Annotated in this window: 391 protein-coding genes and 8 pseudogenes (2 of these 399 running past the window's edge); 232 read left to right on the top strand and 167 right to left on the bottom strand. The window is 70.7% G+C overall.

Going from position 1 to position 461,373, the window contains the following annotated elements:
* Both IW249_RS28570 and IW249_RS28565 read left to right on the top strand, forming a co-directional pair.
* Positions 1–897, top strand: the 3' portion of a protein-coding gene (locus IW249_RS28570; RefSeq protein ID WP_196923598.1) for an ABC transporter ATP-binding protein. Its footprint begins 207 nt before the window's first position; only the last 897 of its 1,104 coding nucleotides appear in the window; its start codon lies off the left edge, out of view; its stop codon occupies positions 895–897.
* A gap of 11 nt (positions 898–908) precedes the next feature.
* Complete coding sequence (locus IW249_RS28565; RefSeq protein WP_196923597.1) at positions 909–1,973, top strand: ABC transporter ATP-binding protein; 1,065 nt, start codon at positions 909–911, stop codon at positions 1,971–1,973.
* A 54-nt stretch (positions 1,974–2,027) separates the two neighbouring features.
* On the opposite strand, the gene IW249_RS28560 is transcribed toward IW249_RS28565, so the two are convergent.
* The 5 genes from IW249_RS28560 to IW249_RS28540 all read right to left on the bottom strand — a co-directional run bounded on the left by IW249_RS28560 (position 2,028) and on the right by IW249_RS28540 (position 7,377).
* Complete coding sequence (locus IW249_RS28560) at positions 2,028–3,269, bottom strand: hypothetical protein (protein ID WP_196923596.1); 1,242 nt, start codon at positions 3,267–3,269, stop codon at positions 2,028–2,030.
* 45 nt (positions 3,270–3,314) lie between these two features.
* Positions 3,315–4,151 carry an aldo/keto reductase gene (locus tag IW249_RS28555; protein ID WP_196923595.1) on the bottom strand — a complete coding sequence of 279 codons (837 nt, stop codon included), beginning with the start codon at positions 4,149–4,151 and terminating at the stop codon, positions 3,315–3,317.
* Positions 4,152–4,224: 73 nt separating this feature from the next.
* Positions 4,225–6,117: a DUF2075 domain-containing protein gene (locus IW249_RS28550; RefSeq protein WP_231392686.1), complete on the bottom strand. Its 1,893-nt coding sequence runs from the start codon at positions 6,115–6,117 to the stop codon at positions 4,225–4,227.
* A gap of 154 nt (positions 6,118–6,271) precedes the next feature.
* Complete coding sequence (locus IW249_RS28545; protein WP_196923593.1) at positions 6,272–6,607, bottom strand: nucleotide pyrophosphohydrolase; 336 nt, start codon at positions 6,605–6,607, stop codon at positions 6,272–6,274.
* Between the two features lie 266 nt (positions 6,608–6,873).
* Positions 6,874–7,377, bottom strand: a complete 504-nt coding sequence (locus tag IW249_RS28540; protein ID WP_196923592.1) for a hypothetical protein — start codon at positions 7,375–7,377, stop codon at positions 6,874–6,876.
* A gap of 829 nt (positions 7,378–8,206) precedes the next feature.
* Between IW249_RS28540 and IW249_RS28535 the strand changes: the two genes are divergently transcribed.
* The 4 genes from IW249_RS28535 (at position 8,207) to IW249_RS34535 (ending at position 10,111) form a co-directional block, all read left to right on the top strand.
* Entirely contained in the window at positions 8,207–8,536 is a 330-nt protein-coding gene (locus tag IW249_RS28535; protein ID WP_196923591.1) for a hypothetical protein, read from the top strand.
* Positions 8,537–8,772: 236 nt separating this feature from the next.
* Positions 8,773–8,922 carry a hypothetical protein gene (locus tag IW249_RS28530; protein WP_231392685.1) on the top strand — a complete coding sequence of 50 codons (150 nt, stop codon included), beginning with the start codon at positions 8,773–8,775 and terminating at the stop codon, positions 8,920–8,922.
* The gene (locus IW249_RS28525; RefSeq protein ID WP_196923590.1) at positions 8,919–9,170 is read left to right on the top strand and encodes a hypothetical protein; all 252 of its coding nucleotides are present in this window, start codon (positions 8,919–8,921) and stop codon (positions 9,168–9,170) included. Before IW249_RS28530 ends, IW249_RS28525 begins: the two co-directional genes overlap by 4 nt.
* Positions 9,171–9,265: 95 nt before the next feature.
* Positions 9,266–10,111, top strand: a complete 846-nt coding sequence (locus tag IW249_RS34535) for a hypothetical protein (RefSeq protein ID WP_231392684.1) — start codon at positions 9,266–9,268, stop codon at positions 10,109–10,111.
* A gap of 425 nt (positions 10,112–10,536) precedes the next feature.
* Here IW249_RS34535 and IW249_RS35370 read toward each other — a convergent pair.
* Together IW249_RS35370 and IW249_RS28515 are read right to left on the bottom strand one after the other, a co-directional pair.
* Positions 10,537–10,703 (bottom strand): annotated as a pseudogene (locus IW249_RS35370) (transposase); the annotation flags it as partial.
* Positions 10,704–10,759: 56 nt separating this feature from the next.
* Entirely contained in the window at positions 10,760–11,224 is a 465-nt protein-coding gene (locus tag IW249_RS28515; protein ID WP_196923589.1) for a hypothetical protein, read from the bottom strand.
* 296 nt (positions 11,225–11,520) lie between these two features.
* Between IW249_RS28515 and IW249_RS28510 the strand changes: the two are divergent.
* Both IW249_RS28510 and IW249_RS28505 read left to right on the top strand, forming a co-directional pair.
* Positions 11,521–11,793 (top strand): annotated as a pseudogene (locus IW249_RS28510) (transposase family protein); the annotation flags it as partial.
* A 638-nt stretch (positions 11,794–12,431) separates the two neighbouring features.
* The gene (locus IW249_RS28505; RefSeq protein ID WP_196923588.1) at positions 12,432–13,376 is read left to right on the top strand and encodes a TAXI family TRAP transporter solute-binding subunit; all 945 of its coding nucleotides are present in this window, start codon (positions 12,432–12,434) and stop codon (positions 13,374–13,376) included.
* Between the two features lie 11 nt (positions 13,377–13,387).
* Here IW249_RS28505 and IW249_RS28500 read toward each other — a convergent pair whose 3' ends face one another.
* Both IW249_RS28500 and IW249_RS28495 read right to left on the bottom strand, forming a co-directional pair.
* Complete coding sequence (locus tag IW249_RS28500; protein WP_196923587.1) at positions 13,388–14,803, bottom strand: sensor histidine kinase; 1,416 nt, start codon at positions 14,801–14,803, stop codon at positions 13,388–13,390.
* Between the two features lie 6 nt (positions 14,804–14,809).
* Positions 14,810–15,493: a response regulator transcription factor gene (locus IW249_RS28495; protein ID WP_196923586.1), complete on the bottom strand. Its 684-nt coding sequence runs from the start codon at positions 15,491–15,493 to the stop codon at positions 14,810–14,812.
* Between the two features lie 144 nt (positions 15,494–15,637).
* On the opposite strand from IW249_RS28495, the gene IW249_RS28490 reads away from it, so the two are divergent.
* Genes IW249_RS28490 through IW249_RS28475 form a run of 4 tightly spaced genes read left to right on the top strand, consistent with a single transcriptional unit; the run spans position 15,638 to position 20,627 of the window.
* Positions 15,638–16,660, top strand: a complete 1,023-nt coding sequence (locus IW249_RS28490; RefSeq protein ID WP_196923585.1) for a tripartite tricarboxylate transporter substrate-binding protein — start codon at positions 15,638–15,640, stop codon at positions 16,658–16,660.
* Between the two features lies 1 nt (position 16,661).
* Entirely contained in the window at positions 16,662–17,123 is a 462-nt protein-coding gene (locus IW249_RS28485) for a tripartite tricarboxylate transporter TctB family protein (protein ID WP_196923584.1), read from the top strand.
* A 20-nt stretch (positions 17,124–17,143) separates the two neighbouring features.
* Entirely contained in the window at positions 17,144–18,649 is a 1,506-nt protein-coding gene (locus IW249_RS28480; RefSeq protein WP_196923583.1) for a tripartite tricarboxylate transporter permease, read from the top strand.
* Between the two features lie 43 nt (positions 18,650–18,692).
* Positions 18,693–20,627 carry a Na+/H+ antiporter NhaA gene (locus IW249_RS28475; protein ID WP_196923582.1) on the top strand — a complete coding sequence of 645 codons (1,935 nt, stop codon included), beginning with the start codon at positions 18,693–18,695 and terminating at the stop codon, positions 20,625–20,627.
* 307 nt (positions 20,628–20,934) lie between these two features.
* Here the strand turns inward: IW249_RS28475 and IW249_RS28470 are convergent, their stop codons facing one another.
* Entirely contained in the window at positions 20,935–22,335 is a 1,401-nt protein-coding gene (locus tag IW249_RS28470; RefSeq protein WP_196923581.1) for an MFS transporter, read from the bottom strand.
* 112 nt (positions 22,336–22,447) lie between these two features.
* On the opposite strand from IW249_RS28470, the gene IW249_RS28465 reads away from it, so the two are divergent.
* Both IW249_RS28465 and IW249_RS28460 read left to right on the top strand, forming a co-directional pair.
* On the top strand, positions 22,448–23,014 hold the full coding sequence (locus IW249_RS28465; RefSeq protein WP_307788734.1) for a TetR/AcrR family transcriptional regulator: 567 nt from the start codon (positions 22,448–22,450) through the stop codon (positions 23,012–23,014).
* 169 nt (positions 23,015–23,183) lie between these two features.
* Entirely contained in the window at positions 23,184–27,218 is a 4,035-nt protein-coding gene (locus IW249_RS28460; RefSeq protein ID WP_196923580.1) for a discoidin domain-containing protein, read from the top strand.
* Positions 27,219–27,221: 3 nt separating this feature from the next.
* Here the strand turns inward: IW249_RS28460 and IW249_RS28455 are convergent, their stop codons facing one another.
* Together IW249_RS28455 and IW249_RS28450 are read right to left on the bottom strand one after the other, a co-directional pair.
* Entirely contained in the window at positions 27,222–27,932 is a 711-nt protein-coding gene (locus IW249_RS28455; RefSeq protein WP_196923579.1) for a hypothetical protein, read from the bottom strand.
* Between the two features lie 22 nt (positions 27,933–27,954).
* A complete protein-coding gene (locus IW249_RS28450) occupies positions 27,955–28,632 on the bottom strand; it encodes a hypothetical protein (RefSeq protein WP_196923578.1) in 678 nt (225 codons plus the stop codon).
* A 90-nt stretch (positions 28,633–28,722) separates the two neighbouring features.
* Between IW249_RS28450 and IW249_RS28445 the strand changes: the two genes are divergently transcribed.
* From IW249_RS28445 to IW249_RS28410, 8 genes are all read left to right on the top strand, one after another.
* Positions 28,723–29,247, top strand: a complete 525-nt coding sequence (locus tag IW249_RS28445) for a MarR family winged helix-turn-helix transcriptional regulator (RefSeq protein ID WP_196923577.1) — start codon at positions 28,723–28,725, stop codon at positions 29,245–29,247.
* A 120-nt stretch (positions 29,248–29,367) separates the two neighbouring features.
* Positions 29,368–30,597, top strand: a complete 1,230-nt coding sequence (locus tag IW249_RS28440; RefSeq protein ID WP_196923576.1) for an MFS transporter — start codon at positions 29,368–29,370, stop codon at positions 30,595–30,597.
* A gap of 272 nt (positions 30,598–30,869) precedes the next feature.
* Positions 30,870–32,546 (top strand): ABC transporter substrate-binding protein, encoded by a 1,677-nt coding sequence (locus IW249_RS28435; RefSeq protein WP_196923575.1) that lies wholly within the window; start codon positions 30,870–30,872, stop codon positions 32,544–32,546.
* A gap of 6 nt (positions 32,547–32,552) precedes the next feature.
* Positions 32,553–33,509, top strand: a complete 957-nt coding sequence (locus IW249_RS28430) for an ABC transporter permease (RefSeq protein ID WP_196923574.1) — start codon at positions 32,553–32,555, stop codon at positions 33,507–33,509.
* The gene (locus tag IW249_RS28425; RefSeq protein ID WP_231392683.1) at positions 33,506–34,393 is read left to right on the top strand and encodes an ABC transporter permease; all 888 of its coding nucleotides are present in this window, start codon (positions 33,506–33,508) and stop codon (positions 34,391–34,393) included. The genes IW249_RS28430 and IW249_RS28425 overlap by 4 nt, the downstream gene beginning before the upstream one ends.
* Positions 34,390–35,406, top strand: coding sequence for an ABC transporter ATP-binding protein (locus tag IW249_RS28420; protein ID WP_196923573.1), 1,017 nt, complete (start codon positions 34,390–34,392; stop codon positions 35,404–35,406). The genes IW249_RS28425 and IW249_RS28420 overlap by 4 nt, the downstream gene beginning before the upstream one ends.
* On the top strand, positions 35,403–36,404 hold the full coding sequence (locus tag IW249_RS28415; RefSeq protein ID WP_196923572.1) for an ABC transporter ATP-binding protein: 1,002 nt from the start codon (positions 35,403–35,405) through the stop codon (positions 36,402–36,404). The genes IW249_RS28420 and IW249_RS28415 overlap by 4 nt, the downstream gene beginning before the upstream one ends.
* On the top strand, positions 36,401–38,191 hold the full coding sequence (locus IW249_RS28410) for a gamma-glutamyltransferase family protein (protein ID WP_196923571.1): 1,791 nt from the start codon (positions 36,401–36,403) through the stop codon (positions 38,189–38,191). Before IW249_RS28415 ends, IW249_RS28410 begins: the two co-directional genes overlap by 4 nt.
* Here the strand turns inward: IW249_RS28410 and IW249_RS28405 are convergent.
* Positions 38,188–38,868: a GntR family transcriptional regulator gene (locus tag IW249_RS28405; protein WP_196923570.1), complete on the bottom strand. Its 681-nt coding sequence runs from the start codon at positions 38,866–38,868 to the stop codon at positions 38,188–38,190. The genes IW249_RS28410 and IW249_RS28405 overlap by 4 nt on opposite strands.
* Before the next feature lie 70 nt (positions 38,869–38,938).
* Here IW249_RS28405 and IW249_RS28400 point away from each other — a divergent pair, with 70 nt between their 5' ends.
* Both IW249_RS28400 and IW249_RS28395 read left to right on the top strand, forming a co-directional pair.
* The gene (locus tag IW249_RS28400; RefSeq protein WP_196923569.1) at positions 38,939–39,655 is read left to right on the top strand and encodes a YoaK family protein; all 717 of its coding nucleotides are present in this window, start codon (positions 38,939–38,941) and stop codon (positions 39,653–39,655) included.
* A gap of 170 nt (positions 39,656–39,825) precedes the next feature.
* Positions 39,826–43,692: a S8 family serine peptidase gene (locus IW249_RS28395; RefSeq protein WP_196923568.1), complete on the top strand. Its 3,867-nt coding sequence runs from the start codon at positions 39,826–39,828 to the stop codon at positions 43,690–43,692.
* A gap of 51 nt (positions 43,693–43,743) precedes the next feature.
* On the opposite strand, the gene IW249_RS28390 is transcribed toward IW249_RS28395, so the two are convergent.
* The 5 genes from IW249_RS28390 to IW249_RS28370 all read right to left on the bottom strand — a co-directional run bounded on the left by IW249_RS28390 (position 43,744) and on the right by IW249_RS28370 (position 48,076).
* Complete coding sequence (locus IW249_RS28390) at positions 43,744–44,709, bottom strand: helix-turn-helix domain-containing protein (RefSeq protein WP_196923567.1); 966 nt, start codon at positions 44,707–44,709, stop codon at positions 43,744–43,746.
* A gap of 112 nt (positions 44,710–44,821) precedes the next feature.
* Positions 44,822–45,448, bottom strand: coding sequence for a response regulator transcription factor (locus tag IW249_RS28385; RefSeq protein ID WP_196923566.1), 627 nt, complete (start codon positions 45,446–45,448; stop codon positions 44,822–44,824).
* Positions 45,445–46,695, bottom strand: a complete 1,251-nt coding sequence (locus IW249_RS28380; protein ID WP_196923565.1) for a sensor histidine kinase — start codon at positions 46,693–46,695, stop codon at positions 45,445–45,447. Before IW249_RS28380 ends, IW249_RS28385 begins: the two co-directional genes overlap by 4 nt.
* 5 nt (positions 46,696–46,700) lie before the next feature.
* Positions 46,701–47,153 (bottom strand): ABA4-like family protein, encoded by a 453-nt coding sequence (locus IW249_RS28375; protein WP_196923564.1) that lies wholly within the window; start codon positions 47,151–47,153, stop codon positions 46,701–46,703.
* A complete protein-coding gene (locus tag IW249_RS28370; protein WP_196923563.1) occupies positions 47,150–48,076 on the bottom strand; it encodes a hypothetical protein in 927 nt (308 codons plus the stop codon). The genes IW249_RS28375 and IW249_RS28370 overlap by 4 nt, the downstream gene beginning before the upstream one ends.
* A 166-nt stretch (positions 48,077–48,242) precedes the next feature.
* Here IW249_RS28370 and IW249_RS28365 point away from each other — a divergent pair, with 166 nt between their 5' ends.
* Positions 48,243–48,992, top strand: coding sequence for a DUF8817 family protein (locus tag IW249_RS28365; protein ID WP_196923562.1), 750 nt, complete (start codon positions 48,243–48,245; stop codon positions 48,990–48,992).
* A gap of 132 nt (positions 48,993–49,124) precedes the next feature.
* Here the strand turns inward: IW249_RS28365 and IW249_RS28360 are convergent, their stop codons facing one another.
* Positions 49,125–50,375, bottom strand: coding sequence for an MFS transporter (locus tag IW249_RS28360; RefSeq protein ID WP_196923561.1), 1,251 nt, complete (start codon positions 50,373–50,375; stop codon positions 49,125–49,127).
* 82 nt (positions 50,376–50,457) lie between these two features.
* On the opposite strand from IW249_RS28360, the gene IW249_RS28355 reads away from it, so the two are divergent.
* Positions 50,458–51,342 (top strand): LysR family transcriptional regulator, encoded by an 885-nt coding sequence (locus IW249_RS28355; RefSeq protein WP_196923560.1) that lies wholly within the window; start codon positions 50,458–50,460, stop codon positions 51,340–51,342.
* A 176-nt stretch (positions 51,343–51,518) separates the two neighbouring features.
* Complete coding sequence (locus tag IW249_RS28350) at positions 51,519–52,691, top strand: lactonase family protein (protein WP_196923559.1); 1,173 nt, start codon at positions 51,519–51,521, stop codon at positions 52,689–52,691.
* Between the two features lie 56 nt (positions 52,692–52,747).
* Here the strand turns inward: IW249_RS28350 and IW249_RS28345 are convergent, their stop codons facing one another.
* A complete protein-coding gene (locus IW249_RS28345; protein ID WP_196923558.1) occupies positions 52,748–52,939 on the bottom strand; it encodes a hypothetical protein in 192 nt (63 codons plus the stop codon).
* A 129-nt stretch (positions 52,940–53,068) separates the two neighbouring features.
* Positions 53,069–53,371 carry a helix-turn-helix domain-containing protein gene (locus IW249_RS28340; RefSeq protein ID WP_196923557.1) on the bottom strand — a complete coding sequence of 101 codons (303 nt, stop codon included), beginning with the start codon at positions 53,369–53,371 and terminating at the stop codon, positions 53,069–53,071.
* 65 nt (positions 53,372–53,436) lie between these two features.
* Here IW249_RS28340 and map point away from each other — a divergent pair, with 65 nt between their 5' ends.
* From map to IW249_RS28315, 5 genes are all read left to right on the top strand, one after another.
* Positions 53,437–54,210 (top strand): type I methionyl aminopeptidase, encoded by a 774-nt coding sequence (map, locus tag IW249_RS28335; protein WP_196923556.1) that lies wholly within the window; start codon positions 53,437–53,439, stop codon positions 54,208–54,210.
* A 186-nt stretch (positions 54,211–54,396) separates the two neighbouring features.
* Complete coding sequence (locus tag IW249_RS28330; protein WP_196923555.1) at positions 54,397–55,254, top strand: CDP-alcohol phosphatidyltransferase family protein; 858 nt, start codon at positions 54,397–54,399, stop codon at positions 55,252–55,254.
* A gap of 98 nt (positions 55,255–55,352) precedes the next feature.
* Positions 55,353–57,014, top strand: a complete 1,662-nt coding sequence (locus tag IW249_RS28325; RefSeq protein ID WP_196923554.1) for a sulfatase-like hydrolase/transferase — start codon at positions 55,353–55,355, stop codon at positions 57,012–57,014.
* A gap of 34 nt (positions 57,015–57,048) precedes the next feature.
* Positions 57,049–57,849, top strand: coding sequence for an FkbM family methyltransferase (locus IW249_RS28320; protein WP_196923553.1), 801 nt, complete (start codon positions 57,049–57,051; stop codon positions 57,847–57,849).
* Between the two features lie 90 nt (positions 57,850–57,939).
* Positions 57,940–58,959, top strand: coding sequence for a LysR family transcriptional regulator (locus IW249_RS28315; RefSeq protein WP_231392681.1), 1,020 nt, complete (start codon positions 57,940–57,942; stop codon positions 58,957–58,959).
* Here the strand turns inward: IW249_RS28315 and IW249_RS28310 are convergent.
* The 8 genes from IW249_RS28310 to IW249_RS28275 are packed head-to-tail and all read right to left on the bottom strand — an operon-like array spanning position 58,884 to position 67,144.
* The gene (locus IW249_RS28310) at positions 58,884–60,122 is read right to left on the bottom strand and encodes a vWA domain-containing protein (protein ID WP_196923552.1); all 1,239 of its coding nucleotides are present in this window, start codon (positions 60,120–60,122) and stop codon (positions 58,884–58,886) included. The genes IW249_RS28315 and IW249_RS28310 overlap by 76 nt on opposite strands.
* Entirely contained in the window at positions 60,119–61,015 is an 897-nt protein-coding gene (locus tag IW249_RS28305; RefSeq protein WP_196923551.1) for an SRPBCC family protein, read from the bottom strand. The genes IW249_RS28310 and IW249_RS28305 overlap by 4 nt, the downstream gene beginning before the upstream one ends.
* On the bottom strand, positions 61,012–61,881 hold the full coding sequence (locus tag IW249_RS28300) for an AAA family ATPase (RefSeq protein WP_196923550.1): 870 nt from the start codon (positions 61,879–61,881) through the stop codon (positions 61,012–61,014). Before IW249_RS28300 ends, IW249_RS28305 begins: the two co-directional genes overlap by 4 nt.
* Positions 61,878–62,453 (bottom strand): nucleotidyltransferase family protein, encoded by a 576-nt coding sequence (locus IW249_RS28295; RefSeq protein ID WP_196923549.1) that lies wholly within the window; start codon positions 62,451–62,453, stop codon positions 61,878–61,880. Before IW249_RS28295 ends, IW249_RS28300 begins: the two co-directional genes overlap by 4 nt.
* A 3-nt stretch (positions 62,454–62,456) precedes the next feature.
* Positions 62,457–63,323, bottom strand: a complete 867-nt coding sequence (locus IW249_RS28290; RefSeq protein WP_196923548.1) for an XdhC family protein — start codon at positions 63,321–63,323, stop codon at positions 62,457–62,459.
* 10 nt (positions 63,324–63,333) lie between these two features.
* Positions 63,334–65,724, bottom strand: a complete 2,391-nt coding sequence (locus IW249_RS28285) for an aerobic carbon-monoxide dehydrogenase large subunit (protein ID WP_196923547.1) — start codon at positions 65,722–65,724, stop codon at positions 63,334–63,336.
* A complete protein-coding gene (locus IW249_RS28280) occupies positions 65,721–66,269 on the bottom strand; it encodes a (2Fe-2S)-binding protein (protein ID WP_196923546.1) in 549 nt (182 codons plus the stop codon). The genes IW249_RS28285 and IW249_RS28280 overlap by 4 nt, the downstream gene beginning before the upstream one ends.
* Positions 66,270–66,271: 2 nt before the next feature.
* On the bottom strand, positions 66,272–67,144 hold the full coding sequence (locus tag IW249_RS28275) for an FAD binding domain-containing protein (protein ID WP_196923545.1): 873 nt from the start codon (positions 67,142–67,144) through the stop codon (positions 66,272–66,274).
* Positions 67,145–67,262: 118 nt separating this feature from the next.
* Here IW249_RS28275 and IW249_RS28270 point away from each other — a divergent pair, with 118 nt between their 5' ends.
* From IW249_RS28270 to IW249_RS28250, 5 genes are all read left to right on the top strand, one after another.
* A complete protein-coding gene (locus IW249_RS28270) occupies positions 67,263–68,336 on the top strand; it encodes an XdhC family protein (protein ID WP_196923544.1) in 1,074 nt (357 codons plus the stop codon).
* Positions 68,337–68,419: 83 nt separating this feature from the next.
* Positions 68,420–69,409 (top strand): hypothetical protein, encoded by a 990-nt coding sequence (locus tag IW249_RS28265; protein WP_196923543.1) that lies wholly within the window; start codon positions 68,420–68,422, stop codon positions 69,407–69,409.
* Between the two features lie 257 nt (positions 69,410–69,666).
* Positions 69,667–70,086: an ASCH domain-containing protein gene (locus IW249_RS28260; RefSeq protein ID WP_196923542.1), complete on the top strand. Its 420-nt coding sequence runs from the start codon at positions 69,667–69,669 to the stop codon at positions 70,084–70,086.
* A 69-nt stretch (positions 70,087–70,155) separates the two neighbouring features.
* Positions 70,156–70,920, top strand: a complete 765-nt coding sequence (locus tag IW249_RS28255) for an ABC transporter ATP-binding protein (RefSeq protein ID WP_196923541.1) — start codon at positions 70,156–70,158, stop codon at positions 70,918–70,920.
* Positions 70,917–72,758, top strand: coding sequence for a hypothetical protein (locus tag IW249_RS28250; RefSeq protein WP_196923540.1), 1,842 nt, complete (start codon positions 70,917–70,919; stop codon positions 72,756–72,758). The genes IW249_RS28255 and IW249_RS28250 overlap by 4 nt, the downstream gene beginning before the upstream one ends.
* Positions 72,759–72,767: 9 nt before the next feature.
* On the opposite strand, the gene IW249_RS28245 is transcribed toward IW249_RS28250, so the two are convergent.
* The gene (locus tag IW249_RS28245) at positions 72,768–73,760 is read right to left on the bottom strand and encodes a hypothetical protein (RefSeq protein ID WP_196923539.1); all 993 of its coding nucleotides are present in this window, start codon (positions 73,758–73,760) and stop codon (positions 72,768–72,770) included.
* A 91-nt stretch (positions 73,761–73,851) separates the two neighbouring features.
* Here IW249_RS28245 and IW249_RS28240 point away from each other — a divergent pair, with 91 nt between their 5' ends.
* Positions 73,852–74,304 (top strand): VOC family protein, encoded by a 453-nt coding sequence (locus IW249_RS28240; protein ID WP_196923538.1) that lies wholly within the window; start codon positions 73,852–73,854, stop codon positions 74,302–74,304.
* 57 nt (positions 74,305–74,361) lie between these two features.
* Here IW249_RS28240 and IW249_RS28235 read toward each other — a convergent pair whose 3' ends face one another.
* Complete coding sequence (locus tag IW249_RS28235; protein WP_196923537.1) at positions 74,362–75,066, bottom strand: permease-like cell division protein FtsX; 705 nt, start codon at positions 75,064–75,066, stop codon at positions 74,362–74,364.
* A 131-nt stretch (positions 75,067–75,197) separates the two neighbouring features.
* Between IW249_RS28235 and IW249_RS28230 the strand changes: the two genes are divergently transcribed.
* The 4 genes and pseudogenes from IW249_RS28230 to nrfD all read left to right on the top strand — a co-directional run bounded on the left by IW249_RS28230 (position 75,198) and on the right by nrfD (position 81,425).
* A complete protein-coding gene (locus IW249_RS28230) occupies positions 75,198–75,995 on the top strand; it encodes a PrsW family intramembrane metalloprotease (protein WP_196923536.1) in 798 nt (265 codons plus the stop codon).
* A 145-nt stretch (positions 75,996–76,140) separates the two neighbouring features.
* Positions 76,141–79,389, top strand: a pseudogene (fdh, locus tag IW249_RS28225) (formate dehydrogenase); the annotation flags it as partial.
* A 30-nt stretch (positions 79,390–79,419) separates the two neighbouring features.
* Complete coding sequence (locus tag IW249_RS28220) at positions 79,420–80,463, top strand: 4Fe-4S dicluster domain-containing protein (protein WP_196923534.1); 1,044 nt, start codon at positions 79,420–79,422, stop codon at positions 80,461–80,463.
* Positions 80,460–81,425, top strand: coding sequence for an NrfD/PsrC family molybdoenzyme membrane anchor subunit (nrfD, locus tag IW249_RS28215; RefSeq protein ID WP_196923533.1), 966 nt, complete (start codon positions 80,460–80,462; stop codon positions 81,423–81,425). Before IW249_RS28220 ends, nrfD begins: the two co-directional genes overlap by 4 nt.
* 86 nt (positions 81,426–81,511) lie before the next feature.
* Here nrfD and IW249_RS28210 read toward each other — a convergent pair whose 3' ends face one another.
* The 6 genes from IW249_RS28210 to IW249_RS28185 form a co-directional block, all read right to left on the bottom strand.
* Positions 81,512–83,071: an OFA family MFS transporter gene (locus IW249_RS28210; RefSeq protein ID WP_196924994.1), complete on the bottom strand. Its 1,560-nt coding sequence runs from the start codon at positions 83,069–83,071 to the stop codon at positions 81,512–81,514.
* 224 nt (positions 83,072–83,295) lie between these two features.
* The gene (locus tag IW249_RS28205) at positions 83,296–84,123 is read right to left on the bottom strand and encodes an alpha/beta fold hydrolase (protein ID WP_196923532.1); all 828 of its coding nucleotides are present in this window, start codon (positions 84,121–84,123) and stop codon (positions 83,296–83,298) included.
* Entirely contained in the window at positions 84,120–84,992 is an 873-nt protein-coding gene (locus IW249_RS28200; RefSeq protein ID WP_196923531.1) for an SDR family oxidoreductase, read from the bottom strand. Before IW249_RS28200 ends, IW249_RS28205 begins: the two co-directional genes overlap by 4 nt.
* A complete protein-coding gene (locus IW249_RS28195; protein WP_196923530.1) occupies positions 84,982–86,475 on the bottom strand; it encodes a flavin-containing monooxygenase in 1,494 nt (497 codons plus the stop codon). Before IW249_RS28195 ends, IW249_RS28200 begins: the two co-directional genes overlap by 11 nt.
* Positions 86,476–86,775: a DUF4873 domain-containing protein gene (locus IW249_RS28190; protein ID WP_196923529.1), complete on the bottom strand. Its 300-nt coding sequence runs from the start codon at positions 86,773–86,775 to the stop codon at positions 86,476–86,478. It abuts the gene before it with no gap.
* Positions 86,772–87,500 (bottom strand): TetR family transcriptional regulator, encoded by a 729-nt coding sequence (locus tag IW249_RS28185; RefSeq protein WP_196923528.1) that lies wholly within the window; start codon positions 87,498–87,500, stop codon positions 86,772–86,774. The genes IW249_RS28190 and IW249_RS28185 overlap by 4 nt, the downstream gene beginning before the upstream one ends.
* Before the next feature lie 48 nt (positions 87,501–87,548).
* Between IW249_RS28185 and IW249_RS28180 the strand changes: the two genes are divergently transcribed.
* Entirely contained in the window at positions 87,549–88,439 is an 891-nt protein-coding gene (locus IW249_RS28180; protein WP_196923527.1) for an AurF N-oxygenase family protein, read from the top strand.
* Between the two features lie 69 nt (positions 88,440–88,508).
* On the opposite strand, the gene IW249_RS28175 is transcribed toward IW249_RS28180, so the two are convergent.
* Together IW249_RS28175 and IW249_RS28170 are read right to left on the bottom strand one after the other, a co-directional pair.
* Positions 88,509–89,015, bottom strand: coding sequence for a VOC family protein (locus IW249_RS28175; protein ID WP_196923526.1), 507 nt, complete (start codon positions 89,013–89,015; stop codon positions 88,509–88,511).
* 92 nt (positions 89,016–89,107) lie between these two features.
* Positions 89,108–89,632 (bottom strand): winged helix-turn-helix domain-containing protein, encoded by a 525-nt coding sequence (locus IW249_RS28170; RefSeq protein WP_307788733.1) that lies wholly within the window; start codon positions 89,630–89,632, stop codon positions 89,108–89,110.
* A 320-nt stretch (positions 89,633–89,952) separates the two neighbouring features.
* Between IW249_RS28170 and IW249_RS28165 the strand changes: the two genes are divergently transcribed.
* Positions 89,953–94,296, top strand: coding sequence for a S8 family serine peptidase (locus tag IW249_RS28165; RefSeq protein ID WP_231392680.1), 4,344 nt, complete (start codon positions 89,953–89,955; stop codon positions 94,294–94,296).
* 71 nt (positions 94,297–94,367) lie between these two features.
* Here IW249_RS28165 and IW249_RS28160 read toward each other — a convergent pair whose 3' ends face one another.
* The gene (locus IW249_RS28160) at positions 94,368–94,874 is read right to left on the bottom strand and encodes a winged helix-turn-helix domain-containing protein (protein WP_196923524.1); all 507 of its coding nucleotides are present in this window, start codon (positions 94,872–94,874) and stop codon (positions 94,368–94,370) included.
* A gap of 271 nt (positions 94,875–95,145) precedes the next feature.
* Between IW249_RS28160 and IW249_RS28155 the strand changes: the two genes are divergently transcribed.
* The 4 genes from IW249_RS28155 to IW249_RS28140 are packed head-to-tail and all read left to right on the top strand — an operon-like array spanning position 95,146 to position 98,786.
* Entirely contained in the window at positions 95,146–96,120 is a 975-nt protein-coding gene (locus tag IW249_RS28155) for a phosphatase PAP2 family protein (RefSeq protein WP_196923523.1), read from the top strand.
* Positions 96,121–96,136: 16 nt separating this feature from the next.
* Positions 96,137–96,829 (top strand): response regulator, encoded by a 693-nt coding sequence (locus IW249_RS28150; protein WP_196923522.1) that lies wholly within the window; start codon positions 96,137–96,139, stop codon positions 96,827–96,829.
* The gene (locus IW249_RS28145) at positions 96,826–98,286 is read left to right on the top strand and encodes an ATP-binding protein (protein ID WP_307788732.1); all 1,461 of its coding nucleotides are present in this window, start codon (positions 96,826–96,828) and stop codon (positions 98,284–98,286) included. The genes IW249_RS28150 and IW249_RS28145 overlap by 4 nt, the downstream gene beginning before the upstream one ends.
* Complete coding sequence (locus IW249_RS28140) at positions 98,283–98,786, top strand: hypothetical protein (RefSeq protein WP_307788731.1); 504 nt, start codon at positions 98,283–98,285, stop codon at positions 98,784–98,786. The genes IW249_RS28145 and IW249_RS28140 overlap by 4 nt, the downstream gene beginning before the upstream one ends.
* A 19-nt stretch (positions 98,787–98,805) precedes the next feature.
* On the opposite strand, the gene IW249_RS28135 is transcribed toward IW249_RS28140, so the two are convergent.
* The 5 genes from IW249_RS28135 to IW249_RS28115 all read right to left on the bottom strand — a co-directional run bounded on the left by IW249_RS28135 (position 98,806) and on the right by IW249_RS28115 (position 103,989).
* Complete coding sequence (locus IW249_RS28135; RefSeq protein WP_196923521.1) at positions 98,806–99,828, bottom strand: D-alanine--D-alanine ligase family protein; 1,023 nt, start codon at positions 99,826–99,828, stop codon at positions 98,806–98,808.
* On the bottom strand, positions 99,825–100,967 hold the full coding sequence (alr, locus tag IW249_RS28130) for an alanine racemase (protein ID WP_196923520.1): 1,143 nt from the start codon (positions 100,965–100,967) through the stop codon (positions 99,825–99,827). Before alr ends, IW249_RS28135 begins: the two co-directional genes overlap by 4 nt.
* The gene (locus tag IW249_RS28125) at positions 100,964–102,007 is read right to left on the bottom strand and encodes an acyltransferase family protein (protein WP_307788730.1); all 1,044 of its coding nucleotides are present in this window, start codon (positions 102,005–102,007) and stop codon (positions 100,964–100,966) included. Before IW249_RS28125 ends, alr begins: the two co-directional genes overlap by 4 nt.
* A 174-nt stretch (positions 102,008–102,181) precedes the next feature.
* Complete coding sequence (locus IW249_RS28120) at positions 102,182–102,844, bottom strand: response regulator (protein ID WP_196923518.1); 663 nt, start codon at positions 102,842–102,844, stop codon at positions 102,182–102,184.
* Positions 102,841–103,989, bottom strand: coding sequence for a sensor histidine kinase (locus tag IW249_RS28115; protein WP_196923517.1), 1,149 nt, complete (start codon positions 103,987–103,989; stop codon positions 102,841–102,843). The genes IW249_RS28120 and IW249_RS28115 overlap by 4 nt, the downstream gene beginning before the upstream one ends.
* A 227-nt stretch (positions 103,990–104,216) precedes the next feature.
* Between IW249_RS28115 and IW249_RS28110 the strand changes: the two genes are divergently transcribed.
* Genes IW249_RS28110 through IW249_RS28100 form a run of 4 tightly spaced genes read left to right on the top strand, consistent with a single transcriptional unit; the run spans position 104,217 to position 109,370 of the window.
* Positions 104,217–106,379, top strand: a complete 2,163-nt coding sequence (locus tag IW249_RS28110; RefSeq protein WP_196923516.1) for an MMPL family transporter — start codon at positions 104,217–104,219, stop codon at positions 106,377–106,379.
* Positions 106,376–108,475: an MMPL family transporter gene (locus IW249_RS28105; protein WP_372433010.1), complete on the top strand. Its 2,100-nt coding sequence runs from the start codon at positions 106,376–106,378 to the stop codon at positions 108,473–108,475. The genes IW249_RS28110 and IW249_RS28105 overlap by 4 nt, the downstream gene beginning before the upstream one ends.
* Before the next feature lie 22 nt (positions 108,476–108,497).
* The gene (locus tag IW249_RS35270; protein ID WP_372433009.1) at positions 108,498–108,752 is read left to right on the top strand and encodes an LLM class flavin-dependent oxidoreductase; all 255 of its coding nucleotides are present in this window, start codon (positions 108,498–108,500) and stop codon (positions 108,750–108,752) included.
* Between the two features lie 12 nt (positions 108,753–108,764).
* The gene (locus IW249_RS28100; RefSeq protein WP_372433008.1) at positions 108,765–109,370 is read left to right on the top strand and encodes an LLM class flavin-dependent oxidoreductase; all 606 of its coding nucleotides are present in this window, start codon (positions 108,765–108,767) and stop codon (positions 109,368–109,370) included.
* A gap of 45 nt (positions 109,371–109,415) precedes the next feature.
* Here the strand turns inward: IW249_RS28100 and IW249_RS28095 are convergent, their stop codons facing one another.
* Positions 109,416–110,324 carry an alpha/beta fold hydrolase gene (locus IW249_RS28095; RefSeq protein WP_196923515.1) on the bottom strand — a complete coding sequence of 303 codons (909 nt, stop codon included), beginning with the start codon at positions 110,322–110,324 and terminating at the stop codon, positions 109,416–109,418.
* Positions 110,317–110,784, bottom strand: coding sequence for a hypothetical protein (locus tag IW249_RS28090; RefSeq protein ID WP_196923514.1), 468 nt, complete (start codon positions 110,782–110,784; stop codon positions 110,317–110,319). Before IW249_RS28090 ends, IW249_RS28095 begins: the two co-directional genes overlap by 8 nt.
* Positions 110,785–111,073: 289 nt before the next feature.
* Between IW249_RS28090 and IW249_RS28085 the strand changes: the two genes are divergently transcribed.
* On the top strand, positions 111,074–113,122 hold the full coding sequence (locus IW249_RS28085) for a serine/threonine protein kinase (RefSeq protein ID WP_196923513.1): 2,049 nt from the start codon (positions 111,074–111,076) through the stop codon (positions 113,120–113,122).
* A 65-nt stretch (positions 113,123–113,187) separates the two neighbouring features.
* Here the strand turns inward: IW249_RS28085 and IW249_RS28080 are convergent, their stop codons facing one another.
* On the bottom strand, positions 113,188–115,449 hold the full coding sequence (locus IW249_RS28080) for a catalase (protein WP_196923512.1): 2,262 nt from the start codon (positions 115,447–115,449) through the stop codon (positions 113,188–113,190).
* Between the two features lie 184 nt (positions 115,450–115,633).
* Between IW249_RS28080 and IW249_RS28075 the strand changes: the two genes are divergently transcribed.
* The 11 genes from IW249_RS28075 to IW249_RS28025 all read left to right on the top strand — a co-directional run bounded on the left by IW249_RS28075 (position 115,634) and on the right by IW249_RS28025 (position 127,150).
* A complete protein-coding gene (locus IW249_RS28075) occupies positions 115,634–116,533 on the top strand; it encodes an alpha/beta hydrolase family protein (protein WP_196923511.1) in 900 nt (299 codons plus the stop codon).
* A gap of 136 nt (positions 116,534–116,669) precedes the next feature.
* Positions 116,670–117,455, top strand: a complete 786-nt coding sequence (locus IW249_RS28070; protein WP_196923510.1) for an ABC transporter ATP-binding protein — start codon at positions 116,670–116,672, stop codon at positions 117,453–117,455.
* Entirely contained in the window at positions 117,452–118,174 is a 723-nt protein-coding gene (locus tag IW249_RS28065; protein WP_196923509.1) for an ABC transporter ATP-binding protein, read from the top strand. Before IW249_RS28070 ends, IW249_RS28065 begins: the two co-directional genes overlap by 4 nt.
* Before the next feature lie 30 nt (positions 118,175–118,204).
* Positions 118,205–119,083 carry a branched-chain amino acid ABC transporter permease gene (locus tag IW249_RS28060; RefSeq protein WP_196923508.1) on the top strand — a complete coding sequence of 293 codons (879 nt, stop codon included), beginning with the start codon at positions 118,205–118,207 and terminating at the stop codon, positions 119,081–119,083.
* Positions 119,080–120,192: a branched-chain amino acid ABC transporter permease gene (locus IW249_RS28055; RefSeq protein WP_196923507.1), complete on the top strand. Its 1,113-nt coding sequence runs from the start codon at positions 119,080–119,082 to the stop codon at positions 120,190–120,192. Before IW249_RS28060 ends, IW249_RS28055 begins: the two co-directional genes overlap by 4 nt.
* 100 nt (positions 120,193–120,292) lie before the next feature.
* Positions 120,293–121,579, top strand: coding sequence for an ABC transporter substrate-binding protein (locus IW249_RS28050; protein WP_196923506.1), 1,287 nt, complete (start codon positions 120,293–120,295; stop codon positions 121,577–121,579).
* Between the two features lie 145 nt (positions 121,580–121,724).
* Positions 121,725–121,877, top strand: a complete 153-nt coding sequence (locus tag IW249_RS34525) for a hypothetical protein (RefSeq protein ID WP_231392679.1) — start codon at positions 121,725–121,727, stop codon at positions 121,875–121,877.
* Between the two features lie 94 nt (positions 121,878–121,971).
* The gene (locus tag IW249_RS28040) at positions 121,972–122,583 is read left to right on the top strand and encodes a TetR/AcrR family transcriptional regulator (RefSeq protein WP_196923505.1); all 612 of its coding nucleotides are present in this window, start codon (positions 121,972–121,974) and stop codon (positions 122,581–122,583) included.
* A 64-nt stretch (positions 122,584–122,647) separates the two neighbouring features.
* Positions 122,648–125,470, top strand: a complete 2,823-nt coding sequence (locus IW249_RS28035) for an AAA family ATPase (RefSeq protein ID WP_196923504.1) — start codon at positions 122,648–122,650, stop codon at positions 125,468–125,470.
* Between the two features lie 46 nt (positions 125,471–125,516).
* Positions 125,517–126,665 (top strand): acyl-CoA dehydrogenase family protein, encoded by a 1,149-nt coding sequence (locus tag IW249_RS28030; RefSeq protein ID WP_196923503.1) that lies wholly within the window; start codon positions 125,517–125,519, stop codon positions 126,663–126,665.
* 20 nt (positions 126,666–126,685) lie between these two features.
* Complete coding sequence (locus IW249_RS28025; protein ID WP_196923502.1) at positions 126,686–127,150, top strand: MaoC family dehydratase; 465 nt, start codon at positions 126,686–126,688, stop codon at positions 127,148–127,150.
* Between the two features lie 67 nt (positions 127,151–127,217).
* Here the strand turns inward: IW249_RS28025 and IW249_RS28020 are convergent, their stop codons facing one another.
* Together IW249_RS28020 and IW249_RS28015 are read right to left on the bottom strand one after the other, a co-directional pair.
* Positions 127,218–128,519 (bottom strand): vanadium-dependent haloperoxidase, encoded by a 1,302-nt coding sequence (locus tag IW249_RS28020; protein ID WP_196923501.1) that lies wholly within the window; start codon positions 128,517–128,519, stop codon positions 127,218–127,220.
* Between the two features lie 442 nt (positions 128,520–128,961).
* Positions 128,962–129,450, bottom strand: a complete 489-nt coding sequence (locus tag IW249_RS28015; RefSeq protein ID WP_196923500.1) for a MarR family winged helix-turn-helix transcriptional regulator — start codon at positions 129,448–129,450, stop codon at positions 128,962–128,964.
* Positions 129,451–129,480: 30 nt separating this feature from the next.
* On the opposite strand from IW249_RS28015, the gene IW249_RS28010 reads away from it, so the two are divergent.
* Complete coding sequence (locus IW249_RS28010; protein WP_196923499.1) at positions 129,481–130,557, top strand: bifunctional NAD(P)H-dependent oxidoreductase/GNAT family N-acetyltransferase; 1,077 nt, start codon at positions 129,481–129,483, stop codon at positions 130,555–130,557.
* A gap of 73 nt (positions 130,558–130,630) precedes the next feature.
* Here the strand turns inward: IW249_RS28010 and IW249_RS28005 are convergent, their stop codons facing one another.
* Entirely contained in the window at positions 130,631–131,656 is a 1,026-nt protein-coding gene (locus IW249_RS28005; protein ID WP_231394331.1) for a cellulose binding domain-containing protein, read from the bottom strand.
* A 199-nt stretch (positions 131,657–131,855) separates the two neighbouring features.
* On the opposite strand from IW249_RS28005, the gene IW249_RS34865 reads away from it, so the two are divergent.
* On the top strand, positions 131,856–131,981 hold the full coding sequence (locus tag IW249_RS34865) for a hypothetical protein (protein WP_269215342.1): 126 nt from the start codon (positions 131,856–131,858) through the stop codon (positions 131,979–131,981).
* 69 nt (positions 131,982–132,050) lie between these two features.
* On the opposite strand, the gene IW249_RS28000 is transcribed toward IW249_RS34865, so the two are convergent.
* Both IW249_RS28000 and IW249_RS27995 read right to left on the bottom strand, forming a co-directional pair.
* The gene (locus tag IW249_RS28000; RefSeq protein WP_196923497.1) at positions 132,051–133,049 is read right to left on the bottom strand and encodes an acetylxylan esterase; all 999 of its coding nucleotides are present in this window, start codon (positions 133,047–133,049) and stop codon (positions 132,051–132,053) included.
* A 23-nt stretch (positions 133,050–133,072) separates the two neighbouring features.
* Positions 133,073–134,110, bottom strand: coding sequence for a LacI family DNA-binding transcriptional regulator (locus tag IW249_RS27995; protein WP_196923496.1), 1,038 nt, complete (start codon positions 134,108–134,110; stop codon positions 133,073–133,075).
* 319 nt (positions 134,111–134,429) lie between these two features.
* On the opposite strand from IW249_RS27995, the gene IW249_RS27990 reads away from it, so the two are divergent.
* The 9 genes from IW249_RS27990 to IW249_RS27950 all read left to right on the top strand — a co-directional run bounded on the left by IW249_RS27990 (position 134,430) and on the right by IW249_RS27950 (position 148,370).
* On the top strand, positions 134,430–136,793 hold the full coding sequence (locus tag IW249_RS27990) for a beta-xylosidase/alpha-l-arabinosidase (protein ID WP_196923495.1): 2,364 nt from the start codon (positions 134,430–134,432) through the stop codon (positions 136,791–136,793).
* Between the two features lie 10 nt (positions 136,794–136,803).
* Complete coding sequence (locus tag IW249_RS27985; RefSeq protein ID WP_196923494.1) at positions 136,804–137,793, top strand: ABC transporter permease; 990 nt, start codon at positions 136,804–136,806, stop codon at positions 137,791–137,793.
* Complete coding sequence (locus tag IW249_RS27980; RefSeq protein ID WP_307788729.1) at positions 137,790–138,698, top strand: carbohydrate ABC transporter permease; 909 nt, start codon at positions 137,790–137,792, stop codon at positions 138,696–138,698. The genes IW249_RS27985 and IW249_RS27980 overlap by 4 nt, the downstream gene beginning before the upstream one ends.
* A gap of 53 nt (positions 138,699–138,751) precedes the next feature.
* Entirely contained in the window at positions 138,752–140,389 is a 1,638-nt protein-coding gene (locus IW249_RS27975; RefSeq protein ID WP_196923492.1) for an ABC transporter substrate-binding protein, read from the top strand.
* Positions 140,390–140,457: 68 nt separating this feature from the next.
* Positions 140,458–141,147, top strand: coding sequence for a DUF624 domain-containing protein (locus IW249_RS27970; RefSeq protein ID WP_196923491.1), 690 nt, complete (start codon positions 140,458–140,460; stop codon positions 141,145–141,147).
* Positions 141,144–143,177, top strand: a complete 2,034-nt coding sequence (locus tag IW249_RS27965; RefSeq protein ID WP_196923490.1) for a beta-galactosidase — start codon at positions 141,144–141,146, stop codon at positions 143,175–143,177. The genes IW249_RS27970 and IW249_RS27965 overlap by 4 nt, the downstream gene beginning before the upstream one ends.
* Complete coding sequence (locus tag IW249_RS27960; RefSeq protein ID WP_307788728.1) at positions 143,174–145,312, top strand: alpha-glucuronidase; 2,139 nt, start codon at positions 143,174–143,176, stop codon at positions 145,310–145,312. Before IW249_RS27965 ends, IW249_RS27960 begins: the two co-directional genes overlap by 4 nt.
* A gap of 309 nt (positions 145,313–145,621) precedes the next feature.
* The gene (locus IW249_RS27955; RefSeq protein ID WP_196923489.1) at positions 145,622–146,947 is read left to right on the top strand and encodes an extracellular catalytic domain type 1 short-chain-length polyhydroxyalkanoate depolymerase; all 1,326 of its coding nucleotides are present in this window, start codon (positions 145,622–145,624) and stop codon (positions 146,945–146,947) included.
* Between the two features lie 40 nt (positions 146,948–146,987).
* Entirely contained in the window at positions 146,988–148,370 is a 1,383-nt protein-coding gene (locus tag IW249_RS27950; protein WP_196923488.1) for a glycoside hydrolase family 10 protein, read from the top strand.
* 136 nt (positions 148,371–148,506) lie between these two features.
* Here IW249_RS27950 and IW249_RS27945 read toward each other — a convergent pair whose 3' ends face one another.
* Both IW249_RS27945 and IW249_RS27940 read right to left on the bottom strand, forming a co-directional pair.
* The gene (locus IW249_RS27945) at positions 148,507–148,968 is read right to left on the bottom strand and encodes a hypothetical protein (protein WP_231392678.1); all 462 of its coding nucleotides are present in this window, start codon (positions 148,966–148,968) and stop codon (positions 148,507–148,509) included.
* Positions 148,969–149,049: 81 nt separating this feature from the next.
* Positions 149,050–149,745: a methyltransferase domain-containing protein gene (locus IW249_RS27940; protein WP_196923487.1), complete on the bottom strand. Its 696-nt coding sequence runs from the start codon at positions 149,743–149,745 to the stop codon at positions 149,050–149,052.
* A gap of 43 nt (positions 149,746–149,788) precedes the next feature.
* Here IW249_RS27940 and IW249_RS27935 point away from each other — a divergent pair, with 43 nt between their 5' ends.
* Positions 149,789–150,181 (top strand): MerR family transcriptional regulator, encoded by a 393-nt coding sequence (locus IW249_RS27935; protein ID WP_196923486.1) that lies wholly within the window; start codon positions 149,789–149,791, stop codon positions 150,179–150,181.
* Here IW249_RS27935 and sthA read toward each other — a convergent pair.
* The 4 genes from sthA to IW249_RS27915 form a co-directional block, all read right to left on the bottom strand.
* Positions 150,178–151,581: a Si-specific NAD(P)(+) transhydrogenase gene (gene sthA, locus IW249_RS27930; protein WP_196923485.1), complete on the bottom strand. Its 1,404-nt coding sequence runs from the start codon at positions 151,579–151,581 to the stop codon at positions 150,178–150,180. The two genes, IW249_RS27935 and sthA, sit on opposite strands and share 4 nt — an antisense overlap.
* A 53-nt stretch (positions 151,582–151,634) precedes the next feature.
* A complete protein-coding gene (locus IW249_RS27925; RefSeq protein ID WP_196923484.1) occupies positions 151,635–152,660 on the bottom strand; it encodes a fibronectin type III domain-containing protein in 1,026 nt (341 codons plus the stop codon).
* Positions 152,661–152,748: 88 nt separating this feature from the next.
* A complete protein-coding gene (locus IW249_RS27920; RefSeq protein WP_196923483.1) occupies positions 152,749–153,387 on the bottom strand; it encodes a response regulator in 639 nt (212 codons plus the stop codon).
* Positions 153,384–154,577: a sensor histidine kinase gene (locus tag IW249_RS27915; RefSeq protein WP_196923482.1), complete on the bottom strand. Its 1,194-nt coding sequence runs from the start codon at positions 154,575–154,577 to the stop codon at positions 153,384–153,386. Before IW249_RS27915 ends, IW249_RS27920 begins: the two co-directional genes overlap by 4 nt.
* 146 nt (positions 154,578–154,723) lie before the next feature.
* Here IW249_RS27915 and IW249_RS27910 point away from each other — a divergent pair, with 146 nt between their 5' ends.
* Positions 154,724–155,482 carry an ABC transporter ATP-binding protein gene (locus IW249_RS27910; protein WP_196923481.1) on the top strand — a complete coding sequence of 253 codons (759 nt, stop codon included), beginning with the start codon at positions 154,724–154,726 and terminating at the stop codon, positions 155,480–155,482.
* Between the two features lie 8 nt (positions 155,483–155,490).
* Positions 155,491–158,013 carry an FtsX-like permease family protein gene (locus tag IW249_RS27905; RefSeq protein ID WP_307788727.1) on the top strand — a complete coding sequence of 841 codons (2,523 nt, stop codon included), beginning with the start codon at positions 155,491–155,493 and terminating at the stop codon, positions 158,011–158,013.
* 52 nt (positions 158,014–158,065) lie between these two features.
* Here the strand turns inward: IW249_RS27905 and IW249_RS27900 are convergent, their stop codons facing one another.
* The 3 genes from IW249_RS27900 to IW249_RS27885 all read right to left on the bottom strand — a co-directional run bounded on the left by IW249_RS27900 (position 158,066) and on the right by IW249_RS27885 (position 162,635).
* Positions 158,066–159,679, bottom strand: coding sequence for a ricin-type beta-trefoil lectin domain protein (locus tag IW249_RS27900; protein WP_231392676.1), 1,614 nt, complete (start codon positions 159,677–159,679; stop codon positions 158,066–158,068).
* 152 nt (positions 159,680–159,831) lie between these two features.
* Positions 159,832–162,090: an esterase-like activity of phytase family protein gene (locus tag IW249_RS27890; RefSeq protein ID WP_196923479.1), complete on the bottom strand. Its 2,259-nt coding sequence runs from the start codon at positions 162,088–162,090 to the stop codon at positions 159,832–159,834.
* Between the two features lie 122 nt (positions 162,091–162,212).
* A complete protein-coding gene (locus tag IW249_RS27885; protein WP_196923478.1) occupies positions 162,213–162,635 on the bottom strand; it encodes a DUF2000 domain-containing protein in 423 nt (140 codons plus the stop codon).
* A gap of 50 nt (positions 162,636–162,685) precedes the next feature.
* Between IW249_RS27885 and IW249_RS27880 the strand changes: the two genes are divergently transcribed.
* Both IW249_RS27880 and IW249_RS27875 read left to right on the top strand, forming a co-directional pair.
* Positions 162,686–163,525 carry an AraC family transcriptional regulator gene (locus tag IW249_RS27880; protein WP_196923477.1) on the top strand — a complete coding sequence of 280 codons (840 nt, stop codon included), beginning with the start codon at positions 162,686–162,688 and terminating at the stop codon, positions 163,523–163,525.
* A gap of 152 nt (positions 163,526–163,677) precedes the next feature.
* Positions 163,678–164,154, top strand: coding sequence for a hypothetical protein (locus tag IW249_RS27875; RefSeq protein WP_196923476.1), 477 nt, complete (start codon positions 163,678–163,680; stop codon positions 164,152–164,154).
* Positions 164,155–164,174: 20 nt separating this feature from the next.
* Here IW249_RS27875 and IW249_RS27870 read toward each other — a convergent pair whose 3' ends face one another.
* The 7 genes from IW249_RS27870 to IW249_RS27840 all read right to left on the bottom strand — a co-directional run bounded on the left by IW249_RS27870 (position 164,175) and on the right by IW249_RS27840 (position 170,789).
* Positions 164,175–165,008 (bottom strand): helix-turn-helix transcriptional regulator, encoded by an 834-nt coding sequence (locus tag IW249_RS27870; protein ID WP_196923475.1) that lies wholly within the window; start codon positions 165,006–165,008, stop codon positions 164,175–164,177.
* 165 nt (positions 165,009–165,173) lie between these two features.
* Positions 165,174–166,598: an aldehyde dehydrogenase family protein gene (locus IW249_RS27865; protein ID WP_196923474.1), complete on the bottom strand. Its 1,425-nt coding sequence runs from the start codon at positions 166,596–166,598 to the stop codon at positions 165,174–165,176.
* A gap of 84 nt (positions 166,599–166,682) precedes the next feature.
* Positions 166,683–167,648, bottom strand: a complete 966-nt coding sequence (locus IW249_RS27860; protein WP_196923473.1) for a quinone oxidoreductase family protein — start codon at positions 167,646–167,648, stop codon at positions 166,683–166,685.
* Entirely contained in the window at positions 167,645–168,007 is a 363-nt protein-coding gene (locus IW249_RS27855) for a hypothetical protein (RefSeq protein ID WP_196923472.1), read from the bottom strand. Before IW249_RS27855 ends, IW249_RS27860 begins: the two co-directional genes overlap by 4 nt.
* A complete protein-coding gene (locus IW249_RS27850; protein ID WP_196923471.1) occupies positions 168,004–168,867 on the bottom strand; it encodes a DODA-type extradiol aromatic ring-opening family dioxygenase in 864 nt (287 codons plus the stop codon). Before IW249_RS27850 ends, IW249_RS27855 begins: the two co-directional genes overlap by 4 nt.
* Positions 168,868–168,897: 30 nt before the next feature.
* Entirely contained in the window at positions 168,898–169,668 is a 771-nt protein-coding gene (locus tag IW249_RS27845; RefSeq protein ID WP_196923470.1) for a citryl-CoA lyase, read from the bottom strand.
* Positions 169,653–170,789 (bottom strand): CaiB/BaiF CoA transferase family protein, encoded by a 1,137-nt coding sequence (locus tag IW249_RS27840; RefSeq protein ID WP_196923469.1) that lies wholly within the window; start codon positions 170,787–170,789, stop codon positions 169,653–169,655. Before IW249_RS27840 ends, IW249_RS27845 begins: the two co-directional genes overlap by 16 nt.
* 198 nt (positions 170,790–170,987) lie before the next feature.
* Between IW249_RS27840 and IW249_RS27835 the strand changes: the two genes are divergently transcribed.
* The 6 genes from IW249_RS27835 (at position 170,988) to IW249_RS27810 (ending at position 177,368) form a co-directional block, all read left to right on the top strand.
* Entirely contained in the window at positions 170,988–172,424 is a 1,437-nt protein-coding gene (locus tag IW249_RS27835; protein WP_196923468.1) for an amidohydrolase family protein, read from the top strand.
* 4 nt (positions 172,425–172,428) lie between these two features.
* Entirely contained in the window at positions 172,429–173,232 is an 804-nt protein-coding gene (locus IW249_RS27830; protein ID WP_196923467.1) for an IclR family transcriptional regulator domain-containing protein, read from the top strand.
* A 72-nt stretch (positions 173,233–173,304) separates the two neighbouring features.
* Positions 173,305–173,880: a DinB family protein gene (locus IW249_RS27825; RefSeq protein ID WP_196923466.1), complete on the top strand. Its 576-nt coding sequence runs from the start codon at positions 173,305–173,307 to the stop codon at positions 173,878–173,880.
* A 294-nt stretch (positions 173,881–174,174) separates the two neighbouring features.
* Positions 174,175–175,425: an HNH endonuclease signature motif containing protein gene (locus IW249_RS27820; RefSeq protein WP_196923465.1), complete on the top strand. Its 1,251-nt coding sequence runs from the start codon at positions 174,175–174,177 to the stop codon at positions 175,423–175,425.
* On the top strand, positions 175,422–175,607 hold the full coding sequence (locus tag IW249_RS27815) for a hypothetical protein (RefSeq protein WP_196923464.1): 186 nt from the start codon (positions 175,422–175,424) through the stop codon (positions 175,605–175,607). Before IW249_RS27820 ends, IW249_RS27815 begins: the two co-directional genes overlap by 4 nt.
* Before the next feature lie 180 nt (positions 175,608–175,787).
* Positions 175,788–177,368, top strand: a complete 1,581-nt coding sequence (locus tag IW249_RS27810) for a DHA2 family efflux MFS transporter permease subunit (RefSeq protein WP_196923463.1) — start codon at positions 175,788–175,790, stop codon at positions 177,366–177,368.
* Positions 177,369–177,422: 54 nt separating this feature from the next.
* Here the strand turns inward: IW249_RS27810 and IW249_RS27805 are convergent, their stop codons facing one another.
* The 4 genes from IW249_RS27805 to IW249_RS27790 form a co-directional block, all read right to left on the bottom strand.
* Positions 177,423–177,884 carry a DUF5709 domain-containing protein gene (locus IW249_RS27805; protein WP_196923462.1) on the bottom strand — a complete coding sequence of 154 codons (462 nt, stop codon included), beginning with the start codon at positions 177,882–177,884 and terminating at the stop codon, positions 177,423–177,425.
* Between the two features lie 121 nt (positions 177,885–178,005).
* Entirely contained in the window at positions 178,006–178,890 is an 885-nt protein-coding gene (locus IW249_RS27800; RefSeq protein ID WP_196923461.1) for an alpha/beta fold hydrolase, read from the bottom strand.
* Between the two features lie 113 nt (positions 178,891–179,003).
* Positions 179,004–179,927 (bottom strand): RNA polymerase sigma factor, encoded by a 924-nt coding sequence (locus IW249_RS27795; RefSeq protein WP_196923460.1) that lies wholly within the window; start codon positions 179,925–179,927, stop codon positions 179,004–179,006.
* A gap of 95 nt (positions 179,928–180,022) precedes the next feature.
* Positions 180,023–180,991, bottom strand: coding sequence for a helix-turn-helix transcriptional regulator (locus IW249_RS27790; protein ID WP_196923459.1), 969 nt, complete (start codon positions 180,989–180,991; stop codon positions 180,023–180,025).
* A 62-nt stretch (positions 180,992–181,053) separates the two neighbouring features.
* Between IW249_RS27790 and IW249_RS27785 the strand changes: the two genes are divergently transcribed.
* The 3 genes from IW249_RS27785 to IW249_RS27775 are packed head-to-tail and all read left to right on the top strand — an operon-like array spanning position 181,054 to position 184,143.
* Positions 181,054–182,187 (top strand): epoxide hydrolase family protein, encoded by a 1,134-nt coding sequence (locus IW249_RS27785; protein WP_196923458.1) that lies wholly within the window; start codon positions 181,054–181,056, stop codon positions 182,185–182,187.
* Positions 182,184–183,341 carry a winged helix DNA-binding domain-containing protein gene (locus IW249_RS27780; RefSeq protein ID WP_231392673.1) on the top strand — a complete coding sequence of 386 codons (1,158 nt, stop codon included), beginning with the start codon at positions 182,184–182,186 and terminating at the stop codon, positions 183,339–183,341. Before IW249_RS27785 ends, IW249_RS27780 begins: the two co-directional genes overlap by 4 nt.
* 37 nt (positions 183,342–183,378) lie before the next feature.
* On the top strand, positions 183,379–184,143 hold the full coding sequence (locus IW249_RS27775) for a YqjF family protein (protein WP_196923457.1): 765 nt from the start codon (positions 183,379–183,381) through the stop codon (positions 184,141–184,143).
* Here the strand turns inward: IW249_RS27775 and IW249_RS27770 are convergent.
* Both IW249_RS27770 and IW249_RS27765 read right to left on the bottom strand, forming a co-directional pair.
* Positions 184,137–185,114: an aldo/keto reductase gene (locus IW249_RS27770; protein ID WP_196923456.1), complete on the bottom strand. Its 978-nt coding sequence runs from the start codon at positions 185,112–185,114 to the stop codon at positions 184,137–184,139. The genes IW249_RS27775 and IW249_RS27770 overlap by 7 nt on opposite strands.
* A 102-nt stretch (positions 185,115–185,216) precedes the next feature.
* Positions 185,217–185,627 carry a VOC family protein gene (locus tag IW249_RS27765; protein ID WP_196923455.1) on the bottom strand — a complete coding sequence of 137 codons (411 nt, stop codon included), beginning with the start codon at positions 185,625–185,627 and terminating at the stop codon, positions 185,217–185,219.
* A gap of 152 nt (positions 185,628–185,779) precedes the next feature.
* Here IW249_RS27765 and IW249_RS27760 point away from each other — a divergent pair, with 152 nt between their 5' ends.
* Genes IW249_RS27760 through IW249_RS27745 form a run of 4 tightly spaced genes read left to right on the top strand, consistent with a single transcriptional unit; the run spans position 185,780 to position 187,965 of the window.
* Entirely contained in the window at positions 185,780–186,151 is a 372-nt protein-coding gene (locus IW249_RS27760; protein ID WP_196923454.1) for a hypothetical protein, read from the top strand.
* A gap of 34 nt (positions 186,152–186,185) precedes the next feature.
* Positions 186,186–186,746 carry a carboxymuconolactone decarboxylase family protein gene (locus IW249_RS27755; protein ID WP_196923453.1) on the top strand — a complete coding sequence of 187 codons (561 nt, stop codon included), beginning with the start codon at positions 186,186–186,188 and terminating at the stop codon, positions 186,744–186,746.
* Positions 186,747–186,751: 5 nt separating this feature from the next.
* Positions 186,752–187,330, top strand: coding sequence for a TetR/AcrR family transcriptional regulator (locus IW249_RS27750; RefSeq protein ID WP_196923452.1), 579 nt, complete (start codon positions 186,752–186,754; stop codon positions 187,328–187,330).
* A gap of 32 nt (positions 187,331–187,362) precedes the next feature.
* Entirely contained in the window at positions 187,363–187,965 is a 603-nt protein-coding gene (locus IW249_RS27745) for a dihydrofolate reductase family protein (protein WP_196923451.1), read from the top strand.
* Positions 187,966–188,006: 41 nt separating this feature from the next.
* Here the strand turns inward: IW249_RS27745 and IW249_RS27740 are convergent, their stop codons facing one another.
* Entirely contained in the window at positions 188,007–188,951 is a 945-nt protein-coding gene (locus IW249_RS27740; protein WP_196923450.1) for a GlxA family transcriptional regulator, read from the bottom strand.
* Positions 188,952–189,004: 53 nt separating this feature from the next.
* Between IW249_RS27740 and IW249_RS27735 the strand changes: the two genes are divergently transcribed.
* From IW249_RS27735 to IW249_RS27710, 6 genes are all read left to right on the top strand, one after another.
* Positions 189,005–189,571 (top strand): DJ-1/PfpI family protein, encoded by a 567-nt coding sequence (locus IW249_RS27735; RefSeq protein WP_196923449.1) that lies wholly within the window; start codon positions 189,005–189,007, stop codon positions 189,569–189,571.
* 113 nt (positions 189,572–189,684) lie between these two features.
* Positions 189,685–192,354, top strand: coding sequence for a carboxylate--amine ligase/circularly permuted type 2 ATP-grasp protein (locus IW249_RS27730; RefSeq protein WP_196923448.1), 2,670 nt, complete (start codon positions 189,685–189,687; stop codon positions 192,352–192,354).
* Positions 192,355–192,443: 89 nt separating this feature from the next.
* The gene (locus tag IW249_RS27725) at positions 192,444–194,222 is read left to right on the top strand and encodes an N-acetylglutaminylglutamine amidotransferase (protein WP_196923447.1); all 1,779 of its coding nucleotides are present in this window, start codon (positions 192,444–192,446) and stop codon (positions 194,220–194,222) included.
* Positions 194,223–196,070, top strand: a complete 1,848-nt coding sequence (locus IW249_RS27720) for a S9 family peptidase (protein WP_196923446.1) — start codon at positions 194,223–194,225, stop codon at positions 196,068–196,070. It abuts the gene before it with no gap.
* 17 nt (positions 196,071–196,087) lie between these two features.
* Positions 196,088–196,654: a hypothetical protein gene (locus IW249_RS27715; protein ID WP_307788726.1), complete on the top strand. Its 567-nt coding sequence runs from the start codon at positions 196,088–196,090 to the stop codon at positions 196,652–196,654.
* Positions 196,655–196,727: 73 nt separating this feature from the next.
* Positions 196,728–197,279, top strand: a complete 552-nt coding sequence (locus IW249_RS27710) for a dihydrofolate reductase family protein (protein WP_196923445.1) — start codon at positions 196,728–196,730, stop codon at positions 197,277–197,279.
* 7 nt (positions 197,280–197,286) lie between these two features.
* Here IW249_RS27710 and IW249_RS27705 read toward each other — a convergent pair whose 3' ends face one another.
* Entirely contained in the window at positions 197,287–200,331 is a 3,045-nt protein-coding gene (locus IW249_RS27705; protein ID WP_231392672.1) for an AfsR/SARP family transcriptional regulator, read from the bottom strand.
* Positions 200,332–200,643: 312 nt separating this feature from the next.
* Here IW249_RS27705 and IW249_RS27700 point away from each other — a divergent pair, with 312 nt between their 5' ends.
* Positions 200,644–202,497, top strand: coding sequence for a pectate lyase-like domain-containing protein (locus IW249_RS27700; protein WP_196923443.1), 1,854 nt, complete (start codon positions 200,644–200,646; stop codon positions 202,495–202,497).
* 55 nt (positions 202,498–202,552) lie between these two features.
* On the opposite strand, the gene IW249_RS27695 is transcribed toward IW249_RS27700, so the two are convergent.
* Positions 202,553–202,762, bottom strand: coding sequence for a hypothetical protein (locus IW249_RS27695; RefSeq protein WP_196923442.1), 210 nt, complete (start codon positions 202,760–202,762; stop codon positions 202,553–202,555).
* A 99-nt stretch (positions 202,763–202,861) separates the two neighbouring features.
* Positions 202,862–204,169, bottom strand: a complete 1,308-nt coding sequence (locus IW249_RS27690; RefSeq protein WP_196923441.1) for a glycosyltransferase family 2 protein — start codon at positions 204,167–204,169, stop codon at positions 202,862–202,864.
* A 299-nt stretch (positions 204,170–204,468) separates the two neighbouring features.
* Here IW249_RS27690 and IW249_RS27685 point away from each other — a divergent pair, with 299 nt between their 5' ends.
* Positions 204,469–205,521 (top strand): GDP-mannose 4,6-dehydratase, encoded by a 1,053-nt coding sequence (locus tag IW249_RS27685; protein ID WP_196923440.1) that lies wholly within the window; start codon positions 204,469–204,471, stop codon positions 205,519–205,521.
* A gap of 124 nt (positions 205,522–205,645) precedes the next feature.
* The gene (locus IW249_RS27680) at positions 205,646–208,033 is read left to right on the top strand and encodes a galactose-binding domain-containing protein (protein ID WP_196923439.1); all 2,388 of its coding nucleotides are present in this window, start codon (positions 205,646–205,648) and stop codon (positions 208,031–208,033) included.
* 511 nt (positions 208,034–208,544) lie between these two features.
* Here IW249_RS27680 and IW249_RS27675 read toward each other — a convergent pair.
* From IW249_RS27675 to IW249_RS27665, 3 genes are read right to left on the bottom strand one after another with little or no spacing between them, the layout of a single operon-like run.
* On the bottom strand, positions 208,545–210,494 hold the full coding sequence (locus tag IW249_RS27675) for a DUF3732 domain-containing protein (protein WP_196923438.1): 1,950 nt from the start codon (positions 210,492–210,494) through the stop codon (positions 208,545–208,547).
* Positions 210,495–210,499: 5 nt separating this feature from the next.
* Positions 210,500–210,970 (bottom strand): three component ABC system middle component, encoded by a 471-nt coding sequence (locus IW249_RS27670; protein ID WP_196923437.1) that lies wholly within the window; start codon positions 210,968–210,970, stop codon positions 210,500–210,502.
* Positions 210,967–212,154: an ABC-three component system protein gene (locus tag IW249_RS27665; protein ID WP_196923436.1), complete on the bottom strand. Its 1,188-nt coding sequence runs from the start codon at positions 212,152–212,154 to the stop codon at positions 210,967–210,969. The genes IW249_RS27670 and IW249_RS27665 overlap by 4 nt, the downstream gene beginning before the upstream one ends.
* Positions 212,155–212,552: 398 nt before the next feature.
* Between IW249_RS27665 and IW249_RS27660 the strand changes: the two genes are divergently transcribed.
* From IW249_RS27660 to IW249_RS27650, 3 genes are read left to right on the top strand one after another with little or no spacing between them, the layout of a single operon-like run.
* Positions 212,553–213,800 (top strand): dsDNA nuclease domain-containing protein, encoded by a 1,248-nt coding sequence (locus IW249_RS27660; RefSeq protein ID WP_196923435.1) that lies wholly within the window; start codon positions 212,553–212,555, stop codon positions 213,798–213,800.
* Entirely contained in the window at positions 213,785–214,405 is a 621-nt protein-coding gene (locus IW249_RS27655) for a hypothetical protein (RefSeq protein ID WP_196923434.1), read from the top strand. Before IW249_RS27660 ends, IW249_RS27655 begins: the two co-directional genes overlap by 16 nt.
* A complete protein-coding gene (locus IW249_RS27650; protein WP_196923433.1) occupies positions 214,402–216,369 on the top strand; it encodes a coiled-coil domain-containing protein in 1,968 nt (655 codons plus the stop codon). The genes IW249_RS27655 and IW249_RS27650 overlap by 4 nt, the downstream gene beginning before the upstream one ends.
* On the opposite strand, the pseudogene IW249_RS34515 reads toward IW249_RS27650, so the two are convergent.
* Positions 216,329–216,502 (bottom strand): annotated as a pseudogene (locus tag IW249_RS34515) (NUDIX domain-containing protein); the annotation flags it as partial. The gene IW249_RS27650 and the pseudogene IW249_RS34515 overlap by 41 nt on opposite strands.
* Before the next feature lie 495 nt (positions 216,503–216,997).
* Here IW249_RS34515 and IW249_RS27640 point away from each other — a divergent pair.
* The 3 genes from IW249_RS27640 to IW249_RS27630 all read left to right on the top strand — a co-directional run bounded on the left by IW249_RS27640 (position 216,998) and on the right by IW249_RS27630 (position 219,901).
* The gene (locus IW249_RS27640; RefSeq protein ID WP_196923432.1) at positions 216,998–218,317 is read left to right on the top strand and encodes a helix-turn-helix domain-containing protein; all 1,320 of its coding nucleotides are present in this window, start codon (positions 216,998–217,000) and stop codon (positions 218,315–218,317) included.
* Positions 218,318–218,460: 143 nt separating this feature from the next.
* The gene (locus IW249_RS27635) at positions 218,461–218,640 is read left to right on the top strand and encodes a hypothetical protein (RefSeq protein ID WP_196923431.1); all 180 of its coding nucleotides are present in this window, start codon (positions 218,461–218,463) and stop codon (positions 218,638–218,640) included.
* Positions 218,627–219,901 carry a helix-turn-helix domain-containing protein gene (locus IW249_RS27630; RefSeq protein WP_196923430.1) on the top strand — a complete coding sequence of 425 codons (1,275 nt, stop codon included), beginning with the start codon at positions 218,627–218,629 and terminating at the stop codon, positions 219,899–219,901. Before IW249_RS27635 ends, IW249_RS27630 begins: the two co-directional genes overlap by 14 nt.
* On the opposite strand, the gene IW249_RS27625 is transcribed toward IW249_RS27630, so the two are convergent.
* Positions 219,891–220,757: a metallophosphoesterase family protein gene (locus tag IW249_RS27625; RefSeq protein ID WP_196923429.1), complete on the bottom strand. Its 867-nt coding sequence runs from the start codon at positions 220,755–220,757 to the stop codon at positions 219,891–219,893. The genes IW249_RS27630 and IW249_RS27625 overlap by 11 nt on opposite strands.
* A gap of 142 nt (positions 220,758–220,899) precedes the next feature.
* Here IW249_RS27625 and IW249_RS27620 point away from each other — a divergent pair, with 142 nt between their 5' ends.
* Positions 220,900–221,751 (top strand): alpha/beta fold hydrolase, encoded by an 852-nt coding sequence (locus IW249_RS27620; protein ID WP_196923428.1) that lies wholly within the window; start codon positions 220,900–220,902, stop codon positions 221,749–221,751.
* A gap of 89 nt (positions 221,752–221,840) precedes the next feature.
* Here IW249_RS27620 and IW249_RS27615 read toward each other — a convergent pair whose 3' ends face one another.
* A complete protein-coding gene (locus tag IW249_RS27615) occupies positions 221,841–222,857 on the bottom strand; it encodes a methyltransferase (RefSeq protein ID WP_196923427.1) in 1,017 nt (338 codons plus the stop codon).
* A gap of 93 nt (positions 222,858–222,950) precedes the next feature.
* Positions 222,951–223,355 (bottom strand): hypothetical protein, encoded by a 405-nt coding sequence (locus IW249_RS27610; RefSeq protein WP_196923426.1) that lies wholly within the window; start codon positions 223,353–223,355, stop codon positions 222,951–222,953.
* Positions 223,356–223,657: 302 nt separating this feature from the next.
* On the opposite strand from IW249_RS27610, the gene IW249_RS27605 reads away from it, so the two are divergent.
* The 6 genes from IW249_RS27605 to IW249_RS27580 are packed head-to-tail and all read left to right on the top strand — an operon-like array spanning position 223,658 to position 228,211.
* Positions 223,658–223,960: an urease subunit gamma gene (locus IW249_RS27605; protein ID WP_030491505.1), complete on the top strand. Its 303-nt coding sequence runs from the start codon at positions 223,658–223,660 to the stop codon at positions 223,958–223,960.
* The gene (locus IW249_RS27600; protein ID WP_196923425.1) at positions 223,957–224,304 is read left to right on the top strand and encodes an urease subunit beta; all 348 of its coding nucleotides are present in this window, start codon (positions 223,957–223,959) and stop codon (positions 224,302–224,304) included. The genes IW249_RS27605 and IW249_RS27600 overlap by 4 nt, the downstream gene beginning before the upstream one ends.
* Positions 224,301–226,004, top strand: coding sequence for an urease subunit alpha (locus tag IW249_RS27595; protein WP_196923424.1), 1,704 nt, complete (start codon positions 224,301–224,303; stop codon positions 226,002–226,004). Before IW249_RS27600 ends, IW249_RS27595 begins: the two co-directional genes overlap by 4 nt.
* Complete coding sequence (locus tag IW249_RS27590; RefSeq protein ID WP_196923423.1) at positions 226,004–226,720, top strand: urease accessory protein UreF; 717 nt, start codon at positions 226,004–226,006, stop codon at positions 226,718–226,720. Before IW249_RS27595 ends, IW249_RS27590 begins: the two co-directional genes overlap by 1 nt.
* Positions 226,710–227,495, top strand: coding sequence for an urease accessory protein UreG (ureG, locus tag IW249_RS27585; RefSeq protein ID WP_372433006.1), 786 nt, complete (start codon positions 226,710–226,712; stop codon positions 227,493–227,495). The genes IW249_RS27590 and ureG overlap by 11 nt, the downstream gene beginning before the upstream one ends.
* Positions 227,495–228,211, top strand: a complete 717-nt coding sequence (locus IW249_RS27580) for an urease accessory protein UreD (protein ID WP_196923422.1) — start codon at positions 227,495–227,497, stop codon at positions 228,209–228,211. The genes ureG and IW249_RS27580 overlap by 1 nt, the downstream gene beginning before the upstream one ends.
* 242 nt (positions 228,212–228,453) lie before the next feature.
* Here IW249_RS27580 and IW249_RS27575 read toward each other — a convergent pair whose 3' ends face one another.
* Complete coding sequence (locus tag IW249_RS27575; RefSeq protein ID WP_196923421.1) at positions 228,454–228,957, bottom strand: MarR family winged helix-turn-helix transcriptional regulator; 504 nt, start codon at positions 228,955–228,957, stop codon at positions 228,454–228,456.
* 96 nt (positions 228,958–229,053) lie between these two features.
* Here IW249_RS27575 and IW249_RS27570 point away from each other — a divergent pair, with 96 nt between their 5' ends.
* The 6 genes from IW249_RS27570 to urtE all read left to right on the top strand — a co-directional run bounded on the left by IW249_RS27570 (position 229,054) and on the right by urtE (position 235,410).
* Positions 229,054–230,136, top strand: coding sequence for a substrate-binding domain-containing protein (locus IW249_RS27570; protein WP_196923420.1), 1,083 nt, complete (start codon positions 229,054–229,056; stop codon positions 230,134–230,136).
* A gap of 419 nt (positions 230,137–230,555) precedes the next feature.
* Entirely contained in the window at positions 230,556–231,800 is a 1,245-nt protein-coding gene (urtA, locus tag IW249_RS27565; protein ID WP_196923419.1) for an urea ABC transporter substrate-binding protein, read from the top strand.
* A 75-nt stretch (positions 231,801–231,875) separates the two neighbouring features.
* Positions 231,876–232,763: an urea ABC transporter permease subunit UrtB gene (urtB, locus tag IW249_RS27560; protein WP_196923418.1), complete on the top strand. Its 888-nt coding sequence runs from the start codon at positions 231,876–231,878 to the stop codon at positions 232,761–232,763.
* 198 nt (positions 232,764–232,961) lie between these two features.
* Entirely contained in the window at positions 232,962–233,945 is a 984-nt protein-coding gene (gene urtC, locus IW249_RS27555) for an urea ABC transporter permease subunit UrtC (RefSeq protein WP_231392671.1), read from the top strand.
* Positions 233,942–234,718: an urea ABC transporter ATP-binding protein UrtD gene (gene urtD / locus IW249_RS27550; protein ID WP_196923417.1), complete on the top strand. Its 777-nt coding sequence runs from the start codon at positions 233,942–233,944 to the stop codon at positions 234,716–234,718. The genes urtC and urtD overlap by 4 nt, the downstream gene beginning before the upstream one ends.
* Positions 234,718–235,410, top strand: a complete 693-nt coding sequence (gene urtE, locus IW249_RS27545; protein ID WP_196923416.1) for an urea ABC transporter ATP-binding subunit UrtE — start codon at positions 234,718–234,720, stop codon at positions 235,408–235,410. Before urtD ends, urtE begins: the two co-directional genes overlap by 1 nt.
* Positions 235,411–235,426: 16 nt before the next feature.
* On the opposite strand, the gene IW249_RS27540 is transcribed toward urtE, so the two are convergent.
* A complete protein-coding gene (locus IW249_RS27540; RefSeq protein ID WP_196923415.1) occupies positions 235,427–236,461 on the bottom strand; it encodes a LacI family DNA-binding transcriptional regulator in 1,035 nt (344 codons plus the stop codon).
* A 133-nt stretch (positions 236,462–236,594) separates the two neighbouring features.
* Here IW249_RS27540 and IW249_RS27535 point away from each other — a divergent pair, with 133 nt between their 5' ends.
* The 6 genes from IW249_RS27535 (at position 236,595) to IW249_RS27510 (ending at position 242,466) form a co-directional block, all read left to right on the top strand.
* Complete coding sequence (locus IW249_RS27535) at positions 236,595–237,542, top strand: LamG-like jellyroll fold domain-containing protein (protein ID WP_196923414.1); 948 nt, start codon at positions 236,595–236,597, stop codon at positions 237,540–237,542.
* 37 nt (positions 237,543–237,579) lie between these two features.
* Positions 237,580–239,682 carry a PQQ-dependent sugar dehydrogenase gene (locus tag IW249_RS27530; RefSeq protein WP_196923413.1) on the top strand — a complete coding sequence of 701 codons (2,103 nt, stop codon included), beginning with the start codon at positions 237,580–237,582 and terminating at the stop codon, positions 239,680–239,682.
* A 102-nt stretch (positions 239,683–239,784) separates the two neighbouring features.
* Positions 239,785–240,255 carry a molybdenum cofactor biosysynthesis protein gene (locus IW249_RS27525; RefSeq protein ID WP_124858151.1) on the top strand — a complete coding sequence of 157 codons (471 nt, stop codon included), beginning with the start codon at positions 239,785–239,787 and terminating at the stop codon, positions 240,253–240,255.
* A 96-nt stretch (positions 240,256–240,351) separates the two neighbouring features.
* On the top strand, positions 240,352–241,050 hold the full coding sequence (locus tag IW249_RS27520; RefSeq protein WP_196923412.1) for a nucleotidyltransferase domain-containing protein: 699 nt from the start codon (positions 240,352–240,354) through the stop codon (positions 241,048–241,050).
* A 20-nt stretch (positions 241,051–241,070) separates the two neighbouring features.
* On the top strand, positions 241,071–241,829 hold the full coding sequence (locus IW249_RS27515) for a nucleotidyltransferase domain-containing protein (RefSeq protein WP_231394291.1): 759 nt from the start codon (positions 241,071–241,073) through the stop codon (positions 241,827–241,829).
* Between the two features lie 109 nt (positions 241,830–241,938).
* A complete protein-coding gene (locus IW249_RS27510) occupies positions 241,939–242,466 on the top strand; it encodes an SUKH-4 family immunity protein (RefSeq protein ID WP_196923411.1) in 528 nt (175 codons plus the stop codon).
* A gap of 1 nt (position 242,467) precedes the next feature.
* On the opposite strand, the gene IW249_RS27505 is transcribed toward IW249_RS27510, so the two are convergent.
* The 4 genes from IW249_RS27505 to IW249_RS27490 form a co-directional block, all read right to left on the bottom strand.
* Positions 242,468–242,845: a nuclear transport factor 2 family protein gene (locus IW249_RS27505; RefSeq protein WP_196923410.1), complete on the bottom strand. Its 378-nt coding sequence runs from the start codon at positions 242,843–242,845 to the stop codon at positions 242,468–242,470.
* Between the two features lie 102 nt (positions 242,846–242,947).
* Positions 242,948–243,367: an ATP-binding protein gene (locus IW249_RS27500; protein WP_196923409.1), complete on the bottom strand. Its 420-nt coding sequence runs from the start codon at positions 243,365–243,367 to the stop codon at positions 242,948–242,950.
* Positions 243,368–243,620: 253 nt separating this feature from the next.
* Positions 243,621–244,457 (bottom strand): oxidoreductase, encoded by an 837-nt coding sequence (locus IW249_RS27495; protein WP_196923408.1) that lies wholly within the window; start codon positions 244,455–244,457, stop codon positions 243,621–243,623.
* Between the two features lie 34 nt (positions 244,458–244,491).
* Positions 244,492–244,824: a nuclear transport factor 2 family protein gene (locus IW249_RS27490; RefSeq protein ID WP_196923407.1), complete on the bottom strand. Its 333-nt coding sequence runs from the start codon at positions 244,822–244,824 to the stop codon at positions 244,492–244,494.
* 180 nt (positions 244,825–245,004) lie between these two features.
* Between IW249_RS27490 and IW249_RS27485 the strand changes: the two genes are divergently transcribed.
* Positions 245,005–245,391: a DUF2267 domain-containing protein gene (locus IW249_RS27485; protein WP_196923406.1), complete on the top strand. Its 387-nt coding sequence runs from the start codon at positions 245,005–245,007 to the stop codon at positions 245,389–245,391.
* A gap of 174 nt (positions 245,392–245,565) precedes the next feature.
* Entirely contained in the window at positions 245,566–246,525 is a 960-nt protein-coding gene (locus IW249_RS27480; protein WP_231394288.1) for a hypothetical protein, read from the top strand.
* 74 nt (positions 246,526–246,599) lie between these two features.
* On the opposite strand, the gene IW249_RS27475 is transcribed toward IW249_RS27480, so the two are convergent.
* Both IW249_RS27475 and IW249_RS34860 read right to left on the bottom strand, forming a co-directional pair.
* Positions 246,600–249,005: a ricin-type beta-trefoil lectin domain protein gene (locus IW249_RS27475; protein WP_196923404.1), complete on the bottom strand. Its 2,406-nt coding sequence runs from the start codon at positions 249,003–249,005 to the stop codon at positions 246,600–246,602.
* A 249-nt stretch (positions 249,006–249,254) separates the two neighbouring features.
* Positions 249,255–250,121: a copper resistance CopC family protein gene (locus IW249_RS34860; protein ID WP_196923403.1), complete on the bottom strand. Its 867-nt coding sequence runs from the start codon at positions 250,119–250,121 to the stop codon at positions 249,255–249,257.
* Between the two features lie 103 nt (positions 250,122–250,224).
* Here IW249_RS34860 and IW249_RS27465 point away from each other — a divergent pair, with 103 nt between their 5' ends.
* From IW249_RS27465 to IW249_RS27455, 3 genes are read left to right on the top strand one after another with little or no spacing between them, the layout of a single operon-like run.
* Positions 250,225–250,701, top strand: coding sequence for a cupredoxin domain-containing protein (locus tag IW249_RS27465; protein ID WP_196923402.1), 477 nt, complete (start codon positions 250,225–250,227; stop codon positions 250,699–250,701).
* A gap of 5 nt (positions 250,702–250,706) precedes the next feature.
* Complete coding sequence (locus IW249_RS27460; protein WP_196923401.1) at positions 250,707–252,047, top strand: hypothetical protein; 1,341 nt, start codon at positions 250,707–250,709, stop codon at positions 252,045–252,047.
* Positions 252,048–252,083: 36 nt separating this feature from the next.
* Complete coding sequence (locus IW249_RS27455; protein ID WP_196923400.1) at positions 252,084–252,851, top strand: nucleotidyltransferase domain-containing protein; 768 nt, start codon at positions 252,084–252,086, stop codon at positions 252,849–252,851.
* Positions 252,852–252,878: 27 nt separating this feature from the next.
* Here the strand turns inward: IW249_RS27455 and IW249_RS27450 are convergent, their stop codons facing one another.
* The 3 genes from IW249_RS27450 to IW249_RS27440 form a co-directional block, all read right to left on the bottom strand.
* Positions 252,879–254,273: a dihydrolipoyl dehydrogenase family protein gene (locus IW249_RS27450; protein WP_196923399.1), complete on the bottom strand. Its 1,395-nt coding sequence runs from the start codon at positions 254,271–254,273 to the stop codon at positions 252,879–252,881.
* A 255-nt stretch (positions 254,274–254,528) separates the two neighbouring features.
* Entirely contained in the window at positions 254,529–256,241 is a 1,713-nt protein-coding gene (locus IW249_RS27445) for a coiled-coil domain-containing protein (protein WP_196923398.1), read from the bottom strand.
* Between the two features lie 261 nt (positions 256,242–256,502).
* Complete coding sequence (locus IW249_RS27440; protein WP_196923397.1) at positions 256,503–258,077, bottom strand: bifunctional NAD(P)/FAD-dependent oxidoreductase/class I SAM-dependent methyltransferase; 1,575 nt, start codon at positions 258,075–258,077, stop codon at positions 256,503–256,505.
* Positions 258,078–258,153: 76 nt separating this feature from the next.
* Between IW249_RS27440 and IW249_RS27435 the strand changes: the two genes are divergently transcribed.
* The 3 genes and pseudogenes from IW249_RS27435 to IW249_RS27425 form a co-directional block, all read left to right on the top strand.
* A complete protein-coding gene (locus IW249_RS27435) occupies positions 258,154–258,750 on the top strand; it encodes a helix-turn-helix domain-containing protein (protein WP_196923396.1) in 597 nt (198 codons plus the stop codon).
* A 36-nt stretch (positions 258,751–258,786) separates the two neighbouring features.
* Positions 258,787–259,650: an alpha/beta hydrolase gene (locus IW249_RS27430; RefSeq protein WP_196923395.1), complete on the top strand. Its 864-nt coding sequence runs from the start codon at positions 258,787–258,789 to the stop codon at positions 259,648–259,650.
* A 9-nt stretch (positions 259,651–259,659) separates the two neighbouring features.
* Positions 259,660–260,325: pseudogene (locus IW249_RS27425) on the top strand (hypothetical protein); the annotation flags it as partial.
* Between the two features lie 972 nt (positions 260,326–261,297).
* Here the strand turns inward: IW249_RS27425 and IW249_RS27420 are convergent.
* The 4 genes and pseudogenes from IW249_RS27420 to IW249_RS27410 form a co-directional block, all read right to left on the bottom strand.
* Positions 261,298–264,669: a CLIPPER-2 domain-containing protein gene (locus tag IW249_RS27420; protein WP_443673253.1), complete on the bottom strand. Its 3,372-nt coding sequence runs from the start codon at positions 264,667–264,669 to the stop codon at positions 261,298–261,300.
* Between the two features lie 105 nt (positions 264,670–264,774).
* Positions 264,775–266,151: pseudogene (locus tag IW249_RS34505) on the bottom strand (choice-of-anchor A family protein); the annotation flags it as partial.
* 162 nt (positions 266,152–266,313) lie between these two features.
* Entirely contained in the window at positions 266,314–267,033 is a 720-nt protein-coding gene (locus IW249_RS27415) for a DUF4386 domain-containing protein (protein ID WP_196923393.1), read from the bottom strand.
* Complete coding sequence (locus IW249_RS27410) at positions 267,030–267,776, bottom strand: NAD(P)-dependent oxidoreductase (RefSeq protein WP_196923392.1); 747 nt, start codon at positions 267,774–267,776, stop codon at positions 267,030–267,032. The genes IW249_RS27415 and IW249_RS27410 overlap by 4 nt, the downstream gene beginning before the upstream one ends.
* 431 nt (positions 267,777–268,207) lie before the next feature.
* Between IW249_RS27410 and IW249_RS27405 the strand changes: the two genes are divergently transcribed.
* From IW249_RS27405 to IW249_RS27375, 7 genes are all read left to right on the top strand, one after another.
* On the top strand, positions 268,208–269,191 hold the full coding sequence (locus IW249_RS27405; RefSeq protein ID WP_196923391.1) for a zinc-dependent alcohol dehydrogenase: 984 nt from the start codon (positions 268,208–268,210) through the stop codon (positions 269,189–269,191).
* A gap of 2 nt (positions 269,192–269,193) precedes the next feature.
* Positions 269,194–269,592 carry a 6-pyruvoyl trahydropterin synthase family protein gene (locus IW249_RS27400; RefSeq protein ID WP_196923390.1) on the top strand — a complete coding sequence of 133 codons (399 nt, stop codon included), beginning with the start codon at positions 269,194–269,196 and terminating at the stop codon, positions 269,590–269,592.
* Complete coding sequence (locus tag IW249_RS27395; RefSeq protein ID WP_307788724.1) at positions 269,589–270,635, top strand: glycosyltransferase family 4 protein; 1,047 nt, start codon at positions 269,589–269,591, stop codon at positions 270,633–270,635. The genes IW249_RS27400 and IW249_RS27395 overlap by 4 nt, the downstream gene beginning before the upstream one ends.
* Positions 270,632–271,450 carry a methyltransferase domain-containing protein gene (locus IW249_RS27390; protein WP_196923389.1) on the top strand — a complete coding sequence of 273 codons (819 nt, stop codon included), beginning with the start codon at positions 270,632–270,634 and terminating at the stop codon, positions 271,448–271,450. Before IW249_RS27395 ends, IW249_RS27390 begins: the two co-directional genes overlap by 4 nt.
* A gap of 66 nt (positions 271,451–271,516) precedes the next feature.
* Positions 271,517–272,455, top strand: a complete 939-nt coding sequence (locus IW249_RS27385) for a lysylphosphatidylglycerol synthase transmembrane domain-containing protein (RefSeq protein ID WP_196923388.1) — start codon at positions 271,517–271,519, stop codon at positions 272,453–272,455.
* A gap of 58 nt (positions 272,456–272,513) precedes the next feature.
* On the top strand, positions 272,514–273,206 hold the full coding sequence (locus tag IW249_RS27380) for a GTP cyclohydrolase II (RefSeq protein ID WP_196923387.1): 693 nt from the start codon (positions 272,514–272,516) through the stop codon (positions 273,204–273,206).
* The gene (locus IW249_RS27375) at positions 273,203–273,910 is read left to right on the top strand and encodes a RibD family protein (protein WP_196923386.1); all 708 of its coding nucleotides are present in this window, start codon (positions 273,203–273,205) and stop codon (positions 273,908–273,910) included. The genes IW249_RS27380 and IW249_RS27375 overlap by 4 nt, the downstream gene beginning before the upstream one ends.
* 30 nt (positions 273,911–273,940) lie before the next feature.
* On the opposite strand, the gene IW249_RS27370 is transcribed toward IW249_RS27375, so the two are convergent.
* Positions 273,941–274,384 (bottom strand): cupin domain-containing protein, encoded by a 444-nt coding sequence (locus tag IW249_RS27370; RefSeq protein ID WP_196923385.1) that lies wholly within the window; start codon positions 274,382–274,384, stop codon positions 273,941–273,943.
* Positions 274,385–274,457: 73 nt separating this feature from the next.
* Here IW249_RS27370 and IW249_RS27365 point away from each other — a divergent pair, with 73 nt between their 5' ends.
* From IW249_RS27365 to IW249_RS27355, 3 genes are read left to right on the top strand one after another with little or no spacing between them, the layout of a single operon-like run.
* A complete protein-coding gene (locus IW249_RS27365; RefSeq protein ID WP_196923384.1) occupies positions 274,458–275,066 on the top strand; it encodes a hypothetical protein in 609 nt (202 codons plus the stop codon).
* Positions 275,066–276,133 (top strand): radical SAM protein, encoded by a 1,068-nt coding sequence (locus tag IW249_RS27360; protein ID WP_196923383.1) that lies wholly within the window; start codon positions 275,066–275,068, stop codon positions 276,131–276,133. The genes IW249_RS27365 and IW249_RS27360 overlap by 1 nt, the downstream gene beginning before the upstream one ends.
* A 44-nt stretch (positions 276,134–276,177) precedes the next feature.
* A complete protein-coding gene (locus IW249_RS27355; RefSeq protein WP_231392670.1) occupies positions 276,178–276,903 on the top strand; it encodes an SDR family NAD(P)-dependent oxidoreductase in 726 nt (241 codons plus the stop codon).
* 88 nt (positions 276,904–276,991) lie between these two features.
* Here IW249_RS27355 and IW249_RS27350 read toward each other — a convergent pair whose 3' ends face one another.
* Positions 276,992–279,700: a tetratricopeptide repeat protein gene (locus tag IW249_RS27350; RefSeq protein WP_196923381.1), complete on the bottom strand. Its 2,709-nt coding sequence runs from the start codon at positions 279,698–279,700 to the stop codon at positions 276,992–276,994.
* A gap of 237 nt (positions 279,701–279,937) precedes the next feature.
* On the opposite strand from IW249_RS27350, the gene IW249_RS27345 reads away from it, so the two are divergent.
* The 5 genes from IW249_RS27345 to IW249_RS27325 all read left to right on the top strand — a co-directional run bounded on the left by IW249_RS27345 (position 279,938) and on the right by IW249_RS27325 (position 285,257).
* Positions 279,938–280,483, top strand: coding sequence for a DinB family protein (locus IW249_RS27345; protein WP_196923380.1), 546 nt, complete (start codon positions 279,938–279,940; stop codon positions 280,481–280,483).
* Positions 280,484–280,572: 89 nt separating this feature from the next.
* Positions 280,573–281,385, top strand: coding sequence for a TetR/AcrR family transcriptional regulator (locus IW249_RS34855; protein WP_196923379.1), 813 nt, complete (start codon positions 280,573–280,575; stop codon positions 281,383–281,385).
* Between the two features lie 61 nt (positions 281,386–281,446).
* On the top strand, positions 281,447–281,854 hold the full coding sequence (locus IW249_RS27335; protein WP_307788723.1) for a GNAT family N-acetyltransferase: 408 nt from the start codon (positions 281,447–281,449) through the stop codon (positions 281,852–281,854).
* Between the two features lie 102 nt (positions 281,855–281,956).
* Positions 281,957–284,647 carry an Hsp70 family protein gene (locus IW249_RS27330; RefSeq protein ID WP_196923377.1) on the top strand — a complete coding sequence of 897 codons (2,691 nt, stop codon included), beginning with the start codon at positions 281,957–281,959 and terminating at the stop codon, positions 284,645–284,647.
* A gap of 37 nt (positions 284,648–284,684) precedes the next feature.
* Positions 284,685–285,257, top strand: a complete 573-nt coding sequence (locus IW249_RS27325) for a nucleosidase (protein ID WP_196923376.1) — start codon at positions 284,685–284,687, stop codon at positions 285,255–285,257.
* Positions 285,258–285,266: 9 nt separating this feature from the next.
* Here the strand turns inward: IW249_RS27325 and IW249_RS27320 are convergent, their stop codons facing one another.
* Together IW249_RS27320 and IW249_RS27315 are read right to left on the bottom strand one after the other, a co-directional pair.
* The gene (locus IW249_RS27320; protein ID WP_196923375.1) at positions 285,267–286,451 is read right to left on the bottom strand and encodes a low temperature requirement protein A; all 1,185 of its coding nucleotides are present in this window, start codon (positions 286,449–286,451) and stop codon (positions 285,267–285,269) included.
* A 144-nt stretch (positions 286,452–286,595) separates the two neighbouring features.
* Complete coding sequence (locus IW249_RS27315; protein ID WP_196923374.1) at positions 286,596–287,777, bottom strand: low temperature requirement protein A; 1,182 nt, start codon at positions 287,775–287,777, stop codon at positions 286,596–286,598.
* 172 nt (positions 287,778–287,949) lie between these two features.
* Between IW249_RS27315 and IW249_RS27310 the strand changes: the two genes are divergently transcribed.
* The 4 genes from IW249_RS27310 (at position 287,950) to IW249_RS27295 (ending at position 294,554) form a co-directional block, all read left to right on the top strand.
* Positions 287,950–288,813, top strand: a complete 864-nt coding sequence (locus IW249_RS27310; RefSeq protein ID WP_196923373.1) for a S1 family peptidase — start codon at positions 287,950–287,952, stop codon at positions 288,811–288,813.
* Between the two features lie 94 nt (positions 288,814–288,907).
* The gene (locus IW249_RS27305) at positions 288,908–289,933 is read left to right on the top strand and encodes a sugar kinase (RefSeq protein ID WP_196923372.1); all 1,026 of its coding nucleotides are present in this window, start codon (positions 288,908–288,910) and stop codon (positions 289,931–289,933) included.
* A 67-nt stretch (positions 289,934–290,000) separates the two neighbouring features.
* Positions 290,001–290,609, top strand: coding sequence for a bifunctional 4-hydroxy-2-oxoglutarate aldolase/2-dehydro-3-deoxy-phosphogluconate aldolase (locus IW249_RS27300; protein WP_196923371.1), 609 nt, complete (start codon positions 290,001–290,003; stop codon positions 290,607–290,609).
* Positions 290,610–290,840: 231 nt separating this feature from the next.
* Entirely contained in the window at positions 290,841–294,554 is a 3,714-nt protein-coding gene (locus IW249_RS27295; protein WP_196923370.1) for a S8 family serine peptidase, read from the top strand.
* 60 nt (positions 294,555–294,614) lie between these two features.
* Here the strand turns inward: IW249_RS27295 and IW249_RS27290 are convergent, their stop codons facing one another.
* The 4 genes from IW249_RS27290 to IW249_RS27275 form a co-directional block, all read right to left on the bottom strand.
* The gene (locus tag IW249_RS27290; RefSeq protein WP_196923369.1) at positions 294,615–296,684 is read right to left on the bottom strand and encodes a penicillin acylase family protein; all 2,070 of its coding nucleotides are present in this window, start codon (positions 296,682–296,684) and stop codon (positions 294,615–294,617) included.
* A complete protein-coding gene (locus IW249_RS27285; RefSeq protein WP_196923368.1) occupies positions 296,681–297,505 on the bottom strand; it encodes an ABC transporter ATP-binding protein in 825 nt (274 codons plus the stop codon). The genes IW249_RS27290 and IW249_RS27285 overlap by 4 nt, the downstream gene beginning before the upstream one ends.
* A 29-nt stretch (positions 297,506–297,534) precedes the next feature.
* Entirely contained in the window at positions 297,535–298,563 is a 1,029-nt protein-coding gene (locus tag IW249_RS27280) for a FecCD family ABC transporter permease (RefSeq protein WP_196923367.1), read from the bottom strand.
* Positions 298,564–298,639: 76 nt separating this feature from the next.
* The gene (locus IW249_RS27275) at positions 298,640–299,590 is read right to left on the bottom strand and encodes a FecCD family ABC transporter permease (protein WP_196924982.1); all 951 of its coding nucleotides are present in this window, start codon (positions 299,588–299,590) and stop codon (positions 298,640–298,642) included.
* Positions 299,591–299,825: 235 nt separating this feature from the next.
* Here IW249_RS27275 and IW249_RS27270 point away from each other — a divergent pair, with 235 nt between their 5' ends.
* From IW249_RS27270 to IW249_RS27240, 7 genes are all read left to right on the top strand, one after another.
* Positions 299,826–300,857, top strand: a complete 1,032-nt coding sequence (locus IW249_RS27270; protein ID WP_196923366.1) for an ABC transporter substrate-binding protein — start codon at positions 299,826–299,828, stop codon at positions 300,855–300,857.
* Between the two features lie 4 nt (positions 300,858–300,861).
* Positions 300,862–301,722 (top strand): siderophore-interacting protein, encoded by an 861-nt coding sequence (locus IW249_RS27265; RefSeq protein WP_196923365.1) that lies wholly within the window; start codon positions 300,862–300,864, stop codon positions 301,720–301,722.
* Between the two features lie 98 nt (positions 301,723–301,820).
* Positions 301,821–303,359: a pyridoxal phosphate-dependent decarboxylase family protein gene (locus IW249_RS27260; RefSeq protein WP_307788722.1), complete on the top strand. Its 1,539-nt coding sequence runs from the start codon at positions 301,821–301,823 to the stop codon at positions 303,357–303,359.
* A 62-nt stretch (positions 303,360–303,421) separates the two neighbouring features.
* A complete protein-coding gene (locus IW249_RS27255) occupies positions 303,422–304,699 on the top strand; it encodes a lysine N(6)-hydroxylase/L-ornithine N(5)-oxygenase family protein (protein ID WP_196924980.1) in 1,278 nt (425 codons plus the stop codon).
* Positions 304,696–305,304: a GNAT family N-acetyltransferase gene (locus IW249_RS27250; RefSeq protein WP_196923364.1), complete on the top strand. Its 609-nt coding sequence runs from the start codon at positions 304,696–304,698 to the stop codon at positions 305,302–305,304. The genes IW249_RS27255 and IW249_RS27250 overlap by 4 nt, the downstream gene beginning before the upstream one ends.
* Positions 305,301–307,148 (top strand): IucA/IucC family protein, encoded by a 1,848-nt coding sequence (locus IW249_RS27245; protein ID WP_196923363.1) that lies wholly within the window; start codon positions 305,301–305,303, stop codon positions 307,146–307,148. The genes IW249_RS27250 and IW249_RS27245 overlap by 4 nt, the downstream gene beginning before the upstream one ends.
* 48 nt (positions 307,149–307,196) lie before the next feature.
* Complete coding sequence (locus IW249_RS27240) at positions 307,197–307,697, top strand: anthrone oxygenase family protein (protein WP_196923362.1); 501 nt, start codon at positions 307,197–307,199, stop codon at positions 307,695–307,697.
* Positions 307,698–307,731: 34 nt separating this feature from the next.
* Here the strand turns inward: IW249_RS27240 and IW249_RS27235 are convergent, their stop codons facing one another.
* Positions 307,732–308,205: a MarR family winged helix-turn-helix transcriptional regulator gene (locus tag IW249_RS27235; protein ID WP_196923361.1), complete on the bottom strand. Its 474-nt coding sequence runs from the start codon at positions 308,203–308,205 to the stop codon at positions 307,732–307,734.
* Positions 308,206–308,342: 137 nt separating this feature from the next.
* Between IW249_RS27235 and IW249_RS27230 the strand changes: the two genes are divergently transcribed.
* Positions 308,343–308,903 carry an NADPH-dependent FMN reductase gene (locus IW249_RS27230; protein WP_196923360.1) on the top strand — a complete coding sequence of 187 codons (561 nt, stop codon included), beginning with the start codon at positions 308,343–308,345 and terminating at the stop codon, positions 308,901–308,903.
* 55 nt (positions 308,904–308,958) lie between these two features.
* On the opposite strand, the gene IW249_RS27225 is transcribed toward IW249_RS27230, so the two are convergent.
* Positions 308,959–309,900, bottom strand: coding sequence for an SDR family NAD(P)-dependent oxidoreductase (locus IW249_RS27225; RefSeq protein ID WP_372433049.1), 942 nt, complete (start codon positions 309,898–309,900; stop codon positions 308,959–308,961).
* Between the two features lie 149 nt (positions 309,901–310,049).
* Between IW249_RS27225 and IW249_RS27220 the strand changes: the two genes are divergently transcribed.
* The gene (locus IW249_RS27220; protein ID WP_307788721.1) at positions 310,050–310,955 is read left to right on the top strand and encodes a LysR family transcriptional regulator; all 906 of its coding nucleotides are present in this window, start codon (positions 310,050–310,052) and stop codon (positions 310,953–310,955) included.
* A 16-nt stretch (positions 310,956–310,971) separates the two neighbouring features.
* Here IW249_RS27220 and IW249_RS27215 read toward each other — a convergent pair whose 3' ends face one another.
* On the bottom strand, positions 310,972–311,880 hold the full coding sequence (locus tag IW249_RS27215) for an RNA polymerase sigma-70 factor (protein WP_196923358.1): 909 nt from the start codon (positions 311,878–311,880) through the stop codon (positions 310,972–310,974).
* On the bottom strand, positions 311,877–313,079 hold the full coding sequence (locus IW249_RS27210; protein ID WP_196923357.1) for an NAD(P)/FAD-dependent oxidoreductase: 1,203 nt from the start codon (positions 313,077–313,079) through the stop codon (positions 311,877–311,879). The genes IW249_RS27215 and IW249_RS27210 overlap by 4 nt, the downstream gene beginning before the upstream one ends.
* 124 nt (positions 313,080–313,203) lie before the next feature.
* Between IW249_RS27210 and IW249_RS27205 the strand changes: the two genes are divergently transcribed.
* Complete coding sequence (locus tag IW249_RS27205) at positions 313,204–314,475, top strand: MFS transporter (protein WP_196923356.1); 1,272 nt, start codon at positions 313,204–313,206, stop codon at positions 314,473–314,475.
* 40 nt (positions 314,476–314,515) lie between these two features.
* On the opposite strand, the gene IW249_RS27200 is transcribed toward IW249_RS27205, so the two are convergent.
* The 3 genes from IW249_RS27200 to IW249_RS27190 are packed head-to-tail and all read right to left on the bottom strand — an operon-like array spanning position 314,516 to position 317,139.
* A complete protein-coding gene (locus IW249_RS27200) occupies positions 314,516–315,001 on the bottom strand; it encodes a GNAT family N-acetyltransferase (RefSeq protein ID WP_196923355.1) in 486 nt (161 codons plus the stop codon).
* Positions 315,002–315,049: 48 nt separating this feature from the next.
* Positions 315,050–316,069, bottom strand: a complete 1,020-nt coding sequence (locus IW249_RS27195; RefSeq protein ID WP_196923354.1) for a phosphotransferase family protein — start codon at positions 316,067–316,069, stop codon at positions 315,050–315,052.
* Positions 316,066–317,139, bottom strand: a complete 1,074-nt coding sequence (locus tag IW249_RS27190; RefSeq protein ID WP_196923353.1) for a LacI family DNA-binding transcriptional regulator — start codon at positions 317,137–317,139, stop codon at positions 316,066–316,068. Before IW249_RS27190 ends, IW249_RS27195 begins: the two co-directional genes overlap by 4 nt.
* A gap of 93 nt (positions 317,140–317,232) precedes the next feature.
* Between IW249_RS27190 and IW249_RS27185 the strand changes: the two genes are divergently transcribed.
* The 9 genes from IW249_RS27185 to IW249_RS27145 all read left to right on the top strand — a co-directional run bounded on the left by IW249_RS27185 (position 317,233) and on the right by IW249_RS27145 (position 325,650).
* A complete protein-coding gene (locus IW249_RS27185) occupies positions 317,233–317,577 on the top strand; it encodes a cupin domain-containing protein (RefSeq protein ID WP_091398731.1) in 345 nt (114 codons plus the stop codon).
* A complete protein-coding gene (locus tag IW249_RS27180) occupies positions 317,570–318,286 on the top strand; it encodes a cupin domain-containing protein (RefSeq protein WP_196923352.1) in 717 nt (238 codons plus the stop codon). Before IW249_RS27185 ends, IW249_RS27180 begins: the two co-directional genes overlap by 8 nt.
* A 168-nt stretch (positions 318,287–318,454) precedes the next feature.
* Positions 318,455–319,423: an ABC transporter permease gene (locus tag IW249_RS27175; protein ID WP_196923351.1), complete on the top strand. Its 969-nt coding sequence runs from the start codon at positions 318,455–318,457 to the stop codon at positions 319,421–319,423.
* A gap of 23 nt (positions 319,424–319,446) precedes the next feature.
* Positions 319,447–320,451, top strand: coding sequence for an ABC transporter substrate-binding protein (locus IW249_RS27170; protein WP_196923350.1), 1,005 nt, complete (start codon positions 319,447–319,449; stop codon positions 320,449–320,451).
* Between the two features lie 43 nt (positions 320,452–320,494).
* Positions 320,495–321,250, top strand: coding sequence for an ABC transporter ATP-binding protein (locus tag IW249_RS27165; RefSeq protein WP_231394252.1), 756 nt, complete (start codon positions 320,495–320,497; stop codon positions 321,248–321,250).
* 39 nt (positions 321,251–321,289) lie between these two features.
* On the top strand, positions 321,290–322,441 hold the full coding sequence (locus tag IW249_RS27160; RefSeq protein WP_196923348.1) for a Gfo/Idh/MocA family protein: 1,152 nt from the start codon (positions 321,290–321,292) through the stop codon (positions 322,439–322,441).
* 68 nt (positions 322,442–322,509) lie between these two features.
* Positions 322,510–323,649 (top strand): dihydrodipicolinate synthase family protein, encoded by a 1,140-nt coding sequence (locus IW249_RS27155; protein WP_372433005.1) that lies wholly within the window; start codon positions 322,510–322,512, stop codon positions 323,647–323,649.
* Positions 323,646–324,449, top strand: a complete 804-nt coding sequence (locus IW249_RS27150) for a sugar phosphate isomerase/epimerase family protein (RefSeq protein WP_196923347.1) — start codon at positions 323,646–323,648, stop codon at positions 324,447–324,449. Before IW249_RS27155 ends, IW249_RS27150 begins: the two co-directional genes overlap by 4 nt.
* On the top strand, positions 324,442–325,650 hold the full coding sequence (locus IW249_RS27145) for a purine-cytosine permease family protein (protein WP_196923346.1): 1,209 nt from the start codon (positions 324,442–324,444) through the stop codon (positions 325,648–325,650). The genes IW249_RS27150 and IW249_RS27145 overlap by 8 nt, the downstream gene beginning before the upstream one ends.
* On the opposite strand, the gene IW249_RS27140 is transcribed toward IW249_RS27145, so the two are convergent.
* Together IW249_RS27140 and IW249_RS27135 are read right to left on the bottom strand one after the other, a co-directional pair.
* A complete protein-coding gene (locus tag IW249_RS27140) occupies positions 325,619–326,143 on the bottom strand; it encodes a hypothetical protein (RefSeq protein WP_196923345.1) in 525 nt (174 codons plus the stop codon). The two genes, IW249_RS27145 and IW249_RS27140, sit on opposite strands and share 32 nt — an antisense overlap.
* A complete protein-coding gene (locus IW249_RS27135; RefSeq protein ID WP_196923344.1) occupies positions 326,130–326,567 on the bottom strand; it encodes a MarR family winged helix-turn-helix transcriptional regulator in 438 nt (145 codons plus the stop codon). Before IW249_RS27135 ends, IW249_RS27140 begins: the two co-directional genes overlap by 14 nt.
* Positions 326,568–326,650: 83 nt before the next feature.
* On the opposite strand from IW249_RS27135, the pseudogene IW249_RS34500 reads away from it, so the two are divergent.
* Together IW249_RS34500 and IW249_RS34850 are read left to right on the top strand one after the other, a co-directional pair.
* Positions 326,651–326,980: pseudogene (locus tag IW249_RS34500) on the top strand (GNAT family N-acetyltransferase); the annotation flags it as partial.
* Between the two features lie 775 nt (positions 326,981–327,755).
* Positions 327,756–330,842 carry a S8 family serine peptidase gene (locus IW249_RS34850; protein WP_196923342.1) on the top strand — a complete coding sequence of 1,029 codons (3,087 nt, stop codon included), beginning with the start codon at positions 327,756–327,758 and terminating at the stop codon, positions 330,840–330,842.
* A gap of 126 nt (positions 330,843–330,968) precedes the next feature.
* On the opposite strand, the gene pyrE is transcribed toward IW249_RS34850, so the two are convergent.
* Together pyrE and IW249_RS27115 are read right to left on the bottom strand one after the other, a co-directional pair.
* Positions 330,969–331,493 (bottom strand): orotate phosphoribosyltransferase, encoded by a 525-nt coding sequence (pyrE, locus tag IW249_RS27120; protein WP_196923341.1) that lies wholly within the window; start codon positions 331,491–331,493, stop codon positions 330,969–330,971.
* Between the two features lie 44 nt (positions 331,494–331,537).
* Complete coding sequence (locus IW249_RS27115; RefSeq protein WP_196923340.1) at positions 331,538–332,182, bottom strand: alpha/beta fold hydrolase; 645 nt, start codon at positions 332,180–332,182, stop codon at positions 331,538–331,540.
* 190 nt (positions 332,183–332,372) lie between these two features.
* On the opposite strand from IW249_RS27115, the gene IW249_RS27110 reads away from it, so the two are divergent.
* Positions 332,373–332,840 (top strand): nuclear transport factor 2 family protein, encoded by a 468-nt coding sequence (locus tag IW249_RS27110; RefSeq protein WP_196923339.1) that lies wholly within the window; start codon positions 332,373–332,375, stop codon positions 332,838–332,840.
* Between the two features lie 195 nt (positions 332,841–333,035).
* Here the strand turns inward: IW249_RS27110 and IW249_RS27105 are convergent, their stop codons facing one another.
* A complete protein-coding gene (locus tag IW249_RS27105; protein WP_196923338.1) occupies positions 333,036–336,497 on the bottom strand; it encodes a ThuA domain-containing protein in 3,462 nt (1,153 codons plus the stop codon).
* Between the two features lie 235 nt (positions 336,498–336,732).
* Here IW249_RS27105 and IW249_RS27100 point away from each other — a divergent pair, with 235 nt between their 5' ends.
* Positions 336,733–337,149 (top strand): nuclear transport factor 2 family protein, encoded by a 417-nt coding sequence (locus IW249_RS27100; protein WP_196923337.1) that lies wholly within the window; start codon positions 336,733–336,735, stop codon positions 337,147–337,149.
* A gap of 102 nt (positions 337,150–337,251) precedes the next feature.
* Positions 337,252–338,097, top strand: coding sequence for an SAM-dependent methyltransferase (locus tag IW249_RS27095; protein WP_196923336.1), 846 nt, complete (start codon positions 337,252–337,254; stop codon positions 338,095–338,097).
* Between the two features lie 80 nt (positions 338,098–338,177).
* Here IW249_RS27095 and IW249_RS34845 read toward each other — a convergent pair whose 3' ends face one another.
* Complete coding sequence (locus IW249_RS34845) at positions 338,178–339,389, bottom strand: hypothetical protein (RefSeq protein WP_196923335.1); 1,212 nt, start codon at positions 339,387–339,389, stop codon at positions 338,178–338,180.
* A 611-nt stretch (positions 339,390–340,000) separates the two neighbouring features.
* Between IW249_RS34845 and IW249_RS27085 the strand changes: the two genes are divergently transcribed.
* The 5 genes from IW249_RS27085 to IW249_RS27065 all read left to right on the top strand — a co-directional run bounded on the left by IW249_RS27085 (position 340,001) and on the right by IW249_RS27065 (position 348,079).
* Positions 340,001–341,191 carry a helix-turn-helix domain-containing protein gene (locus IW249_RS27085; RefSeq protein ID WP_196923334.1) on the top strand — a complete coding sequence of 397 codons (1,191 nt, stop codon included), beginning with the start codon at positions 340,001–340,003 and terminating at the stop codon, positions 341,189–341,191.
* A 274-nt stretch (positions 341,192–341,465) separates the two neighbouring features.
* A complete protein-coding gene (locus IW249_RS27080; RefSeq protein WP_196923333.1) occupies positions 341,466–342,671 on the top strand; it encodes a helix-turn-helix domain-containing protein in 1,206 nt (401 codons plus the stop codon).
* A 396-nt stretch (positions 342,672–343,067) separates the two neighbouring features.
* Positions 343,068–343,886 (top strand): hypothetical protein, encoded by an 819-nt coding sequence (locus IW249_RS27075; protein ID WP_196923332.1) that lies wholly within the window; start codon positions 343,068–343,070, stop codon positions 343,884–343,886.
* A gap of 112 nt (positions 343,887–343,998) precedes the next feature.
* Positions 343,999–344,310: a CU044_2847 family protein gene (locus IW249_RS27070; protein ID WP_196923331.1), complete on the top strand. Its 312-nt coding sequence runs from the start codon at positions 343,999–344,001 to the stop codon at positions 344,308–344,310.
* A 1-nt stretch (position 344,311) separates the two neighbouring features.
* Positions 344,312–348,079 carry a S1 family peptidase gene (locus tag IW249_RS27065; protein ID WP_196923330.1) on the top strand — a complete coding sequence of 1,256 codons (3,768 nt, stop codon included), beginning with the start codon at positions 344,312–344,314 and terminating at the stop codon, positions 348,077–348,079.
* Here the strand turns inward: IW249_RS27065 and IW249_RS27060 are convergent.
* A complete protein-coding gene (locus IW249_RS27060; RefSeq protein WP_196923329.1) occupies positions 348,018–349,571 on the bottom strand; it encodes an NAD(P)/FAD-dependent oxidoreductase in 1,554 nt (517 codons plus the stop codon). The genes IW249_RS27065 and IW249_RS27060 overlap by 62 nt on opposite strands.
* A gap of 173 nt (positions 349,572–349,744) precedes the next feature.
* On the opposite strand from IW249_RS27060, the gene IW249_RS27055 reads away from it, so the two are divergent.
* From IW249_RS27055 to IW249_RS27040, 3 genes are all read left to right on the top strand, one after another.
* Entirely contained in the window at positions 349,745–350,971 is a 1,227-nt protein-coding gene (locus IW249_RS27055) for a hypothetical protein (protein ID WP_196923328.1), read from the top strand.
* 363 nt (positions 350,972–351,334) lie between these two features.
* Positions 351,335–351,907, top strand: coding sequence for a GNAT family N-acetyltransferase (locus tag IW249_RS27045; RefSeq protein ID WP_196923327.1), 573 nt, complete (start codon positions 351,335–351,337; stop codon positions 351,905–351,907).
* A gap of 29 nt (positions 351,908–351,936) precedes the next feature.
* Positions 351,937–352,350 carry a type II toxin-antitoxin system Phd/YefM family antitoxin gene (locus IW249_RS27040; RefSeq protein WP_196923326.1) on the top strand — a complete coding sequence of 138 codons (414 nt, stop codon included), beginning with the start codon at positions 351,937–351,939 and terminating at the stop codon, positions 352,348–352,350.
* Between the two features lie 260 nt (positions 352,351–352,610).
* On the opposite strand, the gene IW249_RS27035 is transcribed toward IW249_RS27040, so the two are convergent.
* The 7 genes from IW249_RS27035 to IW249_RS27005 form a co-directional block, all read right to left on the bottom strand.
* The gene (locus IW249_RS27035) at positions 352,611–353,678 is read right to left on the bottom strand and encodes an ABC transporter ATP-binding protein (protein ID WP_196923325.1); all 1,068 of its coding nucleotides are present in this window, start codon (positions 353,676–353,678) and stop codon (positions 352,611–352,613) included.
* The gene (locus IW249_RS27030; RefSeq protein WP_196923324.1) at positions 353,675–354,511 is read right to left on the bottom strand and encodes an ABC transporter permease; all 837 of its coding nucleotides are present in this window, start codon (positions 354,509–354,511) and stop codon (positions 353,675–353,677) included. The genes IW249_RS27035 and IW249_RS27030 overlap by 4 nt, the downstream gene beginning before the upstream one ends.
* Positions 354,508–355,299, bottom strand: coding sequence for a molybdate ABC transporter substrate-binding protein (gene modA / locus IW249_RS27025; RefSeq protein WP_196923323.1), 792 nt, complete (start codon positions 355,297–355,299; stop codon positions 354,508–354,510). The genes IW249_RS27030 and modA overlap by 4 nt, the downstream gene beginning before the upstream one ends.
* Positions 355,300–355,439: 140 nt before the next feature.
* Positions 355,440–355,862, bottom strand: coding sequence for a TOBE domain-containing protein (locus IW249_RS27020; protein ID WP_196923322.1), 423 nt, complete (start codon positions 355,860–355,862; stop codon positions 355,440–355,442).
* 523 nt (positions 355,863–356,385) lie between these two features.
* Positions 356,386–356,778, bottom strand: coding sequence for an SCO5389 family protein (locus tag IW249_RS27015; RefSeq protein ID WP_179783419.1), 393 nt, complete (start codon positions 356,776–356,778; stop codon positions 356,386–356,388).
* Positions 356,779–356,906: 128 nt separating this feature from the next.
* Positions 356,907–357,398 carry an SsrA-binding protein SmpB gene (smpB, locus tag IW249_RS27010; RefSeq protein ID WP_124822617.1) on the bottom strand — a complete coding sequence of 164 codons (492 nt, stop codon included), beginning with the start codon at positions 357,396–357,398 and terminating at the stop codon, positions 356,907–356,909.
* A gap of 43 nt (positions 357,399–357,441) precedes the next feature.
* Entirely contained in the window at positions 357,442–359,670 is a 2,229-nt protein-coding gene (locus IW249_RS27005) for a hypothetical protein (protein WP_196923321.1), read from the bottom strand.
* Positions 359,671–359,820: 150 nt separating this feature from the next.
* On the opposite strand from IW249_RS27005, the gene IW249_RS27000 reads away from it, so the two are divergent.
* From IW249_RS27000 to IW249_RS26990, 3 genes are all read left to right on the top strand, one after another.
* Entirely contained in the window at positions 359,821–361,479 is a 1,659-nt protein-coding gene (locus IW249_RS27000; RefSeq protein WP_196923320.1) for an NAD(P)/FAD-dependent oxidoreductase, read from the top strand.
* 43 nt (positions 361,480–361,522) lie between these two features.
* The gene (locus tag IW249_RS26995) at positions 361,523–362,980 is read left to right on the top strand and encodes an ATP-binding protein (protein WP_196923319.1); all 1,458 of its coding nucleotides are present in this window, start codon (positions 361,523–361,525) and stop codon (positions 362,978–362,980) included.
* A gap of 75 nt (positions 362,981–363,055) precedes the next feature.
* Positions 363,056–364,999 (top strand): ABC transporter ATP-binding protein, encoded by a 1,944-nt coding sequence (locus tag IW249_RS26990; protein ID WP_196924978.1) that lies wholly within the window; start codon positions 363,056–363,058, stop codon positions 364,997–364,999.
* A 144-nt stretch (positions 365,000–365,143) separates the two neighbouring features.
* Here the strand turns inward: IW249_RS26990 and IW249_RS26985 are convergent, their stop codons facing one another.
* From IW249_RS26985 to IW249_RS26960, 6 genes are all read right to left on the bottom strand, one after another.
* Positions 365,144–365,671: an NUDIX domain-containing protein gene (locus IW249_RS26985; RefSeq protein WP_196923318.1), complete on the bottom strand. Its 528-nt coding sequence runs from the start codon at positions 365,669–365,671 to the stop codon at positions 365,144–365,146.
* Between the two features lie 107 nt (positions 365,672–365,778).
* A complete protein-coding gene (locus tag IW249_RS26980; RefSeq protein ID WP_196923317.1) occupies positions 365,779–366,420 on the bottom strand; it encodes an SRPBCC family protein in 642 nt (213 codons plus the stop codon).
* A complete protein-coding gene (locus IW249_RS26975; protein ID WP_196923316.1) occupies positions 366,420–366,785 on the bottom strand; it encodes an ArsR/SmtB family transcription factor in 366 nt (121 codons plus the stop codon). Before IW249_RS26975 ends, IW249_RS26980 begins: the two co-directional genes overlap by 1 nt.
* A 28-nt stretch (positions 366,786–366,813) precedes the next feature.
* Positions 366,814–368,904, bottom strand: coding sequence for a xanthine dehydrogenase family protein molybdopterin-binding subunit (locus tag IW249_RS26970; RefSeq protein ID WP_196923315.1), 2,091 nt, complete (start codon positions 368,902–368,904; stop codon positions 366,814–366,816).
* Complete coding sequence (locus IW249_RS26965) at positions 368,901–369,884, bottom strand: FAD binding domain-containing protein (protein ID WP_196923314.1); 984 nt, start codon at positions 369,882–369,884, stop codon at positions 368,901–368,903. Before IW249_RS26965 ends, IW249_RS26970 begins: the two co-directional genes overlap by 4 nt.
* Positions 369,881–370,375 (bottom strand): 2Fe-2S iron-sulfur cluster-binding protein, encoded by a 495-nt coding sequence (locus IW249_RS26960; protein ID WP_196924977.1) that lies wholly within the window; start codon positions 370,373–370,375, stop codon positions 369,881–369,883. Before IW249_RS26960 ends, IW249_RS26965 begins: the two co-directional genes overlap by 4 nt.
* A gap of 126 nt (positions 370,376–370,501) precedes the next feature.
* Here IW249_RS26960 and IW249_RS26955 point away from each other — a divergent pair, with 126 nt between their 5' ends.
* Positions 370,502–371,110: a nucleotidyltransferase family protein gene (locus tag IW249_RS26955; protein ID WP_307788719.1), complete on the top strand. Its 609-nt coding sequence runs from the start codon at positions 370,502–370,504 to the stop codon at positions 371,108–371,110.
* Here the strand turns inward: IW249_RS26955 and IW249_RS26950 are convergent.
* The 5 genes from IW249_RS26950 to IW249_RS26930 form a co-directional block, all read right to left on the bottom strand.
* Positions 371,070–371,738: a TMEM175 family protein gene (locus tag IW249_RS26950; protein ID WP_196923313.1), complete on the bottom strand. Its 669-nt coding sequence runs from the start codon at positions 371,736–371,738 to the stop codon at positions 371,070–371,072. The genes IW249_RS26955 and IW249_RS26950 overlap by 41 nt on opposite strands.
* 109 nt (positions 371,739–371,847) lie before the next feature.
* Positions 371,848–373,224 (bottom strand): GH1 family beta-glucosidase, encoded by a 1,377-nt coding sequence (locus tag IW249_RS26945; RefSeq protein WP_196923312.1) that lies wholly within the window; start codon positions 373,222–373,224, stop codon positions 371,848–371,850.
* Positions 373,225–373,253: 29 nt separating this feature from the next.
* On the bottom strand, positions 373,254–374,093 hold the full coding sequence (locus tag IW249_RS26940; protein ID WP_091398610.1) for a carbohydrate ABC transporter permease: 840 nt from the start codon (positions 374,091–374,093) through the stop codon (positions 373,254–373,256).
* A complete protein-coding gene (locus IW249_RS26935) occupies positions 374,086–375,078 on the bottom strand; it encodes a carbohydrate ABC transporter permease (protein ID WP_196923311.1) in 993 nt (330 codons plus the stop codon). The genes IW249_RS26940 and IW249_RS26935 overlap by 8 nt, the downstream gene beginning before the upstream one ends.
* 70 nt (positions 375,079–375,148) lie before the next feature.
* The gene (locus tag IW249_RS26930; RefSeq protein ID WP_091398604.1) at positions 375,149–376,447 is read right to left on the bottom strand and encodes an ABC transporter substrate-binding protein; all 1,299 of its coding nucleotides are present in this window, start codon (positions 376,445–376,447) and stop codon (positions 375,149–375,151) included.
* A gap of 235 nt (positions 376,448–376,682) precedes the next feature.
* On the opposite strand from IW249_RS26930, the gene IW249_RS26925 reads away from it, so the two are divergent.
* Both IW249_RS26925 and IW249_RS26920 read left to right on the top strand, forming a co-directional pair.
* Complete coding sequence (locus IW249_RS26925; RefSeq protein ID WP_196923310.1) at positions 376,683–377,882, top strand: ROK family transcriptional regulator; 1,200 nt, start codon at positions 376,683–376,685, stop codon at positions 377,880–377,882.
* A 227-nt stretch (positions 377,883–378,109) separates the two neighbouring features.
* Positions 378,110–380,740, top strand: a complete 2,631-nt coding sequence (locus IW249_RS26920; RefSeq protein ID WP_196923309.1) for a discoidin domain-containing protein — start codon at positions 378,110–378,112, stop codon at positions 380,738–380,740.
* A gap of 109 nt (positions 380,741–380,849) precedes the next feature.
* Here IW249_RS26920 and IW249_RS26915 read toward each other — a convergent pair whose 3' ends face one another.
* The gene (locus IW249_RS26915; RefSeq protein WP_196923308.1) at positions 380,850–382,172 is read right to left on the bottom strand and encodes a flavin monoamine oxidase family protein; all 1,323 of its coding nucleotides are present in this window, start codon (positions 382,170–382,172) and stop codon (positions 380,850–380,852) included.
* Positions 382,173–382,453: 281 nt separating this feature from the next.
* Between IW249_RS26915 and IW249_RS26910 the strand changes: the two genes are divergently transcribed.
* Entirely contained in the window at positions 382,454–382,810 is a 357-nt protein-coding gene (locus IW249_RS26910) for a YciI family protein (protein ID WP_196923307.1), read from the top strand.
* 2 nt (positions 382,811–382,812) lie between these two features.
* On the top strand, positions 382,813–384,033 hold the full coding sequence (locus IW249_RS26905; RefSeq protein WP_196923306.1) for an RNA polymerase sigma factor: 1,221 nt from the start codon (positions 382,813–382,815) through the stop codon (positions 384,031–384,033).
* Here the strand turns inward: IW249_RS26905 and IW249_RS26900 are convergent.
* Positions 383,987–385,648: a DUF885 domain-containing protein gene (locus tag IW249_RS26900; RefSeq protein ID WP_196923305.1), complete on the bottom strand. Its 1,662-nt coding sequence runs from the start codon at positions 385,646–385,648 to the stop codon at positions 383,987–383,989. The two genes, IW249_RS26905 and IW249_RS26900, sit on opposite strands and share 47 nt — an antisense overlap.
* A gap of 96 nt (positions 385,649–385,744) precedes the next feature.
* Between IW249_RS26900 and IW249_RS26895 the strand changes: the two genes are divergently transcribed.
* Positions 385,745–386,878 (top strand): carboxylate-amine ligase, encoded by a 1,134-nt coding sequence (locus IW249_RS26895; RefSeq protein ID WP_196923304.1) that lies wholly within the window; start codon positions 385,745–385,747, stop codon positions 386,876–386,878.
* A 26-nt stretch (positions 386,879–386,904) separates the two neighbouring features.
* Here IW249_RS26895 and IW249_RS26890 read toward each other — a convergent pair whose 3' ends face one another.
* Entirely contained in the window at positions 386,905–388,689 is a 1,785-nt protein-coding gene (locus tag IW249_RS26890; RefSeq protein ID WP_196923303.1) for an N-acetylglutaminylglutamine amidotransferase, read from the bottom strand.
* Between the two features lie 98 nt (positions 388,690–388,787).
* Positions 388,788–389,219, bottom strand: a complete 432-nt coding sequence (locus tag IW249_RS26885; protein ID WP_196923302.1) for a MarR family winged helix-turn-helix transcriptional regulator — start codon at positions 389,217–389,219, stop codon at positions 388,788–388,790.
* Positions 389,220–389,301: 82 nt separating this feature from the next.
* Here IW249_RS26885 and IW249_RS26880 point away from each other — a divergent pair, with 82 nt between their 5' ends.
* Complete coding sequence (locus IW249_RS26880; protein WP_196923301.1) at positions 389,302–391,095, top strand: ABC transporter ATP-binding protein; 1,794 nt, start codon at positions 389,302–389,304, stop codon at positions 391,093–391,095.
* Positions 391,096–391,140: 45 nt separating this feature from the next.
* Here IW249_RS26880 and IW249_RS26875 read toward each other — a convergent pair whose 3' ends face one another.
* Positions 391,141–392,082: a TetR family transcriptional regulator gene (locus tag IW249_RS26875; protein WP_196923300.1), complete on the bottom strand. Its 942-nt coding sequence runs from the start codon at positions 392,080–392,082 to the stop codon at positions 391,141–391,143.
* A 109-nt stretch (positions 392,083–392,191) separates the two neighbouring features.
* Between IW249_RS26875 and IW249_RS26870 the strand changes: the two genes are divergently transcribed.
* The 7 genes from IW249_RS26870 to IW249_RS26840 all read left to right on the top strand — a co-directional run bounded on the left by IW249_RS26870 (position 392,192) and on the right by IW249_RS26840 (position 402,645).
* Positions 392,192–393,196 carry an ABC transporter ATP-binding protein gene (locus tag IW249_RS26870; RefSeq protein WP_196923299.1) on the top strand — a complete coding sequence of 335 codons (1,005 nt, stop codon included), beginning with the start codon at positions 392,192–392,194 and terminating at the stop codon, positions 393,194–393,196.
* Entirely contained in the window at positions 393,193–394,818 is a 1,626-nt protein-coding gene (locus tag IW249_RS26865) for an ABC transporter permease (protein WP_196923298.1), read from the top strand. The genes IW249_RS26870 and IW249_RS26865 overlap by 4 nt, the downstream gene beginning before the upstream one ends.
* Positions 394,819–394,932: 114 nt before the next feature.
* Positions 394,933–395,505 (top strand): hypothetical protein, encoded by a 573-nt coding sequence (locus tag IW249_RS26860; protein WP_196923297.1) that lies wholly within the window; start codon positions 394,933–394,935, stop codon positions 395,503–395,505.
* 246 nt (positions 395,506–395,751) lie between these two features.
* Positions 395,752–396,378, top strand: a complete 627-nt coding sequence (locus tag IW249_RS35075) for a restriction endonuclease (protein WP_196923296.1) — start codon at positions 395,752–395,754, stop codon at positions 396,376–396,378.
* Positions 396,379–396,876: 498 nt separating this feature from the next.
* Positions 396,877–397,473 (top strand): SHOCT domain-containing protein, encoded by a 597-nt coding sequence (locus tag IW249_RS26850; protein ID WP_196923295.1) that lies wholly within the window; start codon positions 396,877–396,879, stop codon positions 397,471–397,473.
* A 52-nt stretch (positions 397,474–397,525) separates the two neighbouring features.
* Positions 397,526–401,950 carry a BREX system serine/threonine kinase PglW gene (gene pglW, locus IW249_RS26845; protein WP_196923294.1) on the top strand — a complete coding sequence of 1,475 codons (4,425 nt, stop codon included), beginning with the start codon at positions 397,526–397,528 and terminating at the stop codon, positions 401,948–401,950.
* A 125-nt stretch (positions 401,951–402,075) separates the two neighbouring features.
* On the top strand, positions 402,076–402,645 hold the full coding sequence (locus tag IW249_RS26840) for a carboxymuconolactone decarboxylase family protein (RefSeq protein ID WP_231392666.1): 570 nt from the start codon (positions 402,076–402,078) through the stop codon (positions 402,643–402,645).
* Positions 402,646–402,748: 103 nt separating this feature from the next.
* Here IW249_RS26840 and IW249_RS26835 read toward each other — a convergent pair whose 3' ends face one another.
* Positions 402,749–403,288, bottom strand: coding sequence for a hypothetical protein (locus IW249_RS26835; RefSeq protein WP_196923293.1), 540 nt, complete (start codon positions 403,286–403,288; stop codon positions 402,749–402,751).
* A 203-nt stretch (positions 403,289–403,491) separates the two neighbouring features.
* On the opposite strand from IW249_RS26835, the gene IW249_RS26830 reads away from it, so the two are divergent.
* Positions 403,492–404,400 carry a hypothetical protein gene (locus tag IW249_RS26830; RefSeq protein ID WP_196923292.1) on the top strand — a complete coding sequence of 303 codons (909 nt, stop codon included), beginning with the start codon at positions 403,492–403,494 and terminating at the stop codon, positions 404,398–404,400.
* Here IW249_RS26830 and IW249_RS26825 read toward each other — a convergent pair.
* Positions 404,385–405,416, bottom strand: coding sequence for an ADP-ribosylglycohydrolase family protein (locus IW249_RS26825; protein ID WP_196923291.1), 1,032 nt, complete (start codon positions 405,414–405,416; stop codon positions 404,385–404,387). The genes IW249_RS26830 and IW249_RS26825 overlap by 16 nt on opposite strands.
* Positions 405,413–405,604 (bottom strand): hypothetical protein, encoded by a 192-nt coding sequence (locus IW249_RS26820; RefSeq protein WP_196923290.1) that lies wholly within the window; start codon positions 405,602–405,604, stop codon positions 405,413–405,415. The genes IW249_RS26825 and IW249_RS26820 overlap by 4 nt, the downstream gene beginning before the upstream one ends.
* A gap of 499 nt (positions 405,605–406,103) precedes the next feature.
* On the opposite strand from IW249_RS26820, the gene IW249_RS34470 reads away from it, so the two are divergent.
* The gene (locus tag IW249_RS34470) at positions 406,104–406,673 is read left to right on the top strand and encodes a hypothetical protein (protein WP_231392665.1); all 570 of its coding nucleotides are present in this window, start codon (positions 406,104–406,106) and stop codon (positions 406,671–406,673) included.
* 322 nt (positions 406,674–406,995) lie between these two features.
* Here the strand turns inward: IW249_RS34470 and IW249_RS26810 are convergent, their stop codons facing one another.
* Complete coding sequence (locus IW249_RS26810) at positions 406,996–407,289, bottom strand: DivIVA domain-containing protein (RefSeq protein WP_372433004.1); 294 nt, start codon at positions 407,287–407,289, stop codon at positions 406,996–406,998.
* A gap of 312 nt (positions 407,290–407,601) precedes the next feature.
* Between IW249_RS26810 and IW249_RS26805 the strand changes: the two genes are divergently transcribed.
* From IW249_RS26805 to IW249_RS26760, 11 genes and pseudogenes are all read left to right on the top strand, one after another.
* Positions 407,602–407,841, top strand: a complete 240-nt coding sequence (locus tag IW249_RS26805; RefSeq protein ID WP_089020718.1) for a winged helix-turn-helix domain-containing protein — start codon at positions 407,602–407,604, stop codon at positions 407,839–407,841.
* A 72-nt stretch (positions 407,842–407,913) separates the two neighbouring features.
* Positions 407,914–411,507 carry a BREX-2 system adenine-specific DNA-methyltransferase PglX gene (gene pglX, locus IW249_RS26800; RefSeq protein WP_196923288.1) on the top strand — a complete coding sequence of 1,198 codons (3,594 nt, stop codon included), beginning with the start codon at positions 407,914–407,916 and terminating at the stop codon, positions 411,505–411,507.
* On the top strand, positions 411,504–412,739 hold the full coding sequence (locus IW249_RS26795; protein WP_196923287.1) for a hypothetical protein: 1,236 nt from the start codon (positions 411,504–411,506) through the stop codon (positions 412,737–412,739). Before pglX ends, IW249_RS26795 begins: the two co-directional genes overlap by 4 nt.
* Positions 412,736–414,049 carry a hypothetical protein gene (locus tag IW249_RS26790; RefSeq protein ID WP_196923286.1) on the top strand — a complete coding sequence of 438 codons (1,314 nt, stop codon included), beginning with the start codon at positions 412,736–412,738 and terminating at the stop codon, positions 414,047–414,049. The genes IW249_RS26795 and IW249_RS26790 overlap by 4 nt, the downstream gene beginning before the upstream one ends.
* A 453-nt stretch (positions 414,050–414,502) precedes the next feature.
* The gene (locus tag IW249_RS26785) at positions 414,503–417,094 is read left to right on the top strand and encodes a hypothetical protein (protein WP_196923285.1); all 2,592 of its coding nucleotides are present in this window, start codon (positions 414,503–414,505) and stop codon (positions 417,092–417,094) included.
* A gap of 113 nt (positions 417,095–417,207) precedes the next feature.
* Positions 417,208–418,269 (top strand): PDDEXK family nuclease, encoded by a 1,062-nt coding sequence (locus IW249_RS26780; RefSeq protein WP_196923284.1) that lies wholly within the window; start codon positions 417,208–417,210, stop codon positions 418,267–418,269.
* 81 nt (positions 418,270–418,350) lie between these two features.
* Positions 418,351–418,581, top strand: a complete 231-nt coding sequence (locus IW249_RS26775) for a hypothetical protein (RefSeq protein WP_196923283.1) — start codon at positions 418,351–418,353, stop codon at positions 418,579–418,581.
* Positions 418,523–418,906: pseudogene (locus IW249_RS35265) on the top strand (YbaB/EbfC family nucleoid-associated protein); the annotation flags it as partial. The gene IW249_RS26775 and the pseudogene IW249_RS35265, both read left to right, overlap by 59 nt.
* A 125-nt stretch (positions 418,907–419,031) precedes the next feature.
* Entirely contained in the window at positions 419,032–419,340 is a 309-nt protein-coding gene (locus tag IW249_RS34460) for a type VII secretion target (protein ID WP_307788718.1), read from the top strand.
* Complete coding sequence (locus IW249_RS26765) at positions 419,337–420,572, top strand: WXG100 family type VII secretion target (protein ID WP_196923281.1); 1,236 nt, start codon at positions 419,337–419,339, stop codon at positions 420,570–420,572. Before IW249_RS34460 ends, IW249_RS26765 begins: the two co-directional genes overlap by 4 nt.
* 44 nt (positions 420,573–420,616) lie before the next feature.
* Positions 420,617–420,946 (top strand): hypothetical protein, encoded by a 330-nt coding sequence (locus tag IW249_RS26760; protein WP_196923280.1) that lies wholly within the window; start codon positions 420,617–420,619, stop codon positions 420,944–420,946.
* Between the two features lie 63 nt (positions 420,947–421,009).
* Here IW249_RS26760 and IW249_RS35365 read toward each other — a convergent pair whose 3' ends face one another.
* The 3 genes from IW249_RS35365 to IW249_RS26750 are packed head-to-tail and all read right to left on the bottom strand — an operon-like array spanning position 421,010 to position 424,463.
* Positions 421,010–421,249: a DUF7662 domain-containing protein gene (locus tag IW249_RS35365; protein ID WP_443673247.1), complete on the bottom strand. Its 240-nt coding sequence runs from the start codon at positions 421,247–421,249 to the stop codon at positions 421,010–421,012.
* A gap of 4 nt (positions 421,250–421,253) precedes the next feature.
* A complete protein-coding gene (locus IW249_RS26755) occupies positions 421,254–422,441 on the bottom strand; it encodes a restriction endonuclease (protein ID WP_196923279.1) in 1,188 nt (395 codons plus the stop codon).
* A 33-nt stretch (positions 422,442–422,474) separates the two neighbouring features.
* On the bottom strand, positions 422,475–424,463 hold the full coding sequence (locus IW249_RS26750) for a GmrSD restriction endonuclease domain-containing protein (RefSeq protein WP_196923278.1): 1,989 nt from the start codon (positions 424,461–424,463) through the stop codon (positions 422,475–422,477).
* Between the two features lie 310 nt (positions 424,464–424,773).
* On the opposite strand from IW249_RS26750, the gene pglY reads away from it, so the two are divergent.
* From pglY to IW249_RS26725, 5 genes are all read left to right on the top strand, one after another.
* Positions 424,774–428,493 carry a BREX-2 system ATPase PglY gene (pglY, locus tag IW249_RS26745; RefSeq protein ID WP_196923277.1) on the top strand — a complete coding sequence of 1,240 codons (3,720 nt, stop codon included), beginning with the start codon at positions 424,774–424,776 and terminating at the stop codon, positions 428,491–428,493.
* Positions 428,490–431,231, top strand: coding sequence for a BREX-2 system phosphatase PglZ (gene pglZ / locus IW249_RS26740; RefSeq protein ID WP_196923276.1), 2,742 nt, complete (start codon positions 428,490–428,492; stop codon positions 431,229–431,231). Before pglY ends, pglZ begins: the two co-directional genes overlap by 4 nt.
* Positions 431,228–432,541: a BREX system ATP-binding protein BrxD gene (brxD, locus tag IW249_RS26735; RefSeq protein ID WP_196923275.1), complete on the top strand. Its 1,314-nt coding sequence runs from the start codon at positions 431,228–431,230 to the stop codon at positions 432,539–432,541. Before pglZ ends, brxD begins: the two co-directional genes overlap by 4 nt.
* A gap of 14 nt (positions 432,542–432,555) precedes the next feature.
* Positions 432,556–434,679, top strand: coding sequence for a DEAD/DEAH box helicase (locus IW249_RS26730; protein WP_196923274.1), 2,124 nt, complete (start codon positions 432,556–432,558; stop codon positions 434,677–434,679).
* Positions 434,680–435,007: 328 nt separating this feature from the next.
* Positions 435,008–435,928, top strand: coding sequence for a DUF559 domain-containing protein (locus tag IW249_RS26725; RefSeq protein WP_307788717.1), 921 nt, complete (start codon positions 435,008–435,010; stop codon positions 435,926–435,928).
* A gap of 90 nt (positions 435,929–436,018) precedes the next feature.
* Here IW249_RS26725 and IW249_RS26720 read toward each other — a convergent pair whose 3' ends face one another.
* Complete coding sequence (locus IW249_RS26720; protein ID WP_196923272.1) at positions 436,019–436,855, bottom strand: hypothetical protein; 837 nt, start codon at positions 436,853–436,855, stop codon at positions 436,019–436,021.
* Between the two features lie 214 nt (positions 436,856–437,069).
* Here IW249_RS26720 and mptB point away from each other — a divergent pair, with 214 nt between their 5' ends.
* From mptB to IW249_RS26700, 4 genes are read left to right on the top strand one after another with little or no spacing between them, the layout of a single operon-like run.
* Entirely contained in the window at positions 437,070–438,473 is a 1,404-nt protein-coding gene (gene mptB, locus IW249_RS26715) for a polyprenol phosphomannose-dependent alpha 1,6 mannosyltransferase MptB (protein WP_196923271.1), read from the top strand.
* Entirely contained in the window at positions 438,470–439,693 is a 1,224-nt protein-coding gene (locus tag IW249_RS26710) for a glycosyltransferase 87 family protein (RefSeq protein ID WP_196923270.1), read from the top strand. The genes mptB and IW249_RS26710 overlap by 4 nt, the downstream gene beginning before the upstream one ends.
* Before the next feature lie 59 nt (positions 439,694–439,752).
* Complete coding sequence (locus IW249_RS26705) at positions 439,753–440,202, top strand: ribonuclease domain-containing protein (RefSeq protein ID WP_307788716.1); 450 nt, start codon at positions 439,753–439,755, stop codon at positions 440,200–440,202.
* Positions 440,203–440,231: 29 nt separating this feature from the next.
* Positions 440,232–440,573, top strand: a complete 342-nt coding sequence (locus IW249_RS26700) for a barstar family protein (protein ID WP_196923269.1) — start codon at positions 440,232–440,234, stop codon at positions 440,571–440,573.
* 77 nt (positions 440,574–440,650) lie between these two features.
* On the opposite strand, the gene IW249_RS26695 is transcribed toward IW249_RS26700, so the two are convergent.
* From IW249_RS26695 to IW249_RS26665, 7 genes are all read right to left on the bottom strand, one after another.
* Positions 440,651–442,144, bottom strand: a complete 1,494-nt coding sequence (locus IW249_RS26695) for an FAD-binding oxidoreductase (RefSeq protein WP_196923268.1) — start codon at positions 442,142–442,144, stop codon at positions 440,651–440,653.
* Between the two features lie 151 nt (positions 442,145–442,295).
* Positions 442,296–443,021 (bottom strand): HD domain-containing protein, encoded by a 726-nt coding sequence (locus IW249_RS26690; RefSeq protein WP_196923267.1) that lies wholly within the window; start codon positions 443,019–443,021, stop codon positions 442,296–442,298.
* A gap of 77 nt (positions 443,022–443,098) precedes the next feature.
* Entirely contained in the window at positions 443,099–444,313 is a 1,215-nt protein-coding gene (locus tag IW249_RS26685; protein ID WP_307788715.1) for a Gfo/Idh/MocA family protein, read from the bottom strand.
* A complete protein-coding gene (locus IW249_RS26680) occupies positions 444,303–445,796 on the bottom strand; it encodes a mannitol dehydrogenase family protein (RefSeq protein ID WP_196923266.1) in 1,494 nt (497 codons plus the stop codon). Before IW249_RS26680 ends, IW249_RS26685 begins: the two co-directional genes overlap by 11 nt.
* Positions 445,787–447,091 (bottom strand): enolase C-terminal domain-like protein, encoded by a 1,305-nt coding sequence (locus tag IW249_RS26675; protein ID WP_196923265.1) that lies wholly within the window; start codon positions 447,089–447,091, stop codon positions 445,787–445,789. Before IW249_RS26675 ends, IW249_RS26680 begins: the two co-directional genes overlap by 10 nt.
* Positions 447,088–448,521, bottom strand: coding sequence for a glucuronate isomerase (gene uxaC, locus IW249_RS26670; protein WP_196923264.1), 1,434 nt, complete (start codon positions 448,519–448,521; stop codon positions 447,088–447,090). The genes IW249_RS26675 and uxaC overlap by 4 nt, the downstream gene beginning before the upstream one ends.
* Before the next feature lie 25 nt (positions 448,522–448,546).
* On the bottom strand, positions 448,547–449,875 hold the full coding sequence (locus IW249_RS26665; protein WP_196923263.1) for a Gfo/Idh/MocA family protein: 1,329 nt from the start codon (positions 449,873–449,875) through the stop codon (positions 448,547–448,549).
* Positions 449,876–450,112: 237 nt separating this feature from the next.
* Here IW249_RS26665 and IW249_RS26660 point away from each other — a divergent pair, with 237 nt between their 5' ends.
* The 6 genes from IW249_RS26660 to IW249_RS26635 are packed head-to-tail and all read left to right on the top strand — an operon-like array spanning position 450,113 to position 456,021.
* Entirely contained in the window at positions 450,113–451,243 is a 1,131-nt protein-coding gene (locus IW249_RS26660; protein ID WP_196923262.1) for a LacI family DNA-binding transcriptional regulator, read from the top strand.
* A gap of 19 nt (positions 451,244–451,262) precedes the next feature.
* A complete protein-coding gene (locus tag IW249_RS26655; RefSeq protein ID WP_196923261.1) occupies positions 451,263–452,612 on the top strand; it encodes an ABC transporter substrate-binding protein in 1,350 nt (449 codons plus the stop codon).
* Positions 452,613–452,641: 29 nt separating this feature from the next.
* Positions 452,642–453,625 carry a carbohydrate ABC transporter permease gene (locus IW249_RS26650; RefSeq protein ID WP_196923260.1) on the top strand — a complete coding sequence of 328 codons (984 nt, stop codon included), beginning with the start codon at positions 452,642–452,644 and terminating at the stop codon, positions 453,623–453,625.
* Positions 453,625–454,524: a carbohydrate ABC transporter permease gene (locus IW249_RS26645; RefSeq protein ID WP_231392662.1), complete on the top strand. Its 900-nt coding sequence runs from the start codon at positions 453,625–453,627 to the stop codon at positions 454,522–454,524. The genes IW249_RS26650 and IW249_RS26645 overlap by 1 nt, the downstream gene beginning before the upstream one ends.
* Positions 454,508–455,179 (top strand): hypothetical protein, encoded by a 672-nt coding sequence (locus IW249_RS26640; protein WP_196923259.1) that lies wholly within the window; start codon positions 454,508–454,510, stop codon positions 455,177–455,179. The genes IW249_RS26645 and IW249_RS26640 overlap by 17 nt, the downstream gene beginning before the upstream one ends.
* On the top strand, positions 455,176–456,021 hold the full coding sequence (locus IW249_RS26635; RefSeq protein WP_196923258.1) for a DUF6807 domain-containing protein: 846 nt from the start codon (positions 455,176–455,178) through the stop codon (positions 456,019–456,021). Before IW249_RS26640 ends, IW249_RS26635 begins: the two co-directional genes overlap by 4 nt.
* Positions 456,022–456,040: 19 nt before the next feature.
* On the opposite strand, the gene IW249_RS26630 is transcribed toward IW249_RS26635, so the two are convergent.
* Positions 456,041–456,199 carry a hypothetical protein gene (locus IW249_RS26630; protein WP_196925114.1) on the bottom strand — a complete coding sequence of 53 codons (159 nt, stop codon included), beginning with the start codon at positions 456,197–456,199 and terminating at the stop codon, positions 456,041–456,043.
* Positions 456,200–456,450: 251 nt separating this feature from the next.
* Between IW249_RS26630 and IW249_RS26620 the strand changes: the two genes are divergently transcribed.
* Positions 456,451–456,960 carry a hypothetical protein gene (locus IW249_RS26620; RefSeq protein ID WP_196923257.1) on the top strand — a complete coding sequence of 170 codons (510 nt, stop codon included), beginning with the start codon at positions 456,451–456,453 and terminating at the stop codon, positions 456,958–456,960.
* 39 nt (positions 456,961–456,999) lie between these two features.
* Here IW249_RS26620 and IW249_RS26615 read toward each other — a convergent pair whose 3' ends face one another.
* The 5 genes in view from IW249_RS26615 to IW249_RS26595 are tightly spaced (at most 42 nt apart) and all read right to left on the bottom strand, a layout consistent with a single transcriptional unit that may run on beyond the window.
* On the bottom strand, positions 457,000–457,755 hold the full coding sequence (locus tag IW249_RS26615) for a hypothetical protein (protein ID WP_196923256.1): 756 nt from the start codon (positions 457,753–457,755) through the stop codon (positions 457,000–457,002).
* Positions 457,756–457,797: 42 nt separating this feature from the next.
* Positions 457,798–458,259 (bottom strand): hypothetical protein, encoded by a 462-nt coding sequence (locus IW249_RS26610; protein ID WP_196923255.1) that lies wholly within the window; start codon positions 458,257–458,259, stop codon positions 457,798–457,800.
* Entirely contained in the window at positions 458,256–459,185 is a 930-nt protein-coding gene (locus IW249_RS26605; protein ID WP_196923254.1) for a hypothetical protein, read from the bottom strand. Before IW249_RS26605 ends, IW249_RS26610 begins: the two co-directional genes overlap by 4 nt.
* Positions 459,182–459,697, bottom strand: coding sequence for a phage tail protein (locus IW249_RS26600; protein WP_196923253.1), 516 nt, complete (start codon positions 459,695–459,697; stop codon positions 459,182–459,184). Before IW249_RS26600 ends, IW249_RS26605 begins: the two co-directional genes overlap by 4 nt.
* Positions 459,678–461,373, bottom strand: partial view of a putative baseplate assembly protein gene (locus tag IW249_RS26595; protein ID WP_196923252.1) — the 3' portion only. The gene runs 983 nt beyond the window's last position; 1,696 of the gene's 2,679 nt are visible here — the last part of the coding sequence; its start codon lies beyond the right edge, outside the window; its stop codon occupies positions 459,678–459,680. Before IW249_RS26595 ends, IW249_RS26600 begins: the two co-directional genes overlap by 20 nt.

Below are 461,373 nucleotides of genomic sequence, written 5' to 3'. Positions count from 1 at the left end.
GGCGAATCCGGCTCCGGCAAGAGCGTGTCCAGCATGGCCATCATGGGCCTGCACGACCCGCGCAGCACCCGGATGACCGGCTCGATCACCGTCGGCGGCGAGGAGATCGTCGGTATGCCACCCGCCGAACTCCGCAAGCGACGAGGTGCCAACGCCGCGATGATCTTCCAGGACCCGCAGTCGTCGCTGCACCCGTACTTCACCGTCGGCGACCAGATCACCGAGGCATACCGGGCGCACCACCGCGTGTCCAAGCGGGTGGCCCGGGACCGGGCGGCCGAGATGCTCGGCCGGGTCGGCATCCCCAACCCGCGCCGCCGCCTGGACGACTACCCGCACCAGTTCTCCGGCGGCATGCGGCAACGCGCCATGATCGCGATGGCCCTGGTCAACGACCCCAAGCTGCTGATCGCCGACGAGCCCACCACCGCGCTGGACGTCACCGTGCAGGCGCAGATCCTCGACCTGATCATGGAGTTGCAGCAGGACTTCGGCTCGGCGGTCCTCTTCATCACCCACGACCTCGGTGTCGTCGCCGAGATCGCCGACGACGTGCTGGTCATGTACGGCGGACGCGGCGTCGAGTACGGCCGGGCCGACGCGATCCTCGGCCGGCCACTGCACCCGTACACCTGGGGTCTGCTGGAGAGCATCCCGGCGGTCTCCGGCGAACCGACCCGGCTGCACCCCATTCCCGGCACGCCGCCCAGCCTGCTCGCGTTGCCCACCGGGTGCTCGTTCCACCCGCGGTGCGAGTTCGCCGGTCGGGTGCAGGGTTGCGCCGTGGACCTGCCCGAGCTGGTCTCCCGCACGGCGGACACCACCCGGACCTCCCGCTGCCACCTGCCCGACCCGGCCGGGATCTTCGAGACCGACATCCTGCCCCGGCTGCCCTGAAGGAACACGTGATGACCACTGCCACCACCGACACCGCGACCCTCGCCGCGCCCGCCGACGCGATCGGAGCGCCGTTGCTGGAGTTGCGGGACCTGCAGATGCACTTCACCGCTCGGGGCGACGGGTGGTTCGGCCGCAACGACCACCGGATCCGCGCCGTCGACGGGGTGTCGCTGCAACTGCGCGCCGGCGAGACGCTCGGCCTGGTCGGTGAATCCGGCTGTGGCAAGACCACCACCGGCCGCCTGATCACCCGGCTGCTCGAACCGACCGGCGGGCAGGTCCTCTACCAGGGCACCGACATCACCCACCTGAAGGAGAAGGACCTGCGGCCGTACCGGCGGGAGCTGCAGCTGATCTTCCAGGACCCGTACTCGTCGCTCAACCCGCGGCACACGGTGGGCGCCATCATCGGCGCGCCCCTGCGCGTGCACAACCTCGTGCCCAAGGGCAGGGAGTTGGACCGGGTACGTGAGTTGCTGGAGGTGGTGGGCCTCAACCCCGAGCACTACAACCGCTACCCGCACGAGTTCTCCGGCGGCCAACGGCAGCGCATCGGCATCGCCCGCGCCCTGGCCGTACAGCCCAAGGTGATCGTCGCCGACGAACCGGTCAGCGCCCTCGACGTGTCGATCCAGGCGCAGGTGATGAACCTCCTCGAAGACCTCCGCAAGGAGTTCGACATCGCGTTCGTCTTCATCGCCCACGATCTGGGCGTGGTGCGGCACTTCTGCGACCGGGTGGCGGTCATGTACCTCGGTCGGGTCGCCGAGATCGCCGACCGCGACGCGCTCTACGGCACGCCGCAGCACCCGTACACCCAGGCGTTGCTCTCCGCCGTACCCGATTTGGGGGTCGTGCGCGGCGGGGCGCCGAAGACGCGGATCCGGCTGGCCGGCGACGTGCCGGGCCCGATGGACCCGCCGACCGGCTGCCGGTTCCGCAGCCGCTGCTGGAAGGCCGAGGACGTCTGCGCCACCACGACCCCGCCGCTGCGTCAGGTGGGCGACGGGCAGGCAGCGGCGTGCCACTTCGCCGGCCCGCTGCAGGAATCGGCCACCGCGGTGGCGGCCTGACCGTCGAGCCCGGCCGGCCTCGTGGATGCCACCGCCGGCCTGGCCGCCGGCCGGCTACGGGACGCGTTCGAGGTACGTCAGCATCGCCTCGCGGCTCCTCGGCAGGCCGTACTCACCGACGAGCATGGCCACGTTGCCGAACTCCTGCCCGTCGATCAGCCACGGCTCGGTCGACCGGCCCAGCACCTCGGCGAGCCGTCGCTGCCGGGGCGGCAACACCCCGACCGGCGTCCCTGCCGCTGCCGGACCATCCGGGAAAGCGAGGCGCAGTGCCACACCCAGCACCGTCAACGACCGCTCGCCGCTGACGGCGGGCAGCCGGTCGAGCAGCGCGTCGAAGGCGCGGTCCTCGTGCTCCGGGCCGAGCTGCCGCAGCGCCAGGCCCGCGTAACCACCACGATCACCGCCGAGGAACGGCACCCACTCGCCCTCGACCGGCCCGGTACCGGCGTCGTCGGATGGCGCCGACGCCCAGCTCAACAGCTCCTCGACGGTCGCCGCGTCGGCCGCCGCGCCGAGGACCCGGACCCGACCGATCGCGGCGGCCCAGCGGAGCACCGGGCGCGGATCGGCCAACCACCGAACGTCCGGCGCGGCACCCAGCAACCCCGACGCCACAAGCATGGTGGCCATCTCACCGGGGGTCGACTCGACACCTGGCTCCTGAGCGGCGTCGATCGCGCCGGCCAGCGCGGACACACTGCCGTCGGCCTCCTCGGGAAACCAGGCGAGGGCGTACGCCGCGACCGTCCGCACGCTCGCATCGGGGTGCGTCAGCACTGTGCGAAACACCGGAACCCCGGCACGCACCGCATCGTAGGTAGCCACCTCGACGTACGCCCACAGTCGACCCTGCTCTGCCGCGGACAGGGACTCGACGTACGTGTACTCGACGTACTCCTTCTCCGACTCGTCCGTGCCGGTCCACGGCGGCGGCTTGGCATCGAGCAGCTCACGTCCGCCCTCGGCGGCCCGGCGGTACTCGGCCACCGGGAAGCCCTCCGGCAGGAAACCCTCGTCGTACCCGATCGCCAGGGCGCTCAGCAGCCCGAGCACCGCCGCCGGGTCCGGGGTGGCCGGATCGGCGAGCAGTTCCACCAGGAACGGCACCGCGTACGCGCTCGCCTCGAACCGGCTGCCCTGGTGGAAGACGTTGGTGTAGAGCTCACCCAGGGCCTCGTCCCGGACGGCCGGGTCGGGGGAGAGCAGCGCCCGCAGTTGGTCGGGCACGTCGTCGGCCGCCCCGTAGGCGTGGCCCAGCCGCGCCCAGTCGATGTCGTCAAGTCCGTCGAGCACGCCCCATGCTCTCCCACCCCACCGACAGTCAGCCGGTCGGGTTCGTCAGAACTCCTCGTACACCGCCGGGTCCTGGTCCGAGAGCCGCCCGTCCGGGCGGCCCAGCGCGGTGATGGCCTCGACCTCCGCGTCGGTGAGCTTGACGCCGAAGACGTCCAGGTTCTCGGCCTGCCGCTGCGGGGAGGCGGCCTTGGGCAGCGGAATCACCTGGCGGGCCACATGCCAGGCGAGGATCGCCTGCGCCGGGCTGATGCCGTGCGCGGCCGCGATCTCCACGACGACGGGATGCTGCTGCAGGTCGTTGCCATGGCCCAGCGGGCTCCAACCCTGCACCAGGATCCCCTGCTCCCGGTGGTAGTCGAGCGCCTCCTGCTGCGGAAAGTACGGGTGCACCTCGATCTGGTTGACCACCGGGGCGACCCCGGTCTCGGCCACCAGCCGCTCGATGTGCTCCGGCAGGAAGTTGGAGAGCCCGATGTGCCGCACCAGGCCACGCTCCCGCGCCTCGATCAGCGCCCGCCACGCCTGCACGTACAGGTCGACCTTCGGGTTCGGCCAGTGGATCAGATACAGGTCGACCCGGTCCAGACCGGTGCGGAACACACTCTCCTCGATGGTGGTCAGCGCCTCGTCGTAGCGGTGGTGCCGCCCCGGCAGCTTCGAGGTGACGACCAGCTCGTCCCGCACGTCGCCCGCCGAACGAGCGGCCCGGCCGACCGCGCCCTCGTTCTCGTAGTTCACCGCCGAGTCGATCAACCGATAGCCCGCCCGGATCGCCTGACCGATCGCGTCGACACCCGCCGAGCCGTTCAGCCGGTACGTGCCGAGCCCGATCGCCGGCAGAGTGGTGCCGTCGGCTGCCGCCAACTGGGGAACCGCCATGGTTGATCTGCCTCTCGTCGACCGTGACTGGACCCTACCCGCACGGATTGGGCTGCCGAGAACAACCGGTCGATCAGCTCAGGCCGGCGTCCGTTGCCGCCTCGTAGACCGTCTCGACCGGCCGGATCACCTTGACCATCGAGGCGAGGTACTCCCGTGTCTCGGGGTCCGTGGAGTAGACGATCGTGCCCTTCATCCCGCGGGTCAGCAGGACCTTGTAGGTGTTGCGGATCAGTAGATCCGCTTCGGCGTCGCTGACCGCCTTGCGACTGCGGAACGCTGGATCCTTCGACATGTCGCGCCGCGTCACCAGCCGGCCGTCCCGGGCGACCAGGTCCGGCCCGACGATGACACCCGACCAGTCGTACTCGAAGCCCTGCGCCGTGTAGACGCAGCCCACCTGGCCGAAACCGTTCGGATCGGTGGCCCAGAACGCGCTGCCTGGTGCCTCGCCAACGCTGCGGTCGCTCTTGACGTTCCAGGGTCGCGACCATCCGCCTACCTGCACGTCCGGCACCAGACTGTCATCCGGCCGCGGGTCGCTCCACGGCCAGCAGTACCCGGCGGACATTCTGGCGGTCACACCGGGCACCTGCTTGCTGGCGAGGAAGGCTTCCATCTCTTCTGGCGACTCAGCGAGACGTAGGTCGACCTTCCCGTCGCCGGTCCAGACCGACGGCTCGCCGTCATCGAGGCCGAGCAGGTCAACGACCCACCCTTCGTACGTATCGCTGCCGCCGCAGCGGAACTGGCCGTGCAATGACACGACCTCGACGTCAAGCTTGAGCTGCTTTGCGTACGACGAGATGACCTCGACATTGCCCAACTCGCCCGGCTTCACCACCTGGTGCTCGTCGAGCAGGAAGACAGGCACCCGGGCCGCAGCGATGAGTTCGTCAATCTGCGAACGAGCCTCTTCCCGCCGAGCTTTCGGCGTGAAGCGGTTGACGGAGGTTTCCCGGATGCGGTGTGCCTCGTCGCAGATCAGGACGTCCAGACCGTTGCGTTCGGCAGACATGAAGCTGTTGAAGTAGCCGAACAGGTTTTTCAGGCGGGTCGAACCCTTACCGGCATACCGCCGCAAGGTCTGGGTGAACGACCGCGAGCCTGTGGCGTGCATGACGGAACGGTTCTGTCGTGCCAACTCCCCAAGCACCGACAGGGCGATCACGCTCTTGCCGCTGCCCGGTCCGCCCGAGACGACCACGACCGACTTACGGTCCGCCGACCGCGCCTTCTCCACGGCGTGCAACACCAACTCGTACGCCACGCGCTGCTCATCCAGCAGCGTGAAGCGCGACCGATCCTTCAGCTCCTGGGCGGCATACCGCAGCAGGTGACGGCTGGGCCGAACCGAGCTGGTGAGGAAACGGTCAGCCGCGCCAGCGCCAGAGGCCGGGGCAAGGTGGGTACGTAGGTAATCGAGGAACTGCCCCCGCCGCTGCTTGGTGAAGATCCGGCTCTGCTCGGTCGCCTGGCGATCGAACAGATCACGGATGTCGCGGTCGGTCGCGTTGTGCAGGTACGCCGCTCCACGGACCGGGTTCCGTTGCTCGGCGAGGACGCCGAGGAAGTCCGTCAGGTACTCGCAGTAAAGCTCAACCTGGACGCCAGGGTGGAGCCGTGGGCCACGGGCGTGCTCCACTGCCACGAGGGTGTCCGAACCCTCATGGGACTCGGCGTAGGACCACTGCTTCAACTCGACGACGATGTAGGAATCGTCGGACGTCCGGGGGTCCACACCGGCAAGCACCACGTCCACCCGCTTGCTGGTTAGCGGCAACTGGTACTCGACCAGCATCTCCACCTGGCCCAGACCCGCGTCGGCGAGATCCTGCCCCAGCACCGCCAGGCTGTGCGACCAGGAACGACGTTCTGCCGGACTCACATTGCGACCGATCTGCTCCACGATCCGGTCTGCGAGCAGGCCCGTGCCACTCAGGCGCAGCAGACCATCGGCAGACATGCGAAATGCTGACAACACTTGCCCCCGGGCAGCACGAAGTGATCGTGCGCATGGGGGCGTGTCCGGCAGTCGCCGAAAGCCCGTCGTGACGCGCTTCTACGTGATGGACTGTAGCGAAGAGATCAACTGAGCGCCATGTTGACGCTGCCTGCGGCTACCGCTTCGCCGCTGAGCCGCGAGCCTGCTCAACTGGGTAGCGGCGAGCCGAATCCTCGAGCTTGGTCAGAGCCGCATCTGTCAGGTCGATGCCGAGTGCGTCGGCGAGCCGAGCCAGATAGATCATGACGTCGCCGATCTCGGCCCTCACCCGACCACCTGCGTCCGGGTCGGACATGACCGCCGCAGACTGCTCCGGCGTGAGCCACTGGAACTCGGCAATCAGCTCACCGACTTCGCCAGCGAGCGCCATGGCCAGGTTCTTGGGCGTGTGGAACTGTTGCCAGTCCCGTTCCTCCGCGAATGCCCGTACGCGGCTCGTCAGGTCGTCCATGGCGTGGAGCATCGCAGATCCGCGTAACAGCGCCTTGCGTCGACGGCGGTCCGGTGGCTTGTCGAGATCGAGCGCCCCGGCCAGCGACTTGCTGTAGGCGACGGATGCTCCACGCCCTCCGGTACTGACGCACCGCACGAGACCGGTACTCGGACTACTCAAATAATCTCGAGCGTCAATTACGTCCGTATGCATCAGCTCGAAGCGGAAGCCCAGAATGCTGAGATAAATAGCGTACGCGATGAATTACTCGATGCAGCAGCCGGTCACAACGAGATGATGACCGGCTGAATCTGGACGTTCTTCGCCAGTTGCTGGGGAGAGGGGACGGGCGTACTGACCTCGACAGACGTGTTGTAGCCGTAGATGACGACCCCGTTGAGGTGGTTCGCGCCCGGCCAGTTTGCCTCCAGCCGGACTGCCATTTGGGTAGGGAAGTTTGTCACCTCTTCGGCGCATGACCGGATCAGGACGACGCTCGGGGTGGCGGTCAGGTGGGTGGCCAGCATTCTGGCCAGCTTCTTGTAGGTCCAGCCCCAGTCCTTGGCACCGGCTTCGGCGTCACCGATCTCCTCGTCGTTGCCGTGCGCGCGGATGCACAGTGGTTCGCCAGCCTGCACCCCGGCCAGGTAGGTGGCCAATTGTCGATCCGCCTCGGCCTGGGTGAGGCCGGCGTCGATGGGCAGGAGAGCACCCCACGCAGCGGCTCCCGAATCGGGCCCTGCAGATCGACTTCGGGTATTCGGATCCTGAGTCGCCACGATGAACATGACTTTCTCCTTCGGGGTAGCCGCGTGTTTCAGTGGAACCATCGAAGGCAGATTAGCGCGGTGGTCGAAGAGTGGCGCTGTCAGCTATCCGGCTCAAAGGGAATCTGTCGATGGTCGGACAAGTGGCGGGCTGCCCAAATAGTCAGGTTAATTTGTGTCGGTCATCGGCGCGCAAATCCCGGCCGCGCAATTGGCGTACGGTCGATGTCGATCGACACTGTGCGGACCGTAGGGGGTGGGTGCGCCGTACTGTGCCCACGTCGCAGCACGTGCAGCGGGGTCGCGCTGTGTCGTTGCCCGCCTCGTGCCCAGGCAGCGGCGCCGGTCGCGGGGTGGGCGGGCGATGATCCGCAGTCGGTTCTGGCTGGGTTCGGCGCCGGTGACGAGGCGGCGCAATATGGACGAGAGTTGACCGGGCTCTACAACGTACTGAAAAACTGCAACACGCTCAGTCGCGCGTAGGGGGATCTGTAGTTGGACTTATAGAGATTCGGAAGCTTGCAATACCCTTTCGGCGTGAACCTGCTGCTTGAGATTCCGGCGATCCTGCCGTTGTTCCTGGCCTGGTACATCCTGGTGAACGGTCTGCTCGAGGGCCTGCGATGCACACAGCGGGACCGAACGAGGACGATGGGTTGCTTCTTTGGCTGGTCATCGCCACTTCGGTGTTACTCCTGTTCAGCCTGATCTGAGGCCTCGTGATGCTAGATCTTGACGTTGAGCAGAGACGTGCGTTAGCGTCAATGCGTCGGATGGGCGGCCATCGGCGGATTGGGTCGCTGACTGCGGCTTCCGGCAAGTGAAGACCGACCACGGGGAGGAATTTGCCATGCGCAAAGAATTCGTGCGAGCGATCCAGTTGACTCTGGCGACAGGGGCTTTGATTCTTGCACCGGTAACTGCCGCATCAGCGGCTCCGGCCGCCGATGCGAGTGTCGCTCAGAGCGCGGGAGCGGGCGATATTTCGATTATGGCGAATCAGTGCAATCTCCCAACCTCCGCGCAGCCGAACAGCCGCTTTCTGCGAAGCTATACTGCGGGGCAGTGCAACATTTGTAAGGACGACGCCAAGTGGCTTAATGCTAACGAAGACGAGTTTTATTACTGCACCTACAACCCTAGCAACAACAAGGTTGACCAGCATTACCGTCCGAGGTGATTCGCGCCGCTCTGAGGTAGAACGCCGTTGCACTGGCTTCCGAAAGCCGGCAGGGCAGTGACGTCTTCGTGAGTTCGTTCCCACCATCACCAGGCGCGCCCCTGGCCGGCGTAGACGCCGGTCGGGGGCGTTCCCACCGTGGCCCCAGGCGGGCCGATCGGTGTTCCGCCTCGAGGCGAACTCAGCTGTCGCCGCTGCGGGTGCTCTTGCGCCAGAAGGCGCCGGTCAGGTCAGTCATGCCGCATCTCCCCGGAGATCGTCTTGATGCCGCCGTCGACGCCGCTCTCGCCGAGAGCCGCCGCGAGACGGCCCGGATCAAGGCCGCGTTACGTCGCTGGCAGACCGATCAGGCCGGCGCCCGCAACGAGCGGGGTCGGGCCCGATGAGCCAGCGGTACGTCATCCACCTGCCCGTCGTTGCCACCGACCTGGCTGCCGCGCAACGCCTGGCCCGGGTCATCGGCCGGTGGATGCGGGTGTTGCCGATGGCGGACCCGGGGGAGACCACCGTCTCCGAAGAGGACCGGCAATCCCTCCGCCACCGAGTCTTCTGCGACCTGCGAATGCCTGGCGGGCGGCGCTGCCTCCTCCGCGACGGCCACGATGGCGACTGCACCCGTCGGCTGCGCCGCTGACACAACCAGACGATCCGGGATCTCAACTGCCCGTTGTGCCGAGTGCGGTGATGATCATTAGGCCGCTAACGTGCGCCGCACGGGAGGTGGCGGGGATGGTCGCTCGGCGTTGGGACGCCAGGTTCGAGGAGGAGCACCTTGTCCTCCGGCGTTGGCGGTTGCTGCCGTGGCCGAAGGCCTACGTCAGGCGGATACCGCTGGACGCGATCCTCCATATCGGGTCGTTCACCGCAGCGGAACAGGCGAAGCGACACGCCCAACTCTCCGTTCAGAACACGTCGGCACCAGACCTGAGCGAGTTCATCCCGGTCAGTTTCACGCGGGAGCAGTGGACGTTCGCCGGCTGGTTCATGGAGGAACGGCGAGCGGGGGAACGGCGAGCCGCCCCGACCAGGCCGCCGCAAGTCCGCGGGGTGGCATCGCCGGGTCAGGTGGCCCTGTCCCGCCCGGCGGCCGACGTTGCGGCCCTGTCGCGGCAACAGGCGCAGCTGGCGACCGCCTTACGAGCCCACCTTTCGGCCAGGCAGGCGTCCACCACGCTAAGCGTCCCGTCGACAAGCCCGATGATGCGAGCCGGCGATGGCCGGAGGCCAGTGTGGTTGTGGATTGAGAATGGGCTGATCCATGGGTCACTCGTTCCGGCCGGCGACGCCTCGCCGCGCAATCTGACCCCAGCCGACGTCGCCAATCTCCTGCTCGCTGACCCATCCCGGGCGATGCCGGCCATCCGCGCGTTGACGGGCGCCGCGGACAGCCGGCAAGCTCAGGCTCAGCTACGGAGCTGGCGGCGGCCAGACCGAGTCGTCGTCAACCTGAGCGCCTCCGACCTCGCCGGGCGGCGAGTGACCGAGGCCCAGCAGAAGCCGGGCCGGAGCAACCCGGACGGGACCGTGCGGACCGTGTCCGGTGGCCTTCCGAGTCTGAACAAGCGCCGACGGTGAGCACCAGAGGTGGACGCGCTCGTGGAAGGGGTACTGGCCCCCGATGGTCACGACGCACGCGCTCGACGTCGAACTTCTGCTCGATCTGAGCAGGTGTCGGCGTCCTTAGTCAGCTCCGGTCGGGAATCGCTGGGGCCCTGCCCTCAATCCCTCGTCACGTCACGAGACGGTAGTTAGGAACGCGAGGGTTGCATTCCTCGGGCGGCTTGTCCATCGGTCGCACGGTGACTCCGTCTGGAATAGGCGCCCGACACACGTGGGTCCCTTCCAAGCAGGTGTCGCACCAGAGCGAGACGTACCCGGCATTGGCTGCGGGCCGTGCTGTCAAGACGATCCGTAGGGTCCGCTGCCCGCAGTTCGGGCAGGCAAGATCTGACGCCGCCGGCAGCGCACGGTAGACGACGTCGTACGCCGTCTGCCACTCATCAAAGGGGCTCTTCGAAGTTAAGCGGGTTTGAGTGTCCGCGGGCGCGCCGAGTGGTGGCGCATGGGGTGCGTAGGCGCTGGTTTTCGGGGTTGCGGGAAGCCGTAGGCGTCGCGGGGATGGATCTTGATGACGCAGTTTGGTGCCTTCGGAGACAGCGTTGGTGATATCAGGTGGCCGTACAAGAAGGACCCGGACTCGCTGCCGGCGCTCGGACCGTGCCGTCACTCCCCGAGGTCGATCCGCAGTCGTTGGGCGAGCTCGCGGTGGGCGTGCGCGATCGCGTCGATGAACACGGCCAGCGCCTCGTCCGCCCGGATCGGTTCGGCCAGCCGGATCTCGTAGAACTCCCGATCCGGATGCTGCGCCCAGACGACGCCGGTTCGGGCTTCGAATGCGGTGACCATCAGATCCTCGTCGACCACGTCCGGTCCGGTGTCGATGACCGGCTTGATTTCGTCGTCGATTCCCAGCTCCCAGGTCAACCCGTCGCCGGTCGAGATCCCCATGTTGTCCAGCAACTGCTCCTGCGTCAGCGCCAGCTCCGGGCTCCCGGGCTCAAAGACGAGGTCGGCGAACCGCTGCGGCGCCCGGGCCAGCGCGGCGGCCACGACGGGCCGGCCGGTGAGGGCCGATGGGCGGTAGACGTCCCAACCTTCCCCCGAACCGCTCGGGGGAACGCCGGGCACGGAGTATCGGTAACGTCGCCACCATGACATGTGCCCTACTGTCGGGAACCCGGGACCGGAAAAGCAAGCCTGTCAAACCCGTTCCGCAGTTGGTGGGCAGACGATCATGTTGAATCGTGGGTCTGGGCTGCGAAATGGGCGCGATCCGGCCGGGTGCTCGTGTGCCTACGCGTTGACGGCTCTTCGAAGTTGAGCGGGGTTCGCGGCTGACGGCGACCCGGATATAGAGGGCTCGCAGCTCATCGGTGATCATCTGAGTGTCTAGATCGGATGGTCACAAGTGAAGAGCTGCGAGCATGGTCAACGATACGAGCCGGCTGCTGGGTCTGGACGGCCTGGTGGTGGAACGGGTCGAGCTGGACGTCGAGGGCGTCCCCGTGGTGGATGTGTCCACCGGTTGTGAGCAGGCACGATGCTGCCCGCAGTGTGGGCAGCGAGCGGCCCGGGTGAAGCAGTGGGCCACCACCCGGCCGCAGGACCTGCCGGTCGCCGGTCGATCAGTGCGGCTGCGCTGGCGCAAACGACGCTGGTACTGCCCGACGCCGGCCTGTCCGCGCAGGTCGTTCACCGCTTCTCGATGAGGTCGCCGAGCCGGCGCGTCTCCGGAATCAGCCGTCGCAGGCTGGCCAAACAGCCCCCGCAACAACCGTGCAATCCACGCTCCCCAAGACGCCACCAAGGTCGTGACCTGCTCGACAACCAGCGGCGCGGCCAGTCCATCGGTGATGAGGAGTTCGCCCGCGTACACGATGAGGCGGGAGACGCAGGTGGCGATGGTGTCGCGGACCAAGAGTCGGACGGCGGCCACCAGGGCGGCGGCGCCTTCGGTGATCGCGGCCATGGTGTCGGCGCCCTGGGCGAGGCCGGTGATGGCCTGTTGCTGTTCGTTGGCCCAAGCCCGGCAGGCGGGGCCGGCACGGCCGCCCCAGCCAGTGGCGCTGCGTGTATGCCCGCGGGGCGAGCGCCAAGAACGTTGCGCCAGGCGGAGCGGGCGGTTCGCGAACCCGCACCGCCTCGCCGATCATGGAGTTGTGGTGGGCAACAAAGCGCCCGTTACGCCGCTAAACCGGGCACCACAACTCCATGATCGACCGAGTCAGGCCGCGATCTTGCACTTTCTGTCGCGACAAATGACGCAGAGTCCCGCAAGCCGACGACCGAAACTGCAAGATCGCGCACTCCGCGCATTCATCCGTATCATTTCGGCATGGTGCTGTTCAGTCGGCGGGCGGTGTTGCTGGCCGGCAGTGGGCTGCTCGTCGGCTGTTCACGGCAGCCGGAGGCGGACCCGGTCCACCTGCGACTGGCTACCGGGCCGGCGGGGGCGGTCTATCGGCGGATCGGTGGGGCGCTGGCCGAGCACATCTCGGAGCAGGTGCCGGGTGCCACGGTGACCACCGTGCCGAGTGGGGCGTCCACCGACAACATCCGGATGCTGCGGGCCGGCGAGGTGCACCTGGGGTTGACCAGCCTGGACGCGCTGATCACCAGCGACGGCAGCGCGCCCGGGGGGCTGTCGGCGATCTGCCGGCTCTATGACAGTCACCTGCATCTCGTGGTCATGGCCGGTTCGGCGATCGGCGAGTTTCGGGACCTTGAGGGCAAGCGGGTGTCCCTCGGTGCGCACGACTCGGGCACCGAGTTCACGTCGCGGCGGGTCCTGAAGCTCGACCCGCTGAAAGCCGATGCCTGGAACCTCAGCCAGGCCGGGTCGGCGGGGGCGCTGCGCGACGGCACGATCGACGCGATGTTCTCGCTGACCGGCGTCCCCACGCCCGCGATCACCGAGTTGGCGCAGCGCCACCCGATCCGGCTGATTCCGTTGGACGCGCAGGCGGATGTGCTCTTCACGGCGTACCCGGGTCCCTACGCCCCGGCCACGATCCATGCGGCCGCCTACGCAGGCGTTCCAGCGACGCGCACCGTCGCCGTACCGAATGTGCTGCTGGCGCGCGACGACCTGCCTGACGATCTGGTCTACGCCATCACCGACACGGTCTTCCGGCACACGGGGGCGATCACCTCCGCTGGTCGTGACGGCGCCGAGGCTCTTCCGGAGGCGTGGCAGATCAACGTGCGTACCGGGATCTCCACCGCGTCGGTCCCGCTCCACCCGGGCGCGGCGGCCTGGTTCCGCGACCGCAAACGCTGACCCGGCGGTCGTCAGACCGGCGCCGACGCGGGAGCGACCGGCAACACCACCAGTGCGGCGAGCCCGTGCCCGGACCCGTCCGGACGGGGCAGGCCCTCCTCCAGCCGTAGCTCACCGCCGGCCGCCCCGACGAGGTCGGCGCAGATCGCCAGCCCCAGGCCGGTCCCGGGAACGTTCTGGTGCCGCGGTGACCGCCAGAAGCGTTGCAACGCCTGGGCCCGCTCGGACGCGTCGATGCCCTGGCCGTCGTCGCGGACGGCGACCGTGACCACGGCTCCGTCACCAGCGCCAGCTGTTACCTCCACGACCTGCGCGTCGGACAGCCGCAACGCGTTGCTGATCAGCTCGTCGAGGATGCTGCCCAGGCCGCCCGGCGGCTCCAACAACCGCAACCCCGGGGGTACGGCGACAGTCAGGGTCTGCCCCGCCGTGGCGGTCAGGGCCCGCCACCGGTCGACCCGGGTCGCCAGCACCTCGTCGAGGTCCACCGGCGACGCCGTCCGCAGGCTCTCCATCCGCGCGCTGGCCTGGAGCGAGTTCAGCATCCGCTGCATCGCCTTCAACTCGTCGACGGCGACGTCGTACACCTGCTGCCCGTCGCCGTCGGACCGCAGGTGCGGTGCGAGGCTCTCCACGGCGAGCCGGAGGCTGGTCAATGGGTTGCGCAGCTGGTGCGACGCGTCGGAGACGAAGGCGCGCTGTCGCTGCGCGGCGTTCTCGACGGCGTCCATCATGCTGTTGAACGACTGCGCCAGCCGCCGCAGCTCGATCGGGCCGGCCTCGGCGTCGGCGCGGATGGTCAGGTCTCCCTCGGAGATCCGCGAGGTCGCCGCGTCCAGTTTCCGCACCGGGCGCAGCACCCACGCCGACACCGGCCAGGCGACGGCCGTCAGCGCGAGCAGCGGCAGCAGCCCGAGCCCGGCCAGCCGGGCCCAGCGTAGGAGGATGAGCTCGCGCGTCCGGGACAGGTCGGAGATCGTCACGACGGCGCCGACGACCTCACTGTCCCGGCCGACCGGTTCCGCCACCACGAGTGCGGAGTCGTCCCACGGCGCCCACTCCCACGACGGTTCGGACCGGGCGCCGGCGAGCGCCGCGGTGACGATCCGAGGCAACGCCGCCTCGGCGTGCGCCGCCTTCTGGTACGCGTCGGTGGGTCCGAGCAGCACCGCGCCCGACGTGTCGATCAGCGCGACCGGGATGCCGTAGAGCTCGTGGTACCGCGTCAGCTCCTGCTGTAACGCCTCGGTGCGGCCGGTCGACAGCGCGGTCTCGGCCAGCGAGGCGAACCGGCCGACGTCGTTGAGCCGGTTGACGTACGTCTCCTGCATCTCGCGTTCGGCAACGGTGATGCTGAGCGGCACCCCGAGCGCCGCGACGAGCAGCACCGCGAGGGGCACCAGGACGACGAGCAGCCGACGGTGCACGGCCCGTCAGCCGATCAGCTCCGGCTGGTCGGCCAGCAGCCGATAGCCGACGCCGTGGACAGTGCGGATGACCACGTCCGGGCCCAGCTTGTGCCGCAGCGCCGCGATGTGGGTGTCCAGGGTGCGGCTGGACGACTCCCAGGTCGCGCCCCAGATCTGGTCGAGGATGACGTCACGGCTGACCACGTTGGGTGCCCGCCGGGCCAGGAGTAGGAGCAGTTCGAACTCCTTGCGGGTCAACGGCACGAGTGTGCCGTCGACGGTGACCTCGCGGGTGCCGACGCCGATCCGCATCGGGCCGAGGACGAGCGGCTCGTCGGTCTGGCCGAGGGCACGAGCGGCCCGGGTGCGCCGCAGGACGGCGTCGATCCGGGCGAGCAACTCGGGGATGCCGAACGGTTTGACGATGTAGTCGTCGGCGCCGGCGCGCAGGCCACGAACCCGCTCGTGCTCCTCGGACCGCGCCGTCACCGCGATGACGGCGGTCTGCGGGTGGTCACGCAGCTTGCGGATCAGGTCGAGCCCGTCGCCGTCGGGGAGACCCAGGTCGACGAGGACCACGTCGGACGGGGCGGCGCGCTCGGCCTCCGCGGCGGTGGCGACGCGGTGGACCTCGAAGCCCGCCTGGGTCAGGACGGTCACCAGACCCCGCGCCACGCGGTCGTCATCCTCGATGACGGTTATCCGCATACCAGCGGATTCTACGGCCCGGACCGACGCTCGCGCCGACCCTGCTTCTTGGGATTTTTCTGACACCATCCGGCCCCCGACCAGCCGAGACTGGGTCCACCCACGCACCGAGGAATGTCCATGCGCTGATGGGGAGGCCGTCGTATGCGAACGACCAGCAGGTACCGGGCCACCGCGCGGATGATCGCCGCGATCGGTGTCGTCTCGCTCGCCGCCGCCTGTTCCGGCAACGGAGGCGCCACCGGTGGCGGCGACGCCGCGAGTTACCCGGACGACAACATCACGATCGTCGTGCCGTTCAGCGCGGGCGGCCCGACGGACACGGTCACCCGCATGATCGCCGAGCCGATGGCCGCGAAGCTCGGTGGCAAGATCGTCGTCCAGAACGTCGAGGGCGCCGGCGGCACTGTCGGTGCCGGCGACGTCGCGCGGGCCAAGCCGGACGGCTACACGGTGCTCATGCACCACATCGGCATGTCGACGGCGCCCGCCCTCTACAAGAGCCTGGGCTACAAGCCCCTGGAGGACTTCGAGACGGTCGGGCTGGTCACCGAGGTGCCGATGACGATCGTCGCCCGCAAGGACTTCGCGCCCGCGACGCTCCAGGACCTGGTCACCCACGTGAAGGCGAACGCCAGCAAAGTCACGCTGGCCAACGCCGGCATCGGCGCCGCGTCGCACCTGTGCGGTCTGCTGTTCCAGACCACCACCGGTGTGAAGCTCCAGGAGGTGCCGTACCAGGGCACCGGTCCCGCGCTGACCGACCTCGTCGGCGGGCAGGTCGACTTCATGTGCGACCAGACGACCAACACCAGCGGCCAGATCGCCGCGGGGAAGGTGAAGGCGTACGCGGTCACCACGCCCGAGCGGGTGAAGAGCCTTCCCGACCTGCCCACCACCGCCGAGGCCGGGCTGCCCCAGCTGAAGGTCAGCGTCTGGCACGGTCTCTACGTTCCGGCCGACACGCCGCCGGAGATCGTCCAGAAGCTGTCCGAGGCGTTGAAGGTGGCACTGGCGGACCAGGGGGTCATCGACCAGATGGCCAAGCTCGGCACCGCGCCGGTCCCGGCGCAGGACGCGACGCCGGAGGCGCACCGGGCGAAGCTCGACGAGCAACTCGGCACCTGGGCCAAGATCATCGCCGATTCCGGGGTCAAGGTCTCCTGAGGTGGAGCGCCGTCGGTCGCTCCCGGACGTCCTCGCCGGGGGAATCTTCGTCCTGATCGGTGGCGCATTCGTGGTGGGGGCGCTCGGCTACGAGCTGGGCACCCCGACACGGATGGGCCCGGGCGCCTTCCCGCTGCTGGTCGGCGCGGCCGTCGTCGCGCTGGGCCTGGCGATCGCCGGCAAGGGCCTCATCGCCGTTGAGGTGATCTCGTTCGGGCCGATCCCGTGGCGAGCGGTCGCCGCCATCGTGCTCGCGGTCCTGTTCTTCGGGTTCACCGTCCGACGACTCGGCTTCGTACCGACAACGGCGGTGACCGCACTGCTCACCACACTGGCCAGCACCCGCGTACGGCTGCGCACGGCGGTCGCCGTGGCCGCCGGCCTGACAGTGGCCAGCACGCTCATCTTCGTCGTCGGACTCCAGCTGCGGATCCCGCTCTGGGGCCCCTGGCTGGGCTTCTGACGCGGCAACCGGATTGAGGCATGGAACTCCTCGACAACCTCGCGCTGGGCTTCTCGACGGCCCTGCTGGTCCAGAACGTCCTCTACTGCTTCGTGGGAGTGCTGCTCGGGACCGCTGTCGGTGTGCTGCCCGGCATCGGCCCGACAGCGACGGTGGCGATGCTGCTGCCGATCACGTTCAGCTTCGAGCCCGTCACCGCGCTGATCATGCTGGCCGGCATCTACTACGGGGCACAGTACGGCGGCTCGACGACCGCCATCCTGATCAACCTGCCCGGTGAGTCGTCCGCGGCGGTCACCGCGCTGGACGGGCACGAGATGGCCCGCCAGGGCCGGGCCGGCCCCGCCCTGGCCGCAGCGGCGATCGGCTCCTTCGTCGCGGGCACTGTCGCCACCGTGGCGCTGGCCGCCGCGGCCCCGCCCCTGGCCAGTGTCGCGTTGAAGTTCGGCCCGGCCGACTACTTCTCACTCGTGCTGTTCGGCCTGATCGTGTCGATCGCGCTGGCGCGGGGCACCGCGCTCAAGGCACTGGCGATGATCGCGCTCGGCGTGCTGCTCGGCACGGTCGGCCAGGACATCTACACCGGAACGCCCCGCTTCGTGTTCGAGCAGCGCGAGCTGTACGGCGGCATCGACTTCGTCTCGGTCGCCGTGGGCCTGTTCGGGGTGGCCGAGATCCTGCGCAACCTGGAGAACGAGCAGACCCGCACGGCGATCGTCAGCAAGGTGACCAACCTCTGGCCCACCCGCGAGGACCGGCGTCGGATCGTCGCCCCGATCCTGCGGGGCACCGGTCTCGGCGCCGCGCTCGGTGTCCTGCCCGGCGGCGGGCACGTGCTGGCCTCGTTCACCTCGTACGCGGTCGAGAAGCGCATCTCGAAGCGGCCGCAGGAGTTCGGGCGGGGCGCGATCGAGGGTGTCGCCGGCCCCGAGTCGGCGAACAACGCCGCCGCGCAGACGTCGTTCATTCCGCTGCTCACCCTGGGCCTACCCGCCCACCCGGTGATGGCACTGATGATCGGCGCGTTCATCGTCCACGGCATCACCCCGGGCCCGAACGTCATCAACGACGAGCCGGCGCTGTTCTGGGGCCTGATCGCCTCGATGTGGATCGGCAACGTGCTGCTGTTGCTGCTGAACCTGCCACTGATCGGCCTCTGGGTGCGGATGCTGCGCATCCCGTACCAGGTGCTCTTCCCGATGATCATTCTGTTCGCCGCGATCGGCACCTACTCACTCAACTTCAACGCGTACGACGTCTACGCGATCGCGTTCTTCGGGATCCTGGGCTACGTCCTGATCAAGTGCGGCTGCGAGCCGGCGCCCCTGCTGCTCGGCTTCGTCCTCGGCCCACTGCTGGAGGAGAACCTGCGCCGGGCGCTGATCATCTCCCGCGGCGACCCGTCGGTCTTCCTGACCCGACCGATCTCCGCGGCGCTGCTGGTTCTGACCGTCGTCGCGCTCGTCGTCGCCGTCCTGCCGACGATCCGCCAGCGCCGGGCGGTCGTCTTCGCGGAGGAGGACTAGCAATCCGAACCACGTGACGGTCCGGTCGACGAAGATTGTCCCCGTGACGAGCGACAACACGCAGCGGGGGTGGTCTGCCCGAACCATCTGGGACAGGCGGTTCGACGCCCCGCTGCGCTCGTTCCTGCGTACCGAGACCGGCGGCGCGCGGGTGGTGCTGATCGCCGCGGTGCTGGCTCTCGTCTGGGCGAACCTCAGCGAATCGTCGTACGAGTCGGTCTGGGAGACCCCCTTCTCGATCCAGCTCGGCGACTGGCGCGTGTCACACGATGTGCGTTTCTGGGTCAACAGCGGCCTGATGACGTTCTTCTTCCTCGTCGCGGGGCTGGAGTTGCGCCGCGAGTTCGACATCGGCGAGTTGCGGGAACGGCGTCGACTGGCGTTGCCGATGCTCGCCGGGGTCGGCGGCATGCTCGTGCCGATCGCGATCTATCTCGCCATCAACGCCGGGCAAACTACCGCGGCGGGTTGGGGCGCGGTGATGGCCACCGACACGGCGCTCGCGCTCGGCGCGCTGGCCGTCTTCGGGCCGCGCTTCTCGGAACGGCTGCGAGGCTTCCTGTTGACCGTCGCCGTCGTCGACGATGTGGTGGCGATCGCGGTGCTGGCCGTCGCGTACCCGCACCATCCCTCGCTGACGGCGTTGATCGTCGCGGCGGCGATCTTCGGCGTCGTGCTGCTCGTCCGGGGCTTCGGAGTGCGGTTCGGGCCGGTCTACGCGCTGCTCGGGGTGGCGGCCTGGCTCGCTGTCTCGATGTCCGGTGTCGATCCGGTCGCTGTGGGCCTGGTGATGGGGTTGCTGACCTACGCCTATGCTCCCGGCCGCGGCGACCTGCAGCGGGCCAGCGACCAGTTCCGCCTCTTCCGGGAACAGCCCACCCCGCAACTGGCCCGGATGGCCCGCGCAGGCCTCACCTCGGCGCTGTCGCCGAACGAGCGGTTGCAGACGCTCTACCACCCGTTGGCGAGCTACGTGGTGGTGCCGCTCTTCGCGCTGGCCAACGTCGGCATCGTGATCGACGGCGACCTGCTGGCCAGGGCCGTGACCTCCCCGGTCACTGTCGGTGTCGTGGTCGCGTACGTCGTCGGTAAGCCGGCCGGGATCGTGGCCACCGCGTGGCTGGTGACCCGGCTGAGCGGTAACCGGTTCCGGCCGCCCGTCGGCTGGGTCGCCGTCGTGGGGGTCGGCACGGTCTCCGGCATCGGGTTCACCGTCGCGCTCCTGATCGCCACCCACGCGCTGAGCGGCCCGGCCCTGGACGAGGCGAAGTTCGGCATCCTCGTGGCGACGCTCGGCGCGTCAGTCGTCACCTGGCTGGTGTTCCGCTCCGTTGGACGACTCTCGCCGGCGCGGCGGACCCGCGCGCTGTTGGGCGTCGCCGAGGGGATCGTCGACCTGATGCTGCCGGTCGATCCGGAGCGCGACCACATGCGCGGGTCGCTCGATGCGCCGGTGACGGTGGTGGAGTACGGCGACTTCGAGTGCCCCTACTGCGGGCAGGCCGAGCCGGTGGTCCGGGAGCTGCTGGCGGACTTCGCCAACATCCGGTACGTCTGGCGACACCTGCCGCTCACCGACGTCCACCCGCATGCCCAACTCGCCGCGGAGGCCGCCGAGGCGGCGGGGGAGCAGGGCGCGTTCTGGGAGATGCACGACCTGCTGCTCGTCCACCAGGACGCGCTCAACCCTGACGACGTGCTCGGTTACGCCGAACAGCTCGGCCTGGATCTGGACGGGTTCCGGGAGCACATGGTGAAGCGGATGGGCGTGGACCGGATCGCCGAGGACGTCGACTCCGCCGACCTCAGCGGTGTCACCGGCACCCCGACCTTCTTCATCAACGGCCGGCGACACCACGGTGCGTACGACATCGCCGCGCTCTCGGCGGCGGTGAAGTCGGCGTTCGCGAGCGCGAAGCTCCGCCCCGAGTACCACCCTCGGGATCCCGAGCGCCGCGAGACCGGGCCGGCGAGCTGACCGACGGGCACCGCGGTCGGTGTCGCCACGACCGCAGGCCGATCCGCCGTCGCGTCGCGGGGTGCGGAGGTGTTGGTCGGCTCCTTTGGAGCTGAATCGTTTGCGACATCACCGACGGGGCGGCGCTGCCGACTGCGGGCTTCCAGCCGGGAGGCGGAAGCGGCAGGCATTCGCCTGATTCGTTTGCGGCATCAGCTCCAAAGGCAGCGCACCAACCTCTGCAGCCGATGGCCTGCAGCCCAGGGCCCCGCAGCCCAGGGCCCCGGTGCCCGCGCCGCAGCCCTCGCGGCCCGGGCACCGCGGGCGTTCAGGGGGTGGGGAGAGCGGCGAGCCGGCTGGCGCGGCGGCCCGCGACGGCCACGACGACGGCCAGGACCAGGGCGATGAGGAAGAAGACGTCCGCGCCGGTGAAGGCCGCGTGGAAGCCCGCCGTCGGGTCGGTGTCGGAGCTGGCCCGGGTGTACGCGATGGTGAGGATCGCGATGCCGAGTGAGCCGCCGAGTTGGTGGGCGACGTTGACGAGACCGGACGCGGCGCCGGCGTCCTGCGGTTCGACTCCGGCGACGCCGCCCTGGGTCATCAGGATGATGGCGATGCCCTGGCCGATTCCGATCACCAGCAGGGGCAGCAGCACGTCCGGGAAGTAGCTGGAGCCGGTCGAGATGCGCGACAGCCACGCCATGCCGACCAGCGCGAGAACGAGGGACGCCACCAGCAGGACGGGCCGGCCGAGCCGGTTCTGGAGGGGCCGGATGGCGTACACCATGGCGAAGAACATGCCGGTGATGGGCACGTACGCGAAGCCGGTCTGCAGGGCGCTGAGGTGCAGGACCTCCTGGAGGTACTGGCTGAGGAAGTAGAAGGTGGAGAAGGTCGCGCCGACGATGAGGATGCGTCCGGCGTACGCCCCGGAGCGTTCCAGGCCGCGGAAGAGCCGCAGTGGGGTGATGGGTTGCGGTGCCCGGTGTTCGATCAGCACGAAGGCGGTCAGGAGGACGGCGCCGAGGCCCAACGAGACGACGGTGCCCGGTGCGGTCCAGCCGGCCGCGGCGGCCTGGATGAAGCCGTACACCAGGGCGGTCATGCCGGCGGTGGAGGTCAGCGCCCCGCCGAGGTCGAACGTGCCGGCGCGGCGTTCGGTCTCGACCAGGAACCGTGGTGCGAGCAGCGCGATGGCGATGCCGATCGGCACGTTGACGAGCATTCCCCAGCGCCAGGAGAGCAGGTCGGTGAAGACGCCGCCGATCACGATGCCGACGCTGCCGCCAGCGCCGATGACCGCGCTGTACAGGGCGATCACCCTGGCTCGGGCGCCCGGTTGGGGGTGGTCGGCGACCAGGAGCGCGAGCGTGGAGGGCACGGCGAGCGCGGCGGCGAGACCCTGCACGACGCGGGCGGTGATCAGCCAACTGCCGCTCTGGGCGAGACCGGCGGCGAGGGACGCCGCGGTGAACACTGTGATCCCGGCGAGGAAGACGCGGCGGCGGCCGAGCAGGTCACCGGCTCGGGCGCCGAGCAGGAGCAGGCCGCCGAATGCCAGGACGTAGGCGTTCTGCACCCAGGAGAGCCCGGACTGGGAGAAGCCGAACTGCCGCTGCACGTGCGGCAGCGCGGTCGTGATGATCGAGGTGTCCAGCGTCATCATCAGCTGCGAGCCGAGGATGAGAGCCAGGGCGATCCCGCGACGGGAAGCGGGAGTCGGGGACATGGTCCGCCTTCTTTCGGGCTAGACTGATAGGAGACCTCCGGATAAGTGGAGGCGCACTATCACTCTAGTGATAGTCGGCCTCCGGTTGCTAGCGCTGGGAGACATCGGCATCGTGACGGCCCTCACCCACCTGCGCGTGGCCCGCCCGCACCGGGCGGACGCCGCCCGCAACTACGACGCGATCCTGGCGGCGGCCCGGGTCGCCTTCGCCGAGCAGGGCGCGGAGGCCCCGCTGGAGGAGATCGCCCGCCGCGCCGGGGTGGGCATCGCGACGCTGTACCGCAACTTCCCGACCCGGGAGGTGCTGATCGAGAACGTCTACGTCACCGAGGTCGAGGCGGTGTGCGCGACGGCCGGGGAGGCTGAGAGCCTCGCCCCCCGCGACGGCCTGTACGTGTGGCTGCGGCGCTTCGTGGAGTACATCGGGGCGAAGCAGCCCCTGGCTGCCGGCCTGAACCGGGAGTCCACCGCCTACCTGGAGTGTCGGCGGGCTCTCTACGCCGCCGGTGGGCCGCTGCTGGAGCGGGCCCAGCGGGCGCGCGAGGTGCGCGCCGACGTGACGATCGACGACGTCATGCGCCTGACCAGTGCCATCGCCTCCGGGCACTTTCCCCGCGCCGACCAGCGCGATCACGTGCTCACTGTCGCCCTGGACGGGTTGAGTACAGAGCCGGAGTGACCTCGACCGACCGTCCGCGCATCGATGTCCGAAGTGGAACAGCTGCGGAACGTGTTCGGGGAATCACGATGGACTCGGGCCCTTGACTCTCGGGAAACATCGGGCCACCATCTGACAACGTTGTCACAGATCCTCGCCGTCTGACAACGTTGTCATGTCTGGAGGCAAGATGTCCGAGCCATCGCCGATTTCCCGGCGTACCTTCCTCTCCGCCGGCGCGACGCTGCTGGCGTCGGTCGGGGTGACCGCGGCCCTCCCGGACGCCCTAGCGTCCGCCGCCGTGCCGGCGCCGACCACCACCCCGCCCGCCACCGACCTCGCCCGGTACCGTCCGGTGACGGTCTCCTCGACCGACTACGCGCCGACGCCCGCCACCTTCGCCGTGGACGGCCTGCCGCAGGTCGGCGTCCGGGGGAGTGGGTGGCGCGCCGCCAACGGCGATCCACAGTGGATTTCGGTGGACCTCCAGGCGCTGTGCCGGATCGAGGCAGTCTCCCTGGTCTTCGAGGCCACGCTCACCGACGGGCCGTTCGACGGCAACTACACCGACACCGACGGCGACGAGATCCTCTCCAGCGCCGCGACGGCGTACCGGATCGAGGTCTCCACCGACGGCAGTGCCTGGCGGTCGGTGTACGAGACCAGCGAGGGCCAGGGTGGCGTGCAGGCCATCAAGCTGCCCGAGCCGGTCACCGCCCGCTGGATCCGGATGACCGCCACGAAGCGGTCGAACAGCAACCCGGTGGGCCTCAACGGTTTCCAGGTCTACGGCGTACCGCTGGCCGGCCGGCCGAAGGCCGAGGGCTGGACCAGTTGGGAAGGCGGCAACACCGGTCCGGCGCCCGAGCTGAGGGTGGCCGCGGACGGCACGGTGCCGCTGGAGTCGGGCTGGTCGTTGACGATGGACGACTTCGCCGGCACCGCCGACGGCGCCGAACTCTCCCGTGCCGGCGTCGACGTCCGGTCCTGGCTGCCGGCGACGGTGCCCGGCACCGTGCTGGGCACCCTCGTCGAGCAGGGCCACCTGCCCGATCCGGTGGCCGGCTTCAACAACATGCGCATCCCGGAGGCGCTGTCCCGGCACACCTGGTGGTACCGGCGCGCGCTACGGCTGCCCCGCGACCTGGACACCTCGCCCGGCCGACGGATCTGGCTGGAGTTCGACGGGATCAACCACGAGGCGACCGCCTGGGTCAACGGCGTGCAGGTCGGCAGCGTCAAGCACCCGTTCGCGCGGGCGGCCTTCGACATCACCGACGCGTTGGCCGGTCACCGTGGCGAGCACGTCCTCGCCGTCCGGGTCACCCCGATGCCGCACCCGGGCACTCCGGGCGACAAGGGCCCAGACGGTCGTACCTTCCTCCAGTCGGCCCACCACTACCTTGACGCGCCGACCTACCTGGCGGTGTCCGGGTGGGACTGGATGCCCGCCGTCCGTGACCGGGTCACCGGCCTCTGGGACCACGTCCGGCTGCGCAGCACCGGCGCCGTGGTCATCGGCGACCCGCACGTGCAGACCACGCTGCCCGACCTGCCCGGCACCGACACCGCCGAGGTCACCATCCGGGTGCCGGTCCGCAACGCGGCGGCCACCGCCACCACCGTCACCGTCCGCGCCGAGTTCGACAAGGTACGCGTCGAGTCCACGGTGACCGTCCCCGCCGGCGGGAGCACCACAGTCACCTTCACGCCGGAGCGCTTCCGCGCGCTGCGGCTGCGCAACCCCCGGCTCTGGTGGCCCAACGGCTACGGCGACCCGCACCTGTACGACCTCACGCTCACCGCCACCGTGAAGCGCTCGGTCAGCGACCGGCGTGCGCTCCGCTTCGGTGTGCGCGAGTTCGCCTACGACTGGCACCAGCCGATCGTCATCTCGCCGCCCGGCAAGCCGGCGCTGGAGTTCGTCGACGGCGCGGCGACCCAGACGGTCACGTTCGACCGGCAGCACGCCCGGCACGTGCGCATCCAGGCCGGCCAGCGTGCCACCGGTTGGGGCATTTCGATGTTCTCGCTGTCGGTGGCCGACGGCACCGGCCCGGATCTCGCCCTGCATCGCGACGCCACCGCGTCGTCGTCGGAGAACGACGGCAACGGTCCCAGCAGGGCCGTCGACGGCGACGCGACGACCCGCTGGGCCTCGCAGGCCGAGGACAACCAGTGGATCCAGGTCGACCTCGGCGCGGCGGTCGACTTCGACCGGGTCACCATCGTGTGGGAGCAGGCGTACGCGCTGGACTACCGCGTCCAGGTCTCCACCGACGGGGACTCCTGGAGCGACGTGACGTCGGTCAGCAACGACACCCCGCTGGGCAGCCGCGCCACCCAGGTCGAGACGTTCGCCAGCCAGACCGCCCAGCACCTGCGCATCCAGACCGGCGCGCGGGTGACCTCCTGGGGCGTGTCCATGTGGGCGCTGTCGGTGCAGCGGCAGGCCGAGCCGGACGTCGACCTGGCCCTGCGCCGGACGGCCACCGCGTCGTCGTCCGACAGCGACTCGAACGGCCCGGACCGGGCCGTCGACGGCAACCCCCGGACCCGGTGGTCGTCGAAGTTCGAGGACAACCAGTGGATCCAGGTCGACCTCGGCGCTCCGGTCAGCTTCGACCAGGTCACCATCGTCTGGGAGCAGGCGTACGCCCGCGACTTCGTCATCCAGGTCTCGGACGACGGCCAGCGGTGGACCGACGTGAAGTCGGTCAGCAACGCCGTTACCCAGCTCAAGATCAGCGTGAACGGCGTGCCGGTCTTCGCCCGGGGCGGCAACTGGGGCTGGGACGAGCTGCTGCGCCGGGTGCTGCCCGACCGGCTGGCCGACACGGTCGAGATGCACCGCGACATGAACTTCACGATGATCCGCAACTGGCTCGGCAGCAGCAACCGCGAGGAGCTGTACCAGGCATGCGACGAGCAGGGCATCCTGGTGTGGAACGACTTCTGGCAGGCGGGCGCGTTCCTGCCCAACCCGCCCGGCTACGTCGACATCGCCGCCGACACGATCCGGCGGTTCCGCCACCACCCGAGCATCGTGGTGTGGTGTGGCGCGAACGAGGGTGACCCGCCGCCGATCGTGGACGCCGGGCTGAAGCAGGCCGCAGCCACCGAGCACCCGGAGATCCTCTACATCCCCAACTCGGCCGGCGGCATCGTCAGCGGCCACGGTCCGTACCACTGGGTGGAGCCGGCGACGTACAACAACAAGAACACCTACGACACTGGCGCGTTCGGTTTCCACACCGAGATCGGCATGCCGGTGGTGTCGGTGGTCGAGAGCATGCGCAACCTCGTCGGTGACGCGCCGGAGTGGCCGATCGGTGAGGTGTGGAACTACCACGACTGGTCGACCATCGGTAACCAGCGCGTCGGCACGTACCAGGCGGCGATCGACGCGCGGCTCGGTGAGTCCGACTCGCTCGACGAGTTCGCCACCCGGGCGCAGTTCGTCAACTACGAGAGCCACCGCGCCATGTTCGAGGCGTGGAACGCCAACCTGTGGCAGGACGCCACCGGTCTGCTGCTGTGGATGTCGCACCCGGCGTGGCACAGCACGGTCTGGCAGACCTACGACTACGACCTCGACGTGAACGGCGCCTACTACGGCGCCCGCAAGGGGTGCGAGCCGGTGCACGTCCAGGCCGACCCGGGCACCTGGCAGGTCCGGGTGGTCAACCACACCGCCGCCCCGCTGAACGGGGTCACCGTGAGCGCCCGACGGTACGACCTGAGCGGCCGGTCGCTGGGCTCGCCCCAGCGTCAGCGGGTGGACGTGGCCCGCTCGGCCACCACTGCGGTATTCCCGCTCGCCGTGCCGGACGGCGGCGGGCTGCACCTGGTGCGACTGGAGCTGCGGGACAGCCGCGACCGGCTGCTCGCGGAGAACACCTACTGGCGCTACGACAAGGCCGAACAGGTGCGGGCGCTCAACGACGTGCCGAGCACCCGACTGTCGACGTCGTCGAGCACCGTACGCGTCGTCGACGGGCGCAACACCGTCACCACGACGGTCCGCAACCAGGGCCGTACCGTCGCCGCGTTGGTGCGCCTCGCCGTGCGCGACCAGCGCGGTGAGCGGGTCCTGCCGGCCCGCTACGACGACAACTACTTCTGGCTCCTGCCGGGGGAGAGCCGCGAGGTGCGGATCTCCTGGCCCGCACGGTCGGGCCTCGCCCGCCAGGTCACAGTGACCGCGCAGGCGTACAACTCCTAGGAGTTACGCGGTGGGAAGCGGCCTCCCGAGCCGCTTCCCACCGCGACCGGACTGATCGGACCCCTGTCGGATCAGGATGATGCTGTACGACACGATCCACGCCAGCCAGAGCAGCCAGCCGACGAGGCCGAGCAGGGCCAGCGGGTTGACGCCGTCGATGCCGTACGGACTCGTGGTCGCGGTGATGAACAACAGCGTGGCGGCGAGGAAGCCGATGCCGGCATGCCATCGAGCCATGGCACCGGTACGGATGCCGAACATCGACAACCCGACGAGCGCGGTCGCCAGGAACACCTGGTTGAAGCCGAACAGGGCGTTGTACAAGCCCCAGAGGCCGGTGACGCTGCCGCCGCCGTGCTGGGCGGCGGACATCAGCGCGAGCCGGGTTGCCTCGACGGCGGTGAACACCACCGACTGCATGAGCACGCCAGCGAGCCCGACGAGGGACCACGGGTCCGTCCGGGACCGTTGGTCGCGTTGGAGGCAGACGCACACCCCGACGGCGAAGATCGTGGCCAGCAACCAGGCTGCCGGCAAGAGTGCCGAGGCCATGCGTAGTGCCCCGGATTCGGCAGCGAAGACCGCGGTGATCTCGTCGACGGATGTGGCTTCGGAGGGGGTTGGGAAGCCCGCTGCGGTCAGCAGCAGGTTGGCCGCGATCAGGATGATGACGAAGCCGATGCCGGCGATGCCGGCAAGGCCGTGGAAGCGCATGGAGGTTCCCTTCGGTCGAGGCTCACGTCGACGCGTGGATCGAACGGTGAAAGGCAGGCAGGGCGTGCATTCCGTGGTCGTCGAGCGTGGCTCGCACGAAGCGGTGGAAGCTCGGCCGCGTGAGTTGCCCGAACAGGAATCGGATCGCCCCGGCGGGTATTCGCGCGTAGTTGATGAGCGCGAACGACGATGGTCCGGTGGGGCGCAGAGCGGTGGAGTTGTCGACGCCGGTCTTGGTGGTGTACCAGCCGGTGAGGGAGCGCCAAACGGCTTCGGCGTCGGTGCCCGGCACGGCGGTGAAGTGGTTGAAAAGAAAGGTGCCGTCGGTTCGAGCGTCGGTTTCGCCGATCCGGGCCACGTTGACACCGGCGAGGATCTGCTCGCCGTCGAGGGCTGAGACCTCGTCGCAGGTACGGACGGTCTCCAGGTGCTCCACACTCACAGTCCTGACGAGCATCGCCAGGTCGTACCTGGGTGCGCCCGGCAGTGGCGGGATGAACACCGCCCGGAAGACCTTGACGGACACGACGTCGGGGCGGCGTACGAGTGCGGGAACTGCCTGCACGAGCCGCGCCGCCGCGCTGCGCCGGCGTGGGGTGCGGGTGTAGACGGGCAGTCGTTGCGCGGGCGCAGCCTGGAAACCCAGATAGAGAAATCCGTACGGTTCCGGTTCGGCGAAGCGGGGCAGCGGATGGGACATCACGCATCCTCCGGTGTCGACGGACGCAGCGATACGGCGTCGCGGTGACTGTTACCGTAACGGACAATACCGTGGACGTACAATACCGAGGTGTCTGACGACTCTGCACCACCTGCGGACCGGCCGCTCGCCGACCGGGCCAACTTCCTGCTGTCACAGCTCGGGTTCCACGTTGCGCAGACGTTCGCCGCGCGGCTTGCACCGCTGGGCATCGCACCGAACCACTTCGGACTGCTCATGCACGTGGAGCGTGGCGAGGGGCGTTCCCAGCAGCAGCTCGCCGACGCGCTGGGCGTCCACCGCAAGGTCATGGTCGGCCTGCTTGACGACCTCGAACAGCGCGGCCTGGTGGAACGCCGACGGCATCCAGGCGACCGCCGAGCCCACGCCATCCACCTGACCGGCGCCGCGCGACAGCTACTCCCTCGCGCACGCGAGGTCGCCGACCAGCACGAGGACGAGGTCCTCGCCGCGCTTGACGCCGACGAGCGCGTCGCGCTCATCGCCGCCCTGCAACGAATCGCCGGCGATACCGGGAACCCGCCGGGAGTTCATCCCGGCCTGGAAACGGCCGTCCGGCCCGGAAGCGCTGCCGCCTCGGGCGAGGGCCTTTAGGGCGGTTACCGCACATCACCCCGATGCCCCAGCCCATGCTTGTACGCGGGCCAGGTGCCGCGATGAGAAGGGTGCGGTGGCGACGGCCCGTGACAGGGTCCGAACCCGGGGGGACTGCTCATGTCCGACGCCAGCCGCGCTGGGGGCGCAACGACAGGGTCCACGTCCGGCGCGGTGCGGGTCGCGTTCGCGTTCTGGATCACGCTTGTGGGCACCACAGTGCCGACCCCGCTGTACCCGCTCTACGAGCTGGAGTTCGGGTTCTCGTCGTTGACGGTGACAGTGGTCTACGCGCTGTACGCGCTGGGAGTCGTGGTCGGACTGCTGGTCTTCGGTCGGCTCTCCGACCAGATCGGCCGGCGCCCGGTCATCCTCATCGCGCTGTTGCTCTCCGTCGCCGCCGACGCCGTCTTCCTGGCCGCCGTCGACCTGGCGATGATCATCGTGGGTCGGATCCTCGCCGGGCTGTCCGCCGCACTGATCATCGGCACGGCGACAGCGGCGTTGGCGGAGCTGATCGACCCCCGGCACCCGAAGCGTGCCGCCACCGTGTCGATCTTCGCGAACCTGGGCGGCCTGGCCACCGGCACCCTGCTGTCCGGGATCGTGTCGGACGTGGCACCCGAACCGCTCCGGCTGCCCTGGGTGATCGTGTTGATCCTGGCGGTGATCGCGATCATCGCGCTGCGCGGGGTGCCGGAGACGGTCCGGGAACGTTCGCCGGTGACAGTGCGGCTGCAGCGGTTGCACGTGCCGGCGACCATCCGTGGCGCCTTCGTCCGTTCGGCGCTCACCGCCGGCGCGGGTTTCGCCGCCCTCGGGGTGCTGACGTCGGTGAGCGGGCTGTTCCTCGGCATGGTCCTGCACGAGACCTCACACACCCTGGCCGCGCTGGTGGTCTTCGTGGCTTTCACCGGCGCGGCGTTCGGTCAGCTGCTGACCCGCGTGTTGTCCTCGCGTGCCGCGCTGGCCAGCGCCTGCGCCGGCCTGGTCGTGGGGGCGGGCCTGCTCGCGTTCAGCATGTGGATGGCGTTGCTGGCGACGCTCATCATCAGCGCGGCGATCATCGGTGTCGCGTCCGGGGTGGCGGTCGGCGACGGCATCGCGACGATCACCATGAAGACCGAGCCGCAGCACCGGGCCGAGGCGGTGTCGACCTTCTTCGCCATCCTGTTCGCCATGCTCGGTGTGCCAGCGGTCGGGGTCGGTCTGCTGATCCAGACCATCGGTCTGCGCCCGGCCGGCGAGATCTTCAGCGCGGTGGTGGCGGTGCTCGCGCTCGTGGTACTGCTCAGTCTCCTGCGGAAAGACCCGGCCCCGCCCGCGCCCACGGCGAAACCCGCGGCCTGAGCTGACGGCGGTGCCGGCTGGCCGAGCGGGTCGGTAGGGGTTGGTGGTGGTCTTTGCTCTGCTTCAACGGACGCACCACCGGGTGTCCGGATATCGGACACGTGCCGTTGCGCGGGGTGAAGCAGAGCAAAGGACGCGCGGTGCAGCCGTCGGCCCCCGTGGACGCACCCCACGCGGCCCGCGGACGGGCGCCGAGAGCCATTCATGGAGGTCTTGCGGCGGTCATCGTATACAACATACGCTCCCCGAATCGCCCACTTGAGGAGCTCTCCATGACGAACCTCTCCGTCCGCGACACGAACCTGCCCCGCCGCCGGGTGCTCCGGGCCGCCGTTGCGGCGGCCGCCGTCGTCTGCACTGTCGTTGCCTGCTCACCGGTGTCGAACAACGACGGCGGCGACCCGTCCGGCGGCGACCAGTCGGCAGGCCAGGATTCCTTCGGCACGCCCGCCGACCCCGCCGCCGTGAAGCAGGGCGGCAAGCTGGTCATCGCCCTCTCCGCCGAGCCCGACGCGCTGGACCCGACGCTGTCGAGAAGCCTCTACTCCCGCTACGTCTTCCAGGCCATGTGTCAGAAGCTCTACGACGTCAACGAGCAGGCGCAGGTCGTACCGCAGCTCGCGACGGCCCTGCCCACCACGAGCGGCGACGGCCGGACGGTGACCATTCCGCTGCGGCCCGGCGTGCGCTTCGCGGACGGCACGGCGTTCGACTCGGCCGCGGTGAAGGCCACCCTGCAACGCCACCTCACCAACGCCCGGTCGGCCCGCAAGAGCGAACTGGGCCCCATCGACGGCGTCGACACCCCGGACGCGCAGACCGTCGTCCTGCGGCTGAAGCAGCCGTTCGCGCCGCTGCTCGGCGCCCTCGCCGACCGGGCCGGCATGATCATGAGTGCGCAGGCGCTGCGGTCCAAGGGCGACGATTTCGCCTCCGCGCCGGTCTGCGTCGGCCCCTTCAAGTTCGCGAAGCGGGTGCCGCAGAACTCCATCGAGGTCGTACGGGACCCGAACTACTACGACGCCAACAAGGTGCACCTGGACGCCATCTCGTGGCGGATCCTCACCGACGCCAGCATCCGCGCCGCCAACCTGCGCTCGGGCGACGCCCAGGTCGCCGACTCCATCTCCACCCAGGACGTCGCCTCGCTGCGCCAGGACGCGGCGGTCTCCGTCCTCCAGTCGCAGTCCCTCGGCTACCAGGGCCTGACCATCAACGTCGGCAACGTCGACGGCGTCGGCACCGCCCCCAAGCCCATCAACCGCCCCCTCGCCCAGAACGCCAAGGTGCGGCAGGCCTTCGAGCACGCCATCGACCGCAAGTCCCTGGTCGACGCGGTCTTCAACGGTCTGCACGCCGCCGCCTGCTCCCCGATCTCGCCAGCGAGCACGTTCTCGTCGCCGGAGGCGCAGACCTGCCCGGCGCACGACCCCGCCAAGGCCAAGCAGTTGCTGGCCGAGGCCGGCGTGCAGACGCCGTACACGGTCACGATGCTCGCCTCGAACACGCCCGACACGCTGCGCCTCGCGCAGGCGTTGCAGTCCATGGTCAAGGACGGCGGATTCGACCTGAAGATCAACCCGGTGGAGTACTCGTCGCTCCTCGACGAGCAGGACCGCGGCAACTTCGAGCTGCTGCAACTGGGGTGGAGCGGCCGGATCGACCCGGACGCCAACATCACGAACTTCGTCGGCACCAGCGCCAGCCAGAACGTCGCCGGCTACAGCAACCCCCAGCTCGACACCCTGTTGACCCAGGCCCGGCAGGCCGGCGACGTCGAGGAGCGCCGGAAGCTGTACGGGCAGGCTGTCACTCTGCTCCAGCAGGACGACGCCCTGATCTACCTCTACCGGCAGCGCAACCTGACCGCCGTCAGCAAGCAGATCCAGGGCCTTCAGGTCTACCCGGACGGCGTGATCCGGGCGGCCTTCGCCGGCTTCGGCAAGTAGGCCGCCGTGGCCCGGTATCTGCTCACCCGCGCCTGGCAGTCGGCGCTGACCCTGCTGTTGTCGACGATCGTGGTCTTCGTCGGCGTACGGGCGCTCCCCGGCGACCCGGCCCTCGCCCTGGCCGGTGAGGACCGGTCGCCGGAGGCCCTGGAGGCCATCCGTCGGCACTACGGGCTGGACCAGCCGCTGCCGGTGCAGTTCGCCCAGTACGTGGAGCGCATGGCGCAGGGCGACTTCGGGGTGTCGATCCGCACCGGTACCCCGGTGTCGTCGATGCTCACGACCGCCCTGCCGGTGACCGTCGAGCTGTCCGTCCTGGCGATCCTCATCGCGGCGGCGCTCGGCGTCGGCGCGGGGGTGATCGCGGCGGTCCGTCGTGGACGTCCGGCGGAGTGGCTCGCCAACGGCCTGGCCCTGATCGGCCTGTCGGTGCCGCACTTCTGGCTCGGGCTGCTGGCGATCCTCTACCTGTCCGTGGCGACCGGGCTCTTCCCCGCCTCCGGCTTCGTGCCGATCCTGGAGGACCCCGTGGACAACCTGCACCACATCGTCCTGCCGGCGGTGATCCTCGGCACCGGCCTCGCCGCGATCATCATGCGGCAGACCCGGTCGGCGATGTTGGACTCGCTCTCCTCCGACTACGTGCGGACGGCGAAGGCGAAGGGCCTGCGACCGCGCGCCGTCATCACCCGGCACGCCCTGCGGAACAGCCTCATCGTGGTGGTGACCGTGGTGGGTCTCCAACTCGGTGGGCTGATCTCGGGCGCTGTCGTCACCGAACAGATCTTCGGGCTGCCGGGCTTCGGCAAGATGACCATCGACGCGGTGTTCCAACGGGACTATCCGGTGATCCAGGCCGTCGTCCTGCTCACCGCGGCGGCCTACATCGTGATCAACTTTTTCGTGGACCTGCTCTACTCGGTCATCGATCCCCGCATCCGGGTGACGGGAGATCCGGCATGACCGTCCTCACCGTACCGATGGCGGAGACCGGTGCCGCCAGCGTCACCCGGCGTACCCGGGTGCTGCGGCGGCTGCGCCGCAACCCGCTCGCCGTGGTGAGCTTCGTCGTCCTCGCGCTGGCGGGCGTCATCGCGCTGCTCTCGCCCTGGCTCGCGCCCTACTCGGTCGACCAGACCGACTTCGCCCGTACGTTCGCACCTCCCGGCACCGCCGGGCACCTGCTGGGCACCGACGATCTCGGCCGGGACGTCCTCTCCCGCATCATGCTCGGTGCGCGGGCGTCGTTGCAGGTCGGGCTCCTGGCGGTGGCCACGTCGTTGGTCATCGGGGTGCCGCTCGGGCTCGCTGCCGGCTACTTCCGGGCCTGGGACGCGGTGATCTCGCGTTTCACCGACCTGCTGCTGGCGTTTCCGTTTCTGATCATGGCGGTGGGGTTGGCGGCCATCCGGGGCGCCAGCCTCGGCAACGCCGCGGTGGCCATCGGCATCGCCCAGATCCCCGGGGTGATCCGGGTCGTCCGCTCGGACACCCTGCGCCTCAAGTCGCTGGACTTCGTGGCGGCGGCCGTCGTGGACGGCGCGAGCGACCTCTGGGTGCTGGCCCGGCACATCCTGCCCAACGCGACCTCGGTGATCCTGGTGCAGGCCACTGTCGCCATCCCGGCCGCGATCCTCGGCGAGGCGGTGCTGTCCTTCCTCGGCCTCGGCATCCAGCCGCCCGCGCCCAGTCTCGGCACCATGCTGGCCACCGCCCAGCAGTTCGCCGCCCGCGCACCCTGGGCCGCCGTCTTCCCCGGCGTCGTGATCATGGGTCTGGCGCTGGCGTTCAACGTCTTCGGTGACGCCCTGCGCGACGCCCTCGACCCGAAGGGAGACCGACGATGACCACGCCCTCCGCGCCCGTGCTGGAGATCCGCGACCTGTCGGTGTCGTTCCCGACCGAGACCGGCACCGTCTCGGCGGTCGACGGGGTCAGCCTGGACCTCGCGGCCGGGGAGATCGTCGGGATGGTGGGCGAGTCGGGGTGCGGGAAGAGCGTCACCGCGATGAGCATCGCCGGACTGCTCCCGGGCAGCGCCCGAGTCACCGGGTCGGTGCGCCTGGACGGCACGCAGCTGGTCGGGGCCCGCGAGTCGGCCCTGCGTCGGGTCCGTGGCCGGGAGATCGCGTACATCTTCCAGGAGCCGATGACGTCGTTGAACCCGGTGCTCACCGTCGGGCGGCAGATCGGGGAGGTGCTCCAGGTCCACGAGCGGATGTCCCGACGGGCGGCGCGGGCGCGCGCCGTCGAACTGTTGACGCTCGTCGGGATCCCGTCCGCCGCCCAGCGGGTCGACAACTATCCGCACCAGCTATCCGGCGGCATGCGCCAGCGCGTGATGATCGCGATGGCGGTGGCCTGCGGCCCGAAGGTGCTGGTGGCCGACGAGCCGACCACCGCACTGGACGTCACCGTCCAGGCCGGCATCCTCCAGGTGCTGCGGGACCTGCGCGACCGGCTCGGCACGAGCGTCCTCATCATCACCCACGACCTCGGCGTGATCGCCGACATCGCCGACCGCGTCGTCGTCATGTACGCGGGCCGGGTGGTGGAACGGGCGCCCGTCGACGACCTGTTCGCCCACCCGCGGCACCGGTACACGGCCGGACTGCTGTCGGCGTCACCGCAGCCGGGCCGGCACGCCGGCACCGACCGGTTGACCGAAATCCCCGGACTGGTGCCCGTCCTGGCCAGCCAACCCGACGCCTGCACCTTCGCGGATCGCTGCCCAGCCGCCGATGAGCAGTGCCGAGCGGCCGCCCCGCCGCTGGAGGGCATCGGTGGCACCGACCATGTCGCGGCCTGTTGGCACCCCTGCACGACGGCACCGACGGCAGCTCAGGAGGCGAACCGATGACGCCGCACCCGAACGCCCTGGAGATCGCAGACCTCGTGATGCACTTCGGCCCGGTGCGCGCCGTGGACGGGGTGTCCCTGACCATCCCGCGGGGCCGGGTCACGGCCCTGGTGGGGGAGAGCGGTTCCGGAAAGTCGACGGTGGGCCGATGCGTGGTGCGGCTCGTCGAGCCGACCGCGGGAACGGTCCGGATCGCGGGCACCGACGTCACCCACCTGTCCCGACGGCGGCTGCGCCCCCATCGCGGCGCGGTGTCGATCGTCTTCCAGGACCCGGCCGCGTCACTGGACCCACGCATGCTGGTGGGCGAGATCGTGGCCGAGCCGTTGCGGCTGGCCGGCAAGCGGATCTCCCGGCGCGACCGGGACGCCCGCGTCGCCCCCCAACTCGAGCGGGTCGGCCTACGCGCCGAGGTGGCCCGTCGCTATCCCCACGAGCTGTCCGGCGGGCAACGTCAACGGGTCAGCATCGCGCGGGCCCTGATCTCCGAGCCCATGCTGCTCATCGCTGACGAACCCACCAGCGCGCTCGACGTGTCAGTGCAGGCGTCGGTGCTCAACCTCCTCGCCGACCTGCAACGCGACATCGGGTTCGCCTGCCTGTTCATCACCCACGACCTCTCCGCTGTCGAGTACCTGGCCGACGACATCGCGGTCATGTACCTGGGTCAACTCGTCGAGACCGGCAGCCGCGAGCGGATCTTCGCCCGGCCCGCCCACCCGTACACGCAGGCGCTGCTCTCCGCCGCGCCGGTGGCCGACCCGGTGCGTCAGCGCCACCGTCAACCGGTGCTGCTCGGCGACGACCTGCCGTCCGCGCTCGACCCGCCGTCGGGCTGCCGGTTCCGGACCCGGTGCCCGCTCGCCTTCGACAGGTGCGCGACGGAGGTCCCGGCGCAGACCGCGATCGGCGACGGCATGGCCGCCTGCCACCTGGTCCGACCGGACGGCACCGGTCCCGACGTTCGCACCACAGATCCCAGTGAGGTGTTGTCATGACGTTCACCACCCGACCCACGTTGCAGGGCACCTTCGGCATGGTGTCCTCCACCCACTGGCTCGCCAGCCAGGCCGCGATGGGCATCCTGGAACGCGGGGGAAACGCCTTCGACGCCGCGGTCACCGCCGGGTTCGTCCTGCACGTCGTCGAGCCGCACCTGAACGGGCCGGGCGGCGAGGTGCCGGCCATCGTGGCCACCGCAGCGGACCCGACGCCGAAGGTGCTGTGCGGGCAGGGGCCCGCGCCGGCAGGCGCCACCATCGCGCACTTCCGGTCGCTCGGCATGGACCTCATCCCGGGTGCCGGCCCGCTCGCGGCGGCCGTACCCGGCGCGGTGGACGCCTGGCTCCTGCTGCTGCGCGAGCACGGCACGCTCACCCTCGCCGAGGTGCTGGAGCCGGCGATCGGCTACGCCGGCGCCGGGCACCCGCTGGTGGGCCGGGTCGGTGACACGGTGGCGGCCGTCCGGTCGTTGTTCGAGGAACACTGGCCCACCTCCGCCGCGCTCTGGCTGCGCGGCGGCCGACCACCCGCCGCGGGGGAGATGGTCACCAACCCGGCGTACGCGGACACCCTGCGCCGACTCGTCGAGGCGGGACGGGCGGCCGGCGCCGACCGGGAGGCCCAGATCGAGGCCGCCCGCCGGGCCTGGAGCACCGGCTTCGTCGCCGAGGCGATCGACGCGTTCAGCCGGCGACCGTTCCAGGACTCCAGCGGCCGCCCGCACGCCGGGCTGGTCACCGGCGACGACCTCGCCGCGTACTCGGCGAGCTGGGAGACGCCCGCCACCCTCGACTGGCACGGCTACTCGGTGGCGAAGACCGGCTTCTGGGGTCAGGGCCCGGTGCTGCTGGAGTCCCTGGCCACACTGGACGCGCTCGACGACCCGGGCGCGTACGACCCGGACACCACGGCGGGCATCCACGCCCAGGTCGAGGCGCTCAAGCTCGCCTTCGCTGACCGGGAGGCCTGGTACGGCGACGATGTCGACGTGCCCGCCAAGGCGCTGCTCTCCCCGCAGTACGCGCGGGAGCGGGCCGCCCTGATCGGCGATCGCGCGTCGGCGGAGTTGCGGCCGGGGCGTCCGGACGGGGCGCAGCCGCGCCTACCCGCCCACGTCGGACCGGGTGCCGGGCGGCGTACCGGGCCGACGGACGCCACCACGGGAGAGCCGACAGTGCAGTCGGACGGGGTGACCCGGGGCGACACCTGTCACGTGGACGTGGTCGACCGCTGGGGAAACATGATCTCCGCTACGCCCAGTGGTGGTTGGTTGCAGAGTTCCCCGACGATTCCGGAGCTCGGTTTTCCGCTGGGCAGCAGGTTGCAGATGTTCTGGCTGGAGGAGGGGCTCGCCTCATCGCTGGCGCCGGGCCGCCGCCCGCGTACGACGTTGAGCCCGACGATGGTGCACCGCGACGGTGAGCCGGTGCTGGCCTGCGGCACCCCCGGTGGCGACCAGCAGGACCAGTGGCAGTTGCCGTTCCTGCTGCGGCACCTCGTCGGTGGCCAGAGCCTCCAGGAGGCCATCGACGCGCCGGCGTGGCACACGGTCAGCCTGCCGGGGTCGTTCTACCCCCGCAACATGGAGCCCGGTGTCCTGGTGGTGGAGGACCGGCTCGACGAGGGCGTGCTGGCGGCCCTGCGGGCGTACGGGCACGAGGTGCGGGTCACCGACGGGTGGAGTCTCGGTCGGCTCTGCGCGGTGACCCGTGACCCGACGACGGGCGTGCTGGCCGCCGGCGCGAACCCCCGAGGGATGCAGGGCTACGCGTGCGGCCGTTAGCGGGCGCCGTAGCCGCCTTCGGCGTTCTCGTACGCCGCGGCGGATGCCGCGTCGAGGTGGTCGAGCGCGGCCCGCTCGGCGCGGTCACCGTCGCCTGACTCGATGGCGTCGACGAGCTGGATGTGCTCGGCCCACGAGTGTGGCGCGCGTTCGGCCGCCCCGAGCCGGAAGACCCACTGGACATGGAGGTAGAGCGACTTGGCGATCGACGACAGCCAGGGGTTTCCGCTGATCTGGAGGATGCGCAGGTGCAGCGTGCTGTTCAGCTCGGCGACCCGGGCCAGGTCCTGCCGCTGGGTCGCCTCACGGCCCTGGTCGAGCAGGGCACGCAGGGACGCCACGTCGGCCGCTGTCGCCCGCTCGGCGGCCAGTCGGGCGGCCAGCGCCTCCAGACGCTCGCGCACGGCGAACATGTCGGTGATGGTCCCGCTGCTCGGTGAGGCGACGACCGCTCCCCGGCGGGGGAGGATCACGACGAACCCCTCCGCCTCGGCGACGCGCAGCGCCTCCCGGACGGGGTTGCGGGAGACGCCGAAGTCCTCGGCGAGCCGGTCCTCGGTCAGCCGTTCCCCGGGCAGGTAGTCGCCGTCGATGATGGCGGTCCGCAGCGCGGCGAGGACCTGATCGCGTAGCGGCAGGTGTTGCGCGCCGAGCTTGTCCCGTAGGTCTTCAGCCACCTGGTCGCCTCTCCGTGAACGTGTCCGGACAAAGTGTATACGAAGAACAATTACTGGAAGGTGGCCGACAGTGTCGAGCACAGCGCCCCGCGTCACCCGTCCCCGCGTCGCCCCGCGCCGAGACGAGCGCCTGCTGCGGCGACGGCAGGCGCTCGTCGTCGTCCTCACCTTCCTGACCGGGAGCGCCGACGCTCTCGGTTTCCTCGCCCTCGGCGGCGCGTTCGCGAGCGTGATGACCGGCAACATGGTGCTGCTCGGGCTCTCGGCCGGCCGAGGCGAGGCCGACCTGGCCCTGACGTCGGGCTGCGCCATCGTCAGCTTCATCGTCGGCGTCCTCGCGGGCGCCCGCGTCGTCGGCTCGGCACAGCCCGACGATCCGGTCTGGCCCCGGCGGGTCACCTGGGCGTTGGTCCTGGAGCTGGCGGTGTTCGTGGTGTTCGCCGTCGTCTGGGAGGTCACCCTGCACACCCCCGACGCGGGTGTCCACCTGGCGCTGCTCATGCTGTCCGCTGTCGCGTTGGGCGTGCAGAGCAGTGCGATCCAACGCTTCGGCGTGTCCGGCCTGTCCTCCACGTACCTGACCGGCACGCTCACCAGCCTGATCGCCGGGGTCGCCGCGCGCAGCCCGTGGGCCAGCCTGCGCCCCAAGGTTCAGGTGCTGCTGGCCCTCATGGTCGGCGCGGCGGTCGGCGCCGTGGTCGCCCTGCACCTGCCGGTCGTCGCCCCGGCCCTGCTGATCGTGCCGCTGGTGCTCGTCATCGCGGTGTCCGCGCGGATGCGGGCCTGACCGTTGTGGTGGCGTGCCGGTGTCGGTGTGGCCAACGCGGGATGGCGGAGACCCGCCATGTCCGTGCTCCGCCAGTGATCATGTGGTTCAGCCGGATGCCCGTCGCCTGAGAATCGGCGACGGCGGTGTCGGCCCTCCCGGGCGACCGCCTGAGGGAGGGGACGTACTTCATGCTCAGACCCAGACAGCGGACACGTCGAGCCATGGGTGCCGTCGGTGCGGCGCTGGCCATCGTGCTCGCACTGCCGACCGGCGCCGCCGTGGCCGCGCCCGCGCCGAGCAACGGCGCTGTCGACCCACTGCGCAAGGTGGACCCGCGCGTGCTCGGTGCGGCCCGTACCGGCACCAACGCCAGCTTCTTCGTCGAGCTGACCGACGAGGCCACGCTGAACCAGAGCGACCTGGACCGGGTCGAGCGGGCCGCCGGTGGCCGGGCCGGGCGGGTCGCCCGCACCACCCGGGTCTACGAGACCAAGCTGGCCCACGCCGAGAAGACCCAGCGCGGGCTCCGCTCCCTGCTGCGCAACCGGCACGCCGACTTCACCCCGTACTGGATCGCGAACATCATCGAGGTCACCGGCGACCTGAAGCTGATGACCGAACTGGCCGGCCGGGCTGACGTCGCGCGGATCACCGCGATCGGTGGGACCAAGCTCGCGGAGCCGGTCCGCACCGCCGGCGCCTCCGCCGACAACCCGCAGCTGCCGTGGAACCTCACCTCACTCGCCGCCGACAAGGTCTGGCGCGAGTACGGCACCCGCGGCGAGGGCATCGTCGTCGGCAGCGTCGACTCCGGTGTGCAGTACGACCACCCGGCCCTGGTCCGCCAGTATCGGGGCAACGACGGTGACGGCACCTTCACGCACGACTACAACTGGTACGACCCGACCGGGATCTGCCTGCCGTCGACGCCCTGCGACAACTACGGGCACGGCACCCACACGGTCGGCACGATGGTCGGCGACGACGGCGACGGGCGGATCACCGGTGTGGCCCCGCGTGCCAGCTGGATCGCGGCCAAGGGGTGCGAGGCCAACTACTGCAGCAACAGCGCGTTGCTCGCGGCCGGCCAGTGGATGCTCGCGCCCACCGACCGCAACGGCGAGAACCCCCGCCCGGACCTCGCGCCGGACATCATCAACAATTCCTGGGGCGGCCACGACGGTGACCCCACCTTCTACGACACCATCATCGACTCCTGGGTCGCCGCCGGCATCTTCCCGGTCTTCGCGGTCGGCAACGAGGCCAAGGAATTGCCCGAGCCGTGCGGCTCGGCGGGCCACCCGGCCACCAACCCGCTGGCGTACGCCGTCGGCGCGACCAGCGCCGCCGGTTTGATCGCCGACTTCTCCAGCCGAGGGCCGGGCCGCGAGGACACGGTACGGCCGGACATCACCGCCCCCGGGGTAGGCATCCTCTCCTCAGTGCCGGGCAGCGACTGGGGCATGAGCGACGGCACATCCATGGCCGCTCCACACGTCGCCGGTGCGGTCGCCCTGGCCTGGTCGGCCGTGCCGAACCTGCGCCGTGACCTGGCAACCACCCGCGAGCTGCTGGACCGCACCGCGCACGACGTCAACGACCTGCAGTGTGGCGGCACCCCGGCCGACAACAACGTCTACGGCGAGGGTCGGCTCGACGCGTACGACCTGGTGACCCAGGCCTCGACGGCGCAGCTCGGCGGCGTCGTGGTGCACGCGAACCTGAACGGCACCGTGCTCTCCGGGGCGAAGATCACCCTGACCTCCGCCCTGGTCACCCGCACCGCCCGCACCGACGCGCGCGGCACGGTCCAGCTGGGTCGGGTCCCGGCCGGGGAGTACACGCTGACCGCGTCGTTCTTCGCGCGGCGCACCGCACGGCAGACCATCACCGTCTCGACAAGCGGCACCACCAATCTGACGCTGGACCTGTCCGAGCCCGCCCCGTGGCAGGCGATCCAGGGCCGGGTCACCGACCCGGCGGGCAAGCCGGTCGTGGGTGCCCGGTTGGCGCTCGCCGGGGAGACGTTCCCAGCGTTCGTCACCGACGCCGAGGGTCACTACACCGGGATGCTGCCCGAGGCCGACTACGACCTGCTGGTCGAGTACGGCCGGTGGCTGGCACCGAAGACGGTCGCGCTGACCGTCGACGGGCCGGAGACGGTGGACGTGGCGCTCGCCGCGAAGACCGACCGGCACGGCTACCGGGCGGGGACGGCCACCGCGGAGTGGGCCGACGGCGGCAGCGTGCTGGCCCTCACCGGCGACACCGCGAGCCGGGCCGTCGACCTGCCGTTTCCGGTGACGTTCTACGGCAGCACCTACCGTCAGCTGACCGTGCACACCGACGGTTACCTGACCTTCGGCGTCGACGTGAGCACCTCGGTCGGCGACAACGGTCCGCTGCCCGCCCCGGCGGTCTCGGCACCGGCCGTCTACGCGTTCTGGGACGACCTGGTCCTGGACCACGCCTCGACGGTGCGTACCAGGGTGTCCGGCACCGGCACGGCCCGACAGGTCGTGGTCACCTGGAACCGGGCCGCGCTGAAGAGCGCGCCGAAGACCCGGGTCGACGTCCAGGTGCGCCTCGGCGAGAACGGCACCGTCACCATCGCGTACCGCAAGCTCGCCGCCACGGCGGCGGGGACCGGCGGCTCGGCGACCGTCGGCATCGAGGACGCCACCGGCCGCGACGCGCTGACGTACTCGCGCGACGAGCAGGTGCTCGACGCGGCCGACGCGATCACCTTCCGGGTGGCCGGTCGTGGCCTGCTGCGGGGCACGGTGCGGGATGCGAACGACCGTCAGCCGCTGGCCGGCGCGACGGTGCGGGTCGAATCGCCGGACGCACCGCAGCCGATCACCACGACCACCGACGCCGACGGCTTCTACCAGGTGGAGGCACCGGCCGGGCCGGTAACGGTGACCGCTCTGCAACCGGGCTACGACCTGCCGGCGAGCACCGTCGGCGTTGTCGAGTCGACGGTCGTCCCGCACGACCTGGCGCTGCGTACACCGCTGCTGCTGGCCAACAAGAACGCGGTCTCGGTGTCCGCCCGGGCCGGGGTGACCCGGACTGCGACGGTGACCCTGACCAACCGGGGTGACCTGCCGGCCACCTGGCTGGCCCGGGAGATCAACTCGCCCACCCCGCCGACCGGCATCCCGGGCCGGCAGCTCAGCTCGTTCCCGCTCAAGGAGCTCTACAACGCCTACGGCGTCGGCTACCGCAACGGCGAGCTGATCGTCTCCAACTCGTACCTGTTCGGGCAGATGCAGCGCTTCAGCACGGACGGCCGGTCGCTGGGCAAGGGTGTGCTGCCGATCGACGGCTGGCCCTCGGACATGGCGTACGTGCCGAGCCGGGACCTGATGTGCGCGCCGAAGATGTCGTTCATCGGGGACCTGCCGATCGTGTGCTTCGACCCGGACACCCTGGAGGTGAAGGAGACCATCACCGGGCCGTGGGCCGGCAAGCTCTACTACGGGCTCGCCTACCGCGCCTCGGACGACACCTTCTACCTCAGCGGCGACAACCGCATCCGGCACCTCGCCGGACTGTCTCACCCGCAGCCCGGTTCGGTGCTGGGGGAGTGCACCCCGCCCATCCCGTGGATGACCGGCCTTGCCCTCAACGAGGAACACAACGTGTTGTGGGGCATCAACCAGGACTCCAAAGAGTCGATCTGGGCGCTCGACCCGGCCACCTGCCAGCCGCTCGCCTCGGTGCCCGACCCCGACCCGAACCCGCTCAGCGGCGCCGGGCTGGACCTGGACGAGCAGGGCAACCTGTGGGTGCTCGGTAACGCGACCGGCCGGCCGTACGGCAGCAAGGTCTATCACGTCGACGGCTCGCTGCCGGCGTACAGCGACGTGGCGTGGCTGTCCGCCGCAACCTCCGGCGAGGTGCCGGCGGGGGCGAAGGGCGCGTTGACCATCACCGTGGACACCACCGGCCTGGCGCCGGGCCCGTACGTCGCCACGCTGCTGGTCACCAACAACGGTGCGAAGGGCGCGTCCACCCCGATCACCGTGTCGCTGACGGTCACGAAGTGAACCCCGGGGCCTGCCGACACCTCCAGTGTCGGCAGGCCCCCGTTTTCGGGTTCAGAGCCAGTCGTTGCGGGCGATGAACCAACCGAGCTGCATCCGGGTGGCGCTCCCGGTCGTGTCCATCAGCTGCCGCAACCGCCGCTGCACCGTACGCAGCGAGATGCCCAACTGGGAGGCGACCGCCTTGTCCGGCAACCCGGTCATCAGCAGCGACAGGATCTGCCGGTCGACGGGGGTGGGCGTGCTCTGCCGTTCGACGTCGTCGACCCCCTCGCTGGCCGCGGCGAGCCGCAGCGGCGTGGCCCTGTCCCACACCTCGGTGAACAGCGCCACGAGCACCTCCACCCAGGTGGTGCCACGGACCACGAGCGCCCAGGGGTCGATGCTCTCGGCGCGCGCGGGGAAGGAGATCAGCGCGACCCGGCGGTCGGCGACGGCGAGCTTACCGGGCACGTTCGCGGCGACCCGTGCCTGTTCACCTGCCGCGACGAACCGGCCGATGTGGGCCGCCGCACCCGGCCGTTCCAGCCCTCGCCGGTCGTACACGACGCGAAAGGCGACGCCCCGGCCGAGCATCTCGACCTCGGTCGGGTTGTCCTGCAACACGGCCGCGTACGGCGGGCGGTCGAAGCCGAGCACCTCCTCCTGCGCCCCGCGCAGGAACTGGTCGAACGCCTGCATGATCGCGGGAACACCGACGACAAGCTGGACATCCTGGTCCATCGGGTCCGCCGGGCGTTGCTGCCGCAGCCAGTCCCACAGGCCGACCCGCGCCTCCTGAAGCTCGCGCATCCGCTGGTTGAGCAGCGACTCGATGGCCAGGTCGGGCGGTGTGGCACCGGCGCGGCCGGCAACCATGCGTACCAGCCCGGCTCGGGCGAGAGCGTCGAGCGCGTGGTCCAGCTCGGCCACCGTGGCCGCGACCCGTGGTGCCAGCTCGGTCGCGGTCCCGGCACGGCCACGGACCAGCTCCAGGTAGACCTTCTCCTCCAGCTCGCTCAGACCGAATGCGCTCAGCAACAGACCACCACACCCGCCTCGGGCGGCCCGCCGTTCGTGCGGCTCCGCTCCAGCTGATCTTGGAGCGCTCCCAGCGGGACGTCAAGAGGCGCGACCGCACGCCTTCTGATCTTCAGACGCCGCGGGCGAACAGGGCCAGACGGACCCGGTTGGGGCTGTCGGTCTTGGTCATCAGGCTGGTGATGTGGGTCTTGACAGTGGTGACACCGATGTGGAGCTGGTCGGCGATCTCGGTGTTGGACAGGCCCTCGGCGACCAGGTTCAGCACGTCCCGTTCCCGGGCGGTCAGGCCCGACAGGGCCGGTGGTGACCCGGGGCGGGCGTGCACCGCGCGCTGCACGAGGCGGCGCAGCACCTCCGGGCTGAACGGGCTGTCACCGACGGCGGCCCGGCGGATGCCGTCCAGCAGCTCGGTCGGCGGCGCGTCCTTGAGCAGGAACCCGCACGCTCCGGCGGTCAGCGCGGGGTAGAGGTGGTCGTCGTCGCCGAACGTGGTCAGCACCAGGACCCGGGTGGCGGGACGTTCGGCGAGGATGCGGCTGGTCGCGGTGATCCCGTCGACGCCGGGCATCCGCAGGTCCATGACGACGACGTCGGGGAGGAGCCTCCCGGCCAGTGGGATCGCCTCCCGGCCGTTGTCGGCCTCCCCGACGACCTCGATGTCGGGTTGGGCGTCGCAGAGCATGCGCAGCCCGGCCCGGATGAGGTGCTGGTCGTCGACCAGCAGCACCCGGATCACGCCGGCTCCGGCGCGGGCGACCCGGCCGGGGCCTCCCGCTCGCGGGGCACCGACCCGACCGGCGCCCCGGCCGACGCGGACGCCACGGCCGGAAGGACGGTACGCACCCGCCACCCGGTGTCGGTCGGGCCCGCCTCCAGCCGACCGCCGAGGACCTCGACACGCTCCCGCATCCCGGTGATGCCGTGCCCGCCACCGGCCGGCACGCCCGCCGGCACCCCACCGTGCCCGTTGTCGGTGACCTCCCAGTGCACCGACCCGTCCCGGACGGCCACCACGAGATGCGCGAGCGCGGACGTCCCCGCGTGCTTGGCCACGTTTGTCAGCGCCTCCTGGGTCAGTCGCAGCACCGCCATGCCGCGCACCGCGTCGAGTGAACCGATCGCCGGGTCGAGATCGGCCTCCACGGTGACACCCGCCTGCCGGGCCCGGTCGATGGACGCGCCGATCGCCGCCGGCAGCGCGGCCGGTTCGATCGCGGTCAGCGCCGCGTCACCGCGTACCCCGTCGGGGTTGCGCAGCACCGCGACCAGCCGGCGCAGCTCCGCGAGGGCCGCGGTGCCGGTGCCGTGCACGTCGTCGAAGACCTCGCCCACGCGGGGATCCAGGTCGGTGAGCACGTGCCGGGCCACGCCGACCCGCAGGACCATCGACGCCACATGGTGCGCGACGACGTCGTGCAGCTCCCGGGCGATGGCGCTGCGTTCGTCGGCGCGGGCCGCGCGGCTCTCCGACTCGTGCTGGCGTTGCTCGGCCAGGGCCCGCTCGACGGCCTGCCGACTCAGCTCCCGGTTGGCGCGGATGACGAGGCCGAGCAGCACCGGCACGCCGACCTCCAGGGCCAGCCCGACGACGCCGGAGGCGAACCGGCGGAGCGGGTCGCCGATGGAGTCGGTCAGGTCGACCACGACCAGCAGCGTGGCGGCCAGCCAGATGGCCTGCGCGCGGCGCGCGCGCATGGTGACCTCGAGCAGCGCCCAGCTGGCACCAACCTGGTTGATGGTGAAGTCGTCGACCAGGCTGATCGCGACCGCCAGCAGGGCGGCCTGCGCCACCAGGTTGACCACCGGCCGACGGTGCGCCGCCAGCGCCACGGCGAACGCGAGTACCGCGAGGATCCACTGTGTCGTCGTGGGCGTGCTGGTGGAGTGCGGAACGAAGAGCAGGTAGCACAGCCCGCTGAGATCGAGCAGCACCATCCGCACGAGCGTGTCCCGCATGTCGAACAGTCGCCCCGGCCAGCTCACGGTGGTCAGCCTAGGTGCTGCGGGCCGGTGGCGACGGCCGCCGGCCGCCGCCACCGGGCCCGGACCGCGAGGTACGCGGCCAGGCCGAGCGGTCCGAGCAGGATGGTCAGCAGCAGCACCGGAGCCATCACCAGCGCCGGCACCCCCCGTTCCCGGCTGTCCAACCACGCCCACCGCCCGACGAAGAGATCGAACGCGATCATGTGCGCCCAACCCGCCGCCGCCCCGTCGGAGGTGCCGAGCAGGTCGCGCACCCCGGCCAGGGTCGGCGACGTCACGGCCGGCAGCACGTCGCCGAACGCCGGCAGCACCAGCAGCGCGTAGATCACCACGACCGGCAGCACGATCAGCGGCGAGGCGATGATCCGGGCGGTCCACGACCAGCGGGGCAGCAGGATCATCAGTGCCCAGAACGGCGCGGCCACCGCGAACGTCAGGGAGAACAGCGTCGCGGTCACGCGGCCAGCGCCAGGTCCGGGCGGCGTCCGCGGGCCAGCACCAGGCCGGTCGCGGTCGCCGTCGCGACCACCAGGGCCGCGACCGCGGCGAGCGTGACCGCGTCCGGCCGCAGCAGCGGCTGTCCGCGCAGGGCCTGCCAGGTCAACAGCACGGTGAGTACGCCGTACGCGCCGCCCGCGACGACCAGCAGCCGGGCGCGGGTGCGCTCGTCCCACCGCGTCGCGAACCGGGTCAGCAGGATCGCCAGGATCGGCAGCGCCTGCAGGGCGTGCAGCCCCACGAAGTGCCCGATCCGCAGGTCACCGCCGGTGGTGCTCCAGCCCACCACGGGCAGTCCCGGTCCGCCGTCGACGACGCCGACGCTGTGCGCCCCGGAGATCCCGTCGATCCCCGGCTCCTGCATGGGGAGCACCATCGGCACCGCCGCGAGCATGCCCAGCAGCGACAGGCCGAGCCCCCACCCGACGGCGGTCGCGGCGGCCCGATCCGGGATCCGCCGGATCAGCAGCACGATGCCGACCAGGAGGTGTGCGAGGAACAGCACCATGATCGCCGCGCCCATCACCGAGAACAGCGCGCCGTTCAACGGGGAGGTGCCGTTGAAGTGGCTGGTCTGCCCGCGTACCACCTGAATGACGATCACGATCATCTCGATCACCGCCATCGCGACGATGATCGTGACCGCCCATTCTGCCGCCCGGCTGCGTCGGGGCAGCAGGGAGAGCATCCAGGCGAGCGTCGCGCCGTACAGCACGAACGACACCGCGAACTTGAACGGCTTGAGCCAGATCGGCGCCCCCGTGAGAACGCGCGAATCGACGAGAATGCCGACGGCGGCGACGACAGCGAGCACCGCCATCGCGGCGACGAAGACCATCAGTGGGCGATTCCAGTGCGTCGCCCGGCGCAGAACGGTAGTCATGTCTGTAGATGTTCGTGGTCGTGACCGCCGATCGCGTCCGACCCCGAGCCCCGGTTGCGGCCGCTGGTCGGAGCCCGCCTCCTCCCTGGGTAGGAGACGAAATCCGTCGAAGCCGCTCGGCGGTGCTGGCACAATGGCCGCTCGGCCGACCGGACGGGGATCGATCATGACGACCAACGAGGACCGTGTCCAACCGAACGAGACCACAGTGCCGCTGCTGCACTGCGCGGCCCCGGAGGAGACCCTGGCGTTCTGGCGGGCGCTCGGCTTCGAGGTGGCTTATGAACAGCTCAGGCCATATGTGTACCTGGCCTTCACCTGGAGCGGGTTCCAGCTGCACTACGGCCCGGCGCCCAAGGACCTGGACCCGGCGAAGGAGCACTCCGGTGGGTGCCTGGTGATGGTGGACGCGGTCGCGTCGTACCACGCGGTGTTCACCGAGGCGATGCGCCGCAGCTACGGCAAGGTGCTGGTCAAGGGCCTTCCCCGGATGACCCGCTACCGGGCCGGGGCGTCGCGGTTCAGCATCATCGACCCGTCGGGCAACACCATCGTCTTCATCCAGCGGGACGAGCCGAAGGACGTGGAGTACGGCGGGTCGAAGGAGCTCGACGGGCTGGCCCGGGTGCTCGACAACGCGCGGATCCTGCGCGAGTTCAAGATGGACGACCGGGCGGCCTACCGGGCGCTCGACTCGGGGATGCGCCGTCGCGCCGAGGACGCGCCGGTGGCCGAGCAGGCGATGGCGCTGGCCGGTCTGATCGAGCTGGCGACCGTGTTGGACAAGGCCGACCGGGTGCCCGAGTGGGGCGCCCGCCTCCAGGCGCTGCCGCTGACAGTGGAGCAGCGGACGCAGGTGGCGCAGTACGTCGCCGACCCGGCCATCCTCGAACCGTGGTGGCCCGGCCAGCGTTGACCCCGGACCTTCCCGCGCCTGGCTCGCCAAGATCCGCACAACTTCCGGGATGTAGGTGCCTCCGCGGCTGGTGAGGCAGCACTTTCCCTGTTTCTGTGCGGATCTTGGCCGAGCGGCTTTAGGCCGTACGGCTCACCGGGCATGGGCCGCGGCGCTGCGGCGGAACAGCGCCGCCACGCCGGCGAGCATGACCAGTAGCAACCCGGTGAACCAGTTCATCGCCGTGCCGGCGCTGACGGCCTGGGTGGCGACGCCGATGCCGACCGACGGCAGAATCATTCCCAGGTAGCCGATGAGGAACAGCCCGGCCAGGGCCTCGCCGCGCCGGGCGGGTGCGGCCATCTCCGCGACGGCACCGATGGCCGCCTTGAAGAGAACGCCGGCGCCGATGCCCGCTACCACCCCGCCGGCCAGGAACGCCGCCAGGTTGGCGGTGTGCATCCCCACCAGCAGGGCGGGCACACCGACGGCCTGGGTGAGCAGCCCCAGGCGCACCTTCGCCGGGGCGGAAAGCCGGCTGGTGAGGGTCTGCGCCCCGGCCGCGCCGCCGAACACGGCGAACACGATAGTGCCGGCCAGGGCCCGCGACGGGAGATGCAGGGCGCCCGCGACGAAACCCGGGGCGACCGAGGTGAACAGGCCGAACACGGCGAAGGAGGCGAACCCGGCGGCTGCCGCGGCCAGGTAGCCGGCCCGGTCCCCGTGGTCGGCGCTGATCCGCTGCGGGCGGTAGGTGGGCTTGACCAGCCGTTCCTCGACGGTTTCCGGGGTCAGGGCGACCGCCACGATGCTCACCGCCAGCAGGACGGCGAACACCAGGTACGGCGTGCGCAGCGGCGCGTCGACGTACTGGGCGAGGAGGCCCGCGACCAACGCGCCGACGCCCAGGCCGCCGATGTTGGCGGCGGTGGAGACCATCTCGAAGCGCTGGCGGGACGAGCCGGGCCGGTGCGCCGCGTGCAGCTCCTGGAGGTACGCGGTGGCGGTCGCGGTGATCATGCCGATGCCCAGCCCGCTCACCAGCCGGGCGACCAGCAGCACCGGCAGGGACGGGTCACCCAGGAACAGGGCGGCGGCCACCAGCTCCAACGCCAACGCCGGGATGAGGATCTTCTTGCGGCCGACCCAGTCCGAGACGTGACCGGCGAGCAGCAGGCTGATCACCACGCCCACCGCGTAGACCGCGAACACGATCGTGCCCATGAACGTGGTGAAACCGTCCCGCGCCATGTACAGCGGGTAGAGCGGGGCCGGCACGGTGCAGAACGCCATCGCGGTCAGGAAGGCCAGGGCGATCGCCCAGAAGCCACGGCCGTGGCGGCGCGACGAGCCGTCGCTGCGGTCGGACGTGGCGGGGCCGGGTGTCAGGGTCGACAAGGACATGGCCCCACTGTTGCCTCACTCAAGCATCAGGTCCAACGAAAGTTGATGCTCGCGACGATCGCGATCGGTGATACTTGGGGGTGTGGAACTGCGCCAACTCGAGTACTTCGTCGCCGTGGCCGAGGAACAGAACTTCACCCGTGCCGCCGCCCGCCTGCACGTCGTCCAGTCCGCCGTCTCCGCCGCGGTCAAGACCCTCGAACGCGAACTGGGCGCGTCACTGCTGGACCGCAACTCCAAACGCGTACGCCTCACTGACGCCGGCGCCGCGCTGCTGCCGCGCGCCCGGATCGCCCTCGACGCGGCCCGCGACGCCCGCGACGCGGTCGCCGAGGTGCACGGCGGCCTGCGCGGCACCCTGCGCATCGGCACGATGACCTCGATCAGGCTGCTGCACCTGCCAGCCCTGCTCGGCGAGTTCCACCGCCGGCACCCCGGAGTGCTGCTGCACACCAGCGTCGCCCCGCACGGCTCCCAGGGGCTCATCGACGCTCTCACGGAACGCCGGCTCGACCTCGCGTTCGTTTCACTGCCCGGCAAGCCCCCTGCGGAGATCCACCTCACCGAACTGGCCAGCTCGGTCCTCGACCTCGTCGTCCCGGAGGATCACCCGCTGGCCACCCTCGAGGCGGTCACCCTCGCCGACATCGCCGGGCTGGACTTCATCGACTCCCCGGTCGGCTACGGCAATCGGGCCGTGACCGATCGGGCGTTCACGGCCGCCGGCCTGTCCCGGCGCGTCACGATCGAGATCCCCGACATCGCCACCGGCGCCGACCACGTCCGGCACGGGCTCGGCATCGCCCTGCTGCCCCGCTTCGCCGTCGCCGACGACCACGGGGTGCGACTGCTGGCCGTCACCGGCGCCGACCTGAACTGGACGGCGTCGCTCGCCACCCCGGTGGACCGCCCGGTCGGGGCTGCCGCCCGTGCGCTGATCGACCTGACCGCCGAGTTCCTGCCCTGACGAGCCGGGGGTCCGGTTCGCCGTATGCCATCTCGGGGCATACGTCTCGTCGTTCCATGGAACGGCACGAAATTACCGCTTTAGGGTAAGTAAGGCGAACGCCCCTAGCTGTTCCGATAGCTTTCGAAGGAGAGGAAAATTCGGATTCCTCCCTTCGGGTGCATAAGGAGTCAGTGATGAAGCGCAGTGTCGCGTTCGCGGCAGCCCTCCTGGCAGGTCTGACCAGCATCGGATCGATCCCCGGGACCGCCTCCGCCGATGGTGGTGGCCCTGGGTACCACGACGATCGCAAGGGGGGTGATTACCACCACGGCGACGAGGGAGCGGTCTTCGTCCAGACCAACAAGGCCGAGGGCAACACCATCAAGGTGTACGACCGCGACGAGGACGGCCGTCTCTCCAAGGCGGGCGAGTACGAGACCGGCGGGCTGGGCGGCTTCACCATCGGCGCGCCGCTGGACGCACTGGCCTCGCAGGGTTCCCTGACCTACCACAAGGGACTGTTGTTCGCGGTGAACGCCGGCAGCAACACCGTCACGGTCTTCCGCGTCGACGGCACCAAGCTGCACAAGCTCCAGGTCATCTGGTCCGGCGGTCTGTTGCCGGTCAGCGTCGCGGCCCGCGGCGACCTCGTCTACGTCCTCAACGCCGGCGGCGAGGGTTCGGTGCAGGGCTTCGAGCTGCACAAGGGACGCCTGTCCCGGATCGAGGACGCCAACCGGTCGCTCGGGCTGCACAACGGCAACCCGCCCGCGTTCGGCACCGCCCCGGCCCAGGTAAAGATCGACCCGGACAGCGAGTTCGTCCTGGTGTCGACCAAGGCCGCCAACGTCATGTTCAGCTACGAGATCGGTCGTCACGGCGAACTGGCCCGGAACCCCGTCATCAGCGACGCGGGGGACGGTCCGTTCGGCTTCACCTTCGACACCGACGACTCGCTGCTGGTCACCGAGTCCAACGCGAACGCGGTCAGCCGGTTCGAGCTGGAGGACGACGGCGCGCTCGACCAGGTCGGGCCGTCGGTGCCCAACGGTCAGCAGGCGCCGTGCTGGATCCAGCGCGTCGGCGACTTCTTCTTCGTCGCCAACGCCGGCAGCTCCACCATCAGCTCCTACCGGGTCGACGACGACGGCAAGCTCCAACTCGTCAAGGCCGTCGCCGTCGACACCGGCGGCGGGTCGATCGACATGACCACCAGCGACGGCTTCCTGTACGTGCAGAACGCCACCGCCGGCAACGTGCAGGGCTACGAGGTGGGCAAGGACGGTTCCCTGAAGCTCGTCACCACAGTGGAGGGTCTGCCGAAGTTCGCCGACGGCATCGGCATGGAAGGCATCGCCGCCTCCTGAGCGCACCACCCGCTGGTCCCGGTCGCTCGTCGACCGGGACCAGCTCTCGCTCGTCTCTAGACGGCCTCCGCTGAGTCCGGACGCGTTCGCTCGCCCCATCGGACGACCGCCGGGGCGGCGAGCCCGACCACGACGAAGATGCCGCCCATCAGCAGCCAGCCGGGTGCGCCCCACGCGATACAGAGCAGGCCCAGGATGGAAGGCGCGGCGACGTTGGCCAGGCCGGTGCCAATTCCGGAGATTCCCATGTACTGCCCCTGCGCGGGGCGAGCCGGAACTGCAACTCGAGTGAGCCCGCCGCCGAGGGCCGTGATCGGGGATGAGTCCTCGGGCAACGAGCCACGAGTGGCGGCGTCAACCGGCTCGACCGCAGGGCGCTAGGACGCCAGCCGCTCGCGCGCGGTGCGGTCCGATCGGGCCAGCTCCACTCCGCCGTCCGACTTGTTGATCTCCGACCAGACGGCGTCGAGGGAGAGGCCGAGGACGTCGGCGATCGCCGCGATGGTCGGGAAGGCGGGGGTGGCTATCCGGCCGGACTCGATCTTTCGAAGGGTCTCCGGCGAGACGCCCGCGTCCAACGCGGTGAGGAGCATCGAGCGCTCTCCACGGGCGCGACGCAGGAGGGCGCCGAGGCGCTGTCCGCGTTCGAGCTCTGCGGGAGTGAGCGGCAACCTGACCATGCTCCGATTCTAGTACCGGGATAATATGGCCGGGATACTTATTGGTGGTCCGAGGAAGGCGCTGCATGATCGAGATCCTGAGCCCCACCGACGTGCTGCGAGCGAAGGACACCGGCGCGTTGGTCGCCGGCATCCTCCAGAGGCTGAAGAGCCGCTGCGTGGTCGGCACCAACCTCCTGGAGATCGACCAGTGGGCACGGGCCATGATCACCGAGGCCGGGGCGCAGTCCTGCTACGTCGACTATGAGCCGTCCTTCGGCCGCGGGCCGTTCGGCCACTACATCTGCACGTCGGTGAATGACGCCGTGCTGCACGGCTTGCCGTACGACTATCCGCTCGCCGACGGCGATCTGCTCTCGCTCGACCTCGCCGTCTCCCTTGGTGGAGTTGTCGCGGACTCGGCCATCAGCTTCATCGTGGGCGACGTGCGGCCCCCGGAGAGCGTCGCGCTGATCGACGCGACCGAGCGCGCGTTGCGGGCCGGGATCGCCGCCGCCGGTCCCGGCGTTCGCATCGGTGACATCTCCCACGCGATCGGCTCGGTCCTGACCGCGGCGGGATACTCGGTCAACACCGAGTTCGGCGGCCACGGCGTCGGGTCGACGATGCACCAGGACCCGCACGTCTCCAACACCGGACGTCCCGGTCGCGGATACCGGCTGCGCCCGGGGCTGCTGCTCGCGCTGGAGCCGTGGGTCATGGCGGACACCGCCACGCTCGTCACCGACGCCGACGGCTGGACGCTCCGCAGCGCGACGGGCTGCCGGACGGCGCACAGCGAGCACACCATCGCCATCACCGACGACGGCGCGGACGTGCTCACCCTGCCGGCGCGCTGAGCCGAACGGCACAGTCGACGTCTTCGTCGCTCAGCCGGCGACGAGCTGCCCACGGTGGACGATCAACCGGCCGCCGAAGGGGCACGTCCCTGCGTGGCACCCTGCCGGGTCGCGTTCAGAATGAACCGATCGGTCATATTTTCCGTGATGACGGTCAGGGTCACCCACCAGAGTCGCGGAGGCACGATGTCAACGGTTCGAACTGGTCCGGTCATCGGACTGCTCGTGCAGATCGTCCTGCTGGCAGTGCTGGCGGAGACAGTCGGTCTGGGCGCGGCGGGCTGGGCGGCCGGGTTGGCGTACGGGGTGGCCCTGTGCGCCCTGCTCAGCCGGGGGATGTCCCGCTCGGGCGCGGCTGCGCTGAGCCCGGCCGACCGGGTGACCCTGAGCCGGGCCGTCCTCGTCGGCGGCGTGACCGCCCTGGCCGCCGACTCGTTCGGCCGGTCGGCGCCGATCACCCTGATGGTCGTACTCACCAGCGTGGCGTTGGCCCTCGACGCCGTGGACGGGTACACGGCCCGCCGTACCGGCACCACCAGCGAACTCGGCGCGCGCTTCGACATGGAGATCGACTCCTTCCTGGTCCTGGTGCTCTGCCTGCACGTGGCCCCCTCGGTGGGTGGCTGGGTGCTCGCGATCGGCGCGATGCGGTACGTCTTCGTCGCCGCGAGCTGGGTGCTGGGGTGGATGCGCGGATCCCTGCCGCCGCGCTACTGGCGCAAGGTCGTCGCCGCCATCCAGGGCGTGGTGCTGACGGTGGCGATGGGCGACGCGCTGCCCGGGCCGCTGACGACCGTCGTGCTGCTCGCGTCACTGGCGCTGCTGGTCGAGTCGTTCGGGCGTGACGTCGCGTGGCTCTGGACGACCCGTCACCTCCGCCACACCGTCGTCCACGACGCCCCGGTCGCGATGGTCCACGCGAGCCCGGTGGGCCACAGCGCTCCGAGCGCCGCAGCGGCGCTGGGCTCGGGCCGGACGGATGCGTTGCCCTGGTCGGACCGTCCCACTGTCGCCGTGGCCCGACGCGGGATCGCCCGCGTCTGAGCCGCCCGGATCCCGCCCCCAACGAAGATCATGGAAGGATGCCCGGGTTGTCGCTCTTGACGCGCGTACGTCAGCTGCCGAGCCAGGGACGGAGACCGATGAGGGGCGAAGTCTCGGACGTCACCGCCGCCACCGAGGGCAGCGGAGCCGAGGGCCGGCCGAAGCGTTCCATCGCGTCCCGGCTGACGACAGTCCTGGCCGCGCTGCTCGTCCTGCTCGCCCTCACCGTGCCGTACGACTTCGGTCGACTCAGTCCAGCGGGGTTCGTGCGGATCCCCCTGGAGGCGCTGCTGGTGGTGGCCCTCCTGCTCGCCCTGCCGTCACGTGGCAGCCGACTGGTCGCGACGCTCGCCGGCGTGGCGCTCGGCCTGCTCGGCCTGCTCAAGCTGCTCGACCTGGGGTTCTCCGCCTCCCTGAGCCGGGCGTTCGACCCGGTGCTCGACTGGGCGCTCCTCGACGAGGGGTTCGCCTTCCTCAGCGAGTCGTACGGTCGGCCCGCCGCCATCGGCGCCGCGATCACACTGGCGCTGGTGGTCGTGGGCCTGCCCACACTTGTCACGCTGTCGATGCGGCGACTGCGACGGCTGGTGGTCCGGCACCGCACCGGGACCACCCGGATCGTGGCCGCGCTGGTGGTCGTCTGGGTGGCCTGCGCCGCGTTCAACGTGCGGGTGGTCGAGGGTGTACCGGTCGCCGACACCTCCGCGACCACCCTGGCCAACGGTCACGGCTTCCAGGTGCGCCTGCGGCTCGACGACCGCGAGACGTTCGGCGCCCTGATCGAGGCCGACAGGTTCGGCGACACCCCCGGCGACCAGCTGTTGACCGCGCTGCGCGGCAAGAACGTGGTCGTCGCCTTCGTGGAGAGCTACGGTCGTGACGCCGTCGAGGACCCGGAGTTCGCGCCGCAGGTCGGTGCGGTCCTCGACCGCGGCACCAGCGAGCTGAACGCGGCGGGTTTCGCCGCGCAGAGCGGCTTCCTCACCTCACCGACCTTCGGCGGTGGCAGTTGGCTCGCGCACGACACGTTGCTCTCCGGCCTCTGGATCGACAACGACCAACGGCACCGCACCCTGCTGGCCAGTGACCGGATGACCCTCAACGGCGCCTTCCGCCGGGCGAACTGGCAGACCGTGGGCGTGATGCCCGCCGTCACCAAGGCGTGGCCGGAGGGCTCCTTCTTCGGCTACGACCGGTTCTACAACGCCAAGACGCTCGCGTACCGTGGCCCGAAGTTCAGCTTCGGCACCCCGCCCGACCAGTACACCCTTGCCAGTTGGCAGCGCCTGGAACAGGCCAAGCGCGACGGCAACGTGATGACCGAGCTGGCGCTGGTGTCCAGCCACGCGCCCTGGACGCCCGTCCCGCCGCTGCTCGACTGGGCCGACGTCGGCGACGGCGCGGTCTACCGCGGGGCCGGCGTCCGCAGGTCCGACGACAAGCGCCGCAACACCGCCCAGATCCGGGCGGACTACCGGAAGTCCATCGAGTACACACTCGGCACGCTCACCTCCTACGTGCGGACCTACGGAGACGACGACCTCGTGTTCATCTTCCTCGGTGACCACCAGCCCGCCGCTGTCGTCACCGGCGAGAACGCCAGCCGCGACGTCCCCATCTCGATCATCACCCGGGACCGGGCCGTGCTGGACCGGATCTCCGGGTGGGGCTGGCAGGACGGGCTGAAGCCCGGTCCGCAGGCTCCGGTCTGGCGGATGGACGCCTTCCGGGACCGGTTCCTGACCGCCTTCGGACCGTAACCCCGGCCACCTCCCACGGACTGGACCCAGACAGATGACGGCTACCACCGAAACCAGGATCGCCGCGCTCCGGACCGATCCGGCCCTGTCCCTGCTGCACCGCTCGCTGGACGTCTACTACGGCGATCCCGAGCGGGACGCGAGGATGGACGCCTTCTACTCCCGCTTCGTCAGCAGCGGGGACCTCGTCTTCGACATCGGCTCGCACGTGGGCGACCACATCGGCAGTTTCCGTCGCCTCGGCGCCCGGGTCGTCGCCGTGGAACCGCAGCCGCTGTGCCTGCGTGCCCTGCGGGCGATCTACGCCGACGACAACCAGGTGACAGTGGTCGACGCCGCGTGTGGCGCGCGGCCGGGGCGCACCCGCTTGCACGTCAACTCCGCCAACCCCACCGTGTCGACCGCCTCGCCCGACTTCGTGCGGGCGGCGAAGGGCGCGGGCGGGTGGGAGAGCGAGGTGTGGGATGCCGACATCGAGGTTCCGGTGGTCACCGTCGACGCGCTGATCGAGACGTACGGCGTGCCGACCTTCGCCAAGATCGACGTTGAGGGTTTCGAGGACGAGGTGCTGGCCGGCCTGAGCCGCCCACTGCCCGCGCTGTCGTTCGAGTTCACCACCATCGCGCGTGCGGTCGCCGACCGGTGTCTCGACCGCCTGACCGCGCTCGGCTTCGACGGCTTCGACGTCGCGTTGGGCGACGACAAGTCGATGACCTTCCACCGTTGGATGCCCGCGACCGACCTGGCGACGCACCTGCACGACCTGCCGCACGCCGCGAACTCCGGCGACGTGTACTGCGTGTCCGGACACCAGGCGGTCAGCACCGACAGCTGACCTCGGCACTCGTCGCCGCCCGGTCGCGGCCGCAGCCGAGCGGCGACGATCAGATGATCGGCTGCTGGTGGTGGGACGGCGCAGCGGGGGATGATCGACGTTCGTCTCGACGCCGAGCCGAGCCACGCGATCGCGGGGAAGTGGGTGACGCCGATGACCCCGACGCAGCTGCGCGCGTACGTCGCCGTGGTCCGGTTGGGCTCGGTCAAGCAGGCCGCCGCCGAGCTTCAGGTCTCCGAGTCGGCGGTGTCGCTGCACATCGCCCAGCTGCGCAAGGAGTTCGGCGACAAGCTCTTCGCCCGGACGGCGGCGGGACTCGCGTTCACCCCGGGTGGGCTGCGGCTGGCCAGTCGCGCGGCGGAACTGCTGGGTCTTCAGGACCGCACCATGCTGGAGGTCAGCGCCGCGAAGCGAGGCCGACGGTTGCTGCGGGTCGCCGCGTCGAGCCTGTTCGCCGAGTTCGCCGCGCCAGGGCTGATCGAACTCTTCGCGAAGCGGGCCGCCGACCTCGACGTCGAGTTGAGCGTGCGCAACCCGGGGTCGTTCGGGTCGCTGTTGTTGACCCGCGCCGCGGACATCGCGATCGGGCCACAGCCGTCGATCGTCGACAGCGCCATCGGCTGCCGGCCCGTGATGAACTACCGGCTCGTGATCGCCGTCGGTCCGGGCCACCCACTGGCCGGCCTGGCGGCGTCCCCGGGGCAGCTGCGGGAGCAGACCTGGCTGCTCGGGCCGTCGGCCGCCACCGAGTGGGGCGCGGTCCCGGCGCTGCTGCGCCGGCTGGCCGTACCGGACGAGCGGCAGCAGATCTTCCAGAGCCACGCGGCCGCGCTGGGCGAGGCCAAGCGGGGCAAGGGGGTGGCACCAGCCCTGGCGTTCACCGTCGCGCCGGACGTCCGCCAGGGCCAGCTCGCGCAGGTGGTGGGACCGCACGCGACCACGGAGGCGGTGTGGCACGCACAGGTGCTCGCCACCCCCGGTTCGATGTCGGCCGCCGAGGAGCTGTCGCGATTCTCGTCGACGCCGCGGGCGATTCAGGCGATGATGCGCGGCGCGGGCGTCAGCGTCGGCCACTTCCGGCCGTCGGTGCACGTGACGCTCTGGAGCTGACGGGCGACGACCAGCAGATCCTGGAAGGTGCCGGCCGGCAGCATCCGGTCGCAGTAGGGGAGTGCGGCGGCCATGCCGCCGACCCGGGGGGCGAAGCCGGGTGCGCCGGCGCGGGGATTCAACCAGACGACCCGGTACGCGCGGCGGCTCAGCCGGGCCATCACCGCCGCCAGGTCGGCGGGGGGATCGCTGTCCCAGCCGTCCGACCCGATCACCACCACCGCCCCGCGGACGGCCTCCGCGTGGTGGGAGGTGAGCAGGGCCCGCAGGTTCGTGGCGATCCGGGTGCCCCCGTACCGGTCGGTCACGGCGACGCTGGCCTGCGCGACCGCCTCGGCCGCCGAGGTGTGCCGGAGCACCACTGTGAGCCGGGTCAGCGTCGTGGCGAACGCGAACACCTCAGCGTCGGCGACCACCGCGAACGCTCGCATCAGATGCAGGTACGCGGTCGCCTGCGTCCGCATCGACTCGCTGACGTCACAGAGCAGCACGACACGGCGGGGCCGTCGTACCGGGCGCGCGCGGACGACCTCGACGGGCTCCCAGCCGGTGCGCCGGGCCCGGGCGATGGTGGCCCGCAACGCGATTCGGGCACCGGCCGAGCCGACGGTGTGCCGCCGGGTGCGTCGGGTCGGCCAGCCAGCGACGGCCGCGCGCAGGGCGTCGCCGAGTTGCGTGACCTGCACGGCGTCGAGTTCGTCGAACGGACGGTCGGCGGGCCCGGTGTGGGCGCTCGGGCGCCGCTCGGGCAGTCGCAGCGCGGTGTCGTGTGGGGATGACTCCGCGACCGCAGGCGGCACTGTCGCCCACGGCAGGCCGCCGCCCGACCCCGCCTCGTCGGTGTCGGCCGGTACCCGGACGTACACGTCGTCGTGGCCGTCGGTCCGGGGGGCGGACCGACGCGACCGGGGCAACGGTGGGGGATCCGCGAAGATCGCCGCGAAGATCTGGTCGAACGCGGGCACGTCGGTGTGCCGTCGCACCAGGCTGATCCGGGCGGTCCAGTAGAGCGACGACATCGAGTCGGGCGGGCTGGCGGCGAGGGCCCGGACGAAGTCGTCGACGGTGGTCAGCCCGCACGGGACGCCGGCTCGGCGCAGCCGCCCGGCGAGCGCCACAGCGAACGCGGCCCGGTCGACGCCACGCAGCACGACCGGGCTCACCGGCGCGCGACCAACCAGGTGATCACCGCGCCGACCGCGACAAGACCCACGAGCACCGGTACGAGGCGTTTGGTGACCGACCCGCCGGCGATGCTGAGCAGGTCGAGCGCCTCCGGCTCGGCAGTCGGCGCAACACGCACGCCGTCGGCCGACGGCTCAACGGCCGACGCTCCGACGGCGGTCGGCGCGACCGGCGGCGGCGAAGCGGGTCGTGGCGAGACCGACGACGTTCCGTCGGGTGACGGGGTGACCGGTGACGGCTCGACGGGCGAGGGTGCGACGGCGGCGGTGCTGGGCGTGGTCGCGACCGCCGTGGCGGACGCGGCCGGAGTCGGCTCGGGTGGCGCGGCGGACGCCGCCGGGGTTGACTCGGACGTCGCCGGGGTTGGCTCGGGTTGCGCGGCGGACGTGGCCGCCACGGGGTCGGCGTTCGGGTGCGGGGCCGGCGGTTCGGCGGCCAGCTTGGCCTCCAGGTTGGCGACGAACTGGGCCAGCAGCTTGCCCGACACCTCCTTGATCATGCCGCTGCCGAACTGGGCCAGCTTGCCGGAGATCTTCAGATCGGTGTCCACACTGACCAGCGTCCGGTCGCCGTCCGGCCGCAGGTGAGCGGTGACCAGCGCGGACGCGGTGCCGGTCGAGCGGGCGTCCCGGCCCTTCGCGTCGATCACCCCGCGGTGCGCCGCGTCGTCCTTCTCGACGAACCGAGCCGTGCCCGCGAACTCCGAGACGACCGGGCCGACCTTCACCCGCACCCGGCCCTGGTAGACGTCGCCGTCGACGCCGGTCAGCTGGGCGCCCGGCAGGCACGGCGCGAGCCCTTCAAGGTCGGTGAGCACCGCCCAGGCCCGTTCGATCGGGACGGTGACAGCGAACTCGTTGGTGATCTTCATGGCTGACTCTCCTGGTAGGCGCCGAGCGCGGCGGCGACCACGGCGCGGTCGTCGGGGGTCTTGGCGATGGTGCCGACGGTGTGCGCCACGCCGTCGGCGGCCAGGTCGGTGACGCCCAGCACGGACAGCGCGCCCACCCAGTCGATGGTCTCCGCCATCCCGGGCGCCTTCTCCAACTCCCGGTGGCGTACGCCGCCGATGAACTGCACGGCCGTCTGGATCAGCGGTTCGGTCGCGCCCGGTACGGCCCGGCGGACGATCTCCACGGCGCGGGCCGGCTCGGGGAAGTCGATCCAGTGGTACAGGCAACGGCGGCGCAGCGCGTCGTGCAGTTCCCGGCTGCGGTTGGAGGTGAGCACCACGACCGGTGGGGTGCGGGCGGTGAAGGTGCCGAGTTCGGGGACCGTGATGCCGGCCTCGCCGAGGAACTCGAACAGCAGCGCCTCGAACTCGTCGTCGGCCCGGTCGATCTCGTCGATCAGCAGCACCGGCGGGACCGGCCCACTGTGGCGTACGGCCCGCAGGATCGGCCGTTCCTGGAGGTACTCAGCGCTGAACAGGTCGGCGTCGCTGAGCCGCGTGTGGTGTGCCTCGGCGAGTCGGATCGCCAGCAGTTGCCGCTGGTAGTTCCACTCGTAGAGCGCCTCGCTGGCGGTGAGCCCCTCGTAGCACTGCAACCGGATCAGCGGTGTCTCCAGCGCGCGGGCCAACGCCTTCGCGGCGGCGGTCTTGCCGACTCCCGGCTCGCCCTCCAGCAGCAGGGGCCGACCGAGGCGCAGGGCCAGGAACAGGGCCATGGCCATGCCGTCGTCGACCAGGTAGTCGACGGCGTCGAGGCGGTGCCGGACGGCCTGGGCGTCCTTCATGCGTCGCCCGCCAGCAGGCGCTCGTAGTCGGCCCGGGTGTCCACGTCGATCGGCACCGGCCCGTCGACTGTCACCTCGGTCACCGGATGGCGTCCGGAGTGCAGCAGCTTCCAGACGGCCTTGTCGCCGTGCAGGTCGTACAACTCGGGCAGCACCTCTCGGCCGAAGCGGAAGGGATGGCCCAGGCCGTCCGCGTACCGGCACACGGCCAGCGGGGTGGTCGCCGCGGCGACCCGGCGGACGTCCACGGCGCGGACGCCGGGCTGGTCGCCGAGGAGCAGCACGAGCGCGTCGGCGCGCGGGTCCACCGCGCGCGCGGCGATGCGCACCGACGACCCGCAGCCGGTGCTGAACGCCGGGTTCTGCACGACCTGGCACCCGGTCAGGTCCACCCGGTCGCGGATGTCGCCCGCCGCGCCGCCCACTGTGACGAGCAACTGGTCGAAGCCGCACGAGCGGGCCAGGTCGAGGGTGGCGTCGAGCAGCGTCCGCCCCCGGTACGGGAGCAGTTGCTTGGCCTCGCCGAGTCGCACCGATGCGCCCGCGGCGAGCACCACGCCGGTCAGGAACACCTGTCACGCCGCCGTGTAACTCGCGAGGCAGCCGGCGCAGCAGAACCAGAAGTCCTGCCCGTCCACGCGCGCGTGCGGGGTCTCCGCCCCCACCAGCACTGTCATCCCGCACACCGGGTCGACGGCCTGCTGCGGTCGGGCGGCGGGCGCGCCGGAGGCGGGGGCCAGTCCGTCCACCCGGATGGCCCGGACCACCTCACCCATGATCGCCAGAGCGATCTCCGCTGGCGTCCGCGCGCCTATCTCCAACCCGGCGGGGGTGTGGACGCGGGCGCGTTCCGCGTCGGTCAAACCCAGTTCGTCGAGCAGAGCTGCGCCACGCTTGCCGCTGGCCACCAGCGCGATGAACCCGACGCCGGCGTCGAGCGCGGCCCGGATCGCCTCCGGCTCGCCCTTGCCCAACCCGGCCACCACCACAGCGGTGCAACCGGTGCTGTCGTCGGCCGCGACGACGTCGAAGTCGAGGAACGCGGCGAGGGTCGCCACGGCAGCGCTGATCGGGGTGTCGCCGACCACGCGCAGTGCCGGGGTCGGCAGCACCGGCCGGAGGAAGACCTCGATCGCCCCACCGGAGTGGCACGGGTTGACCACCACCCGCGCCCCCGGCGTCTCCGGGAACGGGGTCGCGCCCTCCGGCAGCACCCGCAGCAGCAGGGCGGTGCCGTCGCGCAGCGCGTCGAGGGCGGCGGCCCGCACCGAACTCTCCGCACACACCCCGCCCACGAAGCCCTCGATCGAGCCGTCGGACCGGATCACCGCGTCGTCACCCGGTCGGGCCGACGTCGGGTCCTGCGCGCGGACCACTGTGGCGTGGACGAACGGTTCCCGGGTGACGGTCAACTCCCGGGCGCGTTCGGCGATGGTGGTCATCCTCGGCTCCTCAGATCGGCGGCCGGGCCTGGCCGCGCATCGCGTCCCAGACCCGCGACGGCGTCAGCGGCATGTCGGCGTGGCGGACGCCGAAGGGCTTCAGGGCGTCCACGACAGCGTTGACGATCGCGGGCGGCGACCCCACTGTGGCGGACTCGCCCACACCCTTCGCGCCGATCGGGTGGTGCGGCGATGGCGTGACGGTGAAGCCGGTCTCCCAGTCGGGAACCTCCAGCGACGTCGGGATCAGGTAGTCCATCAGGGACGCGCCGAGGCAGTTGCCGTCCTCGTCGAACGCGATCATCTCCATCAGCGCCATGCCGACGCCGTCGGTCAACCCGCCGTGCACCTGCCCCTCGATGATCATCGGGTTGATCCGGGTGCCGCAGTCGTCGACAGCGATGAACCGTCGCACCGTCACCTGCGCCGTGCCGGGATCGATGTCCACCACGCAGATGTACGCGCCGTGCGGATAGGTCAGGTTCGACGGGTTGTAGCAGATCTGCGCCTCCAGGCCACCCTCGATGCCCTCGGGCAGGTCACCCGCGCCGTGCGCGCGCAGGGCGATGTCCTGGATGGTGACGGACCTGCCCGGGTCACCGGCGACGCGGAACGCGCCCTTTTCCCACTCCAGGTCGGCGACGGACACCTCCAGCATCCCCGAGGCGATGATCCGAGCCTTGTCGCGGACCTTGCGGGCGACCAGCGCCGCGGCGGCGCCCGAGACGGGTGTCGAGCGGCTGCCGTACGTGCCGAGGCCGAACGGGGTGTTGTCGGTGTCGCCGTGCAGCACCTCGATGTCCGCCGGGGGAATCCCGATCTCCTCTGCGACGATCTGCGCGAACGTCGTCTCGTGCCCCTGACCCTGCGACTGCACGCTGAGGCGTACCACGGCCTTTCCGGTCGGGTGGACGCGCAGCTCGCAGCCATCCGCCATGCCCAGCCCGAGAATGTCCATGTCCTTGCGCGGCCCGGCGCCGACGGCCTCGGTGAAGAACGCGATGCCGATGCCCATCAGCTCGCCCCGGGCCCGCTTCTCGGCCTGCTCGCGGCGCAACTCGTCGTAGCCGGCCATCTCCATCGCCAGCCGCATCGTCGGCTCGTAGTTGCCCGAGTCGTACACCCAGCCGGTCTTCGTGGTGTACGGGAACTGCTCCGGCTGGATGAAGTTCTTCAACCGCAGCTCGGCCGGGTCCATGCCGAGTTCGTCGGCGAGGCAGTCGACGATCCGCTCGACCAGGTAGACGGCCTCGGTGATCCGGAATGAGCAGGCGTACGCGACGCCACCGGGCGCCTTGTTGGTGTAGACCGCTGTCATCTTGCAGTAGGCGGCCTCGATGTCGTAGCTGCCGGTGAAGACCCCGAAGAAGCCGGCCGGGTACTTCACCGGGGCGGCGGTGCCGTTGAACGCGCCGTGGTCGGCCAGCACGTTGGTGCGGATGCCGAGGATCCGGCCGTCGCGGGTCGCGGCGATCTCTCCGCGCATGATGTAGTCCCGGGCGAACCCCGTGCTGATCAGGTTCTCCGAGCGGTCCTCCATCCACTTCACCGGCTTGCCGGTGACGATCGAGGCGACGATCGCGCAGACGTACCCGGGATAGATCGGCACCTTGTTGCCGAACCCGCCGCCGATGTCCGGCGAGATCACCTGGATCTTGTGCTCGGGCAGGCCCGCCACGATGGCGTAGAGGGTGCGGTGCGCGTGCGGGGCCTGGGTGGTCGACCAGAGCCGCAGCTTGCCGTCGACCGCGTCGTAGTCGGCGACCGCCCCACACGTCTCCATCGGCGCCGGGTGCACCCGGGGGTAGACGAGGTCCTGACTGACCACCACGTCGGCGCGGGCGAAGACCGCCTCGGTCGCCGCCTCGTCGCCGGTCTCCCAGTCGAAACAGTGGTTGTTCGTCTTGCCGTCCAGGTCGTCGCGGATCAGCGGCGCGTCCGGCGCCAACGCCCGGCGTGCGTCGATCACCGGGTCGAGCACGTCGTACTCGACGTCGATCAGCTCCAGCGCGTCACGGGCCGCGTACCGGTCCTCGGCGACGACGAACGCCACCTCCTGGCCCTGGAAACGCACCTTGTCGGTGGCGAGCACGGCCTGCACGTCGTTGGAGAGCGTCGGCATCCAGGCCAGGTTCTGCTGCGCCAGCATCGCCCCGGTCACCACCGCCTTTACCCCGGGCGACGCCTCGGCGGCGCTCGTGTCGATGCTGACGATCCGGGCATGCGCCACCGGCGACCGGAGGATCGCGAGGTGCAGCATGCCGGGCAGTTGGACGTCGTCGACGTACCGGCCACGACCGCGCAGGAACCGCGGGTCCTCCTTGCGCAGCATCCGGCCGTACCCGACGGGCTTCTGGTCGTTGTCGTGGAACGTGTCCACGCGCTCGTGCACGGTGGTCATGCGACGGCCTCCGCGGGCTGGCCGGCGTTGTCGATCTCGCCGGCCTCGGACGATTCGGTGGTCTCGGTGACCTGCGTCGCGGCCTGCGCCTCGGCCACGGCGGCCCAGCGGACCGAGCGCACGATGGTGGCGTAACCCGTGCACCGGCAGATCTGACCCGAGATCGCCTCCCGGATCTCCGTCTCACTCGGGTCGGGGTTGCGGTCGAGCAGCGCCCGCGCGGTCATCATCATCCCGGGCGTGCAGAAACCGCACTGCAGACCGTGGCACTGCATGAACCCCTGCTGGATCGGGTCCAGCTCCGCGCCCTTGGCGAGACCCTCGACGGTACGCACCTGGTGGCCGCCGGCCATCGCCGCGAGCACCGTGCACGACTTCACCGGCTCGCCGTCGAGCCAGACCACGCAGGTGCCGCAGTTGCTCGTGTCGCAGCCCCAGTGCGTGCCGGTCAGACCCAGCACGTCGCGCAGGAAGTGCACCAGCAGCAGCCGGGCCTCGATCTCCCGGGTGACCTCGACGTCGTTGACGGTCATGGTGACCTGCATGCTCAGCTCCTCGCCCGTTCGACGGCCCGGCGCAGGGTCCGCCGGGTCAGCTCGGCGGCCAGATGCCGCTTGTACTCCGCGCTGCCACGCTGGTCGGTCACCGGGTCGCAACTGTCCGCCGCGATCGTCCCGGCCTGCTCGTAGAGGCTCTCCGAGGGTTCCTGCCCGCGCAGCGCCGCCGAGATCGCCGGGATGCCCGTGGTGTTGGGCCCGACGGCCGCGAGCCCGACCCGGGCGTCGACGATCGCGCCGCCGTCGAGCCACACCGCCGCACCGGCCGACACCACGGCCCAGTCGCCGGCCCGGCGCTCGACCTTGGCGTACGCGCTGCCACAGCCGGGCCGTACCGGCAGCCGGATCTCGACCAGGATCTCGTCGTCCGCGACGGCCGTCTCGTACGGCCCGACGTGGAACTCCTCCATCGACACGACCCGCTCCGCGCCGCCCGGACCACGGATCACGCACCGCGCGTCCAACGTCGTGCAGACCGCCGACAGGTCCTCGGACGGGTCGGCCTGGCACAGCGAGCCGCCCAACGTGCCCCGGTTGCGCACCACCGGGTCGGCGATCACCCGTTCGGCGTCGGCGAAGATGGGGAACGCCGCCGCCAGCACCGGCGATTCGAGCAGCTCCCGATGCCGGGTCAGCGCACCGATGCGGACCTCGTCGGGGCCCGCCTCGACGTAGCCCAACTCGCCGTGCAGGTCGTTGATGTCGATCAGATAGTCGAAGTTGGCCAGCCGGAGCTTCATCATCGGCAGCAGGCTGTGCCCGCCGGCGATCAGGCGGGCCGTCCCGCCCAACCGCTCCAACAGGCTTATCGCATGGTCCACACTGGTGGCTCGCTCGTACTCGAACGGTGCCGGCACCTGCATGTCGCACCTCCGCGGTCCGGCAAAATCTCTGCCCGGCGGTGGTCAAAGTCAACGGCGACCTAAGCAACTGCTTAGGTCGCCGTTGACGGTGCCGTGGGGGCTCGCGGATCGTGCGGCCATGCGGGACATCGTCGACGGGCTGACGACCTGGCGTGCGGCCGGCGTCGCGTTCGCCGTCGCGACCGTCGCGCGGACCTGGCAGTCCGCGCCCCGGCAACCCGGTGCCGCGATGGCCGTCTCGGTGCACGGTGAGGTGCTGGGCAGCATCTCCGGCGGCTGCGTCGAGGGCGCCGTCTACGAACTCTGCCGGACCGCGATCCGAACCGGCGCGGCACACACCCAGACCTACGGCGTCAGCGACGACGACGCGTTGGAGGTCGGCCTGACCTGCGGTGGCACCATCCAGGTCCTGGTGCAACCGAGCGTCGCGATGACCGAGCTCGACGAGGTCCTCGCCGCGATCCGCGACGGCCGCCCGGTCGCCACCGCGTCGGTCGAGAACGCCCAACTGGTGATCTGGCCCGACCGGGTCGCGGGCAGCCTCGGCACACCCGACCTGGACGACGCGGTGGCCCGGCAGGCGACCGGGATGCTCGCCCTCGGCGTCACCGGCACGATCCACCTGGGTCGGCAGGGGCAGCAGCGCGGCGACGAGGTGGCCGTGTTCGTCCAGTCGTACGTGCCGCCACCCCGGATGATCATCTTTGGTGCGATCGACTTCGCCGCCGCGATGGCCCGGATCGGCACGTTCCTCGGCTACCACGTCACGGTCTGCGACGCCCGCCCGGTGTTCGCCACCCGTGCGCGTTTTCCCGACGTCGACGACCTCGTCGTCCGCTGGCCGCACGTGTACCTGGAGTCGACGACAGTCGACGACCGCACCGTGCTCTGCGTCCTGACCCACGACCCCAAGTTCGACGTGCCGCTCCTCCAGGTCGCCCTCCGCACCTCCGCCCGCTACATCGGCGCGATGGGCAGCCGGCGTGCGCACGACGACCGGATGCGCCGGCTGCGCGAGGCGGGCGTCCCGGAGAGCGCGCTGGCCCGCCTCTGCTCGCCGATCGGGCTGGACCTGGGGGCGCGGACGCCGGAGGAGACGGCCGTGGCGATCGCCGCCGAGATCACCGCCCAGACCTGGGGCGGCTCGGGCCGCCCGCTCAGCGACCTGGCGACCCCGATTCACCACACCTGACACCAGTCGGGGACACCACGACTCATCGACGCGGCTTAAGATCGGCAGCCGTAGATGACGTCTGTTGAAACACGGGGGTTTCGATGGAATTCCGACAAGGTCTTGCCGCACTGACGGCGGTGGCTTCGGTGGTGGCGAGCGTGACCACCCTGCCCTCGACCGCCACGGCCGTGGAGGCGGTCGAGGTGGGCCCGCCGTGTGTCCGCGAGAATCTGCGGGTGCCCGCCGGGTCGTGGCAGGCCATCAAGGTCCACCACGCCGACCCCAGCGGCCGGTTCCAGATCGCGTACGCCACTGACACCGACTGGCGCGAGTACGTCATCCGGTGGGACAACGGCGTGCCGACCAACCTCGGCACGCCGGCGGGCTCGCTGAGGGAGGTCAACGAGCAGGGCGACTTCGTCGGCAACACGTCCTCCGAGGACGGGCTCTACCGCAGCGCCGCGTGGCGGTATTCGGACGGGCAGGTAACCGCGCTGCCGGGTCTGCCGGGCAGCGTGCAGACCATCGCGAGCGCCATCGCCGGGGACGGCACCGTGGCCGGATGGGTACGGTCCGCCGACGGGCAACCGACGGCGGTGACCTGGGCGCGGGACAACACCGTACGGGCACTGCCCGGCTCCGGCGACAGCCGGGCGATCGATGTCGACGCCGACGGCACCGTCATCGGCTACCTGGCCGACAAGCCGGTGCGGTGGGCGCCCAACGCCCAGCCGGAGATCCTGCCGGGCTACGCGCCGGGCCCAGACACCTTCTGGGACCTGACCGGGATCAGCGCCGGCGTGGTGGTAGGCGAGGAACACACCGGGTCCAGCCAGCTCGCTCTGCTGTGGGCACCCGGAACGGCCCCGGCCCTGCTCGCCCAGGCGGCGGTGCACGCCGTCAACGCGCGTGGCTCGGTGGCCTACGAGCAAGTTTACGAGAACAAGCAGTGGCTCCGGCAGAACGGCGTCGACCGTACGTTGCCGTTCGGGCCGTCACCCTTCTCGATCGCCGACATCACTGGGCTCACCGATGACGACATCGCGTACGGCAACCACTACTCGACCCCGGTCCGATGGATCTGCGCCTGACCCCGGCCGCTCCGCAATGCACCGGATACGGCAGAGGCCCAGGTCGAACCTCCGACCTGGGCCTCTGCCGTATCCGCCACGCGCACTCAGATCATGCGCAGGACCAGCGCCGTGGAGACCGCCAGCTCACGATCGAGCACCTCCGACAAGCAGCACGAGGGCGACGCCATAGGTGGCCATGACGAGACCGTGCCACGTCGGCGGGAGCATGTCGACGACGATCCCTCACGGCGCACCGGATCGAATAACCTCCACGGATGGACCTTGACGATCTTCCGCTTGCCGAGTTCGCGTTTCCGGGGCCGCTGCGCGACAAACTCGTGGGCGCGATCCTGTCCGGGGCGAAGACATCGACGACCGGCCTGCTGGCCGGGTACGAGCGCGCCAACGAGCCGCTGCCCGAGGTGGGCCAACTGTCCGCCGTGGTGGACTCCGCCGGCCGGCGGGTCGCCGCCATCGAGCTGACCGACGTACGGGTGGTCCGGCTCGCCGACGTCGACCTGACACACGCCCTGGCCGAGGGGGAGGGCGACGAGTCGGTGGCGCAGTGGCGTGCGGGACACGAGGCGTTCTGGCACAGCGCCGACGTGCGCGCCGAACTGGGCGACCCGGACTTCACGGTGAACGACGACACCCTGGTGGTGACCGAACGCTTCCGGCTGGTGCACGTCGTCTGAGCGGCCCGTCCGCTGTGGACCGACAAGCGGCGGGCCACGTGGTCGTGCAAGGTCACCTATGCTCGGCGCGTGATCCCCCCGGCACTCGAGATCCGTGGCCTGGTCAAGACCTTCGCGGCGCATCGCGCGGTGGACGGCATCGATCTGACCGTCCACCCCGGCACCTTCCACGGCATCGTCGGGCCCAACGGCGCCGGCAAGTCCACCACCATCGGGATGGCCGTCGGCCTGGTCACTCCGGACGCCGGGCAGATCCAGATCCTCGGCCACGACGCGCTGCGCGACCGCGGCCTGACCCGCGCGCTGACCGGAGTGCTGCCCGACGGCCTCGACTTCCCGGAACGCCTCACCGGCGCCGAACTGCTGCGCTACAGCGCCGGTCTGCGTGGGCTGCCCCGGGCCGCGGCCACCGACCGTGCCGCCGAACTGATCGACGTGCTCGGCCTGACCAAGGGCGCCGGCACACCGCTGGCCGACTGCTCCACCGGCACCCGCAAGAAGCTCGGCCTCGCCCAGGCGCTGCTGCACGCGCCCCGGCTGCTCGTGCTCGACGAACCGTTCGAGGCGGTCGACCCGGTCTCCGCGGCCACCATCCGCCAGGTGCTGCGCCGGTTCGTGGCCGGCGGCGGCACCTGCGTGCTGTCCACCCACTCGATGCTGCTCGTCGAGCAGATGTGCGACGAGGTCACCGTGATCCATCGGGGCCGGGTGGTCGCCGCCGGGCCGGTCGCCGAGGTCGCCGCCGGCAGCAGCCTGGAGGACCGGTTCGTCGAGTTGGTCGGCGCCGAAGCCTCCGGCAGCGCCGGTCTGGACTGGCTGACCGGGGCACGATGAGCACGCAACTGACCGCGCCCGGCCAGCTGGGCGGCACCCTCGGCGCGATCGCGGTGCCGGCCCGGATGCGCGCGACGATGCTGCGTCGCTCGCTGCGCGAGCACCCCGGACCCACTGTGGCCGGCCTGGTCGGTCTGCTCGCCGCCGCCTGGTTGATCCGGTACGCGCTCCGCGGCGACCAGCACACCCTCGGCCTGCTCGCCGGGGCGTGGGTCCTCGGCTGGATCGTGTTGCCGCTGCTGCTCGGCGGCGGGCGCGGCCGGGTCCGCCCGGCCCACCTACGGTTGGAGCCGATCGGCGGGGTCCCGGCCGCGATCGGCCTGCTCGCCGCGTCGGCGATTGGTATCGGCCCGGCCGTCTCGCTGGTGGCACTCGCCGCGCTGCCGGTGCACGCCGCCCGGTACGGCACCGTCGCGGTCCTCGTCACCGCCGGCGGCGCGGTGCTGCTCTGGCTGCTCGGGCTGGTCGGCTCGGCCATCGCGCTGGAGGTCGTCGGCCACGCCGGAGGTCCGGCCGGGGCGCTGCTCACCGGCGTCTTCACCGGCACGGCGATGGGTGTCGCCGGGTCGCTCTGGGCGGTCTTCCCGTGGGTATCGGTAGTGCTCGTGGCAGCGCCGGAGGAGGTGGTCCGGGCCATGGCCTACGTGCCGAGCGCCTGGCCGGTCTCCGCCGCGTCAGGGCCAACCGGGCAAGGGGCGCGCCTGATGGCGACCCTGGTGGGCATCGTGGCGCTCTGCGCCGCCGCGTACATCATGCTCGTGCGAAGGGTGATCACGGCGGGCGTGCCGTTCCGGCCGCGCGGGACCACGTCGGCGTCACCGGCAGCGGCTCAGCGCGAGTGGCTGGGGTGGGTGCCGGCGGCGACGCGGGCGGTCGTCGGCCGTGAGCTGCGGGCCTGGGTGCGGCATCCGTTGCGGTTGCAGTATCTGGCGTTCGCGGTGGTGTACGGGGCGCTGCTCGCCGGACTGCCGCTGTTGTCCGACGTGGACCTGCTGCTGCCGTGGGCCGGACCGCTGGCCGTGCTCGGCGCGGCGGCGATGTCGGCCGGCCTGGTCGGGCTGGACGGCACCGCGTTGTGGCTGCCGCTCAGCACGCCGGGCGGGGAACGGGCCGAGGTCCGGGGTCGGGCCCTGGCCTGGTTGGTGCTGGTCACCCCGATCGGCGTGCTGCTCACCGTCGTGGGCATCCTCCTTGCGCCCGACGTCGACCCGCTGGCCGCGCTCTCCACACTGCCGGCTCTGCTCGGCGCGGGCGCGTCGGTGCCGGTGTGGGTGTCACTGCTGCGGGTACGGCCGGTGGCCGACCCGCGGCACCCCACCTCGGCCGATAACCCCACCGACATCGTCAGCGTGCTGGTCGCCACCGGGTCGGGGCTGGTAGCCGCCGCGCCGGTGCTCGCCCTGGTGATCTGGGGCCCATCGGGAGTGGCGCCGCTGCTGCCACTGGTCGGGCTGCTCAGCGGCGCCGCGGCCTGGCGGGGAGGCCTCTGGTTGGCCGACGAACGCCTCACCCGACGCGGGACCGACGTGCTCGCCGCGGCCGGCCGGCGGAGCCGGCCCCCGGAGGCGGTGCTCCCGCTGACCTGGGACGCGCAGTGGTACCGGGAGAACAAGCCGACAGCGTGGGCGCTGGGGTTGCTGACGGTGGGGTGGATCCCGGTGATCCCGCAGGGGGTGATGCCGCTGGCGTTCGGAATCGACAGCGGGTGGATCGTGGCGGGTCACCTGAGCGGGAGCGCGCACACGGCGGTGGGGTTGGCGATGGTCGGTCTGGGCGTGGCGATGCTGCTCACCGGCCTGGTGCTGTGGGATCGCCGGCCACGGCCAGACGGCTCCTGAGCCACAGCTCTACCAGAGCCCGAGCTGGCCCTCGACCTCATCCGTATGCGGCTCGCGTAACTGCCAGAGCCGGACCACCCCGAGGCGGGCGTCGTGCGTCATCCACCGTCCATGCCCACCGGCGGAACAAATCGAGTTCTGGGGCATGTCGATGCCGTAATCCATAACGGTCTGCGGGCGCAGCGTGCGGGTGGAAAGCAGGAGATGCTGCTCGGCGTCACCCTGGTCGGTCGCGACGCCGACCATGACCCAGTCGTCGGATACGACGGCCGCGGCCTCGTACATCCGGTAGTCGTCGGAGTCGCCGAACTCCGGCATGTCGTCGTAGCGGCGCTCTACCCGGGCACTGTCGTCGGCGACATCGCGTATCGCGATCCGGCCGCTGCCGTGCGGCATGGAGAGATAGAAGCTCCCGCTGGCGTTGATGTCGGCCAGGCAGCCGTTCATGGTCCGCCCGGCGACCAGCCGCCGATCGCCAGTCGTCCAGCGGTGACTGAGACAGGTCTCCGGCCCCACCGCGATGTGCAGCCCGACGTGCTGTCGATTGACGTCCAGGATGAATGTGGCAGAGCCTTCGACGGTCTGAAGGCGCCGCCGGTCGACCTCGTCACCGCCTCCGGACGTGTCCAGCACGACGAGTTGGTCGCCAGCACCGTCGGGCAGGAACAGCCAGAGAAGGCCGTCCCCGGCCAGGTGGCAACGTGGCCGGGGCCAACCCGTCGACAGGACCCTGCCGTGCTCGACCGCCCACCGGACGCGGCCGTCGGCGCTGCGGACCTGCACCTGTCGTGGTCCCACGAGCGCGAAGCACGACCCGTCCGGAGCCACGCCGACCGCCAGGATCGGGTCCGTGTCGGCGGGCTCCCACGCCAGCGCGAGGGTCAGGTCCGAGTGCAACACGCGCAGCGAGCGATGGCTCCACGCCAGCAACCCCGTACCGGTCAGCCACTCGACGAAGGTCGGCGGCGTCATCACTGTCTCGGCGATCAGCAACGGGCGCACGGCCGTGAGCCTACGCACGACGAGAAGCTGCGGCGGTACTCGTTGGGTTGTAGCCATGGGAGCGGATGATGCCGTCCGGCATGCTGAGGGCATGATTGAGGAACTGAAAGATCCTTCCGCCTCGCCCGGCGACACGGTGTCAGCTTCGCCACCAGTGATCTCAGTGATGCTGATCGTCGACGATGCAGATGCTGCGGTTGCCTGGTACAAGACTGCACTGGGCGCGACAGAACTCTGGAACCTTGGTGGCGTGGCCGGCCTCGAGATCAGTGGCGCCGCCTTCTTCCTCCATGAGGTCAATCCCGAGAACCGCACAGAGGCCAGTCCCGGCCAGACCGGCGTCACAACTACCCGCATCGAGGTGTTTGCCGACGATCCCGACACCTTCATCGAGCGCGCCGTCGCCGCGGGCGCTGTCGCCGAAGCGGGAATCGAAGATCACCACGTGCCCTGGGGGACGCACCGTCAAGGTGGCTTCACGGACCCGTCCGGCCACAAGTGGTCCGTAGGCGACAGGTCACCCCTCAGCCCGTTCCCACGCTGATCGGGGCCGTCCCTTCGACTGCGACACGCCGAAACGGCTTGCGGCCCTCCGCAGGCGTTACAGCATCGCCAGAGGGGCCAGGGGTACGCCGTCGACGCCGTCGAGCCTCATCAGCTCGCCCACTCCAGATCCTTCTCCGTTCAATGGCATCTCGAACCGCCACGACTCGCGCGTCATCTGCGGTTGGAGCTGCGTGGACAGGTCACCCTTGCCCTGACACCGCTTGCGGAGGCGCTCGTACGCGGCGTCGCGGTCCTCGAATTCGATCGACTTCGCCGTGGGGAGTGCCCGGACGGCCGTCTCCACGGCGGCCCGTTGTTCGTCGGTCGCCGACGACGTGAGCCGGACGATGACGCCGATCCGCGATGGCCGGGGGTCGACGTCCGCGATCCTGAGCGCCACGTCCTGCACGCCGTCGGCCTCGGCCATCACCAGTTCGACCGCCTCGGCGATCGACGGGTCGCTGACGGTGGCGTGAAGAAGCTCCGGCAGGTACTCCGGCTTGAGGGCCGCCAGCAGGTCGGGCTGGTCCTTCAGGTCCGCCTTCTGGCGCTCGTACGCCTGCTCGCGGGTTTCGAGGGACGCCTCAGTGACACTTGGCATGGACCGGAGTTGCTGCTCCACGCTGCCCTTCTGCGCCACCGTCACGTCGTTGTCGAGGAAGACGGTCAACGCCACGTCCCCGGGCTCCTCGGGTTTCGAGGTGCAGGCGGGAAGGGCCAACAGGACGACGAGTGACAGTAACGGTGCTCCGCGGCGCATGGGCGAAGATCGTAGCCATCACTCCCGCGCATCGCCGCCCCTGAACAGCGGACGTCGCCGCCGCTGGGAAGTCGTCAGGATCTCAGTGCCGTGGCTGGTCTTCGTAACCTGCGTCCGACAGACTGCGCGGTATGGGTGATCGTTGGCGCCGCTGGGCGTGGGTTGGTGTGCTCGTCATCGGGCTGATCCTCTATGTGGCGGTGCTGCGCACCCTGGTCAGCACCAAGAATCCGAATTTCGTACCGGCGTTGATCCTGCTCGGGGCGACGCTGGTGCCGCTGACGTTCCTGACGTTCGCACAGGCCCGGACCGGGCGGTGGCAGGTGCCGGCGTCGGTGCTGGTGACGTCGGCGTTCTTCGGTGGTGTGATCGGCACGGTGGTCGCCGGCACCCTGGAGTACGACACCCTGCGCGGCCTCGGCACCCTGCCGATGTTGTTCGTGGCGCTGATCGAGGAGTCGGCGAAGCTGATCGTCCCGGTGATCCTGCTGTTCACGGTGGTGGCCCAGCATCGTCGCCGGGTGCCCTCCGACGGGCTGATCATCGGCATCGCCGCCGGCATGGGGTTCGCCGCACTGGAGACGATGGGCTACGCGTTCAGCGCGCTGCTGAGTTCCCAGGGCAACATCGGTGCGGTGGAGCAGACGCTCTTCATCCGGGGTCTGACGGCGCCCGCCGGTCACACCGCCTGGACCGGGCTCACCGCCGGCGCGCTGTGGGCGTTGCTCGCCAGCCCGAGCGTTACTCGGCTCTTCGGCTTCATCGGCACGTTCCTGGGTGTCGTCGTCCTGCACACCCTCTGGGACACGTTCTCCGGTTCGCTGGTCTTCGTCGTGTTGGCGATCATCAGCATCGGCTGGCTGTTCTGGGAGCTGCGCCGGTACCGGACCTTCGGCGAGCACCCCGTCGGTCAGCTCCAACCGCACTGACCACCGCCGTACCCCGTGCCTCTCCCGGCCTGCACGAATGGGCCGGGGGAGGCATGACTGTTCGTGATCCCGCTGCGACCGGACCGGCACCTCATCTAACGTCAGAGTGTTCATATTTGGCGGGGTTGGTCGGGAAGGTGCGGCAATGGGGGTGCGCAGCTGGTTCGAGGGCTGGCCGGTCTACCGCCAGCTCACCGGCACCGACCCGCTCGGCCGGGGTGCTGCGGCGAAGTCCGACGGGTCCCGCACGCTCACCGCCCGCACCGACACCGCCGATTCGATGGCCCGGTCCGTCTGCCCGTACTGCGCCGTGGGTTGTGGTCAGCGGGTGTTCGTGAAGGACGGCCAGGTCAGTCAGATCGAGGGTGATCCGGACAGCCCGATCTCGCGGGGTCGGCTCTGCCCGAAGGGTTCGGCGAGCAAGAGCCTGGTGACCAGTCCGCTGCGGCAGACCACTGTCCGCTACCGCCGGCCGTACGGCACCGAGTGGGAGGACCTCGACCTCGACACGGCGATGAACATGATCGCCGATCGGGTCCTGGCCGCCCGGGACGAGACCTGGGAGGACGTCGACGCCGAGGGTCGACCGCTCAACCGGACGCTGGGCATCTCCAGCCTGGGTGGGGCGACGCTGGACAACGAGGAGAACTACCTCATCAAGAAGTTGTTCACCGCGGCGGGCGCGTTGCAGATCGAGAACCAGGCGCGCATTTGACACTCCGCCACCGTCCCCGGTCTGGGGACCAGCTTCGGTCGTGGCGGCGCCACCCAGTACCAGCAGGACCTGTCGAACTCCGACGTGATCGTCATCCAGGGTTCGAACATGGCCGAGGCGCACCCGGTGGGCTTCCAGTGGGTGATGGAGGCCAAGCGTCGGGGCGCGAAGGTCTTCCACGTCGATCCGCGCTTCACCCGCACCAGCGCGCTGGCTGACTCGTACCTGCCGATCCGGGCGGGCACGGACATCGCGCTGCTCGGCGGGGTGGTGCGCTACATCCTCGACAACGAACTGGACTTCCGGGAGTACGTCGTCGCCTACACCAACGCCGCGACGATCGTGACCGAGGAGTACGCCGACACCGAGGACATGCACGGCCTCTTCTCCGGATTCAACGACGACAACGCCACCTACGACCAGGCCAGTTGGCGGTACGAGGGCCACCCGCAGGACCAGGCGACCCGCGACAGCGAGACGCAGCGGGAGACCGCGGCCGGGCTGGAGCACGAGTCGCACGGCGCGCCGGTCGGCGGCGAGACCGAACGTGACGAGACATTGCAGCACCCGCGCTGCGTCTACCAGATCCTCAAGCGGCACTTCTCCCGCTACACCCCGGAGATGGTGGAACGGGTCTGCGGCATCCCGCAGGAGAAGTTCCTCGAACTGGCCCAGGCATGGACGGAGAACTCCGGCCGGGAGCGGACCGGCATGCTCGTCTACTCGGTGGGCTGGACGCAGCACAGCGTCGGCGTGCAGTACATCCGCACCGGCGCGATCATCCAGCTGCTGCTGGGCAACGTGGGCCGGCCGGGGGGTGGGGTGATGGCCCTGCGCGGGCACGCCAGCATCCAGGGGTCCACCGACATCCCGACGCTGTTCAATCTGCTTCCGGGCTACCTGCCGATGCCGCATCACGCCGAGCACCCGACCCTGGACAAGTGGGTGGACAGCATTGCGCACCCCGGGCAGAAGGGCTTCTGGGGCAACGCCCGCACCTACGGCGTGAACCTGCTCAAGGCGTACTGGGGTGACGCGGCCACAGCCGAGAACGACTACTGCTACGGGTACATGCCGCGGATGACCGGTGACCACGGCACGTACCAGCAGGTACTCAACATGATCGACGGGAAGATCAAGGGGTACTTCCTGCTCGGGCAGAACCCGGCGGTCGGCTCCGCGCACGGCCGCGCGCAGCGCCTGGGCATGGCCAACCTGGACTGGCTGGTCGTCCGTGACCTGTTCATGATCGAGAGCGCCACGTTCTGGCAGAACGCACCGGAGATCGAGACTGGCGAGATCGCGCCCGAGAAGTGCCGCACCGAGGTGTTCTTCCTGCCCGCCGCCTCGCACGTGGAGAAGGAGGGCACCTTCACCCAGACCCAACGGCTGTTGCAGTGGCGGGAGAAGGCCGTCGAGCCACCAGGCGACGCCCGCTCCGAGCTGTGGTTCTTCTACCACCTCGGCCGCATCATCCGGGAACGGCTGGCGACGTCGACGAAGCCGCGCGACCGTGCGCTGCTCGACCTCGCCTGGGACTACCCCACGCACGGCCCGCACGTCGAGCCGAGCGCCGAGGCGGTGCTGCGCGAGATCAACGGGTACGACGTGGCCACCGGCCGGCCGCTGGCGTCGTTCACCGAGATGAAGGACGACGGCTCCACCGTCGGCGGTTGCTGGATCTACACCGGGGTGTACGCCGACGGCGTCAACCAGGCGGCCCGCCGCAAACCCGGCTCGGAGCAGTCCCTGGTGGCGCCCGAGTGGGGTTGGGCGTGGCCGGCGAACCGGCGCATCCTCTACAACCGCGCCTCCGCCGACCCGGACGGCAACCCGTGGAGTGAGCGCAAACGCTACGTCTGGTGGGACGCGGACAAGAGTGAGTGGACCGGCTACGACGTGCCGGACTTCGAGAAGACCAAACCGCCGTCCTACCGACCGGCGCACGACGCCTCGGGTGTGGCGGGCATCGCCGGCGACGACCCGTTCATCCTTCAGGGCGACGGCAAAGGCTGGCTGTACGCGCCCACCGGTGTGCTCGACGGACCGATGCCCACCCACTACGAGCCTGTCGAGTCGCCGGTGCGCAACCCGCTCTACCGGCAGCAGGCCAACCCGACCCGCAAGGTGTACACCCACCCGATCAACACGTTGAACCCGAGCCCGCCGCAGGAGCACAGTCACGTGTTCCCGTACGTGTTCACTGTCAGCCGGCTCACCGAGCACCACACCGCCGGCGGGATGAGCCGCAACGTGTCGCCCCTGGCCGAGTTGCAACCCGAGATGTTCGTCGAGGTGTCGCCGGAGTTGGCGGCCCTGCGAGGGTTGAGTCACCTGGGCTGGGCCCACCTGGTCACCAGCCGCGCGGCAGTCGAGGCGAAGGTGCTGGTGACCGACCGCGTGACGCCGCTGCGAGTGGACGGCCGGATCATCCACCAGGTCTGGCTGCCGTACCACTTCGGCTACGAGGGTCTGGTGACAGGCGATTCGGCAAACGACCTGTTCGGCATCACCCTCGACCCCAACGTCCTGATTCAGGAGAGCAAGGTCGGCACGTGCGACGTCCGGCCCGGACGACGCCCGAGAGGACAGGACCTGTTGGACCTCGTCGTCGACTACCGGCGGCGGTCGGGGAACCTCGTCCACCGCTACCCACCGATGGTCACGACCGACGTCGCCGACAGCAGCAGCGACCAGGAGGCCTGACCCATGCCCCACGCCAACGCCCTGTACGGGCCGCTGGACCCCGCACCGGACGCCGGCTACGAGAACCCGCCGCCGCGGATGGGGTTCTTCACCGACACCAGCGTCTGCATCGGCTGTAAAGCGTGCGAGGTGGCCTGCAAGGAGTGGAACGGCGTCCCCGAGAGTGGGCTCGATCTGCTCGGCATGTCGTACGACAACACGGGCGCGTTGACCGCCAACTCGTGGCGGCACGTCGCGTTCGTGGAGCAGCCCCGCTCGGCCGGCTGGGCGACTCCGGCGTTCGCGGGGGACCCGGACGGGCCACCGATCAGCCCGGTGACGGCGGCGATCGGCGCGCGTACCGCCACCGACACCGGCACGGATCCCGGCCTGGACACCGGCTCGCCCGCCGCGGCGGCCCGCATGTCGGGCGGCCCGGAGTTTCTGGGGATGCCGGGCGGGCAGCCGCCGGGGAGGGGCTCGGGCGCGGAGGGACGGACGGATTTCCGTTGGCTGATGATGTCGGACGTCTGTAAGCACTGCACCCACGCGGCCTGCCTGGATGTCTGCCCCACAGGTTCCCTGTTCCGCACGGAGTTCGGCACCGTGGTGGTGCAGGAGGACATCTGCAACGGCTGCGGTTACTGCATCTCCGCCTGCCCGTACGGCGTCATCGATCAGCGCAAGGATGATGGTCGGGCGTGGAAGTGCACGCTGTGCTACGACCGGCTCGGGGTGGGGATGACGCCCGCGTGCGCGCAGGCGTGCCCGACGGAGTCGATCCAGTACGGGGAACTGGACGAGTTGCGGGAGCGGGCTGCCGCGCGGGTGACGAAGCTGCACGAGCGGGGAGTGCCGGAGGCGCGGCTGTACGGGCACGACCCCAACGACGGTGTCGGTGGTGATGGTGCGTTCTTCCTGCTGCTGGACGAGCCGGAGGTGTACGGGCTGCCACCGGACCCAATCGTGACCACCCGCGACCTGCCGGCCATGTGGAAGCGTGCCGGCCTGGCGGCGATGACGATGGCGGTCGCCACGGCTGTCGCGTTCCTGGGCAGGCGGCGATGACCCGCGGCGGCGAGCAGCTCACGGTGCCGCCGGCCGAATTCGCCTCCTATTACGGCCGGCCGGTGCTGAAGGCGCCGGTGTGGAAGTACGACATCGCCGGCTACCTGTTCACCGGAGGCCTCGCCGCGGGAAGTGCGCTGATCGGCGCGGGCGCCCAACTGACCGGACGACCCGGGCTGCGCACTGTGGGCCGTTGGACGGCCCTCGGCGGCGTCGCCGCCAGCACGTACCTGCTGGTCCACGACCTCGGCCGGCCGGCCCGCTTCCATCACATGCTCCGGGTGGCCAAGGTGACCTCGCCGATGTCGGTCGGCACCTGGATTCTCGCCGCGTTCGGCCCGCTGGCCGGCGTGGCCGCGGTCGCCGAGCTCGCGCCGCTGCTCCCGCAGCACGGTGTGCTCGGCCTCGCCCGTCGGATCGCACCGCCCATCGGCAACGTCGCCGGCCTGGCCGCCGCGGCCACCGCGCCGGCGCTGGCGACGTACACCGGGGTGTTGCTCGCCGACACGGCAGTGCCGTCCTGGCACGACGCCTACCCGTCGCTGCCGTTCGTCTTCGCCGGCAGCGCGCTCGCCGCCGCGTCCGGGGTCGGACTGATAGCGGCACCAGCCGCGGAGACCGCCCCACTGCGACGACTCGCCCTGGCCGCCGTGGCCATCGAGCTGGGCGGGGGGCACCGGCTGGAGCGGCAGGGCCTCACCAGCGAGCCCTACACGCACGGACGCAGCGGCCGGCTCGTCAGGGCGGGACGCGCCCTGCTGGCCGTGGGTACCGCCACCGCTCTGCTCAGCCGCCGCAGCCGGATCCTGTCGGCGATCTCCGGCGCCGCCCTGGTGGCATCGTCGGTCGCCACCCGGTTCGGCGTCTTCGAAGCGGGACGGGTGTCGGCACGCGATCCGAAGTACACGGTCGTGCCGCAACGGGAGCGGCTCGCCGAGAACCGGTCGACCACCCAGCTCTGAGCGGATCGGCGCAACGGAAGGCGCCCCCTGAAAGGGGCGCCTTCCGTTGCGATGCAAGAGGTCTGGCCGTTCCGGGCCGCCGAGCGTCAGCCGGTGAACAGCTTCGCGGCGGTGATGGCGGTCTGGACGATTCCGTACCCGAGGAGCACCGCGATCAGCAGCCACGACAACCAGAGCCGCCCGGTCTGGCTACCGACGCGCGGCGGCGCGGGCGGCTGGCTGTCCCGCCCGAGCGCGACCGGCTCGGTGACGGTGGCCTTCGCCACCGGCGAGGTCGGCCCTCTGTTCGGTTCGTGGAACCGCTCGGGCACGGAACGGACCAGCAGGTTCGCGATGAATCCGATGGCGAGGATGCCGACCATGGTGAACAGCGCGGGCCGGTACGCCGCCGCGGTGAGGGTGCCGGGCTTGCCCTGCGTGTCGAGGATCCCGTTGACGATCAGCGGGCCGGCGACACCCGCGGCCGACCAGGCGGTGAGGATCCGGCCGTGGATGGCCCCGACCTGGAAGGTGCCGAACAGGTCACGCAGGTAGGCGGGCATGGTGGCGAAGCCACCGCCGTAGAAGGAGATGATGGCGGCGGCGATCAGCACGAAGACCGCTGTCGCGGAGTGACCGGCCACGGCGAGCAGCAGGTACAGCACCATGCCGACGCCGAGGTAGACCATGTAGATGGGCTTGCGCCCGATGAGGTCGGACGTCGTCGACCAGACGAACCGCCCAGCCATGTTGAACAGCGACAGCACTCCCACGAAACCGGCCGCCGCCGTCACCGAGACGGTGGTGGCGGTGCCGTTGTCCCGGAAGAAGTCCTGGATCATCGGGCTTGCCTGCTCCAGGATGCCGATGCCCGCTGTGACGTTGCAGAACAGGACGATCCACAGCAACCAGAACGACCGGGTACGTACGGCGTTCGACGCGGACACGCTCGCCGTCGTCACCAGAGGTCGGGCGGCGACGCTCGCGGGGTCGAACCCGGCGGGCCGCCAGTCCGGCGCCGGAACCCGGACGTTGAACGGGCCGAACATCATGATCACGAAATATCCGATGCCGAAGGTGACGAAGAGCGCCACGAGGGCGTTGCCCGAAGCCACGGCAGCCGGGTTGTTGGGGTTGTAGCCGGAGTCGTAGAGGGAGAGCAGTTGGCGCGCGAGCGGGCCGGCGATCAGGGCGCCGCCGCCGAACCCCATGATGGCCAGGCCGGTGGCGAGGCCGGGGCGGTCCGGGAACCACTTGATCAGTGTGGAGACCGGCGAGATGTAGCCGATGCCGAGCCCGATGCCGCCGATGACGCCGTATCCGAGGTAGAGGAGCCAGAGTTGCTGGGTCGCGATGCCGAGCGCGCCGACCAGGAACCCGAGGGCCCAGAAGCAGGCGGAGACGAACATCGCCCGGCGGGGCCCGTTCCGCTCCACCCAACGGCCACCCACGGCCGCGGACGAACCCAGCATGACGATGGCGATGCTGAAGATCGCCCCGATCGCCGTCTGGCTGGTGTCGAAGTGCGCGATGAGGGAGTTCTTGTAGACGCTCGTCGCGTAGACCTGGCCGATGCAGACGTGCACGGCCAGTGCGGCGGTCGGGATGAGCCAGCGGCTGTATCCCGGGGGAGCGACCGTGTGCCGGGGATCGAAGACCGACAGCATGGGCATCGTCCACACCTCCTGCGGCTGAGTGGGCGGCCGCGACGTTGCCGAGCTGTCCGACCCGGCAGTTGGCCGAGGGGCGCCGCCGCGGTGGCGGCCCGGCGCACGTCTGGCGTCAGCCGATTACCGGCTCTACCTCACGTTACGTGTCGGCCGGTTCGCGCCATGTGGTTACCAGGAAACGCGCGCACGGAGACGTCCCGTGGGCGACATGACCGGCGACGTTATACGGAGACCGACGGATCCGGTCGTTCGGTTCGGGGCACGGCGCCGGTGGTCTCCAGGATGAGCGTCGCGACCAGATCCGGGTCGTCGCTCATCGGCACGTGTCCGCAACGGGGCAGCGTCACCACCCGTGCCGCCGGCAGGCCCGCGCGGGCGCGCTCGGCCTGGTGGACGCCGAAGATCCGGTCGCAGTCTCCCCAGCCGATGGTCACCGGCACCGCCGCGTCGGACAGCCGAAGGCAGTCGAAGCGATAGTCGCGGGCGGCTCTGGCCACGGCGTTGAAGCCGAGCCCGCGTCGCAGGGCGAGCGCGTCGCCCAGCGCGCGCTCGACGTCCAGCAGCGTGGGGCGGGCCATCAGCGGTGCGAAGCACAACGCCCGCAGATACGCCGAGCGCAGCGCGGCCCGCATGATCGTGGTGGGCAGGTACGAGTTGGCCCGCAGCAGCCGGAGGATGGCCAGCGCCCGCCGGCGCTCCGCCGCTGTGAAGAAGCCTGCGGGGGAGAAGGCGGTGGCCGAGGCGACCGCCCCGCTGGCGGCAAGCTCCAGGCTGATCGCCCCACCGAGGCTGTAGCCGGCGACGTGCGGGCGCTCCAGCCCCCACTCGGTCAGGGCCGGTAGGACCCCGGCCACTGTGGCGGCCATGTCGGCGGGCATGCCGGTGCCGGGCACCGGAGAGTTCCCGAATCCGGGCAGGTCGAGCGCGATCACCTCGTGGTGGGCGGTGAGCCTGTCGAACACCGGCTCCCACGCCTGATGGCGGTGACCGATGCCGTGGATGAGCACGAGCGGCTCTCCGCTGCCGGCACGTCGGAAATGAATACTCATGACTGCTCTCCCACCGACGTCCTGCCGAAGGAACGCCCGAGCTGGCGTACCTCGTCCTCCATCTGGTCGACCATGGTCTGGCCCCCGAACCGGGTGATCAACGCGTCCGAGAGGCCGCTCAGCACCACCGGCCGCAGCGCCTGCACGAGGGCGAGCGACCGCGGCACGTACACCTTGCGCTGGCGGCGCTCGATGCCGCGGAGCAGGGCCTCGACGCACTGCTCGACGGGTACGACTGTGGACAGCGGCCACGGCAACCGGCGCAGCGCGGTGCGGAACGATGCCAGGTCGTCACGGATGTCGCGGACCAGGTCGGTGTCGATCCAGATCGGGTGCGCCGTGCCGACGGTGACGCCGCGTGGGCGGGTCTCCAGGCGCAGCACGTTGGCGAACTGCTCCACACCCGCCTTGGACGCGCAGTAGGCGGCCATGCCGGGCATCGCCGTGAAGGCGGCAGCCGACGAGACGATCAGGACGTGGCCACGGGCGGCGGTGACGTGCGGGAGCGCCGCGCTGACAGTGCGGATCGCGCCGCAGAGGTTCACCTCGACGGTACGGATCAGCGCGTCGACCGGTCCCACGGCGACGGTGCCGAGGTTCGCGATGCCCGCGTTGGCCACGACGACGTCGATGCCACCGAAGCGGTCCACAGTGGAGGCAACTGCCGCGTCCAACGCCGCCTGGTCGGTGACGTCACACTCGTACCAGTGCGCGTCGAGGTCGGCGCTGAGCTGCCTGAGCAGCTCGCCTTCCAGACCGACGAGGGCGACCCGGGCCCCGCGGGCGACGGCCTCGCGGGCCAGCTGCGCCCCGATGCCGCGCGCCGCGCCGGTGATGAGCAGGACCTTGCCCGCCAGGTCATACCGCATCGGCGTGCTCCCGCTCCGATTCGTTGGGGGTGTCGCCGGTCGAGGCGATCTGGTAGTCGGCCGGGCGGAACCGGCGCAGCCGCATCCGGAAACTGGTGGCGAAGCCCGGCCAGATGGTGGTGTTCCGGCCGGTGGCGTCGAGGTACCAGCTCGAACAGTCGGTCTGCCAGACGGTGCCGGCCATCTTCTGGTCGATCCGCTCGGTCCAGCGTCGTTGCGCCCGCGCGGTGGGCTCGATGGCCTGGATGCCTCTGGCCCGCATGTGACGCAGCGCCGCGAGCACCAGGTGCAGCTGCGCCTCGATCATCAGCACCACCGAGGTGTGCCCGAGCCCGGTGTTCGGGCCGAGCAGGAAGAACAGGTTGGGGAAGCCGGCGATGGTCGTGCCCTGGTACGCGCGCATGCTGGGGGTCCACGCGTCGCCCAGGCTGCGCCCGCCCCGACCGTGGATGCGCCGTACGACGGGGGAGTCGGTGACGTGGAAGCCGGTCCCGAGGATGAGGGTGTCCGCCCGGTGGTGGACGTCGTCGTCGGTGACGAGGCCATCCGGCACGATCCGAGCGATGCCGGCGGTGACCACGTCGACGTTCGGTCGGGTGAGCGACGGCCAGTAGTCGTTGGAGATCAGCACCCGTTTGCAGCCCATCGCGTACCGGGGGGTGAGCTTGTCCCGCAGGTTCGGGTCAGGAACCTGACGTCGCAGCGTGCGCACTGACAGGCGCGAGGCGAGGCGGTTGACCGCCGGGTGCAGGAAGCCCAGGCCCATGCTCTCGCGTACCAGATAGAGCCCTGCCCGGGCGGCCCGCTGCGCGCCGGGCACGGTGCGGAACGCGGCCTGCTCGACCGTGCTGATCCGGCGCGACATCCTCGGCATGATCCAGGCGGGGGTGCGCTGGAAGAGCGTCAACCTCTCGACCGTCGGCTGGATCTGTGGCACGAACTGGACGGCCGAGGCGCCGGTGCCGATCACCGCGACGCGCCGGCCGGTCAGGTCGTGGTCGTGCCGCCAGCGGGCGGAGTGGAACACCGTGCCGGCGAACTCGTCGATCCCGGGCAGGTCGGGGATGGTCGGGTCGCTGAGCGGGCCGGCGGCACAGATCAGGACCCGGGCGCTGTGGTCGCCGCCGGAGGTGCGCACCAGCCAGCGTTGGCGCTGGTCGTCCCACCGCGCCTCCCGGACCTCGTGGCGCAACCGCAACCTCGGGCGTATCCCGAAGCGGTCGACGCAGCCGCGCAGGTAGTCCCAGATCTCCGGCTGGCTGGAGAAGGTGTTCGACCAGCGGGGGTTGGGGGCGAACGAGAACGAGTAGAGGTGCGACGGGACATCGCAGGCGCAGCCTGGGTAGCTGTTGTCACGCCAGGTGCCGCCGACGTCCTCACCCCGGTCGAAGACGAGAAAGTCGGTGAAGCCGGCCCGCTGGAGGCGGATGGCGGCGCCCAGGCCACCGAAGCCGGCGCCGATGATGGCAACGTCTGTGTCCATTCACTCCTCCGTGAGGCCGGGCGCGGAACTGAGGTCGGCCACGGGCGGCCAGGGGGCGTCGCCCACGCCGGTGATGCGTACGCCGCCCCACGGATCGACCTCGGACAGTCGGGCCGCCCGGACGCGGTCGGCGATGCGTAACTCGACGTCGCGCCGGCCGGAGCGCAGCAGGTGGGCCATCCGTGGTTCGGGCTCGATCCGCCCGCCCCAGTGGAAGCGGCCGTCGACCGGCTCCCACCGCCCGGTGAGGTGCACCCGGACCGGGGTGCCCTCGACACCCGCCGGGCCGTGGTAACTCATGGCACGATCCGCTCGTGGGCGCGGGTGAGTTCGTGCGGCAGGTCGGCGCTGGCCCGCACCCCCTCGATGCCGCTCCACAGCAGAGCGGTCAGGTAGTCGGTGAGGGCGCCGCGGCTGATCGGCTGGCCGTGCGTGGTCCACCAGTCGCCGACCGCCTGCACGAAGCCCACCAGGCCGTACGCCCAGGGCTCGGCGGGACCGGCGTCCAGGCCGAGCGTACGTAGCCGGTCGCCGATCACCCGGGCGAGCCCGGCGGCCACCTGCCGGCTGGTGCCGGCGATAACCTGGTGGATGGCGGGGTCGCCGGACTGGTGCATCAGGAACCGGTAGAGCCTCGGCTCCGACTCGATCACGCCCAGGTAGGCGTCGATCGTCGCCTCGACCAGGTCACGTTCCTCGCGGACCTGTTCGATGGCGGGCGCGATGGTGTCGACCATCCGGGCTGCCACCACCTCGCTGACCGCGACCCAGAGCTGCGACTTGTCGGCGAAGTAGCGGTACAGGACCGGTTTGCTGACGCCCGCGGCGGCTGCCACCTGTTCCATGTCGGCCTCCGGCCCGTGCCGCAGCAGCGCCTGCACGGCGGCCCCGACCAGCTCCTGCCGTCGTTGCTCACGATGGTCCGCCCAGCGGTCTCGGCGGCCGTTGCGCTTCGCCTTCGGATCGCCGTCGGGGGGCGTGGCCGGCGGATCGGATGCATTGACATCGGTGAGCGGCGATTGCATGCTACTACTCGTAACAGTTACTGGTCGTCACGTCAATATGGAGGAGCCATGGAGGCGGCGGAAACCGGGCGTGCGGCGGTCGCCGAGCGACTGCTCACGTCCTCACTACGGACCAGCTACGACCCCACCGTCGAGATCGACTGGGACGCACCGCACACCCCCGGCGCCTACTGGCTCCCGCCACAGCGCAGCAGCCTCTACGGCACGCCACTGTGGGAGCAGTTCAGCGAGGAACAGCGCGTCGAGCTCACCAAGCACGAGGTGGCCAGCGCGGCCAGCGCCGGGCTGTGGTTCGAGACGATCCTCATGCAGATGCTGATCCGGGAGTACTACCGCGCCGACCCGACGAGCCGGCAGGCCCAGTACGCGTTGACCGAGGTCGCCGACGAGTGCCGGCACTCCATCATGTTCGGCCGGCTGATCGAGGCGACGGGTTGTCCGGTCTACCGCGCGAACACCGTCGACCACCACCTCGGGCGCTTCCTCAAGGCCACCGCCAGCGGCCCCCGGATGTACGCGGCGATCCTCATCGCCGAGGAGATCCTCGACGCGTTCCAGCGCGAGATCATGGCGGACGAGTCGCTCCAGCCGCTCATCCGGATGGTCTCCCGCATCCACGTGGTGGAGGAGGCACGACACGTCCGGTTCGCCCGCGAGGAGTTGGCCGCCGCGGTCGCGGCCACCGGCCCGGTGGGCATGGCGTACGCCCGACTGTTGGTCGGTCGCGCCGCCTACACGATCGCCAACCGCCTGGTCCACCCCGACGCGTACTCGGCGGTGGGCATTGCGCCGGCGGTCGGTCGTGCCGCCGCCCGCGCCAACCCGCATTGGCGTGCCACCCTGCGCTGGTCGGCGGCGCGGGTGCACGACCACCTGGCGGGCGTCGGCCTGGTGGCTGGGCCGGGACGCCTGCTGTGGGCCCGGGCCGGGCTGATCTGACAGTTGTCCCTCCGGGGATCGGCATGGGGGCCTGCCGTCTCCGGCCGGACCCCCACGCCACCCGTGGGCTCACTCGCTGCGGGCGAAGCCACCCTTCGGCGCGATGATCTCCAGGTTCGTCCCGTCCGGATCGTTGAAGTACGCGACATCGGTGCCGACCGCCGCCGGCGGCTCCACCTCGCCGGACGCGAACGTGTACGGCTGCCCGAGGAACTCGAACCCGGCCTCGTTCATCCGGTCGTAGACCGCGCGCACGTCGTCGACGTGGAAGCACAGGTGCATCGAGCCCGGCCGGTTGGCAGCCACCTGGGCGGCGTCTCCGACCGGCTCCTGGAACTGGATCAGGTCGATGCCGAGGTTGTCGAGGTTGAACGTGGCGTACCGCAGCTTCGTCGTCGGTAGCCCCTGTGACTGCGCGAACCCGGCGCCGTGCATGCTCTCGTCCCGGACGACCGGTTCCGCGCCGAGCAGGGCCTGGTAGAACGCGACCGAGCGGTCGAGGTCACTCACCGCGATCCCGACGTGCGCGGCCTTCTTCAGCCCGATGGACACGGTCGAGGGATTGGGGAATGCCATCCTGACTCTCCTTACCAGCGCTCTTCGTCGCCTGTGTCGGTGCTGATCTTCCTGGCGTACCCCGGGCGTGATCAGTTCATGCGACGTGGCTGTCAGGCTCGTTCGACCCGCGCCTGCTGGTGATCGGTCAGCCGCAGCCCCACCCCGCGGACGACATCGATGGTCGCCCCGGTGCCCAGGTCGTGCAGCTTGCGGCGCAGCCGCTTGACCAGCGACTGCACGTCCGCCTTGCGTTCGCGCCCCTCGTCACCCCAGACCGACCGGTGCAGCTCGGCGTAGCTCCAGACCCGGGCCGGTTCGGTGACCAGGCAGGTCAGCAGGTCGTGCTCCAGGCGGGTGAGGTCGATTTCACGCTCACCGCAGCGGGCGCTGGAGCGGGCCGAGTCGATCACCAGGGCGGCGACCGGCGCCGGTTCGGACGGGGCCGCGACCTGCTGCGGAGCGGCGATCAGGCGGCGCAGCTCGTCGAGGTCGGCGACCAGCAGCAGCGGTGCGATGCCGTCGAGAAGCTCTGCGAGCCGGATGCGCTCGGCCGGCGACGGGGTCACCGCGATCAGCAGTGGGAACGGCTCGTCGGCCGGATCACCCCTGTTCACCGTTGCCTCGTCCTCGGCCACCGCACCACCCGGGATCGATGGGCATCCCTGCCCAACTCTCGTCACGGTCCTGACAATGATTGGCAAGCGCGCCGCCAGCCAGGGCAACTCTTAGCGACAAGTTGCTCACGGCAAGTTCTTGATCGTCCGTTCTTCTCGATCATAGTGTCCACTCGGGCAACCGGCGTGACCCGCGCGGTGCATGGGGAGGTCCACCATGGCCCATTACACCCTGGGTCGTTCTGAGGGAGGCAGCACCGATGTTCAGACGTCCACAATGGCGGCGCGCAGCCAGATCACTGGTGAGCGCCGGCGCGGCGACGATCCTCGCCGCGACATGCTTGGCCACCATCAGCTCGGGCGCGCAGGCCGCGCCGGGCGGTGCGATGGGGGCGGGCGCCCCGGCAGGGGACAAGATCCGACCGGAGCTCGCCAAGCAGCTCCAGGCCAAGAGTGAAGGGGACTTCTGGATCCGGTTCAAGGACCGGGCGGACCTGAGCAAGGCCAGCGCGATCAAGGACTGGTCGAAGCGGGGCACGGCGGTGGCGGACGCGCTGCGCAAGACCGCCGCCGCGAGCCAGGGCAAGATCCGGGCCGACCTCGACAGCTCGGGCACCAAGTACCAGACCTTCTGGGCCACCAACGCCATCAAGGTGAACAGCGGTTCGCTGGCGATGGCCCAGAAGTTCGCCGGGCACTCGGAGGTCGAAGGCCTCTACGCGCCCGTCGCGTACAAGGTGCCGGAGACGACCAAGGGCACCGACGAGAAGACCGTGAACGCCCTGGAGTGGGGCATCGCCAACATCAACGCCGACGACGTCTGGTCCCAGTACGGCGTCAAGGGCGAGGGCATCACCATCGCGAACATCGACACCGGGGTGCAGTTCAACCACCCGGCGCTGGTGAACTCCTACCGTGGCAACAACGGTGACGGGACGTTCGACCACAACTACAACTGGTTCAACGCCGCCAACGCCACCGGCGCCTGCGCCACCGCCCCGTGCGACGGCGACGGCCACGGTACGCACACGATGGGCACCATGGCCGGCTCCGACGGCGCGAACCAGATCGGTGTCGCCCCCGGGGTGAAGTGGATCGCGGCGAACGGTTGCTGCCCCAGTGACGCCGCTCTGGTCGAATCCGGTCAGTGGATGCTCGAGCCGCTGGACCTCAACGGTCAGAACGCGGACGCGAGCAAGCGACCGAACATCATCAACAACTCGTGGGGCACCCGGGACCCGTCCAACGAGCCGTTCATGGAGGACGTGACGGACGCCTGGACCGCGTCCGGGATCTTCGGTACCTGGTCCAACGGCAACAGCGGACCGGCCTGCCAGACCAGTGGCTCGCCAGGCAGCCTCGTCAGCAACTACTCCACCGGCGCGTACGACGTCAACAACAACGTCGCCGGTTTCTCCTCCCGCGGCGCCGGTCAGAACGGTGAGATCAAGCCCAACATCTCGGCGCCGGGTGTGAACGTCCGGTCGAGCATCCCAGGCAACGCCTACGGCAGCATCAGCGGCACCTCGATGGCCGCACCGCACCTCGCGGGCGCGATCGCGCTGCTGTACTCGGCGGCGCCGTCGCTGGTCGGTGACGTCAACGCGACCCGCGCGCTGCTCAACGGCGCCGCGATCGACGAGGCCGACGACCAGTGTGGCGGCACCGCCGCCGACAACAACGTCTACGGCGAAGGACGACTGGACGCCCTCGCGCTGCTCAACGCCGCCCCGACCGGCGACATCGGCACGCTGACCGGCACTGTCACCGACGCGACCTCCGGCGCCCCGATCGCCGGCGCGACAGTGACGCTCACCGGCCCGTCCGCGCGTGAGCTGACCACCGGTGCCGACGGCAAGTTCTCCACCCAACTCCCCACCGGCGACTACCAGGTCGCCGTCGCGGCGTTCGGCTACGGCAGCACCACCAAGACGGCAACTGTCGCCAAGGGCGCCACCACGACGCTCAACGTCGCCCTCACGGCGGTGCCCAGTGTCAACGTCACCGGAGCGGTCACCGACGGCTCCGGCCACGGCTGGCCGCTGTACGCGAAGGTGACAGTGACGGGCGTGTCCGGTGTCTACGACTACACCACCCCGTCGAACGGCCGCTACAGCATCAAGCTGCCGTCCGGGCAGACGTACACCCTGAAGTACGAGTCGCAGTACCCCGGCTACCAGACCGTCACCAAGGAGGTCGTGGTCGGCTCGGGCAACGCGACCGCCAACGTCGCCGTGCCGGTGGACAGCAGCGTCTGCACCACCGCGCCCGGATACACGACCGGCTCCGACGGTGAGTACGAGACCTTCGACGCCACTACCACGCCGGCCGGCTGGACCGTCGTGGACAACGCGGGCAGCGGTCAGGTCTGGAAGTTCACCGACGACGGCGACCGGGGCAACCTGACCGGCGGCACCGGCAACTTCGCGATGATCGACAGCGACGCCTACGGAGCGGGCACCAGCCAGGACACCTCCCTGGTCAGCCCGGTGGTCGACCTGACCAGCGTCACGGCCCCTGTCATCCGGTTCAACCAGGACTTCAACCAGCTCAACGACGACACCGCCGACGTGGACCTCAGCATCGACGGCGGTGCCACCTGGACCAACGTGCTCCGGCAGGAGACCGACGTCCGGGGACCGAAGCTGACCGAGATCCCGATCCCGCAGGCCGCCGGCAAGGCGCAGGTGCAGGTCCGGTTCCACTACTACGACGCTTCGTACGAGTGGTGGTGGGAGGTCGACAACGTCCTGATCGGCAGCCAGGTCACCTGCGTGCCGCTCGACGGCGGTCTGGTCGTCGGCAACGTCCGCGACAAGAACGACGACAGCTACGTCAACGGCGCGACAGTCACCAGCAAGGACCGGCCCGCGGAGAAGGCCGTCACCGTGGCGACCCCCGACGACCCGGGGCTGGCCGACGGCTTCTACTGGATCTACTCGTCGCTGACCGGCGAGCACCCGTTCACGGCGACCGCCGGCAACTACGTCAGCCAGACCAAGCCTGTCGACGTCGAGGCCGACTGGGCGACCACCGCGAACTTCCAGCTCGCGGCCGGCCGGCTGTCGGTGACCCCGACGCAGCTGAGCGCGACGCTCCAGATGCCCAACGGCAAGACCAGCAAGTCGTTCACGGTGACCAACACCGGCGGCGCGCCGGTCGAGGTCAAGTTCGGTGAGCGGGACAACGGATTCGAGCTTCTGCGGGCGGACGGCTCCACTGTCACCCGGCAGCAGGTGCTCGGGTCCAGCGGCGCACCGGAGCAGCGGCTCACCGTACCGACGTCGTTCGCCGCCAAGGCGTCCGGCAAGGAGGCCAAGGCGGCTGCCGCGGCGGCCGACCCGCAGGCGGCGCCGTGGACCGACATCGCCAACTACCCGGCCACGATCATGGACAACCGGGTGGTGAACCTGGACGGCAAGGTGTACTCGCTCGGTGGCGGCGACGGTGAGGCCTCCACCACCAAGAACTACGCCTACGACCCGGCCGCGCAGACCTGGACGGCGATCGCCGACCTTCCCGGCGCACGTAACGCAGTGACCGCGGGCGTGGTGAACGGCAAGATCATTGTCAGCGGTGGCTGGGCCGACGCAGGCCCGGACTCCGCCACCTGGTCGTACGACCCGGGGGCCAACACCTGGACCGAGCTGGCCGACAACCCGGCGCCGCGGGCCGCGGCCGGCCAGGCCGTCGTCGACGGCAAGCTGTACGCGGTCGGGGGCTGCACGACGGCGGCCTGCCTGCCGATGTCGAACAGCGTCGTCCGGTACGACCCGACCAGTGACACCTGGGAGACGTTGGCCAACTACCCGAAGTCGGTGGCCTTCGCCTCCTGCGGCGGGATCGACGGTGTCCTCTACTGCACCGGCGGCAACGACGGTTCCGTCGCGCAGAAGTCCAGCTACGCCTTCGACCCGGGTGCCAACACGTGGACCGCCGTCGCCGACGCGCCGGCCGACAACTGGGCCAGCTCGTACGCCGTGGCCAGCGGCAAGCTCCTCGTCGTCGGCGGTTCGCAGGGTGGAGCCATCAGCAACGCCGGCTTCGCCTTCGACCCGGCCGCCGGTTCGTGGTCCAACCTGCCGAACTCCAACACCGCGCGGTACCGCGGCGGCGCGGCGTGCGGCTTCTACAAGATCGGCGGCTCGTCCGGCAGCTTCAACGCGGCTCCGGACAGCGAGGTGCTCCCGGGCTTCGAGGGATGCTCCGAGTCGGCGGCCGACGTCAGCTGGATGACCATCGACAAGTCGGCGGTCACCCTCGCACCGGGTGCGAAGGTCACTGTCACCGTCGGCCTGACGGCGAACGTGGACCAGCCGGGCACCTACTCCGGCGCGGTCGCGATCTCCGAGAACACCCCGTACTCGGTGGCACCGGTCGCGGTGACCATGACCGCGAACCCCCCGAAGACCTGGGGCAAGCTCATGGGTACGGTCACCGGCACCAGCTGCCAGGGTGCGACATCGCCGCTGACCGGCGCTGTCGTACAGGTCGACTCGTGGGCGGCGTCGTACACCTTCGCCACCGATGCCGAGGGCAAGTACGCCTACTGGGTGGACCGCCGCAACAACCCGCTCACGATGATCGTGGCCAAGGACGGCTGGAAGCCGCAGACCCGTCAGACCAGGATCGACACCGCCACTCCGACCGTGGAGAACTTCGGGTTGGCGCCCATCAGGTGCTGACACCTGAGCACTAGCCGAAGAAGTCCGGCCCGCCTGGTCCCCGACCAGGCGGGCCGGACCGCGTCCGGGGTTCAGACGGGGGCGAGCCGGAAGCCGACGCCGCGCACCGAGTGGATCGTCGCCGCGGCGTTGAGCCGGGCCAGCTTGCCGCGCACCCGGCGGACCACCGAGTGCATGTCGGAGCCCCGGCCGAGGTGCCGGTTGCCCCAGACCTCAAGGTGCAGGCGCTCGTAGGTCCAGACCTGACCGGGCGCGTGCACCAGGCAGAGCAGCACGTCGTGCTCCAACCGGGTCAGGTCGATCTCCTGGTCGCGCCAGCGCAGCACCCGGCGGTCGGAGTCGACGGCCAGGTCCGGTGGCGGTGGCTGTGGGCTCGGTGCCACCTCGGCGAGTGCCACAGTGGTCGGGGGAGCCGGGGCGGGAGGCGCCTCGACCACCCCGAGGAACTCTCGTGCCTGGTCGACGGTCGAGACGATCAGGAAGGCGTCACTGCCACCGAGCAGCCGGGCCAGATGTCGCCGCTCGGCCGGCGAGGATGCGATGCCGATGACCAGGCTGGCGACTGGAATTCCCTGCATGTGCCAACACCTTCCGGTTCCCCAACTCACTCCGGATGGATTTTTCGCACCGCCGACGGAAAACATCGATCGGCGTCCTGACCCTAGTGGTGGCTGATCTCGGCTGGGTAAAACATAGTTGCATGTAAGCATGTGAATCCCGCCGTGCCGTCCAGGCCCACCCAACCCCACCGCCGACCATGCGCTTTTCCGGAAGCGGTGGGGGTGTTTGTGACAGAACCAAGACAATTCGAGGACGGGGTACGGACCTGCTGGGGCGAGCATGGTCGCCATGTCCATCGGATCGTTGTACTCCGTCGGGCGGTCGACGCCCGGTCCGGCGCGACCGCTGCCCCACGCCCGCGCGGTAGTGCCACTGGGGCTTCGGCTGCTCGCGGCGGCGCTCTGCGGTCTGTTCGCCCTGGCCCTCACCGGCGCCGTCTTCGTGCGGACGGATTCGGGGCAGTGGCTGGACGGGGTGCTCCTGCCGCGCGCCGAGCGGGGCGGAGGGTACGAACAGCAGACCGTGTTGGTGGATCCGGCCAAGAGTGTGCTGGCCACCTTCGGCGACCCGACCCTGATCGCGGTCCTGCTCGGCGTGGTGCTGCTGGTGGGTGTGCTCCGCCGGCGGCTGGTCGCCGGGGTCGTCGGCGTGGGCATGGTCGTCTGCGCGGTGCTGGTGGCCAGCGCGGTGAAGTCGGCGCTGCCCCGCCCGGACCTGCAGATCGAGAGTTCCACCACCCACAACAGCTTCCCCAGCGGCCATGTCGCGGCGGCGACCGCCCTGCTGCTGGCGTTCATGCTGGTCCTGCCGGGGTGGGCCCGAAGGTGGCTGGCGGTGCCGGGCGCGGCGGGTGTCTCGGTGATCGCCTCCGCCACGATGATCGCGGGCTGGCACCGGTTCAGTGACGTGCTCGGTGGCGTACTGCTGGGGGTGACGGTGTTCTGCCTGGCCGCAGCCGCGTTGGCGGCCTGGCCCGGCGACCGCGACGCGGCCGGCGGTGCGGACGGCGGCAGCCTCTGGCGCAGGCTGGCCGAGACGGCAGTCGGGCTGGTCGTGCTGGTCTGGGCGCTGGTGGTGGTAGTGCCCGGCCTGGCCGCGTCGGTGCAGCGCGGCTTGCTGGTCGCCATCGTGGCAGCGGCCGCGTCGACGATGTTCCTGGTGGGAGCTGTGGTGTTCCTGGTGCGTTCGACGGATTTCGCGGTGCCGCTCTCCCCGCAGAGCCCTGAGTCGTCGCCATCGACCGAAACCCGAAACATCTCATGATGGGATACTTGACGACATGTCCCAGGTGCTGTTGATCGAAGACCACCAGACGGTGCGCGACGGACTGCAGTTGGCGCTCACCCGACAGGGCCACAGCGTGCATGCCGTGGGCACCGGTGAGCAGGGGTTGGAGCGGCTGCGCACCACCCCGTCCGATGTCGTGGTCCTCGATCTCATGCTGCCCGGGATGGACGGGTTCGAGGTCTGCCGCCGGATCCGACAACTCGGCGACCTGCCGATCATCATGCTCACCGCCCGCAACGACGACATGGACGTGGTCGCGGGCCTGGAGGCCGGCGCCGACGACTACGTGGTCAAGCCCGTGCAGGCCCGGGTACTGGAGGCACGCATCCGCGCGGTGCTGCGACGCACCGGTGGCGACTCGCGGCGCGGCGGCGACCGGGCCGGCCTGGAACAGCACGGCGCGTTGACCATCGACCGGGCCGCGCTCGTGGTCAGCAAGGACGGAACGCCGATCAGCCTCGCCCCGACGGAGCTGCGGCTGCTGCTCGAACTCTCGCACACGCCGGGCCAGGTGCTCAGCCGCCAGCAGCTGCTGGAGGCCGTCTGGGAGCACGGCTATCTCGGCGACTCGCGACTCGTGGACGCGTGTGTCCAGCGGGTACGCGCCAAGATCGAGGCCGATTCGTCGGCACCGCTCTACATCCAGACCGTGCGTGGTTTCGGATACCGGTTCGGGCCGTTGTGACACTGTGGCGCCGGGTCGGCGCGTGGGTCTCGGGTCTACGGGTCCGGCTCGTCCTGGCGTTCGCGCTGCTGGGCGTGACCACGACGGTGGCGGTGGCCGGTGGCAGCTACTTCCAGGCTCGGAACGTCATCCTCCAACAGGCGCAGGACGCCGCGGTGATGTCGCTGACCGACCAGCTCACCAAGGTCTACCCGATCGCCCAGCTTCCGCCGACCCAGGACGACCTCGAACTGTTGGCCCAGCGCCTCAGCGACCGGGAGAGCTTCGCGGTGGTCATCTACCGGGACATGCGGGCCCAGGGCGGCTCCGAACTCGCCGACCCGCTCACCCCCGAGCTACGGCAGAAGGTCCGTGACGGTCGCATCGCCTGGCAACGGGTCTCACTCGCCGGAGAGCCCGCGCTGCTCATCGGTACCCAGTTGGCGTTGGACCGCGCGGACGGCACGTCCCGCCCGTCCGGAGTGGAGGTCTACTCGGTGCGCAATCTCGTGCCCGAGCAGCAGAGCATCGACCAGCTCGCCACCAGGGCGTGGCTGACCGGTGGGTTGTCCCTGGTCCTCGCCGTCTTGCTGGCCCTGCTGTCCGCCCGCGGAGTCCTGCGACCCGTCCGCGACCTCAGCCGGGCGGCGCGCCGCCTCGGTGAGGGCGACCTGAGCACCCGGTTGACGGTCCGGGGCGCCGACGAACTGGCCGATGTGGCACGGACCTTCAACGACACCGCGGGCACGCTGGAGCGGCAGGTCGGCGAGCTGCGGCGGTTGGAATCCGACGCCCGCCGATTCGTGGCCGACGTCTCGCACGAACTCCGGACGCCGCTGGCCGCGATGACGGCGGTCACCGACGTGCTCGACGAGGAGGCGGAAAACCTGCCCGGGGACGCGGGCCGGGCCGCCCGGCTGGTCAGCCAGGAGACGCAGAACCTCACCCAACTGGTCAACGACCTCATCGAGATCAGCAGGTTCGACTCCGGCACCGCGCGGCTCGCCCTGGACGACGTGGACGTGGCCGCGGCGGTGACCGCGACCCTGCGGATCCGCGGCTGGCTGGACCGGGTACGAACGGAACTGCCACCTGGCATCGTGGCCCGGCTCGATCCCCGCCGACTGGACGTCATCGTCGCCAACCTGGTCGGCAACGCCTTCCGGCACGGTGCCGAGCCGGTGTCGGTGCGACTCAGCGCCGACCCGGACTGGGTCACCATCGAGGTGGCCGACCGGGGGCCCGGACTGGACCCGGAGGTGTTGCCACACGTCTTCGACCGCCTCTACAAGGCCGACACCGCGCGAACCCGCTCCGAGGGCAGCGGCCTCGGCCTCGCCATCTCCTGGGAGAACGCGCGCCTGCACCGCCACGGCGAGCGACGGGGGAGTCTCGTCGCGGGCAACGGCACCCACGGCGGTGCGGTGTTCACCCTCCGCGTGCCCCGCCAGACGGTGGACACCGGAGGTGCCCGGTGACCGGCCGACGAACGGGCCGCGCGCTGCTCGCCGGCGGACTGCTTCTGACGCTGCTCGCGGCGGGCTGTGGGGTACGACCCAGCGCGGTCATCACCGGTCGCCCGTCGATCAGCGGCCCCGCCCAGGGGACCTGGCTCTACCTGCTCGCGCAGGGCGAACTGGTGCTGGTCCTCCGCTCGGTCAACACGGACCCGTCGCCCGCCGCCGCGCTCTCGCTGCTCGCGGCCGGACCGCAGGAGAACGAACGCGCGCAGGGATTCACCAGCGACGTCCCGGCCGGGCTCGACCCGGTGACGGTGACGGCGGGAGCCGATCAGTCCGGTGACCTCACGGTGCGGGCGAACATCGCCGCGCGGGCGTTGTCAGCGCACGCGGTCGACCAGATCATCTGCACGACGGTCGCCGCCGCGGCGCAGGTCAGCGCGGCGAACACCAACACCACCGTCACCATCGTCGGGTCCGACGGCGCCCGAGGGCCTCGGGCGTGCCCGATCAGGTGACCGGGCACCGCCCACTGCCTCACACCAGGTCGACCGCTCGGGCCGGCCGGGGCAACCCGCTGGGGTGGCCGTGGTCCTGGTCGGCGAGCGCGCCGGCGATCAGGATGTCGATCAGCGCGGCGAACTCGATGCCGGCCTGCTGCCAGATCTGCGGGAACTGTGACGCGGCGGTGAAACCGGGGAACGTGTTGACCTCGTTCACGATGGGCTCGGGCGACCCCTCGGTGGGCAGGAAGAAGTCGACCCGCAGCAGCCCGCGGCAGTCGAGGGCCTGGAAGGCGCGGACCGCGCGGTCCTGGAGCACCTCGGTGGTCGCCGCGTCGAGCGGGGCGGGAATCTGGAAGATCGCCCCGCCGTCGTACTTCGCGTCGTAGTCGAAGAAGCCGGCGCCGGTCACCCGGATCTCCAGCGGCGGGCCGGCCTGCACCCGGCCGTCCGGGTGCTGGAGGACGGCCACGTCGATCTCGCGTCCCCGTGCCCCCTGCTCGATGAGCACCTTCGGGTCGACCTGGCGGGCCTGCTCCAGCGCGGCGGGAACCCCCGCCCAGTCGTCCACCTTGACCACGCCCAGGCTCGACCCGGCGCGGGCCGGCTTCACGAACACCGGCAGTTCCAGCCGACGCTGGTCCTCGGGCGACAGGGCCTCACCGGGACGCAGGGTCACCCCCGGGCTGACCCGCAGGCCGTCCGCAGCGAGGAGCCGCTTGGTGACCCCCTTGTCCATGCCGGCGGCGCTGGCGAAGACGCCGTTGCCGACGTACGGCACACCGAGCCATTCCAGTAGCGACGACACGGTGCCGTCCTCCCCGTACGGGCCGTGCAGGGCGGGGAACACCACGTCCTGGGCGCGCAGGACCCGCAGCGCCGCAGGAAGGGGCGTCGGTCGACCGCCGACGTGCCATCCGCCGTCGCGGTCGATGAGCACCTCGGTGACCTGGTACCGCTCACGGTCCAGGTGGGCGAGGATGCTCGCCGCCGAGCGGCAGGACACGTCGTGCTCGCCGCTCTGCCCGCCGTACAGCACTGCCAGTCGGGTTGTCATGAATTCCGTGCCCTTCCGTGGAGGTGCTCGCGGGCCACCCGGGCCCCGATGCCGGTCAAGATCTCGTGTGGGTTGGTGTCGGCCCAGCGGGCCCACTCGACGACCGTCGGAGGGCGCTGGTCACCCTCGCCGGGGCCGAACACCACGACCGGGTCGCCGATCGTCACGGGAAGATCCCCGACGTCGACCACGCACTGGTCCATGGCGATGCGCCCGACGATCGGGCACCGGCGACCGGCGAGCCACACCGAGGCGCGACCGCCCGTGGCCCGGGGCAGCCCGTCGGCGTAGCCGAGCGGCAGCAGCGCCAGTGTGGTCGGTGCGCCGGTCACGTGCTCCGGGCCGTAGGAGACGCCAGTGCCGGCCGGCACCCGCTTGACGTTGACGACTCTCGTTCGCAGGGTCATCGCGGCGTGCAGCCCGAACTCGCCGGGACCGCTCGCGCCGAACGGGTCCACGCCGTAGAGGGCGATCCCGATCCGGCAGAGGTCGAAGCGGGTCCGTGGGGCGGAGAGCGCGGCCGCCGAGTTGGCCAGGTGGACCAGGTCGGGGTCCAGACCAGCCGACCGCGCGGTCCGCAGCGCCTCCTCGAAGATCGCCACCTGCTGGCCGAGTGCCGGGGCGCCCGGCAGGTCGGCGTCGGCGAGGTGGGACCACACCCCGCGCACCCGGATCCCACCCTCCCGTTCGTACTTGCGGGCCCAACCGACCAACTCGGGCCAGTCGTCCCCGGCGGCCCCGTTGCGGGACAACCCGGTATCCGCCTTGAGCTGCACCATCGCCGGTACGCCGAGCAGACGGGCCGCGTCGGCGACGGCGTGCAGGTGCGTCGTCGTGGACACGCCGACGTCGACGTCTCCCTTGATCAACATACCGAAGTCGTCATCCGGGCCGTGCAGCCAGCTCAACGTGGGCGCGGTCACACCCGCCTCGCGGAGGGTCAGCGCCTCGGCCGAGGAGGTCACCCCCAGCCAGGAGGCCCCGGCGCGCAGCGCGGACCGGGCCACCTGCACCGCGCCGTGGCCGAATCCGTCGGCCTTCACCACTGCCATCAGTCCGGTGCCGGTGACCGACGCGATCGTCCGCACGTTGCTGACGATCGCGTCCAGGTCGACAAGGGCTTCGGCGAGGGCGCTCATCCGGCCACCTCCACCCGGCGCTGGCCGGGAAGCGCGAACAGCCAGCCCGCGTGCACCGCCAGCAGCCCGCGGTGGATGGCCAGGCTCAGCCCGATCACCAGCCCGCTCAGCAGAATCGGATAACCGAGCACGATCAGGCCCTGAGCAGACCCACCCAGCCCGGAAACCGGTACGAGCAACAGCCGGTGCAGCAGGGCCAGGACCGGCATGTGAACGACGTAGATCGGCAGGGTGATGCGGCCGAGCCTAGCCAGCGGCCTACTGAGCGCCGACCACCGGGCCAGCCGGGCAGCGGCGGTTATGCCGAAGATCACTGCCACGCAGGAGACCGCCGTCCATACCCCGAACCATTGCTGGGCGCCCGCCGCCGCCATCGCGACGAGCGCCAGGACGTAGGCCCCCGAGGTCAGCAACAGCCGGCGGCGGGTGGCGGTGCCAGCCCACCTCTGGATCTGCGGCCGCAGGTGCAGGCCGGCGAGGAAGAAGACCAGGTTCTGGTAGAGGCCGGCGCGGTTGCCCGGGGTGTCGAGCAGTCCGGCGGCGGCCACGGCGGAGAGCGCTGCGGCGGGGACCAGGACCAGCGCCCCGGGCACTCGACGGGTCACCTTGGCGATCGTGAAGTACAGCGCCAGGGCATACAGGTACCAGAGGTTGGACGGCGTGATGGTGAACTGCTCCAGCAGACCGAGCGCCGAGGTGGCACGGTCGGTCGGCAGGTCCGGCGCGGCGGCGAGGACCACTGTGTGGATCAGCAGCCAGACGGCGTACAGGTAGAGGAACCCGGCGATCCGGCTGCGGGCGACGACCCGCCACGGCCGCTGGGCGGCGTTCGCCGCGAAGACGCCCGAGATGGTGAAGAACAGTGGCATCCGCAGCGGAAGGAACTGCTCACCCAGCGTTCCCCAGAAGCCCGGCACCGGTACGCCGACGTGCCAGTCGATCTGGAGGTAGTCCTTCACGACGACGTGCCACAGGACGACGAGGATGATGCAGACGCCCTTCGCGGCATCCGCCCACTCGGCTCGCTGTGGTCGTCCCACGGCGAGGGTGTTCCTGGTCCGGTGACGGAATCGGACGCGCGTCGCGTCGGACTCCACGACGGTGGGCCTGGACTCGGTGCGAGACAGCTGTTGGATCACTCACCAGAAGCTGCCAGCTGGATATCCGCACGAGATCCACGAATTGTCATGAACCGGTAATGGGTGTCGCCGGCCTCACCCGCCGCCGGGCACCACCAGGCCGGCCTCGTACGCGAGGACCACGAGCTGCGCCCGGTCACGGGCCCGCAGCTTGGTCATCGCCCGACTGATGTGGGTCTTCGCCGTGGCGACGCTGATCACCATCCGTGCGGCGATCTCGTCGTTGGACAGGCCACGGGCGGCGAGCGCGACCACCTCGCGTTCCCGCCGGGTCAGGGTCGCCAACTCCGCCCCGCGTGCGCCCGGCGGCGGGTGCGTCAGGTATTCGCTGATGAGCCGGCGCGTGATCGCTGGGGAGAGCAGCGTGTCGCCCCGGGCAGCGACTCGGACGCCGTGCAGGAGGTCCTCGGGCTCAGTGTCCTTGACCAGAAAGCCCGCTGCCCCGGCCCGCAGCGCGGCATAGACGTGCTCGTCGAGCCCGTAGTTGGTGAGGATGACGACGTGCACACCGCTCAGCGCCGGGTCCGCCGCGATCTGCCGGGTGGCCTGGATGCCGTCGAGGACCGGCATCTGTATGTCGATCAGCGCGACGTCGGGGCGGTGCCGGCCCGCGAGGTCGACCGCTTCACGGCCGTTGGTGCCCTCGGCGACCACCTCAAGGTCGTCTTCGGCATCGAGCAGCGCGCGGAAACCGGCGCGGACCAGCGCCTGGTCGTCGACGAGCAGCAACCGGATCATGCCGGACCGTCCAGCGGGAGGGTGGCATCTACCCGGAAGCCGCTCCCGTCGCGCGGGCCTGTCTCCAACGACCCGCCCAGCGCGGCGACCCGTTCCCGCATGCCGAGCAGCCCGATGCCGGGGGCGAGGTCGGCGGTCGCCACGCCGGCACCGTCGTCGTCGACGCGAACGGCGAGCGCGCCAACGTCGTAGCGGAGTTCGACCGACGCCGTCGCCGGGCCCGCATGCCGGGCGATGTTGGTCAGGGACTCCTGGACGATCCGGTACGCGGCGCGGTCGACCGCCGACGGCAACGGACGAGGCTGGCCGCCGACGGTCAGGGTCACCGGCAGGCCAGCCCTGCGGGCGCCGTCGACCAGGTCATCCAGCCGATCCAGGCGCGCTTCGCCCGCCGGACTCTCGGCCCGCAGCACCTCCAGTGTGGCGCGCAACTCCCGCATCGCCTCGCGGCTCGCCTCCTGGACGGCGACCATCGCGTCGGGCACCGCCTCGCCGCGCTTGCGGGCCAGGTGCACGGCGACCCCCGCCTGGATGTTGATGATCGAGATGCAGTGGGTGAGCGAGTCGTGCAGTTCGCGGGCGATACGCAGCCGCTCCTCGTCGGCGCGGCGCCGGGCGGCCTCTTCGCGGGTGCGCTCCGCGTCGACGGCGCGTTGCTCGACCTGCTCGAGGTAGCAGCGGCGCTGGCGGGAAAGTTCCGCCGCGACGCTGATCGCGACCATCCAACCGATGAGCAGGAACCAGCGCTGGAACGAGTCGGCGGGTGGCCCGGCATCGCCGGACGCCACCACCTCCCCGGCGAAACCGCCGACCAGGATGAGGCCGATGGCGACCCCGGCAGCCCTGCGGTGCTCCGCGGTCACCGTCGCGTACAGGGCGAGCAGGACCGGCAGCGCCGGGGTGACGCCCGGATAACCCCTGATCTGGTACGCCACCAGGGCAGCTGCGGTCAGCGCGAGCACCGGCACCGGCACCTGCCGGCGTGCCGCGGTCGCCAGGGCCGGGAAGGTCAGCAGCAGAAAGCCGGTGACGTCGAGCACCTCGCGACCAGGCGGCGCGGTCCGGGCGCCGACGATCACCAGGACGGTGAGGCCGATGGGCTCAGCGACCAACCACAACGTCCTCCGCATACCCGCGCCGACCATGCCGGGAACGATAGACGAGTCGCCCGTGGGGCACGTCACCCTGACGCGGCAGTCGGTACTACCGCAGAGGATGTAGTTCGCCTAGTCGTGCACCTCCTGCGGTAGCTCGATCACCATCGCCGGCCTGACGACACCGACCACGGGTAGCCGGCATCGTCTGCTGCGAAACGACGGGTGATCCGGGTCCTCAGCGCCCTGGCGCCCGCGACGATCGGGAGGACGCCGCCATGGAGCGGATGACACGGTGGGTGCTCGCCCATCGGCTGCCGGTAATTCTGGTGTGGGCGGCGCTCGCACTGGCCGGGGGCGCGCTGGCGGGTGGCACGATCGACCGGCTCAGCTACGAGACCCGCCTGCCGGACCGGCCGGGGCAGGAGGCGAACGACGCCCTTGCGCAGCGTTTCGGTCAGACCGGCGGGCGCAACGCCCCGCTGCTGCTCGTCGTCACGGTGCCCAAGGGTGCGAGCGTCACCAGTGCCAACGTCCGTGAGCAGTGGTCGGCGTTGGTGACGCGGGTGACCCCGCCGGGCGGCCGGAGCGCCTTCTATCGGGGCACCGGCGACGAGTCGTTGGTCTCCGCGGATGGGCGTACCACCATCGCACTGCTGTATCCACCGGCGACTCCGTCGAACGCACCCTACGAAAGGTGGCTGCCCGGGATCACCGCCGCCGTGGATCAGGCCCGGATCCTCGGCGCACCGGTCGAACTGACCGGCCAGCCGGTGCTCTCCGGGCGCAACAGCGGCGCCCAGCGCGGACCGATCTACGAGACCCTCCTCGGTGCTGCAGGTGCCCTGATCGTGCTGACGGTTGTCTTTGCCAGCGGGCTGGCCGTGGTGCCCCTGATGATGGCCGCCGTCGCCATTCCGACGACGTTCCTGCTGGTACGCGGCGTCACCGCGCTCACCGACGTTTCGTTCATCGCGCAGTTTCTCGTGGCGCTGATCGGGCTGGGCGTCGCCATCGACTACGCGCTGCTCGTGGTCACCCGCTGGCGGGAGGAGCGCGACGATCCGGACGCCGAAACCGGCGCATCCGCCCGGCACACGGCGATTGTCCGGGCGATGGCGGGCGCGGGTCGGGCGGTCGCGCTCAGTGGGACGACGGTCGCCATCTCACTGGCCGCGCTGGTGGTGCTGCCCGTGCCATTCCTCCGCAGTGTCGGCTACGCCGGGATGCTCATCCCGCTGGTCAGCGTTGCGGTCGCGCTCACCCTGCTGCCCGTGGTGCTGTACTCCTGGGGCGACCGCCTGGATCGTCCGCGACGCCCGCACCGAGTGGACAGCCGGGCCTGGACCCGGATCGCTCATTTCACCACGCGGCGTCCGGTGGCGTCCGTGCTGGTCAGCGGGTTCGTCCTGCTGGCACTGGCAGCTCCCGCGCTCGCGCTGCGGTTGGGTCAACCAGCGACGGCGACCCTCGCTCAGGGCGGGGCACCCGCGCAGGCATTCGCCCGGATCGTCGACGCGGGCTTCGGCGAGGGCATCGCCCGCCCGATCGAGGTGCTCGCACCCGCCGGGTCCCTGCCGTCGCTCACCGGCGAACTGCGGCAACTCGACGGAGTCACGGGCAGCGTCGCTCCGGACCAGTGGGCGCAGGGCGACACGCGGATCATCGACGTCTGGACGGCTGCCGACCCGTCCGCCGAGCAGGGTCGGGCGGCGATCACCGGCATCCTCGACACCGCCCGCGCGACCCCCGGCGTGCTCGCCGGCGGCGCACCCGCGACCGACGTCGACTTCGTCGACGCGGTCTACGGGTCGCTGGTGCTGGTCCTGCTCCTCGTCGCCGCGGTCACCTTCGTCGTGCTGGCGCGGGCACTGCGCTCGGTCGTTCTTCCGCTGAAGGCAGTGGTCCTCAACGCCCTGTCCACCGCCGCCGCGTACGGAGTGGTGGTGTTCGTCTGGCAGCAGGGGCACGGCAGTGAGTTGCTCTTCGACACCCCGGCCATCGGGGCGGTCACCATCTGGATACCTATGGCGGTGTTCGCCTTTCTGTTCGGGCTGTCGATGGACTACGAGGTGTTCATCCTGCACCGGATCCGGGAGACCCACCTGCGGCTGAACGCGGCGGGGGAGCGCGACACCGTAGTGGCCTCGGTGGTGACCGGCATCAGCCGGACCGGAAGGTTGGTCACCTCTGCTGCGTTGATCCTCTTCCTGGCCTTCACCGCCCTCGCCGGTATTCCCGTCACCGACGTGAAGGTGTTCGCCACCGCACTCGCTGCTGGCGTCGTCATCGATGCCACCCTCGTCCGAGGTGTGCTGACTCCGGCACTGGTCACCCTGCTGGGCCGCACGATCTGGTGGTTCCCGCGTCCGATGAGCCGCCTGCGGGCTCTCAGCGGCGGACGGCCCGCCCCGCTCGCCCCGATGAAGGAGCGGGTGTGACGGGGCAGGGAGAGGTCGGGCGCAGGCGGTCGCTTGCCGCCCTGTTGACTGGCCGGCGCAGCGCGTTCGTCGTCGTGTGCGTCTGGTTGGGCCTGGTGGTGGTGGCAACGGTGTTCGCTGGGCGGCTGGGGGACGTCCAGCGCGACGACCGCGGCGCATCCCTCCCGGCGAGTGCCGAGTCGACCCGCGTCCTGGACCTGCAACGGTCGTTCGTCGCCACGGCCAGCCGGCCGGCGATCGTCGTCTACGAGCGGGCCGCCGGACTCACCGCCGCCGATCGCAACGGGGTCGACAGTGACGCGCGCGCCTTCGCCCAGCGCACCGACCTCGCCGGTCAGATCATCGGGCCAGTGCTCTCGAGCGACGGGCGGGCGGCCCAGATCACGATCCCGCTGGAGCCGACGGCTGACGCGCGCGACGCGGTCGACTCAATCGGGGAGGTCGCACAGCACGAGCGCGACGGGCTCGCCGTGTACGTCACCGGGCCAGCGGGAGCCGCCGCCGATCAGCGCCGAGCCATCGCGGGTCTCGACACCACCCTGTTGCTGGCGACGCTCGCTGTAGTGGTCGTGATCCTGCTGGTCACGTACCGCAGCCCGGTGCTGTGGCTGATTCCGGTAGGCGCCGCCGGGGTCGCCCTGACCTGTGCCCAGGCGGTCGTCTACCTGCTGGCGCGGCACGCCGACCTCACAGTGACCGCGGACGGCGCCGCGATCCTCACCATCCTGGTGTTCGGCGCGAGCACGGACTACGCGTTGCTGCTCATTGCCCGGTACCGGGAGGAGCTGCATCGACATGGAGATCGACACGCGGCGATGAGAGTCGCCCTCCGCCGCTCAGCGCCAGCGGTGACTGCCAGTGCCCTGACCGTCGCAGCCGGGATGCTGTGTCTGCTCCTCGCCGACACGGGCGCCACCCGTGCGCTCGGCCCGGTCTTCGCGATCGGGATCGTGGTGGGCCTCGCGGTGATGTTGACCCTCTTCCCGGCACTGCTGGTGATCATGGGACGCTGGGTGTTCTGGCCGGTGGTCCCTGCGCTGAACGGCCGGGACGCGGCGGCTCCTCGGCTGTGGGTCCGACTCGGTGCCCTTGTCGCCCGGCGGCCTCGGTTGACCTGGGCGCTGACTGCGCTGGTGCTGGCGGCACTGTCGACCGGTGTGCTGCGGCTGGACGCGACCGGACTGTCCGGTGCAGAGTCGTTTCGGGGCGCGCAGGACTCCTTCGTCGGGGCAGAGGTGCTCGGTCGACACTTCCCCGCGGGGGCGGGAAGCCCGCTCGTCGTGGTCAGCGACCGGGCGGCGGGGCCGGGGGTCCGCGCGGCCCTGGCCGGGACACCCGGCGTCCAGGCCACCACGGTGACCGAACCCGTCCTCAACGGCGAGCACGCCTACCTGGAGGGCACGCTGACCGATCCGGCGGACAGTGCGGCCGCGTACGCCACCGTCGACCGGGTCCGGATCGCGTTGCGGCAGATCCCAAACGCGCGAGCCCAGGTCGGCGGGGACACCGCCGTGAAACTCGACGGGCAACGGGCGGCGCAGCACGACCGCAGGGTCATCGTGCCGATCGTCTGCGCGCTGATCTTCCTCATCCTGGTGGCCCTGCTCAGGTCGTTGATCGCCCCGCTGGTGCTCACCGCGACAGTGGTGCTGTCCTTCGGTGCGGCGCTCGGCGTCAGCGCACTGATTTTCCGGCACGTCTTCGGTTTCGCGGGCACGGACAGCTCGTTCCCCCTGTTCGTGTTCGTGTTCCTGGTGTCCCTAGGCATCGACTACAACATCTTCCTGATGACCCGTGTACGCGAGGAGACCGTCCGGCACGGCACCCGACGTGCAACGCTCATCGGTCTCACGGCGACCGGTGGGGTGATCACCTCAGCAGGGATTGTGCTGGCCGGTACGTTCGCGGTGCTGACCGTCCTGCCGCTGACTCAGTTCGTCGAGCTGGGCTTCGCCGTCGCCCTTGGCATCCTGCTGGACACCATCGTGGTTCGCTCGATCCTGGTGACCGCGTTGACGATCGACCTCGACCGCTGGATCTGGTGGCCGGGGCGACTTCACCGGTACGCACCCAAAGGTGGCGTGGAGGTCCACTAGGCTCGATTCGGAGGTGCCGAACATGAAGCTCGGGCTGCACTACTGGAACTACTCGACCCCGGCCGACCCGGCCGCGATCGCACCGACCCTGGCGCAGACGGCGAGCATCGCCGAGCAGGCCGGCGTCGCGTCGTTCACGGTGATGGACCACTTCTTCCAGATGGACGCGGTGTTCGCGGCCGAGGAGCCGATGCTGGAGGCGTACACCACCCTGGGCTACGTCGCGGCGACGACTCAGCGGATGACGCTGGGCGTGCTGGTCACCGGTGTGATGTAACGCTATCCGGGGTTGCTCGCCAAGACCGTCACGACCCTCGACGTGCTCTCCGGCGGCCGGGCCCGCCTCGGCATCGGCGCCTCCTGGTACGAGCGGGAGCAGCTCGGGTTGGGTGTGCCGGTCGTCCCGGTGGCCGAGCGGTTCGAGCGGTTGGAGGAGACGCTGCGCATCTGCCTCCAGATGTGGAGTGCCGACGACGGCCCGTTCAATGGAAAGCACTACCAGCTCGCCGAGACCATCAACTCGCCGCAGCCGTTGAGCCGCCCGCACCCGCCCATCATGATCGGTGGCGGCGGTGAGAAGAAGACCCTGCTGCTGGTGGCCCGCTACGCCGACGCCTGCAACCTGTTCGGCCGCGGCGGCATCGACGACGTCGCACGCAAGCTGGATGTGCTGCGCGGGCACTGCGCCGCCGAGGGGCGCGACTACGACACCATCGAGAAGACCGTGGTCGCCTCCCAGGCGCCGCTGGACGACACCGACGCGTTCCTCGCCGAGGTGTCCGGGTACGCCGCGCTCGGTGTGAGCGAGGTGCAGGTGACGCCGGATCGGCACCCGGTCGAGTTCGCCCAGCGGCTCGGCGACGAGGTGCTGCCCCGGTTGGCCGACATCGGCTGATTTCGCCGCGACCTTCGCCAGGAGGCGGGCTCCTGCGGGTCGCCTTCAGTGGTGAGGGCTGAGGAAGTCGGTGATGAGGGTGGCGAGCTCCTGTGGGCGTTCGGCGACCATCGCGTGGCTGGCGTCGGCGAGGTGCCACACCCGCAGAGACGGGTTGTCCACAGCGGCAAGCCGCTCGGCGGTGACCCTGCGATACGACTCGTACAGGCTGTGGAACGGCTGTTGTTCGGGCAGGTCCTCGGTGGCGAGGACGAGCAGCAGCGGGCAGCGGACGTCGCGGTAGGCGGGCATCAGGTCGAGGGAGTTCATGGCGTCCCGGAGCTGCCGGGTGAGGTCCGGGTCGGGCCGCAGCCGGCTGCGGCCGTCGTCGCCGGGCATGAGGTTGCGTTCGAAGGCCGCCACCCAGTCTTCGGGTGCGGCGCCGTAGCGCTGGGCCATGGCCCGCTGCCCCGCCAGCATGGCGGCCACCTGTTCGGCGGTGAGCGGCTCGGCCAGCATCGCGGCCATCCCGTCGAATACGGCCCGCAGCTTGGCCAGCTCGGTCTCGGCCTGCTCCAGATCCAGCCCGGCGAGCTGGTCCGGACGGTTCAACGGCGGATTGCCGTCGAAGCTGACGGCACCGGGGCACTCCGGGTGACGTTGCGCCCAGAGGGTGGCGAGCATGCCGCCGAGGGAGACGCCGACCACCACTGGGGAGGTGAGGCCGAGGTGGTCGGTGACGGCGGCCAGGTCGGCCAGTACGTCGTCCCAGCGCCACGGGCCGTCTCCGGACCGGCCGTGACCGCGCAGGTCGACGGTGACCACCCGGTGGGTCGGGCGCAGGTGCTCGGCGAGGGTGGTCATCTGGGCGAGGTTGCCGCCAGCGCCGTGAAGGAGCAGCAGCGGTTGTCCGGGTCCGCCGAAGTCGCGGATCGCGATGGGCACGGTCCCGGAGTCGATAATGGTCTCAGACACGTCGGTTTCCTTCCTTGAGCAGTCGGTCCCGAACGGATGCGGAGCGCACGCCGCCTTCGGGGTGGCGGGCGAGCTTGTCGCGGGAGACCAGGTCGTGGACGCCCTGGCGGGTGATGCCGAGCATGGCGCCGGCAACCGCGTACGACACGGACTCGGCGGTCGGGTGGCCGACCCGTCGCGCGACGGCCTGGCCGAAAGGGCTGCGCCACCAGTCGTTGGGTGGGTCGAACGGTCCGTCCCCCGGGTAGAGGGTGGAGATCGCCCGCATGATCACGCTGACGGCGGCCCGGTCGTCGCCGCTGACGATTGTGGTGGCCCAGGATCGGGTCCGCTCCCGGATGACGGCGCGCAGCGGGTCGATGGCGTGGTGGCCGTCGACCAGGATTTCGAGAGGGTCGAGCAGGCGGATGTCGATCAACCGGATGAGGTGCTCGGTCAGTTCCTCGTGGGTTGGCGACATGCTGCCTCCTTCGCTGCTTGACACCCATCGTCAAGCGCTTGACGTCGAGTGTCAAGCACGATGGCGCGAGCACGGTTGGCGGTACGGTCGACCGGTACCAGGGCAACGACGGCGTTACCGCTACGTGGACCGCCGTGAACAAATAGCCAATTCCTGGTGGCTCAAGGGTGCGCCCACACCGTTCTCAGATCCACAAAGGACGTTCCCGACGGGGATGAGCCGGATCACATACGGTGCTTCGCTTCGACTGCCGGAAATTGTTCGACGGCGTGCCAGGTAGCCTCTCCGGGTGTCGCAGATGTTACCGCTTCTTGTTACCGATCGGTATGACGTCGTCGAGCTCATCGGCCAGGGCGGAATGGGTCGGGTGTGGAAAGCCCGCGACCGAATGCTGCAACGGGACGTCGCCATCAAGGAAATCGTTCCACCGCCCGGCCTGACCAATGAGGCGCGACAGGAATTGCGCATCCGGTCACTTCGAGAGGCCCGGGCAATCGCGCAACTCGACCACGTCAACGTCGTCCGGGTCTTCGACGTGCTGTTGAGCGCCGACGGCGACCCGCAGATCGTGATGGAGTACGTGCCGTCCCGTTCGCTGCACGACACCATCACCACCGACGGTCCGATCCCTCCGGTGCGGGCGGCCGAGATCGGCCTGGCCGTGCTCGGCGCGCTGCGCGCCGCCCACCGCGCCGGGATCATGCACCGTGACGTCAAACCGGCAAACATCCTCGTCGGCGCGGACGACCGGATCGTGCTCACCGACTTCGGCCTGGCCACCGCCGTCGAGGACGTGAACCTCACCCTCAGCGGTGTGGTGCTCGGCTCACCCGCGTACGTCTCTCCCGAGCGGGCCATGCGGGGCACTGTGGGCCCGGAGGGGGATTTCTGGTCGCTCGGCGCGACCCTGTACGCCGCCGTCGAGGGCCAGTCGCCGTACGCCCGACCGTCGAGTCTGATGAGCCTCACCGCGCTGGTCACCGAGCCGCCGCCCGCGGCGCGACGCGCGGGACCGCTCGCACCGGTGCTGGCCGGTCTGCTGCGGAAGGACCCGGCCGAGCGGATGGACGCCGACGCGGCCGAGCAGTTGCTCCGGGCGGCGCTGGACGGCACACCGCGACCGCCCATCGCGGTGACGTGGCGTCCGGCGCAAGCCGCGCCCGCACCAACCGCGCTCACGTCCCCTGCGAACGATGCGCCCGGCGTACCCCGGTCGCCGGTCGTGGCGGCGGTCGGTGCCGTTGCGGGACCGGCCCGCCGACGGCGGGCCTGGCTTCTCGGTGGCCTCGCGGCAGTGGTCGTGGTCGGCCTGGCGGTCGGGGTTCCGCTGGCCACCCGCCGTGCGTCGGAACCGACCGACGGTGGGGCCGAGCTGGTGGACGCCGCCCTGCCGGGCGTGCCGTCGACGGCCGGTGTCGCACCGACGACCACCGGGCTCCGGCCGATCTCGTGGTCGGTCTACCGGGACAGCAGCGGCTTCTCGGTGCCGGCGCCACGCGACTGGCAGATCGTCCGACGTGGTCAGCAGGTCGAATTCCACGAGCCGGACGGCGAACGGATGCTCGTCGTCAGTCAGACCGACGCGCCGCGCGGCGACCCGCTGACCGAACTGGGCGGCCGGGAGGTGGGCGAGCGGTACCGCGACTACCACCGCGTCGAGCTGCTCGCCGTCAACTACCAGCTCAAGGCCGCCGACCTGGAATGGGTCTACACCAGCGCGGCGGGTACGGCGATGCACGCCCGCCAGCGCACCTTCACGACGGCGAAACGGCAGGGCTACAGCATCGCCTGGCTGACACCCGAGTCCGCCTGGGCGGCGGCGGGGGCGGACGCGTTCCGGGAGATCACCGCGGGCTTCCGGCCGGCGTCGACGGCGGGCGGGGCCACCCCGTCCGCCACGCCGGACCGTCGCGTGTCACCAACACCGAGCGTGCCCCCGGCGCGGTCGGGCAACAGGCTCGTCGGGGTGGCGAGCAACCGGTGCCTGGACGTCGGCGCTCCGGACTCACCCGACCCGGTCCGACTTCGGATCTGGGACTGCCGGGACGACCGCGCCTCCCACCAACTCTGGGCCATCCGGTCGGACGGGAGCGTGCAGTTGGGTGGGCGCTGCCTGGACGTGCTCGGCGCGTCCAGCGACGCCGGGGCGGCGATCCAGCTCACCACCTGCAACACGACCCCGGCGCAGCAGTTCACCCTGAACGAGGCCCGACAACTCGTCAACGCGCACAGCGGACTGTGTCTGGGCACGGTCGGCCAGAGCACCGCGAACGGCGCGATGGTCGAGCAGCGCGGCTGTGGCGCCGGCACGAGTCATCTGCAGTGGACCAGGCGGTAGCGCCAGGACACCGACGAGGGCCGTCCTCCCGGTGGTGCGGAGGACGGCCCTCGTCGGTGGTTGGGTCAGGCGACAGTTGCGGGGAACCGTTCCCAGACCCGGTGGGCGGCCATCAACTGCTGCACCGCGGTCAGCGCCTCGGCGCCCGAGCCGGCCGCCACGACGCCCGGGGTCCCGGCGACACCGGCCTGCTCCAGCACTGTGACGCCGGCGCCCCAGGCGCCGATCGCCTTGGCGTGCCGCCAGCACTCCTCGACGAGCAGCAGTACGCGGGGGTCCACGGTGGCCGGCGCCGGCGTGCCGGCCTTGGCGTCGCGGGCGGGCAGGGCGTCCGGTGCGGGTGCCGGCGCTCCGGCCAGCAGGACCGCGTCGAACTCGACCGACCGGCCGGTGGCGAAGGTGCGCTGCACGGGCAGGTCGCCCACCATGCCGCCGTGCGGGGCGATCAGCAGCGGCACCATGCCGGCGTCGAAGACGGCCCGGCGGACCTCGTCGACGCCGTCCAGGTCGCCGGCGGGGTCGACGACGATCCCGACCATGCGGCCGTCACTCGGCCATTCCCGACCGACCTGCGACAGCGCGGGGCTGGGCGTGACGTCGGGGAGCGGCACAGTTGGCTGCGGTGCGGGCAGCCCCAGACCGGTGGCGACCTGCTCGCACAGCACCGGGTCGATGTTGGCGAGGCTCCGCAGCTGACGCTCCTTGATCGCCTGGTGGTAGCACTTGCCCAGCTCGAAGGTGTACGCCCGGATGATGTGCTCCTTCTCGACCGGCGACATGCTCAGCCAGAACAGGCGGACCTGGCTGTAGTGGTCGTCGAACGAGGCCGGGTTGGCGCGCACCTTCGGTGCCTGCGCGACAGTGACCGGCACGTCGACGAAGGCGTGCTCGGCGTCCCCGGCGGGGAACGGGTTGCCGCCGTCGAGCGAGTTCGGTCGGTACGGCGCGACGCCAGCGTGCACGGCGTGCTGGTGAAAGCCGTCGCGCAGCATGTCGTTCACGGCCGCGTGCGGGCGGTTGATCGGGATCTGCGTGAAGTTCGGCCCGCCCAGCCGGGTGAGCTGCGTGTCGAGGTACGAGAAGAGCCGGCCCTGCAGCAGCGGGTCGTTGGTGACGTCGATACCCGGGGGTAGGTGACCGAGGTGGAAGGCGACCTGTTCGGTCTCGGCGAAGAAGTTCGTCGGCGTCCGGTTGAGCACCAGCCGCCCGATGGGCTGCACCTCGGCCAGCTCCTCCGGCACGATCTTCGTCGGGTCCAGCAGGTCGATGCCGGCGAAGGTCTCCTCGGGAGTGTCCGGGAAGACCTGGATGCCGAGCTCCCACGCGGGGTACGCGCCGGCCTCGATGGCGTCGTAGAGGTCGCGGCGGTGGAAGTCCGGGTCCATGCCGCCGAGCAGCTGGGCCTCCTCCCAGGTCAGTGAGTGCACGCCCAGCTTCGGCTTCCAGTGGAACTTGGCAAGCACCGTCTCCCCGGCCTCGTTGACGAGGCGGAAGGTGTGCACGCCGAAGCCCTCCATCGTCCGGTACGAACGCGGGATGCCCCGGTCGGACATGTTCCAGATGGTGTGGTGCTGCGCCTCGGTGTGCAGCGACACGAAGTCCCAGAAGGTGTCGTGGGCGCTCTGCGCCTGCGGGATCTCCCGGTCGGGGTGCGGTTTGCCGGCGTGGATGATGTCCGGGAACTTGATCGCGTCCTGGATGAAGAAGACCGGCATGTTGTTGCCGACCAGGTCGAAGGTGCCCTCGTCGGTGTAGAACTTCGTGGCGAAGCCGCGAGTGTCGCGAACCGTGTCGGCCGAACCCCGCGAACCGAGCACCGTGGAGAACCGGACGAAGACCTCGGTCTCACGCCCCTTCTTGAGGAAGCCGGCCCTGGTGACCGCCTCGGCGGTGCCGTACGCGGTGAACACACCGTGCGCGCCGGCGCCCCGCGCGTGCACCACGCGCTCCGGAATGCGCTCGTGGTCGAAGTGCGTGATCTTCTCGCGTAGGTGGTGGTCCTGCAGGAGCACCGGGCCGCGCGGGCCGGCCTTGAGCGAGTGGTCGGTGTCGCGCAGCCGCGCCCCGTTCGCGGTCGTGAGGTAGGCCCCCTGCTGACCGTTCGCGATCGTCGGCGCGCCGGTCTCCGCGCCGGTCGGCGTGCGCGTCTGCGGGGCCCCCTGCTCCGACTTCGGCGGCAGCGGGTCGTGCGGCGTCGTCGGCTCCTCGAGCGGCGGTGGCGCGCTCCCCGGCGCACCGGGGACCTCCGGGGTGAGGGCGTCGGCGATCTTTCCTGAGGCGGTCTTCACGACGTTCTTGACCGCCTCGGCGGGCTTGCTGGAATCCACTGGATGAACCTCTCCATGGCGCGTGTGCGGGCCGGCGCCTGCCCTGCTACCCCAGGTCAGAGGGTCGAAACACGACTCATCTCGGCATCCTGCGCCGGGACTGGTGATTTCGCCGATGCCGGGATCGGCGGAGCAGCCAAAACTGACATACGTCGATATCCCTCGACTTTAGGGAGTGCCCGACGTGTCCTCACCAACCACCACCAGTCCCCGTTCCGTCGCAGCCCGTGCCACCCGGTTCGCGCTGGCCGCCGTCCTGGCCGCCGGCGGCGTCCTGGCCGGATCGTCCGGCGCCGCCCAGGCCGCCGGCCCGTACGAGCGGGGCCCCGCCCCGACCACCGCGATCCTGGAGGCCAGCCGCGGTCCGTTCGCGACGGCCTCGCAGAGCGTGTCCTCGCTGAGCGTCACCGGCTTCGGCGGCGGCGTCATCTACTACCCGACCAGCACCAGCGAGGGCACCTTCGGCGCCATCGCCATCTCGCCCGGTTACACCGCCGCCTGGTCGAGCATCAGCTGGCTCGGACCGCGCATCGCCTCGCACGGCTTCGTGGTGATCGGTATCGAGACCAACAGCCGGCTGGACCAGCCGGACAGCCGGGGCCGGCAGTTGCTCGCCGCACTGGACTACCTCACCCAGCGCAGCTCGGTGCGCACCCGGATCGACAGCAGTCGACTCGCGGTGGCCGGCCACTCCATGGGTGGTGGGGGCAGCCTGGAGGCGGCCTCGTCGCGGCCTTCGTTGCAGGCCGCGGTGCCACTGGCGCCGTGGAACCTGGACAAGAGCTGGTCCGAACTGCGGGTGCCCACGCTGATCGTCGGTGGCGAGAGCGACAGCGTCGCGCCGGTCGCGTCGCACTCGGTGCCCTTCTACAACAGCATCCCGGCCTCCGCCGAGAAGGCGTATCTGGAGCTGAACGGGGCGAGCCACTTCTTCCCGCAGACCACCAACACGCCGACCGCGCGGCAGATGGTGGCCTGGTTGAAGCGGTTCGTCGACGACGACACCCGCTACGAGCAGTTCCTCTGCCCCGGCCCCAGCGGCTCGCAGATCGAGGAGTACCGCAACACCTGTCCCAGCGCCTGACGGCGGTCACGGGGCGGTCGCCGCTGGCGGCCGCCCCGTCCACGTGCGCGCGGGAGCATCGAAGGTCTTGACGCCAAACCCGAGAAACGTACACTGCGAGTGTAAATAAACACCCGCCACGACAGAGGGATGGGTGATGGAGCGCGGCCTCGAACTGCACCACATCGGCATCCGTTTCGGCGGCCTCACCGCCCTCGACGACGTGTCCCTGCGGGTGCCACCCAACCGGGTGGTGGGCGTCATCGGGCCCAACGGCGCCGGCAAGACCACGCTCTTCAACGTGATCTGCGGCTTCGTCGCACCGGAGACTGGTTCACTCACCCTCGACGGCCGGCCGCTGCGACCACGGCCGCACCGGCTGACCCGGCTCGGCATCGCCCGGACCCTCCAGGGCACCGGGCTCTTCGCCGGGCTCAGCGTGCTGGAGAACGTGATGACCGGCGCCTCGCACACCGCCCGCGCCGGCTTCGTCCCGGCGCTGCTCGGGCTGCCGTCCAGCGACCGCGACGAGCGCCGGCTCCGCGGGGACGCCCTGGCCATCCTCGACGAGCTGGGCATCGCCGAGCACGCCCAGGCCGCGCCGCCCACCCTGCCCTTCGCCGTACGCCAACGGGTCGCCCTGGCCCGCGCGCTCGCCGCCCGGCCCCGGCTGCTCCTGCTCGACGAGCCGGCCGGTGGCCTCGGCGCGGACGACATCGCCGAGCTGGCGGAGCTGGTCCGGCAACTGCCCCGGCGGGACACCGACCCCTGCGCCGTGCTCCTGGTCGAGCACCACATGGACCTGGTGATGGCGGTCTGCGACGAGCTCGTGGTGCTCGACTTCGGCCGGGTCATCGCCGCCGGCACCCCGGACGAGATCCGCGACGACCCCGCGGTCACCGACGCGTACCTCGGTGCCACCGTCGAGGAGGTCTCCCCATGACCACGACCGACCTGCTCGTCGTACGGGGGCTGGTCGCCGGTTACGGTGCCGCGCCCGTACTGCGGGCCATCGACCTCACCGTCCCGGCCGGCACCATCGCCGCTGTCGTCGGTGCCAACGGCGCCGGCAAGACCACCCTCCTACGCGCGCTCTCCGGCATGATCCGCCCGGCCGCCGGCCAGGTCCTCCTGGCTGGGGAGGACCTCCGCGGTACGCCGGTGGAGCAGCTCGTCCGACGCGGCATGGCGCACGTCCCGGAGGGCCGGGGCGTGATCAGCGAGCTGACCGTCGACGAGAACCTACGGCTGGGTGGGCTGTGGCGACGCGACCGGGCCGACGCGGGCCGTGCCCTCGACGAGGTCTACCAGCTCTTCGAGCCCCTGGCCCGACGCCGCCGGCACCTCGGTCACCAGCTCTCCGGCGGTGAGCGGCAGATGCTCGCGCTCGGTCGGGCCCTGGTCGGCCGACCCCGTCTGCTGCTGCTGGACGAGCCGTCGCTCGGCCTGGCGCCACGGGTGGTCGCCCGGACGATGGCGCTGCTCCGCCAACTGCGCGACCGCACCGGCCTGACCGTCCTGCTGGTCGAGCAGAACGTGCGCAGCGCGCTCGCCGTCGCCGACCAGGGCGTCGTGATGTCCCTCGGTCGGGTGGTGATCGCCGCCCCGGCGGCGCAACTGCGCGACGACGTCGACCTGCGCCACGCGTACCTCGGTTTCTGACCACCACCTCGTCCCCCGGAGGGAGGACTGTTGGACCGCTTCGTCTTCCTCACCGTCGACGGCCTGTCCCGGGGCGCGGTGTACGCCGCGTTCGCACTGGCCCTGGTGCTCATCTGGCGGGCGGCGCGGGTCGTCAACTTCGCCCAGGGGGCGATGGCCGTCGCCGCCGCGTACGTCGCCTACACCGTCAGCACCGCGACCGGTTCCTACTGGCTGGGCTTCGTGGTCGCGATCGTCGCCGGCCTGGCGCTCGGTGCGCTGGTGGACCGGGTGGTGATGCGGCACGTCGATCACGCCTCACCGCTCAACCCGGTGATCGTCGCGCTCGGGCTGGTGCTGCTGATCCAGGCCGTGCTGGGCATGGTGTACGGCAGCGAGTTCCGCCCCGCCGAGGCCCCGTTCAGCCGGTCCGCCCTCACCGTGGGCGGGGTCGCCGTGCTGTCCCCGTACGACCTGTTCGTCTTCGCCACGATCGGCGTGGTGGTCAGCGGCCTGGCGTGGATGTTCGCGCGTACCCCGGTGGGGTTGCGGATGCGCGCGGCGGCCTTCGCTCCGGAGGTCTCCCGGCTGCTCGGGGTCAACGTCGGTGGGATGCTGACCCTCGGCTGGGCGCTCGCCTCGGGGGTGGGCGCGCTGGCCGCCATGCTGGTCCTGCCGACCGAGTTGGGCCTGCACCCGCACGCGATGGACCTGGTGTTCGTCTCGGCGTTCACCGCGGCGGTGGTCGGCGGGCTGGACAGTCCACCGGGGGCGGTGGTCGGCGGTCTGGTGGTGGGACTGCTGCTCTCCTACGTGAGCGGCTACGCCGGCAGTGACCTCACCCCGCTCGCGGTGCTGGTCCTGCTGCTGGCGGTGCTGCTGGTCCGGCCCGGCGGGCTGTTCGCCCCGGTCGCGGCGAGGCGGGTGTGAGCGCCACGAGGGCGGCAGTGCCGCCGCGACACAAGCGCGACGACCCGGGCGGCCGACCGGTCGACCCGCGACGCGGCTCCACACTGCTGCGCCACCTCGCGGTGGTGCTGGCCGTGGGGTTGCTGCTGGTGGCGGTCAGCTACTCCGTCGAGCCGTTCCGCAACTTCCAGCTCGCCACAGTGGCCGCCTACCTCTGCGCGACCGCTGGGCTGACCGTCCTCACCGGGCTCAACGGTCAACTGTCGCTGGGGCACGGCGCGTTGATGGCCACCGGGGCGTACACAGTGGCGCTGTGCCAGACCGCGTTCGCCGACCGGGGGATGACCGGCGGCTGGCTGTTGCCGCTCTCGCTGGGTGCGGCGATCATCAGCACTGTCGCGGTCGGCGCGGTGGTCGGGGTGGCCGCGGCCCGGCTGCGCGGCCCCTACCTGGCCGGGGTCACCCTCGCGGTGGCAGTGGTGGTGCCGGCGCTGGCCGTCACCTTCGACGGCGTGTTCAACGGCGAGCAGGGGCTGTCGGTGCCGGTGGAGCCGCCGCCGTTGTCGCTCGGCCCGTACTTCCCGTACGAGCGGTGGCAGCTCTGGGTCACCGGCGCGGCGACCCTGCTCGCGTTGCTGCTGTTGGCGAATCTGATCCGCAGCCGGTACGGGCGTACCTTCCGGGCGGTCCGCGACGACGAGGTGGCGGCCCGCCTCGCCGGCATCCACGTGGCCCGCACCCAGGTCCTCGCGTTCGTGGTCAGCGCCGCCACCGCCGGGCTCGGCGGCGCGCTGCTGGCGGTCCTCGCGCAGAGCGTCTCGCCCGGGGCGTTCTCGCTGACCCTGTCGCTGTTCCTGCTGATGGCCGTGGTGATCGGTGGCCTGGGTCGACTGACCGGAGCGCTGTGGGGGGCCGTCCTGCTGGTCGCCCTGCCCGATCTGACCCACTCGGTGACCGAGATGCTCACGCTCTCGCCCGCTGTGGCGCAGCGGCTGGAGGGCAACCTCCCCCTGGCGATCTTCGGACTCACCCTGATCGTCGTCATGATCGCCGCCCCCGGCGGTGTGCAGGGTCTGCTGTCGCGTCTCGGCCGGGCGTTGCTGGCCAGGCGGTCGACCCGGCGTTCCTGAGCTGTCCTCGGTCCGGCCTCGGCCGGGCGCCCCACCACCACCACCACCACCACCACACCGTTCCCACAGACAACCGGACCGAGAAAGGTCGGTGTTTCCCATGCACCGTAAAGCGCGTCGCGGGCTCGCGATCGCCAGCACCCTTGCACTGCTCATCACCGCAGCCGGCTGTAGCGGCGACGACGGACCCGGCTCCGGCGGGGCGTCGGTGCCGGGTGTCACCGACACCGAGATCGTCGTCGGCACCCACATGCCACTGACCGGGCCGGCCTCGGCCGGCTACTCGAAGATCGCCCCGGCGACGAAGGCGTACTTCGACTACGTCAACGCCAACGGCGGAGTGCACGGCCGCAAGATCACCTACAAGATCATGGACGACGGATACAACCCGGCGAACACCCAGCAGGTGGTCCGGCAGCTCGTCCTCCAGGACAAGGTCTTCGCCATCCTCAACGGCCTGGGTACGCCGACGCACACCGGTGTGCTCGACTTCCTCAAGAGCAACCGGGTGCCCGACCTCTTCGTCGCCTCCGGCAGCCGCAGCTGGGACCAGCCGGACAAGTATCCGGGCACGTTCGGGTTCAACCCGGACTACACGGTCGAGGGCAAGATCCTCGCCAACTACGCGAAGGCGAACCTGGGCGGGCAGAAGGTCTGCTTCCTCGGCCAGGACGACGACTTCGGCCGGGACAGCCTGGCCGGCGTGGAGAAGGTGCTCGGCGCCACGGCCGTGGCGGTCAAGCAGACGTACGTCACCAGCAACACCAACGTGGCACCGCAGATCGGCGCGTTCAAGGCGGCCGGTTGCCAGGTCGTCGTGCTGGCCACAGTGCCCGGCTTCACCGCGCTCTCCGTCGGCACCGCGGCGCGGCTGGGCTTCAAGCCGCAGTGGCTGGTCTCCAACGTCGGCGCCGACCACCCGACCCTGGCCAAGCAGCTCGGCGCCGCCGCGCCGCTGTTGGAGGGCATGGTCGGCACCAACTACCTGCCGATGCAGAACGACACAGCGAACCCGTGGATCCAGCTCTTCACGAAGGTCAACAAGGAGCACAACGGGGACGCGCCGTTCGACGGCAACACCGTCTACGGCATGTCGGTCGGCTACCTCTTCGTGCAGACGCTGCTCGCCGCCGGCAAGGACCTCACCCGGGAGAAGGTGCTGGAGGCCGTGCAGAAGGGCGGATTCCAGGGCCCCGGGCTGGTGCCGCTGCGCTTCTCCGCCACTGACCACTCCGGGTACGGCGGCCAGCGGTTGAGCCGGGTGAGCGGGGGAGTGCAGAGCTACTTCGGTCCGGCGTACGAGACGGACGAGGCGGACGGGTCGGTCAACGAGTACACCGCCACCCCGGCCGCCCCGCCGGCGAACGGGGTGCCGACCGTCTCCTGAGGCCCCGTCGTCCCACTGTCCGACCGGGTGTTGTCGCGCGTGACCACACCCGGTCGGACGGCTGCGCGCGTGCCGCTGGCGCGGCCTGCCGGCCGATCGTCCGAGGCGTTGACCGATACCGATCGACGCTCCTACTATCTGCACCGTGAATGCATATTCGGGCCGACTCGTGGACCGCGTCGCCATCGTCACCGGCGCCAGTCGCGGGATCGGTCTGGCCTCCGACGACGCCAGCTGGATCACCGGGCAGACCATCGTCTGCGACGGTGGCGTCTCGCTGACCGGTCGGGCCGGATGACGACGTCGGCGGAGCGTCCAGGATCGCTGATCAACCCCTGTCTAGACTCGGCGGTGCGTCGGGGGACGCCATGGCGGTGAGGGGGCGGGGGCGGATGGACGGGGTGGATGTGGCGGGCCGGGTCGACGGGCGCACCGCCCGCGCCGAGCGGACCCGCGCGGCCATCGTCGAGGCGCACCTCGCGCTCATCTCCGAGGGTGACCTCCGCCCCACCGGGGAGCGCATCGCCGAACGGGCCGGCATCTCGCTGCGCACCCTCTGGACCAACTTCAAGGACATGGAGACCCTCTTCGAGGCGAGCGGCGCGGAGGTGCTCCGCCAGCAGGACGCCGCCTACCGGCCGATCTCGACCGGGCTCCCCTTGACGAAGCGGGTCGACGCGTACTGCCGGCAGCGGGCCCGGCTGCTCCAGCTCATCGCGCCGTCGGCCCGGGCCGCCCAGATGCGGGAGCCGGTCTCCGAGCAGCTGCACCGCAACCGACTCAAGCACATCGAACGGGTTCGCGACGAGGTTGAGGAGCTCTTCGCCGTCGAGCTGGCCGAGGCCGGGTCGGGCCGGGAGCAGTTGCTCCACGCCCTGGTGGCGGCGAGCACGTGGCAGGCCTGGTCGATGTTGCGCTACGGGCTCGGTCTGGGCGTGGACCAGGCCCGCGCGGTGATGTCCCGGACCGTGGGCGCCCTGCTCGCCGAGGTCGCGCCCGACTGATTCCGGCCCGGCCCGATATCGCCCCCTCTTTCCATTCGGTTTCCGATGGGTAACACTGGCAGGCATGGTTACTGCATCAAGAGTGCAACTAACCGTGCTGCGTGGCCGGGACGACGAGTGCCGGGCTGTCCGGAGCCTGCTCGACGGCATGACCAACGCCGGCGGTGCCCTGCTGGTGCGCGGAGAGCCCGGATCGGGCCGGACCGCGCTGGTCGGCTACGCCCACCGGCACGCCGAGGGCTGCACCGTGCTCGCCGGCAGCGGGCTCGCCGAGGAGGCAGCCCTGCCGTACGCCGGCCTGCAACGTCTGGTCGACCCGGTGCTCGACCGGGCCGCCGCCCTGCCCAACGAGCAGCGCCAACTGCTGCGGCGCGCGCTGGCCGGGGAGAGCTGCCCGGCCGACCGGCAACTGACCCTGTCGATGGCGGTGCTCGGTCTGCTCGCCACCGCCGCCCGGGCCCGGCCGTTGCTCGCCACCATGGACGACATCGACCGAGGCGACCCGCAGACCGCGCAGGTGCTGGCGTTCGTGGCCCGCCGACTGCGGCACCTGCCGCTCGCCGTTCTGCTCACCGCGGACGTCACCGCCAACCTCGACGGGATACCGGCACACCGACTGCGCGCGCTGACCGAGCGCGAGAGCACGGCCGTCCTCACCGACCGGCTCGACCAGTTGATCGAGCGCGAGGATGTCGAGCGGCTCCCCGACCGACCCGCAGCGTCGGCCCTGACCGCGCTGGCCACGATCGGTGGCGGCAACCCGCAGGCCCTGGTCGACCTCGCCGAGGTGCTCACCCCGGGGCAGTGGCGGGGTGAGGAGTCGCTGCCCGCCTCGCCGCCGGCGGACGGGGCGCTGGGTCGCGCGTACCGCGCCCGGCTGGACCGGCTGCCGCCGGAGACCCGACGGGTGCTCCTGCTCGCCGCGCTCGACGAGGATGGCGAGCCGGGCACACTGATCCGGGCCGCGGCGGCCGCCGGCGCGGAGGTTGAGGCGCTCGCCCCGGCGGAGGTCGCCGGCCTGGTCCGCGTCGAGCAACACGGCGTCACCTTTCCGCAGCCGCTGGTACGCACGATGATCGCCGCCAGCGCGCCGCTCGCGGAGCGTCGCGCCGCGCACCGCCTGCTCGCCGAGGTGCTGGTCGCGGACGGGCAGCGGCTCCGTCGGGCGATGCACCTCGCCGCCGCCGCGGCGGGTGCCGATCCGGCCCTCGCCGCTGAGCTGGAACAGGCGGCGGTCGGCGGATCCGACGGCTGGGCCGCCGCCTCGGTGGCGCTGCGGTGGGCCGCCGAGCTGAGCGACCATCCGAGGCTTGCCGCCGCCCGCCTGCTGACCGCCGCCCGCTACGCCTGGGCCGGGGGGCAACCCGACGCGGCCCGGTTGCTGCTCGACCGCCTCCGCGCGGTCTGCGCCGACCCGGTAGTCCGAGGCCGCGCCGACCTGCTCCGCGGTGAGCTGGAGTTGCGCTGCGGCCCCGCGTCCAGTGCGTCGGTCACGCTGCTGGCCTCCGCCGCGGCGGTCCAGGGCACCGACCGCGCCCTGGCGATGGCCGGGCTGGTGCGGGCCGGCGAGGTGGTCTGCTTCACCGGCGACCAGCACCGGTACGCCGAGGTCGGCCGCCGGGCGTTGGCCTTGCGGCGACCGGACGACCCACCGGCCATCGAGGTCATGAGCTGTCTGATCGCCGGGGTGGCGGCGACCCTGCGGGGTGACCACGAACGAGCCGGGCCCGCGCTGCGCCGGGCCGTGGTGCTGGGCGGCCGGCTGACCGGTTGGGCGTTGACCCCCACGGCGCTCAGCTGTGCCGCGGCCGCCGGACTGCTGGTGGCCGTGGACGGCGCGGCGCACCGGCTCGCCGAGCGCGCCGTCGAGCTGGCCCGGGAACGGGGCGAGCTGTCCATGCTGTCGCGGGCGTTGGAGCTGCGGGCGGTCGCCGAGTACTGGCTGGGTCGACACGAGGCGGCGGCGGAGACCTCCCGCGACGGGCTGCGCGTCGCCCGGGCCACCGGTCAGGTCAACTGCGCCAACGTCCATCTGGGCATGCTCGCCGTCCTCGCCGCGATCCGGGCGGACCGGGCCACCAGCCTGCGGCGGATCCGCGAGATCGGCGAGTCGCCGACGCCGGGCAGCCGCCCGCACGCGTTCGCCGCGTGGGCCCTGGCGGTGCTCGACCTGGTCGACGGCCGGCACGCCGAGGCCGCGGACCGGCTGGCGTCGCTGGCCCGGATCGGCACGGGTCGCGGTCAGGTCCTCGTGCAGGTGATGGCCACCCCGTACCTGGTGGAGGCGGCGGCGCACCTGGCGCACCGACCGGCGGCGACGGCCGCGCTCGCCGCGTTCGACAGGTGGGCCAGCAGCACCGCGAGCCCGCTGCGCCGGGCCCTCTCCGCGCGGTGCCACGCGCTGCTCGCCCCCCGTGGCGGCGCCGAGGCGGAACGGGACTTCCAGGCGGCGCTGCGCCTGCACCCGACGGAGGCCGGCACGTTCGAGCGGGCCCGCACGGAACTGCTCTTCGGTCAGGAGTTGCGCCGCAGTCGACGTCCTCGCGACGCGCGGACGCACCTGCACCAGGCCCGCGAGATGTTCAGCCTGCTCGGGGTGGAGCGATGGGCCGAGCAGGCCACCACGGAGCTGCGGGCGGCCGGGGAGTCGATCGGCCCGCCGGACCTGCCCGCGGCGCGGTTGTTGACCGGTCAGCAGCTGCGGATCGCGGAGCTGGTCGCCGAGGGCGCCACCAACCGGGAGATCGCCGCCCGGATGTTCCTGTCCACCCGTACCGTCGACCACCACCTGCGCAACGTGTTCCACCGGCTGGGCATCCGGTCGCGGACCGAGCTGGCGCGCGCGTTCACCGCCGAACGGCACGCCGGTCTGGCCTCCGACCGGTGATCGTCCGGCCTGGACGCGTTTAACTATCACCGCTAGTTTGAGCGTCATGGACCTCACCCTCTCCGCCGAGCAGGCGGCGGTCCGCCAGTTGGCCGCCGAGTTCGCCGACCGCGAGCTGCTGCCGCACGCGGCCGCCTGGGATCGCCGCGAATCGGTCGACCCCGCCATCGTCGGCATGCTTGGTGACCTGGGCTTCCTGGGGCTGACCATCGCTGAGGCCGACGGCGGTTCCGGCGGCGACCACCTCGCGTACTGCCTGGTCCTGGAAGAGCTGGGCCGGGGCGACTCCGCGGTGCGCGGCATCGTCTCGGTCTCCCTCGGCCTGGTCGCCAAGTCGATCGCCGCGCACGGAAGTGCGGAACAGCGGGCCGAGTGGCTGCCGAAGCTCTGCGCCGGCACCGCACTCGGCTGCTTCGCGCTGACCGAGCCGGACAGCGGCTCGGACGCGGCAGCACTGCGGACCCGTGCGGTCCGCGACGGCACCGACTGGCTGCTCACCGGCACGAAGATGTTCATCACCAACGGCACCACCGCCGACGTCGCGCTGGTCTTCGCCCGCACCGGCGGCCCCGGGCACCGGGGAATCACCGCGTTCCTGGTGTCCACCGACAGCCCGGGGCTGACCCGACGGGAGATCCACGGCAAGCTCGGTCTACGCGGTCAGGCCACCGGCGAGCTGGGCTTCGACGAGGTACGCGTGCCCGACACGGCCCGCCTCGGTGCCGAGGGCGCCGGGTTCCGACTGGCCCTGGCCACCCTCGCCAAGGGGCGGATGTCGGTGGCCGCCGGCTGTGTCGGCATCGCCCAGGGCTGCCTCGACGCGGCGGTCGGTTACGCCGGACAGCGCACCCAGTTCGGAAAGCCGATCGCCGGGCACCAACTCGTCCAGCAACTGCTCGCCGCCATCGCTGTGGACACCGCCGCCGCCCGGCTGCTGGTGTGGCAGGTGGCCGACCTGATCGACCGCGACCAGCCGTTCGCCACCGAGGCGTCGATGGCCAAGCTCTTCGCCAGCGAGGCCGCCGTCCGCGCGGCCAACAACGCGGTCCAGGTGTTCGGTGGGTACGGCTACATCGACGAGTATCCGGTCGGTAAGTATCTTCGCGACGCGCGGGTGGCCACGCTCTACGAGGGCACCAGTCAGATTCAGCAACTCCTCATCGGACGTGCGCTCACCGGCGTCAACGCCTTCTAGAAGCTGTAGGGAGACCTGGCATGAGAGTGTTCACCTCGTTCGAGGAGTTGGCCGCCGCCACCGGTGAGAGCCTCGGGCCCGGTCCGTGGCAGCGCATCGAGCAGAGCCGCGTCGACCTCTTCGCCGACGCCACCGACGACCACCAGTGGATCCACCTCGACCCGGTCCGAGCCGCGGCGGGGCCGTTCGGCGGGACGATCGCGCACGGGTACCTCACCCTGTCGCTGCTGCCGGCGTTGGCGGGCGGGCTCTACCGGGTCGAGGGGGTGGCGATGGGGGTCAACTACGGGCTGAACCGGGTGCGGTTCCCCGCGCCGCTCCGGGTCGGCGCGGCCGTCCGCGCCACCGCCACCATCGCCGACGTGTCGCCGGTGAGCGGCGGTGTGCAACTGGTCGTGACGGCCACCGTGGAAAGCGACAGCGGCGGTAAGCCGGTCTGCGTGGCCGAGACCGTGAGCCGGCTCTACCGCGCCGCGGAGCAGTGACCGCTCAGCTCGGCAAGGGCTGGCCGAGGTGCCGCCTGTGACGATGGTCAGGTCTCGTAAGCCCCCTTTACGTCAGGGGGCGGAAGTAGTGCCGGACCGCGTAGCGGTAGACCTCCTCACCCAGATGCGCCCCCTCGACATCAGCGGTGCGGAAATGGACGCCGCCCCAGACACGTGCTCCGATCAGCTCGCTGAGCGCCTGGGAGAAGCTGGTGAAGTGCCTGGTCGTGCCGGAGTCGACACTGGAACCGCTGAACGCGATGTCGTCTCGGCCGAAGAAGTACCGGTACAACGACATGCGCGCGCCGGTGCCGCAGGCGTGGCCGGAGGGATATTCGGGGAAGGGGGGCGTGACGAGCAGCGACTGCCAGCCTGGCTCGGCCGCCGTCCTTGGGTTGCCGTCCGTGTCGGCCAGTTGGATCCCCGTGACCGGACGCCAGTAGCTCCAGAGGTCCTTCTGGCTGAAGCAAGCTACTCCCGAGTCGGCCACGATGAGATCGGTCATCGCGAAGAATCGCGCGGTCTGCAGGGCGTCCAGTCGTTGGGTGGTGGCGAGTTGTCGCTTGATCTCCCAGGAGGCGGAGCGCCGGTCGTGCCACCAGATCGCGGCCTCCGTCTGGTCCTGGGTGCGCACCGTGCTCGTCGTGGAGCCGACCTCCTTCACCTCATTGAGGTCGCGGGCGTATGCGCTGCTGCTCAGTCGTGGCGGCGGGGGTGTGCGGAACGTCGACGCACGAGGGATGAGGAACGGCCGCATGTGGCCGGTCCATGCGCCCTGGGACAGGAAGAGCGGCGGCGTCGGTCGCCACTGGCCGGGTCGTGTCCCGTCTTTCCACCGCTGGTCCCCGAACGCGCCGTCGTCCTGCCGCGCGGTGACCATCGCGGCCGCGGCTCGTGCTCCGATCACGATGCCGTCCTGCTTCGACCGCCCGTTGGGAATGACGGCGAGAGCCGCGTCGTACTGTGCGCGGAGCCGTTCCTGCTGAGCGGGGAAGAGGGCGGCGAGTACGTCGTGGGCGGCGGCGACGACGGCAGCGTCCGCCGACTCGGTCCCACTCGACGGCGGTGCGGTCAGGTACGGCTGGTAGGGGGTGCCGGCGATCGCGTTCAACGCGTCGTAGACAGCCCCGTTCACCATCGCGAAGCTCCGCACCTGTTCGTTCGGCTGCTGAGCCGCGACGTCCCAGATCGCCGTCTGGGCATGGAGATCCCAGGTGACCACCGGATTGGCGGGATCGGTGCCAGGGGCCGCGGCCTCGGCGCGGGTTGCCGGCCCGGTCGTCGTGGACGCGACCAGCGAGCAGAGCGCGATGGCTGTGGGAATGACGCGGGACCAGATCGCACGTCGTGTTGGGTTCTGGCTCGTCATGATCTCCCCGTCGCTGACGTGTCGACGCTCTTGTCGAAAGAAGCGGCCGACGAACGGTATCGATGACGATCGAACATAGCACCGTCACGCCTCGACGGTTGGCCGTCCGGTCGCCACCACCCCGGGTACGGGCAGCTGGGTCCGAGCGCGGTGCCGGGCCCGTGGGGCCCGGCACCGCGACCGCTCGTGTTGGTCACCGAGATCGGCGCGGTGAGACCACTGTTCCCGGCGTTGACCGTGTACGCGACGCGGCAGTCACCCGTCGGCGGGCGCGTGGCGTCGGCTCATCTTGCGGTAGCCCGTGGCGTTCGGTGCACCCCGTCGGCCAGGTCGCTGAGCGTCAGGGCGCGGTACATGTCGACCAGGTGTACGCGTTTTCCGGCGGCGGCTCGGCTCTGCACGATCCCGGGGATCGCGGCGATCGTCCAGCATGCGGCGGGCGTCACTGGGGTGGTCGATCGTCGCCGACTTGGGGTTCTTCCAGTCTCCGGGCGATCTGTTCGATGGCGATGAGGTGGTCAGGGGCGAGGCGGTCGATGAAGTGGCGTCGCACCGACCGAACGTGGGCTGGTGCCGCGTCCTCGAGTGCCTCCAGCCCTTGCGCGGTGAGTACGAGGAAGCAACCTCTGCCGTCGGCTGGGTCGGGTGTGCGCCTCACGAGACCGCGCGACTCCATCCGGGTGGCGTGCCGGGACAGCCGGCTGCGTGACCAGCCCATCTTGTCGGCCTGTTCCCCCAGGCTGCTGGTGTGGCCGGTCCGCTCCGACAAGGTGCTCAGCACCTCGTAGTCGGGTTCGGAGAGCCCGACCGCGGCCAGGTCGCGCGCCGTGCCGGTCTGCACCGCGACCACTACGCGCAGGAATGCCCGCCACGCGCGTTCCTCGTCAGGGTTCAACCAGGGTACGGCCCCGACCGGCGGTGTTGTTGACATGTAATCAACTTAGCACTTACGCTCGTTTCCATGTCAACGAAACCGACACGTGTCCTCGTACTGATGTGCAGCACCCGCCCAGGTGCCCTCGGCCCGGTGGTGACACAGTGGCTGACCGAAACGGTCGCCTCTCGTGCCGCGGCGCTCGGCGTCGAGCTTGTGCCGGTGGCCCTCGGCGATCTGAACCTGCCGTTCCTCGACGAGGAGGAGCATCCGTCGTCGGGTGTCTACCAGCAGGAGCACACGCGCCGGTGGAGCGCGATCGTCGACGCGGCGGATGGCTTCATCGTGGTCACGCCGGAATACAACTACGGGATGCCAGCGACGCTGAAGAACGCGCTGGACTACCTCAGCCGCGAGTGGGCATGGAAGCCGATCGGCTTCGTCAGCTACGGCCACACGTCGGCGGGCACCCGGTCCGTTCAGCATGCCAAGCAGGTGGTGACGACACTCCGCTTGGTGCCGTTGGGCGCCACGGTCGCGATTCGCATCGGCGACGCGGTGGAGAATGGGCGGCTGCTTCCCGACGCGACCCGCGACACGGCGGGTGTCGGGCTGCTGGACGAACTGGTCCGTGTCGCCCACGCCCTACGGCCACTGCGCGAAACCGGACGAGCCGGGACGCTGTCTGGACCGTTGCCAGGGTCCTACACGAGACGGCTGACCCCCGACGACGCGCCCGAGGTCACCGTGCTGCAGCGGTGCTGCTGGATGGACGAGGCCGTTGTCAATGGCACCTTGGCCATACCTGCCCTGCATGAGTCGCTGGAGGAGGTGCGCGACTGGCTGGAGACCTGGCACGTCACGGGCATCTGGTTGGACGGCCGACTGCTGGGCATGGCGCGTGCGCGTCGCGACGGCACCGACTGGCACGTGGGTCGGCTCGCTGTCGTGCCCGACCTGCGGGGGCGCGGGCTCGGCCGGTGGCTGCTACGCACCGCCGAAACCGGTGCGGAACCGGAATGCCGTCGTGTTCTGCTGTCCACCGGCGCGAAGAGCTTGCGCAACATCGACCTTTACCACAGTGAGGGATACCAGTCGGATTCACTCGACCGCCCTGACGGAACCGCCCGCCTCACCAAGGACATTTCCGTCAGGCAGCGCTGACGCTGCCGGCCTCCGAGGGCGGTTCAAGGGGCGCGGTGCCGGGCCCGTGCTGCCCGGCACCGCGACCGAAACGTCAGGCGACCGCGCAGGCGGTGCCGTTGAGGGTGAACGCGGACGGGCGGCCGGTGTTACCCGTGTGGGTTGCCTGGAAGCCGATGTCGACCGAGGTGTTCGGCGCGATCGTCGCGTTGTAGGAGACGTTGCGGGCGGTCACCGCTCCGCTGGACGGGGCGTAGGTGGCGTTCCAACCGCTGGTGATGGTCTGCCCGACGGGCAGCGTGAACGCCAGGGCCCAGCCGTTGACCGGTGTGCTGCTCGTGTTGGTCACCGAGACCGACGCGGTGAGACCGCTGTTCCAGGCGTTGACCGTGTACGCGACGCGGCAGTCACCGGCCGGCGGGGGCGTGGTCGGCGGGGGAGTGGTCGGAGGGGGAGTGGTCGGAGGGGTGTCGCCCCCGATGCTGCCGGGCACCGTACGGAGAGCGTCGTACCAGGCGGCGGCCATCTTGCGGTAGCCGGTGGCGTTGGGGTGCACCCCGTCGGCCAGGTCGCTGAGCGTCAGGGCGCGGTACATGTCGACCAGGTGTACGCGTTTACCGGCGGCGGCCCTGCTCTGCACGATCCCGGGGATCGCGGCGTTGTAGCCCCGGACCTGGTTGTCCGCGCCGGACTTCGGGATGATCGTCGCGACGAACACGTCCGCGTTCGGGGCGGTGGTGGTGATCCGGTCGACGAGCGTGGCCAGCCGGGACGGGGCCCCTGACGTGTCGCCGTACATGTCGTTGGTGCCGATGTGCAGCAGCACGGTCCGCGGGTTCGTGGCCCGCAACCAGTTCACCACGTTGGCGTCGATCTGGGCGATCGTCCAGCCGGAGTGGCCCTGGTGGTCGTGGTCGCCGAGGCTCGCGGGCCCGTTGAACTGGGAGCCGACGAAGTCGATCCGGTAACCACCGGACGTGAACCGCTGCCACAACTCGATCCGGTAACCGCCGGGAACGTTGAAGCCGTCGGTGATCGAGTCGCCGAGCGGCATTACCCGTACGCCGCCGTTGGACTCGGCGCTGGCGGGGGTCGTCGCGATCGGTACGGCGGCGACCATGGCGGCGATGGCGACCACTGCCGTCCACCACCGGTGGGCCCGCCGGGGCCTCGATGTCGGTGCGTTGCCGGTCGGCGTGAGAGGGGCGGGGTGGCCAAGCGTTGGACTGCGCATGGGACTTCCTCTGGTGGGGTGCGCGACATCGGCGGCCACCGGGAGGAGGGCTGCCACCATGACGCGCTACGCGGAGGTGGGGTGCGTGGCACCACCAGGAACCCGGACGTCTGCACTGGTGGTCGTCGCGGTGTGGCGGGCGCCGGACGTCGAGGGTCTGGCGCGACGGACCGATGAGTCGTGGCGGAGGTGTGCCCTGCACCTCGCCTGACGCACCATAGCGTGTTATCGCTAACACCAGCAACGCATCAGCGTTCGACGATGCCTCACGATGAGCTGCTCAGCGCCGGGCCGACTGGAGTACCGTCCGCAGCCAGCGCAGCTGACGCCGGACGTGGACGGCCTCCCCGCCCTCGTGACCGTTGAACGGGTAGACGTGCACCTCCCGCTCGGGCGGGACCGGCCTCCCGTTCGCGGCGCCGTAGTGGTTGTAGGCGGCGAAGGCGGTTCGCGGTGGGCAGACGGTGTCGCGCCGGCCGACCCCGAACTGCGCCGGCGCCGTCGCCCGGCGCGCGAAACTCACCCCGTCGACGTAGGACAGGGTGCGCCACACCGCCTCCTCGGCCTCCCGGTGCACCGCCAGGTACCGGGCAATCTCGCCGTACGGCGCGAGGTCGGTGAGCGCGACGGCCCGACGCATGTCGCAGAGGAAGGGGGCGGTGGTCAGCACCGCGCTGAGATCGTCGACGAGACCGGCCACCGCCAGGGCGATGCCGCCGCCCTGGCTGTTGCCGACCACGCTGACCCGGTCACCCGCGACCCCCGGCAGAGCGCGGACCGCCTCGACCGCCCGCACCGCGTCGGTGATCAGGCGGCGGTAGTGGTAGTCCCGCGGATCGAGGATCCCCCAGGTGGCCGGCCAGGGCCCGCCGGGCGCGCCGTGCGGGTCGGGCGTGTCCCCGGCGCCGTGCTGCCCCGCCTGACCACGGTTGTCCATCAGCAGGTGCGCGTACCCGGCCGCCGGCCAGGTCAGCCGTTCATGGGGCAGGCCGCGCCCGCGACCGTAGCCGGCGTACTCGACCACGGCCGGCAGCGGCTCTCGAACCCCGGCCGGGCGGGTGTACCAGGCGCGCACCGGGTCACCGCCGAAGCCGGCGAACGTGACGTCCCAGGAGTCCAGCAGCCGCAGGTCGGTGGGCTCGGGACGGACGTCGACGAGCACCGGCGCGGCGGCCGACCCGGCGAGCGTGTCCCGCCAGAACTCGTCGAAGTCGTCGGGCTCGACGACCTCGGGCGCGTACCGCTGGAGGTCGTCGACGGTGGAGGCGGAGTGGGGCACGGGTCCTCGCAGGGGCCGGGGGGTCAGTGCGGGTGGGCGGGGGGCGCGGTGCTCTCCCGGACGACCAGCTCGGTCACCAGGTCGATCCGGCTGGTCGCCGGCTCGTTCCCCCTGGTCAGGTCCAGCAACATCTGGGTGGCGATGCCGGCCATGTCGCGCAACGGCTGGTTGATCGTGGTGAGGGCCGGGTCGGTCCAGGCGGAGACCGGCAGGTTGTCGTACCCGATCACCGAAAGGTCCTCGGGCACTCGCAGGCCGCACTGACGGGCGGCCCGGAGCACCCCCATGGCCTGGATGTCCGACCCGGCGAAGATGGCCGTGGGTCGGTCCGCCCGCTGGAGCAGTTGCAGCCCGTGGGCGTGCCCGGCGCCAGCGGAGAAACTGCCGTAGCGGATCAGTTCCCGGTCGACAACCATCCCGGCTTCGTCGTGGGCCGACTGGAAGCCGGCGGCGCGGGCACGGCTGCACAGCACGTCGGGTGGCCCGGAGATGATGGCGATCCGTCGGTGTCCCAACTCCAGCAGGTGCCGGGCGGCGAGCAGGCCACCGTTCCAGTTGTTCGACCCGACGGTGGGCACAGAAGCCGAGGTCGCGCTGTCGGTGTCGACGACGACGAACGGTATGCCCTGCCGACGCAGGTGCTGCTGCTGGGCCTCGGCAAGGTGGGAGAGGACGAACACCACGCCGAGGGGACGGTCGGCGAGTAACGCCTCCAGCCACCGTGCCGGCGGACGGTGCGCGCCGTCGAGCTGGGCGATCGACAGCCCGATTCCGGCTGCGGAGGTCACCGCCTCGACGCCCCGCAGGATCTCCATCGCCCAACCCGTGTCGAACTCGTGGAACACGAGGTCCACCCGGCCGCCGCTGGTCGCCTGTCGCCGGGCGCGGCGCTGGTACTGGTGGCGGTCGAGGCTCGCCTCCACCCGTGCTCGGGTGTCGGGAGCGACATCGCCGCGTCCGTTGAGGACCTTGGACACGGTCGCGACCGAGACGCCGACATCGTTGGCGATGGTCGCGATGGTGGTGGAGGCGGGTGGGTCGAGCGGGCGGTGCTCTGTCATCGCGGCCTCATACAACATCCGAAAGTTTCGGGCGACCTTAACATGATGAGACATTCACGCCAGTCGGTGCCGCAGTCGGGCTCGCCAAACGAAGGCCATTGCGTGGCTAGTCGGCGACGGAGTGGTGATTGGGGAGTCACCGTACGCAGGAAACACCCCCTGGTGGTCCGGTTGAGACTCTTGACAGGCATCGATGCGGCACTTAGGTTGCCGAAAAGGTTACGCAGGTTTCCGGAAAGTTTCGGATCGTGAGAAACGTCCGCCACGGAACTGGTCCCACCAGGGCACCGGAATGTGGCCGGAGCTGAGGGGTCGGGGCATGAGTAGTCAGTCGCTCGAGGACGGCGGCGCCGCGCCGTGGCGTGATCAGCGACTGTCACCGACCGAGCGGGCCGAAGCGCTCCTGCCGAAGATGTCCCTCGAAGAAAAGATCGCCCAACTCGTCGGAGTCTGGGTCGGCGCCGACGCCAGCGGCGAGGGCGTCGCACCGCACCAGTCGGACATGATCAGCGAACTGCCACAGTGGAGCACCGTCATCCAGCACGGGTTGGGCCAGCTGACCCGCCCGTTCGGCACCGCCCCGGTCGACCCGGTGTCCGGCGCCCGGTCGCTGGCGGCCTCACAGGCGCAGATCGTGGCCGCCAGTCGGTTCGGCATTCCCGCGCAGGTGCACGAGGAGTGCCTCACCGGGTTCGCGGCGTGGCGGGCGACCGTCTACCCGACCCCGCTCAGCTGGGGCGCGTCCTTCGACCCGGAACTGGTCGAGGCGATGGCCGACCGGATCGGGCGGTCGATGCGCGCCGCCGGTGTGCACCAGGGCCTCGCCCCGGTACTGGACGTCACCCGGGACTACCGCTGGGGCCGTACCGAGGAGACGATCGGCGAGGACCCCTACCTGGTCGGGACGACCGGTGCCGCGTACGTGCGGGGCCTGGAGCGGGCCGGCGTGGTGGCCACGCTGAAGCACTTCGCCGGCTACTCCGCCTCCCGGGGTGGACGTAACCTCGCGCCGGTGCCGATGGGCCCCCGCGAGTTGGCCGACGTCATCCTGCCGCCATTCGAGATGGCGCTGCGCCTCGGCGGCGCCCGCTCGGTGATGAACTCCTACGCCGAGATCGACGGCCTGCCCATCGCCGCCGACCGTGGGCTGCTGACCGGGCTGTTGCGCGACGAATGGGGCTTCACCGGCACCGTGGTGGCCGACTACTTCGCCGTACGGTTCCTCCAGACCCTGCACCGAGTCGCCGGGGACGCCGCCGACGCGGCCCGGCTCGCCCTGCGGGCCGGGATCGACGTCGAGCTGCCCACAGTGGACGCCTTCGGCGCACCGCTGGTGGAGGCGGCGCGCCGCGGCGAGGTCGACGAGGCGCTGATCGACTGCGCGCTGCGTCGGGTGCTCATCCAGAAGATCGAGCTCGGTCTGCTCGACGAGGGCTGGCAGGAACTGCCCGCCGACGTGGCGTCCCTGCGCTTCGACGACGAGACCAGCCAGGACATCGCCGTACGCCTGGCCCGGGAGTCCGTCGTCCTGCTGCGCAACACCGGCGTCCTTCCCCTGCCCGCGGGCAGTCGGGTCGCCCTGGTCGGCCCGGTCGCCGACGACCCGATGGCCATGCTCGGCTGCTATTCGTTCCCCAACCACGTGGGCGTCAACCACAGCGACTTCGGGCTCGGTCTGGACATCCCCACACTGCGCGACGAGTTGGCCCGACGCGTCCCGCTGCTCACCCACGAGCCGGGGTGCACCATCACCGGCGAGGACACCTCCGGTATCCCGGCCGCGGTCGCCGCGGCCGCCGCCGCCGACGTGTGCCTGCTGGCCGTCGGCGACCGGGCCGGGATGTTCGGCCGGGGCACCTCGGGCGAAGGCTGCGACGCCGTCGACCTGCGACTACCCGGCGTGCAGGCCGACCTCGTCCGCGCCGTCCTCGCCACCGGCACCCCGGTGGTCCTGGTGCTGATGACCGGTCGCCCCTACGCGCTCGGCCCGGAGTTCGACGGCGCGGCGGCAGTGGTGCAGGCGTTCTTCCTCGGTCAGCTCGGTGGGCAGGCGCTCGCCGAGGTGCTCACCGGCGCGGTCAACCCCTCCGGGCGGTTGCCGGTCAGCGTCCCCCGGGACGTCGGCGGGCTGCCGAGCACCTACCTCGCGCCGCCGCTCGGTCGGCGCAACAAGGTCTCCTCGGTCGACCCGACCCCGACGTACCCGTTCGGCCACGGGCTGAGCTACACCACCTTCGAGTGGTCCGACGCGACGGTGGTCGAGCCGCGCGACGACCCGGCCGCCTGGCCGGTCGACGGCGAGGTACGGGTACGGATCACCGTCGCCAACACCGGTGAACGGGCCGGCACCGAGGTCGTGCAGCTCTACCTGCACGACCCGGTCGCGCAGACCACCCGTCCGGTGGTGCGGCTGATCGGCTACACCCGGCTGCCGTTGGCGCCCGGCGAGGCGGCGCACGTGACGTTCGGCGTACCGGCCGACGTGGCGTCGTTCACCGGGCTGACCGGCCGGCGGATCGTCGAGCCCGGCGACGTCGAGCTGCGCTTCGGCCGATCGAGCGGCGACGTGGCGGCGGCCCTACCGCTGCGACTGGTCGGCACCGAACGCCAGGTCGGTTACGAGCGGGAACTGCTCACCTCGGTGCGGGTCGAGCCCCTCGTGGCTGTTCCACAGTCGGCATAGGAGGCCAAGGATGACATCCACCCTGCGGCCACCGCCGCCGGCGCCGCCGAGTTCCCCGCAGCAGGCGCAGAGCCCTGCCCCGCGCTCGCCACGACGTCGTCGCAGTTGGCGGCAGGCGCTGCGCCGGGACTGGCAGCTCTACTCCCTCGCCGTCCTGCCGCTGCTGTTCTTCCTGGTCTTCCGGTACCTGCCGATGATCGGCAACATCATCGCCTTCCGCCGGTTCAAGCCGGGCGGCAGCATCTTCGGTGAGTACTGGGTCGGGCTGCGCTACTTCCGGATGTTCCTCAGCGACCCGACGTTCTGGGAGGTGTTCACCAACACCCTGGTGCTGGGGACGCTGACCCTGCTGTTCTGTTTCCCGCTGCCGATCGTGCTGGCGCTGCTGCTCAACGAGGTCCGGGCCCGCCGGTTCAAGCGGTTCGTCCAGTCCGTGTCCTACCTGCCGCACTTCCTGTCGATCGTGATCGTGGCGGCAATGGTCATGCAGTTGACCTCGATCGAGGGCACGGCCAACCAGATCGTCGGCCTGTTCGGTGGCGACCCGGTGGCATTCCTGCAGAAACCGGAGTGGTTCCGCACCATCTACGTCTCGTCCGAGGTCTGGCAGACCGTGGGGTGGGGCACGATCCTCTACCTCGCCGCCCTCACCACAATCGACGAGGACCTGTACGAGGCCGCCCGGATCGACGGCGCCGGCCGGCTGCGGCAGACCTGGCACGTCACGTTGCCCGGCATCCGTCCGACGATGGTGACCTTGCTGATCCTCAACATCGGCAGCTTCCTGGCGGTCGGGTTCGAGAAGATCCTGCTGCTCTACAACCCGTTGACGTATCCGACGGCCGACGTGGTCTCCACCTATCTGTTCCGGATGGGCTTCCAGTCGAGCAACTTCAGCTACGCGGCAGCCATCGGCCTCTTCGAGGCGGTGATCGGGCTGATCCTCGTCCTGTCGGCGAACGTCATCTCCCGTCGCACGGTGGGGACGAGCCTGTGGTGACCCTCGGCACGAAGATCGACGCCCCGACGACGCGCGGGCCGGTGGACAGCCGGGGCTACCGGATCTTCCGGGTGGTCAACACGGTCGTCCTGCTCGGCGTCGTGGTCGTGACGCTGTACCCGTTCCTCAACATCGTGGCCCGGTCGCTCAGCGAAGAGGCGTACATCATCGCCGGCAAGGTGACAGTCGTCCCTCGTGGGTTCGACCTGACCGCCTACAAGCTGCTGATGTCCGACGCGATGTTCTGGACGAACTACCGCAACACCGTGGTCTACACGGTGGTCGCCACGCTCATCTCGATCGTGCTGACCACGTGTTACGCGTACGTGCTGTCGAAGCCACAGCTCAAGGGGCGCCCCTTCCTCATCGGCATCGCGCTGTTCACCATGTTCTTCTCCGGTGGCCTGATCCCCAACTACGTGCTGGTCACCAGCCTGGGCATGAAGAACACCATCTGGGCGGTGGTGATCCCCAATGCCATCAGCGTGTTCAACCTGCTCGTCATGAAGGCGTTCTTCGAGAGTCTGCCGAGCGAGTTGGAGGAGGCCGCGGCGGTCGACGGGCTGAACACGTACGGCATCCTGCTGCGGATCGTGCTGCCCCTGTCGAAGGCGATCATCGCGACGATGGTGCTCTTCTACGCGGTCTCCTTCTGGAACTCGTGGTTCACCGCCTTTCTCTACATCGACCGGCAGGATCTGCTGCCGGTCACCGTGTACCTCCGCAACCTCATCGCGGGCGCCACGAGCGCCGAGTCGGCCGCGGCCGACGCCGACAAGGTCCAGGCCGCGGCCACCCTCCAGGCCGTGACGATCGTGCTCACCACCCTGCCGATCCTGGCGATCTACCCCTTCGTCCAGCGGTACTTCGTCCGCGGCGTGATGCTCGGCGCGGTCAAGGGATGACGCCGGCGCCGCACCGCTTCCCCTCGAATCCCCCACCACCGAAAGGACGAGCCATGCTCCACAAGACGTGGCGCCGCGTGGCATTGGCCACCGCGGGTCTGCTTGCGCTCTCCCTTGCCACCGCCTGTTCCGAGGACCCCGGCGAGTCGACTGACCTCTCCGGGAACCGGGTCGGCGCGATGGCCAACTACGGCGTCGGTGACCAGTTCAAGGCCACCGAGGCGCTCTCGTTCTCCACCCTCTACAACAACCACACGTTCTATCCGCTCAAGGAGGACTGGCTGTTCTGGTCGGAACTCACCAAGCGGACCAATGTCAAGATCGATCCGGTGGCCGTGCCGCTGAGCGACTACGAGCAGAAGCGCAGCCTGCTGATCGGCGCCGGAGACGCTCCGCTGATCATCCCGAAGACGTACCACCCGCAGGAGGACGCGTTCGTGTCCTCCGGGGCGATCCTCCCGGTGAGCGACTACCTGGATCTGATGCCCAACCTCAAGGACAAGATCACCAAGTGGAACCTCCAGCCGGAGATCGACAACCTGCGGCAGTCCGACGGTAAGTTCTACCTGCTCCCCGGGGTGCACGAGAAGCCCACCCAGGACTACACGGTGCTGGTGCGCACCGACATCATGCAGGAGCTCAAGCTGGCGGTCCCGAAGACCTGGGACGAGCTGTACACCGTGATGAAGGCGATGAAGGCGAAGTACCCGAACGTCTACCCGTACTCCGACCTCTTCAGCAAGCCCAACCCGACCGGCGCCCTGCTGAACATCCTCGGCTCGGCGCACGGCACCCAGGCCGGCTGGGACTACCAGCACGCCACCTGGGACCCGGCGGCGAAGAAGTTCAACTACACCGGCGCCTCAGAGCAGTACAAGCAGATGGTCACCTACCTGCACAAGCTCGTCGCCGAGGGTCTACTCGACCCGGAGAGCTTCACCCAGACCGACGACCAGGCACGGCAGAAGCTCGCCAACGGCAAGTCCTTCATGGTCACCGGCAACGCGCAGACCCTGGTCAACAACCACCGGCCCGACCTGGCCAAGACCCTGCCGAACGCCAAGATGGCCAAGATCCCGCTGCCGATCGGCCCGGCCGGCGAGATCAACCCGTTCCCCCGGCTGGAGAACGGCATCATGATCTCCACGAAGGCCCGGGAGAGCAAGAACTTCGTGGCCATGATGCAGTTCATCGACTGGCTGTGGTATTCCGACGCCGGCATGGAATTCGCCAAGTGGGGTGTCGAGGGCACCACCTTCACCAAGGACGCCTCGGGCAAGCGTTCGGTCACGCCCGACGTCGACTTCCTCGGGGTCAACCCGAAGGGAACCAAGCACCTGCAGAAGGAGTTCGGCTTCCAGAACGGCGTCTTCTCCTACGGCGGCACCCCCGACCTGGTCCGTGGGTTCTTCTCGCCGGAGGAGTTGGAGTTCCAGAAGGTGATGGACGCCCGCAAGCCGAGGGAGGTCCCTCCGCCGCGCCCGTTGACCGACGAGGAGCGCGAGCAGGTGTCGCTCTGGGAGACCCCGCTGAAGGACTTCGTCACCCAGAACACGCTGAAGTTCGCCCTGGGTCAGCGTCCGCTCAGCGAGTGGGACGCGTACGTGGCCGAGCTGAAGGCCAAGAATTCCGACCAGTACATCGACCTGGTCAACAAGGCGTACGAGCGGTTCCAGAAGAACAACGGCTGATCAGTGGGGGTCCGGTCGGGTGCCTGTCGCGGCCCGACCGGACCCGTCTGCGAGCAGAGGGAGCGATCGTGAGTGGCGCGGCCCAGACCTGGCGACAGTTCGGCGACGGACCACTGTCGCGGATCACCTCGCGCGTCTACATCCTGCTCGTCGTCGAACTGCTCCTGCTGCTCACCACACTGCCCGCCCTGCTCCCGCTGCTGGTGCTGGGCCGCGACCCCAGCAACCTGCCACTGGCCGCGCTCCTGCTGGTACCGGTCGGCCCGGCCGTCTCCGCCGCTCTGTACGCCCTGCGTCACCAGCAGACCGACCTGACCGACCTGCATCCGGCAGCCCTGTTCTGGCGCGGCTACCGGGCCAACGCGTTCGGGGTGCTGCGCATCTGGGTGCCGACGCTGCTGTGGCTGACAGTGCTCGCCGTGAACCTCGCCTACCGGGGCGCGGTAGGCCTTCCCGGCTGGTGGGCGGCGCCACTGGTGCTGATCGCGGTGGGCGTGACGCTCTGCGCGGCCAACGCCCTGGTGATCACCTCGCTGTTCGACTTTCGCACCCGCGACGTGCTTCGGCTGGCCGTGCACTTCCTGTTGCGTACCCCCGCTGTTTCCGTCGGCAACGCGCTGTTGCTGGCCGCGGCGGCCGGGATCACCGCGGTCTTCTCCGAGGCGGTGCTGATGCTGCTCGCGTCGATCGCGGTGCTGGCGTACCTGCGCATCAGCGAACCGATGATCCAGCTGACCCGGAAGGAGTTCGTCGCATGAGCCTGCCCCTCAGCGCCAAGGTGCCCTTCGGGGGCGACTACAACCCGGAACAGTGGCCCGAGGACGTGTGGAAGCAGGACTACCGCCTCTTCGACAGCGCACGGATCGACCTGGTCACCCTCGGCGTGTTCGAGTGGGCGCTCACCCAGCCCGCCGAGGACACCTACGACTTCGCGCTGCTCGACAGGATCGTCGAGCGGGCCAGTGCCGAGGGACGCGGGATCTGCCTGGCCACCGGCACCGGAGCCCACCCGCCGTGGTTGGCGAAGGCGTACCCCGAGGTGACCCGGACCGACTTCGAGGGCCGCAAGCACCGGTTCGGTCAGCGACACAACTCCTGCCCCAGCTCGCCGGTCTTCCGCCGGCTCTCGACGGAGCTGGCCCGCCGGGTCGCCCGCCGCTACGCCGACACCCCGGCGGTGCTCGCCTGGCACGTCGGCAATGAGTACGGCGGCGCCTGCTACTGCGCGCTGTGCGCGGCCGGCTTCCGGAACTGGCTGCGCCACCGCTACGGCACCCTCGACGAGCTGAACGAGGCCTGGTACACCACCTTCTGGTCGCACACCTTCACCGACTGGGACGAGATCGAGTCACCGTCGGCGCTGACCGAGCACTGGCGGGGCCCGGACCACACCGCGTTCCCCGGCATCACACTGGACTACCTGCGGTTCACCTCCGACGCGATGCTGACCAACTTCCGCGACGAGAAGGCCGCGATCCGGGAATCCAGCCCGACGCTGCCGGTCACCACGAACTTCATGGGCATGTACCGGCCGATCGACTACCACCGCTGGGCCCCTCATCTGGACTTCGTCTCCTGGGACAACTACCCGCCCGACGACGAGTCGGCGGCCCGGATGGCACTGACCCACGATCTGATGCGCGGGCTCAAGGACGGCCAGCCGTTCTGGCTGATGGAACAGACCCCGAGCGTCACCGCGTGCCGCGACGTCAACCCGTTGAAGCGCCCCGGTCTCATGCGGCTGTGGAGTTGGCAGGCAGTGGCGCACGGCGCCGACGCGGTGCTCTTCTTCCAGCTGCGCGCCTCCCGCGGGGCCAGCGAGAAGTACCACGGGGCGGTCATCGGCCACGCCGGTCGCTCCGACACCCGGGTGTTCCGGGAGGTCGCCGAACTGGGCGCCGAGCTGGAACGGCTCGGCCCCGCGTCGCTGGGCGCGCGGACGCCGGCCCGGGTGGCGCTGCTGTTCGACTGGGACAGCTGGTGGGCGTTGGAGCTGTCCGACGGCCCGTCCCGGCTGGTCCGCTACCAGCAGGTCGTGCTCGCGTACCACAGGGCGCTCTGGGACGCCGGCGTGGACCTGGACGTCGTCGCGGTGACCGCCGACCTGTCCCGCTACGACGTGGTCGTGGCCCCGGCCCTGCACCTGCTCAAGGGTGACCTGCCGCAGCGGCTGGAGGAGGTGGCCGCGCGTGGCGGCTCGGTGCTGACCACCTACCTGTCCGGCCGGGTCGACGAGAACGACCAGGCGTTCCTGATGGACGTGCCAGGACCGCTCGGGCAGCTCACGGGTGTCCGGGTCGACGAGTGGGACGCCCGCGGCCCGGAGGTGGTCAACCCGGTCCGCCTCGGCGACGGCGCGGACCAGGTCGACGTCGACGCCCGGCTGCTGTTCGAGCTGGTGATCCCGCAGGGCGCCCAGGTCGTCGGCACCTACCAGGCCGACTTCTACGCGGGCACCCCGGCGGTGACCCGCAACTCCTTCGGCGCCGGCTTCGGCTGGTACGTGGCCGCCGGTCTGGACCAGGCCGGAGTGTCCTGGGTGGTGCGGCAGGTGCTCGCCCGGCACGACCTGCTCGGGCCCTACCCGGACGTACCGGACCTGGAATCCGCCGTCCGGGTCGCGGCGGACGGGTCGCGGCTGCTGTTTCTGCTCAACCACCGCGCCGAGCCGGTCGAGGTGACCGCCCGGACCGGCGGCGTCGACCTGCTCACCGGCGACCGTACGGCGGCCGGCGCTGCCCTGCGGCTGCCGGCGTACGGGGTTGTCGTGCTGGAGGAGGACCGGTGAACGCCGAAGAGTCGGTGGAGTTGGAGCAGTTGATGTTCGTCGAGGAGCCGATCGATGGCGACGAGCCGCGCGTCCACCCGGCCTGGCTGCCCCCGGAGGCGTTCCGGTCGCTCGGCTCGCGCCGCATCCTCCTGCACGGCGAGGGGTTGCTCGTCGACACCGTCCTCACCGAGGTCTCGCGCGCCTGCGCGCGTTACGGCGGGCGGGTGTGGCACTCCCCGTCCTGGGACGTCGACGTCGACCTGGTGCTCGCCCTGCGCGACGCCGCCGAGCTGCCCAACCCGGCGGTGGAGGCGGCGCGTGCCGCCGGCGAGGCGGCGCTGGTCGAGCTGGGCGGCGGCGGGACGCTCGGCGACGAGGGTTTCGTGTTGGCGCAGGCCGGTGACGTGACAGTGTTGCTGGCCGACGCGCCCGCCGGCCTGCTGTACGGGCTCTTCCACGTGGTCCGGCTCTGCGCGGCGGCCTTCGACCCGGCCCGACCCCCGGAGCGGCACCGCCCGGCGCTGCGCCGACGCATGCTGAACCACTGGGACAACGTGGCCGTGCACCCGGTGATGGGCCAGGTCGAACGGGGGTACGCGGGCGGCTCGATCTTCTGGCGCGACGGCCGTCCGCGCGGCGACCTGGCCCGGGTGCGGGAGTACGGGCGGCTGCTGGCTGCCTGCGGGGTCAACGCGATCTCGGTGAACAACGTCAACGTGGCCCGCACGGAGGCGCTGCTGCTCACCGAACGGCTCGGCGACGTGGCCGAGATCGCCGACGCGCTGCGCCCGTACGGCATCCGGGTGCACCTGTCGGTCAGCTTCGCCGCGCCGGTGGTCCTCGGTGGCCTGCCGACCGCCGACCCCCTGGACGAGACGGTGCGGGCCTGGTGGGCCGCGACCACCCGGCGGGTGTACGACCGCATTCCGGACTTCGGCGGTTACCTGGTGAAGGCCGACTCGGAGGGGCAACCTGGCCCGTTCACCTACGGCCGGGACCACGCCGACGGGGCCAACCTGCTGGCTGAGGCGCTCGCCCCGCACGGGGGAGTGGTGCACTGGCGGGCGTTCGTCTACAACCACCACCAGGACTGGCGGGACCGGTCCACCGACCGGGCCCGGGCCGCGTACGACCACTTCGCCCCGCTCGACGGGCGGTTCCGCACGAACGTGGTCGTCCAGGTGAAGTTCGGCCCGGTGGACTTCCAGGCGCGCGAGCCGGTCTCGCCGGTGCTCGCCGCGATGCCGGCGACCCGCCTGGCGGTGGAGTTGCAGGTCACGCAGGAGTACACGGGCCAACAGCGGCACGTCTGCCACCTCGGCCCGTGGTGGAGCGAGGTGCTGCGCTTCGCTCCCTGGGGTCCGGGCGGACGGACGATCGCCGACGTGGTCGCGGGGGAGGCGGCGGCGGGCGGCGGGCTGGTCGCGGTCGCCAACGTCGGTGACGACCTGTTCTGGACCGGGCATCCGTTGGCGCAGGCCAATCTGTACACGTTCGGCCGGCTTGCCTGGGACCCTCGGCGGGATCCGACGGCGATCCTCGACGAGTGGATCACGCTGACCTTTCCGCCGTCGGCGACCGCCGACGCGGAGCTGGTGCGGCGGACCCTGCACGAGATCATGGACGACTCGTGGCGCACCTACGAGCGCTACACCGCCCCGCTGGGCGTCGGCTTCATGGTCAACCCCGGCGACCACTACGGCCCCGGCGTCGACGGGTACGAGTACACCCGGTGGGGCACCTACCACTTCGCCGACCGGGACGGCGTCGGCGTGGACCGCAGCCGCGCGTCGGGCACCGGCTTCGCCGGCCAGTACCCGCCGTACTGGGCCGAGGTGTACGAGTCACCCGAGAGCTGCCCCGACGAACTGCTGCTCTTCTTCCACCACGTGCCGTACGGGCATGTGCTGCACAGCGGCTCGACAGTCATCCAGCACATCTACGACACCCATTTCGCGGGGGTCGAGGAGGTGATGGCGATGCGTCGGAGGTGGCAGGCGTTGACCGGCATGATCGACCCGAGCGTCTGCGAGCGTGTCGCCGAGCGCCTCGACGAGCAGGTGCGCTGCGCCACCGAGTGGCGCGATCAGATCAACACGTACTTCTTCCGCAAGTCCGGGGTGCCGGACGAACGAGGGCGGGACATCTACTGAGCGGCGGTGAGGCGCGGCTCGGCCATCCGGTCGGGCCTCCCGCGTGCCGTGCGTCCCAACGGCCTGGCAGGTTCCGAAAACGTCCCGATAATTTATCGCGACCCATCCTTGCTGATCATGCCCGCCGATGCCCATTGCTGTGCAGGTGACCGCCGGAACCGTTGCGGCGAAAGGTTTCCGGAAGTCTTGACAATCGAGTGTGCTCGATTGAAGCTGACATGGTCACGCGAGCCGCGGTCAAGGTCGGGCGAAGGGCAGTCCTCGACTTAAGTCCCCTTCCACGCGCCTTTTTCGCAAGGGATCGCGACGATGACACTGAAGACGAGAATGCTTGGCGTCGTCATGGCTGCCGTGACGCTGGCCGCCGCCGCGCTGACGTTCGCCACTCCCGCGTCGGCGGCGACGCTCACGCAGGTGACCAATTTCGGCACCAACCCCACCAACCTGCAGATGCACCTGTACGTCCCGGACCGGGTGGCGACCCGGCCGGCGATCCTCCTGGCGATGCACTACTGCACCGGGACGGGCCCCGCGTTCCACTCCGGCACCCAGTACGCCTCCCTCGCGGACCGGTACGGGTTCATCGTGATCTACCCGTCGGCGACCCGCAGCAGCAAGTGCTGGGACGTCTACTCGCCGCAGGCGTTACGCCGTGGCGGTGGCAGCGACCCGGTCGGGCTCATGTCGATGGTCGACTACGTGCGGCAGCGCTACTCCGCCGACCCCGCGCGGATCTTCGCCACCGGCACCTCCTCCGGCGCGATGATGACAAACGTCATGCTGGGGGTCTACCCGGACGTGTTCGCGGCGGGCGCCTCGTTCGCCGGGGTGCCGTTCGCCTGTTTCGCCACCGGTGGCACGTCGGAGTGGAACAGCCAGTGCGCCAACGGGCAACTCATCCGGACCGCGCAACAGTGGGGTGACCTGGTCCGGGAGGCGTACCCCGGTTACACCGGGCAGCGACCCCGGATGCAGATCTGGCACGGCACCAACGATGAGACGCTGCGCTACCCGAACTTCGGTGAGCAGGTCAAGCAGTGGACCAACGTGCACGGGCTGAGCCAGACCCCGACGTACACCGACTCCCCGCAGTCCGGCTACACCCGCACCCGGTACGGCAGCAGTGGCCCGATGGCGCCGGTCGAGGCGATCAGCATGCAGGGTGTGACGCACAACCTGCCGGTCGACGCCGCGCAGGTGATCCGATTCTTCGGGCTGGACGGCACCGCGCCGCCGACCACCCCACCGCCCACCACCCCACCGCCGACCACCCCGCCGCCGACCACGCCGCCCCCGACCACCCCACCGCCGACCGAGGGCGCCTGCCGGGTCGGTTACACGGTCAACGCCTGGAACAGCGGTCTCACAGCGAGCGTGGCCATCACCAACACCGGTGCCACCGCCGTGAACGGCTGGGCGCTGACCTTCACGCTGCCGACCGGGCAGCGCATCACCAGCGGCTGGAACGCCCAGTACGCCCCGGCGAGCGGTGCGGTGACAGCCCGCAACGTCTCCTACAACAACACCATCGCCCCGAACGCGTCGGTCGAGATCGGCTTCCAGGCCACGCACGAGGGCGGCACCGGCAAGCCCACGTCGTTCGCCCTCAATGGTGCCGCCTGTTCGGTGTCCTGATTTCCCTGTCCCACTCCACCACCTGAGAAGGAGTCACCCGATGAGAAGTACGAGATGGAAGGCGGCATCGAGAGCCGCCATCGCGCTGGCCGGCGCGGGCGCCCTCGCCGCCGGCATGGCGCTGTTCGCGACGGCGCCGGCCGCCGCCGGGACGACCCTCGGCGCGTCCGCCGCCGAGAAGGGTCGCTACTTCGGTACGGCGGTGGCCGGATTCAAGCTCTCCGACAGTGCCTACACCACGATCTTGAACCGCGAGTTCAACATGGTGACGGCCGAGAACGAAATGAAGATGAACGCCACCGAGCCGCAGCAGAATCAGTTCAGCTACGGGGCGGCGGACCAGATTGTCAACCACGCCCGCAGCCGTGGGATGAGCGTGCGGGGCCACACGCTGGCGTGGCATTCGCAGCAGCCCGGCTGGATGGAGAGCATGAGTGGTAGTGCTCTCCGGCAGGCGATGCTCAACCACGTGACGCAGGTGGCCACCCACTTCCGGGGTCAGGTCGTGGCGTGGGACGTGGTGAACGAGGCGTTCGCCGACGGCAGTTCCGGAGGCCGTCGCGACTCCAACCTCCAGCGCACCGGCAACGACTGGATCGAGGCGGCGTTCCGGGCGGCGCGTGCCGCGGATCCGGGCGCGAAGCTCTGCTACAACGACTACAACACCGACAACTGGACGCACGCGAAGACCCAGGGCGTCTACAACATGGTGCGGGACTTCAAGGCCCGTGGTGTGCCGATCGACTGCGTCGGGTTCCAGTCGCACTTCAACAACGACTCTCCGTACGTGAGCAACTACCGCACCACGCTGTCGAGCTTCGCGGCACTCGGTGTGGACGTGCAGATCACCGAGTTGGACATCCAGGGCGCGTCGGCGAACACCTACCGCAGCGTGGTCGAGGACTGCCTGGCCGTGGCCCGGTGCAACGGCATCACCGTGTGGGGCATCCGGGACAGCGACTCGTGGCGGGCATCGCAGACCCCACTGCTGTTCAACAGCAACGGCTCGAAGAAGCCCGCGTACGACGCGGTTCTCGCCGCACTCAACAACGGCACCACGCCCACCGACCCGCCCACGGACCCGCCCACCGATCCGCCGACCGACCCGCCCACGACGCCGCCTCCGGGCCCGGGTGGCTGCACGGCGACGGTTTCGGTGAACCAGTGGACGGGTGGCTTCGTGGCGAATGTTCGAGTGACGGCCGGCTCGTCGGCCCTCAGCGGCTGGACGGTGACGATCGCGCTGCCGTCCGGCGCGACGGTCACCAACGCGTGGAGCGCCAACCGCAGCGGTAACACCGGCACGACCAACTGGACGAACGTGGCCTACAACGGCCAGGTCGGCGCCGGACAGTCCACCGAGTACGGGTTCCAGGCCAACGGCACCGCCGGCAGCCTCAGCCCCACCTGCTCAGCCCGCTAACACCTCACCGGCCGGTGCGGAGGCCCGCCGCCTCCGCACCGGCCCATCCCAGCCCTCGTTGATCAAGAGGTTTGCGTCATCCTGCCTGGCCTGTCCTGACGCAAACGTGTTGATCACCGGGGTGGATGGGGAGTGGTCAGTCGCCGGAGAAGCCCCAGAAGTAGATTTCCTCCGGCTTGCCCTCGGCGTCGTGCAGGACCGCGCAGCGGCCGAACCACCTCTGCTCGGCCAGCCCTTCGATCGCGGCCAGGTGCTCGCGGGTCAGCCGCTCGGTGCCGGCATGGTGCAGTGCCTCGGCAGCGCTCACCGGCTCGACCGTGCCGAATTCGGGCCGTTCGCCCTCGTCGAGGACTCGGTAGACGTCGAGGATGGAATGGGTGCCCGACTCCTGCACCCATTCGTCGTTGAACAGCTCTTCCATCGTGGCGGGACGGTTCGGATAGTCGCTTGCCGAGTTGGGGGTCTCACCGCGGGCCCACCAGTAGTCACCGTCGGCGAAGACCTTGTCCCGCAGCGCGTCCAACGCCGCGTCCAGGTCTGGCTGGTACGCGACAAAGTAGCTCCACCCGGATGCGCCCACCACTGCCTCTTTCCTCAACGTGTCAACGGTGCCGGCACGATAGCGGGCAGCACCGACATCGGTGGGGGAGCAGTTCACCGAGTTCGACCCACGTTCCTCTCAAGCCTGGGCGGCGACGAGGAACATCGGCACGACGACGAGGATCCGGTTCGTGCGGGCGCGCTCGGCCTGCTCGGCGAGCCAGGTCTCCTCGTCGGTGATCCGTCTCAACAGGTTGAGCGCGGTGTCGTCGGTGAAGACACCGGTGTGCACCTCGACGATCGGGTCGGTGAACCCGGCGTCGAGCAGCAGGTTGCGATACCTACGGGCAACGCGCGGCGACGGGAGTGAGTCCGCCTTCGCGTGGACCAGCCGGCGGGTGGTTTCCGGCTCGTCCGAGTCAATGGCGATCATGTCCCAGTCCTGGCCGAGCAGGACGGCCCGGCCGCCCGGTGCGAGCACCCGGCGGGCCTCGGCCACGGCTCGCGCCGGGTCATCGAGCACGTGCAACACCTTGTCCGCCCGGTAGAAGGCCGCCGATCCGGTCTCGAGCGGTAGCTCGGCGGCGTCGCCGACATGGAACTCGCCGGCAGGCCAGCGCTGTCGGGCCACGGCGATCATCTCGGGGTCGAGGTCGACGCCGACTGCGTGGGATCCGCGCTCGGCCAGCTCGGCAACGGCGCGGCCACTGCCACAGCCGGCGTCGACGACGGTTCGGCCGGCGAGGTCGCCGAGCAACTCGTAGGAACGGGTGCGCAGTTGGACGGCCGCGGGCTCGCTCTCGATGGCATCGAGGACAGCTAGAAGACTGGACATGCCCGCCATGGTCGGACTTAATGTCGACATGAAGTCAAGCCCGATGACGATCGGCGAAGTGGCCGACCACTTCGGCCTGCCGGCGCACGTCCTGCGGCACTGGGAATCGGTGGGCCTGCTCTGCCCCGCCCGGGTCACCGGCGGCCGTCGCCGCTACACCCGCGACGACCTGTTCCGGGTTGCCTCGATCCTGCGCGCGAAGCAGGCCGGCCTGCCGCTGCCCGACATCCGGGCGTTCCTCGCCGCGCGCGACCCGGCCGCCCGCAAGGACGTGCTGCGCCGCAACCACAGCGCGCTCCAAGCCAGGATGGCGGCGCTGCGGTCGGCACTCGATCTGCTTGAGGCTGGGCTGACCTGCTCACACGACGACATTTCGACCTGCCCGAACTACCGCGCCCATCTGGCGGAGCTGGTGGAGGTCGGGGGTGGTGGCTAGCCGTCGATGCGGGTGATGTTGCGGATCTTGTTGGACGCGTCCAGGGCGGCGACCTTGTACGCCTCGGCCAGCGTCGGGTAGTTGAACACCGCGTCGACCAGGTAGTTGATCGTGCCGCCGCAGCCCATCACCGCCTGACCGATGTGGACGATCTCGGTGGCGGCGGTGCCGAACACGTGCACCCCGAGCAGTCGGCCGTCATCGGGGGAGACGAGCAGCTTCAGCATGCCGTACGAGTCGCCCACGATCTGACCCCGGGCCAGCTCGCGGTACCGGGCGATGCCCACCTCGAACGGTGTCGAGTTCTCGGTCAACTGCGCCTCGGTCTGCCCGACGAAGCTGATCTCCGGGATCGTGTAGATGCCGATCGGTTGCAGGCCGTGCATCTCCCGGATCGGTTCACCGCAGGCGTGTTGCGCGGCCAGCCGGCCCTGCTCCATCGAGGTGGACGCGAGCGCGGGGAAGCCGATGACATCGCCGACGGCGTAGATGTTCTCCACGGAGGTGCGGTAGTTGGCGTCCACCGTGATCCGGCCACGTCGGTCCGCCTCCAACCCGGCCGCCTCCAACGCCAGGTCGTCGGTCTGACCCTGCCGCCCGGCCGAGTACATCACCGTGTCCGCGACGATCTTCTTGCCGCTCTTGAGGATGCACAGCGCCGCCGTCTGGTGCTTCTCCACTGCGGCGACCTCCTCGCCGAAGCGGAACGCCACGGACAGGTCGCGCAGGTGGTACTTGAGTGACTCGACGACCTCGTCGTCGCAGAAATCCAGCATCCGCTCACGGCGTTCCACCACCGTCACCTTGGTGCCGAGCGCGGCGAACATCGACGCGTACTCCATGCCGATCACCCCGGCGCCGACCACCACCATGCTGCGGGGCACGGCCTGAAGGTTGATGACGCCGTCGGAGTCCACGATCGTCCGGTCGTCGAAGTCGACGCTGTCCGGGCGGGCCGGGCGGGTGCCCGCCGCGATGACGATCTTGTCGAAGGTCACCCTGGACTCGCGGCCGGAGCCGCCGTCGACCCAGATCGAGTGCGCGTCGGCGAAACGCCCGGTGCCGGTGATCATCGCGACCCGGTTGCGGGCCAGCTGATTGCGGATGACGTCGGTCTGCCGGGTGATGACGTGCTGGGTCCGGGCGGCGAGATCGCTGACCGTGATCTCCTCCTTGACCCGGTAGCTGCTGCCGTACAGGTCCCGCTGGCTCAGGCCGGTCAGGTAGAGCACGGCCTCGCGCAGGGTCTTGGAGGGCACGGTGCCGGTGTTGATGCACACCCCACCGATCATGTCGCGGCGGTCCACGATGCCGACCCGCCTGCCGAGCTTGGCGGCGGCGATCGCGGCCTTCTGACCGCCGGGCCCGGAGCCCAGCACCAACAGGTCGTAGTCATACACAACCGCTAGCGTCGCAAGATGTCGTGGCCGGCGCCAGACCCCGGAGCCGAGCGTTATTCGTCTGCCACAGTGCAGAGGCCGCCGTTCAGTGTGATCTCCTCCGGCAGTTGAGTGCCGGTGGCGACGAGCCCCAGCGACACCGTGCCGCCGGGCGGGATCACCGCGTTGCGGCTGGTGTTGCCCACCCGGAGGTAGCTGTTGTTGAGGCGGTCGACGACCTTCGCGCCCCAGATGCCCTGCACCTGCTGGCTGGCCCAGAATCGCCACGTCATCGTCCACCCGTCGACCGCCGTGGTGCCGGTGTTCTCGACGACGAGGTGGGCCACGAAGCCGTCCGGCCACTGCCGTACGACGGACCGGACCGCGCAGCTTGGCGGCGGCGGCAGGGTGGTCACCGTGACCGGTGTGGACAGTGGGGACAGGTGTCCGACCTCGTCGCGCGCCTGCACCACGAAGGTGTACGTGGTGTTCGGCGTCAGCCCGCTGACCTGGGCACTGTTCACGGGCGGGTACTGGTACACCTCACGGACCCGCGTGAGAGTGCCGCCGGCGTCGACCCGGAACACCTCGTACCTGTCGAGCGCGACGTTCTCCACCGAGTGCGGCCACCGCAGCCGGACCACAGTGTCGGTGACGTCGTACGCCACCGGTTGACCCGGCGCGCTCGGCGGTTGGTCGTCCCCCGGTGGCATGGTCAGCCGCACTGTCGGGTTCGACACCGAGCTGTTGCCGGCCGCGTCCAGAGCCCACACCGAGAAGGTGTACGTGCGCGAGGGCCGCAGGTCGGTGATCCGGATGCTGTTGGTGTCGGTCGAATACTGGGCGCCGAAATCCTCGAATCGCGCGCCGACCGGGTAGCGGACCACCCCGACGTTGTCGGTCGAGGCCGCCCAGGTCAGCTCGACCCAGGTGGTGTCGATGGCGACGACAGTGATCGGGCCGGGGGCGGTGGGTCGTTCGGTGTCGTCGGCGGCGGCGTGTGCCGGGGTCGCGCCGGCGGCGACCAGGGTTGCCGTCAGTGCGCCGGCGACCAGCGTGGCGGCCCTGGACCGGATTCCTCGGAACGGATGCTGACGCACGATGAAGTCCTCGCTTCCGGGTGACCGCAGCGGACCAGGCATAGACTGCCCTGAATTTTAAGGCAGCTGTGGCCAGGTCGGTGTCCCGTCAGCCGACGAGGCGGCGTTCCCAGGCCCAGGCGGCGATCTCCACCCGGTTGCGGGCCTTCAGTTTCATCTGCACGCTTGCCAGGTGGGTCTTGACAGTGCCCACGGCGATGAAGAGTCGGGTGGCGATCTCGGCGTTGGTCAGGCCCCGGGCGACGAGCTTCACGACGTCGAGTTCCCGTGGTGACAGGCCACCGTCGTCGCGTGCCGGAGCGGGCGAGCTGAGGTGCTCCAACAGCCGTACCGTGATCGAGGGGCTGATCAGCGCGTCGCCGGACACGGCCGCGCGGACCGCCTCCACCAGCAGGGCCGGGCCGGAGTCCTTGAGCAGGAAGCCGCATGCGCCGTTGTTGAGCGCGGTGTGGACGTACTCGTCGAGGTCGAAGGTCGTCACGACGACCACCCGGATCGGGTCGGCGACGCCCGGCCCCGCGAGCAGCCGCAGTGCCTCGAGACCGTCGAGGCGGGGCATCCGGATGTCCAGCAGCACCACGTCCGGGCGCAGTCGTCGTGCCAGTTCGACGGCCTGGACGCCGTCGGCGGCCTCGCCGACCACTTCCATGTCCGACTGGGCGCCAATGATCATGCCGAAGCCGGTCCGGACCATTGCCTGGTCATCGGCGATCAGCACCCGGATCACCGGGCCACCGCCACCTGGAGCGGGAACGCCGCGTCGAGCACCCAGCCGCCGGCCACGCCAGGTCCGGCGGTGATCGTGCCGCCGAGGGCGCGTACCCGCTCGGTGAGGCCGATCAGGCCGAAGCCGTGCCCCCGGGCCGGTGCGGTGCGTGGCGACGCGCCGTCGTCGGCGACCCGGACCAGCAACCAGTCCGGGGTACGCCGCACGGCCACATCCACCGACCGCGCGTCCGGCGCGTGCTGGCGGGTGTTTGTCAGCCCCTCCATCACCACCCGGTACGCCGACGTCGAGACCTCCACCGGCAGTCCGTTCAGGTCGCCGTCGACGTGCAGTCGTGCCGGCGCGTTGGCCGCGCCGTTGAACCCGGTCAGCAGCGGCTCCAGCTCGGTCACCCCGGCCAGTGGCGCCAGCGGCGCGTCCGGCGGGGCGTCCGGGTTGCGCAGGATCCCGACCATCCGCCGCATCGAGGCCATCGTCTCCGCGCCGGCCCGCTCGATCTGCTCCAGGGCGACGATCACCCGTTGCGGGTCCTGTTCGGCGACGAACCGGGCGCCCTGTGCCTGCACCACGATGCCGGTGACGTGGTGGGCGATGAAGTCGTGCAGGTCCCGGGCGAACTCGGCACGCTGCTCGGCCCGGACCAGCGCGATGGCCCTCTCCCGGCCGGCGGCCATGATCCGCAGGTAGAGCCCCACCCCGGCGGCGCCGGACGCGGCGAGCACCTGGAGCAGGCCGAAGATCACCAACAGGCTCTCGGTGCCGACCCGCAGCGGCAACGCGGCCACGGCGAGCCCGGCGGCCACCGCCGCCCACGGCGCGAGCCGGGGCGCGCCCCAGCGGGTCACCACGAAGACCACCCCGATCAACCCGGCGGACTCGGCGAGCCCCCAACTGCTGCTGATCAGATAACTGCCGTCGAAGAGGACCAGCACAGCCGCCGTCACGGCCAGTGAGGCGCAGGCGAGCACAAGCGCGGCCAGCGGCAGCAGCCGCGAACCCAGCCGGTGCACCGGCAGCCAGAGCGGCACCGTCGCCACCGCGAGTCCCATCCGCACCAGCAGGAGCAGGAGAGCGGCCAGGCTCTCCGGTGCGCCGAACCGCAGGTCGAAGAGGACGAGCAGCCCCATGGCCACCAGTCCGGCGGCCTGGGCCAGGCGTACCCACCATCGTCGAAGATCCGGCGTGCTCATGGTGACCCAGCGTAGCCAGCCGGGTGGAGGTGACGGATCGGCCAAAAGGCAGACCCGGCACCGGCGATACCCGGCCCCGGGCCGATGCGTCCACCCGCCGGCGGCGGCGACGCTTTCCGGGTCACCACGCAGCCACTGGAGGAACGATGACAACCCACGCCCCGCCGGAGACCAGCCACGCCGCGGTCGCCGCGGTCGACCTGGTGAAGGTGTACGGCAGCGGCGACACCGCGGTCCGTGCCCTGGACGGGGTCTCGGTCGGCTTCGGCCGGGCCGAGTTCACCGCGATCATGGGCTCGTCCGGGTCCGGCAAGTCGACACTGATGCACTGCCTCGCCGGCCTCGACACGGCCACCTCCGGTCGGGTCCTGCTCGGCGGCACGGAGCTGACCGGTCAGTCGGACCGGACGCTGACCCGGGTACGCCGGGAGCGGATCGGGTTCGTCTTCCAATCCTTCAACCTGCTGCCGCAGCTCACCGCCGCGCAGAACATCACGCTGCCGCTGGACCTCGCCGGTCGGCAGCCCGACGCGGAACTCCTCGCGCACCTGGTGCGGGTGCTGGGCCTCGGCGACCGCCTGAACCACCGGCCCAGCGAACTGTCCGGCGGCCAGCAGCAGCGGGTGGCGCTGGCCCGGGCGCTGGTGGCACGGCCCGAGGTGGTCTTCGCCGACGAGCCGACCGGCAACCTCGACTCCCGCTCCGGCGCGGAGGTGCTCACCATCCTGCGCGACTCGGTACGCGACCTCGGCCAGACCGTCGTCATGGTCACCCACGACCCGATCGCCGCCGCGTACGCCGACCGGGTGGTGCTGCTCGCCGACGGACGGCTGGCCGGCGAGATCGACAAGCCGGACCAGGTGTCGGTCACCGACGCCCTGCGCGACCTGGCGGCCCGCCGATGAGGGCGACAGTGCTGCGCACCCAGACGAGCGCCGCGGCCCGGCGGCCCGGCCGGCTGATCCTGACCGGCCTGGCGATCCTTGTCGCGTCGTTCGTCGTCTTCGGCACCGTGCTGGTGCAGCAGATCACCGAACGGACCGTCCGGGACAACCTCAGCGGCACCCCGGCGGCCACCGACCTGGTGATAGGCAGCCCCGAGCAGCCCCCACCCACAGTGACGGAGCTGCAGCAGGTCCGCACCGTGCCCGGGGTGGCCGAGGCGGTGGCCCGGGTGGCTGTCGGCGTCTCAGTCGGCGAGGGGTACCTCAACCTGCAGGCCGACTCCGGCAGCGGTCCGCTCACCACGGTCCGGGTGATCGAGGGCAGCTATCCGGACCAGCCCGGAGAGATCGCGATCACGCCGCGCACCGCCGAGCGGCTCGGCCTCTCGGTGGGCACCACCACCAGCGGTACCGGCGGTGAACTCACCACACCCGCCCCCCTCACCGTGACCGGCATGGTGGAGAGCAGCGCCGACGCCGGCTTCGACGCGTACGCCCCGGACAGCGTCGTGATGTCCTGGGCGCACCTGACGGCCGTGGAGCGCGTCGACGTGCGGGCGGCCCCTGGCGAGTCGGCGGAGGCCATCCGCCAACGGGTGAGCGCCGTCTTCGCGGCCGGCCAGCCGATCCGCTCCGGCGCCGAGGTGCGCGAGGCCGAGGCCGAGGCGGCGGCCCAACAGGTCGGGAAGCTCTTCATCCTGGTCGGCATGTTCGTCTCCATCGCGGTCGTCGCGGCCGCGCTGGTGGTCACCTCGACCTTCCGCATCGTCTTCGCCCAGCGGATGCGGCAGCTCGCGCTGCTGCGGGCGGTCGGCGCGAGCCGGGCCACCCTGGTGGGGGCGCTGACCGCCGAGGGAGCCCTGACCGGGCTGGTCGCCGGCGTCGTCGGGGTCGCCGGCGCCCTCACCCTCGGGTACGCGCTGCCGGCGATCCTGCGCGCCACCGGCCACGCGGTCTCCTCGCCGGGCCTGCCACTGGCGGCGGCGGTCACTGTGGTGCTCGGCGCAGTCGTGATCACCGTGCTGGCCGTGCTGGCACCGGCGCTGTCCGCCGCCCGGGTCTCCCCGCTGGAGGCGCTGCGGGCGGCGAGCGTCACCGCCGGTAGCCGCGGCATCGGGGTGTCGCGTCTGGTCTTCGGGTCGCTCCTGGCCGTTGGCGCGGTCCTGGCGGCGGTCGGGACGATCAGCCAGTTGCCGAAGCCGGACCAGTCGGACTACGACCCGTCGATGCCGCTGCTCCTGCTGGTCGGGTCCGGCGCGATGGCGTTCTTCGCGCTGGTGGCCCTCGGTCCGCTGCTGGTGCGCCCGGTGCTGGCTGTGGTGGGTTGGCCGCTGCGCCAGCTCGGGCCGCTCGGGCGGATGTCGGTCGGTGGAATCGGCGGGGCGCCGCGCCGCGCCGCAGCGGTCTCCGTCGTGGTCGCGCTGGGCGTGACCCTGATCTCCGGGGTGGTCATCGGGGGAGCGTCGTTGCAGATCCTCGCCGACCGCGAGATGGCGCTCTCGGCCCCGACCGACTTCGAGGTCACCAGCAACGGTGGGACGCTGCCGCCGGCCGTCGTGACCCGGGCCGAGGCGGCACACGGCGCACTGGCGAGGGTGGTGCCGTACCGGATGGTCGACGACGCCCGGCTGTTACGCGGTGCCGACAAGCTCGGCGACGTCGAGTCCGGTTACCCGACCAGCGACCTGGATCTGGCGGCGTTGCCGAGCACCGGTGACCTGGACGTGGCCCAGGGCGCCCTGACCGATCGTGGCCCCGGCCGGATCGTGCTGAACAGCTGGGTAGCGCGGGACGCGGGCCTGCGGGCCGGCGACACCGTCACGCTCGCCGTCGCCACTCGCACTGTCGACGTGCGAGTGGCCGCGGTCCTGCCCGGTGACGGGCCGCTGCACGCGGGCATCCTCGCTGATCCGACCGACCTGGACCGGCTCGGCGTGCCGGCCGCGTACACCGGTCTGCTGGCCGACGCGGCCGGCGCCGGCGAGGACGGTCGCACCGCCGGCGTGCGGGCGCTGCGGCAGGCGATCGGAGGCAGCGACGGGGTGGGCCTCGCGGTGCTCGCCGACGAACGCGACCGCAACGACGCGTTGGTGCGCACCCTGGTCTGGATCGCTGTCGGTCTGGTCGGCCTGACAGTGCTGATCGCTGTCGTCGGCGTGGGCTCCACGACCGCGCTCTCGGTGGTCGAGCGGGTACGCGAGTCCGGGCTGCTCCGGGCGATCGGGCTGTCCCGGACCGGTCTGCGCACCATGCTGACCGTCGAGTCCGGCCTGTACGGGGTGATCGGCGCGACCATCGGCCTGGTGCTCGGCATCCCGTACGCCTGGTTGGCGGTCCAGACCCTCGGAATCGAGGCGCCGTTGACCGCGCCGCTGCTGCCGCTGGCCGGGCTCTTCGTGGTGCTGGTCGGGCTGACCGCGCTGGCCGGGGTGCTGCCGGCGCGTCGGGCGTCGCGGGTCAGTCCGGTGGTGGCACTGGGGTCCGACAACTGAGCACCGTCGTGGGGTGGCGCCGTACGTTCGGCGCCGCCCCACGACGGCCTGGTCAGTTGGGGTTGTTGGCGTGGGTCAGCGTCTCCCAGGCGACGAAGAGGTTGTTGGTGCCTGCCGGACGTTGTTGCAGCGTGAGGGTCTGGGTGTTGGTCATGACGTTGCCCAACCGGGTGCTCATCGCGTTGAAACCGACCTCGGTGATCGGCCCGAGGCCCCGGGTGAGGCTGCCGCCGCAGAGCCAGGAGGGTGGTGCCTCGCCGAGCTGGTAGCGCGAGTGGAAGCCGAGCGCCTGACGCAGCCGCTCACCGACCTGTGGGTACAGGTCCCGTCCCTGGATCCGGGAGGTCTCCGCGACGTGCGAGATGGCGGAGATCCCGTACCCGGTGTGGACGAAGTCCCGGCAGGTCTCCTGGGCGAGGCCGGCGACGAAGGTGGACTGGCCCTGCCAGTAGCCGATGATCTCCGCGCTGGTGTCCAGGCCGCTCCCGGGCATCGTGTACGGCAACGCGCCGTCGCTGGGCAGGTAGACGAAGGCCCGGGTGCGGTTGAGGAAGCGGGTGGTCGCCGCGTCGTACACGGTCCGGTCGTCGAGGAACACCGCGATGCCGACGGTGGCCTCCATCATGGTCAGTTCCCAGTTGCCGTTGCTGTTCGACCCGTTGCGCACCATCGGCAGGTAGACGTTGCGCAGCATGGTGGCGAAGCGGTTGGCGTTGGGCCAGCTCGTGTACGTGTACTTGATGATCTCGGCGGCCCGGGGCCAGACCGAGGCCGCCCAGCCGGTCTGCAGCGGGGCGTTGCTGCCGGTGTGCGCGGTGATGGTGGCCGACCACGCGTCCATGATCTGGATCGACTTCTGCGCGTAGCGGGCATCCCCGGTGACGTACCAGGCGAGCGCGTCGGTGTACGCCGCGATCGCGTCCTCCCGCTCGTCGGTGCAGCCGTTGTTCGGGTTGGAGTAGGAGCCGCACTCGACCACCGAACGGGGCGCCGGGGTGCGCGACAGGGAGGCGTACCGGCTGCTCATCATCTGGTTGTAGGCCGCCGCCCAGGGTTGCGCGCCGGCCTGCACCCGGCCGCGGACGAAGTCGAGCTGGCCTCGGCTGACCAGCACGCCGGGGTGGGTGAAACCTCCCGAGGGCGGTGGGGTGGTGCCGCCGCCGGTGGGCAGCGCCCAGGTCTGGTTGGCGGTGCCGGTGCAGCTCCAGATCTGCAGTGGGGTGCCGTCGGCCGAGCTGGGGCCGGTCGCGTCGAGGCATTTGCCCGAGGTCGGGTTGACCAGTTGCCCGGCGCTGGGCGACCACTGCTGCGCCCCGGTGCCGTTGCAGTCGTAGATCTGCACCCGGGCGCCGTTGGCGGTGCTGGCGGCGGCGATGTCGAGGCACTTGCCCAGCGCCCGGATCGTGCCGTCGTCGGCCACCGTCCACTGTTGCGCTGTGGAGCCGTTGCAGGTGAAGAGCTGGACCGGCGTGCTGTTGGCCGGGTTCGCGGCGCTCACGTCGACGCACTTGCCGCCGTACCCGGTGATGGCGCCCGTCGTGGCCGCCGTCGCGGGCGATGCGCCGACGGCCAGGCCGGTCGGTACGGCGAGCAGGGCCGCGGCGAGCGCGGAGGTCAGTCTGATGCGGGGGTGGCGGGGCACGAGCCCGGCCAATCGTCGCGCCATGTCAGGGTCCTTCCAGGCGGCGAAACAACTGTAAAGCGTGTTAATAATTACAGCCACACGCATCGATATCAATGTCTCTTCGTCCGCCGAGGACCCGCTGAGACGAGGACGGCCCCCGACGCCGCGCGCCGGGGGCCATCCGATTCGACGGGTTACCGCAGGCCGGGCACGTCGATCACGATCAGCTCCGTGTCGTCCGCGCGCCCGGCGATACGACCGTCGTTTCCCGGGAAGTTGTTGTCGTTGGCAACGAGGACCCGGTCACCGCCGAGCGGCAGCACCGACTCGACCGATTGCAGCGGGAATGAGAAGAGCGGGCCGACGCCGTACTCGCCCGGGCGGGCCGGGGTGGAGACGCCCTTTGGGTCGGCCACGTGCATCAGGTCGACCGCGGTACGGCGGACCAGGTAGCCGTCCGCGCCCACCTCGTCCAGATCGGTCACGACAAGGCGCTTGACCAGCGACTGCTGGCCCATGCCGTTGTCCCGCTCGATCAGCAGCAGCCGGTGGCCGTCGAGCACTGCCGCGTCGCCGACCAGCAGGGACGGGTCGTCGACCCGGAACGACCAGGTGCGGCCGGTGTACCGGTTGTGCCGTACGTCGAACTCGTAGACGACCCGGCGACGCTGGTCCGGGTCGTTGACCCGGGCGCCTTCGAGGATCGGGTAGAGGGTCCAGCCGTCCTCGCTGGCCGCCATCGCCTCGAAGCCGTTGCTGGCGCGCAGGGTCGGGGTCTCGCCCGGCGCGAGATCCGGCGACTGCGGAGACTTGGTCCCGTCCGGCAGCGGGATCGGCGCCTGGAGCACCTTACCCGTCTTGTCGGTGCGGACCAGGTACGGGCCGAACTCGTCGCCGATCCACAGGTTGCCGCGCGCGTCGCGGGCCAGCGACTCGATGTCGAAGTCAGCGCCGGTCAGCAGCCGCTCCCGCGTGTTGCCGTTGACGATCGGGAACGGCACCTTGTGGTCGGGGTCGCGGAAGCTGATGTGCCCCCGAATGGTGACGTCGTGGCTGCGGTAACGCGGCTCGATCTCGTACGCGCGCAACAGGAAGTCGGCCGAGTTGGTCTTCGCGCCGAACCCGTTGTCCGGCATGGCGAGCAGCCGCCTGCCCGAGCGGTCACCAGCCTGGGCCGGGATCACCGCGGAGAAGCCGGGAATGGGCTGGCCGGGGAAGGGCGCGGTGATCCCGTTGACCGGGTTGGTGGCGAGCTGGGTGCCGGAGATCGGGCCCGGCTGGTACGCGGTCGCCGAGATCAGCGCCCGATCCTGCAGGGTCACCTGGGGCCGCAGCTTCACCGACAGCGAGTACACCCGGGTGGTCTGTGTGGCGCTGCCGTTGTCGTCGGAGAGGAGGTACAGCTCCCGGCGACCGCCCGGCAGTTGCCCACCGAGTGCGGCGCCCTCGATGTTGTCCAGCAGCGGGTTGGGTTGCGGCTGCTTGGTGGTAGCGCCGGATGGCGGGCAGTCGGCGATGTCGACCAGCAGTTCCTTGCCGAGCCACGATCGCGGGTCGGTCGCCGCCGACAGCGACGACACGGCGGAGACGTCGGGCGCGCCGGTCGTGGAGACGCGGTACACCCGGACGGTGTTGCCCACGCCGGTGGTGAAGCCGCGCTCCACGGCGAGCAACTGGTCGTCGCCGAGGGCGATCAGCTCGACCAGTCCGAGGTTGGCGTCGGTCCGGTAGGCGTACTGGGCGCTCGGGGTGTACCCGCCACCCTCGCGGCCGTCGTACCGGAGGATCCGGTGCCGGCCCCGACCCTCGGCGTCGCGGCCGTCCGCGGCGAGCGGGCCCTCCATCCCGGCGTAGAGCACCCGGTGGTCCGGGGTGGCGGCCAGGGCCTCGAAGGTCTGGTTGACCGCGGCCTCGCCGGCCGGCGTCACCTGGAACCGGCCCGGCACCGGCAGCGACGCGATCTCGCGGCCGTCGGAGAGTCGGAATCGGCGGATCGACGGCTCCCGCTCCGAGCTGGCCAGGATGGTGGCCCCGCCGCGCTCGGCGACGAGTCCCTCACCGTCGAAGTCCGCGCCGGTGTACGGCGTGCCATCCGGGCGGGTGAGCACGGTGACGTCGCGGACACCCACGTCCACGCCGTGCCGGTCCGTCTTCAGGCCCAGCTCGTAGACCCGTGCGGGGGTCGTGCCGATGTTGTCCACCAGCGCCAGGGCTCGCCCCGGACGGGCGAACGCCAGCGCGGACAGGCCGGCGACGGGCGTGCTCCGGAAGGCGGTCTTGTCGAGGGCGTCGGAGAAGCCGAGCAGCGACGCGTCCGGCGAGCAGGTCGCCCCCGCGCCGGGGTGCCCGGGGCTCGGGTGCGTCGGCGCGCCGAGCGCCGGCGCCGCCGCGAGCAGCGAGATCGCCGCCGCGGCGGACGCGACGGCCCGTGCCCTTGTGGAAGTGGTACGCACATTGCCTCCAGCATCAAGTCGGCGGCCGTTACCGCCGGGCCGATGCAATCGGCCGTCGCCCACCACAGTGGAACCCCCACCGGAACGCCGCCTGAACAGCCGGTGCACGATCGCGTGCCGGGTCACGGGTGCATGGTCGCGCCCTTGAGTACCTTGTCCACCACGTTGCGGGGCGCGTGCAGCGCCAGGCCCACCAGGTCGAGCTTCTCCCGACCGACCGCCTGGACGGCGGCGCGGTTGTCCCGGTCGTTGCCGGTGGCGAACAGCTCAGACGTGAAGATCGCCATCTGCAGGCCGCGGGCGAGCGCGCGTGAGTGGGCGCCGACCAACGCCTCCCGATCCCCGGCGAAGACCAGTACCGGCTGGCCGAACATCGGCAGGTAGCGGGTGCCGTCCGCGTCGCGGTACTCCTCGCCGAGCAGCTCCGGCAGCGTGTGCGCGATGCCGCTGACCAGGAAGGCGGTGACGTTCAGACGTTGCCAGCTCGCGAGGTCGTTGCGGAGCAGTACGGCGATCTTGGTGGGAAAGCGGATCGGTTCGGTCATGGCGTCGAGCCTGCCCGCCCCGACGCCGACCGGTCTTGTACGTTCTTAGCGTGGTCACCCGCCCGGCGGGCTCGCACGTCAGCGCGTGGCGACCCTCGGTAGCCGGGGTCGCCGAGGTCTTCCACGCCCATTTCGTGGACCACGCCTACCCACGGCACATCCACGACGTCTGGACGCTGTTGATCGTCGACGACGGCGCGGTCCGTTTCGACCTGGACCGGCACCGGCACGGCGCGCTGCGTACGTCGGTCACTCTGCTGCCGCCGTACGTGCCGCACGACGGTCGCTCCGCCACCCCGGACGGCTTCCGCAAGCGGGTTCTGTACCTCGACACCTCGGCGCTCGGTGCCGAGCTGGTCGGCCGGGCCGTCGATGAGCCTGGCGTGGCCGATCCGCAGCTGCGGGACCGGATCCACCAGCTGCACCAGGTGCTCGCCGTCCCCGGAGACGAGTTCGAAGCCGAAAGTAGGCTCACGCTCATTCTCGACCGGTTGCGTCAGCAGCTCGCCCAGCGTGCTTCGGTCAGCGTCCAACCGGCGGGACGCGGCCTCGCGGTCCGCCTGCGGGAGCTGCTGGACGCCCGGACCGTCGAGGGCGTCACGCTGGGGGAGGCCGCGGAGCTGCTGCACGCCCACCCGACCCACCTGGTCCGGACGTTCACCCACGCGCACGGGCTGCCACCGCACTCGTACCTGACCGGCCGTCGGGTCGAACTGGCTCGTCGCCTGCTCCTCACCGGGCAGCGGCCGGCTGCGGCTGCCGCCGAGGCCGGCTTTTTCGATCAGGCGCACCTGACCCGCCACTTCCGGCGGTACCTGGGCGTCAGCCCGGCCCGCTACCTCGGCGCGCCCAACGCCGGGACCAGACCCGATGAGGGAAAGCAGCCGTAGCTTCTCGTCCTGGGTCATGTGGAAGTCGTGCTCGCGTGTTCATGTCACGTTCGGGCGGGGGTTCCGGCGTGGCGGGCGGCGGTCGCCAGGCTGTCACGCGCGCCAAGCGTCTAGCGCGACGACGACCGCTCGTTCCCCGTCGAAGGAAAACCGTGGACCTGAATCTCATGATCTTTATTGGTGGTGCAGTCGTGTTCGGCGGCGCCGTTGCCTACCTGGTTCTGCTGCGTGAGCGCGGCGCACAACGGGCTGCTCTGGCCGCCGTTGGCGTGGCGGCTGCCCTCGCCGCGAGCTTCCTGCTCATGCTCATGCTCGCCAGGCTCGCGTTGCCCGCAGCGCTGATGTTCGTCGCCCTCTTCAGCGGCGCTGTCACCTATCTTGTCTTCCGTCGCGAGCTCGGTGCCCGGTGGGCGGGCCTGCTCGCCGCCGGCGCGACGATCGTGATCACCGCGAGTGCCCTGTTCGTGGTCTACCTCGCCGTGATCGCCTTCATCGTCGCCATCGGCGTGTACCTCCTACTGCGTGTCCGTCTACGGCTCGCCCCAGCGCTGGTCCTGACGGGAGGTGCTCTCGGCGGTCTTCTCGTGGCCTCTGCCGGGGCGTTCTGGATCAGCCTCACCTACATGTGACGGCGGGTCCTGCTGAGCGGTCAGACGAGCTGGCCTCCGATGACGGAGAGCAGCCGCAACTTGTCGTCGCTCTCCGACCCGGGCACGGCGGTGAAGACCAGCAGCGTCTGGGACTCATCCGGGTCCACCAGCGTCTGGCAGTGCAGCTCCATCGGCCCCACCTCGGGGTGCAGGAAGTGCTTCGGCGGGCAGTAGCCGCCGGGTACCGGGTGCTCCTGCCACAGGCGGCTGAACTCCGGGCTCTTGGCGAGCAGGTCGTTGACGAGTGCCGCCGCCCGCGAACCCCGGCCGTCGCGGGTGTACGAGGCGTGCAGGTGCGCCACGAGCAGGCGACTCTGCGTCTCGTGGTCCTCCTCGGGGTGCAGCTGCCGTGCCGTCGGGTCGGTGAACCAGCGGTGATGTGCGCTGCGTGCCAACCCGGTGTACCGGGTCTCGTCACCGAGCAGGGCGACGGCCGGCGCGGTCTGCGCCAGGGTCTCGCCGAGATGGTTCACCACCTGGGCCGGGGTGTCGTGCATCCGGTCGAGGATCCGCATCATTCCCGGGTTCACGTGGTCGGCCCGCACCGCCCGGCGCGGAACGGCGTGACCGGCGAGCTGGAACAGGTGATCCCGTTCGGCGAGGGAGAGCCGCAGGCCACGAGCGAGGGCGGCGAGCATCTGCTCCGATGGGTGCGGCCCGCGCTGCTGCTCCAACCGGCTGTAGTAGTCGGTGGACATCCCACTCAACGTGGCGACTTCCTCGCGCCGTAGCCCTCCGGTGCGCCGACGCGGGCCCCGGGGCAAACCGACGTCCTCGGGCTGGAGCGCCTCCCGGCGGGTACGCAGGAAGCTGGCGAGTTGGGCGCGGTCCACGGTGTCTCCGATCGGTGGGTGCCGGCTGTCGACCGGCGCATCGGGTGCAACAGGGGAGACCCGGCAGGGTGTTCCGCCCGCCCAAGATCGCACTGGTAGTGGTGTGGGGCTTCCGAGGCCACCACCTTCACGATCCAGCACGATCTTGGGGCTGCGGGCGGGCGGTCAGCGCTGGATGGACTTGGTCTCCAGGAACTCCTCCAGGCCCAGCCGGCCGAACTCGCGGCCGTTGCCGGAGTGCTTGTAACCGCCGAACGGGGCCAGCGGGTTCCAGTGGCCGGCGTTCACGTCGACCTGGCCCACGCGCAGCCGCCGGGCGATCGCCAGTGCGTGCTCCGGCTCACCGAAGACGCCGCTGGTCAGGCCGTACAGCGTGCCGTTGGCGATGGACACGGCCTCCTCCTCGTCGGCGTAGGGGATGATCGTCAGCACCGGGCCGAAGATCTCCTCCTGGGCGATCGCGGAGGTCGGGTCGACGTCGGCGAAGATCGTCGGCTGGACGTAGGCCCCGACGGGCAGCCCTTCGGGTCGCTCCGGGCCGCCGAACACGAGCCGCGCCCCGTCGGCGATGCCCCGCTCGATGTAGCCGACGACCTTCTGCCGGTGGGTCTCGGACGCCAGCGGGCCGATCCGGGTGGTCTCGTCGCCCGGGTCGCCGACGGTGTACTGCTTCGCGGCCTCGACGGCCAACGCCACGGCCTCGTCTTGACGGGAGGCGGGCACCAGCATCCGCGGCCACGCGCCGCAGACCTGACCGCCGTTGCTGAACGCCATCATCACGCCCCGCTCGACAGCGGCGGGCAGGTCGGCGTCGTCGAGGATGATGTTCGCGCCCTTGCCGCCCAGCTCCAGCGCGACCCGCTTGACGGTCGCGGCGGCCACCGCGGAGATCCGCTGCCCGGCCCGGGTGGAGCCGGTGAACGAGATCATGTCGATGTCCGGGTGGGCGGAGATCGCCTCGCCGACTGTCGCGCCGGTGCCGTAGACGACGTTGAAGACACCCGCCGGTACGCCGGCCTCGGCGGCGACCTCGGCGAGGATGCGCGCTGTCAGCGGCGCGTTCTCGGACGGCTTGAAGACCATCGTGTTGCCGGCGAGCAGTGCCGGGGCCAGCTTGGAGACGATCTGCTGAAGAGGGAAGTTCCACGGTGTGATCGCGCCGACCACGCCGATCGGCTCGCGGACGATCAGCGAGTTGCCGACCTCCTCGGTCCAGGCGAAGTCGTCGGCCAGGCCGGCGATGGACTCGACCACCGCGGCCGGGAAGGCGACCTGGGCGGTCCGGGACATACCGATCGGGGAGCCCATCTCGGCGGTGATCGCCTGGGCGATCTCCTCCGTGCGGGCGGCCAGGCCAGCGCCGAGGCGGCGCAGCACGTCCGCCCGGTGCTGTGGAGTGGTCGCCGACCAGGCCGGAAAGGCGGCCCGGGCAGCGGCGACGGCGCGGTCGACGTCGGCGGCGGTGCCGGCCGGGGTCTCGGCGACGACCTCGCCGGTGGCCGGGTTGACGACGGGAAGGGTGCCGGCGGAGCCGGTGACGGTCTCGCCACCGATCCAGTGGCCGGCGACGGTGTAGGTGGAAGGTGTCATGCACCGACCGTCACACCGTGCCGGAACCCCAACCAGGTGCGGTTTATCCAGGGTTCCGCGATCCCTGGCTGGGGCCCGGCCCCCTCAGAGCGCGAGGACGATCCGGCCGGCGGTGCTGCCGCCGTCCTGCCGGGCCCAGGCGTCCGCTATGGCGTCGAACGGCACGATCTCGTGGTCGACGGTGAGCCGGCCGGCCGCCGCGTGGCCGGCTACCACTGTCAGCGCCGCGGCCCGCTCGGCTGTCGACAACCCGTTGTTGGTGTAGCCGATCATCCGCAGTGCGCCGCTGCGCAGCACGGCGGACTCGATGGGCGCTGTCGCGCCGGCCGCGCTGCCCAGGTTGACCAGCCGCCCACCCGGGCGCAGCACCCGCAGCGCCGCCGCGGCCGGGACACCGAAGACCGGGTCGAGGACGAGGTCGACCGGCCCGTCGGCGGCGTGGCGCAGCCGGTCGGCCATCGACGCGACATCGTCGTCGGGGAGCAACGGGACGGCGACGGCGGCGCCGAGCTCCTCGGCGCGGGCCCGTGCCGCGGCCGACCGGGCCACGGCGATGACGCGGCGGGCGCCGCCGAGCAGGGCGAGTTGAACGGCGGCCTGCCCGACCACACCCCCGGCGCCGAGCACGATGACCTGGTCGCCAGCCGCCAGGCCGCCGGCGTGGGTCAGCGCCGCGTGCGCGGCGACCGCGGAGAGGCCGAGGGCCGCGAGCACTGTCAGCGGTACGCCGGCCGGCAGCGTCACCACGTCGACGGTCGGCACGGTGACCGTCGTCGCCATGCTGCCGTCGACACCGGAGCGCATCCCGGCCGACGTGCCGAACCAGACCGCGGTGCCGTCGGCGAGCCGACCGACCCCCTGCACACCCGGCACGTACGGGGTGCTCGGCGGTCCGAAGTAGCTGGTGCCGCTGGCGCAGAGCACGTCCAGCGGGGTGATCGGCACGGCCTCGACGGTGATCGACACCGCACCGTCGACCGGCACGGGCGCCGGCCGCTCGGCGATCGTCGGTGCGGTGCCGCAGGCGGTGAGCACTGCCGCGCGGATCACGTCGCGATGTCCGGGTAGGGCATCGAGAAGTGGGCCAGCCGCGCGCCAAAGGACTTCTGGTATTCCAGCGGTTCGGTGTTGTCCCGCTCGAAGAGGGCGATGAAGAGGGTCAGGGTGAGGAACGGGTGCGCGCCCAACTCGAAGAGCTTCACGTGGTCGTGGGTGGCCAACGCCTCGCGCTCCACGTCGTCGAAGCGCAGCCAGGTGCTCGCCTCGCCGGTGTGGCAGTTCAGCACCGTGTTGGCGCACTCGGCCTCCCACCAGGCGACCAGCTCGCGTGGCTCGCTGCGGTAGCGCTCGACCAGCTCCGGGTCCCGGTCGACCATGAAGAGGAACTTGTTCAGCAGGTACTTGCTCACGACGGCGCTCCGTTCGGGTACCAGGTGAAGTACGCCTCCATGGTGTGGAACAGATCGAGGGTGTCGACGTAGTCGGCCTTCACGCCGGCACCGGCCACACCCATCATCAGCATGAAGTCCATGAAGCCGTGGGTGGCGTTGCCCGGTGAGTGCAGGCTGTCCAGGGTGACCTCGCGCAGGCACTCGTCCAGGTCGCCGTTGGCGATCCACTCGACGGCCCGCTGGTCGAACTCCGGGTCCGGGCCGTGCGGGCCGAACTGCCGGGGGCCGCCCAGCTCCAGCGAGAGGTGGCCGGTGCCGATGACGGCCACCCGCAGGTGCGACGGCCACGACTCGACGATGTCGCGGATGCTCTGGCCGAGCTGGACGAAGCGCTTCGGCTGCGGCAGCGGCGGCGCGAAGATGTTGGTGTAGATCGGCACGATCGGCAGGTCGGCCTCGGGCCGCAGCGTGATGATCGGGCAGGTGATGCTGTGGTCGATGCGCAGCTCGTTGCTGAACGCGAGGTCGAACCCGGCGTCGAGCCCGGCCCGCAGGATGTGGCCGGACAGGTCCTCCTGGCCTGTGAGCAGCATCCGGGGCAGCCCGAACTCGCGTTCCTCGTTGTACCAGTTGGCGTCGTAGTGGGGCGCCTTGCCGACCAGGAACTGCGGCATGTTGTCCAGCCAGAGCTGGTGGAAGTGGTCGGAGCCGACCATCACCAGCACGTCGGGTCGGGCCCGGGTCAACGTCTCCCGGAACGCCAGGATCTTGCGGGTCCACTCGTCGGCGAACGGTGGTCGATCCTCGCCGGTGGCCGTGCTGGCCCGGTAGTAGAAGGGGTGGTGGGTGGAGGCGATGACCGCGACGATGGAGGCCATTCCCACTCCTTTCGGGGGTGCAAGAGGGGGTCAGGGTTCGTAGACGGCGTTGCGGTCGACGGTGCGGTAGATGTCCATGCCGAGCGGTCGTCGTCGCTCCTCGGCGAGGTGCCCGAGCAGCCCCGCCGCGCGGGCCAGCAGAGCGAACCCGCGCAGCATCTCGACCGGGAGCCCGAGGTCGGCGAGGGCCGCGCCGCAGACTCCGGCGCCGTTGAGCGGCAGGGTGCGGCCGAGCACCTGCGGGTGCACACGTCCGATCGCCTCGAACAGCCGCAGGTGCGGGCCGCGCAGACCCTCCTCGGTGGCGATCCTGATCAACACGGGGGTGCGCGGGTCCTGCTCCTTGTGCACCGGGTGCCCGAGCCCGGGGACCAGCCGACGCTCCTGCTTGGCCCGGGTGACCGCCTCAAGTGCCACCGCGTCGTAGTCGGTCACCTCGCCGACCTGGGCGAGCGTGTCGGCGAGGAAGCGTCCACAGTCCTCGGTGACGCCGAGGAAGCGGGAGCCGCCGCCGAGCAGGCCGGCTGCGAGCGCGCCCTGCAACGACTCGGGCGCGGACAGGTACGTCAGCCGGGCGGCGATCGCCGTCGGGGTGAAGCCGTGGTCGGCGAGGGCCACCAGCACCGCCTCGAAGACCCGTACCTCACCCGGGGTGGGGCGCCGGCGGGCGACCAGCCAGTACGCCAGCTCGCCGAAGCCCACGGTGCCCATCAGGTCGGCGGCCAGGTCCTGCCCGAGCAGGGAGATGGTGGTCGGGTCGGAGGTGCCGATTCCGGTGGGGAAGCTCAGTTCTTCAGCCACGCGCGGATCTCCTCGCCGTGTTCGTCGAGCCCCGGCGGCGGCAGCTCGTACCGGGCCGGGGTGTCGGAGAAGGTGATGGGGTTGCGGACGCCGGGCACGTCGCCGACGGTGACGACCGGGTCGAGCCCCAGTTCCTCGGCGAGCGCCACACCACCGTCGATGGTGTTGATCGGCGCGCAGGGGACGCCGGCGGCGAGCAGGTCCCGGAACCACTCGTCAGTGGTCCGCTTGGCGAGCCGTTCGACCAGCAGGGGCCGCAACTGCTCGCGGTTGGCCGTGCGGTCCTGGTTGCGGCCGAAACGCGGATCGTCCGGCAGGTCGGGCAGGTCGAGCACCTGGCAGAGCTTGCGGAACTGCCCGTCGTTGCCGGCGATGACGATCAGCTCGCCGTCGGCGGTGGGCAGTGGCTCGTACGGGAAGAGGCTGGGGTGCGCGTTGCCCATCCGGAACGGGACGGTGCCGCCGGCGACGTAGCCGCTGGAGTGGTTGACCAACCCGGACAGGGCGGAGCTGAGCAGGTTGACCTCGACGTGCTGACCTCGTCCGGTCTCGCCACGGTGGTGCAACGCGGCGAGGATGCCGATGCTCGCGTGCAGCCCGGCCATCACGTCGAAGACGGAGATCCCGGCCCGGTACGGCGAGCCGTCCGGGTCGCCGGTGAGGCTCATCAGGCCCGAGATTGCCTGCACCATGAGGTCGTAGCCGGGGAAGTCCCTACCGGCGCCGGTGCCGAAGCCGCTGATGCTCGCGTACACGATCTTGTCGTTGTGCGCGGTGACGGTGTCGTAGTCGAGGCCGAACCGGGCGAGGCCACCGGGCCGGAAGTTTTCGATCAGCACGTCGGCGCGGCGGGCCAACTCCTGCGCGGCGGCCAGGTCGTCGGGTTTCTTGAGATCCAGGGCGACGGACCGCTTGTTGCGGTTGATGCCGAGGTAGTACGTGGAGACCCCGTCGCGGGTGGGCGGCATCCAGGTGCGGGTGTCGTCGCCCCCGGGGCTCTCCACTTTGATCACCTGGGCGCCCAGGTCGGCCAGGAGCATCGTCGCGTACGGCCCGGCGAGGATCCGGGAGAAGTCCGCGACGAGCAGGCCGGCCAGTGGGCCTGTCGAATGCTGCACCATGTTTCCGCCCGTTCTGCGGACACCTGTCCGCCGGGACAGCTTGCGATACCTCACCACGCGTGTCAACGGTGCGTTTGTCGCGTGGAACCACACTCTTGACACCAATGGTGACCGGGACCACACTTGCGCCACTCGGGCTGGCCGCACAGCGGACAACGGTCCGGATTCCCCTCGTACTCCGAAAGGAATGGGTGGCGAATGAGCGCAACCGACCGGCCGGTGGTCTTCCGTAACGGCCTGGTTCTCACCATGGACGACGCGCACACGGTGCTGCCCGGCGCCGACGTGCTGGTCGTCGGCGGCCGGATCGCGCAGGTCGGCGTCGGCCTCACCGCACCCGACGACGCCCTGGAGATCGACGCCACCGACGGCATCCTCATGCCCGGCATGGTCGACACCCACCGGCACCTGTGGCAGACCGCGATGCGCGGGTACGGCGCCGACTGGACCCTGACCCAGTACTTCGTCTGGTACTACCTCGAGTCGGGCAAGCTGTTTCGGCCCGAGGACGTCTACGCCGGCAACCTGCTCGGCGCGATCGAGGCGATCGACGCCGGCGTCACCACCACCGTCGACTGGTCGCACGGGTTGCAGACACCCGAGCACGCCGACGCCGCCGTGGACGCCCTGGAGGCGATCGACGGTCGGTTCGTGCTCGCCTACGGCAACATCCAGCAGGGGCCCTGGGAGTGGGCCACCTCGCCGGAGTTCCGCGACTTCCACCGCCGCCGCCTCGACGGGGGCAAGCTGGCAGGCTTCCAGTTGGCGTTCGACGTCACCGGCGACCCCGCCTTCCCGGAGCGGGCCGCGTTCGAGGTGGCCCGGGAGCTGGGCGTCGCGGTGACCACCCACGCGGGCGTGTGGGGAGCCACCAACGACGACGGCATCCGGCTGATGCACGAAAACGGGTTCATGACCCCGTCGACCGTGTACGTGCACGCGGCGACGCTCACCCAGGACTCGTACAACCGGATCGCCGCGACCGGCGGCTCGGTCTCCGTCTCGACCGAGAGTGAGCAGAGCGCCGGCCAGGGTTACCCACCCACCTGGCAGTTGCGCCACCACGACATCCCGGTGTCACTGTCGATGGACACCAGCGTGTGGTGGAGCGGCGACCTCTTCTCCGCGATGCGGAGCACGCTCGGCGCCGACCGCTCCCGGGAGCACCTGGAGGCGCACGCCAAGCAGGAGACCATCACCCACTGCCACCTGCGCGCCGAGCAGGTCGTCGAGTGGGCCACCCGAGGCGGCGCCCGCGCGCTCGGCATGGACGCCACCATCGGCGCGCTCACCCCCGGCCGGCAGGCCGACATCGTCCTGATCAAGAACGACGCCTCGCCGGCGATGTTCCCGATCCTGCACCCGCACGGTCACGTCGTCTTCCAGGCCCAGCGTGCCGACGTGCACACGGTGCTGGTGGATGGCCGGGTCGTGAAGCGGGACGGCCGACTCGTCGGCGTCGACCTCGCCGCCGCCCGGGCCAGGGTGGCCGCGACCATCGACCACCTGCGCGAGACGATGGGGGAGGAGGCGTGGCAGCGGGGCATGAACCCGGACGTCCCCGAGACCGCGATCCTGGAGAACCCGTACCAGTACACCGAGTGGGACGCCGGGTCGGCGCAATGGAAGCATTAAGGACATGAGTGACAACGGAAGGGGCGCCGGGCCCGACTTCATCGAGGCTCTCGCCCGTGGCCTCGACGTCCTGCGCTCCTTCCGTCCCGCCTGCCCCTCGATGACGCTCAGCGAGCTCGCCGCCGCCACCGGCCTGGCCCGCCCCACCGTCCGGCGCATCCTCATCACGCTCGAATCGCTGGGCTACGTCCGCGCCGTGGGCCGCGGCCACACCCTCACCCCGCGCGTCCTGGAGCTGGGGATGGCGTACGTCAACGCGCTGAACATGTGGGACGTGGCCCGGCCGCACATGGAGAAGCTCGTCGCGCAGACCAACGAGTCGACCTCGATGGCCCAGCTCGACGGCAGCGACATCGTCTACGTCGCCCGGGTGGCCGTCCCCAAGATCGTCACCCTGGGCGTCACCATCGGCACCCGCTTCCCGGCACCCGCGACGTCGATGGGCAAGGTGCTGCTCGCGGCCCTCCCACCGGACACTCTGGCGACCGTCCTCGCCGAGCCCAGCCGCTCCGGCATCACGCCGCGCTGGCAGCCCGCACCGGGCGACCTCGACGCTGTGCTGCGCGAGGTCCGGGCCAAGGGCTGGGCGCTCGCCGACCAGGACCTGGCACCGGGAATCCGGTCCGTCGCCACCGGCGTACGCGACGGCGACGGTCGGGTCGTCGCCGCCATCAACGTCACAGTGCACGCCGCCGAGACCTCGCTGGAGACCCTGCGCGAGGAGCACCTTCCGAAGTTGTTGCGCGCGGCCGCCGACATCGGTCACGACTGGGCACTCACCGCCGCCGTGCCGGTAATCACGGCGTAGGTCCTACCGATCACGAGCTTCGTCGATCGTCCGGAGCAGCGCCGACACCAGATCGGATGCCATAGTGCCGCGATGAAGGCGGACCTGCGCAGTTACCTGAAGGGCGGCCGCGAGTCGCTGCTGTGGAAGCTCGACGGGCTCGGCGAATACGACATTCGGCGTCCGTTGACCCCGACCGCTACCAACTTGCTCGGTCTGGTGAAGCACGCGGCGGCCATGGAGATCCTGTACTTCGGCGTCGTGTTCGGCCGACCGTTCGAGCAGGAGCTGCCCTACGTCGGCGACGGGGCGGAGCCCAATGCCGACATGTGGGCGACCGCCGATGAGACCCGCGAGGAGATCGTCGGACTGTACCGTCGCGCGATCGCCCACGCCGACACCACCATCGAAGCCCTTGCGCTGGATGAGGTCGGCCACGTGCCGTGGTGGGGCGATGCGGCGGTCACGTTGCACCACGTCCTGGTCCACGTCATCGCAGAAACCCAACGGCATGCCGGCCACGCTGACATCGTGCGCGAGCTCGTCGACGGCGCTGCCGGGTTGCTGCCCAAGAACGACAACCTGCCCCCCGTGGACGAGTCATGGTGGCTGGACCACCGCCAGCGGGTGGAGCAGGCTGCCCTCGACGCCAGCAAACGCAGCAGCTAGTTCTCTGTCAGTCGTGGCAGCCAGATGATGGCGGCGGCGAGGACCAGGCTGGCCCGGTGGAGGGATGCGCGTCTGGCGTGACGGTCTGCCAGGTCTTGCCAATGCCTGATCCCGTTGGGCCCGTCGTTGGCCCGCTACAAGGGCCACGGGTGGCATCCCTCCACCGGCCGGCCTACGGCGGCGGGGCCGTCGGCGCGGAGTCCCCGTTTGCTGGCCGGCCTGCCGCCCGGGCCGGGCCTGTCGCGGATCGATCATGATGACAGAAGCGTCGTACACCTGTTCTAGTCTCGGGTCATGGTTGACGGGTTGGCGCAGGCAGAGGATGCCATCGCGGCCTGCGCCGAAACGGCCACCTGGGCACAGTCCGAGGACGAGCTGATCGCCGCGCTCGACACCGTGCACCGCATCGAGCAGCGTCTCGCCGCGGTGAAACTGGCCCTGATCCGTGAACTTGACGGCCGAGGCACCGCCACCGCGCAGGGCGCCTCCTCCACCGCGGTCTGGCTTCGCGAACGGTTACGCCTCAGCATCCCGGCCGCCCGCCGCCTCGTCGACCTCGCCGAGGTCCTTGACACCGGCAACCCTGGTGTACGCCACGCACTGACCGATGGCCACATCACCGTCGACCAGGCCCGGGTCATCGCCGACACGGTCGACAGCGTGCAGACCGCCGCCGGTCCCGAGGCCGCCGACAAGGCCCTCGGAGTGCTCGTCGAGTGGGCCGGGCAATTCGATCCCACCCTCTTACGCAAACTCAGCACCCGGATCCTCGACCACGTCGCACCCGGCATCGCCGACGCCGCTGCCAAAGCCGCCCTGGAAGCCGAAGCCCGCCGCGCCATCCGCGACCGTCACCTCACCCTCTCCGAGCAGACCGACGGTCGCCTGCGACTCAGCGGCATCCTCGACGCCGAGACCGCGGGGCTGCTCCGCGCCGCCATCGACCCCCTCAGCGCGCCAACCGGCCCCGATGACCAGCGCTCTCCCGGGCAACGCCGGCACGACGCTCTCAGCGACGTGTGCCGCCTCGCCCTGCGCACCGGCGAGTTGCCCGAGCACGGCGGTGATTCGGCCCAGATCGTCGTCACCACCAGCTACGACGGGCTGAGCCGGCAACTGGGCAGTGGCACCCTCGACACCGGCCTGCACCTCAGCCCCGAGGCCGTGCGCCGCCTCGCCTGCGACGCCGCCATTCTTCCCGCCGTCCTCAGCGGCGCCGGCCAACCACTCGACCTCGGCCGACAACGTCGTCTCATCGCCGGCCCGCTACGACGTGCTCTGGTGCTGCGGGACGGTGGATGCGCCTTCCCGGGCTGCGACCGACCGCCGCGCTGGTGCGACGCCCACCACATCCACCACTGGGCCGACGGTGGCGACACCAGCCTCACCAACGCCGTCCTGCTCTGCGGCCACCACCACCGGCACCTGCACCACAGCGACTGGGCCGTGCGACTGGCAGGCGACGGCCACCCCGAATTCGTGCCACCGGCCTGGCTCGACCCCGAACAGGTCCCTCGCCGCAACCACTACCACCGACGAACGTGAGCACCACCACAGCACCCAACGAGCACCCCGGTCAGCGGGCCGATCGAGTGACCAGCGTGGCCGCCGCACAGCCGATCCCGGCCCTCGCCGCGCTGATCCGGACCGCGACCTGTCTCCAGCTCGCGACCTGTCTCCAGCTCGCGGCTCGGCTGGCTGATCGCCACCCCGACGAGCGGCTGTAAATGGGCGGCCGTTCGGATACGCGGCCGGCCGGTCACGAAATCCGGCGGCGAATCGTCACAACTGGCGGTTAGTCTGCCTCGGCGCGTCGCTGCCCTGGTACGTCGCGCCCCGCGCCCGGTAGGCGCGGCATCGCCGCCACCGCCCACCATCGGCCGGCTCAATCGACTTCAGGAGAGTTAGTGACACAGCAATCCATCGCGACATCGGACAAACTCGACGGTGCGGTGCTCAAGGTGGCGGGCGTCGTCGTCCTTGGCGCGATCATGTCGATCCTCGACGTGACGGTGGTCAGCGTGGCGCTGCCCACATTCCAGAACGAGTTCGACGCGTCCTACGCCCGCGTCGCCTGGACCATGACCGCCTACACCCTCGCCCTCGCCACAGTGATCCCGCTCAGCGGGTGGGCGGCGGACCGGTTCGGCACCAAACGGCTCTACATGGTGGCGTTGGCCCTGTTCACCATCGGGTCGGGGCTCTGCGCCATGGCCGACACGATCGGTGAGCTGATCGGCTACCGGGTCCTGCAGGGCCTCGGCGGCGGCATGCTGATGCCGCTGGGCATGACCATCATGACCCGGGCGGCCGGCCCGCACCGGATCGGCCGGTTGATGGCAGTGCTCGGCATCCCGATGCTGCTGGGGCCGATCGGCGGCCCGATCCTCGGCGGTTGGCTGATCGACACCGCGAGCTGGCACTGGATCTTCCTGATCAACCTGCCGATCGGCGTGATCGCCCTGATCTACGCGCAGTTCGCGCTGCCGAAGGACGCGCCCGAGCCGTCCGAGTCGTTCGACTTCGTCGGCATGCTCATGCTCTCGCCGGGCCTCGCCCTCTTCCTCTACGGCGTGTCGTCCCTGCCGGAGGCGGGCACCTTCGCCGAGGCCAAGGTCTGGGCCCCGATGCTGGTCGGCGGTGCGCTGGTGGTGGCGTTCGTGCTCTACTCGTTCAAGCCCCGGCACCCGCTGCTCGACCTGCGGCTGTTCCGCAACCGCAGCCTGACCATCGCGTCGGTGACGATGTTCGTGTTCATCATCGCGTTCATGGGCGCCGGCCTGCTGTTCCCGAGCTACTTCCTGCAGGTGCGCGGCGAGTCGACGCTGGCCGCCGGCCTGCTGATGGCCCCGCAGGGCATCGGCGCGATGATCACCATGCCGATCGCCGGCACGCTGGCCGACCGGGTGCCGATCGGGCGTACCGTCCCGTTCGCGCTGGGTCTCATCGTCGTCGGGTTCTTCGGCTTCACCCAGGTCGACCCGCAGACGTCGTACTGGCTGCTCGGCGGTTCGCTGTTCGTGATGGGCCTCGGCATGGGCGGCACGATGATGCCGATCATGACGTCGGCGCTGCGGACGTTGTCGGCCAACGACGTGGCCCGCGGCTCGACGCTGGTCAACATCCTCCAGCAGATCGGCGGCTCGGTCGGTGCCGCCGTGATGTCGGTGATCCTCACCAACGAGCTGAACGGCTCGCGGCAGATCCCCGGCCTGGTGGACGAGAGCGGCAAGCCGGTCACCGAGGCCGGGCTGGCCATCGCCTCCCAGCAGCGGCCGGAGCTGCTTCAGCAGATGCCGGTGGACCCGTCGCTCATCGAGCGCGGGCTCGACTTCGCCGCCAAGTCGTTCGCCAGCACGTTCTGGGTCGCGTTCGCGCTTGTTGTGCTCACGCTCATCCCGGCGGCGTTCCTGCCGCGACGACGTCAGCCGGCGCAGCTCGACGACCCGCAGGGCGAGCAGGTCAGGACGCCCGTCGTCATCCACTGACCGACCCCGCCGCGCCCGGCACCTCCTGAGGTGTTGGGCGCGGCGGGTACGGCGTCAGCGCAACGGACCGTCGCCGGGCCCGTCCGGGTCCTCGACCAGGTGGATCGCCGCTTCCTCCGCGCTGGCGGCACCAGCGTCGATGCCGGCGTCCCACGCCACCGACTCGGCCTCGTCGTCCTCGCGGACGCCCTCGTCGTAGGCGACGAGACGGCCGGCGCGCGCCTCCGCCTCGTACCCCCGGCGGGTCAGCTCGTCCTCGTCGTCGCCACCCTCGGCGTAGGGGTCGACATCCGGCACCTCCTGGGCGAGGTGCTGCTCCAGGGACTCGCCCGCCCGCTCCTCGGCCGGCGTGGTGCCGAACCGGTTCGCCGCCGTCCAGTGGTCCTCGGCGATGATGCCGGTGTCGAGGGGGTCGCCGACCCGGTCGTCGTCGAGGGTGTCGGAGGCGTCCAGGACCCCGTCGTCCTCGGCCACGTTCCACTCGTCGACGGAATCCACTCGTTCGGTCTGGCTCACGGCGGTCTCCTCTTCGTTCCGGTGCAGCAAAGCGCTCAGCCTATGACCGTGCAACGCGCACGTCCCGCGAGGCCTGCCCGGTGTGACGAACGGACCTCGGGGCGGGCGGTGCCGCTGCGGGTCACCGCTTCAGCAGCTCCGCCACGGCGTCGGTGAACTCCACCGGCTGCTCGATGTGCGCGAAGTGTCCGCTTCGCTCCAACGTCACCAGCCGCGAGTCCGGAAGCCCCGCGTGCAACTGCTCGGCCCAGCGGGGGCCGCAGATGAAGTCGTACGCCCCGACGATCACCACGACGGGCACAGTGATCTCACCGAGGTTCTCCCGGACGTCGAAGGGCGTGGGGTCCTGCGCGCCGGCGGGCGTCGCCCAGATTCGGACGGCCGCCTGGAACGGGACGAACTCGTCCTGTCGGCCCCAGAAGTCCGCGAAGTACACCGGCAGGGCGGCGCGCAGCGCGGCTCCCAGCGACTCGTCGTCAGTCGCGCCGCCGATCTGCGCGAAGGCGGCCGGGACCGCCGCCGCCTCCGGCCGATCCGGGTGCCGCTGCGGGTAGGCGGCGAGGCCGGCCATGGCCTCGGCCCAGAACTCGGCGCCGGTGACGGGCGAGGTGTCGTACAGGGCGAGGCCGGCGATCCGGTCCGGGTGCGCGAGCGCGTACCGCTGGACGACGAAACCGCCGTGCGAGTGCCCGAGGAGGTACACCCGGGGTTCGCCGAGGTGCTCGACGACGGCGTGCAGGAACCGGACATACGTGTCGAGACGGTAATCGTCGGAGTTGTCGAGCTGCCCCGACGCGCCCGTACCCACCGGTTCGACGTAGACCATCGTGAAGTGCGCCTCAAGGCTGGGCGTCCGCAGGTACGCCCACCCGATGCCCGGGCCGCCGGAGTGCGCCACGCAGACCGGGCCGGTGCCGGCGACGTGGTAGACCTGCCGAACGCCATCCACTGTGAACGTGTGGGCACCGGGTGCGAGGGCGCTGACGTCGTGGCTGGTGAAACCCATGAACTATCTCCCGATCCGAGACCCGCGCGGCGTCCGCCGACACGGCGACTGGTGCATGACGCGGACCAGATGCGCGGGTCGGGAGGAAAGTTCGCTCGGTCGGGGAAGTTTTTTCAGACCCGCGCCGGGGCGGGGTGGAAGAGGGTGAGTTGGCGTACCCGGCCCTCGCGCAGCACCTGCAACCACAGCGCCGCGGGTGGGCAGTGCTCCGGGTCGTCGGGCGGGCTGATCAGGTCGGTCTCCCAGATCAGCACGTCGCCGCTGGTCACCACGTTGCGCAGCCGCTGCCGTACGCCGGCGGCCAGGTCGCGGTTCATCCCGTTGATCGCCAGGTCACGGCCACCGCGCGGGCCGCCCGGCACGATCATCTCGGCGTCCGGCCACCAGCTCTCGCGGACCACCCGCTCGAAGTCGCCGCCCATCGCCGTGGTGATCATGTCGCGGCCCTCGCGCCATCGCGAGTCGTTCGAGGCGGTGACGTCCGGGTGCGCGGCGTCCGCCGCCGTGCGGAGGCCGCCGGCGAGCGCACGGCGGGCGTGGCTGAGGCGGCTGCGGACGGTGCCGACCGGCACGCCACACACGGCCGCGATCTGCTCGTACGAGGACGCGTCGCTGAAGTAGCGCAGCAGGGTGACGAGCCGGTCAGGTTCGGACAGTTGCCCGAGGGAGTGCCACACCCAGTCGCGCATCGCGGCCCGGTCCAGCGCCTCCTCCGGGGTGGGTGTGTCGGCGGGCCGGGTGAACCACTCCGGCTCGGCGACCGGGACGGCTCTGGGTCCGCGCAACGCCATCCGGCTGTTGTTGCGGACGATGGCCCGCAACCAGGGGCCGACGGCGTTCGGGTCGCGGACCTCGCCGATGCGACGCAGGGCGACGACCATCGTGTCCTGCACCGCGTCCTCGGCGTCCGGCCCGTAACCGAGGACGCTCAACGCGACGGCCCGCATCCCGGCCTCGTGCCGGGCCAGCAGCGCCCCCAGCGCGGCCGCGTCGCCCGCCTGCGCGAGCACAACCAGCTCCGCGTCGCTCTGCGTCACGTCCAGTTCCTCCCCGAAAAACCCGTTCTGAACGCTTGTGCTCCATCAAGCGTACGGCGGGCCGGCGGGCCGACGCCCCGGGCCGGTCGGCCGTCCTACCCTGCGGATGGGCTGGCAGCGCGGGTGGCCCGGCTGCCGAGCTGCCGCAGGTGTGCGATCAACTCGGGCGGCTCGTGCACCTCCAGGTCGCAACCGAGGGTCAGCAGGCGCCACGCCAGCCACTCCAGCGTGTCGGCGTTGCTGCGCAGCCGACACGAGGTCGCGTCGATCGGCTCCAGGTCGAAGCCGGCGCCGCCGAGTGGGCCCGCCATCCGCTCGACCGGCGCGTACAGCGTCACCACCGCCCGGTAGACGGGGGTCAGCTCAAGTAACTTCTCCGTCATGAACGAGGCGGCGTCCGACGCCGGCAGTTGCCGGGCGGCGACCCGGGTCCCAGTGGATCGGAGGGCGGTGATCCGGTCGACCCGGAAGATCCGCCAGTCGTCGCGGTCGTTGTCGTAGCCCACCAGATACCAGCGCCGGCCCGCCGACACCAGCTTGTAGGGCTCAACGAGCCGTTCGGCGTCCACACCGTCGCGACGGCGGTAGGTGAACCGCAGCCGCTCCCGGTTGTTGACGGCGGCGGCCAGGGTGCTCAGGTGCTCCGGGTCGACCGTCGGTCGCTCCCAGGTGAGCAGCGGTTCGGTCGCCGCCCCCAGGGCGCTGACGCGGTGACGCAGCCGGGAGGGCAGCACCTGTTCGAGCTTCGCCAGCGCTCGTACCGAGGCCTCCTCGATGCCGGCCACCGCATGACCGGCGGCGGTGCGCAGGCCGACCGCGATCGCCACCGCCTCGTCGTCGTCGAGCAACAGTGGCGGCATCGCCTTGCCGGCGACCAGGCGGTATCCACCGATCGCACCCATCGTCGCCTGCACCGGGTAGCCGAGGTCGCGTAGTCGCTCCACGTCGCGGCGGATGGTGCGCAGGCTGACGCCGAGCCGGGTGGCCAGTTCGCTGCCGGGCCACTCGCGGGGCGTCTGCAGCAGTGACAGCAGGCCCAGCAGTCGGGCGGGGGTGTCGGACATGGTTCCAGAATGCCAGCCATGTGTGCCAGACCCTGTCCTATATGGGCCGTAGCGTTTCCGGCATGACGCCATTTCGCATCGACATCCCGCAGTCGGACCTCGACGACCTGCGTGACCGGCTCTCCCGCACCCGGTGGCCCCGCTCGTTGCCCGGCGCCGGCTGGAGCCGGGGGGTGCCGGTGGACTACCTCCGTGAGCTGGCCGGGTACTGGGCGAGTGGTTACGACTGGCGTGCGTACGAGTCGCGGTTGAACGACCTCCCCCAGTTCGTCACCGAGATCGACGGCTTGGACGTGCACCTGCTGCACGTCCGCTCGTCGGAGCCGGACGCCCTGCCGTTGCTGGTGACGCACGGCTGGCCGAACTCCGTGGTCGAGTTCACCGAGCTGATCGGCCCGCTGTCCGACCCACGCGCTCATGGTGGGGATCCCGCACAGGCGTTTCACCTGGTGGTGCCGTCAGTGCCCGGCTACGGTTTCTCCCAGGCACCCCCGGCCGGGTTCACGATCGACCGGCTCGCCCGGATGTGGGCGGAGCTGATGGCCCGCCTCGGCTACCACCGCTACGGCACCCAGGGCGGCGACCTCGGTGCGTACGTCGCGCCGCGGGTGGCCGCTGTGGCGCCGGATCAGGTGGTCGGCGTGCACATCGACGGCGGGTTCGGCTTCCCGACCGCTGCCGACGTGCCGGACATGAGCGCGGCGGAACGCGGCGAGTGGGAGCAGATGCAGCAGTGGATGAGCGGCGGCGTCGACCATCACGCGCTGCTGCGAGCGGCGCCGCAGACCTTCTCGTACGCCTGGAACGACTCGCCGGTCGGGTTGTTGGCCTGGATGATGCAGAAGTTCAAGGAGTTCACCATGACGGTGCCGACACCGGAGCAGGCCATCGACCGGGACCAACTGCTCACCAATGTGAGCCTCTACTGGTTCACCGGCACGTCGGGAACGTCGTCGTGGCCCATGTACGAGCGACTCACCATCGCCGACGATGGCGGTTTCGCCTGGCCCACCGGTCAACGGCGGGTGCCGTCCGGTGTGTACGGCGGCGGGTCCGCGCTGATGCGCCGTCTCGCCGAGCGGGACAACACCATCGTCCACTGGCCGCAGGGAAACCCGGGCAGCCACTTCGTGGCGATGGACGAGCCTCTGGCGCACGCGGCGGACATCCGCGCGTTCTTCGCGGGCCTGCGATGACCGAGCTGAGCTGGGATCAGGTGTCCGCCCGACGGCTTGCGCGGCACCGGCTCCGCACACCGAAACCGGACCCGGCACCGGACGCCGGACGCATGGCCGACGTGGTGTCGGCGATCTGCGGCGCGCACGCCCAGATCGCGTCGGCCGCCGAACTGTCCATCGGGCTGCGGGTGCCGGGAGCGACCCGCGACCAGGTGCGCCGGGCACTGTGGAGAGACCGCACGCTGGTCAAGACCCGTGGGCCGCGCGGGACCGTGCACCTGCTCGCCGCGGCGGACCTGCCGATGTGGGTCGGCGCGCTGACCGCGTTGCCGGCCCCGTCCTGGGAGCGGAGCGCGGTCCTGCTGACGCCCCGGCAGACCGAGCAGGTCCTCGCGGCCATCGCCGACGCGGTCGCCGAGGCCGACCTGACCAGCGCCGAGCTGACCGAGGAGATCGTCGCCCGCACCGGATCGTGGGCGGGCGACCTGGTCATGGAGGCGTTCCAGGACAAATGGCCTCGCTGGATGGCCGCGATGACCGCCGCCTCCCGGGGCGGAGTGATCTGCTTCGGCCCGAATCGCGGTCGGGCCACCACGTACACCAGCCCGACCCGGTGGCTGCCCGACTTCGCGCCGATGCCCGGCCCTGCCGCCCTGGCCGCCCTCGTCCGTAGCTACCTGCACGCGTACGGGCCGGCCACCCCGGCGCAGTTCGCCCGGTGGCTGGCGGTGCCCCCGGGGTGGGCGACGTTGCTGTTCGACTCGCTGCACCTGACCGAGGTGACGGTGGAGGGCACCCCGGCCTGGGTGGCTGCCGGCGACACCGAGTTCCCCGACGACCGGCCGTCCGGGTTGCGGCTGCTGCCGTATTTCGACGCGTACGTGGTCGGCTGCCACCCCCGCGAACGGCTCTTCCCCGGCCCCGCCGCCGAGCGGGCGCTCGCCGGCGGCCAGGCCGGCAACTATCCGGTGCTGCTGGTGGACGGGGTGGTCGCCGGTGTGTGGCATCAGCGCCGCTCCGGCCGCTCGATCCGGGTCGCCGTCGAGCCGCTGGGGACGCTCGGTGCCGCCCAGCAGCGGGCGTTGGCGGAGGAGGTCGAACGGATCGGCGAGATCCTGGAGGGTAAGGCGTCGCTGACCATCGGGACCGTCAGTGTCGGTCCGCACGCCTGAGGCCACGCCGGCCCACCGCTTGGGCCACGATGAGAGCGTGCACCCCGAACCGGTCGACCACGCACCCCGGCAGGCGTTTCCCTGGGCGCTCCTGCGTCAGCGCTGGGAGGACCTCACCTTCCTGCACTGGGCCGTCGCTCCGGAGGTCGTCGCGCCGTTGCTGCCCGCCGGCACTCGCCCGGACACGGTGCAGGGGGTCAGCTATGTCGGCCTGATCGGGTTCCGGATGGTCGGTCTGGGCTTCGGCCGTGGCCCCGGGGTGCCGTACTTCGGCACCTTCTGGGAGACCAACGTCCGGCTCTACTCGGTCGACGACGCCGGCCGGCGAGCTGTCGTGTTCCGGTCCCTCGACGCGTCCCGCCTGCTGCCGGTGCTGGTGGCGCGGGTGACGCTGCGCCTGCCGTATCTCTGGTCGTCGATGCGGTTGGACCGCGACGGCGACCGCCGCACCTACCGTTGCCGGCGGCGCTGGCCGGGGCCGGCGGGAACGACGAGCCGGATGGTGGTGCGGGTGGGGGAGCGGATCGTCGACCCGACCCCGCTCGAACACTTCGTCACCGCCCGCTGGGGGCTGCACACCCGGGCGTACGGGCGCACGTTGCACCTGCCGAACTGGCATCCGAGCTGGCCGCTGCACCGCGCCGAGGTGCTGCACCTGGATGACGAGTTGGTGGCCGCCGCCGGGCTGCCAGCGCCGGTCGGGCCGCCGGTGAGCGTGCTCTACTCACCCGGTGTCGGGGTCAGGTTCGGCCCGCCGGTGGCGGCCCGGCCGCGGGGTGCCGGGCCGCCGGAATCTCAGTAGCGGCCACCCTCGGGGGCGGGCAGCGCGTCCAGGTCGGCCAGGTCCTCGGCGCTGAGCCGCACGTCAGCGGCAGCGCAGTTGTCCACCAGGTACTTCGGCGTCTTGGTGCCGGGGATCGGGATGACCTGGTCACCCTGGGCCACGACCCACGCGAGGGCGACCTGCGCGGGGCTGAAGCCCGCCCGGTCGGCGATCTCCCGCACCCGGGCGACGATGGCGAGGTTGGCGCGTAGCGCGTCCTGCTGGAAGCGCGGCAGGCCACGCCGGAAGTCGTCGGCGGGCAGGTCGTCGAACGAGGTGAACCGGCCGGCGAGGAAACCGCGACCCAGCGGGGAGAACGGCAGGAAGGCGATGCCCTGCTCGGCGCAGTACGGCAACACCTCGGCCAACGGGTCGCGCGTCCACAGTGACAGCTCGGACTGCACCGACGCCACCGGGTGCACCGCCTGGGCCCGCGCGATCTGCGCGACCGTCACCTCGGACAGCCCGAGCTGCCGGGCCTTACCCGCCGCCACGACCTCGGCCATCGCACCCCAGGACTCCTCGATGGGCACCTCCGGGTCGACCCGGTGCAACTGGTACAGGTCGACGTGGTCGGTGCCGAGCCGGCGCAGGCTCTCGTCGATCGCCGCGCGGATGTGCTCCGGGCGACCGTTGTTGCCGATCTTCGGTGAGTTGCCGGGGCCACCGCTGGGGGAGGTGGCCACCAGGCCGACCTTCGTGGCCAGTACGGCCCGCTCCCGATGCCCGCCGGCCAGTGCCCGCCCGACCAGTTCCTCGTTGGTGTACGGCCCGTACACGTCCGACGTGTCGATCAGCGTCGCGCCCAGGTCCAGTGCCTGACGGATGACGCCGATCGAGGTGTCGTCGTCGCGAGGGCCGGTGATGTCGTAGCCGTGGCTCATGCCCATGCAGCCGAGGCCGATGACCCCGACCTCGGGTCCGGTGCTGCCCAGCGTGGTGGTTCGCATGCGCCCCACGCTACGACCGGAGCGGGTGGACCACCAACGCCGGCGTCGCCTACGCCACGTACGACGTGGAGCGCGAGCCGTCGTACGGCAGCGTCCTGTAATTCAGGACCTCAGCTGGGTGAAGCGGATGCTGTTGCCGAACGGGTCGCGCAGGGCGCAGTCGATCCCGTAGAAGCGATCGGTGGGTTCCTCGGTGAACTCGACGCCCCGGCTCAGCAGCGTCTCGTACGTCTTGCGGCAGTCGTCGGTGGAGAAGATGAGCGAGCCGCCCATTGCGCCCTTGGTGACCAGGGCACGGACCTGCTCGGCGGTCTCCTCGGACATCGCCGGTGGGCCGGGCTTCTCCAACAGGATCTGGCGACCCGGCTCGCCGGGGACGCTGACGGTCAGCCAGCGCATGAAGCCCATGTCGACGTCGGCGTTGACCTCCAGGCCGAGCTTGCCGACGTAGAAGTCGAGGGCCTTGTCCTGGTCGAGGACGTAGATCTGTGAGTGCGTGATCGCGGTGAACATGCACGTCACGCTAGGGGTGGGCGCTACCGGACGCTTATCCAAAACTGCTCAGTGACGACTCTCACCAGTACCGGACTCGTGAGTCCGGTACGGTGGAGGCTAAGCGGACCCATGAGTCCGGATGTGCCCGACAGTCACCCACGAGGAGCCCCATGACCCCGGTACGGATCAGCGACGCCCTGCGCGCGGTCGTCTTCGAGCCGACCCGCGACCTGACCGAAGCGCTCGACGAGTTCTACGCCCCCGACTACACCCACCGCAGCGACGGCGAGACCCTCGATCGGGCCGGATTCGTCGAGATGGTGACCCGGGTACGCGGTCAGGTCGTCAGCGGCACCGTGCGGGTCCTCGACGAGCTGCGCGACGGCCTCCGCTACGCCGAACGGCACGTCTACGAGATCACCCTGGCCGACGGGTCGACCGCCCAGCGGGAGATCGCCATCTTCGGGACGTACGCCGAGGACGGCCGCTTCCGCCACCTCAGCGAGACCGGTTTCGACCTCCCCGCCGACGACGTCGCCTGAACAACCCCGACGAACGACAGCACAGGAGAGAACCATGCCCCGTCTCGCCGACCCCGACCCGAACGCCTTCCCGGCGGACGTCCGGGAACTTCTGTCCACCCTGCCGCCGGACCCGATGGTCAAGATGCTGGCCCACTCGGTCGGTACGGTAAAACTGTTCGTCGACCTCGCGAGGGCGCAGTTCACCTCGCTGGAGCTGCCGGCCCGCTCGCGGGAGCTGGTCGTCCTGACCGTTGCCGAATACGCGGAGTGCGAGTTCGAAGCCGCCCAGCACAGGCCGATGGCCCTGGAGGCCGGTCTCGATCAGCGCGTCATCGAGATCATCAGCGCTCGGGACCTCGACAACCCGGAGCTGTCGCCGTCCGACCGGGCTCTCATCCGCTTCACCGCCGAGGTGGTGCGATCTCCACGCATCTCCGACGAACTGTTCGACCAGGTGCGGCACGTCCTGAGCGAACGCGAGATCGTGGAGGTGCTTCAGGTGGTGGGTTACTACTGGTCGTTCAGCCGGGTCTGCACCGTGCTCGACGTCGAACTCACCAAGGTGTACAGCGACGAGCGGGTGGTCTCCGGCGATGCCGGCCGGGCAGACTGAGATCCATGGCAGAGTCCGACTCCGAGCCGACGTCGAGCGACCCGGATGCTTCCCATCGGCGTCTGGACGCCCGTCGCAACCAGGAGCGGGTCATCGCCGCCGCCCGGGAACTCTTCAGCGAGCAGGGTCTCCAGGTGACGGTGCCGCAGGTGGCCGAGCGGGCCGGGGTGGGTCGCGCGACGGTGTACCGCAGCTACCCCAGCAAGGAAGACCTGATCGTCGCGGTCGTCCAGCGGCAGTTCGAGGAGCTGGAGCAGCGCACCCGCGCGGCGCTCGACGGCGTCGACGCGTACCGGGAGTGGTGTTCCTTCGTGCCCGACCTGTTCGGACGCCTCGCGCGCGACCGGGTCCTCGCCGACGCGTTCTTCGAAGGCCGGCTGGTACCCGCCGCGCGCATCCTGGACCTGATCGGGCAGCTGGTGGCGGCGGCCCGATCGTCCGGCAAGATCCGCCCGGACGCCGGGGTGCTGGACATCCGGGTGCTCCTGTGCGGGGTGGTCCGGCAGCTCATCGTGCTCGACGAGCGCGACCCGGCGGTGTGGCGCCGGTACGCCGACCTGGTGCTCAATGCGCTACGCCCCTGACGATGGCAGCTCACGGACCGAGGAGTGGATCGATGACGAAGGTGACGACCTGGGCGACGATGTCGTTGGACGGCTACATCGCGGACGCGTCCCACGGTGGCTTCGAGTACCTGTTCCAGTGGTACGAGAACGGTGACGTCGAGACCCCGACGGCCGACCCCGAGCTGACCTTCCGGACGTCCGCTGTGAGCGCCCGGCATCTGCGGGCTCTCACCGAGCGGACCGGAGCGCTCGTCGTCGGCCGGAGGCTCTTCGACATCACCAGCGGGTGGGGTGGCCGGCATCCGTTGGACGTGCCCGTCGTGGTGGTCACCCACAGCGTGCCGGAGGGCTGGGCACCCGAGAACGAGTCCTTCGTCTTCGTCACCGACGGCATCGAGAGCGCCGTCGCCCGGGCGAAGGCGATCGCCGGCGACAAGGAGGTCGGCGTCAACGGCGGCACCATCGCCGCCCAGGTCGTCGAGGCCGGCCTGCTCGACGAGGTGCACGTCGAGCTCGTCCCGGTCCTGCTCGGCGCTGGCATCCCGCTCTTCGCCGACCTGAAGATCGCGCCACTCCAGCTGGACGGCCCGTTCAGCGTCGTCGAGGGCGTCGGTGTCACCCACCTGGCCTACCGGGTACGCCCAGCGGCCTGAGCGGCCTTGCACCATGACCGCGCCATGGCCACCGTCGGAGGTCAGGGGGTGAAGGCCCGCCGGTACGCGGTGGGGGTGGTGGCGAAGGCCCGCTGGAAATGCGTCCGGAGGTTGGTCGCCGTACCCAGGCCGGTGCGCCGTGCGACCTCGTCGATGGTGATCCCGCCGTTCTCGAGCAGGGTGCAGGCGGCGCGCAGCCGTTGCTGGATCAGCCAGGCTCGTGGGCCCATCCGGAACCGACTCTGGAAGGCGCGGTGCAGCGTACGGCTGGACATCACACCCTGTCGGGCAAGGTCCGCGACAGTGATCGGGCGGTGCAGGTTGCCGCTCGCCCAGGCGGTGACAGTGGCCAACTCGTCGTCCTCGCCCCCAACGCCGACCGGGATGAACTGGGCCTGACCGCCGGCTCGGTGCAGCGGTGTGACCATGTGGCGGGCCCGTTGGATGGCGGCAGCCTGCCCGTGGTCGCGGCCGACGAGGTAGAGGCACATGTCCAGACCGGCGGCGAGTCCGGCGCTGGTGACGACCTCACCTTCGTCGACGTAGAGCGCATTCGCGTCCACGAACACCCGCGGGTGCTCGCGGGCGAGCGCGTCGGCGTGCGCCCAGTGGGTCGTCGCGCGGCGGCCGTCGAGCAGACCGGCCTGGGCCAGCGCGAAGGCGCCGGTGCAGATCGACGCGATGCGGGCCCCACGACGGTGGGCCAGCCGCAGCGCGTGGAGAGCACGGGGCGGTGCCGGGCCGCGGCGGAAGCCGGGGACGATCACCGTGTCGGCATCGTCGAGCGCGTCGAGCGTCGCGGCGACGGTCAGCTCCAGGCCAGCCGTGGTGGTGGTGACCGAACCACCGTCCAGTGTGCACACCGTCATCGTGTACCGGCCGTGGCCCTCGTGCCCGAACACCTGCGTCGCGATGGTCAGATCGAAGGCGACGACTCTGGGGAGGGCGAGGACGGCGACCCGATGCGTGGCGGAACTCTTACGCATGATGGCAAGGATGCCACTCGTCGCCGCCCGCTCGACGGGAGATTCTGGGCCGTATGCGAATCGAGATCGTGGTGTTCGACGGCTTCGACGAACTGGACGTCTTCGGGCCGTTCGAGGTGTTGTCGATGGCCGGCTTCGACGTGGCGCTCGTCGCCGTCGAACGGCCGGGGCTGGTCACCAGCATGCGTGGTGTCCAACTCCAGGTCCCCGAGGTGCTGAATCAGGCGGATGGCGTGATCGTTCCGGGTGGCGGATGGCTGAACCGGGCTGCCGAGGGTGCCTGGGCGCAGGCGCAGCGCGGTGTGCTGCCGGCGAGGCTGGCCGAGCTGGCACCATCGGCGCGGTGGATGGCGTCGGTGTGCACCGGCGCGTTGGTGCTCGCGGCCGCCGGCCTGCTGACGGGTCGTCGGGCGACCACCAACCGCAACGCGTACGACGAGTTGCGCGCCCACGACGTCACCGTCCTCGACGAGCGGGTGGTCGACGACGGTGACCGGGTCACCGCCGGTGCGCTGTCGGCCGGGCTCGATCTGGGCCTGTGGCTCACGGAACGCGAAATCGGCGCCGCCACCGCCAACCGGGTCGCCGCGTCCATCGAGTACCCGGCTGCGGGTCGCTGAGCAGCCCGGACAGAACGGGCGCGTCACCTTAACGCGCCGGAAACACCCCCGGTACCAACCCTGGGAACGCTCGTCGGACAGTCGAGAGCACCGACACGCGAACCGGGGTGACCATGGCCGACAACACCACGAACGCGCCGACGTACGACGGGCCGGTGGGCCGGTCCGGCAACGGCCGGATACTGCCCACCCCCCGCACGAACCCGCTCCTGTCGCTGGACGACGGCGACCCGGCGGACCTGGCCACGATCGGGGTGGAGGAGGAGTTCCACGTCGTCGACCTGCACACCCGGGAGTTGGTGCCCCGCGCCGGGGAGTTGCTCGACCGTCTGCCGGCCGCCTCGTTCACCGCCGAGCTGCACCGCAGCGTGGTGGAGACCAACACCGCGGTCTGCCGCACCCTGGACGAGATCCGCGCCGAGCTGACCCGGCTGCGTCAGGCGGCCGTCCAGGTCGCCGACCGGGCTGGGCTGGGCATCGTGGCGGCCGGTACGGTGCCGCTGCGCGCCGACGGCGACCCCAGCGTCACCCCCACCTCCCGCTATCGGCGGATGCTCGACGAGTACCAGATGCTCGCCCGGGAGCAGTTGATCTGTGGGGCGCAGGTGCATGTCGGCGTCTCCGACCGGGACCTGGCCGTGGCGGTCACCCGTCGGGTCCAGCCGTGGCTGCCGGTGCTGCTCGCCCTCTCCACCAGCTCGCCGTACTGGATGGGCCAGGACAGCGGGTACGCCAGCGTCCGATCGCTGGTCTGGCAGCGCTGGCCCACCGCGGGTGACCCGGGTGAGGTGACCAGCGCGGCGGACCACGAGGCGCTGGTCGCCGAGCTGATCTCCTCCGAGACCATCACCGACCCCGCCATGATCTATTTCGACGTCCGGCCGTCTGCGCACGTGCCCACAGTGGAACTGCGGATCACCGACGCCAACGCCGATGTGGAGACCATCGTCCTGCTCACCGGCCTGTTCCGGGCGCTCGTCCGGCGGGAGGTCGCCGCCCTGCGCGCCCGGGTGGAACGCACTGCCGTACGACCACCGGTGCTGCGCGCCGCCGTGTGGCGGGCCGCCCGCTCCGGTCTGGAAGGTGACCTGCTCGACCTGCCCCGGTCGGCCCGACCGGTGTCGGCCGCCCAGGCGGTCCGCCGCCTGGTGACCGACCTGCGCCCGCAGTTGGAGGCGACCGGGGACTGGGAGCAGGTCAGCGAGTTGACCCGCTACGCGCTGGAACGCGGCAGCTCCGCCGCCCGGCAGCGGCGGGCGTACGAGCGACGGGGCCGGTTGGCCGACGTGGTCGACCTGCTGCTCGACGAAACCCGGGGCCGGGTCCGGGGGCCGCTGCCCGGTGCGCCGACACCGCCGGCGCTGCCCACGTACGCCGACGCCGGCGACGAGGTCTTCGGACCGGCCGGACCGCAGCCGGCGTACGCCCCGATGCTCGCGGCCCTGCGCCAGCTCGGCGCCGGGGCCCTGCGCCAACGCGAGCACGACCGGGACGAGGAGCAGCGTGCCCGGGGGGTGACGTTCAGCGTGGCCGGCGAGGCGAGCACCCGGCTCTTCCCGGTGGACCTGGTGCCCCGGGTGGTGCCGGCCGCCGACTGGCGGACTCTTCGTACCGGTCTGGTGCAGCGCGCCCGCGCCCTCGACGCGTTCCTGCGCGACGTCTACGCCGACCGGGCGGTGGTGGCCGACGGCGTGGTGCCGGCGTGGGTGGTGGAGTCCTCACCCGGGCTGCGCCCGACCGGGGCGCTGATGGGCCGGCGGGGCACCCGCGCCCAGGTGTCCGGGACCGACCTCGTCCGGGACCCGGACGGCGGCTGGTACGTGCTGGAGGACAACCTGCGGGTGCCCTCCGGGATCGGCTACGCGGTGCAGAACCGTCGGCTGACCCAGGCGGTGCTGCCGGAGCTGCCGGTGCCGGAGGACCTGCTGCCCGCCGACGAGACGCCGGCGATGCTGTACCGGGCGTTGGTCGCCGCCGCCCCCGCCGCGGCCGACGACCCCGCCGTGGTGGTGCTCAGCAGCGGCCCCGGTGACCCGGCGTGGTTCGAGCATCGGCTGCTCGCCGACGAGATGGGGGTTCCGCTGACCGAGACCAGCGACCTGCTGGTGGAGGAGGGCCGGGTCCGGCTGGTCCGCGAGGGCTGCCGCCGCGAGGTCGACGTGATCTACCTGCGGATGGACGAGGAGGCGCTGCTGCACGCACCGGGCGCGGACGGAGTGCCGCTGGGATGGCCGCTGCTCGCCGCGGTGCACGCCGGGCGGCTCACGCTGGCCAACGCGCTGGGCAACGGTGTCGGCGACGACAAGGCGCTGTACGCGTACGTGCCCCGGCTGATCGAGTACTACCTGGGCGAGAAACCGCTGCTCGGGGACGTGCCGACGTACCTGTGTGGGCTGCCCGAGCAGCGGGCCGAGGTGTTGGGCCGCCTCGACGAGCTGGTGCTCAAGCCGGTCGACGGGTACGGCGGTGACCGGGTGGTGATCGGCCCCCGGGCCGAGGCCGAGGAGCTGGACGCCGTCCGGGAGCAGATCCTCGCGGCCCCGCACCGGTGGATCGCCCAGGAGATGATCGCGCTGACCACCCACCCGGTCTTCGACGGCACGGCGCTGGCCCCCCGCCACGTCGACCTGCGGGCCTTCGTGTTCCTCGGGGACACCGCCGAGGTCGCGCCGGTGGCGCTGACCCGGGTGGCGCCAGCCGGCAGCATGATCGTCAACTCGTCGCGAGGCGGCGGGTCGAAGGACACCTGGCTGCTCGGTGGAGCCGACGAACCGTCGGTGTAACCCACGCTTGACCCACACGTCATCGGGACGCAACCCGGTCCGCCAAGCCTGGACCGGTCAGCGGCCCCAGCCGATGAGAGGTGCCTGCCATGTGCGGTATCGGAGGCGAGTTCCGCCTCGACGGGACGTCACCGGACCTGGCCGCCGTCGAGCGGATGCTCCCCGCCCTGGCCTCCCGCGGCCCAGACGGCGAGGGCCGGTGGCAGCAGGGGCCGGTGGCCCTGGTGCACCGTCGGCTGCGCATCATCGACCTGTCCGACGCGGGCGCCCAGCCAATGGTCGACACCGGGCTGGGTCTGGCAATGGTCTTCAACGGCTGCATCTACAACTACCGGGAACTGCGCGACGAGCTGACCGCCGCCGGTTACTCCTTCCGCTCCACGTCGGACACCGAGGTGATCCTCAAGGCGTACCACCGGTGGGGGACGGCCTGCGTCGAGCGGTTCTACGGGATGTTCGCGTTCGCCCTGGTCGAGCTGGCCACGCACACCCTGGTGCTGGCCCGGGACCGGCTCGGCATCAAGCCGCTCTACCTGGCCGAGGGGCCGGGCCGGGTGCGGTTCGCCTCGACCCTGCCGGCGTTGCTTGCCGCCGGTGACGTGGACACCGACCTCGACCCGGTGGCGCTGCACCACTACATGAGCTTCCACTCGGTGGTGCCGCCGCCGCGCACGATCCTCGCCGGGGTCCGCAAGCTGCCGCCGGCCACCGTGCGGGTGATCACCGCGGACGGCCGGAGCACCGACACCACCTACTGGCGGCCGGAGTTCAACCGGGCCGCCGCCCCCACCATGTCCGCCGACGAGTGGCAGGAACGGCTCATGGCGGCGTTGCGCACCGCCGTACGACGGCGGATGGTCGCCGACGTGCCGGTCGGCGTGCTGCTCTCCGGTGGTCTCGACTCCAGCCTGATCGTCGCGCTGCTGGCCGAGCAGGGCCAGACCGGGCTGGCCACCTTCAGCATCGGCTTCGAGGCGGCGGCGGGGGAGAGCGGCGACGAGTTCCACTACTCCGACCTGATGGCCCGACACTTCGACACCGATCACCAGCAGATCCGCATCGGCGCGGAACGGTTCGTGCCGGCCGTGCACCAGGCCATCGCGGCGATGAGCGAGCCGATGGTCAGCCACGACTGCGTCGCGTTCCACCTGCTCTCCGAGGAGGTCTCGCAGCGGATCAGCGTGGTGCAGTCCGGGCAGGGCGCGGACGAGATCCTCGCCGGCTACGACTGGTACCCGCCGATGGCGAACGTGGCCCGCGCGGACGCCGTTGAGGCGTACGCCCGGGTGTTCTTCGATCGTCGTCACGACGCGCTCGGCGGGCACCTGGCGCCCGAGTGGATGCTCGACCACGACGCCAGCCTGGAGTTCGTCGCCGCGCACTTCGGCGCGCCCGGCGCGGACACCGCGCTGGACGCGGCGCTGCGCCTGGACAGCCTGGTGATGCTCGTTGACGACCCGGTCAAGCGGGTCGACAACATGACGATGGCCTGGGGGCTGGAAGCGCGGGTGCCGTTCCTCGACCACGAGGTGGTCGAACTGGCCGCCGCCTGCCCACCCGGCCTGAAGCTGGCGCAGGGCGGCAAGGGCGTGCTGAAGGCGGCGAGCCGGGGCATCGTCCCGGACGAGGTGATCGACCGGCCGAAGGGCTACTTCCCAGTGCCCGCCATCCGGCACCTCTCCGGCCCACTGCTCGACGACGTGCGGGACGCGCTGACCGCCCGACCGGCGCGCGAGAGGGGACTGTTCCGCAAGGACTACCTGGAGGAGTTGCTGGACGCGCCGAACGCCCAGCGGACCACGCTGGGCTCCAACGCGCTCTGGCAGCTCGGGCTGCTGGAGCTCTGGTTGCAGCGGATCGGGGTTTAGATGAGCGTACGGATTGAGCCGCCGCGCACCGCCCGGCAGGCCCGCCCCGCGAGCCACCGGCCGGTGGCGGCGCCGGTGCCCACCAGCGAGGACTTCGCCCCGGCGCCGTCCCCCGACGGCCGCCGGGTGGCGTTCCTCTCCGACCGGGCCGGCTCGCCCGGCGTCTGGGTCTGCGAGGTCGACGCTGGTGCACCCGTCGCGCTGCCGATGGGCGACGAGCCGGTCCTCGCGCTGAGCTGGTCGCCGGACGGCCAGTGGTTGGCCTGTGTCGTCGCCCCCGGCGGCGCGCCCCGCACCGAGCTGTGGGTGCTGCGCCCGGACGGTACGCGCCGCCACCAGGTCGCCGGGTTCGGCCGCCGCAGCGCCGCGCTGGCCGGCTGGCTGCCTCACGGCGCGGTGCTGGCGGTCACCGAGACCGACGAGCACGGGCAGGCCCTCCTGGTAGACGCGGCCACCGGGCACCGGCGGGTCCTCGCCCAGGGTGACCTGCTCACCCTCCTGGACGTGACCCCGGACGCCGGTGTGGCGCTGTTGCGTCGCGGCCCGCGCAACGCCCGCTGGCTGGAGCTGCTGGACGTGGCGACCGGCGAGCGGCGGCGGCTGTTCCCGGACACCGGCCGGGGCAGCACCGACCAGGGTTGGTTCGGCCCGGACGGCACGAGCGTGCTGGCCCGCACCGACGCGTACTCCGAACTCGCCGCGCTGGTGCGGGTCGACCTGACCCGACCGGAGCAGCCGCCGACCCGGCTCGCCGGGCGATCGGACGCCGAGCTGGAACACGTCACGCCGAGCGCGGACGGGCAGCGCGGCGCGTTGCTGTGGAACACCTACGGCGGGCGCAGCGAGCTGAGCCTGCTCGACTTCGCCAGCGGTGTGCAGCGTGCCGTCGCCGCCCCCGGCGAGGTGCTCGGCGACGTCGTCTTCGCCGCCGACGGCGGTCTGCTCTGCCTCACCGCGCAGGGGCCGGTGCAGCCCCGGGAGGTGTGGCTGGTCGACCCGTCGACCGGGGCGCCACGCCCGCTACGGCCGGACACCGGCGCCCCGCGCGCGGACGATGCCGGTGTCGCGCCGCAACTCCTCGACCTGCGGGCCCGCGACGGGCTGCCGCTCTCCGGCTGGCTGTACCGCCCGGCCGGGCCGGGCCCCTGGCCGACCGCGATCAGCCTGCACGGTGGCCCGGAGGCGCAGGAGCGTCCCGGCTACAACCCGCTGTTCCAGGCCCTCGTGGCGCAGGGCGTCGCGGTCTTCGCGCCCAACGTCCGGGGGTCGTCCGGTTTCGGTCGGTCGTTCGTCGCCGCCGACAACCTCGCCGGCCGCTACGGTGCGATCGCCGACGTGGCGGCCTGCGCCGACTTCCTCGTCGACGCCGGTGTCGCCCGGCCCGGCCAGCTCGGCGTTCTGGGCCGCTCCTACGGTGGTTACCTGGTCCTCGCGGTGCTGGTGAACTTCCCCGGTCTGTTCGCCGCCGGGGTCGCCGAGTGCGGCATCTCCGACTTCCGGACCTTCTTCGCCGGCACCGAGCCGTGGATCGCCGCCGCCGCCGTCAGCAAGTACGGCGACCCGCAGCGGGATGCCGACCTGCTGCGCGACCTCTCTCCGCTGACCCACATCGACCGGTTGGATGTGCCGGTGCTGCTGATCCACGGCGCCAACGACACGAACGTGCCGGCGGGCGAGTCGGCGCAGGTCGCCCAGGCCCTCGCCGACCGGGGTGTGCCGCACGGGCACCTGGTGCTGGCCGGGGAGGGGCACGACTTCCTGGCGCGGGCCAACGCCGAGGCGGCCCGTACGGCCACCACCGGCTGGTTGACCCGGCACCTCGCCGCGACCGCGACCGTCGTCGGCTGAGGCGTTATCCTGCGCCGGTGGAGGTCGCGGCGCAGGGTGAGCGGTTGGCCGCGGACCTGGGTCGCTGGCTGACCGAGGTGACCTTCGTCGACCTGGACACCGACGAGGTCACCGCGCGGGTGATCGACTCGGTGGTGCGGTGGGCCGAGGCCCAGGGCTGGCGGGTCTACCGGCGCGCGCCGAGCGTGTTGCCGTTGCCGCCGCCGCTGGAGCAGCGGCACTCGGTTCTCGACGTGGCGTGCGCCCGCGCCGATGGTCCGCCCGTCGTGGTGGAGGTCGACCACACCGACCGGGCCCGTACGGTGCAGAAGCTGCGCGCGGAGGCGGACGCCGGCCGGATCCCGATCTGGGTGCGGTGGGGTGTCGGGCGTTTCACCGCGCCGCCACCGCCGGTGCGGATGGTGACCGTCGAGGTGACCCGGCGGGCCGGTCCGGCCGGGCGTGGGCGTCTGCACAGTCGCGGCGGTGACCGCCCCGCCCCGGCCCACTCGAGCAGTGGCGGCACGGTGACCCCGCAGGCGCTCCCGATCCCGTCGACCGACCCGGCATCGGGCCCGGCCGACGGCGCGGGTAAGGCCACCTGAAGCGAATCGTAAGCGGGCTCCGGCAGAGTTCTGGGTGTCACCGGAGAGCACGACAGACACCCAGGAGATCCCGATGCGCAAGCTCATCAACTCGACCTACATCACCCTCGACGGCGTCATCGAGAACCCCATGTGGACCGCGCCGTACTTCGACGAGGAGGCCGCCAGCCTCGCCGGTGCGCAGACCGAGGCGGCCGACGCGATGCTGATGGGCCGGGCCACCTACGACGGCTTTTCCTCCGTCTGGCCGAACATGGACGAGAGCGACCCGACCACCGGCGCCGCGTACTTCAACAACGTCAAGAAGTACGTCGCCTCGACCACCCTGTCCAACCCCACCTGGAACAACACGGAGGTGCTCCAGGGCGATCTGGTCGAGGCGGTCACCGCGCTCAAGGCCCAGGAGGGCAGGAACATCATCCAGTACGGCTTCGGCTCGGTCACCGCCCAGCTGATCCGGGCGGGCCTGGTGGACGAGGTCCGGTTCTGGATCCACCCGGTGCTGGAGGGCGGCCCCAGCCTCAGCGCGCCGCTGACGGACGTCAAGGGGTCGTTCGACCTGGTCGACACCCGGGTGCACAAGAGCGGCGTGATCGTCGCCTCGTACCAGCCGAAGACCTCCTGAGCACCGGTCAGAGCTGGGCCCGGGCCTCGCCCGGGCTCAGCTGCGCGCCCTCGGCGAGCAGCGCGTCGAAGCGTTCCGGCCCGAGTTCCGCCCGCAGGCGTGCTGTCGTCCGGTCGGTGTCGTCGCGTTCGGCCGGTGCGGCGGGGGACTGGGTGGCGAGGCGGGCGGCGGCCGCGGCGCCCAGCAGTCGGGCGGCGACCTCGGGGGAGCGCACCGCTGCCGCCATCCCCTCCAGGGGGCCGACCGCGTCCCGCATCGTCGCCATCGCCTCGGCGACGTCGAACGCCTCGACGTGCAGGGCCAGCGCGGCGTCCGGGTCGCCGCCCTGCTCGACCGCGTATCCCAACTCCACCAGCACCATCGGCAGGTAGAGCGCGGGTTGGCTCTCTCCCCGGCCCAGGTCGGCGAGGTGGCTGAGGTGGGTGACGGCCAGGTCGAGCTTGCCGTCGCGGCGGGCGGCCAGCCCGAGGCTCATCTCGGCGAAGATCAGCGCGCCGGGCGAGCCCTGCTCCACCGCCAGTCCGTACGCGCGCTCGGCCAGTTCCCGACCCTGGGTGTAGTCGCGGGTCTGCACGGCGAGCCAGGCCAGCCAGGACAGCTCCGCGCAGACCTGCGGCCACAGCGCCAGCTCCTCGGCCCAGCGCAGCCCCTCGCGGTGCAGCGCGGCGGCGCGCTCGTGCTCGCCGCGCATGTCGGCCAGCCCACCCACCCACTCGGTAGCCCGGAGCCGACCCCACCGGTCGCCGAGGTCGGCGAAGAGCGCGGCGCTGCGGGTCGCGGTGCGCTCCAGGGTGGCCTGGTCACCGTTGGCGTGGGCGATGTGGGCCAGGGAGGTGAGCACCGCGGCCTCGGTCCACGGGTCGTCGGCGGCGGCGGTGGGCAGCAGCTCCGACACCAGGGTCAGGTCGCCGTGTTCGATCACCGCGTTGGCCGCGAACCAGGCGGCGTGGCTGTTCGGGTCGGCGGCCACCGCGGCGCGCACGTAGTCCGGAGCGACAACCTCACCCTGTGACAGGGCGAAGCCGACCCGCCAGGGGGCCGCGCGGGCCTCCTGCTCCGGGTCGCCGGGCACGGCCAGGGCCCGCCGTGCCTCGGTGAGCCGGCCGCGCAGGAACCAGTACCAGCTCAGCGCGACCGCCAGGCGCAGCCCACCACCGTGCGCCAGCGCCGAGCGCAGGTTCGCCAGCTCGGTGTCGAGCAGCGCCAGGCACCGTTGCTGGTCGGCCCCGCGCAACCCGGGGTCGGCCCGCTCGGCCAGCTCGGTGTAGTAGGCGGCGTGCCGCTCGCGGACCTGGTCGGCGTCGGTGAGGCGTTCCAGGCAGAACGCGGCCACCGATTCGAGTAACCGGTAGCGGGGGGCCGCACCGGAGTCGTCGAGCACCACCAGCGACCGGTCCACCAGCCGGGCCAGGGCGTCCAGGTCGGTTCGGCAGACCTGTTCGGCGGCCTCCGGGGTGCAGCCGTCCGGGAACACCGCCAGCTGGGCGAGCACCACCCGGTCGGACTCGTCGAGAAGGTCCCAGCTCCAGCCGATCACCGCAGTGAGCGTCCGCTGCCGGGGTGGCACGTCCCGCTGCGCGGTGGTGAGCAGCCGGAACCGGTCGTCGAGCCGGTCCACCACCCCGCGTACGCCCAGCGCGCGAACCCGGGTCGCGGCCAGCTCCAACGCCAGCGGCAGACCGTCGAGGCGGCGGCACAGCTGGGCCACAGCTGTCGCTGTCTGCCGGTCGAGGTGGAAACCGCGCTGCTGCGCGGCGGCGCGGGCGACGAACAACCGGGCCGCCGCCGAGCGCCGGACCGCGTCCAGGTCACCGTCGTCCGGCACCGGCAGCGGGGGTACCTCCCAGAGCAGCTCACCGGTCAGCCCGAGTGGCTCTCTGCTGGTGGCCAGCACGCTGACCCCGGGCACGTCGCGCCGCAGCCGGGCAACCAGCTCGGCGACCGGTTCGATGACGTGTTCGCAGTTGTCCAGCACGAGCAGCAGCTGCCGGTGCCGCAGGGCCGTGACCAGCCGGTCGGCGGGGGACACTGTCGTTCCGGCGGCCTCGTGGGCGCCCAGCGCGCCGAGCACCTGTTCGGCGACGCGTGCGTTACCGGCCGGGAGTGGGGCCAGCTCGATGAGCTGCACGCCGTCCGGATAGGACGCCGCGCGGGCCGTCTCGGTGGCCAGCCGGGTCTTGCCGACGCCACCCGGTCCGACCAGTGTGACCAACCGGTGCCGGGGCAGCAGCGCGCCCAACTCGGCGAGCGCCTCGTCGCGCCCGACCAACTCGTCGAGCGGGGCCGGCAGGTTGTTCCGGATGATCGCCGCCTTCGGCGCGGCGTTCAGGCCGGCGTCCTGTTCCAGGATCCTGCGGTGCAGCGCGACCAGCTCCGGGCCGGGGTCGAGGCCGAGCTCCTCGGCGAGCCGGGCCCGCAGGTCGGCGTAGCTCTCCAACGCCTCGGACTGGCGGCCGGCCGCGTACAACGCGCGCAGCTGCACCGCCCGCAGGCCCTCGCGCAGCGGATGCTTGGCGACCAACTCGGCCAGGTCCGCAGCCACCAGGTCATGCTCACCCCGGGCCAGCCGGGCCTGCGCCAGCCGTTCCTGCACGACGAGGCGCTGTTCGGCGAGGCGGGTCGCCTCGGCACGCACGAACTCGGCGTCGGCCACGTCGGCGTACGGCTCGCCGCGCCACATCGCGAGGGCCTCGGTCAGGCGCTCGACGTCGGCGCAGCGGGCCAGCTCGTCGAAGCGGCCGACGTCGACCGCGTCGACCCGCAGCAGGTAGCCGGGTGGCCGGGACTCGACCAGATCGCGGGCGCCGGGCTCGGCATCGTTGAGAGCCTTGCGTAGCTGCGACACCCGCACCTGGAGGGCGCCGGCCGGGTTGGCGGGGGGGTCGTCACCCCACAGGTCGTCGATGAGACGGTCCGCCGAGACCACCTGGTTGCGGTTGGCCAACAGGTCGGCCAGCAACGCCCGTACCTTCGTGCCGGGCACCACCACCGGCTCGCCGGCGTCGGTGGTCACGGCGAGCGGCCCCAGCACCCCGAACTGCACGGCGGTCATCCTAGTCGCGGGGAGCGACATCGACCCATTGCGCGATCTTGCACTTTCTGCGGCGACATAAGGCGAGGAAGCCGCATAACGGCCGCACAAAACGCAAGATCGCGGGGATGTTGACGAACGCGGCTCGCGTCGTGGCACCCGGCGGCCCGAAGTGCGCCGTCCGTGGTCATGGCGCGCGGCCGCTTCACCGGGTAGAAACATGTCAACCCCTTCCGGTCCGGCCCAACCTCCGACCGCAGGGGTCAGAGAGCGCTCTCACCGCCCCCAGCTGCGCCGGAAGTACGCCTCCGGCCAGCGGAGAGGACGAACCACATGACAACCCCGTCCCGACGTACCCTCATCCTTGCCCTTCTGGTGGCCACCACGGTCGCGACGACCAGCACGGCGGCCAGCGCCGGCCGCCCGTCGCACGGCGCACCCGACTTCGGCCCGAACGTGACGATCTTCGACCCGTCCATGCCGCTCGCCGAGATCCAGCAGACCCTCGACGCGGCGCACGCCCGGCAGGTCGACAACGAGATGGGCACCGAGCGGCACGCCTACCTGTTCAAGCCGGGCACGTACGGCACGGCCGCGCAGCCGTTGCAGGCCAAGGTCGGCTACTACACCGAGGTGTCCGGCCTGGGCGCCTCGCCCACCGACGTCACGGTCAACGGCAAGCTGGAGGTCTACAACCGCTGCCTGGCCGACGGCGGCACCGGCAACTGCCTCGCGCTCGTCAACTTCTGGCGCACCCTGTCCAACCTCTCGCTCACCATCAACGCCGCAGGCCAGGACGACTGCCGGTCGTCGGCGAACTTCTGGGCGGTCTCCCAGGCGGTGTCGATGCGCCGACTGAACATCGGCGGCGGCGGTCTGTCGCTGATGGACTACTGCACCGCTGGGCCGCAGTACGCCAGCGGTGGGTTCATCGCCGACTCACGACTGCCGGCCACGACGAACGGCTCGCAGCAACAGTGGCTGACCCGCAACAGCGAGGTCGGCAGCTGGTCCAACGCCGTGTGGAACCAGGTGTTCGCGGGGGTCGAGGGCGCACCGGACGACGCCACGTTCCCCGACCCGCCGTACACCACACTGGAGACCACCCCGATCAGCCGGGAGAAGCCCTACCTCTTCGTCGACGGCAAGGGTCGCTACCAGGTACGGGTGCCCGCCGCGCAGCGCGACAGCCGGGGCGTCTCCTGGGCCGACGGCATCACGCCGGGGCGCACCGTCGGGATCGGTGACTTCTTCATCGCCAAGCCGTCCGACTCGGTGCGCGTCATCAACAGCCAGCTGGCGCGCGGCAAGCACCTGCTGCTCACCCCCGGCACCTACGACATCGCGCGCAGCATCGAGGTCCGGCGTCCGAACACCGTCGTGCTCGGCATCGGGCATGCCACGCTCACCGCAGTGGACGGCGCGATTCCGCTGGACGTGGCAGATGTTCCCGGGGTGATCGTCGCCGGTGTCACGATCGACGCTGGCCTCGTCGAGTCGCCGGTGCTGCTGCGGGTCGGGCGCCAGCACGGCCGCGACGCGAGCAGCCCGCACAACCCGACCACGCTCTCCGACGCGTACTTCCGGGTCGGCGGCCCGCACATCGGACGGACGAACACCGCGCTGGAGGTCAACAGCGACAACGTGCTCATCGACCACACCTGGGTGTGGCGCGGCGACCACGGCGTCGAGGGTTTCACCGAGGGCGTCAACGGTGACACCGACCGCTGGCGGACCAACACCGGTCGCTACGGCGCCGTCATCAACGGCGATCATGTGACCGCGACCGGCCTGTTCGTCGAGCACTTCCAGCGCTACAACACGGTCTGGAATGGCGAGCACGGCACCACGATCCTCTACCAGAACGAGCTGCCGTACGACCCGCCGACGCAGGCCGACTGGATAAATGGCGCGGTCGAGGGCTGGGCCGGGTACAAGGTCGGTGACCGGGTGCGTCATCACACCCTGTACGGCGGCGGGGTGTACGTGTTCAACCAGAACAACCCGTCGATCCACACCGAGAACGGGTTCGAGGTCCCGAACCGGCCGGGGGTGCGGCTGCACCACATCATGACCGTCAATCTCAGCGCCGGCACGATCGACCACGTGGTCAACGGCGTCGGGGACGCGGCCGACATGACAAAGGTCGGCGCCCCGGTCTACCTGACCGAGTACCCGACCCCGTAGCGGGATCGGTCGTACCGACGGGGCCGGAGCCATGCTGGCTCCGGCCCCATCGCGATCAGCGGGGTGGCGTCGTCGGGGTGGTCGGCGCGCGGTGCGACCGAACCGGTCGGGCGTTGGCGAGCACGAGGAGGAACGCACCCGAACACAGCACGCCGATGGCGGCAGCCAGGCCGACCGGCTCGGGTAGCAGGGTGACCACTGTGAGCACTCCGCCCAGCCCGGCGCCCGCGAGCGGCACACTGGGCGCGACGACCGGCACTCTCATCGCGGCAACCCCACCAACAGGGAGCGCAGCTGGGCACCTCGTGCCGACCAGTTGTTGCGGGTGGCGACCTCCCGGCGTCGGGCGGCGTCGTTGGTGTGCTCAGCCACGGCCCGACCGTTCCATCGGTCGTGGCGCGTCGGCGGGCAGCAACTCGTCCTCGCCGAGGCGGCCGAGCACCGGGCGGGCGCGCTCGTCGTCGAGTCGCAGCAGGCGGGCACCGGCGTGCCGGTCCAACCAACCCCGCAGCGCGCCGGCCGCGATCCGCCGGTTGATCCAGTTGACCAGCGGCACCACGTCACCCAGCGGCAGCGCGGTCGGCGCGACGGCGTGCCAGGCCGCCGAGCCGATCGGCGTCACCTCGCACCGCCAGCGCGGCCGGCGTCCCGGCGGGTCGACGACGAGCAACCGTTGCCCGGGCGCCAACTGCCCCAGCACGGCCGGATGCCCGTCGACGGACCAGCGGGTTCGGCTGAACAGCACCACCCAGTCGCGGGTGTCACCGTCGGGCAGAGGGCCGACGTCGCCGCGCAGCGCGGCGAGCAGGTCGCCCAGGCCCAGCGGTACGGATCGACCGAACAGTCGCTTGACCAGGTGGTCGGCGAGCAGCACGGCTCGGAACACCGGCAACCGGTACCGGGGCTGGGTCATCCGCAGATACCCGACCAGGCTGCCCAGCAGGTGTCGAGAGCGGATGGTCGGCCCGAGCAGCCGGCAGGACGCGCCACGGCTGTGCGTCACCACCGCGTCCGGAAGCATCCACAGCTCGTGCCCGGCCTGGTCGAGCTGCCGCGCGAGGACCGCGTCGTTCCAGTAGACAGGGAACGTCTCGTCGAAGATGGTCTGCTGCCCGAGCACCGTGCGGCGCAGCAGCACGCAGCTGCCCGAGGCAAGTTGCCGGGGACGGCTGAAGTCCTCGCCGCGCATCTGGAACCGGTGCAGCGCCTGGCGGAACCCGGGCAGTCGGCGCAACGCGGTCACCAGCGCGATGGTGGCGGTAAAGCTGGGCTGTCGGACGTAGTGCTGCTGGAAGGTGCCGTCCGGGTTGAGGTACAGCGGGCTGACCCCTGCGACGTCCGGCCGCTCCCGCAGATGGTCGACCATTCGGGACAGCGCGCCCGGGTGCAACCGGATGTCGCTGCTGAGCAGCAGGATCAGCTGCCCGTTCGCCCGTCGGTACGCCTGGTTCACGGCGGCGGCGAAACCGTTGTTGTGCTTGTTGCGGATCAGTCGAACCCGGGGTTGGTCGGCGAGCAGGTCGGCTGAGCCGTCGGACGAGCCGTTGTCGACGGCCACCACCTCGTAGTCCAGACCGGGATCGGCTGTCGACGCCAGCGACTCCAGGCACTGCCGGGTCTGCTCGCGGGTGTTCCAGCTGACCAGCAGTACTGACAGCAGCGGAGCGGTCATCACGCCACCGCCTGGTTGTCGCGGTGGCGGACCCGGAGTTTCTCTCAACACGCCGTCCTCCCTCTCCGTCCGGTGCTCCCAGGGCATGCCGGCGGACACCCCCCGGGGGAGAAAGTACTAGTCGTAAAGGACGAACAGTGATGAATGGGCCAAACGGTCTTTTCCCCACTAAATTTCGCGTATCCGTGCAAGCCATTCAGGCTTATCGTCCGTTTGGTGGCCTTTGGTGGGCTACGGTCGTATCCGGCCGTCCGGTTGCCGCAGCGGGCCGACCGTTCCGTCGTTCCAAGGAGTCCGACATGGACCTACCCGTTACCGCCGTCGGTGTCGGCCCGCCGACGGACCTGATTCCCGGACGCGTGCTGGTGACCGGGGGCGCCGGCTTCATCGGCAGCCACGTGGTCGCCCGGCTGATGCTGATGGGCAGCCAGGTCCGGGTGCTCGACAACTTCTCCACCGGGCGGATCGAGAACCTGGCCGACGCCGCGATCGGCGGACTGACCGAGGCGGACGTCGTCTCGGGTGACATCCGTACGCCGGAGGGTGTCGAGGTCATTCACCAGTGGCAGCCGGACGTGGTGGTTCACCTCGCCGCGCAGCCGAGCGTTCCCGCGGCCCGGCGTTCACCCCTGTACGACGCCGACGTGAACGTGTTCGGCACCGTCAACGTGCTGGACGCCTGCGCCCGCGGCGGGGTGCGGCTGGTGATCAACGCGGCCAGCAGCGCCATCTTCGGCAGCGTCGCGGCCCACGACCTGCCGGTCCGGGAGGACCATCCGATCGCCCCGGTGAGCCCGTACGGCGTCAGCACGGCCGCCGGCGTGCACTACCTCGACTGGTACGGGCGTGAGCACGGCCTGTCGTACACCTCGATGGTGTTCGGAAATGTCTACGGGCCCCGGCAGGAGGGCGGCGACTGCGGCGTGGTGTCAGTGATGGTCGATGCGCTGCTCGGCGGCCGGCAAGTGGTGATCCACGACGACGGCACGCAGACCCGGGACTTCATCCACGTCAGCGATGTCGCCGAGGCGATCGCCGTCGCCTGTCACCACAATGGTGTGGGTATGGTCAACATCGCCTCGGGTCGGCAGACGAGCGTCAACGAGGTGTACGACACGGTCCGGGAGGCGTCCGGCGTCGACAACCCGGCCTGCTACGAGCCGCTGCCCTGGCCGGGCGAGGTGCGCAACATGGCGCTGGACACCAGGAAGGCGCGAGAGTTGCTCGGGTGGCACCCGAAGATCGGCTTCACCGAGGGCGTACGGATGACGGTGCGCGACGCCCGCCGCCGCCAAGCTCCGAGTCAGATCCTGTCCCCGGTGTGGGCGTTGGAGCGGGCCGTCAGCCGCTGACACCCCAGCGTGTAATTCCCGTCATCTGACCGGGATTTTCATCGATCAGTCTAACTCTTGCGGGTCGGCATCCACTGCTGCCACGATGGCCGTCAATGCCTTCCGTCCCGAAGGAGTGGTCCTCATGGCGGTCTCCCGCCGCAGGTTCGTCACATCGGTGCTGGCCGGGTCCGCCCTCGCCACCGCCTCCACCACCGAGCTGCTCACCAGCATGTCCAGCCCCGCGCACGCCGCCAGTCCCCCCGGGGACGTGGTCGGCAAGGTGACGGTTGGCTACCAGGGCTGGTTCAGCGCCCCCGGCGACGGGGCGCCGATCGGCGGATGGTGGCACTGGGGCCGCGACCGGTTCCAGCCGCCCTCACCCTCCAACACCACAATCGTGTCCTGGCCGGACATGCGCGAGTACACACGCACCTATCCCACCGCGTACCCCAACCTGGGCAACGGCCAGCCAGCCACCCTGTTCTCCTCGTACGACCAGCAGACGGTGGACACCCACTTCCGCTGGATGCAGGAGAACGGCTGCGACACCGCCGCGCTGCAACGGTTCAACCCGATGGGCGACGAGGGCCCGACCCGCGACGCGATGACGCAGAAGGTCCGCTCCGCGGCCGAGCGCCACAGCCGCAAGTTCTACATCATGTACGACGTCACCGACTGGCTGACCTTCCAATCGGAGATCAAGACCGACTGGACGACGAAGATGGCGGCGCACACCGCGTCCTCCGCGTACGCCCGGCAGAACGGCAAACCGGTCGTCTGCATCTGGGGCTTCGGCTTCAGTGAGCCCAGTCGACCCTTCACCCCGGGCCCCTGCCTGGAGGTCATCAACTGGTTCAAGGCCCAGGGCTGCTACGTCATCGGTGGCGTACCCACCTGGTGGCGGCAGGGCATCGAGGACTCCCGCCCCGGCTTCCTCGACGTCTACCACGCGTTCCACGCGATCTCGCCGTGGATGGTCTACCGGGCCAGGACCGTGGAGGAGCTGGACTCGTACTACAACAACGTGAACGTCGGCGACATGGCCGACTGCGCGGCGCGCGGCATCGACTACCTGCCCTGCGTGATGCCCGGCGACCTCGCCGGGGGGCACCGCAAGCACGGCGACTTCTACTGGCGGCACATCTACAACATGGTCCGGCTCGGCTCCCAGGGCCTGTACGTGTCCATGTTCGACGAGTACAACGAGGGCAACCAGATCGCCAAGACGTCCGAAACACAGGCCACCACCCCGGCCGGCGCGAACATCCGTGCCCTGGACGAGGACGGCGTGGCCTGCTCCTCCGACTACTACCTGCGGATCACCGCCGACGGCGGCCGGATGCTCAAGGGGCAACTCGCACTCACCGCCGTACGCCCCACGCCACCGATGGTCGGCACCCCACCACCGGCCACCGGCAACCTGGCCGCCGGCCGATCCACAGCGGCCAGCAGCCAGGGCGGCGGGTTCCCGGCGTCGAACGCGGTGGACTCCAACGCCGGCAGCTACTGGGAGAGCGGCGGCGGCTCCTTCCCGCACTGGTGGCAGGTCGACCTCGGCGCCAGCCACCCGGTCAACAAGCTCGTGGTGCGACTGCCCGCCGGCTGGGACGCGCGCACCCAGACCATCACCGTGCAGGGCAGCGTCGACGGCAACTCCTTCGCCACCATCGCCGCGGCCTCCGCGTTCACCTTCGACCCGGCCACCGGCAACACCGTCACCCGCACGCTGACGACCACCACGGCCCGCTACGTCCGCCTCAGCATCAGCGGCAACACCGGCTGGCCGGCCGCCCAACTCGCCCAGGTCGAGGTGTACGCCGGAAGCACCGTCCCGGACAACCCGCCGAGCGCGCCGAGCGGCCTCACGGTGACCGGCAAGACGTCGACGAGCGTGTCCCTGGCGTGGACGGCGTCCACCGATGACATCGGGGTCACCGGTTATCAGGTACGCCAGGGCGGCACCGTCGTCGCCGCCGTCACGGGCACCACGGCGACAGTGAGCGGGCTCAGCCCGTCGACCGCGTACACCTTCACGGTTGTGGCCCGCGATGCCGCCGGCAACACCTCCGGCGCGTCCTCGGCGGTCACCGTCACCACGGACGCCGCGGCCAACGCGGACCTCGCCCGGGGTCGACCCACGTCGGAGAGCAGCCATGTCCAGAGTTACGGGTCGGGCAACGTGGTGGACGGGGACGCGAACAGCTACTGGGAGAGCGCCAACAGCGCGTTCCCACAGTGGGTCCAGGTCGACCTGGGTTCCTCGCGCACTGTCGGGCGGGTGGTGCTGAAGCTGCCGCCGTCGTCCGCGTGGGGCAGTCGGACGCAGACCCTCGCCGTGCAGGGCAGCACCGATGGGGGGAGCTTCGGGACGCTTGTCGGATCGGCGGGGCGGACCTTCGACCCGGCCAGTGGTAACCAGGTGACGCTGACGTTCAGCGCTGCGCAGGCGCGCTACGTGCGGGTCACCGTCACCGGCAACACTGGGTGGCCCGCTGGGCAGCTGTCGGCGCTGGAGGTCTACGCCAGCTGATCGGACTTGTTGGGCGGCCGCCGGACGTCGCCGGCGGCCGCCCATCGCGTCGCGCGGGCGCAAGCTGCACCTCGCCAATGTCCTCGTCATTGTGGCCCGGCCAGCCCCGAGGGCCGTGGTCGCCGGCAGACGGGACGGCAACAGTTTGCCGCTGGCCTTTCGTCCTATTGTCAGCCTGAATGGCGGTGTCTCGGCCGTGATCGAAGCGAGCAGGTTCCGCATCGCAGTGATCGTGGGTGGCCGTGGGGAGCGGGGCCATCTTCCTAGTCGTTGCCCTGGCGGCGATCGCCTTCGGGGTCGCATTGACCGCAAGCTCCGGCTGATCCGCGATCATCGTGCTGTGCTGAGGATCGGGGGTGGCCTAATCGTTCTCGTTGCGTAGCGTTTGGCGGTGGGTGAGCGGTTGGATCCGGCGCAGTGGCGCTGCAGCTTGCCGGTCTCGCTCGCTTGGCCAGCGCCTGGTCACGTGATCAGGGCAGCGGTGCTCGGCGTAAAGCGATACGGACCGGCCTCATTGATCGAGTGTCAGCGCGTCGATCCATTCCGAGGGAATCAGTGCGGAACTCCTCCTCCAGTTCTGGCGTACAGCGTCTTGGAACCAGGGCTCGGGCAGGTTGGCGTGATCGCAGACGATAATCTGCATCTGGGGCGTCAACTCAGCAATGACATCGCGCATAAGCTCGAAGAGTCGGATCACGGCATCGCGGTCATTGCTGGACTCGCCCTCCTTCTCCTCGATATCCGACGGATAGTAGGCCTGTGTGGGTTGATCGAGCATGAGGAAGTGGGGCACCGGTCGGCCTTGGAGTATAAAGTACCGGTGTAGCGCTAGGTGTGTGACAACGTGGTATCCGATCCAACTCTCTGCGCTGCCGATGCGTGAGAGCGGAACGATGCCTTTCTCGGTTCCGATAACCACCTCGAGATTCTTTATATCAAGGTGTATTCCGTTATCAGAGTGGGCCAGCCCTAAGCGGCGTGCCCAGCGGGTAATATCGGCCTCAATAGAGAGTAGTCGCGAGTTAACCTGTCGCTGCTCTTCTTCAGGGTCGAGTTCATCGATCAGTCGTTCGATGTCTTGTCGGGTCAATTCGGCGTTTACTCGAAGCGCATTGAGGGTGTCGTCGTCGCCGAACAGGCGAAGACGGGTGAGGTAAAAGTCGATGCGTCCTTTGGTGAAGGCCTGATCTTCCCTTCGACTGCGTTGGGCGCCGACCGTCGCTTCGGCGGCGCGGACGCCGGCCAGCACCGCGTCAAGTCTGCGCAACTCCAGCCGGACATTATCTGAGCGGCGGTCCAGTTCACTCAGTGCGGCCATGCGGCGGGGTTGGGCTGTCTCAGCTGCGCCTAGCTGTTCGCGGAGGTCAACGAGTGTCCGCTGGAGGTCGCTGATTTCCGGGTCTGGTTCAGCCAGGCCGCTGCCGCATAGCGGGCATGTGTCAGCGCCGATACGGTCGTCGGGCCGCATCAGCTCTAGGCTTTCTAGGCGGCCGACGCCTGATCGGACGGCGGCTTGATATTCCAGAGACCGATGCTCGTGATCGGCCAGCAGCGCTCGTTGCTCGCCGAGGGTTCGCAGTTGCACGCGAAGGTCATCGCATTGCTGTTCCAGGTCGGGACGGCCGTCGCCGCCGTTGTCCGCTGACGCGCCGTCCGTGGGTGGGCTCTCGAGTGCTGCCGCCAAGGCGTCGAGAGCTGAGTCGCGTCCGCTGGCTTCTGCCGTGGAAACGAGCCCCTTAAGATGGGCTTCGGTAAGCAGTGCTCGAAGGTCGACGTCGACGTCGCTGTAGAGCTTCTCCGCGGTGACCAAGTCGGCTTCCAGGCGGGCCATCTTGCGGCGTGCGGCTTCGAGTTGTCGGTGCTTGAATGCTTGATCGCCGCGATCGGCACCGAGGAAGTAGGGCAGAGTCTCTCTTAGCGCCTGTCTAATCCATATCTCGTCTTGGCGATGAAACAGACGATCGCGGTTGCCGATCTCACTCTGGCTCTGAAGACACATCAGAAGTGCGTGACCAAGATTGGCCACCAGGGTGCCTTCCTGTGCAGACGCATGGAGAATGTGCAGGTTTTCACCGATGCCGATGAGCTGGCCTACCTGTTCCCTTACAGTGGCCGAGTCCGCATTGATTGTCAGGTCGCCGAAGTCGGGCGGTTGCAGGTCGCCGCCGAACTCGAGCATCGCTTGTTGTGTGGATGCGTGGCCGGGCCGGGGAGCTGGGCGGCCCACGAAGGCCCGTGTAGACGGCAGCTGGAGCAGCACAGCGTACCAAGCCACAGTGTCAGAAACTGGACCGATCGGTATGGCAATATCGTTGCGGCCCATGCAGAACTCGACGATTTCGAGCAGAGAGCTCTTGCCGGTCGCAGACACACCGGTGATGATGTTGAGTTCGCCCGGGTTTAAAGGGACGACACGCTTCTGCCCCGCTCGGTTATAGAGCACAATCGCCAGTAGATTCATTGTAATCAGGGCTCCACGCCAAGGATGGCGAAGATGGTGGATGGTTGATCGATCTTGGCTAACCAGCGTCCGACCAGTCGTGCGCTGGTGAGTAGTTCGCGCAGCTCCGGGTTGCGGGCCCGGCCGATGGAGCCGATCAACGCGCCAGCCTCGAGCGTCAGCACGCCTTGACGAAGTCCGAAGCGTAGACCTTCCTTTATCGTCGGGGCTGCTTCCTTGGCGCGAGCAGCGAAGCCGGCATGAAGCACAGCATTACGCGACAGCCAGGTCGCTAGGTGGGTAGTCGTGCTTCTCGGCAATGCGAGGCGGGTGCTGCGATGCAGAACCATGGGCCCTACGATGAAAGAGAGTGGCCACGCCATCGGTCGGTGCCGCTCGGAGCGGTAGGCAATTGCCGCAGTAGCTAGCGTTGCTGAGACCAACGCAGGGTTGAGGTAGGCAGCCGACACCTGCGGGCGATCGTGCCACACCGTCATTTGCTTGATGCCCGAAGAAGCGTATCGACTCGATCCGCGAAGTCTGGATGCCATCCGACTCGTCCTGAATCGGCCAATTCGTGATGCTTGCCGCGACAGAAAAAGACTTCGCTGTAGCGCTCCCGCACCCGAATGTCCGTGCGATCGAGCGCCTGGCGCAGAATCTGTCGGCCGGCTCGTTGCTTGACTGTCTCGTCGGGGTCGGCCGGAAGTTCGGCCAAAGCCCAGTGGTACGAACGTTTCCACTCGTCGCGCAGCCGAGTCTCGAACGTTTCCAGCTCCTTGACGCTGATCAAACTGTCATCGACCCAACGAGCGGTCTGCGCGAATGCCCTGTAGTAGTCGATCACTGCCATCTGAATGAGCGTCGGCGGAGTTCCAACCCACTGCAGCTGGTGCACGAAGCACCGATCTAGGTACGACCCTTCCTCGGCCGGGGTGAACTCTTCCGGTGGAGCCACGGTCGGCAGGTTACCCCGCGTGAACTGGTCTCGAAGATCGTCGACCACGATTGCGACGTCCAGGGCGCTGACGCGGTGGGCGCGTCCGCACAATAGGTCAACGGCTTTGGCATGCCACCATGCCCACAGCAGGCCCATGAAGGTGTCTTCGTGCCCCCGGGGCAAGGCCCACCGCAGCGCCCGTCGCACATCGATGTCAAGGTCGGCGATGCCCGGTGCGGCGTCGAGAAGCTGAATTCGGCTCACGAAGATTGCACGTACCGCCGGGTCCAGGTCGAGGAACCTTCGCCGGGCGACCCGGCTCGCCTCAGCTGTCGATTCGGAGGCGGCGACTTCCAGCAACTCGATGGCACGCCTCACATCTCGATCCCGCGGTCGCAGTGCGGCTGCTGCACTCTCAGGCGATGCAATCTGGGTCGTGACAATCGTCAAGGCAGGGCCGTCCGAGTCACCCACGGCCTGGGTATCCATCCAGGCCCCAATCGTGCGCCAGATATCAATGTCCTTATCGCCTAAACTGCGACCTTTCCGGACGTGATGTTTTATCTGCAAAAGCTCCGACGGAGTCCCATGCTCTTCCCACGCGACATCGTCGTGCAGCTCCAACGTGATCGCCGCGTCCGGTCGCTCGTCGGACCTTCGCAAGAGCTCAAGTAGAGGCCACTGCGACTGATAGAGGTAACCCAGCGCTGATGGTGCGGCGCTGTGCGGAGACGACGGCACGCCTCGAAGTCTGTCGAATCGGGGCGACCATGTCCAGAGCGCCGTAGGCGGAACGCATCGTTGGCCGCTCGTTCGACGGCCTAACCGCGGGCGTCTGCGCTGACGTCTAGATCGTCGGTACATCCGACGGATCAGCAGCTGATTACCTTGCTCCGGCACCCGCAGAGATCCTTGAAAAGTTGTGGACCGTGGCGAGATCGCCAACGTGGCCAAGACGGCTGACACGCTGGCACGAGGCAGGCCGGGCGTCCATGAAGGAGCGGCCGAACGGTTCGAGGACAGCTCCGGGCTGTTGACCTCGCTGCGTGACCGCTAGCATCGTTTCCTCAGCGTAGTGCGGCGGGCACGCTGGGTTGTCTATGGTTCGTTGCTGCCTTTATCGGTGGAGGTTCATCCGGGTGACTGACGCAAAGCAGCAACAACCGATCCCCGGCCTCGACGTGCTGACCAGGGTAGCTGCCGTCGAAAGCGATCCCACAGGACTCGACACCTTCGCCCGCTACCGATGGCAGGCCAAACAGGTTGTACGGCAGTGGCTGACGTGTCTCAGAGAACAAGATCGACCGTTGTTCTTAGCCTGCGAACACGTCGAGGACCTCACTCTGATCTACGCGGACAAAGTCCGATTCATCCAGCTCAAGACTCGTGACAAGGGCTCTTGGAGCGTCGCCGCCATGAACGATCGCGGCCTCGACGCTCTCGCCCGCTCGTATGTCGCGGCTCGCAAGAAAAGGGTGCACGAGCTTTGCACCTTTGAGCTCTGGTTCGAAGGTGCGACCGCCGGAAAAGCCGACACTGAAGACTTTGTACGAGACCCGCGATCCGCTGGCGATGAGGTGCGAAAAAAGCTCGTCGCGCACAAGATCCCCCGGGGCTGGGTCGACGACTTCCTCCAACGCCTCGTCATCGAACCAGACCAGCCCACGCAGGCTCATATCGACGCTAAGGCGATGTGGGAACTGCACGCCCTCTGGCCATCGCTGTCTCACCCAGAGGTCAAGGTCCTATACGAGCGGCTACTGACCGCCGCAGAAGCCGCGCAAACAGCACGAGAAGAACAGCCGCCGTCAATCCAGGCGATCCTCAGCGCAGCCCTTCCCCACCTCGGATCCGACCTACCCGAACCGCACGAACCCGCAGGGCAGGCCATCGCACCGATCCGCGACCAAATCCTCAGCCGCGGCATGCTGCTCAGGATGACCCCGCCGCAGCCCGGCGCGTCCCAGCAGCAACTACTCGCACGCATTTCTGCCGGCACCTCCGTCTCCCTCATGGAACTGAAAATGACGGCGGCCGGTGCAAGCCGCCCGCTCATCGCCAAGATGCAGGAGATGCGGGCCGACATGGAGGTCGAGCGCCAGCTGATGCTCGCCAGCCGCGACAGCGCCGAAGACGACCTCGAGAAGTTGGCGCGACGAATCCTACGAATGGCCGAAGCAACCGCAGCCGACGTCGAGCTGGCCGCGGTCACCAATCCCGCTGCGGCGGGCCGTCCAGCCGAGGCAATCGCCAACGCCCTGCTGTCCCAACCCGCACATCTCGCTCACTGCGACCGGCAGAACATCTTTGACCGCGACGAATTCTTCGTGTTCGGCTACCTCGGCCACCTATCCGATACCTGCCGGTTCGGATGGCGCGCCTCGTGATCCCTCAACCCGCCACGGCAGCCGCTCCACCGAACTGTGTCCCGCCACCGCCGGGCATCCCCGATGACGAGTCACCCCGGGCCCGATTTCGCCCTTCCCGGGAGGCCGAAGCGCGGATTCTTCTGCTCATCGACGCTTTCAGCCGTAAGAACAAGACCCAAGAACGCTACCTCGAGGGCCGGATCAAGCTCGCGAAACTCGACTTCCTGCTGCGCTACCCCCGCCATCTACGCCAGGTCTTACTCACCCACGGCGCCAACCCGGCGCAAATCGCGGGCATCGACCCCGACGAAGCGCCACTCGATGCCCGAATGATGCGCTACCGCTACGGCCCCTGGGATCCCTCCTATTACGCGGTACTCGGATCCCTCATCGGCCGCGGCCTCGTCGACGTCAAACCACTCGACAAAGGCTTCGGCTACCGCACCTCCGTCGCCGGCGCCGACCTCGCCGCTGCCATCCGCGCCGACGACAGCTTCGACCCCATCAACCAGAGACTGACTCTGTTGCGCCGGCACCTGGACAGAAGCGGCAACGTGCTCAAGAACTATCTCTACGAGATTCCCGAGATCGCCGACGCTGCATGGCACGAGGACCTGACGTGAACCAGCCCACACCGCCGCAAGACGGAGTTGACACCGAGCCGATCTACCCCCACCGTCTCGAACTTCTGCAGGTCAACCTCGTTGGCGCAGGCCGGGACGTCACCTTCAACCCAGGTCTTAATCACGTCATCGGTGACATCACTACCGGGAAAACCACCTTCGTCCGCCTGATCCGCGCGCTACTCGGCACCATGCCCGACGACCTGCCCCCAGAAGTCGGTCATGTTCAAGCCATCCGCGGGCACGTCGCCCTCGGCAACCGCACCTGGCAGATATATCGGCCACGCACCACCACCCGTGATGCCCTCGTCGAGATCAGCGAAGAACACCCAAACCCCGGCCGCGAATCCATCGCAGTGCGCCTGCCCGTCGCCGGAGCCGAGAACAGCTACAGCACGTTCCTACTCGACCAACTCCAGATCCCGGCAATCCACGTGCCCCGAGCCCGCAGCGAACCCAGCGGAGCCAACACACCAGTCACCATGACCGACTGGCTCGGCTACTGCATCATCACCGGCGACGAACTCGACACCGAAGTCTTCGGCCACAAACGAACCTGGCGTGACGCAAAACGCCGCTGGGTGTTCGAGATTGCCTACGGCTACTACGAGCCAGAACTCGCACTGCTCAACGCCGAACTTCGCCGGATACAGCTGCAACTCGAATCCCTCCGGCACGACGCCGAAGTCCGCGCCACCTTCCTCAAGGACACCGCCTTCGCCGACCCTGCGATCCTCGAGTTCCAACTCGCCGACCGAGCCAACGCACTCGAAGAAGTCCGCGAAGCCCGACGTACCCTCGGCACGGCAGCCGGCGACGTCCCCGGCGTCCAAGAGCTCCGTCAAACCCTGCTTGCGACACGCACGCGACGCGCAGACATCGCCGACAGGCTGACCCGCCTCGAAGGACAAATCAAGGACCTCACCGACCTTCACCGGCAGCTGACCAGCCAGTCATCCCGGCTTACCCGCGCCATCGTCGCTGGCGAGTGGCTCGTCGACTTCGACTTCATCGTCTGCCCTCGCTGCGGCAACGACGTCGAGCCAGCCCGCACAGACCCGCACCTCTGCTACCTCTGCCTTCAAACGCCCAGGCCCGCAGCCTCACCATCGGAACTTCTCACCGAACAAGACCGCATCGCCAGCCAAATCACCGAAACCAGCGAGGTCATCGAAGGCCGGCGCCGCGCGCACGAACGCCTCTCCCAGCAAGCAGCTCAGCTCGACGAGACCATGGCGGAGCTCTCGGCCAGCCTCGACCAGCGAACTCGAACATTCGTGTCCGACCGCTCGGCGCAAATCGAGTACTACTCGGCACGCCAAGCCGAGATCGAAGCCGACATCAGGCGACTACGCGAATACGCCGACCTGCTGCGCCGCCACCAGCAGCAACTGCAAGGCCGGGAGCAGCTCGAAACGAGGCAGGAGGAACTGATCGCCCGCATCCACAGCCGCGAGCTATCCCACACCGACGCTGAAGACAACGTTAAAGCTTTGGAACGACGAATGCTCGAATATCTGCGGGAGCTTAACATCCCCGATCTAGGTCAGGAACTGACCGTACGGATCAACCGCGATACATACCTACCAGAGGTGTCAGGGCGCAGATTCGACGAGCTCTCCAGCCAGGGATTGAAAACCCTCGTCAACATCGCGCATGCACTCGCGCACCACACCGTGGCAATCGACAGAAAGCTTCCGTTGCCTGGCCTCCTCGTCCTAGATGGCATCTCCGCGAACAGTGGGCAAGAAGGCCTCAGCCTCGGGAGAATCCGCGACGTTTACCAGCTGTTGCGGAACGTGGCGACCCAGGAGCCCTACAAGGAAGCTTTGCAAATCATCGCCGTTGACAACGAACTCGCCCGCGACATCATCGTCGACTTCGTCCATCGTGTCGCCCTGCCGTTGAGCCAAGAGGACCGCCTTATTCGAATACCCAAGCCGCGGCTCGAGGAACAGGTCTAAAGGAGTAGGTCATCGAACAGGATCGACCGAAGAGTGACAGGGCACCCGCCACCACGGAGATCCCCAACTCCTCACGGATCTCACGGGCGCAGGCGTCATGTGGGTATTCGCCCTCGTCGACATAGCCGCCGGGGAAGGCCCAGTGGTCGCGTTACGTGGGTTTGACGAGCAGCACGTTGCCGGCCGCGTCAGTGATGGACGCCGCGGCTTCGGCGTAGAAGGAAGCCAGGTTGGCGTACCACGTGGCGGGCTCCGTCGAGGTCACCTAGGTGACGGTAGCGCCCAGAGGTACGCGTCGAGCGGCATCGTCGACGGTGATCTGAGCAGCTACTGGTAGAACGCCAACAGCGCGTTCCCGCAGTGGATCCAGGTCGGTCCGGGCACCGCGCATGATCGGGCGGGTGGTCCGCTTCCCATCACTTGGGACCGACCGCGGTGATGATCGACTCGGCTTCAGTGAAACTCGGAGTGTCCTGGTCACTCAGACGCCCCGATTTCACTGATCCCACGTTGATCTGAATCGGAGGGCTGGCAACGGGCGTACGCATCGTTGCGATCGATGTACTGTCCGAAGTGGTGGTCGTCCGTGCGGCCGCCGCCGATCGGAATGCCACTTCCGGGAGCCGTGATGCCCGCGTCTGCCGCACTCTTCGCCGAACAGCTCCGCGCTCTGATGAGAAAGCGTGGAGCCAGCTATCGAACGCTCGCCTCGCAGACCTTCTACAGCAAGAGCTATCTTCACGATCTCGCGAGCGGTCGGAAGCCGCCGACCCCGACAACCGCCCAACGCCTGGACGCGGCGTTGGAGGCGGGCGGGAAGTTGGCTGTGTTCGCCGATGAGCCGGGCACCGGCGAGCCATGGGCAGTCGATGGCGGGGCGCAGTGGTCGCGGCGTGATGCGGAGCGTCTGGCCAACCTGCTGACAGCGCAGGCCCCGGATCCGGACAACGCCGCCGCGCTGGCCCATCAGTGGCTGATAGCTGAGCCGCCGCAGCGGTATGAGCTGAGCGCAGGTCGACGGGTCGGGATGAGCACGGTGACACGAATCGAGAGTCGAGTTCGTCAACTCCGACGGCTGGATGACCACGTCGGTGGCGGGGAGACGCATGCGCTGGTCGCCGCCGAGTTGGTTGCCACCGCCGAACTACTTCGGGAGGGTAGCTACTCCGAGGCGGTCAACCGCAAGTTGCTCCACGTCGTCGCGGACCTGTGTCAACTGGCCGGCTTCGTTGCCGAAGACTCCGGCAGGATCGCCGAGGCACGCCGGCATTACTTGTCCGGAATGCGGGCCGCGCATGCCAGTGAAGACGCCGCCAGCGCAGCGAACTGCCTGAGCAGTCTGTCCTACCTTGAGGCGGGCATCGGGGATCGGCGGGAGGCCGTCACCTTGGCTCGCTCGGCGTACGTCGGTGGGCGGCACGCAGCCGAGGCCACGGGCCAGGCTCTGCTGCTGGAACGGGTCGCTTGGGCGCACGCCCGCTTGGGCGAAACGAGCCTTGCTGAAAGGGCGCTCGGGCAGGTCGGGGAAATCTATCCGCAATGCGACCTTGATCAAGCTCCGTCCTGGGCGTACTGGCTGACCCAGGACGAAGTGGAGGTCATGGCGGGGCGAGTATGGACGGAGCTGCGTCGACCACTGCGGGCGGTGCCCATCCTGGAAAGCGCCATTGCTCGCTATGGCGACGACTTTCCCCGGGAAACGTCGCTGTACCTGAGCTGGCTCGCCGAAGCCCTCTTTCAGGCGGGAGAGTTCGAGCAGGCGGCGGTAACAGCCGGACGATCTTTGAGTCTTGCTCGCCGGGCGCAGTCGCCGAGGGCGGTAGAGCGTGTCGCTGAACTGCGTCGCATCGTGGCCGCCGCTGCCGGCGAGACCAGTGCGGTCGCCGAGTTCCTGGAGCTGTCCGCCGACCTGTCCGCCGCTAGTGGCGGACACGCTGGCGGACAATAGCGGACGCGATCCGTGTGGATTGTGCACTTTGACCGTCACAAGCTGTCACCTAGGTATCGCTGTGGCCACTCGGGGGCGCGGCGAGCCGGGCGCGGCAAACTCGGCCCCTGTCTGACGTCGCGCCCCGGGCCGGAAGGTGGGGGATGAGCAGCACAAGAGGCAGCCAGGGTGGCGAGTCAGAGAGCAAGAGCGAACAGGTAGAGGCGGCCGAGCGGGAGGCTGCCAAGCAGCGCCTCCTGGCGCAGGCCGAGACGGAGCGCGTTCCCGTGGAGGACACGACCCGCGCGGTCCCGGACCGGCGGTGGCGTCGTGGCCAGCGATGACGTGCCGATCGGTCGGAGGGTGGCGCGGTGGCGGGTGCGGCGGTCGATGACGCAGCAGATGCTGGCCGACCGGTTGCGCAGGTCGAAGAGTTGGGTGGACAAGGTGGAGCGGGGCGTGCGCGCCCTGGACCGGTACTCGGTGATCCAGGAGTTGGCCCACGTCCTGCGGGTAGACCCGGAGGTGCTACTCGGCCAGCAGCGGCCACCGCCGGCCGGCCCTCCGGGCGGCGTGGACGACATCCGGGCCGCTCTCGCCCGCTACGACACCCCGCAAGTCAGGGAGGAGACAGACGAGCTGAGAAGGCAGGTCGGGTACGCCTGGTTGAGCTACCAGCACGCGCACTATGGGCAGGTGGTGCGGGTGTTGCCGGGTCTGCTCGACGCCGTCCAGGCTGCGCGGTCACTGGAGTTGCGGGTGCAGGCGTATCGGATCACCTCGTCGCTGCTGGTGAAGCTCGGCGAGGCAGACCTCGCCTGGCTGGCCGCCGACCGGGCAATGTCCGCTGCCGGCGATGACCCGATCCTGGCGGCTACGGCCGCTATCTCGGTAGCACAAGCGCTCCGCGCCTTAAACCGCGACCGCCTAGCCCTGACAGCGGCCCTAACCGCCGCGAACCGCATCCTCCCGACCCCCTTTGACGGGAATGATCATGAGGTTGGCGGGCTTCGGGGAGATCAAACCGCCCGTCAACCTCATGATCAACGAGGCGAGGGCGAGGGCGAGGGCGAGGGCGAGGGCGAGGGTGCGCCCGCGCGGCAGCGACCGCCGGGGGAGTGGGCAGTGCGCGGGACGCTGCTGCTTCAGGCCGCCCTTGCCGCCGCTGGGTGCGGCGAGCACCGCCGCGCCGATGAGCTGACCGAGCGGGCCGCGGGCGTTGCCGCCAGCCTGAGGGGGTATGACGATCCGCACCGCACCAGCTTCGGGCCGATCGCCGTCGAGTTGGCTCGGGTGATGGTGGCGGCGCATCGGGGTGACGCCGCCGAGGCGCTGCAACGGCACTCGACAATCGTGCGGCGGGAGGGGTGGCGGCGATTGCCGGCCGAGTACCGGGGCGCTTACCTGGTGGATGTCGCGCGGGCGTACCTCCAGGTGGGTGACCTGCGCGGGGCGGCCCGCGCGCTTGTCGACGCGGACAGCACCGCGCCGGCCGAGGTTCGGTGTCGGCCTTTGGCGCGTACCGTGATCGCCGATGTTGCCCGCGCGCAGCCGGCACCGGCGGGCGTGGCGCGACTGGCCACGGTGGTCGGCCTCATCCGTTGACGGACGAGCGTCGGCGCACGTCGTCCGCCGGGTAGATGGTGCGCACCGGGTCGGGTACCGGCCCTCGGGGCTGCCACTCGCGGGGGTAGCCGAGGGAGACCTCCTCGAAACGCACCCCGTCGTGGAACGTGGTGCGGGGGATGTGCAGGTGCCCGTAGACCACTGTGGCGGCGTCGAAGCGCAGGTGCCAGTCGCTGGTGCGGACCGTGCCGCACCACTGGGCGAAGACCGGGTAGCGCAGGACGTCGGTGGGTTCCCGCACCAGCGGGTAGTGGTTGACAAGCACCGTCGGCAGCGCCGTGTCGCGTTCGGCCAGCCGGCGTTCGGTCTCAGTGATCCGCGCGTCGCACCACGCCTCCCGGCTGGGGTACGGGTCGGGGTGCAGCAGCGCCTCGTCGGTGCACACCACCCCGGCGGCGTACGCCAGGGCCAGTGACTCCTCCTGGCTGCGCGCCTCCGGCACCCGGAACGTGTAGTCGTAGAGCACGAAGAGCGGCGCGATGGTGGCCGGGCCGCCGTCGCCGTCCCACACCGGGTACGGGTCCTCGGGGGTGACCACCCCCAGCCGCCGGCACATCCGCACCAGCTCGTGGTAGCGCTCCTCGCCGCGCAGCGTGACCGGGTCCCGTGGTGGTGTCCACAGCTCGTGGTTGCCCGGTGCCCAGACGACGCGTGCGAACCGGCTGCTCAGGAGCCCGAGCGCCCACTCGATGTCGGCGAACCGGTCGGCGACGTCCCCGGCGACGAGCAGCCAGTCGCCCTCGTTGTCCGGGTGCAGTTCCTGCACGAACGCGCGGTTCTGCGGGTGCCCGACGTGCAGGTCGCTGACGGCCCGCAATCGGGGCGGAAGTTTCACCCCCCGAGGTTAGGACGGCACGGGGGCGTCACGGAACCTCTGCGGCCTGCCGTTCGGGCCCGCTCTGACGGCCCGCATATCCGTCGACCCGACGGGAAAGCGCGGGGCGTCCGACAGCCCGAGACCGGAGCAGGAGACAAACATGCCTTTCATCACCGTGGGGACGGAAAACTCCGCGCCCATCGACCTGTACTACGAGGACCACGGTTCCGGTAAGCCGGTGGTGCTGATCCACGGCTTCCCGTTCAATGGCGCGACCTGGGAGAAGGAGACACGGGCGCTGCAGAACGCCGGATACCGGACGATCACCTACGATCGGCGCGGTAACGGTAACTCCGCCCAGCCGGCCTTCGGGTACGACTACAACACGTTCGCGGCGGACCTGGACGTGTTGATGACCGAGCTGGACCTGAACGAGGTGACCCTGGTCGGTCACTCGATGGGCACCGGCGAGGTGGTCCGTTACCTGGGCAACTACGGCTCACAGCGGGTCAGCCGGGCCGTACTGCTCAGCCCGCTGCAACCGATGCTGGCCAAGGCGAGCGACAACCCTGAGGGTGTCGACCGGAGCCTCTTCAAGGGCTTCCAGGACGCCATCATCAAGGACCGCTTCGCCTACCTGACGTCCTTCTGCGACGCGTTCTTCAACCCGGACCAGAACATGGGCAAGCGGGTCAGCGAGGAGGCGTACCGCGCGCACTGGCAGATCGGCGCGATGGCCTCCGGCAAGGCCACCCACGACAGCGTGGACGCCTGGCAGGAAGACTTCCGCCCGGACCTGCCGAAGATCAACATTCCGGTGTTGATCGTGCAGGGTGACCAGGACCGGGTGCTGCCGTATCCGGTGACCGGTCAGCGGCTCGCACCGATGATGCCGACCGCCAATCTCATCACGCTCAAGGGCGCGCCGCACGGCATCCCGTGGACCCACGCCGACGAGGTCAACAAGGCGATCATGGACTTCATGAAGCAGCCGGCCAAGGCGCGCGCCTGACCCGTACCGGTAGCCGATCGGACGCCCGCGCCGTAAGGCGCCGCGACACCCGGCCCACGGTTCGCACCGGGGCCGGGTGTCGTCGTCGGTCAGGGTCGGCGGGCCACCACCGCGCCGTTGGCGCCCGGCGCGTCGAACGGCACGGTACGCACGTCGACGAAACCGGCGTCGGTGAGCCACGCCGCGTACTCGGCGCCCGAGTAGTTCCGGCCGCCCTCGGTCTCGACAAGCATGTTCATCCCCATCAGCGCTGCCTCCGGCGGCCCGGTGCGTTCGTCGTTGAGCAGCAGCTCGCAGACGACGATCGCCCCGCCGGGCGGCAACGCCGCGTGGCACCGCGCCAGCAACGCCCGGTTCGTCGGCTCGTCCCAGTCGTGCAGGATCATGCTGAGCAGGATGACGTCGTGCCCGTCCGGCAGCGCCGGGTCGGCGAGGAAGTCACCGGCCACGGCGTCGATCCGCCCGGTCAGGCCGGCCTCCGCGATCCGCTCCCGGGCCCGCACGCAGACATGCGGCAGATCCAGGACCGTCGCCCGCAGCTCGGGCAGACGGCGACAGAACTCGATCGGGAACGCGCCCGCACCGCCGCCCACGTCGAGCAACCGGCGGTGCGCGGAGAAGTCGTACGCGTCGGCCAGCGCGCTGGCCGTGAAGCTGGACGTGGAGAACATCGCGTCCCAGAACTGCGCCAGCATCTCCGGGTCGGCGGTGTCGAACATCGACTGTTGGGCCTCCGGATCCCAGGTCAACGGTCGATCCGTGCGCAGGGCCTCGCCGATTCGGTGCCAGGGCAGGTAGGTGCGCAGGTCCGAGTAGCGGACCTGCGCGCCGAAGTAGTACGGGCGACCCTCGACCAGGAACTGCTCAGCCAACTCGGAGTTGCGGTAACCGTCGCCGGCCTTCTCCAGCAGGCCGAGCGAGGCACTGGCGGCCAGCAGCAGGTCCGCGGGTCGGTCGGGCAGCCCGAACTCGGCGGCTGCCTGCTCCACTGTCATCGTCCGCCCGCCGGCGAGCCGGGTGAACAGGCCGAGTTCGACGCCGACCGCGAGGGTCTTGAACCCCCACACACCGGCCACCAGGCGCATGAGGGGAGTCGGAGTGATCATGCCGCCATGAGATCACAATTCGGCTCCGTCCACGATGGGCGGTTCATGCCCGCAGCAACGTCACCAACTCGGCGGCCACCAGCACCCCGGGCGTCAGGCGGATCGGCCGGCCATCCGTCGGCCGATCCGCCGCCCCGCGAGGCTCACCACCGTGCTGCCGGCCGCCACCCCGACCAGCACCAGAATCCCCCCGACCACCCACAACCCACTGTCGTCGGTCGACGCGGCCCGCCACGACCAGGCCGCCGTGAACGCCACGGTCATCACCGGCGCCACCAGCCACGGGCTGAGCCGCGTCCCGGCGAGCGCGGCCAGCACCACGAGCGTCAGCACGCAGCCGATCACCTGCCACGCCTCGTACGGGCCGCTGCTCGCGCCGGTCTGCGCGTCGACCGTGTACTCGGTGTCCCAGCCCAACCAGAGGATCCACACCCCGACCGTGGCTGCCGCCAGGAACAGAACACCGAGCAGTGCGCGGGTACCCCTCGTCGCCGTCATCCGGCGATCATGCCCTGCCCGCCGCCGCACGGAAATACGCACCGGCATCCCTGACGGACTGTTGCCTCGGTCGGTGGTGATCCTCTACGGTCTGCTCAGCGGTGGGCGGTGCGGTCCGCATCCGACCCGACACCGCCGGTTGCCCGTCGTGCGGGCCGGGATGGTGGAGTCCCGGGTCGCCCCGTCGGCGGTGACCCGGCGGTCGTGTGACTCCCAGCTCGTCCCCGGGCGCTGATGCCCGGCGCGGCTCCCGTGCGGAGCCGACGGCGAGCCGGGCACGCCGACCCCACCGGGAGAGCCCCGTGTTCCTCAGCCCGCACGAGCAGGACCGCCTGCTCATCCACGTCGCGGCCGATGTCGCCCGCGCCCGCCGCGAACGCGGCCTGCGCCTCAACTACCCCGAAGCCGTGGCGGTGCTCACCGCGTTCCTCCTCGAAGGGGCCCGCGACGGCCGGTCGGTGGTCGACCTGATGTCCGCCGGCCGGGCGGTGCTCGGTCGTGACGACGTCCAGGACGGCATCCCCGAGCTGCTGAGGGAGGTGCAGGTGGAGGCAACGTTCCCGGACGGCACCAAGCTGGTGACGGTGCACCACCCGATCCCGTGATCCCCGGGGAGATCCTGCCGGCGGCCGACCCGGTTCAGATCAACGTGGGCCGCCCGGTGACCACAGTGCTCGTGGTCAACACCGCCGACCGCCCGGTGCAGGTCGGCTCGCACTACCACTTCGCCGAAGCCAACCCGGCGCTGTCGTTCGACAGGGGCGCCGCCTGGGGGCAGCGGCTCGCCGTTCCGGCGGGCACCTCGGTCCGGTTCGAGCCCGGCATCAACCGCAGCGTCGACCTCGTACCGCTCGGCGGGGCACGGATCGTGCCGGGCCTGCGCGGAGAGTGCGCCGGACCGTTGGACCCGCCGCCGCACCCGCCCACGGCCGACGGGTCGCCGCGGTGAGCGCCGTGCGGCGGGACCGCTACATCGACCTGTACGGGCCGACGACCGGTGACCGGATCCGGCTGGCCGACACCAACCTGCTGATCGAGGTGGAGACCGACCACTGCGTGGGCGGCGACGAGGCGGTCTTCGGCGGCGGCAAGGTGATCCGCGAGTCGATGGGGCAGTCTCGTGCCACCCGCGCCGAGGGGGCACTGGACACCGTCATCACCGGCGCGGTCGTGCTGGACCACTGGGGTGTGGTCAAGGCCGACGTGGGGCTGCGCGACGGGCGCATCGTGGCGCTCGGACGGGCCGGCAACCCGGACACCATGCCCGGTGTCCACCCCGACCTGGTCATCGGCCCGTCGACCGAGGTGATCGCCGGCAACGGGCGGATCCTCACCGCCGGCGCGGTCGACACCCACGTGCACTTCATCTGCCCGGAGATCGTCACCGAGGCGCTGGCCAGTGGCATCACCACGATGGTCGGCGGCGGCACCGGGCCGGCCGAGGGGACCCGCGCGACAACTGTCACCCCGAACGCCTGGCACCTGGCCCGGATGCACGAGGCGCTGGACACGATGCCGGTCAACGTGCTGCTGCTCGGCAAGGGCAACACCGTCTCCACCGAGGCGCTGTGGGAACAGTTGCGGGCCGGTGCGGGCGGTTTCAAGCTGCACGAGGACTGGGGCACCACACCGGCCGCGATCGACGCCTGTCTGCGGGTGGCTGACGCGTCCGGGGTTCAGGTGTCGATCCACACCGACACGCTCAACGAGGCCGGGTTCGTCGCCGACACCCTGCGGGCGATCGGTGGACGGGCGATCCACTCGTACCACACCGAGGGCGCCGGTGGCGGGCACGCACCGGACATCATCACCGTGGCCAGCGAACCGAACGTGTTGCCATCGTCGACCAACCCGACCCGGCCGTACACCGCCAACACCCTGGCCGAGCACCTGGACATGTTGATGGTCTGCCACCACCTCAACCCGTCAGTGCCCGAAGACCTGGCCTTCGCCGAGAGCCGGATCCGACCGTCCACGATGGCCGCCGAGGACCTGTTGCACGACCTCGGTGCGATCTCCATCATCGGTTCCGACGCCCAGGCGATGGGTCGGGTCGGCGAGGTGATCATGCGGACCTGGCAGAGCGCCCACGTGATGAAGGACCGGGTCGGCGCGCTGCCGGGTGACGGGCCCGCGGACAACCACCGGGCCCGGCGGTACGTGGCGAAGTACACCATCTGCGCGGCGATGGCCAACGGGCTGGAGCGCGAGATCGGCTCGGTCGAGCCGGGCAAGCTCGCCGACCTGGTGCTCTGGGACCCGGCGTTCTTCGGCGTACGACCGCTCCTGGTCATCAAGGGCGGCATGATCGCGTACGCCCAGATGGGCGACGCCAACGCCTCGATCCCGACACCGCAGCCGATGCTGCCCCGGCCCATGTTCGGGGCGTACGGCGCGGCGGCGGCCGCCACCAGCCTGGCCTTCGTGGCGCCGGCGGCCCTGGACGCCGGGCTCCGCCTGGACGTGCGTCGCCGGGTGGTGCCGGTGAGCGACGTGCGGTCGCGGGGCAAGGCAGACCTGCCGGAGAACAACGCGATGCCGCGCATCGAGGTGGACCCGGACACCTTCACGGTGCGGATCGACGGGCAGGTGGTGGAGCCGGACCCGGTGACCCGGCTGCCGATGGCCCAGCGGTACTTCCTGTTCTGATGGCGACGCCGAGCCTGCTGTTGTTGTTGGCCGACGGGCGCTTCCCGGCCGGGGCGCACGCGCACTCCGGTGGTCTGGAGGCGGCCGTCGCCGCCGGCCGGGTCACCGACCTGGCCTCGTTGGAGGCGTTCCTGGCCGGACGGTTGGCCACCGCCGGTCTGGTCGGCGCGGCGTTCGCGGCGGCCGCACACCGGGCGGCGGTGGCCGAGACCGCCGACCCGGCCGGCTCGGCCCGGTCGGCCCGACGGTCGGGGGCGCTGGCTCGGCTCGACGCGGAGCTGGACGCCCGTACCGCCGCCCCGGCGTTACGGGCGGTCTCGCGCCGACAGGGCCGGGCCCTGCTGCGTGCCGGCCGGACCGTCTGGCCGAACGCCCCGTTCGCCGACCTGCCCGCGACGCCCGGTGGCGCACACCAACCGCTGGTGCTCGGGCTGCTCTGCGCGGCGGCCGGGTTGTCCCGCGTCGAGACCGCCACGATCGCCGCGTACGGGACGCTGACCGGAGCGGCCAGCGCCGGAGTACGTCTGCTCGGCCTCGACCCGTACCAGGTCCAGGCCCTGCTGGTCGGCCTGGCCGACGCCTGCGACGGCACGGCCGCCGACGCGGCGCGGGCCGCCGACGACCCACCGGAGCGGCTACCGGCCGCCGCCGCTCCACTCGCCGACATCCATGCCGAGATCCATGCCACCTGGGAGGTGCGTCTCTTTGCGTCCTGACACCGTTGTGCCGAGCGCTGTGCCCGCCGTCGAACCGACCACGCCGCCGCCGGCCACCCCACCCCACGACGAGACCGTTCCGCACACCCACCCGGAGCCGGGGGTGGACCCCCATCCGCCGTTGGCGCGTGCCGGACGTGCCCTGCGGGTCGGCATCGGCGGCCCGGTCGGTTCCGGCAAGACCGCCCTGGTGGCCGCGCTCTGCCGTGCCTTCGCCGACGAACTGCGGCTCGGTGTGGTGACCAACGACATCTACACGACCGAGGACGCCGACTTCCTCCGGCGGGCCGGAGTGCTGGACCCGGCCCGGATCCGCGCGGTGGAAACCGGTTGCTGCCCGCACACCGCGATCCGCGACGACATCGGCGCCAACCTGGACGCCGTCGACGAACTGGCCGAGGCGGTCGGCCCGTTGGACCTCGTCCTCGTGGAGAGCGGTGGGGACAACCTGACCGCGACCTTCAGTAGAGGGCTGGTCGACCGGCAGATCTTCGTGGTCGACGTGGCGGGCGGGGACAAGGTGCCCCGCAAGGGCGGGCCGGGGGTGACCGCCGCCGACCTCCTCGTGATCAACAAGACCGACCTGGCGCCGATGGTGGGTGCCGACCTCTCCGTCATGGATCGTGACGCGAGAGCCCGGCGCGGCGACCTCCCGACCCTTTTCCTGTCCATCGTGGGAGACCCCACGGCGACGTCGGTCGCCGACTGGATCCGGCACGAGTTGGCCCACCACGCCGCAGTGCACCCGCTGGCCGTCCCGGTCGGTCCGGTCTGATGCGAGCGCTCGCCCGGCTGGTCGCCCGGGCCGACGGTCGGGGTGGCACGGCACTGGTCGAGCTGCACGGCGAAACGCCGTTGCTGTTGCGCCAGACCCCGACCGACGGGGGTGTCGCCACTGTGCACCTCGTCGGCGGGGCGGCCGGGCCGCTTGCCGGAGACGACCTGCGCCTGGAGATCGAGGTTGGGCCCGGCGCGGCGGTCCGGGTGCTTAGTGTCGCGGCGTCGATCGCCCTGCCGGGTCGCGCGGGCGCCGTCTCCCGGATGGCGGTGCGGGCGGTGGTGCACGCCGGCGCCACCTTGCACTGGCTTCCGGAACAGTTGGTCGCGGCGGCCGGCTGCGCGCACCTCGCCGAGTCCCGGATCGAGTTGGCCGCCGGTGCGACAGTGCGTTGGCGCGACGAGCTGATCTGCGGCCGGTACGGCGAGGCGCCCGGCGGCGCCGTCGTGCACACCCAGGTCGACTACGCGGGTCGACCACTGCTGCGTCAGTCCCTCGCGGTGGGACCGCACGCGCCGGGCTGGGCCGGTCCGGCGGTGCTCGACGGTGCCGCGGCCACCGGATCGCTGCTGGTGGTCGACCCGTCGCAACCCGCCGAACCTCCGATGGCCGAGGGCAGTGTCGCCCGGCTGCCGTTGGCCGGCGGCCCGGCGACACTGTGGACCGCCACCGCCCCCGACGCGCACACCCTGCGCGCCCACCTAACGGTCTAAGGAGCCACTACCGGGCCGCGTGCCGGTCCTGCCGGGTCTTCCCGAGGCCAGGTTGGTGCAGAGCACGACGGTGCCTGGCGGATTCTCTCGAGAGCGTGATGTCTGTGAGTCATCGTGATGACTCACAGACATCACGCTCTCTGCCGTGTGGGGTGGGAGGGCGAGCCGCGCTCAAGGCCGTGCCGATTGCCCCGCAAGCCCGGAGCCGGAGCCCGGAGCCCGGAGCGGGGAGGGGGAAGGGGTCAGCGGTGTGGGCCGGCCGCGTCGGCGTGCACTCGTTGCCGGGCCGGGTCGAGGCGGCCGATCAGGTCGTCGAGCTGGCGTACGAGGTTGGCGGCCGGGGGCATGCCCGGCTCGCTGGTCTCCGCGACGACCATCTCCGTGATGCCCAGTTCGGCGATGCTGGCCCGGACCCGCTCGTCCAGGCGGGCGTGCTCGCGGCGGCCCCGAGCGGTCAGGTACGCCCGGATGCGTCGGCGGTCGATCGGATCGATGCGCCGGAAGACGAGGTTGCGGTCGACGAGCTGGTCGACCAGCTTGGTGAGGGTGCCCGGCGGCAGCGACGCCTCGGTGGACACCTCGCTCATCGGGTGACCCTGGCCGTCGGCGAGCAGGCAGAGCACCCGCCATGCCTCGATGCTCAGCTCGTCCTCGGCCAGAACGGCGCCCAACCGGCGGGAGAGCAGCCGTTCGGCGCGGGTGAGCGAGCGCAGCAGGTCAGCTGGCGCCCCGGGCACGTCTGACATGAAACTCCCTGGTCCGGTGGCCCTGTCATCGTAGCGAGTCGTCCCGGCCAGTGGTGAGCGCTGGTCTTCCGTCGTGGGCCGGGCAATCATGTGCTCATGTCCGCGCCGGCACCGCCGTGGCTGACCGTCGACCGTGCCGTGGTCAGCATCGCGCTGGTCTACCCGATGCGCGGGCCGGCCGGCATGTTCGGCCCCACCTGTGAGCTGTGCGCGCAGCTCGCGGTGGAGGAGATCAATCGGTGCGGTGGCGTGCTGGGCCGGGAGGTGCGGCTGGTGCCGGTCGACGGTGGCGCACCGCCGGCCGAGGTGGCCGCCGAGGTCGAGGCGTTGGTGTCGGTGGGAGCCGTGCAGGGGGTGACGGGGTGGCACATCTCCTCGGTGCGGCAGGCGTTGGCGCCCCGCGTCGCGCACCGGGTGCCCTACGTCTACACCGCACTCTACGAGGGCGGTGAACGCACCGAAGGGGTCTTCCTGACCAGCGAGACGCCGGATGCCCAACTGTGGCCCGCGATGCGGCTGCTCGCCGGGGAGCAGGGCGTGCGTCGCTGGTTCGTGGTGGGCAACGACTACGTGTGGCCGCGCCGAACGTCGCGGGCGGCCCAGCGGTACGCGCTACGCGGCGGTGGGCAGGTGGTGGGCCGGCACTTCCTACCGTTGGACGCGCACGACTTCACCGAGGTGTTGCGCCGCATCGAGCACAGTGACGCGGACGCGGTGTTGATGCTGCTGGTCGGTGCCGACGCGGTGCGGTTCAACCGCGCGTTCGCCCGATCCGGTCTGGACCAGCGCTGCCTGCGGCTGAGCACCCTGATGGACGAGAACATGCTGCTGGCCAGCGGTGCCGGCGCGACCCGGAGGTTGTACAGCACGGCGGGTTTCTTCGCCGGGCTGGTCACTCAGGAGAATCTCGACTTCCACGGTGAGTTCGCGCAGCGCTTCGGGGTGGAGGCACCGCCGCTGGGCAGCCTGGGGGAGTCCTGCTACGAGGGCGTGATGCTGCTCGCCGCGCTGATCGGCCAGGCCCGCACCCTCGACGTACGGGCCATCGAGACGGCCGCCGACACGGTCGCCTACCACGGGCCGCGTGGCCGGTTGCGGCTGCGTCAGCGGCACGTCCGTCAGCGCATCTACCTGGCCGAGGCCGACGGACTCGACTTCACGGTGCTCGCGCAGCTCTGAACCGGGCACGGCAGTCGGCCCATCCGACCCTTGACAGCGCCACCCGATCCCGCCCTAAGATGCTTCCTGTGTGAAGTATCTGGCCACGGGGCCGGATCTCACCATTGCGTGCCCACCGTCGACGGATTTCTCCGTCGACCATTGTGGTGGCACTTATCTTGCGTCTCTCCGAACGGCCGACACCGTTTCCTCCCAACGGTGTCGGCCGTTTTTCGTGCGCGCTGCGGCGGCCCCTCGGAAACAGTCAATTAAGGACCGGGAAACACCCGCGCAATCATGCCGGTCGACGCTTTCTCTGCCCATATCCGATCCGGTGCCCTGCGCGGCGTCCACCCGTCGACCATGGCATCGCCCACGTCAGCTCCATCGGACCGCACCGACCGTCCTTTCGCCACTTGAGTGCACCGCAGGGAGAGTAGATGTCATTATTCCGGGGCCGCCGCATCCTGGCGGGTGCCATGACCCTGGTCGCCGCGGCCGCGATGACCGCGTGCGGCAGCAAGACCACCGACGAGGGTGGCGCGACCGGCGTCACCGCCGATGTCTCCGGCGACACCGTCAAGGTGGGCCTGCTCAACTCGCTCTCCGGGACCATGGCGATCAGCGAGGTCACCGTCCGCGACTCCATCATGCTCGCCGTCGAAGAAATCAACGCGGCCGGCGGCGTGCTCGGCAAGAAGATCCAGCCGGTCGGTGAGGACGGCGCCTCGGACTGGCCCACGTTCGCGGAGAAGGCCGAGAAGCTCATTTCCGAGGACCGGGTGGCCGCCGTCTTCGGTTGTTGGACGTCGGCCAGCCGCAAGGCGGTCAAGCCGGTGTTCGAGAAGAACAAGGCGTTGCTGTTCTACCCGGTGCAGTACGAGGGTCTGGAGCAGTCGCCCTACATCTTCTACACGGGAGCGACGACCAACCAGCAGATCGTTCCCGGGCTCGACTATCTCAAGTCGCAGGGCGCGAAGTCGGTCTATCTGGTCGGCAGCGACTACGTCTTTCCCCGTACCGCCAACAAAATCATCAAGGCGTACGCGACCGCGAACGGGATGACGGTGCTGGGTGAGGATTACGCACCCCTCGGGTCCACCGAGTTCGGCACCATCGTCAACAAGGTCAAATCCTCCGGCGCGGACGCGGTTTTCAACACGCTCAACGGTGACAGCAACGTGGCCTTCTTCAAGGAGTACAAGTCCGCGGGCCTGACCGCCGCCGCGATGCCTGTGGTGTCGGTGTCGATCGCCGAGGAAGAGGTCAAGGGCATCGGCACCCAGTACCTGGAGGGCCAACTGACGGCCTGGAACTACTACCAGACCACCCCGGGTGCGGCGAACTCGAAGTTCGTGGCCGCGTACAAGGCGAAGTACGGCGCGGACAAGCCGACCAGCGATCCGATGGAGGCCGCCTACGTCGGCGTCCACCTGTGGAAGGCGATGGTCGAGAAGGCCGGCGCCTTCGACGTGGAGAAGGTCCGCGCCGCCTCGGACGGGATCACCTTCGACGCGCCGGAGGGTCTGGTCACCGTCGACGGCAAGACCCAGCACATCGCCAAGACCGCCCGGATCGGCAAGATCGGCGCGGACGGTCTGATCACCGAGGTGTGGAACTCCGGCAAGCCGGTCGCGCCGGACCCGTACCTCAAGACCTACCCGTGGGCGAGCGGCCTGAGCTGACGACGCCGGCCCGGGCGGGCCGCGCGGCGACGCGCCCCGCCCGGGCCACCCGACCACCAGTTCGGAGTACCCACCGTGACAGTCCTCTTCGGTCAACTCTTCACCGGCATCAGCATCGGCGCGGTGCTGCTGCTCATCGCGCTCGGCCTCGCGCTGACCTTCGGCCAGATGAACGTGATCAACATGGCGCACGGTGAGTTCATCATGGCCGGCGCTTACACCACCTACGTGCTGCAACAGAGCATCACCGGCGCCGGCCTGTCGCTGGCGGTCGCGCTGCCGGTGGCGTTCGTGGTCGCCGGCGCCATGGGTGTCCTGCTGGAGGTGCTGCTCATCCGCCGGCTCTACGCCCGGCCACTGGACACCCTGCTGGTCACCTGGGGTGTGTCACTGATCTTGCAACAACTGGCCCGGGACATCTTCGGCAGCCCGAACGTGCAGACCCGCGCGCCCGAACTGCTCACCGGCAACGTGGCGCTGCCCGGCGGGCTGACGATCGCCAACAACCGGCTGTTCATCCTGGCCCTGGCGTTGGCCGCCGTCTCGGCGCTCACCCTGGCGCTGCGACTCACCCCGCTCGGGCGTCGTATCCGCGCTGTGGTGCAGAACCGTGACCTCGCCGCCGTGTCCGGCGTCGCCACCTCCCGGGTCGACCGGACGACGTTCTTCCTCGGCTCCGGCCTGGCCGGGCTCGCCGGGGTGGCCCTCACCCTGCTCGGCCCGATCGGCCCGACAATGGGCACCAACCTGATCATCGACGCCTTCCTGGTCGTCGTGGTCGGCGGGATCGGCCAGCTCAAGGGCAGCGTGATCGTCGCCTTCGCCCTCGGCGTGCTCCAGGCCACCGGGGAGTACCTGACCACCCTCAGCGTCGCCAAGGTGATCGTGTTCGTGGCGATCGTCGCGTTCCTCCAGTGGCGGCCACAGGGCCTGTTCACACTGCGGACCAGGAGCCTCGCATGACCGCCGTCACCCCCGCGCCACCCAGCACCGCCGTCCACCCGGCGCCTGCCGGCGCCGTACCACCGGGTCGGCCTTCCGGCCGGTCTCGGATGCGGACCCTGGCCGGCTTCGCGTTCGGCGCGGCGCTGCTGTTCGCCGTCGCCCCGCTGGTGCTGTCGGACTTCCGGTTGGCGTTGCTCCAAGTACCTCTGCGTCGCCATGGTCGCGGTCGGCATCGGGATCGCCTGGGGCCGGGGCGGGATGCTCACCCTGGGCCAGGGCGTCTTTTTCGGCCTCGGCGGCTACGCGATGGCCATGCACCTCAAGCTCGCCGACGCGGGCCCGGGTGGGATGCCCGACTTCATGCAGCTGTACGGGCAACTCGACGAGCTGCCGCTGTGGTGGCGGCCGTTCGCCAGCCCGTGGTTCGCGCTGCCCGCCACCGTGCTGCTGCCGATGGCTGTCGCCTTCGGGCTCGGCTCGCTGGTCTTCCGCCGCCGGGTCCGCGGCGCGTACTTCGCCATCCTCAGTCAGGCGCTCGCCGCCGCGATGGTGATCCTGCTGATCGGTCAGCAGGGGACCACGGGTGGCACCAACGGGCTCACCGACATCAAGGGCTTCTTCGGCTACGACCTGGACGACCCGGTCAACCAGCGGATGGTGTACTTCATCATCGCCGGAACGCTGTTGGCGTTGCTCGCGCTGACCCGTCAGCTCATCCACAGCCGCTACGGCGAGCTGCTGGTGGCGGTCCGCGACGGTGAGGAACGGGTCCGCTTCCTGGGCTACGACCCGGCGTCGGTCAAGCTGGTGGCGTACGTGGTCGCGGCCGGCATGGCCGGGCTGGCCGGTGCGCTGTTCGTGCCGGCGGTGGGCATCATCTCGCCCGCGCTGATCGGCATCGTCCCGTCGATCGAGTTCGTCATCGGCGTCGCTGTGGGCGGCCGGGCGACACTGCTCGGGCCGGTGCTCGGCGCGGTGGCGGTGGCCTGGGCGCGTACCGCCCTCTCCGAGCGGTTCCCGGGTACCTGGACGTACCTTCAGGGGTTGCTGTTCGTGGTCGTGGTGGCGTTCCTTCCCGGCGGCCTGGCGTCGCTGTGGGCGTTGACCCGCCGCCGTGAGGTGGGCGCGCAGCCGGTGCGGCGCGGGTTCCTGTCGCTGGGCCGACGACGCGCCGAGCGGACGGAGGTGCCGGCGGCATGAGCGGCGAGCGGTTGGACGGGTTGTCCGTCCGTGACGTGCGGGTCAGCTTCGACGGGTTCACCGCCGTCGACGGTGTCTCGTTGGAAGTGCCCGCCGGCGACATCCGGTTCCTGATCGGGCCGAACGGCGCCGGCAAGACCACACTGGTCGACGCGATCACCGGCCTGGTCCGGGCCACCGGCTCGGTCCGCTTCGGTGACGAGGAACTGCTCGGCCGGCCGGTGCACCGGATCAGCCGGCTCGGCATCGGGCGGACCTTTCAGACCTCGACGGTCTTCGAGGAGCTGTCGGTGTTGCAGAACCTCGACATCGCGGCGGGCGCCCGGCGCAGCTGGGCGACCCTGGCCCGCCGCCGCCGGGGTGTCCCCGACGAGGTCGCCGCCGCGCTGGAGACCATCGGTCTGGCCGAGCGGGCCGCGCACCTCGCCGGGACGCTCGCACACGGCCAGAAGCAGTGGCTGGAGATCGGCATGCTGCTGGTGCAGGACGCGCGGCTGCTGCTGCTGGACGAGCCGGTCGCCGGGATGAGCCACGAGGAACGCGACGCCACCGGCGTCCTGCTGGAGACGGTGAGCCGGGATCGCACTGTCGTCGTGATCGAGCACGACATGGACTTCCTGCGTCGGTTCGCGCGCAGCGTCACAGTGCTGCACGCCGGCCGGGTGCTCAGCGAGGGCACTGTTGCGCAGGTCCAGGCGGACCCGCGCGTGCAGGAGGTCTACCTTGGCCACCCGGTCGACGCCGGGTCGGCCCACACCGGCCTGGAGGCATGATGCTGACGCTGCGCGGGGTGCACGCCGGATACGGGCGCTCTCGGGTGCTGCACGGGGTCGATCTGGCGGTCCCGCCCGACGGGGTGGCCACCGTGCTGGGCCACAACGGTGCCGGCAAGAGCACCCTGCTGCGGGTCGCTGCGGGGCTGCTGCGCCCGAGTTCCGGCACCGTCGAGTTGGACGGCGAGGACGTCACCCGCGCCGGCCCGCACGAGCGGGTGGCGCGGGGGATGGCGTACGTCCCGCAGGGTCAGCAGTGCTTTCCGCACCTGACGGCTGCGGAGAACCTGCGGCTGGTCGCCGACGGCCGGCGCGACGGGGCGGTGGCAACGGCGGAGGTGCTGGATCTGTTTCCGGCGCTACGCCCGCTGCTGCGGCGCCGGGCCGGGCTGCTCTCCGGCGGTCAGCGCCAGCAGTTGGCCATCGCCCGTGCCCTGATCACCCGGCCGCGGCTGCTGATGCTCGACGAGCCGACCGAGGGCATCCAGCCGTCGGTGGTCGCGGAGATCCAGGAGCGGATCGTCGAGTTGACCCGGCAGTCCGGGTTCAGTGTGCTGCTCGTCGAGCAGCACCTGGGCTTCGCGTTGCGGGTGGCGGACCGCTACCACGTGCTGGAGTCCGGTCGGGTCACCTCGCACGGCGACGGGGGTGTCACGGCGGAGCGGGACGTCCGGGCGGCGTTGGCGGTCTGACCGGCGCGCCCAACGGTCAGGCCCTGGGCGCGGGCCCGGTCGAGTCGCGGACGACCAGCAGGTGCCCGGTGGGACGACGGCGGGGGCGGGTCGTGCGCGGTTTGAGCGCGAGGCTGAGTGCCGTGCGGCCCATCTCGGTCATCGGCAGGCGGACGGTGGTGAGGCTGGGTGCGAGGTCGGCCGCCACGGAGACGTCGTCGAAGCCGACCACCGACATCCGCGCGGGTACCGGCACGCGACGGGACCGCAGCGTCGATAGCACGCCCATGGCCATCACGTCGTTGAGCGCGATGATCGCCGTCGTCTCGGGATGGTCGTTGAGGATCTGCTCGGCGGCGGCGCGCCCCCCGCCGCGGGTGAAGTCGCTGTGCACGACGGCGAGGTCGGCGGGGGACCGCCCGCGCTGCCGCAGGGCCGACGACACTCCGGCCAGCCGGTCGGCGACCGTGGTGAGGCCGGCGCTGCCCGCGGCGACAGCGATCCGCCGGTGGCCGAGATCCATCAGGTGCTGGGCGAGGGCGTGACCGCCGGCCTCGTTGTCCGGTAGGACGGCGTCGACCCCGAGCGCGTGCCGTCCGATGGCCGCGGCCCGTCCGCCATGGTCCTGGAACGCGTCCAGTTCGGCGCGGGCCGCGCTCTCCATCCGTGGGTCGCCGTAGCCGGAACCGCTGATCAGGACGATGCCGACCCGCTGGGCGATCAGGTGCCGCAGTTGTTGCAGTTCGTAGCCGGGGTCGCGGCCGGACTGGCAGATCTGCACCAGCAGGCCCTGCTCGGCGGCGAGTTGGATGACCCCGGCGGCGATCTCGGAGAAGTACGGGTCGTCGATCTGGTGGACGATCAGCCCCACCGTGGAGGTGGCCCCGCTGGCCAGGGTGCGGGCGTAGGGGTTGGCCACGTAGCCCAGCTCACCGGCGATCTGCCGGATCCGGTCGGCCACCTCGGCGCTGACCCCCGCGCGGCCGGCGAGGGCGCGGGAGGCGGTCGCCAGCGAGACGGCGGCGTGTTCGGCGACGTCCACGAGGCGCGGCCGCCGGCTGACAGTGGGCATCGGCAACCCTCCGGAAACATTCATGCCACCCGATCTGTTGCGAGTGGCATCGATCGAAGCCTAGGGTACGTAAGCGCTTTCGTAAGCGCTTCCGTGACCGGCATCCGGCATGCCGCGAAACGAGGTGACAGCCATGTCCAGGGCCCGACGAGCGGCCGTCTCCCTCCTGGCGATCGGCGCACTGACCGGTGCCAGCGCGCCACCAGCGCAGGCGGATCGAAGCTCCACGCACGACGTCCACCCGGCGCTGCGCGCGCACCTGGTCGCCGCGTACGACTTCGACCACCCGGTGCCCGGCGACCCCGCCCTGGAACGCGACCAGGGCCGTTCCGGCACCGAGATCGAGCTGATCAACGGCGGTGCCGCCATGCGGGTGCCGGACCGCGCCTACCGGGGCAGCCGCAACGCGGTGCAGACCCGGCAGGTCGCCCCCGCCGTCGCCGGCAACGACGACTGGAAGGCCGGCACCTGGTCGGCCAGCGGGGTGCGGACACTGCGCGCCTTCAGCGCCACCGCCGGCACCACGGTCATGGGCTGGTTCAAGCTGAACATGGACAGCCCGTCGCCCAACTCCACCACCGCCGACCCGGACGACAGGTACAACGCCATCGGGCTGGCCGGGGTGCTGACCGGCGACTCCGACGGCCACGGCGTCCGCGCCCTGCTGGAACTGATCGACGTCGACGGGGAGTTGCGTCTCGTCGCGCTCGGCCGGCGGCTCGACGGTGGCAACTCGCAGACCTTCGCCGCCACCCGGGACTGGCGCGAGCTGCTGCCGGTGGGGGAGTGGGTGCACCTGGCCGCCACCTTCGACTTCGACACCGGCGCGCTCGCCCTCTACCGCAACGGCGAACCGGTGGACGGCTTCTACACCCGCACCGACGACCCGTGGCTGCTGTCCGGGCCCGGCCCGCACCTGACCACCGCGTCCGACCCCCGGGGCATCAAGATCGGCGGCAGCTTTCCCCAGGACACCCTCGAGCGCAACCCGTGCGACTGCCGGATCGACGGCCTGATGTTCCTCGACAGCGTGGCCTCCGCAACCGACGTACGGAGGCAGTACCGCCACCTTGCCCGCTGACCACCCTCGGCACCGTCCCACCGAGAAGGAGACACGCGTGCGCACCCTGCACCGCCGCGCCGGCACCGTCCGCCGGCCCACACTGAGGGCCGGCCTCACCGCCCTCGTACTGATCCTGTCCACACTGGTCGCCACGCCCGCGCGGGCCGCCGACGCGGTCGACGACCCGATCCCCGACATGCCGACCCAGTCCCGCCTCGGGCTGGTCCTCAGCGAGTACGCCAGCTTCCCGCAGTCGTACCCCACACCGGCGCCGACCGACGCGCGGCTCATGCGTACCGCCCGGATCAACACCATCATGGAGGTGCCCGACGGCTCCGGCCGGCGGGCGGTGCCCGACCTCAACGGCAGCCTCTACCTGGTCGAGGACGGCGTTCCGCACGTCTACCTGGACGTGGCCGCGACGTTCGCGCCGCGGTTCTTCTCCGGTCGTGGGCTCGGCCAGGGCTTCGGGTACGTGGCGTTCCACCCGGAGTTCGGGGTGAACGGCCGGTTCTACACCATCCACACCGAGCTGGCGTCGACGACGACCGTCACCCCGGACTACGCCCAGCCCAACACGCTCTTCCACGGTGTCATCACCGAGTGGACGGCGACCGATCCGGCCGCCGCCACCTTCGCCGGCACCCACCGCGAGGTGCTGCGCATCGGTTTCGGTGGCCAGGTGCACGGCATCCAGGAGATCAACTTCAACCCCACGGCGAAGCGCCACGACCGTGACTACGGCCTGCTGTACCTCGCCGTCGGCGACGGTGGTCAGGGCGCGCGCAACACCGACCCGCAGAACCTGGCCCTGCCGCACGGCAAGCTGCTGCGGATCGACCCGCGGGGCACCAACTCCACGAACGGGCGCTACGGCATCCCAGCCGGGAATCCGTTCGTCGGCCGGGCTGGCGCGCTCGGCGAGCTCTACGCGGTGGGTTTCCGGGACCCGCACCGGTTCAGCTGGGACCGGGCGACCGGCCGGATGTACCTCGGGCACATCGGCGAACACGCCGTCGAGGCCATCTACGAGGTCCGCGCCGGGGACAACTTCGGCTGGAGCGAGCGCGAGGGCTCGTTCGTCTTCGACAAGGCGGCCACCAACCCCTGCGACCGGCTGCTCCCGCTGCCCGCCGACGACGACAGGTACGGCTACACCTACCCGGTCGCCGCGTACGACCACGACCCCGCCGCCGGCTGGAACTGCACCGACGACGTCGGTGTCGCGGTGGCCGGCGGCTTCGTCTACCGGGGGCGCAACCTGCCCGCGCTGCGCGGCAAGTACGTCTTCGGTGACCTGGTCGACGGCCGGGTGCTCTCCACCGAGGCCAACGAGATGCGCCGGGGCCGAGGCCTGGCCACGATCCACCAGCTCGCGCTCTTCGACACGGCGGGCACCCCGGTCCGGATGCGTGACCTGTCCGCGCCGGGCGCGCCCGGTGACCCCAACCGGGTGGACCTGCGCTTCGGCACCGACGCCGCCGGCGAGCTCTACATCCTCGCGAAGGCCAACGGAAAGGTCTGGAAGGTGACCGGCACCAGGGAGTTCGCCAGCGGCGACGTCGGGGACGTCACAGTGCGCCGCACCGCCGGGGCCGCGAACTGGGCGCCGGTGACGCCGGCGAAGTGGCAGTTCACCCGCGACCAGGTCGTCCTGGCCGAGGCCGGGGAGAGCCGGCCGGGCCCGCGCCGGCCCTTCGAGTACGCAGTGCTGACCGGCGGCCCGGCGTGGTCGTCGGTGCGGGTCGACGCCCAGGTACGACTCGACACCCCCGTGGAGATCACCAACCGGGACGTGATCATCGTCTTCGGCTGGCGCTCGGACACCGAGTTCTACTACGCCCACCTCTCCACCGACAACACGATCTACCCGCACAACGGCATCTTCAAGGTGGACAACGCCGACCGGGAGCGCATCGACCACCAGTGGAACGGCCGGTCCCGGGGCGCCAACCCGGCGATCACCGACGCCAGGTGGCACCGGGTCCAGGTGGTGCACCTGCCGGCCACCGGTGAGATCGCCGTCTACGTCGACGGGCACCGGGACCCGCTGCTGACCGCGAAGGACACCACGTTCGGCTCGGGACGGGTCGGCTTCGGCTCGTTCGACAACGTGGGCCGACTGCGCAACCTGACCGTCACCGGCACACCGGCCTGAACCGGGTCACGGTGGGGACGGCGACGGCTCACGCCGCCGTCCCCACCGGGTCATCCGTGGACCTGCCCCGGCGGCCCCTGTCCGGTTCGTAGAATTCCTGCCATGCCGGAGATCGTCGAGTTGCTGGCCTCGCCAGTGCACCGCTTCCTGGGCCGGCCCGCCGACGGCCCGGCACCGGCCCCGCCCGGTGAGCTGGTCGACGCCGTCCGGATCCGGGCCGGCCTCGGCATCGTCGGCGACCGGTACTTCGGCCAACAGGCACACCGCGACGCCAGCGTCACCGTCATCGCCCGGGAGTCGCTGCCGGTCGGCGTCGGCCTGGCCGAGGTGCGACGCAACATCCTCACCACCGGGATCGCCGTGGACGAGCTGATCGGCAGGGTGCTGGTGCTGGACTCCGGCGACGGCCCGGTCAGCCTGCGGGTCAACCGGGCGGCCCGGCCGTGCGCCTGGATGGACGTCACCGTCGGCCCGGGGACGTGGAAGGCGTTGCGCACCACCGGCGGCATCCGCTGCACGCCCCTCAACGACGGCACCCTGCGCGTCGGCGCGATCGACGCCGTCGTGAGCTGAGGGAAGGATTCGACGTCAGCACTCCCGGACCGGCATGGTGTGCACCGGACAACGGCCGCCCGGCGGTCGGCGCAACGCTCGGGGGAGGCGGCGGCAGTGGAGCACGCACTGACGGATCAGCTGGTCGACGACCACACGATCCTGCAGGTGGTCGTCGGTTCCCGCGCGTTCGGGCTGTCCGGCGCGGCCTCGGACACCGACCGACGCGGGGTGTACGCCCTGCCGGCCTCGGCGTTCTGGGGGCTGCGGAAACCCGCCCGCCATCACGACGGGCCGCTCGACGAGCAGGTGCGGTGGGAAGTGGAGCGGGTCTGCACGCTCGGGTTGGCGGCGAATCCCACGGTCCTGGAGGTGCTGCACTCGCCGCTGGTCGAGACGTGCACCCCGCTGGGTGCGGAACTGCGGGCGCTCACCCCGGCCTTCCTGTCCCGGCGGGTGGCCGACACCTACCTGCGGTACGCGACCGCCCAGTTCGGCAAGGCCGAGCGGGGGATCGCCCGCACCGGCGTTCCGGCGTGGCGGCACGTGATGCACCTGATCCGACTGCTGACCGCCGGGAGTGACCTGGTCCGCACCGGCCGCCTGGTGCTGGACGTGGGCGCCGACCGGGACCGTCTGCTGGCGGTCAAGGCCGGCGAGGTGCCCTGGGCCGAGATCGTCGCCTGGCGGGACCGGCTGGTGAGCCGGATGACCGCGGGCCTGGACACCAGCCCGCTACCCGAGAAGCCCGACGAGGTCACTGTCGAACAGTGGTTGATCTCCGTCCGGGATCGTTCGGTGCGGTGCTCGGCGTGACGGCCTGGGAGGCCGCGGGGCTGCCGGCCGGCGTCGACCTCACGGGCATCCTCGCCGAGCAGCCGTACCCGTTGGTGTTCGCCACCGTCTCCGGCGCCCACCTGTACGGATTCCCGTCCACCGACTCGGACGTCGACCTGCGCGGCGCGCACCTGCTTCCGGTCGAGGACCTGATCGGGCTGGCGCAGCCGACCGAGACCCACACGGTCATGACCGACCGCGAGGGCGTGGAACTGGACCTGGTCACGCACGACCTGCGCAAGTTCGTCCGGCTGATGCTGCGGCGCAACGGCTACGTGCTCGAACAGCTGCTGTCACCCCTGGTGGTGCACACCACCGCTGTGCACGCCGCGTTGGTCGAGCTGGCACCGCTGGTGCTGACCCGGCACCACGCGCACCACTACCGCGGCTTCGCCGCCACCCAACGGCGGCTGTTCGACACGACCGGCGAGCTGAAACCACTGCTCTACACCTTCCGGGCGCTGCTCACCGGCGTCCACCTGATGCGCACCGGTCGGATGCTGGCGCACCTGCCGAGCCTGCTGGTCGCCGAGGCCGCGCCGGCGTACCTTCCGGAGCTGATCGCGGCGAAGCGGTCCGCCGAACACGGCGGGCTCGACGGCCTGGTCGCGGGCCCGGTCCTCGGCCGGGACCTCGCCGAGCTGGCGTCGCGGCTCGACGAGGCGCAGCACGACAGCCGACTGCCGGAGCAACCCGCCGGGTCGGCGCAGCTCGACGATCTGGTGGTGACGGCCCGGTTGGCGGATTCGGCGAGGTGACGCCCCGGCGAGCCGGTGCGTGGTAGAACCAATCCGCGCATCGGCTCGCAGGCCTCCGGGCAGGCGGGAGCATTGTCGGACGGGACCTCATCCGAACAGAGGTGGTGCAGTGGACCTCGAGCTCCGGCAGCTCATCGAGGAGCTGCGTGCTGAGCTGGCCGATCTGCCGGACAGCCTGGCGTACGCCGAGTTCGGCGAGGGGGCGGCCCTCGACGCCGTGCCGGCGGGGCTCCCGCCCGACCTGCGGGACCTTCTGCTGGTGGCCGACGGGCTGCGGGCGGGTCGGCTCGAGCTGGCGTCCTCGTCGACCCTCACGGGGATCCAGTACCACCTGGACTACGCACCGGACTTCTCGTCCATCCCGCAGGACCGGGCGGGCTGGCTGGTGGTCGGCACCCGCAGCGACGAGCCGATCTTCATGGATCGCGGCACGGGAGCGATCTGGTACTTCCCACCGAACGGCACCGAGTGGTTCATGTCCGACGCGTTCGAGGAGCTCGCCCCCGACGTGGAATCCTTCGTGGACTACTACCTGCTCGGGCCGGGCTACGCCGACCTGACCCCTGCCGACGACAGGTGGTTCGCGTTCCTCGACGAGCAGGGCCTGCTCGACGAGGACGACGAGGACGGCAGTTGAGTCAGACCGGGCTGATGTGTGCGGCCAGGACCCGCCAGCCGTGCGGGTCGTCGTGGACCCACGTCCGGGTGTAGCGCAGCCGCGCCGCGAACGGCGCCCCCTCGGAAAAGCCGGACACCCGGCCCAGGAAGAACGTCACCCCCGTCTTGCCGACGACGAGCAGGTCCAGCTCCTCCTCCACCAACTCCTCGACGACCGTGCGGCGGTCCCGGTGGGCGGCCAGGTCATCCTGCTTGGTGTGGGTACGCCCGTCCGGGCCGATGGCGATCAGCTGGTCGACCAGCAGCTGATCGAGGGCGGCGACGTCGCCGGCCCGTTGGGCTGCCTGCAGGGTGCGCTCTGCGTCGAGCAGCTCGGCCTCGCGTGCGCTGTCCGGCATCGTGGCGTCCTCCGTTCGGGTCCGACCCGTTGTCACAGTCGTTCCGGGCTGTCCGCATTGTGGCAGCCGACCTTGCCCGGGCGGGCGGGGATCGCCGCCGACTCACAGACTCAGGCGGATCCGTACGACTGTCTCACCGGCGCTGGTGAGCACGGCTACCTCGTCACAGATCTGCTCCACGATCGCCAGCCCGCGACCCCGTACCGAGTCGGCGGCCGGCATGCTCCACCCGAACGTCCGCGTCGGTCCCTGGTCGACCACGTCACAGACCAGCTGACCCGGCTCGGCCCAGAGCCGAACCCAGCCGCCGCCGGTGGTGTGCTGCAACGTGTTGGTGGCCAGCTCGCTGACCGCCAGGGTCAACAGCTCCACCCGCTCGGCCGACAGGCCGCGGGCAAGCGCCCCGGCGCTGACGAACGCGCGCAGCGCTCGTATGTCGGTCGCGACCTGATAGGCCATGGTGTCCGCGGCGTGGGTGGGGACACTCTGCTCGGCCACGGTCTCCCGTCGCTCGCCCGGCATCAGCCCGCCCGGTGCGGCAGCCCGGCCAGCGGCACCGCGATCCGCGCGGGTGTCGTGGACGTGCGAGCCTCTGAGTGCGCCATCGGGCAGCCGGAACCCTTCTCGTAGCGACAGCTGTTGTCGCCACATCATGTCACCCACCGGCCCCTCGGCCGTCTCGTCCGTTCGGCGGTTGATCACCTACGGGCCGGCCCGGCTCGGCGGTCCGGTAGGGGACCGGGTCAGCGTCGACGGTCGGGTGGGGGCGGTCGGGTCAGGGGGCCGCGTCGAAGGCGATGGACCCGCTCAACTCCCGCCACCGGGCGTCGGACGCGGCGAGCGCCTCGGCGGCCGCTTGGGCGGCCGCCACGGCGTCGGCGCCGAGCAGCAACCGGAGCGGCGGTTCGTCGACCCGGGTGATCCGGATGATCGCCTGGGCGGCGCGGGCCGGATCGCCCGGCTGGGCGCCGCTGGCCTGGCGCAGCCGCTGCACGGCCGGGTCGATGACCGGCCGGTACGGTTCGCTGATCGGCAGGGCGCTCATCGACGAACCGGCCCAGTCGGTGCGCAGCCCGCCCGGCTCGACCGAGGTGATCCGGATCCCGAACGCCTCGACCTCTTTGGCGAGCACCGCGGAGAAGCCGCTGACCGCCCACTTGGCGGACTGGTACGCGCCCAGGCCCGTGCTCGCGACGCGGCTACCGACACTGGAGATCTGCACGATGTGCCCGCGTCCCTGCTCGCGCATCACCGGCAGGGCGGCCCGGGACAGATTGACCACGCCGAAGAAGTTGGCCTCGATCTGCGCCCGGAAGTCGTCCTCCGACATGTCCTCGATCGCGGCGACGTCGGCGTACCCCGCGTTGTTGACCAGGATGTCCAGCCGCCCGAAGGTGTCCACCGCCGTGCGGACGGCGGCGCGGGCGGCGGCGGGGTCGGTGACGTCGAGGGCCACCACGCGGACCTGGTCGCCGTGCCGGTCGACCAGGTCGTCGAGCTGCGCCGGGTTGCGGGCGGTGGCCAGCAGGTGGTCGCCGTCGGCCAGGACGGCATCGGCGAGGGCACGGCCGAGACCACGCGAACAGCCGGTGATGAGCCAGACTCGCGGCACGGCGTTCCCTTCGTGTCGTGGATCAACCTCGCCGTCAGGGACGGATGTCCAGGGCTCCGATCAACCCGTCGCGCAGCGTGAACCGGTACCGCAACTCGATCGGGCTGCCGGGAAAGTCGCCGGACACCCGGGTGATGGCCAGGTACGAGTCGCCCGCCTGCGACGTGACCCGGACCGGCTCCGCTGCGTACGAGTAGGCGTCCATCGTCTTCTGTCGCCAGGCGCGGATCGACGCCCGCCCGTCGTACAGCCGATCCTCGTCGGCGACGCTCGCGGTGTCCGCGAAGCAGGCGACGAACGCGTCCAGGTCCCGGTCGTTGACGGCCCGGAAGTACCTCTCGATCACCTCGGGCAGGTCGAGGGCCATCTGCTCCTCCTGCGGCACGGGCCGCCGTCGGGCAGCCGTCGGGTTCCCGGTCCGACCTCACCGTACGAGAAGCCGACGGCACCGCGCTGAGCAACCAGCAGAACCATCCCGCTGCGGCTGCCGCGTTTGCTGCCGGTGGACCCGGGTAGCCACGCGTTTCCGAAAGCGAAGGGCGGGGGCATGGCCGAGCTGGCGTTCGTCGACAAGGTTGCGGCACGGGCGGGTCTCCCGCCGGAGCAGGCGCGCCCGCTCACCGAGGCGGTCCTGCGAACCCTCACCGAGCGGCTCAGCGGCGGGGAGGCGGGCGCGTTGGCCCCCCACCTGGCCGACGAGCTGAGCCCGCTGCTGGTCAAGGCCGCCGAGCCGCCGGAAACGTTCGGCTACGACGAGTTCCTGCGCCGGGTGGCCGACCGCGCCGGGATCGACCGCCCCGCTGCCGAGCGGGGCACCCGCGCGGTGCTCCAGACGATGCACCGGGTGGTCGGGCACCGGGAGTTCGAGGACGCCCTGGCCCAGCTCCCGGCGGACCTGCGGGCACTGGCGCAGCCGCTGCCGCACGGCCCCTGACCGACGCCCTCGCTCGCCGGACGCCTCGGGCGTCGGTGACCGTTCGGTCCCTGGTGCGCCGCCGCGACACCGGATCTACTGTGCGTTACCGATCGAACGCGCAGTGGTGGTTGCCCCGCGCCCGTCCGCCGGGTCGTCGCCGCTCCGATCCGAGGAGCGTCCCCCTTGGCGTCCATGGTGTCCCTGCGTCCCCTGCTGACCGCTGCGACGACAGTCGTCGCGCTGATCACCCTCGCTCCCGCTCCCGTCGCCGCGTCCCCGCACAGCTATCGGGTCGTCGACCTCGGCACCCTGTCCGGAGGCGACGGCGCTGCGACGGCGATGAACGACCGCGGCGACATCGTCGGCTGGAGTACCGTCGCCAGCGGCGCCCGGCACGCCGTGCTCTGGCGCCACGGTGTCATCATCGACCTGGGTGTGCTGCCAGGCGACACGGATTCCAGCGCGGTGGACGTCAACGAGTTCGGTGACGTGGCGATCACCTCCTTCGGCTCGGACTACCTGACCCGCGCGGTGCTCTGGCGCGACGGTCGGCTCCACGACCTGGGCACCCTGGGTGGGGAGAACAGCGTGGCGATCGGGGTCAACGACCGGCGGCAGGTGCTCGGCACCAGTGAACCGGCTGGCGACATGCCGCACCGCTTCCTGTGGCGCAACGGGGTCTTCACCGACCTGGGCCGGGAGTACTTCTACGAGTTCACCACCGACGTCAACAACGCGGGCGACGTGGTGGGCGGGTTCAACGTGCCCCCGCAGGACTACCCGTGCACCTGCGTGGGCGGTCTCCTGCGCAACGGCGTCTTCACCCAGATCGGCAGCGAGGCCATCGGGGTCAACAACCGGGGCCAGGTGGTGGGCGCGGCGAACGGGCGGGCGTTCCGCTGGCAGAACGGCACACTGACCGACCTCGGCACGCTCGGTGGCGACTGGAGTCGCGCCACCGCGATCAACGACCGGGGTGAGGTGGTGGGCCAGAGCACCACCACCGCTGCGTGGCACCCGTTCCTGTGGCGCAACGGGGTGATGACCGACCTGACCACCCGGGGCGTGTGGGTTACCGACTCGATCGAGGACATCAACATCCGGGGCCAGTTCGTCGGCGCCCGGGGGAACCGGCCGGTGCTGTTCCGCTGAGCGCGACCTTCGCGAGGTGGACGGGCGGGGCGCAACCTGACCCGCCGGTCAGACCACGCCCCGCCCGTCGACTGTCAGCCGGTTACCCCGCTACTGACCACCCACTTCTGGTGTGCGCCGCCCGCGTACGTGCCGAGCTGGATCTGGGTGCCGTCGCCGGTGTTACCGCCGGCGGCCTCCATGATCTTGCCGGACTGCGGGTTGCGGATCGACCCGTCGGCCTGTGGCTGCCAGACCTGCGCACCGGTGCCGTTGCAGGTCCAGAGCTGGATCTTCGTACCGTTCGCGGTGCCGCCGTTGTCGATGTCCAGGCACTTGCCGAGCACCCGGTAGGTGTCGCCGACCCGGGTCCACGACTGCGCGGCGGTGCCGTTGCAGGTCCACAGCTGGATCTTCGTACCGTCGGCGGTGCCGGCGTTGTCGACGTCCAGGCACTTGCCGCCGACGCCGGTGATGGTGCCGCCGGTCGGCGGCGGCGGGCTGCCCGGGATGGAGTTGAGCGTGTACCACGCCTCGGTGCTCCACAGTGACTGGCCACTGGTGGAGGTGAACGGGCGCGGCGAGCGCAGGTGCACCACCCGACCGGCCTTGCGGCCGGCCACCGCGAGGCTGACCTTCTTTCCGTCCGCCGAGAGGGTGGCCGAGGTGACGGTCAGCGTCTCCTCGTCGATCTTCGGGCCGCCGTAGCTCGACGTCGCCACGTACCGCCATTGCTTGATCTTGTAGCGCGCGGCCAGCTCGGCGGCGGTCGCCGCCGAGACGGGCTGGGTGTACTCCACCTCGAAGCCGGTCGTGGTGGCGCGCATCGCGAGCATCTCGAACGTGGTGGCGGTGTTCGGGGTGAGCTTCTGCAGGCCGTACGACAGCTTGCCGGTCTGGCCCCAGTTGCCGCCCGCGCCGAGCCCGCCGACGTAGATCGCGCCGTCCGGGCCGACGTTGACCTCGGAGACACCTGCCTCCAGGCCCTGGGTGAGCCGGAACAGGGCGCCCTGGTACTCGCCGTTGACCTTCTCCACATTCGCCCGTTGCAGGCCGCCGTACGTCACGTCGCCGATGACGAACTGGCCGGCGTACCGACCGCTGGTCAGGTACATCGGCGTGCTGGGCGAGTTGGCGATCTCGTTCTGCGGCATCCAGAGCACCGGCGGGGTGACCAGCGCGGTGTCGAACGGGCCTGCCGGGTTGGTGAAGTGGTTGAAGAACCGGCCCTGCTTGACGTGCACCAGCTTCGACGAGGGCAGCCAGCCGCCCTGGTTGTCGGTGACGAAGATGCCGCCCTCCGGGCCCCAGCCGATGCCGTGCGGCGTACGCAGACCGCCGGCGACGTAGCTGACCGCGCCGGTGTCCTTGTTGACCTTGAGGGTGGTGCCCCGGTTGGTGGCGGGCTGCGGGTTGGTGGTGGCGCCGCCCGAGTTGATGGACACCGACAGGTTCAGATAGAAGAACCCGTCCTGGTAGAGCAGGCCGAACGCGAACTCGTGGAAGTTGCCGCCGTACGGCCAGGTGGCGACGGTTTCCAGGCGCTCGGCCACCTCGTCACCGCCGGTGTTCACCAGCCGGGTCAACCGCTGCTTCTCGGTCACGTAGACCACCCCGTCGACGACCTTGAGCCCCATCGGTTCCTTGAGGCCGCCGGCGATCTTCTTGGTGGTCACGTTGCCCGGGCTCGTCGACCCGCCGGTGTTGCCGAGGATCCAGACCTCGCCGTCCTGGGAGGTGCCGGACTGATCGCTGCCGCCCCAGGTGCTGATGACCAGCCGGCCGTCGGCCAGCCAGTCCATGCCGGTGACCTTCGGCTGGAAGCCGCTGGGTCGCAGGTTGGTCACTGTGTAGCCGGGGTGCACGCCGGTCAGTGGCAGGCCGTCGCCAGGGGTGTCGGCGATCCCCTCGCACTCCTTGCGTCCGGGTGCGGTCACCCGGACCACGCCGGCGTCGGTGCTCAGCGCCGAGTTCGGTACGACCACGAAGGTCGACGAACCGGGTGTCTTCCACTCCAGGGTGATCTGCTGCCCGCCCCCACGCTCGAAGTGGTCGATGCGCAGCGGGTGCAGCCCGGCGGTGAGGGTGACGCTGCCTTCCTTGGGCGGGGTCGCGCCGTGCAGGCCGTCGTGGTTGATCACCACGGCGTTGTCGATCGACAGCTTGGAGCCGTCGTCGCTGCTGAGCCGGAACGTGTAGTTGCCGGCCTGGGTGGTGGTGATGTTGCCGAGCACCTGCGAGACGAAGTTGTCCTCGAAGCCGAAGTCGGCCGCCGAGGTCCAGTTGATGGTGGACATCAGCTTGTCCACGTTCGGGGTCTGGGCGGGCTTGAGGGTGCACAACTCGGACAGCGGCACCTGCACGTCGAAGACGCGCAGCGTGACGCCCGGTTCCTGCGCGGGGGCGGCGTTGGCGGGGACGGCCCAGAGGCCGGCGGCGAGGACGAGTGCCAGCGCACCCAGGACGGGATGGTGGAGTCGGCGTAGCAGGCGTGTGCCCATCGTTCCTCCAGGAGGCAGTGGAGTGTCCGACGGCCGGCGTGGATCAGCGGTGAGGATGACCGTCGGCCCCGGTTCCGTAACGTCCTCGACGCCGACGAGTGACATTGCGGAAACACCGGGTGGATGGCTCGGAACATTAAGGTGTTTCGATTGGACTGTCCATGGCTTCGCCTCGATACATCAAAAGTTCTTGATGTCCGAGCGAAAGTTCGAGGCGGTACGCGAAGAATGGCCGGCTATGGCCACGGTCTACCGCCGTCCGCGCCGCGCCGGACCACCGGACCGATTGCCGGTCTTCCGAGTCGGGCTGCCGGACTTGCGGGTGGCGGCGCCACCCCGGCTCGCCGCGCCGGCGGGCCGGCGGTCCGCAGTGGACGCTCCGCGCGACGCAGGTCGTCGGCGGGCCGCCACCAGCACGACCGCCGAGACCGTGACGACGATCAGGGCCGGGATCAGCCAGGCTGGGAACCCGGTGTCGCGCTGCTCCTCCGCGGCGCCGGCCGGGTCGTCCGCCGGAGTGCCGGTCGGGGCGACCGGACTGCCGGTGGCCCCGGAGGTGGTCGAGCCCTCGCCCTCGGCCTGGGCGAGCAGCGCCGGATCCGGCCCCGCAGTGGGCGCCGACCAGCCGGCCGGAGCCGCCGTGCCCGGGCCCTGGTAGTCGAAGGTCACCTCGCCCCGCACCGCCTCACCGTCGGAGGCGACGGAGAGGTAGCTGGCGGTGTAACGGCCCTTCGCCGGCCAGTGCGCGACGGTCACCATGGCCGGGAAGCCGGTGTGGTACAGCCGTGGCTCGAACACGCCGTCGACCATGAAGTACTCGGTGACCGGCTTGTCCAGTCGCTTCGGCTCACCGTAGGACCAGCCGTTGTCCACTCGCGACCCGTTCGGCCCGCTGATGGCGAAGTGCGCGTTCGACGCCGGCTTCTCGGTGAAGTACAACGCCAACTGGGTCAGCGGCTCGCGGACGACGGTGCCCTTCAGTGGGGTGGAGGTCGCCAGCTGGCCGTGCGCGGACGCCGGGGTGACCGGCAGCAGCAACGACACCACCACTGTCGCCGCCAGCGCCGCCACGACCCGACTCAGGACCTTACGCACAGTGACCAGCTTCGATCGCATTCGTTCATCATGGTCATTTCCCCGTCACCGAACAAGACGTAGAGTTCTCCTCCCCGACGATCAACCCGACACCCGTCCCCCTCGCGTCGTTCGGAGTCCGCCCGTGCTCGTCCGTACCCCCGCCGCCCGCACCACCGCCACCCTCGCTGCCGCCGCCCTCGCCGCCCTGCTCCTCGCCGCGTGTGGGCAGGACGACGACCCCTCCGTGGCCACCCCCTCGACGGCGCCCACGTCCGCCGCACCGTCGAGCGCCACCCCCACCGCGCCGGCCCCGACGGCCACCAGCACGCCCAGCGCCTCCGCCAGCACCGCCGCCGTGGACCAACAGATCACCGTGACCATCGCGAAGAAGCGGGTCGACCCGCCGACCGGAAGGATCACCGTCAGTAAGGGCCAGCTGGTCCGGATCACTGTCACCTCCGACGTGGCCGACGAGTTGCACGTGCACGGCTACGACCTGGGCGCCCGGCTGCCGGCCGGCACGCCCGGCTCGGTGGAGTTCCGGGCCGACAAGACCGGGCTGTTCGAGGTGGAGACGCACGAGTCCGAGCTGGTGCTCTTCCAACTCGTCGTCCGCTGAGCGGCATGACAGCCGCTCCCACGCTGCTGGCACACGGCGTCGGTGGCCGCCAGGACCTGCCGATCACGCTGCCGCAGCTCGTCGTCGCCGCCGCGCTGACCCTCGTCGTCACCTTCGTGGCGCTCGGCCTGCTCTGGCGTGAACCCCGACTCGACCGGGACGCCACCGGCGGTCGCCCGGTGCCGGGCTGGCTCGCCCGACTCCTCGACGCGCCCACGTTCCGATGGGCGCTGCGCGGGCTCGGCCTGCTCGCCGCCGCCTGGTTCTGCCTCGGACTGCTGGGCGGCCCGGACACAGTGGACAACCCCACCGCCGGCACGCTCTACGTGCTGCTCTGGGTCGGGCTGGCCCCGCTGTCGCTGCTGCTCGGCCCGATCTGGCGGGCGGTCAACCCGCTGCGCACGGTCCACCTGCTCGCGGCGCTGGCCGCGCGGCGCGACCCGAACCGTGGGCTCCGTGAGCTGCCCGCCAGCGTCGGGTGGTGGCCGGCCGCCGCCACAGTGTTCGGGTTCGTCTGGCTGGAACTGGTCGCCCCCGACCGGGCCACCCTGCCGGTCATCACCGCCTGGCTGGCCGGGTACACGGTGGTCCTGCTGGCCGGGGCGGTGCTGTTCGGCGCCGGCTGGTTCGACCACGCCGACCCGTTCGAGGTGTACAGCAGCCTGATCGGTCAGCTCGCCCCGCTCGGCCGGGCCGCGGACGGCGTCCTGGTGTGGCGCAACCCGCTCGACGGGATCGCCGGCCTGCGACCCCGCCCCGGGCTGGTCGCCGTGGTGATCGTGCTGCTCGGCTCGACCATGTACGACAGCCTCTCCAACGCGCCGGTCTGGTTGCGCTTCAGCCAGGAGAACGGCCTGCACCCGGCGGTCACCGGCACCGCCGGTCTGAGCGTCGTCATCGCCGCCGTCGCGATCGCGTACCTCGCCGCCACCGGCGCCGCGGCGCGCATCGGTCGCGCCGACGCGGCCGAGGCCCGTGGGGTGCCGGGCGAGATCGCCCACTCCATCGTGCCGATCGCCGTCGGGTACGTGGTGGCGCACTACTACTCGCTGCTGATCCTGGAGGGCCAGCGCACCGTCGCATTGCTCTCCGACCCGCTGGGCACCGGCGCCAACTGGCTCGGCACCGCCGACTGGGAGCCGCAGACCGCGCTGGTCACGCCCTCCGGGGTGGCGACCCTCCAGGTCACCGTCATCATCCTCGGGCACCTGCTCGGCACGCTGCTCGCCCACGACCGCGCCCTGTACCTGTTCCCCCGGGCCCGGGCGGTGGCCGGCCAACTACCCCTGCTGGCGCTGATGGTCGCCTACACCGTCGCCGGTCTGCTGCTGCTCTACGCGGGGTAGCCCCGCCGGGTTCCGAGCCGTGCGTCATGATGACCCGTGGACTCCGATCTTCAGCGCTACCTCGACGACCTGGTCAGCACCGCCAGGGACGTGCTCGGCACCGACCTGGTCGGCGCGTACGCGGCCGGCTCGGTGGGGCTCGGGGCGTACCAGCCGGGCCGCAGCGACGTGGACGTGGCACTGCTCAGCGCCGGACCGCTCACCGAGGCCGCCAAGCGGACGGTGGTCGCCCGACTGCGGCACGAGGCGCTGCCCTGCCCGGCGCGCGGCCTGGAACTGGTCGTCTACGACCGGGCGGTGGCAGCCTCCGGCACCCCGGAGCCCGGCTTCGAGGTCGAACTGAACACCGGGGCCGCCATGCCGTTCCGGCGCACCCTCGACCCCGCCGACCGCCCGGCCGCCGACGGCCGATTCTGGTACGGCCTCGATCGCAGCATCCTGCACCAGAGTGGACTCCCACTGCTCGGGCCGCCGGCGGGGGAAGCCTTCGCCGACCTCGCCCCAGCCGACCTGCGCCGGCTGCTCATCGAGGCGCTGACCTGGTGGCTGGCCCTGCCCACACCGCCGGCCGACCAGCCCGCGCCCGGCACCGAGGACGCCGTAATCGGCGCCTGCCGGTCGCTGGTGCGCCACCGCGACGGCGTCTGGCTCGCGAAGGTGGCGGCCGGTCAGCGGCTGATCGAGACCGGCGACCCGGCCCAGGTGATCCGACAGGCGGTCGCCGCCCGGCACGGCGGGCCGCCGCCCACCGGAGCGCAGGCCCGGGCCTTCCAACAACGGGTACGCGACGAGATCGCCGGGTAGCGGTCGCCGGCGCGGGCCCGGCGGCGCTCAGCGGACCGGGCGGGACTCCAGCGAGGCGAAGAGCAGGTTGAGACCCTCGGTCATGGTCGGGTGGGTGATGACCGCGTCCCGCAGAGCGGTCCACGGCATTCCGGCGAGCATGGCCAGCTGCACCGAGGTGATCACCTCACCGGCCTCGGCGCCGAGCAGCGACGCACCGAGGATCCGGTCGGTGCCGGTGTCGATGACTGCCTTCCACATGCCCTGGGTCTGGCGCAGGGTGCGTGCCCGGGGGATGGCGGCGACCGGCAGGTGGGCGACCTGGACGTCGTACCCGGCGCGGCGCGCCTCGGTCTCGGTCAGCCCGATCCGCGCCAGCTCCGGGGTGGTGAAGACGGTGTACGGGATCAGCCGGTCGGCGGTGCTGCGCTGGCCGCCGGCGAGGTTGGCCCGGATGATCCGGTAATCGTCCAACGAGACGTGGGTGAACTGCGGGCTGCCGGCGACGTCCCCGGCCGCCCATGTGCGCTCGGCGCTGGTGCGCAGGTGCTCGTCGACCTCCACGAAGCCCCGCTCGCTGAGCCGTACGCCGGCCACGTCCAGGCCGAGCCCGTCGGTGACCGGTTCCCGGCCGGCCGCCACCAGCACGTCGTCCCCGACCACCACGCTGCCGTCGTCCAGTGTCACCCGGAGCGAGCCGTCGGCCTCCCGGTCGACCCGCGCGACCGCCACACCCACCCGTACGTCGATGCCATCGTCGAGGAAGACGCGCATCACCGCGTCGCTGACGTCGGGGTCCTCCCGGGTGAGCAGCCGTGGACCGCCCTCGACCAGCGTCACCGCGCTGCCGAACAACGCGAACATCTGCGCGAACTCCACCCCGACGGTGCCGCCGCCGAGCACCACCAGCCGGGCCGGCAGCCGGTCCAGGTGCAGCAACTCGTCGCTGGTGAGCACACCGGCCTGGGCCATCCCGGGCACCGACGGCAGATGAGGGCGGGTGCCCGTGTTGATCACCACGTCGCTGCCGCGCAGCAGTCGCTCGCCGCCGTCGGCGAGTGCCACCCGTACGGTCCGAGGGCCGACGAACCGCGCCTCGCCGATCACCAGGTGCAGGCCGGAGTCGAGGAACTGCTGCCGGTTCGCAGCGACCATCCCCTCGACCACGTCCTGCTTGTGCGCGCGCAACAGGTCGATGTCGACCCGGCCGCCCTCCACCGTCAGGCCGAGCGCCGACGCGTCCCGCAGTTGGCGGGCGGCCCGCGCGCTGGTCACCAGCGCCTTCGTCGGGATGCACGCGACGTTGATGCAGCTGCCGCCGATCATGCCGCGCTCGACCATGGCGACCCGCTGACCGGATCGGGCGACGTCCATGCTCAACGTCTTGCCGGCCTTGCCGCCACCGACGACGAGCAGGTCGAACTCCTCCGGTTGGTCGGTCACCGGGCGCTCCTCTCGGTCACCGGTCGGGCCGGCGGCCACCGCTGGTGCGCGGCGGCCAGCCCAGCCTGCCAGCTGGAACGGGTACGGCGACCCGGTTCCGCGCAGAATCCGCACCGGCCACCGCCCGTCCCTTGATCAGGTGATGAGAAGTAGGTCTCCGAACCTTCTAGGACCTACTTCTCATCACCTGATCACCGCTGGTCGGCCCGGGCCCGTGCGCATTCGCTCCGGACCCGGGTGCAACCGCGGCTGAGGTCAGTGCCGGGCGGCGCCGTTCTCGCTGACCGGCTGCCCGAAGGCCAGGAACGGTACGGGCGTCGGTGCGTCAGTGCCGATGTGCCGAGGGAAGGTCCGCTCGGCGTCGTCGGCGCCAACCTCCCGGGCAGCCGTACGTTCGGACGTCGTCGACTCGTCCGCCACCGCCGCTGCCTCAGGGTGCTCGTCGTTCGCCTGCTCCGCCGGGGCCTGGTCGCCATTGGCCTGCTCGACCGGGGACAGGTCGGCGTAGCCGTTCTCGACCGGGCTCCGGTCGGCAGGTGCGGCGTTGAGCGGGGCGCGGTCGGCAGTGGCGCGATCGACGTCCGCGTCGTCCACGGCGGGGCGCTCCGCGGAGTACCGGTCGACGCCGACGCGCTCGACGGTGAGCCGCTCGACGCCCGCCCGCTCCGGGGCGGGCCGGTCGGCGCTGGAGCGGGAACCCACCATCGGGTACTCGGCCGTCTCCGTGCCACCGGCTGCCGCGGCCATGACCGCCGCGGCGGCGAGGTCGGCAACCCGCTTCGCCTCCCGCTGTACGCGGGCGCGGACCTCCTTGGCGTGCCGCTCGGCGGAGTCCCCGGCGCGGCGGGCGTCGTCCAGCCGGGCGCTTTCGGCGGTCAGGTCGCGGCGGACCTCACTGAGCCGCTGCTGCATCCGGGACAGCTCGTTCTCCAGCGCCTCGCCCTCCTGGCGGATCTCGGCGAGCTGCTGGCGGCCGGTGTCCAGCTCGGCGTGCAGCTCCGCGGCTTCCTGCCGGCGCTCCTCAAGCTCCTTCTGCAGGGTGGCGAGCTGCTGCTGGTGGCTGGCGGCCTGCTCGTCGGCGCGGTTGCGCAGCTCGGTCACGTGCTGCTGTGCCTCGGCCAGCAGCGCGGCGATCTGCTGTTCGGTCGCGCTGCGCTGCTCGGCCAGTTCCTGCTCGGCGGCGGCCTGCTGTTCGGCGATGTCCTGCTCGGCGGCGGTACGCCGTTCGTTGACCTCCCGCTCCACGCCGGCCTGCCACTGGGCCATCTCCTGCTGGTGCTTGGAGCGGGCCGACTGGAGTTCCTGCTGGATCTGGGTACGGGCCGACTTCATCAGCGCGTCGGCGGCGACCCGGGTCTGGTTGAGCTGCTGCGCGCTCTGCTCGGTGATCCGCTTGGCCTCGTGCTGGGCGCGCTCGTGCGCGGCCTCACCGTCGGCCCGCAACTGCTCGGCGTGCTCGCGGATAGCTGTCAGCTCGGCCTCGGCCAGGGTGCGCCGCTCCTCGTGCGCCTGCTCCTGCTCGGCCCGCCGGGCGGCCAGTTCCTCGGCCAGATCCTGACGTGCCTGCGCGGCCCGCTCGCGGGTGTCGGCGAGGATCCGCTCGGACTCGCTGCGCAGCTCGTTCGCCCGGTCGGTGGCGGACTCGGTGATGATGCCGGCCTGCTTCTCGGCGAGCGCCATGATTTCGCCGACCATCGGGCCCAGATCGTGGAACGAGGCGCGGTCCACCTGCACGGGTTGCTCCTGAAGCTCGGCCAGTTCGGCACGCAGCCGCTGCACTTCGGCGGTCAGTTCACGGACGCGGACGGCGGACCGCCCGTGCTCCCCACTCAGCATCGCGATCTGACCGTCGAGCTGCTCCAGGTGCCGGTCCACCTGGCGTTTGTCGTATCCGCGCAGGGCGAGCTCGAAGCTCGGCCGGGAGGCCGCATCGTCGCGTGCTGCGTGCGGCTCAGCGCCGATGGACATGCACCATCCTCCGTACGATCGGGGCGTCAGGGTCGGCGGTCGCCTGCCCCACGGGCCGTCAGTGTGGCGCAACGCTACCGCCGAGCGGACTTCATGCGAAGTCCTGCCCCACCACCTCTCACGTTGTCGTCCCGAGTTCCCCCGCTCCCGCGCCGATCATGGAGTCGTGGTGCCGGAAAGGTGGTGCTCCACCACCTTTGTGATCCACCACAACTCCATGATCGACGCAGGCCAACGTGGAGCGACCTGATCGGTGCGAGGTCAGCGTCGGCGGGCCACCAGGACCGCGTCGTGCAGGGTGATCTCCTCGCCGTTCTGATTCGTCGCGGGACGGGAGCGTTCCTCCGCCGCCAGCATCTCCCAGTGGGTCGACTCCAGCTCGGCGGCCACGTCCTGCGCGGTGTACATCGCGTCCGGCATGTGCATCCGGTGCGCCGACCCCCACAGATCCGAGGGGTGGTGCCCGACGATCAGCAGGACGCCGCCCGGTGCCACCGCCGCGGCCAGCCGGCCGAACAACTCCCGCCGCTCCACCGGTGGCAGGTGCATGAACTGCGCGGACACCAGGTCGTACGCCTCCTCGGTGGGCGGCTTGTCCCGTAGGTCGGCGTGCGTGAACTCGATCCGGTCGCCCACGCCGGCGGCCTCGGCGTGCGCGGCGGCCCGGCTCAACGCCGTGGTGGAGATGTCCACCGCCGTCACCTGCCAGCCGCGCTCGGCCAGCCACACCGCGTCGGCGCCCTCGCCGCTGCCCACGTCCAGGGCGCGTCCCGGGGCCAGGTCGGTGACCTCGGCGACCAGCTGCGGGTTCGGCCGGCCACTCCAGACCGAGGGGCGGGACTGGTAGCGCTCCTCCCACGCCGGTTCCTCGAACGTCGTGGCCACCATCTGCCGGTACGCGGCCACCGCGTCGCGGGTCTCCTCGGCGATGAGATCGGCGTTGATCGCCGCCGCCGCGTTCAGGCCGGCCCCGGCGGACGTGATCACCTGGCCGCGGATGTCGGCCACGTTGCCCGCCACCCAGACACCCGGGACGGTCGTGGCACCGGTGGCGTCGGTCGGGATCTGGGCGCCGATGACGTGCTCACCCATCGTCACCTCCTCCGGGGCCAGACCCAGCCCCACCAGCGCGTCGGCGCGGGGAGTCAGCCTGGTCGCCACCACTATCGCGTCGAGCGCCACCACCCGGCCGTCGGCGAGCCGTACACCGGTCAGCGCGTCGTCGGTCACCTCCACGGCGGCGACCGGACCGGGCACCACAGCGATGCTCCGGGCGGCGAGCCGCTCGGCGGTCTCCGCGTCCGGCGCCGGGGAGTCGTGCAGCAGGAGCAGAACGCTGGGGCTCCACTGTCGCCACATCTCGGCCTGGTGCACGCTCAGCGGGCTGGTCGCCAGGACGCCGATCCGCCGGTCGCGAACCTCCCACCCATGGCAGTACGGGCAGTGCAGCACGTCGCGACCCCACCGCTCGGCCAGGCCGGGCACGTCGGGCAGCTCATCCGTCAGACCGGTGGTCACCAGCAGCCGGCGGGCCCGCACCGACGCCCCGCCGTCGAGGCTCAGCCGGAACCCGTCGTCGTCCCGGGTCGCGGCCTCCACCCGCCCGGTGCGGAACTGCCCGCCGTACCCGGCCACCTCGGCCCGGCCGATCGCGAGCAACTCGCCCGGCGGCGTCCCCTCCCGGCCGAGGTAGTTGTGTATCCGGTCGGCCGGCGCGTTGCGCGGCTCACCGGAGTCGATCACCAGCACCGACCGTCGGGCCCGGCTCAGCGCCAGGGCCCCGCTGAGCCCTGCGGCGCCGCCGCCCACCACCACCACGTCGTATGTCTCGTCCACCGGTATCTCCCTCTTGCTCTGTCGGCTGCGCCCACCATCCGTCGCTGCCAGCAAGGTGGCAACTATCCTTGCCGTTATGGCAAACGAGGACAGCGCCGCGCTGGCGGCCGTCGGCCCCCGGCTGCGTGCCCTGCGTCACCAACGCGGGACCACGCTGACCCAGCTCGCCGACCTGACCGGCATCTCGGTGAGCACCCTGTCCCGGCTGGAGTCCGGTAGCCGTCGGCCCACCCTGGAGCTGCTGCTCCCGCTGGCGAGGGCCTACCAGGTGGCGCTTGACGAACTGGTCGACGCCCCCGCCACCGGCGACCCTCGGGTACGCCCCAAACCGATCGTCATCCACGGCGTGACGTACCTCCCGCTGACCCGCCGACCGGGCGGTGTGCAGGCGTTCAAGCAGATCTTCCCGCCGGACCCGTCCGCCGGGGGCCGAATCCCACAGGCCCACGAGGGGTACGAGTGGCTCTACGTGCTCTCCGGCCGGCTGCGCCTGCTGCTCGGCGACCGTGATCTGACGCTGACCCCGGGGGAGGTGGCCGAGTTCGACACCCGTATCCCGCACCTCTTCTTCAACCCCGGCCCCGGCACCGCCGAAGCCCTCAGTCTCTTCGGGCCGCAGGGGGAGCGGCTGCACGTCCGCGCCCGCCCCGCCGCGCCCGACAAGCAACAGTGATCCACTCCCGGGGGCCGTCGGTGCGAAGATGACTTGATGATCGATGCGGCATCCCGAGGCTGGACCGACCGGGTCGAGCACCGCGACATCGTCGTCAACGAGGTCCCGGGCTTCCGCCCGCTGACGTTGGACCTTGTCGTGCCGGTGGCGGCACCCCAACCGGCCCCGGTCCTGGTGTGGATCCACGGCGGCGCGTGGATGTTCGGCTCGCCCAAGCACCCGGCGGACTGGCTCATGGAAGCCGATCCCTTCACCGCCGCCATCCGTGCCGGGTTCGCTGTCGCCTCCGCGCAGTACCGGCTCAGCGGCGAGGCGCACTTCCCCGCTCAACTCGACGACGTCACGGCGGCGGTGCGCTGGCTGCGCCGCCACGGCGACACGGTGGGCGTGGACCGCGAGCGGATCGGGGTGTGGGGCGAGTCGGCCGGTGGGCACCTGGCCTCGATGGTCGCGCTGACGGGGAACGACCAGGACGACAGCCGTGTCCGGGCGGCGGTCTGCTGGTACGCGCCATCGAACCTGTTGACCATGCAGGCGCAGGCGCACCCGTCCGGAACGATCGACCACGAGGCGGCGGACTCGCCCGAGTCTCTGCTGATCGGCGCCCCGTTGGCCGGGAACCCGGAAGCGGGCCGGGCGGCCAGTCCGATCACCTACGTCACCGACCAGGCCCCGCCCATGCTGTTGATCCACGGCGACCAGGACCTGGTCGTACCGGTGGGGCAGAGCGAGGAGCTTGCCGCAGCGTTGACCGCGGCGGGTGCCGAGGTCGAGTTGTCGGTGGTGCGGGGGGCCGACCACTGTTTCGCCGGAGTGCCGCTGGAGCCGCTGATCCGCGACAGCCTGGCGTTCTTCACCCGGGTCCTCGCCCCCGACACCGGGGCGCTGCCGCCTCACTAGGGTGACCCGGTGACCGCCTACGACGTTGCCGCCAAACTCCCTGACATCGACCTGCTGCGGCAGCGCTGCAAGGCGTTGGCCGTGCTCGAGCGCATCATCGACGGCGGTGACCCCTACTACGCCTACACCTCGAACTGGGGCACGGACGAGGCGGCGCTGATGAGCAACGGCAGCGGCGACGAGTGGGCCGTCGTGTTCACCGCCGACGGCGCCTTCATCCGACTCTTCGACCACGAGTCGGCGATGTCGCCGTACCGCAATCCAGACCACGAGCTGTGGCCGGGCCTGGTCGACGGCGTCCCGGAGGTTCTACGTCCGCACGTGACGGAACCCGCCTTCTGCGACGAAGACGGACGACTCCTCGCGACGACGGTGCTGTGGCGGCTGGTGGGGGACGATCGCTGGCACGCCGGTGACGGCCTCGCCTTCCCACCACCGAGCGGGCCGTACGACGACAACGGCCCGGACGGGTCCGGGCTGCTCGACATCCTGTTCGACGGCATCGTCGACCGCTTCGTCGAGTTCGCCGTCGACTACTACGAGATGACTGTGGACCGGGCGGCGGTCGAGCACATCGTCGCCCATCGACCGCTCACCGACGCCGTGACAAGGGCCCTGAATCCGCAGCTCAGCCTCGCCGACCTGCGGGTGGACCTCACCGAGATCGGCTACCCGATCGCCGGGGACGGTGCCGCGACGGTCGAGGTCGGACCTCATGGGGCGTTCTCCGTGAACAGCGTGGGCCTGGACCGCGCGCCCTTCCCGTTGAGCTTCAGCGTTCGCGAGACAGGCGGCTCCTGGATGGTGACCGCGACAGCGGCGCAGGCCGCCGAGCTGGCCGATGTGCTCATGCTCGACGGCAACGACACCATCATGGTTGTCGGCCTGGAGACCAACAGCTTCCTGGATGAGGAGTATCAGCAGTGGCGGCCGTCGCGGATCGCGGCGGAGCAGGGCGTCAGCTTCGAGGTGCGTCAGGTCGGCGCGCTGGCGGCCGGGGTCGTCGGCCTCAGCGAAGAGGCCCTGCTGATCCGCCGGGAGCAGCTGCCCCGGTTCCTGGACGGCTGGTACCCCTACAATCTGACACTTGTCGACGTGCCGGGTACGCCTTCCGCCGCCCGCGTCGACGAGATGATCGTCGACATCGGAACGGCCAGGTACGACGAGCCGGTCCTACCCGCGCTGGCCGGCTCACGCCTGTTCTTCTCCGGGCACGACGACTGCTACGTGGCTCTCGAGACGACCGACCGCACGGTGCCCGCGGCGGTCCTCGGCCGGCTCCTGGCCCTGCTGGTCGGCTCGGCGCTTGTCGACACCACTGTGGTGGAGGTGACGGCGCCCGACGTCGAGACCGTGGAGAGGCTGATCGGGGAGAACCGGCACTGGGTCGGCGAGCTGGGCGCCGCGACACCGGGCTCGGTGACAGTCGATCTCTACGCCACGTCCGGATCGTGGCGGCTCGGCCAGTCGGTCCCGAAGCAGGTCGATCGCCGGATGGTCTACGACGTCGCGCGCAGGGCCTGGCGGTCGACCGAGGTGGTAGCGCCACTCCCGAATCAGTGACGTCGCTCGTCGCGGTCGTGGGGTGACGTGCCACGAGGGCCGGACCGGTTCCCCTCCGGTCCGACCCTCGCGATCAGTTCCGCGCTAGGCGCGGATTCTGCGCTGCCGGACGACCAGCAGCAGCGCCGCGCCCAGGAGCACCGCCAGCACGCCGGCGCCCATCCAGAGCCCAGCCGGGAACGACGTACCGGTCACCGGGAGCTTGCCCTTCACCGGGACGGTGATGGTGGACTCGGGTGAGACCGGCGCCGGGCCGTCCGGCGGAGTGCCGGTTGCCGTCGCGGTGTTGCGCAGCGACCCGTGGTGGTAGTCGGCCTTGCTGACCGTGTACGTCGCCGCACAGGTCACGGCCGCGCCGGCCGCGAGGGTGACGGCGCCGTTCGGGGTCCGCTCCGGACCGCAGGCGATCGGGCCGAGGTTGGCCGCCGAGGCCGGCGCGGTCAGGGCGTCGGTGATCGTCACGTCGGTCAGCGGCACCTGACCGGTGTTGGTGACCACGAACTGGAACGGCACATGCTGCCCCGGTCGGACGATCTTGTCGGTGCTGCTCGACTTCACCACCGTGATCGCCGCGCCCCGGGTGGCCGTGACCTCGGCCGAGACCGGCGCGGAGCGTACCGGTGCGGGTGGGTCCTGGCCGGGAATGGTCGGCGGCGTGCCGGCGGCGACGGCCGTGTTGGTGATCCGGCCGGCCTCGATGTCCGCCGCAGTGACCGCGTAGGTAGACGTGCAGGTAGTGCTCGCCCCGGTGGCCAGGGTGACCGCGCCGTTGGCGACCGGTGGGGTGCCGCAGGTGATCGCGCCGGGCGTCCCGGTGCCGGAGAAGTCGGTCTCGTCGACAGTCACCGCGCTGAGCGCTGTGGTACCGGTGTTGCTCACCTCGAACCGGTACGTGACCACGTCACCGGCCGCGGACACCACGGTGGGCGTCACGGACTTGGTGATGGCGATGGCCGGATGCGGGATCGGGATGTCCAGCGGGGACGGTGGTGAGACCGGCGGCGGCCCGAACGGCGGCGTACCGGTGGCCGTGGCGACGTTGCGCAGCGACGAGCCGGTGAAGTCCTCCGCGGTCACGGTGTAGGTCGTCCGGCACTGGATGGAGGCGCCCGGCGACAATGTCACCGCGCCGTTCGGGATGTTCTGCGGACCGCAGGTGATCGGCCCGAGCACACCACGCTCGGACGGCGGCAGCACGGTGTCGTTGACTGTCACATTGGTGAGCGTGAAGCCGCCGGTGTTGACGACCAGGAAGGTGTAGGGCACCTGCTGGCCCGGCGCGGCGATCGCCACGGTGGTCGTCGACTTGATCACGTCGATGTCAGCGACGAGCCCCGCCTCGGGGATGGTCAGCGTCGCCGGTGGCGAGTTCACCGGCGGCTGGCTGCCCGGCGGTGTGCCGTGTGCGGTGGCGGTGTCGGTGACCCCTTCGTTGTCGAGGTCCGCCTGGGTGACGGTGTAGGTGGCGGTGCACGCGGTGGACTCACCCGGTGCGAGTGTGGTGTTCGCGCAGGTGATCGGGCCGAGGTTCGCGTTCGACGAGGGCGGTGCCTGCACGTCGGTGACGTTGACGTTGGTCAGGGTGAGTCCGCCGGTGTTGACCACGTGGAACCGGTAGGGCACCTGCTGCCCGACCGCACCGATCGAGGTGACTTCGGAGGCCTTGACCACCGAGATCGCGGCGACCAACCCAGACTCCGGAATCGTCAGCGTGGACGGCGGCGAGTCGACCGGCGTCTCACTGGCCGGTGGTGTGCCGTGCGCGGTGGCGACGTCGGCGACCGCGTTGTTGTCGAGGTCGGCCTGGGTGACGGTGTAGATGGCGGTGCAGGCTGTCGCCTGACCGGGCGCGAGAGTGGTCTGTGGGCAGGTGATCGGCCCGAGGTTCCCGTTCGACGAGGGCGGGATCTGTGCGTCGGTGACGTTGACGTTGGTCAGCGTCACGCCGCCGTTGTTGATGACGAGGAACTGGTAGGGCACCTGCTGCCCGACCGAGGTGATGGAGGTGGTGGTGGACGATTTCACCACCGAGATCGACGGTGTGACGTCGGCCGCCGGAATGGTCAGCACGACCTGGTCCGAGTCAACCGGCTCCTCGGTCCCCGTCGGGGTGCCGTGCGCGGTGGCGATGTCGGTCAGCTCGTCATGGTCCAGGTCGGCCTGGGTGACCGTGTACGTCGCGGTGCAGACGGTGGTCGCACCGGGAGCGAGGGTGGTCTGTGGGCAGGTGATCGGGCCGAGGTTCGCGTTCGACGACGGCGGGTCCTGTACGTCGGTGATGTTGACGTTGTTCAGGGTGACGCCGCCGGTGTTGGCGACCAGGAAGCGGTAGGGCACCTGTTGGCCCACCGAGCTGATGGCAGCGGTGGTGGACGACTTGATCAGTGAGATGGCAGGGAAGACGTCACCGCTCGGGATCGTCAACGTCGACGGCCCTGATTGGACGGGCGTTCCGCCACCAGGCGGGGTGCCCTGCGCAGTGGCGGTGTCGCGTACGAAGCCGTTGTCCAGGTCGGCCTGGCTGACCGTGTAGGTGGCGGTGCACGCGGTCTGCGCGCCGGGCGCGAGGGTGGTGGCGGCGCAGGTGATCGGGCCGAGGTTCGCGTTCGACGAGGGCGGTGCCTGCACGTCGGTGACGTTGATGGCGGTCAGGGTGAACCCGCCGGTGTTGACCACGTGGAACGAGTACGGCACCTGCTGGCCGACGGTGCTGATCAGAGTGGTCGTGGATGTCTTCACGACCGCGATCGAGGCGACCAGGCCGGTTTCCGGCAGAGTCAGGGTCGAGGGCGGCGAGTTCACCGGGGTGCCACCGCCGGGCGGGGTGCCGTGTGCGGTGGCGGTGTTGGTGACTCCGTCGTTGTCGAGGTCGGCCTGGGTGACGGTGTAGGTGGCGGTGCACGCGGTGCGTGCGCCGGGCGCGAGGGTGGTGGCGGCGCAGGTGATCGGGCCGAGGTTCGCGTTCGACGAGGGCGGTGCCTGCACGTCGGTGACGTTGATGGCGGTCAGGGTGACCCCGCCGTTGTTGACCACGTGGAACGAGTACGGCACCTGCTGCCCGACTGCGGTGATTGACGCGGTGGTGGAGGTCTTCGTCACCGCGATCGACGGGGTCAGTCCGGCTGCGGGGACGGTCAGCGTCGACGGCTGCGAGGTGACCGGCGTACCGCCGCCGGGCGGGGTGCCCCGCGCGGTCGCCACGTTGGTGACCCCGTTGTTGTCCAGGTCAGCCTGGGAGACGGTGTAGGTGGCGGTGCAGATGGTGCTCACGCCGGGTGCCAGGGTGGTGGCGGCGCAGGTGATCGGGCCGAGGTTCGCGTTCGACGACGGCGGGGTCTGCACGTCGGTGACGGCCACGTTGCTCAGGGTCAGACCGCCGGTGTTGGCGACCAGGAACCGGTACGGCACCTGCTGCCCGACAGTCGTGATGCTCGTGGTGGTCGACGACTTCACCACCGTGACGGCGGCGGTGAGCCCCTGGGCCGGGATGGTCAGGGTGCTCGGATCGGAGACGACCGGTGGACCGGTGGGTGGGCTGCCCTGTGCGGTGGCGACGTTGGTGACGCCGTTGTTGTCCAGGTCGGCCTGGGTGACGGTGTAGGTGGCCGTGCAGGCGGTCTGCGCCCCTGGCGCAAGGGTGGTGGCGGCGCAGGTGATCGGGCCAAGGTTGGCGTTCGACGACGGCGGGGTCTGCACGTCGGTGACGGAGATGTTGGTCAGTGGGACACCGCCGGTGTTGACCACGTGGAACGAGTACGGCACCTGCTGCCCGACCGACGTGATCGACGTGGTGGTGGACGACTTGATCAGGGCGATGTCGGCCGGGGTGGCGCCTGCGCAGGACAGGGTGGTGCTGAACGGGAAGTAGTGGATCTCGCCACCACGGTGGTCCAGCGTACGGGTGATGACGCTGCCCTCGGTGTTGCTGGAGGAGAGGTCGGTGAGGCTGGCGTTGGGCGCGTAAATGGTGCCCTCGACGGTGGCGGCGTTCGGGGTGAGGGTGAGCGCGGTGGCGGTCGGGAAGTTGAACAGGATGTAGCGCGCCTGCGGTCCGCCGATCCCGGCGAAGTTCGGGGCCGTCCAGGCGAACGTGTTGCCCACGCCGCTGGTGTCCACGTTCACCAGCAGCGGGGTGTCGGCGGTCGGCTGGCTGGCGAAGGTCAGGATCTGGATGTTGGCCAGGTCGGCGGCGGTCAGGTTGAGCACATTCGTCACGCCCGGGGTCAACGTGACGACGGCGTTGCTGCCTGGCGGGATCGGTCGGGGCAGCACGTCACCGTTCGGCGTCCGCAGCACCACCGTGTTGTCGCAGGTGGCCAGGCCGGCGGTGGTGTCCCGGAAGGCGGCGAACGCGCCGGCGAAGTTGATCGGCGAGGTCGGCCCGACGCTGGGGACCGGCTGCCGGGTGACGAGCTCCACCCGGGGTGAGGCGTCGTAGTCGTTCGCTGGCAGGATCCGGGTGTTGACCTGGGCGCCGTTGTTGTCGGTGTTACGGACGAAGGTGCCGGTCAGGTTGCCGACCTTGGCGTAGCCGTTGGAGAGCACCTGGAGGCGGCTGCCGCCGACGCTGCCGGCGAAGTTGACCCGTCCACCCACGACCAGGGCGCTGGGGTTGGCGTCGCCGGGCACCACGAACGATCCAGCGGTCGCCCCGGCGAGCTGGTAGTTGCCGAAGGTGAGGTCGCCGCCGACGGCGAGGGTTCCCTCGTTCTCGTCGTTGTTCACCGTGGCGTCGCCTTCGGTCATCACGCCGAAGCTCAGCGCCTCGGCGACCGGATCGACCGGGCCGATGGCCTCGTCGACGGCGGCCAGTACCGGGTTGATCGGGGTGGGCGCGGCGGGTGCCGGCACCAGCAGTCCGTTGACCGCCAGCACGCCCGCGACGGCGGACAGCGCCGCCGCCCGTGACCTGCGGCTACCCCACCACGAAATCCTCATCACGCCCCCGTTGGTTCGAATGTGCCAGGGGAGCGTAACGAGCTGATTGTAAGGTTTTGAGGTTTTTGTCCGAATAGCCGGTCCGCCGGTGACGGCGCTGACTCGTACCTCGTCGGTGCGCCAACCTGCAGCCCGGGCGGTAAGGGGCGGCCGCGCCGACGGTCAGCCGCTCTGCCCCGAGTGGACCGGGACGCCGCTGCCGGATGCGGGGTCGGCGGCCAGGTCAGCGGTGATGGGGGAGGGCTGGAAGCCCTTGACGATCAGCCAGATACCCAGCGAGAGCTCCCACAGGGCGATCGGAATGGTCAGCAGGGCGGACGCCGAAGACACCTGTGCCCAGAAGCCGAACATCGTGGCGACGAAGGTGATGGCAAGCAGGAGGGCTCCGATGAACCCGAGCACGGGAAGGACCCGCGGCACGAGGCGGGACTGGTACAGCAGCGGGCCCACCAGGAGCGCGTTCACTGCCGGCAGGAAACCCTGCCCCGTCAGGAACGTCCAGTCGTGCAGGGCGATCAGGGCCGCACCGGTGGCCTGCACCTGCGGGTCGGGTTCGGCCTGCCGCACGGTCACGAGCGTCATGATGACCACGATGCCGGCGACGATGGTGGCTGCCTCCAGGACCCGGACGCCGACGAAGCCCAATGCGAGTGCCTCGTTCTGCCGTTTGACGACCGGGTACAGCACGACAGCGGTGCCGATGCACGCGAGGGCCACCACCATCTCCAGGACACCGCCCCAGGCCACGGCCGTGGCGGTGCCCGCCCCGACGGTGGATTCTGGATCGAGCACCGTCGCGTACAGGCCGAGGATCGGGATCGAGACGAAGGTGAGGAGGTAGAGCACGCCCGCGGCCAGCGCGGTTCTGCGTAGCGGGCTCATGTCGCCCCCTCGCGCCCCGCGCCGGAGTGTGCGAGCGCTGAGGGTGTCTGGCGGCCGACGATCGCCGGTGCCTCGTGCACGAGCTCGTCGTTGGTGAGGGCATCGACCATGAACAGAGCGAAGTCGACTCGACGGGTGCGGTTGCTCTCCAGGATGGGGTCGCCCACGTGACTGCTCCAGACCGGGAGGCCCTGACTGTCGCCCTCTTCCAGGTCGCTGCCGCGAACGACGGTCCATCGGGTGTCGCTGGCGAACACCCGACGGCAGGCATCCACCTGATCGTCCAGGTCGGCGAAGCGGGCGAGTTTCGCCAGCGGGCCGAAAACCTTCACGATGGCCTTCAGCTTCCAGGAGTACACGTCCTGGCCGTCGCGGGTGATGTGCCATCCGCAGGAGAACACGAGGCGTGCCCCGGGACGTGCGTGGTCGAGCACGGCCTGGGCCGTGCCGGCCGAGTAGTGGTCGACCCCACGCGGCACCAGCACGGTCAGTACGCCGTCGCACCCGGCAATCGCGCGAGCGATGACGTCGCGGTCGTCGGTCGCTCCGGCAATGACGGTGATGCGCCCCTTGAACGCGTCGAGCTTTCCCACGCTGCCCTCTCGGCATACGCCGACGACCTCGTAGTCGCGGTCGAGCGCGTGCCGCACCATGTACCGCCCGAGTTTTCCAGAGGCACCGACAATGCAGATCTTCGGCTTGGCGGGTTGCCCGGCGCCATCGCGTGCCTGTGCGTTTTCCATGGCTCTTCTCTTCTTCTTGCCCACTGGGTCGGCGAATGACGAAAAGGCACAAACTGGAGCCGCGTGAAGGGGTGCCGGCCAGGTCGGGGAGAATTGGCGGTACGGCTGGCCACTCGATCTGGACCGTACGCGTAAAGGGGTGGAACAGCAACGGCGGAATGGTCGGTGCGAACTGGAATCGGACGGGAGAACTCCGATTCCGTCATGATTTCCGAACGTCGGCCGCTGGGCTGCGGATCAGCGTGGCGCAGCAGTGTCGACGACCGGTCCAGCATCCGCACCGCCCAGCCTGGCCAGTCGCGGTCTGCGGCCGAGCACGGACCACTTCGAACTGTGCGTGCCGAACTTCCGTGTTTATGATCGACAACCCCCGACCGGGGGTCCGACATGGCCGATCGGTTCGGCCCGGAGCAGAGCTGAGGTGCGCGACGGTGATCCGCGAGGCGTACGCCTGTTGGGTGCGTGAACCCGGCGTGGCCGAGATCCAGCCGGTGTCGCTGACCGCCCCCGGCCCGGACGAGGTGCTGGTCCGGGCCCGCTACTCCGGAGTCAGCCGGGGCACCGAGACGCTGGTCTTCGCCGGCCGGGTGCCCACCGACCAGTACGCCACCATGCGCGCGCCGTTCCAGGAGGGCGAGTTCCCCGGCCCGGTGAAGTACGGCTACCTCAGCGTCGGCGTGGTCGAGCAGGGCCCGCCGGAGCTCCTCGGGCGGACGGTGTTCTGCCTGCACCCGCACCAGAGCGCGTACGTCGTGCCGGTGAGTGCGGTGGTGCCGGTGCCGGAGGGGGTGCCGGCCGCCCGAGCGGTGCTCGCCGGCACCGTGGAGACCGCCGTCAACGCGCTGTGGGACGCGGCGCCGCTGGTCGGTGACCGGGTCACCGTGATCGGCGCGGGCATGGTGGGCTGCTGCGTCGCGGCGCTGCTCGCCCGGTTCCCCGGCGTGCACGTCGAGCTGGTCGACACCGACGCACGCCGGGCCGGCGTGGCCGGGGCCCTCGGCGTCGACTTCGCCAACCCGGCCGACGCCCGCGCTGACCGGGACCTGGTCGTGCACGCCAGCGCCACCGCCGCGGGCCTGCAACAGTCGCTGGACCTGCTCGCCCCGGAGGGCACTGTCATCGAGCTGAGCTGGTACGGCGACCGCCCGGTGCAGGTGTCGCTGGGCGGCGCGTTCCACTCCGGTCGACTCACAGTGCGCAGCAGTCAGGTCGGCATGGTGGCACCCGCCCGACGGGGACGGCGCAGTTACGCCGACCGGCTGGCGCTCGCCCTCGACCTGCTCGACGACCCGGCCTTCGACGCGTTGATCACCGGCGCGTCCCGCTTCGCGGAGCTCCCCGACGTGCTGACCAGATTGACCTCGGGCGACCTGCCCGCGCTCTGCCACCTCATCACCTACGACGACGGAGAGTGACCGTGTTCAGCGTGACCGTTCGGGACCACATGATGATCGCCCACAGTTTCCGAGGCGAGGTGTTCGGGCCCGCGCAACGCCTGCACGGCGCGACGTTCGTGGTGGACGCGACGTTCCGCCGGCCCGACCTGGACGCCGACGGGATCGTGGTGGACATCGGCCTGGCCACCGAGCAGCTGCGGGCCGTGCTGAGCGAAATGACCTACCGCAACCTCGACGACGAGGCGGCCTTCGCCGGGGTGAACACCACCACGGAGGTGCTGGCCCGGACGGTCGCCGACCGACTGGTCGAGCGGGTGCACGCCGGTGAGCTGGGCGCGGGGGCGCGCGACCTGACCGGCATCACTGTCACCCTGCACGAGTCGCACATCGCCTGGGCGAGCTACGAGCGGTCGTTGTGACCGACGCGGGCCGGGCGGTGCACGTCGTCCTGCCCGGTGACATCGACGACCCGGCCACCCCCAGTGGCGGCAACTTCTACGACCGGCGGATCTGCGCCGGGCTGGGCGAGCGCGGCTGGTCCGTCCACGAGCATCCGGTGCCCGGCGCGTGGCCGCACCCCGGCCCGGCCGACCGGGCGACGCTGGACGGGGTGCTCGCCGCCGTGCCCGACGACGCGGTGATGCTGATCGACGGCCTGATCGCCTCGACCGTGCCAGATCTGCTCGCCGCGCACGCCCGTCGGCTGCGCCTGGTGGTCCTGGTGCATCTGCCGCTCGACGACGAGCCGGAGGCCCGCGCGCTGGCCACCGCCCGGGCCGTCGTCACCACCAGCGGTTGGACCCGCCGCGCCCTGCTGGCCCGTCACCCGACGCTCGCCGACCGGATCCGGGCCGCGCCGCCCGGGGTGCGGCCCGCGCCGCCCGCCGCCGGCTCGGCGGCGGGCGACCGGTTGCTCTGCGTCGCGGCGGTCACCCACCACAAGGGGTACGACGTGCTGGTCGACGCGTTGGCCACGCTGGCCGGCCGGCCCTGGACGATGCTCTGCGCGGGCACGCTGACCCGGGAACCGGACCTCGTGCACCGGCTGCGCGACCGGTTGACCGGGGCGGGCCTCACCGAGCGGGTGCGGCTGGTCGGCCCGCTGACCGGCGCCGCGTTGGACGACGCGTACGCCACCGCCGACCTGCTGGTGCTGCCGTCGAGAGGCGAGACGTACGGCATGGTCGTCACCGAGGCGCTGGCCCGCGGCCTGCCGGTGGTGGCCACCGAGGTGGGCGGCCTGCCGGAGACGCTCGGCCACGCACCCGACGGTGACCGACCGGGACTGCTGGTCCCGCCCGGCGACCCGGCGGCCCTGGCCGCCGCGCTGGCCCGCTGGCTGGACGACGACGCGCTGCGCGCCCGGCTGCGGCGTGCCGCTCTCGCCCGGCGTGACACCCTGACCGACTGGCCGGTGACCACCGCGCTGCTGGCCGGCGTGCTGAAGGAGGTGGCGGAATGACCGTCGAGGAGACCCTGCCGTTCGCCGACTGGCTGCGGTTGCGTGAGCCGGCCGACGCGGCGGCGCGCGCCGAGGACCTGCTGGACGCCGTCCGGGCCCGGCTGACCGGGGACACCCCGACGGTGATCCACGACCTGGGCAGCGGCACGGGCTCGATGAGTCGGTGGCTGGCCGCCCGGCTGCCCGGACCACAGCACTGGGTGCTGCACGACCGGGACGCCGACCTGCTGGCCCGGGCCGCCGCGGGCATGACCGGAGTGACCGCCGCCGACGGCGCCCCGGTGACCGTCCACACCCGCTGCGGTGACCTCACCCGGCTGACCGCAGCCGACCTGGCCGACGGTTCCCTGGTCACCGCGTCCGCGTTGCTGGACATGCTCACCGCGGAGGAGGTCGAACGGGTGGTGGCCGCCTGCGTCGGCCGGCCCGCCCTGTTCGCCATCTCGGTGACCGGGCGGGCCCGGTTCACCCCGGCCGACCCGCTCGACGAGGCGGTCGAGGCCGCGTTCAACGACCACCAGCGGCGTACCGTCGAGGGCCGGCGGCTGCTCGGCCCGGATGCCGCCGCCGCCACCGCCGCCGCGTTCGCCCGACGCGGCGTCGACGTGCGGGAACGGCCCAGCCCGTGGCGTCTCGGCCCGGAGCAGGCCGACCTGACCGCCGAGTGGTTCCGGGGGTGGCTGGGCGCGGCCTGCGAGCAGCGCCCCGACCTGGCCGGCCCCGCCGAGGCGTACGCCCGCCGTCGGTTGGCCGACGCGGCGGCCGGCCGACTCACCGTGCTTGTCGAACACACTGACCTCCTCGCTGGTGGATGAACCGTTCACGCCCTGGGTACGTGCACTAGGGCAAGTGGACGATCTTCAAAGGGAGGGCCGGCGCCGATGTTCTGGGCCTGGGCACGAGTGGTCGGCGGGGTGGGTCTGCTCGCCGTCCTGCTGTGGCAGGTGGGCAGTGGCCCGTTCCTCGCCGGAGTACGACTGATCGACGCGCCGACGTTGGCAGCGGCGCTGGTCATCGGGGTGCTCACCACTGTCTGCGCGGCGTGGCGGTGGAGCCTGGTCGCCGGCGGCCTCGGCGTTCGCCTACCCCTGGCGACGGCGGTGGCGCACTGCTACCGGGCCGTGTTCCTCAACGCCACCCTGCCCGGCGGGATGCTCGGCGACGTGCACCGGGCGGTACGCCACGGCCGTGACGCCGGTGACGTCAGCCGGGGCATCCGCGCGGTGGTCTGGGAGCGTACCGCCGGGCAGGTGGTCCTGATCGGAGTCGCGCTGGTGGTGCTCGCGGCCTTCCCGTCCCCGGTCCGGCCGTACCTGCCGGTCGCCGCCGCGCTGCTCGTGGCCGGCGGGCTGGTCGCCGTGCTGCTGGCCCGGGTCCTGCCCAACGGCGGCGGGTCGCGCTGGGCGACGGCGCTGCGTACCGCCGTGGCGGACGTACGCTCGGGGCTGCTGGCGCGGCGCACCTGGTTCGGTGTGCTGGTCGCCTCGGCCGTGATGGTCGCCGGTCACCTGGCCACCTTCCTGGTGGCGGCGCGTACCGCCGGATCGGACGCCCCGCTGTCCCGACTGCTGCCGCTGACGCTGCTCGCACTGCTCGCCATGGGCCTGCCGTTGAACGTGGCCGGCTTCGGCCCGCGCGAGGGGGTGGCGGCGTGGGTGTTCGGCGCGGCCGGCCTCAGCGCGGCCGAGGGTGTCGCCACCGCCACCGTCTACGGCGCACTGGTGTTGGTGGCCAGCCTGCCCGGTGCCGCCGTGCTGCTGGCCCGTCGGCGTCGGATTCCAGTCGCCGCCCGGGAAGCCGCCTCCGGCGGAGACTGTTGAGTCGGTTGTGAGACGGTACGCGTCGCCGGACGACGGTGGCCCCGGACAAAGGAGTCCCATGCCCGAAGCATTGCCGGTTGCCACGATCCGCACCCAGGTCACGGTGCCGCTGACGTTTCCGGACGGCTACACCACTACCGCCCGGGTGTTCACCTTCAAGGGCCTGGTGGACGGCCGGGAGCACCTGGCCCTCGGCCTCGGCGACTGGGCGGGCGCCCTGGACCGGCTCGCCGCCGGGGGAGAAGCCCCGCTGGTCCGTCCGCACAGCGAGTGCCTGACCGGCGACGTGTTCGGCAGCCAACGCTGCGACTGCGGGCCGCAACTGCGCGAGGCGGTGCAGCGGATCGCCGAGACCGGCGGTTTCCTGCTCTACCTGCGACAGGAGGGCCGCGGCATCGGCCTGTACGCCAAACTCGACGCGTACGCGTTGCAGGACGCCGGGTTGGACACCTACCAGGCCAACGTCGCGCTGGGTCGGGGCGAGGATGAGCGGGACTACAGCGCCGCCGCGCAGATGCTGGCCACGTTGGGCGTGCCGCGGGTGCGACTGCTGAGCAGCAACCCGGACAAGGCCGAGCAGTTGACCCAGCTGGGTGTGGACGTGGCCGAACGGGTGCTCACCAGCGTCTTCCTCTCGCCGGCCAACGCCGACTACCTGGCGGCCAAGGCGGCCAAGGCGGCCAAGGCGGCCGAGGTCGAGGCGGCGGAGACGCTCGCGGGTAGTCCTTCTGAGCGGCCCGTCTCCCGATGAGTTGGCCGTCGGAGTCGACGCGCCCGTACGTGCTGCTGAGCTGTGCCGCCTCCATCGACGGGTACATCGACGACGCCTCCGAGCAGCGGCTACTGCTGTCCAACGAGGAGGACCTGGACCGCGTCGACGCGGTCCGGGCCAGCTGCGACGCCATCCTGGTCGGCGCCGGCACCGTCCGACGTGACGATCCTCGACTGCTGGTGCGTTCCCCGAGCCGCCGGGCCGAGCGGGAGGCGACCGGCCGGCCCGCCTCGCCCACCAAGGTCACCCTCACCGCTCAGGGTGACCTCGACCCGACCGCCCGCTTCTTCACCGCCGGTGACGCGGCCCGGCTCGTCTACTGCGCCACCGGCGCGCTGGAGAAGACCAGGGAACGGGTCGGCCGACTGGCCACCGTCGTCGACGCGGGTGAGCCCGTCGACCCGGGCTGGGTGCTGACCGACCTGGCCGCACGGGGTGTGCAGCGGTTGATGGTGGAAGGCGGCGGGACGGTGCACGCACAGTTCCTCGCCGCCGGTCTTGCCGACGAACTGCACCTGGTGGTCGCCCCGTTCTTCGTCGGTGACGGTCGGGCGCCCCGGTTCGTCGGCGAGGGTCACTTTCCCTGGCATCCGGGTCGCCGCGCCCGCCTGGCCGAGGCCCGGCAGATCGGCGACGTGGTCCTGCTCCGCTACGCCCTCTCCAGCCGTTTCGGCGGAGCCTGACGATTGTGAGGAACACGAGAGCCGCAGCTCTCAGGTCACGTAGCGGATCTCCCCGGGTTTGAACATGGGTGCGAAGACAGCGAAGAACGCCACGTCTTCAGTGCCGCAATTTTCGATGCTGGCGACGGTGCCGGCTTTGACGGCGACGTATACCGGACCCGTTCGGGCCGTGTCGTGTGGCTCGGACCGACGCCCGTCGGTGATCAACCGGAACGTTCCACGATAGAGGTAGATGATCTCGTCTCCGTCGTCCGGACGGTCGTGATAGTGCGGCGTCTGGACGGCTCCCGGCGACACATAACCCACGGCAGCGGACGTGAATGGTGTGTCGGGAAGTATGGCAACCGCAATGTTCTCTTCGTCCGACCTGGTGAGCGGCACGTCGTGTACCGGGATCACTGACACATCGGGGATCCAGCCCATCGCGTCACCGTAGCAGCGGGAGGCGGTGGAGGCGAGGCCATTGGCTGACATCCGACCATCGTGGTGAAAGGTGAGTCCTGCTTCATAGACTTGGTCGGACATACGTCAACGTGGGGCAAACACTATGACGCTTGTCGATTTTATTTCCGATCTCAACGAGGTCAGTGAAAGTCAAAGCCTGGCCGACGTGGTCGCGGTGGCGGCGGATCGCCTCAGCGCGGAGGAGATCTCCCACGAGAGTGTCGTCGACGAGCTGCGTCGAATGACCGAAGACGAGCGGCAGGGGATGTTGTGTCGTTCGGTCGACACCACCACACATCTGAAGTTGTCGCTCGACCAGAACGCGCATCGTGCGCTGCGGCTCTGGCTGCACGTCTACAAGGGATGGCCTCCGTCGGAGGGTAGGTTCGCCGCATCAATACACGATCACCGGTACGCCTTCGTGAGCAAGATTCTCCGCGGAGGTTATGTGGAGCAACGGTGGACGATCGAATCCGACCGCGTGTCGCCACTCCGGTCCGCGAAGCGCGGCGTGAACTCGCTCAACATCGTCCGCGCGGCGGACGTGCACTCCCTGGTCTCCGTGGAGCCCCGCACGGTCAGTCTGGTGCTCCAACTGCCGGCCGAGAGGTCATTCAGTCGTGTCTACCACCCCGACCGGGGAGCAGCCTTCACCTCGATCCCGGACCTCGAAGCGCAGTACGCCGACTTTCTCGCGAAGGATGACCGGTGATGACGGATCCCGACCTGCTGGAGGCGTTTCTTCGGGACGATCCGCAGGCACCCCCACGTACCGCCTTCGTCAACATCCTGAAACGGTGCAACGCCCGCTGCCGCTACTGCACCGACTGGCGCGCCTCTCGCGACCCCCGCGGCGACCCGAGCCGAAAGCTTCTGCGTGCGCTCTTCGCCGACCTGGTGGAACTGGGGATCGCCGACCTGGTGGTCAGCGGTGGCGAGCCTTTCCTGCGCCGCGACGTACTCGACGTACTCGCTGACGCGGTGGCGCTCGGCCTTGCCGTCCGCGTCATCTCGAACGGGAGCGCACTGACCCGGGACCACGTCGACGCGCTGGCCCGCTTGGGCGTCGGACGGGTGGGTATCTCGATTGACAGTCTGTCGGAGACGCGGATGCGCGAGCTTCGTGGACTGCCGGTCAAGCGGGTCATGGCCAGCATTGAGATGCTGGCGGCTCAGCATCGCGACAATCCCGCAATGCGAGTGTCGCTCTTCGTGACCGTAACGCGGCACAATATCGACGATCTTCTGCCCCTCGCCGCATACGCCGAGAAGCTCGGGATCTCGATCCAGTTCCAGCCTGTCCACTGGGCCGGCACCGGCACTGAGCAGGAAATCCTCGAAGAACTCTGGCCCACGGCTGCCGAGGTCGACCGCTTGGCCGTTGTCATCGGCGAACTTGTCTCCTGGCAGCAGACCGGGACCTCCCCGATCGCCAGTAGTGACCGCTACCTTGCCCAGATGCCGGGTTTCTTCGTCAACCGCACCTTTCGTCCGGCACGCTGCACCGTCGCCTACACCGACGTGGTCATCGACCAGGACCTGAATATGCGACCGTGCTGGTCGATGGATCCGGTCGGATCGGTCGCGCGGGAGACGGCAAGTCGTCTGTGGACATCGGAGCAGATGCGGGCTGCCCGTGCGCAGATCAGGAAAGGCGGTTGCCCCGGCTGTCTCTACAGCTGCCATATCAACAAGCCGCACGTCGAGCTTCCCTCGATACCTGGCATACCGGAGAGCCGTGGTGGCGAGGGCGTGTCCGCGCTTGATCGACCGGTATAGTCGGCGTCGCTCGTGGCCGCCAAACCGGAAAGGCTCTGCGCCCCATGTCTGAACGACCGATCGCGCTAGTTACCGGGGCATCTCGAGGCATCGGACGGGCGGTGGCGCAGAAGCTTGCGGCCGACGGCTTCCGAATTCTTGTCAACTACCGAGAATCTGGTCAGGCGGCCGAAGAGCTGGCAGAGGAACTTGACGGTGTGGCGGTCATGGCGGACGTCTGCGATGTCGACGCCGTACGCCGGTTGGCCGCCGACGTGGAGTCGCGATTTGGGCGGCTGGACGTCCTGGTCAATAACGCGGGCGCCACGCTCGCCGGGCCCTGGTCCGAGATCACTCCGGCGCAGTGGGATGCCACTCTCCGCGTCAACCTGTCGGGTGTCTTCACCTGCATTCAGGCATTTGCCCCTCTGCTGACCCGCTCCGGCAACGGCCGAATCGTCAACATCGGCTCTACCTACGCGGACATCGGTTCCGGCTTCGTGGCCGGCTACGCGGCGGCCAAGGCCGGCGTGGTCTCGCTGACGAAGGTGTTCGCGAAGGAGTTGGCCCCCTCCGTGACGGTCAACGCCATCGCTCCGGGCAACATCGACACCGAAATGACCCGGTCGGCCGGCGCCGAGTTCTTGGACCAGGTCATCGCCCAGACGCCGCTCGCTCGACTGGGTCGACCTGAGGAGGTCGCCGGTGCGGTATCGTTCCTGGTGTCGGAGACGGGTGGCTTCATCACCGGTCAAACCCTGGTGATCGACGGCGGACATCGCCTCCGGTAACCTGACCCGCCCGGAGTGACCGCTCGGCTGGGCCGGTGTGCGATCGCCGAGGACGAGCGTCGTCGGCCGAAGTGGTCGCAGGTGGTGCTCAGGGCACCAGCTGCGCGCGCAGCGCGTCGCACGACTCGATGCCCACCCCGGCGCCGATCCGGACGTACAACTCGCGGGCCGCCGCCAGATGGTTGAGGGCCGTCCGAGTGTCGTCGCGGTGCGCATAAGCTCGGGCGACCTCGTAGTGCAGGTGCGCCCAGTTGTGGTCCTCACCGTACTTACGGGCGAGGGCGAGCACGTCGTCTGCGCTGTCGATGACCTTGTCATGCTCGCCGAGTGCCAACCGGAGCCGGGCCATCCCGACGTTGAGGAACACGGCGGTCCGGTGGTCACCGTCCGCCGCGCAACGAGCCAACGTCTCACGGAGGAGGCCGTCGGCTTCGTCGAGCCGTCCCATGTCGATGAGGTGCAGCGCGAGCCAGCCCTGGAACCCGATGAGCGCCCAGACGACGCCACGTCGGCGTGCGAACGTCACCGCCTCGTTCAGGATGGCCTCGGCGGTGGGCGATCGGCGCGACACGGCGATGATGCTTCGGACGAAGAACATCGAATCCGTGAGTGCGTCGTCCGGCGCCGGGACCAGCCGGTATTCCTGCTCGGCCCTCGCCAGCTCCATCTCTGCGCGGTCCACGTCTCCAGAATGGAACAGCACCGAGGTGCGATGGGCCTTCAGCCGAGCGCCGTCGATGGGCGCGAGCTGGAACGGTGGGGCCAGCAGGGTCGACGTGTGCGCGAGGAAGTCGTCGAAGTGCCCGAAGGTGATGGCGAAAGGATAGAACGCCTGGAGCAGCTCCGCCGCAAGATCCACCTTTCCCTGGTTGAGCAGGTTGTGGATGCTGGTGAGGCAGTTCGCCCGGTCCCGGTCCCAGTCGCCCAGCTCGTAGCCGGTGCGCCAGAGCACGTCCGCCTCGATGCGGAGGTGCTCGGCCAGGGCCGGGACGTAGGCGTCACCGATCTGCTCCATCGTCATCGCCGACGTCACTGTGTCGAGCGAGGCCTTCTCCAACACGAACCGCTTGATGATGGGCAGTACCGAGTATCGGTCGGTCACCTGGTCGTAGCCGACGAGGTTGAGCGTCGACAGGACCGAGATGGTGCGGGTGATGTCGGAATGCTGCATTCCTAACCGGAGCAACGCGTTCTCCAGGAGGCGACTCGGAATGGTGCCGGGCGGATGGGCCAGCAGCCGGAGGGCGACGCTGCCCCCCTCGTCGGAGACGTGATCCACCGCGCTCTGGAAGAGGTATCGCAACATCTCGTCGTCGTCGAGTTCCGGACCCGGCGCAAGGTGAGGAGCGCCCGAGGCCAGTCGGCCGACGAGCCACTGAACGGCGAGCGGGATGCCTCCGGACGTCTCGGCGATCCAGTCCACTGTGGTCGGCGGACGGCTCAGGTGACGTCGCTCAAGTTCGGACCGGACAAGCTCGGCGGACTGCCCCGGGTTGAGCGGTTGGAGGCTGACCCGCCGACGTACGTCCACGCGTCGACGGCTCGTGATCAGGATGGAGCACGACTGCGGAAGGTCGCGCAGATACGGAAGAATCCGGGTGTCGGCGACGGTCTCGAAGTTGTCGAGCACCAGCAGGCAGGACATCTCCGCCAGGGCCGCGACGACGCCGATCGCACGCTGCGGCGGCGGTAGCCGAAGCAGGTCCCGTCGATCGAGTGTGATCGCGATGGTGGTCGTGAGGTCGGCCAGGTCGGAGGTGCTCGTCGCGGTGGGGACCTCGCCGCTGGTCTGCAGGATCGTGGTGCGGGCAGACAGCCAGATGATGGTGTCGTACTGGTTGCTGTGCAGCATCTCGTGCGAGATGTGCAGAGCGAGCGTTGTCTTGCCGGCGCCGGCCGTGCCCTCGATCAGGAGGATCTCCCCGGTGCGCTGGCCGAGGAAGGTCCGTAGGTAGGCCAGTTCGGAGTCTCGGCCGATGAGGCGGCTGGTCGTCATCCGCGGCAGGTTGTGCAGCGCCGTGCGACCGCCGGTCGAGGCCGGTCGCAGTGGCGCGGGTGAGGACGGCGTCGCCGGGCGGGCGCTGGCCGCTGGTCTCACTGCCCCGAGAATTTCGTTCCGCAGGTCCAGGTAACCCGGGTCCGTTGGCGAGGATGGTCGGATCACTGTCTTGTGCGAGCCGGGGAGGATGCCGTGCGAGCGGAAGTGCCCGTATGCCGACGCTCGGAGCACGATGCCGTCGCTCTCAGCGGCAAACGCGATGAGCGGGATGGGGCAGGAGTTGGGTGACACCCGATCGGCCTTGTCCACCTGGGACACCACGTGCCGGTGGATGTCCGCGATCTCCTCGTCGAGCGGACGCAGCCTGCGCTCTTGAGCGTGCGGGAAGAGCCACCCCACGCTTCGACGTGGAGTCAGGAAGATGCCCGATCCACCGTTGGGGCATGCGATCAGCACCATCTTCTTGACGACCGTCAGCTTCTCCGCCTCACCGCCGGCCAACATCCGCGACAGGAAGGTCTGGAGGACCAGCCCGCCCTGACTGTGGGTCACGAAGATGATCTGCTCGTATTCCTCCCGGTATCGGAGGAATCGAGTGCGCAGTTTATCGGCGACGGTCCGATATGTCGGAGTTCTAGTGAGGAATCGATTTCCGATGAGACGCGTCTCGTATTCAAAAGTTTGGTAATCGACCCTGCCTGCGACTTTCTCATCTGCCTTGAGGAGCTCGATCAGGATGTCCCACGCCTGCGGGCCGCTGGCGATGCCGTGGATGAAGATGAGCAGAGTTGGCTTCACGAGCAGCAGCTCCCACCGGCGTTGAGGGATTTGCAGATCTGGGCAGAGCCATTCGGCGGCGCTTCGACATCATGATATTCGGCTGCTTCACATTCGCGCGCGTCGGCCATGCCTCGCAGTGCAGCCGCAGATGTTGATCTAACGTGGATCACAAACCCGCTGGTCGAGACGCTGATGGCGGCGGTCGGGATGGGAATTGCGCTCGACGGAAGTGCTGAATCGCGACAGAATCATCGAATGTCCGTACCGCCCCTCCTGCGCTGGCAGTTCGACCTGACGTGGTCGCTGTTCGAGTACCACCTTGAGCGACTCGATCCCGCCGACTTCCTCTGGGAGCCGGCCACCCACTGCTGGTCGGTGCGGCAGGGCGCGGACGGCACCTGGACCCCGGACTGGGCCGACACCGAACCCGACCCGGTCCCGGTGCCGACGATCGCCTGGCTCACCTGGCACGTCGGCTGGTGGTGGACCGTGGCAATGGACCACCTCCGGGGCGAACCAGCTCGGCAACGCACTGCCGTTGCCTGGCCGGGGGCGGGCGAGCCGAGTGTCGCCTGGCTGCGTGACCTGTGCACCGAATGGCTGGGCCTTCTCGACCAGCTCGGCGACCGCGACCTCGACCGCGCCGCGACGTTCCCCTGGCCGGACGGGACCGACCACACCGTCACGCACACGATCGGTTGGGTCAACGCCGAGCTGATGAAGAACGTCGCGGAGATCGGTCAGCTCCGGCTACTCCGCGCCGCACAGACCGACCGGGACACCCCGGCTGCTCGTCTCTAGCCCCACGTCGAGGAGGCGACGACTGCCGCCGACGGGACGACGTGCAGTACTTTCGCCACACGGAGTGCCGTGACGGAGCTGGAGGCGCCGTGCTCGATGTCCGGTGTGTCGAGTGCGACGCGGAGCTGCCCGTCGGTGCCGCCCGGGGGCGCCCGCGCCGCTACTGCTCCCGGCGCTGCCAGGCCCGCGCGTACCGCAGGCGTCGCGAGCACGGCCCCACCAGCACCCCGCGTCGGCTACCGGACCTGCCCACGCCGACCGGCGGCGACCCGCGCCACCGATTGGTCACCCTCGCGGTCGAGCTGGCGGACGCCGGCGGCCTGGACGCCGTCTCCATGCGGGTCCTCGCCCAACGCTCCGGCATGCCCGCCCACGCCCTGTACCGGCACGTCCGGAACCGGGCTGACCTTCTCGCCGCGATGGCCGAGCAGATCACCGCCACCCGCCCGCCGGGCACCGCGTCACCGCCGGGTGATCCGCGCCAACGGCTCGAACGGCTGGCCGGGGACGAGTGGGCGATGTACCGCCGCCACCCCTGGCTGCTGGCCGTCCTCGCCACGGACCGGCCGCCGACCGGGCCGGCGGTACTCGCCATGGTCGACCGGGTGGTGGCGGCGTTCACCAGCGCCGGATACGACCCGGCCGAGGCGTTCCGCGCCTACCTGGCACTCAGCGGCTACGTCCAGGGCATGGCCCTGCTCATCCCGCGTGACCCCGCCGACACCACCTACCACGCCTGGTGGTCGGCGACCCGCACCCGGCTGGAGCGGACCGGCCGTACCCGGGAACGACAGTGGCTGGCCGCCGCCGGGCAGACCAGACCCGACACCGCCCTGGACACCTGGTTCCAGTTCGGCCTGCGCGGGCTGCTCGACGGCCTGTTACGCGGCCCCGCTGGGTAGGGTGGCCGGCGTGCCGCTACTGGTGAAAGTCACTCAAGACAATGTGGAGGCCGCGTGCCGGGTGAGCGTGCGGCCCGACCAGGAGAAGTTCTCGTCTCCGGTAGCCTGGTCCCTCGCCGAGGCGTACGTGCAGCCCGATATCGCGTGGCCGCGTCTGATCGTCGAGGATGACGAGATCGTCGGCTTCCTGATGGGCTTCTTCGACATCGTGTGGGATCCGGCCCAGCCGCACGACAGGCGCTCGGGGCTGTGGCGGCTGAACATCGCCGCCGAGCACCAGGGCCGGGGGTACGGCCGCTTCGCCGTGCAGGCCGTCCGCGACGAGGCCCGCCGACGGGGGCACGACCGCGTCTACACGACGTGGAAGCCGGGGCCGGACGGCCCGGAGCGGTTCTACCTGAAGCTCGGCTTCCAGCTGACCGGGGAGACCAGCGAGGACGAGGTGGTGGGCGTCCACTCCACCCACTGAACGGGCGTCACCGACCACCCCGGACCGAGTGATCAGCAGTGCGGCGGGGCCTGCGTACGATGCGGGGTCGAGTTCCCCTCGTCGCGGCGGAGGTATCGGTCAATGGCAGGCCAGCACGAGGGTTTCGCTCTCGGCGTCGACCTCGGTACGTCCAACACAGTCGCGGTGCTGCGCTGGCCGGACGGGCGGACCCGTCCGCTGCTGATGGACGGTCAACCCCTCAGTCCGTCCGCCGTCTACGCCGACCCGGACGGCACCCTGCACACCGGTTGGGACGCCCGACGGTTGGCGCAGGCCGATCCGGCCCGGTTCGAGGCGAACCCGAAGCGTCGGGTGGACGAGCCGACAGTGCGGCTCGGCGACCGTGCGTACCCGCCGGCCGACCTGCTCGCCGCGGTGCTGGCGGCGGTCGGTCGGGCGGCGGTGGGCGCTGTGGGTTTCCTGCCCCCGGCCGTGGTCACCTGCCCGGCCGCCTGGGACGCGACGCGGCGGCAGGTCCTCGCCGACGCGCTGCTGCGGGCGGGCTGGCCGCAGGCGGCCGAGCACACCCTCGCCGGGCCGACACCGCCCGGCACCCGGCTGCTGCGGGAGCCGGTGGCCGCCGCCCGCTACTACACGCAGGTGCTGCACCGTCCGGTGCCGGTCGGCGGGGCGATCGCGGTGTTCGACTTCGGTGGCGGAACGCTCGACGTCGCCGTGCTGCGCAACGAGGGCGCGGACCCCTGGGGTGACTCCGGCTTCAGCGTGGTCGCCGACGGTGGCCTGCCCGACCTGGGCGGCCTGGACCTCGACGCCGCGCTGGTGCGGCGGGTCGGCGAGTTGGTCGGTGAGCGGCACGCCGCGCAGTGGGCCCGGCTCACAGGGCCGGCGGATCCGGCGCAGCGCCGCGACCAGGTCCGGCTCTGGGACGAGGTACGAGGCGCGAAGGAGACCCTGTCCCGGTCTTCGACCGCCCCGGTCGCGGTGCCGGGGGTGGCCGAGACGATCCAGCTGACCCGGGCGGACGTCGAACGGGTGGCCACGCCGCTGCTGAGCCGGGCCGTGCAGCGGGCCCGGGAGGTGATCGCCGCCGCCGGCCTCAGCCCCGATCAACTCGCCGGGCTGTTCCTCGTGGGAGGGTCGTCACGGATCCCGCTGGTGGCCCGCATGCTGCACGCCGAACTGGGGATCGCGCCGACGGTGCTCGACCAGCCGGAGTTGCCGGTGGCCGAGGGCGCCCTGACCGACCTTCCGCTGCGGAAGGCGCTGCCCGCCCCGGCGTACGCGGGAGCGCCGCTCGCACCACCCGCGCCGGCTCCGGTGAGCCCGCCCGCCCCGGCCGGAGCGCCCGCGCCGGTCGTACCGTCGCAGCCCTGGCCGGGGGCGACCCCGCCGGCGGGCCCGCCGCCCGGGCCGGGACTGGCCGGCGCCACCCCGACCCCGCCGGGCGGCGCGACCCGCTGGCGGCGGGCGCGCTGGGTGGTGCTCGGCGCGGTGCTGGCCCTGGCCGGGGTGGCCACCGCGGCGACGCTCTACCTGACCCGGGACCGCTACCCGGATCTGAAGTTCGACTCGCTGCACGAGCTGTCCCGGCCGTCGGCCGGCGCCGAGCGGCCGGTCGACATGTGGACGGCGGTGCTCGACGACCGGGCCTACCTCGCTTTCCCGCTGCCGGACGACCGGTTGGAGGTGGTGGCCGTCGACGCGGGCGACGGCCGCGAGGTGTGGCGCAAGCAGACCGATGTGCGCGCCGACGACTGGGAGGCGATCATCGCCGTCCCCGGGGCGGTCGCGGTCCTCGCCGACGCGCCCGGCGACAGCACCCCCCGACCGCTGGCCGTCCTCGACGGTCGTACCGGCGAGCAGCGCTGGCAGCGCGTACTGCGTGGTGACGACGACGTCTACTTCGCCGACGACACGGCGGTGCTGGTGGACCGGGCCGCTGACGAACTGGTCGGCCTGCGCCTGACCAACGGTTCGGCGAAGTGGACCGAGCCCAACCCCCGCGGCCAGTACTCCGGTGGCCGTACCGTGGTCCGGCCGGTCGGCACCGACGCGGCGGCGGGCGGGCCGGCCTTCCTCGACGGCACGCCCCGCAACCCGTGGACGAGCAAGGGGCGGCGACTCGTCCAGGTGGGTGCGGACCGGTCGGTGCGGCTGCTCGACATGGCCTCCGGCGCGGTGCTGCGCCAGTGGGGCAGCGTTGCCGACCTCGACGACCTGGTGGTCGCCCACGAGGACCGCCTGTACGTGGCCGCCAACGAGGGTGGTTACCAGTTGCTCGCGTACGACCTGGGTTCCGACGCCGAGCCGGTGGTGCTGCACCGGTCCGGGAACGACGCGTACCGCCCGAAAGAGCTGGTGGCCTGCGGGGAGCGGCGGGCCTGCCTGTTGCAGGTGCCGGACAATGACGTCGCCCGCACCGAGGTGGTGGCGGCCACCGAGGGCGAGCGCATGATCAGCTGGGCGGCGCCGGGCGTGACCGGCCTGGTTGCCCTGGGTGAGCAGGTGCTCGCCCAGCGGGAGTTCCCGGATCCGACCGTCACGGTCTTCGACGCCGCCGGCAAGCCGGTGCTGCGGGACCGGGGCGGGGTGGCGGTCCGCCTCGACGCGGGCAACCTGCTGGTCTTCGCCAAGGCGCCCAGCGTGGTCGCTGACAACCGGGTGCTGGCCGGCGTGTGGGCCGAGTCCGGGGAGGTCGACGAGTTGGGTGAGCTGAAGGACGTGCGTAGCTCGTCCTGCTCCTGGAACACCCACATGATCGCCTGTGGCGCGGAGAAGGACTTCGTGCTGTACCGCTTCACCGACGACTGACGTCGACGGCCCATCGGTCGGCTCGTACGATGCTCCGGTGAATCTTCGAGGTACGGTCCGCGCCGATCGTCCGTTGGTGGTTCTTGCGGTGGGGGAGGAGGCCCGCTACCTGCCGCCCGAGCTGCCGGTCCTGCTCACCGGCATGGGCAAGGTGAACGCCGCCAGCGCGGTGGCCGCGGTGCTGGCCGCCGGGCCGCGTCCCACCCTGCTGCTCAACCTGGGCACGGCTGGCGCGTTGCGCCCCGGGTGGGCCGGCATCCACGAGGTCGCCACAGTGCTCCAGCACGACCTGGACACCGACCTGCTGCGCACGCTCACCGGCGAGACCTACGGGGCGCCGCTGTCGCTGGCCGCCGAGGGCGCGGTGCTGGCCACCGGTGACACCTTCGTGGCCGACGACGCGGAGCGGGACCGGTTGGCGCAGCGGGCCGACCTGGTCGACATGGAGGGGTACGCGGTGGCCTGGGCCGCCGCGCAGGCCGGCGTGCCGTGCCGGCTGGTCAAGCAGGTCAGCGACGAGGCGGGGGACGGCGCGGCCCGGACCTGGCAGGAGTCGGTGGACGCGTGCGCCCGGGACCTCGCCGAGTGGGCCGCTCGACACTTCGGCTGAGCGTCGGGGTCAGTCGTCGGATTGCCGCATCCGCAGGCCCGGTGTGGTCTCCCGGGCCGCTCCGGGAATCACGATGTGCGCCGCCAGCGTGAGCGCCACGACTGCGGTGACCAGCAGCGGCGGCCAGCGGCCAGCCCACGGCAGCGTCAGCAGCGGCAGGGGGAGGCAGAGCATTCGCCGCCACGGCACGAGCATGGACACCAGCACTGTGAACAGGGCGCGGCCGATCACGAACAGCGCCGGGCCGCCCAGGATCAGTAAGAGCCACGCCACCGGTGTGGTGCCGGTCGGCCGGGTCACGACCAGGTCGAACGAGGCCGCCGTGGCGACCACCCCGGCCAGCATCACCAGATGGGTGTACGGAGCCACCCGCGCCGGCCGGCCCGACTTCGGCCCGGCCCCAGCCTCCAGCAGCTCGCCGGCCCGGAAGACGTAGACCTGCCAGAGCAGCAACATGATGGCGAACGCGCAGAACAGCGCGGCGACCCGGAGCCCGGCCAGCGGGCCCCGGCTGACCTGCAAAGTGGGCACCAGGATGATGTCGCCGAGGGCCAGGATGATGAACTGCTGGTACCGCTCGCCCAGATGCGCGGTGGTCCGCTCGTACTGCTCGAAGGGCACCCGGCCCAGCCAGGGCGTGGGGTAGCGGGCCGCCGCGGAGAGCAGGTCGATCGCGATGGCGATGGTCCAGAGGGTCCAGTTCACCGTGCCGGACACCGCGCCGGTGATCCAGAAGATGCCGGACACCACGAACCAGAAGAAGAACCGGGTGGCCCGGACCATGGCCGCCCGATGTCGCTGCCGGTACAAGGTCGTGACCAGGATGATGCCGCGGATCACGTGCGTGCCGACGTAGGAGATCGCGAAGACCATCGCGTGCCCGTCGGAGACCATCGGCAGCGATGCCGCCATCCCGACCGAGCCGACCATGGCCGCCATGAGGATGGTCTGGATGGGGCGCTGCTGCGGGTCGTAGAACTCGGTGGTGGTGGAGGTGACCGACCAGGTCCACCAGATCGCGGTCAGCATCAGCAGGACCATCGCGGCGCCGGACCAGTTGTGGCGTTGCGCGAGCAGGGTCGAGGTCAGCGCGAGCGAAGCCACGAAGACCACGTCGAAGAGCAACTCCAGCAGCGTGGCCCGGGTCGAACCGTCCGGCCGGCGTACCAGCGCCGCGGTGCCTCCGGTGGTCATGCCCGGCCTCCCGCCGTGTCTCCGAGGATTATCGGCGGCGCCAGCGCGGCCCGTCCCCGGATCGGCGATTCCCGCCCGTCGGGCAAGGGCGGCCGTAGATTGCCACGGCGAGCGCCGGTCGACACTCTGGCTGAGCGTGGCGGGTCAGTCGGCGGGTTGCCGCAGCTGCAGGCCCGGCGTGGTCTCCCGGGCTGCTCCGGGAAACAGGATGTGACCGGCCAACCCGAGCGCAACGATCGTGGCTACCAGCACCGGCGGCCAACCACCGGCCCACGGCAGCACCAGCAGTGGTAGGAGCTGCCAGGCAACTCGCCGCCACGGCAGGACCCACGACACCGCCATGGTGAAGAGGACGCGGCCGACCACGAACAGCGTGGGGCCGATGATGATCAGGACGAGCCACGGTACCGGCGTCGTTCCGGTCGGCCTGGTGACGACCAGGTCGAAGGCGGCGGCGGTGCAGGCCACGCCGGCCAGCAGGACCAGATGGGTGAACGGGGCCAGTCGCGTGGCCCGGCTCCCGTGGGACCCGGCCGCCACCAACAACTCGCCGGCGCGGAAGACGTAGATCTGCCAGAGCAGCAGCATGGTGGCAAAGGCGCAGAGCAGGGAGGCGAGCCGGAGGTGGTCGAGGTGGCCCCGGCTGACCTGCAGCGTCGGCAACAGGATGATGTCGCCGAGGGCCAGGATGATGAACTGTTGGTACCGCTCGCCCAGGTGCTCGGTGGTCCGCCCGTACTGCGCGAGCGGCACCCGGCCCAGCCGGGGTGTGGGGTAGCGGGTCGCCCCGCCGACCAGGTCGATCGTTATGGCGATCGTCCAGAGCCCCCAGTTCGGGGTTTCCGACAGCGCGCCGAGGACCCAGAAGACGCCGGACACCGTGAACCAGGAGAGAAACCGGGTGGCCCGCTCCCTGGCCGTCCGGTGCCCCTGCCGGTGCAGGGCGGTGACCAGGATGATGCAGCGAATCACGTGGTTGCCGACGTACGAGATCACGAAGAGCAGCAGGTGCCCGATGCTGACCATCGGCAGCGATGCCGCCATCGCCACCGACCCGACCATGGCGATCATCAGGATGGCCTGGATCGGGCGTTGCTGCGGATCGTAGAACTCGGTAGTGGTCGTGGTGACCGACCACGTCCACCAGACGGCGGTCAGCATCAGCAGCAGCTTGGCGCCGCCGGACCAGGAAAGCTCTTCGGACAACAGTTTCGATGTCAGTGCGAGTGCGGCCACGAAGACCACGTCGAAGAGCAACTCCAGCAGTGTTGCCCGGGTCGACTGGTCCAGCCGGCGTACCAGCGCCGCATTCCCTTTGGTGGTCATGCCTGGCCTCCCGCCGCGTCTCCCGGGGAATTATCGGCGGCCCTGACACGGGCCGTCCCCGGATCGGCGATTCCCGCCGGTCGGGGAAGGGGACGACCGGAGGTTGCCACGGCGTCGGACGCCGGGCGATGCTTGTCCGCATCCATAAATCTCAATCTCTTCGGAGGTTCGGATGCGCCGCTCCCCGCTGGCCGCCCTCGTCCTGACCATCCTGCTGCTCGTCGCGCCCGGCGCGGCGCAGGCCGCCGTCCCCGACCGGGCCGCCGCGCCCGCCGCCGACACGGCGGCCACGCTGACCGGGGTACGCACCCCGGGCACCGCCTGGGGACTCGACCCCGCCACCGGCCGGATGACCCTCACCGTCGACGACACCGTGGCCCCCAGCGAGCTGGCCGCACTGCGGGCGGTGACCGACCGGGCCGGCGTGCTGCTGCGCCGCGAACCCGGAACGTTGCGCCCCCTGATCGCCGGCGGACAGGGCATCTACGGCGGCGGTGGCGCGCGCTGCTCGCTCGGCGCGAACGCGCGCAGCGGCAGCACCTACTACGTGATCACCGCCGGGCACTGCACCGCCGCCGCCACCACCTGGTACACCGACAGCGCCCAGACCACCGTGCTCGGCACCCGCACCGCCACCAGCTACCCCACGAACGACTACGGGCTGATCCGCTACACCGGGCGGATCGCCCACCCGAGCGCTGTCTACACCTATCCCGGCCTGCTGACCATCAACGGCCCCGGCAACGCGTACATCGGTCAGGCCGTGTGCCGCAGCGGCAGCACCACCGGGGTGCGCTGCGGCACCGTCACCGGTCTCAACCAGACCGTCAACTACGCCACCGGCGTGATCTACGGCCTGATCCGCACCAACATCTGCGCCGAGCCGGGGGACAGTGGCGGCCCGCTCTACGTGGCCTCCACCGGCACCATCCTCGGCATCCTCTCCGGCGGCACCGGTAACTGCACCGCCGGCGGCACCACCTACTACCAGCCGATCGCGGAGGTGCTGGCCGCGTACGGGCTGACGTTGCCCTGAGCGTGGAGGTGTGACGTACGACGGGTTGCCCGTCCCGCGCGGGACACCTAGGCTCGGCGACGCCCAGGACCCCCGCCGCGAGGACGTGTGCCCGATGCCGACCGACTCCCGACCGGACCAGGCGAGCGTCCCGGCCGGCCTTCCATCGGTCGAGGTGGCCACGGTGGGGGAGACGATGGTGGTGCTCTGCCCCGCGCCGGGTGAGCCGTTGGAGCACGCCGAGCGGGTCGCCGTGTCGGTCGGTGGCGCCGAGTCCAACGTGGCCGGTTACCTGGCCCGTCTGGGGCACCGGACGAGCTGGGTGAGCCGGGTCGGCGACGACCCCTTCGGTCGGGCCGTCATCCGACACGTCGCCGCCGCCGGCGTCCGCGTCGACCAGGTGTGCGTGGACCCGACCGCCCCCACCGGCCTGTACGTCAAGGACCCCGGCCCGGAGGGGACCGCCGTGCACTACTACCGGGCCGGGTCGGCGGCCGCCCGGATGGACCCCGCCACGCTGGCCGACCCGGCGCTGGCCGGTGCCCGGGTGCTGCACCTGTCCGGAATCACCCCGGCGCTGTCCGCCTCCTGCCGCGCGCTGGTCGAGCACGCGGTGACCGACCGGCCGCTGGTGGGGTCGCTGGTCAGTTTCGACGTCAACCACCGGGCCCGGCTGTGGTCCGCCGAGCAGGCCGCGCCGGTGCTGCGCGACCTCGCCAACCGCTGCGACCTCGTCTTCGTCGGGCAGGACGAGGCGGAGACCCTCTGGGGCACCACCGACCCGACGGCCGTACGCGAGCTGTTGCCCGACCCGGAGACGGTGGTGGTCAAGGACGGCGCGGTGGGCGCCACCGCGCTGGTCCGCGACGCCGAACCGGTCTTCGTGCCCGCGCCCCGGGTGACGGTGGTGGAGCCGGTCGGCGCCGGAGACGCCTTCGCCGCCGGCTACCTGGCCGGGCTGCTGCGCGACCTCGACCCAACGCGGCGGTTGCGCCTCGGTCACCTCGTCGCGGCCCAGGCGTTGACCAGCAGCGGCGACAACGCCCCGGTCCCGCCGTGGGCCTGGTTCGAGAAACTCGTCGACGCCCCCGCCGACGCCTGGTCCCCGCTGGACCTGACCGACCTGGCGGCGACGACCTGAGTCGGGCCGCCGGGTGGCGACCCGACCAGCAGCAACAGTCCCACCGCGACCTCGGATGGAGTGCACCATGACCACACCGGACTTCGACCACATCTTCGGCGGCGCCCGGGTGATGGCGATCCTGCGCGGCCTGCCGGTCGCCGAGACCGTTCGGCTCGCCGAGCGTGCCTGGGATCTCGGCATCGACGTGGTGGAGGTTCCGGTGGCCACCGCCGACGCGGTGCCGGCGCTGCGGGCCGCCGTCGAGGCGGGGGCCGAGCGCGACCGGATCGTCGGTGCCGGCACCGTGCTCGACGTCGAACAGGTCGCCGCGGCGGCCGACGCGGGCGCCCGGTTCACCGTCGCGCCCGGCCTGGACCTCGCGGTCGCCGACGCCGCCGCCGCGCGTGGCCTGCCGCACCTGCCCGGCGTGGCCACCCCCACCGAGGCCCAGCAGGCGTTGCGGCACGGCCTCACCTGGCTCAAGGCGTTCCCCGCGATCTCCCTCGGCCCGGCCTGGTTCAAGGCCGTGGCCGGCCCGCTGCCGCAGTTGCGCTTCGTCGCCACCGGCGGCCTCGACGCGGGCAACGCGGGCGCGTTCCTGCAAGCGGGCGTACGCGTGGTGGCCGTCGGCTCCGCCCTCTCCGACCCCACCCAACTCGACGCCCTCGCCAAGCTGACCCGCTCCTCCCTCTAGCCGCCGAAGCCCCCCAGCCGCGATCTTGCGCTTTCTGTCCCGACGAAGGTCGCGAATCGGGGCACATCGGTGACCGTAAGTGCAAGATCGACGCGGGTGGTGGGACGCAACGTCGGGCACGCGTGGCGGGGTTGCGCCATGGCGTAAACGCGTCGGGGTGCGGGGCGCGGTTGGGGTGGGCTTTACGTCGATGCTGTGGTGCGTACCACTTCTCGACACAAAGAGGTCATCGTGACTCTGTCTCACCGGCGCCGCCGAACCGGGCTGATCGCCCTCGGCGCCGCCCTCACCCTGGCGGCCGGGTTCACCCCACCCGGCGCGGGAGCGGCCGCCGCCCCGCCGAACAATCCCGACCGCCCGGCGGGCCAACCCCCGGCCGCCGCCGGACGCGCGTCCACCGTCACCCTGATCACCGGTGACACGGTCACTGTCACCACTGCGGCGGACGGCAGCACGGTGTCGACAGTGCGCCGGCCGGATGGCAGCACCCCGAGCTTCCACCGCACCGTGCGCGACGGCGACACCTACGTCTACCCGGACGCGGCCCTGTCGTATGTGACCAGCGGGGTGCTGGACCGGCAACTGTTCAACGTCACCGACCTCATCGCCGACGGCTACGACGACGCGCACACCGACGCGCTTCCGCTGATCGTGACGATGACCGACGCGGCGGCTCGCAACCGCACCCGTCCCGCGGTGGACGGCGCCGAACTGGTCCGACAGTTGGACAGCGTGCAGGGCGCGGCGCTGACCCGCCAGCGCACCGCCGCCGACCGGTTCTGGACCGCGCTCACCGCCGGTTCGACCCGGCGTACGGGTGCCGCCCCGACCCTGGCCAACGGCATCGCGAAGGTCTGGCTGGACGGCCGGGTGCACGCGGACCTGGCCGAGTCCACCGCGCAGATCGGCGCGCCGAAGCTGTGGGCCGAGGGCAACACCGCCAGCGGTGTCGACGTCGCGGTGCTCGACTCCGGTGCGGACGCCGAACACCCGGACCTCGTCGGCCAGATCGCCGAGTCCAGCAGCTTCGTGCCCGAGGAGCCCGACATCCTCGACTACAAGGGCCACGGCACGCACGTCGCCTCGACGATCGCCGGCACCGGCGCCGCGTCCGGTGGCGCCGAGCGGGGAGTTGCCCCCGGCGCCCGGCTGCACATCGGCAAGGTGCTCAACAGCGAGGGCAGCGGACAGAACTCGTGGATCATCGCCGGCATGGAGTGGGCGGCCCGCGAGCAGAAGGCCCGGGTGGTCAGCATGAGCCTGGGCGGTGAGGCCACCGACGGCAGCGACCCGATGAGCCAGGCGGTCGAGCGACTCAGCGCCGAGACCGGCGCCCTCTTCGTGATCGCCGCCGGCAACAGTGGCCCGGCCAGCATCGGCAGCCCGGGTGCCGCCAACTCCGCGCTCACCGTGGGCGCCGTCGACAACACCGACCACCTCGCCGACTTCTCCAGCCAGGGGCCGCGTGCCGGCGACGGCGGGCTCAAGCCCGAGATCACCGCCCCGGGCGTGGACATCCTGGCGGCCCGCTCCCACTTCGTGCGGGGCGGCTCCGGTGACTACACGCTGATGAGCGGCACCTCGATGGCCACCCCGCACGTGGCTGGCACGGCCGCGCTGGTCGCCGCCGCGCACCCGGACTGGACCGGTCAGCGGATCAAGGAAGCGCTGGTCAGCACGGTCAAGGCCACCCCCGAGTACACCCCGTACCAGGCGGGTGCCGGCCGGGTCGACGCGGTCGCCGCCGCGCACGCCACCGTCTTCGCCACCCCGAGCGCCTACTCCGGCTTCCAGGCGTGGCCGCAGCAGCCGGGCACGACCGTCGACCGTACGGTCACCTACACCAACGTCGGCAGCACGCCGGTGGCGCTGAAGTTGGCCCTCGACGCGGCCACCGCGCCGGCCGGCCTGTTCGCGCTCTCCGCCGACCGGGTCACCGTCCCGGCGGGTGGCACCGCCACCGTGACGGTGACCGCCGCGTACGACAAACTGCCGGTGGAGAAGCAGGTCAGCGGCATGATCGTCGCCACCGACGACGCCGGTGCGGTGCGCGGCCGCACCCTGATCGGCGCCGGCAAGGAGGGTCAGCGGCAGAACCTGACGCTGGTCGCCAAGGACCGGGACGGCAAGCCGCTCGTCGGCAAGGTCATCCTCACCACCGACACCCTGTTCACCGCGGTGGACCTGCCCGAGAGCGGCACCGCCACGCTGCGGCTGCCGGTGGCGAGCTGGAACGGTTGGATCTCCGCGGACGTGCGCGGCGCCCACGGGCCGCACTCCAAGGGCATGGCGATGCTCAGCTTCACCGACGTGAACCTGGACCGCGACCGCACCGTCACACTGGACGCGCGGGCCGCCCGACAGGTGCAGGCCCGGGTGCCGCAGGAGGCCACCGCCAGCGCGTTGCGGATGGACATCCACCGGTCCACCAAGAACGGTCTCACCGAGAGTCAGGTGCTGCCCGACGACTCGTACGACAGCATGTGGGCGTTGCCGACGAGCCGTCCGGTGACCGACGGCGAGTTCGAGTTCGGCGCCCGGTGGCGGCTGGAGCAGCCGGCCCTGACCGTCTCCGCGGGCGGACACTCGTACGACGATCTGCTGGTGAAGCGGGCGACCCCGGCGTTGCCGGCCGGTCGTCGCCAACTGGACGCGGTCTACGTCGCCGACGCGTCGGCGGCGGGGCTGGCCAAGCGGCCGGTCCGGGACCGGGCCGTGGTGGTGCGGCGCAGTGACAGCGTGGACATCGCCACCCAGGCGCAGGCCGCCGCGGCGGCCGGGGCGAAGCTGCTGCTCGTGGTGAACGACGGCGTCGGTCGGCTCCAGCCGTGGGACGAGGCGGCGTGGAGCCCGGAGAGCCCGGCCCCGGTGACGGTGGCGACCCTCGGCGCCGACGAGGGTGGGCAGCTCATCGCCGCGCTGGAGCGCGGCGCGGTGCGGCTCACCGTCGAGTCGCACCCGGAGACCAGCTACCTGTACGACGTGGCGCACCACTGGACCGGCACGGTGCCGGCCGACCCCACCTACCGGCCCACGAAGCGGCAGTTGGCCCGGGTCGACGTGGAGTTCCGCAACTACCGGCAGGGCAAGGCGCTGGAGTTCCGCACCGACGTCTGGCGCGGCTGGGCGTCGAGCAACCAGGAGCCGGCCCCGGCCCAGGGCCGGCGCACCGACTGGGTGAGCGCCGACCAGCGGTGGATCGACGACGCGTTCATCGCCGGCGAGACCGGGCAGCACCTGATGGCGGTGACCACGTACCCGGCCGGCAAGCCGAGCGCCGTCACCTGGTTCGGGCCGATCCAGCGACCCCGGATGGGCGGCAACTACGTGCCGGTTCGGTACCTGGACACCGTCTACCTGCCCGCGCCCGGCTGGGGCGACGGGGGCGGCCACATCGGTGAGGCGTACGCGAACTACGACATGGTCAACCGGACCACCCTCTACCAGGGTGACCGGGAGCTGGACTGGGGTAACGCCGAGTACCTCCAGGTCTCCGGGCTGGCGTCTCAGCGTCTGCCGTACCGGCTGGTGGTGGAGAACGACCGGGCCGCCTGGACCAACCCGTACTCCCGGCAGACCCGCACCGAGTGGGGCTTCCACTCGGCGGTCACCGGGGAGGAGTCGACCGAGGTGCTGCCGATGATCCAGCTGGACTACCAGGTGGCCATCGACTCCGCCGGCACGGCGTCGCGGCGGGCACCGCTGACAGTTGTCGCCTCCCACCTGCCCGACGTCACCGGCACGATCGGCGCGGTGAGCGTCGAGGTGTCCTACGACGACGGGGCGACCTGGCAGAAGCAGCGGCTGACCCGGCACGGCGACGGCTGGCGTACCTCGTTGGCCGCACCCGCGAAGGCCAGCTTCGTGAGCCTGCGCACCACCGCGCGGGACACCGCCGGCAACACCGTGAGTCAGCACATCACCAGGGCGTTCGGCCTGCGCTGACGCCGCTGTGCCCGGCCGCCGCTCGGGGTGCCTCACGCACCCCGGCGGCGGCCGGTGCCGTCAGTGGGGTTCCTCGGCCAGCTGGTCCCAGTCCGTGACCACCGGCAGCAGGTCCCCGGCTAGCCAGGCGGGGCTCTGGTCGTCGTGGTGCGGGTCACCGGGCACCCCGCAGGCGCCCAGGGGGACCACCCAACGGCTGTCCGCGCGGCGGGCCAGGTCCCAGACGAAGCGCGCCGCCGGCCCCCGGAAGCACCAGTGGGTCACCCCGGGCACGCTGGAGGTGGCCAACACGCAGTCGTGGTCACCGTCGAGCCGGGGGCCGGGCCCGGCGTCCGGGCCGGGCAGGGCCCGCCACGGCGCCAACCGGTGCAGGTCCCCCCAGGGCGCCGGCTCGGCCGCCGCGTCGCCGACCTCCTCGGCCGCCGCGCGTACCAGCGCGGTGACGTCCACACCGGGCAGCGGGGTCGCGCCGAGCAGGTGCTCCAGCGCGTGACCGACCCGCGGCGTCAGCGCCAGCCAGGGCGCGAACACCTCCGGGTACGCGGGCAGCTCGGTCAGCGCGGCCAGCGCCGGGTGGGAGGCGAACCGGCGTACGACAGCCTCCCGCAGGATGGCGTAGGCCGCCGCGTCCGTGCTGTCGGCGGCCATCCGGCGATCCCAGCTCAGCAGCTGTTCACGCAGCGCGGCGGCGGCCGGGCCGAGCCCGGTCACACCTTCCAGCACTGTCAGCAGCGGCCCGGCCGCGCCCAGGTACGTGTCGGTGTGCACAGTGGCCAGCTCGTCGGCCGTCCAGGCCGACCGGGCGTCGAGCAGTTCGGCGATGCGACGCGCCCGGTGCGGTGGGGCGAACTCCACTCCGAGCGGCGCCGCCAGCCCGCGCTCGTTGGCCATCACCGCCCGACCGACCACCTCGGCGCGGGGCATCGGCGCGTGCCAGCCCTGCCACCCGTACGTGGCGTCCCATCCGGGGACCACCCGCCGGCCGTTCTCCGGGTGCCGTACCGGCACCGCCCCGGCGACCCGGTGCAGCAGCCCTCCGGCGGTGTCCGCCGCCTGCACCACGTTGACCGGCTCCACCCAGTGCCGCAGCGCGTGGTCCACATCGGCAACGGTACGGGCGCGCAACAGCTCCGGCAGCGTCGCGAAACCGAGGTCACCCCGGACCCGGGGCGGGTAGCGCAGGCTGACGGCCGTCTCGTCGTCCGGCCCACCGGCGATCACCGGACCACGGTCGGTCTCCACCACCTCGACCTCGACCGGGTCGGCCCCGGCCACCTCGATCGTCTCGACGTGGCGGTGCGCCGGTCGCCAGCCGTCCGGGCCGAGCGCCTGCACCCGGGAGCCGTCGCGGCGCAGCCGCTCCGCGTACACGTCCTGGTAGTCGGCCATCGCGTTGGTGATCGCCCAGGCCACCGGACCGGTGTGCCCGAAGTGCGCGATGCCCGGCACACCCGGCACCGCCAGCCCGACCACGTCGTACTCCGGGCAGGCCAGCCGGATCTGCTGGTAGACGCCGGGATCCTCGATGAACCGGTGCGGGTCGCCGGCGAGCAGCGCGGCCCCGGTGCCGGTGCGCTCGGCGGCGAGCAGCCACCCGTTGCTGCCGGCCACGGCCGGCCCGTCGGTGGCGAACAGGTCGACCGCGTCCGGCTCGAGCCGCTGCGCCACGTGCTCGCGCCAGAGCTTGCCGGGGAACCCCGCGAACAGAATGTGGTGGCCCAGCCAGACCGCCAGGGGTGTCCACGGCTCCCACCGACCCGGGCGCAGCCCGGTGGCGGCGAACTCCGGTGAGCGGGCCGCCCCGGCGGCGAGACCGGCGTTGACGCCGTCCACGTAGGCGCCCACCCACTCGGCGGTCGCCGGGTCCAGCGCCGCGTGGCAGCGGCGTGCGGTGTCGTCGAGCCGGACCTGCCGGACGAACCGGTCCCAGCCGAGCGCGTCCGGGCCGAGGAACGCCGCGCTGGTGCCTCGGGCGCGGTGCCGTTCCACCTCGATTTGCCAGGCCCGGTCGTACGCGGTCACCCGACCCTGCGCCGCCGCCAGCGTGAGCGGGTCGTCGGCCCGTAGGTGCGGCACCCCCCACGGGTCACGGAAACGCCGGGCACTGTGCTTGCCGCTCTGCTCGCTCACGCCGGCTCCGGGGCCAGGGCAGTGGTGCGGCGTCGGGCCGCGGGGACTACCAGCGGGGTGCCCGTCTCCGGGTCGTCGATCACCCGGCAGGGCAGCCCGAACACCTTCGCCACCAGGTCGGCGGTGACCACCGACGCCGGCTCCCCGGCGGCCACCACGCGTCCGTCGCGCATGGCGATCAGGTGGGTGGCGTAGCGGGCCGCGTGGTTCAGGTCGTGCAGCACCGCGACAAGGGTGCGGCCCTGCTCCTCGTGCAGCCGGGCGCAGAGGTCCAGGATCTCGATCTGGTGGGCGATGTCGAGGTACGTGGTCGGCTCGTCGAGCAGCAGCAGGGGCGTCTGCTGGGCGAGCGCCATGGCGATCCAGACTCGCTGCCGCTGCCCGCCGGACAGCTCGTCCACCGCCCGGTCGGCGAGGTCGTCGACACCGGTCGCGACCATCGACTCCTCGACCACCCGTTCGTCCTCGCGTGACCACTGCCGCAGCAACCCCTGGTGGGGGTAGCGTCCCCGGGCGACCAGCTCGGCGACGCTGATGCCGTCCGGCGCGATCGACGACTGGGGTAGCAGGCCGAGCGTACGGGCCACAGTGCGGGCCGGCAGGTCGTGAATGTCCCGTCCGTCCAGCAGCACCGCACCGGCGCTGGGCCGCAGCATCCGGGACAGTGCGCGCAGCAGCGTCGATTTGCCGCACGCGTTCGGTCCGATGATCACCGTGAAGGATTTGTCGGGCACCGCCACTGTCAGGTTCTCGGCGATGGTGCGCTGGTCGTAGGCGAGGGTCAGCGCGGTGCCGCCGAGCCGGGAATCGCCGGGTCGCATAAGTGCTCCTTCGAGGGCGTCACGGGTGTTCACAGCCGGCCCGCCCGACGTTCCATCGCCAGCAGCCAGACCAGGTAACTGCCGCCGATCACGCCGGTCACCACGCCGACCGGCAGTTGGTGCCCGGCGAACGCGCGCTGCGCCACCAGGTCGGCCCCGACCAGCAGCGCCGCGCCGACGGCCATCGACGGCAGCAGGTTCGGGCCCGGGGCCCGGGTCAGTCGTTTCGCCACGTGCGGGGCGACGAGCGCCACGAAGGACACCGGCCCGGCCGCGGCCGCCGCGAACGAGACCAGCAGCACGGCGGCGGCGAGCAGCACCAGGCGCAGCCGGCGTACCGGCACGCCCAGGGCGCTGGCCGCGTCGTCGCCCAGCTCCATCATCCGCAGCGCCGGGGCGCAGCCGACGAGCACCAGCGGTGCCAGCACGACCAGGACGGCGAGCAGCGGCCCGGCGTTCGCCCAACCCCGCCCGTCCAGGCTGCCGGTGAGCCAGAGCACCGCGCGGGCGGCGTCCATCAGGGGCGCCCGGGTCAACAGGTAGCCGTTGACACCGGTCAGGATCGCGGCCACCCCGATGCCGACCAGGATGAGCCGGAAACCGTGCACTCCGCGTCGCCAGGCGAGCGCGTAGATCACCAGACCGGTGCCGAGACCACCGACGACCGCCGCGCCGGCCAACGCCAGGCTGCTGCCGCCGAGAACGACCACCACCAGCGCCCCGGTCGACGCGCCCTGGGTGAAGCCCAGGATGTCCGGGCTGCCCAACGGGTTGCGCACCAGCGACTGGAACACCGTGCCGGCGAGAGCCAACGACGCACCGACCAGTAGGGCGGTGACCAGCCGGGGCAGGCGCAGGTCGAACACGATGAACTGCTCCGCCACACTGCCGCCGCCGGTCAGCGTGCGCAGCACGTCCGCCGGCCCCATCGGGTAGTCACCACTGCCCAGGGCCACCAGGCCGAAGCCGGCCGCGAGCAACGCCGCACCGACCCCGACGCCCAACGCGCGGGGCCGGAACCGCAACGACAACCCCCACGAAGTACGCAGAACAGTCACGCCATCGCTCCGCTTCGCTGCGCGCTGGCGCGACGCGCCACAACACTGAGCCTGCCGGTTCGCTCGCTCCGCTCGCTCACGGTTGCGCCACCCGTCGGCGGGTGACCAGCCACAGGAAGAGCGGGCCGCCCAGCACGGCGGTCACCATGCCGACCTGGAGTTCCCCGGGGCGGCCCAGCACCCGGCCGAGCACGTCCGCGCCGAGCAGCAACGCGGGCGCCAGCACCGCGCAGTACGGAAGCAGCCAGCGCAGGTCCGGGCCGGTCAGGGCGCGGACCAGGTGCGGCACCAGCAGCCCGACGAAGACGATCGGGCCGCACGCGGCGGTCGCCGCGCCGCAGAGCAGGGTGACCGCGACGATCACAGCGGCGCGGATGAGTGCGGGTCGAGCGCCGAGGGCTCGCGCCGCATCGTCGCCGAGCGCGAGCGCGTTCAGCGGGCGGGCGGCACCGAGCGCGACCAGCAGCCCGACCAGGATGAACGGCAGCACGCGGGTCACCGTCGCGGAGTCCGCGCTGGCCAGTGAGCCGACCGTCCAGAAACGCAGCCGCTCCAGCGACGCGGTGTCCAGCAGCATCACCGCGCTCACGTACGAGTAGAGGGTGGCGTTGAGCGCCGCCCCGGCCAGCGCGAGTCGGGCCGGGGTGGCGCCGCGTCCGCCGCCCACGGCGTAGACGAGCGCGGTCACCGCCGCCGCGCCGAGCAGCGCGAACCAGACGTACCCACCGACGGCGGTGACGCCCAGGAAGGCGGCGGCGGTGGCGACGGCCGCGGACGCGCCGGCGTTGATGCCGAGCAGCCCGGGGTCGGCGAGCGGGTTGCGGGTGAGGGCCTGCATGACCGCGCCCGCCACACCGAGGGCGGCGCCGGCGAGCAGCCCAAGCAGGGTGCGGGGCAGGCGCATCCGGTGCACGACGGCGTACTCGGTGGCGTCGCGATGCAGTAACCCGGACCAGACGTCGGCGAGCGGCATGGCCTTCGCGCCGACCGCGATGCTGAGCACCACGATCACCGCGAGCAGTGCCACGGCGATGACCAGGCCGGCGGCGCGGACCGCCCGACGGCCACGCCGGCTCGGGGGTGGCGCCGTTTCCCTGACTGGCACGGATGGTGCCGGTCGGGTGACGGTGGGTGTGGCGTCCAGTGTGGGCTCCGGGGTGGTGGCGACACGGCGAACCGCTGTTGACAATGACCGAGGTTAGGCTAACCTAACCCCGCTGCCCTGGTCGAGTCCGGCCAACCCCTGATCGAAAGACAACACCATGCCCGATGCCCTGTCCGCCCGCCGCCTCTCCCGCCGTGGCCTGCTGGCCGCCGGTGGCGCTGCCACGCTGGCCACCCTGCTCGCCGCCTGCGGCAAGGACGACGCCGCGAAGCCCGCCGCCGGCAACGGAAGTGGCCCCTGGTCGTTCACCGACGACCGCGGCACCAAGGTCGAGGCCGCAGCCCGTCCGACCCGCGTGGTGGCCTTCACCGGAGTGGCGGCGGCCCTGATCGATTTCGGTCTCGACAAGCAGGTCGTGGGCGTGTTCGGTGAGACCAAGCGTGCCGACGGCACCGCCGACCCGCAGGCGGGCGACCTGAACGTCGAGGGCGTCGAGATCCTCGGCAACGTGTGGGGCGAGTTCAGCCTGGAGAAGTACGCGGCGCTGCGCCCCGAACTGCTGGTCACCCACATGTACGACCCGGACGCGCTCTGGTACGTGCCGGACGAGAGCAAGGCCAAGATCCTCCCGCTGGCGCCCAGCGTGGCGATCACCACCGCCCGGGTGCCGATGACCAAGCCCATCGAGCGGTACGCGGCGCTGGCCGAATCGCTCGGCGCGGACCTCTCCGCGAAGAAGGTCACCGACGGAAAGGCCCGCTTCGACGCCGCCGCCGAGGCGGTCCGGCAGGCGGTCAAGGCCAACCCCGGGATCAAGGTGATGGCCTGCTCCGGCAGCCCCGACCTCTTCTACGTCTCCAACCCGAAGGTCAGCACCGACCTGATGTACTTCGCCGAGTTGGGCGTCGACATCGTCATCCCCACCAAGCTCGAAGCCGGTGACTACTTCGAGGCGCTGAGCTGGGAGAGCGCCGGCAAGTTCCCGGCCGATTTGATCCTGCTGGACAACCGCAGCACCGCGTTGCAGGCCAAGGACCTCACCGCCAAGCCGACCTGGCAGCAACTGCCGGCGGTCAAGGCCAACCAGGTGAGCCCGTGGGACGCGGTACCCCGCTTCTCGTACGCCGGCTCCGCGCCGCTGCTGGAGAACCTCGCCACCGCCATCCGGAACGCGAAGAAGGTCAGCTGACGCCATGAGTACGAGCGCCGCCGCACCGATCGCCTCGCAGTACCGCTTCTACGCCGCGCACGTCGTCCGGGCCCGCCGGGTCGGCGCCTCGCTGATCCGGGTCACCTTCGGCGGCGCGGAACTGGCCGACTTCACCGGCGGCGGCCGGGACCAGAGCGTCTCGCTGTTCCTGCCGCACCCGGGGCAGCACGCCCCGGTGGTCCCGGTCGAGCAGGGCGAGGACTGGTTCGGCGGCTGGCGGGCGCTGCCGGCGGACGTCCGCGCGGTGCTGCGCTCGTACACCATCCGGGAGCACCGCCCGGCCGACACCGCTGTCGACATCGACTTCGTCAGCCACGGCGACACCGGCCCCGCCTCCCGCTGGGCGTCCCTGGCCGGTCCCGGCGACCGGGTGTTGCTGCTCGGCCCGGCGGTGCCCGACAACCGCAGCGTCTGCTTCCGCCCGCCGGACGGCACGGACCTGGTGCTGCTGGCCGCCGACGAGACCGCGCTGCCGGCCGTCGAGGGCATCCTGGCCTGGCTGCCTGCCGGCACCCGCGTCCGCGCCTGGATCGAGGTGCCGGACGCCGCCGACATCACCGACCTGCCCACCGACGCCGACGCCGAGATCAGGTGGATCGTGCGGGGCAGCACCCCGCCCGGCAGTGACCTGCTGGTCAGCTCCGTTCGCGCCGCCCGGCTCCCCACCGGCGGCACCCCGTACGCCTGGATCGCCGGTGAGTCCGGCGTGGTGCGGGCGCTGCGCCGGCACCTCGTCGACGAGCGTGGTCTGGACCGCCGGAGGGTGACCTTCGCCGGCTACTGGCGACGTGGACTGTCCGAAGAGGACCTGCGTGCCGAGGCGCTGGCCGGCGCCACCGCCTGACTGACGACCCCAACCGATCGGCAGCACTGCCCCGAGGCGCACCGCCGCGCCGGGGAGGGTTCCGGCTGCCCCTCGTCGAAAACGTGGAAGGACATTCCGTGACCGTGCCGACGTACCCCGTCGAGACCACCACGCCGCCACCGGCGTCAACCGCCGCGCGGGCCCAGCTGCTGCACGGCGGCTCGGTCGAGCAGTACCGCCGGACGATCGCCGACGGCGTGGACCGGGTCGCCCGCCGAGTGGCCACGGTGGACCGCCCAGGGACCGGGATCACGCCGGCCGAGCTGGCCCCCCTGGTCGACCGGGTGGACCTGGACCGTCCGCTGGGCGACGCCGGCGCCGCACTGGACGAGCTGGAGAACGTCTACCTGCGCGACGCCGTCTGGTTCCACCACCCCCGCTACCTGGCCCACCTGAACTGCCCGGTGGCCATCCCGGCACTGCTCGGTGAGGCGGTGCTCACCGCCGTGAACTCCTCGCTGGACACCTGGGACCAGAGCGCCGGGGCCACCCTCATCGAGCGCCGGCTGATCGACTGGACGGCCGAGCGGATCGGCCTCGGCCCCCGCGCCGACGGCGTCTTCACCAGCGGCGGCAGCCAGTCCAACCTCCAGGCGCTGCTGCTGGCCCGGGAAGAGGCGTGCGCCGACGCCATCGGCCCGGCGGCGCGCGCCGAACTGCTGCCCCGGCTGCGGGTGATCACCTCCGCCGCCGGTCACTTCAGCGTGCAGAAGTCGGCCAAACTGCTCGGCCTCGCCCCGGACGCGGTGATCGCGGTGGCCACCGACACCCGCCGGCGGATCAGCGCGGCGGCCGTCCGCGAGGAGATCGTGCGGTGCCGCCAGGCCGGGCTGGTGGTGATGGCCGTCGTCGGCACCGCCGGCACCACCGACTTCGGCTCGATCGACCCGCTCACCGAACTGGCCGGGATCTGCGCGGCAGCCGGCGTCTGGCTGCACGTGGACGCCGCGTACGGCTGCGGTCTGCTCGTCTCGCCGACGCGCCGGCACCTGCTCGACGGCATCGAGCGGGCCGACTCGGTGACCGTCGACTTCCACAAGTCGTTCTTCCAGCCGGTCAGCTCCAGCGCGCTGCTGGTCCGCGACCGGGGGACGCTGCGGCACGTCACCTACCACGCCGACTACCTCAACCCGGCCCGGATGGTGGAGCAGCGCATCCCCAACCAGGTCGACAAGAGCTTGCAGACCACCCGCCGTTTCGACGCGCTGAAGCTCTGGCTCACCCTGCGGGTGATGGGCCCGGACGCGCTCGGCGGGCTCTTCGATGAGGTCGTCGACCGGGCCGCCGACGCCTGGCAACTGGTCAGCGAGGACCCGCGCTTCGAGGTCGTGACGCGCTCCGAGCTGAGCACCGTGGTGTTCCGCTACCTGCCCACCGGCCCTGGCCGGGAGCTGGCCGACGCCGCCAACCTGCACGCCCGGGAGGCCCTCGCGGCGTCCGGTCTCGCAGTGGTCGCCGGGACCCGGGTGGACGGCCGGCACTTCCTGAAGTTCACACTGCTCAACCCGGCCACCACCGTCGACGACGTCGGGTACGTGCTCGACCTGATCGCCACCCACGCCGGCCGGTACGTGCACGACCACGTCGAGGCCGACCTGACCTGCCACGTCGGCTGACGCCGATGAACCTGCACCGTCGGCTGACGCCGGTGACCACGAACCCGCGCCTGGAGACCCCGATGTCCACCCACGACTTCATCGCCATCGGGTTGGGCCCGTACAACCTGGGCCTGGCCTGCCTCACCGCGCCGATCGACGAACTCGACGGGGTGTTCCTGGAGGCCCGGCCGAGCCTCGCCTGGCACCCGGGCATGCTGCTGGAGTCGGCCCGGTTGCAGACCCCGTTCATCGCCGACCTGGTCAGCCTCGCCGACCCGACCTCGCCGTACTCCTTCCTCAACTACCTCAAGGAGATCGGCCGCCTCTACCCGTTCTACATCCGGGAGAGCTTCTACCCGCTGCGCAGCGAGTACGACGCGTACTGCCGGTGGGCGGCGGCGAAACTGCCGAACCTGCGCTTCGGCCAGAGCGTGACCACTGTGGAGTACGACAGCGCCGACGAGCGGTACGTGGTGCGGGCCAGCACCGGCGCGGGGGAGACTGTGGAATACCGGGCCCGGCACCTGGTGCTCGGCACCGGTACCCCGCCGCACCTGCCCCCGGCCGTGGCCGAACTGCCCGGCGACGCCGTGCACAACTCCCGCTACCTGGAGCACCGTGCGGCGCTGCGCACCAAGCGCAGCATCACGGTGGTGGGCAGCGGGCAGAGCGCCGCCGAGATCTACCACGACCTGCTCGGCGACATCGACCGGTACGGCTACCAGCTCAACTGGGTGACCCGGTCGCCGCGGTTCTTCCCGCTCGAATACACCAAGCTGACGCTGGAGATGACCTCACCGGACTACGTGGACTACTTCCACGCGCTGCCCGAGGCGACCCGCTACCGGCTGGAGTCCGAGCAGAAGGGCCTGTTCAAGGGGATCAACGCCGACCTGATCAACGACATCTTCGACCTGCTCTACGCGCACAGCGTCGACGGGCCGGTGAACACCCGCCTGCTCACCAACACCGAACTGGTCAGCGCCGACCACCAGGACGGGCAGTACACGCTGGGGTTGCGTCAGGTGGAGCAGGAACGCGACTTCGCCCTGCGTACCGAGGGGTTGGTGCTGGCCACCGGCTACCACTACCGGGTGCCGGAGTTCCTGGCGCCGGTGTCAGACCGGATCCGCTGGGACGCGCACGGCCGCTTCGACGTGGCCCGCAACTACAGCATCGACCACAGCGGGCGGGGCATCTTCCTGCAGAACGCGGGCACCCACACGCACAGCATCACCTCACCGGACCTGGGCATGGGCGCCTACCGCAACTCCTGGATCATCAGTGAGCTGCTCGGCCGGGAGCACTACCCGATCGAGAAGAGCATCACCTTCCAGGAGTTCGGGGTGTCGTCGTGACCACCGTCTTCACACGTGTCGACGAGGGGCTCGGTGAGTTCGCGCTGCGGCCGCTCGATCCGGACGCCGACGCGGCGCTGCTGCACACCTGGGTGACCCACCCGAAGGCGGCGTTCTGGATGATGCAGGACGCCGACCCGGCCCAGGTCGCCGAGGAGTACCGGCGCATCGCCGAGCACCCGCACCACGACGCGTACCTCGGCCTGTGGCGGGGGAGTCCCGCCTTCCTCGCGGAGCGCTACGACCCGGCCCACGTCGAGCTCGTCGGCCTGTACGACCACCAGCCCGGGGACGTGGGCATGCACTTCCTCTGCGCGCCGGTCGACACGCCGGTGCACGGCTTCACCCGGGCGGTGATCGGCACCGTCATGGCGTGGCTCTTCGACGACCCGACGACCCGGCGGGTGGTCGTCGAACCGGACGTGCGCAACACCGCCGTGCACGCGCTGAACGCCGCCGTCGGCTTCACTGTCGTCGGCCCGATCGCCAAGCCCGAGAAGGACGCGCTGCTCAGCGTCTGCACCCGAGCCCAGTTCCAGGCTGCCGCCGACCGCGCCGCTGCCGACCGCGCTGCCGCCACCCGAACCGAAGGAGCCCCGGCGTGACCACCACCGCCGTTCCCACCCACCCGCCCGTCGCCGCCGCGCACAGCGCCTCCGGCGACCCGGTCGGGCACCTCACCCCGCAGCGTTGGGCCCGGGCCAACCGGCTGCTGGTCCGCAAGGCGCTCTCCGAGTTCACCCACGAGCGGCTGCTCAGCCCGGAAGCCGTGTCCGGCCCCGACGACCGGCAGTGGTACGAGGTCCGCAGCGACGACGGCACTGTCACCTACCGGTTCGCGGCACGGGTGCTCGCCCTGGCGCACTGGCAGATCGACGCGGACAGCATCACCCGACACCGCGACGGCACGTCAGTGGCCCCGGACGCGGTGGACCTCATCGTCGAACTGCGCGACACCCTCGGACTCTCCGCGCGGGTGCTCCCGGTCTACCTGGAGGAGATCACCTCGACGCTGGCGGGTACGGCGTACAAGCTGGCCCAGGCCGCGCCGAGCGCCGCCGAGCTGGCCGAGGCGGACTTCCAGACCATCGAGACCTCGATGACCGAGGGCCACCCCTGTTTCGTGGCGAACAACGGCCGGCTCGGCTTCGGCGTCGACGAGTACCACCGGTACGCCCCGGAGGCCGCCGCGCCGGTGCGGCTGGAGTGGCTGGCCGCGCACCGGGACCACTCGACGTTCAGCAGCGCCGCCGACCTCGACTACGACACCCTCATCGAGGGCGAGCTGGACGCCGAGACCCGGGCCCGGTTCGCGGCCACGATGGCCGATCTCGGGCTGGACCTCGCCGACTACCACCTGATCCCGGCGCACCCGTGGCAGTGGTGGAACAAGCTGGCGGTCACCTTCGCCGGGGAGTTGGCCGAGCGGCGGCTGGTGCACCTCGGCTCCGGACCGGACGTGTACCTCGCCCAGCAGTCCATCCGCACCTTCTTCAACGTCAGCGAGCCGGGGCGGCACTACGTCAAGACCGCCCTGTCGGTGCTGAACATGGGCTTCATGCGCGGGTTGTCGGCGGCGTACATGGCGGCCACCCCGGCGATCAACGACTGGCTGGCCGAGCTGATCGCCTCCGACGAGGTGCTGACCGGCACCGGCCTGACCGTCATCCGGGAACGGGCCGCTGTGGGTTACCGGCACCGGCAGTACGAGGCGGCGACCGAGCGCACGTCCCCGTACCGCAAGATGTTGGCCGCCCTGTGGCGGGAGAGCCCGGTGCCCGACCTGGCGCCGGGGGAGCGACTGTCCACCATGGCCGCGCTGCTGCACGTCGACGACGAGGGCGGCTCGCTGGCGGCGGCGCTGATCGCCCGGTCCGGCCTGGCGCCCGAGGTGTGGCTGCGCCGCTACCTGGACGCCTACCTGACCCCGCTGCTGCACAGCTTCTACGCCCACGACCTGGCCTTCATGCCGCACGGCGAGAACGTCATCCTGGTCCTCGACGAGCAGGACACCGTCCAGCGGGTGATCTTCAAGGACATCGCCGAGGAGATCGCGGTGATGAGCGACAGGGTCGAGCTGCCGGCGGCGGTGGAGCGGATCCGCGTCGAGGTGCCCGACGACACCAAGCTGCTGAGCATCTTCACCGACGTGGTGGACTGCTTCCTGCGGCACCTCAACGCGGTCCTGGTCGAGGCCGGTGTGCTCGCCGAGGACGACTTCTGGCGCACTGTCGCGGCCTGCGCCGCCGACTACTTCGACCGGGTGCCGCACCTGGCCGAGCGGGTCCGCCACTACGACCTGTTCGCCCCGGAGTTCACACTGTCCTGCCTCAACCGGCTGCAACTGCGCGACAACCAGCAGATGATCGACCTGGCGGACCCGTCGGCGGCTCTCCAGTTCGTCGGCACCCTCACCAACCCGCTCGCCGCCCACGCTCCGGCCCGGTGACCGCCGTCGCGTTTGGTCGGTACGCATGCCAACGGGTGCAATAGGCGGATGGGAGTTCTGAGTACCGCCAGCCTGTTCGCCGCCACCCTCACCACCGGTCTGACCGCCGGGCTGTTCGCCGCCTTCGCGTACGCGGTCATGCCGGGTCTGGCCCGCACCGACGACCGGACGTTGGTGCTCGCCATGCGGCGGATCAACGAGTCGATCCTCAACGGATGGTTCGCTGTGTGCTTCGGCGGCGCACTGCTGTTCACGCTGCTGGCGGCGGCGCTGCACCTGGGGGCCGAGCGTCGGGCGGTGCTGCCGTGGATCGTCGCCGGGCTGCTGCTGTACCTGGTGGTGCTCGGCGTCACCGCGGTGGTCAACGTGCCGCTCAACAACGTGCTGGCCGGCGCCGGCGACGTCGACGACGCCACCGACCTCGCGTCGCTGCGGGCGCGCTTCGAGGTCACCTGGGTACGCGCCAACGTGGTCCGTGCCGTCGCGTCGACCGGCGCCTTCGGGTTGCTGGCGTGGGCGCTGCTGGCCGAGGGCCGGCTGCTCGGCTGAGGCCGGATGGGCGACCGGCCGGGCCTGCGTTGGCTCAGTCGGTCGGCTCTGCCGTGCCGGCTTGCTGGAACGCGCGGGCCAACTGGGCAAGATCGAAGCCCTCGAAGTGCTGGAGGAACCGGCGGCGCACGGCGGCCAGGTGACTGGGCCAGGACTCCTGCAGGCGGGCGTAGCCCGCGTCGGTGAGGACGGCGTTCCAGCCGCGCGCGTCCTCCTCGCACCGTTCCCGCCGGACCAGGCCCTGCGTCTCCAGCCGGATGATCGTACGGGTCATGCCGCTGAGGGAGAGGTGGCAGAGCGCGGCGAGCTCGTTCATGCGCATTCGCCGGTCCGGCGCCTCGGAGAGGTTCATCAGCGCTGTGTACTCGGTGAGCGGGAGCTGACGGTCACCGACCATGTCCGCGTCGATCGCGCGGGGCAGGACGTGCATCACCTGGCCCAGGGCGCGGACCAGGGATTCCTCGTCCGGGGTGAGGGGTTGCGGAGTCTCTGCGGAGGGGTTGGACATCCTCTCATCATACTTGTTTGACTGAGCAAGTGCTTACCCTCCGTGTGACCACGCCCATAGGCCACATGTTTGCTTGACCAATCAAGCACCGGTTAGCGTTCCCGTCGTCAGGCAAGGACCTCTGAAAGGCGCCACACATGACCAGGATCGGGATCATCCTCGGAAGCACCCGCCCGGGGCGTAACGGCGAGGCCGTCGCCCGCTGGGTGCTCGAGATCGCCAAGCAGCGCTCCGACGCGGAGTACGAGCTGATCGACCTGCTCGACTACCAGCTGCCGCACCTCGACGAGGCGTACCCGCCCTCGATGGGTCAGTACAGCCAGCCGCACACCAAGCGGTGGGCCGAGACGATCGCGTCGTTCGACGGGTTCATCATGGTCACCCCCGAGTACAACCACTCGACCTCGGGTGCCCTGAAGAACGCCATCGACTTCCTCTACGCCGAGTGGAACAACAAGGCCATCGGCTTCGTCAGCTACGGCTCGGTCGGCGGGACGCGCGCCGTGGAACACCTGCGTCTGATCTCCGGTGAGCTGCAGATGGCCGACGTGCGTTCGCAGGTCGCGCTGTCGCTCTTCACCGACTTCGAGAACTTCAGCGTCTTCAAGCCCAACCAGTTCCACCAGGACTCGCTGACCGCCACGCTCGACCAGGTGGTCGCCTGGAGCACCGCGCTCGCGCCGCTGCGCAAGGGCTGAGCCTTAGCGTCTTCCGGAAACGGCCGCGGGGGATCCCGCGGCCGTTTCCGGGCGTTCAGGCACGCGGCGCGTCGGCGAGCAGATCCAGCGAGAGCTGCCACAGTCGCGCAGCCGCGGCCGGGTCGGTCGCATGGTCGGCGACGCCTCGCAGCGGCGTCTCGGGGCGGTAGGGCACCGCCTGCTCGCCATCCTCGAAGTACCGACCGCCGATGCCCTCCAGTTGCGGCCACGCGGCGAGCAGCACTGAGGTCGCGGCCCCCTGCTGCGGGGTCTTGAAGTCGTACGCCGGAAGGTTCGCGTAGTCCTCCTCGGTGAGATGCCGTCCCAGGTTGGTGGTGACCGCACCCGGGTTGGCCGCGTTGACGGTGATGCCGTCGCCGGCCCAACGCCGGTTCGCCTCCACCGCGAACAGCGCCGTGGCGGTCTTCGACTCGCCGTAGGCGAGAAGACGGTCATAGGGGCGTTCCCGGAAGTTGACGTCCTCGAAGACCATCGGGGTCTGAACGTGGGCGATGGAACTCAGCGACACCACGCGGGCCCGGCCGGCCCCGGCGAGTGCCGGGTACAGCCCGTTGGCGAGTGCGAAGTGGCCGAGGTGGTTGGTGGCGAACTGCAACTCCCAACCCTGCGCGGTGCGCATCTCGGGGGTCGCCGACACCCCGGCGTTGTTGACCAGGATGTGCAGGGGGCCGTCCCACGCGGCCACGAAGGCGGCGACGGACCGCTGGTCGGACAGGTCCAACGGCGTGACCCGGATCAGCCGGTTCGGGGCCCCGGTGCCGATCTCCCGCGCGGTCCGTTCCCCGGCCCGCACGTCCCGTACCGCCACTGTCACCTCGGCGCCCGCCATGGCCAGCGCCCGGGCAGTCTCCAACCCGATGCCCGACGAGGCGCCGGTGACGACGGCGCGCTGCCCGGTCAGGTCGACACCGGCCACGACGTCGGCGGCGGTGGAACGGGCGTCGAACGGTGTGCTGACGCGTGTTTCCGACATGATCGACTTCCTTCGGTGTGTGTCCTCACGTGGCCGAGCCGGCTCGCCGTACAGGCGTACGGTGTGCCGGCACCGCCCTCCGCACCGATCGTGCGCGGGGGTCTGCGCGGACGGCCAACACGCTCTTCCTGACGTGGCTACAGTCTGTTGCTGTGGCCACGCCTGAGCTGCGACAACTGCGGTACTTCCTGGTCCTCGCGGAGGAGCTGAGCTTCACCCGGGCCGCGGCCCGCCTCATGATCGCCCAGCAGTCGCTGTCGCAGCAGATCACCGCCCTGGAACGCGCCCTTGGGGCGAAACTGTTCGACCGCGACAGCCGCGGCACCACCCTCACCGACATCGGCGCCCTGTTCGTGCCCGAGGCGCGTGCCGTGACCGACCGCGCCGAGCAGGCCGTCGCCGTCGTGGGACGGGCCCAGCGGGGCGAGGTCGGCACCCTCCGGCTCGCCTTCCTGGCCACCGTCGCCAACCACCTGCTGCCCCCGGTGGTCCGGGAGGTCCGCCACCACCTCCCCGACCTGCACCTGGCCACCGAGACCACCAGCATCGCGCCCCTGGTCCAGGGCGTCCTCGACGGCCGGTTCGACGTCGCCTTCACCCGGACCCCGCTCGTTCCCGGCCTGGAGTCCAGGAGACTGACGACCGAACCGGTCTGCGCGGTGCTGCCCGAGGGGCACCCGCTCGCCGGGCGCGACGAGTTGACGCTCGCCGACCTGGCCAACGAACCGTGGGTCATGACGCCGCGCAGCTCCTGGGAACCCTGGCACCGCGCCTACGAGGAGCAGTTCCGGGAGGCGGGCTTCGCACCGACAGTCGTCCAGGAGGAGGCCGCCGTGCAGAGCCTCCTCGGCCTGGTCGCCGCCGGACTTGGCGTCACCCGGCTCGCCTGCTCGGCGGCCAGCCTCCGCCGCACCGGCGTGGTGTTCGTCCCGTTGGCCGGCGCCTACACGTACACCGAGATGGTGTGGTTGGCGGGCAACACCGCACCCGCACTGCACCGGTTCCTGGACCTGGTCACGGAGCTCGCGGCGACGACCGACCTCACCAGCACCGGCTGACGGTGCGTCACCCGGCTCAGCGCGTCGCGAGGTGGTGGGTGGCGCCGTCGGCGACGGCGCGCAGCTTGTCGGGGTTGGCGACGTTGTGGATGGTAGTGATGCGTCCGCCCGCGTCGACGTCGAAGGAGAGGGTGGCGACCACCCGGCCCGCACCGCTGAACACCAGCCCAGGCGCCCCGTTGATGTCGACCAGGGCGGCATGCATGTCGTGCGGCGCAACGCCCTGGTAGGGGACGGTGCTGATGGCCGCGAACCACGCGGCGACCTTTTCGGCGCCCCTGATGGGACGCAGGGCCTGGCGGACCTTACCGCCACCGTCCGTCCACAACGTGACGTCCGGGGACAGCAGCTCCAGCAGGGTGTTGATGTCGCCGCCGGTCGAGGCGGCGAGGAACCGCTCGGTGACCCCGCGCTGCTGCGATCGGTCCGCCGTGAAGCGTGGCCGCTGACCCCGCACGTGCTCGCGAGCACGGCGGGCGGTCTGGCGGACCGCGGCCTCGGAGCGTTCCACCGCCACCGCGATCTCCGCGTGGCTGAAGTCGAAGACCTCCCGCAGGACGAACACGGCACGCTCGAGCGGGCTGAGCGTCTCCAGCACCACCAGCATCGCCATCGACACCGACTCGGCGTCGGTGACGGCGTCGGCATCGGTCAGGACGGGCTCGGGCAACCACGGCCCCACATAGGTTTCGCGGTGATGCCGGGCCGAGCGCAGGTGCTGCATCGCGAGGTTCGACACGATGCGGGCGAGGTACGCCTTGGGGTCGGCCACCTGGGAGCGGTCGGCCGAGGACCACCTGATCCAGGCGTCCTGCACCGCGTCCTCGGCGTCGGCCGCGCTGCCGAGGATCCGGTAGGCGACCGAGAACAGCAGGTTGCGATGACTGTGGAACACCTGCTCGTCGGCGTCCGGCGGGCGCGTCACCGGGCGTCCCCCAGGCGGGTGAAGCGGCCGCCGCGCGGCCAGAACGCACCGGAGGAGGGCAGCCGCGACATGCGGCGGTAGGTCGGCCAGGGTGAAGCGGTCACGGTCTCCTTGTACCAGACCGCCACCCGCCCGGTCAGATACCCGCGGCGAGGGCTGTCGTCGGGGCGGGTGAACTGCACGACCGCATCGTTTCGGCCCAGGCTCACCGGCTTGTGGTAGTAACCGAACCGGAACGGTCGGGGTTGCCTACCCCGCAGCACGCGGGCGATCGAGAGCGCCGCGTGCACGCCGGTCGGCATGCCGCTCTGGCAGGTGCCGTGCAGCATCCCGTAGCCCTGCCGGATCGCGGCCGCATCGCCGATCGCGTACACCTCGGGGTGCGACACCGACCGCAACGCGGGGTCGGTGACGACACGGCCGCGTTCGTCGACGGTCAACCCGGCGGCGGCGGCCAACGGCGCCACCCGGGTGCCTCCCGCCCAGAGGACGACGTCGGCCGCCACGGTTTCCGCGCCGGCCAGCTCGACCCCGTCGGGCCGGACCCTGGTGACCGCCGTTCCCGTGATCATCTGGACGCCGAGGCGGGTCAGCGCGGACCGCAGGTACGCCCGGGCCTTCGGGTTCATGCTCGCCCCCGGATCCTGCTGGCCCACCAGCGTGACAGCGACCTCCGGGTGCCGTTCCGCGATCTCCGCGGCCGCCTCGACCCCGGTCAACCCGCTTCCGACGACGACGACAGTGCCGGTGCCGAGCCGGGTCAGCCGGTCCGCCAGGGTGGTCGCGCCGCTCGGACTGTCCAGGACGTACGCGTGCTCCTCGACGCCCGGGACCGCCGCCGTGTCCGTCACGCTGCCCAACGCGTAGACCAGGGTGTCGTAGCGCAGCACCCGGCTGTCGTCGACGCGGACGGTCTTCGCGTGGGCGTCCACCGCCGTCACCCAGCCGCACACGAACTGCGCACCCGTCGCGGCCAGCAGCTCACTGATGTTCAGCTCGGCGAGCCGCTGCCCGGTCGCCGTCATGTGCAGCCGGAGACGCTCGGTGAATCGCTCCTGCGCGTTGACCACTGTCACCTGCACGTCGGCCCGCCTGGTCCGGGCCGCGAGCTGGGTCGCCGCGGCCATGCCCGCGTAGCCCGCGCCCAGGATCAGGACGCGGTGCGTGTCCGCCGGGACCTGTCGATGCGATGTGCTCATTGTTTCGCCTCTCTGATCGGGTGACGACCACGAGATGCGTGCCGCTCGTCGGTTCGTGACATGGCGGCCCTGTGACGCCCGCCACGGCCAGCGTGGGACGGCCGCGTTCACTACCCTTGGCGCGGTGAGCCGATCTACCGCCGCCGGTCGGGCTCCGCTCTGGCGGGACCGGACCTTCGGCACGTACTGGATCGCGCAGTCACTCTCGGCGGCGGGCGACTCGTTCGCCTACCTGGCGGTGCCGCTGCTGGTGCTCCAGGCGACCGGGTCGGTGGCGCAGATGGGTCTGCTCACCGCCGTCGCGGGTGCGGCGTCCGTCGTCGCCGGGATCTTCGGCGGGGTGCTTGTCGACCGGTACGACCGTCGCACCCTGATGATCGTGGCCGACCTGACCCGGCTGCTGCTCTACGCCCTGGTGCCACTGGCGTGGCTCGCCGGCCCGCAGGTCTGGCTGCTCTTCGTCGTGCTGCCGATCTGCGAGGCGGCCGGCATGGTGTTCCAGGTCGCCGCGGTGACCGCGGTCCGCAACCTCGTCGACCGGGACCGGATCACCGAGGCCAACGGTCGGTTGCAGGCGACGTACGCGGCGGCGGCCGTCCTCGGGCCACTGCTCGCCGGTGTGGTGGCGGCCCGCTTCGGCCCGGCCACCGCCATCGCCGTCAACGCGGCGAGCTTCGCGCTCTCGGCGGCCGGCCTGTGGCTTATCCGACTGCGCCCCGTCCAGGCGGACGAGGGGGTGGTTCGGCAACGCCCGCTTGCCGAGTTCCTGGCCGGGGCGCGGTTCCTGTGGCGTCAGCCCGTGCTGCGCGCGCTGACCGTCCTGTTGTCGGTCTTCATCTTCCTCACCTACGGCTTCGTCGACGTGTTGATCTACCACGTCACGCACGACCTCGGCGGCTCGGAGGGCACCGTCGGCACTGTGCTCGGCCTGGCGGCGCTGGGCACTGTCGCCGGTGCGCTGCTGGTGGCCCCACTGCGCCGCCGGCGCGGCTTCGGCGCCACCTGGATCGGCGCGCACGCGATCTGCGGCTTCGCCGTCGCGGGGGTCGGCATCGCCACGAGCGTGCCCGCGGTCACCGCGCTGACCGCGGTGTACCTGTGCTGTCTCAGCGTCGGTGGGATCTGTTCGATGTCCCTGCGGCAGGAGATCACCCCCGATCACCTGCTGGGCCGGGTCACGTCGGCGTTCTGGAGCACGCACTACGCCCTCGGGCCGGCCGGCGCTGTGGTGCTGACCTGGGCCGCCGGCCGGTACGGTGCGCAGGCGGTCACGCTCGCGGCGGGCGCGGGTTGCCTGCTGGTCGCGGTCGGCGGCCTCTTCACCCCGATCCGCCGCGCCGGCGCGGAGTCAGCCGCCGGACAGCCCGGGCTGCGCCCGGCCCCAGCCGGCGGTTGAGCCCTCCTGGTCGAGCCGGTGCGGGCCGGCGCGGGCGCGGTCAGAACTCCTGGTACATCACGTGCAGGCCGACCCTGCCGAGGACGGGGTGACAGAACGCGCCCGGCACGGTGCCGACCACCTCGAAGCCCTCCCGCCGATACAACCGCATCGCCGACCTGTTGCTCTCCACCACGGCGTTGAACTGCATGCCGGCGTAGCTCCGCTGGCGGGCCCAGGTGAGGGCGTCGCGGCACAGCGCGGTCCCCACGCCCCGCCCCCGCGCGTCGGCGGCGACCATGAAGCTCGCTGTGGACACGTGCGCGCCCGGCCCGGGCCGGTTGGTGCCCATCTTCGCGGTGCCCAGCACCCGCTCGCCGTCGACCGCCACGACGGTTCGCCCCGGCGCCGCCTCGACCCACATGCCGTACGACTGCTCGGCGGTCATCGCCGGGTCGTAGGGGAACGTCTCCTGTGCCCGGATCACCTCCTCGATGATCGGCCACACCTGCGACCAGTCCCGCTCGACGAACTCCCGAATCAACACGCAGGGCAGGCTACGAGCGGTGGCCGGTGCCGGCAACGGAGATTCGGTTCAGCGCGTGTCGAGCGCGGCCAGTTCCTCGTCGAGCAGGGCCGCCAGCCGGGCGTGCCGCCCGGGATGGCTGCGCGCAGTCATCGCACGGCTGGGCATCTCCACAGTCATCAGCAGGTACAGGTGCAACCGGTAGAGACCGAGCCGGCGGCGCGCCGACGCGTCCAGCACCAGCGGTTCGGCTGCGGTGGCCTGGTAGCCGCGCAGCAGGGGGTGCTCCGGCTCGTCCTCGACGCGCCGGAAGAGAAGCGGCGAGACCAGGTCCAGCAGCGGGTCGCCGTAGAGGAACCGCTCGCCGTCCACCAGGCCGCGCAGCCGCAACCGGCCGTCCCGGTCGGGTGCCGCCAGCACATTGCCGTCCCAACAGTCGAAGTGCAGCAGCGCCGGGCGTCGCACCTCGTCGAGCACGTCGCCGTGCCGCCCCACCAGTGCGTGCAGGCGGTCCAGGGTCACCGGTAGTCGGACGTCCCAGTCGGCCGCGTCGGCCAGGAGCGCGTCGAGCATCGCCGTGAACGCCGCCCGCCAGGTCGGCCCGTTCGCCCGGTCGCCGTCGTACCCGAACCGTTCACCGGTGATCCGGTGCACCGCGGCGAGGGCCACCCCGAGGTCGTACCGCGCCGGGCCGTCGTCGACCGCGACACCGGTCCCGGCCAGGTCGGACAGCGACTGGCCGGGCAGCATCGCGGTGACCAACCACTCGCCGTACGCCGGGTCGGCGCCGCGCCAGAGCACCGGGGGGACGGGCACCTGCGGCGCCCGCTCCGCGACGAGCCGGAAGTACCGCTCCTCGGCGGCGCAGAGCCCGCGCTCGTAGCGCAGCAGCGGCGTTCCGGCCGGCGGTGCCAGCTTCAGCACCACCCGACGGTCGTCGTCCAGCAGCGCCCACCACACCGTCGCGTACCCGCCGCCGGCCAGCGGACCGGCGTCCCGGACCCGGGTTTGTGGCCCGAACGACGCACCGATCAGGTACGTCACGTCGGCGGGTGTGAGGGTCCGCTGGGTCGGACTGATGCCGGTCACGACGTGGTGTCACCTCGCCGTGCCCGTGGCGCGGAATTCGCTGTGGCGCGGGTGGACGGTGGGACGGGTCCGGCGGTGTCGCGGCGGACCAGCTCGGCGGGGAGCACCTCGACCCGGGGCGTCGGGGCCCCGACGCCGAGCACCAGGGACATCGCCCGCACTCCCATGTCGACCAGTGGCAGTCGCACTGTGGTCAGCGCCGGGGTCACGTCGCGGGCGATCGGCATGTCGTCGAACCCCAGCACCGAGATCTGCTGCGGCACCGGCAGCCCTCGCGCGCGCAGGGTGGCGAGCGCGCCGATGGCCATCGAGTCGTTGAGCGCCACGATCGCGGTCAGCTCCGGGTCGGCGTCGAGCAGTCGGGCGGTCGCCTCGGCACCACCGTCGCGGTCGAACTCCGCGTACCGGATGCGCCGTTCGGGCAGCTCACGGCCCTGCTCGGTGAGGGCCTGGCGGAGGCCGGCCAGCCGGTCGGTAGTGGTGGTCAGGATGCGCGGGCCGGCGACCACGCCGATCGCCCGGTGCCCCAGGCCGCACAGCTCCCGCCCGGCGAGGTAACCGCCGGCCCGGTTGTCCGGCATCACCGCATCACCGGAGTGCTCGTGCCGGCCGATCACCGCCACCCGCCCGCCGGTGGCCTCGTACGCGGCGAGCTTCTCGTTGAGCTGCCGGGTGAACGCCTCGTCGTGGTAGCCCGAGCCGGCCAGGATCAGCGCCGCGACCTGGTGGCCGCGCAGCAGCTCCACGTACTCCAACTCGCGGTCCGGGTCCCGGTAGCTGTTGCAGATCATCAGCAGTCGGCCCTGGTCGGTGGCGACCCGTTGCAGGCCGCGGGTGATCTCGGCGAAGTACGGGTCGGAGACGTCGTGCACGATCACGCCGACGGCGCTGCGGTGCGAGCGGGCCAGCAGTTGGGCGTGCGCGTTCGGCACGTACTGCAACTCGGCGACGGCGGCGAGCACCCGCTCGCGCAGCTCGTCGGTGACCGGCTTGCTGCTGCCGTTGATGACGCGGGAGGCGGTGGCGGGTGAGACGCCCGCTCGGCGGGCCACATCGGACAGGGTCGCCATGGCCCGCCCCCTCGATCTGTTGACGGCGTTTCGTCGTGCCGGCTAGCGTCACCGTACCGCAGAGAAAGCCCTTTCCCGCAGGGAGGCCCGGCCATGTCCGATCGCTTCGCGGTACTTCAACTCGACGACCTTCCCGCTCGGCGCTGCTCGTGCGGGACCACCCGCCGGGGGTTCATCGCCGAGAGCGAGGGCCAGGCCAGCGTGCATCTGCTCCAGGTGCAGGACGCGGTGACCCACCACCACCGGATCGCCACCGAGTACTACGTCGTGCTCGCCGGTGAGGGCGAGATCGAGCTGGACGGGGTCCGTCATCCCGCCCGGCCGATGTCCGCGTTCCTGATCAAGCCGGGCTGCCGGCACCGGGCGATCGGCGACCTCACCGTGCTGCTGGTGTCCCTGCCGGCAGCTGACGACACCGACGAGTACTTCGATGCCTGACCGGCCGGCGCCGCTGCCCGGCGGGATCGGGGTGTCCCGGCTGCGCGTCTACGACACGGTGGCCTCGGACGGCCTGGTCGGCGGCACCCCACACGTGCACCTGTGCTGCACCGAGGGGTACGTGGTGACCGACGGCGAGGGAGCGGTGCAGACCCTGACCACCGCCGGTTTCCGGGAGACGCCGCTGCGGCCCGGGGTGGTGGTCTGGTTCGAGCCGGGCACCGTGCACCGCCTGGTCAACGGGGGCGGGCTGAACATCGTGGTGCTCATGCAGAACAGCGGCCTGCCCGAGGCCGGCGACGCGGTGCTGACCTTCCCGCCCGACGTGCTGGCCGACCCGGCCGCGTACGCCGCGGCGGCGGCGTTGCCCGGCGGGGGAGCGCCGGGCGCGGACGTGCACGCCGCGTACCGCCGACGGGATCTGGCAGTGACCGGCTTCCAGGCGCTGCGGTCCGGTGGGCCGGCGGCGCTGGCCGCGTTCCACGCCGCCGCGATCGCCCTGCGTCAGCCGTTGCTGGCGCGTTGGCGACAGCGGTGGGAGGCCGGCGCGGGCCGTGCCGCCGCCGACACGGCCGGGCAGCTCGACGCCCTGGAGCGGGGGGATCCCGGGCACCTGGGCGACGCCGGGGTGCACGTGGCGGCCGAGGCGGTGGAGCGCGGCCGGTTGGGCATGTGTGGCCTCCTCGACACCTACCCGGCTTCCAGCTGACCGTCCGTTCGGGACAGCTGCCCGGGTACCACGCATCGGCGGAAACAGATCGAGGAAAGGCCTTGCCCGGTGCCGAGGTGCCGCCTACGCTCCATCCAGGAAAGCGTTTGCCTGATCCGCTGACCGGCCCGGTCCACGAGTGCGTGCCGGGCCCCGAGGAGGTTCCGCGTGACCGAGAACTCTCTGGACACGGCGGGCCGACAGGCCGCCGCCGAGGCGGAAAGCGGTGAGCGGAGGGCCGCCTCCTCACTCGCACCCGGTGCGCCGGCGTCCGCCGGCGGCTCGGCCTCGTCCACTGTGGCGGGAGCGTCACCCGGCGGTGGCCGTCCACCACGCCCGACGCTCGGTCGTCGGGCGGTGGCCTTCGCCGACTCACTCTGGCGCCCGGCGCTGGTGCTCGCGGTCTTCTTCGCCGCCTGGTGGTTCGTGGCGGCCCGGGAGTACGTCCCGAACTACCTGGTGCCCACCCCCGGCCAGGTCTGGGAGACGATGACCACCCAGTGGTCCGAGCTGGCCCGGCACACACTGGTCACCCTCTACGAGACGGTGCTCGGCTTCGTGCTGGCCGCCGCGTTGGGTCTGGTCACCGCGGTCGCCATCGCCTACTCCCGCACCCTGGACAAGGCGCTCTACCCGATCGTCCTGTTCGCACAGGTCATCCCGAAGATCGCCATCGCGCCGCTGCTGGTGGTCTGGTTCGGCCTCGGCCTCACCCCGAAGATCATCCTGGCGGTGCTCATCGCGTTCTTCCCGGTGGTCATCTCCGGCGTGGCCGGGCTGCGCTCCACCGACCCGGAGCTGCTCGACCTCGCCGCCACGATGGGCGCCGGGCCGTGGCGCACCTTCCGCAAGATCCGCTTCCCGAACGCGTTGCCGCACCTGATGGCCGGCCTGAAGGTGGCCGTCACCCTCGCCGTGGTCGGTGCCGTGGTCGGCGAGTTCGTCGGCGCCAGCGAAGGGCTCGGCTACGTCCTGTTGCTGGCCAACGGCAACCTCGACTCCGCGCTGCTCTTCGCTGACCTGATCCTGATGTCCGCCATCGGCATCGTCCTGTTCGTCCTGGTCGAGATCGCCGAGGCACTGCTCATCCCATGGCACGCCAGCCGCCGAGCCGGCGTGTCCCTCACCACCTCCTGACCGACCCCATCACGGAGGCACCGATGAAACGCACCGCCACCACCATCCTGGCCACTGCCGCCCTGCTCCTCGCCGCCACCGGCTGCGGTGGGGACGACCCCGCCGGCAGCACCAACGCCGACGGCAGCAAGCAGGTCACCCTCACCCTCAACTGGGTGCCCTACGGCGAGCACGCGCCCTTCTACTACGGCCTGCAGAAGGGCTACTACTCGGCCGAGGGCATCGACCTGAAGATCCTGCCCGGCAACGGGTCGGGCAACACCGTCAAGCAGGTCGCCCAGAAGCAGACCGACTTCGGCTGGGCGGACAGCCCGGTGCTGCTCAAGTCGGTGGCCAGCGGGATGCCGGTGCGCAGCCTCGGCGCGTACCTGGAGAAGGGCCCCTCCTCGGTGGAGTTCTTCACCGAGGAGAACATCAAGACCCCGGCCGACCTCAAGGGCAAGACCGTCGGCGGCACCCCCGGCGACGCCCTCTACGCGACCTTCCCGGCCTGGCTGGAGAAGAACGGCCTCAAGAAGGACGACGTCAAGGTGGTCAACGTCGACGCCGCCGGCAAGATCGCCGCCCTTTCCGAGGGCAAGGTCGACGCCATCATGGGCTTCTTCCACGACCAGGCGCCCACCATCGAGAGCAAGACCGGCAAGAAGGTCGACGTGCTGCTCTTCGCCGACTACGGGATGAACCTGCTCGGCACCGGTCTGATCGCCAACACCCAGACCCTGCAGAAGGACCCGGAACTGGCCCGCAAGTTCGTCCGGGCTACCCAGAAGTCCTGGGCCGACGCCGCCCGGGACCCGGCCGGCGCGGTGAGTGCGATGGTGGCCCTGGCCGAGAACGAGCCGGCGCCCGAGGTGCTCACCAAGCAGCTCACGCTCAACATGCCGCTGATCGGCGCGGACGGCCCGCCCGGGGTGAACACCGAGGCCCAGTGGACCGAGACCATCGAGCTGATGTCCCGCTACGCCGAACTGAAGGACCCGGGCGCGCCCAGCGCGTACTGGGACTCCTCGTACGCGGCGCAGGGGTGACCCGGTGACCGCCGCACCGGCAACCACCGGCACCGCCATCGGGATGTCCGGGCTGACCGTCCGGTTCACCACCCGACGGTCGCAGACCACCGCGTTGGACGACGTGTCGCTGGACATCGAACCGGGCGAGTTCGTCACGATCGTCGGCCCGTCCGGCTGTGGCAAGTCCACCCTCCTGAAGATCGTCGCCGGGTTGGTCAAGCCGACCAGCGGCGAGGTGTCGCTGTTGGAGCGCCCGGTGCGCGGCCCGCAGAAGGAGATCGGCTTCGTCTTCCAGAAGGCCGCGTTGCTGGAGTGGCGTGGCGCCCGGGCCAACATCCTGCTCCAGGCCGAGATGCGCGGCATGGACCGGGCGCAGGCCGCCCGCCGTGCCGACGAGCTGATCGAGATGACCGGCCTGACCGGCTTCGAGAAGGCGTTGCCACACGAGCTGTCCGGCGGCATGCAGCAGCGGGTGGCGCTCTGCCGCGCGCTGCTGCACTCCCCGCCGGTGCTGCTCATGGACGAACCGTTCGGCGCCCTGGACGCGCTGACCCGGGAGCAGATGAACGCCGAACTGCACCGGATCTGGCGGGAGACCGGCACGACAGTGGTACTGGTCACCCACTCCATCGCCGAGGCGGTCTTCCTCGGCACCCGGGTCGTGGTGATGAGTCCCCGGCCCGGCCGGATCATCCGCACCTTCCCGGTCGAGCTGCCGGCGCACCGCGACTACGCGCAGGTGATGTCGGATCCCCGCTTCGACCGGCTCGCCACCGACCTGCGCGGGTTGCTCGGCAGCGCTGCCGCCAACCACTGAGCGCGGATCGGCACGACCCAGCACGACGGAAGGAACACCATGACCCGCAGGTCGATCGGCATCATCGTCAACGGCGTGACCGGACGGATGGGCTACCGGCAGCACCTCGTCCGGTCGCTCCTGGCCATCCGCGAATCCGGCGGTGTGGCGTTGGCCGACGGCACCACCATCTGGCCGGAACCGGTCCTGGTCGGACGCAACGAGACCAAGCTCCGGGAGCTCGCCGAGCGGCACGGGCTGACCGACTGGACCACCGACCTGACCTCGGCGCTGGCCCGCGACGACGTCGAGATCTACTTCGACGCGCAGGTCACCCAGCAGCGGGAGAAGGCGATCCGCCAGGCCATCGAGGCCGGCAAGCACATCTACACGGAGAAGCCCCTGGCCGAGGACACCGCCGCCGCGCTCGACCTGGCCCGGGCGGCCGACGCGGCCGGCGTCCACACCGGTGTGGTGCAGGACAAGCTCTTCCTGCCCGGTCTGCGCAAGCTCAAGCGCCTCATCGACGGCGGCTTCTTCGGGCGGATCCTCTCGGTGCGCGGCGAGTTCGGGTACTGGGTCTTCGAGGGCGACTGGCAGTCCGCTCAACGCCCGTCGTGGAACTACCGCACCGAGGACGGTGGCGGCATCGTGGTCGACATGTTCCCGCACTGGCACTACGTGCTGGAGGAACTGTTCGGCCGGGTCACGGCCGTCTCCTGCGTGACCGCCACCCACGTGCCCGAACGGGTCGACGAGGCCGGTCAGGCGTACGCGGCCACCGCCGACGACGCCGCGTACGCCACATTCGAACTCGATGGCGGGGTGATCGCGCAGATCAACTCGTCCTGGGCCGTGCGGGTGTACCGCGACGAGTTGGTGGAGTTCCAGGTCGACGGCACCGAGGGCAGCGCGATCGCGGGCCTGCGCAACTGCCGGGTGCAGCACCGGGCGGTCACCCCGAAGCCGGTGTGGAACCCGGACCTGCCGGCCACCGAGGACTTCCGCGCCCAGTGGGCCGAGGTGCCCGACAACGATGACTTCGACAACGGCTTCAAGGTGCAGTGGGAGGCGTACCTGCGGCACGTGGTGGCCGGCGAGCCGTTCCGGTGGGACTTCCTGGCCGGCGCGCGCGGCGTGCAACTCGCCGAGCTGGGGCTGCGCTCGGCCCGCGAGGGCGGCCGCATCGAGGTGCCGGAGCTTCACCCGTGAGCGCGAGGAGTGAGCCGGGTTTGCGAGCCCCGCAGTCGCGAACGAAAGGTGGTTCAGCGACCGCCGAGGTGGTGCTGCCCGGTGGACGCCGACACCGACTGGCCGGGGGGAGCGGCTTCGCCCGACCGGACGCGCCGGCGACCAGCCGGATCGCGTACGCCGCCGCGCACGTGGTCGCCGACCCGGGCGCGGAGAACGTGCCGGGTGCACCGGCGACGGTGGACTGGGACACCACACTGGCCTTCCGGCGCCACCTCTGGTCGTACGGGCTGGGGGTCGCCGAGGCGATGGACACCGCCCAGCGGGGGATGGGGCTGGACTATCCGGCCACCCGGGAATTGATCCGGCGTAGCGCCGCCGAGGCCCGCGCTGTGGGCGGTCGGATCGTCGCCGGGGTCGGCACCGACCAACTGCCGGTCGGCCCGGCCACAGTGGCCGCGGTCACCGCCGCGTACGCCGAGCAGCTCGACGACGTCCGCGCCGCCGGCGCCCGGCCGGTGCTGATGTGCAGCCGGCACCTGGCCGCCGCCGCGCGCGGCCCGGAGGACTACCTGCGGGTGTACGACGAGCTGCTGAGCGCCGCCGACGAACCGGTGGTGCTGCACTGGCTGGGTCCAATGTTCGACCCGGCGTTGACCGGCTACTGGGGTGCTGTCGACCTGGACCTGGCCGCCGACACGGTGATCGAGCTGATCAAGGCGCACCAGTCCACTGTGGACGGCATCAAGGTATCGCTGCTGGACGCCGACCGGGAGATCGCGTTGCGCCGCCGACTGCCGGCCGGGGTACGCCTCTACACCGGTGACGACTTCCACTACCCGGAGCTGATCCGCGGAGACGAGGTGGGTCACTCCGACGCCCTGCTCGGGGTGTTCGCGGCCATCGCGCCGGCCGCCGCCGCCGCGCTGGCCGCCCTCGACCGGGGGGACCAGACGGCGTACGACGAGATCTTCGCGCCCACCGTGCCGCTGGCCCGGCACCTGTTCGCCGCGCCGACCTGGCACTACAAGACGGGGATCGTGTTCCTGGCCTGGTTGGCCGGGCACCAGGACCACTTCACGATGATCGGTGGCGCGCAGTCCGGCCGGTCCCCGGCGCACCTGGCAACCCTGCTCACCCTGGCCGACGCGGCCGGGCTGTTGCCGGACGCCGACCTGGCCGCGTCCCGCGCCCGAGCCTTCTTCACCGTGGCGGGGGTGGAGCAATGAACCTGGAGCGGTTCTCGTTCAACCAGGCCACCGCCCAGCGCTGGCCGCTGCCCGAGGTGGTGGCCGGGTGCGTGGCGGCCGGCGTACCGGGCATCGGCCTGTGGCGCGAGCCGGTGGCCGAGCACGGGTTGGCCCGCTCGGCGAAACTGGTCCGCGACGCCGGCCTCGCCGTCACGTCGCTGTGCCGGGGCGGGTTCTTCTCCGCCGACGACTGGCGGGCGGAGAACCTGCGGGCCATCGAGGAGGCCGCCACCCTCGGCGCCCCGGAGCTGGTGCTGGTCTCCGGTGGGCTGCCCGCCGGCAGTCGGGACATCGACGGCGCCCGGCGCCGGGTCGCCGACGCGATCGGTGAGCTGGCACCGCACGCCGAGGCCGCCGGGGTACGGCTGGCCATCGAGCCGCTGCACCCGATGTTCGCCGCCGACCGGTGCGTGATCGCCACCCTCGGCCAGGCGCTGGACATCGCCGAGCGGTTCGACCCGGCGGTGGTCGGCGTGGTCGTGGACGCGTACCACGTCTGGTGGGACGACACGGTGTACGCGCAGATCGCGCGGGCCGGCGCCCGGATCGCCGCGTTCCAGGTCTGCGACTGGGTGACCCCGCTGCCGGAGGGGGTGCTGCTCGGCCGGGCGCTGCCCGGCGACGGCTGCATCGAGTTGCGTCGGCTGCGCGAGGCGGTGGACGCGGCCGGCTACGCCGGTCCGATCGAGGTGGAGGTCTTCTCCGCCGAGGTGTGGGCGCGTCCGGGCGCGGAGGTCCTCGACGCGGCGATCGCCGGCTACCTGCGCCACGTTGTCTGATCTCCCCGAACGGCGCTGGCCGGCGGCGGTCGGCGCCTGGCTGGGCATCGGCACCGCACCGGCCACACTGGTGCTCGGCGCGGCGATGGCCGCCCGGCACGGCGGCGCGGTGCCGGTGGCCGGGCTGCTGGTCGGCGGGACGCTGATGGCGGCCCTGCTCTGGGGACAGGGCCGGATCGGGCTACGCCGGCCACTCGGCGACGGCGGGACGTTGACCGCGGTGCTGCCCGCGTACCTGGGGGACACCTCGCGGCTGCTGCTGGCGGCGGTGCTGGCCGTGTCGATGGTCGGTTGGAACGGGTTCAACGTCGGGCTCGGTGGGGCCTCGCTGGCCGCGCTGACCCACCTGCCGGGCTGGGCCGGGCCGGTGGTGCTGGAGGTGGCGGTCCTCGCCGTCTCCTGGGCGCCGGCCCGACTCGGGAACCGGGTCGCGGTGGTCACCACGCTCAGCGCGGTGGTGCTGGTCGGCTGGTGCCTGACGGTGCTGCCACCGCCCGGCGCACCGGTCCGCCTCGCAGCCGGTGGGCTCGCCGACTCCGCCGCGCTGATCGGGTACGCGGCCGTGTTCGCGCTGCGCGCACCGGACTTCAGCGTGGGCCTCGCCCGGCGACGGGACCTGGCCTGGTGCGTGGGGCTGCTGATCGGGCCGGCGCTGCTCGGGGTGCTCGCCGGCGCCGGCCTGTGGCTGCGGACCGGCTCGGCCGACGTGGTCGCCCTGCTCGCTGCCGGGTCGGGGTTGGCCGCGTACGCGAATCTGTTCGTCGCGGTGGCGGTCTTCGCGGCGGCGCTGACCACCACGTACTCCGGTTCGTTGGCGTTGCGTGGCCTGGCTCCCCGCCTGCCGGCGCGGGCGGCGATGCTGCTCGTCGCGGTGTTCGGCGGGCTGCTGGCGGTGGCGCGGTTCGACCGTCTGGTATTGCCCTGGCTGACCCTGCTGGCCGCCGCGTTGCCGGTGCTGGTGGTGCCGATGGCCGTGGAGGCGGCGGCCCGTCGGCGGGGTCGTGTCCCGCGTACCGTGCCCGCCTGGTGTTGGGTGCCGGCAGCGCTGCTCGCGGTGGCCTGCACCCTCGCCGGGGTGGGTGCCGCCCCGCTACTCGGGCTAGTCCTGGCCGCTATGTGCACAGTGCTCTGGCGTCGTCGGGCGCGGCCCAGGTGGCCCATGGTGGGGCCTAGCGGGTGGCGTGCGGGCCGTGGTCGCTGACCTGGGCGTCGAACCAGTGGTGCAGGGCATCGCGAAGCCCTGCGTCGTTCGTGGTGTAGGTGGCGCGCGCGCCGTCGGGGATGGCCTCGTACTCGATGGTGATCCGCCCGCCGTGTGCCCGAAGCGTTGCCAGGCCGGGCATTCCGGTGCCGTGGATGCGGGCGGGATCGCTGAAGTCGCCGCGCCGGAACCGCGCGACCTCCGCCGTCAGATGCTGTTGGACGAGGGTGATCTGGGTAATGTCCTGCGGGTCGTCGGCGACCACGGTCTGCACCCCGCCGGTGTCGGTCCCGGTGAAGCGGTGCGTGGTGCGGTCCAGGTCGAACGGCATGACCGACGCGCCTCGCTCGGCGACGTCGGCCTGTCGACTGGAGGTCGTCGTTGTCGGTGTCGACGGTGCGGGCTCGTCGGCGCAGCCGCTGCTCAACGCGGTGACAGCGATGGCCGCCAGGAGCAGAGCCCGTTGGGAACGAGGGCGGTCAGAACGGTTCACCGGTGGCCTCCGCGAGGGTCTGGAGCGCACGCACCACTGCCGAGCGCTGGTCGTCGGGGACGCGATCGAGCAGGGCGGTGAGCCGGTCCCGGCGGGCGTCGGCCTGCCGCGCGGCGGCAGTGGTGCCCGCGGCGGTCAGCAGGAGCAGAACACCGCGACCGTCACCCTCGGCCGCTTCCCGGTGCACCCAGCCTCGGTTGACCAAGTTGGCGACCAGGCGGCTGATGCTGCTCTTCTCCAGCCGCAGCCGGCGGGCCAACTCCACCTGCCGGAGCTGCCCCTCCCGGGCGATCTCCACCATGGCGTGTGCCTCCGACACCGGCAACTGTTGTCCGCAGGGAGTCCGGTCGGGCTGATGGAGGCCGAAGTTGCGGACGAACCGCATCAGTGCCTCCTGAGCCGCGTCGAGCTCACCATCCTGCATGGTTCGACGGTACAACCAGGTGGTTCGGTCGTGCAACCATCGTGGAGAGAACTCGCATTCGAGCCCCACGGGAGACAAGGCACATGACAACGGAGAGCGACAGTTACGTGGTCCGGCCCGGGCGAGCCAGCGACGCCGCCGAGCTAGCCCGCCTGCACGCCTCGGTCCAGCTTCAGGCGGTGACCGGCGGTCAACCGCACCCCGGCATCGCCGCCTGGGTGGAAGACCTGCTGGACGGCCACCCCTCCGTCGTGCCCGACGACTTCCTGGTCGCCGAGGACTCCGCCACCGGCCGCCCGGCGGGAAGCCTGGTGGGGCTGCGGCAGCAGTGGAGCCTTGCCGGGGTCCGGCTGCCGGTGGCCCAGGTCGAGCTGGTCGGTACGGCGCCGGAGCACCGCGGCAACCGGCTCACCAGGGGCAGACCGTCGCGCCGCCCTCGTGACGCACCTCGAGGTGCCCGTGCCAGCGGTTCTGACCGACTAGGACATCGGTTCGGTTCGAGGCCATCCGGTCATGACATGCGGGGCAGGGCCGGGGCCTGGGGTGAGCATCATGATCGAAAACTCCTTAGCTGGCCGAGATGGGCGCCGATAGGGTCGGCGGAGTGATCAATATGGCGGTGCGTGATGACGGCGGTGAGTTCATGGCCCGCGCCGAGGCCGGCGTGAGATGGACCGATGCGTTCGCGGATCTGGACCCCGCCGGTTTCCCGATGCTCCAGGCCTTGACTCCACGGCGATGCGGTCTTCAACCAGCGGCAAGTACCGCTGCTGTTGGCGGAACTGGACCGGCTTCCCGCCGTCCTGGGTGGCGACTGGGTTGATCAGGCCCGCGAGTTGTGCCGGGTCGTCGAGAGGGGAACACACCTCTATTTGTGGTTCATCGGCGACTGACTACGCCTGAACGGCGTCAAGTGATGGGGCGTAGGTGCTGCTCGATCCTGTCTCGGCGGGGTCGGCGGCGCCCCGCTGCTTGGACTGGCCCTGGCTGGGGCGTCCGCCCTGCTCTGGCGGCCTCTGAAAAAAGTGATCTAGGCGCGGCCGGCAGAACGTGATCTTATACGCACCGGCGATCCGTAACACCGTGCAAACCATCGATTAACCATCGGCGGCTTAGGTGGGGGAGCGCTCCCATCAGCGGATCGCGATCGATGAAAAGCTCCACAAGGGAGCAACCGAAAGGAGCCTCGTGGCTACAGGCACGAGCGGAAACAGGCTGCGAAGACTGGCGATACCTACGCTGGTCGTCGCCCTGATCACCGGTACCACCGGTGTCGCGGGAACGGCGTCGGCGGCACCCGCAGGTTCGCCGGGTAACGGCAGTGGCGCCGGTTACTTCACCGCCGGGTCCGACCAGAAGGTCACCCTGACCGACGGGGCCGACCGCCGACCAGGCGGCAACCGTGCGGCCACGCCGAAGGCAGCCGTCGACGAGACCGGCTCCGGCATGTACGTCGTCGAGTTGGCCGAGGACCCGCTGACCACGTACACCGGTGGGGTGTCCGGTCTGGCCCGGACCCGCCCGGCGGCGGGCAACCGCCTGAACGTGACGTCGGCGCCGTCGCAGGCGTACCGCCGGCACCTCGACACGCAACGGGCCGCCGTCGCGGCCGCTGCCGGGGTCACTGTCAACGCGGTCTACGCCACCGCCTTCAACGGGTTCTCGGCGAAGCTGACCGCCCAGCAGGTGAGCACGTTGCGGGCGGACAAGCGCGTCCGCGCCGTCACCGCGTCGCGGGCGCTCGGCACTCCGGTGACGCCGCCTTCCGCGGCCACTTCGACGCCCGCCACCCCGACGCCCGCCACCCCGACGCCTGCCGCCCCGAGCGGCGCGGACCAGTCGGCGCCGACGGACCGCGCCGGCCGGCCGGCCAAGCCCGGCCCCGGCACGGGCGCGGGCATGGTGATCGGCGTCCTGGACACCGGCATCTGGCCGGAGAGCGCGTCGTTCGCCAAGAAGATGCCCGCTCCCGCGAACTGGCACGGCACCTGCCAGACCGGTGTGGCCTTCGTGGCCGAGCACTGCAACGGCAAGATCGTCGGTGCCCGGTACTTTGCCGACTCGTGGCTCGCCGGCGGTGGCTCGGTGCCCGAGGGTGAGTTCCTGTCCCCCCGCGACGCGGCCGGGCACGGCACCCACACCGCCTCCACGGCGGCCGGCCTGCCGATTGCGAACGTCACGATCGACGGGCGTCGCTTCGGTCCCGTCTCCGGCGTTGCGCCGGATGCTCAGATTGCCGTCTACAAGGTGCTCTGGGGTGGCATGGGCTACGACGCCGACATCATCGCCGGCATCGACGCGGCCGTCGCCGACGGCGTGCAGGTGATCAACTTCTCGATCGGCTCGCAGCTCGGCGACTGGGAGGCCAACACCCCCATCGGCATCGCCTTCCTCAACGCCACCCTGTCCGGGGTGTTCGTGGCGGCGTCGGCCGGCAACACCGGCATCGTGAGCGGGGCCATCAGCAACGCGGCACCCTGGGTGACCACTGTCGGCGCGGCGGTGACGAACCTCGACGAGGCGACCATCAAGCTCGGTGACGGCACGAAGCTGGTCGGCGGCTCCCTGGACGCGTTGCCCGGTGGCGACGCACGGCCGATGGTCTTCGGCGACCAGGCCGGATCGCCGGACCTGGGCGCTGTGTACTGCGAGCCGGGCAGCCTCGATCCCGCCAAGATCAAGGGCAAGGTGGTTGCGTGTGCGCTGTCCGACACCTTCGCTTCTGCCACCGAGGTGAAGGAGAAGGGTGGGGCGGCCATGGTGCTGTTCGACCCGGTCGGCAACTACCGGGTCAACTCCATCTACAACTTCCCGGTGGTCTACCTGCCGACGGAGAAGCAGGCCGGCACGTTGTTCAACTACCTGATGCGCCACCCCACCGACGCGAAGGCGTCCGTGCGCACCGGCGGTGACGGCTCCAGCGTCCCCGGCGTACCCAGCGTCGCGGACTTCTCCTCCACCGGCCCGGACAAGGTGACCTACGGCGTCTTCAAGCCGGACCTTGTCGCCCCGGGGTCGGACATCATCGCCGCGGTCTCACCGGCCGGCAACTTCGGGCGACAGTACGACGCGTACTCCGGCACCTCAATGGCCTCGCCGTACGTGGCCGGCGCGGCAGCGATCCTGCGCGCCACGCACCCGGACTGGTCGCCGGGCAGGGTCGCCTCCGCGCTGCGGACCACCGCCACCGACACCGTTGGCACCAGCAACCCCCTGGACCAGGGCAGCGGCTTCATCAACCTGACCGGGGCCACCGACCCGGGACTGGTCATCGAGCCGACGGCGGCAGAGCTGACCACGTTCAGCGAGACGGCCGCGCCCGACGGCAAGGAACTCAACCTGCCGGCCATCTCGTTGCGCGAGTACGACGGGACCCAACCGGTGACCCTCACCCGCACCCTGACCAACGTGGGCGAGGCCCGGGAAACCTACCGATCGTCGGTGTCCGGCCTGCCCGGCATGAAGGTCACCGTGTCGCCGGCATCGGTGACGCTGGCGCCCGGCAAGTCCGCGACGGTGACCATCACCGTGCGTCGGGGCAGCGCCCCCTGGGACCGGTACGTGACCGGGTCCATCACCTGGCACGGCAGGACCCACACCGCCCGCATCCCGGTCGCTGCCCGTCCGTGGGGGATCACCGCCCGGCCGTACGGTGACGACGGGGAGGAGTTCGGCCGGATGGCCAACGGCGCCTTCGGTCTGGTCCAGCCGGGCTTCACCGGGCCGCTCACCGGCCGCAGCACCGGTTACACGCCGATGCAGCGGGAGTCGTACTCGATTCCGGCCGGCGTCTACGGCGGGGTGTTCGACCCGAAGGCATCCGGAGTGAAGAAGATTGACTTCACGGTGCCGGCGAACACCGCCGGCATCGTCGTCGAAGCCAACACCGACGACCCGAACACGAACCTCGATCTCTACCTGTACAAGGGCGACACCCTGATCTACAGCAGTGACAGGTTCTGGACCAGCGCGGAGCAGGCGTACAAGTTCCTGCCCGAGCCGGGGCGCTACACCGCCTACGTCTTCGCGCAGGTGCCCGGTGGTCCGGTGGTCGATTTCGATCTGGGCTACGCCATCATCGGCCGAAACGCCAAGTACGCGGGTGCCACGCTGACGATGCCCTCCACCTCGGAGCGCGGTCAGGGCTTCAACTTCACGCTGAAGCCGAAGAAGCCGCTGGCCGAGGGCGACTTCTGGGCGTACACCGAGTACCGCACCAACGGCACTGTGGTCCCCGGCAACCTCGTCTACACCCAACAGAGTTCCTGGCAGTAACCGTTCAGCGGGTGTGGGGCGGTGCCGGTGCACCGCCCCCACACCTCGACGCCAACGCGCAGGCTCTCGGTCAGTAGTCGTCCACGTAACATCAACCGACCTTCTCATGGAGCGGCACCAGAGCTGTCACGCGATCAGGGAAGCTTCCAGGTCGCGGCGGGTGAGGGCGGCGCGGAGTTGTAGCGCCTCGGCCGCCAGATTCTCACGGCCGCCCTGCTCGCGGTCGATGGCGCAGACCACTGTCTCCACCTGGGCGCCGATGGACCGTAGCTGTGCGCACGATGCCAGTAGTGCTCCGCCTGTGGTGACGACGTCCTCGATCAGTACGACACGCAACCCGTTCACCGGACCGCCCTCGGCGGCCTTGTTGGTGCCGTACTCCTTGGCATGCTTGCGCACGAAGACTGTCGGCAGCCCCGTCAGCTGCGACATCACAGTGGCGAGAGGGATGCCGCCCATCTCCATCCCCGCCAGCACATCGCACTCCGGCAGCATGGCCACCATCGCTTCGGCGACCTCGCGCAACAGGTCCGGCTGCCCTTCGAACAGGTACTTGTCGAAGTACTCCTCGCTGACCTGCCCGGATCGTAGACGGAAATGTCCGGTGAGATGGCAGGTGTCGTAGACGCGGCGCGCGAGCGGGTGAGTCACCTGCTCAGCCTCGCATCTCGCCCGGATCAAGCAATCATGGGCCTTCAGCGCAGCGGGTACGCGATGAGGCAGTCGGCGAGTTGCTTCGGGTGGCTGAGGGGGACCGCGTGGCCGCCCTCAATGTCGTCCGGGACTGTGCCGAGCCGGTCGGCGGCCACCCGGCGCTGGAAGTCCGCTGGGAAGAACCGATCCTCACGTGCGATGAGCACCGTCGTCGGCACGTCTGGCCAGGCGTCCAGGGGCCACGGCTCGTTCCCCTCCGCGCTGACCTGGTCCCGGCTGTGTGTCGCTGCCTCCGCTACCACCTCGGCGGGCACGCCGTTGTAGAACTGCTGCTCCTCGCTGAGCCCTTTCGGGCTCCGGTAACCGGTGTTGGCCCACCAGTCGCCGGGTCTCTCACCGGGCTTAGGGATCATCGGTGTGAGCAGGACGATCCGCCGCACCGGCAGCTTGTCGGCAATGAGCGGCGCGGTGAACGCGCCGTACGAGTGTCCGACGACCACGAGATCTCTCCGGTCGCCGATCGCGTCGACGACCGTCTGGCAGAACTCGGGGAACCCCGCGGAGCTGTCCTCGATCGGCAGTTCCGGTACGACCACGTCGTGGCCGCGGCCGGTCAGCTCGGGGACAAGGAGATGCCAGTCCCAGGCGCTGCCCCCGCCGCCGTGGATCAGAACGAAAGTCGCCATGCCCCGGAGCCTCACACACAGGTACGACAGCCACGGCTCGCGGCCTTGCCGATGCGGCTGACGAGAGCGCTTCGGAGCAGTCACATCGAGGCTGAGGTCGGTAGGGTGCCGTCGATGGGATACCGGCCACCCCCGGAGGTCGTCCTCGGCGTGGCCCAGGCGCAATCTACTGATTCGAAGGAAGCCCGGCATGAGCAGCCCACGCGAAACTTTCCTCCGGCTGGTGAACGGTGTTTGCGACGGTCCGTACGAAGACTTGGCCGACCTGTACGCCGAAAAAACTCATGTCATGCATCCGTTCCACCCGCTCAAGCCGCCGCCGCTGCGTAGCCGCAACGAACTGCACGAGCACTTCACCGCGCCGCCTCCGGTCGCCCGGACGCTGATCCGTAAGCCAGTCGACGTGACGATTCATGAGACTGCGGACCCGGAGGTGATTGTCGCCGAGTTTGCCTATCAGGGGCGGGTGGTCGAGACAGGTGAGGCATTCACGGTGCCATGCGTCTTCGTGATGCGTATCCGCAATGGGCTCATCATCGAGTCCCGGGATTACATCGACCCCATCGCCAGCGCGCGGGCCTGGGGTCAACTCGACAGCCTCCTGACCGCGCTCCGTCCGCAGCAAAGCGCCACCATCGAGGGCACGGCCCGACCCTGAATCGCGCCCGACGCCCTGGGTGCGACTACCGCTGCCGGACGTCGCTGCTCTTCCCTTCCGTTGCGCCCTCTCCGCTCCGGGACGGCGGAACGGCCGCCGTCACCTCTCCAACGACTGCGCCGAGGAACTCCGGGATCTGGGCGATCCCTTGGTAGCGCCGGCGGGCGGGACGCTCCCGCCCGCCGGCGACCGGGGTCAGCTGACCGTGATGGTCAGGTTGAGCGAGCGGGTCTCCCCGCTGGTGTAGGTGACAGTCACCCGGGCGGTGAAGGTCCCCTTGCGGGGATAGGCATGGGTGGTCGACCGCAGCGTCGCCCCGTGTGTGACGGCGCTGTTATCGCCGAAGTCCCACGCGTAGTCGGTGATGCTCTGCCCGGACGGCGCCGTCGCCGTGGCGGTGAGCGTGGTGGTCAGGGGCGCGGGGCCGCCGGTCGGGTTGGCGGCCAGGGACAGCGTCCCGCCCGGCTCCTGTTTGACCCCGGCGCCGTTGAACCGCAGCCAGTCCAGGGCGAGCAGGTCCGGGGTGCCGCCCACCTGGGCGGCGTTGACGAACTTCGCGTACAGGGTGGTCGTGCCGGTGGGCTTGTTGGTCAGCGTGACGGTGGGGGAGACCAGGTTGTCCCACCCGCCCGTCGAGCCGATGGTGGCCGTGCCGATCAGCGTGCCGGTGGGCGAGCCGGTCCGCAGTTCGATGGTGCCGCCGAGGCCGCCGTTGGTCACCCCGAGCGTCACCGAGCCGACGTTGCGCAGGTCCGCCGGCCCGAACGCCACCCAGTCGTTGTGGTCGACCTCGCCGAGCCGCTTGCCCGCGCGGGCGGTGGCCCGATCGTTGACCGTGACGCCGGACTGGGCGCTGAAGTGCTCGGCCTCCTTGCTCTTGGGCTGCAACTGCACGCGGGTCGAGCCGGTCAGCGCCGGTACGCCGGCCGCGCCACCGTCGGTGTACTGCGCGGTGATCAGGGTGTAGAGGTTCTGCCCCGGCCCGTGGCCGTCACCGGCGTCCGCCTCGGTGGCGAGCAGCCCCGAGCAGCCGGTGTAGACGTCCAGCGGGTGGGCGTGCGAGTCGTGGCCGAGCTGCGTCTGCACTGTCACTTTGGCGCAGTCGATGGTGGTCTCCTCCGGGTCGGTGACCGTCACCGTGTACGGGATCTTGTCGCCGAAGTCGAAGAACCCGCCGTCGGGAACGGTGATCGTCACCGTCGGTCGGGTGTTGCCGACCACCACGTCGGTGACCGCGGTGGCGGTCAACCCGTTGCCGCTGTTGCGGACTGTCAGCCTGGCGGTGTGCTTCCCGGCCGTGGCGTAGGTGAAGCTCGGGTTGGCGGCGGTGGAGTCGGTGCTGCCGTCGTTGGTGAAGTCCCAGGCGTAGCTGAGCGCCGACCCGTCACCGGCGGACGACCCGGCGGAGGAGAACGTCACCGCGAGCGGTGTACGTCCGCTGTCCGGGGTGGCGGCGATCTTCGCGGTCGGTGGCCGCCCGTTGGCGACGTAGTCGATCCGGTAGATGCCCGCGCCGGCGTTGCTGCCGCCGCGACCGCTGCCGGTGCCCTCGCCGAAATCGATGACGTAGAGCGAACCGTCCGGGCCGAACTCCGCCTCGAAGGGCTGGATCCAGCTCATGTTGCCGAATATCCCGTTGATCGACTGGAGGTCACCCACAGCGGTCGGGCCGAAGCGAGCGTTGCTGAAGGTCTGCGCCGTCTTGTGGATCGAGAGCGTCTTGAACCACCTGCGGGTCAGCTCATACGTGATCCACTTGCCCTCGAAGTACTCGGGGAACTTCGTGGTGCGGGTGTTGGCCGGGTCGTAGTCGTAGACCGGGCCGCTCATCGGCCCGCCACCGCCGGTGCCCAGCTCGGGGAACTGGGTGGAGGCGGAGTACGCGTACCAGACCAGGGCGGACTTCGCCGCCGGCAGGGTGGTCAGGCCGGTGTTGTTGGGTGAGTTGTTCACCGGCGCGGCGCAGTTGAACTTCGCCCCCGAGGTGTTGGTGGCGAAGTTGTAGTCGTTGAACGGGATGTTGTTGCCCACGCAGTACGGCCAGCCGAAGTTGCCCGCGCTGGTGATCCGGTTGAACTCGACGGTCCCCTCCGGACCGCGGTTGGGGTCGGCCGCGCGGGCGTCCGGCCCGTAGTCGGCCACCAGCACCGCGTTGGTCTGCGGCTCGACGGTGATCCGGAACGGGTTGCGCATGCCCATCGCGTAGATCTCCGGCCGGGTCCTCGCGGTGCCGGCGGGGAAGAGGTTGCCGCTGGGCACTGTGTACGTACCGTCGGCTTGTGGGGTGATCCGCAGGATCTTGCCGCGCAGGTCGTTGGTGTTGCCGGCGGTGCCCTGGGCGTCCCAGGCGGCGCGGCCGGCGCGTTCGTCGACCGGGGTGTAGCCGCTGGAGGCGAACGGGTCGGTGTTGTCACCGATCGCCGCGTAGAGCCGCCCGGCCGCGTCCATGGCCAGCGACCCGCCCATGTGCGAGTTGGCCCTGCCCTCACCCCGGTAGGTGGGGACGGTCAGCAGGCGTTTCTCCGAGGAGAGCGCGACGCTGTTGTTGGCGACGGTGAACCGGGACAGGTTGAGCTGTTTGAGGGTCTTGTCCGACCAGAGCAGGTAGATCCAGCCGTTGCTGGCGAAGTTACGGTCCAGGGTCATCCCGAGCAGCCCGTCGGACTGGTCGGTCATCGCCGAGGTGTACGCGAAGTCCAGCAGCGTGGTGACCTGCAGGGTGTCGGAGTTGACCACCTTCAGCGCGCCGGTGCGCTGGATGTAATAGACCTTGCGGTCCGGGCCGACGGCCAGCTCGAAGGGGTCGGCCAGGTTCTCGGTGACCAGCCCCACCCGTTCGAAGTTGCTGGTCTTGGTGGCCGAGCAGTCACCGGCGACCGCGCCGGCTGCCCACTCGATGCCGTAGCGCAGGTGCTCCAGGAACGTCGGGGTGCTGAACTGGGAACTGGCGTGCCCACCGGCGGTGAACCAGGACCGGCCGCCGTCGTAGCGCTGACACCAGGAGTACGCGTGGTCGACGCCCTCGTCCAGGCCGTTGATCCCGTCGCGCACCTTGATCTGGGCGAGGGTGTGCACGTTGCCGGTCGGGTTGGTCCGCCAGTTGTACCACTCCTCGCTCTGCTCCCAGAGCTCCGGCAGGTTGCGCGTCGACGGGTGCGCCCGGTCGAGCACCTTCACTCGGCCGGGGAAGGTGCCGCCGGTGGACGAGAAGTCGGGGTGGTAGTCGAAGATCGTGCCGACCAGGCCCTCGTACCAGGGCCAGTCGCGTTCGCTGGCCGAGGCGGCGTGCAGGCCGGCCCAACCACCGCCGTTGCGGATGAACGTCTGCAACGCGGCCCGCTGGCTGGCGTTGAGCAGGTCACCCGAGGTCGGGAGCGAGTTGGTGTTGTTGAAGACGAGAACGTCGAAGGTGGCGAGGTTGGCGTCGGTGAAGGCCGCCGCGTCGGTGGTGGCGACGACCTCGAAGTTGTGGGCGGCGCCGAGCTGTTGGATCGCGGCGATGCCGGCCGGGATCGAGTCGTGGTAGAAGTTGGTGATCTTGGAGAAGACCAGCACCCGGAAGCGCGGGGCGGCCTCGGCGGGCAGGGCGGTGGTGGTGCTCACCACTGTGGCAATGGCGAGCAGGATCAGGCAGAACGCACGGAGGTGTCGGGGCATGGGGGCGCTCCCTGTCGGACGGTGAGGGTCGGAAAGCGCTTTCTCGCTGCCCGCATCACGGTACTGACAGCCAGTGACGACCGTCAATAGCACTGTGGTAAGCGGTTTCCTGACGGTCGCCGCCGGGTCGACGGGTCCGGTGCCCGGCGCTTACGGCTTACGATGTCCGCCTGGGCGATGCCGGGATTGCGGCGTGTTCGGATGACCAGCCAACGAGCGTCCCGAGGAGGGATCAATGACCGCCACGTCGCGCGACATCGTCGAGCAGGTGTTGCGGGCGGGCCGCGAACTCGATATCGAGAGGTTCGTTGGGTTGATGGCGCCCGACGGATACATCGAGTGGCCATACCGGCCGCCAGGCGTGCCAGGGCGGGTGCGGGGCCGCGCGGAGATCCGCCGGCATCTGACCGCCACGGCCGAAGGGTTCATCAGGATCGCCGAACACCGCAACATGGTGGTGCACGAGACGACCGATCCGGAGGCGATCATCGTGGAGTACGAGGCGCACGGCACGGTTGTCGCGACCGGTGCGGCCTTCGAGCAGACGGTCATCGCCGTGTTCCGGGTCCGCGATGGTCAGGTCCTGTCGTACCGCGACTACATCAACCCGCTGCCGCTGCTCGACGCGCTCGCCAGCGTCACCGGGGTGTAGGCCGCCCTCGTAGGGCCCCGCGCTCCCACGCCCAGCACCTACCATGGTCAGATCGTGCGTCGTGCCAAACGGTGGCGCAGCCGGGTGACCTGGGGAGGTCTCATGACGGTGCCGTCCACGTCGGAATCGCCAGAGGGCCGTGGTGCCGACCGGATCGACACCACGACTGTGCACCCGGCCCGCCGTTACAACTACTGGTTGGGCGGCAAGGACAACTTCGCCGTCGACCGGGAGTCCGGCGACCAGATCGCCGCCGTCTACCCAGGGGTGCGCACACTCGCCCGGGAAAACCGGGCCTTCCTCGGCCGGGCGGTCCGCTTCCTCGCCGAGGAGGTCGGCGTCCGGCAGTTCCTCGACATCGGCACCGGCATCCCGAGCGCCGACAACACCCACGAGGTGGCCCAGTCCGTCGCCCCCGACTCCCGGGTGGTCTACGTCGACAACGACCCGATGGTGCTGGTCCACGCCCGGGCGCTGCTGACCAGCGACCCGGCCGGCGCCACCGCCTACCTGGACGCCGACCTACGCGACCCGGAGAAGATCCTCGCCGACCCGCAGCTGCGCGCCACAGTGGACCTGTCCCAACCGGTGGCCCTGGTGCTGATCGCCGTGACGCACTTCCTCACCGACGAAGACCGCCCACACGAGCAGGTCGCCCACCTGCTCGACGCGCTGCCGTCGGGCAGCTGGCTGGCGCTGACCCACTTCACCACCGACCACATCCCCGCCGAGATCGTCAAACGGATGGAGGCCGAGTTCGTCGCCGGCCGGATGAAGCAGGACGCCGTACCCCGAGACCGCGCCGAGTTCGCCCGCTTCTTCGCCGGTCTGGAACTGGCCGAACCGGGTATCGCGCCGGTCACCGAGTGGCGGTCGCAGGTGCCACCGGAGCAGCGTCCGCCTCTGGCCGACGCCTCCATCTACGGCGCTGTGGCCCGCAAGCCCTGATCGAGCAATTCATGGGCATTGTCGGCGCGACGATAGCAATGACTGAGGTTCCATCCTGCCAGGGATCGATGGAAAGCGGCCTAGTTGGGTGATTCGTCGAGCGGGAAGATGGCCGCCTCGGGGTCGGAGATTGCCAGCTTGATGCTATCGGCGATTTTGTCGATAAGCTTCTGCCCCCAGAACGGATCTTCCTTGTCGTACTTAATGTATCGAAGATGACGAAGGTCAAACGGCACGTCCTCATCGGTGGACGAGACGAGGATCACCGGCTTATGTAGGGCATGTGCAAGCCCAAGTTCGTAGAACACGTTTGGGTTTCTGGTGGTCAGTTCAGCGATGAGAACGGTTGCGCTGCCGATGCCCCGCCAGATCTGGTCGATGATCTTGCCCGGTCCGAAGATGTTGCCGTCGGCTCGAATCGGATCTAGGCCGGCCTGCTCGATCGCTGGCTTGAAGATCGACTCGTAGTAGGTGCCGAGTGGCGGGGCGAACGGCTGCATGACGAAGCACTTTGTGCCGGCCGACACTTTGGCCTTGGGTGCGGCCTTCCCGTCCGCCGGACGGTGTGCCTCGTCGCGGCCGGCATCGATGATTCGCGTCTGATTGCCGCTCTCGTCAATCAGCTCGGCTGACTTCATCGAGTCCGTGAAAATCTTGACAAAGTCGTCCACCTTGTCCGGTGGAATGCCGAAGCGATCGGTCAGCGCATTGACGAGGAACTGCCTGTTTGCTGGAAGGAATTCACCACGATAGTGGTTGTAGACGTCCGAGATGTCGGGTGCTGCAAGGACGGCCTCTTGCAAGGCTGTCACACGATCGACATCGGATTGCGGTGCGATCGCACGACGGGCTCGTTGCGTCAGGACGAGTCTGCCATCGCTCATCTCTAGGAAGCCGTATTTTTTGCCCGAGCTGATCTCGACGTTCCACGGCCCCGAGATCGTGGCGCCTCCGGCGTAGGTAACTGCCTCGCCCGGCGTCGCGGGCCGACCAGCGTTCTCCTGATAGATGGCCCGGGGGATGCGCAATGCCTGCTCGACGCTGTGCCGGGGGTACTTGATCGTCTGTGCTGCGGCGGCAACCGCTGCCCTCTTCGTCGGTGACACCTTTTTCGCGGGAGTTTTCCTTGAACGGGCTGACTTCGCCGGGGCCTTCTTTGCCGCAGTCTTCTTCGCGGGAGCCTTCTTGACCGGCGTTGCCGGTCTCGTCTCGGCACGCTGCTGAGGCAATGCGATGGTCGCCTCAAGGGCGGCGGGCTGCGCACCGGGGACGTCCGGCAGTTGGTCGGTCATGGGGGCTCCTGCGAGGATGATTGCTCTGAGGCGATGCTCGGGTCGCACTCTAGGTCTACCTGTCGAGCAGGTCACGGCGACATGCCGTTCGGGCTCGGTGAGCCGAGCTTCCGGTTCAGGCTCACGGGCGATGTACCCGACCACTGTCGGATGACAGGGCGCGACGACGGCATTCCGTCCCCCACATGAGGCAAGCCCTATGACCGACGGCATATAGCCTAAGATCACGCTCGCCAGCGGCGCCAAGAAAAGACCGCCGAAGCTCATTAGCGCGACATCGAGAGTTTGGGTGCTTGCGCAGCGCGATGCGAAGCCGCAGCTATGTCAGCTAGCACCGATGCTCTTTCCCAGCAATGCGGCCGAGGGCTAGCGCCAGTGCGGTTTGATGTTGCGATCGTGTACTCAGGTGCGTCATGACCGCTGTCGCTTGGTGCCAAGCCGGTCGCGGGTCAGGGCCAGCGCGGTAGGTGGCAATGCCGCCAGCTAAAGGCACCACGACGGATCCGCGTAGCGGACGGTAGCGGCCAGTGATTGTTCGCGGTACCGTCCGAAGTGGCTACCGCCGGATGCAGGCCTGCCGGAGCCGCGAGCCCTCTGCATCGGAGTCGATGATGAACGATCCCGAAACTTTCGGCGCACGCCTCCGCGCCCGTCGCGAACGCGCCGGCAAGAGTCGTCCGGTCCTTGGCGGGCTTGTCGGCCGCAGCGCGGAATGGGTCAAGGCGCTGGAGAACGGCAAACTGCTTCCACCCCGCCTGCCGATGTTGCTGCGTCTCGCCGAGGTGTTGGAGATCTCCGACCTGGCCGAGCTGACGGGCGACCAGTCCCTACCGGTGGCGTCTGTGACCCGCGCCGGTCATCCCGATGTTGGCAAGGTCGCCACCGCTATGCAGAGCACTGCTGCGACGGCAGGTGGCCCGACAGCCGCCCCAGTGCTCCGCGGCATGGTTAACCAGGCGTGGGCGTTGTGGCATCGCTCCACCGCTGAGCGGACCGCCGTTGCTGCCGTCCTTCCTGGGCTCCTGAACGAGGCGCGGCATAGTGCCCGGCGACTCGATGGCGATGATCGCCGGAGTGCGTCCGTCGAGTTGGCGCGGGTCTATCACCTCGCGCAGCTATACCTCGCGCATCAGCCCTATCCGGAACTGGTGTGGCTCGCCGCCGACCGAGCGATGCATGCCGCACAGGACGCTGACGATCCTGACGCGATGGCGGCCGCTGCCTGGTACTACGCCCACGTCTACCGGGGGGCGAACCAGGTGGACGCGGCCGACCAGATCCTCCGTGAGGCTGTCGCGTTGGTCGACCCCGCTACCGGTGGCGAGCAGCTGGCCCGGTGGGGTCAGCTGCAGCTAGGGCTCGCCTTGGGGCACAGCAAGGCCGGCCGCGCTGGGCAGGCGTGGCGGGCGTGGGACGCTGCGGACGAGGCAGCGATTCGGCTCGGTGGTGTGCACCCCTGGCTGATGTTCGGGCCCGCCGCCTGCACCGCGTACTCGGTCACCGTTGCCACGGACCTCTGTCGGCCTCGTGAGGCGGTCCAGCGGGCGGATACGACCGACTACCGCGCCCTGCCATCGCATACCCGCCGGGCAGGCCATCTCATCGAGGCCGCACGTGCACACCTACTTGATCGGGGCGAGGTTGCTGCGGTGCATCTGCTCGGTAGGGCGCTGCGGGAGAGCACCGACACGGTTCGCCACCATCCGTACGCCCGCACGCTTGCAGTGGAACTGTCCGCCCGGCCGGGAACAGTGGGCGAGGACGCACGGGAGCTGGCTCTCGCCCTCGGCGTTGTGGGGTAGCCGTCCCCCAGGTATAGATCGTCCCCTTCGTTGGTCGTGACGGTTCGTAATCTCCTGATTGCGGTCGGCGGTCATGAGCGTCGTCGACCCCGCGTACCAGGAGGGGTGGCGATGACCAGACGGGGACAGGGAAATCTTGAGCTGCCGGAGTTTGGGTCGGCCGGCGAAGCGGCCGAGCGGAAGGCGGCTAAACAGCGGATCCTTGAACTGGCCGACTCCGAGCGAATTCCCGTTGAGGACACCGCGCGGGCGGTACCGGATCGGCGGTGGCGCAATGCGTAGTCCCGCTAGCTCCGTACCGATCGGTCGGCGGGTCGCGTACTGGCGGGTCCAGCGGAAGCTGTCGCAACAGTCGTTCGCCGACCGGCTCGGCAAGTCGAAGAGTTGGGTGGATAAGGCAGAGCGGGGGGTGAGATCCCTCGATCGGCTGTCCACCCTTCAGGAGATCGCCGCGGTCCTGCGGATCGACGTGTCGGCGCTCCTCGGCCGCGATATACAACCAGCTGAAGTGACCCAGCGCTTGCAGGCGGTCGACCAGATCCGGACGGCGTTGAGCACGTACGAGGTTGCATTGGCCCGCCCGACGGAGTCCGGCCGCATGTTGTCCTCCCCGCAGGTTGCGGACCTGGTGAAACACGCTTGGATCACATACCAGCAGGCACGGTATCCGCAATTGATCACGCTGCTGCCCAACCTCCTGATGAGCGCACAGCGGGTTCATGTGCCTGATCCGGAGGCTGGTCGGGCTCTATTGGTCGACGCTTATCGCGTCACCGCTGCGCTGCTGGTCAAGCTCGACGAAGCAGGCTTGGCGTGGCTGGCTGCCGATCGAGCGATGAACGCTGCGACTGGAGAGGCAGTGCTGCTGGGCGCCGCTGCTGTCCAGCTTGGTCAGGTTCTTCGCATGGCCGGGCGGGCGCGTTCAGCCGGGAGCGTGGCACTGTCCGCCGCATATCGGATCGCCCCGCCAGACTTGGACAACGGCCGGCCCGAGGAACTGTCGCTGTGCGGCGCGTTACTCGTTCAGGCTGGGCTGGCTGCGGCACGCCAGGGAGACGACTCTGCTGCCGCCAGGCTGCTTGACGAGGCCGCCGAGTTGGCCGTGCGTGTGGGGGAGGGCCGCGACGACCATCAGACCAACTTCGGACCCACCGCCGTCGACCTGGCCCGGGTCGCCGCAGCCCTCGACCTCGACGCGGCGAGCGACGCGGTCGTCTGGCATGAGAGGGCCACTGGTCAGGCGGCCTGGAGCTTGCTGCCCGCCGAGTACCGCGCCGGACACCTGATCAACGCAGCCCGCGCTTACCTCCAGACGGACGATCCGCTCAACGCCGGCCGTGCCTTGATCGATGCGGAACGTACCGCGTCCGCCGAGATCCACCACCGACCGGTAGCCCGGAAACTCGTTGCCCAGGTCGCCCGCTGTCCCGCCGCCCCCTCGACGGTCATCCGACTGGCCGCAGCGCTGAGCGTGACCTGAGTCGGTCGAAGGCGCCGAGCCGCATCACTGGGCCGTGGTCAGGCATGACGCGTCAGGTCCCAGACCAGGAGCCGGTCGAAGACACGTTGGTCGCCGTCGAGATTCAGGGAGTCCACGGGAACACGGCCGTACAGGGGCACCGCGTCGGACATCGGAGCCACGGGCCAGGCCGTCCCCGGTCAGGCAAACGGCTGCGGGGCGAAGCTGATGCGACCCCGCTCTGCCATCCGGAGCACCCGATGGCCATAGCGCGGGGGGTTCGTGCAGGTGCAAGGTGTAAGCCCGACGCCTGGTACCTCAGGTCCATGTCGTGCCCCTCCAGCCGCAGCGCCGGGCGCCAGGCGATGCTGGCCGTACCCGCAAAACGGCCGCGCGAGTCCGGACAGGAGGCAACGAGTGCAGGTCAGCCTGGCAACGAGCGCCGGCAGGGCCCAGCGGCCGAACGAGGACTTCGTCGGGGCGGTTCCCGGCTCTGTCGTCCTCCTCGACGGTGCCGGCATTCCGGGAGCCGAGTCACTTTGCCTCCACGGCGTCGCCTGGTACACGCACCGCCTCGGCGGCATGCTGCTCGGCCACCTGTCGCGCGGCGACGGGCGAAACCTCGCCGCGATCCTCGCCACCGCCATCACCGAGATCGCCGCCGAGCACAGCGACACTTGCGCCGTCGCCGACCCGAGCAGCCCGCAGGCCACCGTCGCGATGGTCCGCGCCGACCAGGACCGCCTGGAGTGGCTCCTGCTCGCGGATTCCTACCTCGTCCTCGACCGGGTCGACGCCAGCCCGCTGGTGGTCACCGATGAGCGTGAGGCGACCGCCCGGCGGGAATGCTCGGCGCCGCTGGCCGGCGTCGTCCCGGGAACGCCGGAGTACGACCGGGTGCGGGTCTCCTGCGTCAGCGCGCTACGTGCCCTTCGGAACCAGCCGGGTGGCTACTGGATCGCCAAGGAGGACCCCCACGCCGCGCGGGAGGCGGTGACCGGCAGCCGACCCCTCGCCGGCCTGAACGGTGTCGCGTTGCTCAGCAACGGTGCCAGCCGCATCGTCAGCCCGTACGGTCGGGCCGACTGGCCGGGGGTACTGGACCTGCTGCGCGCCAGCGGGCCGTCCGGCGTCATCGCCCGCGTCCGGCAGGTCGAGGCGCAGGCCACCGCCGGTGCGGATGCGCAATTCCCGGACGACGCCACAGTGGCCCACTGCACGCACCTGCCGCATTGAGTATTTGTCCGCCGAGTGTCGATGATCCGATAGCCCACGGTGTCCACACTGTACCGATGCAACAATCGCTGCGAAATGGACTGATCAGCGCCTCACCGAGGAGAGCGGGCCAATGCAGGGCGACCTGATATCGCTTGAGTTGAAGGACGAGACGACGTTCGCGGCGTTGGCGATGGAAATCGACTCTGAGGAGGAGGTCTCTCTTCAGTCGCTCAGAATCAAGCTCAGCGACGTGGCCGAACAGGTGGCGAAGGTCGCCGAGGAGATGGTGGAACACGCGCGCAAGGCCGCCCCGACGGAGATCGAGGTCACCATGCGCGTCGGCTTTTCGATCACCAACGGCAAGGCGGTGGCGCTCCTCGTCGATGGAAAGGCCGAGGGGGCGGTGGAGCTGAAGTTGGCCTGGAAGGACCTCGCTGGCTGAGATGGCTGACGTCGAGTCCGGCCGGCATCTGTGGGCGGGGCTGGTCGGCGTTCACCAGGGGTCCGTGAAGCAGACCGGCTTCATGATCGGACCGCGGGCCATCGCCACGGCCACCCACGGGTTGGATCGGACCGGGCCGGTGAAGATCCGTCGCATCGGCCGGTCCGCCGACGCGGTCGACGAGCCGGCGACCGTCCTGCTCTGGGACAAGCAGCGCGACCTCTGCCTCCTGACCGTGGAGGAGTCGGACGAGTTCTGGTTCATCCCGGACACCCGTCCCCCCGCTCTTGCTGCGGAATATGTGGTCGTCAGCTGCGTCGACCGGCGAGCCGAGACGACGCTCGTCGTCAACGAAGGGCTCGTCGAGGACGACGGGGTCGCCTGGCTCAAGCTGCGGTCGGGGCAGATCCAGCGGGGATACAGCGGCGCGCCGGTGCTCGACCGCGAGGACGGCCGGCTCGTCGGCATGGTCCGCGTCACGCGGGGACGGCAGACGGATCTGGGCGGACACGCCCTGCTGGGTACGGAGATCGTCCAGATCCGCACCTCGCTGGGCCTGGACACCGACGACCGCCGGATGCAGATCAGGCACGCCGCCAGCGGACTCACCTGGCCTCCGCGCAGTCTGATCCGCGGAGACGCGCCCTCGGAGCTGGTGGACCTCATCGGCCGGGAGGACGAGATCGCCGCGCTGGATTCGCGCGACGGACCCCGCCACCGGCTCGTCGTCGGTGACGCACTCGCCGGTAAGTCGGCGCTGGCCGGCGTGTGGGTGCGCCTCGCGCACATCCCCGCCGGCGACACGGCGTACGTCGACGCGGCGTTGGCCCCTCCGGTCCCCGCGCAGCATCCCGTGGTGGGGATCGTCCTCCCGGTGCTCGGTGTGACCATCCCGCAGGACCCGTTCGGCAGCCGCTCCGACGAGGAGACGCTGGCATTGGCCTGCTGGACGATCATGCGCGACCTGCGCGGAGGTCGGCTCGTCATCGACCTCCAGCACCAGGTCGTCGACACTGCGGCCGACGCGGATCTCGCGGCGCTCATGAAGGCCGCCGAACAGATGAACGCCGCGGTCGTCCTCGTCGGTCGGGACCTCGGCGACGAGCTGTCCTGCGTCGGACTCTCCACAGCGGTCGAGGTGGGGCCGATCGGTCGTCGGGACGCGGCCACGCTGATCGCACGGGCAACCCTCGGGCGAGTGTCGCGGCAGGAGGCGGAGAACGCGCTGGAACTCGTCGACCCGCGGTGCCTCCTCCCCGGGGAGATCCTGGAGGCCTGCCGGCAGAACGAAGACGACGACGCGATCGACCTCGCCATCGCCCTGTCCGAACGATTCGATCTGCCCATCCTCGACCCCGCCACAGCGCTCCTGGACGACCCGATCGCGGCCCTCGGCGACCCCGGGCTGACGGTCGCCGGTGTCGGAGCCGGCCCAGACGGAGAGGGCTCCCACGACGTGCCGCCGCTCACCGGGCAGGATCTCGAACAGCAGGTACTGACCTCCGCCCACGACCCACTCGGCATTCGCGCGCCCGCGGCAACCCGCCGGGAACTGGCTCCTGGCGCGTTCAGCGCCGACGCCATCTGGCTCGACGAATGGCCGGGCACCGCCCCGTTCGTCTTCGAGGTTGACGCCCTGACGTCCGCACAGGGGCTCGCCATGCAGGACATCGCTCATCGCGTGTCCAGCCGATCCATGAGACCCGAGTGGGTGGAGTCGCTCTACCGGCAGATCGTCGAGCTCGAAGGCCGGGGGAACGAACGCGGCCCGTCGATGCGGGTCCGCCTTCGGCTCTGGCGCAGCCAGATCCACGCGGGCGACGTGGCGGCCGCCAGCCGCACGTTCACCGAGATCGGCGGGTCACGCACGGTCAACCGCATCGTCGAGACGGGAAGCCACTTCGAGCAGGTCCAGGATGCCCAGGTGCTCGTGCTGGCGTGGTGGCTGGGGGTCGGCGCGGACGATGCCGTCGGCGCCGCGCTCGGGGCGTGGATGAGTGCCGTCGTCGTCGACGAGCACCTGTCCGGCCGCGCCGACGTGCGGATCGTGCTGCACGACGTGCTCCGCGCGGTCACCGTCCGGCCGTTGCCCTCCCCGGACGGCCTCCGCGCTGTCGGCGAGTGGTGCCTGTCCCAGCTGGAGGACGATCGCTCCTTCCTGGCCGACCCGGGCACCTGGACGATGTACGTCTCGCTGATCGGTCGCGCCGCCGACTTCAGTGCCGACCAGACGCTCACGGAGGTCTTCCTCACCAGAGCGCTGCGCGCGCTCACGCTGCACGTGGAGCTGCTCAAGTCGCTCGCTCTGGCCGGGGACAGCCGTCCCCTGCTGGCCATCGCGCGGCAGCAGCGGCGCCTGCATCGGCTGGAGCGGAGCCGACGCACCGGGGAACCGGGGCGACTTCAGCTCGCGCGCGACCTGCTGACCTGGACCGTGCAGAACGCTCCGACCGCCGACGCGTTCCTGAGTCTGCTCGTCGCCGACTCCACGCTGAAGGTGACCCGGGAGGGCGACAACGCTGTCGACTCGGACCTGCCCGCGCACCGCTCCGCCGAGAGCCAACTCGCGCCGATCAAGCGGGCCTACCGCAGGTGGCGGAAGAGTCACCCGCAGGTCACTCCGCTCATCGTGGAGATCGAGTACCGGTTGGTGCGCACGGAGTGGGCGATCGAGGGTTCCCTGCTGAGGCAGGCGCGGATGTCCGATGAGCGCTGGTTGAACCGCCCGATCCCACACAAGCTGGCCGTGCTCGAACAGCTCGGCGAGGTGCGCCGGAGGAGACTCGTCTCCCTGGCGAGGCGGTGCGGCGACTCCGTCGAGGCGGTCGAGCGGGAAGCCCACAACGAGCTCCAGCTCAAGACGGCCCTCGCCATCGTGGCGCACACCCCCCTCGACCTCCGCGCGGTCGACGAGATCCTGACCCGTGGGCGGCGGGCCTTCCCGTCCAGCCCTCGGATGGCACACCTGCTCGCGGCCCACCGCCGGCACCGGCGGCAGTTCCCCGCGGCGGCGGCCGCCTACGTCGACGCCTACCGTCTCGCGCTCGGCGATCCGCTGTTGCGCATGCGGGCCGCCGTGGGCGCGTGCGAATCGCTGTCGCAGGCCTACGCGGCGGGGGAGTGCACCCGGGATGAGCTGGTGGTGGCGGCGGCACGAGCCGAACTCCACGAGTCGACGGACTTCTCCGCGTCGATCGTCTGCGCCCTGGCACGGCTCGAACTGCACGGCACCCTCTCGGAGGGTTACGGCAAGCTCGCCCATACGATCGCGCGGGTGGGCAGCTTCTCCCGGCTCGCCACCGACATGCACTCCATCCGGGACGAGATCGCGACCGCCGTCGGGCCGGAGACCGCGCCGTTGGTCGACAGGTTCCTGCACGACTTCACGGACGTCGGCCTGCTCGTCGCGCTCGGGGCGATGTTCGTCCGCTCCCACACACTGTCGCCGAGTGACGGACTTGAGCGGCTCACCGCCGCGCTCGTCCTGCTGGACGGGGTGCGGATCATGGCCGGGACCGTCTGGAACGTACCGTCGGTGAACTTCCAGCAGGGCCGCGCGCTGCTGGTGGCCTGTCAGCAGTTCCAGACGCCGAATCCGATCGGTTGGGACAAGGACCGCGAGCGATCCGACATCGACCTGGCCTTCGCGAAGTTCCAGTCCGCCGTCGACCTGTCCGTCGACTCGTTCCGCGAGATCGTGCTCGGCTTCATGCGTGAGACGGGGGAGCTGCGACAGAGGCTCGGTCGTCCGACCCCTCCGGCGCGGTGATCGGGGCCGCGATGATCCGGCTGGGCACCACCGGCGCGTCCCGGCCGGTGCCGCGCCGGTTGTCTCCGCCGGATGATTCCTCGTGGTAGTCCTGCTCCACGTTGACCGACCAGACGTCGTGGGCACTCCCGGTGGCGATGTTCTCGGCGGTGAGCATCGCGGTGAGCATCGAATGGTCCTGGTTGTTGTAGCGGTGCATGCCGTTGCGGCCCACCGGGTGCACGTTCGGCACCGCCTCGGCCAGCCAGGCCCGGATCACGTCCACGTTGTGCTGATAGCGCTCGTCGTACACCGGGTAGGCCTTGGGCATGCGCACGACGTAGCCGGCCTCCACCACGCCCTGTCGCACCAACCCCAACCGCTCCAGCTCCGCGGTGCCGAGGGCCACCAGGTCGGCATCCGGGGTACGCCACATCTCGTCGTCCTCGAACACGAAGTACTCCAGGCCCAGGCAGGTGCGGCCGTCCTTGACGAGGTACGGCGACCAGGAGCCGAAGTTCTGGATCCGGCCCACCCGTACCTCCGGGTCGTGCACGTAGATCCAGTTGTCCGGAAACGAGAACTCCGCCGGCACGACCAGGGCGACCGTCAGGAAGTCGCGGTAGCGCAGGTCGGCCGCGCAGGCCCGCACCTCCGGCGGTGCCGGCGGGTGAAGCGCGGCCACCAGCTCCGAGATCGGCATGGACGAGATCACATGGTCGGCCGCTTCGGTACGCTGCCCGCCCGCGCCGTTGACGGTCACGCTGATCGCCCGCCGCCGGGCCGGGTCGCGGTGCACGGCGGTGACCCAACTGCCGGTGGACAGCCGACCGCCCCGCTCGCGGACCTGTTCGGCGCAGCGCTCCCACATCATCCCGGGCCCGTACTTCGGGTACTGGAACTCCTCGATCAGGCTGGTCACGTCGGTGCGTCGACGCCGGGGCAGCACGGCGTTGCGGATCGCCGTGGCCAGCGACAGGTTCTTGATCCGTTGCGCTGCCCAGTCGGCCTGCAACCGGTCCGCCGGCATACCCCAGACCTTCTCCGTGTACGTCTTGAAGAAGATCGAGTACAGCCGCCAGCCGAACCGGGCCGACACCCAGCCCTCGAAGTGTGACTGGTCCCGCGGTGGCCGCAGTCGGGCGCGGGCGTACGAGCCGAGGCAGCGGGCGGCCTCCGGCAGACCCAGGTTGCGCAGCGCGTTCATGGCACTGAGCGGGTAGTTGAACAGGGCGCCCCGGTAGAAGATGCGGCTCATCCGGGGTCGGGTCAGGAAGTCCTCGTCCGGCAGGATCTCGTGCCAGAACGCCTCCACCCGGGGCACCTTGGTGAAGAACCGGTGCCCGCCGATGTCGAACCGCCACCCGTCGCGCTCCACGGTCCGACTGATCCCGCCGACCACCTCGTCGGCCTCGAACACCTGGACCGACCGGCCGTGCCGAAGCAGTTCGTATGCCGCGGTGAGCCCGGCCGGCCCCGCACCGATGATCACCGTGCCGTTCTGCTCGCTCATGCTGACGCGCTCCCTGCTCACCGCCATGATTGAGGTGCGGCGTCCACCCGTTATGGGCAGAATGTCACACTTGGCGATAGCTGGTCCTCGCTTCGGCGTGGGCGTGGCGGCGTACCACGAGAAGAGCGACCCCCGCGCGGCCCGCGGACCGGGGAAGCGGGGAAGCGGGGCGGATGGACCGGTGGCGGAGCGGCGCGGCGGCGCTGGCCGCCCGGGCGGTCGCGGCCGGCCGCGGCGGAGCGCGCCTGGCCCGTCGGGTGCCGGCACCCTGGCCGTACGTCATCGGCCTGTTCCTCGGCGCGAAGCTGCTGCTCACAGTGCTCGGGCTTCTGGTCCTGCACGCCTGGGACGGCGTCCCCGGGGCCCCGCCGGCGGACGAGGCGTTGATGTGGGCGCAACAGCGGGAGATCTCCGGACACCGGTGGATCTCCTTCTGGTTCGCCTGGGACTCGCTGCTCTACCTGCGGCTGAGCACCCTGCCCCTGACCGAGCCCTGGCGAGACTTCGGCTTCCCCCTGCTGTACCCGTTCCTGGCCCGGCCGGTCGGCGCGCTGCTCGGCGGCGACAACGCCCTGGCCCTGCTACTGATCAGCAACGTCGCGTTCCTGCTGGCGCTCTGGTACGGCCACCGGCTGGCCGAGTTGCTGCTCGGTGACGCGCACGCGGCCCGCCGGTTCACCAGGTACCTGGTGCTGCTGCCGACCGCGTTCCTGTTCCAGGCCGCGCTGACCGAGTCGCTCTTCGTCTGCCTCGCGCTGGCCGCCTTCTACTACGCCGAGCGACACCGGTGGCTGCTGGTCGGTGTGATCGGCTACTTCCTGGCCATGAGCCGGTCCGTCGGCCTGCTCGTGGTGCTGCCGCTGGCCCTGGTGCTCCTCCGGCAGCACGACTGGCGGCTCGGGCCGCGCGCCCTGCTCGGCTACCTCCGGATCGGCTGGCCGCTGCTGCTGCTCCCCGCCGGGTGGTTCACCTTCATGGCGTACTGCCGGTGGCGGGGTGGGGACTGGTTCGCCTATCAGCACGCCCAACAGACCGGGTGGGGCATCAAGGTGCAGAACCCCGTACCGGTGCTGCTGAACGGGTTGACCGGTGAGCCGCGCGACGCCGCCCGGATGTGGTTCGCCGTGGCCGTCCTGGCCGTGCTGGTCGCGGGGTTCCGCCGCCGGGAGCTGGCTTATCTGGTGTACGGCGTCCTCATGGTGCTGGTGCCGCTGTCGATGGGCCCGCCGGTGTACAAGAGCCTGCTGCGCTACCTGCTCGCCGCCTTCCCGGTGGCGCTGGTGCTGGCCCGCTGGGCCCGCCACGCCAGCGTCGACGTGTGGCTGACCGCGACGCTCGCCCTGGTGCAGGGCGTGTTGTTCGTACTCTGGCTCAGCTACTGGACCCACATGATCATCTGATTGGGCCTGCCGTCGGCCGGGCAACATGGAGGAGATGACCGAGCCACGGGTACGCCTCGACGACCTGGGCGCCTGGCTGATCAAGGGCAACGCGGACCTGGTCGACCTCGCCGCCCGGTTCAACCGTGAGCCACTGGTCCCGAGCTGATGCGTACGCCCCGGCTACCGGGCGCTGTTGATGCGCCCCGGGCAGCCGGTGGTCTTCTGGGCCAGCGGCAGCCGGAGTCGACTGCCGTACGGGGTGTGGGGCGTCGGACGCCGCGCTGCAGACCCACCTGCCGGCGTGAGCGTGAGGGCGGCGTGCCTCGACCAACGTGTCTGTGCGAGCCTGCTAGCGACGAAGCGCACTGAGTGGAGGCCCCGGTGTTCGCCCTGCCGCTGACCGAGGACGTCGAGCTGCGCCCGCTGGAGCCGTGGCGGGCCGAGGAGTTCCTCACCCACCTCGATCGGGCCCGCGAGCACATCCAGCCCTGGGTGTCACCGTCCTTCGTCGCCACCGACCTGCCGTCGGCCCGTGCCGTGTTGCGGCGCTACGCCGACCTCTGGGCCAAAGACAGCGGCGGCATCTGGGGGCTGTGGTGGCGGGGCACCCTCGTCGGCGGGGTCATGTTCGTGTCGTTCGACGTGACCCGGGGCGTCTGCGAGGTCGGCTGCTGGGTGGAACCGGCCGCGCAGGGCAAGGGCATGGTCGCCCCGGCGGTGCGACGGATCGTCGACTGGGCGGTGCGCGAGCGCGGCATCCAGCGGGTGGAGTGGCGCACCAACGCCGACAACACCCGCAGCAAGGCCCTCGCCAACCGGCTCGGCCTGCGCCTGGACGGCACGCTCCGCCAGGTCAGCCCCGGTCCGCACGGTCGGATCGATCTTGAGGTCTGGTCGGTGCTGGCCGACGAGTGGCCCGGCGCGCACGCACCGTCCACTGACGACAGCGAATAGTTGTCATACCCGCGCGGCACCATGCATCCATGGCCGTCCCCGCGCTCACCCCTCATACCGACCCGCCGCGTTCCGTGCCGCTGCGTGAGGCGCGCACCCGGTTCAGCCAGCTCGTCGCGCTGGCCGAGCTGACCGACGCGGTCACCGTCGTCACCCGCGACGGCGATCCCCGCCCGGTCGCCGCGATCGTCCCCGCCGCAGCCGCCCGCAGCGGCGCGCAGGCCCGCGCCGACGCCGACCGGCTCGCCACGGTCACTGCCGGCTGGGCCCGCCGCCTGGAAGAGCAGCACCGACGAAGCAGCCAGCGACACGCCGCCGAGCTGGGCGCGGTCCGCGCGGCATTGGCCGAGGCGTGGGCCGAGCTGGATCGCCGGGTCGTCCCGGGCAGCGACCCGACGCTGGCCCGTCTGCGCGCCGCACACGCCGACCTGCTCGCCGGCTGACCCGCGTCCGCGCCCGCGCCGCCTGGCCGCACCGGCTGAGGCGGATGCCGCGCTGCCTGTGTGGTGGCGGTGCCTGTGTGGCGGTGTCGTGCCGGCTGCCGGGGTCCGCGTTGGCGCGGCGAGCCGCTCGGTGTCCGCGCGAGCCTGCGCGCCGCTGCGGGCCGGCGTCCGTGCGGGTCGGCGTCTGCGCGGGCCGGCATGCATGCGGGTCGGCGTCTGTGCGGGCCGGCATGCGTGCGGGTCGGCGGCGTTCGTGCGGGTCAGCCGTTGGCCGGGTACGCGTGGGTCTCGGTCGCCTTGACCGCCGCCCAGACCCGCTGCCCGGGGATGAGCCGCAGCTGGGCGGCGGCGGCCGGCGTGACGTCAGCGGCCACCCCGATCGGCCCGTCCAGTTGCACCCGCACGTTGTCACCGTGGCGCTGGACGCCAGCGACTGTGCCCACCCAGGTGTTGCGCGGGCTGCCCTCCGGCCGGGCCGGATGCAGCGCCACCGCGGCCGGGCGGAACGCCACGAACGCCTCGCCGTCCAACCGGTCGGCGACAGTGAGGGTCAGCTCCGGCGAAACCCGCACCCCGTGACCGTCGGCGCGACCCCGGTACAGATTCAACCCCACCAGCCGGGCGACGTAGTCGGTGCGTGGGCGGGCGGTGACGCTCGGCCCGTCGCCCTCCTGCACCACCCGGCCACCCTCCACGATGACCAGACGGTCGGCCAACGCCAGCGCGTCGAGCGGGTCGTGAGTGACCAGCACCGTCGCACCCGCGTGCGCGGACAGGTGCCGGTGCAGCTCCGCGCGGGTGTCCAACCGGGTGCGGGCGTCCAGTGCGGCGAGCGGCTCGTCCAACAGCAGCAGCGACGGTGCCACGGCCAGCGCGCGGGCCAGCGCCACCCGCTGCGCCTGACCGCCGGAGAGCTGCCGGGGTCGGCGCTGCGCCTGCGCGTCGAGCCCCACCCGACCCAGCCACTCCCGCGCCGTGGCGCGGGCGGCCCGCCGCCCGACGCCGTGCCGGCGCGGCCCGAAAGCCACGTTGTCCAACGCGCTGAGGTGCGGAAAGAGCAGGTAGTCCTGGAAGACCACGCCGATCGACCGGCGTTCGGTGGGCACCCAGCCGCCGGTCGCCGGGCGGTCCAGGTCGACGCCGTCGAGGGTGACGTGCCCGTCGGTGAGGGGATGCAACCCGGCCAGCGCCCGCAGCGCTGTGGTCTTGCCGGCGCCGTTCGGGCCGAGCAGCGCCACCACCTCGCCCGGCGCGACCCGCAACGGCACGTCGAGCCGGAAGGTGCCCCGGTCGACGACGAGCCGCGCGTCGAGAAGCGGGTCGCTCATGCGGTGGTCATCCAGCGATCCCGCAACGCGACCAGGATGCCCACCGACACCACGAGCAGCACCAGGCTGAGCACGATCGCGGACTCCAGGTCCGTCTCCAACGCCAGGTAGACGGCGAGCGGCATGGTCTGCGTCCGTCCGGGATAGTTGCCGGCGAAGGTGATGGTGGCACCGAACTCGCCGAGCGCCCGCGCCCAGCAGAGCACCGCCCCGGCGGCCAGACCGGGTGCCACCAACGGCAGCGTGACATGGGTGAAGGTGGTCCACCGGCTGGCGCCCAACGTCGCCGCGGCCTCCTCGTAGCGGTGGTCGGCGGCACGTAGCGCACCCTCCACGGCGATGACCAGGAACGGCATGGCGACGAACGACTCGGCCAGCACGACACCCGTGGTCGTGAAGGGCAGGGTGACGCCGAACGTGGTGTCGAGCCAGCCACCGAGCAGGCCACGCCGGCCGAAGACCAGCAACAGCGCCACCCCACCGACCACCGGCGGCAGCACCAGCGGCACGGTGACCAATGCGCGTACCAGTCGACGGCCCGGAAACTCGACCCGGGCCAGCAGCCAGGCGAGCGGCACCCCGAGCAGCAGGCAGAGCGCGGTGGCCAGGGTGGCGGTCTGCACCGACAACCGCAGGGCGGTCAACGCGCCCGGCTCGGTGAGCCGCTCCGGCAGCGTCGTCCACGGTGCCCGGATCAACAGCCCCGCCAACGGCAGGACGAGGAACAGCAACCCCAGCCCGGCGGGGATCAGCAGCGCGGCCGGCACCCGCCCCCGCCGTCGGCGGGTGGCCGGGCGCCCCCGGGGTGCGTCGTGGTCGCGGACCTGCGTCACGGAACCTGGAACCCCGCCTCGGCGAGGACCGCCTGCCCCGGCGCCGAGCGGACGTACGCGACGAAGGCCCGTGCGCCGTTCGGATTCGGCCCACCCTTCAACGCGACGATCGGGTAGTCGTTTACCGCCCGCGCCGACTCGGGGAACTCCACGCCGGTCACGTCGGCGCTCGCCGCCCGCGTGTCCGTGCGGTAGACCAGTGCCGCGTCGACCTCGCCGAGCTTCACCTTGGCGAGCGCGCCCTTGACGTCCCGCTCCAGGGTGACAGGCGTCAGCGCGACGCCGGCCGCGTCCAGAGCGGTGCGGGCCGCCGCGCCGCAGGGCACCTGAGCGGCGCAGAGCGCCACCTTCACACCCGGGCTGGTCAGGTCGGCCAGGCCGGCCACTGCCTTCGGGTTGCCCCGGGGCACCGCGATCACCAGCTGGTTGCGGGCGAAGACGCTCGGCGTGCCGTCGGCGTCACCCGCCTCGACGACAGTGGTCATGTTCGCCGGGGCGGCCGAGGCGAACACGTCCGCCGGCGCGCCCTGGGTGATCTGGTTGGCCAGGGCGGAACTGCCGGCGACGTTGAGGGTCACGCGACTGCCCGGGTTGGCGGCCTCGAAGTCCTTCCCGATGCGGGTGAACGACTCGGTCAACGAGGCGGCCGCGAACACGGTCACCGTGCCGGTCACCCGGCCGTCGCCGCTGCCACCGGCCGTCCGGTCGTCGACCGCGCCGCAGCCGGCCACCGCCAGGCCGGCCGCCACCAGGACAGCCACCGCCGTACGCCTGCTCCGAGCGTTCATCCGCCCGGCCGTCCGTGCGTTCGTCCGCGCGGCCGTTCCCGTGTTCGTCCGCCCGGTCGTCCCCGTGTTCGTCCGCGCGCCCATTCCCGGGTTCGCCCGCCCGGTCGTGCCCGTGTTCGTCCGCGCGCCCGTTCCCGTGTTCATCCGGCCGACCGTCCCCGCGCCGGGGCGGGTGCGGCCCGCTCCACCACGACCGTGGTCGACTTGATCACCGCGACGGCGACCGACCCGACCCGCAGGTCGAGGTCGTCGACGGCCTCCCGGCTCATCAGCGATACGACCCGGAACGGGCCCGCCTGGATGTCGACCTGGGCCATCACCGTGTCCTTACGAACGTCGACGACGATGCCGCGCAACCGGTTGCGGGCCGAGGAGAGCTCGGCGCCCGCGTCCGGGTCGGCGGCCTGAGCGCGGGCGAACGCCGCCAGGTCGACGCCGTCGACGACCCGGTGGCCGTGCTCGTCGCGCCCGGCCGTCAGGCGCCCGGCGTCCACCCAGCGGCGAATGGTGTCGGCGCTGACGCCGAGCAGGTCGGCCGCCTCCCCGATCCGGTACGTCGTCACCCGCTCACCTTAACGCCCGCATTTGCCATGGCGGAAGGTCGGGATCGGCGGCAGCCGCGCAGACAAACGGGCGTCAAGGCCGGCAGTTGCGTCTCCCGGTTCTGTCTCAGGAAGCCGGCGAGCCCCTCAGGCGGTCCGCAAGATCGTGCTCGAACCAGGAAGTAGTGGTGTCGGTGTATCGATGAGGCCGCTACATCCTGGTTCGAGCACGATCTTGGCGTGGGCCGTGGGCCGTGGGCCGTGGGCCGTGGGCCGGGGGTGCCCCAAACTCGCTCCCGGCCGGTCGGACGCGATGGCCGCTTTCAAGATCCGCGCAATATCAGGGATGTTGCTGTCTCATTGGGCGTCGGAGGCAGCAACATCCGGGAAGTTGCGTAGATCTTGGCGCGGGGCGCGGGGCGCGGGATGCGGGGGTGCCAGGCGTCGTGGGGCAAAGGCGTGGTCGGGCAGGGCGTGGGGTTCGGGGCGAGCCGGGTGTGGGGATGTGGGGCGGGCGGGCTCGCGGGAGCCCGCCCGCCGTGGATCAGCAGTTGCGGAGTTCGGGGGACTGGTTGAGCAGTTGGCCGCGGGTCGACACGAAGCGGCGGTAGCGCTCCCCGTCGACGGCCGACGGGCGGAACGCGGCGACGCGGTGGCAGTTCTGGAACGCCAGGCGTACGCCGAAGTGCCGTTCCAGGCCGGCGCGGATCGCGTCGCTGGCCAGGGCCCGGAGCAGTTGCCCCCGGTCGGCGTCGGTGGGCGGCGGGACGACGTTGTCGGCCAGGTCGTCGTCGCCGGCCTCCAGCTCGGCGACCACCCGGCTCACCGTGGCCCAGGCGTACGGGAGTGAGTCACGGACGCAGGCGATGAACGCCTCGTCGTCGATGGGGCCGCGTTCGGCGGCGTCGAGCAGGGCGGGCGGGACAGTGAGCGACATGGTTCTCCTCCGCGTCGGCTAATGATTACCGTTTTCATTAACGGTGTCGACTGAGCAGACCACGTCATCGCAGGGACGTCAACGACCCGCAGGGCGTGCCGCGTGAAAGAACCGCGATCAGAAGGAGGTCAGGGCCTGCGGGGGTGGCCCTTGAGGTGTCGGCCCAGCTCGCGGGCGATCTCCCGGTTGGCGTCGCGCTCGGCCAGCGTCTGCCGCTTGTCGTAGGAGCGCTTGCCCTTGGCGAGAGCCAACTCGACCTTGGCGTAGCCGTTCTCGAAGTACATCGACAGCGGGACCAGGGTCACCCCACCCTCGCGGACCTTGTCCAGGATCCGGTCGATCTCGGCGCGGTGCAGCAGCAGCTTGCGGTTGCGGCGCGGTGCGTGGTTGGTCCACGTGCCGTAGGTGTACTCGGCGATGTGCAGGCCGTACAGCACGATCTCGCCGTCGCGTTCGTGCGCGAACGCGTCCACCAGCGAGGCCCGCCCCTCGCGCAGCGACTTCACCTCGGTGCCGACCAGCACGATGCCCGCCTCGTATGTGCGCAGCACCGTGTACTCGTGCCGGGCCTTCTTGTTGGAGGCGATCAACCGGCGTGCGGGCGGCTTGGACGGGGTCACCAGGCGACGATATCGGGCCGCCGGGGCGGTCGTAGCGGCCGGCTCAGCCGCGCGCCGGGCGTAGTCGCGCGGTCAGGTCCCGTACCGCGTCCGCGAACGCCTCCTGCGACTCACACGGCCAGTGTCCCAGGATCGGTGGGGGAACGCTGTCGCTGGGCGCTGGCACCACGTCCTGCGGGTCGGTCAACCGCCGGTCCACCGTCGCGGCCGGCCCGGTCAGCGTCTCGGCCTCCCCGGGTCGGTGCGAGGCGAAGATCCATCCGCCGATCGGGTCGGTGTCGCGCCACAGGTTGATCCAGCGCCAGCCGATCCGTTCGCCGATCTCGCGCAGCGCCGGCTCGTCGGCGTACGCCGGAAACAGCCGGGAGTACAGCCGGCCCAGCGGTGACCCGTAGGTCAGCAGGGCGACCCGCTCGGTGATCCGGGTGGGCAGTTGCAGGACCGTGGCGGCCAGCAGCACCGAGCCGTGGCTGTGCCCGGCCAGCAGCACCCCCTGCCCCTGCTCCACCAGGTAGGTGATCCGCTTGGCCAACTCCGGCACGGCCCGCTCGGCGTAGCAGGGCGGCGCGAACGGGTGCGCCGCCCGGGGCCAGAAGGTTCCCAGATCCCAGAGCACCCCCACGTACCGACGGAACTGCGCCGTCCGGTACGCGAAGATGCCGCCCACCACGAGGCCGAGCAGGATCGCGGCGATCGCGTAGCTACCCGAGCCGATCAGAAAGTTGACCATGCCTTCCGGCACTCCGAGGTAGCGCTGCGCCACGTCGCCCGGTAGGAGCTGGAGCAGGCCGAGCAGGCTGGTGGCCAGGCCGAGCGCCGCCAGGCAGGCGTACACCACGGAGAGCGGTTCCAACCGTTCGGTGAAGCGGGCCCGGGCCACCGCCTGCTCGACCCGCCGCAGCCGGTCCGCCGCCTGCGGCGGGGCGTCCGGAAAGTCGGCGGCCACGATCGCCCGCGCGGCCCGTCGCCGCCCGCGCCGGGTCATCCTGGTGACCAGGCCGGCCACCAGCAGGGCGGTCACCACCGCCAGGAAAAACCCGAAGATCGCCCACTTGTACGCCAGGGGAGGGCTGGTCTCCAGGCCGTCCGCGGTCGTGCCGCCGCGATCGAGCAGGTCCGCCACCCGGTAGACCAGCTCGGCGGAGAACGCCACGGCGAGCCCGGCCGAGATCGTCATGAAGACCGGCACTCCCAGCGCGCGCATCGGTGACCTGCGCTGCCCGCCACCCCGCCGCCAGATCACCAGCGCGGCGAGCACGGCCACCAGCACGGTCTGGCTGACGAACAGCCAGGCCACGATCGCGCCGTAACCGGGCAGCGCACCGCCCTGCGGCCACGGCGCCGGGCTGATGACGACGTGCACGATCACCAGCATCGTCAGGCCGCAGGCGATGGTGCGCAGCCCACGGAAGACGCCGTCCACCCGAGGCGACGGGTCGGTGCGGTCGATGCTCGGCACCACGGTGACCAGGGCCAGGCAGCTCAGCAGCACCGCTCCGGTGGCCGTCAGCAGGATCACCATCACCCACGAGCGGTGCTGGCTGGCTCGCGCGGCCAGCAGGCTGGCGCTCAGCGTGGCGAACGCCGCCGCGACGTGGACCGAGCGCAACCGGCCCACCAGCGGCTCGCCGTCCCACTGGCCGACGGCGCTCAACTGGTGCTTCGACGTCGGCGCCGACGGCGTTCGGAACGCGTCGAACGAGTGGCCCGGGCGAGCGCCCAACCACCAGAGGAGCCCGATGGCGGCGACGGGCACGAGCGCCAGCACACCCAGACGCAGCCCGGTCGGGCGCCCGCCGAGCCAGGACAGCCAGCTCCGGCCGGCCAGGCACGACGGGGTGTCCATGCAGCGCCACGCGATCAGGTCCAGCGCCACCCCGACGATGGAGAGCACGTAGAGCGCGGTGAGAGTGAGGGCCAGTACCCGGCACAGCGCCAGGATGGTGTGCTTCGCGGCACGGTTCGCCGGGCGCATCCAGAACGCCACGTTGCAGAGCATGAACGGCAGCAGGAAGACCAGCGACAGCGTCCGGACGGCCGTGCCGGACGGCAGGTCACTCCACCGGTACGCCTCCAGCGTCACCCCGTCCGTCCCGGTGGAGTCCGGATAGCCGGGGCGCGGTCGGTAGAACCCTCCGCTGCGGTCCCCGGCGACCTGGTACACGTACGGCCGGTCCAGCACCTGGTCCGCCCCCGCGCCGGAGACACCGTGCACCCGCAACTCGACGATTCCGCTCGACGGCGTCGGTGCGGTCGGTGTCGCGTCCGCCATGGGCCCCCCGAGGTGTGCGCGGCAACCGGGCGGGTCGTCGATGTCCGGCCACCCGCGCGGCTCCCCGGCTTACCCATCCCCGAGGCGGTCAACCGTGAGCCGGGTCCCGCGATGGTGCGGTCGACCCTCGACAGGTGATTTCATGGCGCCATGGCGAACCCGGTGATCCTGACCGTCGACGACGACCCCGTGGTGTCCCGGGCGGTGGCCCGGGACATCCGGCGCCGCTACGGCGACCGCTACCGGGTGTTGCGGGCGTCCTCTGGGCCGGAGGCGTTGGACGCGCTGCGCGAGGTCAAACTGCGCGGCGAACAGGTGGCGCTGCTGCTGGCCGACCACCGGATGCCGGAGATGACCGGCGTCGAGTTCCTGGAAGCGGCCATGGACATCTTCCCGGCCGCCCGTCGCGTGCTGCTCACCGCGTACGCGGACACCGACGCCGCGATCGAGGCCATCAACGTGGTCGACCTGGACCACTACCTGCTCAAGCCCTGGCATCCGCCGGAGGAGAAGCTGTACCCGGTGGTCGATGGGCTGCTGGAGGCGTGGGCGGTCACCCCGGACGCGGCCAGCGCGGAGATCCGGGTCGTCGGGCACCGCTGGTCGGCGCCGTCGTTCAAGGTCCGCGACTTCCTGGCCCGCAACCTGGTGCCGTACCGCTGGCTGTTGTCCGACGACCCGGAGGGCGTCCGGCTGCTCGACGCGGCCGGGGCCACCGAGGCGGACGTGCCGCTGGTGGTGACGCCCGAGGGCAAGGCGTTGGTGGCCCCGAGCGAGGCCGAGCTGGCCGCGCTGGCCGGGTTGACAGTGGTGCCGGCGTGCGACTTCTACGACCTGGTGGTGATCGGTGGTGGCCCCGCCGGTCTCGGCTCCGCCGTGTACGGCGCGTCGGAAGGGCTGCGCACCGTGCTCGTGGAGCGACGGGCGACCGGCGGTCAGGCCGGGCAGAGCAGCCGGATCGAGAACTACCTGGGCTTCCCGGACGGTGTCTCCGGCGCGCAGTTGACCGATCGGGCCCGGCGGCAGGCGGTCAAGTTCGGCGCGGAGCTGCTCAGCGCCCGGGAGGTGGTCGGTCTCAGCGAGGCCGGTGGCGCCCGGCTGCTGCGCTTCGGCGACGGGACCGAGATCGCCGCGCACACAGTGGTGCTGGCCACCGGTGTGTCGTACCGGGTGCTCGACGCCCCGGGCCTGGCCGACTTCACCGGCCGGGGCGTGTTCTACGGCGCCGCCGCCACCGAGGCGCCGAGCTGCGTCGAGCAGGACGTCTACATCGTCGGCGGGGCCAACTCCGCCGGCCAGGCGGCGGTCCACTTCTCCCGGTACGCGTCGAGGGTGCACCTGCTCATCCGTGGTGCGGACCTGACCGCCTCGATGTCGCGTTACCTGATCGACCAGCTGGAACGGATCGACCGGATCACCGTGCACCCGCACACCGCAGTGGTCGGCGGGGCCGGGGACGGTCACCTGGAACGGCTCACCCTCTGCGACACCCGCACCGGGGAGGCCCGCTCGGTCGACACCTCCTGGCTGTTCATCTTCATCGGCGCGGAGCCCCGCACCGACTGGCTGGACGGGGTGTTGGTCCGCGACGGGCGTGGGTTCATCGTGACCGGTCCGGATCTGCTCGCCGGGGGTCGGCGGCCGGCCGGTTGGTCGCTGTCGCGCGACCCGTACCACCTGGAGACCAGCGTTCCGGGCGTGTTCGCCGCCGGGGACGTACGGGCCGAGTCGGTCAAGCGGGTCGCCTCGGCCGTCGGCGAGGGCGCGATGGCCGTCTCGCTCGTGCACCGCTACCTGGAGGCCCAGTGAGCCGGTCCTGCGAGCCCCCGCAGTCGCGAAGTAAGGAGACCCAGTGAGCATCGAGTCTGATCGGCTGACACCTGCGGAGTTGCGCACCCTGTTTCTGTTCGAGTCCCTCGACGAGGGGCAACTCGAGTGGCTGGCCGAGCGGGGCCGGGTCGAGCAACGTGCGGGCGGCACCCTGGTGTACGCCGAGGGGGAGCCCGGGACCTGCTTCTTCGTGCTGCTGCGCGGCGCGGTGGCGCTGAGTCGCCAGGTGCGCGGTGACGATGTCGAGGTCAGCCGGACCGATCAGCGCGGGGTGTACGGCGGTGCCGTCCAGGCGTACCTGGGTGACCAGGTCGACCAGATCTACCGCAACAGCATGCGGGCGGTGGTCGACTCGGACTTCTTCGTGCTGCCGGCGGAGGACTTCGCGTATGCCCTGCGGTCCTGGTTCCCGATGCCCATGCATCTGTTGGAGGGGCTGTTCCTCGGCCTGCGGAACAGCCAGGCCATCGTGGGCGAGCGGGAGCGGCTGTTGGCCCTCGGTTCGCTGTCGGCGGGGTTGACCCACGAGCTGAACAACCCGGCCGCGGCGGCGGTGCGGGCCACGTCGGTGCTGCGGGACCGGGTCGCCGGGATGCGGCACAAGCTGGCGATGATCGCCGATGGGCGGCTCGACGGGAGCGCCCTCCATGGCCTGGTCGCGTTGCAGGAGGAGGCGGTGGCCCGGGTGGCCACCGCGCCGAAGTTGACTCCGATGGCCACCGCCGACGCCGAGGACACCCTCACCGACTGGCTGGAGGAGCACGGGGTCGGCGGGGCCTGGGACCTGGCGCCGATCCTGGTCGGCGGTGGGCTCGACGCAGCCTGGTTGGCGCAGGTGAAGGCCGCGGTCGGGGCCGCGGACCTGGAGGCGGCGGTGCGCTGGCTCACCTACACCGTCGACACCGAGCTGTTGATGCGCGAGATCGGCGACGCGGTCACCCGGATCTCCGGGCTCGTGGACGCCGCCAAGCAGTACTCGCAGCTGGATCGCGCGCCGCACCGGGTGGTGGACGTGCACGACCTGCTCGACGCCACGCTGGTGATGTTCAAGGGCAAGATTCCCGCCGAGGTCAAGCTGGTCCGCGAGTACGACAGGGGCCTCCCACCGGTCCCGGCGTACGCGGCCGAGCTGAACCAGGTGTGGACCAACCTGATCGACAACGCGTTGGGCGCGATGGGGGAGAAGGGTGTGCTGACCGTCCGCACCGGACGGGTCGGCGACCAGTTGACGGTGGAGATCACCGACACCGGGCCGGGCATCCCGCCGGAGGTGCGTCCGCGCATCTTCGAGCCGTTCTTCACCACGAAGCCGGTCGGCGCGGGCACCGGACTGGGGCTGGACATCTCGTACCGGATCGTGGTGCACAAACACCACGGCGACATCCGGGTGGAGACCGAGCCCGGCCGCACCACCTTCCGGGTCCTGCTGCCGATCACCGAGGGGCCACCGGACGGGCCTCACGACGCGCCGACTACCTAGAGACAGTGGGCGGTCGCGGGCAGTAGTCTCGGGCGGCGTTCGTGATCCCCGTCCCGAGGAGGGTCAGTGGAGTCGATGGCCCGCCAGCGCGCCGCCGCTGAGGACGACGACCAGCCGGGCGAGCCGCAGGCCGGCACGATGCTGCCGGAGCTGGAGGAGCGCGAGTGGTTACACCACGCGCAGGAGTTCGCCCACACCAGCTTCTGGGCAGTGGCCCGACGGCTGCCCCGGCTGGTCCGCGAGGCGGTCGGGCTGGCCTGGGCCACCAACCGTCGGGACACGGTTGCCTCCATCGGCCTGAACGTCGCCGCCGGGGTGATGACCACGTTCGGCCTGCTCGCCACGACCAGCGTGCTGCGCGAGCTGTTCGCCGCCGGCCCCACCCCGGATCGGGTACGCGCGGCGCTGCCGGCGCTGGTCGTGGCGGCGGCGGCGGTGTCGGCACGCGGCGGCCTGGCGATCGCGGCCGGTTGGGCACAGGCCCGACTGACCCCACAGATCAACTATCAGGTGGAGCTGCGGCTGTTCGAGGCCACCACAGCGGTGGAACTGGCCGCGTTCGACGACGCCGGCTTCGCCGAGGAGATGGACCGGGCCCGCGACCGGGGGATGGCGGAGGCCGCGTACATCGTCGACCACACGGTCAACCTGGTCACCGGCGTGGTCGGCATGCTCGCCACCGCCGTCGCGGTGACAGTCATCCAACCGTTGCTGCTGCCCTGCCTGCTACTCGCCGCGATTCCCCAGGCGATCACCGCGGTACGGATGGCCCGCCGCGAATACCTGGCGATGCTGGCCCGGATCACCAGGCAGCGTCGGATGTGGATGCTGGCCCACCTGATGGCCAACCGGCACACCGCCGCCGAGGTGCGCGCGTACCAGATGCGCGACTTCCTGCTGACCGAGTACCGCGGCGTCATGGCCGTCGAGACCCGCGCCCAGCTGCGGCTGGTGAGGGCCCAGACCGGCACGCGGGTGGTCGGCGCGACGGTGGCGGGCCTGGCCACCTTCGGCGTGTACGCGGTCCTCGGCGGTCTCCTTCTGGGCGGGATGGTCGCCCTCGCCGCCGCGGCGACGGCCCTGCTCGCCCTGCAGTCCGCGCGGACCAGCCTCGGCGTGGCGGTCATCGCCACCAACTCGCTCTACGAGGACGCCCTCTACTACCAGGACTACCGGGACTTCCTGGCCCGCGCCCACGCCCGGGTGCCGGTCGGCGGCGACCGGGTGGCCGACGCGGTCCGTCTGATCGAGGCGGACGAGGTGAGCCTGAGCTACCCGGACACCGACACCCCGGCGGTGGATCGGGTCAGCCTGACCATCCGGCGCGGAGAGGTGATCGCACTCGTCGGTGAGAACGGCTCCGGAAAGACCACCCTGGCCAAGCTGATCGCCGGGCTGTACCGGCCCACCGGTGGGGTGATCCGCTGGGACGGCGTCGACGCCGTCGAGCTGGACCCACACGCCCTGGGCAGTCAGGTGGCGGTGATGACCCAGGAGTACTGGAAGTTCCCGTTCACCGCTGGGCAGAACATCCGCGTCGGACGGCACGACCGTCCGCCGGGGCGCTCCGGCCCCACGATTCAGGAAGCGGCCGGCGCGGCCGCCGCCCACGACATGATCATTGGTTTGCCGCACAGCTACGACACCCTGCTGGACCGCGAATTCAAGGACGGCCACGAATTGTCCGGCGGGCAGTGGCAGCGGTTGGTCGCCGCCCGGGGCCTCTACCGCGACGCCGCCCTGCTGATCTGTGACGAACCCTCGGCCGCCCTGGACGCCCGCGCCGAACACGCCCTGTTCCAACACCTGCGCCGCCACCCCGACCGGGCGGTCGTCCTGATCACCCACCGGCTGGCCAACGTCCGGCACGCGGACCGGATCCTCGTGATGGGGCGGGGCCGCCTCGTCCAGCAGGGCAGTCACGACGAGCTGATGGCGGCCGGCGGCCTCTACCGGGAGCTGTTCGAACTCCAGGCCAGCGGCTACCTGACCGGCGCCGACGAGACCCGCCCCCGCTGACAGCCGAGCGGTCCCGGCTCTGCCCTGCCCTGCAAGATCCTGCTCGATCCAGGAAGTAGTGGCCTCGGCGAGCGTTGATGCCACTACAACAAGGATCGAGCACGATCTTCCGCCGCTGGGCCGGCGGTGAATCGGGCGGCGGGGTCAGGCGGTGAGGTCAGACGGGGGAGCGGGGGTGAGGAAGTCGGCGAGTACCCGGGTGTGGGTGGAGAAGGCCAACTCGACCGGGTCGGTGAGCACCAGCCACTCGGTCGCCTCCTCGGTCGGCGCCGACGGTGGCAGGTCCTCGGCCGCCCGCTCGGGCAGCACTCCGAAGACCATCATCGTCCCGCCCGCGGGTGCGCCGTGCACCGCGAACAGGCGGGCGTCCTCGGCCGCCGCGATCAGGCCGGTCTCCTCCCGCAGCTCACGGACGAGCGCGTCGGACCACTCCTCGCCGTACTCGATGAAGCCGCCGGGCAGCGCGAGCAGGCCGCGGGCCGGCTCGATGTCCCGGCGGACCACCACCACACCCAGGCCCTCGGCCGTGCGGACCGGCAGCACCGCGACCGCCACCGGCAGCGGGTTGCGCCAGATGGTTTCGCCGCAGACCGCGCAGACCCGCGGCCATCCGGCGGCCGCCGGGTAGGCGGCGCCGCAGTAGGAGCAGTGCGAGTACGGCGTGCCGGTCATGCCGCAGCACGTTACTCCGACGCTCACTCAGACCGCCGCGCCGCCGCCCCTGCGCTGGCCGTTGCCCGGGGCCCGCTGCGCCGTCGGCCCGCTGCGCCGTCGGGCGCTCAGGCTGCCGGGGCGCCGGTGTAGAAGGCGGTGGTGCGTTCGGCGGCGGCCTTCGCCTCGTCGGCGTCGGTGCCGGCGGCGATGCTCGCCTCGCACCACAGCTGGCTGCTCAGCTCCATGGCCCGCCGTCCCTCGTCGGAGGCGGTCCACTCGGCGCCCTGCTCCGGGGTGATCCCGCTGCCGTCGCCGGCCAGGTGGGAGGCGAGGCCGAGCAGCCCGAGGTCCCAGCCGACGCCGACCGCGCCCGGCCCGAACTGGGCCCACCGGTCCTGGTCGACGTGGGCGATGTGGTCCAGGTCGAAGCGGGTCCGCTCGTCGTCGATCGGGGTGAGGCGTACCTCGATCCAGCTCACCTCGCCGCCCATCTCCCAGGTGGCGGTGAAGCGGTGCGGCGGCTCGCAGCTCTCGACGGTGCCGCCGGCGTTGCCCTGGAGCTGGTACGTGCCGCCCAGCCGCAGGTCGCCGGAGATCGGCAGGAACCAGCGCGGGATGCGCTCGGCGCTGGTGCAGGCGTCCCACAGATCCTCGACCGTCGCCTGGTAGGTCTGGCTGATCGTGGTGACCCGCGCCTCGCCGGCCTCCAGGGTGCGGCTGCCGACCTTCCGCTGCACGGCGTTGATCTGCTCGGTGGCGTCGAACATCAGGTGTTCCTCTCGTCGGGTGGGTCGGCGGGCCCGCGCAGCCGACGCTCGCGTCGGCCCCGGGCCAGCTCGGTGGCGAGTGCCGCCAGGGGTGGGGTCCAGAACCGGCGGAAGTGCTCCAGCCAGCCGTCGACCTCGCGCAGTGGGCGTGGGTCGACCGCGTAGAGCCGCCGGGTGCCCTCCGGCCGCACGGTGGCGAAGCCGTTGTCGCGCAGCACCTTGAGGTGCTGGGACACGGCGGGCTGGGAGATGCCGAACTCCTCGCGGATGACGGTGCTGACCGCACCGGCGGTCTGCTCGCCACCGGCGAGCAGTTCCAGGATGCGGCGCCGGACCGGATCGCCCAGCACGTCGAAGGCGTGCACGTCGACAGTTGTATCACCATCGGCTTATTTAAGCCAAGTCTGATACTCCGATGAGCTTGTCCAGCCGGATCGGCAGCTCCCGGATCCGTACGCCGGTCGCGTGGTGCACTGCGTTGGCGACCGCCGCAGCGGCGCCGACGATGCCGATCTCGCCGAGGCCCTTCACCCCGGCCGGGTTCAGCTCGTCGTCGCGCTCGTCCAGCCAGTACGCCTCGATGGACTCCACGTCCGCGCAGCCGGTGATGTGGTACGTGGCCAGGTCGTGGTTGACCCAGTCGCCGTACCGCTCGTCGAGCAGCCCCTCCTCGTGCAGCGCCATCGACAGCCCCATCGTCATCCCGCCGATCAGTTGGCTGCGCGCCGTCGTCGGGTTCACCACCCGCCCGGCCGCGAACACGCCGAGCATCCGGTTCAGTCGTACCTCGCCGGTGTCCGCGTCGACCCGTACCTCGACGAAGTGCGCCCCGTACGCGTACCGGGGCAGCGCGGGCTGCCCGCCCACCTCCTCGGTGGTGTCCGCCTCGGCGGTCACCTCGCCGGTCGGCGGCCCGCCGTCGCGCAGTTTCTCGCGCAGCGCCTGCGCGGCGCGTATCACCGCCCAGCTCCAGCTGGCGGTCCCCATCGAGCCGCCGGCCAGCGCCGCCGCCGGCAGCGCGCTGTCCCCGATCCGGATCTCCACCTTCTCCGGCGGCACCCCGAGGGCGTCGGCGGCCACCTGCCAGATCGCCGTCCGGGCGCCGGTGCCGATGTCGGTGGCGTTGATCTGGACCAGGAAACTCCCGTCGGGTCGGGCGGTGGCCGTCGCCGTGGACGGCCGGGCCCGGGCCGGGTAGCTCGAACCGGCCACCCCCGTCCCGATCAGCCAGCGTCCGTCGCGCCGGGACCGGGGCGACGGATCACGGCCGGCCCAGCCGAAGCGCTGTGCGCCCTCGCGCAGGCAGGCCACCAGGTTGCGGCTGGTGAACGGGCGCCCCTGGTCGGGGTCGACAGCGGTGTCGTTGCGGATGCGCAGCTCCACCGGGTCGATGCCGACGGCGATGGCCAGCTCGTCCACAGCGGACTCCAGCGCGTACGCGCCGGGACACTCGCCGGGGGCGCGCATCCAGAACGGCGTGGGTACGTCGAGGCGGACCAGCCGGTGTGTGGTGCGGCGGTGCGGTGCGGCGTACATGCTGCGGGTGTAGACGGCGGTCTGCTCGGCGAACTCCCGGATGGTCGAGGTCTGGCTGATCGCGTCGTGGCAGATGGCGGTGAGCCGGCCGTCGGTGTCGGCGGCGAGGCGGACCCGCTGGATGGTGGGGGTGCGGTAGCCGACCGGCCCGAACAGTTGCTGACGGGTCAGGGCCAGTTTGACCGGGCGGTCGACGTGCCGGGCGGCGAGGGCGGCCAGCACCACCGAGGCCTTGGCGTACCCCTTGCTGCCGAAGCCGCCGCCGACGTGCTCGGCGACGACCCGGATCGACTCCGGCGGCAGCTCGAACAGCTCGGCGAGGGTGGCGCGTACCGGCGTCGCGCCCTGGGTGGAGTCGTGCACCAGCAGCTGTCCGTTGTGCCACTGCGCGGTGGTGGCGTGCGGTTCCATCGGGTTGTTGTGGTAGGCCGGGGTCCGGTAGGTGACGTCCACCCGCACCGGGGCGGCCGCGTACCCGGCGTCGAAGTCGCCCTCGGCGGTGTCCGTCGGATAGCTGGGGTTGACCTGGTCCGGTTTGTACAGGCCGGGGTGGTCGTCGGTGAGCACTGTGCTGTGCGGGCCGGTGTCGTAGTCGATCCGGACCAGGCGGGCTCCCTCGCGGGCCGCCTCCAGGCTGGTGGCCACCACCACCGCGACGTACTGCCCCCGGTAGTGCACCGCCGGCTCCTGCAACAGCCGCAGCTCCGGCTGCGGGCCGAGCGCCATCCGGGGCGCGTTGCCGTGGTGTACCACCGCCAGCACACCGGGCGACGCCAGCGCGTCCGTCGTGTCGATCCGGGTGATCCGGCCCCGCACCACCGCTGCCGGGACCGCCCAGCCGTAGGTGACCCCGTCCACCGGGTACTCCACCGCGTACCGGGCCGTGCCGGTGACCTTCGCCGGGCCCTCCAGCCGCGGGTACGCCCGTCCGACCGCCCCGGTGGTCACGACGACGCCAGTTCGGTGAGTGCCCGTACGGTGATGGCCCGGGTCAGTGGCAGCTTGAAGCCGTTGTGCCGTAGCGGGCGCGCCTCGGCCAGCTCCGCGTCGGCGGCCCGGGCCGCCACCTCGGGGCTGAACGGACGGCCGCGCAGCTCCTCCTCGGCCCGGTACGCCCGCCACGGCCGGTGCGCCACCGCCCCGTACGCCAGCCGCACGTCGCGGACCACGTCCCCGTCGAGGTCCAGCACCGCGGCCACCGAGCCGGCAGCGAAGGCGAACGAGGCCCGGTCGCGCACCTTGAGGTACGTCGAGCGGCGCGCGGCCGGTAGCGGCGGTAGCCGGACGGCGGTGATCAGCGCGCCCCGGGCCAGTGTGGTCTCCCGTTCCGGGTGGGCGCCGGGGGAGCGGTAGAGCTCGGCGATCGGGATGTCGCGGGGGCCGTCGGTCTCGTGCACCTCCACCACCGTGTCCAGGGCGGCCAGCGCGACGGCCAGGTCGGACGGGTGGGTGGCCACGCACTGCTCGGACCAGTCCAGCACCGCCAGGTCGCGGTTCTGGCCGTGCAGGGCGGCGCAGCCGCTGCCCGGCTTCCGTTTGTTGCACGCCTTGCTGGTGTCCTGGAAGTAGACGCAGCGGGTGCGCTGCAACAGGTTGCCGCCGGTGGTGGCCATGTTGCGCAGCTGTCCGGAGGCGGCGGCGAGCAGGGCCCGGGCCAGCACCGGGTAGTCGCGGCGCACCACCGGGTGGGCCGCGAGGTCGCTGTTGCGGACTGTCGCGCCGATCCGCAGGCCGCCGTCGGGCATCTCCTCGACGGTGTCGAGCGGGAGCCGGGTCACGTCCACCAGCACGTCGGGGCGCTGCACCCCGAGCTTCATGAGGTCGACGAGGTTGGTTCCGCCGCCCAGGTAGGCGGCGTGCGGTTCGGCCGTCAGCACGGCGACCGCCTCGGCCACGTCGGCGGGCCGGTGGTAGCGGAACGCCCTCACGAGGACGCCGTCTCGCGCACGGCCGCGACGATGTGTGGGTACGCGGCGCAGCGGCACAGGTTGCCGGCCATCCGCTCGCGGATCTCCGCGTCGGTCAGCTCGGCGGGGGTGTTCAGGTCGTCGGTAACCGCGCTGGGCCATCCCCGGGAGACCTCGTCGAGCATGCCGCGGGCGGAGCAGAGCTGCCCGGGGGTGCAGTAGCCGCACTGGAACGCGTCGTGCGCGACGAAGGCGGCCTGCAACGGGGACAGCCCGTCCGGCCCGGCCAGCCCTTCGACGGTCACCACCGACCGGCCGTCCACGGTGACCGTGAAGACCAGGCAGCTCTTCACCCGGCGGCCGTCCAGCAGCACCGTGCAGGAGCCGCACTGGCCGTGGTCGCAGCCCTTCTTCGCCCCGGTCAGGTCGAGGTGTTCGCGCAGTGTGTCGAGCAGGGTGGTGCGGTTGTCCAGGGTCACCTCGCGGGACGTGCCGTTGACCTCGACCGTCACCCGGGACGAGTGGCGCTCGTCGGTCGTCGTCGCGTTCTCCGGTCCGCCCTGCACCGGCCCAGACTAGCTTTGTCGGTATATCTCAGGGCGAATAACGCAAAGCCCTTCGTACGGGAGGGGACGACGGTGACCGCCGGACTGCTGCTGGCCGCCGGCGCCGGGCGGCGCTACGGCCGACCGAAGGCGCTTGTCGAGCTGGACGGCGAGCCGCTGGTGCGGCGCGCGATCCGGCTGCTCGGCGACGGCGGCTGTACGCCAGTGCACGTGGTGCTCGGCGCGGGAGCCGACGAGGTGCCCGACCTGCCCGGCGCGGTGCCGGTCCGCCACGACCGCTGGCCCGACGGGCTGGGCTCGTCGCTGCTGCGGGGCCTGGCCTCGCTGCCGGCCGTCGTACCGGCCGTCGTCGTGGTCCTCGTCGACCAGCCACTGCTCAGCCCGGTGGCGGTGCGCCGGGTGCGCGCGGCGTACGCCGGCGGTGCTGTCGTCGCGGTCGCCACCTACGCCGGTCGCCCCGGGCACCCGATCCTGCTGGATCGACGGACCTGGCCGCTGCTGGGCGGGTACGCCGTCGGCGACCGGGGCGCCCGTGGCCTGCTGCGCGACCGGCCGGACCTGGTGGTCGAGGTGCCCTGCGACGACGTCGGGTCCCCGGTCGACGTGGACACCCCCGCCGACCTGCTTCGGCTGTGCCCGGTCAACGACGGGTCAGCCAGCGGGGCAGACCCTCGCTGGTGACCGCGTGATAGGTGATCATGACGATGACGCCGATCAGGCCCAGCAACGGGCTGACGAACCAACCGAGCAGACCGCTCAGGCCGTACAGGATCAGGCCGGTGACCGGTCGCAGCCGCTGCATGCGCACGTACTCGGGGCTGACCCGGCGCTCCAGCAGCGCCGGGTGGCGGTGCAGGTAGCCGAAGAACACCAGCCAGGGGGCCGACATCAGCGCCGCGGCCAGCGCGTACAGGGCGACGGCCGCGCGTTGGTCGTCGGTGTCGCCGTGGGTGAACGCCGACGCCAGCACCGCTGTGGGGAAGGGGATGATCACCGCGCCGAAGAGCACGCCGAGGTTGATCCAGCTCAACGTGAGCGTGGTGCCACGGATCAGCCGCAGCAGCGCGTGGTGGTTGAGCCAGAGCACCCCGATGTAGACGAAGGACACCACGAAGGCCAGGTAGGAGGCGCCCTCGTCGAGCAGACCGTTGAGCAGCTCGCCCTCGTGGTATTCGGGCACCCGCAGCTCGATGACCAGGAGCGTGATGACGATGGCGAAGACGCCGTCGCTGAAGGCCGTCATCCGGTCGGTGGCGGACACCCGCCCCTTGGGATCGGGCTGCTCTACCTCGTCGCGTGCTGCGGACATTGCCGCAGGCTAGCCACTCGGCAACGCGGTCGGTGGCGGTTTCGTCCGATTGGGACGGGAACGGCCGCCCGGGGTCGACACCCCGGGCGGCCGCTCGCGCCGCCCCCGTTCAGGCCACCGGCGTCGCGGTGCCGGTGGTGCGGGCGAGCCGCTGGTGGGCGCGGATCAACTCGGCGTAGCGCAGACCGCTCGCCTTCACCGTCCGGCGCTGGGTGGTGTAGTCGACGTGCACCAGCCCGAAGCGCTTGTCGTAGCCGTACGCCCACTCGAAGTTGTCCAGCAGCGACCAGACGAAGTAGCCGTCCAGGGGAACCCCTCGGGCCACCGCCGACGCGCACGCGGCCAGGTGCTGCTCCAGGTGGTCGGTGCGCTCCTTGTCCTCCACGGTGCCGTCGGCGGTGACCTCGTCCGGCCACGCCGAGCCGCTCTCGGTGACGATGATCCGGCCCGGCCGGTACTCCTCGTGCACGTCGACGAGGAGCCGCTCCAGGCCCGCCGGGTACATCTCCCAGCCCATCGCCGTCTCCACCGAGCCGGGCACCGGCACCTGCCGGGCGTACGGGGCCGCGCCGGTCGGGTCGTCGACCACCAGCTGGCGGAAGTAGTAGTTCACCCCGAGGAAGTCCGTCGGCGTGGCGATCACCGTGAGGTCGTCGCCGCGGACCGGCGGCTCGACCCCGTAGGTGGCGATCATGTCGGCGGGGTAGCCGCGCCCGTGGATCGGGTCCAGCCACCACCTGTTGACGTGCCCGTCGGCCCGGCGGGCCGCCGCGACGTCCTCGGGTCGGTCGGTTGCCGCCTCGATCGGGCTGAGGTTGAGCACCAGGCCCACCGAGGCCGGCCGGGTGGCGTTGGCGCGGATCGCCTGGGTGGCCAGGCCGTGCCCGAGCAGCACGTGGTGCGAGGCGTGCACCGCCCGGGTGAGGTCCCGCTCGCCGGGGGCCATGTTGCCCTCCAGGTGCCCGATCCAGCACACGCAGAGCGGCTCGTTGACGGTGCACCAGTCGGCGACCCGGTCACCGAGGCGTGCGGCCACCACCGCCGCGTAGTCGGCGAACGCCTCGGCGGTGGCGCGCTCCGGCCAACCACCCCGGTCCTGGAGAACCTGCGGCAGATCCCAGTGGTAGAGCGTGACGAACGGCCGGATCCCGTCGGTGAGCAACGTGTCGACGAGCCGGTCGTAGAAGTCCAGCCCGGCGGCGTTGACCCGCCCGACGCCGTCGGGCATGACCCGCGGCCAGGCCACCGAAAACCGGTACGCGTCCACGCCGAGTCGGCGCAGTAGCGCCAGGTCCTCCGGCCACCGGTGGTAGTGGTCGCACGCCACCGCGCCGGTGTCGCCGTTGTCGACAGTGCCGGGGGTCGCCGAGAAGGTGTCCCAGATGGACGGCGCCCGGCCGTCGACGTCGACGGCCCCCTCGATCTGGTATGCCGCCGTGGCGACACCCCAGAGGAAGTCGGGTGGCAGCTTGGACAGGTCGGGCACGGGACGGTTCTCCTCTGGGGTTGGATGACTCACTTGACCGCGCCGGCGGTGAGGCCGGCGACGAAGTAGCGCTGCAGGGCCAGGAACCCGACGACCACCGGGATGCTGACCACCAGGGAGGCGGCCATGATCTGGTTCCAGTAGACGTTGAACTGGGTGGAGTAGCCCTGCAGGCCGACGGCCAGGGTGCGGCTGCCCTCGTCGGTCATCACCGACGCGAAGAGCACCTCACCCCACGCCGTCATGAACGCGTACACGGTGACCGCGACGACGCCGGGCACGGCGGCCGGCAGGATGACCTGGAACAGGGTGCGCAGCGGACCGGCGCCGTCGACCTGCGCCGCCTCGTCCAGACCCCGGGGGATCGAGTCGAAGTAGCCGACCAGCATCCAGATCGAGAACGGCAGCGAGAAGGTCAGGTACGTGATGACCAGGCCGGTACGGCTGGCGTACAGCTCGATGCCGGTGGCGTTGCCCAGGTTGACGTAGATGAGGAACAGCGGCAGCAGGAACAGGATGCCGGGGAACATCTGCGTGGACAGCACCGTCACCGAGAAGACACCGCGACCGCGGAACCGGTACCGGCTCACCGCGAACGCGGCGAAGATGGCCACCGCCACCGAGCAGACCGCCGCGATGCTGGACACCACAAGGCTGTTCACCAGGTACCGGGCCAGCGGCACGGTGCTCCACATGTCGATGAACGGTTGCAGGGTGGGCCGGCTGGGCCACCAGGTGAAGCCGTTCTGCACGTCCTGCAACGGCTTCGCCGCGGAGGTGACCATCACGTAGAGCGGGATGACGACGAAGAGGGTGAGCAGGGTCAGCACGATGCGCCGGCCCCAGCGCTCACCGGCGGTCTCACGCATGGTCGTCCCTCCGACGGTTGGTGATCAGCAGGTAGGCGGCCGAGACGACGAGCAGGAACAGCAGCAGCGCCACCGACATCGCCGACCCGGAGCCGAAGTCCCAGGTCTTGAAGGAGCTGCGGTAGATGTGGATGGAGATCAGGTCGGCCTGCTCCGGCGCGGAGCCGCCGAACAGCACGAACGGGGTGTTGAAGTCGTTGAACGTCCACAGGAACAGCACCAGCAGCAGCACCAGGTTGACCGGTCGCAGCATCGGCAGGGTGACCGACCGCAGCCGGCGCCAGAACCCGGCGCCGTCGATCGCTGCGGCCTCGTACAGCTCGCCGGGCACGTTCTGCAACCCGGCCATCAGGCACAGGAACGCGAACGGCCAGTTGCGCCAGACCGACACCACCAGCAGCGACCAGAAGCTGTTGTCGCCGATCAACCAGAACGGCCGTTCGTCCATCAGCCCGAGCTGGTCCACGAGCACGTGGTTGACCAGGCCGGTGTCGCGTTGCAGCAGGAAGCTCCAGGTGATCACGGCGGCGTAGACCGGCAGCGCGTACGGGGTGAGGAACAGCGCCCGCAGGATCGCCCGTCCACGGAACGGCCGTTGCAGGACGACCGCCGCCGAGATGCCCAGCAGCCAGGCGAACCCGACCGAGAGCAGGCTGTAGGCCAGGGTGATCCAGAACGAGTGCAGCAGTTCCTTGCCGGCGGCGCTGTTCAGGTCGAGCGTCGCCCGGTAGTTCTCCAGCCCGATGAAGGGCGCTGTGGACCAGTCGCGGATGTGGAACTGGGTCAGCTCCAGCAGGCTCATCCAGACCCCGACCACCATCGGGATCACGTGGATGGCGAGTTCCAGCACGACGGCCGGTGCGAGCAGCAGGTACGGCAGGAGCGAGCGGCGGGGGCCGCGGGGCCGGCGGGCCGGCCCCCGGACCGGCGACCCGGCCCGGGGTTCGCGCCGGTCGGCGTCCGGCGCGGTGGTGCTGGTTGCCATCGGGGTCCTCTCGGAGGCGGTGGCCGTGGCCGGGCTCAGCGCCCGACCACGGCCACCGGTGACGCCTGGGTCAGCGCATCTTCTGCTGCGCGTCGGTCAGCTTGGCCTTCACCGACTCCTCGGTGACCGGCTTGCCGCTGGCCGCGTCGGCGAACAACTCCTTCATCGCGGTGCCGACCAGGGTCTCGAAGGTGCTCTCATCGGGCACCTGCGGCAGCGGGGCCGCGGTGGTGACGAGGGTCTCCTGGATGGTCTTCTGCTCGGTGGCGCTGAACGCCGGGTCGGAGGCCGCGGTCTTCACCGCCGGCAGCGACCCGTACGTCTTGTTGAGGATCGTCTGCTCCTCGTCGCTGGTCATGAACTTGACGAAGCTCAGCGCGCCGTCCTTGTTCTTGGTGTGCTTGAAGACCGCCATGTTGATCCCGGCGACCATGCTGTTGACCTTCTTGCCGCCGGCCGGCGGGCTGGCCAGGAACGGCACCGGGGCCACCCCGTACGCGTCGGCGGGCATGTTCTGCGTCTTCAGGTTCGACCCGGCGGACTGCCAGAGCAGCATGGCGGCCTTGCCGTTGGCGAAGTCGGAGACCGACTGGTTCTGCGCGTACTCGGCGTTGCTCGGGTTGGTGATCTTGTCGGCGGCCATGAAGTCGATGTACCGCTTGATCGCCGAGACGTTCTGCGGGGTGTCGAAGGTCGGCTTGCCGGCCGAGTCGAACCACTCGCCGCCGTACTGCTGGCTGAAGGTGAAGGCGTGGTGGGCGTTCTCCGACGGGTTGGCCCCCTCGATCGCCAGGCCCCACTTGCCGCCGGTGCTCAGCTTCTTGCCGTACTCGGCGAGCTGCTCCCAGGTGGTGGGCGGCGCGGTGATGCCGGCGTCGGCGAACGACTTCTTGTTGTAGTACAGGCTGTACGCCATGCTGTAGAGCGGCACGGCGGCCGGAGGCTTGCCGGGGGCGCCGGCGGCGGCGAGCGCGGCGGGCACGATCCGGTCCTTGCCACCGACGGCCTGCAGGGCGGCGTCGTCGAACTCGACCAGCGCGCCGGTTGCCTGCAACGACGCCGACCAGGTGTTGCCGATGTTGACCACGTCCGGGCCCTTGCCGGAGGCGGCGGCGGCCAGCAGGCGGTTGAGCAGGTCCGACCAGGGGACCACCTCGACGGTAACCTTGATCCCGGTCTGCTTCTCGAACTTGTCCAGCTCGGGCTGGAGGATGGTCTTGTCGGCCTCCAGGCTGGCGCCCTGGTTGCTGGCCCAGTAGGTGAGCGTCTTCGGCGATGCGGCGGAGTCGTCGCCGGAGCCACCGCAGGCGGTCAGCGAGGCGGCCGCCAGTACGGCGGCGGTGAATATCCCGAGGTGTCGTCTCGACACGGGTCAGCCCTTCCGGTGCGTGGTGGGGGTCCACCGACCTTCGTCGCCGATAGGGGTTGGGCGACGGTGGCCGGCTGCGGACAGGGTTCGGGGGTGCGCCGTCGGGGTCCGTCGGCGTTTCCCGGGAGTTACATCACGGCTTAATTTATGTCGTCATTAAAGTTGCTGGCCGGTGGGTCGTCAAGCACGAGGCGGTTACAGTCGCCTCGAACGGCCGACGGGAACGAGGTGACGAGTGGAGCTGGCGCGTGCCACCAACCGCAGCGTGCGGCTGCGCAATCGGTCCGCCCTGCTGACCAGGCTCTTCCTGGACGGCCCGCTCACCCGGCAGGACCTGGTGCGCAGCACCGGGCTGAGCCAGCCCGCGGTCAGCAACGTGGTGGCCGACATGATCGACGAAGGGCTGGTCGCCGAGGCCGGCGCCGCCGAGTCCGACGGCGGCCGGCCCAGCATGCTGCTGCGGATCGCGCCCCGCTTCGCCTTCCTGGTCGGCGTGGACGTCGGCGAGACCCGGGTCCGGGTGGAGCTGTTCGACTTCGCGATGACCCTGCTGGGCAGCGTCGAGTACCCGCTCGACCCGGCCCGTACCGAGCCCGACCTGGTGGCCGGGCACGTGCTGGCCGGCATCGACGCGGTCACCGGGTCGGCCGGGGTGGCCCCCGGCGACGTGCTGGGCGTCGGCATCGGCGTCTCCGGCGTGGTCGAGCAGGGCGCCGAGGCCGTCGTGCACGCCCAGGCCCTCGGCTGGGACCGGGTGCCGCTGGAGCGCCTGATCGGCGCCGGCACCGACCTGCCGCTGCACATCGACAACGGCGCGAAGACCCTCGGTCAGGCCGAGATGTGGTTCGGCGCCGGCCGGGGCGCCCGGCACGCCGTCTTCGCCCTGGTCGGCTCGGGAGTGGGCGCGTCGGTGGTGACAAACGGCGCTACCTACCGGGGCGCGTCCAGCAGCGCTGGGGAGTGGGGGCACACCACCCTGGTGTACGGCGGTCGGGCCTGCCGGTGCGGCGCGCGCGGCTGCCTGGAGGCGTACGTGGGGGCGGAGGCGATCATCGACCGCTACCGGGAGGCGCGTCGGGGTCGACCGGTGCCGGGCGAGGACGAGGAGTCCCAGATCGCCGCGCTGGTCGCCGCCGCCGAGACCTCGGCCACCGCCCGACGGGTGCTGGACGACACCGCCGGCTACCTCGGCGCCGGGGTGGCCAACCTGATCAACCTGTTCAACCCGGAGCGCGTGGTGCTCGGTGGCTGGGCGGCGATGGCCCTCGGCGACCTGCTGCCGGCCGTGCGGGAGGCGGCCGGCCGGCAGGCGCTGCGCCAGCCGTACGAGCAAGCGTCGATCGAGCTGTGCCGGCTCGGGGTGGACGCGGTGGCGCTGGGCGCTGCCACCCTCCCGATCGCCCGCTTCCTCACCGAGGGTGGCGTCCGCCGCTGAGCGGGGACGACTGCCGAGCCGTCGGCAAATTACCCAAAAAGAATCCTCGGGATAAATAACGAAGCTATAGATCGATGTCTTGACGCCGTCGCAATCTCGCCGCAACACTCCTACGAGAGCGCTCTCCGACCCGCGACGCCGCATCGGCGGCACCACCCACGGCGCCACGGGGCGAGCCGATCCCATCCGCGCGGCACCCCCGTAACCCCCTATCGACAGGCGATGTCATGACATCTCGCGCTACATCCGTACGCCCGCGTCCCCGGGCTGTGCGGCACCTGCTCGTCGGACTCACCGTGGCCCTGGTCGCGGCGCTCACGCCGACCGGAACCACGACACCCGCGCAGGCCGCCCCCTCCCTGCTGTCCCAGGGCCGTACGGCAACCGCCTCGTCCACCGAGAACGCCGGAACGCCCGCCTCCGCCGCCGTCGACGGCAACACCGGAACCCGCTGGGCCAGCGCGTTCAGCGACCCGCAGTGGCTCCAGGTCGACCTGGGCGCCCGCGCCACCATCAGCCAGGTCAACCTGCTCTGGGAGGGCGCCTACGGCCGGGCCTTCCAGCTCCAGACCTCCGACGACGGGGCCACCTGGACGACGATCTACTCGACCACCACCGGCACCGGCGGCACCCAGAACCTCACCGTCACCGGCGCCGGCCGCTACGTACGGATGAACGGCACCGCCCGGGGCACCGGCTACGGCTACTCGCTCTGGGAGTTCCAGGTGTACGGCGAGACCGGCGGCACCACGCCGACCTGCGGCAGCACCAACGTCGCACAGGGCAGCCCGGCGACCGCGTCGTCCAGCCAGGACGCCGGGCTCGCGGCATCCGCGGCGGTCGACGGCAACCCGGGCACCCGCTGGGCCAGCGCCGCCAGCGACCCACAGTGGCTGCGCGTCGACCTGGGCAGCACCCGCACCATCTGCCGGGTGGTGCTCACCTGGGAGGCCGCGTACGCCCGTGCCTTCCAGCTCCAGACCTCGGCCGACGGGGCCACCTGGACCACCGTCTACTCCACCACCACGGCCACCGGCGGGACGCAGTCCCTCACCGTCGCCGGCAGCGGCCGCTACCTGCGGATGTATGGCACCGCCCGGGGCACCGCCTACGGCTACTCGCTGTGGGAACTGGCGGTGAACACCACCGGCGGCACCAGCGAACCCCCGGTCGGCACGACCGACCCGTACAACCCCAACCTCGGGCCGAACACCTTCGTCTTCGACCCGAGCACGCCGACGTCGACCATCCAGAGTCGACTGAACACCCTCTTCACCCAGCAGGAGACCAACCAGTTCGGCCCGCAGCGCTACGCGGTGCTGTTCAAGCCCGGCAACTACACCGCCGACGTCAACCTCGGCTTCTTCACCCAGGTCGCCGGCCTCGGCATGAGCCCCGACGACGTCAACCTCAACGGCCACGTGCGCGCCGAGGCGTTCTGGTTCGGCGGCAACGCCACCCAGAACTTCTGGCGGGCCGCCGAGAACCTCTCGGTCACCCTGCCCGCCGGGCAGACCGTGGAGCGCTGGGCGGTGTCCCAGGCCGCACCGTACCGGCGGATGCACCTGCGCGGCGCGCAGAACCAGATCCAACTCTGGAACGGCGGCGACGGCTGGTCCAGCGGCGGTCTGCTCGCCGACACGCGCATCGACGGCCTGGTCGTCTCCGGCTCGCAGCAGCAGTGGTACTCCCGCAACAGCGAGTTCGGCAACGGCTGGACCGGCTCGGTCTGGAACATGGTCTTCCAGGGCGTCAACGGCGCCCCCGCGCCGAGCTTCCCCAACCCGTCACACACCGTCATCCCGCAGACCCCCCAGGTCCGGGAGAAGCCGTTCCTGTACGTCGACGGCACCGGTGAGTACCGGGTCTTCGTACCGGCGCTGCGCACCAACTCCACCGGCACCAGCTGGTACAACAAGACCCCGGCCGGCTCGTCCATCTCACTGTCGCAGTTCTTCGTGGTCCAGCCGGGCACCAGCGCCGCCACCATCAACGCGGCCCTCGCCCAGGGGCGGCACCTGCTCTTCACCCCGGGCGTGCACCACGTCACCGAGCCGATCCAGGTCAACCGGGCCGACACTGTCGTCCTCGGCCTCGGTCTGGCCACCATCCAGGCCGACAACGGCGCGGTGGGGATGCGGGTGGCCGATGTGGACGGCGTCAAGGTCGCCGGCCTCATGTTCGAGGCCGGCACGACGAACTCGCCGGTGCTGATGGAGGTCGGGCCGTCCGGCTCGTCCGCGAGCCACGCCACGAACCCGACCTCGCTGCACGACGTGTTCTTCCGCATTGGCGGGCCGCACGTCGGCAAGGCCACCAACACGCTGACCGTCAACAGCGACAACGTGATCGGTGACCACATGTGGCTGTGGCGGGCCGACCACGCCGCCAGCGGAGTGCCGACCGGGTGGACGCTGAACACCGCCGACACCGGGCTCACCGTCAACGGCGACAACGTCACCATGTACGGACTCTTCGTCGAGCACTACCAGAAGTACCAGACCATCTGGAACGGCAACGGCGGGCGGACGTACTTCTACCAGAACGAACTGCCCTATGACCCGCCCAACCAGGCGGCCTGGATGAACGGGTCGACCCGGGGCTACGCCGCGTACAAGGTCGCCGACTCGGTGACCAGTCACCAGGCGTTCGGGCTGGGTAGCTACAGCTACTTCAACGTCAACCCTGCGGTGGTCGAGGAACGGTCCTTCGAGGTGCCCACCAACCCGAACGTGCGCTTCACCAACATGGTCACCGTCTCGCTCGGTGGCGTCGGCACCATCAACCGGGTGATCAACAACGCCGGTGGCACCGCGAACGCGGCCAACCAGCAGGTGTACCTGACCACCTACCCCTGACCGGGGCGCCCGCGTCGGCCCGGTCCTCCGAGACCGGGCCGGCCGGGTAGCACCCAGGGCCGTGGCCGGCCCGGTCCCGCCGAGACCGGGCCGGCTCGGTCGTGCCGGTTCAGCCGGCCAGCACCTCGGCCGCCGCCCGCTCACCGGCGCGCACCGCGCCCTCCAGGTAGCCACTCCAGCGGGTGGCCGTCTCGGTGCCCGCCCAGTACACCCGCCCCACCGGCGCCCGCAGGTGCGGACCGTACGTCCGCCAGGTGCCCGGGGTGAGCGCACCGGAGAAGCAGCCCCGGGTCCACTCGTCGGCCGACCAGTCGTACTCGACGAGGTCCACCGGGTCCTCGGCGCGCGGCCCGACCGCGCTGGCGAACGCCTCCAGCAGGCACTGCCGACGTCGCGCGGGGGACATGCCGCGAAGCGCGGCGGCGTCCGTGGAGTAGCTGAACCCGGTCAGCACCCCGAGCGGCGAGGTGGGGGTGGAGTTGTCGACCGTCTCGGTGAGCGGACCGGCGCTGCTGGTGGCCACCCCGGAGCGCCCGTCGGCCCGCCAGAACGGCTCCGGATAGACGGCGTGCACCTTCAGCGCCGACCCCATCGGCATGCGCTGGGTGAGCCCGTCACGCAGCGGGGGCAGCGGCGGGTCGTACCGGATCCGTCCGGCCAGTGCCGGGGCCAGCGCGACCACCACGGCGTCGCCGTCGACGCGCCCGGTGTCGGTCCACGCGGTCGCGCCGCCGGCGGTCTGTTCGATGGCTCGCACCGGCGCGGCCAGCGTCAGCGTGCCCGGCGGCAGGGCGGTGGCCATCCGCTCCGCCAGCGCAGCCGGCCCGCCCACGATCCGGTCCTGCTGCGCGCCGCCGGCCATCCCCAGCAACGGCCCGGTCCCGCCAGCGCTGCGCAGGTAGAACAGCAGGTGCAACAGGGACAGCTCGTCCGCGCCGGTGGCCAGCAGCCCGCCGGCGAGCAGCCGCCCCAGGTAGTCGGCGGTGTCGTCGTCCCCGGCCGTGGTGGCCAGCCACCCGCCGAGGGTCGTCCGGTCCCACAGGGCGGCATCCGGCGTCGCCCAGGGTGCGGCCGGGTCCAGACGTGCGGCGTACTCGTCGAGCAGGCCGAGCACCCGGCCCACCTGTGCCGGCGGCTCGGCCCGGCGCTCACCGGCCCAGAGCAGTGAGGGCGCGCCGACAGATGCCGAGGCGAAGGTGGCCAGCCCGTGCTCGGCGACCAACGCGTACATCCGGTCCTGGGTCGGGCCGATCCACTGCGCCCCCAGGTCGAGTTGCGTGAGCTCGGGCAGCCACCGGGTCAACACCCGCCCGCCCACCCGGTCACGGGCCTCCAGCACCCGCACCTGGGCGCCGGCGCGGCTCAGCGCCAACGCGGCCGCGAGACCGGAGAAGCCGGCGCCGACCACGATCACCCGCAAGCCGTCGACCACACCGGGGTCTACCCACAACCGTCGCAGGCATGACTACCGGCTCCGGTCGCGGCACTGGCGGACCGTACCCCCGTCCCCCGTTCTTCGTCCTTTGCTCTGCACCCGCCGACGCGCCAGCCGTGCCTGCGCACCCGTCGCATCCGCGGGTGCAGAGCAAAGGACGCCAACACCGGGCCGGGTCGGACGCCGAGAATTTTCCGCCGGCCTGTCGATCTGGGCGGCGGCCGATCGTGTGGAGGATGAGAGGTCGGCGACGGGCCGGCCCCCCGCGAGGAGGAACGATGACGCTGTACCTGCTCAGCCTTCACCAGCCGCAGGGTGAGCTGCCCCCGGACCCGGAGTTTCTGGCCGGGGTGATGCGCCAGCTCGGTGAGCTGCGCGCCGAGTTGGCCTCCACCGGTTCGTGGGTCTTCGGTCAGGGACTGCACGGCCCGGAGACCGCCACAGTGCTGCGCGCCCGCGACGGCGACGTCCTGGTCACCGACGGCCCGTTCGTGGAGGGCAAGGAGTACCTGGGCGGCATCACCATCATCGACGTGCCGGACCTGGACGCCGCCCTGCACTGGGGTCGCCGTTACGCGCTGGCCACCACCCTGCCGATCGAGGTGCGCCCCTTCCAGGGCGGGGCCGGCGACTGACAGTGCCCGACGTGGAGGCGGTGTTCCGCGCCGAGTACGGCCGCGCGGTCGCCGTCCTGGTTCGCCTCCTCGGCGACATCGACCTCGCCGAGGAGGCCGTCCAGGAGGCTTTCGTCGTCGCGGTGGCGCGCTGGCCGACGACCGGCCTGCCGCCCAGTCCGGCCGGCTGGATCATCACCACGGCCCGGAACCGGGCGATCGACCGGCTGCGCCGCGACGCGTCCCGGGTCGACCGGCACGCCCAGGCGGCCCTGTTGTTCGCCGCCGACAGTCCCGTCGAGGAGGGACCGGTGCACGACGACCGGCTACGGCTGATCTTCACCTGCTGCCATCCGGCGCTCGCCCCGAGCACCCGGGTCGCCCTCACCCTGCGGCTGCTCGGCGGACTGGGCACCGCCGAGATCGCCCGCGCCTTCCTGGTGCCGGAGCCGACCATGGCGCAGCGGCTGGTCCGTGCCAAGTCGAAGATCCGGAACGCTCGGATCCCGTACCGCGTGCCGCGCGACGCCGACCTGCCCGACCGGCTGCACGCGGTTCTCGCGGTGCTCTACCTGATCTTCAACGAGGGGTACACGGCCAGCGCCGGGCGACAGCTGGTCCGCGCCGAGCTGTGCGTCGAGGCGATCCGGCTGACCCGCCTGCTGGTCGAGCTGATGCCGGACGAGCCGGAGGCGCTCGGTCTGCTCGCGTTGATGCTGCTCACCGAGTCCCGCCGCGACGCGCGGACCAACGCCGAGGGTGAGCTGGTGGCGCTGCCGAGCCAGGACCGGGCCCGGTGGGACGCCGAGCTGATCACCGAGGGGCAGGCGCTCGTGCGCCGCTGCCTGCGCCGCGACCGGCCCGGCCCGTACCAGATCCAGGCCGCGATCGCCGCCGTGCACAGCGCCGCGCGGCGCGCCGCCGACACCGACTGGGCACAGATCCTTCAGCTGTACGACCAGCTGACGGTCGTCGCCCCCAGCCCGGTGGTAGCGCTGAACCGGGCCGTCGCGGTCGCCGAAATGTCCGGACCGGCGGTGGCGCTGACCGAGGTGGACCGCCTCGACCTGGTCGGCTACCACGTCTACCACGTGGTCCGCGCCGACCTGCTGGCCCGGCTCGGCCGGGGCGGGGAGGCCGTCGAGGCGTACCGGACGGCCGTCGCCCTGACGGACAACGCGGCCGAACGGGCCTTTCTCACCGCACGCGCGACGGCCCTGAGCGCGTGTCTGCCACCGGGGTAGGCGGGGAGTCGAGGGAAGCTGTCAACTGATCCAAGCCCAGCGAACCCAGCTCCAGCGCGTGACGATGGAATGCGCGCCGGTCGCCGGGGAAGGACGAGCGGCCTGCCAGCCACACGCGCTCACCCGCCTTGTAGGCCAGCGCCTGCCCCGGCCGCCCCAGGTAGCGCCCGAGCTCGGCGGACGCGTAGGGCCCCTGGTGACAGCGGTCCCGCAGCAGCTGCAGCGCAGCATCCGGCGTCCACACTGCTCCGCCACCGGAGGGCATCGGCAGTCGCAGGTGCAGGCCGATGTCGAGCACGACCCGGGCTGCCCGCAGGAGCTGCATGTACAGGTACCCCAGTCGAGCACCCGGCTCTTCATAGAGCCCGAGCTCATCCATGAACCGCTCGGCGTACAGTGCCCAACCCTCCTGACTGCCGGAGAGGCCGCCGAGCAGGTTGAGTCTCTGCCCGAGGACTCCCCGGCAGACCTCGGAGCCGAGGTGGAGGTGGTGGCCGGGAACACCCTCGTGATAGGCGGTGCTGTAGGCGTACCAGGTGGGGAAACTCGTCGCGTCCTCGGGGATGGACCACCAGACCCGGCCCGGCCGCGTCAGGTCGCGCGACGGCCCAATGTAGGCAATGCCGGACGACGTGGTCAACCGCGACTCGATGCTCCGCAGCGGGGCGGGGATGTCGAAGTACACGCCGTCCAGCCGCTCGACGGCGGCTTCCAACAGCTCCTGCAGCCACGCGGCGAACGCCCCCCTGCTGTGCAGGGCGCCGGGTGCGTCGGGGCTGGCGAGCCGGGCAAGCACCTCGGGCACGCTCCCGCCCAGGGCCTTCGCCTCCGCGATCAGCTCTGCCTCAGTCGCTCGGAACTCGTCCCAGCCCCAGTCGTACAGCTCGCACACATCAGGTTGGGCCGCGAGGAAGGCGCGCACCCAGAGTGCGTACCGCTGCTGGCCGAACGCCTCCTCCTCAACGGCCCGCGGTGCCAGGTCTGCGCTCAGCATCTCGGCGAGTTTCTGATACGCCTCTCGCGCGCCCGTCGCTGCGGCCTGCAACGACGCCCGCTGACGCCCCTCGCCGTAGCAATTCACCACTGCCGCATCGTTGTCGATCCAGTTTCGGCAGCGCTGCGTGACGAGCTCCACCTGGCGCCGCGCCGGCAGATTGCCGCGCTCCGCGGCGAGTAGGAGGCTGCGGGCGTACCCGTCCAGAGCCGCGGGGATCGCGGCCATGCGTGCGCCGACACGAGCCCAGGCCTCCTCGAACGCCGCGCCCTCGGCGCCAGGGCCGGGTACCGCGGCCTCGACGGCCTGGCGGATGAGCTGGAGCGGGCCGGTGGCCGCCGCGTGCAGTTCGCGTAGATCCTCGCCGGCGTCGTGGAAGGCGATGCGCGTATGCAGCCGTTCGGCGAGGTGGGCGTGCAGCGGGCCCACGGCCGTCAGTGCGTCGCCCAGGCTCTCCAGCTCGCACAGGGCGCGGGCTGCGAGGTCGGCGCGGGCCTGGTGGCCCTCCGGGCTGTAGTCGGTAAGCGCGTCGACGTCCTGCTCGCCAGCCTCGACGACCGCTGTGCAGGGGTCGAGGCTGGCCATGTCGCACAGGAGCCGATCCGCGAAGTCCTCGATCATTGGAGCAATGCTAGGGCGCTACCTGGCCTCCGCGGGTTTGTCATCGGGGTAGGCCGGGAACCCGAGGCACCGCCGCAGCAGGGGATGGGAGGGGCCATGGCGTACCGTCCGACCGCCGTCGACACCGCACCCGACCTGTCCACCCTCACCCTCGGCGTGGAGGAGGAGTACCTGCTGCTCGACCCGGGCAGCGGCTGGAACCTCCCGGTCGCCGACCAGGTGCTCGCCGCGCTGCGCGGCCCCGCCCGCGACCAGAGCCGCCAGGAGTTCCGGCACAGCATGGTGGAGATGGTCACCCCGGTCTGCGCCGGCCTCACCGAACTGCGCGCACACCTGGTGGCGTTGAGGCGCTCCGCCGCCGAGGCCGCCACGGCGGCCGGGGCCCGGCTGGTGGCGGTCGGCGCCACCCCGGTTGCCGAACCGCACCGGACGGTCCCCGACGAACCGCGGTACCACGCGATGTCACGCCGGTACGGGCCGGTGGCGCACGACCCGGCGGTGTGCGGCTGCCACGTGCACGTCGGACTGTCCGACCGGGAACTGGCCGTGCAGGTCTGCAACCACCTGCGGGTGTGGCTGCCGGTGGTGCAGGCGATCACCACCAACTCGCCACTGCACGACGGGTACGACACCGGGCACGCCAGCTGGCGCGCGATGCAGCTGGAACGGTGGCCCAGCATCGGACCGACGCCGTACTTCGACTCCGCCGCCGACTACGACCGCACTGTCGACCAGCTGATCGCCGCCGGCATCATGCTCGACGCGGCGATGGTCTACTGGTACGCCCGGCCGTCGCCGACGTATCCGACGGTGGAGGTGCGGGTCGGTGACGTCTGCACCGAGGTGGACGACGCGGTGCTCGTCGCCGCGCTGGTCCGGTCCCTCGTGGCCACCCTCGTCGACGACGTACGCGCCGGGGTGAGCGCCCCGGACGTCCGGGACTGCCTCGTCGCCGCGGCGCACTGGCGGGCCGCCCACGACGGTCTCGACGGCGATCTGATCGACCTGCGCGCCGGTGGCACCCGGCCCGCCTGGGCACTCGTCGACGAGCTGATGGCGGTGATCGCCCCGGCCCTCCTGCGCCACGGCGACCTCGGGTACGTGTTGGCGCAGCTCGCCCGGCTGCGCCGCGACGGCACCGGCGCCACCCGGCAGCGGCAGGTGCTGGACCGCGCCGGTGACCTGCGCGCGGTCCTCGACGACCTGGTCGTCCGCACGGCCGCCGGCTGACCGCGCGCGTGCGGCGGACCGATGCCTCAACGGATGTCGTGGGTCTGGAGCCACAGCTCCAGCAGGCCGAGCTGCCACAGCTTGTTGCTGCCGGCCGCCGCCTCCGCCCGGTCCGGCTCGGCGAGCAGGTGGGCCACGTACTCCGGGCGGAACAGCCCTCGCTCGCGCGCGGCCGGCGCCTGCAACGCCTCGGCGACCAGCTCGCGCACCGGACCGTCCACCTTGCGCAGCGCCGGCACCGGGAAGTAGCCCTTCGGCCGGTCGATCACCTCGGCCGGCAGCACCTCCCGGGCGACCTCCTTGAGCACGCCCTTGCCGCCCTGGGCGACCTTGTGCTCCGGCGGGCAGTGCGCGGCCAGGGTGACCAGGTCCTGGTCGAGGAAGGGCGTACGCACCTCCAGACCCCACGCCATGCTCATGCTGTCCACCCGCTTGACCGGGTCGTCCGGAAGCATCAGGTGGGTGTCCAGACGCAGCACGGCGTCCAGCGCGGTCTGCGCCCCAGGTGCGGCTAGGTGCCCGGCGAGCAGGTCCCGGCTGGCGTCGTGCTCCAGCGCGTACGCCGGGCCGACGATGCGGCGCAACTCGTCATGGTCGCGGTCGAAGAACGCGGCGGCGAACGTCTCGGCGGCGCCGTGCCGGGGCGCCTCGACCAGTGGCTGGTGGTAGCCGTAGCCGGCGAACACCTCGTCGGCGCCCTGCCCCGACTGGGCCACCTTCACGTGTTGCGCCACCTGCTCGGAGAGCAGGTGGAAGGCGACCACGTCGTGGCTGCCCATCGGCTCGGTCATCGCCAGCACGGCTCGTCGGACGGCGGGCACCAGGTCGTCGTCGGCCAGTCGGATCCGATGGTGGTCGGTGTCGTACGAACGGGCCACCAGGTCCGAGTAGTGGAACTCGTCGCCGGACTCCCCGTCGTGGCTGTCGAAGCCGATGCTGAACGTCCGCAGGTGTTGCTGGCCGGCCTCGGCGAGCAACGCCACGATCAGGCTGGAGTCCAGTCCACCGGAGAGCAGCACCCCCACCGGCACGTCGGCGACCAACCGTCGGCGTACCGCCGCACGCAGCGCGTCGCCGATCGCGGCCCGCCAGTCGGCGGCGTCCATCCCCGCGTCGGCGGGCTCCCGCACGTAGTCGGGTCGCCAGTAGACCTCCTCGCGGCTGCGCCCGTCCGCCTCGATCACCCGCAGGGTGGCCGGTGGCAGCTTGCGCACGCCGCGCAGCACGGTCCGGGGCGCGGGCACAATGGAGTGCCAGGACAGGTAGTGGTGCAGCGCCACCGGGTCGATGCCGGTGTCGACGTCGCCGGCCCGCAGCAGCGCGGGTAGGGTGGAGGCGAACCGCAGCCGGCCCGGTGTCTCGGCGAGGTAGAGCGGTTTGATGCCGAGCCGGTCGCGGGCCAGGATCAGTCGCCGCCGGACCCGGTCGACCAGCCCGATCGCGAACATGCCGACCAGGTGGTCGACGAACCGTTCACCCCAGTGGGCGTACGCCACCAGGATCACCTCGGTGTCGCTGGTGGAGTGGAAGGCGTACCCGGCCCGGCGTAGCTCCTCGCGCAGCTCCGGGTAGTTGTAGATGCAGCCGTTGAAGACCAGGGCCAGGCCCAGGTCGTCGCGGACCATCGGCTGCCCGCCCGCCTCGGACAGGTCGATGATGGTCAGCCGGCGGTGCCCCAGGGTCACCCAACCGTCGGTGAACAGCCCCTCGTCGTCCGGGCCGCGTGAGCGCATCGCCTCGGTCATCCGGGTGACCGCCGCCGCGTCGGGCGAGTGGCCGTCGAACCGCGCCTCCCCGCTGATCCCGCACATCAGCCGGGCCTCCCGTCACCTCGCCCCCGACCGGTGCCGGCCGGTCCCGCCGACCGGACGGGGGCGCTGGCTACCCGTGCGCGCGGCGGGCAAACCCGTCAGCCGCGCAGGGTGCGCAGGATGCGGGCCAGCTCGGCGCGGTCGGTGTCGTTGAGGTGGCCGAAGAAGCGGTCGGCCTCGGCCCGGCGCGCGGCCCGGATGGCGGTGCTGACGCGGTCGCCCTCCTCGGTGAGCGCGACAAGTGTCGCCCGGCGGTCGCCCGGGTCGGGTCGGCGCTCGACCAGCCCTCGGGTCTGGAGGTCGTCGACGACCTCGGTCGCCGAGCGGGGCGCGATGCGCAGGTGCTCGGCGAGGGTGCCGGGGCGTACCTCGCCGTGGCGGGCCAGCACGCCGAGGGCTCGAGACTGGCTGGGGGTGACATCCCAGGGCGCCAGTGAGTCGCGGGTCTGCCGGCGCAGACGGGACGCCACGGCCCAGAACGTCTCCGCCAGGCTCTCGTCGTCGGCGCTGTCGACGGTGTGCTCGGTCACCGGAATACGGTAGCAGGATATGTGGTTGCTCCCTCATGATGAGGTAACCTCAGCAATATTGCCGACGAAAGGTAGTGCCCCCTTGGAACCCACCCCGAAGGGCCGCGACCGCGGCCACCGCACCCTCAGCGCCGAAGAGAAGGCCCAGGCCCGTCAGGTGTCGCTGCGCCGCATCGGTCGCCTGTTCACCCCCCACCGGCCCGCACTGGCCGCCGTCACCGCGATCATCGTGGTCTCCTCGATCATCGCGATGGCCAGCCCGTTCCTGCTGCGCGCCGTGATCGACCGGGCCCTGCCGCAGGGCGACGTGACGCTGCTGGTCTGGCTGGTCCTCGGCATGGTCGCCGTCGCGGCGGTGACCTCAGCCCTCGGCGTCGTGCAGACCTGGATCTCCACCCAGGTCGGCCAGCGGGTCATGCACCGGCTGCGTACCGACGTCTTCAGCCACCTCCAGCGCCAGTCGCTCGGCTTCTTCACCCGCACCCGCACCGGCGAGGTGCAGTCCCGCATCACCAACGACATCGGCGGCATGCAGTCGGTGGTCACCTCCACCGCCACCGCCGTCGCCGCCAACCTCACCACGGTGGTCGCCACAGTGGTCGCCATGGTCGCGCTCTCCTGGCAGCTCTCCCTGGTCTCGCTCGTGGTGCTGCCGCCGGCCATCTGGCTGACCCGACGGGTCGCCCGGATGCGCCGCGAGATCACCGCCCAGCGGCAACGCGAACTCGCCGACCTCAACGTCACAGTCGAGGAGGGGCTCTCGATCAGCGGCGTACAACTGGCGAAGACCCTCGGCACCGGCCCCGCGCTGATCGACCGGTTCACCGCCTCCTCGGCCCGCCTGGTCGACCTGGAACTGCGCAGTGAGCTGGCCGGCCGCTGGCGGATGGCCTCGATGAGCATCATCTTCGCCGCCGTACCGGCGGTCATCTACCTCGCCGCCGGGCTGCCCGGCACCGCCGGCACGCTGAGCATCGGCACCCTGGTCGCCTTCACCGCCCTGCAGGGCGGCCTGTTCCGGCCGCTGATGGGGCTGCTCAACGTGGGGGTCTCGCTCACCGCGTCGCTGGCGCTCTTCGCCCGGATCTTCGAATACCTGGACCTGCCGGTCGACGTGGCCGACCCCGCCGAGCCGGTCCGCCTCGACCCTGCCCACGTGCGCGGCCATCTGCGCCTGGAGGACGTCACCTTCGGCTACCCGGGCAGTGACACCGCCGCCCTCGCCGGGGTCACCCTCGACGTGCCCGCCGGCACCAGCCTCGCCCTGGTCGGCGAGACCGGCTCCGGCAAGAGCACCCTCGCCGGGCTGGTCAGCCGGCTGCACGACCCGACCGCCGGCCGGATCACCGTCGACGGCGTCGACCTGCGCGACCTGCGCCTGGCCGACCTCGCCGCGATCGTCGGGGTGGTCAGCCAGGAGACGTACCTGCTGCACACCACCGTCCGGGAGAACCTGCGCTACGCCCGGCCGGAGGCCACCGACACCGAGATCGAGGACGCCGCCCGCGCCGCCCAGATCCACGACCTCATCGCCGGGCTGCCCGACGGGTACGACACAGTGGTCGGTTCCCGCGGCCACCGGTTCTCCGGCGGTGAGAAGCAGCGCCTCGCCATCGCCCGGACGCTGCTGCGCGACCCGCGCATCCTCGTCCTCGACGAGGCCACCAGCGCACTGGACACCGAGACCGAACGCGCCGTGCAGCGGGCGTTCGACGTGCTCGCCCAGGGGCGCACCACGATCACCATCGCGCACCGGCTCTCCACCGTCCGCGACGCCGACCAGATCGCGGTGCTCGACCACGGTCGCATCGTCGAGGCCGGCACCCACGACAGCCTGCTGGACCGCAACGGCCGCTACGCCACGCTGGCGGCCTGAGTTCCCGACTCACAACCGTCTCGAAACAGTCTTGAAACCGTCTCATTATTGCGTGGTCAGGTGGCGGTAGACGGTGGCCCGCGAGACACCCAGCGCGGCGGCGATGGCGTCCACCGAGTGGGTGCCCGCCGCGTGCATCCGCCGGGCCGCCTCGACCTGCTCCCGCCCCAGCGCGGGCGGCCGTCCCGGCCGTCGACGCCGGCCCGCCGCTCCGCCGGCCGGGCCCGGTGACGTCGCCGGGGCCGCGCTCCCCGAAGCGGCGTCCCTCTCGGTCCCGGGCGCCGGGGTTTCGCGCGCCGACGCCGGGACCGTCGTGGTCCCGCGCGTCCCGGCCGCGAGTTCGGTGCGCGCCCCGGCCGCGGCGTTCGCGTGCGGTCCGGCTCCCGCGTTCGCGTGCGGCCCGGCTGCCGCGCTCAGGGGCGGCGGGGCTGCGGCGTCCGTGGGCGGCGGGGCCAGCAGTCGGCGTACGCCGTCGAGCATGTCCGCGCGCAGCACCTCGTCCGGCACGTCGGTGAAGAAGACGATCGGATCGCTGCACGCGGCGACCGCCTGCACCGCCCGGACCCGCTCCCGACGCCCGGCGTCCGGCCCCGCGATGACGTCGTTCGCCCGCATCGCAATCGTGATCAATCGATGGTATGTGTCGCCCCGACCGACAAGCGCGATGTCGTGATAGAGCATGCCGAGCGGTCGGCGGTGGGCGAGCATGATGTCCACCCAGCCCTCCAGCACCGTCCACCGGGCCTGCTCGGTCGGCTGTCCCTGCGTGGCGTCGAGCAGCCTCTCCAGGTCGGCCAGCAGTGGCTCGATCAGGGCGGCGAGCAGGTGCTCCTTGGCCGGGAAGTGGTACAGGATGGCGGTCTTGGTCAGCCGTAGCCGCTCGCCGATCTGCCGCAGCGAGGTCCGCTGGTAGCCGTGCTCGGCGAACAGGTCGAGCGCGGCGCGCAGGATCCGGGTGCGGGTGTCGTCCGCGGGATCGGCCGTCATGCCGGCCAGCCTAGCGACGTCCTGACCGGTGGGCACGATCACCGTTGATTCTACTGACCAGCGGTCAGTACAGTGGTGACTCTCGACGCAGCCAACGGCAGGAGGGGTCATGCCCGTCATCTCGATCGGCAACCTGGTCAAGACGTTCGGCGCCATCCGGGCACTCGACGGGCTGGACCTGAACGTCGAGCAGGGGGAGGTGCACGGCTTCCTCGGGCCCAACGGCTCCGGAAAGTCCACCACCATCCGGATCCTGCTCGGGTTGCTCCGCCGCGACTCCGGCGACGCCCAGGTGCTCGGCGCCGACCCGTGGCGCGACGCGGTCCGCCTGCACCGCCGACTGGCGTACGTGCCGGGTGACGTCAGCCTCTGGCCCAACCTCACCGGCGGGGAAGCCATCGACCTGCTCGGTCAACTGCGCGGTGGCCTCGACCGGCGTCGCCGCGACGAGCTGCTGCACCGCTTCGACCTGGACCCGACCCGCCGCTGCCGCACCTACTCCAAGGGCAACCGACAGAAGGTGGCCATCGTCGCCGCCTTCTCCTCCCCGGTGGAGCTGTACGTGCTCGACGAGCCGACCTCCGGCCTCGACCCCCTCATGGAGGCGGTGTTCCAGGACGAGGTCCGGCGGGTCAAGCAGGCCGGCGCCACAGTGCTGCTCTCCAGCCACGTGCTCGCCGAGGTCGAGGCGCTCTGCGACCGAGTCAGCATCATCCGCGAGGGCCGCACCGTCGAATCCGGCACCCTCGCCGAGCTGCGCCACCTCACCCGCACGGCGGTGACCGTCGAGACCGCCCGCCCGGTCACCGGTCTGGACGCGCTGCCCGGCGTGCACGACGTGCACGAGGTCGACGGTCGTACCCACCTGGAGGTCGACCCCACCCACCTCGACGAGCTGCTCGGCCAGCTCATCCGCTTCGGCGTCCGTGCGCTGACCAGCACGCCACCCACCCTGGAGCAGCTCTTCCTGCGCCACTACGGCGACGACCCGGCCGCCGCTGCCTCGGACGCCGGCGCCTTGGACGATCCCGCCGCTGGCGCCTCGGCCGCTCCGGCCGCTGGCACCTCGGCCGCCGATGCGCACGCTGACGCCCCGCAGGGCGGTGCCCGGTGAACGCCCTCACCGGCACGACCCGGCTGGCCCGGCTCGTGCTGCGCCGCGACCGGATCCGCCTCGCCATCTGGATCCTCGGCACACCCCTGCTCGGCTACGCCCTCGCCGGCAGCGTCGCCGGCATCTACCCGGACCAGGAGGCCCGGCTGGGTTACGCCACCACCTCGGCATCCAGCCTGGTCGCCCGCGCCTTCAACGGCCCCATCCACGGCACCGACCTCGGTGCCGTGGTGGTCGCCGAGACGTACGTGACGCTGGCCCTGATCGTCGCGCTGCTGAGCACCTTCGCGGTGACCCGGCACACCCGGCAGAACGAGGAGACCGGCCGCGCCGAACTGCTCGGCGCCAACGTGGTCGGCCGGTACGCGTCGCTCACCGCCGCGCTGCTCGTCATCGTCGCGGCGAACACAGTGGCCGCCGCCCTGCTCGCGGTCGCCCTGGTCGGCGCCGGTCTACCGCTCGCCGGCTCCGTCGCGGCAGCGGCCGCAATCGGCGGAGTCGGGGTCGCCTTCACCGCGATCGCCGCGGTCACCGCCCAGCTCTCCGTCACCGCACGCGGCGCCAACGCGCTCGCCGCCGCCACCGTCGGGCTCTCCTTCGTGCTACGCGCCGCCGGGGACGTGCTCGGCGACCAGAGCGCCGACGGCACCCGGGTACGCAGCGCCTGGCCGTCGTGGATCTCCCCGCTCGGCTGGGGCAACCAGGTACGAGCCTTCGACGGTGAACGCTGGTGGGTGCTCGCCCTGCCCGTCGTACTGCTGCTCGCCGGGGTGGCGCTGGCGTACGCCCTCGCCGAGCGACGCGACCAGGGCGCCGGCCTGATCGCCCCCCGACGCGGCCCGGCCACCGGCGCGCCACGGCTGCTCAGCCCCACCGGGTTGGCCTGGCGGATGCAGCGCGGCACACTGCTCGGCTGGGCGATCGGCGTGGCGGTGCTCGGCCTCTCCATGGGCGTCGCCGCCGACGAGTTCGACGACATGATCGACGCGAATCCGGCCGCCGCCGAAGCGATCAACGCGATGGGTGGCGGAGCCGACCTGATCAACGCGTACCTGGCCGCGATGCTCGGCCTCTTCGCCCTTACCATCGGCGCGTACGTCGTGCAGGCCCTGCTCCGCGTCCGCGCCGACGAAGCCGACGGGGTGCTGGAGGCGGCCCTCGCCACGGCGGTCAGCCGTACCCGCTGGCTCGGCACCCAGGTGCTCGCCGCGACGCTCGGCGCTGTCGCCCTGCTGCTCCTCGCCGGCGTGACCACCGGCCTCGGCTACGGCATCGTCACGGGAGACCCGCTCGGCCAGGCCGTCGAGCTTGGGGGCGCCGCGCTGCTGCGCCTGCCCGCCCTGCTCGTGATCGCCGGGGTGGTGACCGCGATCTTCGGGCTACTGCCCCGCTGGTCGGTGGTGCTGTCCTGGACGGCGCTGCTGGTCTTCCTGCTCCTCGGGCAGCTCGGCGCGGTGCTGGAACTGCCGCAGGCCGCGCTCAACGTCTCGCCGTACACCCATGTGCCGGCCGTGCCCGCTGTCGACCCGACGGCGCTTCCCCTGGTGGTGCTGGCGGCGGTGGCCGCGGCCCTGCTCGCCGTCGGCGTGGCCGCCTTCCGCCACCGCGACGTCCCGTCCTGAGCCACGTTCCTCCGTCGTTACTGAGCTGCCACCGATCATTCAGGCCAGGATCGGGCAGTCCGTGGGCGCGGGCCGGAGCGGACGGGGTTGCCCGGGGCTGGCAGCCTCGACCGCGTGAGCGATCTTTTGACGCAGCTTCCGGCGCTCCTCGGCGTCCTGGTTGGCACCCTGGGCACGATCCTCGCCACCTCCCTCGCCGACCGCGCGCGGTGGCGGCGAAGCCAGAGCGTCCGCTGGGACGAGCGGCGGCTCGACGCGTACGTCGACTACGCGCACGCCCTCAAGGAAAGCCACGCGGTGGCGCTGCGCCTGACGGCCGACCACCGGCCGGGATCGCGGAGCCACCCCATCGACCGCGAGGAGGGGCTGGCCCGGCTGGCCGAGGCGGACGCTCGGCGCACCATCGTCTGGGAGAACCTGCTGCTGCTCGGCGACCAGCCGACGGTTGCCGCCGCCGCCACCTGGCGGGATGCGATCTGGCAGGTCGAACGGCTCGCCCGGGGAATCGTCGAGCCGCCGTCGGACGTGATGGAGATGCTGACCCGCGTCGACGAGGCCCGCGACGGGTACTACCGGGCGGCCCGGCGCAGTCTGGGGGTGCGCGGGGGGTCGGTGGAGCAGTCCGCGACGCTGCGGAGGGCGTTGGTCGACCGGTCCACCGCAGCGTCTGAGGTGCCCGCCGCCTGAGTGCGGCGGTGCCGGGGGCCGCCGCGGGCCCTCCTATGTGGGAACGGCGGCTGACGGGTACCGGACACTGTCGACGGTCGTGCAGGGGGTTTGTCGCACGCTACCGCGACACTGGGGCTTCCTCGACCGGGGAGGTGCCTCGTGCCGTATGTCAGGTCCCACACCAGGAAGGGTGGCGCGCGGGTTCGAGCGCACTACCGAAGGCGGCGCACGGGCAGCGTTCGGCGCAGATCGACGGTCCGCCGCGTGGCCGGTGGCGGCAGATCTGCCAACGGCTGGGCTCTGGCACTGTGTGCCGTCGTCGCTTTCGTGCTCCTCCGCATGGTCATCGATTTCGTGCAGCGGCATCCATACTGGTCCGCTCTCCTGGTGAGCCTCGTCGTAATGGCGGCGGCCACGATCGGTCTTCTCATCTCGAAGCAGCGTGCCCGCGAGCGGGCCGATCAGGCCCAGCGGGACAGGCTGATCGCGGTGACCGACACGATGAGCGGCCCCGAGTTCGAGCAGTGGTTCGCCCGGATCCTGGTCGCGTCCGGGTTTCGGAACGTGACAGTGTGCGGCGGCCCCGGTGACCGGGGAGCGGACGTCCTGGCGATCGCCCCCGACGGTCGACGCGTCGTGGTGCAGTGCAAGCGGCAGAACCCCAGCAACCGGGTGGGCAGTGCCGCGATCCAGCGGTTCGCCGGCACCTGCCGAGACATCCACGGTGGCGAGATCTGCATGCTCGTGACTAACAGCTTCTTCACCGCGGGCGACGGAATTCAGATAGCCCGGCAGCTCAACATCACGCTCGTCGACCGGGATGCGCTGGAAATGTGGGCCTGGACGGGAAGGCCAGCGCCGGGGTCCATCGTGGGCGGCGCGCCGCACTGATACGCCCGGTAGATCGCCGAGTCACCGGATGTTCCCAAGATGCTGACCCGTGTCATCAGCGGGGCGCACCGGCTACTACCGGAGGTCCCTCGGAGTATCGGTGTCCGGGGTGGATCTCGCGATCTGTCCACGGCGCTGCCGGTAGAGATCAGTCTGGTCGAACGGCGCCCACTGTCCGCATACGTCGAAAACTTGAGTCGACTCGGACTACCCGGCACGGTCGTTTCGGTGAACTGTGGGCGCTGAACTGCCGGTAGGCTCTCCGCAGCATTTACACAGTAATTCACCAGATAAGGCACCTGAATGGTAATGCGTTTCAATACCCCGCCCGGTTGGCCAGCCGCTCCCGAAGGTTGGATTCCGCCGGCTGGTTGGCAACCTGACCCGTCGTGGCCCGCGCCGCCGCCCGGTTGGCAGTTGTTCATCGACGGCACACCACAGCAGGGGTCCGCAAACCTCCCCGCCCTTCGGCATTCCGGTGAAACGGCCGTGCCTGTCGTGGTCGAGGTGCAGCAAGTGCAGCAGGCGACCGGCCCGCTCCCGCCGATCATGCCATCGAGCGCGCCGCCGCGTCAGGTGCCTCCCGCTGGCGAACCGGGTGTGCTGTGGTCCGCTGTCGGTCAACCGCTTACCGGCATCGGCGCTGGTCGGTACAAGTTGACAGCAACCATGCTGTATTTCGAGCGGGGAGTCCTTTCGACAAACGCGCAGCAGGTGCCAATCGCACACGTCGTCGATGTCGATCTGCGGCAGTCACTCACCCAGAAGGCGCGTGGGGTCGGGAGCGTCGTCGTGAAGGTGCAGCGGACGAACGGCTTGGAACTGGTAGTTCTGGAAGACCTTCCCGATCCGCGTGCGGCTGTTGCGGTGATCAACCAAACGGCGCAGGCAGCTCGGCTTGTCGAGCAGCAACGGATGAACACCCATCACTACGCGGGCCTGCCGCCGATGGCGCCGGCGATGCCGCCCGCCCCAGTACCCACTGGGGTCGACCCGATCGCGCAGCTCCGACAACTCGGCGAGCTGCGTGACGCAGGCATTCTGACTGAGGTCGAATTTACGACCAAGAAGGCAGAAATCCTCTCCAGGCTCTGATTGCGCAGGTGGGTCCCCGATGGTTCGGCACTCTGCCCCTAGGATCTCTGGAATGCAGGAGGGCCGTTGGACGACGATCACGCCGTCGCAGTTCGCGCACGAGCGGGAGGCGCTGGCGCACGTCCAGGCGCTGCTGCCGGACAGTGAGCCCTACCGCGCCTGGTCGAACTTCACCTTCACCGCCCAGACCGGGCACCCCTACGAGGTCGACCTGTTGGTCGCCGCGCCCGGCGGCCTCTACCTCATCGAGATCAAGAGCCTGAACGGCCGTCTGCGATCCAGCGGCTCCAACTGGATCCTCCAGGGCCCGAACGGCACCCGCACCTTCGACAACCCGCTGCATCTAGCCGACGCCAAGGCCAAGAAGCTCAAGTCGCTGCTCCAGGTGGCCGCCTCGCGACGCAAGGGTCAGCCGGTCAGGATCCCCTTCGTGCAGGCGGCGGTGTTCCTGTCCAAGCCTGGCCTGAAGGTGGAGCTGTCGGAGCATCATCTCCACGGCATCTTCGGTCCGGAGCCGGCCCCGGGTCACGAACCGGGGCTGTTGCCGGCGATCACCTCGCTGCTGCAGCGTCCACCGCAGGACGAACGGCAGCGGGTCACTAAGGAGATGTCGGCGGCGTTGCCCGACCTCCTCGACGCCGTGGGCATCGCCCGTAGCCGCCGGCACTGCCAGATCGGCGCGTGGGAGTTGGAGACCCGTCCGTTCGACGTCGGCCCCACCTGGCAGGACCACCAGGCGCGGCACCGCGATCTGGAGCGCGAACAGCGCCGGGTGCGGATCTACCTGGTCGAGCGCAACGCCGTGCAGACCGAACGGGCCAGCATCGAACGTGCCGCCAAGCGCGAGATGCTGGCCCTGCACGGCATCAACCACCCGGGCATCGTGCAGGTCGACGCGATGGAGTCGCACGAGGCCGGCCCGGCGCTGATCTTCCGGTACGACTCTCGGTCGGTGCGTCTCGACCATTACATCGCCCAGTACGGTGACCGCCTCGACGCGCTGAGCAGACTCGCGATGATCCGCCAGCTTGCCGAGACGGTGGCGTACGCACACGGTCGGCGGCTGCACCACCGTGCGCTCTCTGCTCGCAGCGTGTTGGTGAACCCTGGCCGGGCGCGGCGTGGTGGCAGCGACGACGAAGCGTGGCTGATGCCTCAGCTGCAGATCAGTGACTGGCAGGCGGCGACCCGAGGCGTGGACAGCGCTGGCGGCAGCAGCGGCCAGCCAGTGACTCTCTCCTCGCACGCGACCGCACACATCGAGCGGTCCGCCGAGGCGTACCTCGCTCCGGAGTTGACGGCGCCGACTCCTGACGCTGTGGCGATGGATGTCTTCGGCCTCGGCGCACTGGCGTACCTGATCCTGACCGGTCAACCACCGGCCACGAAGCGCCCCGAACTGCTGGCCCGGTTGGCTCGGGACAACGGTCTGCGGGCCGCCGCTGTTGCCGACGGCATCAGCGAGTTCGCCGACGAGTTGATCCAGGCCGCCACCGCACCTGTCCCGGCCCAGCGGCTCACCACGGTCGCCGACTTCGTCGAGATGCTCCAGCTCGTCGAGGACGAGTTGACCAGCCCACCACCGGGTTCGGTGCACCCGGAGGAGCCGGCACCCGAGCAACCCGACCCGCTGGAGGCGCGTGGGGGCGACCGAGTCGGCGAGTGGAAGATCGTCCGCCGCCTCGGCACCGGTTCGACCTGTCGGGCGTTCCTCGGCTTCAACGAGCGCACCCGGCGGGAAGAGGTCCTGAAGGTTGGGCTCTCCGACGAGAAGGGCGCCCGGCTGGCCCACGAGGCCCGGGTGCTCAGCCCGCTCACCGACTCCCGGGTGATCCGGCTGGCCCGACCGGAGCCGTTGCAACTGGGCAACCGCACCGTGGTGGTGCTTGAGCACGCTGGCGACCACACACTGGCGCGCAAGCTGCGCGACGACGGTCGGCTCACGGTTGACGAGCTGGAGACGTACAGCGACTACCTCTTTGGCGCCCTCGACTACCTGGAGGGCGAGGGCGTCTATCACCGCGATATCAAGCCGGACAACATCGCCATCCGGATCCGGCCCAACCGCACCAGGCAGTTGGTGCTCTTCGACTTCTCCCTGGCCGGAGTCTCGGTCAAAGAGATCATCGCCGGTACTCCGCGCTATCTGGACCCGTTTCTCGGCGCTGCTAATCGTCCCGTCTACGACAAGCACGCCGAGTGGTACGCGCTCGCGGTCACCCTGCACGAGATGGCGTCCGGAGAGCTGCCCGTCTGGGGCGACGGCGGCACCGAACCGCAACTCACCGACGGTCCGCCGGTGCTGGCCGCCGAGGCGTTCGACCCGGCGATCCGCGACGGCCTCGTGGAGTTCTTTCAGCGGGCACTGCACCGCGACCACCGTCGACGCCACGCGTCGCTGAAGGACCTGCGCGACGCCTGGCAGGACGTCTTCCGCCGCTCGGACGCGAGCACCCCGGTCGGCACCGAGCACCCGGACGTCGACGAGCCGGACGAGCAGGTCGCCGCCGCGGCCCGCGACGAGGCCGCCGGCAAGGCCACCCGGGCAACCGCCCTGGAGGCCGCCGGCCTCACTCCACGCGCGGTCTCGGCCGCACACCGCCTGGAGGCCACCACCGTCGGCGAGCTGCTCACGGTCTCCAACAAGCTCGCCCACCTGCCCGGTCTAGGCGCGAAGACCCGCCAGGAGCTGCAACGCCGGGTCAAGGAGTGGCGGCAGCGTCTGGGGGAGCGGGAAACGCTGCCCACCACGCCCGCCGCCCGCAAGGCGGCCAGCGAAGAAGCGGCCACCGAGACCACCGCCGGCCACGGCGACACCGATCTGGTACGCGTCGGCCTGGACGCCATCGCCACGCTGCTCGTCCCGGCGAAGAATGGCCGCAACGCCACCGAGATCGAGGGCACCCGGCTGCTGCTGCACCTGCCCGACGAGTCAGGGGCGCTGCCGGCGTTGCAGCTGTGGCCGCAGCAGCCGCAGGTGGCCTCCGCGCTGGGCGTCACCGCCGGTCGGGTCGCGCAGATCCTCGGCAAGCAACGCAAGCGCTGGCACGAGATCCCGGTGGTCGCCAGCGTGCGTACTCAGATCATCGAGCTGTTGCACGACGGCGGCCGGGTCATGGGCGTCGCCGAGCTGGCCGCGGCGCTGCTGAGTAGCCGCGGCTCGGTGCGCACTGGGGACGAGCTGCGTCTCGCGGTGGCCGTCGCGGCGGTGCGTGCCGCCGTGGAGGTCGACGCGCTCGCCGACGAGCCGCGACTGTTGCTGCGCCGGCACTCCCGCGCCGACATCGACGGCAAGCCTCACCCGCGCGGCGACCGGCTGCTGGTGGCGTTGGAGGTCAGCGATGACGACGCGCCGGAAACCCCGGCCGCGCCGGCGCTGCTCGACTATGCCGACGCGCTCGGCAAGGCCGCCGACAAACTCGCCGCGAGTGAGGTGCTACCCAGCCCCGCAACAGTGCTGCGTACCCTCGCGGCCGTGACCGTGCCCGGCGGGGCGGCCGAGGCGTTCGACGAACGACGGCGGGTGTTGCTCGCCGCAGTGGCCTCCGAGCGGGCCGCCGCCACCGCGCGGCTGGAGCTCTACCCGCGCAACCTCGACCCGGTGCGGGCGCTGCGGCTGGCCCAGGCCGGCCTGGTGCCGCCGACGACCCCGTCTGACGGACGGCGCGGGCTGACCCCGACGCACGTCGCCGACCGGGTCACCGCGCGCTTCCCGGAGCTGGACCCGCTGCCAGGCCACCCCAAACTGGATCGGCTACTGGCCGAGGCTGGCTTCGAGCTGCGGTGGGACCGGGACCGGTACGTCTCGCCACCGCCCCGCGCGGCCTCGTCCTCGGTGTCGATCATCCAGCGGCGTCCGTCGGTCACCGCGACGCCGAGCCGGTGGACGGCCGAGTCTCCGGAACTGGCGGCGGCGATGCGCGCCGAGGAGCGGCTGGCCGGCGCTCGGGCCGCGGGTGGGTTCCGGGCGCTGACGGTACGCCTCAACCGGTACCACCTGGCCCGAGAGGAGTTGGCGCGACGCTTCGACGCCCGGCCGATCAACGTGGCGGCACGCTTCCTGAATCACCTGCATGCCCTGGTCGACGCCCGTCCGAAGCCGACATGGGAGACCGTGCTCAGCGCGGACATCGCCCAGGAGGGGTCGCGGGCGGCGATCAAACTGGGGGAGTACGTCGAGCAGGCGTGGCAACTCACCGTGCCGTCGCTGCGCGCCATGCTGTCGGCCGGGGATGGGCCGGTGCTGCTGCACGATGCGGCGGTGCTGGCTCGGTACCGGGCGATGGAGAGGCTGCACGAGGTGGCTGACGCGGCGCGCGGTGGGGCGGGGAATGTGTGGCTGCTCTGCCCGATGGAGGATCCGGCGCTGCTGCCCAAGCTGGACGGTGTGGTGGTGCGGGTGGGCGACAACGAGTGGATCGCCCTACCGGACGCCTGGGTCGTCAACGCCCACCGCAGCACGGTGGCAGCCTCCTGACCGGTTGCCGTGGTCGACTGGATTGCCGGGAGGTCAAGTGGCGGCACCCCGTGCGCGGCCGATTTCCCGACAGCGTCCGCAGTCCCAACGGCGTACCGTCCCGGGTCAAGCATGGGAGGAGTCGGATGAGTTTCCTGCAGCAGGCGGAGCAGTCGCCGGACACCGAGCGGATGTTCGATACCGACACGAAGGCGATGGGCTACCTGCCCAACTACACCAGGTTGTTCGCCCACAACCCGGCGGTGTACCTGGCATGGCAGCAGCTCAACGGTGCGGTGAAGACCGGGATGGAGCTGCGCCGCTATGAGTTGGCGACCCTCGCCGCGGCCCGGGCCCTGAAATCCTCCTACTGCGGCCTGGCACATGGAAAGGTCCTACGCGACAAGTTCTTCGACGCGCCGACCGTCGCCGCCATCGCGTCGGACCACGGCAGCGCCGGTCTCTCCGCGCAGGAGGTCGCAGTAGTCAACTTCGCCGGAAAGGTCGCGGCCGATGCGAACTCCGTCACCGAAGCCGACGTCGCGGGCCTGCGCGGTCACGGTCTCAATGACGCGGACATCTTCGGCGTGATCCTCGCCGTTGGCGCCAGATGCTTCTTCAGCACCGTCCTCAGCGCTGCTGGGGCTGAGCCCGATCCGCAGTACGACGAGAGCCTGGACGTGGATCTGCGGCAGGCGCTGAGCTTCGGCGGTTAGACCCGGAGAGAACGCACCGACCAGGCTGTCCCACGGCCAGTGGGTGTGCGCGAACTTGTCGAGGAGATTGCGTTCGCCGCTCGCGACGCCCGACCGCGACGGATCAGGTGACGTGTGCGCCGAACAGGTTCAGCAGGGCCGTCTGCTCGAGCGTCAGACGCAGCGGGGATGTTCCGTTGGTGCCGGGGAAGATCAGAGCCCCGTCGAGGTCTGCCCGGCGAATGCTCGTCGCGATGCCGACCTTGACGCCCCGACTGGCCAACGTCTCGAGCAGGCGGGGCGTGTCGAAGAGGTACGCCGCGGAGATCTGCCACCGGTGGTGCCGCACCGCGCCGAGTGATCGGGGCGGACCGCTGAAGATGAGGTAGAAGTCGCAGAGGTGTGGGCTGATGTCGATGCCGGTGAACACGTCGCCGTAGGCCTTGACGTTGACGGTCCGACCGGAAAGCGGACCGGATCGGAAGAACCCGTCGTAGCCAGCCTGGACCGCCGTACCCGACAGCTCGATGTCGAACACCTGCGCGGCGATGAACTCGCCGATGTCACCCGGCCGGGCTGACCGCCCGGTGAGCGCCGCGATCCTGGCGTCCAGGTCGTCCCGAGCCTGCAGCAATGCCGCCAACTGGTGCAACTTCTCGGTCACGAGGTTGATTCTTCGCGTTGAGTACTGGCTTGACCAGTGACACGTCGCTAACTTCCGGTCATGACGACCTCCGCTCGGCGACGCGTCGGTCCCGGCCAAACAACTCGCGACGGCTTCCCTGAGCCCTACCACGGCGACCTGCTCGGCTTGGAGCGCACGCCACGGATTGTGGTGCTCGGTCTGAACCCCTCCGAGGTGTCGTCATGATTGCGGCAAGCGACACCCTCGCCACGGCCACGCGCGTCGAAAGGCTGCGCCGGTACATGGGCGCGCAGGTTCTCGGATCGTCGGGCGATTGCATCTGCCGGAAGCTGGGCAGCTGCCGGCGGAGTGTCCTGTTCGACCGGCGTGGGGAGCCTCGGCCCGAGGTGTCCTACGGCGCTGGGCAGCTATCGCATGTCGGCCGTCATTACGACCTTACGCTGGACGGGAAACCGTGCCGAATCCTGGTCATCGCGATGGACACGGTGCGACTGCGAGAGCACGTGACTCTTGAACAGCGCCACGCCGAGGTCATGGAATCCGCCGACGTGCCGTTCACCCGCCGGAATCCGCACATGCGAGGTACCGCCAGTGCGCTCCGGCTAGCTGTGGGGCGGCAGCCGGGGGACGATCGCGAGGGCGAGCAGCTCCACATAGGCGGTGCACGGCAACCCGTGCATCTCTTCGACGCGTACGCCATGGCGAATCTGCGGCTCTGCTCGGCCACAGCCGACGGAGAGAGGTCGTTGAGCAGCGCGACCATGAGCCGGAATTGTCTCCCGCATCTGGCAGCGACGATCAAGATCCTGGAGCCGACGCTGTGCATCGTGCAGGGCGTCCAGGTCAACAGGGTGCTCACCGAGCTGATCAGTCGGCGTCGTCAGGTTGCCCCACACGTCGAACAGGCGCGAGTCGCAGGCGTTGACGCCCTCGTCGCGGCTTTCACCAATCCCTCCGCCCGGGGCATCTACCGGTGGGGACAGCTCACCGGCGTTCCCTACCTGTACGGAACTGTGGTGCCGGCGCTTCGGGTCGCGCACCAGGTGGTGGTAGGTGCGCCCGCCTTGAGCGGCAACGCGGTGCACCCGCAGCGGCGGCCAGCCGTCCCCGATCGTCAGCCGCCGGGATAGCGGCTCCACCAGTGGGGGTCGGTCGCCTCGACGTACTCGGCACCGGACGGGCTGTGCTCGACCTGTGCCACGTAGTCCCGGGCGAGAGTGTCGGCGACCCAGGCCAGTTCGAGCCGGGACAGCCAGTCGACGGGGATGGCATCCGGGCCGTGCGCGGCCCCCAGGAGGGCGCCGGCCACCGTTGCGGCGTGCTTCGCGCCGACGGATGACGCGAATAGCAGCGCGTCCCGCACCTGCTCTCGATTAGGAAAGGAGACCGCCACGTAAACACCCCCGAGCAGCGCGCTGTGGGCGGTGTTGCCAGCGGCAAGCCGGACCAGCTCGGCGGCCTGAGCCGGCTTGGTGTCGGCTGCGGCGAGCGCCGGCGCGAGTGTGTCTGCGCTGGTGCCGGACCAACTCCCGTGCGGCATGTGATGAGCCCTCATGGCGGCTCCGGCGACACCGTTGCCCAGGCCGATCAGGTGGATCATGGTGGCGCCCAGCGCCGCCGCTACCATTGCCGTGCCACCGTGACTGAGGGCTGCCAGGCTGGCGCCCAACGCACCAGGCGAATTCCACCATGTGCAAAGCCCCGCCGGGAGGGCGCGCGTCAGGGCGTGTGCGCCGATGCTCGCGCCCCCGGGGTGCTCCAGCGTGCCGGCCCTTCCTCCCTGTAGGGCGGTGACCGTGGCGGGGGCGGAGCCCCGTCGCTCCCGCAACACCGGGACCTTGGCGAGCCAGCCTGTCATCGGATCGCCTCCGTGTGCCGGCTTCACACCGGTGATGCCCTGGAGCACCGCCCATCGGCTGTAGCCGTACCAGACCATGCTGGGCGGGTCGGTCAGTCCCTTGTGCATGCCGCGTACGTGAGCGCGGATCAGACCTTCGACGGTGAAGCAGGCGAGTTGGCCCGCGCTCGTCGCGCGTAATGGCCCGCTTGCCGGCACCGTGCCGCCCGTCACCCCGATGGCGTCACCCAGCACCAGGCCCAGGATGCAGCCGCGAGCGGTCGCCAGTTGTGGCGCGGGCCTGATCATGCCGCTGAGCATAGGGTGAGGCACGGTTGGAGCGTGCGGCGCGGCGAGCCGTGTTGCGTGGTTTGCCAGTCCTTCAGCACTCGCTTGATCCGGTCGTTCTCCTGGCTGAGCAGCCGTACCGTCTCGTTGAGCATGGCCAGCTTGTCGCCATCGGGCCTGCAGATCGTTTCGGCCACGTCCATCAGCAATCCGACACCATCAATGGATGCGGGCGGCGCGCAGGCCCGTCTGGCAGCTAAGGAATCTCGCTGGAGCGACGGAATGCCGGATCTTCAGCGACAGCACCGGATTGGCAGCGACTAGCCAAGTACTTAGGGTTATCGGTGCTTCACCCCAGGCGACGGCGAGCCGATTGGCGGACTGCGGATGGCTGTGAACACGCATCGACCGAATTGCGCGAATGCCCAGAACCCGGGCTGCAAATGCTCCGGCTGTGGTGGCTCGCTGCATGGTTGGGGTGGATGGGCGGACCTCGCCGTCGATCCCCTGGCCGTACGAGACGAGCGGCGACGAACGCTCAGGGACAAGATCACGAGAGACTCTGCTGGGAGACTGGGATTCAACGCAAACAATCGGCAGCAGTCAGTCGACCTTGCTCGTCTGGAGCTTGCCGACCATCTATGGGACACGGACCCCCGTTCCGGGACCGAGGACAGGCGTCCGCGTGATTTCAAGGTCAGCGACAGGGTGGCGCTGACCTTCGACAACGGGCGGATGAACATCCTCGCCGATGAGGTCATGGGGAAGCCAGGGGATGAAATCTCGGACGGCATCGACAACCTTGTCGGCGATAAGCAAACCGCCAGAGAGATCAAGAAGGATTTGGCCAGCCACGGCTGGTGCAGCCTGCTGGTGGCGCTGATCCAGTTGATTGGGAAGGCCAACAAGGCGATCGGTCTTGTCGCCGACGCGGCCAAGCAGGCCATCAAGGATGCGCTGTCGAATCACTTCAGGTCCCGCCTCGCGAAGCAGGTGAAGGACGCCGTTGTCGATATCGTCGTCGACAAAGTGTGGTCGGCACTGGCGCGGCTGGTCGAAGCTCACTTCCCTCTTCTGGGTGCCGACACCGTGCGCGTCCTCCGGATGTTGGCCGTGTTCGCCTGCCCATCGGTCGAACGGCATCGAGACGTCTACCAGCACGCCCTCGTGCCGCTCATGGGTGACGGCCAAGGGCTCGTCGCGGAGGAGGTCAAGGTGCAGGTGGTCACTCTGTTCACGGCGTGGTGGCAGCGGAAGGGCCCAGCAACTGCCCAGTGACACCAAATGTTGAGACATCCGTGAGTGAGTTGAGAAGCACGTGGGTGGTGTAGGTCAACGAGCGCCTCGGCGGCCCTGCCATCTCGAAGCGGGTGCGGCGGGCACGGGAGCGGGACGAAGGCCGGCGAGTTGAACAAAGACCTCGCGCTTGGCGATCGCGTTGCCTCGGCGGTTGAGGACGTAGCCCGTCAACCAGACCCAACCTTCGTACGTCGGCCGGTCGCAGACTGAGACAACGCGGAAGGTCAGGGCACGATCCCCGGCGAACTGCACCGAGGCCCGGCCGTCGATGACGAGCAGGTCGCCGGGGAGGGACGCGCGGTCACCAGTGGCCGGAGTTGTGGTGGCGCTCCTGCGGCGGCGGGCACTCCCGCGTGTGCATGGCCTGCCAGTCACGCAAAGCCCGCTTGATCCGGTCGTTCTCCTGGCTGAGCAGCCGTACCGTCTCGTTGAGCATGGCTAGTTCGTTGGCCACCCGGGCCTGGAACTCGCGTACCTCATCGGGGTCGACGCCGCGCCGACGCGCGGCGAACTCGCGGGTCCGCACCTCGTGCGGCGTCAGCCGGCCTGGGTAGCCGGCGGGGTAGGGCTGGCCACCTCGATACACCTGAGCCACGACGGTCCTCTCTGAGGGCAGGCGGGAGCGCGGAAGGTCCTTGTGGTGGGTCTGGAAGGGCGGGCCGTCCGCGCGGGGGCCGCGGGCGACCCGCCCGCTCCGCCACCGCAGCCCAGTTCAGCGGTGCGACAGCAGAGCAGTCCGGTGGGTCGGGACGGGCACACGCACCCGCCCCGACCAGGGGATGAGCCGAACTCGTTGCCACGCGAGAAGCGGCTCGGAATCAACATAGCTAGACATGTCAGATGAGTCAACGTTGCTTGTTAGGTGCGTCGCGGTGTGATCAAATCGGGTTGCCACGCGAGGAGTGCCATGCGAGAAGTGCCGGATTACTGGCGCATCGCCGATGATGTGATCGCCGACGTCAGGTCGAAAAAGTTGAAGCCCGGGGACAAGCTGCCCTCAATCGTTGAGCTGCGTGCTCGCTACGACGTGAGCCACGGGACCGTGCAGATGGCCTACGCCCGGTTGGAAGCGCTGCGGGTGATTCGACGGCAGCAGGGCAAGGGTGTCTTCGTGACCGATCCGAAGACCTGGATGCGGGAGCCGTAGGTAGCGGGCCGGCTACCTATCCGAGCCTTTTGGGTACCCCCGTCCCGTCCACGGGACGACTAGAGTCGGCGCGTGATCGACCGGAAACTGCTCTTGTCCGACCTGCAGAAGCAGGTCAAGAACCTGGAAAAGGACCTGCGAGAGCAGGCCGAGTCGGTCGAGGGGGTGCGCCTGCGCCTTCGTAGCGAGTACGACCACGCCTTCAAGGTCGGCCGCACCGCCGCTACCTGGGCAGCATGGCGAGACGAGCGCGTCACCCAGGCCGCGGTCGCCTGGGTGCTTGGCAGCGTCTTCGTACGCTTCTGCGAGGACAACGCCCTGCTGCCGGACCCCTACCTGGCCGGCCCGGGGGATCGCCTGGTGCTGGCCGAGGAGGCCGAGGCGCAGTTCTTTCGCGATCAGCCCGACAGGACCCTCCGCGACTGGCTGCACCAGGGCTACGACGCCATCGCCAGCACCCAGGCCGGCAAGTCACTCTTCGACAAGCGGCACAACCCGCTCTACCAGATCCCGCTGTCGCACGATGAGGCAAAGAACCTCGTCGCCTTCTGGCGCCGCAGAGGGGAGACCGGCCGCCTTGCCCATGACTTCACCGACCCGGAGTGGGACACCCGCTTCCTCGGCGATCTCTACCAAGACCTCTCCGAGTCGGCCCGCAAGACCTACGCCCTCCTCCAGACCCCGGAGTTCGTCGAGGAGTTCATCCTCGATTTGACGCTCACTCCGGCGATCGCCGAGTTCGGCCATGACGTTGTCAAGATGATCGATCCAACCTGCGGCTCCGGCCACTTCGTACTCGGCGCCTTTCACCGCCTGCTGAGGGAGTGGAAGCAGCATGCCCCGAACCGCGACCCTCGCGAGCGGGTACGCCTCGCCCTCGACGCCGTCCACGGTGTCGACATCAACCCCTTCGCCGTAGCCATTGCTCGCTTCCGGCTATTGGTCGCAGCCCTCCGCGCCTGCGACCTCAAGGCACTCGACGACACTGTTGGCTACTTGCTCCCTCTTCACATCGCGGTTGGCGATGCGCTCATCAAGCACCGTCAGCTGGCTTTGTTCGGTGACGATGCAGACGACCCGGCCAACTTCCAGTACGCCACCGAGGACGTGCAGAATCATCCCGGAATTCTCCAAGAGGGCCGTTACCATGTCGTCGTAGGCAATCCGCCCTATATCAATCTAAAGGATAAGAGCCTCAACGACATCTATCGGTCGATCTATACTGCCTGCCACAGAGAGTATGCACTGACGGTGCCTTTTGCGCAGCGGTTCTTCGAACTCGGAATTTTGGCTAATGAAGACGGTCGCGGCGCAGGCTACGTTGGTCAGATCACGGCCAGCTCGTTTATGAAACGAGAGTTCGGCAAGAAGTTGATTGAGCAGTTCTTTGCTCGGCAGGTCGAACTGACTCACGTGATCGACACGTCGGGTGCCTACATTCCGGGGCACGGTACTCCAACAGTAATCCTCGTCGGTCGCCGAAACAGCCGACGCCGAGCCGGCGCCACGCGCGTTGTCATGGGTGTTCGAGGGGAGCCAGGAACGCCCAATGATCCGAGCCTGGGTAAGGTCTGGTCAGCTATCGTAAATCAAATTCACCTACCGGGCTCAGAAAGCCCCTGGGTAAGCGTGGAGGACGCTTCCAGCAATCTGCTGTTTAGGCATCCGTGGAGTCTTGCGGGTGGTGGCGCGGCCGATCTAGTGGCACACATAGAGGCGGGAGATCCTGCTCGGATTGCGACGCGCGTTGAACGTGTGGGGCTGTTCGGCATGACTCACGCAGATGACGTCATGTTGGCACCTCAGCGTGTTTGGTTGAGAAGCCGGACAGACTCTCGATGGGTGAGGCGCATGACGACCGGCGAAGACGTGCGGGACTGGGGTAGTGCCGACAGCTCCTACTCCTTCTTCCCGTACGATGATCGGGGTTTGACTGTTGAGGGCAGGCTTGACGGCGCCGCGAAACACCTTTGGCCATTTCGGACGACGCTCGGGAATCGAGCCACCTTTGCGGGTGGGACTTATTTTTCTGACAAGCGTGCGTGGTATGAGTGGCACCAACTGCCGAAGGACGTCGGCGCTAGCAAGTGGACCATCGCTTATGCATTCGTTGCGACCCACAATCACTTCGTCCTTGACAGGGAGCCCCGAACTTATCGGCAATCGGCCCCAGTTATCAAACTGGGTGTTGATGCAGGCGAGGATGAGCACCTCAGTCTACTCGGTCTTTTGAACAGTTCTGCCGTCTGTTTTTTGATGCAGCAAGTTAGCCACAACATGGGAAGTACGGTCGACGCCCACGGTGCTCGTCAGAGCACAGTTCCTTGGGATGATTTTTTCCAGTTCAACGGTGCCAAGGTAGGGAATGTGCCGCTGCCGTCGGCGTACCCCCTTGAACTGAGTCGGGAGATCGACGGCCTGGCGCAGCGGCTTGCCGGGGTGAGCCCGGCGGCGGTTGCGGCCTCCGGTGTGCCCACCCGTGATCGGTTGGACCCCGCCGCATACGACTGGCACATCACACGGGGCCAGATGATCTGCTTGCAGGAGGAGTTGGACTGGCAGGTCTACTCGCTCTACGGGCTGCTGGACGAGGAGTTGTCCGCGCCGGAGAGCGTCCGGCCGCCGATGCTCAGTCTCGGAGAGCGGGCATTCGAGATCGTGCTCGCCCGCAAGATGGCCGCCGGCGAGGCGGAGACGCAGTGGTTTGAGCGACACAAGTCGACGCCGATCACGGAGCTGCCGTCGCACTGGTCGGACGAGTACCGGGCGATTGTGGAGCGGCGGATCGCGATCATTGAGGGCAACCGCAACATCGGGTTGATCGAGCGGCCGGAGTGCAAGCGGCGCTGGGCCACCGACGGCTGGGACGTCATGCAGCAGAAGGCGCTGCGCGACTGGCTGTTGGACCGGTGTGAGGCGCGGGAGTTGTGGTACCAGCACGTCGACGGCCTCGAACAGCCGCGCCCGCTGACCACCGCGCAGCTCGCCGACGAGTTGCGCCGCGACCCCGACGTGCTCACCGTCGCCAACCTTTACGCGCCCGGTCAGGATCTCGGCAAGGTGATTGCCGGCCTGGTCGCCGACGAGCATGTGCCGCACCTGGCCGCGCTGCGCTACAAGGACACCGGGCTGGCCAAGCGCGCCGACTGGGAGCAGGTGTGGGACCTGCAACGGCAGGAGGACGCGCTGCCCGACGAGGCGGCGAAGCGGGAGTTCCGCAAGGGCATCCCGGTGCCGCCGAAGTACACCTCGGCGGACTTCCTCAAGAGCAGCTTTTGGAAGCACCGAGGCAAGCTCGACGTACCCAAGGAACGGTTCGTCTCGTACCCCGGTGCCAGCCGCGACGGTGACCCGTCGCTGCTGGTCGGCTGGGCCGGCTGGGACCACCGCGAGCAGGCCCAGGCCCTGGCCACCCTGATCGTGGCCCGCGAGCAGGAGGACGGCTGGGCCGACGACCGGCTGTTGCCGCTGGTCGCGGGGTTGCGCGAGATCCTTCCCTGGGTACGCCAGTGGCACGGCGAGTTCGACCCGGAGTGGGGCGCCTCGCCGGCGGACATCTACGACGGGTTCCTCGCCGAGACCACCAACCGCCTGCACCTCACCGACGAGGCACTGACCTCGTGGCGACCGGCGAAAGCCACCCGCGGCCGGAAGGCCAAGGTGTGACGACCAAGTCAGTGCCGACCGGCCTCTGGTCGACGGATGACGTCGAGGAGCTGACCGGGATCCTGGCGGCCCGCCGTTCCCGGCTGTGGCAGATCACCCAGCCGGCCGAGCTCGCGGCGTGGGTGTTCGCTGACCCGGAGCCAGCGCCGCTGGACCCGCCGCCGGCCGCCTTCGACGGTGACTGGGCCGATGGGCTGGACGAGCCGCAGCGCACAGCGTGGGCCCTCGCCGGATGGGTGGCCCGGATGACGGTGCCCGAAGCCGCACCGACCGCCGGCAGGCACTGGCTGCTGTCGCGGGTGAGCGCCGGCCACGGTCCGCTGCTGCGGCTGACCGTCGGAGTGCTGGAAACCCTCGGCGTGTACGAGTCCGGAGAGGAGGTGTGGCTGCGGGTGGCAGGAGCACCAATCGTCCTTGCGATGGAGGAGGGTGCGGCGGACCTGGAGGAGTGGGGACGGCGCGGCATCGACGTGCAGGAAGATCGGACGAAGACGCTCGCTGAGGAGAAGCTGCTTCTCACCTGCCCGGACATCGACACGGCGCTGTGGTTGCTCCGGCAGCCGCCGGTGATGGTGGCCGCCCGGATGCTCAACGCCTGGGTGGCAGCCGGCCCGTTCCCGTTCGAAAGCAGGTACCGGCCCGAGGTCGTCGGCCGAGCCTGGCGGGCGGCGGAATCTCTGCTCGGTGCCGCGGCGCCCGTCGCGACCGGCGGGGAGCGGGGCTTCGACCGCGAGTACGCGGGGGCGGCCGTGCCGGTCGACCTGCCGGCGCAGCGGTCGTTCGACGCGGACGCCTATCGGGCCGGAGTAAGTGAGCACGATCGGCTGTGCCGGGCGCTGATCGATCACCTCGACGCCGAGGGTGTGCGGATTGGTGCGGGGTTGAACGGTGTACCGGTGGATCTGGCCTGGCGGGACGCCGACGGGCGGCAGTTCATCGCCGAGGTGAAGAGCGTGGTCGGGGTCAACGAGGTCGAGCAGCTTCGGCTGGGCCTCGGTCAGATCCTCGAATACCGTCACCGCCTCGCGGCGCGCGGAATCGTCGCGACGCCCGTCCTGGTCGTGTCGAGATGCACGGACCGGGCTTGGCCGGCCATCTGCGGTGACAACCGCGTCATCCTGCTACAGGGTGAGGGCACACCGAATTGGACGGCCGATCTGCGGCCGGACGTTGTTGTAGGTGTCGCTAGCACCGCCGATGGCGATGCCAGTTTGGGAAGGGACAACGCGTGACCACTGATAACCGGGCACCCGTGCCAGTATGGACACTCGCCACAGACGCGGTGAGCCTGCCGAACGTGCTCGGCGATGAGGGCATGACGCCGGCCCGACTTGAAGAACTGAGAACAGTCCTGGCAACACTTGCGGATTCCCCCATCGCCACGCTGGAAGCGCATCCGATCGCAACCAAGCGCGATCGGAACGGTGGAATCCCGCTCCATGCGACCAGTCCGCTCGCTCAGCACTTGTCGCACCTCGTGACTCAGACAGCGAAGTCGGCACCTCCGACGCTGAACGTCGCCGCTACCGGTGACGTGCTCTACCGAATGGTGGTGCCGGCAAAGGTCGCCGCGCAGTTCGGGAAGGGGCTTGTCCGACCGATGGCGGCGAAGGCGTCCGCTGGAGGTATTCACAGCGCGCTGCTCAACTCCACCGGCATCGCAGCCCAAGCCACGTTCGTGCCCGTTGCTGGGAAGGCCGCTGTTGCAGGTGCGGCAACCGGCTCAGCCGCCACAGCTGGTGTGGCCGCCGCCAGCGCCGGAGCGTTGACAGTGGCCGCGCCACTTGTGTTGATGGCCGTCGCAGTCGGGGTCAGCGCCTACGCCGATCACCAACGCCAGGAAGCGATCGAGCGAATCACCGACCTCCTGGAGGAGTTGCACGAAGACAACCTGGAGAAGGAACGCAGCGCGTTGGACGGTTGTCGTGACGCGATCGACAAGGCGACGTCGGTCCTCCTCGACCAGGGCAGAATCGGCCTGTCGTTGGGGCTGGATTCCTCGTCGTACGCGATCAACACAGCCATCGAGGGTGCCAAGCGCCGGCTCACGAAATGGCAAGACGCGCTAGCTGCGCTGCCCGACGGGCCAGTTGAAGTCGGTACATTGACGAAGCCGTTCCCCGGCATCAACGAGGATGGTGGCGCATTCCGCGCCCACCTGGAGCTTGCGCGGCTCGCCGTCGCCCTCAAACGCCGGGTGCTCGTGCTTCAAGCAGTCGAGCACGCTCAACTGGTGGGGACGGACAACCCGTTCCAGAGCTTTATCGGAAGCTTGCGCGACGACGAGCGTCGCGTCGACGAGTTGGAGTCAGGCATCAACTCGGTCCTGCTTCGGCTGTCGACCATGGAGTTGAAGCGCCCCGGCGGGTTCCGAAGCATCATGTTCACGCAGGGCGAGGTCGACGACCTACTCAAAGCCGCGTACCGCCTTCGCGCCTTGGGCGACGGCCTCAGCGTGGGACACCATCGAGCCGACGTTGCGATTGAGATCGAACGAAGCAGCGACGGGTCGCTCGTAGTGTTTCCTGCAGCCGCTGCCTGACGGACGCCGCGCGCCGAGCGGTGTGACGGCGGTCAACTGAAGGGACCTGAACTGTCCTCACCGTGAAGCCGGTCTCAGCGGCCGGCCGGGATGGAGGGAGCGGTGGTAGTGAGAGACATCCCGTCCGGCTGGCGCATCAGGGAGATGCTTCCTGTCCGGGGGCGGCTGCAGCAGTACCGGCTTCAGTCAGCTGTGACGTTTCCTTGCGGCCGCTGCGGCCGTGATACGACGACTCAGACAGTCGCCACCCTTGAATGGGACTGGTCAGCCCCGATATGCGAAGGCTGCCACGGCGAACTGTCCAAGACCACGCACGCCGATCCCATCTGGCCGGTGGTTCCCGAGCCATGGAAGCCATCCGCTCCAGAGCCGCGGAAACCTGCGTCAACCAACGCGAAGCCGCAGAAGCGAGAGGCCCGGGCTGGGTCACCGGGAACACTGCGCAAGAACTTCGTGCAACTGGCCACCATTCTGCGGGACCGGGCTGCCGGCGTGAAGCTGGACCCCGAAGAGCGGCAGGCGCTCAAAGTCCTCGCTGACGACCCCATCTTTTCGGTGGCGTTGCGTTATGCGGAGTTGCTCGATGAGGGCGAAGCCATGGTGGCCAGGCACAGCGGGCGCCCCGCAACCCACCACGTCAAGGCGCTGGCTCGGCAACGCATCGACGCTGTGCGGCGCCTTGAGAGCCACTACCGGCAACGGCTCACCCACGCGCGAGGCACGAGCAGCGTTTCAGATCGATTGAGCGTCCTGGTAGTGCGGGAGATAGCCGGAAGAGAGTACGACCGGGCACTCGCCTCCGTCCTGCGGCAACGAGGTCTCCGCTCCGAGGCCATCAGCCTCCCCACTGTTCGCCTCTGGTCCTGGCTCAACAATGCGGCAGGCGCCCGAACGCCCGGCGATGAAGCTGTGCCCCCAGGCGTCCGCCGGCTCTTGCGTATGCACGACACGGCCTTCGTGCAGGCCGTCATGGCCGATGCGAAGAGCTCCCATCCTGAGGCCGCCTTTGAACATCCAGCTGTTGTGGAGCGCTGGGCGTCCTGCACCAGCGAGGTCGAGTCTCGGTTGAGGTCTGCCCGCGAGCAGTGTGACCGGACGCTGCGTGGGAAGGTGCCGAAGGGCCAGCGGGCCAAGGAGATCGGCAGGCTGCGCGGCGCCGCAGGCGCATACGCGATGGCGTCGGCACGCAACCTGATGGCTGACTTCGCGTTGAAGGCGCTTCGGCTGCAGGTGTTGCAACAGTACGGGCAGCAACGATTCCAGCAGTTCCGTGTCGCACTCCTGAAGGAGGCCACGGAGATGGTCTTCCGGACCGAGCCGGCATTGGCAGCCGAGGTGGCGCGGGCAAGCGCGGATCACCGGCGGACCTGCCCGCGGTGGTCCCCGAGTAACCCCTGTTTGACGTGCGCGCCAGGAGTGGCGGCCGTCGTACGCGAGCGCCTTTCGTCACGGGCGGGTGCGAGTGCGGGCAAGGCACAGACTGCGACCTCGACGCCCTCTGAAGTCGAAGCTGGGGATATCACTGGCAGCGCCTGTAGCGGCGGACCCAAATCCTTCGCCTGCTCGGATCTCCGCGGGCAACTGTCGGCGAACCTCGGGCGGATGGTCGGTGTCACTGAGCTGCGGCATGACAATGGAACGGGACGCTTCGGCCATGGCTGGGTGACCGAGCACGGGGAGTGGGGCACCGGAGGCGGCGACGCCGCCAATGTGCATGACGCATGGCTGCAGGCCGTATGCCGTACGGCTCTGGAGCTTGGCGGTGGGGTGTCTCGCGTCTATGTTTTGTGTCGCGACCAGCGAGCAGCCTCCGTGGTGAACCACGTCGTGAAGGTCAAATTCGTCGCCGAAGCGCTGGGATTTCCGGTCACCGAGCAGACCCGAAAGCTGCTGACACGGCTGATTGAGAGCCGCGGCAAAGTTTCGGCCTCAGCTAACTGCTGCCAGGAGCGCCATCGTGGGGCCGAGGCGGCAGGGCGACTGGCCGACCTCGCGATCCGCGCTCGCCAGCCGGGCGGGACGGAGGCCATCAAAGCCGCGGGGGACAAGGTCGCAGAGGAGTTCCGCAGGCTGTCAGAGACGACCAGCGTGCAGTCACCGGAGGAGAGCGGCCGGGCGCTTTGGGTGCCGGGCGGGTCCAACGCGGGGGAACTCCACTGGCGAGGCGCGTTGCTTCGGGTTCACCTAGCCGATGGCTGGACCGAACTTCCTGACGGGCTGAAGGCCACAGTCGAGGACCGGCAACGGCTGCGTCTCGTCGTTGACCATCCCCGTCGAGGGTCCCCGGCCCTTCAGGCCGAGAGCGAGGTGCTGCTTCGGCGTACCGGCCGACGATGGGAGCTGCACGGGGTGAGCTGGCCCCGAGGGATGCTTCCGGGAACGCTGGTCACCTACCGCTGGCGTGCGAGTGAACGCCTCATCAGGGCGAGCAGCGAACTGCTGCCGCAACCAGAGCGGATCGATGAGCTGACCTACCGACACCGGTACGACATACGGGTTGTCACCAGGGAGAACGCGCCCGGAGCGGAACAGGGCGGGCAAGGCCATGATCTGTCGGATGCCGCCTGGGTGATGCGTACCCTGCGAATCTTGGGTCACCTCAGTGCGGACGGCAGCGCGATCCTGGCTGAGGAAGCGCTCGTGCGTAACTGCCTGGAGCTGGGCCTGCCGCAGAAGAGGGTGACACGCGTCCATTCTGCGGTCGAGCGGCTGTTGAAGGAGCAGCGTATAGGGCGCGTATGGGGAAGCCTGGACGGCAGCGGCCAGCCCAGCTATCCGCCGCAACGCGGAGAAACCCGAGTCCGACTTCTCCGCTACGCTCCGCGCCTGGAACGCCTCGCCTCGCCCTCGCCCAGGCGCCCGGAAGCACAACCCCCTGGCCGCGAAGAGGTGGTGAACGGTTTTGTCCGTCGCCTCCCGGCCGGACGGCAGGCATCCGACGAACAGAAGGAACTACATCATGAGGCGGTCCGCGCCAAGCGAATGGTGAACCGCCCACTGCCCGACGGCTACACATTCGTGCGCCCCCACCATCGCAAGCGTTGAGTCAGCCGACGACCTGCGGAACCGAGTCCAGCTGAGGAGTCGGACCTGACGGATGCGACCGAACGTCAGCGAAGCGGTCTTGACGGATGCTCCTCCTCCGGCAGACTTTCGGGATGGGCTTGTTCGAGATGACCGCCGACGGGGAACTCGTTCCCGTGCCGTCCTCCACCTTCGCCGCTGAACAGATCCTGGAGCGAGCGGATCTTCAGCGAGCCCTTCGGGAACACATCGCCGCCCTCGGCGAGGACCTGCTCGTCGTCGCGGAGGAGTTCGGTGACTTCGAAGTACGCCGCCGCATCGACCTACTCTGCGTCGACCGCAGTGGCCGGCTGGTGGTCGTGGAACTGAAGCGCACCGAGGACGGTGGCCACATGGAGCTGCAGGCGCTCCGCTATGCCGCGATGGTGTCGGCGATGACCTTCGACCAGCTCGTCGACACGTACGAACGGCATCTGGCGCAGACCGATCCCGAGAATGCGGACAGCGCCCGTGAGCGCCTCGCCGAATGGCTGGAGGAGGCCGGCGGGGACGCCGCCGTCATCCAGCGTCAGGTCCGGATCGTCCTCGCTTCCGCCGGCTTCGATCCTCAGATCACCACCACCGTTCTCTGGTTGAACGACATCTATGGTTTGGACATCACCTGCGTCCGCCTGACTCCCTATCGCATCGGCGAGAGGCGACTCCTTGACGTGCAGCAGGTCATTCCGCTACCCGAGGCCGCGGAGCTGACTGTGCAGTTGCGGCGCCGCGAGACGGCGGCACGAGCCGCACAGGCGAGCAGTGGTCGAGACCTGACTCGGTACGCAGTCGTTACCCCCTCGGGAACGACAGAACCGCTGCCAAAGCGCAGGGCAATGCTCGCACTCGTCACCGCGCTGCACGAGGCTGGTGTGGACGTCGCCGACATGACGAAAGTGCTCCCCAGATGGCCACGACTACTGCCGGTCGACGGAACTCTTACCGGTCAAGTGCACGAGGAGGCGTTCGCCCGGGCCTACCCCAGGTACGCCAACCAACTTCAGCGGTGGTTTTTCGAGCAGCCCTTCCACCGGGACGGCAGGACTTGGGTGCTGTCGAAGATGTGGGGTGCGGACACCATGGACGGCCTCGACGCGCTACTAGCGCTCGCGCAACTGCCCGGGTACGACTACGAGCCGGTCGAAGCCCAGTCGTGAACCGTCGCCGCCATAGGGGCAGCTGAGCACCGATCACCTTCGGTAGGGTGATGACTCCGTGGCGCACGAGAGGATTGCGGCGTGGGCAAGCGGTTCACCAGAACCATCGATTGGTTTGATTCCTCGGCGTCCGGCAACGTCCTCGTCGACCGGCTGGCCAATGGCTGGAAGGCCAACAGCGTCGAGCATTTGGTGGGGTCCGCCCGGTGGGCACCTCTGGCCCAGCACCTTGGTTTTCGCCTGTCTCCTCGACATGGCGCGGGTCCACGTATCCCCGCCATGCGGCAGCCGAAGGCCTCGGTGTCGGCATGAGGCACGGTACGAGCGAGGTTCACGGCGAGGACGAGCAGCGGTGATGGATGCGGACGCGGCCGAGAACTGGGTGCGATCCTGGTCCGCCTCGGTGAGCGAACGCGCCGCCCAGGCGCAGGAAATGTCGAGACTCGTAGCGGATCTGTCCGTCTCCGCAACGAGCGCCGACGGCGCGGTCAGGGTCACCGTTGCCGCCACCGGGGTGGTCACCGAGCTGCGCTTGAGTGATCGGGTGCAGGGCTGGCCCGGGGCGCGGATCGCCGCAGAGGTCATGACCACCATGCGGCGGGCGCAGGCCCAGCTCGCCGAGGCTGTGGCTGACGTGGCAGCCCGGACAGTGGGCGAGGGCTCGGAGACAGGCCGCGCCGTGGTGGCCAGCTACACCGAGCGGTTCCCCGAGCCGCCTGAGAATTCAGACGATGATCGCTCACGGCGGCGACAGGATGGCTGGTGGCCGACGGCTTCGAAGTCGACGCCCAGTCGCTGCGAGTCCACGGCTCGGCCGTCGACGACACCTCCCTCGCGATCGACGAGTGCCGTCGGGCGGCGTCCTCGATTGCGCTGGGCCGCGATGCGTACGGTCGGTTGTGCCAGCTGATACCAAGCCTGCTTCACCCAACACAAGAGGCCGTCATCGACAGCTTCGGCGAGACGGTACGGGCGCTGCAGGAGGCGGCCGACGGGTTGCGTACGGTCTCCGACCGGTACGAGCGGGGTGACGAACGCGCAGCCGCCCGGTTCGATGGAGCCACGTGGTGAACCAGCCGTCCCCGTTGATCGCAGCCCGCCAGGACAGCACGACCGCGTTCAGCGGCGTCTTCATCGCGGAGGACATCGACGCCCTGATGGCGGGCTACACCTCCGGCGGCTGGATCGATGTCGCGATCGGCGGTGTCGCGACCTCCATGGATACCCTCGCCTTCGTCACGGATCCGCTCGGGCAACTGGTCGCGTGGGGAGTGGGCTGGCTGATCGAGCACGTCAAGCCCTTGTCCGACGCACTGGACGAGTTGGCCGGCGACCCAGACCAGATCACCGCGTACGCAGAGACCTGGCGCAACGTCGCCAAGGCCACGACCGAGGCGGGCACCAACTTCAGTGCGATGGTCGGCAGCCAGATAGCGGGCTGGAGCGGTGCCGCCTCCGACGCGTACCGCAGGAACAGTGACCGCCACATCGCCGCAATGAACGCGCTCACCAAGGCCGCGGGTGCCATGGCGGAGATCACCACTGGCGCCGGGTTGCTCGTCGCCATGGTTCGTGGGCTGGTTCGTGATCTCATCGCGGAGTTCGTGTCAGTGCTGGCCGTGCGGCTCTGGGAGTGGTTGGCCGAGGCGGGGCTGACACTGGGCCTGGCAACCCCCTGGGTGATCACGCAGGTGACGGCACTCGCCGGTAAGTGGATAGCGCGGATCACCCGTCTGTTACACGGGTTGATCGAGAGCCTGCGCCGGCTGGCGCCCATCCTGCGTCGTCTCGAACAGCTCATCGCAGATCTGAAGGCGCTTGTCCGCGGCACCGCGCCGGGTGGAGCTGCACGGTCAGGCGCGCTCGATCGTGGCACCCATCTGTTTCACGCCGACGCCGATCCGCTCCGGAAGTGGGGTCCGGCGCGACAGACGCACCCCGAGGAGTGGGAGGCGGCGATCCAGGAGGCCCGTGCCCTGGATGTCGAGATCACCTTCCGCCCGGGTGCGCTGGCCTACGGTCCTGCCCCCGGGCCGGGCCGCCCCGGCCAACTCGTCCTCGATCCCGACGCGTCGTACGGCGCGCTGTTGCACGAGATGCAGCACCTGCGCGACGACCAGGCGGCCGGCTGGGCGGGCATGAGAGGCTGGTTTGAAGACCCGGTCGTGCGGTATGAGAACGAGGTACGGGCTTACCAGAGGGAGATTGACTATGCCAACTCGATTGGTGACCACGAGTCCGTCGAACGCCTGAACCAGGCGATCCGCGAAGAGTATTCGAGAATCTTCGGAGTTGATCCGTGACCGCACCGCCCCCGCCGAACCTCCCGGTCCCACCGGTGCGGCAAATGACCACCGCAGATCTGGCGCACCTGGCCGCGAGCGGTGGCCCTTACCGGGGCAAAGCGGTGTTCGAGCTGGTCGACCGGGCACGTTCCGAGGACGACGCCGCCACCAGGCTCGATCAGCTGAGCCGGCTACCGGCCCTGCGCGAAGACCGTGCGTTTCACCTGGTCTCTCTCGCCTGGGCGGCGATCATCGGCCTGCTGGCTGCGGAGACCGTACACGCCCGAGCCAGGGCATACGCCGCGTTCGAGGCCCTGGAGCGCGCCGAGCAGGTCGACTTCCTCGCGTACGTAGGAGCGGAACGCGTTGAGGACGCTCATCCTCGAATCTGACACGTACAACAGAGGCCCGGGATTCTCTGCCAAAGAGCCTCTTACAACACCCCAGTTTTGAGGTCAGCTCTGCGGCTCGAAGTGGACTCGCTGACGGGCGATATCCGGGTGAGCGGAGAACCCAGCATCACTCCACGACCTGGACTGCGAGTGGGTCCTGTCGTCGTTCGACCACCAGGCCGAGTAGCGGTGGGCCGAACTGGGCAAGCCACCCGGAACCAGGTCCGAAACCTCCTCAAAGCTCATCTCGACATCCCCGGAACGTCGTCGGAGGTGCTCGTGTAGACCGTCGTACTTGGCCACGGACTCACCCCGCGCCGGGCTCGGGCGTGTTGAGGACGTCCAGGATCGCGGCGGCCACCTGCTCGATGTAGTCGATCGTCTGCGTGGTGCTAGGACCGTCGATGGGGCGCTTCCGACTGACGTCGTTGGGATCCTCGTCGTACTCGTGGGCAATCTTGTGACGGCGCTGCACGGCCTGCCGGAGTTGTTCCTGGATGTCTTTGCCGGTGAAGACGACCCCGTCTCCGCTCTGCTCCGTGAGTACCCGCGCTACCCGGTCCCAGAAGCCCTTGACGTCATGGACGAGACCGAAGCCCTCGCGAATCTTGTCCGGATTCTGGTAAACCAGGTGGCCCTGATCGCGAAGCTGCTGATCCAGGGCTTCGACGAGCGTCTTCGTGCCGAGCTGCACCTGCTCGACCAGGCCGAGGGAGATCTGGAAAGCGGTGAAGGCTTTGGGCTTCTGCGCCGTGGGCTGTGCGACCAACCTCAGCATCCGGCTCCGGATCTCCTGTCGGACCCAGTGGTCCAGTGCGGCGACGCTCTGGACCCAGGCTGCTCGGAACACGTCCGAGACCTCGAACGACCCCACCTTGAGCTGATCCAGATGCTGGCCAGCGGTGGCAAGACTACGTGCGTAGTTCAGGTTTCGCCGCAGGTTCGTGAACGGACTGGAGCCGTCGTCCTGAGCAGGTGGACCAGAGGTGACGGGCTCCTCGGGAGGCGCCGTCGGCGGGTTGTGACCGAGGAGCCGCTCGAGTCGGGTGAGGCTGTCAGCCTGATTGATCCGGTAGACGGTGGTCAGCGACGGGAGGGCGAGCACTTCCCGCTCCACGGACGCCCGAGGGATGTCGGTGCGGGACCAGTGCACGGGCCGTACGTGGCGGATGTCCGAGGGTAGATCAGTCCGGTACTCGTAGGGACCGGTAACGCGGCCAACGGCAACGTCGGGGCTGGTGCGCTGGAGGTACAGCACAATATCGCCTTCGGACATCCGAGACCGGAACGCGAGCAGCTGGATCGCGTAGTTCTCCACCGTACGGCGTTCGACCTCCCGATAGGCGGCTTGGACTCGGTCGTGGATGTCGGCGTGGGTCGTGGTCTTCGTCAGGTCTCCAGCGCCGGACCAGCCGACCGCGATCAGATTCTTGTCAAGGGCGAGCGCGTCATAGCTGTCATCGCGGCCAGCCCGCACGATCCATGCCTTCGTCATCGGATCTCCTTCGAAGGGGTGTGGGTGTGCCGGTCAGTCCGTGCTCGTGATCGGGAACTTGATGGGTTCGCCGTCCCACTGCTTCGCCTCGATCCGGGGGAGCGCGGAGAGTGGCTGGGAGGTGTCGAGTTCCCGGTCGAAGACGCCGCGCCACTCCTCTGGAGTGCCGGTGACAAGAAACGGCCCTATGTGAACCTGCAACGAATCCTCGATCATTTCGACCGGGGTGGACTCGCCGGCGATCGTCACGTCGCTGTCAATGCCCGCGACCCGCGCTGACTCGATGGCGCTGTCCAGTTCGGCCATGCTGGCCGAGCCCACCCAGGAGATGCCGTCACCGGACGCCGTGAAGACGATCCGGCCACCGTCGCGGATGCTGCCGTAGAGGGCCAGATCAAGCGACAGTCCGGCGCTTGGATCGGCGTTCTCAACGGGCACCTCATCGAGGAATGGCGGCCGGAACCGGTCCAGGAGCCCGTTCATGGCCTCTGCGAGGAGCGCACGTCGGGCATTGAGGAACCGCTGGTAGCCATTGGGATCCCTCAGCGACTCGTCCAGTGGCACCAGGTGTGCCCGCAGTTCGTGCTCGTCCAAGGTCGGGAAGTACTCGATCGGGCTCCGACCGTTGATCTTCTTGTTGGCCTGGGCGGAGATGAACACCAGGTTCGCGAGATCGTTGACCATACCCTTGTCGAAGCGGCGATCGTCGAGGGTCGACAGCGGATGGACGTGGTGGTGCTCGAGCCTCGGCGCCATCTCCGTGTCGGGAAGGATGTCGGAGCCGTACCACCAGTCACCCGCACCCCGGGCCATGGACACGAGCAGACTGAGGAAGAAGTAGGGGCTTTCCTTCGTCCGGCCCCGCAGCGCCCGCTCGGTCACCTCAGCTCGAGAGTTCTCGACGTTGAGGCCCTCAAGTAGCGCCCGGACCGGATCTGGCTGCCGAGCGGCCCGGATGTCCTGGCTCAACCGGGTGTCGGTGGAGCCGCTGTAGCGGGTCCTGATGGTGGCGAGCAGAAGCCAGTAGATGATCCCGTTCGAGGTTTCCTCGTCGACCGTGTCGTCAGTGCGCTCACCGAGGAGCACGACCAGTGGAATCAGCACGATCATCGAGGGCAGCGGGTCCGACCGGGTCAGCTTGAGGTGTGTCTGCAGCAGCGGAACCAGCCGCCGGAGACCTCGCTTGACCACTTCCCAGCCCTGCTCGAGCTCCGTGTCGCCGGTCTGCCGCAGCTTGCTGTGGGACCACACCGACAGACCACGCCCGAGGACGACACCTGCCAGCGCCCGGGACAGAAAGTTGACGTCGATGTGCCCGTAGCCGTGGCGGAGCCAGTGCTCCGACTCGCGCTGCAGCCTGGTCAACACCCCCGTCCACCTCGTGGAAAGGGTCGCCATTGCCAGGTCGAGGGTGCCGAGACGGCGGCCGCCGCTGTTGACCCGAACGAAGATCTCCGCGACCTCCTCGTACGGAAAGCCCTTGAGGACCTCCATGAAGAACCGCCGGTTGCGCAGCTCCTTGATCTTGCCGAGTCGATCCTCGATCTCGTGGTCCTCAAGAGTGGACCCCGCGTCGAGTAGCCGCTGGGTCAGGCGCAACATGCTCGCCTTCGGGTCGAGCACGTCCGCCACCTTCACCCACTTCGGGTCGCGCTGGGTGGCCGCGCTCTGGTTCTGGAATTTCTGGTTCTCCACATGAAAAACGACCTGTGCCTCGGGGTGGTCACTGAACACCCGGTGCAGGGACGTCAGGCGTTGTTGGCCGTCGAGAAGGAAGAGAGGCGGCTTCGACGGCGCCCGTTCAGGTCCGCTGACGAACATCTCCCGGGTCTCCGGGACGTCGTCGGTCTCCCAGAACAGCAGCGAGCCGAAGGGGTAGCCCCGGTAGATGGAGTCCATCAGCTTGGCAACCTGTGTCGGCTTCCAGACATATTCGCGCTGGATCTCAGGAAGCAGGATCTCGGCACTCGAGATCTCGTCGATCAGTTTGCCGATGGACCGCTCGATCCTGTCGACGTGCATCAGTCAACCTCTTCATCCCCGCGAAGGTTATGGAATACCGAGCCGGGCGCCGACTCAGCCGAGCAGCAATTCCGACCCGACTCGGGCCGCCGCACGCCGACAGGCAGCAGGACGCGCTGAGCGATTGGCCCGACTGAAGTCCTACCGTGCGGGGGTACGCCTGTCCACCCCATGATCGGCCGTCCGATTCGTGCACCCTGACTGCCGAGTGGAGGATTTGGCTGATGTGCGTCAGCCATGAAGCCGATCCTCCCCAGTCGCGAACGCGCCTGTACCGAACAGGCGGGCGCTGGTCGGTACGGTATGCACCATGTCTTCGCCCAGCCCCGCGCCGCTGCTTCGGGAGTTCATCGAGATCCCGGAGCGCACGAGCACGAGCGACTTTGTGCTCAAGCTCGCCGACAGTGTCGCCGACGCCGATGCCACCTTGCGCGACTACGTGGTCACGGATCGGCTGCTCGGCAACTTCGACGAGGCGCTCGGCTTGATCCGCTCCGCTGTCGAAGGGCACGCCTCCAAGGCCGCTTACCTGCACGGCTCCTTCGGTTCCGGTAAGTCGCACTTCATGGCGGTGCTGCACGCGCTGCTGCGGGGCGAATCCGCTGCCCGCGGCCGCGATGAGTTGGCCCCGCTGGTGGCGAAGCACAGTGTTTGGCTGGACGGACGCAAGTTCCTGCTCATCCCGTACCACCTGCTCGATGCGCGGTCGTTGGAGCAGCGGGTGCTTGGCGGTTACGTCGACCGGGTCCGCGCGCTGCACCCCGATGCGCCCATCCCGGCGGTCCACCGCACCGACGCGCTGCTGGAGCAGGCCGCCTCGCTGCGGGAGAAGATTGGCGACAAGCAGTTCATCGACGGCCTGCCCGGCGGGGACGCCGAAGATGAGTGGGGCGACAGCGAGACGTTCTGGACGCCGGAGCGCCTGGATGAGGCGTTCGGCGGTGCGTACTCCGACGAGCTGCGCCGCAAGTTGGTCAACGATCTGCTGACCAGTTGGAACGTCGGCTTCTTCAGCAACGCCCGGGAGGACGCCGAAGCGTTCGTCTCGCTCGACCGGGGCCTGACCGAGATCAGCCGGCACGCCAAGGAACTCGGCTACCACGGGTTGATCCTCTTTCTCGACGAGCTGATCCTCTGGCTGGCCAACTCGATCGGAGACCAGCAGTTCGTCTCCCGGGAGATTCAGAAGATCACCAATTTCGTCGAGGGCGGCGACACCCGCCGGCCGATCCCGGTGGTCAGCTTCATCGCTCGGCAGCGCGACCTGCGCGAGTTGGTCGGCGAGGAGGTCACCGGCGCCAACGAGCTGAGCTATCAGGACACCCTCAATCTGGCCAGCGGCCGGTTCGACGTGATCAAGCTGGAGGACCGCAACCTCCCTGAGATCGCTCGCCGCCGGTTGCTCAAAGCGCGCGACGACCGACCCGGGGCGGGCGAGGCCATCTCTCGGGCCTTCGACGCCACCACCAAGGTACGGCGAGAGGTGTTCGACACCCTGCTCGGCACCGACTCGGGCAGTGGCGCCGACATCGACGCCTTCCGGTCGACGTACCCGTTCAGCCCGGCATTCCTCTCCACCCTGGTGCACGTCTCCAGCGCGTTGCAGCGCTCCCGGACGGCGCTGAAGCTGATGCGCCAGCTGCTGGTCGATCGCCGCGACACCCTGCGCCTCGGCCAGTTGGTGCCCCTCGGAGACCTCTACGACGTCATCAGCACAGGCGGCGACCAGCCCTTCACCGAGAAGCTCAAGGCCGAGTTCGAAATGGCCCAAAAGCTCTACGACCTGAAGCTGCGCCCCTACCTGCTGAGCCAGTACGACCTCACTGACGACGACCTGGAGGCGGCGCGCCGCGGTGACACCCAGCCTGCTGAGACGGTCGGACGGGTTCGAGCCTTCACCGGCGACGACCGGCTGATCAAGACGCTGCTGCTGGCCGCGCTGGCGCCCAGTGTCCCGGCGCTGCGCAATCTCACCGCCCGACGGCTGTCGGCGCTCAACCACGGCAGCATCACCAGCCCAATCCCGGGAGGTGAGGTCGCCCAGGTCAACCGGAAGCTGACCGACTGGGCCGGCCGGTTCGCCGAGATCCGCATCGGTGAGGGCGACGACCCGATCGTGTCGCTGGAGTTGGTCGGCGTCGACGTTGACAGCGTGCTCGCCACCGCCAAGCACTACGACAACGAGGGTGCCCGCAAGCACCTTGTGCAGCGGCTGCTCTGGAAACAGCTCGGCGTGCCGTGGAGCGACTCGTTCTTCGCGGAGGCCGCGCTGACCTGGCGGGGGAGTCGCCGCACGATCGAGCTGGTGTACGGCAACGTCCGCGACCCACACGACATCCGGGACGAGGCATTCCCCCCGAACGACCCGACCGGCTGGCGTTTGATCGTCGACTATCCGTTCGACGACGGGAGTCATGGGCCGGCGGACGATCGGCAACGGGTCCAGGAGCTGAGCGGCCGGATGACGCCGCGCACGGTCTGCTGGATTCCTGCCGCGCTGACCATCGAACGCCGCACCGAGCTGGGCAAGCTCGCGATCATCGACAAGTTGCTGGAGGGGCAGCGCTTCGACAGCCACGCCGAGCACCTCAACCCCGACGACCGTCGGCGGGCACACGCGGCGCTGACCAACCAGCGCAGCGCGCTGCTGAACAAGATGCAGGCCGTGCTGCGCCAGGCGTACGGGCTGGCGGGCAAGCAGCCCTCAGACGTGCAGCTTGGCTTCGATGACCACCTGCAGTCGCTCACCCGTGCGTTGGAGCCGAAACTGCCCATGGGCGCCACATTCGCTGACGCGCTGCGCAGTCTCGGCGATCAGATGCTCAGCCAGCAGTTCCCTGCCCATCCTGACTTCGACCCCGACCGCAAGGGCGAGCCTGTGCGTCTGCCTGACGTGAAGGTAGTGCTCGACCACGTCCGGCGAGCGGTCGAGTCGCCGGAGGGACGCGTAGAGGTCGAGCGAGCGCACCGCCAGACCATGCGCCGGATCGCCAATCCGCTCGGGCTCGGCACGATGCACGAGGCGGCCTTCGTCGTCGAGGGCCAGTGGGCGCAGCATTTCCACCACAGGGCGGCCGCCGAGGGCGTCAGCGGTGAGCTACGCGTCGCCGACATCCTGGGCTGGATCGACGAACCCAGCCCACGCGGTCTCGACCCGATCGTGGCGCAACTCGTTGTGGCCACCTTCGCCGAGCAGACCGACCGTGCCTTCCACCTGCACGGAAGCCCGGTCACACCCGCTCCTGATCCAGGCAAGATCACTACCGATCACGCTCTGCGCGAGGAGCGGCTGCCCAGCGAGGAAGATTGGGCAGAGGCTCGGGCCCGAGCCGGGGCGATTTTCGGTGTACACAACCTGAACTTGCGGCGGGGCCGGCTGGTGGCGATGTTTGGTCGCGACCTCAGCAACGAGGGCTCGCGGTATCGAGAAGCGGCTCATGGCCTGACCGCCCGGCTCGAGCAGCACGACAAATGGCTGGGTATCGACCAGGCGTCGCCGTCAGGACGACTCGCCACCGCTCGCGCGGCGGCTGACCTGCTGGAGCGGCTGGCGACCGGGCGTACGGCCGTGGAGACCACCGAGCGGTTGGCTCGGGCGGAGCTCGCCGGACCGGCCGACAGGGTCGGGAAGAGCATCAAGAGCGCCGCCCAGGTGTCCGCCGAGCTGGCCCATGCGGCGTGGGAGAACTTCGAGATCATTGCCGGCCTCGGCGAGCCATACGCCGGGGAGGCGACTGGGATCCTCGCCGAGCTGCGCCGCGTCGGCCAGGCCGACGAGTTGACCGTGCCGCTGAGCCCAGCTCTCCGGCGCGCGCAATCTGACGCGGTGGCGCTCATCCGGCGTGCCACCAAGAAGGCCTCGCCCCCGTCGCCGCTGCCTCCACTGCCGCCGCCTCCGCCGCCCCCGCCCATCGGGGGTAAGGCGGTCGTTTCGGCCGGGCTCTCCGAGGATGCGGTGAACGAACTTCGCCAGTACGTAGCCGCCCACCCGGACGCGACCATCGAGGTCACCTGGAGAATCGTTTCGTGACTCAGGCACCTGCACCGGCTCAGGCACTGCGGATCAGCCCAGTGGCACTGCGGCAGAAGGTGGCGCAGCAGCTCGAACGGCACCGTAACGGCGACGCGTACCCGGTGATGGTGATCCGGGCGGAGCCGATATGGCCGCACGACCCGACGGTGCTGTTGTCGGACGGACGCCCGGTCCGAGTAGTGCCATGCGTCTCCCCGCTGGCCGTATGGGAGCACCTCGTCAGCGACCGCGACGAGGAGGTTCTCGTCCTGCTGACCGACGTTCCAGAGTCGGTGCTGCACCACGGCGTGCGTAGCCGGGTCTTCCGTCAGCGCGTCATCACCGTGGAACCCTGGGACCTGGTCGTCGATGCGTTCGGCGCGCAGCTACCGGACACCGCGCTCGAACGCGAGGCATGGGCCGGCGAGGCGTTGCTCGACGCCATGCCGCCGGGCGGCTGGCCGGGGCTGGCCACGTCGGTGCTGACCCGCGACATGGCTCTGCGGCATCTCGCGGCGGTGCGGCTCGGTCTCGACCGGCAGGGCATCGGCCCGGACGACCTGGACGTGACGGCGCTGTTGCGATGGAGTGCCGAGCCAGGTGCGGTCGAGGCGTATGGACTGCTACGGGAGGCCGAGCGGAACGGGCTCGCGCGCTGGCTGCTGGAGCAGTTCGGCCGGCCGGCGAAGGCACTCTTTGCGCTGGTCGATGCCGGGCATGGCAACGAAGCGTTGCCGCTGGGTTTGGTCTGCGATGCGCTCTGGGGCACCGAGAGCGCCGACTCGGTGCGCGCCCAGGGGCGTATCGACCAGTACTTCGGCAACCTTAACGACGATGCCACAGTGCGCAGCTTCGCGGCGGCGGCCGTGCAAGTGGTTAGCGCCCTGTTGAACGCGCCGCGCGCGGCGGTTCGCCGGGACGGCCATGCCATCCTCGACCGAGCGGAGCAGCTACTCATCCAGTTCTCCGCGGGCAACAGCGCGGGCCACAGTCCGGTCCTACGGACCGGCTTCGCCAACCGCCTCGGTGCCGCGGCAGGAGCCCTGCTCGCCGGACTGCGGAACCCCGCGAACCCGGAACTCGACCTGGCGATCGAACACCTCGCCGGACATCGGCTCGCCGAGGCCGAGGCAGAACGGGTACGTCGAGCCCGGATGGCCCAGCGGCTGGTGCACTGGCTCGGCACGACGGTGGTGCCTCCGCAGAGCGTCGCGGACGGCGTGGACCGGCATATCGCCGAGTGGGGGTGGGTGGATCAGGCGCTCAACCACGTCTGGGCTGGGGAGGAAACCCATCCGCAGCTGCAGCGGGCGTACCGGGAGATTCATGAGCTGGCGCAGCAGCGGCGGCGTGAACTCGACGGCGCGTTCGCCGGCCGGCTCGCCGCGTGGGCCACCGCCGGGCCGGGCAGCGACGGCGACCTGCTCACCATCGAGAATCTTCTGCCCCGCGTGGTCGATCCGCTGATCCGTGCTGGTCGACCCTTGCTGCTCGCCGTGCTCGACGGGATGAGCGCCGCAGTCGCGGTGCAGCTCGCGGACGAGTTGGCCCCGCACTGGGTGGAGTACGACCCGCTGGCAGGGGCGGGAGCGGCTCGGCGTCGGGGGATTGTTGCCGCGCTGCCCACCCTTACGGCGGTTTCCCGCACGTCGCTCTTCGCCGGCGCACTGCGTGCCGGGAATCAGGACCTTGAGCGGCGGCTCTTCGCCGAGGGGCGATGGGGTCGGGACTCCCGAATCTTCCACAAGGGCCCGGCGCGCGGCGGTGCGGGCGAGGTCATCGCCGCCGACCTGACCGATGCCGTGGCGAGTTCTGCTCCCGTGGTGGCCGTTGTGATCAACACGGTTGATGACGCGTTGGCCCACGGCCGGGAGGGCGATGAAGCCGGGTGGCAACTCAACGATCTCGGCTTTCTGCGCAGCCTGCTCGACCAGGCTCGTCGCACCGGCCGGGCCGTCATCGTCACCAGTGACCACGGGCACATCCTTGAGCGTGGAGGTCAGCACCTCAAGACACCGGACGCGGCATCCGCCCGTCACCGGGTCGGGGCTGGCCCGGCCGGCCCCGGTGAGGTGGAACTGACAGGTCCCAGGGTCATCTCGGATGGCAATCGCATCATCGCGCTGTGGGATCCGCTGCTGCGCCACCGTCCGAGCCGGGCGGGATACCACGGCGGTGCGTCGCTGGCCGAGGTGACCATCCCGTTGTTGGCCTACCTGCTGCCCAACGTAACCGACCCGCCGGCGGGCTGGGCGCCCGTAGAGGAGCGCACACCGGAGTGGTGGCAGACGGGCGCTGCCGCGTCGGAGCCGAGCGCTCCTGCACGGCCGACCAACACGCCGAAGCCGCGCCGGAAGGCACCCGCCATCGCTGGGGACGCGCTTTTCGAGGTACCGGAAGTGGCGGCCGAGCCGCAGGCAGCATCGGCGGTCAGCGACGGCGACCTGGTGGCGGCGCTGCTGGCCACCGAACTGTTCGAGGCGCAGCACAGTCTGACGCCGCGCCGGGTGGAGCTGAAGAAGATTCAAGCGGCACTACGAGCACTTGTCGACGCCAAGGGTGTGCTGCCCGTCGCCGTGCTGGCGCAGCGGGCCGGCGAGGCACCGGTGCGGGCGGTCGGCTTCGCCACCACCCTGCAACGGATCTTCAACGTGGACAACTATCCGGTGTTGTCGCTCACCGACAACGGTCGAACCGTCCGGCTAGACCTCCGGTTGCTGCAGGAGCAGTTCCGTCTGCGGGGAGGGGCGGAGTGACGACGGTCAGCCCGGCGCGTCGCCGCGAGGTGATCGACGCACTGCGACGCGGCGCCGTGCCATCGGCCGGACTGGACCTCTTCGCCGTGGGGTTGGACCGCTTTGCCGCAGCCATCGGCGATGACCTGGACAGCGTCGCCGCCGGCGGATCCGTCTTCAAGGCGGTTCGCGGTGAGTACGGCTCCGGCAAGACGTTCTTCGCCCGGTGGATTGCCGAGCAGGCCAAGCAGGCCAACCTCGCCGTCGCCGAGGTGCAGATTTCCGAGAACGAAACGCCCCTGCACAAGCTGGAAACCGTCTACCGCCGGCTCAGCGAGCGACTCACCACTTCGACGTTCCCGCCCAGCGCACTTCGTCCGATCGTGGACGGCTGGTTCTATGCGCTGGAGGAGGACGTCCTTGCGGCAGGGCAGGTCATTGCGGATGACGCCGGTGCTCTCGACGAAGCTGTCGAAACTCTCCTCGACCAACGGCTGGCCCTCGTGAGCCGGAGCGCTCCCGCTTTCGCTGCCGCGTTGCGCGGCTACCGGGCTGCTGCCGCGCGAGGCGATGCGGCGACCGCAGACGCCGTGCTCGCCTGGCTCGGCGGGCAGCCACACGTCGCGGCCGCCGCCCGCCGGGCAGCCGGTGTACGGGGCGATCTCGACCACTTCGCGGCACTCAGCTTCCTGCAAGGGTTGCTGGCCGTGCTGCGCGACAGTGGGCATCCGGGGCTGCTGCTGGTGCTCGACGAGGTGGAGACGCTGCAACGAGTCAGGTCGGATGCTCGGGACAAGGCGCTCAACGCCCTCCGGCAACTCATCGACGAGGTGCACTCCGGACGGTTCCCCGGTCTTTACCTGGTGATTACCGGCACGCCGGCTTTCTACGATGGCCCGCAGGGCGTTCAGCGGCTCGCGCCACTGGCGCAGCGCCTTGCCGTGGATTTCAGCACCGACCCACGGTTCGACAATCCCCGCGCGGTGCAGATCCGGCTGCCGGGCTTCACCGTCGATTCCCTCGTGGAACTCGGCGGCCGAGTGCGAGACCTCTACGCCGACGGGTCCGCAGTGCCAGAGCGGGTGTACGGGCTGGTTGACGACGGATACCTCGGCGAGCTGGCACGGGCAATAGCCGGCGGTCTCGGCGGCAAGGTCGGGGTGGCGCCGCGGCTGTTTCTCAAGAAGCTCGTGGGGGAGGTGCTCGATCGGGTGGACCAGTTCCCCGAGTTCAACCCTCGGCAACACTATGCGCTCACCCTGTCCAGCGCCGAGATGACGGACGTAGAGCGAAACGCCACGAGCGCCGACGAGATCTCGCTCGAGCTCTGAAGGACGTCGAAGTCATGGCGAGTGACGCCGAACTGCTGCATCCAGTCGTACAGCACCACATTGTCAACTCGCTGCAGTGGCCGGCATTGAGGCCATTGCAACAAGCTGCAGTGCAACCACTGCTGGCCGGCGAGGACGCACTCCTGTTGGCGCCTACCGCCGGCGGTAAGACCGAGGCGGCACTGTTTCCGCTGCTCTCCCGGATGGCGCAGGAGAACTGGTCGGGCACCTCTGTCCTCTACGTCTGCCCGCTGAAGGCGCTGCTCAACAACCTTCTGCCCCGGCTGGAGAGCTACACGGCATGGCTCGGGCGTCGGGCGGCGCTCTGGCACGGCGACGTCACGATGGGTCGGCGCCGTGCGATCCTCCGCGAGAGGCCCGACATTCTGCTGACCACGCCGGAGTCCCTGGAGTCAATGCTCGTCAGCAGCGCTGTCGATCATGACGTGTTCTTCGGCCAACTGCAGGCGATCGTGGTCGACGAGGTGCACGCATTCGCCGGCGATGATCGTGGTTGGCACCTGCTGGCGGTGTTGGAACGCCTCAGCCGGGTGGCGGGACGACCGGTGCAGCGAATCGGACTCTCGGCGACGGTCGGCAACCCGGACGAGTTGTTGGCCTGGTTGCAGGGTTCGGGTCGCGGCCAGCGGTTCGCGCGAGTGGTGGCGCCCGATCGTCACCCGGCGACGCCGGTGCCACGTCCAGCCGGTGAGGTCGAGCTGGACTACGTCGGGTCCGTGCACAACGCGGCCAAGGTCATCGCGGCCCTTCATCACGGGCAAAAGCGCTTGGTCTTCTGCGACTCCCGAGCGCTGGTCGAGGATCTCGGGCAACGGCTCCGCGCGCTCAACGTGACGACCTTCCTCTCTCATGCGTCACTCTCGGTTGACGAGCGGCGGCGGGCCGAGGAAGCCTTCGCGCAGGAGCGGGACTGCGTCATCGTCGCCACCAGTACCCTCGAACTCGGAATCGATGTGGGCGATCTCGACCGCGTCATCCAGATCAACGCCCCACGTAGCGTCGCCGCGTTCCTGCAACGGATCGGCCGGACAGGTCGGCGTCCCGGCAGCAGCCGCAACTGCCTCTTCCTCGCCTTGGACGGGGAAGGACTGCTGCATGCTGCTGGGTTGCTGAATCTGTGGGCACAAGGTTGGGTCGAAGCAGTCGCACCCCCGCCTGAACCGCGGCACATAGTCGCCCAGCAGATGCTGGCGCTCGCGCTCCAACAACACCGGATCGGTGACAACCTCTGGTCGCACGAGTGGAATGGCCTGACGCCCTTCGACAAGAGTGCCGACGTGATCATGCGGCACCTCGTCGAGCGAGGCTACCTCGACGTCGACTCCGGGATGCTCTTCATCGGGCCAGAAGCTGAACTGCGCTTCGGGCGTCGGCACTTCATGGACATGCTGGCGGTGTTCACCGCACCACCGCAGTTCACCGTGCTGGCTGGTCGTACCGAGATCGGCCGGACCGACCCGGCACTGTTGACCGCCAGGGTGCTCGGTCCCCGGCTGCTGCTGCTCGCCGGCCGAAGTTGGCGCGTCACCTATATCGACTGGAAGCGGCAACGTTGCTTCGTCGAGCCAGCCGAGGGGGGTGGAAAGGCCCTCTGGATGACCGGCGGATCGCCGCAGGGACTGTCGTACCGGATGGTCCGGGCAATGCGTGATGTGCTGCTCGGTGCCGACCCACCGGTCACCCTCACCGGCCGGGCGAAGAGCAGACTGGCTGTTCTACGGGACGACGCGGCCCCTGTCGTCCATCCCGCGGGCCCGGTGCTGGTCAGAGACGACGACGGTGAGGTGCGTTGGTGGACCTGGGCAGGCTTCCGGGCCAATGCCACTCTGATCGCTACGCTCAGCGAGCTGGCCGATCCGACTCAACGGTACGACGACGCCTCCATTCGGCTGCGACCAGATTTGGACCGCAGTGTGGTGCATCGGGCCATGTCAGACGCGGCCGACCGAATCTGCCTGCCCGACGTGTCGGACAAGGCGCTTGCCGGTCTCAAGTTCAGTGCCGCTCTGCCGGAGCGACTCGCCGTCGCCACCCTGGCCTCCCGGCTGGCGGACATTCCGGCGGCCCGGGCGGTTCTCGCCGAGCCAATGCAGATGACCTACCTTGCTCCAACCTGACCGACTGGTGCTCGGTAACTGCTCCGCCAGTAGGGTGCCCCGTCCTAGCTGCATACCCGGCCGTTGTGGAGGCTGGCAGCCCTGACGGCGTCGCTGCTCTCAACGAGGGCGTCTATCCGGCCGGACAAAAGGTTGGTTAGGGCGGACCTTCAACGCCCGGGGGAGCCGACCCAGACCAGGCATCACAGGTTCGCGTACCACAATCGAAGATGCCTCGGACGGCGGTCCACAGGTGCATTCGCTGTCCACCGCGGCAGTCACGCGGGCAGTAATCGGCCGTACGCCGAGGCAGGGTGGGGCGGTGGACCCGCGGTTGCATGCTCTGCTCGTGCGCGGCAATGGGCTGGTCGCTCGGCGGGACATACTGCGGGCGGCCCCGGCCTGGACGATCCAGACCGCCCGGCGGGCGAACCGGCTGATACAACTGCTGCCCGGGGTCTACGGCGACGCCGCGCTGATCCGTCACGCCAACTCCGACCTGCCGATGTTGGCCCGCGTCGAGCGGGACGTCGCTCGACGCGCTGTGCTGGCGTACGTCGACGGGCGCGGGGCGCTGAGTCGCCTGACCGCGCTCGACGTGTGGGGCCTGCGCCGTCAGGCGCCGGGGGAGCCGGTGTATCTCGATCTGCCGCGAGGGTCAGGCCTGCGTGATCGGCCGCATCTCGTCGTAGCGCGCCGGTCCGACTTCGCGATCGCGCCGCCGCAGGTGGTGATCCGCGGAGGATTGCCGGTCATCCGGCTCGACCGGACCCTGGTGGACTGTTGGCCGCTGTTGCCGCCGGTCGACCGACCGAGTCTGCTCATCCGCGCGGTCAACGACCGGCTGACCACGCCGCAACGCCTCGCCGCCGCTCTTGCCGAGGTGCCGAGGATGCCCGACCGTGGGGCGCTGAGCGGTCTGCTGGACCGGCTCGCCGCCGGTTGCCGCAGCCCGTTGGAGATATGGGGTCACGACCACGTCTTCACCGGACCGGGGATGCCGACGTTCACCCGGCAGGCGCGGGTGCGGGTCGGCGCCCGGACGATCTACCTCGACATGTTCGCCGAGGCGGAACGGGTCAACATCGAACTGGATGGCGCGACCAGCCACGGCGACCCGGCCGAACGCGAGATTGACCTCCGCCGGGACGCACTGCTCGCCACCGTCGGCATCCTCGTCGTCCGCTTCAGCCACCGCCGCCTCACCGCGGACCCGGTTCAGGTCCGCCAGGAGACTCTGGCCATTCTCGCCCACCGCGCCATTTCATGATCATGTGCTGAGAAGTAGGTCCCACAGGCCCCCCGCACCTACTTTTCATCACTTGATCATGGGGGAGAGGGGGCGGGTGCGGCGGGGGAGCTACTCGGGGGTTGGCGGGACGGGGGTGGGGTGGGTCTGTTGTGGGGGCACTCTGGGCGTGTGAGCCGGCTCTGGTGAGGGGTTGGCGTGGCGGTGGAGGAGTTCGGCGATCCATCGTGCGGCTTCTCGCTGCGCGGCGAGCATGTGGTCGCGGGCGTCGGCAAGGTCGTGGTCGTCCGCGTGATCATCGAGGATCGTCGCCCACTGGCGGCTGAGTTCCTCGGCGTACCGGGCCTTTCGGATCTGCTCGTCGAACTGGTATTCCAGCTTGACCAGGCGGTCGACGTGTGGCTGGAGCGCCGGCATGATCCGTTCGTCGAGGCGTACGGCGGCGTCGGGGCGGCAGGTCAGCGTGATGTCGCCCCGCTGGTAGTGCCACAGGGGATCCTCGGCGAGCGCCCGCTGCAACGCCACCTCCAGGTCACCGGCCCGGTGCGGGGGCAGGTCCCGGGCGGCGTCGGCGGCGAGCCGGGTCAGCCGTTGGATGGCGTTGGCTTGGAAGTACTGCACGTACCAGCTCAGTACCTCGGACCGCAGGCTCGCCGGCGACGACCAGGCGAACGTGGCGCGGATGTAGAACGAGTACACGTAACCGCGTGCGGGGACCGCGATCAGTCGGGGCGCGTCGCGTTGTTCGACGAGGGGACCGGACGGCGACGGCGCGGCAGCGGAGCCGACGGGTGCCTCGTCCTGGAGTGCGGCGACCAGTCGATCCCAGCTTCGCGCCCACCACCGCCAGCCGCGCACACCGGCGTCGCGGGCGATGGTCAACCCTCGTACACCCCGGTGCCGCCACTGGTCCGCGGGCCTCGGCCTCCCGTCGGGGGCGTCCGTCATGGCACCCCTCCACGGTCACGGATCCGCGTTTCACGCTAACAACCGGTGACCGATATGCCGGTCGCCACGCCGTCACCGAGCAGACCGCATATCGACACGAACCAGACCATGCACCGTCGATGGCGGGGCGGCCGCGCCGGTCCGACATCGCGCCGTCGCCTGCTGATCGTCCGCACGTCGGGTGGGGGTCAGCCGCGGACGACATCCTGCCCGGGTGCGCACACTGCCGACCGTCATCGCGTACCGGCTGCTCGGGGGCGTCGGTGCCACAGTGTTGTCCGGCGCCGGCCTGGCCGCCGGGGCGCTCCCGGTCGGCGCGCACACGGCCTGGTGGAGCGGGCTGCGGCAGCTCGCGGGGCCGGGTCTGCTCTGTGGGTACGCCGGCCTGACCCTGCTCGTGGCCGCCTGGTGGTGGGCGGGCCGACACCCGCACGCCCCCGACGAGGTCGTCGACCGGCGCTCCGCCGCGCTCACTCTGCTCTGTTGGGCGGGGCCGTTGCTGGTGGCGCCGCCGCTGTTCAGCCGCGACGCGTACAGCTACCTGGCGCAGGGCGCGATGGTCCTCGCCGACATAGACGTGTACCGGCACGGGGTGGCCCAGTTGGGCGGCGCGTTGGCCGGTGAGGTGCCGCAGATGTGGCAGCAGACGCCCGCGCCGTACGGGCCGGTGTTCCTCGCGGTGGCGGCCGTGGTCAGTGGCGTGACGGGCGGCAAGCTGGTGCTCGGCGTGCTCGGTCTGCGCCTGGTGGCGCTGGCCGGGGTGGCGCTGCTGGTGGCGTACCTGCCCCGGTTGGCGCGGCACTGCGGTGTCGACCCGGCCGCCGCGCTCTGGCTGGGCGTGCTCAACCCGCTCGTACCGTTGCACCTCATCGCGGGCGCGCACAACGAGGCGGTGATGCTGGGGCTGCTGGTGGCCGGGCTGAGTCTCGCCTTCGAGCACCGCTACGGCACGGCCACCGTGCTGGTCACCCTCGCCGCGCTGGTCAAGGTGCCGGCGGTGGTCGGGCTGCTGGTGGTCGGGTCGCTCGCCGCGCGCCACCGCGGGCTTCCGGCCTCGGTGGCCCGCACGGCCGGGTTCGCGGTGGGCACCGCCGCCGTGGTCACCTGGGCCACCGGCATCGGGTACGGGTGGGTCGGCGCGCTCGGCACCCCCATGTACCGGCACAGCTGGTCGATCTCCAGCGCGCTGGGTCGGGTGGCGTCGCGCACGGCTGGGCGGTTCGGTCTGCACCTGGGCGACGCCCCGATGCGGTTCTGCCTGGCGCTGGGCGTGGCCGTCGCACTGGCCGTGGCGGTCGGTGTGTGGTGGCATCGGCGACGGCTCGGCCCGGCGTACGCGCTGGGGTTGGTGTTGGTGGCGGCGGCGCTGCTCGGCCCGGCGACCCGGCCCTGGTACGCGCTCTGGGGTCTGGTGCTGCTCGCGGCGGCGGCGCACGGGCGGGCCCGGCCGGCGGCGGCGCTGGGCGCTGTGGTGCTCGCGTTCGTGGCGTTGCCGAGCGGCTTCGGACCGGACGTGGCGCAGGCGGTGCTGGCCGCCGCCGGGGTGCTGGTGGGGTTGCTCGCGGTCGGCTCGCTGCGCCTGCTGGTGCCGCCCGCCCCGGTGGGGCTGGCCCGATGAACGCGAGTCGGCGGCGAGTGGCGACGGTGTTCGGCCTGGTCACCGTGCTGGCGGTGGCGATCGCGCTGCTGCCCGGGCATCGGGGCTGGTTCGACGTCGGTGTGTACCACGGCGCGGTCGGGCACTGGGTACGCGGCGGCGACCTGTACGACTGGACCACCGGCAACGGGTACGGCTTCACCTATCCGCCGTTCGCCGCGGTGACCATGGCGCCGATGGCGGCGCTGTCCTGGTACCCGACGATCGTGGCGAACCTTCTGCTGACCGCGTTGGCCGTCGCGTTCCTGTTGCACCTGCTGGTGGACCCGTTGGCCCGGCGGCACGGGTGGACGCGCTGGTACGCGCTGGCGTTGGCCTGCTGTCTGCTGGCCGGGCTCAACCCGGTGCGGGACACTGTCAGCTTCGGGCAGGTCAACCTGTCGCTGGTGGCGCTGGTGTATGTGGACCTGTGGTTGTTGGAGCGGGGCAGTCGGCTGGCCGGAGTGGGGGTGGGGCTGGCCGCCGCCGTCAAGCTCACCCCGGCGATCTTCATCGGGTATCTGCTGGTCACCGGGCGGTGGCGGGCCGCTGCCACGGCCACCGGCACACTCGTCGGCGCCACAGTGGTCGCGGCGGCGCTCGCGCCGCAGGCCAGCCGCACGTTCTTCGCCGAGGCGTTGTGGGACACCGACCGGGTCGGTGAGTTGGCGTACGTGTCGAACCAGTCGCTGCTCGGCCTGGTCGCCCGGCTCGACCCGGCGCACCCGGACCGGCGGGTGTGGCTGCTGCTGGTCGTGGCCGTGTTGGCGGTGTGGGCGGTACGGGCACGCCGGGCGGTGCGTGACGGCGACGAACGGGCCGGCTTCGCGCTGACCGGCGTTGCCGCGTGCCTGGTCAGCCCGGTCACCTGGGTGCACCACCTGGTGTGGCTGGTGCCGGGGCTGGTGGTGCTCGCCGCGTCCACGCTGCCGTGGCCGCCGGTCGACGCGGCGGCTCATCGTCGGGCGCGTGCCGGTGCCGCCGGTTACGTCGTGCTGTGCAGTGGGCTGGTCTGGGTCTTCGCCAACGGGTCGGACGGGCCGTGGGGGTTCGTGGGCGCCAACGCGTACGTCTGGGTCAGCCTCGGCATGCTCGCGTTGCTCCCGATCGGGCGCGCCGAGACAGGTGATCATCCGGGGTTCACCGAGCATTGTGGAGCAGTTGGGGTGCCGAGGGGTGTTGCCGTCGACCGGCAGCGGTGAGACTGGGTCCGGTCCGACACTCACGCGGATCGATGGATCGGATGGTCTGGAGGCAGCCTGTGTCCACCCTCGTGTCCCCACTGGCCACGCTCGGCGCGATCCGCCGGCGTACCACCACGCTCGCCCTTCTCCTCGCCATGGTCGCCGCCGCGCTGGTCGGCCCGTCCGTGGTCTCCCCCCGGTTGACCGACCCGGCCTCGGCGTCGGTCTACAGCTCCTGCACCATGAGCCGCTGCGCGGACGCCCGCACCGCCCGTTCGGGCTGGTCCGCCAAGGGGTTCCCGACCAGCCGAGGCTGGTACTCCTGGAGTGGCGGGAAGTCCAACTTCGCCGGCGGCCAGTTCTACAACTACGAGGGCCAACTGCCCACCAACGCCACCTACTACGAGTACGACGTCTACCCGCGCACCCAGGGCGCCGCCCGGGACGCGTACCGGATCGTGGTGAACCGCAGTACCGGGGTCACCTGGTTCTCGCCCAACCACTACACCGACTTCTACCGGCTCTGAACGTGATGGTCGACGAGCAAGCGGGTCGGGTGCCCGATTGGCTGATCACCTGCCACGACGGCGGCCTCGACGTGCCCGGCGCGGTGGTGCTGGCCGGAGCGACGACGCGGACCAGGGCCGGGCTCTTCGCCGCGCTCGCCGCCGTGCTGGCCCTGCCGGCGTACCTGGGGGAGACCTGGGACGCCCTCTCCGACGTGCTTCGGGACCGGCTCGACGCCGGTCCGCTCACAGTGCTGATCACCGACGCCGGCCAACTGCTCGTCGACGAGCCGTCCGATCAGTACGGTCTGCTGCTCGCCGTGCTCGGCGACCTCGCCACCAGTGCCCCGCACGCGTTGCGCGTCATCCTCGACGAGGCCGCGCCGTCCTGACCGCCGACGCGACCCCGTCTTCGGCGGCGGTGCCCGGCGGTGCGGGTGGCGTCACCCGCACCGCCGGTCATCCCGGGTCAGTGCGTCGCGGGCGGGATGCTCTGCTCGTACTGGAAGACGTTGTGCGGGTCGTACTTCGCCTTGATCTTGCGCAGCCGGGGGAAGTTGTGCCCCCAGTAGGCCTTCTCCCACTCGGCCATGCCGATGTTCGGCACGTTGACGTAGGCGCCGTCCACGTAGGGCCGCAGCGCCTGGCTGAACTCGGCGATCCAGGTCTGGGCGATCGGGGTGACGGCGTCGTCGCTGTCGGGTTCGCCGCGGGTGCCCCAGCCGACGCCGGGCTCGGAGTAGAAGAGCGCGTCGCGGTGCGGGAAGGCCGCGCCACCGAACGGCTCCTGCCGTTGCGCCCCCCTACCGAAGGCCTGGGTGAAGAAGTTGCTGTCGGGTGAGGGCGACTTCTCCATGAACTCACGGACGATGCTGACCGCCTTCTCCGGGAACGGCTCGCGGGTGAACTGGGAGAAGAACTTCCACTTCGCCGGCTCCTCCTCGTTCGGGATCTGGAAGCCTGCGTAGACGTCGCCCCAGCCGCCGATCTGCACGGTGACAGTGGGGTTGCCGATCGACAGGATCGGCGCCAGCAGCTTCCTGGCCTCCGCCTCGGAACCCTCCGCGAGCACCGCGAACAGCAGGATCTCATCCGGGTGGACCTCGACCTGGGTGCCGAGGCGGGGGTCGGTGAAGGGTCCGACACGCTGCCAGGCGTCGAAGACCTCGTGCAGGTCGTCGAGACCGGGCCAGGTCACCTGAAGGTAGGCGACGCTGGTGAGCGGAGCGACCTTGTAGGTCAGGGACGTGACGATCCCGAAGTTGCCGTTGCCCGCTCCGCGCAGCGCCCAGAGCAGGTCCGGGTAGTTCCACGGGTCCACCTCGAGCACCTTCGCCCCGTCGGCGCCCGCCGCGACGACGATCTCGGCGCCGATCAGGTTGTCGCAGGCCATCCCGATGTAGCGGGTGAGGAAGCCGAAGCCGCCGCCGAGGGTCGCGCCGGAGAGGCCCACGGTCCCCTCCGTGCCTGTCGTCGCCGCGAGGTCGTGCTCCCCGAGGGCGGTCACCGCCTCCGACTGGGTGAGCCCCGCGCCGACCTTCGCCACGCGAGCGGCGGTGTCGATGTGGACGTCCTTCAACTCGCTGACGTCGATCACGATGCCGTTGTCGACGTTCGACCAGCCCTCCAGGTTGTGCCGGCCACTGCGTACCCGCAGCGCGACGTCGTGCTGCCGCGCCCAGGTGAGCGCGTTGACCACGTCCTGGGTCTCCTGAGCGAAGACGATGACCAGCGGGTAGTGCACGAACAGCTCGTCCCAGCCGAGGCTGGCCTCCGCGTAGTTGGGACTCTGCGGGCGGACGATCCGGCCGGTCAGCTGTGCCGGGGGGAACTTCGTGTCGGAGGGCCACCCGGGACCGTCGGCCGCGATGGCCGAGCTGCCGGAGATCATGCTCGGGATAGCGACCGCTCCGGCGCCGACGGCCGTCGCCCTGAGCAGATCACGACGGGAAAGGTCGCGCATGGTCAGAATCCTCTCGATTGGTGACACGGCCGAAAGACGAACCGAGAGGGGCATTTCCTCTCATTCGGCGCAAAACCAACCGTAATGCCCGAGGCTTCCGAACAGATCTGAGAACTTGTCACGGAACCCGGTCGGGTGATCCGGGGACGGGTCAGTTCGGGGCGGGCTGGTCCAGGATGGCGCTGAATCGCTCCTCGGCAAGGTCCAGCTGGCCGAAGATGTGCCGCTTCACCGCAGGTGACAACGGGGTGTCCGGCCGGCCGATCAGGTCCCGGAACAGCGGCACCAGCGGCCGGTACTTCCGGGCCGACGAGACCACCTTCGGCCCGACGGTGTGGATCACACCCACGCCGTTGTCGGTGAAGTCCGACACCTTGATCACCCGGGCCCAGGGCTCCCGGTCCAGGCTGACCGCCAGGTGCTCCCGGTACTGCTCGTTGCGGTCCCGCTCGGGGTCGTACACCGGATTGGTGACCGCGGCGACCAGGGTGGCCACCCGTGGTCCGAACCGCGCGGCCAGTGCGGCCAGCGCGGCCCCGGTCGGGTCGGTGCCCGGGTCGCCGTCGGCCAGCTCGGTCGGGTGGTCCTCCACGGCATCGTGCAGCAGACCGGCGACGATCACGTCCACGTCACGCACCTGGTAGTGGTGCATCAACCGGATCGCCACCCGCAGCAGGTGGTTCAGGTACGGCTCACGGACGCGTCGATCGTCGCGGTGCAGCTCGGCGGCGAGGTCGAGCGCGGCGGTCAACCGCGCCCGGGCCTCGTCGTCGAACTGCTGGACCTCCAACCGGAAACGTTCCAGCAGGCCCGGTTCGCCGTGGATCTCGGTGATCGCGTGCATCGGCATGCTGCCCAGGTGCGGCGGGAAGTCCATGCGTCACTTATAGCCGATCTTCACCACATCGATGAGCCCGTACGTCGCCGACCCGACCGCGAGTCGCGGGCGCGCCGCTATCCGGTCAGCTCGGCGCGGTACGCGCCGGACGCCCACGGCACCGACAGCTCGCTCGGCAGCGCCCCCCGCTCGGCCGCCCGACGCAACACGTCGACGACGCCCCGCAGGTGGCGGACCCGCTCCCCGCCCTCGCCGAGGGTGGTCACCAGATCGCCTTCGAGCAGCCGGGGCTCCGGCGCGGACCGCAACGCGTCCAGCAGCGCGGTGAACGGCGCGGTACGGGCCAGCGGCGCGATCAATGGCACGCCCGACGGGTCGTCCCGGTGGGCGAGCAGGTTCTCCAGCAACCCCAGCCGCCCCGGCACCCGGCGGGTCACCACGTCGCCAGGCAGGCGCAACCGGTCGGTCGGGTACTCCAGCACCGCCTTCCCCGTCGTACCGGTCACCGCCACCTCGCCGGCCACGAACTCCTCGGCGGCCAGGGTCACCGCCACCAGCACCGGCGGCCCGGCGCGGAACCGGACCCGCAGCACTGCGGTGTCCTCCACCTCGATCGGCCGGACCCGGTAGCGTTCCACCTCGATCGCGACCGGCCAGGGCGTCGCCCCGGCGAGCGCCTCGGCGATCGCCAGGCACTGCATCACCGCGTGCGCGAGCGGGTTGGCGAGCGCGCCGTCCAGCACCGGCCGGCCGTCCAGAGTCCGTCGACCGGCCCAGGCGGAGCGGGCGTAGTAGGCGTCCGGCCGTTGCCAGGCGGCGACGGTGGAGATGCCGGTGACAGTGCCCAGCCGGCCGGCGGCCAGCGCGTCGGTCAGCGCGATGAGAGCCGCCGAACCGAGCGCCTGGAAGCCGACCTGGGCCACCCGGCCGGCGGCGGTGAGGGCCCAGGTCAGCTCCTCGTGCTCGGCCAACGACAGCACCGGCGGCTTCTCCAGCAGTAGGTCCGCGCCGGTGGCCAGGGCGTCGCGGGCGATCGCCAGGTGGGTGTGCGGCGGTGTGCAGATCACCACCACCTCCGGTCGGGTGGCGGCGAGCATCGCCCGGTGGTCGGTGAACACCGCCACCCCGGGCGGCACCGGGGCGGCCGGGTCGTCCTCGACCGGTCGGACGTCGACCAGGGCGACCAACCGCAGCCGACCGGCGGCGTGCAGGGGCGCGATCACCCGCCGGTGCCAGCGACCGTGCCCGTTCGCCCCGATCACCGCCACCCGGGGCGGCGGCGTCGCCGCGTTCACCACCGACCGGCCCGGGTCGATCCGGTCATCGGGCACCGGCCAGGGTGGCCTCGACGCCGTGCCGCTCCAACGCGGTGAGCCAGGCGATCACGTCGGCGCGGACCTCGTCGTCCTCGGCCACCTCCACCGGGATGACGTCGCGCAGCGCGAAGACCGCGTCGACAGCGCCCGCCGGGCTCTGCACCCCGGCGTCCAGCGCGGCCCGGATCGGCCCGGCCAGTGGGTCCTGGAACGGCAACGGCCGGCCGTCGTCGGCGTACCCCAGCGCGAAGCGCAACCAGGACGCCACGACCAGCGCGCCCCAACGTGCGGACCGCCCGGCCGCACGCAGGTCGGCGATGGTGTGCAGGACGCGCTGCGGCAGCTTCTGGGAGCCGTCGATCGCCACCTGGAGGGTGCGGTGGTGGATCGCCGGGTTACCGAACCGGGCCAGGGCCTGCTCGCCGTAGTCGACCACCCGGACCCCGTCCGGCGGGGTGAAGCTGGCCGCCACGTCCTCGGCGATCAGTCGGCGCAGCACGTCGCGCAGGTGCGGGATCTCCAGCGCGTCGGCGATCGTCTCCCGACCGGCCAACGCTCCGAGGTACGCGGTGGCCGAGTGCACCCCGTTGAGGGCGCGCAGCTTCAACCGCTCCCACGGGCCCGCGTCGTCGGTCAGCACCGCCCCGGCGAACTCCCAACCGGGCCGGCCGCCCGGGAAGTCGTCCTCGATCACCCACTGCGCGTACGGCTCGGCGGCCACCGCGGCCAGGTCGGTCACGCCGAGCGCCCGCCGGGCCGCCTCGATCGTCTCCGGGGTGCTGGCCGGCACGATCCGGTCCACCATCGTGCCCGGGCAGGTGACGTTGCCGGCCACCCAGTCGACCAGCCCGGCGGGCACACCGCCGGCCCGCTCGACCGCCTGGTCGAGCATGCCGCGCAGCCGTCGACCGTTGGCGGGCAGGTTGTCACAGCTCACCAGAGCCACCGGCCCGGCGTCCGCCGCGGCCCGGGCGGCCAGCCCGCGCAGCAGCAGCCCCGGCACCGTGGTCGGGGGTCCGCCGCCGGCCAGGTCCGCGGCGAGCGCCGAGTCCGGGGAGAGCTGGCCGGTCACCGGATCGAGTTGGTACGCCTTCTCGGTGACGGTCAGGGTCACCACGCGCACCGCCGGGTCGGCGAGCAGCGCCACCACGGCGTCCGGGTCGCTGGGCGCGTGCCGGACGCCGCTAAGGGCGCCCACGACCCGGGTGGCGCTGCCGGCGGGGGAGAGGGCGCTGACGCTGAACAGGTTGTCCTGCGCGGCGATCGCCTCGACCACGGCGGCGCTGCGCGGGGCGACGGCCACGATGCCCCAGTCACCGCCGGCCGCGCCGACCGCCGCCTCGGTGAAGACCGCCTGGTGGGCCCTGTGGAACGCGCCCAACCCCAGGTGTACGACGCCGGTCGGCACGGTGCCCGGCCGGATCAGCGGGCGGGCCTCGGCGGGCAGCCGGCGCAGCATGCCCAGGCCGAGCCGGGAGGCCCCGACGGTCACCGCCATGCCGGACCGTCCGGGAAGCGGAACTCGGCGATCGACGCGGGCTTCATGGTGGCGCTGTAACCGGGCCGCTCGGGCAGCAGGTAGCGGCCGTCGCGGGTCCGCACCGGATCCACGAAGTGCTCGTGCAGGTGGTCGACGTACTCGATCATCCGACCGTCCAGCCCGGTGCCCACCCGCAGGTAGTCGAAGATCGCCAGGTGCTGGACGTACTCGCAGAGGCCCACCCCGCCGGCGTGGGGGCAGACCGGCACGCCGAACTTCGCCGCCAGCAGCAGCTCGGCCAGGACCTCGTTGACGCCACCGACCCGGCAGGCGTCGATCTGCATCACCCCGATCGCCTCGGCCTGGAGCAGCTGTTTGAAGATCACCCGGTTGGCGGCCACCTCACCGGTGGCCACCCGGCAGCGGCCGGCGGTCAACTCGTCGACAGCGCGGGCGATCCGGGCGTGCCCGAGGATGTCGTCGGCGTGGGTGGGCTCCTCGATCCAGTACGGGTCCACCTCGGCCAGCGCCGCCATCGCGGTGATCGCCTCGTCGACGTCCCAGACCTGGTTGGCGTCCATCATCAACAGCGCGTCCGGGCCGATCTCCTCCCGGATGATCCGGGCCCGCCGCACATCGTCGGCGAGCGGGCCGCCGACCTTCATCTTCATCGCCCGCCAGCCGTCGGCGTACGCCTGCCGGGTCAGCGCCCGCACCTTGTCGTCGGGGTAGCCGAGCCACCCGACCGAGGTGGTGTACGACGGGAAACCACTCTGCTCGAGTTCCGCGAGCCGGCCATCGGATCCGACCAGTCCCTTGTCGAGGATGGCGGCCGCCTCGTCCGGAGTGAGCGCGTCGGTGATGTGCCGGAAGTCGACGCTGGCCACGAGGTCGTCCGTGGGCAGGTCGGCGAGGAAGCGCCACATCGGCTTGCCGGCCAGTGTGGCCCGCAGGTCCCACACCGCGTTGACCAGCGCGCCGGTCGCCATGTGGATGACGCCCTTCTCCGGGCCCAGCCAGCGCAGCTGCACGTCGGCGCTGAGCGAACGCCAGAACGCCACCGGCTCGGCCGCGATCTCCTCGACCGTGCGCCCCCGCACGTGGTGGGCCAGGGCACGCACCGCCGCGCAGGTGATCTCGTTTCCCCGGCCGTTGGTGAAGGTGAACCCTGCGCCGGTAGGGCCGGCGTCGGTGCCCAGCTCCACGTACGTCGCCGAGTAGTCACCCCGGTTGATCGCGTCGGAGCCGTCGCCCCGGGCGGCGGTGGGGAACCGCACGTCGTGCACCTCGACAGAGGTGATGGTGACCGTCACTGAACCTGTCCTCCGAAGTTGAAGACCCGCCTGGGCAGCCGGTACGCCAGGTCGACGATGGTCTCGGCGGCCTCGTCCATCGGCAGCCGGTGTTCGGCGACGAGCCGGGCCAGGAAGCCGGCGTCCACCCGGCGGGCCACGTCGTGGCGTACCGGGATGGAGCAGAACGCCCGGGTGTCGTCGACGAACCCGGTGGTGTTGTAGAAGCCGGCGCTCTCGGTGATCGCCTCCCGGAACCGGCGCAGCACCTCAGGGGAGTCCAGGAACCACCAGGGCGCGCCGAGCAGCAGTGCGGCGTACCCGCCCGCGAGGGGCGCCAGCTCGCGGGTGAAGGTGTCCTCGTCGAGCGTGTAGAGCACCAGTCGCAGTCGGGGGTCGTTGCCGTAGCGCCCCAGCAGTGGGGCGAGCGCGTGCACGTACTCGGTGGCCTGCGGAATGTCCCCGCCGACGTCGCGGCCGTGCCGGGCGTGCAACCACCTGTTGTGGTTGCGCACCGCGCCGGGGTGCAGCTGCATGACCAGGCCGTCGTCGAGCGACATCCGGGCGAACTCCATGAGCATGTGCGCCCGGAACGCCTCCGCGTCGGCGGCGTCGGCCTCGCCGCGCCGGCCCCGGTCGTAGAGCCGCTCGGCCTCGGCCGGGGTCAGGTCCAGGGTGCGCGCGGTGGGGTGGCCGTGGTCCGAGGAGGTCGCGCCGGCGGCGATGAACGCGGCGCGTCGGGCCCGCAGCGCGGCCAGGTAGCCGGCGTACGTGCCGGTGTCCTCACCGGCCCGGTCCCCGAGGCGGTCCACGTTTGTCGACCAGCCCTCGAACTCCATGTCCACCACGTCGTCCGGGCGGAACGTGGTGACCACCCGGCCGCCCGGCCCGCCCCACCCGTCCGCGGCGAGCTTGGCGTGCTGCGCGAGGTCGTCCAGCGGCGACTCGGTGGTCGCCAGGACCTCGATGTTGAACCGCTCGAAGAGCGCCCGGGGCCGGAAGTCCGGCTCGGCGAGCCGGGCGGCGATCTCGTCGTAGAGGGCGTCGGCGGTGCTCGGGCGAAGCGGGGTGTGGACCCCGAACACGGTGCGGAAGGTCTGCTCCAGCCAGAGCCGCGACGGGGTGCCCCGGAACAGGTGCCAGTGCGCGGCGAAGCGTCGCCAGATCACCCGGCCGTCGGTCTCCACCGGGCTGCCGTCGCGGGTGGGCACCCCCAGATCCGCCGGGGGTACGCCCTGACTGAGCAGCATCCGGGTCAGGTAGTGGTCGGGCACGATGAGCAGCTGCGCCGGATCGGGGAAGGGGCGGTCCTCGGCGAGCAGGGCCGGGTCGACGTGCCCGTGCGGCGAGATGATGGGTTGCGCCGCGGCCAGGGCGTACAGCTCCCGGGCCAGCGCGCGCTGGCCCGGTTCGGGCGGCAGGAGCAGGTCGGTGTGGTCGAACGTGGGCACGGGGTGGGGCTCCTCGTCTCCTGTGTCAGCGGGGGGTGAGCAGGTCGGCGACGCGGACGGGTTGGCCGGTCTCGAAGGACCTGTTGGCGGCCAGGCCGGTGAGCAGGGCCAACGCGCCGTCGTCGGCGGTCGCGGCGCGACCCAGCGGGTCGGGTTGACCGCCGAGGAGCACCCCGGTCATCCGGGCGTCCGCGCCGCCGTGCCCGTGCCGACTGCGACCCTCCACCGGGATCTGCCGGGGCGGGGCCCAGAACGGGCGCAGCGTCAGCGTCGCACCTCCGCCCTCGGCCGGCGCCTCGGCACCGTGCAGGGCGGCGCCCTTGACCGCGCCGGCGGTGCCCCGGTCGACGAAGTCGTTCTCGGCCACGTCCAGCTCCAGTCGGCCCCGGCTGCCGTTGACCATCACCCGGTAGCCCTCCCAGGGCGCGTACGCGGTGAGGTGGTAGGTCATCGTGGCGCCGGTGGAGTAGCGGGCCAGCACCGCCATGTCGTCCTCGATGCTCACCCCGGGGGCGAAGACGTTGCGGTCGCGCTGGTAGCCGTCCTCGGCCTCGGCGTCGAGGTACAGCTCTCGCAGGCGGGGGTGCGCGTCCAGCCGCAGCGCGAACGGGTCGTCGGCGGCGGCGGGGGAGCCGTGCGCCCGGTCGTAGTCGCGGGCGTAGCCGTGCCGGCGACCGTCCTCACCGTAGAAGAAGAGTCGACCGGCCGCGTACACCTCGACAGGTGTGGCGGCCAGCCACCAGTTGACCAGGTCGAAGTGGTGGCTGGCCTTGTGCACCATCAGCCCACCGGAGCTGGCCTTGTCGCGGTGCCAGCGGCGGAAGTAGTCGGCGCCGTGGCGGACGTCGAGCAGCCACTCGAAGTGCACCGAGCCGATCTCGCCGACCGCGCCCTCGGCGAGCAGCCGGCGAACCTGTTCGTGCAGTGGGTTGTAGCGGTAGTTGAAGGCGACGGTCACCCGACCGCCGGTCTCGGTCACGGTGTCCAGGATCCGCCGGCAGCGGGCCGCGTCCACTGTCATCGGCTTCTCGGTGACGACCTGCCGGCCGGCGCGCAGAGCGGCCACCACGTACTCGTCGTGGGTGACGTCCACGCTGGTGACCAGGACGACGTCGACACGTTCCTTGTCCAGCATGGCCGCGAAGTCACCGGCCGGGTACGTGGGCACCGGGCGGTGACCCAGCTCGCCTAGCCAGCGGTTGTGCGCGTCCATCCGGGCCTGGTTGACGTCGGCGAAGGCGACCAGCTCGGTGGTGTCGGCGTGGTCGAGCACCAGCGCCCGGACGAACATCTCGGCCCGCGCGCCGGTGCCCACGACGGCGTACCGGGCCCGTGCGGCGGCTCTCGGTGACATGACGGTCGCCTCCCGTGATCCTGCAAAGGTTTGCAATGAAGTAATCACGATCGATCCGATCGCGTCAACGACGCCAGCGGGATCGGGGTCATATGTCAGCGTTTGGGAGGTAGCAGGTCACCATGGGGAGCGTTGGTGCAACGAAGCCGTAACCATTGACCGTTGACACTGACGCAACCGTTTGCATTAATGGGCCACACCTGCGTGACCGCCACCACATCGGACGAAGGGGCCGCCGTGCCAGTCACCATCCGGGACGTCGCCCGAGCATCCGGTGTGCACATCTCCACCGTGTCCCGCACCTTCTCCGCACCGCACCTGGTCAACCCGGAGACCCGGGTCCGGGTGCTCGCCTGCGCGGAGGATCTGGGCTACCGGCCGAACCGTGCCGCCCGGGCCCTGATAACCGGGCGGACGCACAACATCGGGCTGATCATCGCGGACATCGCGAACCCATTCTTCCCGCCGCTGATCAAGGCGGCGGAGAGTCAGGCCCGGCACCGCGACTACCACGTCTTCGTGGCCGACACCAACGAGGACCCGACCGCCGAGGAAGAGCTGGTCCACGCGCTGGCCAAGCAGGTGGACGGAGTGCTGCTCTGCAGCCCTCGGATGAGCAACAGCCTGATCGAGCAGCTCAGCCGCGAGGTGCCACTGGTCGTGGTGAACCGCCAGGTGACCGGCCTGCCCTGCGTGCTGATGGACGTCGGGCAGGGCGCCCGCTCGGCGATCGAGCACCTGGTCGGCCTGGGGCACCGCCGCATCGCGCTGCTCGGTGGCCCACGCAGCTCGTGGACCAACCGGGAGATGCGCCGTGCCGCCGGCGCGGCCGCCCGAGCCGGTGGCGCAGAGCTGACACTGCTCGGCCCCAACGCGCCCACCGAGGTCGGCGGCTCCGCCGTCGCCGAGCAGGTGAAACGCAGCGGCGTGTCGGCGGTGCTCGCCTACAACGACCTGATGGCGATCGGCCTGATCGAAGGGCTGGACGCGCTCGGGGTCCGGGTGCCGCAGGAGGTGAGCGTCGTCGGGGTCGACGACATCACCCTGAGCCGGCTGACCCGCCCCAAACTGACGACGGTGGCCACACCCACCGGGGCCGCCGGCCGGACGGCCGTCGACATGCTGCTGCAACAGGACATCGAGTCACCGCGCGGTGCGCGGGGGTCCGGTGCCGGCACGGCGCTCGGCGTCCGTCGTACCACCGCACAGGTAATGCTCCAGACCGACCTGGTCATCCGCGACTCGACCGGCCCGGGCCCGTACGCCCGACCGGCACGTCCCCTGGCCGCACCACGTGGCCCGGGCCCGCATTGCCCTGCGGACCCGGGCATCCCGACTGCGGCCACCGGTGACGCCGTCGCCTCCTAATGCCGAGGAGTGAGCGCACATGCACCCCGCAACGCCCCCCACCACTGACGCGCCCGTCGGGCGCGCCCACCGTACCCCGCTGCCCCGGCGGCGCCTGCTGCGTGGCCTGCTCGCGGTGACGGTCGCCGCACCGCTGATGTTCGGCGCCGCCGCCTGCGGCGACGACGACGGTGGCGCCGCCGACCCGAACGCCCCGGTGAAGCTCTCCATCTTCTGGTGGGGCGGCGACGCCCGGGCCAAGCTGACCGAGGACGCCCTCGCGCTCTACACCAAGAAGCACCCGAACGTGACCTTCGAGAAGACCTGGCAGGCCAACCAGGGCTACTTCGACAAGCTGGCCACGCTCACCGCCGGCGGCAACCCGCCGGACCTGTTCCAGATCGACGACAACTACCTGGCCGAGTACGCGGCCCGCAACAGCACGCTCGACCTGACCTCGTACCAGAAGTCCGGAAAGCTGGACACCTCCAAGTTCCCGGAGAGCCTCTGGCAGTACGGCGTGGTCGACGGCAAGCTCGCTGGCCTGGCCGCCGGGGAGAACACCCAGGGTCTGGTCTACAACAAGACGCTGCTGACCACTAACAACCTGCCCGAGCCCACGACCGGAATGACCTGGGAGGAGCACATCGCCTGGGCCGAGCAGGTCACCGCCAAGACCAAGGTGCCCGGCACCCAGGACCCGAGCGCCGACTACAAGGCCTTCTGGGTCTGGCTGCGGCAGCAGGGCAAGGACCTCTACCAGGGCAAGGAGCTGGGCTTTACCGCCGAGGACGTGACCAAGTGGTTCGACCTGTGGAAGGGCGCCCGGGACCGCAAGGCCACCCCGACCGCCGACGTCATCCACGAGGGCAACTCCAGCGACGTCACCAAGCAGCTGGTGGTCACCGGCAAGTCGGCGACCTCCTGGGTCTGGGCCAACCAGATGCCGGACCTGAAGAAGAACACCAAGGACGAGCTGGGCGTCATCGCCTACCCCGGCGACCCCAGCGCCCAGTGGGCCCGGGCCTCGATGTACTGGTCGGTGTTCAAGGGCAGCAAGCACAAGGATGTCGCGGTCGACGTGATCAACTTCCTGAACAACGACGTGGAGGCGGTCAAGCTGCTCGGCACCGACCGGGGCCTGCCGTCCAACCTGGACCTGCGCCGCGTGGTCAGCGACGACACCACCGACCCGGCCATGAAGCAGTCCATCGCCGTCGAGGCGGAGCTGACACAGAAGTTCGGCAAGTCGCCGCAGGTGCCGATCAAGGGCCACAGCAAGGTGAAGTCCGAGCTGATCAAGGCCGCCGAGAACGCGCAGTACGGCCGGGCCACCCCCGCCGAGGCCGCCGCCCAGTTCGTCGAGGCGTGCAAGTCCGCCATCGCCTGACGCCGTCAAGGCGAGGAGAGGAGCTGTTCGTGGCGTTGACCACGGCTCCCGACCCGACCCGACGCGGCCCTGGATCCGACCGGGCCCACGCTGAGCGGCGTGGGCCCGGACGCTTCCGGAACAGCGAAGGTCTGGCGGGGTACGTCTTCCTGTCGCCGTGGCTCATCGGCCTGATGGGTGTCACGGCAGTCCCCATGCTGCTGTCGCTCTACCTGAGCTTCACCAACTACGACATCCTCACCCCCTTCTCCGAGGTGGAGTGGGTGGGGCTGGCGAACTACGAGCGGATGTTCACCGCCGATCCGTCGTACTGGCACGCGGTGCGGGTGACAGTGACCTTCGCGCTGATCGCCGTACCGCTGAAGCTGGCCGCGGCGCTCGGCGTGGCGCTGCTGCTCAACCGCGCCTGGCGCGGCGTCGGGCTGTTCCGCGGGTTGTTCTACCTGCCGTCCCTGCTCGGCGGCAGCGTCGCGCTGGCCATCGTCTGGGTCAACATGTTCAACCGCGACGGCGCGTTCAACTCGCTGCTGAGCCTCTTCGGCATCACCGGCAAACCGTGGGTCAACGACCCCGACTGGGCCCTCGAAACACTGATGGTGCTGGCCATCTGGCAGTTCGGCGCACCGATGGTGATCTTCCTGGCCGGGCTCAAGCAGGTGCCCACCGAGCTCTACGAGGCCGCGTCGGTCGACGGGGCCGGCCGGTTCCGCCAGTTCCGCAACGTCACCCTGCCGATGCTCTCGCCGGTCATCTTCTTCAACCTGGTGCTGGAGACCATCAACGGCTTCCAGGGCTTCACCGCCGCGTTCGTGCTCAGCAACGGCACCGGCGGCCCTGTCGACTCCACCCTGATGTACACGCTGAACCTCTACATCACCGGCTTCACCGACCTCAACATGGGCTACGCCTCGGCGATGGCCTGGGTGTTCCTGCTCGCCATCGCGGTCATCACCGCGATCTTCTTCAGCACCGGACGGTTCTGGGTGCACTACTCCGACGGGGAGGACCGGTGATGGTGACGGTGACCCCGACGACCGCGGCGCCGACCGCAGCGCCGCCGAACGCGCGCCGACGGCCCGGCGGACGGCCCGTGCTACGACTGCTGATCCTGGTGGCGATCGTCGCCGTGGTGCTCTACCCGCTGATCTGGATGGTGGGCACCTCGCTGAAGTCCCAGGAGGAGATCGTCAACAACGTCGGGCTGCTGCCCGAGCGGTTCACCCCGGGCAACTACACCGCCGGGTGGTCCAACTTCGACGTCAGCTTCGGCCGGTTCTTCCTCAACAGCACCATGGTCAGCCTGCTCACCGTCGTCGGCAACGGGCTCTCCTGCCTGCTGGCCGCGTACGCCTTCGCCCGGCTGCGGTTCCGGCTGCGCGGCATGTGGTTCGCCGTCATGATCGGCACGCTGCTGCTGCCCCAGCACGTGCTGATCGTTCCGCAGTACATCCTGTTCCGCACGCTCGGGCTGGTCGGCGGTGACTGGCCCTACCTGCCGCTGCTCATCCCGCAGTTCCTGGCCACCGAGGCGTTCTTCGTCTTCCTCATGGTGCAGTTCATGCGCGGCGTCCCCCGGGAGCTGGACGAGGCGGCCCGCATCGACGGCGCCGGACCGTTCGGCATCTTCCGGCACATCATCCTGCCGCTGAGCCGTCCGGCGCTGGTCACCACGGCGATCTTCTCGTTCATCTGGACCTGGAACGACTTCTTCCGGCAGTTGGTCTTCCTGTCCCAACTGGAGGACTACACCGTCCCGGTCGCGCTGACCCTGTTCATCGACTCGACCAGCCAGAGCGCTGTCGGCCCGATGTTCGCCATGTCGGTGCTGTCGCTGCTGCCGGTCTTCCTGTTCTTCGTCGCGTTCCAGCGGATGCTCGTCGAGGGGATCAACACCAGTGGCATCAAGGGCTGAACCGGTCGACACCGGCGGGCGGCGGGACTGGCGCGACGTCGCCCGCGACGCCGCCGACCTCGCACTGCTCGGCATCCTGCTGACCCTGGCGGCGGCGCCCCTGCTCACCGCCGCCGCGGCGGCGGGCACTGCCAGTGCGGCGGTGCACGACTGGACGCGCACCGGCAGCTGGCCGTCGGCGCGCACGACAGTGCGCCGGTTCGGCCGTTCGGTGCTGCCCGGTGTCCCGGTCAGCCTGCTCGCGCTCACCGGCGCCGCGCTGCTCGCCGCCGACCTGGCGGCGCTGGCCACCGGCCGGGTGCCGGGCGGCCCGGCGGCGCTGCTGGTGACGGCGCTGATCGCTGCCGGCCTGGCCGGGTACGCCGGGCTGGTCGTCGTCGAGGTGGGCGGCAACGGGGGAGGGCGGTGGCGGGCCTCGGCCCGGTCGGCCGCCCGCGCCTGCCTCGACGCGCCCAACCGCTGGGCCGCGCTCACCGGGGTCGTCGCGCTGGCCGGGCTGCTCGCCGTCCTGGTCACCCCGGTCGCGGTGCCGATCCTCGCCGGCTACACAGTGGCCGCCCTGCACGCCGTCGCCGCCCGCCGGCCGGTCCCGGCCGATCCCACCGCCGGCCGGTCGGTCCCGGCCGCCGCAGTCGGCCGCCGGGAGCTGACGTGAGCGGGGAACCGGTGCGGCTGACGGTCGATGCCACGGAGGTGGCGCGGTACGTGCTCGACCCGGCGCTGGACCCACGGCACGGGCCCCGACCGTACCTGCACCCGGTCCGCACGCTCGGCGGAACGGTGGTCACCGACGCGCTCCCCGCCGACCACGTATGGCACCTCGGCGCGTCCCTCGCGGTGCAGGACGTCGACGGCAGCAACCTCTGGGGCGGGCGCACCTACGTCCGCGATGTCGGCTACACCTGGCGCGACGACCACGGCGTCATCGCGCACACCGGCGAGGTCGAGCGGTCCCCGGGCCGCTACGCCCACGATCTTCAGTGGCGCGACCAGGCCGGCGGGGTGCTGCTGACCGAACGACGAGCGCTCACCGTGTCGACGGTCGCGCCGGACACCTGGCGGCTCGACGTGGACTCCGCCCTCACCGCCCCGGTCGACCGGGAGGTGCACCTGGGCAGCCCGGCCACCAACGGCCGACCGGGCGGGGCCGGCTACGGCGGGTTCTTCTGGCGGGCCTCCGCCGACGGCGAACCGGCGGTGTTCACCGCCGACGCGGCGGGGGAGGAGACGGTCAACGGCAGTGCGGCGCCGTGGCTCGCGCTGACCGGGGCCGGGTCGGGCGGCGGGGCGTACACCCTGGTCTTCGCGGGCCTCGGCCCGGACGACCGCTGGTTCGTGCGGACCGGGATGTATCCGGGGGTCTGCGTGGCGTTCGCGTTCGACCGCCCGGCGGTGGTGCCGGCCGGTGGACGCCGGCACGGCCGGTACCGGGTGTGGGTTGCCGACGGAACCCTCGACCGGGAAGGGGCGGCGGCCCTGGTCGCGACGGTGCCGTGAACCCGCGCGGCCCCGGTGGTCAACCGGACCGGTCGATCAGCTCACGGATCGCCACCTGGTACGCGGCCTGGGTGTGGTACGGCCAGTGGCCTTCGATCGGCGGCGGCACGGTGTCCGCCGGGTCGATGGTCAGGCTGCGGGGATCACGCAGTCGAATGAAGGGCAGCAGCAGCAACATCGAGGCCGTCCGTACCCCCCGCGCCGGCGGTCAGCGAACCCCAGCGGTACGCCTCGACGGCGACCCCGTCGGTGGCCCCGCCGGCGGTGCCGCTGCCCGGCCGGGGCCGGAAAAAGCCCGCGTGCGTGATCCCGGCGACCCGGGTCACGACCGGGTGGTCGAGGATCCGTTCGCGGTGCGATGAGATGACGTACGTTGCCGGAGGAAGTCGTCAATGGGGCAGTCACGTCCACGGGGGTTCCACGATCGTGATGAGGACCAACGCCGCCATGCGGAGCCTGCTCGGCAGCGCGGTCTTCGCCGCCGACCAGCCGACCGTTCCCGAGCTGGAGCAGGACACACTCGACGCGGGCTGGACGGTGGAACCGAGCGGCGCGCTCCTCCTCGTGGCGCATCGGCCGAAGCGCGTGCACGACATCCCGGCGGAGGCGCTCGGGGAAGGCGAGTACGAGATCAACGACGTCTACGTGTCTCTTGACGACCTGGGTAGGGAGAAAGTCGAGTTCCTCCCCAGGGCGGCGTCGCGTGGGCTGTACTTCGCCCGCCGAATGCTGGCGGCGGCGCGTGGCCTGCCGGGCTCGGAGACGCTCCAGGCGGCGGTCGCCATCCACGTCGACGTGGATGACGAGGACTTCGCCCTCCAGGGCGCCACGATCCGCTTCTTCAGCCGGCGGGGGTCCTATCCACAGTGGTTCGAAGACCTGGAGGCCTACACCCGTGAGGCGATCGCCGTGCTGGACCTGTCCGCCTCGACAACCTGATCCCCGTCAGGCCCGGCTCCCGAGGGGCGGGTGGTGGCGTCAACGGGTCGGTAGGGCGGCGGTGACTCGGATGGCCTTGACGATCGCCGGGATGGAGCCGATCAACAGCACCAGCCCCCAGATGATCGCGATGATCGCGAAGACCAGCGCCGCCACGTCGTCGACGATGCTGACCAGGATCACCGGCACCAGGTTGTGCAGGAACTCCAGCACGACAGTGCACAACAGGGTGGTGAGGATCAGCAGGACGAGCCCCTTGTTCTGCAGGAAGCGCGGCTGGGCCAGCACCAGCATCCCGGCCCACACCAGTTTGAGCAGCAGCACCAGCCCGAGCAGCACCGCCGCCTCGCCGACCGGGAAGAACCCCCACAGTGCCAGGTACGCCAGGGTGCCGAACGGGACGGCCAGGAACAGCGACACCATGATGGACAGCTCCACGAACGCGACGACCAGCGCGATCAGCCCGACGATGATCAGGATGATCGAGAAGATCAGGCTGGCGACGCCCTGTACCCGACCCTGCACGCGTTCGGGCAGTAGCAGGCCCAGGCAGAACAGCCCGGTGCTCCAGACCGCCACCGCGTCGATCAACGCCAGGTAGCCGGTGCCCCGGCCGGACGGTTCGCTGACCCCGGACACGTCGTCGAGCTCCACGTCCAGCGCGCCGGCGCTGTCGGCGAGGGCCGCGCCGGCGTCGGCGCCGCCGAGCAGCAGCCCGGCGCCGAGCTCGACCCCGATCGCCAGGACGATGGCGAGCATGGCCAGCAGCAGGAACGGCTTGCGCAGGTCACCCACGGCGGCACCTTCCTTTCCAATCCGGGTGGGGCCAGGAACGACTCAGGAGGTGGCCACGACGACAGTGCACCCGCCCAGGCCGGGGCAGACCAGGCCCACCTCGGTGGCCTGGTCGACGGCGATCTTCGCCACCGCGCCGGTGCCGTCCGCCGCCGGCTCGACCTCGTCGCGGATGGTGAGGTCGGCGTCCCCGGGTGCCGGGGCGACGACAGTGAACCGGGCCGTGCTGCGCAGCACCAGGGTGCGCAGTCCGCCGGGGTCCGCCACCCGCACCAGGCAGCTGCCCGAGAACGCCAGCCGACCCGTCTCGTCGGCGCAGTCGGCGCTGACCGTCGCCGGATCCACAGCGGACCGGTCGCCTCCCAGCGCGCCCAACCGGTCGACGAACCCGTACCGGGCCCCCGGATCACCACTGTCGTCGCGGCCCGCGCCGACCGCGACCACGAAGAGCGCCACCAGCAGGACGGCGAGCAGCCCCAGCAGGGCCTTCTGCCGACCACTCATCGCGCCACGGCCTGCGCCACGATCTCGGTGAACCGGAACGTGTCCACCCCGGCGAAGTAGGAGTTCGTGCCCTGCGTCTTGCCGACCACCAGCAGGGTGACCTGGTGGGGGCCCTTGGTGAGCCGGACCGTGCCGACGTCCAGGAACTCGGTCTTTCGCACAGTCGGCGTGAAGCCGAGGAACGTGCCGCCGACCTGGTTGCCGTCGATGGCGAAGACGGTGTTGGCGTAGTCGAGGGCGGTGGTCCGTACCGTGGCGAAACGCCAGGTGCCGTCGGCCGGGATCTGCACCGTCACGGTGACCTGATCGCCGATCGCCAGCCCCGTGAAGAAGAGCTGCTTGTCACCGGACCAGGTCACCCCGCAGCAGTTGGGCTGCGCGCCAACGGCCGCCTTGCTGTTCTGCGGCGACTTGATCACCGCGCCCTCCACCAGGCTCTCCGCCTCGACGGTGACCACCCGCGGCTCGCCGGGGGCCGGCTCGCCGTCGCGGGTCAGCAACACCACCCCCACGGCGACCACCACCAGCACCAACGCCGCGGCGGCGGCGATCCACAACCACGGGGTACGCCGTGGCGGCGCGACCGCCCGCACCTCGTAGGTGACCCGGCCGCTGGATCGGGAACTCTCCTCCGGCGCGGTGTTCGCCGAGTACGCGAACCCGGTCATGTCGTAGCGCCGGGGCGGGGTGCCGGCCGGCACGGCGAGCTTGACCAGGAACGACACCGACCCCTGGCCGGGTACCACCCGTTGCGGCTCGGCGACGGTGAACCAGGCCCGCTGGGAGCCGTCGCCGGGCGCCACGTCGAACACCACGGTGTCCGGCGCGTTGCCCGGGTTGGAGACGGTGAAGGTCAGCTCGCCGCTGTTGCGCGGGTCGACTGTGAACTGCTCGGCGGCGGCGACGACCGCCCACTCGGTGGTCATGGCGACTCCTCTTCCAGGACGATCTCGACGGTGGCCGAGGCGGGTTTCTCCGCCTCGACGATGCGGGTGATCACGGCGAGCTGACCGGCGGCGGCGACCGGCACCCGCACCACGACGTGGAAGGCCCGCTCGGCGGGCTCGTCGATGGCGAAGCCCGACATCCCGGTGGCCAGCTCCAGGGCCCGGCGCAATCCGTACGGGGTGCCGCGCCAGCGGGCCAGCAGGGCGGCGTTGGCCACCAGGTCGCGCAGCCGACCCACCGGCAGCGGGAGCGGGGTGTCCGGCCGGGGCGAGGCCACCACGTGGTCCATCGCCACCCAGCGGGTCAACCGCACCACCAGCCCGTCCGGTGCCCGGTACGGGTCGAACAGCGCATCCACCTCGGCGAGGATCGCCTCGTCCGGGGCGTGCAGGCCCTCCATCACGTCCAGCAGCGCCCACAGCACGCTGCCCGGCACGCAGGCCCGCTGGTAGGCGGCGGGCAGCAGCCGTTCAATCGCCGAGCGTCGCATCCTGGCGCACCACCTCGATGTCGTGCTCGCCGGAGCAGAGCAGCCAGGTATCCGGGACGGTCACCACGTCGGCGGTGGCCTGGTTGGCGCTGGGCGTCCACGTGACGGCGTCGGCGCTGCGGTGCACGCCGCGCTCGCCGCTGGCCAGGATCAGCCGCTCCGCCGCGACGGTGCCGCCGGTTGCCGCGCCGCCGGTTGCCGTGCTGCCGGCTGTCGGGCCGCTCACCGCGATGGCGTCGACCGGCACGAACCGGGTCCGGTCCCGCAACGGCAACCCGCAGTTGACCGACACCGCCTGCCACTGCGGCTGGGCGGCCAGGGTGTCCAGCCGCAGCACCCCTCCGCTCTGCGTGGCCGCCACCGCCTGCTGACCGGCGAACGCGAGGTCCCGGCAGGTGCCGCCGATCCACCCGGCCTGCATCGCCTGCCACTTCACGTCGGACTCGAACAGCCGGGTGCGATGGCAGCCCTGGCCGGGCTTCTTCGGGTCCGGTTCGCCGGCGCCGCTCCACAGCAGGGTGGCCGGGCCGTCGTACTGCACGGCGAGGACCCGGTTGTCCACGTTGGCCAGACCGACGTGGGTGAAGCTGCCGGGTCGGCCACCGCTGGTCGACAGGTACACCCCGAAGCTGGCCTGCGCCGCCACCGCAACGCCCGGCGCGCCCCGCTCGGAGACGAACGTGCGGACCGCGTAGAAGCCCCGGTCGGCGTCGGACGGGTCGACCAGGATCTGCAACGGCACCGCCCCGGGCAGCAGCGACACCTCGTACAGGCCGGTGTCGGTGGCCACCAGCAGCGCGCCCGCGCCGTCGCGGTCCAGCCAGGCCACGTCGGAGATCCGCGAATCCAGGTCGGTGAGCAGCGACCACGTATCACCCAGGTCGGTGCTCAGGTGCACCCGGGAGCCACCCGATTCGCGAAGCGTCACCACGGCCACCGAGCCGGGACGGGCGACGATGCCCGGCCGTACCGGCGCGGGTGCGGGCGCCACCCGCAGCACCGTCTCGTCGTCGAAGCGACCGGCCGGCTCCCAACCCGCGCCGCCGTTGCTGGAGCGGAACAGCACCGGGCCGCGCCCCGCGTACCAGGTGCGCGGCTGGTACTGGTCCACGGCGAGGGCGCGGACGTTCGCGTCGGGCGCCTCGTCGACCACGAAACGCACCGACTCGACGTAGCGCACCCCCGGCTCGGCGTGCTCCAGCAGCCGGTACACGTTGGACGCCCGCAGTGGCTCGCCGAACGGCCAGCCGGTCGGGTTGAGCGCGGTGGGCAGCGGGCTCAACGTCTGGTGCAGCCGGTCGTGGATGCGGCGACGGACAGCGTCCACGTCCTCCTCGCGACGGACCACCACCCGGGCCCGCACCGACACCGCTTTGAACCGCGCCCAGCTGGCCCGGGAGCGGATGCCGACCATCCGGCGTTCCTCCAGGTCCGCCTCGACCCGGTGCCGCGCCTCGGGCACCTCGTGCTCGCGCAGCACCGCCACCGGCAGCCGACCGCCCGGTCGGGCCGCCTCCGGCACGTACGGCACCAGCACCACCTCGACCTCACCCGGCCGGGCGAAGCTGTACACCGCCGCGCGGGTGAAGGCCCGCGCCCGCGCCACCGCGCCGGAGCTGGTCGCGAGGACCTCGAAGTCGCGGGCGGTGACCGCGCGCTGCTGGGCGAAGAACTCG

It is taken from the genome of Micromonospora vinacea (assembly GCF_015751785.1).
Classification (GTDB): domain Bacteria; phylum Actinomycetota; class Actinomycetes; order Mycobacteriales; family Micromonosporaceae; genus Micromonospora; species Micromonospora vinacea.
The sequence above is the reverse complement of the archived record's forward strand: the minus strand, read 5'-3'. Positions and strand labels throughout refer to the sequence as shown.

What these genes read in the sequence shown, in the direction of transcription:
- IW249_RS27365 (WP_196923384.1), top strand. Translation starts at nt 274,458, where the DNA reads ATGACGCTTGTCGATTTTATTTCCGATCTCAACGAGGTCAGTGAAAGT.
- IW249_RS28420 (WP_196923573.1), top strand. Translation starts at nt 34,390, where the DNA reads ATGACCACGCCCTCCGCGCCCGTGCTGGAGATCCGCGACCTGTCGGTG.
- IW249_RS28015 (WP_196923500.1), bottom strand. Translation starts at nt 129,450, where the DNA reads ATGTCAACAACACCGCCGGTCGGGGCCGTACCCTGGTTGAACCCTGAC.
- IW249_RS27635 (WP_196923431.1), top strand. Translation starts at nt 218,461, where the DNA reads ATGAGCAGCACAAGAGGCAGCCAGGGTGGCGAGTCAGAGAGCAAGAGC.
- modA (WP_196923323.1), bottom strand. Translation starts at nt 355,299, where the DNA reads ATGAACGCTCGGAGCAGGCGTACGGCGGTGGCTGTCCTGGTGGCGGCC.
- IW249_RS26750 (WP_196923278.1), bottom strand. Translation starts at nt 424,463, where the DNA reads ATGCACGTCGACAGGATCGAGCGGTCCATCGGCAAACTGATCGACGAG.
- IW249_RS27005 (WP_196923321.1), bottom strand. Translation starts at nt 359,670, where the DNA reads ATGGCGGACGCGACACCGACCGCACCGACGCCGTCGAGCGGAATCGTC.
- IW249_RS28290 (WP_196923548.1), bottom strand. Translation starts at nt 63,323, where the DNA reads ATGACCACCATCGCCGAACGCGCCCGGGAGTTGACCGTCACCCGGGAA.
- IW249_RS26780 (WP_196923284.1), top strand. Translation starts at nt 417,208, where the DNA reads ATGGGCTTGTTCGAGATGACCGCCGACGGGGAACTCGTTCCCGTGCCG.
- IW249_RS26665 (WP_196923263.1), bottom strand. Translation starts at nt 449,875, where the DNA reads ATGTCACCGAGAGCCGCCGCACGGGCCCGGTACGCCGTCGTGGGCACC.
- IW249_RS26690 (WP_196923267.1), bottom strand. Translation starts at nt 443,021, where the DNA reads ATGGACTTCCCGCCGCACCTGGGCAGCATGCCGATGCACGCGATCACC.
- urtD (WP_196923417.1), top strand. Translation starts at nt 233,942, where the DNA reads ATGAGCGGCGAGCGGTTGGACGGGTTGTCCGTCCGTGACGTGCGGGTC.
- IW249_RS26755 (WP_196923279.1), bottom strand. Translation starts at nt 422,441, where the DNA reads ATGACGAAGGCATGGATCGTGCGGGCTGGCCGCGATGACAGCTATGAC.
- IW249_RS28350 (WP_196923559.1), top strand. Translation starts at nt 51,519, where the DNA reads ATGAAGCGCAGTGTCGCGTTCGCGGCAGCCCTCCTGGCAGGTCTGACC.
- IW249_RS27475 (WP_196923404.1), bottom strand. Translation starts at nt 249,005, where the DNA reads ATGGGCACACGCCTGCTACGCCGACTCCACCATCCCGTCCTGGGTGCG.
- IW249_RS28330 (WP_196923555.1), top strand. Translation starts at nt 54,397, where the DNA reads ATGTCAACGGTTCGAACTGGTCCGGTCATCGGACTGCTCGTGCAGATC.
- IW249_RS28155 (WP_196923523.1), top strand. Translation starts at nt 95,146, where the DNA reads ATGTCCATCGGATCGTTGTACTCCGTCGGGCGGTCGACGCCCGGTCCG.
- IW249_RS27330 (WP_196923377.1), top strand. Translation starts at nt 281,957, where the DNA reads ATGGCAGGCCAGCACGAGGGTTTCGCTCTCGGCGTCGACCTCGGTACG.
- IW249_RS27110 (WP_196923339.1), top strand. Translation starts at nt 332,373, where the DNA reads ATGAGCAGCCCACGCGAAACTTTCCTCCGGCTGGTGAACGGTGTTTGC.
- IW249_RS34860 (WP_196923403.1), bottom strand. Translation starts at nt 250,121, where the DNA reads ATGCGATCGAAGCTGGTCACTGTGCGTAAGGTCCTGAGTCGGGTCGTG.
- IW249_RS28025 (WP_196923502.1), top strand. Translation starts at nt 126,686, where the DNA reads ATGAGAGTGTTCACCTCGTTCGAGGAGTTGGCCGCCGCCACCGGTGAG.
- IW249_RS27240 (WP_196923362.1), top strand. Translation starts at nt 307,197, where the DNA reads ATGGGAGTTCTGAGTACCGCCAGCCTGTTCGCCGCCACCCTCACCACC.
- IW249_RS27785 (WP_196923458.1), top strand. Translation starts at nt 181,054, where the DNA reads ATGACGCCATTTCGCATCGACATCCCGCAGTCGGACCTCGACGACCTG.
- IW249_RS27955 (WP_196923489.1), top strand. Translation starts at nt 145,622, where the DNA reads ATGACACTGAAGACGAGAATGCTTGGCGTCGTCATGGCTGCCGTGACG.
- IW249_RS28545 (WP_196923593.1), bottom strand. Translation starts at nt 6,607, where the DNA reads ATGGACGACCTGACGAGCCGCGTACGGGCATTCGCGGAGGAACGGGAC.
- IW249_RS28480 (WP_196923583.1), top strand. Translation starts at nt 17,144, where the DNA reads ATGGAACTCCTCGACAACCTCGCGCTGGGCTTCTCGACGGCCCTGCTG.
- IW249_RS28450 (WP_196923578.1), bottom strand. Translation starts at nt 28,632, where the DNA reads ATGTCCCATCCGCTGCCCCGCTTCGCCGAACCGGAACCGTACGGATTT.
- IW249_RS27115 (WP_196923340.1), bottom strand. Translation starts at nt 332,182, where the DNA reads ATGGCGACTTTCGTTCTGATCCACGGCGGCGGGGGCAGCGCCTGGGAC.
- IW249_RS28010 (WP_196923499.1), top strand. Translation starts at nt 129,481, where the DNA reads ATGTCAACGAAACCGACACGTGTCCTCGTACTGATGTGCAGCACCCGC.
- IW249_RS27820 (WP_196923465.1), top strand. Translation starts at nt 174,175, where the DNA reads ATGGTTGACGGGTTGGCGCAGGCAGAGGATGCCATCGCGGCCTGCGCC.
- IW249_RS27730 (WP_196923448.1), top strand. Translation starts at nt 189,685, where the DNA reads ATGGCCGACAACACCACGAACGCGCCGACGTACGACGGGCCGGTGGGC.
- IW249_RS26935 (WP_196923311.1), bottom strand. Translation starts at nt 375,078, where the DNA reads ATGGCAACCAGCACCACCGCGCCGGACGCCGACCGGCGCGAACCCCGG.
- IW249_RS27085 (WP_196923334.1), top strand. Translation starts at nt 340,001, where the DNA reads ATGAACGATCCCGAAACTTTCGGCGCACGCCTCCGCGCCCGTCGCGAA.
- IW249_RS27170 (WP_196923350.1), top strand. Translation starts at nt 319,447, where the DNA reads ATGAAACGCACCGCCACCACCATCCTGGCCACTGCCGCCCTGCTCCTC.
- IW249_RS26655 (WP_196923261.1), top strand. Translation starts at nt 451,263, where the DNA reads ATGCACCCCGCAACGCCCCCCACCACTGACGCGCCCGTCGGGCGCGCC.
- IW249_RS27570 (WP_196923420.1), top strand. Translation starts at nt 229,054, where the DNA reads ATGTCCGCGCCGGCACCGCCGTGGCTGACCGTCGACCGTGCCGTGGTC.
- IW249_RS26730 (WP_196923274.1), top strand. Translation starts at nt 432,556, where the DNA reads ATGGCGAGTGACGCCGAACTGCTGCATCCAGTCGTACAGCACCACATT.
- IW249_RS27490 (WP_196923407.1), bottom strand. Translation starts at nt 244,824, where the DNA reads ATGGCCCTCGACCTGCCCGAGGTGATCGAGAGGTACTTCCGGGCCGTC.
- IW249_RS27445 (WP_196923398.1), bottom strand. Translation starts at nt 256,241, where the DNA reads ATGTCCATCGGCGCTGAGCCGCACGCAGCACGCGACGATGCGGCCTCC.
- IW249_RS28280 (WP_196923546.1), bottom strand. Translation starts at nt 66,269, where the DNA reads ATGCAGGTCACCATGACCGTCAACGACGTCGAGGTCACCCGGGAGATC.
- IW249_RS27885 (WP_196923478.1), bottom strand. Translation starts at nt 162,635, where the DNA reads ATGACCGAACCGATCCGCTTTCCCACCAAGATCGCCGTACTGCTCCGC.
- IW249_RS27000 (WP_196923320.1), top strand. Translation starts at nt 359,821, where the DNA reads ATGGCGAACCCGGTGATCCTGACCGTCGACGACGACCCCGTGGTGTCC.
- IW249_RS27850 (WP_196923471.1), bottom strand. Translation starts at nt 168,867, where the DNA reads ATGGCCTCCATCGTCGCGGTCATCGCCTCCACCCACCACCCCTTCTAC.
- IW249_RS27580 (WP_196923422.1), top strand. Translation starts at nt 227,495, where the DNA reads ATGCGAGCGCTCGCCCGGCTGGTCGCCCGGGCCGACGGTCGGGGTGGC.
- IW249_RS27615 (WP_196923427.1), bottom strand. Translation starts at nt 222,857, where the DNA reads ATGATCACTCCGACTCCCCTCATGCGCCTGGTGGCCGGTGTGTGGGGG.
- IW249_RS27590 (WP_196923423.1), top strand. Translation starts at nt 226,004, where the DNA reads ATGGCGACGCCGAGCCTGCTGTTGTTGTTGGCCGACGGGCGCTTCCCG.
- IW249_RS27705 (WP_231392672.1), bottom strand. Translation starts at nt 200,331, where the DNA reads ATGACCGCCGTGCAGTTCGGGGTGCTGGGGCCGCTCGCCGTGACCACC.
- IW249_RS27690 (WP_196923441.1), bottom strand. Translation starts at nt 204,169, where the DNA reads ATGACCGCTCCGCTGCTGTCAGTACTGCTGGTCAGCTGGAACACCCGC.
- IW249_RS28550 (WP_231392686.1), bottom strand. Translation starts at nt 6,117, where the DNA reads ATGTCTGCCGATGGTCTGCTGCGCCTGAGTGGCACGGGCCTGCTCGCA.
- urtE (WP_196923416.1), top strand. Translation starts at nt 234,718, where the DNA reads ATGCTGACGCTGCGCGGGGTGCACGCCGGATACGGGCGCTCTCGGGTG.
- IW249_RS28320 (WP_196923553.1), top strand. Translation starts at nt 57,049, where the DNA reads ATGACGGCTACCACCGAAACCAGGATCGCCGCGCTCCGGACCGATCCG.
- IW249_RS27540 (WP_196923415.1), bottom strand. Translation starts at nt 236,461, where the DNA reads ATGCCCACTGTCAGCCGGCGGCCGCGCCTCGTGGACGTCGCCGAACAC.
- IW249_RS27740 (WP_196923450.1), bottom strand. Translation starts at nt 188,951, where the DNA reads ATGCGTAAGAGTTCCGCCACGCATCGGGTCGCCGTCCTCGCCCTCCCC.
- IW249_RS27255 (WP_196924980.1), top strand. Translation starts at nt 303,422, where the DNA reads ATGTCCACCCACGACTTCATCGCCATCGGGTTGGGCCCGTACAACCTG.
- urtA (WP_196923419.1), top strand. Translation starts at nt 230,556, where the DNA reads ATGTCATTATTCCGGGGCCGCCGCATCCTGGCGGGTGCCATGACCCTG.
- IW249_RS28505 (WP_196923588.1), top strand. Translation starts at nt 12,432, where the DNA reads ATGGTGCTGTTCAGTCGGCGGGCGGTGTTGCTGGCCGGCAGTGGGCTG.
- IW249_RS26870 (WP_196923299.1), top strand. Translation starts at nt 392,192, where the DNA reads ATGCCCGTCATCTCGATCGGCAACCTGGTCAAGACGTTCGGCGCCATC.
- IW249_RS27360 (WP_196923383.1), top strand. Translation starts at nt 275,066, where the DNA reads ATGACGGATCCCGACCTGCTGGAGGCGTTTCTTCGGGACGATCCGCAG.
- IW249_RS28180 (WP_196923527.1), top strand. Translation starts at nt 87,549, where the DNA reads ATGGAGGCGGCGGAAACCGGGCGTGCGGCGGTCGCCGAGCGACTGCTC.
- IW249_RS27975 (WP_196923492.1), top strand. Translation starts at nt 138,752, where the DNA reads ATGCTCCACAAGACGTGGCGCCGCGTGGCATTGGCCACCGCGGGTCTG.
- IW249_RS27390 (WP_196923389.1), top strand. Translation starts at nt 270,632, where the DNA reads ATGACCGTCGAGGAGACCCTGCCGTTCGCCGACTGGCTGCGGTTGCGT.
- IW249_RS26610 (WP_196923255.1), bottom strand. Translation starts at nt 458,259, where the DNA reads ATGAGTGGTCGGCAGAAGGCCCTGCTGGGGCTGCTCGCCGTCCTGCTG.
- IW249_RS28470 (WP_196923581.1), bottom strand. Translation starts at nt 22,335, where the DNA reads ATGTCCCCGACTCCCGCTTCCCGTCGCGGGATCGCCCTGGCTCTCATC.
- IW249_RS26980 (WP_196923317.1), bottom strand. Translation starts at nt 366,420, where the DNA reads ATGTTCGACGCCACCGAGCAGATCAACGCCGTGCAGCGGAAGGTCGGC.
- IW249_RS26630 (WP_196925114.1), bottom strand. Translation starts at nt 456,199, where the DNA reads ATGTTGCTGCTGCTGCCCTTCATTCGACTGCGTGATCCCCGCAGCCTG.
- IW249_RS27055 (WP_196923328.1), top strand. Translation starts at nt 349,745, where the DNA reads ATGGACCGGTGGCGGAGCGGCGCGGCGGCGCTGGCCGCCCGGGCGGTC.
- IW249_RS35270 (WP_372433009.1), top strand. Translation starts at nt 108,498, where the DNA reads ATGAAGCTCGGGCTGCACTACTGGAACTACTCGACCCCGGCCGACCCG.
- IW249_RS26900 (WP_196923305.1), bottom strand. Translation starts at nt 385,648, where the DNA reads ATGATCGAGGACTTCGCGGATCGGCTCCTGTGCGACATGGCCAGCCTC.
- IW249_RS28490 (WP_196923585.1), top strand. Translation starts at nt 15,638, where the DNA reads ATGCGAACGACCAGCAGGTACCGGGCCACCGCGCGGATGATCGCCGCG.
- IW249_RS27035 (WP_196923325.1), bottom strand. Translation starts at nt 353,678, where the DNA reads ATGAGCGACCCGCTTCTCGACGCGCGGCTCGTCGTCGACCGGGGCACC.
- IW249_RS27060 (WP_196923329.1), bottom strand. Translation starts at nt 349,571, where the DNA reads ATGAGCGAGCAGAACGGCACGGTGATCATCGGTGCGGGGCCGGCCGGG.
- IW249_RS27675 (WP_196923438.1), bottom strand. Translation starts at nt 210,494, where the DNA reads ATGAATCTACTGGCGATTGTGCTCTATAACCGAGCGGGGCAGAAGCGT.
- IW249_RS27135 (WP_196923344.1), bottom strand. Translation starts at nt 326,567, where the DNA reads ATGCAGGATGGTGAGCTCGACGCGGCTCAGGAGGCACTGATGCGGTTC.
- IW249_RS26805 (WP_089020718.1), top strand. Translation starts at nt 407,602, where the DNA reads ATGCGAGAAGTGCCGGATTACTGGCGCATCGCCGATGATGTGATCGCC.
- IW249_RS27100 (WP_196923337.1), top strand. Translation starts at nt 336,733, where the DNA reads ATGACCGCCACGTCGCGCGACATCGTCGAGCAGGTGTTGCGGGCGGGC.
- IW249_RS28090 (WP_196923514.1), bottom strand. Translation starts at nt 110,784, where the DNA reads ATGTCGCCAACCCACGAGGAACTGACCGAGCACCTCATCCGGTTGATC.
- IW249_RS27380 (WP_196923387.1), top strand. Translation starts at nt 272,514, where the DNA reads ATGCCCGAAGCATTGCCGGTTGCCACGATCCGCACCCAGGTCACGGTG.
- IW249_RS28440 (WP_196923576.1), top strand. Translation starts at nt 29,368, where the DNA reads ATGTCCGACGCCAGCCGCGCTGGGGGCGCAACGACAGGGTCCACGTCC.
- IW249_RS28395 (WP_196923568.1), top strand. Translation starts at nt 39,826, where the DNA reads ATGCTCAGACCCAGACAGCGGACACGTCGAGCCATGGGTGCCGTCGGT.
- IW249_RS26830 (WP_196923292.1), top strand. Translation starts at nt 403,492, where the DNA reads ATGATTGCGGCAAGCGACACCCTCGCCACGGCCACGCGCGTCGAAAGG.
- IW249_RS27375 (WP_196923386.1), top strand. Translation starts at nt 273,203, where the DNA reads ATGAGTTGGCCGTCGGAGTCGACGCGCCCGTACGTGCTGCTGAGCTGT.
- IW249_RS28275 (WP_196923545.1), bottom strand. Translation starts at nt 67,144, where the DNA reads ATGCAGGTGCCGGCACCGTTCGAGTACGAGCGAGCCACCAGTGTGGAC.
- map (WP_196923556.1), top strand. Translation starts at nt 53,437, where the DNA reads ATGATCGAGATCCTGAGCCCCACCGACGTGCTGCGAGCGAAGGACACC.
- IW249_RS27430 (WP_196923395.1), top strand. Translation starts at nt 258,787, where the DNA reads ATGATCGATGCGGCATCCCGAGGCTGGACCGACCGGGTCGAGCACCGC.
- IW249_RS26620 (WP_196923257.1), top strand. Translation starts at nt 456,451, where the DNA reads ATGAGGACCAACGCCGCCATGCGGAGCCTGCTCGGCAGCGCGGTCTTC.
- IW249_RS27305 (WP_196923372.1), top strand. Translation starts at nt 288,908, where the DNA reads ATGCCGACCGACTCCCGACCGGACCAGGCGAGCGTCCCGGCCGGCCTT.
- IW249_RS28305 (WP_196923551.1), bottom strand. Translation starts at nt 61,015, where the DNA reads ATGAAGATCACCAACGAGTTCGCTGTCACCGTCCCGATCGAACGGGCC.
- IW249_RS27840 (WP_196923469.1), bottom strand. Translation starts at nt 170,789, where the DNA reads ATGGTGCAGCATTCGACAGGCCCACTGGCCGGCCTGCTCGTCGCGGAC.
- IW249_RS26710 (WP_196923270.1), top strand. Translation starts at nt 438,470, where the DNA reads ATGAACGCGAGTCGGCGGCGAGTGGCGACGGTGTTCGGCCTGGTCACC.
- IW249_RS28250 (WP_196923540.1), top strand. Translation starts at nt 70,917, where the DNA reads ATGAGCACGCAACTGACCGCGCCCGGCCAGCTGGGCGGCACCCTCGGC.
- IW249_RS28150 (WP_196923522.1), top strand. Translation starts at nt 96,137, where the DNA reads ATGTCCCAGGTGCTGTTGATCGAAGACCACCAGACGGTGCGCGACGGA.
- IW249_RS27800 (WP_196923461.1), bottom strand. Translation starts at nt 178,890, where the DNA reads ATGGGTTTCACCAGCCACGACGTCAGCGCCCTCGCACCCGGTGCCCAC.
- IW249_RS28300 (WP_196923550.1), bottom strand. Translation starts at nt 61,881, where the DNA reads ATGAAGGACGCCCAGGCCGTCCGGCACCGCCTCGACGCCGTCGACTAC.
- IW249_RS28410 (WP_196923571.1), top strand. Translation starts at nt 36,401, where the DNA reads ATGACGTTCACCACCCGACCCACGTTGCAGGGCACCTTCGGCATGGTG.
- IW249_RS28265 (WP_196923543.1), top strand. Translation starts at nt 68,420, where the DNA reads ATGGAATTCCGACAAGGTCTTGCCGCACTGACGGCGGTGGCTTCGGTG.
- IW249_RS26940 (WP_091398610.1), bottom strand. Translation starts at nt 374,093, where the DNA reads ATGCGTGAGACCGCCGGTGAGCGCTGGGGCCGGCGCATCGTGCTGACC.
- IW249_RS27065 (WP_196923330.1), top strand. Translation starts at nt 344,312, where the DNA reads ATGGCTGACGTCGAGTCCGGCCGGCATCTGTGGGCGGGGCTGGTCGGC.
- IW249_RS27320 (WP_196923375.1), bottom strand. Translation starts at nt 286,451, where the DNA reads ATGACCACCGGAGGCACCGCGGCGCTGGTACGCCGGCCGGACGGTTCG.
- IW249_RS27735 (WP_196923449.1), top strand. Translation starts at nt 189,005, where the DNA reads ATGCGAATCGAGATCGTGGTGTTCGACGGCTTCGACGAACTGGACGTC.
- IW249_RS27385 (WP_196923388.1), top strand. Translation starts at nt 271,517, where the DNA reads ATGTTCTGGGCCTGGGCACGAGTGGTCGGCGGGGTGGGTCTGCTCGCC.
- IW249_RS27230 (WP_196923360.1), top strand. Translation starts at nt 308,343, where the DNA reads ATGACCAGGATCGGGATCATCCTCGGAAGCACCCGCCCGGGGCGTAAC.
- IW249_RS27935 (WP_196923486.1), top strand. Translation starts at nt 149,789, where the DNA reads ATGACGATCGGCGAAGTGGCCGACCACTTCGGCCTGCCGGCGCACGTC.
- IW249_RS27160 (WP_196923348.1), top strand. Translation starts at nt 321,290, where the DNA reads ATGACCCGCAGGTCGATCGGCATCATCGTCAACGGCGTGACCGGACGG.
- IW249_RS27105 (WP_196923338.1), bottom strand. Translation starts at nt 336,497, where the DNA reads ATGCCCCGACACCTCCGTGCGTTCTGCCTGATCCTGCTCGCCATTGCC.
- IW249_RS28115 (WP_196923517.1), bottom strand. Translation starts at nt 103,989, where the DNA reads ATGGTCGGCGCGGGTATGCGGAGGACGTTGTGGTTGGTCGCTGAGCCC.
- IW249_RS28370 (WP_196923563.1), bottom strand. Translation starts at nt 48,076, where the DNA reads ATGACTACCGTTCTGCGCCGGGCGACGCACTGGAATCGCCCACTGATG.
- IW249_RS28035 (WP_196923504.1), top strand. Translation starts at nt 122,648, where the DNA reads ATGGTTACTGCATCAAGAGTGCAACTAACCGTGCTGCGTGGCCGGGAC.
- IW249_RS27370 (WP_196923385.1), bottom strand. Translation starts at nt 274,384, where the DNA reads ATGTCAGCCAATGGCCTCGCCTCCACCGCCTCCCGCTGCTACGGTGAC.
- alr (WP_196923520.1), bottom strand. Translation starts at nt 100,967, where the DNA reads ATGAGCGCCCTCGCCGAAGCCCTTGTCGACCTGGACGCGATCGTCAGC.
- IW249_RS27995 (WP_196923496.1), bottom strand. Translation starts at nt 134,110, where the DNA reads ATGACAGAGCACCGCCCGCTCGACCCACCCGCCTCCACCACCATCGCG.
- IW249_RS27685 (WP_196923440.1), top strand. Translation starts at nt 204,469, where the DNA reads ATGGACCTACCCGTTACCGCCGTCGGTGTCGGCCCGCCGACGGACCTG.
- IW249_RS27435 (WP_196923396.1), top strand. Translation starts at nt 258,154, where the DNA reads ATGGCAAACGAGGACAGCGCCGCGCTGGCGGCCGTCGGCCCCCGGCTG.
- IW249_RS27760 (WP_196923454.1), top strand. Translation starts at nt 185,780, where the DNA reads ATGACCCCGGTACGGATCAGCGACGCCCTGCGCGCGGTCGTCTTCGAG.
- IW249_RS28185 (WP_196923528.1), bottom strand. Translation starts at nt 87,500, where the DNA reads ATGCAATCGCCGCTCACCGATGTCAATGCATCCGATCCGCCGGCCACG.
- IW249_RS27310 (WP_196923373.1), top strand. Translation starts at nt 287,950, where the DNA reads ATGCGCCGCTCCCCGCTGGCCGCCCTCGTCCTGACCATCCTGCTGCTC.
- IW249_RS27640 (WP_196923432.1), top strand. Translation starts at nt 216,998, where the DNA reads ATGCCCGCGTCTGCCGCACTCTTCGCCGAACAGCTCCGCGCTCTGATG.
- IW249_RS27415 (WP_196923393.1), bottom strand. Translation starts at nt 267,033, where the DNA reads ATGAGCCCGCTACGCAGAACCGCGCTGGCCGCGGGCGTGCTCTACCTC.
- IW249_RS27265 (WP_196923365.1), top strand. Translation starts at nt 300,862, where the DNA reads ATGAGTACGAGCGCCGCCGCACCGATCGCCTCGCAGTACCGCTTCTAC.
- IW249_RS26840 (WP_231392666.1), top strand. Translation starts at nt 402,076, where the DNA reads ATGAGTTTCCTGCAGCAGGCGGAGCAGTCGCCGGACACCGAGCGGATG.
- IW249_RS26760 (WP_196923280.1), top strand. Translation starts at nt 420,617, where the DNA reads ATGACCACCGCAGATCTGGCGCACCTGGCCGCGAGCGGTGGCCCTTAC.
- IW249_RS28205 (WP_196923532.1), bottom strand. Translation starts at nt 84,123, where the DNA reads ATGAGTATTCATTTCCGACGTGCCGGCAGCGGAGAGCCGCTCGTGCTC.
- IW249_RS27825 (WP_196923466.1), top strand. Translation starts at nt 173,305, where the DNA reads ATGAAGGCGGACCTGCGCAGTTACCTGAAGGGCGGCCGCGAGTCGCTG.
- IW249_RS28455 (WP_196923579.1), bottom strand. Translation starts at nt 27,932, where the DNA reads ATGCGCTTCCACGGCCTTGCCGGCATCGCCGGCATCGGCTTCGTCATC.
- IW249_RS27485 (WP_196923406.1), top strand. Translation starts at nt 245,005, where the DNA reads ATGGCCGAGCTGGCGTTCGTCGACAAGGTTGCGGCACGGGCGGGTCTC.
- IW249_RS26985 (WP_196923318.1), bottom strand. Translation starts at nt 365,671, where the DNA reads ATGACCGGCACGCCGTACTCGCACTGCTCCTACTGCGGCGCCGCCTAC.
- IW249_RS27165 (WP_231394252.1), top strand. Translation starts at nt 320,495, where the DNA reads ATGTCCGGGCTGACCGTCCGGTTCACCACCCGACGGTCGCAGACCACC.
- IW249_RS27985 (WP_196923494.1), top strand. Translation starts at nt 136,804, where the DNA reads ATGACATCCACCCTGCGGCCACCGCCGCCGGCGCCGCCGAGTTCCCCG.
- IW249_RS28020 (WP_196923501.1), bottom strand. Translation starts at nt 128,519, where the DNA reads ATGACGAGCCAGAACCCAACACGACGTGCGATCTGGTCCCGCGTCATT.
- IW249_RS28345 (WP_196923558.1), bottom strand. Translation starts at nt 52,939, where the DNA reads ATGGGAATCTCCGGAATTGGCACCGGCCTGGCCAACGTCGCCGCGCCT.
- IW249_RS28065 (WP_196923509.1), top strand. Translation starts at nt 117,452, where the DNA reads ATGACCACGACCGACCTGCTCGTCGTACGGGGGCTGGTCGCCGGTTAC.
- IW249_RS28005 (WP_231394331.1), bottom strand. Translation starts at nt 131,656, where the DNA reads ATGGTCGCCGCCGTACCGATCGCGACGACCCCCGCCAGCGCCGAGTCC.
- IW249_RS34845 (WP_196923335.1), bottom strand. Translation starts at nt 339,389, where the DNA reads ATGACCGACCAACTGCCGGACGTCCCCGGTGCGCAGCCCGCCGCCCTT.
- IW249_RS27500 (WP_196923409.1), bottom strand. Translation starts at nt 243,367, where the DNA reads ATGCCGGGCGAGCGACGGGAGACCGTGGCCGAGCAGAGTGTCCCCACC.
- IW249_RS27915 (WP_196923482.1), bottom strand. Translation starts at nt 154,577, where the DNA reads ATGAGCACGCCGGATCTTCGACGATGGTGGGTACGCCTGGCCCAGGCC.
- IW249_RS28360 (WP_196923561.1), bottom strand. Translation starts at nt 50,375, where the DNA reads ATGTCCTTGTCGACCCTGACACCCGGCCCCGCCACGTCCGACCGCAGC.
- IW249_RS27610 (WP_196923426.1), bottom strand. Translation starts at nt 223,355, where the DNA reads ATGACGGCGACGAGGGGTACCCGCGCACTGCTCGGTGTTCTGTTCCTG.
- IW249_RS28530 (WP_231392685.1), top strand. Translation starts at nt 8,773, where the DNA reads ATGCCGCATCTCCCCGGAGATCGTCTTGATGCCGCCGTCGACGCCGCT.
- IW249_RS27765 (WP_196923455.1), bottom strand. Translation starts at nt 185,627, where the DNA reads ATGTTCACCGCGATCACGCACTCACAGATCTACGTCCTCGACCAGGAC.
- IW249_RS26990 (WP_196924978.1), top strand. Translation starts at nt 363,056, where the DNA reads ATGGCCCGCCAGCGCGCCGCCGCTGAGGACGACGACCAGCCGGGCGAG.
- IW249_RS27830 (WP_196923467.1), top strand. Translation starts at nt 172,429, where the DNA reads ATGAGTGACAACGGAAGGGGCGCCGGGCCCGACTTCATCGAGGCTCTC.
- IW249_RS27990 (WP_196923495.1), top strand. Translation starts at nt 134,430, where the DNA reads ATGAGTAGTCAGTCGCTCGAGGACGGCGGCGCCGCGCCGTGGCGTGAT.
- IW249_RS28425 (WP_231392683.1), top strand. Translation starts at nt 33,506, where the DNA reads ATGACCGTCCTCACCGTACCGATGGCGGAGACCGGTGCCGCCAGCGTC.
- IW249_RS27460 (WP_196923401.1), top strand. Translation starts at nt 250,707, where the DNA reads ATGACAGCCGCTCCCACGCTGCTGGCACACGGCGTCGGTGGCCGCCAG.
- IW249_RS27680 (WP_196923439.1), top strand. Translation starts at nt 205,646, where the DNA reads ATGGCGGTCTCCCGCCGCAGGTTCGTCACATCGGTGCTGGCCGGGTCC.
- IW249_RS27210 (WP_196923357.1), bottom strand. Translation starts at nt 313,079, where the DNA reads ATGAGCACATCGCATCGACAGGTCCCGGCGGACACGCACCGCGTCCTG.
- IW249_RS28285 (WP_196923547.1), bottom strand. Translation starts at nt 65,724, where the DNA reads ATGACCACCGTGCACGAGCGCGTGGACACGTTCCACGACAACGACCAG.
- IW249_RS27505 (WP_196923410.1), bottom strand. Translation starts at nt 242,845, where the DNA reads ATGCCGGACAGCGCACGCGAGGCCGAGCTGCTCGACGCAGAGCGCACC.
- IW249_RS26720 (WP_196923272.1), bottom strand. Translation starts at nt 436,855, where the DNA reads ATGACGGACGCCCCCGACGGGAGGCCGAGGCCCGCGGACCAGTGGCGG.
- IW249_RS26950 (WP_196923313.1), bottom strand. Translation starts at nt 371,738, where the DNA reads ATGTCCGCAGCACGCGACGAGGTAGAGCAGCCCGATCCCAAGGGGCGG.
- IW249_RS26605 (WP_196923254.1), bottom strand. Translation starts at nt 459,185, where the DNA reads ATGACCACCGAGTGGGCGGTCGTCGCCGCCGCCGAGCAGTTCACAGTC.
- IW249_RS27180 (WP_196923352.1), top strand. Translation starts at nt 317,570, where the DNA reads ATGCCTGACCGGCCGGCGCCGCTGCCCGGCGGGATCGGGGTGTCCCGG.
- IW249_RS27535 (WP_196923414.1), top strand. Translation starts at nt 236,595, where the DNA reads ATGTCCAGGGCCCGACGAGCGGCCGTCTCCCTCCTGGCGATCGGCGCA.
- IW249_RS28540 (WP_196923592.1), bottom strand. Translation starts at nt 7,377, where the DNA reads ATGTTCATCGTGGCGACTCAGGATCCGAATACCCGAAGTCGATCTGCA.
- IW249_RS27790 (WP_196923459.1), bottom strand. Translation starts at nt 180,991, where the DNA reads ATGTCCGACACCCCCGCCCGACTGCTGGGCCTGCTGTCACTGCTGCAG.
- IW249_RS27355 (WP_231392670.1), top strand. Translation starts at nt 276,178, where the DNA reads ATGTCTGAACGACCGATCGCGCTAGTTACCGGGGCATCTCGAGGCATC.
- IW249_RS28110 (WP_196923516.1), top strand. Translation starts at nt 104,217, where the DNA reads ATGGAGCGGATGACACGGTGGGTGCTCGCCCATCGGCTGCCGGTAATT.
- IW249_RS28270 (WP_196923544.1), top strand. Translation starts at nt 67,263, where the DNA reads ATGCGGGACATCGTCGACGGGCTGACGACCTGGCGTGCGGCCGGCGTC.
- IW249_RS27190 (WP_196923353.1), bottom strand. Translation starts at nt 317,139, where the DNA reads ATGGCGACCCTGTCCGATGTGGCCCGCCGAGCGGGCGTCTCACCCGCC.
- IW249_RS27750 (WP_196923452.1), top strand. Translation starts at nt 186,752, where the DNA reads ATGGCAGAGTCCGACTCCGAGCCGACGTCGAGCGACCCGGATGCTTCC.
- IW249_RS27300 (WP_196923371.1), top strand. Translation starts at nt 290,001, where the DNA reads ATGACCACACCGGACTTCGACCACATCTTCGGCGGCGCCCGGGTGATG.
- IW249_RS27620 (WP_196923428.1), top strand. Translation starts at nt 220,900, where the DNA reads ATGCCTTTCATCACCGTGGGGACGGAAAACTCCGCGCCCATCGACCTG.
- IW249_RS28160 (WP_196923524.1), bottom strand. Translation starts at nt 94,874, where the DNA reads ATGCAGGGAATTCCAGTCGCCAGCCTGGTCATCGGCATCGCATCCTCG.
- IW249_RS28435 (WP_196923575.1), top strand. Translation starts at nt 30,870, where the DNA reads ATGACGAACCTCTCCGTCCGCGACACGAACCTGCCCCGCCGCCGGGTG.
- IW249_RS28460 (WP_196923580.1), top strand. Translation starts at nt 23,184, where the DNA reads ATGTCCGAGCCATCGCCGATTTCCCGGCGTACCTTCCTCTCCGCCGGC.
- IW249_RS27670 (WP_196923437.1), bottom strand. Translation starts at nt 210,970, where the DNA reads ATGACGGTGTGGCACGATCGCCCGCAGGTGTCGGCTGCCTACCTCAAC.
- IW249_RS26695 (WP_196923268.1), bottom strand. Translation starts at nt 442,144, where the DNA reads ATGCGCGACCTTTCCCGTCGTGATCTGCTCAGGGCGACGGCCGTCGGC.
- IW249_RS28260 (WP_196923542.1), top strand. Translation starts at nt 69,667, where the DNA reads ATGGACCTTGACGATCTTCCGCTTGCCGAGTTCGCGTTTCCGGGGCCG.
- IW249_RS28495 (WP_196923586.1), bottom strand. Translation starts at nt 15,493, where the DNA reads ATGCGGATAACCGTCATCGAGGATGACGACCGCGTGGCGCGGGGTCTG.
- IW249_RS28120 (WP_196923518.1), bottom strand. Translation starts at nt 102,844, where the DNA reads ATGATCCGGTTGCTGCTCGTCGACGACCAGGCGCTGGTCCGCGCCGGT.
- IW249_RS27315 (WP_196923374.1), bottom strand. Translation starts at nt 287,777, where the DNA reads ATGACCACCAAAGGGAATGCGGCGCTGGTACGCCGGCTGGACCAGTCG.
- IW249_RS27950 (WP_196923488.1), top strand. Translation starts at nt 146,988, where the DNA reads ATGAGAAGTACGAGATGGAAGGCGGCATCGAGAGCCGCCATCGCGCTG.
- IW249_RS27835 (WP_196923468.1), top strand. Translation starts at nt 170,988, where the DNA reads ATGAGCGCAACCGACCGGCCGGTGGTCTTCCGTAACGGCCTGGTTCTC.
- IW249_RS28340 (WP_196923557.1), bottom strand. Translation starts at nt 53,371, where the DNA reads ATGGTCAGGTTGCCGCTCACTCCCGCAGAGCTCGAACGCGGACAGCGC.
- IW249_RS28220 (WP_196923534.1), top strand. Translation starts at nt 79,420, where the DNA reads ATGCCCCACGCCAACGCCCTGTACGGGCCGCTGGACCCCGCACCGGAC.
- IW249_RS28135 (WP_196923521.1), bottom strand. Translation starts at nt 99,828, where the DNA reads ATGACAACCCGACTGGCAGTGCTGTACGGCGGGCAGAGCGGCGAGCAC.
- IW249_RS28040 (WP_196923505.1), top strand. Translation starts at nt 121,972, where the DNA reads ATGGACGGGGTGGATGTGGCGGGCCGGGTCGACGGGCGCACCGCCCGC.
- IW249_RS26600 (WP_196923253.1), bottom strand. Translation starts at nt 459,697, where the DNA reads ATGCGACGCTCGGCGATTGAACGGCTGCTGCCCGCCGCCTACCAGCGG.
- pglW (WP_196923294.1), top strand. Translation starts at nt 397,526, where the DNA reads ATGCAGGAGGGCCGTTGGACGACGATCACGCCGTCGCAGTTCGCGCAC.
- IW249_RS27940 (WP_196923487.1), bottom strand. Translation starts at nt 149,745, where the DNA reads ATGTCCAGTCTTCTAGCTGTCCTCGATGCCATCGAGAGCGAGCCCGCG.
- IW249_RS27770 (WP_196923456.1), bottom strand. Translation starts at nt 185,114, where the DNA reads ATGCGAACCACCACGCTGGGCAGCACCGGACCCGAGGTCGGGGTCATC.
- IW249_RS26875 (WP_196923300.1), bottom strand. Translation starts at nt 392,082, where the DNA reads ATGACGGCCGATCCCGCGGACGACACCCGCACCCGGATCCTGCGCGCC.
- IW249_RS28190 (WP_196923529.1), bottom strand. Translation starts at nt 86,775, where the DNA reads ATGAGTTACCACGGCCCGGCGGGTGTCGAGGGCACCCCGGTCCGGGTG.
- IW249_RS27755 (WP_196923453.1), top strand. Translation starts at nt 186,186, where the DNA reads ATGCCCCGTCTCGCCGACCCCGACCCGAACGCCTTCCCGGCGGACGTC.
- IW249_RS27270 (WP_196923366.1), top strand. Translation starts at nt 299,826, where the DNA reads ATGCCCGATGCCCTGTCCGCCCGCCGCCTCTCCCGCCGTGGCCTGCTG.
- nrfD (WP_196923533.1), top strand. Translation starts at nt 80,460, where the DNA reads ATGACCCGCGGCGGCGAGCAGCTCACGGTGCCGCCGGCCGAATTCGCC.
- IW249_RS26825 (WP_196923291.1), bottom strand. Translation starts at nt 405,416, where the DNA reads ATGATCAGGCCCGCGCCACAACTGGCGACCGCTCGCGGCTGCATCCTG.
- IW249_RS27150 (WP_196923347.1), top strand. Translation starts at nt 323,646, where the DNA reads ATGAACCTGGAGCGGTTCTCGTTCAACCAGGCCACCGCCCAGCGCTGG.
- IW249_RS27695 (WP_196923442.1), bottom strand. Translation starts at nt 202,762, where the DNA reads ATGAGAGTGCCGGTCGTCGCGCCCAGTGTGCCGCTCGCGGGCGCCGGG.
- IW249_RS26890 (WP_196923303.1), bottom strand. Translation starts at nt 388,689, where the DNA reads ATGTGCGGGATCAGCGGGGAGGCGCGGTTCGACGGCCACTCGCCCGAC.
- IW249_RS28200 (WP_196923531.1), bottom strand. Translation starts at nt 84,992, where the DNA reads ATGCGGTATGACCTGGCGGGCAAGGTCCTGCTCATCACCGGCGCGGCG.
- IW249_RS27410 (WP_196923392.1), bottom strand. Translation starts at nt 267,776, where the DNA reads ATGGAAAACGCACAGGCACGCGATGGCGCCGGGCAACCCGCCAAGCCG.
- IW249_RS27745 (WP_196923451.1), top strand. Translation starts at nt 187,363, where the DNA reads ATGACGAAGGTGACGACCTGGGCGACGATGTCGTTGGACGGCTACATC.
- IW249_RS28195 (WP_196923530.1), bottom strand. Translation starts at nt 86,475, where the DNA reads ATGGACACAGACGTTGCCATCATCGGCGCCGGCTTCGGTGGCCTGGGC.
- IW249_RS28070 (WP_196923510.1), top strand. Translation starts at nt 116,670, where the DNA reads ATGGAGCGCGGCCTCGAACTGCACCACATCGGCATCCGTTTCGGCGGC.
- IW249_RS28325 (WP_196923554.1), top strand. Translation starts at nt 55,353, where the DNA reads ATGAGGGGCGAAGTCTCGGACGTCACCGCCGCCACCGAGGGCAGCGGA.
- IW249_RS27780 (WP_231392673.1), top strand. Translation starts at nt 182,184, where the DNA reads ATGACCGAGCTGAGCTGGGATCAGGTGTCCGCCCGACGGCTTGCGCGG.
- IW249_RS27480 (WP_231394288.1), top strand. Translation starts at nt 245,566, where the DNA reads ATGGTGTCCCTGCGTCCCCTGCTGACCGCTGCGACGACAGTCGTCGCG.
- IW249_RS27080 (WP_196923333.1), top strand. Translation starts at nt 341,466, where the DNA reads ATGCGTAGTCCCGCTAGCTCCGTACCGATCGGTCGGCGGGTCGCGTAC.
- IW249_RS27700 (WP_196923443.1), top strand. Translation starts at nt 200,644, where the DNA reads ATGACAACCCCGTCCCGACGTACCCTCATCCTTGCCCTTCTGGTGGCC.
- IW249_RS27015 (WP_179783419.1), bottom strand. Translation starts at nt 356,778, where the DNA reads ATGTCGCTCACTGTCCCGCCCGCCCTGCTCGACGCCGCCGAACGCGGC.
- IW249_RS26910 (WP_196923307.1), top strand. Translation starts at nt 382,454, where the DNA reads ATGACGCTGTACCTGCTCAGCCTTCACCAGCCGCAGGGTGAGCTGCCC.
- IW249_RS27185 (WP_091398731.1), top strand. Translation starts at nt 317,233, where the DNA reads ATGTCCGATCGCTTCGCGGTACTTCAACTCGACGACCTTCCCGCTCGG.
- IW249_RS28210 (WP_196924994.1), bottom strand. Translation starts at nt 83,071, where the DNA reads ATGCTGTCGGTCTTCGATCCCCGGCACACGGTCGCTCCCCCGGGATAC.
- IW249_RS27720 (WP_196923446.1), top strand. Translation starts at nt 194,223, where the DNA reads ATGAGCGTACGGATTGAGCCGCCGCGCACCGCCCGGCAGGCCCGCCCC.
- IW249_RS27725 (WP_196923447.1), top strand. Translation starts at nt 192,444, where the DNA reads ATGTGCGGTATCGGAGGCGAGTTCCGCCTCGACGGGACGTCACCGGAC.
- IW249_RS28535 (WP_196923591.1), top strand. Translation starts at nt 8,207, where the DNA reads ATGCGCAAAGAATTCGTGCGAGCGATCCAGTTGACTCTGGCGACAGGG.
- IW249_RS27910 (WP_196923481.1), top strand. Translation starts at nt 154,724, where the DNA reads ATGACAACCCACGCCCCGCCGGAGACCAGCCACGCCGCGGTCGCCGCG.
- IW249_RS28365 (WP_196923562.1), top strand. Translation starts at nt 48,243, where the DNA reads ATGACGACCAACGAGGACCGTGTCCAACCGAACGAGACCACAGTGCCG.
- IW249_RS27575 (WP_196923421.1), bottom strand. Translation starts at nt 228,957, where the DNA reads ATGTCAGACGTGCCCGGGGCGCCAGCTGACCTGCTGCGCTCGCTCACC.
- IW249_RS28565 (WP_196923597.1), top strand. Translation starts at nt 909, where the DNA reads ATGACCACTGCCACCACCGACACCGCGACCCTCGCCGCGCCCGCCGAC.
- IW249_RS28175 (WP_196923526.1), bottom strand. Translation starts at nt 89,015, where the DNA reads ATGGCATTCCCCAATCCCTCGACCGTGTCCATCGGGCTGAAGAAGGCC.
- IW249_RS26645 (WP_231392662.1), top strand. Translation starts at nt 453,625, where the DNA reads ATGGTGACGGTGACCCCGACGACCGCGGCGCCGACCGCAGCGCCGCCG.
- IW249_RS34535 (WP_231392684.1), top strand. Translation starts at nt 9,266, where the DNA reads ATGGTCGCTCGGCGTTGGGACGCCAGGTTCGAGGAGGAGCACCTTGTC.
- IW249_RS27525 (WP_124858151.1), top strand. Translation starts at nt 239,785, where the DNA reads ATGCCGGAGATCGTCGAGTTGCTGGCCTCGCCAGTGCACCGCTTCCTG.
- IW249_RS28235 (WP_196923537.1), bottom strand. Translation starts at nt 75,066, where the DNA reads ATGCGCCGCGGAGCACCGTTACTGTCACTCGTCGTCCTGTTGGCCCTT.
- IW249_RS27655 (WP_196923434.1), top strand. Translation starts at nt 213,785, where the DNA reads ATGGCGCGCCTCGTGATCCCTCAACCCGCCACGGCAGCCGCTCCACCG.
- IW249_RS27285 (WP_196923368.1), bottom strand. Translation starts at nt 297,505, where the DNA reads ATGCGACCCGGCGATTCCCGGCTCGGCGGCACCGCGCTGACCCTCGCC.
- IW249_RS27095 (WP_196923336.1), top strand. Translation starts at nt 337,252, where the DNA reads ATGACGGTGCCGTCCACGTCGGAATCGCCAGAGGGCCGTGGTGCCGAC.
- IW249_RS27900 (WP_231392676.1), bottom strand. Translation starts at nt 159,679, where the DNA reads ATGGCGCGACGATTGGCCGGGCTCGTGCCCCGCCACCCCCGCATCAGA.
- IW249_RS26895 (WP_196923304.1), top strand. Translation starts at nt 385,745, where the DNA reads ATGGCGTACCGTCCGACCGCCGTCGACACCGCACCCGACCTGTCCACC.
- IW249_RS27235 (WP_196923361.1), bottom strand. Translation starts at nt 308,205, where the DNA reads ATGTCCAACCCCTCCGCAGAGACTCCGCAACCCCTCACCCCGGACGAG.
- IW249_RS26680 (WP_196923266.1), bottom strand. Translation starts at nt 445,796, where the DNA reads ATGGCGGTGACCGTCGGGGCCTCCCGGCTCGGCCTGGGCATGCTGCGC.
- IW249_RS27710 (WP_196923445.1), top strand. Translation starts at nt 196,728, where the DNA reads ATGCGCAAGCTCATCAACTCGACCTACATCACCCTCGACGGCGTCATC.
- pglY (WP_196923277.1), top strand. Translation starts at nt 424,774, where the DNA reads ATGTCTTCGCCCAGCCCCGCGCCGCTGCTTCGGGAGTTCATCGAGATC.
- IW249_RS28525 (WP_196923590.1), top strand. Translation starts at nt 8,919, where the DNA reads ATGAGCCAGCGGTACGTCATCCACCTGCCCGTCGTTGCCACCGACCTG.
- IW249_RS28555 (WP_196923595.1), bottom strand. Translation starts at nt 4,151, where the DNA reads ATGGCGGTTCCCCAGTTGGCGGCAGCCGACGGCACCACTCTGCCGGCG.
- IW249_RS27345 (WP_196923380.1), top strand. Translation starts at nt 279,938, where the DNA reads ATGTCCGTACCGCCCCTCCTGCGCTGGCAGTTCGACCTGACGTGGTCG.
- IW249_RS28030 (WP_196923503.1), top strand. Translation starts at nt 125,517, where the DNA reads ATGGACCTCACCCTCTCCGCCGAGCAGGCGGCGGTCCGCCAGTTGGCC.
- IW249_RS26920 (WP_196923309.1), top strand. Translation starts at nt 378,110, where the DNA reads ATGACATCTCGCGCTACATCCGTACGCCCGCGTCCCCGGGCTGTGCGG.
- urtC (WP_231392671.1), top strand. Translation starts at nt 232,962, where the DNA reads ATGGTCGCGGTCGGCATCGGGATCGCCTGGGGCCGGGGCGGGATGCTC.
- IW249_RS28230 (WP_196923536.1), top strand. Translation starts at nt 75,198, where the DNA reads ATGGGTGATCGTTGGCGCCGCTGGGCGTGGGTTGGTGTGCTCGTCATC.
- IW249_RS27965 (WP_196923490.1), top strand. Translation starts at nt 141,144, where the DNA reads ATGAGCCTGCCCCTCAGCGCCAAGGTGCCCTTCGGGGGCGACTACAAC.
- IW249_RS28415 (WP_196923572.1), top strand. Translation starts at nt 35,403, where the DNA reads ATGACGCCGCACCCGAACGCCCTGGAGATCGCAGACCTCGTGATGCAC.
- IW249_RS28315 (WP_231392681.1), top strand. Translation starts at nt 57,940, where the DNA reads ATGATCGACGTTCGTCTCGACGCCGAGCCGAGCCACGCGATCGCGGGG.
- IW249_RS27865 (WP_196923474.1), bottom strand. Translation starts at nt 166,598, where the DNA reads ATGACACCTTCCACCTACACCGTCGCCGGCCACTGGATCGGTGGCGAG.
- IW249_RS28050 (WP_196923506.1), top strand. Translation starts at nt 120,293, where the DNA reads ATGCACCGTAAAGCGCGTCGCGGGCTCGCGATCGCCAGCACCCTTGCA.
- IW249_RS27040 (WP_196923326.1), top strand. Translation starts at nt 351,937, where the DNA reads ATGGCCGTCCCCGCGCTCACCCCTCATACCGACCCGCCGCGTTCCGTG.
- IW249_RS27070 (WP_196923331.1), top strand. Translation starts at nt 343,999, where the DNA reads ATGCAGGGCGACCTGATATCGCTTGAGTTGAAGGACGAGACGACGTTC.
- IW249_RS28240 (WP_196923538.1), top strand. Translation starts at nt 73,852, where the DNA reads ATGATTGAGGAACTGAAAGATCCTTCCGCCTCGCCCGGCGACACGGTG.